At 63.7% G+C, this 457,381-nt stretch carries 421 protein-coding genes, 12 pseudogenes and 2 riboswitches (2 of these 435 running past the window's edge); of the genes and pseudogenes, 162 read left to right on the forward strand and 271 right to left on the reverse strand.

Going from position 1 to position 457,381, the window contains the following annotated elements:
• On the reverse strand, positions 1–884 hold the 5' portion of the coding sequence (locus ABIB73_RS04690; protein WP_354221883.1) for a catechol 2,3-dioxygenase. The gene continues 85 nt to the left of window position 1, outside the view; 884 of the gene's 969 nt are visible here — the first part of the coding sequence; its start codon is at positions 882–884; the stop codon falls past the left edge of the window.
• Positions 885–1,329: 445 nt separating this feature from the next.
• Between ABIB73_RS04690 and ABIB73_RS04695 the strand changes: the two genes are divergently transcribed.
• Complete coding sequence (locus ABIB73_RS04695; RefSeq protein ID WP_354221884.1) at positions 1,330–3,066, forward strand: ATP-binding protein; 1,737 nt, start codon at positions 1,330–1,332, stop codon at positions 3,064–3,066.
• Between the two features lie 824 nt (positions 3,067–3,890).
• On the opposite strand, the gene ABIB73_RS04700 is transcribed toward ABIB73_RS04695, so the two are convergent.
• Together ABIB73_RS04700 and ABIB73_RS04705 are read right to left on the reverse strand one after the other, a co-directional pair.
• Positions 3,891–4,538, reverse strand: coding sequence for a glutathione S-transferase family protein (locus ABIB73_RS04700; protein ID WP_354221885.1), 648 nt, complete (start codon positions 4,536–4,538; stop codon positions 3,891–3,893).
• A 72-nt stretch (positions 4,539–4,610) separates the two neighbouring features.
• Complete coding sequence (locus ABIB73_RS04705) at positions 4,611–5,369, reverse strand: SDR family NAD(P)-dependent oxidoreductase (RefSeq protein ID WP_354221886.1); 759 nt, start codon at positions 5,367–5,369, stop codon at positions 4,611–4,613.
• A gap of 171 nt (positions 5,370–5,540) precedes the next feature.
• Here ABIB73_RS04705 and ABIB73_RS04710 point away from each other — a divergent pair, with 171 nt between their 5' ends.
• The 3 genes from ABIB73_RS04710 (at position 5,541) to ABIB73_RS04720 (ending at position 7,604) form a co-directional block, all read left to right on the forward strand.
• The gene (locus ABIB73_RS04710; protein ID WP_354221887.1) at positions 5,541–6,434 is read left to right on the forward strand and encodes a LysR family transcriptional regulator; all 894 of its coding nucleotides are present in this window, start codon (positions 5,541–5,543) and stop codon (positions 6,432–6,434) included.
• Between the two features lie 92 nt (positions 6,435–6,526).
• Complete coding sequence (locus ABIB73_RS04715) at positions 6,527–7,111, forward strand: peroxidase-related enzyme (RefSeq protein ID WP_354221888.1); 585 nt, start codon at positions 6,527–6,529, stop codon at positions 7,109–7,111.
• A gap of 10 nt (positions 7,112–7,121) precedes the next feature.
• The gene (locus tag ABIB73_RS04720) at positions 7,122–7,604 is read left to right on the forward strand and encodes an MgtC/SapB family protein (protein WP_354221889.1); all 483 of its coding nucleotides are present in this window, start codon (positions 7,122–7,124) and stop codon (positions 7,602–7,604) included.
• Here ABIB73_RS04720 and ABIB73_RS04725 read toward each other — a convergent pair.
• On the reverse strand, positions 7,601–7,843 hold the full coding sequence (locus tag ABIB73_RS04725; RefSeq protein ID WP_354221890.1) for a hypothetical protein: 243 nt from the start codon (positions 7,841–7,843) through the stop codon (positions 7,601–7,603). The two genes, ABIB73_RS04720 and ABIB73_RS04725, sit on opposite strands and share 4 nt — an antisense overlap.
• 335 nt (positions 7,844–8,178) lie before the next feature.
• Between ABIB73_RS04725 and ABIB73_RS04730 the strand changes: the two genes are divergently transcribed.
• Complete coding sequence (locus tag ABIB73_RS04730) at positions 8,179–8,334, forward strand: hypothetical protein (RefSeq protein ID WP_354221891.1); 156 nt, start codon at positions 8,179–8,181, stop codon at positions 8,332–8,334.
• A gap of 349 nt (positions 8,335–8,683) precedes the next feature.
• Positions 8,684–9,067, forward strand: coding sequence for an alkaline phosphatase family protein (locus tag ABIB73_RS04735; protein ID WP_354221892.1), 384 nt, complete (start codon positions 8,684–8,686; stop codon positions 9,065–9,067).
• Positions 9,068–9,151: 84 nt separating this feature from the next.
• Here the strand turns inward: ABIB73_RS04735 and ABIB73_RS04740 are convergent, their stop codons facing one another.
• Positions 9,152–10,252 carry a BMP family ABC transporter substrate-binding protein gene (locus ABIB73_RS04740; RefSeq protein WP_354221893.1) on the reverse strand — a complete coding sequence of 367 codons (1,101 nt, stop codon included), beginning with the start codon at positions 10,250–10,252 and terminating at the stop codon, positions 9,152–9,154.
• A 105-nt stretch (positions 10,253–10,357) separates the two neighbouring features.
• Positions 10,358–11,128: a GntR family transcriptional regulator gene (locus tag ABIB73_RS04745; RefSeq protein WP_354221894.1), complete on the reverse strand. Its 771-nt coding sequence runs from the start codon at positions 11,126–11,128 to the stop codon at positions 10,358–10,360.
• 264 nt (positions 11,129–11,392) lie between these two features.
• Here ABIB73_RS04745 and ABIB73_RS04750 point away from each other — a divergent pair, with 264 nt between their 5' ends.
• From ABIB73_RS04750 to ABIB73_RS04760, 3 genes are read left to right on the forward strand one after another with little or no spacing between them, the layout of a single operon-like run.
• Positions 11,393–11,575, forward strand: coding sequence for a hypothetical protein (locus tag ABIB73_RS04750; RefSeq protein WP_354221895.1), 183 nt, complete (start codon positions 11,393–11,395; stop codon positions 11,573–11,575).
• Complete coding sequence (locus ABIB73_RS04755; RefSeq protein ID WP_354221896.1) at positions 11,572–12,507, forward strand: DUF1989 domain-containing protein; 936 nt, start codon at positions 11,572–11,574, stop codon at positions 12,505–12,507. Before ABIB73_RS04750 ends, ABIB73_RS04755 begins: the two co-directional genes overlap by 4 nt.
• Positions 12,507–13,166, forward strand: coding sequence for a flavin reductase family protein (locus ABIB73_RS04760; protein ID WP_354221897.1), 660 nt, complete (start codon positions 12,507–12,509; stop codon positions 13,164–13,166). Before ABIB73_RS04755 ends, ABIB73_RS04760 begins: the two co-directional genes overlap by 1 nt.
• An 11-nt stretch (positions 13,167–13,177) precedes the next feature.
• On the opposite strand, the gene ABIB73_RS04765 is transcribed toward ABIB73_RS04760, so the two are convergent.
• Both ABIB73_RS04765 and ABIB73_RS04770 read right to left on the reverse strand, forming a co-directional pair.
• Complete coding sequence (locus tag ABIB73_RS04765) at positions 13,178–13,744, reverse strand: Crp/Fnr family transcriptional regulator (protein ID WP_354221898.1); 567 nt, start codon at positions 13,742–13,744, stop codon at positions 13,178–13,180.
• 61 nt (positions 13,745–13,805) lie between these two features.
• Complete coding sequence (locus ABIB73_RS04770) at positions 13,806–14,432, reverse strand: ParB-like protein (RefSeq protein WP_354221899.1); 627 nt, start codon at positions 14,430–14,432, stop codon at positions 13,806–13,808.
• Positions 14,433–14,761: 329 nt separating this feature from the next.
• Here ABIB73_RS04770 and ABIB73_RS04775 point away from each other — a divergent pair, with 329 nt between their 5' ends.
• The 6 genes from ABIB73_RS04775 (at position 14,762) to ABIB73_RS04800 (ending at position 19,550) form a co-directional block, all read left to right on the forward strand.
• The gene (locus tag ABIB73_RS04775; RefSeq protein WP_354221900.1) at positions 14,762–15,103 is read left to right on the forward strand and encodes a hypothetical protein; all 342 of its coding nucleotides are present in this window, start codon (positions 14,762–14,764) and stop codon (positions 15,101–15,103) included.
• A gap of 236 nt (positions 15,104–15,339) precedes the next feature.
• Positions 15,340–15,627 carry an acyl carrier protein gene (locus ABIB73_RS04780; protein ID WP_007592476.1) on the forward strand — a complete coding sequence of 96 codons (288 nt, stop codon included), beginning with the start codon at positions 15,340–15,342 and terminating at the stop codon, positions 15,625–15,627.
• A 10-nt stretch (positions 15,628–15,637) separates the two neighbouring features.
• Positions 15,638–16,108 (forward strand): 3-hydroxyacyl-ACP dehydratase FabZ family protein, encoded by a 471-nt coding sequence (locus ABIB73_RS04785; protein ID WP_354221901.1) that lies wholly within the window; start codon positions 15,638–15,640, stop codon positions 16,106–16,108.
• On the forward strand, positions 16,105–17,313 hold the full coding sequence (locus ABIB73_RS04790) for a beta-ketoacyl-ACP synthase (protein ID WP_354221902.1): 1,209 nt from the start codon (positions 16,105–16,107) through the stop codon (positions 17,311–17,313). Before ABIB73_RS04785 ends, ABIB73_RS04790 begins: the two co-directional genes overlap by 4 nt.
• 18 nt (positions 17,314–17,331) lie before the next feature.
• Positions 17,332–18,609, forward strand: a complete 1,278-nt coding sequence (locus ABIB73_RS04795; protein WP_354221903.1) for a beta-ketoacyl-ACP synthase — start codon at positions 17,332–17,334, stop codon at positions 18,607–18,609.
• 8 nt (positions 18,610–18,617) lie between these two features.
• Complete coding sequence (locus ABIB73_RS04800) at positions 18,618–19,550, forward strand: lipid A biosynthesis lauroyl acyltransferase (RefSeq protein WP_354221904.1); 933 nt, start codon at positions 18,618–18,620, stop codon at positions 19,548–19,550.
• A gap of 246 nt (positions 19,551–19,796) precedes the next feature.
• Here ABIB73_RS04800 and ABIB73_RS04805 read toward each other — a convergent pair whose 3' ends face one another.
• From ABIB73_RS04805 to ABIB73_RS04890, 18 genes and pseudogenes are all read right to left on the reverse strand, one after another.
• Positions 19,797–21,341, reverse strand: a complete 1,545-nt coding sequence (locus ABIB73_RS04805) for a DUF1254 domain-containing protein (protein WP_354221905.1) — start codon at positions 21,339–21,341, stop codon at positions 19,797–19,799.
• Between the two features lie 34 nt (positions 21,342–21,375).
• On the reverse strand, positions 21,376–22,911 hold the full coding sequence (locus ABIB73_RS04810) for a DUF1254 domain-containing protein (RefSeq protein WP_354221906.1): 1,536 nt from the start codon (positions 22,909–22,911) through the stop codon (positions 21,376–21,378).
• Positions 22,912–22,947: 36 nt separating this feature from the next.
• Entirely contained in the window at positions 22,948–24,492 is a 1,545-nt protein-coding gene (locus tag ABIB73_RS04815; protein WP_354222563.1) for a DUF1254 domain-containing protein, read from the reverse strand.
• A 62-nt stretch (positions 24,493–24,554) separates the two neighbouring features.
• The gene (locus ABIB73_RS04820; RefSeq protein WP_354221907.1) at positions 24,555–26,042 is read right to left on the reverse strand and encodes a DUF1254 domain-containing protein; all 1,488 of its coding nucleotides are present in this window, start codon (positions 26,040–26,042) and stop codon (positions 24,555–24,557) included.
• 274 nt (positions 26,043–26,316) lie between these two features.
• Positions 26,317–27,285 (reverse strand): helix-turn-helix domain-containing protein, encoded by a 969-nt coding sequence (locus ABIB73_RS04825; protein WP_354221908.1) that lies wholly within the window; start codon positions 27,283–27,285, stop codon positions 26,317–26,319.
• A gap of 77 nt (positions 27,286–27,362) precedes the next feature.
• Entirely contained in the window at positions 27,363–28,217 is an 855-nt protein-coding gene (locus ABIB73_RS04830; protein ID WP_354221909.1) for a helix-turn-helix domain-containing protein, read from the reverse strand.
• Between the two features lie 387 nt (positions 28,218–28,604).
• Positions 28,605–29,729 carry a polyamine ABC transporter substrate-binding protein gene (locus ABIB73_RS04835; RefSeq protein ID WP_354221910.1) on the reverse strand — a complete coding sequence of 375 codons (1,125 nt, stop codon included), beginning with the start codon at positions 29,727–29,729 and terminating at the stop codon, positions 28,605–28,607.
• 2 nt (positions 29,730–29,731) lie between these two features.
• A complete protein-coding gene (locus ABIB73_RS04840; RefSeq protein ID WP_354221911.1) occupies positions 29,732–30,910 on the reverse strand; it encodes an aminotransferase in 1,179 nt (392 codons plus the stop codon).
• 8 nt (positions 30,911–30,918) lie between these two features.
• Positions 30,919–31,245, reverse strand: coding sequence for a rhodanese-like domain-containing protein (locus ABIB73_RS04845; RefSeq protein WP_354221912.1), 327 nt, complete (start codon positions 31,243–31,245; stop codon positions 30,919–30,921).
• Positions 31,246–31,402: 157 nt separating this feature from the next.
• Complete coding sequence (locus ABIB73_RS04850) at positions 31,403–33,331, reverse strand: potassium transporter Kup (RefSeq protein ID WP_354221913.1); 1,929 nt, start codon at positions 33,329–33,331, stop codon at positions 31,403–31,405.
• A 140-nt stretch (positions 33,332–33,471) separates the two neighbouring features.
• On the reverse strand, positions 33,472–35,370 hold the full coding sequence (locus ABIB73_RS04855) for a potassium transporter Kup (protein ID WP_354221914.1): 1,899 nt from the start codon (positions 35,368–35,370) through the stop codon (positions 33,472–33,474).
• 276 nt (positions 35,371–35,646) lie between these two features.
• Positions 35,647–36,477, reverse strand: a complete 831-nt coding sequence (locus tag ABIB73_RS04860) for a flagellar motor protein MotB (protein WP_354221915.1) — start codon at positions 36,475–36,477, stop codon at positions 35,647–35,649.
• A 24-nt stretch (positions 36,478–36,501) separates the two neighbouring features.
• Positions 36,502–37,275, reverse strand: coding sequence for a motility protein A (locus ABIB73_RS04865; RefSeq protein WP_027532208.1), 774 nt, complete (start codon positions 37,273–37,275; stop codon positions 36,502–36,504).
• Between the two features lie 204 nt (positions 37,276–37,479).
• Positions 37,480–38,304 (reverse strand): SDR family NAD(P)-dependent oxidoreductase, encoded by an 825-nt coding sequence (locus ABIB73_RS04870; RefSeq protein WP_354221916.1) that lies wholly within the window; start codon positions 38,302–38,304, stop codon positions 37,480–37,482.
• A 92-nt stretch (positions 38,305–38,396) separates the two neighbouring features.
• Complete coding sequence (locus ABIB73_RS04875) at positions 38,397–39,116, reverse strand: RraA family protein (protein WP_354221917.1); 720 nt, start codon at positions 39,114–39,116, stop codon at positions 38,397–38,399.
• Between the two features lie 121 nt (positions 39,117–39,237).
• The gene (locus ABIB73_RS04880) at positions 39,238–40,116 is read right to left on the reverse strand and encodes a CDP-alcohol phosphatidyltransferase family protein (RefSeq protein WP_354221918.1); all 879 of its coding nucleotides are present in this window, start codon (positions 40,114–40,116) and stop codon (positions 39,238–39,240) included.
• 86 nt (positions 40,117–40,202) lie between these two features.
• Positions 40,203–40,925: pseudogene (locus ABIB73_RS04885) on the reverse strand (phosphatidylserine decarboxylase); the annotation flags it as partial.
• A gap of 60 nt (positions 40,926–40,985) precedes the next feature.
• Entirely contained in the window at positions 40,986–42,938 is a 1,953-nt protein-coding gene (locus tag ABIB73_RS04890; protein ID WP_354221919.1) for an ABCB family ABC transporter ATP-binding protein/permease, read from the reverse strand.
• Between the two features lie 200 nt (positions 42,939–43,138).
• Here ABIB73_RS04890 and ABIB73_RS04895 point away from each other — a divergent pair, with 200 nt between their 5' ends.
• A complete protein-coding gene (locus ABIB73_RS04895; RefSeq protein ID WP_354221920.1) occupies positions 43,139–43,744 on the forward strand; it encodes an LOG family protein in 606 nt (201 codons plus the stop codon).
• A gap of 3 nt (positions 43,745–43,747) precedes the next feature.
• Here ABIB73_RS04895 and ABIB73_RS04900 read toward each other — a convergent pair whose 3' ends face one another.
• From ABIB73_RS04900 to cysS, 4 genes are all read right to left on the reverse strand, one after another.
• Positions 43,748–44,125 carry a VOC family protein gene (locus ABIB73_RS04900; RefSeq protein ID WP_354221921.1) on the reverse strand — a complete coding sequence of 126 codons (378 nt, stop codon included), beginning with the start codon at positions 44,123–44,125 and terminating at the stop codon, positions 43,748–43,750.
• Positions 44,126–44,263: 138 nt separating this feature from the next.
• Positions 44,264–45,862, reverse strand: coding sequence for a citramalate synthase (gene cimA / locus ABIB73_RS04905; RefSeq protein WP_354221922.1), 1,599 nt, complete (start codon positions 45,860–45,862; stop codon positions 44,264–44,266).
• Entirely contained in the window at positions 45,859–46,368 is a 510-nt protein-coding gene (locus ABIB73_RS04910) for a GNAT family N-acetyltransferase (protein ID WP_354221923.1), read from the reverse strand. The genes cimA and ABIB73_RS04910 overlap by 4 nt, the downstream gene beginning before the upstream one ends.
• A complete protein-coding gene (cysS, locus tag ABIB73_RS04915) occupies positions 46,368–47,765 on the reverse strand; it encodes a cysteine--tRNA ligase (RefSeq protein WP_354221924.1) in 1,398 nt (465 codons plus the stop codon). The genes ABIB73_RS04910 and cysS overlap by 1 nt, the downstream gene beginning before the upstream one ends.
• A gap of 450 nt (positions 47,766–48,215) precedes the next feature.
• Between cysS and ABIB73_RS04920 the strand changes: the two genes are divergently transcribed.
• Together ABIB73_RS04920 and ABIB73_RS04925 are read left to right on the forward strand one after the other, a co-directional pair.
• Entirely contained in the window at positions 48,216–48,521 is a 306-nt protein-coding gene (locus ABIB73_RS04920) for a hypothetical protein (protein ID WP_354221925.1), read from the forward strand.
• Between the two features lie 130 nt (positions 48,522–48,651).
• On the forward strand, positions 48,652–49,839 hold the full coding sequence (locus tag ABIB73_RS04925; protein WP_354221926.1) for a DUF2865 domain-containing protein: 1,188 nt from the start codon (positions 48,652–48,654) through the stop codon (positions 49,837–49,839).
• 1 nt (position 49,840) lies between these two features.
• Here the strand turns inward: ABIB73_RS04925 and ABIB73_RS04930 are convergent, their stop codons facing one another.
• The 3 genes from ABIB73_RS04930 to ABIB73_RS04940 are packed head-to-tail and all read right to left on the reverse strand — an operon-like array spanning position 49,841 to position 53,369.
• Positions 49,841–51,598, reverse strand: a complete 1,758-nt coding sequence (locus ABIB73_RS04930) for an NAD+ synthase (protein WP_354221927.1) — start codon at positions 51,596–51,598, stop codon at positions 49,841–49,843.
• A gap of 24 nt (positions 51,599–51,622) precedes the next feature.
• Complete coding sequence (locus ABIB73_RS04935; protein ID WP_354221928.1) at positions 51,623–51,976, reverse strand: diacylglycerol kinase; 354 nt, start codon at positions 51,974–51,976, stop codon at positions 51,623–51,625.
• A 4-nt stretch (positions 51,977–51,980) separates the two neighbouring features.
• Positions 51,981–53,369: a class II 3-deoxy-7-phosphoheptulonate synthase gene (locus tag ABIB73_RS04940; RefSeq protein ID WP_354221929.1), complete on the reverse strand. Its 1,389-nt coding sequence runs from the start codon at positions 53,367–53,369 to the stop codon at positions 51,981–51,983.
• A 180-nt stretch (positions 53,370–53,549) separates the two neighbouring features.
• Here ABIB73_RS04940 and ABIB73_RS04945 point away from each other — a divergent pair.
• Positions 53,550–53,822 (forward strand): annotated as a pseudogene (locus ABIB73_RS04945) (alpha/beta hydrolase); the annotation flags it as partial.
• A 51-nt stretch (positions 53,823–53,873) separates the two neighbouring features.
• On the opposite strand, the gene ABIB73_RS04950 reads toward ABIB73_RS04945, so the two are convergent.
• Positions 53,874–55,175 carry an ATP-binding protein gene (locus ABIB73_RS04950; protein ID WP_354221930.1) on the reverse strand — a complete coding sequence of 434 codons (1,302 nt, stop codon included), beginning with the start codon at positions 55,173–55,175 and terminating at the stop codon, positions 53,874–53,876.
• 8 nt (positions 55,176–55,183) lie between these two features.
• Positions 55,184–55,846, reverse strand: a complete 663-nt coding sequence (locus tag ABIB73_RS04955) for a response regulator transcription factor (RefSeq protein WP_354221931.1) — start codon at positions 55,844–55,846, stop codon at positions 55,184–55,186.
• Between the two features lie 250 nt (positions 55,847–56,096).
• Between ABIB73_RS04955 and ABIB73_RS04960 the strand changes: the two genes are divergently transcribed.
• From ABIB73_RS04960 to ABIB73_RS04970, 3 genes are all read left to right on the forward strand, one after another.
• Positions 56,097–56,846 carry a COG4705 family protein gene (locus ABIB73_RS04960; RefSeq protein ID WP_354221932.1) on the forward strand — a complete coding sequence of 250 codons (750 nt, stop codon included), beginning with the start codon at positions 56,097–56,099 and terminating at the stop codon, positions 56,844–56,846.
• A gap of 126 nt (positions 56,847–56,972) precedes the next feature.
• Positions 56,973–57,311, forward strand: coding sequence for a hypothetical protein (locus tag ABIB73_RS04965; RefSeq protein ID WP_354222565.1), 339 nt, complete (start codon positions 56,973–56,975; stop codon positions 57,309–57,311).
• Positions 57,312–57,380: 69 nt separating this feature from the next.
• Positions 57,381–58,172 (forward strand): COG4705 family protein, encoded by a 792-nt coding sequence (locus tag ABIB73_RS04970; RefSeq protein WP_354221933.1) that lies wholly within the window; start codon positions 57,381–57,383, stop codon positions 58,170–58,172.
• A 5-nt stretch (positions 58,173–58,177) separates the two neighbouring features.
• On the opposite strand, the gene ABIB73_RS04975 is transcribed toward ABIB73_RS04970, so the two are convergent.
• Together ABIB73_RS04975 and ABIB73_RS04980 are read right to left on the reverse strand one after the other, a co-directional pair.
• A complete protein-coding gene (locus ABIB73_RS04975; protein ID WP_354221934.1) occupies positions 58,178–58,441 on the reverse strand; it encodes a hypothetical protein in 264 nt (87 codons plus the stop codon).
• A gap of 191 nt (positions 58,442–58,632) precedes the next feature.
• Positions 58,633–60,117, reverse strand: a complete 1,485-nt coding sequence (locus tag ABIB73_RS04980) for an aldehyde dehydrogenase family protein (protein ID WP_354222567.1) — start codon at positions 60,115–60,117, stop codon at positions 58,633–58,635.
• A 115-nt stretch (positions 60,118–60,232) separates the two neighbouring features.
• Between ABIB73_RS04980 and ABIB73_RS04985 the strand changes: the two genes are divergently transcribed.
• Positions 60,233–61,315, forward strand: a complete 1,083-nt coding sequence (locus tag ABIB73_RS04985) for a substrate-binding domain-containing protein (protein WP_354221935.1) — start codon at positions 60,233–60,235, stop codon at positions 61,313–61,315.
• Positions 61,316–61,512: 197 nt separating this feature from the next.
• On the opposite strand, the gene ABIB73_RS04990 is transcribed toward ABIB73_RS04985, so the two are convergent.
• A complete protein-coding gene (locus ABIB73_RS04990; RefSeq protein WP_354221936.1) occupies positions 61,513–62,292 on the reverse strand; it encodes a LuxR C-terminal-related transcriptional regulator in 780 nt (259 codons plus the stop codon).
• A gap of 419 nt (positions 62,293–62,711) precedes the next feature.
• Between ABIB73_RS04990 and ABIB73_RS04995 the strand changes: the two genes are divergently transcribed.
• The 6 genes from ABIB73_RS04995 (at position 62,712) to ABIB73_RS05020 (ending at position 67,700) form a co-directional block, all read left to right on the forward strand.
• The gene (locus ABIB73_RS04995) at positions 62,712–63,944 is read left to right on the forward strand and encodes an acyl-CoA dehydrogenase family protein (RefSeq protein WP_354221937.1); all 1,233 of its coding nucleotides are present in this window, start codon (positions 62,712–62,714) and stop codon (positions 63,942–63,944) included.
• A gap of 28 nt (positions 63,945–63,972) precedes the next feature.
• Positions 63,973–64,521 carry an NAD(P)H-dependent oxidoreductase gene (locus ABIB73_RS05000; protein WP_354221938.1) on the forward strand — a complete coding sequence of 183 codons (549 nt, stop codon included), beginning with the start codon at positions 63,973–63,975 and terminating at the stop codon, positions 64,519–64,521.
• Between the two features lie 48 nt (positions 64,522–64,569).
• Positions 64,570–65,370 (forward strand): alpha/beta fold hydrolase, encoded by an 801-nt coding sequence (locus tag ABIB73_RS05005; protein WP_354221939.1) that lies wholly within the window; start codon positions 64,570–64,572, stop codon positions 65,368–65,370.
• Positions 65,371–65,394: 24 nt separating this feature from the next.
• Positions 65,395–65,838 (forward strand): cupin domain-containing protein, encoded by a 444-nt coding sequence (locus ABIB73_RS05010; protein ID WP_354221940.1) that lies wholly within the window; start codon positions 65,395–65,397, stop codon positions 65,836–65,838.
• A 42-nt stretch (positions 65,839–65,880) separates the two neighbouring features.
• On the forward strand, positions 65,881–67,167 hold the full coding sequence (locus tag ABIB73_RS05015; protein WP_354221941.1) for an MFS transporter: 1,287 nt from the start codon (positions 65,881–65,883) through the stop codon (positions 67,165–67,167).
• A gap of 158 nt (positions 67,168–67,325) precedes the next feature.
• A complete protein-coding gene (locus ABIB73_RS05020; RefSeq protein ID WP_354221942.1) occupies positions 67,326–67,700 on the forward strand; it encodes a winged helix-turn-helix domain-containing protein in 375 nt (124 codons plus the stop codon).
• A gap of 6 nt (positions 67,701–67,706) precedes the next feature.
• On the opposite strand, the gene ABIB73_RS05025 is transcribed toward ABIB73_RS05020, so the two are convergent.
• Positions 67,707–68,084 (reverse strand): hypothetical protein, encoded by a 378-nt coding sequence (locus ABIB73_RS05025; protein WP_354221943.1) that lies wholly within the window; start codon positions 68,082–68,084, stop codon positions 67,707–67,709.
• A 177-nt stretch (positions 68,085–68,261) separates the two neighbouring features.
• Between ABIB73_RS05025 and ABIB73_RS05030 the strand changes: the two genes are divergently transcribed.
• On the forward strand, positions 68,262–69,671 hold the full coding sequence (locus ABIB73_RS05030) for an aldehyde dehydrogenase family protein (RefSeq protein ID WP_354221944.1): 1,410 nt from the start codon (positions 68,262–68,264) through the stop codon (positions 69,669–69,671).
• A 69-nt stretch (positions 69,672–69,740) separates the two neighbouring features.
• Entirely contained in the window at positions 69,741–70,301 is a 561-nt protein-coding gene (locus ABIB73_RS05035) for a DUF2478 domain-containing protein (RefSeq protein ID WP_354221945.1), read from the forward strand.
• Positions 70,302–70,314: 13 nt separating this feature from the next.
• On the opposite strand, the gene ABIB73_RS05040 is transcribed toward ABIB73_RS05035, so the two are convergent.
• On the reverse strand, positions 70,315–70,887 hold the full coding sequence (locus tag ABIB73_RS05040; RefSeq protein WP_354221946.1) for a hypothetical protein: 573 nt from the start codon (positions 70,885–70,887) through the stop codon (positions 70,315–70,317).
• A gap of 160 nt (positions 70,888–71,047) precedes the next feature.
• On the opposite strand from ABIB73_RS05040, the gene ABIB73_RS05045 reads away from it, so the two are divergent.
• Together ABIB73_RS05045 and ABIB73_RS05050 are read left to right on the forward strand one after the other, a co-directional pair.
• Positions 71,048–71,986 carry a LysR family transcriptional regulator gene (locus ABIB73_RS05045; RefSeq protein ID WP_354221947.1) on the forward strand — a complete coding sequence of 313 codons (939 nt, stop codon included), beginning with the start codon at positions 71,048–71,050 and terminating at the stop codon, positions 71,984–71,986.
• A gap of 96 nt (positions 71,987–72,082) precedes the next feature.
• A complete protein-coding gene (locus tag ABIB73_RS05050; protein WP_354221948.1) occupies positions 72,083–73,030 on the forward strand; it encodes an AraC family transcriptional regulator in 948 nt (315 codons plus the stop codon).
• A 35-nt stretch (positions 73,031–73,065) separates the two neighbouring features.
• On the opposite strand, the gene ABIB73_RS05055 is transcribed toward ABIB73_RS05050, so the two are convergent.
• The 4 genes from ABIB73_RS05055 to ABIB73_RS05070 all read right to left on the reverse strand — a co-directional run bounded on the left by ABIB73_RS05055 (position 73,066) and on the right by ABIB73_RS05070 (position 75,155).
• A complete protein-coding gene (locus ABIB73_RS05055) occupies positions 73,066–73,599 on the reverse strand; it encodes a TIGR00645 family protein (protein ID WP_502918400.1) in 534 nt (177 codons plus the stop codon).
• A gap of 85 nt (positions 73,600–73,684) precedes the next feature.
• On the reverse strand, positions 73,685–74,320 hold the full coding sequence (locus tag ABIB73_RS05060; protein ID WP_354221949.1) for a TerC family protein: 636 nt from the start codon (positions 74,318–74,320) through the stop codon (positions 73,685–73,687).
• Positions 74,317–74,679, reverse strand: a complete 363-nt coding sequence (locus ABIB73_RS05065; RefSeq protein ID WP_354221950.1) for a hypothetical protein — start codon at positions 74,677–74,679, stop codon at positions 74,317–74,319. The genes ABIB73_RS05060 and ABIB73_RS05065 overlap by 4 nt, the downstream gene beginning before the upstream one ends.
• A 2-nt stretch (positions 74,680–74,681) precedes the next feature.
• Positions 74,682–75,155, reverse strand: coding sequence for a TerB family tellurite resistance protein (locus ABIB73_RS05070; protein WP_354221951.1), 474 nt, complete (start codon positions 75,153–75,155; stop codon positions 74,682–74,684).
• A 644-nt stretch (positions 75,156–75,799) separates the two neighbouring features.
• Here ABIB73_RS05070 and ABIB73_RS05075 point away from each other — a divergent pair.
• The gene (locus ABIB73_RS05075) at positions 75,800–76,267 is read left to right on the forward strand and encodes a hypothetical protein (RefSeq protein ID WP_354221952.1); all 468 of its coding nucleotides are present in this window, start codon (positions 75,800–75,802) and stop codon (positions 76,265–76,267) included.
• A 227-nt stretch (positions 76,268–76,494) separates the two neighbouring features.
• On the forward strand, positions 76,495–78,138 hold the full coding sequence (locus ABIB73_RS05080; protein WP_354221953.1) for a porin: 1,644 nt from the start codon (positions 76,495–76,497) through the stop codon (positions 78,136–78,138).
• 145 nt (positions 78,139–78,283) lie between these two features.
• Here ABIB73_RS05080 and nhaA read toward each other — a convergent pair whose 3' ends face one another.
• Positions 78,284–79,519, reverse strand: coding sequence for a Na+/H+ antiporter NhaA (gene nhaA, locus ABIB73_RS05085; protein ID WP_354221954.1), 1,236 nt, complete (start codon positions 79,517–79,519; stop codon positions 78,284–78,286).
• Positions 79,520–79,813: 294 nt separating this feature from the next.
• On the opposite strand from nhaA, the gene ABIB73_RS05090 reads away from it, so the two are divergent.
• Together ABIB73_RS05090 and ABIB73_RS05095 are read left to right on the forward strand one after the other, a co-directional pair.
• Positions 79,814–81,043 (forward strand): carboxylate-amine ligase, encoded by a 1,230-nt coding sequence (locus ABIB73_RS05090; protein WP_354221955.1) that lies wholly within the window; start codon positions 79,814–79,816, stop codon positions 81,041–81,043.
• 63 nt (positions 81,044–81,106) lie between these two features.
• On the forward strand, positions 81,107–81,292 hold the full coding sequence (locus ABIB73_RS05095; RefSeq protein ID WP_354221956.1) for a hypothetical protein: 186 nt from the start codon (positions 81,107–81,109) through the stop codon (positions 81,290–81,292).
• Between the two features lie 13 nt (positions 81,293–81,305).
• Here ABIB73_RS05095 and ABIB73_RS05100 read toward each other — a convergent pair whose 3' ends face one another.
• Positions 81,306–81,614 carry a hypothetical protein gene (locus ABIB73_RS05100; protein WP_354221957.1) on the reverse strand — a complete coding sequence of 103 codons (309 nt, stop codon included), beginning with the start codon at positions 81,612–81,614 and terminating at the stop codon, positions 81,306–81,308.
• 417 nt (positions 81,615–82,031) lie between these two features.
• On the opposite strand from ABIB73_RS05100, the gene ABIB73_RS05105 reads away from it, so the two are divergent.
• Positions 82,032–83,171, forward strand: coding sequence for a hypothetical protein (locus ABIB73_RS05105; RefSeq protein WP_354221958.1), 1,140 nt, complete (start codon positions 82,032–82,034; stop codon positions 83,169–83,171).
• 8 nt (positions 83,172–83,179) lie between these two features.
• Here ABIB73_RS05105 and gor read toward each other — a convergent pair whose 3' ends face one another.
• From gor to rpiA, 3 genes are read right to left on the reverse strand one after another with little or no spacing between them, the layout of a single operon-like run.
• Complete coding sequence (gene gor / locus ABIB73_RS05110) at positions 83,180–84,568, reverse strand: glutathione-disulfide reductase (protein WP_354221959.1); 1,389 nt, start codon at positions 84,566–84,568, stop codon at positions 83,180–83,182.
• Between the two features lie 60 nt (positions 84,569–84,628).
• On the reverse strand, positions 84,629–85,144 hold the full coding sequence (locus ABIB73_RS05115) for a DUF2059 domain-containing protein (RefSeq protein WP_354221960.1): 516 nt from the start codon (positions 85,142–85,144) through the stop codon (positions 84,629–84,631).
• A 2-nt stretch (positions 85,145–85,146) separates the two neighbouring features.
• Positions 85,147–85,860 (reverse strand): ribose-5-phosphate isomerase RpiA, encoded by a 714-nt coding sequence (gene rpiA, locus ABIB73_RS05120; protein WP_354221961.1) that lies wholly within the window; start codon positions 85,858–85,860, stop codon positions 85,147–85,149.
• Between the two features lie 166 nt (positions 85,861–86,026).
• Between rpiA and ABIB73_RS05125 the strand changes: the two genes are divergently transcribed.
• The 6 genes from ABIB73_RS05125 (at position 86,027) to ABIB73_RS05150 (ending at position 92,374) form a co-directional block, all read left to right on the forward strand.
• On the forward strand, positions 86,027–86,701 hold the full coding sequence (locus ABIB73_RS05125; protein WP_354221962.1) for an HAD family hydrolase: 675 nt from the start codon (positions 86,027–86,029) through the stop codon (positions 86,699–86,701).
• Between the two features lie 153 nt (positions 86,702–86,854).
• Entirely contained in the window at positions 86,855–87,331 is a 477-nt protein-coding gene (locus tag ABIB73_RS05130) for a hypothetical protein (RefSeq protein WP_354221963.1), read from the forward strand.
• A 109-nt stretch (positions 87,332–87,440) separates the two neighbouring features.
• A complete protein-coding gene (moaA, locus tag ABIB73_RS05135) occupies positions 87,441–88,475 on the forward strand; it encodes a GTP 3',8-cyclase MoaA (RefSeq protein ID WP_354221964.1) in 1,035 nt (344 codons plus the stop codon).
• Between the two features lie 177 nt (positions 88,476–88,652).
• Entirely contained in the window at positions 88,653–89,234 is a 582-nt protein-coding gene (locus ABIB73_RS05140; RefSeq protein ID WP_354221965.1) for a TRAP transporter small permease subunit, read from the forward strand.
• 28 nt (positions 89,235–89,262) lie between these two features.
• Positions 89,263–90,918: a TRAP transporter large permease gene (locus ABIB73_RS05145; protein WP_354221966.1), complete on the forward strand. Its 1,656-nt coding sequence runs from the start codon at positions 89,263–89,265 to the stop codon at positions 90,916–90,918.
• Between the two features lie 166 nt (positions 90,919–91,084).
• Positions 91,085–92,374, forward strand: coding sequence for a M20/M25/M40 family metallo-hydrolase (locus tag ABIB73_RS05150; protein WP_354221967.1), 1,290 nt, complete (start codon positions 91,085–91,087; stop codon positions 92,372–92,374).
• 89 nt (positions 92,375–92,463) lie between these two features.
• On the opposite strand, the gene ABIB73_RS05155 is transcribed toward ABIB73_RS05150, so the two are convergent.
• The 9 genes and pseudogenes from ABIB73_RS05155 to ABIB73_RS05195 all read right to left on the reverse strand — a co-directional run.
• Entirely contained in the window at positions 92,464–93,843 is a 1,380-nt protein-coding gene (locus tag ABIB73_RS05155) for a sensor histidine kinase (protein WP_354221968.1), read from the reverse strand.
• A gap of 1 nt (position 93,844) precedes the next feature.
• Entirely contained in the window at positions 93,845–94,519 is a 675-nt protein-coding gene (locus tag ABIB73_RS05160; protein WP_354221969.1) for a response regulator transcription factor, read from the reverse strand.
• Between the two features lie 415 nt (positions 94,520–94,934).
• Positions 94,935–96,101, reverse strand: coding sequence for a mandelate racemase/muconate lactonizing enzyme family protein (locus ABIB73_RS05165; protein ID WP_354221970.1), 1,167 nt, complete (start codon positions 96,099–96,101; stop codon positions 94,935–94,937).
• Between the two features lie 86 nt (positions 96,102–96,187).
• Positions 96,188–96,952, reverse strand: a complete 765-nt coding sequence (locus ABIB73_RS05170) for an amino acid ABC transporter ATP-binding protein (RefSeq protein WP_354221971.1) — start codon at positions 96,950–96,952, stop codon at positions 96,188–96,190.
• Positions 96,942–97,607, reverse strand: a complete 666-nt coding sequence (locus tag ABIB73_RS05175) for a GntR family transcriptional regulator (RefSeq protein ID WP_354221972.1) — start codon at positions 97,605–97,607, stop codon at positions 96,942–96,944. Before ABIB73_RS05175 ends, ABIB73_RS05170 begins: the two co-directional genes overlap by 11 nt.
• A 35-nt stretch (positions 97,608–97,642) precedes the next feature.
• Positions 97,643–98,341: an amino acid ABC transporter permease gene (locus ABIB73_RS05180; RefSeq protein ID WP_354221973.1), complete on the reverse strand. Its 699-nt coding sequence runs from the start codon at positions 98,339–98,341 to the stop codon at positions 97,643–97,645.
• A 32-nt stretch (positions 98,342–98,373) separates the two neighbouring features.
• Entirely contained in the window at positions 98,374–99,150 is a 777-nt protein-coding gene (locus ABIB73_RS05185) for a transporter substrate-binding domain-containing protein (RefSeq protein ID WP_354221974.1), read from the reverse strand.
• Between the two features lie 378 nt (positions 99,151–99,528).
• A complete protein-coding gene (locus ABIB73_RS05190) occupies positions 99,529–100,617 on the reverse strand; it encodes a TRAP transporter substrate-binding protein (protein ID WP_354221975.1) in 1,089 nt (362 codons plus the stop codon).
• 171 nt (positions 100,618–100,788) lie between these two features.
• A pseudogene (locus ABIB73_RS05195) lies at positions 100,789–101,182 on the reverse strand (sensor histidine kinase); the annotation flags it as partial.
• A gap of 279 nt (positions 101,183–101,461) precedes the next feature.
• Between ABIB73_RS05195 and ABIB73_RS05200 the strand changes: the two are divergent.
• Together ABIB73_RS05200 and ABIB73_RS05205 are read left to right on the forward strand one after the other, a co-directional pair.
• On the forward strand, positions 101,462–102,991 hold the full coding sequence (locus ABIB73_RS05200) for an FAD-dependent monooxygenase (RefSeq protein WP_354221976.1): 1,530 nt from the start codon (positions 101,462–101,464) through the stop codon (positions 102,989–102,991).
• Positions 102,992–103,153: 162 nt separating this feature from the next.
• Positions 103,154–103,429 (forward strand): hypothetical protein, encoded by a 276-nt coding sequence (locus ABIB73_RS05205; protein WP_354221977.1) that lies wholly within the window; start codon positions 103,154–103,156, stop codon positions 103,427–103,429.
• Positions 103,430–103,537: 108 nt separating this feature from the next.
• On the opposite strand, the gene ABIB73_RS05210 is transcribed toward ABIB73_RS05205, so the two are convergent.
• From ABIB73_RS05210 to ABIB73_RS05225, 4 genes are all read right to left on the reverse strand, one after another.
• Positions 103,538–103,813 (reverse strand): YunG family protein, encoded by a 276-nt coding sequence (locus ABIB73_RS05210; protein WP_354221978.1) that lies wholly within the window; start codon positions 103,811–103,813, stop codon positions 103,538–103,540.
• Between the two features lie 583 nt (positions 103,814–104,396).
• On the reverse strand, positions 104,397–105,485 hold the full coding sequence (locus ABIB73_RS05215) for a TRAP transporter substrate-binding protein (RefSeq protein ID WP_354221979.1): 1,089 nt from the start codon (positions 105,483–105,485) through the stop codon (positions 104,397–104,399).
• 196 nt (positions 105,486–105,681) lie between these two features.
• Entirely contained in the window at positions 105,682–106,818 is a 1,137-nt protein-coding gene (locus tag ABIB73_RS05220; RefSeq protein WP_354221980.1) for an Mrp/NBP35 family ATP-binding protein, read from the reverse strand.
• Positions 106,819–106,872: 54 nt separating this feature from the next.
• A complete protein-coding gene (locus tag ABIB73_RS05225) occupies positions 106,873–107,310 on the reverse strand; it encodes a VOC family protein (protein WP_354221981.1) in 438 nt (145 codons plus the stop codon).
• Between the two features lie 182 nt (positions 107,311–107,492).
• On the opposite strand from ABIB73_RS05225, the gene ABIB73_RS05230 reads away from it, so the two are divergent.
• The 6 genes from ABIB73_RS05230 (at position 107,493) to ABIB73_RS05255 (ending at position 113,120) form a co-directional block, all read left to right on the forward strand.
• Complete coding sequence (locus tag ABIB73_RS05230; protein WP_354221982.1) at positions 107,493–108,362, forward strand: NAD(P)-dependent oxidoreductase; 870 nt, start codon at positions 107,493–107,495, stop codon at positions 108,360–108,362.
• Between the two features lie 22 nt (positions 108,363–108,384).
• Complete coding sequence (gene nhaD / locus ABIB73_RS05235; RefSeq protein ID WP_354221983.1) at positions 108,385–109,659, forward strand: sodium:proton antiporter NhaD; 1,275 nt, start codon at positions 108,385–108,387, stop codon at positions 109,657–109,659.
• Between the two features lie 137 nt (positions 109,660–109,796).
• Positions 109,797–111,392, forward strand: coding sequence for a sensor histidine kinase (locus tag ABIB73_RS05240; protein WP_354221984.1), 1,596 nt, complete (start codon positions 109,797–109,799; stop codon positions 111,390–111,392).
• Between the two features lie 43 nt (positions 111,393–111,435).
• Positions 111,436–111,639, forward strand: a complete 204-nt coding sequence (locus ABIB73_RS05245) for a DUF1289 domain-containing protein (RefSeq protein ID WP_354221985.1) — start codon at positions 111,436–111,438, stop codon at positions 111,637–111,639.
• A 28-nt stretch (positions 111,640–111,667) separates the two neighbouring features.
• Complete coding sequence (locus ABIB73_RS05250) at positions 111,668–112,222, forward strand: TIGR02281 family clan AA aspartic protease (RefSeq protein WP_354221986.1); 555 nt, start codon at positions 111,668–111,670, stop codon at positions 112,220–112,222.
• A gap of 235 nt (positions 112,223–112,457) precedes the next feature.
• Positions 112,458–113,120, forward strand: coding sequence for an outer membrane protein (locus tag ABIB73_RS05255; protein ID WP_354221987.1), 663 nt, complete (start codon positions 112,458–112,460; stop codon positions 113,118–113,120).
• 54 nt (positions 113,121–113,174) lie between these two features.
• On the opposite strand, the gene dusA is transcribed toward ABIB73_RS05255, so the two are convergent.
• From dusA to ABIB73_RS05295, 8 genes are all read right to left on the reverse strand, one after another.
• Positions 113,175–114,161, reverse strand: coding sequence for a tRNA dihydrouridine(20/20a) synthase DusA (gene dusA, locus ABIB73_RS05260; RefSeq protein ID WP_354221988.1), 987 nt, complete (start codon positions 114,159–114,161; stop codon positions 113,175–113,177).
• Positions 114,162–114,962: 801 nt separating this feature from the next.
• Positions 114,963–115,994 carry an ABC transporter ATP-binding protein gene (locus ABIB73_RS05265; protein WP_354221989.1) on the reverse strand — a complete coding sequence of 344 codons (1,032 nt, stop codon included), beginning with the start codon at positions 115,992–115,994 and terminating at the stop codon, positions 114,963–114,965.
• The gene (locus tag ABIB73_RS05270; RefSeq protein ID WP_354221990.1) at positions 115,991–116,986 is read right to left on the reverse strand and encodes an ABC transporter ATP-binding protein; all 996 of its coding nucleotides are present in this window, start codon (positions 116,984–116,986) and stop codon (positions 115,991–115,993) included. Before ABIB73_RS05270 ends, ABIB73_RS05265 begins: the two co-directional genes overlap by 4 nt.
• The gene (locus tag ABIB73_RS05275; RefSeq protein WP_354222571.1) at positions 116,986–117,843 is read right to left on the reverse strand and encodes an ABC transporter permease; all 858 of its coding nucleotides are present in this window, start codon (positions 117,841–117,843) and stop codon (positions 116,986–116,988) included. The genes ABIB73_RS05270 and ABIB73_RS05275 overlap by 1 nt, the downstream gene beginning before the upstream one ends.
• Positions 117,844–117,887: 44 nt before the next feature.
• A complete protein-coding gene (locus ABIB73_RS05280) occupies positions 117,888–118,868 on the reverse strand; it encodes an ABC transporter permease (protein ID WP_354221991.1) in 981 nt (326 codons plus the stop codon).
• A 59-nt stretch (positions 118,869–118,927) separates the two neighbouring features.
• Positions 118,928–120,523: an ABC transporter substrate-binding protein gene (locus ABIB73_RS05285; protein WP_354221993.1), complete on the reverse strand. Its 1,596-nt coding sequence runs from the start codon at positions 120,521–120,523 to the stop codon at positions 118,928–118,930.
• A 69-nt stretch (positions 120,524–120,592) separates the two neighbouring features.
• Positions 120,593–121,540 (reverse strand): CobW family GTP-binding protein, encoded by a 948-nt coding sequence (locus ABIB73_RS05290; protein WP_354221994.1) that lies wholly within the window; start codon positions 121,538–121,540, stop codon positions 120,593–120,595.
• Positions 121,537–123,180 (reverse strand): amidohydrolase, encoded by a 1,644-nt coding sequence (locus ABIB73_RS05295; RefSeq protein ID WP_354221995.1) that lies wholly within the window; start codon positions 123,178–123,180, stop codon positions 121,537–121,539. The genes ABIB73_RS05290 and ABIB73_RS05295 overlap by 4 nt, the downstream gene beginning before the upstream one ends.
• A 176-nt stretch (positions 123,181–123,356) precedes the next feature.
• Between ABIB73_RS05295 and pdxR (ABIB73_RS05300) the strand changes: the two genes are divergently transcribed.
• On the forward strand, positions 123,357–124,883 hold the full coding sequence (pdxR, locus tag ABIB73_RS05300) for a MocR-like pyridoxine biosynthesis transcription factor PdxR (RefSeq protein WP_354221996.1): 1,527 nt from the start codon (positions 123,357–123,359) through the stop codon (positions 124,881–124,883).
• 1 nt (position 124,884) lies between these two features.
• Here pdxR (ABIB73_RS05300) and ABIB73_RS05305 read toward each other — a convergent pair whose 3' ends face one another.
• Positions 124,885–125,679: a sulfite exporter TauE/SafE family protein gene (locus ABIB73_RS05305; protein ID WP_354221997.1), complete on the reverse strand. Its 795-nt coding sequence runs from the start codon at positions 125,677–125,679 to the stop codon at positions 124,885–124,887.
• Positions 125,680–125,898: 219 nt separating this feature from the next.
• On the opposite strand from ABIB73_RS05305, the gene ABIB73_RS05310 reads away from it, so the two are divergent.
• Together ABIB73_RS05310 and ABIB73_RS05315 are read left to right on the forward strand one after the other, a co-directional pair.
• Positions 125,899–126,312 carry a nuclear transport factor 2 family protein gene (locus tag ABIB73_RS05310; protein WP_354221998.1) on the forward strand — a complete coding sequence of 138 codons (414 nt, stop codon included), beginning with the start codon at positions 125,899–125,901 and terminating at the stop codon, positions 126,310–126,312.
• A complete protein-coding gene (locus ABIB73_RS05315) occupies positions 126,309–127,700 on the forward strand; it encodes an NAD(P)/FAD-dependent oxidoreductase (protein ID WP_354221999.1) in 1,392 nt (463 codons plus the stop codon). Before ABIB73_RS05310 ends, ABIB73_RS05315 begins: the two co-directional genes overlap by 4 nt.
• 265 nt (positions 127,701–127,965) lie before the next feature.
• Here the strand turns inward: ABIB73_RS05315 and ABIB73_RS37555 are convergent.
• The 6 genes and pseudogenes from ABIB73_RS37555 to ABIB73_RS05345 form a co-directional block, all read right to left on the reverse strand.
• Positions 127,966–128,204, reverse strand: a pseudogene (locus tag ABIB73_RS37555) (FGGY-family carbohydrate kinase); the annotation flags it as partial.
• 228 nt (positions 128,205–128,432) lie between these two features.
• Positions 128,433–129,161: an SDR family oxidoreductase gene (locus ABIB73_RS05325; protein ID WP_354222000.1), complete on the reverse strand. Its 729-nt coding sequence runs from the start codon at positions 129,159–129,161 to the stop codon at positions 128,433–128,435.
• A gap of 25 nt (positions 129,162–129,186) precedes the next feature.
• A complete protein-coding gene (locus ABIB73_RS05330) occupies positions 129,187–130,443 on the reverse strand; it encodes a sugar ABC transporter permease (RefSeq protein WP_354222001.1) in 1,257 nt (418 codons plus the stop codon).
• A complete protein-coding gene (locus tag ABIB73_RS05335) occupies positions 130,440–131,261 on the reverse strand; it encodes an ATP-binding cassette domain-containing protein (RefSeq protein ID WP_354222002.1) in 822 nt (273 codons plus the stop codon). Before ABIB73_RS05335 ends, ABIB73_RS05330 begins: the two co-directional genes overlap by 4 nt.
• 78 nt (positions 131,262–131,339) lie before the next feature.
• On the reverse strand, positions 131,340–132,425 hold the full coding sequence (locus ABIB73_RS05340; protein ID WP_354222003.1) for an ABC transporter substrate-binding protein: 1,086 nt from the start codon (positions 132,423–132,425) through the stop codon (positions 131,340–131,342).
• Between the two features lie 211 nt (positions 132,426–132,636).
• Complete coding sequence (locus ABIB73_RS05345) at positions 132,637–133,521, reverse strand: AraC family transcriptional regulator (protein WP_354222004.1); 885 nt, start codon at positions 133,519–133,521, stop codon at positions 132,637–132,639.
• A 526-nt stretch (positions 133,522–134,047) separates the two neighbouring features.
• Between ABIB73_RS05345 and ABIB73_RS05350 the strand changes: the two genes are divergently transcribed.
• Positions 134,048–134,227 carry a hypothetical protein gene (locus ABIB73_RS05350; protein ID WP_354222005.1) on the forward strand — a complete coding sequence of 60 codons (180 nt, stop codon included), beginning with the start codon at positions 134,048–134,050 and terminating at the stop codon, positions 134,225–134,227.
• Between the two features lie 39 nt (positions 134,228–134,266).
• Positions 134,267–134,593: a GcrA family cell cycle regulator gene (locus ABIB73_RS05355; RefSeq protein ID WP_354222006.1), complete on the forward strand. Its 327-nt coding sequence runs from the start codon at positions 134,267–134,269 to the stop codon at positions 134,591–134,593.
• Positions 134,594–134,617: 24 nt separating this feature from the next.
• Here the strand turns inward: ABIB73_RS05355 and ABIB73_RS05360 are convergent.
• Positions 134,618–134,734, reverse strand: a pseudogene (locus ABIB73_RS05360) (FGGY family carbohydrate kinase); the annotation flags it as partial.
• Positions 134,735–134,832: 98 nt separating this feature from the next.
• On the opposite strand from ABIB73_RS05360, the gene ABIB73_RS05365 reads away from it, so the two are divergent.
• The 4 genes from ABIB73_RS05365 to ABIB73_RS05380 all read left to right on the forward strand — a co-directional run bounded on the left by ABIB73_RS05365 (position 134,833) and on the right by ABIB73_RS05380 (position 139,500).
• Complete coding sequence (locus ABIB73_RS05365; protein ID WP_354222007.1) at positions 134,833–135,288, forward strand: RbsD/FucU family protein; 456 nt, start codon at positions 134,833–134,835, stop codon at positions 135,286–135,288.
• Between the two features lie 381 nt (positions 135,289–135,669).
• Positions 135,670–137,328 carry a type 2 periplasmic-binding domain-containing protein gene (locus ABIB73_RS05370; protein WP_354222008.1) on the forward strand — a complete coding sequence of 553 codons (1,659 nt, stop codon included), beginning with the start codon at positions 135,670–135,672 and terminating at the stop codon, positions 137,326–137,328.
• Positions 137,329–137,435: 107 nt separating this feature from the next.
• Positions 137,436–138,554 carry a carbohydrate ABC transporter permease gene (locus tag ABIB73_RS05375; protein WP_354222009.1) on the forward strand — a complete coding sequence of 373 codons (1,119 nt, stop codon included), beginning with the start codon at positions 137,436–137,438 and terminating at the stop codon, positions 138,552–138,554.
• A gap of 40 nt (positions 138,555–138,594) precedes the next feature.
• On the forward strand, positions 138,595–139,500 hold the full coding sequence (locus tag ABIB73_RS05380; RefSeq protein ID WP_354222572.1) for a carbohydrate ABC transporter permease: 906 nt from the start codon (positions 138,595–138,597) through the stop codon (positions 139,498–139,500).
• A 1,353-nt stretch (positions 139,501–140,853) separates the two neighbouring features.
• Here the strand turns inward: ABIB73_RS05380 and ABIB73_RS05385 are convergent.
• The 20 genes and pseudogenes from ABIB73_RS05385 to ABIB73_RS05480 form a co-directional block, all read right to left on the reverse strand.
• Positions 140,854–141,633, reverse strand: coding sequence for an ABC transporter permease (locus ABIB73_RS05385; RefSeq protein ID WP_354222010.1), 780 nt, complete (start codon positions 141,631–141,633; stop codon positions 140,854–140,856).
• Positions 141,630–142,538, reverse strand: a complete 909-nt coding sequence (locus ABIB73_RS05390) for an ABC transporter permease (RefSeq protein WP_354222011.1) — start codon at positions 142,536–142,538, stop codon at positions 141,630–141,632. The genes ABIB73_RS05385 and ABIB73_RS05390 overlap by 4 nt, the downstream gene beginning before the upstream one ends.
• Complete coding sequence (locus ABIB73_RS05395) at positions 142,531–143,622, reverse strand: ABC transporter ATP-binding protein (protein WP_354222012.1); 1,092 nt, start codon at positions 143,620–143,622, stop codon at positions 142,531–142,533. Before ABIB73_RS05395 ends, ABIB73_RS05390 begins: the two co-directional genes overlap by 8 nt.
• Before the next feature lie 5 nt (positions 143,623–143,627).
• Positions 143,628–144,740, reverse strand: coding sequence for an ABC transporter substrate-binding protein (locus tag ABIB73_RS05400; protein ID WP_354222013.1), 1,113 nt, complete (start codon positions 144,738–144,740; stop codon positions 143,628–143,630).
• Between the two features lie 30 nt (positions 144,741–144,770).
• Complete coding sequence (locus ABIB73_RS05405; protein ID WP_354222014.1) at positions 144,771–146,087, reverse strand: NtaA/DmoA family FMN-dependent monooxygenase; 1,317 nt, start codon at positions 146,085–146,087, stop codon at positions 144,771–144,773.
• Positions 146,088–146,262: 175 nt separating this feature from the next.
• Positions 146,263–146,685 (reverse strand): annotated as a pseudogene (locus ABIB73_RS05410) (oligopeptide/dipeptide ABC transporter ATP-binding protein); the annotation flags it as partial.
• A 178-nt stretch (positions 146,686–146,863) separates the two neighbouring features.
• Positions 146,864–146,998, reverse strand: a pseudogene (locus tag ABIB73_RS05415) (IS256 family transposase); the annotation flags it as partial.
• A 151-nt stretch (positions 146,999–147,149) separates the two neighbouring features.
• Complete coding sequence (locus tag ABIB73_RS05420) at positions 147,150–148,541, reverse strand: aminotransferase (RefSeq protein ID WP_354222015.1); 1,392 nt, start codon at positions 148,539–148,541, stop codon at positions 147,150–147,152.
• Between the two features lie 31 nt (positions 148,542–148,572).
• Complete coding sequence (locus ABIB73_RS05425; RefSeq protein WP_354222016.1) at positions 148,573–150,261, reverse strand: hydantoinase B/oxoprolinase family protein; 1,689 nt, start codon at positions 150,259–150,261, stop codon at positions 148,573–148,575.
• Positions 150,258–152,390 (reverse strand): hydantoinase/oxoprolinase family protein, encoded by a 2,133-nt coding sequence (locus ABIB73_RS05430; RefSeq protein WP_354222017.1) that lies wholly within the window; start codon positions 152,388–152,390, stop codon positions 150,258–150,260. Before ABIB73_RS05430 ends, ABIB73_RS05425 begins: the two co-directional genes overlap by 4 nt.
• Positions 152,387–153,061, reverse strand: a complete 675-nt coding sequence (locus ABIB73_RS05435) for an amino acid ABC transporter permease (RefSeq protein WP_354222018.1) — start codon at positions 153,059–153,061, stop codon at positions 152,387–152,389. Before ABIB73_RS05435 ends, ABIB73_RS05430 begins: the two co-directional genes overlap by 4 nt.
• Positions 153,061–153,729 carry an amino acid ABC transporter permease gene (locus tag ABIB73_RS05440; RefSeq protein ID WP_354222019.1) on the reverse strand — a complete coding sequence of 223 codons (669 nt, stop codon included), beginning with the start codon at positions 153,727–153,729 and terminating at the stop codon, positions 153,061–153,063. Before ABIB73_RS05440 ends, ABIB73_RS05435 begins: the two co-directional genes overlap by 1 nt.
• 4 nt (positions 153,730–153,733) lie before the next feature.
• The gene (locus ABIB73_RS05445) at positions 153,734–154,513 is read right to left on the reverse strand and encodes an amino acid ABC transporter ATP-binding protein (RefSeq protein ID WP_354222020.1); all 780 of its coding nucleotides are present in this window, start codon (positions 154,511–154,513) and stop codon (positions 153,734–153,736) included.
• A gap of 14 nt (positions 154,514–154,527) precedes the next feature.
• Entirely contained in the window at positions 154,528–155,379 is an 852-nt protein-coding gene (locus tag ABIB73_RS05450) for a substrate-binding periplasmic protein (protein ID WP_354222021.1), read from the reverse strand.
• 267 nt (positions 155,380–155,646) lie between these two features.
• Positions 155,647–156,348 carry a GntR family transcriptional regulator gene (locus tag ABIB73_RS05455; RefSeq protein WP_354222022.1) on the reverse strand — a complete coding sequence of 234 codons (702 nt, stop codon included), beginning with the start codon at positions 156,346–156,348 and terminating at the stop codon, positions 155,647–155,649.
• A gap of 339 nt (positions 156,349–156,687) precedes the next feature.
• Positions 156,688–157,626, reverse strand: a complete 939-nt coding sequence (locus ABIB73_RS05460; protein ID WP_354222023.1) for a LysR family transcriptional regulator — start codon at positions 157,624–157,626, stop codon at positions 156,688–156,690.
• Between the two features lie 268 nt (positions 157,627–157,894).
• On the reverse strand, positions 157,895–159,502 hold the full coding sequence (locus ABIB73_RS05465; RefSeq protein WP_354222024.1) for an ABC transporter substrate-binding protein: 1,608 nt from the start codon (positions 159,500–159,502) through the stop codon (positions 157,895–157,897).
• Positions 159,503–159,542: 40 nt separating this feature from the next.
• On the reverse strand, positions 159,543–161,213 hold the full coding sequence (locus ABIB73_RS05470; protein ID WP_354222025.1) for a hydantoinase B/oxoprolinase family protein: 1,671 nt from the start codon (positions 161,211–161,213) through the stop codon (positions 159,543–159,545).
• The gene (locus ABIB73_RS05475; RefSeq protein WP_502918401.1) at positions 161,206–162,873 is read right to left on the reverse strand and encodes a hydantoinase B/oxoprolinase family protein; all 1,668 of its coding nucleotides are present in this window, start codon (positions 162,871–162,873) and stop codon (positions 161,206–161,208) included. The genes ABIB73_RS05470 and ABIB73_RS05475 overlap by 8 nt, the downstream gene beginning before the upstream one ends.
• 35 nt (positions 162,874–162,908) lie before the next feature.
• The gene (locus tag ABIB73_RS05480) at positions 162,909–164,999 is read right to left on the reverse strand and encodes a hydantoinase/oxoprolinase family protein (protein WP_354222027.1); all 2,091 of its coding nucleotides are present in this window, start codon (positions 164,997–164,999) and stop codon (positions 162,909–162,911) included.
• A 274-nt stretch (positions 165,000–165,273) separates the two neighbouring features.
• Between ABIB73_RS05480 and ABIB73_RS05485 the strand changes: the two genes are divergently transcribed.
• From ABIB73_RS05485 to ABIB73_RS05515, 7 genes and pseudogenes are all read left to right on the forward strand, one after another.
• A complete protein-coding gene (locus ABIB73_RS05485) occupies positions 165,274–165,876 on the forward strand; it encodes a 2-hydroxychromene-2-carboxylate isomerase (RefSeq protein WP_354222028.1) in 603 nt (200 codons plus the stop codon).
• Positions 165,877–165,952: 76 nt separating this feature from the next.
• The gene (locus ABIB73_RS05490; protein WP_354222574.1) at positions 165,953–166,909 is read left to right on the forward strand and encodes an ABC transporter permease; all 957 of its coding nucleotides are present in this window, start codon (positions 165,953–165,955) and stop codon (positions 166,907–166,909) included.
• A gap of 24 nt (positions 166,910–166,933) precedes the next feature.
• A complete protein-coding gene (locus ABIB73_RS05495; RefSeq protein ID WP_354222029.1) occupies positions 166,934–167,845 on the forward strand; it encodes an ABC transporter permease in 912 nt (303 codons plus the stop codon).
• Positions 167,842–168,864 carry an ABC transporter ATP-binding protein gene (locus ABIB73_RS05500; protein ID WP_354222030.1) on the forward strand — a complete coding sequence of 341 codons (1,023 nt, stop codon included), beginning with the start codon at positions 167,842–167,844 and terminating at the stop codon, positions 168,862–168,864. Before ABIB73_RS05495 ends, ABIB73_RS05500 begins: the two co-directional genes overlap by 4 nt.
• Entirely contained in the window at positions 168,845–169,777 is a 933-nt protein-coding gene (locus tag ABIB73_RS05505; RefSeq protein WP_354222031.1) for an ABC transporter ATP-binding protein, read from the forward strand. The genes ABIB73_RS05500 and ABIB73_RS05505 overlap by 20 nt, the downstream gene beginning before the upstream one ends.
• Before the next feature lie 45 nt (positions 169,778–169,822).
• Positions 169,823–171,016 (forward strand): MalY/PatB family protein, encoded by a 1,194-nt coding sequence (locus tag ABIB73_RS05510; RefSeq protein ID WP_354222032.1) that lies wholly within the window; start codon positions 169,823–169,825, stop codon positions 171,014–171,016.
• A gap of 54 nt (positions 171,017–171,070) precedes the next feature.
• Positions 171,071–171,460 (forward strand): annotated as a pseudogene (locus tag ABIB73_RS05515) (ornithine cyclodeaminase family protein); the annotation flags it as partial.
• 751 nt (positions 171,461–172,211) lie between these two features.
• Here the strand turns inward: ABIB73_RS05515 and ABIB73_RS05520 are convergent.
• The 13 genes from ABIB73_RS05520 to ABIB73_RS05580 all read right to left on the reverse strand — a co-directional run bounded on the left by ABIB73_RS05520 (position 172,212) and on the right by ABIB73_RS05580 (position 183,302).
• A complete protein-coding gene (locus ABIB73_RS05520; protein WP_354222033.1) occupies positions 172,212–173,030 on the reverse strand; it encodes an SDR family oxidoreductase in 819 nt (272 codons plus the stop codon).
• A 227-nt stretch (positions 173,031–173,257) separates the two neighbouring features.
• Entirely contained in the window at positions 173,258–174,247 is a 990-nt protein-coding gene (gene dhaK, locus ABIB73_RS05525; protein WP_354222034.1) for a dihydroxyacetone kinase subunit DhaK, read from the reverse strand.
• Between the two features lie 41 nt (positions 174,248–174,288).
• Positions 174,289–174,714 carry a hypothetical protein gene (locus tag ABIB73_RS05530; RefSeq protein WP_354222035.1) on the reverse strand — a complete coding sequence of 142 codons (426 nt, stop codon included), beginning with the start codon at positions 174,712–174,714 and terminating at the stop codon, positions 174,289–174,291.
• A complete protein-coding gene (gene ptsP, locus ABIB73_RS05535) occupies positions 174,711–176,309 on the reverse strand; it encodes a phosphoenolpyruvate--protein phosphotransferase (RefSeq protein ID WP_354222576.1) in 1,599 nt (532 codons plus the stop codon). Before ptsP ends, ABIB73_RS05530 begins: the two co-directional genes overlap by 4 nt.
• 5 nt (positions 176,310–176,314) lie before the next feature.
• Positions 176,315–176,629, reverse strand: a complete 315-nt coding sequence (locus ABIB73_RS05540) for an HPr family phosphocarrier protein (protein ID WP_354222036.1) — start codon at positions 176,627–176,629, stop codon at positions 176,315–176,317.
• Positions 176,622–177,023, reverse strand: a complete 402-nt coding sequence (dhaM, locus tag ABIB73_RS05545) for a dihydroxyacetone kinase phosphoryl donor subunit DhaM (RefSeq protein WP_354222037.1) — start codon at positions 177,021–177,023, stop codon at positions 176,622–176,624. The genes ABIB73_RS05540 and dhaM overlap by 8 nt, the downstream gene beginning before the upstream one ends.
• Entirely contained in the window at positions 177,020–177,634 is a 615-nt protein-coding gene (gene dhaL, locus ABIB73_RS05550) for a dihydroxyacetone kinase subunit DhaL (protein WP_354222038.1), read from the reverse strand. The genes dhaM and dhaL overlap by 4 nt, the downstream gene beginning before the upstream one ends.
• The gene (locus ABIB73_RS05555; RefSeq protein WP_354222039.1) at positions 177,631–178,638 is read right to left on the reverse strand and encodes an ABC transporter ATP-binding protein; all 1,008 of its coding nucleotides are present in this window, start codon (positions 178,636–178,638) and stop codon (positions 177,631–177,633) included. Before ABIB73_RS05555 ends, dhaL begins: the two co-directional genes overlap by 4 nt.
• Positions 178,631–179,728: an ABC transporter ATP-binding protein gene (locus ABIB73_RS05560; RefSeq protein ID WP_354222040.1), complete on the reverse strand. Its 1,098-nt coding sequence runs from the start codon at positions 179,726–179,728 to the stop codon at positions 178,631–178,633. The genes ABIB73_RS05555 and ABIB73_RS05560 overlap by 8 nt, the downstream gene beginning before the upstream one ends.
• 6 nt (positions 179,729–179,734) lie before the next feature.
• Positions 179,735–179,947 (reverse strand): hypothetical protein, encoded by a 213-nt coding sequence (locus ABIB73_RS05565; protein ID WP_354222041.1) that lies wholly within the window; start codon positions 179,945–179,947, stop codon positions 179,735–179,737.
• On the reverse strand, positions 179,944–180,897 hold the full coding sequence (locus tag ABIB73_RS05570; protein ID WP_354222042.1) for a carbohydrate ABC transporter permease: 954 nt from the start codon (positions 180,895–180,897) through the stop codon (positions 179,944–179,946). Before ABIB73_RS05570 ends, ABIB73_RS05565 begins: the two co-directional genes overlap by 4 nt.
• Positions 180,894–181,853, reverse strand: coding sequence for a carbohydrate ABC transporter permease (locus tag ABIB73_RS05575; RefSeq protein ID WP_354222043.1), 960 nt, complete (start codon positions 181,851–181,853; stop codon positions 180,894–180,896). Before ABIB73_RS05575 ends, ABIB73_RS05570 begins: the two co-directional genes overlap by 4 nt.
• 102 nt (positions 181,854–181,955) lie before the next feature.
• A complete protein-coding gene (locus ABIB73_RS05580; RefSeq protein WP_354222044.1) occupies positions 181,956–183,302 on the reverse strand; it encodes an ABC transporter substrate-binding protein in 1,347 nt (448 codons plus the stop codon).
• Between the two features lie 335 nt (positions 183,303–183,637).
• Here ABIB73_RS05580 and ABIB73_RS05585 point away from each other — a divergent pair, with 335 nt between their 5' ends.
• From ABIB73_RS05585 to ABIB73_RS05685, 21 genes are all read left to right on the forward strand, one after another.
• Complete coding sequence (locus tag ABIB73_RS05585) at positions 183,638–183,808, forward strand: hypothetical protein (RefSeq protein WP_354222045.1); 171 nt, start codon at positions 183,638–183,640, stop codon at positions 183,806–183,808.
• 698 nt (positions 183,809–184,506) lie between these two features.
• Complete coding sequence (locus tag ABIB73_RS05590) at positions 184,507–185,757, forward strand: ABC transporter substrate-binding protein (RefSeq protein WP_354222046.1); 1,251 nt, start codon at positions 184,507–184,509, stop codon at positions 185,755–185,757.
• Positions 185,758–185,887: 130 nt separating this feature from the next.
• Entirely contained in the window at positions 185,888–186,715 is an 828-nt protein-coding gene (locus tag ABIB73_RS05595; RefSeq protein WP_354222047.1) for a helix-turn-helix transcriptional regulator, read from the forward strand.
• A gap of 201 nt (positions 186,716–186,916) precedes the next feature.
• Positions 186,917–187,927 (forward strand): branched-chain amino acid ABC transporter permease, encoded by a 1,011-nt coding sequence (locus ABIB73_RS05600; protein WP_354222048.1) that lies wholly within the window; start codon positions 186,917–186,919, stop codon positions 187,925–187,927.
• 1 nt (position 187,928) lies between these two features.
• Positions 187,929–189,017, forward strand: a complete 1,089-nt coding sequence (locus tag ABIB73_RS05605) for a branched-chain amino acid ABC transporter permease (protein ID WP_354222050.1) — start codon at positions 187,929–187,931, stop codon at positions 189,015–189,017.
• Entirely contained in the window at positions 189,010–189,792 is a 783-nt protein-coding gene (locus tag ABIB73_RS05610; RefSeq protein WP_354222051.1) for an ABC transporter ATP-binding protein, read from the forward strand. Before ABIB73_RS05605 ends, ABIB73_RS05610 begins: the two co-directional genes overlap by 8 nt.
• Positions 189,785–192,001, forward strand: a complete 2,217-nt coding sequence (locus tag ABIB73_RS05615) for an ABC transporter permease (protein WP_354222052.1) — start codon at positions 189,785–189,787, stop codon at positions 191,999–192,001. The genes ABIB73_RS05610 and ABIB73_RS05615 overlap by 8 nt, the downstream gene beginning before the upstream one ends.
• A gap of 3 nt (positions 192,002–192,004) precedes the next feature.
• Entirely contained in the window at positions 192,005–192,838 is an 834-nt protein-coding gene (locus ABIB73_RS05620) for a phosphoenolpyruvate hydrolase family protein (protein ID WP_354222053.1), read from the forward strand.
• 27 nt (positions 192,839–192,865) lie between these two features.
• Positions 192,866–195,775 carry a flotillin family protein gene (locus ABIB73_RS05625; protein WP_354222054.1) on the forward strand — a complete coding sequence of 970 codons (2,910 nt, stop codon included), beginning with the start codon at positions 192,866–192,868 and terminating at the stop codon, positions 195,773–195,775.
• Between the two features lie 10 nt (positions 195,776–195,785).
• On the forward strand, positions 195,786–196,223 hold the full coding sequence (locus ABIB73_RS05630; RefSeq protein WP_354222055.1) for an SRPBCC family protein: 438 nt from the start codon (positions 195,786–195,788) through the stop codon (positions 196,221–196,223).
• A gap of 5 nt (positions 196,224–196,228) precedes the next feature.
• On the forward strand, positions 196,229–196,672 hold the full coding sequence (locus ABIB73_RS05635) for an SRPBCC family protein (protein ID WP_354222056.1): 444 nt from the start codon (positions 196,229–196,231) through the stop codon (positions 196,670–196,672).
• 1 nt (position 196,673) lies between these two features.
• On the forward strand, positions 196,674–197,492 hold the full coding sequence (locus ABIB73_RS05640; protein ID WP_354222057.1) for an FAD binding domain-containing protein: 819 nt from the start codon (positions 196,674–196,676) through the stop codon (positions 197,490–197,492).
• A 6-nt stretch (positions 197,493–197,498) separates the two neighbouring features.
• On the forward strand, positions 197,499–197,975 hold the full coding sequence (locus ABIB73_RS05645; protein WP_354222058.1) for a (2Fe-2S)-binding protein: 477 nt from the start codon (positions 197,499–197,501) through the stop codon (positions 197,973–197,975).
• A gap of 11 nt (positions 197,976–197,986) precedes the next feature.
• Positions 197,987–199,579, forward strand: coding sequence for a xanthine dehydrogenase family protein molybdopterin-binding subunit (locus ABIB73_RS05650; protein WP_354222059.1), 1,593 nt, complete (start codon positions 197,987–197,989; stop codon positions 199,577–199,579).
• Entirely contained in the window at positions 199,580–200,605 is a 1,026-nt protein-coding gene (locus tag ABIB73_RS05655) for a xanthine dehydrogenase family protein molybdopterin-binding subunit (RefSeq protein ID WP_354222060.1), read from the forward strand.
• A gap of 10 nt (positions 200,606–200,615) precedes the next feature.
• Positions 200,616–201,497, forward strand: a complete 882-nt coding sequence (locus ABIB73_RS05660) for an AAA family ATPase (RefSeq protein WP_354222061.1) — start codon at positions 200,616–200,618, stop codon at positions 201,495–201,497.
• A complete protein-coding gene (locus ABIB73_RS05665; RefSeq protein WP_354222062.1) occupies positions 201,494–202,615 on the forward strand; it encodes a vWA domain-containing protein in 1,122 nt (373 codons plus the stop codon). Before ABIB73_RS05660 ends, ABIB73_RS05665 begins: the two co-directional genes overlap by 4 nt.
• Positions 202,612–203,496: an amidohydrolase family protein gene (locus ABIB73_RS05670; protein WP_354222063.1), complete on the forward strand. Its 885-nt coding sequence runs from the start codon at positions 202,612–202,614 to the stop codon at positions 203,494–203,496. Before ABIB73_RS05665 ends, ABIB73_RS05670 begins: the two co-directional genes overlap by 4 nt.
• Positions 203,497–203,526: 30 nt before the next feature.
• On the forward strand, positions 203,527–204,375 hold the full coding sequence (locus tag ABIB73_RS05675; protein WP_354222064.1) for an MBL fold metallo-hydrolase: 849 nt from the start codon (positions 203,527–203,529) through the stop codon (positions 204,373–204,375).
• Positions 204,376–204,440: 65 nt separating this feature from the next.
• Complete coding sequence (locus tag ABIB73_RS05680) at positions 204,441–206,015, forward strand: isochorismatase family protein (protein ID WP_354222065.1); 1,575 nt, start codon at positions 204,441–204,443, stop codon at positions 206,013–206,015.
• 3 nt (positions 206,016–206,018) lie between these two features.
• Positions 206,019–206,645 carry an FMN-dependent NADH-azoreductase gene (locus ABIB73_RS05685; RefSeq protein WP_354222066.1) on the forward strand — a complete coding sequence of 209 codons (627 nt, stop codon included), beginning with the start codon at positions 206,019–206,021 and terminating at the stop codon, positions 206,643–206,645.
• Between the two features lie 105 nt (positions 206,646–206,750).
• Here the strand turns inward: ABIB73_RS05685 and ABIB73_RS05690 are convergent, their stop codons facing one another.
• Together ABIB73_RS05690 and ABIB73_RS05695 are read right to left on the reverse strand one after the other, a co-directional pair.
• Positions 206,751–208,442 carry a tetratricopeptide repeat protein gene (locus tag ABIB73_RS05690; RefSeq protein WP_354222067.1) on the reverse strand — a complete coding sequence of 564 codons (1,692 nt, stop codon included), beginning with the start codon at positions 208,440–208,442 and terminating at the stop codon, positions 206,751–206,753.
• Between the two features lie 69 nt (positions 208,443–208,511).
• Positions 208,512–209,081 carry a UbiX family flavin prenyltransferase gene (locus ABIB73_RS05695; protein WP_354222068.1) on the reverse strand — a complete coding sequence of 190 codons (570 nt, stop codon included), beginning with the start codon at positions 209,079–209,081 and terminating at the stop codon, positions 208,512–208,514.
• A gap of 144 nt (positions 209,082–209,225) precedes the next feature.
• Between ABIB73_RS05695 and ertE the strand changes: the two genes are divergently transcribed.
• Positions 209,226–210,494 (forward strand): N-carbamyl-l-glutamate amidohydrolase ErtE, encoded by a 1,269-nt coding sequence (gene ertE / locus ABIB73_RS05700; RefSeq protein ID WP_354222069.1) that lies wholly within the window; start codon positions 209,226–209,228, stop codon positions 210,492–210,494.
• A 21-nt stretch (positions 210,495–210,515) separates the two neighbouring features.
• Positions 210,516–211,871 carry a UbiD family decarboxylase gene (locus ABIB73_RS05705; RefSeq protein ID WP_354222070.1) on the forward strand — a complete coding sequence of 452 codons (1,356 nt, stop codon included), beginning with the start codon at positions 210,516–210,518 and terminating at the stop codon, positions 211,869–211,871.
• A gap of 51 nt (positions 211,872–211,922) precedes the next feature.
• Here ABIB73_RS05705 and ertD read toward each other — a convergent pair whose 3' ends face one another.
• The 20 genes from ertD to ABIB73_RS05805 form a co-directional block, all read right to left on the reverse strand.
• The gene (gene ertD / locus ABIB73_RS05710; protein WP_354222071.1) at positions 211,923–213,317 is read right to left on the reverse strand and encodes a hydantoin-5-propionate amidohydrolase; all 1,395 of its coding nucleotides are present in this window, start codon (positions 213,315–213,317) and stop codon (positions 211,923–211,925) included.
• A gap of 52 nt (positions 213,318–213,369) precedes the next feature.
• Positions 213,370–214,986, reverse strand: coding sequence for an ABC transporter substrate-binding protein (locus ABIB73_RS05715; protein WP_354222072.1), 1,617 nt, complete (start codon positions 214,984–214,986; stop codon positions 213,370–213,372).
• Positions 214,983–215,759 carry an aldo/keto reductase gene (locus ABIB73_RS05720; RefSeq protein ID WP_354222073.1) on the reverse strand — a complete coding sequence of 259 codons (777 nt, stop codon included), beginning with the start codon at positions 215,757–215,759 and terminating at the stop codon, positions 214,983–214,985. Before ABIB73_RS05720 ends, ABIB73_RS05715 begins: the two co-directional genes overlap by 4 nt.
• An 86-nt stretch (positions 215,760–215,845) precedes the next feature.
• Positions 215,846–216,913, reverse strand: a complete 1,068-nt coding sequence (locus tag ABIB73_RS05725) for a flavin reductase (RefSeq protein ID WP_354222074.1) — start codon at positions 216,911–216,913, stop codon at positions 215,846–215,848.
• A 398-nt stretch (positions 216,914–217,311) separates the two neighbouring features.
• A complete protein-coding gene (locus tag ABIB73_RS05730) occupies positions 217,312–218,646 on the reverse strand; it encodes an NtaA/DmoA family FMN-dependent monooxygenase (RefSeq protein WP_354222075.1) in 1,335 nt (444 codons plus the stop codon).
• 164 nt (positions 218,647–218,810) lie between these two features.
• A complete protein-coding gene (locus tag ABIB73_RS05735) occupies positions 218,811–220,748 on the reverse strand; it encodes a LysR family transcriptional regulator (protein ID WP_354222076.1) in 1,938 nt (645 codons plus the stop codon).
• A gap of 63 nt (positions 220,749–220,811) precedes the next feature.
• A complete protein-coding gene (locus tag ABIB73_RS05740; RefSeq protein WP_354222077.1) occupies positions 220,812–221,801 on the reverse strand; it encodes an ABC transporter ATP-binding protein in 990 nt (329 codons plus the stop codon).
• Entirely contained in the window at positions 221,798–222,781 is a 984-nt protein-coding gene (locus ABIB73_RS05745; RefSeq protein ID WP_354222078.1) for an ABC transporter ATP-binding protein, read from the reverse strand. Before ABIB73_RS05745 ends, ABIB73_RS05740 begins: the two co-directional genes overlap by 4 nt.
• Complete coding sequence (locus tag ABIB73_RS05750; protein ID WP_502918402.1) at positions 222,778–223,662, reverse strand: ABC transporter permease; 885 nt, start codon at positions 223,660–223,662, stop codon at positions 222,778–222,780. The genes ABIB73_RS05745 and ABIB73_RS05750 overlap by 4 nt, the downstream gene beginning before the upstream one ends.
• A 23-nt stretch (positions 223,663–223,685) precedes the next feature.
• Positions 223,686–224,627 carry an ABC transporter permease gene (locus ABIB73_RS05755; RefSeq protein WP_354222080.1) on the reverse strand — a complete coding sequence of 314 codons (942 nt, stop codon included), beginning with the start codon at positions 224,625–224,627 and terminating at the stop codon, positions 223,686–223,688.
• A gap of 330 nt (positions 224,628–224,957) precedes the next feature.
• The gene (locus ABIB73_RS05760; protein ID WP_354222081.1) at positions 224,958–225,770 is read right to left on the reverse strand and encodes a phosphate/phosphite/phosphonate ABC transporter substrate-binding protein; all 813 of its coding nucleotides are present in this window, start codon (positions 225,768–225,770) and stop codon (positions 224,958–224,960) included.
• 19 nt (positions 225,771–225,789) lie between these two features.
• On the reverse strand, positions 225,790–226,791 hold the full coding sequence (locus tag ABIB73_RS05765; RefSeq protein WP_354222082.1) for an ornithine cyclodeaminase family protein: 1,002 nt from the start codon (positions 226,789–226,791) through the stop codon (positions 225,790–225,792).
• Between the two features lie 278 nt (positions 226,792–227,069).
• Positions 227,070–227,840: a polysaccharide deacetylase family protein gene (locus ABIB73_RS05770; RefSeq protein WP_354222083.1), complete on the reverse strand. Its 771-nt coding sequence runs from the start codon at positions 227,838–227,840 to the stop codon at positions 227,070–227,072.
• A complete protein-coding gene (locus ABIB73_RS05775; protein ID WP_354222084.1) occupies positions 227,837–228,682 on the reverse strand; it encodes a polysaccharide deacetylase family protein in 846 nt (281 codons plus the stop codon). The genes ABIB73_RS05770 and ABIB73_RS05775 overlap by 4 nt, the downstream gene beginning before the upstream one ends.
• Positions 228,679–230,142 (reverse strand): ABC transporter substrate-binding protein, encoded by a 1,464-nt coding sequence (locus ABIB73_RS05780; RefSeq protein ID WP_354222085.1) that lies wholly within the window; start codon positions 230,140–230,142, stop codon positions 228,679–228,681. Before ABIB73_RS05780 ends, ABIB73_RS05775 begins: the two co-directional genes overlap by 4 nt.
• 91 nt (positions 230,143–230,233) lie before the next feature.
• On the reverse strand, positions 230,234–231,841 hold the full coding sequence (locus tag ABIB73_RS05785) for a dipeptide ABC transporter ATP-binding protein (RefSeq protein ID WP_354222086.1): 1,608 nt from the start codon (positions 231,839–231,841) through the stop codon (positions 230,234–230,236).
• Entirely contained in the window at positions 231,838–232,650 is an 813-nt protein-coding gene (locus tag ABIB73_RS05790; protein ID WP_354222087.1) for an ABC transporter permease, read from the reverse strand. Before ABIB73_RS05790 ends, ABIB73_RS05785 begins: the two co-directional genes overlap by 4 nt.
• Positions 232,647–233,591: an ABC transporter permease gene (locus tag ABIB73_RS05795; RefSeq protein ID WP_354222088.1), complete on the reverse strand. Its 945-nt coding sequence runs from the start codon at positions 233,589–233,591 to the stop codon at positions 232,647–232,649. Before ABIB73_RS05795 ends, ABIB73_RS05790 begins: the two co-directional genes overlap by 4 nt.
• 14 nt (positions 233,592–233,605) lie before the next feature.
• Positions 233,606–235,171 carry an ABC transporter substrate-binding protein gene (locus tag ABIB73_RS05800; protein WP_354222089.1) on the reverse strand — a complete coding sequence of 522 codons (1,566 nt, stop codon included), beginning with the start codon at positions 235,169–235,171 and terminating at the stop codon, positions 233,606–233,608.
• Entirely contained in the window at positions 235,171–236,331 is a 1,161-nt protein-coding gene (locus ABIB73_RS05805; RefSeq protein ID WP_354222090.1) for a C45 family autoproteolytic acyltransferase/hydrolase, read from the reverse strand. The genes ABIB73_RS05800 and ABIB73_RS05805 overlap by 1 nt, the downstream gene beginning before the upstream one ends.
• Before the next feature lie 53 nt (positions 236,332–236,384).
• Here ABIB73_RS05805 and ABIB73_RS05810 point away from each other — a divergent pair, with 53 nt between their 5' ends.
• Both ABIB73_RS05810 and aptA read left to right on the forward strand, forming a co-directional pair.
• Complete coding sequence (locus ABIB73_RS05810) at positions 236,385–237,317, forward strand: GntR family transcriptional regulator (RefSeq protein WP_354222091.1); 933 nt, start codon at positions 236,385–236,387, stop codon at positions 237,315–237,317.
• A gap of 24 nt (positions 237,318–237,341) precedes the next feature.
• Positions 237,342–238,682 (forward strand): omega-aminotransferase AptA, encoded by a 1,341-nt coding sequence (gene aptA, locus ABIB73_RS05815; protein WP_354222092.1) that lies wholly within the window; start codon positions 237,342–237,344, stop codon positions 238,680–238,682.
• Positions 238,683–238,898: 216 nt separating this feature from the next.
• Here the strand turns inward: aptA and ABIB73_RS05820 are convergent.
• The 11 genes and pseudogenes from ABIB73_RS05820 to ABIB73_RS05870 all read right to left on the reverse strand — a co-directional run.
• Positions 238,899–239,105: pseudogene (locus ABIB73_RS05820) on the reverse strand (flavin reductase); the annotation flags it as partial.
• A gap of 215 nt (positions 239,106–239,320) precedes the next feature.
• Complete coding sequence (locus ABIB73_RS05825) at positions 239,321–240,262, reverse strand: dihydrodipicolinate synthase family protein (protein WP_502918390.1); 942 nt, start codon at positions 240,260–240,262, stop codon at positions 239,321–239,323.
• A 14-nt stretch (positions 240,263–240,276) separates the two neighbouring features.
• Positions 240,277–241,056 carry an amino acid ABC transporter ATP-binding protein gene (locus ABIB73_RS05830; protein ID WP_354222094.1) on the reverse strand — a complete coding sequence of 260 codons (780 nt, stop codon included), beginning with the start codon at positions 241,054–241,056 and terminating at the stop codon, positions 240,277–240,279.
• 23 nt (positions 241,057–241,079) lie between these two features.
• A complete protein-coding gene (locus tag ABIB73_RS05835; RefSeq protein WP_354222095.1) occupies positions 241,080–241,811 on the reverse strand; it encodes an amino acid ABC transporter permease in 732 nt (243 codons plus the stop codon).
• 17 nt (positions 241,812–241,828) lie between these two features.
• Complete coding sequence (locus tag ABIB73_RS05840; RefSeq protein WP_354222096.1) at positions 241,829–242,665, reverse strand: ABC transporter substrate-binding protein; 837 nt, start codon at positions 242,663–242,665, stop codon at positions 241,829–241,831.
• 121 nt (positions 242,666–242,786) lie between these two features.
• A complete protein-coding gene (locus ABIB73_RS05845; protein ID WP_354222097.1) occupies positions 242,787–243,089 on the reverse strand; it encodes a hypothetical protein in 303 nt (100 codons plus the stop codon).
• An 11-nt stretch (positions 243,090–243,100) separates the two neighbouring features.
• Positions 243,101–244,042, reverse strand: a complete 942-nt coding sequence (locus ABIB73_RS05850) for a dihydrodipicolinate synthase family protein (RefSeq protein WP_354222098.1) — start codon at positions 244,040–244,042, stop codon at positions 243,101–243,103.
• An 8-nt stretch (positions 244,043–244,050) separates the two neighbouring features.
• A complete protein-coding gene (locus ABIB73_RS05855; RefSeq protein WP_354222099.1) occupies positions 244,051–244,482 on the reverse strand; it encodes a MaoC/PaaZ C-terminal domain-containing protein in 432 nt (143 codons plus the stop codon).
• A gap of 3 nt (positions 244,483–244,485) precedes the next feature.
• The gene (locus ABIB73_RS05860) at positions 244,486–244,893 is read right to left on the reverse strand and encodes a MaoC/PaaZ C-terminal domain-containing protein (RefSeq protein ID WP_354222100.1); all 408 of its coding nucleotides are present in this window, start codon (positions 244,891–244,893) and stop codon (positions 244,486–244,488) included.
• Positions 244,894–244,903: 10 nt separating this feature from the next.
• Positions 244,904–246,067, reverse strand: a complete 1,164-nt coding sequence (locus ABIB73_RS05865) for an acyl-CoA dehydrogenase family protein (protein WP_354222101.1) — start codon at positions 246,065–246,067, stop codon at positions 244,904–244,906.
• Positions 246,064–247,254 carry a CaiB/BaiF CoA transferase family protein gene (locus tag ABIB73_RS05870; protein ID WP_354222102.1) on the reverse strand — a complete coding sequence of 397 codons (1,191 nt, stop codon included), beginning with the start codon at positions 247,252–247,254 and terminating at the stop codon, positions 246,064–246,066. Before ABIB73_RS05870 ends, ABIB73_RS05865 begins: the two co-directional genes overlap by 4 nt.
• A 194-nt stretch (positions 247,255–247,448) precedes the next feature.
• Here ABIB73_RS05870 and ABIB73_RS05875 point away from each other — a divergent pair, with 194 nt between their 5' ends.
• On the forward strand, positions 247,449–248,351 hold the full coding sequence (locus tag ABIB73_RS05875) for a LysR family transcriptional regulator (protein WP_354222103.1): 903 nt from the start codon (positions 247,449–247,451) through the stop codon (positions 248,349–248,351).
• Between the two features lie 5 nt (positions 248,352–248,356).
• Here ABIB73_RS05875 and ABIB73_RS05880 read toward each other — a convergent pair whose 3' ends face one another.
• Complete coding sequence (locus ABIB73_RS05880; RefSeq protein ID WP_354222578.1) at positions 248,357–249,268, reverse strand: dihydrodipicolinate synthase family protein; 912 nt, start codon at positions 249,266–249,268, stop codon at positions 248,357–248,359.
• Between the two features lie 184 nt (positions 249,269–249,452).
• Here ABIB73_RS05880 and ABIB73_RS05885 point away from each other — a divergent pair, with 184 nt between their 5' ends.
• The 6 genes from ABIB73_RS05885 to ABIB73_RS05910 all read left to right on the forward strand — a co-directional run bounded on the left by ABIB73_RS05885 (position 249,453) and on the right by ABIB73_RS05910 (position 255,070).
• Positions 249,453–250,538, forward strand: a complete 1,086-nt coding sequence (locus ABIB73_RS05885; RefSeq protein ID WP_354222104.1) for a LacI family DNA-binding transcriptional regulator — start codon at positions 249,453–249,455, stop codon at positions 250,536–250,538.
• A 3-nt stretch (positions 250,539–250,541) separates the two neighbouring features.
• Complete coding sequence (locus tag ABIB73_RS05890; protein ID WP_354222105.1) at positions 250,542–250,910, forward strand: tautomerase family protein; 369 nt, start codon at positions 250,542–250,544, stop codon at positions 250,908–250,910.
• A gap of 14 nt (positions 250,911–250,924) precedes the next feature.
• Positions 250,925–252,067, forward strand: a complete 1,143-nt coding sequence (locus tag ABIB73_RS05895; RefSeq protein ID WP_354222106.1) for an acyl-CoA dehydrogenase family protein — start codon at positions 250,925–250,927, stop codon at positions 252,065–252,067.
• A gap of 16 nt (positions 252,068–252,083) precedes the next feature.
• Positions 252,084–253,667, forward strand: coding sequence for an acyl CoA:acetate/3-ketoacid CoA transferase (locus tag ABIB73_RS05900; protein ID WP_354222107.1), 1,584 nt, complete (start codon positions 252,084–252,086; stop codon positions 253,665–253,667).
• A 9-nt stretch (positions 253,668–253,676) separates the two neighbouring features.
• Complete coding sequence (locus ABIB73_RS05905) at positions 253,677–254,165, forward strand: MaoC family dehydratase (RefSeq protein ID WP_354222108.1); 489 nt, start codon at positions 253,677–253,679, stop codon at positions 254,163–254,165.
• 68 nt (positions 254,166–254,233) lie between these two features.
• A complete protein-coding gene (locus tag ABIB73_RS05910; protein WP_354222109.1) occupies positions 254,234–255,070 on the forward strand; it encodes an ABC transporter substrate-binding protein in 837 nt (278 codons plus the stop codon).
• A 132-nt stretch (positions 255,071–255,202) separates the two neighbouring features.
• On the opposite strand, the gene ABIB73_RS05915 is transcribed toward ABIB73_RS05910, so the two are convergent.
• On the reverse strand, positions 255,203–256,192 hold the full coding sequence (locus tag ABIB73_RS05915) for a Bug family tripartite tricarboxylate transporter substrate binding protein (protein ID WP_354222110.1): 990 nt from the start codon (positions 256,190–256,192) through the stop codon (positions 255,203–255,205).
• 377 nt (positions 256,193–256,569) lie between these two features.
• On the opposite strand from ABIB73_RS05915, the gene ABIB73_RS05920 reads away from it, so the two are divergent.
• Positions 256,570–259,410, forward strand: coding sequence for an ATP-binding protein (locus tag ABIB73_RS05920; RefSeq protein WP_502918403.1), 2,841 nt, complete (start codon positions 256,570–256,572; stop codon positions 259,408–259,410).
• A gap of 49 nt (positions 259,411–259,459) precedes the next feature.
• On the opposite strand, the gene ABIB73_RS05925 is transcribed toward ABIB73_RS05920, so the two are convergent.
• The 8 genes and pseudogenes from ABIB73_RS05925 to ABIB73_RS05960 all read right to left on the reverse strand — a co-directional run bounded on the left by ABIB73_RS05925 (position 259,460) and on the right by ABIB73_RS05960 (position 264,657).
• Positions 259,460–259,753, reverse strand: a complete 294-nt coding sequence (locus tag ABIB73_RS05925) for a DUF1330 domain-containing protein (protein WP_354222112.1) — start codon at positions 259,751–259,753, stop codon at positions 259,460–259,462.
• Between the two features lie 2 nt (positions 259,754–259,755).
• Positions 259,756–260,271 (reverse strand): peptide-methionine (S)-S-oxide reductase MsrA, encoded by a 516-nt coding sequence (gene msrA, locus ABIB73_RS05930; RefSeq protein ID WP_354222113.1) that lies wholly within the window; start codon positions 260,269–260,271, stop codon positions 259,756–259,758.
• 76 nt (positions 260,272–260,347) lie between these two features.
• Entirely contained in the window at positions 260,348–260,743 is a 396-nt protein-coding gene (locus tag ABIB73_RS05935) for a cupin domain-containing protein (protein ID WP_354222114.1), read from the reverse strand.
• 20 nt (positions 260,744–260,763) lie between these two features.
• On the reverse strand, positions 260,764–261,186 hold the full coding sequence (locus ABIB73_RS05940) for an OsmC family protein (protein WP_354222115.1): 423 nt from the start codon (positions 261,184–261,186) through the stop codon (positions 260,764–260,766).
• 122 nt (positions 261,187–261,308) lie between these two features.
• Positions 261,309–261,431: pseudogene (locus ABIB73_RS05945) on the reverse strand (enoyl-CoA hydratase/isomerase family protein); the annotation flags it as partial.
• An 84-nt stretch (positions 261,432–261,515) separates the two neighbouring features.
• Positions 261,516–262,829 (reverse strand): epoxide hydrolase family protein, encoded by a 1,314-nt coding sequence (locus ABIB73_RS05950; RefSeq protein WP_354222116.1) that lies wholly within the window; start codon positions 262,827–262,829, stop codon positions 261,516–261,518.
• A gap of 331 nt (positions 262,830–263,160) precedes the next feature.
• Positions 263,161–263,850 (reverse strand): VOC family protein, encoded by a 690-nt coding sequence (locus ABIB73_RS05955; RefSeq protein ID WP_354222117.1) that lies wholly within the window; start codon positions 263,848–263,850, stop codon positions 263,161–263,163.
• 135 nt (positions 263,851–263,985) lie between these two features.
• On the reverse strand, positions 263,986–264,657 hold the full coding sequence (locus ABIB73_RS05960; RefSeq protein WP_354222118.1) for a sensor histidine kinase: 672 nt from the start codon (positions 264,655–264,657) through the stop codon (positions 263,986–263,988).
• Between the two features lie 341 nt (positions 264,658–264,998).
• Here ABIB73_RS05960 and ABIB73_RS05965 point away from each other — a divergent pair, with 341 nt between their 5' ends.
• From ABIB73_RS05965 to ABIB73_RS05980, 4 genes are all read left to right on the forward strand, one after another.
• Positions 264,999–267,842: an ATP-binding protein gene (locus ABIB73_RS05965; protein ID WP_354222119.1), complete on the forward strand. Its 2,844-nt coding sequence runs from the start codon at positions 264,999–265,001 to the stop codon at positions 267,840–267,842.
• Positions 267,843–267,960: 118 nt separating this feature from the next.
• Positions 267,961–268,668, forward strand: coding sequence for a hypothetical protein (locus ABIB73_RS05970; protein WP_354222120.1), 708 nt, complete (start codon positions 267,961–267,963; stop codon positions 268,666–268,668).
• 199 nt (positions 268,669–268,867) lie between these two features.
• The gene (locus ABIB73_RS05975) at positions 268,868–269,923 is read left to right on the forward strand and encodes an alpha/beta fold hydrolase (protein WP_354222121.1); all 1,056 of its coding nucleotides are present in this window, start codon (positions 268,868–268,870) and stop codon (positions 269,921–269,923) included.
• 393 nt (positions 269,924–270,316) lie between these two features.
• Positions 270,317–271,321 (forward strand): helix-turn-helix domain-containing protein, encoded by a 1,005-nt coding sequence (locus ABIB73_RS05980; protein ID WP_354222122.1) that lies wholly within the window; start codon positions 270,317–270,319, stop codon positions 271,319–271,321.
• Between the two features lie 5 nt (positions 271,322–271,326).
• Here the strand turns inward: ABIB73_RS05980 and ABIB73_RS05985 are convergent, their stop codons facing one another.
• The 8 genes from ABIB73_RS05985 to ABIB73_RS06020 form a co-directional block, all read right to left on the reverse strand.
• Positions 271,327–271,623 (reverse strand): hypothetical protein, encoded by a 297-nt coding sequence (locus ABIB73_RS05985; protein ID WP_354222123.1) that lies wholly within the window; start codon positions 271,621–271,623, stop codon positions 271,327–271,329.
• Between the two features lie 145 nt (positions 271,624–271,768).
• A complete protein-coding gene (locus ABIB73_RS05990; protein ID WP_354222124.1) occupies positions 271,769–274,066 on the reverse strand; it encodes a two-component system VirA-like sensor kinase in 2,298 nt (765 codons plus the stop codon).
• 13 nt (positions 274,067–274,079) lie between these two features.
• The gene (locus ABIB73_RS05995; protein ID WP_354222125.1) at positions 274,080–274,271 is read right to left on the reverse strand and encodes a hypothetical protein; all 192 of its coding nucleotides are present in this window, start codon (positions 274,269–274,271) and stop codon (positions 274,080–274,082) included.
• Entirely contained in the window at positions 274,268–275,275 is a 1,008-nt protein-coding gene (locus ABIB73_RS06000; protein WP_354222126.1) for a cytochrome-c peroxidase, read from the reverse strand. The genes ABIB73_RS05995 and ABIB73_RS06000 overlap by 4 nt, the downstream gene beginning before the upstream one ends.
• A gap of 59 nt (positions 275,276–275,334) precedes the next feature.
• The gene (locus ABIB73_RS06005; RefSeq protein ID WP_354222127.1) at positions 275,335–275,478 is read right to left on the reverse strand and encodes a hypothetical protein; all 144 of its coding nucleotides are present in this window, start codon (positions 275,476–275,478) and stop codon (positions 275,335–275,337) included.
• A complete protein-coding gene (locus tag ABIB73_RS06010) occupies positions 275,468–275,866 on the reverse strand; it encodes a DUF1127 domain-containing protein (RefSeq protein WP_354222128.1) in 399 nt (132 codons plus the stop codon). Before ABIB73_RS06010 ends, ABIB73_RS06005 begins: the two co-directional genes overlap by 11 nt.
• 419 nt (positions 275,867–276,285) lie before the next feature.
• Positions 276,286–277,011 carry a response regulator gene (locus ABIB73_RS06015; RefSeq protein ID WP_354222129.1) on the reverse strand — a complete coding sequence of 242 codons (726 nt, stop codon included), beginning with the start codon at positions 277,009–277,011 and terminating at the stop codon, positions 276,286–276,288.
• Positions 277,012–277,478: 467 nt separating this feature from the next.
• Complete coding sequence (locus ABIB73_RS06020; RefSeq protein ID WP_354222130.1) at positions 277,479–278,423, reverse strand: c-type cytochrome; 945 nt, start codon at positions 278,421–278,423, stop codon at positions 277,479–277,481.
• A 351-nt stretch (positions 278,424–278,774) separates the two neighbouring features.
• On the opposite strand from ABIB73_RS06020, the gene ABIB73_RS06025 reads away from it, so the two are divergent.
• A complete protein-coding gene (locus ABIB73_RS06025; RefSeq protein ID WP_354222131.1) occupies positions 278,775–280,121 on the forward strand; it encodes a glycosyltransferase in 1,347 nt (448 codons plus the stop codon).
• Positions 280,122–280,198: 77 nt separating this feature from the next.
• The gene (locus ABIB73_RS06030; RefSeq protein WP_354222132.1) at positions 280,199–281,452 is read left to right on the forward strand and encodes a multidrug effflux MFS transporter; all 1,254 of its coding nucleotides are present in this window, start codon (positions 280,199–280,201) and stop codon (positions 281,450–281,452) included.
• 14 nt (positions 281,453–281,466) lie between these two features.
• Here the strand turns inward: ABIB73_RS06030 and ABIB73_RS06035 are convergent, their stop codons facing one another.
• On the reverse strand, positions 281,467–282,453 hold the full coding sequence (locus ABIB73_RS06035; RefSeq protein WP_354222133.1) for a formylglycine-generating enzyme family protein: 987 nt from the start codon (positions 282,451–282,453) through the stop codon (positions 281,467–281,469).
• Between the two features lie 507 nt (positions 282,454–282,960).
• Here ABIB73_RS06035 and ABIB73_RS06040 point away from each other — a divergent pair.
• Positions 282,961–283,962: a helix-turn-helix domain-containing protein gene (locus ABIB73_RS06040; protein ID WP_354222134.1), complete on the forward strand. Its 1,002-nt coding sequence runs from the start codon at positions 282,961–282,963 to the stop codon at positions 283,960–283,962.
• A gap of 103 nt (positions 283,963–284,065) precedes the next feature.
• On the opposite strand, the gene ABIB73_RS06045 is transcribed toward ABIB73_RS06040, so the two are convergent.
• The 30 genes from ABIB73_RS06045 to ABIB73_RS06190 all read right to left on the reverse strand — a co-directional run bounded on the left by ABIB73_RS06045 (position 284,066) and on the right by ABIB73_RS06190 (position 322,120).
• Positions 284,066–284,563: a hypothetical protein gene (locus ABIB73_RS06045; protein WP_354222135.1), complete on the reverse strand. Its 498-nt coding sequence runs from the start codon at positions 284,561–284,563 to the stop codon at positions 284,066–284,068.
• Positions 284,564–284,709: 146 nt separating this feature from the next.
• Complete coding sequence (locus ABIB73_RS06050; RefSeq protein WP_354222136.1) at positions 284,710–285,693, reverse strand: ABC transporter ATP-binding protein; 984 nt, start codon at positions 285,691–285,693, stop codon at positions 284,710–284,712.
• Entirely contained in the window at positions 285,690–286,679 is a 990-nt protein-coding gene (locus ABIB73_RS06055; RefSeq protein ID WP_354222137.1) for an ABC transporter ATP-binding protein, read from the reverse strand. The genes ABIB73_RS06050 and ABIB73_RS06055 overlap by 4 nt, the downstream gene beginning before the upstream one ends.
• A 19-nt stretch (positions 286,680–286,698) precedes the next feature.
• Positions 286,699–287,622, reverse strand: a complete 924-nt coding sequence (locus ABIB73_RS06060; RefSeq protein WP_354222138.1) for an ABC transporter permease — start codon at positions 287,620–287,622, stop codon at positions 286,699–286,701.
• A complete protein-coding gene (locus tag ABIB73_RS06065; protein WP_354222139.1) occupies positions 287,619–288,560 on the reverse strand; it encodes an ABC transporter permease in 942 nt (313 codons plus the stop codon). Before ABIB73_RS06065 ends, ABIB73_RS06060 begins: the two co-directional genes overlap by 4 nt.
• A 16-nt stretch (positions 288,561–288,576) precedes the next feature.
• Entirely contained in the window at positions 288,577–290,181 is a 1,605-nt protein-coding gene (locus tag ABIB73_RS06070; RefSeq protein ID WP_354222140.1) for an ABC transporter substrate-binding protein, read from the reverse strand.
• Positions 290,182–290,321: 140 nt separating this feature from the next.
• On the reverse strand, positions 290,322–291,992 hold the full coding sequence (nikE, locus tag ABIB73_RS06075) for a nickel ABC transporter ATP-binding protein NikE (RefSeq protein WP_354222141.1): 1,671 nt from the start codon (positions 291,990–291,992) through the stop codon (positions 290,322–290,324).
• Positions 291,989–292,837 carry an ABC transporter permease gene (locus ABIB73_RS06080; protein ID WP_354222142.1) on the reverse strand — a complete coding sequence of 283 codons (849 nt, stop codon included), beginning with the start codon at positions 292,835–292,837 and terminating at the stop codon, positions 291,989–291,991. The genes nikE and ABIB73_RS06080 overlap by 4 nt, the downstream gene beginning before the upstream one ends.
• Complete coding sequence (locus ABIB73_RS06085) at positions 292,834–293,868, reverse strand: ABC transporter permease (RefSeq protein WP_354222143.1); 1,035 nt, start codon at positions 293,866–293,868, stop codon at positions 292,834–292,836. Before ABIB73_RS06085 ends, ABIB73_RS06080 begins: the two co-directional genes overlap by 4 nt.
• Before the next feature lie 41 nt (positions 293,869–293,909).
• Positions 293,910–295,529 (reverse strand): ABC transporter substrate-binding protein, encoded by a 1,620-nt coding sequence (locus ABIB73_RS06090; RefSeq protein WP_354222144.1) that lies wholly within the window; start codon positions 295,527–295,529, stop codon positions 293,910–293,912.
• 107 nt (positions 295,530–295,636) lie between these two features.
• Positions 295,637–297,073 (reverse strand): NAD(P)-binding domain-containing protein, encoded by a 1,437-nt coding sequence (locus tag ABIB73_RS06095; RefSeq protein ID WP_354222145.1) that lies wholly within the window; start codon positions 297,071–297,073, stop codon positions 295,637–295,639.
• Positions 297,070–297,819 carry an SDR family oxidoreductase gene (locus tag ABIB73_RS06100; RefSeq protein ID WP_354222146.1) on the reverse strand — a complete coding sequence of 250 codons (750 nt, stop codon included), beginning with the start codon at positions 297,817–297,819 and terminating at the stop codon, positions 297,070–297,072. The genes ABIB73_RS06095 and ABIB73_RS06100 overlap by 4 nt, the downstream gene beginning before the upstream one ends.
• Position 297,820: 1 nt before the next feature.
• Entirely contained in the window at positions 297,821–298,795 is a 975-nt protein-coding gene (locus tag ABIB73_RS06105; protein ID WP_354222147.1) for an NAD-dependent epimerase/dehydratase family protein, read from the reverse strand.
• A 16-nt stretch (positions 298,796–298,811) separates the two neighbouring features.
• Positions 298,812–300,281: a dihydropyrimidinase gene (gene hydA, locus ABIB73_RS06110; protein ID WP_354222148.1), complete on the reverse strand. Its 1,470-nt coding sequence runs from the start codon at positions 300,279–300,281 to the stop codon at positions 298,812–298,814.
• A gap of 124 nt (positions 300,282–300,405) precedes the next feature.
• The gene (locus ABIB73_RS06115; protein ID WP_354222149.1) at positions 300,406–301,074 is read right to left on the reverse strand and encodes a flavin reductase family protein; all 669 of its coding nucleotides are present in this window, start codon (positions 301,072–301,074) and stop codon (positions 300,406–300,408) included.
• Positions 301,075–301,079: 5 nt separating this feature from the next.
• Positions 301,080–302,012, reverse strand: a complete 933-nt coding sequence (locus ABIB73_RS06120; protein ID WP_354222150.1) for an N-carbamoyl-D-amino-acid hydrolase — start codon at positions 302,010–302,012, stop codon at positions 301,080–301,082.
• Positions 302,013–302,118: 106 nt separating this feature from the next.
• On the reverse strand, positions 302,119–303,801 hold the full coding sequence (locus ABIB73_RS06125) for a long-chain-fatty-acid--CoA ligase (RefSeq protein WP_354222151.1): 1,683 nt from the start codon (positions 303,799–303,801) through the stop codon (positions 302,119–302,121).
• Positions 303,798–305,093 (reverse strand): aminotransferase class III-fold pyridoxal phosphate-dependent enzyme, encoded by a 1,296-nt coding sequence (locus tag ABIB73_RS06130; RefSeq protein WP_354222152.1) that lies wholly within the window; start codon positions 305,091–305,093, stop codon positions 303,798–303,800. Before ABIB73_RS06130 ends, ABIB73_RS06125 begins: the two co-directional genes overlap by 4 nt.
• Before the next feature lie 10 nt (positions 305,094–305,103).
• A complete protein-coding gene (locus ABIB73_RS06135; RefSeq protein WP_354222153.1) occupies positions 305,104–306,684 on the reverse strand; it encodes a hydantoinase B/oxoprolinase family protein in 1,581 nt (526 codons plus the stop codon).
• Positions 306,681–308,690 carry a hydantoinase/oxoprolinase family protein gene (locus ABIB73_RS06140; protein ID WP_354222154.1) on the reverse strand — a complete coding sequence of 670 codons (2,010 nt, stop codon included), beginning with the start codon at positions 308,688–308,690 and terminating at the stop codon, positions 306,681–306,683. The genes ABIB73_RS06135 and ABIB73_RS06140 overlap by 4 nt, the downstream gene beginning before the upstream one ends.
• A gap of 423 nt (positions 308,691–309,113) precedes the next feature.
• Entirely contained in the window at positions 309,114–310,592 is a 1,479-nt protein-coding gene (pdxR, locus tag ABIB73_RS06145) for a MocR-like pyridoxine biosynthesis transcription factor PdxR (protein WP_354222155.1), read from the reverse strand.
• A gap of 242 nt (positions 310,593–310,834) precedes the next feature.
• Positions 310,835–312,166, reverse strand: a complete 1,332-nt coding sequence (locus tag ABIB73_RS06150; protein WP_354222156.1) for an MFS transporter — start codon at positions 312,164–312,166, stop codon at positions 310,835–310,837.
• A 76-nt stretch (positions 312,167–312,242) separates the two neighbouring features.
• Positions 312,243–313,049, reverse strand: a complete 807-nt coding sequence (locus ABIB73_RS06155; protein ID WP_354222157.1) for an enoyl-CoA hydratase/isomerase family protein — start codon at positions 313,047–313,049, stop codon at positions 312,243–312,245.
• Positions 313,050–313,078: 29 nt separating this feature from the next.
• Complete coding sequence (locus tag ABIB73_RS06160; protein ID WP_354222158.1) at positions 313,079–314,623, reverse strand: AMP-binding protein; 1,545 nt, start codon at positions 314,621–314,623, stop codon at positions 313,079–313,081.
• Positions 314,616–315,134: a (2Fe-2S)-binding protein gene (locus ABIB73_RS06165; RefSeq protein WP_354222159.1), complete on the reverse strand. Its 519-nt coding sequence runs from the start codon at positions 315,132–315,134 to the stop codon at positions 314,616–314,618. The genes ABIB73_RS06160 and ABIB73_RS06165 overlap by 8 nt, the downstream gene beginning before the upstream one ends.
• Positions 315,131–315,946, reverse strand: a complete 816-nt coding sequence (locus ABIB73_RS06170) for an FAD binding domain-containing protein (protein WP_354222160.1) — start codon at positions 315,944–315,946, stop codon at positions 315,131–315,133. Before ABIB73_RS06170 ends, ABIB73_RS06165 begins: the two co-directional genes overlap by 4 nt.
• A complete protein-coding gene (locus ABIB73_RS06175) occupies positions 315,943–318,954 on the reverse strand; it encodes a xanthine dehydrogenase family protein molybdopterin-binding subunit (protein ID WP_354222161.1) in 3,012 nt (1,003 codons plus the stop codon). Before ABIB73_RS06175 ends, ABIB73_RS06170 begins: the two co-directional genes overlap by 4 nt.
• Positions 318,955–319,085: 131 nt before the next feature.
• Positions 319,086–319,925: a helix-turn-helix transcriptional regulator gene (locus ABIB73_RS06180; protein ID WP_354222162.1), complete on the reverse strand. Its 840-nt coding sequence runs from the start codon at positions 319,923–319,925 to the stop codon at positions 319,086–319,088.
• Between the two features lie 124 nt (positions 319,926–320,049).
• Positions 320,050–321,471: a UbiD family decarboxylase gene (locus ABIB73_RS06185; protein WP_354222163.1), complete on the reverse strand. Its 1,422-nt coding sequence runs from the start codon at positions 321,469–321,471 to the stop codon at positions 320,050–320,052.
• A gap of 28 nt (positions 321,472–321,499) precedes the next feature.
• Positions 321,500–322,120: a UbiX family flavin prenyltransferase gene (locus ABIB73_RS06190; RefSeq protein ID WP_354222164.1), complete on the reverse strand. Its 621-nt coding sequence runs from the start codon at positions 322,118–322,120 to the stop codon at positions 321,500–321,502.
• 169 nt (positions 322,121–322,289) lie between these two features.
• On the opposite strand from ABIB73_RS06190, the gene ABIB73_RS06195 reads away from it, so the two are divergent.
• Together ABIB73_RS06195 and ABIB73_RS06200 are read left to right on the forward strand one after the other, a co-directional pair.
• Positions 322,290–323,261 (forward strand): LysR family transcriptional regulator, encoded by a 972-nt coding sequence (locus ABIB73_RS06195; RefSeq protein ID WP_354222165.1) that lies wholly within the window; start codon positions 322,290–322,292, stop codon positions 323,259–323,261.
• A gap of 211 nt (positions 323,262–323,472) precedes the next feature.
• Positions 323,473–324,513 carry a Bug family tripartite tricarboxylate transporter substrate binding protein gene (locus ABIB73_RS06200; protein WP_354222166.1) on the forward strand — a complete coding sequence of 347 codons (1,041 nt, stop codon included), beginning with the start codon at positions 323,473–323,475 and terminating at the stop codon, positions 324,511–324,513.
• Positions 324,514–324,538: 25 nt separating this feature from the next.
• On the opposite strand, the gene hydA (ABIB73_RS06205) is transcribed toward ABIB73_RS06200, so the two are convergent.
• From hydA (ABIB73_RS06205) to ABIB73_RS06230, 6 genes are all read right to left on the reverse strand, one after another.
• The gene (hydA, locus tag ABIB73_RS06205) at positions 324,539–325,948 is read right to left on the reverse strand and encodes a dihydropyrimidinase (protein ID WP_354222167.1); all 1,410 of its coding nucleotides are present in this window, start codon (positions 325,946–325,948) and stop codon (positions 324,539–324,541) included.
• Positions 325,949–325,959: 11 nt separating this feature from the next.
• On the reverse strand, positions 325,960–326,691 hold the full coding sequence (locus ABIB73_RS06210) for a maleate cis-trans isomerase family protein (RefSeq protein ID WP_354222168.1): 732 nt from the start codon (positions 326,689–326,691) through the stop codon (positions 325,960–325,962).
• A 5-nt stretch (positions 326,692–326,696) separates the two neighbouring features.
• Positions 326,697–327,887: an amidohydrolase family protein gene (locus tag ABIB73_RS06215; protein WP_354222169.1), complete on the reverse strand. Its 1,191-nt coding sequence runs from the start codon at positions 327,885–327,887 to the stop codon at positions 326,697–326,699.
• 203 nt (positions 327,888–328,090) lie between these two features.
• Positions 328,091–328,867, reverse strand: coding sequence for an ABC transporter ATP-binding protein (locus ABIB73_RS06220; RefSeq protein WP_354222170.1), 777 nt, complete (start codon positions 328,865–328,867; stop codon positions 328,091–328,093).
• Positions 328,867–329,718: an ABC transporter permease gene (locus tag ABIB73_RS06225; RefSeq protein ID WP_354222171.1), complete on the reverse strand. Its 852-nt coding sequence runs from the start codon at positions 329,716–329,718 to the stop codon at positions 328,867–328,869. Before ABIB73_RS06225 ends, ABIB73_RS06220 begins: the two co-directional genes overlap by 1 nt.
• Positions 329,702–330,706 (reverse strand): ABC transporter substrate-binding protein, encoded by a 1,005-nt coding sequence (locus ABIB73_RS06230; protein WP_354222172.1) that lies wholly within the window; start codon positions 330,704–330,706, stop codon positions 329,702–329,704. The genes ABIB73_RS06225 and ABIB73_RS06230 overlap by 17 nt, the downstream gene beginning before the upstream one ends.
• 200 nt (positions 330,707–330,906) lie before the next feature.
• On the opposite strand from ABIB73_RS06230, the gene ABIB73_RS06235 reads away from it, so the two are divergent.
• The 6 genes from ABIB73_RS06235 to ABIB73_RS06260 all read left to right on the forward strand — a co-directional run bounded on the left by ABIB73_RS06235 (position 330,907) and on the right by ABIB73_RS06260 (position 336,331).
• A complete protein-coding gene (locus tag ABIB73_RS06235) occupies positions 330,907–331,617 on the forward strand; it encodes a GntR family transcriptional regulator (protein ID WP_502918404.1) in 711 nt (236 codons plus the stop codon).
• A gap of 2 nt (positions 331,618–331,619) precedes the next feature.
• Positions 331,620–332,369: an aspartate/glutamate racemase family protein gene (locus tag ABIB73_RS06240; protein ID WP_354222174.1), complete on the forward strand. Its 750-nt coding sequence runs from the start codon at positions 331,620–331,622 to the stop codon at positions 332,367–332,369.
• Between the two features lie 108 nt (positions 332,370–332,477).
• A complete protein-coding gene (locus ABIB73_RS06245; protein WP_354222175.1) occupies positions 332,478–333,572 on the forward strand; it encodes an ABC transporter ATP-binding protein in 1,095 nt (364 codons plus the stop codon).
• Positions 333,573–333,601: 29 nt separating this feature from the next.
• Positions 333,602–334,648, forward strand: coding sequence for an ABC transporter substrate-binding protein (locus tag ABIB73_RS06250; RefSeq protein WP_354222176.1), 1,047 nt, complete (start codon positions 333,602–333,604; stop codon positions 334,646–334,648).
• A gap of 4 nt (positions 334,649–334,652) precedes the next feature.
• Positions 334,653–335,516, forward strand: a complete 864-nt coding sequence (locus ABIB73_RS06255; protein WP_354222177.1) for an ABC transporter permease — start codon at positions 334,653–334,655, stop codon at positions 335,514–335,516.
• Entirely contained in the window at positions 335,516–336,331 is an 816-nt protein-coding gene (locus ABIB73_RS06260; RefSeq protein WP_354222178.1) for an ABC transporter permease, read from the forward strand. The genes ABIB73_RS06255 and ABIB73_RS06260 overlap by 1 nt, the downstream gene beginning before the upstream one ends.
• Here the strand turns inward: ABIB73_RS06260 and ABIB73_RS06265 are convergent, their stop codons facing one another.
• Positions 336,332–336,667 (reverse strand): hydroxyisourate hydrolase, encoded by a 336-nt coding sequence (locus ABIB73_RS06265; RefSeq protein ID WP_354222179.1) that lies wholly within the window; start codon positions 336,665–336,667, stop codon positions 336,332–336,334.
• Positions 336,668–336,696: 29 nt separating this feature from the next.
• Here ABIB73_RS06265 and ABIB73_RS06270 point away from each other — a divergent pair, with 29 nt between their 5' ends.
• Both ABIB73_RS06270 and ABIB73_RS06275 read left to right on the forward strand, forming a co-directional pair.
• Positions 336,697–337,893, forward strand: a complete 1,197-nt coding sequence (locus ABIB73_RS06270) for an MFS transporter (protein ID WP_354222180.1) — start codon at positions 336,697–336,699, stop codon at positions 337,891–337,893.
• Positions 337,874–339,240: pseudogene (locus ABIB73_RS06275) on the forward strand (amidase). The gene ABIB73_RS06270 and the pseudogene ABIB73_RS06275 overlap by 20 nt, the downstream one beginning before the upstream one ends.
• 1 nt (position 339,241) lies before the next feature.
• On the opposite strand, the gene ABIB73_RS06280 reads toward ABIB73_RS06275, so the two are convergent.
• Positions 339,242–340,675: a PepSY domain-containing protein gene (locus tag ABIB73_RS06280; protein ID WP_354222181.1), complete on the reverse strand. Its 1,434-nt coding sequence runs from the start codon at positions 340,673–340,675 to the stop codon at positions 339,242–339,244.
• 12 nt (positions 340,676–340,687) lie between these two features.
• Positions 340,688–343,045, reverse strand: coding sequence for a TonB-dependent receptor (locus ABIB73_RS06285; protein ID WP_354222182.1), 2,358 nt, complete (start codon positions 343,043–343,045; stop codon positions 340,688–340,690).
• A gap of 116 nt (positions 343,046–343,161) precedes the next feature.
• Positions 343,162–343,362: riboswitch (cobalamin riboswitch) on the reverse strand.
• 71 nt (positions 343,363–343,433) lie between these two features.
• On the opposite strand from ABIB73_RS06285, the gene ABIB73_RS06290 reads away from it, so the two are divergent.
• Positions 343,434–344,006: a histidine phosphatase family protein gene (locus ABIB73_RS06290; RefSeq protein ID WP_354222183.1), complete on the forward strand. Its 573-nt coding sequence runs from the start codon at positions 343,434–343,436 to the stop codon at positions 344,004–344,006.
• A 6-nt stretch (positions 344,007–344,012) separates the two neighbouring features.
• On the opposite strand, the gene cobT is transcribed toward ABIB73_RS06290, so the two are convergent.
• From cobT to cbiT, 7 genes are read right to left on the reverse strand one after another with little or no spacing between them, the layout of a single operon-like run.
• A complete protein-coding gene (gene cobT, locus ABIB73_RS06295; protein WP_354222184.1) occupies positions 344,013–345,065 on the reverse strand; it encodes a nicotinate-nucleotide--dimethylbenzimidazole phosphoribosyltransferase in 1,053 nt (350 codons plus the stop codon).
• Between the two features lie 15 nt (positions 345,066–345,080).
• Complete coding sequence (cobF, locus tag ABIB73_RS06300; RefSeq protein ID WP_354222185.1) at positions 345,081–345,830, reverse strand: precorrin-6A synthase (deacetylating); 750 nt, start codon at positions 345,828–345,830, stop codon at positions 345,081–345,083.
• Positions 345,830–346,558: a uroporphyrinogen-III C-methyltransferase gene (gene cobA, locus ABIB73_RS06305; protein WP_354222186.1), complete on the reverse strand. Its 729-nt coding sequence runs from the start codon at positions 346,556–346,558 to the stop codon at positions 345,830–345,832. Before cobA ends, cobF begins: the two co-directional genes overlap by 1 nt.
• Positions 346,555–347,865 carry a cobyrinic acid a,c-diamide synthase CobB gene (locus tag ABIB73_RS06310; RefSeq protein WP_354222187.1) on the reverse strand — a complete coding sequence of 437 codons (1,311 nt, stop codon included), beginning with the start codon at positions 347,863–347,865 and terminating at the stop codon, positions 346,555–346,557. Before ABIB73_RS06310 ends, cobA begins: the two co-directional genes overlap by 4 nt.
• Positions 347,865–348,647 carry a precorrin-4 C(11)-methyltransferase gene (cobM, locus tag ABIB73_RS06315; protein WP_354222188.1) on the reverse strand — a complete coding sequence of 261 codons (783 nt, stop codon included), beginning with the start codon at positions 348,645–348,647 and terminating at the stop codon, positions 347,865–347,867. Before cobM ends, ABIB73_RS06310 begins: the two co-directional genes overlap by 1 nt.
• Positions 348,644–349,012: a cobalamin biosynthesis protein gene (locus ABIB73_RS06320; protein ID WP_354222189.1), complete on the reverse strand. Its 369-nt coding sequence runs from the start codon at positions 349,010–349,012 to the stop codon at positions 348,644–348,646. The genes cobM and ABIB73_RS06320 overlap by 4 nt, the downstream gene beginning before the upstream one ends.
• Positions 349,009–350,190: a precorrin-6Y C5,15-methyltransferase (decarboxylating) subunit CbiT gene (gene cbiT, locus ABIB73_RS06325; protein WP_354222190.1), complete on the reverse strand. Its 1,182-nt coding sequence runs from the start codon at positions 350,188–350,190 to the stop codon at positions 349,009–349,011. Before cbiT ends, ABIB73_RS06320 begins: the two co-directional genes overlap by 4 nt.
• Between cbiT and ABIB73_RS06330 the strand changes: the two genes are divergently transcribed.
• Positions 350,189–350,935: a cobalt-precorrin-6A reductase gene (locus ABIB73_RS06330; RefSeq protein WP_354222191.1), complete on the forward strand. Its 747-nt coding sequence runs from the start codon at positions 350,189–350,191 to the stop codon at positions 350,933–350,935. The genes cbiT and ABIB73_RS06330 overlap by 2 nt on opposite strands.
• Here ABIB73_RS06330 and cobJ read toward each other — a convergent pair.
• From cobJ to ABIB73_RS06365, 7 genes are read right to left on the reverse strand one after another with little or no spacing between them, the layout of a single operon-like run.
• Positions 350,911–351,645 carry a precorrin-3B C(17)-methyltransferase gene (gene cobJ, locus ABIB73_RS06335; RefSeq protein WP_354222192.1) on the reverse strand — a complete coding sequence of 245 codons (735 nt, stop codon included), beginning with the start codon at positions 351,643–351,645 and terminating at the stop codon, positions 350,911–350,913. The genes ABIB73_RS06330 and cobJ overlap by 25 nt on opposite strands.
• Positions 351,642–352,373: a precorrin-2 C(20)-methyltransferase gene (locus tag ABIB73_RS06340; protein WP_354222193.1), complete on the reverse strand. Its 732-nt coding sequence runs from the start codon at positions 352,371–352,373 to the stop codon at positions 351,642–351,644. Before ABIB73_RS06340 ends, cobJ begins: the two co-directional genes overlap by 4 nt.
• A gap of 2 nt (positions 352,374–352,375) precedes the next feature.
• On the reverse strand, positions 352,376–353,005 hold the full coding sequence (locus tag ABIB73_RS06345; protein ID WP_354222194.1) for a precorrin-8X methylmutase: 630 nt from the start codon (positions 353,003–353,005) through the stop codon (positions 352,376–352,378).
• A complete protein-coding gene (cobG, locus tag ABIB73_RS06350; RefSeq protein ID WP_354222195.1) occupies positions 353,005–354,168 on the reverse strand; it encodes a precorrin-3B synthase in 1,164 nt (387 codons plus the stop codon). Before cobG ends, ABIB73_RS06345 begins: the two co-directional genes overlap by 1 nt.
• Entirely contained in the window at positions 354,165–357,413 is a 3,249-nt protein-coding gene (gene cobN, locus ABIB73_RS06355; protein WP_354222196.1) for a cobaltochelatase subunit CobN, read from the reverse strand. The genes cobG and cobN overlap by 4 nt, the downstream gene beginning before the upstream one ends.
• Positions 357,413–358,447: a cobalamin biosynthesis protein CobW gene (gene cobW, locus ABIB73_RS06360; RefSeq protein WP_354222197.1), complete on the reverse strand. Its 1,035-nt coding sequence runs from the start codon at positions 358,445–358,447 to the stop codon at positions 357,413–357,415. Before cobW ends, cobN begins: the two co-directional genes overlap by 1 nt.
• Positions 358,444–358,818, reverse strand: a complete 375-nt coding sequence (locus ABIB73_RS06365) for a DUF1636 family protein (protein WP_354222198.1) — start codon at positions 358,816–358,818, stop codon at positions 358,444–358,446. The genes cobW and ABIB73_RS06365 overlap by 4 nt, the downstream gene beginning before the upstream one ends.
• Positions 358,819–358,914: 96 nt before the next feature.
• A riboswitch (cobalamin riboswitch) is annotated at positions 358,915–359,137 on the reverse strand.
• Between the two features lie 40 nt (positions 359,138–359,177).
• Between ABIB73_RS06365 and cobO the strand changes: the two genes are divergently transcribed.
• Together cobO and ABIB73_RS06375 are read left to right on the forward strand one after the other, a co-directional pair.
• A complete protein-coding gene (gene cobO, locus ABIB73_RS06370) occupies positions 359,178–359,813 on the forward strand; it encodes a cob(I)yrinic acid a,c-diamide adenosyltransferase (protein ID WP_354222199.1) in 636 nt (211 codons plus the stop codon).
• Positions 359,814–359,825: 12 nt separating this feature from the next.
• Positions 359,826–361,274 carry a cobyric acid synthase gene (locus ABIB73_RS06375; RefSeq protein ID WP_354222200.1) on the forward strand — a complete coding sequence of 483 codons (1,449 nt, stop codon included), beginning with the start codon at positions 359,826–359,828 and terminating at the stop codon, positions 361,272–361,274.
• On the opposite strand, the gene cobD is transcribed toward ABIB73_RS06375, so the two are convergent.
• Positions 361,263–362,228 carry a threonine-phosphate decarboxylase CobD gene (cobD, locus tag ABIB73_RS06380; RefSeq protein WP_354222201.1) on the reverse strand — a complete coding sequence of 322 codons (966 nt, stop codon included), beginning with the start codon at positions 362,226–362,228 and terminating at the stop codon, positions 361,263–361,265. The two genes, ABIB73_RS06375 and cobD, sit on opposite strands and share 12 nt — an antisense overlap.
• An 11-nt stretch (positions 362,229–362,239) precedes the next feature.
• The gene (cbiB, locus tag ABIB73_RS06385; RefSeq protein ID WP_354222202.1) at positions 362,240–363,181 is read right to left on the reverse strand and encodes an adenosylcobinamide-phosphate synthase CbiB; all 942 of its coding nucleotides are present in this window, start codon (positions 363,179–363,181) and stop codon (positions 362,240–362,242) included.
• 120 nt (positions 363,182–363,301) lie between these two features.
• Between cbiB and cobU the strand changes: the two genes are divergently transcribed.
• From cobU to bluB, 3 genes are read left to right on the forward strand one after another with little or no spacing between them, the layout of a single operon-like run.
• Positions 363,302–363,805, forward strand: coding sequence for a bifunctional adenosylcobinamide kinase/adenosylcobinamide-phosphate guanylyltransferase (cobU, locus tag ABIB73_RS06390; RefSeq protein ID WP_354222203.1), 504 nt, complete (start codon positions 363,302–363,304; stop codon positions 363,803–363,805).
• On the forward strand, positions 363,802–364,587 hold the full coding sequence (gene cobS / locus ABIB73_RS06395) for an adenosylcobinamide-GDP ribazoletransferase (protein WP_354222204.1): 786 nt from the start codon (positions 363,802–363,804) through the stop codon (positions 364,585–364,587). Before cobU ends, cobS begins: the two co-directional genes overlap by 4 nt.
• 4 nt (positions 364,588–364,591) lie before the next feature.
• Positions 364,592–365,224: a 5,6-dimethylbenzimidazole synthase gene (bluB, locus tag ABIB73_RS06400; RefSeq protein ID WP_354222205.1), complete on the forward strand. Its 633-nt coding sequence runs from the start codon at positions 364,592–364,594 to the stop codon at positions 365,222–365,224.
• Between the two features lie 16 nt (positions 365,225–365,240).
• Here bluB and ABIB73_RS06405 read toward each other — a convergent pair whose 3' ends face one another.
• Entirely contained in the window at positions 365,241–365,399 is a 159-nt protein-coding gene (locus ABIB73_RS06405; protein WP_354222206.1) for a hypothetical protein, read from the reverse strand.
• A 140-nt stretch (positions 365,400–365,539) separates the two neighbouring features.
• Positions 365,540–366,439 (reverse strand): LysR family transcriptional regulator, encoded by a 900-nt coding sequence (locus tag ABIB73_RS06410; RefSeq protein WP_354222207.1) that lies wholly within the window; start codon positions 366,437–366,439, stop codon positions 365,540–365,542.
• Positions 366,440–366,570: 131 nt separating this feature from the next.
• Here ABIB73_RS06410 and ABIB73_RS06415 point away from each other — a divergent pair, with 131 nt between their 5' ends.
• From ABIB73_RS06415 to ABIB73_RS06460, 10 genes are all read left to right on the forward strand, one after another.
• The gene (locus ABIB73_RS06415; protein ID WP_354222208.1) at positions 366,571–367,509 is read left to right on the forward strand and encodes a ring-cleaving dioxygenase; all 939 of its coding nucleotides are present in this window, start codon (positions 366,571–366,573) and stop codon (positions 367,507–367,509) included.
• Entirely contained in the window at positions 367,506–368,132 is a 627-nt protein-coding gene (locus ABIB73_RS06420; RefSeq protein ID WP_354222209.1) for an alpha/beta hydrolase, read from the forward strand. Before ABIB73_RS06415 ends, ABIB73_RS06420 begins: the two co-directional genes overlap by 4 nt.
• A gap of 182 nt (positions 368,133–368,314) precedes the next feature.
• Positions 368,315–369,097, forward strand: a complete 783-nt coding sequence (locus tag ABIB73_RS06425; RefSeq protein ID WP_354222210.1) for an IclR family transcriptional regulator — start codon at positions 368,315–368,317, stop codon at positions 369,095–369,097.
• The gene (locus ABIB73_RS06430) at positions 369,094–369,969 is read left to right on the forward strand and encodes an ABC transporter permease (RefSeq protein ID WP_354222211.1); all 876 of its coding nucleotides are present in this window, start codon (positions 369,094–369,096) and stop codon (positions 369,967–369,969) included. Before ABIB73_RS06425 ends, ABIB73_RS06430 begins: the two co-directional genes overlap by 4 nt.
• Before the next feature lie 8 nt (positions 369,970–369,977).
• Entirely contained in the window at positions 369,978–370,844 is an 867-nt protein-coding gene (locus tag ABIB73_RS06435) for an ABC transporter permease (RefSeq protein WP_354222212.1), read from the forward strand.
• A gap of 27 nt (positions 370,845–370,871) precedes the next feature.
• Positions 370,872–371,936 (forward strand): ABC transporter substrate-binding protein, encoded by a 1,065-nt coding sequence (locus ABIB73_RS06440; protein WP_354222213.1) that lies wholly within the window; start codon positions 370,872–370,874, stop codon positions 371,934–371,936.
• Positions 371,933–373,021, forward strand: a complete 1,089-nt coding sequence (locus tag ABIB73_RS06445) for an ABC transporter ATP-binding protein (protein WP_354222214.1) — start codon at positions 371,933–371,935, stop codon at positions 373,019–373,021. Before ABIB73_RS06440 ends, ABIB73_RS06445 begins: the two co-directional genes overlap by 4 nt.
• A gap of 7 nt (positions 373,022–373,028) precedes the next feature.
• A complete protein-coding gene (locus tag ABIB73_RS06450; RefSeq protein WP_354222215.1) occupies positions 373,029–373,715 on the forward strand; it encodes an AroM family protein in 687 nt (228 codons plus the stop codon).
• A complete protein-coding gene (locus ABIB73_RS06455; protein ID WP_354222216.1) occupies positions 373,712–374,818 on the forward strand; it encodes an S-methyl thiohydantoin desulfurase family protein in 1,107 nt (368 codons plus the stop codon). The genes ABIB73_RS06450 and ABIB73_RS06455 overlap by 4 nt, the downstream gene beginning before the upstream one ends.
• 6 nt (positions 374,819–374,824) lie before the next feature.
• Complete coding sequence (locus tag ABIB73_RS06460; RefSeq protein WP_354222217.1) at positions 374,825–376,378, forward strand: hydantoinase/oxoprolinase N-terminal domain-containing protein; 1,554 nt, start codon at positions 374,825–374,827, stop codon at positions 376,376–376,378.
• 14 nt (positions 376,379–376,392) lie between these two features.
• On the opposite strand, the gene ABIB73_RS06465 is transcribed toward ABIB73_RS06460, so the two are convergent.
• From ABIB73_RS06465 to ABIB73_RS06540, 16 genes are all read right to left on the reverse strand, one after another.
• The gene (locus tag ABIB73_RS06465; RefSeq protein WP_354222218.1) at positions 376,393–377,367 is read right to left on the reverse strand and encodes a magnesium transporter CorA family protein; all 975 of its coding nucleotides are present in this window, start codon (positions 377,365–377,367) and stop codon (positions 376,393–376,395) included.
• Positions 377,368–377,731: 364 nt separating this feature from the next.
• Positions 377,732–379,228: an ABC transporter substrate-binding protein gene (locus ABIB73_RS06470; RefSeq protein ID WP_354222219.1), complete on the reverse strand. Its 1,497-nt coding sequence runs from the start codon at positions 379,226–379,228 to the stop codon at positions 377,732–377,734.
• A gap of 54 nt (positions 379,229–379,282) precedes the next feature.
• Positions 379,283–380,287 carry an ABC transporter ATP-binding protein gene (locus ABIB73_RS06475; protein ID WP_354222220.1) on the reverse strand — a complete coding sequence of 335 codons (1,005 nt, stop codon included), beginning with the start codon at positions 380,285–380,287 and terminating at the stop codon, positions 379,283–379,285.
• Positions 380,284–381,297, reverse strand: coding sequence for an ABC transporter ATP-binding protein (locus tag ABIB73_RS06480; RefSeq protein WP_354222221.1), 1,014 nt, complete (start codon positions 381,295–381,297; stop codon positions 380,284–380,286). Before ABIB73_RS06480 ends, ABIB73_RS06475 begins: the two co-directional genes overlap by 4 nt.
• A 2-nt stretch (positions 381,298–381,299) precedes the next feature.
• Positions 381,300–382,193: an ABC transporter permease gene (locus ABIB73_RS06485; RefSeq protein ID WP_502918391.1), complete on the reverse strand. Its 894-nt coding sequence runs from the start codon at positions 382,191–382,193 to the stop codon at positions 381,300–381,302.
• A complete protein-coding gene (locus ABIB73_RS06490) occupies positions 382,190–383,140 on the reverse strand; it encodes an ABC transporter permease (RefSeq protein WP_354222222.1) in 951 nt (316 codons plus the stop codon). Before ABIB73_RS06490 ends, ABIB73_RS06485 begins: the two co-directional genes overlap by 4 nt.
• An 86-nt stretch (positions 383,141–383,226) precedes the next feature.
• Positions 383,227–384,648: an amidase gene (locus tag ABIB73_RS06495; RefSeq protein WP_354222223.1), complete on the reverse strand. Its 1,422-nt coding sequence runs from the start codon at positions 384,646–384,648 to the stop codon at positions 383,227–383,229.
• Positions 384,649–384,770: 122 nt separating this feature from the next.
• On the reverse strand, positions 384,771–385,706 hold the full coding sequence (locus tag ABIB73_RS06500) for a carbohydrate kinase family protein (RefSeq protein ID WP_354222224.1): 936 nt from the start codon (positions 385,704–385,706) through the stop codon (positions 384,771–384,773).
• 5 nt (positions 385,707–385,711) lie between these two features.
• On the reverse strand, positions 385,712–387,358 hold the full coding sequence (locus tag ABIB73_RS06505; protein WP_354222225.1) for an FGGY-family carbohydrate kinase: 1,647 nt from the start codon (positions 387,356–387,358) through the stop codon (positions 385,712–385,714).
• A gap of 38 nt (positions 387,359–387,396) precedes the next feature.
• Complete coding sequence (locus tag ABIB73_RS06510) at positions 387,397–388,170, reverse strand: SDR family NAD(P)-dependent oxidoreductase (RefSeq protein ID WP_354222226.1); 774 nt, start codon at positions 388,168–388,170, stop codon at positions 387,397–387,399.
• Between the two features lie 31 nt (positions 388,171–388,201).
• Complete coding sequence (locus ABIB73_RS06515; RefSeq protein WP_354222227.1) at positions 388,202–389,209, reverse strand: ABC transporter ATP-binding protein; 1,008 nt, start codon at positions 389,207–389,209, stop codon at positions 388,202–388,204.
• A gap of 15 nt (positions 389,210–389,224) precedes the next feature.
• Complete coding sequence (locus ABIB73_RS06520; protein WP_354222228.1) at positions 389,225–390,055, reverse strand: carbohydrate ABC transporter permease; 831 nt, start codon at positions 390,053–390,055, stop codon at positions 389,225–389,227.
• A gap of 3 nt (positions 390,056–390,058) precedes the next feature.
• A complete protein-coding gene (locus tag ABIB73_RS06525) occupies positions 390,059–390,931 on the reverse strand; it encodes a carbohydrate ABC transporter permease (RefSeq protein WP_354222229.1) in 873 nt (290 codons plus the stop codon).
• Between the two features lie 89 nt (positions 390,932–391,020).
• Complete coding sequence (locus tag ABIB73_RS06530) at positions 391,021–392,334, reverse strand: ABC transporter substrate-binding protein (protein ID WP_354222230.1); 1,314 nt, start codon at positions 392,332–392,334, stop codon at positions 391,021–391,023.
• Between the two features lie 317 nt (positions 392,335–392,651).
• Positions 392,652–393,602: a sugar-binding transcriptional regulator gene (locus ABIB73_RS06535; RefSeq protein WP_354222231.1), complete on the reverse strand. Its 951-nt coding sequence runs from the start codon at positions 393,600–393,602 to the stop codon at positions 392,652–392,654.
• A gap of 6 nt (positions 393,603–393,608) precedes the next feature.
• Entirely contained in the window at positions 393,609–394,268 is a 660-nt protein-coding gene (locus ABIB73_RS06540; protein WP_354222232.1) for an HAD family hydrolase, read from the reverse strand.
• Between the two features lie 177 nt (positions 394,269–394,445).
• Between ABIB73_RS06540 and ABIB73_RS06545 the strand changes: the two genes are divergently transcribed.
• Positions 394,446–394,784 carry a hypothetical protein gene (locus ABIB73_RS06545; RefSeq protein WP_354222233.1) on the forward strand — a complete coding sequence of 113 codons (339 nt, stop codon included), beginning with the start codon at positions 394,446–394,448 and terminating at the stop codon, positions 394,782–394,784.
• Positions 394,785–394,905: 121 nt separating this feature from the next.
• On the opposite strand, the gene mmsB is transcribed toward ABIB73_RS06545, so the two are convergent.
• The 12 genes from mmsB to ABIB73_RS06605 all read right to left on the reverse strand — a co-directional run bounded on the left by mmsB (position 394,906) and on the right by ABIB73_RS06605 (position 408,072).
• Complete coding sequence (gene mmsB / locus ABIB73_RS06550; protein WP_354222234.1) at positions 394,906–396,096, reverse strand: multiple monosaccharide ABC transporter permease; 1,191 nt, start codon at positions 396,094–396,096, stop codon at positions 394,906–394,908.
• Positions 396,093–397,670: a multiple monosaccharide ABC transporter ATP-binding protein gene (mmsA, locus tag ABIB73_RS06555; RefSeq protein ID WP_354222235.1), complete on the reverse strand. Its 1,578-nt coding sequence runs from the start codon at positions 397,668–397,670 to the stop codon at positions 396,093–396,095. The genes mmsB and mmsA overlap by 4 nt, the downstream gene beginning before the upstream one ends.
• Before the next feature lie 191 nt (positions 397,671–397,861).
• Positions 397,862–398,935, reverse strand: coding sequence for a multiple monosaccharide ABC transporter substrate-binding protein (gene chvE, locus ABIB73_RS06560; protein WP_354222236.1), 1,074 nt, complete (start codon positions 398,933–398,935; stop codon positions 397,862–397,864).
• A gap of 72 nt (positions 398,936–399,007) precedes the next feature.
• Positions 399,008–399,886, reverse strand: coding sequence for an SMP-30/gluconolactonase/LRE family protein (locus tag ABIB73_RS06565; protein ID WP_354222581.1), 879 nt, complete (start codon positions 399,884–399,886; stop codon positions 399,008–399,010).
• Entirely contained in the window at positions 399,886–400,965 is a 1,080-nt protein-coding gene (locus ABIB73_RS06570; RefSeq protein ID WP_354222237.1) for an aldose epimerase family protein, read from the reverse strand. Before ABIB73_RS06570 ends, ABIB73_RS06565 begins: the two co-directional genes overlap by 1 nt.
• Positions 400,966–400,967: 2 nt before the next feature.
• Positions 400,968–401,894, reverse strand: a complete 927-nt coding sequence (locus tag ABIB73_RS06575; RefSeq protein ID WP_354222238.1) for a Gfo/Idh/MocA family protein — start codon at positions 401,892–401,894, stop codon at positions 400,968–400,970.
• 2 nt (positions 401,895–401,896) lie between these two features.
• Positions 401,897–402,667 (reverse strand): FadR/GntR family transcriptional regulator, encoded by a 771-nt coding sequence (locus ABIB73_RS06580; protein WP_354222239.1) that lies wholly within the window; start codon positions 402,665–402,667, stop codon positions 401,897–401,899.
• A 256-nt stretch (positions 402,668–402,923) separates the two neighbouring features.
• Positions 402,924–404,096 carry a fumarylacetoacetate hydrolase family protein gene (locus ABIB73_RS06585; protein WP_354222240.1) on the reverse strand — a complete coding sequence of 391 codons (1,173 nt, stop codon included), beginning with the start codon at positions 404,094–404,096 and terminating at the stop codon, positions 402,924–402,926.
• 112 nt (positions 404,097–404,208) lie between these two features.
• Positions 404,209–405,186 (reverse strand): HEAT repeat domain-containing protein, encoded by a 978-nt coding sequence (locus ABIB73_RS06590; protein WP_354222241.1) that lies wholly within the window; start codon positions 405,184–405,186, stop codon positions 404,209–404,211.
• A 2-nt stretch (positions 405,187–405,188) separates the two neighbouring features.
• Positions 405,189–405,422 (reverse strand): 4Fe-4S dicluster domain-containing protein, encoded by a 234-nt coding sequence (locus tag ABIB73_RS06595; protein WP_008141081.1) that lies wholly within the window; start codon positions 405,420–405,422, stop codon positions 405,189–405,191.
• A gap of 30 nt (positions 405,423–405,452) precedes the next feature.
• On the reverse strand, positions 405,453–407,195 hold the full coding sequence (locus tag ABIB73_RS06600; RefSeq protein WP_354222242.1) for a fumarate reductase/succinate dehydrogenase flavoprotein subunit: 1,743 nt from the start codon (positions 407,193–407,195) through the stop codon (positions 405,453–405,455).
• 103 nt (positions 407,196–407,298) lie between these two features.
• Positions 407,299–408,072: a ferredoxin--NADP reductase gene (locus ABIB73_RS06605; protein ID WP_354222243.1), complete on the reverse strand. Its 774-nt coding sequence runs from the start codon at positions 408,070–408,072 to the stop codon at positions 407,299–407,301.
• A 213-nt stretch (positions 408,073–408,285) separates the two neighbouring features.
• Here ABIB73_RS06605 and ABIB73_RS06610 point away from each other — a divergent pair, with 213 nt between their 5' ends.
• The 5 genes from ABIB73_RS06610 (at position 408,286) to ABIB73_RS06630 (ending at position 412,942) form a co-directional block, all read left to right on the forward strand.
• Complete coding sequence (locus ABIB73_RS06610; protein WP_354222244.1) at positions 408,286–408,591, forward strand: gamma-butyrobetaine hydroxylase-like domain-containing protein; 306 nt, start codon at positions 408,286–408,288, stop codon at positions 408,589–408,591.
• 210 nt (positions 408,592–408,801) lie between these two features.
• On the forward strand, positions 408,802–409,578 hold the full coding sequence (locus tag ABIB73_RS06615) for a Crp/Fnr family transcriptional regulator (protein ID WP_354222245.1): 777 nt from the start codon (positions 408,802–408,804) through the stop codon (positions 409,576–409,578).
• 165 nt (positions 409,579–409,743) lie between these two features.
• Entirely contained in the window at positions 409,744–411,165 is a 1,422-nt protein-coding gene (locus ABIB73_RS06620; protein WP_354222246.1) for an ABC transporter substrate-binding protein, read from the forward strand.
• Entirely contained in the window at positions 411,162–412,073 is a 912-nt protein-coding gene (locus tag ABIB73_RS06625; protein WP_502918392.1) for an ABC transporter permease, read from the forward strand. The genes ABIB73_RS06620 and ABIB73_RS06625 overlap by 4 nt, the downstream gene beginning before the upstream one ends.
• Positions 412,070–412,942, forward strand: a complete 873-nt coding sequence (locus tag ABIB73_RS06630) for an ABC transporter ATP-binding protein (RefSeq protein ID WP_354222248.1) — start codon at positions 412,070–412,072, stop codon at positions 412,940–412,942. The genes ABIB73_RS06625 and ABIB73_RS06630 overlap by 4 nt, the downstream gene beginning before the upstream one ends.
• A 184-nt stretch (positions 412,943–413,126) precedes the next feature.
• Here ABIB73_RS06630 and ABIB73_RS06635 read toward each other — a convergent pair whose 3' ends face one another.
• From ABIB73_RS06635 to ABIB73_RS06665, 7 genes are all read right to left on the reverse strand, one after another.
• On the reverse strand, positions 413,127–414,185 hold the full coding sequence (locus ABIB73_RS06635; protein ID WP_354222249.1) for a YeiH family protein: 1,059 nt from the start codon (positions 414,183–414,185) through the stop codon (positions 413,127–413,129).
• Between the two features lie 131 nt (positions 414,186–414,316).
• Positions 414,317–414,535, reverse strand: a complete 219-nt coding sequence (locus ABIB73_RS06640; protein WP_354222250.1) for a hypothetical protein — start codon at positions 414,533–414,535, stop codon at positions 414,317–414,319.
• Between the two features lie 163 nt (positions 414,536–414,698).
• The gene (locus tag ABIB73_RS06645) at positions 414,699–415,412 is read right to left on the reverse strand and encodes an ABC transporter ATP-binding protein (protein ID WP_354222251.1); all 714 of its coding nucleotides are present in this window, start codon (positions 415,410–415,412) and stop codon (positions 414,699–414,701) included.
• Positions 415,409–416,164 (reverse strand): ABC transporter ATP-binding protein, encoded by a 756-nt coding sequence (locus ABIB73_RS06650; RefSeq protein ID WP_354222252.1) that lies wholly within the window; start codon positions 416,162–416,164, stop codon positions 415,409–415,411. Before ABIB73_RS06650 ends, ABIB73_RS06645 begins: the two co-directional genes overlap by 4 nt.
• Positions 416,165–416,166: 2 nt before the next feature.
• Positions 416,167–417,186, reverse strand: coding sequence for a branched-chain amino acid ABC transporter permease (locus ABIB73_RS06655; protein WP_354222253.1), 1,020 nt, complete (start codon positions 417,184–417,186; stop codon positions 416,167–416,169).
• On the reverse strand, positions 417,183–418,085 hold the full coding sequence (locus tag ABIB73_RS06660) for a branched-chain amino acid ABC transporter permease (protein WP_354222254.1): 903 nt from the start codon (positions 418,083–418,085) through the stop codon (positions 417,183–417,185). The genes ABIB73_RS06655 and ABIB73_RS06660 overlap by 4 nt, the downstream gene beginning before the upstream one ends.
• An 84-nt stretch (positions 418,086–418,169) precedes the next feature.
• Positions 418,170–419,429: an ABC transporter substrate-binding protein gene (locus ABIB73_RS06665; RefSeq protein WP_354222255.1), complete on the reverse strand. Its 1,260-nt coding sequence runs from the start codon at positions 419,427–419,429 to the stop codon at positions 418,170–418,172.
• 170 nt (positions 419,430–419,599) lie between these two features.
• On the opposite strand from ABIB73_RS06665, the gene ABIB73_RS06670 reads away from it, so the two are divergent.
• From ABIB73_RS06670 to ABIB73_RS06685, 4 genes are read left to right on the forward strand one after another with little or no spacing between them, the layout of a single operon-like run.
• On the forward strand, positions 419,600–421,093 hold the full coding sequence (locus ABIB73_RS06670) for an AMP-binding protein (RefSeq protein WP_354222256.1): 1,494 nt from the start codon (positions 419,600–419,602) through the stop codon (positions 421,091–421,093).
• Positions 421,090–421,731: a TetR/AcrR family transcriptional regulator gene (locus tag ABIB73_RS06675; RefSeq protein WP_354222257.1), complete on the forward strand. Its 642-nt coding sequence runs from the start codon at positions 421,090–421,092 to the stop codon at positions 421,729–421,731. Before ABIB73_RS06670 ends, ABIB73_RS06675 begins: the two co-directional genes overlap by 4 nt.
• Positions 421,728–423,644: an NAD(P)/FAD-dependent oxidoreductase gene (locus ABIB73_RS06680; protein WP_354222258.1), complete on the forward strand. Its 1,917-nt coding sequence runs from the start codon at positions 421,728–421,730 to the stop codon at positions 423,642–423,644. The genes ABIB73_RS06675 and ABIB73_RS06680 overlap by 4 nt, the downstream gene beginning before the upstream one ends.
• Positions 423,645–423,655: 11 nt before the next feature.
• On the forward strand, positions 423,656–424,291 hold the full coding sequence (locus ABIB73_RS06685) for a 2-hydroxychromene-2-carboxylate isomerase (RefSeq protein ID WP_354222259.1): 636 nt from the start codon (positions 423,656–423,658) through the stop codon (positions 424,289–424,291).
• 88 nt (positions 424,292–424,379) lie between these two features.
• Here the strand turns inward: ABIB73_RS06685 and ald are convergent, their stop codons facing one another.
• On the reverse strand, positions 424,380–425,495 hold the full coding sequence (gene ald / locus ABIB73_RS06690) for an alanine dehydrogenase (protein WP_354222260.1): 1,116 nt from the start codon (positions 425,493–425,495) through the stop codon (positions 424,380–424,382).
• 141 nt (positions 425,496–425,636) lie between these two features.
• On the opposite strand from ald, the gene ABIB73_RS06695 reads away from it, so the two are divergent.
• From ABIB73_RS06695 to ABIB73_RS06710, 4 genes are all read left to right on the forward strand, one after another.
• The gene (locus ABIB73_RS06695; RefSeq protein ID WP_354222261.1) at positions 425,637–426,116 is read left to right on the forward strand and encodes an Lrp/AsnC family transcriptional regulator; all 480 of its coding nucleotides are present in this window, start codon (positions 425,637–425,639) and stop codon (positions 426,114–426,116) included.
• Between the two features lie 249 nt (positions 426,117–426,365).
• On the forward strand, positions 426,366–427,553 hold the full coding sequence (locus ABIB73_RS06700; protein WP_354222262.1) for a cupin domain-containing protein: 1,188 nt from the start codon (positions 426,366–426,368) through the stop codon (positions 427,551–427,553).
• 84 nt (positions 427,554–427,637) lie between these two features.
• The gene (locus tag ABIB73_RS06705) at positions 427,638–429,995 is read left to right on the forward strand and encodes an Orn/Lys/Arg family decarboxylase (protein WP_354222263.1); all 2,358 of its coding nucleotides are present in this window, start codon (positions 427,638–427,640) and stop codon (positions 429,993–429,995) included.
• A 6-nt stretch (positions 429,996–430,001) separates the two neighbouring features.
• The gene (locus ABIB73_RS06710) at positions 430,002–430,580 is read left to right on the forward strand and encodes a GNAT family N-acetyltransferase (protein ID WP_354222264.1); all 579 of its coding nucleotides are present in this window, start codon (positions 430,002–430,004) and stop codon (positions 430,578–430,580) included.
• A 3-nt stretch (positions 430,581–430,583) separates the two neighbouring features.
• On the opposite strand, the gene ABIB73_RS06715 is transcribed toward ABIB73_RS06710, so the two are convergent.
• Positions 430,584–430,796: a hypothetical protein gene (locus tag ABIB73_RS06715; protein WP_354222265.1), complete on the reverse strand. Its 213-nt coding sequence runs from the start codon at positions 430,794–430,796 to the stop codon at positions 430,584–430,586.
• A 234-nt stretch (positions 430,797–431,030) separates the two neighbouring features.
• A complete protein-coding gene (locus tag ABIB73_RS06720) occupies positions 431,031–432,080 on the reverse strand; it encodes a hydroxyacid dehydrogenase (protein WP_354222266.1) in 1,050 nt (349 codons plus the stop codon).
• A 261-nt stretch (positions 432,081–432,341) separates the two neighbouring features.
• On the opposite strand from ABIB73_RS06720, the gene ABIB73_RS06725 reads away from it, so the two are divergent.
• The 3 genes from ABIB73_RS06725 (at position 432,342) to ABIB73_RS06735 (ending at position 433,968) form a co-directional block, all read left to right on the forward strand.
• Positions 432,342–432,908, forward strand: a complete 567-nt coding sequence (locus ABIB73_RS06725) for a decarboxylase (RefSeq protein ID WP_354222267.1) — start codon at positions 432,342–432,344, stop codon at positions 432,906–432,908.
• Between the two features lie 8 nt (positions 432,909–432,916).
• On the forward strand, positions 432,917–433,513 hold the full coding sequence (locus ABIB73_RS06730; protein WP_354222268.1) for a thiamine pyrophosphate-dependent enzyme: 597 nt from the start codon (positions 432,917–432,919) through the stop codon (positions 433,511–433,513).
• Positions 433,514–433,590: 77 nt separating this feature from the next.
• Positions 433,591–433,968: a VanZ family protein gene (locus ABIB73_RS06735; protein ID WP_354222269.1), complete on the forward strand. Its 378-nt coding sequence runs from the start codon at positions 433,591–433,593 to the stop codon at positions 433,966–433,968.
• A 42-nt stretch (positions 433,969–434,010) separates the two neighbouring features.
• On the opposite strand, the gene ABIB73_RS06740 is transcribed toward ABIB73_RS06735, so the two are convergent.
• From ABIB73_RS06740 to ABIB73_RS06775, 8 genes are all read right to left on the reverse strand, one after another.
• Positions 434,011–434,394 (reverse strand): DUF1236 domain-containing protein, encoded by a 384-nt coding sequence (locus tag ABIB73_RS06740; RefSeq protein ID WP_354222270.1) that lies wholly within the window; start codon positions 434,392–434,394, stop codon positions 434,011–434,013.
• Between the two features lie 113 nt (positions 434,395–434,507).
• Positions 434,508–435,395, reverse strand: a complete 888-nt coding sequence (locus ABIB73_RS06745) for a 2-hydroxy-3-oxopropionate reductase (RefSeq protein WP_354222271.1) — start codon at positions 435,393–435,395, stop codon at positions 434,508–434,510.
• A gap of 217 nt (positions 435,396–435,612) precedes the next feature.
• Complete coding sequence (hyi, locus tag ABIB73_RS06750; protein ID WP_354222272.1) at positions 435,613–436,398, reverse strand: hydroxypyruvate isomerase; 786 nt, start codon at positions 436,396–436,398, stop codon at positions 435,613–435,615.
• A gap of 12 nt (positions 436,399–436,410) precedes the next feature.
• The gene (gene gcl, locus ABIB73_RS06755) at positions 436,411–438,201 is read right to left on the reverse strand and encodes a glyoxylate carboligase (RefSeq protein WP_354222273.1); all 1,791 of its coding nucleotides are present in this window, start codon (positions 438,199–438,201) and stop codon (positions 436,411–436,413) included.
• A 150-nt stretch (positions 438,202–438,351) separates the two neighbouring features.
• Positions 438,352–440,154 carry an adenine deaminase C-terminal domain-containing protein gene (locus ABIB73_RS06760; RefSeq protein WP_354222274.1) on the reverse strand — a complete coding sequence of 601 codons (1,803 nt, stop codon included), beginning with the start codon at positions 440,152–440,154 and terminating at the stop codon, positions 438,352–438,354.
• Positions 440,155–440,239: 85 nt separating this feature from the next.
• On the reverse strand, positions 440,240–441,040 hold the full coding sequence (locus ABIB73_RS06765) for an NYN domain-containing protein (protein ID WP_354222275.1): 801 nt from the start codon (positions 441,038–441,040) through the stop codon (positions 440,240–440,242).
• Between the two features lie 109 nt (positions 441,041–441,149).
• Entirely contained in the window at positions 441,150–441,998 is an 849-nt protein-coding gene (locus ABIB73_RS06770) for an IclR family transcriptional regulator (protein ID WP_354222583.1), read from the reverse strand.
• A gap of 181 nt (positions 441,999–442,179) precedes the next feature.
• Positions 442,180–444,309 carry an acetate--CoA ligase family protein gene (locus tag ABIB73_RS06775; protein WP_354222278.1) on the reverse strand — a complete coding sequence of 710 codons (2,130 nt, stop codon included), beginning with the start codon at positions 444,307–444,309 and terminating at the stop codon, positions 442,180–442,182.
• Between the two features lie 347 nt (positions 444,310–444,656).
• Between ABIB73_RS06775 and ABIB73_RS06780 the strand changes: the two genes are divergently transcribed.
• The 3 genes from ABIB73_RS06780 (at position 444,657) to frc (ending at position 448,500) form a co-directional block, all read left to right on the forward strand.
• On the forward strand, positions 444,657–445,349 hold the full coding sequence (locus tag ABIB73_RS06780) for a GntR family transcriptional regulator (protein WP_354222585.1): 693 nt from the start codon (positions 444,657–444,659) through the stop codon (positions 445,347–445,349).
• A 75-nt stretch (positions 445,350–445,424) separates the two neighbouring features.
• On the forward strand, positions 445,425–447,158 hold the full coding sequence (gene oxc / locus ABIB73_RS06785) for an oxalyl-CoA decarboxylase (protein WP_354222280.1): 1,734 nt from the start codon (positions 445,425–445,427) through the stop codon (positions 447,156–447,158).
• A gap of 64 nt (positions 447,159–447,222) precedes the next feature.
• Positions 447,223–448,500: a formyl-CoA transferase gene (frc, locus tag ABIB73_RS06790; RefSeq protein WP_354222282.1), complete on the forward strand. Its 1,278-nt coding sequence runs from the start codon at positions 447,223–447,225 to the stop codon at positions 448,498–448,500.
• Positions 448,501–448,784: 284 nt separating this feature from the next.
• Here frc and ABIB73_RS06795 read toward each other — a convergent pair whose 3' ends face one another.
• Positions 448,785–449,210 (reverse strand): very short patch repair endonuclease, encoded by a 426-nt coding sequence (locus ABIB73_RS06795; protein ID WP_354222283.1) that lies wholly within the window; start codon positions 449,208–449,210, stop codon positions 448,785–448,787.
• A gap of 80 nt (positions 449,211–449,290) precedes the next feature.
• On the opposite strand from ABIB73_RS06795, the gene ABIB73_RS06800 reads away from it, so the two are divergent.
• The 6 genes and pseudogenes from ABIB73_RS06800 (at position 449,291) to ABIB73_RS06825 (ending at position 454,931) form a co-directional block, all read left to right on the forward strand.
• Complete coding sequence (locus ABIB73_RS06800; RefSeq protein ID WP_354222285.1) at positions 449,291–450,238, forward strand: DNA cytosine methyltransferase; 948 nt, start codon at positions 449,291–449,293, stop codon at positions 450,236–450,238.
• A 2-nt stretch (positions 450,239–450,240) separates the two neighbouring features.
• On the forward strand, positions 450,241–452,349 hold the full coding sequence (locus tag ABIB73_RS06805) for an ATP-binding protein (RefSeq protein WP_354222286.1): 2,109 nt from the start codon (positions 450,241–450,243) through the stop codon (positions 452,347–452,349).
• A complete protein-coding gene (locus ABIB73_RS06810; RefSeq protein WP_354222288.1) occupies positions 452,346–453,743 on the forward strand; it encodes a hypothetical protein in 1,398 nt (465 codons plus the stop codon). The genes ABIB73_RS06805 and ABIB73_RS06810 overlap by 4 nt, the downstream gene beginning before the upstream one ends.
• A 32-nt stretch (positions 453,744–453,775) precedes the next feature.
• On the forward strand, positions 453,776–454,093 hold the full coding sequence (locus ABIB73_RS06815) for a hypothetical protein (RefSeq protein WP_354222290.1): 318 nt from the start codon (positions 453,776–453,778) through the stop codon (positions 454,091–454,093).
• A 7-nt stretch (positions 454,094–454,100) separates the two neighbouring features.
• Positions 454,101–454,382, forward strand: a pseudogene (locus ABIB73_RS06820) (CoA transferase); the annotation flags it as partial.
• Between the two features lie 366 nt (positions 454,383–454,748).
• Positions 454,749–454,931, forward strand: coding sequence for a hypothetical protein (locus ABIB73_RS06825; RefSeq protein WP_354222292.1), 183 nt, complete (start codon positions 454,749–454,751; stop codon positions 454,929–454,931).
• A gap of 90 nt (positions 454,932–455,021) precedes the next feature.
• On the opposite strand, the gene ABIB73_RS06830 is transcribed toward ABIB73_RS06825, so the two are convergent.
• The 4 genes from ABIB73_RS06830 to ABIB73_RS06845 all read right to left on the reverse strand — a co-directional run bounded on the left by ABIB73_RS06830 (position 455,022) and on the right by ABIB73_RS06845 (position 457,080).
• The gene (locus ABIB73_RS06830) at positions 455,022–455,246 is read right to left on the reverse strand and encodes a hypothetical protein (RefSeq protein WP_354222294.1); all 225 of its coding nucleotides are present in this window, start codon (positions 455,244–455,246) and stop codon (positions 455,022–455,024) included.
• Positions 455,247–455,300: 54 nt separating this feature from the next.
• The gene (locus tag ABIB73_RS06835; RefSeq protein ID WP_354222296.1) at positions 455,301–455,543 is read right to left on the reverse strand and encodes a transcriptional regulator; all 243 of its coding nucleotides are present in this window, start codon (positions 455,541–455,543) and stop codon (positions 455,301–455,303) included.
• A 98-nt stretch (positions 455,544–455,641) separates the two neighbouring features.
• A complete protein-coding gene (locus tag ABIB73_RS06840) occupies positions 455,642–455,851 on the reverse strand; it encodes a cold-shock protein (RefSeq protein WP_354222298.1) in 210 nt (69 codons plus the stop codon).
• A 257-nt stretch (positions 455,852–456,108) separates the two neighbouring features.
• Entirely contained in the window at positions 456,109–457,080 is a 972-nt protein-coding gene (locus ABIB73_RS06845) for a phytanoyl-CoA dioxygenase family protein (RefSeq protein WP_354222300.1), read from the reverse strand.
• 286 nt (positions 457,081–457,366) lie between these two features.
• On the opposite strand from ABIB73_RS06845, the gene ABIB73_RS06850 reads away from it, so the two are divergent.
• Positions 457,367–457,381 carry the beginning of a hypothetical protein gene (locus ABIB73_RS06850; protein WP_354222302.1) on the forward strand. Its footprint extends 675 nt past the window's final position, so the window shows 15 of its 690 coding nt (coding positions 1–15); its start codon is at positions 457,367–457,369; its stop codon lies beyond the right edge, outside the window.

Consider the following 457,381-nt stretch of genomic DNA (forward strand, 5'->3'; position numbering starts at 1 on the left):
TTGCGCTCCTCTTCCGTCCACACGATCGGCCTCCAGTCCGGCGCGAGGATGAGGCGCGCGCCGGCATTGGCGACTTCGACGCGATTGCCTCCGGGCTCGTAGACATAGAGGAAGAAGGTCTGCTGGATTGCGTGCTTGTGCGGGCCGGTCTCGATGTGGACGCCGTTCTCCAGGAAGATGTCGGCGGCGCGCAGGATCTCCTCGCGGCTGTCGAGCGCGTAGGTGACGTGGTGGAAGCGGCCGGACGTGCCGGAATGGTCGAGCGAATAGGCGAAATCGTAGCTCTTGTTCGACATGGTCAGCCACATCGCGGCTTCCCGTCCGTCGTTGAGCACGATCTGCTCGGTCAGCCGGCAGCCGAGATAGTTCTCGAAGAACTCGCGGTTGGCCTTGATGTTGACGGCAAGGCAGTTGAGATGATCGAGGCGACGGACATTGACGCCGCGCGCGGGAAAACGCTGGGCCTGGTTCTTCAGCGCGGGCTTCAGTTCCGGCGGCGCCTGATACCATTCGGTCTCGTAATAGAGCTCGACGATGTGGCCATCGGGATCGCGGCAGCGGAAGGTCGGCCCCTGCCCCATGTCGCCATCGATCCAGCCGATGTCGAAGCCGGAACCTTTGAGTGCGGCGACGCGGCGCTCCAGGGCCTGCTGGCTTCGCGCGCGCAGCGCCATATGCTCCATGCCGGAGGTCTTCGACGCCGTCAGCTTCAGCGAATAGCGCTCGTAGTCGTCCCAGCCGCGCAGATAGACTGACTCGCCCTTTTGGCCGCTGACGGTCATGCCCATGACGTCGACGAAGAATTTCAGGCTCTCGTCGGGCTTCGGCGTCAGCAGTTCCATGTGACCGAGATGGGCGAGATCGAAAATCGGTTCGGGCTGCATGGTTTCCTCCAAGGCATAATCTGCAATCCGCGTGACCGGATCGCGCAATCGGGCACAGGGCGCAATGACGATGCGCGCATGAGCCTGGGGGCGAGACTGACGTCCGCCGCTTCATTTGTACTAATGTACAAATGATTAGGTCTCGTCAACAAACCAAACCGCGTCTTCCGGCGAGCCAGCGCCACCGGCCGGCGCCGGTCTCGACCTGCGCGGCCATCGGCCGACTGCCCGAATGGTAAAATCTTCCTTAAGCCGATTTCGATCCATCGGCCTAGAAAAGCAGCACTCTTCGACCGCTTCCGCCTGCAAGTATGCATTGGGAACAAACCTATTGGCCGAATTGTCGCGGATTTAACGAAGCCGCCGCGCCAGCCGTTTAACCGTTTGTGCAGCCCCGGCTCGCATAGTCAGGGTTAAGCTCCTCACTCATGCCAGGTTCAATCCAGTGACATCCTTTGGACGCGTGATTTCGGTACGCGGATCGCTCGCCCGGGTCGGGCTTCTGGCGGCAAGCCAGATGCCGGTCTCGGAAGTTCGGGCCACCGTCGGCCGCTTCGTCAGCATCCGCTGCGCCAGCTCGGTCATCGTCGCCATGATCACCGAGGTGTCGTGCGAGAACCTCTCGAACGCTGATTACATTGCCGTCGCATCCGTCGACTTGCTCGGCGAAATCCTTAATGCCGCCGACAAGGCCAAGTTTCAGCGCGGTGTCACCAACTATCCGACCATCGGCGATTCCGTCGACCTGATCACGAGCCAGGAGCTGCGCACGATCTACGCGCCGACCGGTTCGGACCAGATCAATGTCGGCTTCCTTCAGCAGGACCGCTCCGTGGTCGCCTATGTCGACGTCGAGGAAATGCTGTCCAAGCATTTTGCGGTGCTGGGATCGACCGGCGTCGGCAAATCGACCGGCGTGTCGCTCCTGCTCAACGAGATCCTCAAAGCGCGGCCCAATCTGCGCATCTTCCTGCTCGACGTCCACAACGAATATGGCCGCTGCTTCGGCGACCGCGCGCTGGTGCTCAACCCGCGAAACCTGAAGCTGCCGTTCTGGCTGTTCAATTTCGAGGAAATCGTCGACGTGCTGTTCGGCGGCCGCGCCGGCGTGCCCGAAGAGCTCGATGTCCTCGCCGAGGTCATCCCGATCGCCAAGGGTATCTACACCCAGTACCAGAATGCCGACCGCCTCGGCCTGAAGCGCATCGACCCCAAGCAGGTCGGCTTCACCGTCGACACGCCGGTGCCGTATCGCCTGGTCGATTTGATCTCGCTGATCGACGAGCGCATGGGCAAGCTGGAAAACCGCTCCTCGCGCATCATCTATCACAAGCTGATCTCCCGCATCGAGGCTGTCCGCAACGACCCGCGCTACGCCTTCATGTTCGACAACGCCAATGTCGGCGGCGACACCATGGCCGAGGTGATCAGCCATCTGTTTCGCCTGCCCGCCAACGGCAAGCCGATGACGGTCATGCAGCTCGCCGGTTTCCCGGCAGAAGTGATCGACTCGGTCGTCTCGGTGCTGTGCCGCATGGCCTTCGATTTCGGCCTGTGGAGCGACGGCGTCTCGCCGATGCTGTTCGTCTGCGAGGAGGCGCACCGCTACGCCTCCGCCGACCGCAATGTCGGCTTCGGGCCGACCCGCAAGGCAGTGTCGCGCATCGCCAAGGAAGGCCGCAAATACGGCGTCTATCTCGGCCTCATCACGCAGCGGCCCGCAGAGCTCGACGCCACCATCATCTCCCAGTGCAACACGCTGTTCACGATGCGCCTTGCCAACGAACGCGACCAGGCGCTGCTGCGCGCCGCAGTGTCGGATGCGGCAGCGAACCTGCTGTCGTTCGTGCCCTCGCTCGGCACCCGCGAGGTGCTCGCGTTCGGCGAAGGCGTCGCGCTGCCGACGCGCTTGCGCTTCAAGGAGGTGCCCCCGCATCAATTGCCACGCGGCGAAGCCACCATCAGCAGCGTTCCTTCCGTAACGTCGGGTCACGACATGCATTTCGTCGGCGCGGTGCTCGAGCGCTGGCGCGGCGCCACCTCGCAGCGCGACGTGCCGAACGACCCGGTGTTTTCGCAACCGCCGGCCAAGACGCTCGCCCCCATCGAAACGCCGATGCTGCAACCGTCGATGGGGCTCGACCCAGACCGCTTCTCGCTGTTGAAGAAGCCGCTGCGGTAAGCCGGCTCGCTCTCCACACATTCCGCTGTCATGCCCCGCGAAAGCGGGGATCCAGTATGCCGCGGCCTCTCCGTATCCCATTGCTGTCTCTGAAATACTGGATCGCCCGCTTTTCGCGGGCGATGACAGTGATTGCGCGCAGACACACCTTCGCATTCTCGCGGCGCATTTCGCCCGAGCTTTGCTCTTCGTCGCTCCCTCCTTCGAACAGGAGGGCGCAGGGAAGGCCGGGCGCCGGCTGGCACCCGTGATCCGTGCGCCAAGGATATGCACACGGTTTTGACCACAGGTTTGACCGAGAACGCCCGGCCTTCCCTGCGCAATGGTTTGACGGCTTACTTCGCGCTCTCCCCGGGGAGTCGAACCCAATTGCCCCCGTTACCTTGCCGGTGGCTGACGCGCCGGCCCGGTTGAACCAGGCGCATCACGGCAAGACTTGACGCCAGATTCGGGCGTCAGGACCACGCGACTTGACCGTCCGCGCACGTCTTCGCCGGGAATTCGAGGGCTGGCCGTGTGCTCACCCGCGAACTCCTGTGAAGACGCCGTCAGCGCCGTGTCATCGCGCGAGAGCTCATTGCTCACGGAGCACCTGTGACGGATTCCCGCCCTGCAACGCCCTTCGCGCCCGACGCCGTCGCGGCCATCGCATTCCGGCCCGCGCCTCGTGACGATCGCGAAACGCCCCTGTCGCCGGTCCGGAACGGGCGATTTAATACGACAAATCCGAATTTCTGTAAATAGGAATATTTTTGTGCGCGCGCCTTGACGCGTCGGGCAAAACACCCGGATGTCTTGAACATATGCCCTCGGCTTCGTACCGGCTACGCGGCCATGCTCGGCCGCGCCGCGACCAGCGCGTACCAGCGCTGTGACGCAACGTTGGTTTCGGGGATCGGCAGTCCTAGCGCCTTGGCCGCAAAGTCGGTGGTGACGATGGCCGTGATGTCGGCGACGCTGAAGCGGTCGCCGGCAACGAACGGCACCTCAGTGAAACGCACCTCGAGGTCGGCATAGAAGTCCGCAATCCGTTGGCGGCCGCGCGCGACGAGTTCCGGAATCTGCGCGTAGTCGTGCGGACCGGAGATCGCGCGGCCCTTGAGGCCGGCAGCCGCGTTGCGAACAGTGTCCATCACCGCGGCAAAACCTTCGAGCTCCATCCGCCGCTCCCACATCGTCACCAGCGCCTTGTCCTTTGGCGAAGTGCCAAGCAGCGGCGTGCCGGGATAGACCTCCTCGAGATAGCGCAGGATGGCCGGCACCTCGCCGATCCCTGTTCCGTCTGCGAGCACCAGCGTCGGCACGACACGGCGCGGATTGATCCGGACATACGCCTCGGAGAACTGCTCCCTGGAACCGAGATCGACGGGAATGCGCGAGGCGGAGATGCCTTTCTCGGCAAGGAAGATGCGGACCCTGCGCGAGTTGGGGGAGCCGCTTGATTCATAAAGCTTCAGTTGATCGGATGACATGAAAAGTTTTCCACGATTGTACGAGATTGAAAGAGGCAGAGACGGGCCGGCTTGCCAGCCGGCCCGCCGCCGTCAGCCCGCCGACTTGCCGCCGTCGACCGTCAGGATGTGCCCCGTGACGAAGCTCGCATCCGCCGAGCTGATGTAGAGGATCGCTCGCGCGATCTCGTCGGGCTGGCCGATCCGCTTCTGGGCATTGAGCGTCGCGAGGTAGGCCTTGACGTCTTCGGTACCGGTGAAGCGGTCGAGCATGCCGGTCTGAACCGGTCCTGGCGCCACGGCGTTAACGCGTATTCCCAGGCTGCCGACTTCCAGCGCGACCGACTTGGTCAGCCCTTCGACCGCGTGCTTGCTCGCCGCATAGATCGAGGCATTCGCGCCACCCTCGTGTCCGAAGGTCGATGAGACGTTGACGATGCTGCCACTGCCCTGCGCCTGCATGATCCGCAGCTCGTGCTTCATGCTGAGCACGGTGCCGAGAACGTTGGTGTCGAAGGTGGCGGCATAGCTTTCCGGCGTCTGCTCGGTCGCCGGACCGGGCTTGCCTTCGGTGCCGGCTGAGTTAACGGCGATGTCGAGGCGACCAAAGCGCGCGACGGTCTTGTCGACCAGTGCACGGACATCGTCCTCGTGGCGTACGTCGGCGCGAACGAACTCCGCCTCCGCGCCTGCGGCGCGCAATTCGGCGGCAAGGGCATTGCCGGTCTCGTCGTGGCGGCCGGACGCGACGATTTTGGCGCCCTTCTGCGCAAAAGCGAAAGCGGTGGCGCGGGCGATGCCCGTCAGCGCGCCGGTGATCAGGACGACGGGGGTGTTGACTTGGGTAGTCATGACATTTCCTTTCGAAAGCAATTGACTATTCATGCCTCACGCGTCTGGATTCATGGTTCCTCTAAACCGGTAAACCCTTCAAACAGACCGCGATGAAGCCTGAAATAGGCCTTGCCGCGCCTCAGGAAAAAGACTTTGTTGCTAGGATCCCATGCCTAGAAAGTATCCCTCTTGGATCTGCGCCACCTCCGCTATTTCGTCGCCGTCGCCGAAGCGGGCAGCCTCACCGTCGCCGCCGAGAAGCGGCTGCACACGGCGCAGCCCTCGCTCAGCCGGCAGATGCGCGACCTCGAAGCCGAGCTTGGCTGCGAGCTGATGATTCGCGGCGCCAAGGGCGTCGGGCTGACGGCCGCCGGCCGCGTGTTCCTCGACCACGCCCGGGTGGTCTTGCTCCAGGTGGAAGCGGCGAAGGAGGCAACGCGGCGTGCGGCAACGCCAGCAAAAGCCTCATTCGTGCTTGGCTTCCTGACCGGGTACGAATTCGACTGGCTGCCGGCGGTGATGCGCATCATGCGCGACGAGCTTCCGAGCACCGAGGTGGTCATCCTCAGCCTGTCATCACCCGACCTCGCCGACGGCTTGATGCGCGGCAAGATTGATCTCGCCTTCCTGCGGCACGAACGGCGGGCGGCCGGCGTCGTGTTCACGCGGCTGATCGACGAGCCGCTGATCGTGCTGATGCCCTCGGAGCATCGCCTGGCCGCACGCGACGCGATCACGGCCGATGACATCGCACGCGAGCAACTGGTTGGCGTGCCCCACGACAAGTCTCCGGCGCTGCGCGCGGTGACCGACGCCTACGGACAACGCCTCGGCATCGATCTTACGCCCGACCATCTCGTCGACAATCTCTCGATGGCGATATCGCTCGTAGCATCGACCGGTGGAATCGCGTTGATGCCGCTCTACGCGCGCAATCTGCTGCCTTCCACGGTAACCTACCGGGTGCTGGGCGGCGTGCCACCGACGATCGACCTGTCGCTCGGCTACAACGAGGCCAACACGTCACCACTTCTGAAGACGATCGTGTCGAAAATCAGCGAGCTCAAATTCGCACGCGCGTAGGATCGCGTTCCCCGCGCGGCGTCCGCGCTTTGCGCGGCCGATGATGATCAACTATGGTCCGCCCGTCGCGAGATCAACCGGGAATAACCGTCATGCCGCAGCCTCCGTCCACAAAACGCTTCCCCGCCCCCGCCCTCGACAAGTTGCCCGACGACATCCGCACGCGCCTCCTCGCGGTGCAGGACAAGAGCGGCTTCGTGCCGAACGTGTTCCTGACGCTGGCCTATCGTCCGGACGAGTTCCGCGCCTTCTTCGCCTATCACGACGCGCTGATGGAGAAGGACGGCGGCCTCACCAAGGCCGAGCGCGAGATGATTGTGGTGGCGACCTCGGCGGCGAACCAGTGCCAGTATTGCGTGATCGCCCATGGCGCGATCCTGCGCATCCGCGCCAAGAACCCAGTGATCGCCGACCAGGTCGCGGTGAACTACCGCAAGGCCGACATCACGCCGCGACAGAAGGCGATGCTCGATTTCGCGATGAAGGTCTCGGCGGAGGCGCAGCTGATCTCCGAGGATGATTTCGCCGCGCTCCAGCCGCACGGCTTCAGCGACGACGACATCTGGGACATCGCCGCGATCTCGGCCTTCTTCGCGCTGTCGAACCGGCTGGCGAATTTCACCGGCATGCGGCCGAACGACGAGTTCTATCTGATGGGACGTTTGCCCAAAAAGTGACTTACAAGCCATGACGGAGCTCGACTGGCCCGACATCCTGCTGCGCCTTGGCGTTGCGACGCTTGCCGGCAGCGCGATCGGACTCAACCGCGACCTGCACGGCAAGCCAATCGGGTTAAAGACACTCGGCATCGTCGGCCTCTCCACCGCCACGGTGGTGCTGCTCGCCGTGCAGTTCGCAGAGCCCGGCAAGATCACCGATGCCGCAAGCCGAGTCATCCAGGGCATCCTCACCGGCATCGGCTTTCTCGGCGCCGGCGTCATCGTTCACGAGAGTCAACGTTTTCGCGTGCGCGGCCTGACCAGCGCCGCCTGCACCTTTCTCGCCGCCTGTCTCGGCATTGCCTGTGGTGTTGGCCAATGGAAGATCGTCCTGGCCGCGCTGGCGCTCGCCTTCTTGCTGCTCACGATCGGCCGGCGCATCGAGCGCCGGCTGCACCGAGCGCTCGGCGGCAGGGACGACCCGCACGAGGCGGAGACGCACGAGCGCTAGCGCTTCGCCATCAACTCAAGCGCCGGGGCAAAACGTTCGGAAAACGTCGCTGCCTTGGCCTCGCGAGCTGCCGCAAGCGAAGCCGAGATGAACGTGTGAAACCCTATTGAGGCGACCGCGAGCATCGCGGCGGCGAAGACCAGACGACGCATTTCTTCCTCCTTTGTGGGCTCGATCGCCACGAAGATGGAACGGCTTTGTTTCAGGACCTTTTCGTGCGGCCCGGAAAATGATTTCACTCAAAAGACTGTGATGTGGTGCGGTTCGTGACGCCGCCTGCCGCAATGCGGTTGGCATACCTTCGTATAGCCCGTTCATCCCTTTTTATGCCCTCTGCATAGGCTCGTACAATTGAGCGACGGCGAGAGGCCCTTATGCTCGCGGACTAATCCGAAGCGACGCATGGACAGCGCGAACTTCACTCACGAATAGCGCGACCAACAATAGTCACCGTCGTTTTGCAGTGGGCGCGAGCCGTGTTTGGAATTTTGCGCCCGCGATCACGATCGTGAATCGCAAGCCTGCAGCGACAAGCAGCTTTTGCCGAAATGCAGGGTTTTCGAGGAACACTCAAATGAACGTCGTCATTCAGAAGCTCAATGGCCTGTGGCACCTCATCGTCGGGTCATGTCAGATCCGGACTCCTTTCCTGGAAACCCAGGATCGCGGGCTGGTCGTGACTTACGCCCGCCGCATCTACCCCGGTGCCAGGATATTCCAACGCGACTGATGTGAGCGTTGTCTCCTGATTGCGTTGATTCTCGCGCAAACGATCGGGTTCCACTTCGTCGCTTGCGGCCAGGCACGATTATGTTCGGCATCGTCATCATCGCGCTTTAGATCGTTGTTCGATCACGATCTTTTCGAAAGCGACGGCATGCCTTCCTTGCATCGCGCGACAACGATTGCGCGCTGACACCCCCTCGACGTAATCGCTGCGACGTACCCGTGTCACATCCGCGTCGTCGGGCACGCTCGATAATCGCTCCCCGTTCCAGACCACATCCGCGCGAGAATCGCGCAGCGAGCTTGGGGGCGTTCACATGAACAAGAAGAGCCTTTTTTCCCTGATATCGGCTATGTCGCTCGCCACATCGCTGGCTGGCGTAGCAGTGCCGGCACGCGCCGACGGCGACGACCGCGACCGCGACTTCGGCAACTCCCGCAACCACGACCACGACGGCGATCATCACGGCCGCAAGTCGCAAGTCGTGCTGATCTCGCTCGACGGCGCCAAGCCCAATTTCATCCAGCAATTCATCGAAGAAGGCGTACTGGCGCGTGACGGCGGCCTGGCGCGGCTGAGCCGCCGCGGCGCAGTGGCACTGCAAAACGTGACGGCGTCGCCGTCGCTGACTGCCGTCTCGCATATCGAGATCGCCACCGGCTCGACCGCCGTCCACAACGATATCCTCAGGCCGCACGACGTCGACGGCGAGGTGCTGCATGAGATCCTGCGCTGAAGCGGCCTGTGTTTAGCGGCTGCTGTGGACCCTTACAGCAGCCGCTAAGCGCGAAATAATGTCACAGCCGGACGCGCACGCGCGTCAGACGGTGCCGATGATTCCCTCCACCAGATAGTCGGTGTGCTCGAGCGAGGGATCGTAGAGCCCCGTATCCTTGTCGCTGATGACCTTGCCGGTGTTGCTCTTCACGGTGCCGGCGAAGATCGGCTTGCCCGCCTTCAGTTCGGCAATCGCGGCCATGGCGGCGTTGCGGCCGGCGTCGCTGCAACCGGCGCCGAAGGCGGAGCTCGCCACCATGTCCTTGTCGTATCCACCGATCATCATGTTCGGCAGCTTCTCGCCCCTGGCGATCATGCCGGCAAAACTCTTGTAGATGGTGCCCCATTTCAGTTCGGCGCCGGTGATGAAGCCCTTCGGCGCCAGATTGGCCTGGTCGGCGTTGTGGCCGCAGCTCTTGACGCCGCGCTTTTCCGCGGTCTCGATCACGACCTTGGGGCTGTCGATGTGGCAGGCAATGACATCGCAACCGGCGTCGACCAGCGCATTGGCCGCCTCCGCCTCGCGCACCGGAAGCGCCCAATCGCCGGTGACGATCAGCTGCACCGTGACATTGGGATTGACCTTGCGCGCGCCCAGCATGAACGAATTGACATTGCGCAGCACCAGCGGAATCGGCTTTGCGGCAATGTAGCCGATCTTGTTGGACTTGGTCGAAAGACCGGCGGCGATGCCGTTCACATAATGGCCCTGGTCCAGATAGCAGAAATATCCGCCGGCATTGGACGGGTGCTTGTCGGCCTGCCAGAGCGACGTCGGGTGGCGAAACTCGACCTTGGGATATTTCTTGGCGGCGTCGACCATGAACGGGTTGAAATAGCCGAACGAGGTCGGAAACAGCAGCGATGCGCCGTCGATGTTGATCATCGATTCCATCGTCTTCGCCACCGCCGCCGTCTCCGGAACGTTCTCCTCCTCGACGACCTTGACGCCCGGAATTGCCCTCAGCGCCTGCGCGCCGACGGCATGGGCCTGGTTCCAGCCATAGTCGGCACGCGAGCCGACATAGATGATGCCGACGGTGATATCAGCGGCGCGTGCCGGTGCGCCGAGGCCGGAGAGCACGAAGGGACTTACGGCAACGCCGCCCAGAAAGCCGCGGCGGGAGAATGAATGCGTGGTCATTGGCAATACTCCGTGGTCGGCCGTGGCGTCGCGGCGCACGGCGATGGCAAACACAAGAAATGAAGCGGTGACGTCGAAGCGGCGGCTAAGGCGGGTTGGCGGTGATCATCGCTTCCCCCTCGCCTTGGATTTCGGAAGCGCCTTGGGTTTAGGAAGTCGCGCAACCTTGGTCGAGCCGCTGGCAGCAAGGGCTTCGCTGTAGCGCGACAGCACCGCGCCGAGATCAAATCCCGCCGCCGAATCCCCGTCGAGCAGCGCGCGTTGCTCGACCGAACCGAGATGATGATCCATGATCCTGATCGCGGCGTCGGCATTCCCTGCCCGCAAGGCCGCCACGATCTCGCGATGCTCGTTGACAGCACAATCGGCCGAGTGCGGCCGGCCATAGAGCGCAAGAATGAGCGAGCAGCGCGACACGACTTCGCCGAGATAGCGGCGGATCAGCGTATTGCCGGCCATCTCGCCGAGCCGGGTGTGGAATTCGCCGGCCAACCGGATCGACACCCGCGCTTCGCCGGCCTGACGCGCGGCTTCCTCGGCACGGACATGGCCCTCCAGCTCCGCGCCAAATCGCGGTTGCCAGCGCGCAATCACCAGGCGCACCACCTCGCGCTCCAGCATGCGGCGGGTCTCGAAGATCTCCTTGGCCTGGTCCAGCGTCGGCCTGGCCGTGGTCGCGGTCCGCCGCGGCGGCGCATCAACCAGGCCCTCCGACTGCAATTGCGCCAGCACCTCGCGCACCAGCGTTCGGCTCATGCCGAAGCGCATGCCGAGCTCATCCTCGGGAAGCTTAGTGCCCGGCGGCAACGCCTGCTCGATGATGGCCTGGCGCAGCGCCTGGCAGGCGAGATCGACGCGGGAGGATTTCTTGCTCATCGGACCGTCGCGCTGGGGATGCCGGTCGGCATTGATCGGCGAAATCTGGTGTACAATATCATCTTCAACTGTACACATAATGAGGGGATTTTAGCCGCGCAGCGCGAAGATTCGGCACTCGCCCGCTCAAAGTTTGCACTCGATTGATCGCTGAAACTGCCGATAATCGCCAAGAATGCAACCACCGCCGGGACGCCGCCACGGTCGCCGAGCGATTTACAACTGTATACAAGAATTGTCAGAAACCGCATTCCGGAGGCCAATTTGACCGAGACAATGATCAAACTGCGGCTCAACCAGCAGCAGCTCGAATTGATAGACCGGACCATCGCCAGCGGCGTCGCGCCGGACCGCGCCGCCCTGGTGCGGCTGGCCGTGCGCGAATACGCGGCTGCGCGGAAGGCGGAGACCAAGGCCAGGCCGAACGATCTGGAGCCGGTGCGATGAGCGAGCGCCCCATCCTGTTCGAACACGTTTTGGAGCCAGGCACCGGCAAGGCCATCGAGCTCCTGAAGGGGCAGATCCTGCGCATCGCGCAGGTCGAAGGCGGCCAGTGCGCCGATTTCAACTGCTTCAACCTGCACGACTACAAGGAGTTCATGCATTGCGGGCGAACCCGCACGGTGCACGGCTTTCATCCGACCAAAGGCACCTTCATGTGGTCGGCGCCGCCGCGGGAGCGCGCGATGCTCTACATTCTCGAGGACACGGTAGGCCGCAACGACGTGCTGTTCCCCCGATGCAGCGCCTATGTCTATGAGGCGTCCTACGGCTTCTCGGTGCACACCAATTGTCATGACATCCAGGCCGAAGCGCAGCGCGAATACGGATTGACGCCTGACGACGTGCACGATTCCTTCAACCTGTTCATGTGCACCGGCGTCGACGAGGATGGCCATGCCTACATGACGCGACAGACAACCAAGGCCGGCGACCATGTCGACCTGCTGGCGCTGATGGACGTGCTGGCGGTGCCCAATGTCTGCGGCGCGGACGTGATGCGCACCAGCAATTTCGCGCTGAAGCCGCTGAAGCTGACGGTGTTTGCGGCAACGGAAGCTGATCTCGCGCGCGTGCCGAAGACGCCGACGCTGGCAAGCCAGCGCACGCCGAAGGATTTCCGCAATCCGACCATCAAGACCGATCGGCCGCTGCGGCGCGACCCCGCCTACCGGCCGGAGTTCCCGAACACGCCGATCCGAATCACCGAACTGCCGGTCGCGCTGTCGGCCGAAGAGCTTGCGGCCTTCGACGCCGTCAAGCGCAGCGACATCTATGGCGAGGACGATGCCGCAGCACTGCGCGACATGCTGTTCTCGTGGTGGGAAGAGCGCTTCCTCCAGGCGCATGCCGGTGCGCCGTCGATCGAGAGTGAATGATGGATACGCCTGCTTACCAACCTGACGACGTGACCTTCGACTTCCGCGCGCTGTCGGCGCGCGACAAATACAAGCTGCTGATCGGAACCGTGGTGCCGCGGCCGATCGCGCTGGTGACGACGGTCGATCCCGAGGGACGCGTGAATGCGGCCCCCTTCAGCTTCTTCAATTGCCTGTCGGCCGATCCGCCGATCCTGGCGCTAGGGGTTGAGAACCATCCGGACATGCGCTTCAAGGACACCGGTCTCAACATCCGCCTGACCGAGGTCTTCACCGTCAACATCGTCTCGCATGCGATCGCGGAAGCCATGCATGTCTGCGCCGTGCCGTTCGCGCCGGAGCATGACGAGTTGAAGGCGGCGGGATTGACCGCGATGCCGGGCAAGACCGTGGCGTCGCCCTGGATCAAGGAGGCTCCGGCCGCATTCGAATGCCGCCGCCATATCACCCTTGAGCTCGGCAAGTCGCGCCAGATCATCATGGGCGAGATTTTGTTTGCGCATTATCACGCCGACGTCGTCGACGCCGAGCGCCTGCACATCGATCCTGCCCGGCTCGATGCCATCGCCCGGCTCGGCGGCAGCACCTGCTCGACCATCCGCGACCGTTTCGACATGGCGACGCCGACGCTCGATGACTGGAGCCAGCGGAAGTCGTAGAGGAGGTCCAATCAAAGCGTTGGCGACTGGTGCAGATAGCGTCCGTCGAAGTCCACAAGTTCCATAAATTTTCGCTCGTCGAGCACGGTAACGCTGCCGCGGTGCAGCTCGACGATGCCGTCCTGACGCAATTGCTTGATGACGCGGTTGGCATGCACCGCGGTGATGCCCAAGGCCTCGCCGATCTGCTCCTGGGTCAGCGGCATCTCGAAATTGTTGCCGTCCACGCGCCCGACGATCCGCAGGCGTTCGCGCAATTCGATCATGACATGGGCGAGCCGCGCGGGCGCCGGGCGCTGGCCGACATTGACGATCCATTCGCGAAACATCGCCGCGTGCAGCGTCTCATGGCTGATGCAGCCGAGCGTCGACGGCGCCGCCTCTCCCGGGGGCGCCGGCAGGCGTGAGCGCAATCCGCCGCAAACCAATCCGAACGAAGCAACCAGCAGCAGGATCGCAATCGGCACGAGATATGAATAGCGGGCCAGCAGCCACACCAGGACGCCGATCAGCAAGCTCACGAGCAATGCCCGAATATCCCGACGCAAAACGGCAATCAGCGGCGGAACGGCCGCCATCATCGTGAAGATGAAAACGCCCTGACTAGGCCACATCGCTGTTGCTGGGATTCCCGCGGCCCTAGTCGTCGTCCGCCGGCCCGCACCAGCCGGGCAGATAGATCGCATCCTTGCTCTTGGCCGCCGCCATCGCCTTCTCGAGCGCCTTGTCGAAATTGGCGTCGACCGCCTTGCGCGAGAGCTTTCGGCGCAGATAGTCGGCCCACAGGAATTCGGAGAACGGCGTGGTGTCTTTGGCGAAGCCGCCCATGCGGCGAAGCTCGCCGGCGAGGCTGCGGAAGGGATCGTCCTTGAGATCGACGACCGATTTCGGCAGATCGCGGAACGGCCGCCGCTCGCCCTTGGCGTCGTAAGGATAGACCCAGCGCTTGTTGTCCATCACGCCCCAGAACGCTTCGCGCTCGACCATCCGGAGATCGCCGACGATGGTCACCAGCACCTCCTTGATGCCTTCGTCGTGCAACGCACGGCCGAGATGATGATGGTCGATCACGTAATAGCGCTGGTCCGGCCCGTACACGACGGGAATCATGTGGGTGCCGAGCAGGTCGGACTGCTTCTTGTTGCCATGCTCGCGCCAGCGCTTGCGCTTCTCCTTGACCTCGCGCATGCCGACCGTCATTTGCGTCGGCCGAAGCGACAGGATCGGCACCGGATGCACTCTCGGTTCGCGCGCGTTGGTGGTCATGGTCGAAGGCCCCCTCATATGGTTGCAACTGATGGTCCAGGGTTCCCCGGATTATGCCACGGGCTCCGCCGCAACAAAATGCAGTCGGCTCGCCCAACGAGATCACAAGCCCATGTTCCGGCAGCGAGAGGCGCAAGCTCTTCGACTGTTGTTGCAGCGCAACCCACGCGTCCCTGACGCCGGGATGACAACCTGCCCTGCGATCGTTCACAGCCCCCGATGAAGGATCATGCGAACGCGCAATGCACGTGCGCGTTGAGAAGATTTTCTGCAACGCTTGTGCCACGTATGCTATCTAAAATTCGCTGCTTCGGAGTGATCCCCACGCCATGAAATCCCAGCGGCCCATAGCCTCGGGCGACGAGCATCAGGTGCTCCAGTTCAGGCCGCGGACCACACCCTCCCCGCCGATCCGGCGGGGCAGCGGCATTGTGCAGCCGCTGCACGCAGCACCCGAGCCGCTCGACCTGTCGCGCTACGAGCGGCCGCGCGAGGAGCCCGACGATTTCCGTCATCGCATGCTTGCCAACATCGCAGCGCTGGCCTTCACCATCGCGCTGACCGCGATCGGGATCTGGCTCGCGGTCAGCATCGCCGACCTGCGGCGGACCCAGGATTGCGTGCTGATGGGCCGGCGGGACTGCGCCAGGATCACGACGCCGCATATCTAGGCATGGCCGCTCGGAGGCCCCCTGGCCGAAGCCGCTCGCCGGAGGGCCGTTGGAACGGCATCCCCAGCTCTGTCCCCGGGCCTGTCCGGCTCCATTGAACTCAGGGCGGCGCTCCGATATACGGGCTTTCGACCCGGCCAGAGGGGGGTTGAGGGCGTCATTCGGGGCGCGATGCCCACCCACCGCGCCACTCTGGAAAATATGACAAATATCCGCAATATATCAAAGGCTTAGTGATGTCCTCCACATTCGATCAGGTCGCTACGATCATCGCTGAAACCTGCGACATCCCGCGCGACACGATCACGCCGGATAGCCATGCCATCGATGATCTCGGCATCGACAGCCTCGATTTCCTGGACATCGCGTTCGCGATCGACAAGCAGTTTGGCATCAAGCTACCGCTGGAAAAGTGGACCCAGGAGGTCAACGACGGCAAGGCGACCACCGAGCAGTATTTCGTGCTGAAGAACCTGTGCGCGCGCATCGACGAGCTGGTTGCGGCCAAGGGCGCGAGCGCCTAAGCGCGCTGTCATGCAACTCGAATACTTCCACATGATCGATCGCATCGTCGACCTCAACGTCGACGAGAAGAAGATCGTCGTCGAAGCCCAGGTCCCGAAGGAGAGCACCATCTTCGAGGGGCACTTCCCGGGCTATCCCTTGATGCCCGGCGTGCTCCTGATCGAATCGATGGCGCAGGCTTCGGGCTGGCTTCAGCTCGGCGTGTTCAAGTTCGAACGCATGCCGATCCTGGCCGCCGTCAAGGAGGCCAAGGTCCGCGGCTCGGTCTTCCCCGGCGATCTCATGAGCATCGAGGCGAGCATGGCCCACGAAGGCTCGGGCTATGCCGTGACCGAAGCCAAGATCAGAGTCGGCGGCAAGCTGCGCGCGAATTCGACGCTGACCTTCACGCTGATCCCCTTCCCCAATGCGGATATGCGCTCCCATATGGACGCGATCGCCAAGCGCGTCGGCTTTCCGCAACAGGCCGTATCGCCATGACTGACACTCCCGCTTCGAAACCGGGCCAGACGGAAGTCTGGATCACCGGCATTGGGCTCGCCACCTCGCTCGGCGAGGGGCTGGACGCCAACTGGGCCGCGCTCCAGGAGCGGCGCATCAATGTCGACGAGAAGGGTTTTGCACCCTGCGTCGTGCATCCGCTGATGCCGGTCTCCTTCGACGCCCAGATCCCGAAGAAGGGCGACCAGCGCCAGATGGAAGCCTGGCAGCGCATCGGCACCTATGCCGCAGGCCTGGCGCTGGATTCCGCTGGCATCAAGGGCAACAAGGATATCCTGTCGAAGATCGACATGGTGGTGGCCGCCGGCGGCGGCGAGCGCGATCTCAATGTCGACAGCGGCGTGCTCACGGCCGAGGCCAAGGGCGCCAATGCGCCCGGCTTCCTCAATGAGCGGCTGATGAGCGATCTGCGGCCGACGCTGTTTTTGGCCCAGCTCTCCAACCTGCTGGCCGGCAACATCGCCATCGTGCACGGCCTCGGCGGTACCTCGCGCACCTTCATGGGCGAGGAGGTCGCGGGCGCAGACGCGGCACGCATCGCGCTGTCGCGCATCGCCTCGGGCGAGAGCGACATTGCGCTCATCGGCGGCTCGCATAACGGCGAGCGCAAGGACCTCATGGTTCTCTACGAATTCGGCGACTTCAACCTGAAGGACAAGTTCGCGCCGGTCTGGGCGCGCAAGGATCACGCCGGCTTCGCACTCGGCTCGGCCGGCGCGTTCCTGGTGCTGGAATCGAGGGCGCACGCGGAAGCGCGCGGCGCAAAGCCGTTCGCTAAACTCTCGAGCGTCGTCGCCGACCTGGCCCGGCGCAAGCAGCCCGGCGACACGGCGGCGACGCTGGAGAAGCTGTGGGCCAAGCTGCCGATGCACGCGGGCAAGGGCGCGATCATATCAGGCGCGACCGGCGCGGAGCCCGCGACCTCAGAAGAGCACGGCTTCCTACAAAGCCACGCCGACTTCCCGGTGCGATCGACCGGTACGATGTTCGGCCACACCATGGAGACGCAATTCCCGCTCGGGATTGCGCTCGCTGCGCTCTCGATCTCGCGCGGCGCGCTGTTCCCGCCGAACGATTCCACGGGGACCGAGATTGAAATGCAGGGAGCGCCCACCCAGATTGTGGTGGTGGGGGCCGGACACTGGCGCGGCGAAGGCATGGCGCTGGTCGAGGCCGTGAGCTAGCTCTAGCGGGGGATCGACATGACTACACCACGCGACAAACTCGGGCGCCCCGTCGTCGTCGTCACCGGCATGGGCATCATGACCTCGCTCGGTGCCGGCAAGGCCGACAATTGGGCGAAGCTCGTGGCCGGCGAATCCGGCATCCGCACCATCACGCGCTTTCCGACCGATGGGCTGAGGACGACGATGGCCGGCACGGTCGATTTCGTCAGCGTCGATCCGTTCTCCTCCACCGCCCTGTCCGAGCGGATGGCCGATCTGGTTACGCAGGAAGCGCTCGACCAGGCCGGCATCGGCGCCAAGGGCGATTTCCCGGGCCCGCTGTTCCTGGCAGTCGCGCCGGTCGAGGTGGAGTGGCCGCAGCGCCGCGAGCTCGGCCGCGCCGTCGGCAAGCTCGACATCAACTACGACGACCTCTTGCGCATCTCCGGCGGCGGCAAATACAGCGCCTATCATCACCGCTTCATGTTCGGCTCGGTTGCCGCCTATCTCGCCGAAACATTCGGCACCAAGGGTTCGCCGATCTCGCTGTCGACGGCCTGCGCCTCGGGCGCAACCTCGATCCAGCTCGGCGTCGAGGCGATCCGCCGCGGCGAGACCGATGCCGCGCTGTGCGTGGCGACCGACGGCACTGTGAATCCCGAAGCGCTGGTGCGCTTCTCGCTGCTCTCGGCGCTGTCGACCCAGAACGATCCGCCGCAGGCGGCCTCCCGCCCCTTCTCCAAGAATCGCGACGGTTTTGTCATGGCCGAAGGCGCAGGCGCCCTCGTGCTGGAAAGCTATGAAGCCGCGACCGCGCGCGGCGCAAAGATTCTCGGGGTGATCGCCGGCTGCGGCGAGCTCACCGATTCCTTCCATCGCACCCGCTCTTCACCGGACGGCAAGCCGATCATCGGCTGCATGAAGAAGACGCTGGCCGACGCCGGAATGGAGCCGGACCAGATCGACCACATCAACGCGCACGGCACCGCGACGCCCGAAAACGACAAGATGGAATTCAACACGACATCGGCCGTGTTCGGCGATCTCGCGCAGAAGATTCCGGTCACCTCCAACAAGTCGATGGTCGGCCACACCATCTCGGCCGCCGGCGCGGTCGAGGCGATCTTCTCGCTGCTCACGCTCGAGCATCAGCGCATTCCGCCGACGATCAACTACGACAATCCGGATCCGACGATCCTGTTCGACGTCGTCGGCAACAAGGCGCGCGACGCCCGCGTCACCGCGGTCATGTCGAACTCGTTCGGCTTCGGCGGCCAGAACGCCTCGTTGATCCTGACCCGCGAACCGGCCTGACCGGACGCATGGCGCTGTTACCTGCGAGCATCAAGGCCCGCGCGCGGGAGGCTGCCAAATCGCTCGGCGGAGGCCTGATCGGCGCCGCCACCGTCGGCATGCTTCGCACCACGCGCTATTTCGATCCGGTCAAGACCTCGGACTTCTTCGCGCGCGTCACGAAGCTGATCGGCCCGCGCCTGCGCGAGCACCGCATCGGCCGCGCCAACCTGGCGGCTGCCTTTCCCGAGAAGTCGCCGGAGGAGATCGAACAAATCCTGATGGGCGTCTGGGACAATCTCGGCCGCGTCGGCGCCGAGTTCGCCCATATGGACCATGTCTGGGATTATGACCGCGACCATCCGGAGAAGAGCCGGATCGAATTGCCGCCGCGCAGCGTCGAACTGTTCGACCAGATCAGGGACGACGGCAAGCCGGCGCTGATTTTTGCGGCCCATCTTGCCAATTGGGAATTGCCCGCCCTCGCCGCCGTCGCGCATGGGCTCGATGCCGCGATCCTCTACCGCCGGCCGAACATTGCGTCAGCCGACCGCATCATCCAGGAGATGCGCCAGGTCAACATGGGCACGCTGATCCCTGCGGGGCGCGACGCGCCGCTGCGGCTCGCGCAGGCGCTCCAGGACGGCAAGCACGTCGCCATGCTGATCGACCAGTATTTGACCGGCGGCGTCGAGGTTACCTTCTTTGGCCGCAAGACCCGCGCCAACCCGATGCTGGCGCGCCTGCTGCGCCAGGTCGAATGCCCCATCCACGGAGTCCGCATCATCCGCCAGCCCGGCGGCCGCTTCGGCGGCGAGCTCACCGAGGAGGTTAAGCCGGTACGCGACGCCGATGGCAAGATCGACATCCAGGGCACGACGCAGGCAATCACGAGCGTGGTGGAAGGCTGGGTCCGCGAGCATCCGGAACAGTGGCTGTGGCTGCACCGGCGGTGGCGGTAGGCAATTAGTCAAAGCAACATAATCCGGCCGCATGTTCCTCATCCTGAGAGCCCGACCGAAAATGAAGTCGAGTCATTTCAATGGCTTGAATCGCTTCTCACCCAACGGAGAGGACTCAAGTCATTGCGCTTTTTCGAAGTCGCCCGGCTTCCAGCTATAGTTGACGGCCGCCTCTTCTGAGCCGTAGAGGCGCAAGATCGAGAAGAATCCCCGGCCAGGCGCCAGCTCGGCTCCAGCATGGGTGCGTCACGCCTTCCGAATGACCGGCGGCTTCCATGAACCATCGATCACTTCCTGCTTCGGCCAATAAGCGCGGATGTAGAGTGAGAACGGTGTCGCCGGCGCGGGAAGCCAGTTTGATTCCTTGTCGCTCCCGGGAGACTTCGCGCCCGCGTAGAGGGTCAGCGAACCGTCCGCGTTTTTCTGCAGTCCCTGATTCTTTGTTCCTAGCGAGAAGCGTTGCAGGGGATTGGGATTGAAGAAGTGGTGCTTGTTGTAGAGAGTGAGCGACCAAAAGCCGTTGACCGGCGGAAGCTGACCAGACGGGAAGGTCAACGCGTATGTCGAGTTGCCGTTTAATGGCGTGCCTTCGGCATCGGTATCAGTGAAGACGTACTTTGTTTCGTTGAACCGGTTCTCGTACATGTTCGATTTCGAGACGGCTGTGCGGACGACATAGTCTGCACCGAAATCGGCATTTTTGACCGGTGAATACCAAGCATTGCCTGCAGCGGGCCCGTTGTGCTTCCAGTGGAAGAGCGGGGGGATGAGTTCTTTATCCGCAGCAATGGCCGCCTCCTTTAGCGCCTGCTTTAATTCTGGATCTTTCTCTGCGGCTGTCAGCACCGAACGGACCATCGCGTAGGTGGTGTCTTCACCAGGCAACGGCGGAACCCTGTCGAGCACGTCAGGGAGCTCGCCGAAGAACTTCTCCGGATCGACCCACTTGACCTCGCCCGACTCCGCTCCGGAAGGCGTCGGGAAGTGCGGAACTTTGGTCCAGTCCTTCGTCTTCATTTTGCCGTCGAACTGGCTGAGCGGGTAGGCCATGACTTGACTCAGGATAGGCAGGACCGCGCGCTTGTCCTCGGCGGTATCATTCAGAAAGACGCGCGGGCACAGCGCAGCGAGTTCGGTGGAGGAGCGGAATGTCTTGATGATTCCCTCCGGCACCTTCCCCGTCCAGTTGGGGCCGACCAGAAGGTAGAAGCCCGGCTTCGAGCCGTACTGCTGGCCGATCTCCGCAAACGAGTCGGTTCTTGCGTCCCAGGCGGCGTATACGAAGAAGCGATTGCCGAAGTCCGGCACTTGGTAGATCACCGGGTTCTCGTCGAGCGAGGCGAAGCCGAAGCCGTAGGCGACGTCCTGGTTTGGACACGCGACAAATCGCTGCTCTGGAGAAATGTAATCGGTCAGCATGCAAACCTGGCCAAGAGGCGCGTTCGGAAGCACGCCTCCGCGCAAGCCCGGCTCCGGAACGGACGTCAGGGCAACGCGCCGATTGAAGCTGTTGACCAGTGGCCACGCCCAGAAGTAGGCGAAGCGGCCGACCATCTGGACGTATTCCTTGGAGAGTGCCGTGTTTGCAGTCGCGGATAACGATTTCGCAGTTGAATTGGTGGGAGGCGGAACAGCACCCTTTGCAGATTGCTGCGCCTGCGCCACATCGGGCGCAACGGCTACTGAAGCGGCGGCTCCCGCGCCCATTGTTGCGAGCGCGGCCGTGCCAACGCCGAGCTTCATTGTGTCGCGACGATTCATCTTTGATTGATCGATCGGTGCGGTTTTCATCGAGCGCTCCTGTTCAGATCAGACATTCTTTCGATCAGTTGACTTTCTTGATGTCGCCGGGCTTCCAACTGCCATCGATCGCGGGTTCTGTCGGGGCGTACAGCCTGAGGATTGCGAAGAAGCCTCTGCCGGGCACTGTCGCAAGCCAATTGCCTTCCTTGCCTTCAGGTGCCTTTGGCCCGATATACATGTCGGTGCTGCCATCGGCATTCTTCACGGGATTGTCCAGCTTGCCCCGCGACGGGAATGGTTGGCCATTGTCAAGGCCGGATGCGTTCTCCGCTTCGTAGAGCGTCACCGACCAGAACAACGCGGCGGGAATATCCTTCGGTAGGTTCACGACATAGCTTCGATCGCCCACGAGCGGGTCGCCGTCGGCATCCTCGAAGCCGATCATGTAGAATGCGCCCTTGCCCGGCGTCATCGAGACCATGCCGGGACTGATCGAATAATAATCGGTGAAGAACCAGGTCCGCGCATCCAGCGCGCGATAACCGGCACCTCTTTCGGTGAAACTCAGGTCGGTCATCGCCTTCGGCCAACGGGACTTCATGTTGTTGACCGGATTGAGCCACTTGCGATCCGGGTAGACACGGAAATCAGCGCCCTCGACCCCACCCTGGAATCCAATGACGCGGCTCGTCTTGTAGGCCGTTTTCGCCGCGGCATCGAGAATGGCGCGAGTCTTGTCGTCGGGCTTGAAGGGCCGATCCTGGGAGATGCCGATGCCGTCAAGCATGCCGAGCCAGTCCGGCTCCGCGAGGTTGGCACCTTCAATGTCGAGCAACTGCTGCAGTTGCTCGAACGCCGCCACGCTATTGCGGGGGAGCATGTTCAGAGATTTTCCGGACGCATCGGGAAAGCTCATCGGCTTCGCGGAGGACTCCTTGCCCAAAGGATAAATCCGCGTCTGCTTGATCACGTCGACGGCAGGTGCGGTATTCTTGGGATCCTGATAGAACGATCGCAAGAAGATGAATACGCTGTTGGTGCCGGAACGATAGACGTAATAGCCGCTCGGCACCTTTCCCTTGTAGCCTGGCGGCAGAAGCAGAAACTTGCCACCCGCGCCGCCGTCCGGCCCGGGGAGTCCTACGTCGCCGAAATATTCGCCGCCGTCCATGGGAATGGGGCGCTGCCAGAAGTCGAGCAAAATGCCTTGCAGCTTGGGCGGCGCCTCGAACACCAGCGGGCCGGTCTCGGCAAGGTTCGCGAAGGTCATCGCGTAGATCAAATCGGAATTGGGCGTCGTGATGTGTGTTTTGGCATCCAGCCGCTTGGTCCAGACCGGCATCACGTTGTAGCCGGTGCCGAAAGCCTCTTCGGCGCCGACCTTCATGCCCAGCGTGTTGATGAGCGGCATCGCCCACAAATAGGTTTGGGTCGCCCGCTGAAACAGCAGCTCGTCCTTCAGCGTCTGCGCTGTTTGCTTGGTCGGACGGTTCTGCTCGAATGGAAGATTGGACAGCTCATCGAAACGGCCGGATTGGGCACGAGCTGACGCGATCGCGATGACGGTCGCGCCGACGAGAGCAGACAATGACAGAAAACGGCTGCGAACTGAGGTCATCTTGCATTCTCCACTGATGATCCTGTGGTTACGTCGTCACGACACTTTCTTGATCACCGGCGGCTTCCAGGAGCCGTCGAGAATGCCTTCCTTGCCCCAATAGGCGCGAATGTAGAGCGAGAAGTTGCCGCCCGGCGCCGGCAGCCAGTTCGCCTCCTTGTCCCCGCCCGGCGACTTCGCGCCTGCATAGAGCGTGAGCGAGCCGTCGGCGTTGCGTTTGAGGTTCTTGTTCTTGGTGCCGAGCGAATAGCGCTTGAGATCGTTCGGATAGAACAGATGCTTGTCGTTGTAGAGCGTCAGCGACCAGAATCCGTCGACCGGCGGTTCCTCTCCCTTCGCGAAGGTGATCTCGTATTTGCCGTTGCCAGTCAGTTCTCCACCCGCACCATCCAGGTCGGTGTAAAAATACTGAGTTTCGTTCGGCCGGTTGTCGAACATGTTCGATCTGGCCGTGCCCGTTCGGTTGTAATAGTCGATGCCCCACTGCGCGTTGTTGGTCGAGCGGTTCCACCCATTGCCAGCTGGTCGTCCGTTGTACTTCCACTGGAAGAACGGGTGGATGATCTTCTCCTCCGTGTCGATGGCGGTCGCAATCAGCACCTTCCTCAATTCCGGGTCTTTGGCGGCCACGTCGAGCAGCAGACGGAACTGCTGATACATCGCCTCCTCTCCCGGCAAGGGATCGACGGTGTCGAGCGCCTGACCGAGCTCTTCGAAGAACTTATCCGGCACCACCCATTTCGTTTCCTCGCCGGTTGATTTCGGGCCGGGAATGTTGGGAGCCTTGCTCCATTCGATGGTCTTCATCGTGCCGGTAAAATCCTTTAGCGGGTAGAAGACGACCTGATTGAGCACCGGCTGAACTGCCTTTTTGTCCTCAGGGGTGTCATCCTGGAAAATGCGCGGAATGGCATTGGCCAATGACGTAGGACACCGAATGACATCCGTGATGCCGTCCGGCTTAAGTCCTTTCCAATTCGGACCGACAAGTAGATAAAATCCGGGCTTCGAATTGTAGGGCTTGCCGAGCTGGCCGAACTGATCGGTACGCGCATCGTACAGGGCATAAACCCAGAAGCGGTCGCCGAAATCGGGCACCTGCGCGACCACCGGCTCCTCGTCGAGTGAAAAGAACCCGAGACCGTAGACAACGTCCTGGTTCGGGCATGTCACAAATGTTTCCGCCGGGTCGACATAGTCGGAAAGCATGCCGACCTGGCCCGTTGGCGCCACTGGAACGACGCCGTTGAGGTGGCCCGGATGCGGCGCCTGTGCGAACATCGCCTTTCGGTTCATCATGTTCACGATCGGCCAGCCCCAGACATAGGCCATCTGCGCAATCGTCCGGGCGTAGTCCGGGTGCATTTTGATGCCAGTCGCCGGCTGTGTGAGTGTCCCGAATGCGATGGCCTGCTCTGCCTGCGCCGTCGTCGTATCGGTCGTGATGGTCATCGCCGCTGTCGTGATCGCGACGGGAACAGCCGCGCTGGTACCGAGGGCAGCGAGCGATGCCGCACCAATACCGCCCTTCATCGCGTCGCGCCGGGTGGTGCCGATTTGATTTTCAGATGGATTTTTCATTGCACGTTCCTCTCTGGCCAACCGTCTGAGTTGAGCCCGGTTTGGGTCGGTAATTGGCAGCCTCAATTCACTTTCACGACGTCATCCGGTTTCCAGGTCTGATCAAAGAATTCGACGCCGGTGCCGTAGAGGCGCAATGCCGCCAAAAAGTTTCGGCCGCCGACGGTCTGGATCCAATTCGAGTCAGGGGCGCCGGCGGGCTTCGAGGGGCTGAACCAGATATCGATCGATCCGTCGCCGTTCGTCGCGACCTTGTTGAATCCGTTGATCGAGGGCAGCAGTTGCGGCGTCTCCGGCATCGTTCCGTCGGTGACGTTGTAGGCTGTGACGGCCCAGAACAGCGCCGCCGGAGGATGGGGCGGCAGGTGCATTTTGTAGGTGTTCGAACCGTTGAGGAACTCGCCGTTCGCATCGCGTGCCGTGAACGGATATTTGGACCCGGCGCCCAGTGTTCTCATGACCATTGCAGACGCCGACGAATAGGCGAACTGGAAATAACTCGCTCGTTGATTGACATCGAGATATCCGTCCTGAAGCCATTCGGAGGTCCCGCCGGCCCAGGTGTTTTCGTACTGTCTGTCCTTGTAGTAGAGCTGGCGTCCGTCCGGACGGCCGAGCTGTCGCGTGGCCAAGATCATCTTGGGCGCTGTCTCGACCGCCTTTTTCAGCAGCTCTTGTTGCTGGTTGGTCGGATTGAACGGCTGCCCCTTGATGATGCCGATCGACGCGAGCACGCCACGCAATTCGGGATTGATGGTTGAGTCCGGTTCGTAATCGACGAACGCCTTGAGCTTGCTCCAATACGCATTGTCGGTCGGATACATCATGTTGACGCGCTTACCGCTTCCGTTGGGAAACTGCATCGGCTTGACGTCCTTCTCCGGGACCCACAGCGGATAGATGCGCGTCTGCTCGGCAAGGGCGACAGCCGGTTTCGGATCTGGTCCGTTCTCGCCTTTTGCCATGACCGTGCGAAAGAAAAGAAAAACATTGTAGGTTTTCGACTTAAACGCGAAGTAACCCTGCGGTATTTCGCCGTCATAGTCTGGGGGCAGCAAGAGATAGAGCCCGCCTCGTGCGCGATCGGGCCCGACCAGCCCGACGTCGGTGATCGTGCGCTGGAAAAAGTCGGTGAACATACCGATGACGTTAGGCGGCGCGGCGACGACCAGCGGTCCGGTCTCCTTGAGGTCGAGATAGCTCATGGAATAGATGACATCGGCGTTGGGCGTTGGTACCCAGGCACGCGAGTCCATGCGGTCTTTCCAGATCGGCAGGACATTGTAGCCTTTTCCGAATGCCGCCTCCGACCCATCGCGCATTCCGATGACGTTGAGCGCGGGCTGCATGGTCATGTAGGCCTGAACGGCGTGCTGGTAAAACAACTCGTCGCGCAGCGATTCCGCCTCCTTCTGCGGCAGCCAATTTCCGTTGTTGATCTGCTTGAGCAGGGGTGGCGCTGCCTGATCCTGTTGCGCCAATGCCGGCGCGACGCCATACAGAGATGAGATCAGCAGAGCAGATGTCAGGATCGAGCTTCCGGTTCTCATGCCTTGCTCCTTGAGTTAGATTGAAGGCTCTCTCGCTCTTGAAATGCTCAGCTTTGGGACCGAGTTTCTGGCCTCAAATGCGATGTGTGTCCGATCTCGTCGGCGTGTGTTCTGCGAACCCCGTCCGCCACTCGGTGGACAAATGCAGCCCGGCTTGGTCGTGCTCCAGGTCGAGGATGGCTCGGCGCACCTGTCGGGCTCCTTCGGTGAACTGGGAATGTTCAGCAGCGTAGCCGGCCGATAACACCCGTCTACGTAGTTTGTGCCAATCTCGTTACAGCCATGCGTCATCTCGCAGCAGCGTGCGGCCAAGCGCGAGCGTGTCGCTCGGATTTTCTCCGAAGAGATCTCGATAATTCCGCGACAGGCGCCCGAGATCCCCGCTCATTCCCCAATTGTGCGCCGCATCCGATACAGTGCGTGCACCCGAAATCAGTTCCCTTCTGATCCGGTGCAGTCGCAGCCGGCGTACATAGCCTTGAGGTGACTCGCCCAGAACTTCCGAAAAGGCACGGAACAGGCTACGTCGCGATGTCGCGGTCGCCCTCGACAGGGCATCGACCGAGATCGGCCGGCCAAGATTCCTCCTGATGTATTCGCCCGCGGTGTTCACGATCTCGGCAGCGCCCGCGGGACGGAGTCGTGCATCGTCTATTCGGGGAAAGTCCGCATAGTGCTTCAGCACCGCGCGCAGCATCTCGCTGCCGACCGCCGACTTTCCATTCTTGTTGGATCGAGAACGGTGGATGCCGGCGACCTGCTTCCTGAGGTGGTTCAGCGCGAGCGACTTCATGGGCGTCGAGTGAAGCCCGGTCGTGCTCACCAGCCTGGAGTCCAGAGCCAGCCCCTCGTTCGCCGCTTCCTTTCTCAGCCGTCTCGGTGTGAGCGTCGCGGCAACGTAGAGCGAACCCGGAGTGCAGATGATGTCGCATTCGTCGCCAGGCTGGACGACGCCGACATCGCCGGCCACCAACTCGCTCAGCCAGAGGCGCGTGCCAGGACCGGTTTGCACGATCGCGCCCAAGGTGATTCCGTTCGCGGAAAGTGGTCCCCTTATCGAGACGCTGCCGCCAATCAAGCCGCTGCTGAAGATGATGCCGTCGTGTGCGGCGAAGGCGAGGCTTCCATGAACGCGCGCGCCAGCCAACTGGATGGCTTCCAGATCGGCGCCCAACACCGCATTGCTCAGATCATCGATCCGGCGAATATCAAAGCGGTGCCACGATTCGACGACGGCCGACAAAGCCCACCTCTTCGGTCGGTTTCCGAGGCAGGATAGGAAAGCGAAGCATAGCCTTCTACGTGGTTCGTGCCATTCTTCTATGGAACCTTTGGTACACCAGCGACCGTCTCACTCGGTTTTTCGCCGAACAACTCGCGATACCAGCCAGACATCCGCCCCAGATCGCTCATGCCCCACTGATTGGCGATAAGCGCGATCGTGCAGGCCTTTTCGGCTTCGCTCGCGAGGTCGTGCCGGATGCGATGAAGCCTCAGCCTGCGGACATAGTGGCGTGGCGACTCGCCCAAAACATCTTCGAACGCTCGAAACAGAGTACGCCTGGACGAATATGCGGCCGCAGCGATCTCGTCGACCGACATGGGCTCACACAGATGATCCTGAATGTAGGCTCGGGCCCTCTCAACAATCTTGCCGTGATGCCTCGGGTGCGTGCCACCGTTTCCGCAATGCGGCGGACGAGCAAGGTGCAGAATGAGCGCATCGAGCATTTGCCTTCCGACGTTGACGTTACCAGGGACGCCACTGTCGTGAATCCGTTGGAATGATCTTTGAAGCTCCAATAGCCTGGTCGGGGCAAGATTGCGCGCATGCACGCCGGTCCCACCGAGAATGCCCCTGTCGAGAACGAGATCTTCCTTTGCAGCTTCCTCCTCCAGCTTTTCGGCCGTCAGCGTGATGGCCGAATACATCGACCCCGCCGTGTAAATCGAGTCGTGGTCGTCGCCCGGGAGGAAGACGCCGACATTGCCCGTCTCGACCTCGCTCAGCCAATGGCGCGTGCCCGGTTCAAGTCTCAGGCCGACGCCGAGCGTGATCATGTTTGCGGACAGAGGTCCATACAGCGCAACCCGGCCATCGATCAGCCCGCTGGTGCAAATGATCCCGTCCTGCTCGGAAAAGGCTAAATCGCCGGAGAGGTAGCCGGCAGACATTTGCGTCGCCTCAAGGCCAGCACCGTGAACAGCGTCACTCAGGTTCTCAATTCGCGAGATTGAAATGCGTGTCCAAATCTCAGCAGGCTGCATTTTCGCACCCTTCGCTTGAACGAGCCCGTTGCCACGATGCCCTTTTGCCGCTGTTTTGCCCGACGAGTCAAATGACCGGAGCCGGATGATCTTAGGCGCCGCCGGCCGGTCATTTCCCGCCGCTCGCAAGCTGCTTCAAGGACTCGCGCTCACGCGTCGATTAAGCCAGACCGCATCGCGACTTGCGCACCTCCACCGCCACACAACCCGAAGGTGGCGATTCTACTGTGCATGGGGTTGTTTTGCAGAATTTAATTTAGTTGCTGGGTTGATCCGAGGTCTGACTGCCGCCCCTCAGCGCCCCGTCTTCACCTTGGTCCACAGCCGGTTGATGATCCGCTGCGTCGCCGGCTCACGCGCCGTGATGACGAACAACTTTGCGAGCGTCGCCTCGTCCGGATAGATGTTCTTGTCGTTCAGAATTTTGGGATCGACCAGCTTCTGGCTGGCGAGGTTGCCGTTGGCGTAGGCCAGGAAGTCCGAGTTCTTGGCGGCGACGTCAGGGCGGTAGAGATAGTTGATCAGCTCGTAGGCTTCCTTGACGTTCTTGGCGTCGGCGGGGATGGCCAGATTGTCGAAGAACATCTGCGCGCCCTCCTTCGGGATCGTGTAGCCGATCTCGATGCCACTGCTATTGTCTTTCTTGGCTTCGGCAGCGCGAGCGCGGGCCTGCATGATGTCGCCGGACCAGCCGACCACGAAGCAGATCTCGCCGGTCGCAAGCGCGCTGAGATACTCCGACGAGTGAAATTTACGCACGGACGGGCGGACTTTTGCGACAACGTCGGCGGCCTTCTCGAGATCCACCTGCCTGGTCGAGTTCGGATCGAGTCCCAGATAATTCAACGCCGCCGGAAAGATGTCGTCGGCGGAATCGAGCATATGGACGCCGCAGTCTTTGAATTTTGCCAAATTCTCCGGCTTGAAGACCATGTCCCAGCTGTCGATCCTGGCATCCGGCCCGAGGATCTCCTTCACCTTGGCGACGTTGTAACCGATGCCGGTCGTGCCCCACATGTAGTTGGCGGCGTAGTCATTGCCGGGATCGTAGGTCGCAAGGTGCTGGTTCACCATTGGCCAGGCATTGGCGAGGTTCGGCAGCTTCGACTTGTCGAGCTTCTGGAAGATGTTCGCCTTGATCTGGCGCTGGAGGAAATAGGCGGTCGGCACCACGACGTCGTAGCCGGACTTGCCGGCCATCAGGCGCGTCTCCAGCGTCTCGTTGGCGTCGAAGGTGTCGTAGACCACCTTGATGCCGGTCTCCCTGGTGAAGGCCTCAAGGACGTCCGGCGCCATGTAGTTGGACCAGTTGTAGAAGTTGACGACCCGCTCCGCGGCGGCCGCGCCATGTGAGAGGAACGTCAGCGCTGCGGCGATCGCCAGACCAAGGCCAAATCCGGAGCGGCGGACGTTCGTCATCTTCACCTCTTGCGCCGGCGCACCGCGTCCGACAGCCGCTCCAAGGCGGTGTCGAGGGTCTCATCCTTCTTGGCGAAGCAGAAGCGGACCACCGAGGTCACCGGGTCTTGCTCATAGAAGGCCGAAACCGGGATCGCCGCGACCTTGTAGTCCTTCACGATCCGCCAGCAGAACTCGGCATCGCTCTCGTTGAGCCCGAGCGGCGACAGGTCGACGGTGAGGAAGTAGGTGCCCTGCGACTTCAGCACGGGGAAGCCGAGGCTTTCGAGCCCCTTGGTGAGACGGTCCCTGCTCCGCGTCAAATCCTTGCGCATCGACAGGAAATACTCATCGGGCTTGCCGAGGCCATAGGCCACGGCGGCCTGAAGGTTCGGCGCGGTCGTAAAGGTCAGGAACTGGTGCACCTTGGCCGCGACACGCAGCAGCGGCGGCGCGGCGCAGACGAAGCCGATCTTCCAGCCTGTCAGCGAGAAGATCTTGCCGGCCGAGCCGACCTTGATGGTGCGCTCCCGCATGCCCGGGATGGTGATCAGCGGGATGTGCTTGTGCTCGTCGAAGGTAACGTGCTCCCAGACCTCGTCGGTGATCGCGATGACGTCGAACTCCTGGCAGTAGCGCGCCAAGAGCTCGAGATCCTCGCGCGGATAGACCACCGCGGAGGGATTCAGGGGATTGTTGAAGAGCACCGCCTTGGTCTTTGAATTGAATACGCTTTTCAGCATGTCCTCATTCAGCCGCCAGCCCGGCGGCTCGAGCCGCACCAGGCGTGGAATGCCGCCGGCCTGGCGGATAATCGGCAGGTAGGAATCATAGACCGGCTGGAAGCAGACCACTTCGTCACCGGGCTGCACCACCGAGAGGATGGCCGAGGTCAGGGCCTCGGTGCCGCCGGAGGTGACCATCACCTCGCTCATCGGATCGAGCTTGAGGCCGTGCCAGTGGCCGTAGTGGGTCGCGATCGCCTGGCGCAGCTCCGGGATGCCCATCATCGACGGATACTGGTTGTAGCCGTTGAGCGAGGCATCGGCCGCAGCGCGGCGGATGTCCTCCGGACCGGGATCGTCGGGAAAGCCCTGGCCGAGATTGATGGCGTTGTTGTCGCGCGCGGCCTGCGACATCGCCTCGAAGATGGTGACGGGAAGGTCGGCAAAGACCTTGTTCAGGGAAGAGCTTTTGGACATCGGCTCGATCAGCCACCGACCTTGGTGGGAAGACCCGCCGCCTTCCAGCCCAACATGCCGCCGGCGAGATGCTTGTCGTAAGGAAGGCCCACTCCCTGCGCCGCGAGCGAGGCCGTCACGGAGCGCTTGCCGGAGCGGCAGGCGAACACGACCTCCTTGCCTTGGGGATCGGGGATCGCCTTGGGATCGAAGGTCGAGAGCGGCACGACCACACCATAGGGGTAGGCCTCGGCCTCGACCTCGTTCGGCTCGCGGACGTCGACGAGGAGATAGCGTCCTTCTGCGACACCCTTGGAGACCTCGTCCGGGGTCAGATCCTGTACCTGGTTTGCCACATCATCCTCCAACGTCCGAGCCTGCGCCGGGGCGATCCCGGCCGGCGGCAACCTCGCCTCTCGGCCAACGAAAATCAAGCGCTACAAAGGCTTGAGCTGCAGCTTGCAAGTTAAAGCTAAATCGCAGCGACTTGAAGCGCGACCTTCAAATGGAGGATCAGATCGTCACCTGCGTGCCGACCTCGACCACGCGGCCGCTGGGGATCTGGAAATAGTCGGTGGCGTCGTTGGCCGAGCGGCTCAGCGAAATGAACAGCCGGTCCTGCCAGCGCGGCATGCCGGAATGGGCGGCGGGCTTGAGCGCCCGGCGCGACAGGAAGAACGAGGTCGACATGATGTCGAACTGCCAGCCGAGCTTGCGGGCGATCGCCAGCGCCTTCGGCACGTTGGGCGATTCCATGAAGCCGAACTTCAGGGTCACCTTGGTGAAGGTCGGGCTGATCTGCTCCAGCTTCACGCGCTCGGCCGGATCGATGCGCGGGGTCTGCGCAGTCTCGATGGTGAGAATGACATTTTTCTCGTGAAGCACCTTGTAGTGTTTCAGACTATGCATCAGCGCAGTCGGCGCACTCAGGGGATCGCTGGTCAGGAACACGGCGGTACCGGGCACGCGCTGTGGCGGCCGCTTCTCCAGCATCGCCACGAGGTCGGCAAGCGGGAATTCGAGCTTGCGCGACTTCTCGAACAGCAGCCGGCTGCCGCGCCGCCACGTATACATCATCATGATCATGAGCGCGCCGAGCGCGAGCGGCACCCAGCCGCCCTCGAACACCTTGAGCAGATTGGCCGCCAGGAAGGTCAGGTCGAGGAACAGGAACGGCGTGATCAGGGCGGCTGCAGCGAACGGCGACCACCTCCAGACCTTCCAGATCACGACAAAGCCCATCATCGCCGTGACCACCATGGTCCCGGTGACGGAGATGCCATAGGCCGACGCCAGCGCGCTGGAGGAGCGGAACAGCAGCACCAGCAGCACCACCGCGACCAGCAGCAGCTGGTTGATACGCGGGATGAATATCTGGCCGGAATGAGCTTCGGACGTATGGCGAATTTCAAACCGCGGCAGCAGCCCGAGTTGAATCGCCTGGCGCGTCAGCGAATAGGCGCCGGTGATGACGGCCTGGCTCGCGATGACGGTGGCGGCGGTGGCGAGGACGACCATGCCGCCGCGGGCCAGGCCTTGGGGAAACAACTGGAAGAACGGACTGTCGATCGCCCCGGGATCGCCGAGGACGAGCGCCCCCTGCCCCAGATAGTTCAGCGCCAGCGACGGCAACACGATGAACAACCAGGCGGTCTGGATCGGGCGCTTGCCGAAATGGCCGAGGTCGGCATAGAGCGCCTCGGCGCCGGTAACCGCGAGGAACACAGCGCCCAGCGTCACGAAGCCGATGATGCCGTGATGGAGCATGAAGGACACCGCATGCACCGGGTTCAAGGCAAACAGAACTTGCGGCTGCTGGATGATGGGATGGATCGCCGCCACCGCGATCACGGCAAACCAGACGCACATCACCGGGCCGAAGAAGGCAGCGACGCGGGCAGTGCCACGCGATTGCACGGCGAACAGGCAGACCAGGATGATCACCGTCAGCGGCACGACGTAAGGCTCGAACGTCGCGGTGACGTCTTTCATGCCTTCCACGGCCGACAGCACCGACAGTGCCGGCGTGATCACGGCATCGCCGTAGAATAGGGCACCGGAGATGATGCCGAGCAGGACGATGGTCGCCCCGCCGGTGCCAACCGCGCGCTGGGCCAGCGCCATCAAGGCGAGCGTGCCGCCTTCTCCGTTGTTGTCGGCGCGCAGCAGGATCACGACGTATTTCAGCGTCACCACGACGATGAGCGCCCACAGGATGAGGGAGACCACGCCGAGAACAGCTGCCGGCGTGGCCGCGCCTTCCGCGCCCGACGCGGCCATCACCGCCTCGCGGAACGCGTAGAGCGGGCTGGTACCGATATCGCCATAGACGACGCCGATGCTGCCGAGCGTCAGCGCACCGAAACCGGCGGTGGTGTGGGCGTCGCCATGCCCATTGGCCGCCGCCGTTTCCGGGGCGGGAATTGCCACGTCACTTGTCATGGGAGAGCCTGGTGGCCTCTAAAATGCTTCACTGCACAACGGCGGAGGAGCGCGCGGCTTATAGTCCTGCGCTGCTGACATAGCCTAGCCCGATTTTGGGCCCTCGCCATGCAAAAATCGCATAGGTCCACCGATTGCGTTCAAATAGTTACTTGGGTTCCGACTTCAACCACCCGCCCGGTTGGAATCTGGAAATAGTCGGTCGCATCATTCGCGGACCGGCTCAGTGCGATGAACAGATGGTCCTGCCAGAGCGGCATGCCCGACTGCGCCGAGGCCTTCAGCGAGCGACGCGACACGAAGAACGACGTCGACATGATGTCGAACTGCCAGCCCTGCTTGCGCGCGATCGCCAGCGCCTTGGGGACGTTCGGCTGCTCCATGAAGCCGAAGCGCAGGCGGACCTTTGAGAACTTGTCGCTGATCTTCTCCATGCGGAAACGCTCCGACAGATCGACCCGCGGCGTGTGCGCAGTCTCGATGGTCAAGACCACATTGTGCTCGTGCAGCACCTTGTTGTGCTTGAGATTGTGCAACAGTGCGGTCGGCACGAAGGCGGGATCGCTGGTCAGGAATACCGCCGTTCCCTTGACGATGTGCGGCGGCCGCTTCTCCAGGCTGCGGATCAAATCATCCAGCGGCACCTCGATCCGGCGCGTCTTCTGGATCAGGATTCCCGAGCCGCGCCGCCAGGTCCAGATCGTCCCCGCCATCGCCGCGCCGAACAGCAGCGGCACCCAGGCGCCCTCGAGCAGCTTGAGCAGATTGGCGCTGAAGAAGGTCATGTCGACCACGACGAAGGGCATGATCACGGCCGCCGCCGTCGCGGCGCGCCAGTTCCACAATTTCCAGATCACGATGAAGCCCATGATGCCGTCGGCGACCATGGTGGTGGAGACCGCGATGCCGTAGGCCGAAGCTAGGTTGCTGGGGGTGTGGAATAACAGCACCAGCAGCATCACGCCGATCAGGAGCAGCCGGTTCACGCGTGGCAGGTAGATCTGGCCGGCGTGCGTTTCCGAGGTGTAGCGCACCTCAAAGCGCGGGAGCAGGCCGAGTTGCACCGCCTGATAGACCAGCGAATAGGCGCCGGTGATCACCGCCTGGCTCGCGATCACCGTCGCCGCGGTCGCAAGTCCGACCAGCGGCAACACGAAATGCTCGGGCACCATGCGATAGAATGAATGTTCGATCGCGCTGGGATCGGACAGCACCAGCGCGCCCTGCCCGAAATAGTTGATCAGCAGCGAGGGCAGCACGAAGAACATCCAGGCCGACTGGATCGGCTTGCGGCCGAAATGGCCGAGATCGGCATAGAGCGCCTCGCCGCCGGTCACCGCCAGGAACACGGCCCCCAGCGTCACCAGGCCGATCGTGCCGTGCGAGAGCAGGAATTGCAGCGCGTAATAGGGATTGATCGCAGCCAGCACCGACGGATCGTCGGCGATGTGGACGACGCCCAACACCGCGAGGCAGGTGAACCAGACCACCATGACCGGCCCGAAGGCGGAGGCGACCAACGCGGTCCCCTTGCTCTGGACCGCGAACAGCAGCGCCAGGATGATGACGGTGAGCGGCACGACGTAGTGCTCGAAGGCGGGCGTCGCAAGCTTCAGGCCTTCCACCGCCGACAGCACCGAGATTGCCGGCGTGATCATGGAATCGCCGATGAACATGGACGCGCCGACCACGCCGAGCGCGAGCAGGAACCAGCTTCGCCGCCCGAGCGCACGCTGGCCGAGCGCCATCAAAGAGAGCGTACCGCCCTCCCCATTGTTGTCGGCGCGCAGCAGCAGCAGCACGTATTTGGCGGTGACGACGATCAGGAGCGCCCACAGGATCAGCGAAAGCACGCCGAGCACCATGACCCGCGTGACCGGCTGACCATGGGCCGCGCCCCTGACTGCCTCATGGAACGCGTAGAGCGGCGAGGTGCCGATGTCGCCGAAAACGACGCCGATGCTCCCGAGCGTCAGGGACCAAAAACCGGAGGTGACCGGCCCGTCCTGGGTCTCGGTCGATGTGATGCTCGCCGTCATGTGAGGTGGAAAACGCTTCGTCCCTGGAATTGATCCGGCGCCTTTTGACGCTTCCGGCGCGCCTGTCAATCGGCACACCACCATAGCAGGCGCCGCGGCAGATGCTGTGACGGCGCGGCCACGTTCGTCGCTATCGCGACGACATGCCTCAGGTAAAATGGTAGCGCAAGGGGTCTAGAGCCTTTTCCGTTCTGATGGAATCGGAACGGGGCTCTAGATTTTTGCTTTAACGCGTTTTCTTTACGCGAACCGGTCTCCACTTCGCTGGAAACCACTCTACGGCTTCAGATTCGGCGGCAGCGGCGGATCTTCACGCATCAAGGTGATGGTCACCCGGCGGTTGGCAGCGAGCGAAGGATCGTCCGGGAACAGCGGCTGGGTGTCCGCCTTGCCGGAGACGGCAAAGACGTGCGCCGGCGGCAGCCCCTCGCGTTCGAGGATCTGCCGCACGGCGTTGGCGCGGTCGGCCGACAGATCGAAGGCGCCGTAGTCGCTGCGGGTCGGCACGAAGCCGGCCGCGGTGTGGCCGGCGATGGAGACGCGCAAGGGGGTCGCCTTGAGCGGGATCGCGAGCTTTTCGATCAGGCGACGGGTGCGGTCGTAAGGCACCTTGGAGCCATCTGCAAACATCGAGCGGCCGTCCTGATCGACGATCTCGAGGTTGAGGCCCTGCTTGGTCTCCTCGAACATGACATGCTTGGACATCTCGGTCAGTTCCGGCATGTCCTGCAAGGCTTGCCGCAGCGAGGCGGCCGCGAGCGCAAAATTGCGGTCGATCTTGATCTTCGCGCCCGAGGTGCGGTCGCGGTCCTCCTGGTCCGGTGTCGGCGTGTTGGAGGAATCCTCCGGCTCGATATGATCGACGTTCTTGAGCCGCGGGCGGGTCGGCAGGCCGTCCGATTCGACGATGCCGGCGTAGCGCGCCTCGCTCTGGACGCCGAAGGCGTCGCGCATGGAGCCGGCGACGACCTTCAGCTTGTTGGCATCCTGGGTCGAGAACGCGACGAGCATCACGAAGAAGCTCATCATCAGGCCCATCAGGTCGGCGAAGGTCACGAACCAGCCGTGACCGCCTCCATGTGCATCGCCGCGCTTCTTCTTGGCCATGGCTCAGGTCCCGGAGTCCGGCCCTCAGGCCGGAACCGGCTCGCCTTCGGCGTGCCGGTGCTTCTCGGGCAGATAGGCGAGCAGCATTTCGCGCACCAGCGTCGGGCTCTTGGAGTCGCGGATCATCAAAATGCCGTCGATGATCAGCGTGCGGTTGGTCTCTTCGTCCAGGAGCTTGCCATGCAACTTGTCTGCGATCGGTATGCAGAACAGGTTCGCGACCAGCGCGCCGTACAGCGTCGCGAGCAACGCGGTCGCCATGAACGGGCCGAGCTTGGAGGGGTCGGTCATGTTGGCGAACATCTGCACCATGCCGATCAGCGTGCCGACCATGCCGAACGCAGGGGCGCAGTCGCCGACGGCGCGGTAGATCTTGCTGCCTTCGTCCAGATGCATCAGGAAATTGTCGCGGTCGCGCTCGAGATTGTCGCGGATGAAATCGAGGTCGTAGCCATCAGCGACGTAGCGGATGCCCTTGGCGAGGAACGGCTCGTCGGTCTCGACCTTTTCCAATCCCACCGGGCCCTGCTTGCGGGCGATCTCGGCGATGCGGGCGAGTTCGTCGACCAGATCGTGCGCCGACAGGCGGCTCATCGTGAAGGCGAACTTGGCGCCGAGCGGCAGGCCGTGCATCAGCGCCGAGAGCGGAAAGCGGATCATGGTCGCTGCGGTCGATCCGCCGAAGATGATGATCATCGCATGCTCGGAAACGAACATGTGAAGATCGCCGCCCAGCAGCATCATCACCGCGATGACGATAATGCCCGCCACGAGGCCGACGCTCGTCATGATATCCATGGGAGACTCCAACGCGAACGCAACAACGGCCGTCCTGGCCGATGGCGCAGTCCAACCCCGAACCGCATTGAAAACCCTAGTGGGCCGCGATTAAAGACGCGTAAAGGTTAAGTCGAGCCTGTGCGGCACGCCGCCGCTGATCGCGCAGCGATTTGCCGTCCAGCGACAAGAACCTCAACACTTCGCTAACCATAACCGGGCGCGCTAGGACGACAGGCCTATCAGCTCCAGGCTCAGCTCGCGCAGGCGCTTGCGCGCGTCGGCATCGTAGGCCTGCGGATTGGCGCGCGCCTCGTTCATGCCGTTGAAGAACAGGCCGCTCTTGCCCGCGACATCGTCTCCCTGCACGAGGTGCAGGATCGCCGCGCCGCCGTGCTCCACCGTCGAGATCGGCGTGATGCCGCCGGCGCGTACCATCGTGGTGTTCATGTAGGTGGCCGGATGCAGCGTGTTCACGGTGATGCCGGCGTCGTTGAGCTCGGCTGCAAGATCGATCGTGAACATGATCTGCGCGAGCTTACTCTGGGCATAGGCGCGAGAGCCGCTGTAGCCCTTGGTGATCATGACGTCGTCGAAATCGATCGGATGCTGGCCGAGCGAGGCGACATTGACGATGCGCGCCGGCGCCGCGACCTTCAGCAACGGCAACAACAGATGGGCGAGCAGGAAGCCCGAGAGATAGTTCACGGCAAAGCGCAGCTCGTGACCGTCGCGGCTCTCCCGCCGTTGCGGACCATCGTTCTGCGAGCCGATGCCGGCATTGCTGACCAAGACGTCGAGACGACGGTGGTCTCGGATCACGGCCGCAGCAAGCTCGCGTGTGCCTGCCATCGACGACAGATCGGCCTGATAAAAGGTTGGCGCGGCGTGGCCGGCCTTCACGACCTGGTCGATCAGCGTCTTCGCGCGTGCGGCATCGCGTCCATGGATCAGGACGTGGGCGCCCTCGGCGGCAAGACGGCTTGCGACATAGCGCCCGACACCGTCGGTCGAGCCCGTGATCAGAACCGTCTTGCCGGCCATGTCCATGGCGTCACTCCATCGTTAGAAGGGCACCGCTGCCCACCTCTCCCTCCGGGAGAGGTGCACACCACCGTCGCGGACATATTCGTCTCTATCGCCTAGTGGATCTCCGCCGAGCGCTTCAGCGCGGCCTTGAGCTTCTCCAGCGAGAAATCGGGGCTGCGGGCGATCTCGAGGATCGGCGTCTCGCGGCGGCCGCAGAGTTCGGCGGCCTCGGGCAGTTTTGCGGCGACGTCGAGCGGGATGATGATGGCGCCATGCTGGTCGGCATGGATCAGATCGTCCGACTTCACCGTCATGCCGGCGACGCGCACCTCGCCGCCAAAACTCTCCGCATGCACCCATGCATGCGACGGGCCGATCGAGCCGGCCAGCGCCTGGAAGCCCGGCGCCCATTGCGGGATGTCGCGGATCGAGCCATCGGTGATGACGCCGAGACAGCCGAGCGCCTTGTGCACGTTGCTCTGGACCTCGCCCCAGAACGCGCCGTAGCCGACGTCGGGACCGTCGATGTCCTGGATCACCGAAATGCGCGGGCCGTGGCCGGTGCCGACATATTCGTAATAGTCGATGCGGCGCCTGGACTGCTCTTCGGGTGCAAGTGAGGATTTCAGCACCGAGCGGATCGCAACCGTGCGGGCATAGCCGACGATCGGCGGCAGATCGGGGAACGGACAAACGAGCTGCTTGGTGGTGTAGCCGATCAGCCGGCGCTCCGGCGCCACGATCTCCATGGCGTTGCAGATCGTCGGCGTGTCATAGCGGCCCAGCGCTTCGAGGACGGAAGCGGGCAGCGGCCCGGTCACGGTATCAGTCACGGCGTTCTCTCCCAGATTGGCGGCTGATTAACGCAATGCCGCCGGCACAGGGCGATATAGCCGAGATCGGGCCTCAACCCAACTCAGGAAGCCTTCATGGCAGATATCCGCGAGATGCCGCTCAGTGCAGCCGATCGGGCCGGTCGTCGCGCGGCGGCTCCGACAGGCTGGCCAACGTCGACGCCGAAGGCGGCGACGAGACCTCGCCCCCCGCCGCCGCAGTGGCTTCCATCGCGCGCGCCTGGTCACGATAGGATTTGTAGCCGAGCGGCAGGCCGAGCAGATACAGCACTGTCCCGATCGACAGCACATGCCAGGGATAGGCGATCACAACCGCGATGAAGACGATCACCGCGACGAACGCCGGCAGGACCAGTTCGGGCGGCACGCGCATGCGCTTGGTCTTGCCGGAGAACACCGGCAGGCGCGACACCATCAGGAAGGCTATCAGCAGCGTATAGGCGGCCGTCAGCGCCGCGGGCCAGCGGCCGAGATCAAGGAACGCGATATAGATCGGCAGCAGCACCGTGATCGCGCCGGCGGGCGCCGGCACGCCGGTGAAGAAATTGGAGGCGAAGGCCGGCTTGTTCGGATCGTCCATGGTGGCGTTGAAGCGGGCGAGCCTCAGGCCCCCGGAGATCGCGAACACCATCGCGGCGATCCAGCCGGCATTGCCGAGCTCGTGCAGCTGCCAGAAATACAGCATCAAGCCGGGCGCGACGCCGAAATTGACGAAGTCGGCAAGGCTGTCGAGTTCCGCGCCGAACTTCGACTGGCCCTTGATCATGCGGGCGACGCGGCCGTCGATGCCGTCGAGCGCGGCCGCGAACACGATGGCGTAGACGGCGAGCGACATCCGCCCCTCGATCGACAGCCGTATGGACGTCAGGCCGGCACAGATCGCAAGTAGCGTGATGACGTTGGGCACCAGCATCCGCACCGGGATCGGACGGAACCGCCGGCGGCGTATGTCGGGATCTTTGTAATCATAGGGCGTCATGGCTCGTCCTCACCTCACAGCGAGATATAGCAAGCCGCCTTCGCCTCCGCCATTGCGGCGGAAAGCCCGTTACACCGACTTAATGGTTAATTGGCGCGATAGGCGCGGCTCGGATCGTCCCCGGCGAGATCGGCCAGGATGGTCTCGCCGGCGATCGCGGTCTGCCCTTCCGAGACCAGCGCGTTGGTGCCGACCGGCAGATAGACATCGAGCCGCGAGCCGAAACGGATCAGGCCGAACCGCTCGCCGGCGCCAACCGCCTGCCCTTCCTTGACGAAACAGACGATGCGTTTGGCCACCAGGCCCGCGATCTGGATCACGCCGATGCGTCCCTGCGGCGTCGAGATCACGAGCGAATTGCGCTCATTGTCTTCGCTCGCCTTGTCCAGCTCGGCATTGATGAAAAGGCCGGGCCGATAGGCGATACGGTCCACCCTGCCCGCCACCGGGCTACGGTTCACGTGGCAGTTGAACACGCTCATGAAGACCGAGATGCGCGGCAGCGGCCGGTCGCCGAGCCCGAGCTCGGCCGGCGGCAGCGCCATGGTGATCATCGAGACGCGGCCGTCGGCCGGCGACACCACGAGCCCGTCGCGCACCGGCGTCACCCGCACGGGGTCGCGGAAGAACAGTGCGCACCACACCGTGAGGATAGTGCCGATCCACCCCAACGGCGACCACAGCCAGAACAGGACCAGGCTTGCCAGCGCAAAGCCGCCAATGAAGGGATAGCCCTCCTTGTGGATCGGCGGGATCTGACGCTGGATCGAATCGAGAATGGACATCGCTATCTGCCGCAAAAGGGGTGATGGCGCGGGTCGTCTCGCGCGGTGGAGTTGTTTAGGCCAGAGTTGGGACCGGAGACAAGCTCACTCCGCGGCCACCGGCGTCGTGAAAACGTCCTCGACCGGCGGCGGCTCCCGATTGGGCGCCTCGCTGCTGTCGGCCATCTTGGCCAGTTTCTCGCGTGCAGCCTCGGCCTCGCGCTGCCTGTTCCACATGCTGGCATAGAGACCACCCTGCGCGAGGAGATTTGCGTGGGTGCCGCGCTCGGCGATGCGGCCCTGGTCCAGCACGATGATCTCGTCGGCCCCGACGATGGTCGACAGCCGGTGCGCGATCACGAGCGAGGTGCGGTTCTTGGCGACGCGATCGAGCGCGCCCTGGATTTCGTGCTCGGTGTGGGTGTCGAGCGCCGAGGTTGCCTCGTCCAGCACCAGGATCGGCGGCGCCTTCAACACGGTGCGCGCGATCGCAACCCGCTGCTTCTCGCCGCCCGACAGCTTCAGGCCGCGCTCGCCGACCTGGGTCTCATAGCCTTTCGGCGCCATGCGGATGAAATGGTCGATCTGCGCCAGCCGCGCCGCCTGCTCGACCTCAGCGTCGCTGGCGTCCCAGCGGCCGTAGCGGATGTTGTAGCGGATGGTGTCGTTGAACAGCACGGTGTCCTGCGGCACCATGCCGATCGAGGCGCGCAGCGAGGCCTGCGTGACCTCGCGAATGTCGTGGCCGTCGATCAGGATTCTGCCGCCGGAGATATCGTAGAGGCGGAACAGCAGCCGCGAGATGGTCGACTTGCCGGCGCCGGACGGACCGACGATCGCAACGGTCTTGCCGGCGGGCACCTCGAAGCTGATGCCCTTGAGGATCGGTCGTGCGGGCTCGTAGGCAAAGCGCACGTCCTCGAAGCGCACATTACCGGCGGAGACAATCAGCGGCTTTGCATCGGGCGCGTCCTTGATCTCGGCCTCGCGTCCAATCACGCCAAACATCTTCTCGATGTCGATGATCGCCTGCTTGATCTCGCGATAGACCATGCCCATGAAATTCAACGGCTGGTAGAGCTGGATCATCATGGCGTTGACCAGCACGAAATCGCCGACCGTGTTGGTGCCGTTGCGCACGCCGATCGCGCACATCAGCATGGTCGCGGTCAGCCCGAGCGTGAAGATCACGGCCTGTCCGGTGTTGAGCACGGCGAGCGAGGTATAGGCGTGGACGCTAGACTCCTCGTAGCGCGCGACCGATCGGTCATAACGCTGCGCTTCGCGGGCCTCGGCGGTGAAATATTTCACGGTCTCGTAGTTGAGCAGCGAGTCGATCGCCTTGGTATTCGCCTCGGTGTCGGAATCGTTCATCTTGCGGCGGATGCCGATCCGCCATTCGGTCGCGATATAGGTGTAGTACATGTAGACCGCCACCGTGATCAGCGTCGCGAGCACGTAGCGCCAGTCGAACTGCCAGAGCAGCACGGCCAGCAGCAGCGAGACCTCGACGATGGTCGGGATCAGCTGGAGGATCACCATGCGCACGATGACCTCGATGCCCTCGCGGCCGCGCTCGAGCACGCGGGTCAGGCCACCGGTCTTGCGCTCGAGGTGAAAGCGCAGCGAGAGCTCGTGCATATGGATGAAGGTGATGGTGGCGAGCTTGCGCACCGCATGCATGGCGACGCGCGCAAAAATGCCGTCGCGCCACTGCGTCAGCACCGCCATCACGATGCGCATCGTGCCATAGCTCGCCGTCAATAGCAGGGGCGATGCGACCACCCAGAGATGCCAATTGTCGGGCTGCACCGGCGCGGTGTTGGCGCCGGTCAGCGCATCCGTTGCCCATTTGAAGCTGAAAGGAACCGTCAGCGTGATCAGCTTGGCGGCGAGCAGCAGCACCATCGACCAGACCACGCGCATCTTGAGGTCGAAGCGGTCGCCTGGCCAGATGTAAGGCCACAGATGCGCCAGCGTGCCCATCAATGTGGCCCGCTCCAGCGGTCCGCCGGCAGGATCGGGCACTTCGGCGCCGGGAGGCGAGTGAGGGTTCATCAAAAAGCCTGAAGACCCGCCGGATGCGGGCGCGTTGCGATTAACTGTTTTCGCTCGTCATATAGAAGCTTCCGGAGGCGAGCGCACCCCGCCAGATGGCGAATCTTCGATTGTTTGTCGCCATTTACCGGTAGATTTCCGGGTAGTCCGAATCATCGATTGGGCTTGACGCCCCTTCGCTGCAATGCATCATGGCACCAATGAGCACGATCAAAACCGTCTGTGTCTATTGCGGCTCCGGTCCCGGAACCAATCCCCACTTCACCGAAGGCGCCAAGGCGTTTGGCAAGGCGCTGGCCGAGAACAACATCCGCCTGGTCTATGGCGGCGGTTCGCTCGGTCTGATGGGCGCGGTCGCGACCTCCGTGCTCGATCACGGCGGCACCGTCACCGGCATCATCCCCGACTTCCTGCGGATGCGCGAGAACGCGCTGACCCGCGTGCAGGAGATGATCGTCACCCCCGACATGCACGAGCGCAAGCGGCTGATGTTCGAACGCTCCGATGCCTTCGTGGCGCTGCCGGGCGGCGTCGGCACGCTGGAGGAACTGGTCGAGCAACTGACCTGGAAGCAGCTCGGCCGTCACGCCAAGCCGGTGCTGCTCGCCAATATCGACAATTTCTGGGAACCGCTGTTCTCGCTGCTGTCGCATATGCGCCAGACGGAGTTCATCCGCGCCGGCCTCTCGGTCGACATCCTCAAGGCCGATCGCGTCGAGGAGATCTTGCCGAAGCTGAAGGCCGCGGCGGCACAGATCGCCGACGCGGAAAAGCAGCTCGCCCCGGAAGTGGCGCGCAGGCTCTAAAGATCACTCGCTCGGAAACGTCACCGCCTCGATCCGGTTGCCGTCGGGATCGACGACGAAAGCCGCGTAGTAGCGCACGCGGTCGTGCGGGCGGATGCCCGGCGCACCGTCGGAGGCGCCACCGGCCGCAAGTGCCGCGGCATGAAACGCATCGACCTCGCTCGTCGTCTTCGCCCGCAAGCAGATGTGCACGCCGCTCTCCGGTGCTCCGCGCGGCATACCCTCGCGCAAATTGATCCAGAATTCCGGGTAGGCCTTGCCGAAGCCGATCGTCCGCGGTCGCGTGACGAGGCGCGCGAGTCCAAGGGATGCGAGCGTTGCCTCGTAGAATTTTGCCGAGCGTTCGAGATCGCTGACGCCGACGGAGATGTGGTCGATCATGGGTCGTGCTCCCCTCTCCTCCTCGTCATTGCGAGCGAAGCGAAGCAATCCAGACTGTATCTGCATCTGCGGAGACAGTCTGGATTGCTTCGTCGCTTCGCTCCTCGCAATGACGGCGTTTGTGGCGACGCCGTCGTCCTACGCCGGTGCGCCCGATTTCACGAGCTTGTAGATCACCGAATCCATCAACGCCTGGAACGAGGCGTCGATGATATTCGGGGAGACGCCGACCGTGGTCCAGACATCGCCATTCTCGTCCTCGCTCTCGATCAGGACGCGCGTGACCGCGCCGGTGCCGCCATTGAGGATGCGGACGCGGTAGTCGATCAGCTTCAGGCCCTCGATGTATTTCTGGTATTTGCCGAGGTCTTTGCGCAGCGCGACGTCGAGCGCGTTGACGGGGCCATTGCCTTCGGCCGCCGAGATCAAATGCTCGCCGGCAACGTCGACCTTGACCACGGCCAAGGCGACGGTGACGCGCTCGCCATGCGAATTGTAGCGCTGCTCGACATTAACGTCGAACTGCTCGACCTCGAAATAATGCGGCACCTTGCCGAGCGTGCGCCGCGCCAGCAGATCGAACGAGGCGTTGGCGGATTCATAGGCGTAGCCCGCCGCCTCGCGCTCCTTCAGCTCCTCGACCAGCCGCGTCAGCTTCGGATCGCTCTTCTCATAAGCGATGCCGGCGCGGTCGAGCTCGGCGATGACGTTGGAGCGGCCGGCCTGGTCGGACACCAGCACCTTGCGGTGATTGCCGACCAGCTCCGGCAACACGTGCTCATAGGTCTGCGGATCCTTCATCACCGCGGAAGCGTGAATGCCGGTCTTGGTGACGAAGGCGCTCTCGCCGACATAGGCGGCGTGCCGGTTCGGCACGCGGTTGAGCATGTCGTCGAGGGTGCGCGAGACCTTGACCAGGGTCGCCAGCTTCTCGGGCGTGACGCTGATCTCGAAGGCGTCGGCAAACTCCTGCTTCAGCTTCAGGGTCGGGATCAGCGAGCAGAGATTGGCATTGCCGCAGCGCTCGCCGAGGCCGTTCAGCGTGCCCTGGATCTGCCTAGCGCCGGCGCGCACCGCGGCGAGCGAATTCGCCACCGCCTGCTCGGTGTCGTTATGGGCGTGGATGCCGAGATGATCGCCCGGGATGTGCTTCGTGACCTCAGTGACGATCGTCTCGATCTCGTTCGGCATGGTGCCGCCATTGGTGTCGCACAGCACGACCCAGCGCGCGCCGGCCTCATAGGCGGCCTTGGCGCAGGCGAGCGCGAAGCTCGAATCCTCCTTGTAGCCGTCGAAGAAGTGCTCGCAGTCGAGCATCACCTCGCGGCCAGCGGCCTTTGCGGCACTGACGCTGTCACGGATCGAGGCAAGATTCTCTTCCTTCGTCGTCTCCAGCGCGACGCGCACCTGATAGGCCGAGGACTTTGCCACGAAGCAGATCGCATCGGCTTTCGCTTCCAGAAGACCGGCGACACCGGGATCATTGGAGACCGAGCGCCCTGCCCGCCGCGTCATGCCGAAGGCGGTGAAGCGCGCATGGGAGAACTTCGGCTTGGCGCCGAAAAATTCCGTATCGGTCGGATTGGCGCCGGGATAGCCGCCCTCGACATAGTCGATGCCGAGTTCGTCCAGCATCGCGGCGATGATCTGCTTGTCGGCCAGCGTGAAATCGACGCCATTGGTCTGCGCACCGTCACGCAGAGTGGTGTCGAACAGATACAGACGCTCCTTGCTCATTGCAGTGCTCCCGACGCGGGGCCGGTGCCGAGCGTCTTCTGCATGGTGGTGTTGGCGAGCCACTCGTCGTTGACGGTGATGCTGTTGCGCTGCATGGCGACATAGCCGCGCTTGGCGAAAAAACCTTGCGCCGTATCGCTGGCATCAACCGTCAGCTTTTCCGCACCACGACTACTGGCGAGCCTTTCCAGCGCATCGACCAGCATGGTCGCAATGCCCTGCTCGGCCACGGCTGGATGCACATAGAGCATGCGGATGTGATCAGCGCCACGCAGCGAGGCGAAACCCACGGGCGAGCCCTCAAGCGTGGCGATCAGCGTCAGGTCGGCCGCGAGCCGCTTGCCGAACTCTTCGGTTTCGGCTGCAGCCATCCAGGCTTGCTGCTGCGCCTCGCTGTAGTCACCACCGGTCAGCTCCTCGATGCTGGCGGTGAAGATCGCGGCGAGGATCGGAACGTCGGCCGGCAAGAACGGCCGCAGCGCTGGTTTTGGGTGCGCCTGTGCCATCACGCGAGCTCCCAGGTCGTCACCGGCTTGCCGTCGGCGTCCTTGCCGTCTTTCAGCACCACACCTTTGGCGACGAGTTCATCACGGATACGATCGGACTCCTTGAAGTCCTTTCGCGCACGCGCGGCGGCGCGATCCGCGATCAGGCGGTCGATCTCGCTTGCGTCGACACCGCTCGCCTGTCGCTTGCGGCCTTCCCATTGCGCAGCGCTCTCGGAGAGGAAGCCGAGCAGACGCAGCGACGCCGCCAGGCTACCGGAGTCGGAACTGTTGCGCAGGCCGTGCAGCGCTGCGATCGTCAGCGGCGTGTTGAGGTCGTCAAGCAGCGGCTCGACCACGGACGCGGCCGGCTTGCCGGGCTCCACGTTGGCGGCGACGCGATACCAGTCGTCGAGCGTCCTGGCGCTCTCCTCCAGCGACTTCATGGTCCAGTCGATCGGCGAACGGTAATGCGTCTTCAACATGTTCAGGCGCAGCACTTCGCCCGGCCAGTCCGCGAGCAATTCGTGGATTGTGGTGAAGTTGCCGAGCGACTTCGACATCTTCTCGCTCTCGACCTGGAGGAATCCGTTGTGCATCCAGTAGTTCGCCATGCGCTCCCGATGAAAGGCGCAGCAGGTCTGCGCCACTTCGTTCTCGTGATGCGGAAACACGAGATCGATGCCGCCGCCATGGATGTCGAAATATTCGCCGAGATGCTTCCAGGCCATGGCCGAGCACTCGATGTGCCAGCCCGGACGCCCCTGCGCGGCGATGCCGGCCGGCGACGGCCATGACGGCTCACCGGGCTTCGACGGCTTCCACAGCACGAAGTCGGTCGCATCGCGCTTGTAGGGCGCGACGTCGACGCGGGCACCTGCGATCATCTCGTCCAGCGAGCGCTTCGACAGCGCGCCATAGCGCGGCAGCGACGAGTTGGCCGCGTTCATCGCTTGCGGCGAAAACAGCACGTGGTCCTCGGCGACATAGGCAAAGCCGCCGGCGACCAGCTTTTCGATGATCTCGCGCATCTCTGCGATATGCTCGGTCGCACGCGGCTCGACGCTCGGCCGGAGCGCGCCCAGCGCGTCGACGTCGGCATGAAACTGCTTGCCGGTCTGCTCGGTGACCTTGCGGATCGCCTCGTTCAGCGGCAGGCCAGGGAAATCACGCGCGGCGCGGTCGTTGATCTTGTCGTCGACGTCGGTGATGTTGCGGACATATTTGACGTGCGCCTCGCCATAGAGATGGCGCAGCAGCCGAAACAGCACGTCGAACACGATCACCGGCCGCGCATTGCCGATATGGGCGAAGTCATAGACGGTCGGTCCGCAGACATACATGCGGACATCGTTCGCATCGAGCGGCACGAACGGCCGCTTCTCCTTCGTCAGCGTATCGTAAAGACGCAATTCCATATGACACCCGTCGTAGTGCCGAATGCGATTTGAAGTTCCGGCAGAGATAGCAGCAAGCTCGACCAGGAACTTCAAATCGCAAGCGGCACAAAACCTTTATTTCTTCGCAACGGTTCGGTTCTCGCATTCGCAACCCCATTCGCCGCGACGACATGCGAATGCGAGAACCGGACCGTTGCGCGGCCGGGCGTCCAGTACTCTCAATGGTTTTGAGAAAAGACGGCTCCAGCCAGCGAATCGCTAGCTCGTAATCTCGCGGCAAATGGCGCAAATGGCGAGGAGACCGTTCATGCGGCGACATATGGGCCACGAAGGGCCCTTGCGTCAAGAGAGCCGCGAAGATGCCGTTTTATCTCCGCAAAGCGGCCCGCCCTGCCATGATGGTTCGTTATCCTTAACCTTTTGAGTTTATTCGGGAGCTGGCGGTTCCCCTAAGCTCCCAGGTGCACCATGCGATCCCTGCTCGCGCTCGCCTCCTGTGCCTTCATTGTCTCGGCATCCAGCGCTTTCGCCGAGAGCCGCGTCTTCATCATCGCCAATCAGGCCGATGGCTACGGCGTCGACCAGTGCCTGGCCAAGGGCGAGACATGCGGCGCGCAGGTCGCGCGCACCTACTGCCAGTCACGGGACTTTGCGCAGGCCTCGGCCTACCGCCGGGTCGATCCCGACGAAATTACCGGCTCTGTCCCCAAATCCGGCGCAAACTGCTCCCATGGCCATTGCGACGAATATGTCGCAATCACCTGCCAGCGCTGAATTCGCTCGGAACTGGCGGACCTTAGGACCAATCTTCGGCCCCTGAAACGACGTGACGATGCCGCAGGAAGCGGCTATGGGAGGGCGCGCTTCGGCCCCCCAAATCATGCTGGGCCGTGACCTCGCTAGAATGGCGGATATGCCTGAATTTTTGTCTCTGTCCCGTCCCCGCTCCCTCCTTGCCTGTGCGGTGCTCCTAAGCACGGTCATGCTCGCCAGCGATGCTCTCGCGCAAGCCGGCCCCCCCGGACCGCCGCCTCCGCCAGCCCAAGGCGGCCTCGGGCCGAACCCGATGTGCGCACGGCTGGAAGGACAACTTTCCGCGCTCGACCGTGGTGGGAGCAGCGATCCGACCAAGGACGACCAGATCCGCCGCTACCAGGATTCGCAGACCCGCCAGCAGGCCGAACTCGACCGCGTCACCATGCAGGCCAAGCGCATGGGCTGCGATTCCTCCGGCTTCTTCTCGCTGTTCAACGGCCAGTCGGCGCAATGCGGTCCGGTCAACACCCAGATCCAGCAGATGCGCGCCAATCTGGACCAGATCACCGGCAATCTCGAGCGCTTGCGTGGCGGCGGCTCCAGCCCCGAGCGCGACAGCCAGCGCCGCTCGGTGCTGATTGCGCTCGCGCAGAACAATTGCGGCCCGCAATACGCCAATGCCGCGCAGTCGCAGGGCGGCAACTTCCTGAGCAACCTGTTTGGCGGCGGCAACAACGCCAACAATCCGCCGGGCGCACCGCCGTCCGATCTCGGCCCGCAATCCGGCACCTACCGCACGGTGTGCGTGCGCACCTGCGACGGCGCCTATTTCCCGATCTCGTTTGCGACCGTGCCGGCGCGTTTCCCCGACGACGAGAAGACCTGCAAGGCGTTGTGCCCTGCGGCCGAAGCCGTGCTCTACGCCCATCGCAATCCCGGCGAGGACATGAGTTCCGCGGTCTCCATCAGCGGCCAGCCCTACACGGCGCTGCCGACCGCCTTCAAATTCCGCAGCGAGTTCAACCCGTCCTGCTCCTGCAAGGCCGCCGGCCAGAGCTGGGCCGACGCGCTGAAATCGGTCGACGACAAGGCCGCGGCCGAGCAGCAGGGTGACATCATCGTCACCGAGGAGAGCGCCAAGAAGATGCAGCAGCGGCAGCTCACCAAGGGCGCGCCGGCCGCGACTGCCAAGAAGGGCGCAACTCCCGCGCCGACGACCGCCAATGCTCCAGCGGCGACGCCGCCTGCGGATGCCAGCGCCACGACCACCTCGGAGAACAAGCCGATCCGCTCAGTGGGTCCGAGCTTCCTGCCGCAGCAGCAGCAACAGAAGTAGCTTAACCCTCGAACGCGTCGATCGAAGCGCGGCTGCCGCGCGAGACCAGCGTCTCGTCGGGCGCGGACAGCGGCTCGCCGCTGTCGCGAAAACGGTTGGTGATGGGATAGCGGCGATCGCGGCCAAAATTCTTGCGCGTCACCTTCACGCCGGGGGCAGCCTGGCGGCGCTTGTATTCGGCGACGTTGAGCAGGTGGTCGATGCGGGTCACCGTTTCGCGGTCGAAGCCGGCGGCGACGATCTTATCGAGCGGCTCCTCGCGCTCGATCAGACGCTCGAGGATCGCATCAAGCACTTCATAGGGCGGCAATGAATCCTGATCGGTCTGGTTCTCGCGCAGTTCGGCCGTCGGCGGGCGCGTGATGATGTCGGGCGGGATGACCTCGCCCGCAGGCCCGAGCGCACCTTCGGGCTTCCACGCATTGCGCAGCGCCGCCAGACGGAACAGCTGCGTCTTGTAGATGTCCTTGATCGGGTTGAAGCCGCCGTTCATGTCGCCATAGAGCGTGGCGTAGCCGACCGACATTTCCGACTTGTTGCCGGTGGTCACCACCATCAGCCCGGTCTTGTTGGAGATCGCCATCAAGAGCGTGCCGCGGGTGCGGGCCTGGAGGTTTTCCTCGGTGATATCAGACGGCAGATTCTTGAAGATGCCGGAAAGGATCGTCTCGAAACCGTTCACCGCCTCGGCGATCGGCAGCACCTCGTATCGTAGGCCGAGGTGGCCTGCGAGCTCGCCGGCGTCGGCGATCGAGCTCGGCGCGGTGTAGCGATAAGGCAGCATCACGCCATGCACCTGGTCGGCGCCGAGCGCATCGACAGCGATCGCCGCACAGAGCGCAGAATCGATGCCGCCGGAGATGCCGAGCAGCACGCCGGGAAAGCCGTTCTTCGTGACGTAGTCGCGCAGGCCGAGCACGCAGGCGGCGTAATCGGCGTAGTCACCCTCGGGCTGCTCGGCGATCGGACCGGCGCAGCGCCAATCCTCGCCATTTCTGGTGAAGCGCAGCGTCGTGACGCTCTCCTCGAACGCCGGCAGTTGCGCGGCCAGCGAGAGATCGCCGTTGAGCGCGAAGGAGGCGCCGTCGAACACCAATTCGTCCTGGCCGCAGACCTGGTTGAGATAGACCAGCGGCAAACCGCTCTCGGTGACCCGCGCCACGGCCACCGACAAGCGCACGTCGTTCTTGTCGCGGGCATAGGGCGAGCCGTTCGGCACCAGAATGATCTCGGCACCGGTCTCGGCCAGCGTCTCGACCACGTTCTCGTAGTCCTCGGACTCCTCCAGCCAGATGTCCTCGCAGATCGGCACGCCGATGCGCACGCCACGCACGGTCACCGGCCCCGCGGCAGGCCCGCGCGAAAACAGCCGCTTCTCGTCGAACACGCCGTAATTCGGCAGATTGCATTTGAAGCGCAGGGCCGCGATACGGCCGCCGTCGAGCAGCGCGCAGGCATTGTAGAGCCTGTTATCCTCGACCCAGGGCGTACCGACCAGCATCGCCGGCCCTCCATCGGCGGTCTCGCGGGCCAGGTTTTCGATGGCGGCGCGACAGGCGGCCTGAAAGGAAGGCTTCTGCACGAGGTCTTCTGGCGGATAGCCGGCGATGAACAATTCCGGAAACAGCACGAGATCGGCGCCGTCGGTGATAGCTTGCACGCGCGCGGCCCGCGCCTTCGCGGCATTGCCCGCGATGTCGCCCATGATCGGATTGAGCTGGGCGAGCGTGACCGCAAATGCGTTGAGACGTTCGATCATGGCCGCCGCGCTCCGATCATCGGGCTAGAGGAGCCCCAACCGCTCGACGATGGCAAGGATCCAGAATGCCCCGGCCATCAACAGCGCGACGCCGACCGCGGCCGAACCCATGTCCTTGACCCGGCCGATCTGCTTGTCGTGATCCATGGTCAGGCGATCGGCGAGCTTCTCGATCGCCGTGTTGAGCAGCTCGACCACCAGCACGAAGGCGACCGCGCAAACCAGTTCGACCGCACGCGTCGCGGTCGAGCCGACGAACCAGGCGAGCGGCAGCGACAAGATCAGCGCGAAAATCTCTTCGCGGACGGCCTGCTCCGAACGGAACGCAAAGGCCAGACCGTTGCGGGAATTGATCGTGGCCTTCCAGATTCGCAGCAAGATCTTAGAGCCCCGCTGCGGCCGGCATCGGCCTGACCTTGCCGGCGCGTTCCTGCTTCAACAGCTCCGCGACCAGAAAGGCCATGTCGATGGATTGCTCTGCGTTGAGGCGGGGATCGCAGACCGTGTGGTAACGGTCGTTGAGATCCTCGTCGGTGATGGCGCGGGCGCCGCCGATACACTCGGTGACGTCCTGGCCGGTCATCTCCAGATGCACGCCGCCGGCATGGGTTCCTTCCGCGGCGTGGATCGTGAAGAACGACTTCACCTCCGACAGGACGCGGTCGAAGGGCCGCGTCTTGTAGCCTGAGGTGGAGGTGATGGTGTTGCCGTGCATGGGATCGCACGACCAGACCACCACCCTGCCCTCGCGCTTCACCGCGCGGATCAGGTTCGGCAGGTGGTCGGCGACCTTGTCGGAGCCAAAACGGTTGATCAGGGTCAGCCGGCCCGGCTCATTGTCGGGGTTAAGCACGTCGATCAGCTTCAGCAGCTCGTCCGGCTTCAGCGACGGGCCGCACTTCAACCCGATCGGGTTCTTGATGCCGCGGAAATATTCGACATGGCCGTGATCGAGCTGGCGGGTACGGTCGCCGATCCAGATCATGTGGCCCGACGTCGCGTACCAGTCGCCGGTGGTGGAATCGACGCGGGTCATCGCCTGCTCGTAGCCGAGCAGGAGCGCCTCGTGGCTGGTGTAGAAATCGGTGGCGCGCAGCTCGGGATGGGCTTCGAGATCAAGGCCGCAGGCGCGCATGAAATTCAGCGCGTCCGAGATGCGGTCGGCCAATTCCTTGTAGCGGCGGGACTGCGGCGAGTCCTTCAGGAAGCCGAGCATCCATTGATGCACGCTGCCGAGATTGGCGTAGCCGCCGGTGGCGAAGGCGCGAAGCAGGTTCAGCGTCGCGGCCGACTGGCGATAGGCCATCAGCTGGCGCTGCGGATCCGGCACGCGCGCTTCCTTGGTGAAGGCGATGTCGTTGACGATGTCGCCGCGATAGCTCGGCAGCTCGACGCCGTTGAGCTTTTCGGTCGGCGATGACCGCGGCTTGGCGAACTGGCCGGCGACGCGACCGACCTTCACGACGGGGACGGCGCCGGCATAGGTCAGCACCACCGCCATCTGGAGCAACACGCGGAAGAAATCGCGGATGTTGTTGGCGCCGTGCTCGGCAAAGCTTTCGGCGCAGTCGCCGCCCTGGAGCAGGAAGGCGTCGCCGGCCGCAACGCGGGCCAGCGCCTTCTTCAAGTTGCGCGCCTCGCCCGCGAACACCAGCGGCGGAAAGGTCGCAAGCTGCGCCTCGACGTCGGCCAGGGCCTTGGCGTCGGGATAATCGGGCACCTGTAGCACCGGCTTGCTGCGCCAGGACTCGGGCGTCCACCGCTCGGACATCGCAATCTCTCCGTGAAGCGAAAAGTACAACCTGATCTGTGGGTTGCGAGGGCCGCCTTATACACAGGCTCGTCCCCGGCCGCCAGTTGTAAATCCGTTTCGCACTGCAAACCCTTGTGGGGAAAGCCGAATTCGCATTTGCTGGGGAATTGAGGAAACCCGGCTAGGACACCGGCTGCCGTGGACGCCGCAAGCGACGACGTTTTCATCGACGAGATCAGCTTCCCGGCGACCGACGGGTATGCGCTGACCGGCACCCTGTTCCTGCCGCGCGCCACCAAGCGCCACGCCGTGCTGCTCAACTCCGCCACCGCCGTCCCGCGAAAAATCTATCGCGGCTTTGCCTCCTACCTCGCCCATCGCGGCTGCGCGGTCATGACCTACGACTATCGCGGCATCGGCGATTCCCGGCAGCCGGCCATGGTCGGTCACAACCAGCCGAAATCGCTGGTGCGCAATTGCGCACTGGGCCGGGACGACGTTGGAGGACGTTGGTGCGCTCTCTCAGCTGTTCTCCGCGAGTGGCAGTTTGACGACGACCCGCAATCCAGTTCGACCGGACTCGGTGATGTTCGCGGCTTCGATCGTCCCACCAAGCCGATCGACGATCCGCTTGACGATCGAGAGGCCGAGACCGACCCCATCGCCTTCCGGACGTTGACCACGGAAGAACGGCTCAAAAATCCGACCGATCTCTTCGGGGGAAACACCGGGACCAGTGTCCTCGATCTGGAGCACGGCCGTCGCGCCGTCCTGGTAAATCGTCACATCGATCCTGCCGCCCTCCGGCGTGAACCGGAGCGCGTTATCGATGAGATTACGGATAACCGCGGCGAGCATGACAGGCTCGCCGTGCACTGGAACAGGCTCGGCTCGTTCGAAGCCAAGATCGACGCCGCGGCTGATCGCCTCCCGCAAGAGATCGGCGATAACCCCTCTCGCCATGCGATCGAGCTCCACGACCTCCCATTGCGCGCGATCGGGGGGCGCAGCGTCGTGCCGCGCCAACGCGAGCAACTGCTCCAGAAGGTGCTTGCTGCGACGCATGCCCTGCCGAAGCAGCGCAAGGCGCTCGCGTGCCGCCGGCGGCAGTTCGACCTGATCGAGATTCTCAGCCTGCAGGCTCAATGCCGTAAGCGGCGTTCGCAATTCGTGCGCCGCATCCGCTATAAACCTTCGTTGTAGCTCCATCATCTCGTGCATACGCCGCAACAGACCGTTGATCGAGGACACGAACGGATTCAGTTCACTCGGGAGGTCGCGGAGCGGGAGGGTCGTCACGTCGTCCGCGCGCCGGACGTCAAGCTCGTCCGCCAGCCGGACCATCGGTCGAAGCGATCGCGCAATCACAAAGGCGATCACCAGCATCAGGCAAGGGATCAGCGCGGCGATCGGAAGCACAGTGCGAAGCGCCATGTCGCCTGCGATCTCGTCCCTGACCCCCGTGCTTTGCGCCACCGCAAACCGGCTGCCGTCGGACCGCGTCCTCAGCACCACCCGGACCGGCTTTCCCTTTCGCGTCGCGTCGCGCATCCCATCCTGAAGCCGCCACAGCCGGCGCTCCTCGGGAGTGCCTTGCGGCGTCTTGCCCAATTCCATCAGCCAGACTTCGGAGTCCTCATCGACGCCGTGGAGGTCCTGAGCTCCCGTCAAACCACCGCTCTGAACGAGGCCAGCGATCTGGATCAGCACGGAGTCCTGCGTCTCGATGGCTTCGTCGAAGGCCCACCGATGCGCAAAGACGCCTCCCACGAGCCCGGTCAACAGCACGATCGTCGTCAGGCTTATGAACAGCCGGCCGCGCAACGACTTGATCACGGCGCGCGATCCACCATCCATCCCATCCCGCGCACGTTACGGATCGCCTCCGTGCCGAGCTTCTTTCGGATGGTGTGGATTAGGAATTCGACCGCGTTGCTTTCGACCTCCTCGTTCCAGCCGTAAAGCTGCCGCTCGAGCTCGCTCCGCGACAGGATGGTGCCGGGCCGTATCAGCAAGGCCTGGAGCAGCGCGAACTCGCGCGCGGTCAGGACGGCCGTTTGGCCACACAGCGAGGCCTCGCGCGTCGCCGGATCGAGGATGAGCTTGCCGTTGCCAAGCACAGCGGGCGCGCCACTGCCTTCACGGCGAAGCACCGCCCGCATGCGCGCGAGCAGTTCTCGGATCTCGAACGGCTTGACCAGATAGTCGTCTGCGCCGAGATCGAGGCCTTCGATCCTGTGATCGACGCCGTCCCGCGCGGTGACAATAATGACGGGGCACTTGCAGCCATTTGTGCGCAATTGCCTCAGGACATCGCGGCCGTCCGCGTTCGGCAGGCCGAGATCGAGCAGCAGCACCTCATAGGCCTCGCTCGCGGCCGCAAGCAGCGCGGTCTCGCCGTCCCTCACCCAATCGACGGCGTAGGCGGCATCCTTCAGCGCCTGCTCGACGGCGGCTCCGACCATCTTGTCGTCTTCGATCAGCAGAACCCGCAAGACTCAATCCTCAAAACCGCCGGGCCATCCGGCCGTCAAAATCATGACTACTCCGACTTAGCGCCGAGTTAGGGAGCCTCAGCGGGCCCAAATTGCGGCGAAGGCCACGCTCTTTCGAAAATTCTCATCCCTAAGCCGGGCCTAAGTCGCCTGCGCGACGGTCCGGCATCGCTTCGATCGGACATCGGCTTTGGGAGATTTGGGCGTGTCGCAATATTCAGGCCTTGATTCAGGCCTTGGCGCAAGACGGATGCTGAACAAGGTTCCGGAGGTCACCGCGATCTTCTGGGGCATCAAGATTCTCTCGACCACGGTCGGCGAGACCGGCGCTGACTATCTCGCGGTGCATGTCGGCCTCGGCGCCAGCCTGACCGCGATCTGCATGTCCGGCCTGCTGGCTGCCGCGCTTGTCCTGCAACTGAGCCGCCGCGCCTACGTGCCCTGGATTTACTGGCTCACCGTCGTCCTCGTCAGCATCGTCGGCACGCAGCTCACGGATCTGTTGACCGACAAGCTCGAGATCAGCCTCTATGTCAGCACCGCCGCATTCGCCTGCGCACTCGCGGCGACCTTCGCGGTCTGGTACGGCGTCGAGCGCACGCTGTCGATCCACACCATCGTCACGACGCGGCGCGAGCTGTTCTACTGGACCGCGATCCTTTTCACTTTCGCGCTCGGCACCGCCGCCGGCGATCTCGCGACCGAAGCGCTCGGCCTCGGTTTCCAGCTCGGCGTCGTCGCCTTTGCATTGCTGATCGCCGCGGCGGCGTTTGCCTTCTACATCGGCGCCAACCCCGTCCTCACCTTCTGGCTCGCCTACATCCTCACCCGCCCGCTCGGCGCCTCGCTCGGCGATCTGCTGTCGCAGTCGCGCGAGTATGGCGGCCTGGGCCTCGGCACGATCCAGACCAGCATCGCCTTCCTGACCGTGATCGTCGGCCTCGTCGCCTGGGTAACGTTCGAGGGCGACGGCGCGCGCCGGGCCGATCCGGCGCAATAGCTTCGATCGCAGAGTCTTCACCGCTCCCTGCATGGACGCAGGAGCGACAACAGGAGAAACCACATGATGAAACTCATTCCCGCTGTCGCCGTTTGTCTGGTGACAACCTTTACCGGCGAGCCGCGAATGCATGCGAGCCAACACTTCACGTTTGTGCCGCTCGCGGAAGCCGCGACCGCCAAGCTCGGTGACCTCACACCGTTCCGGAGCATCGTGGTCGATGTCGCCGCGCTGATCGACAAGGGCGACCTCGCGGGCGCCAAGACCCGGATCAAGGACCTCGAGACCAAATGGGACGAGGCCGAAGCGGGATTGAAGCCGCGCGCGGCCGCCGACTGGCACACCGTCGACAAGGCAATCGATCGCGCACTGGAGGCGCTGCGCGCGGGCACGCCGGACGCCGCGAAATGCAAGCAGGCCGTCATCGATCTGCTCTCGGTCATGGATGGAGTCGGCAAAGCCTGACCCTTTCCGCGCGCCGTCATCCCGTCAGCCGCGGACCGCAGTCGCGGCTGACGCAGCAAAGAGGACACTATGGACGATCACACCAAGAGCAGCATCATCAGCGAAAGCAAGGTCCCCGAGGTTACGCTCGGCTTCTGGATCATCAAGATCGCCGCAACGACACTGGGCGAGACTGGCGGCGACACCGTTACGATGACGCTGAACTGGGGTTACCTCGCAGGGACATGCCTGTTCCTGGCGGCCATGATCGTCCTGGTCGCGGCACAAATCCGCGCGCGAAAATTCCATCCAGCCCTATACTGGGCCACCATCGTGGCATCGACCACCTTCGGTACGACGATGGCCGACTTCGCCGACCGCTCGCTCGGCATTGGCTATACTGGCGGTTCGACGCTGCTGTTGACCTGCCTAGTGCTGGTGCTCGGTCTCTGGTATCGCGCCGAGGGAACGATTTCGGTCAACAGCGTCAGCACGCCGCGTGTCGAGGTGTTCTATTGGGGCGCGATCACCTTTTCGCAGACGCTGGGCACCGCGCTTGGCGACTGGATCGCCGACACCGGCGACATGGGCTATCGCGGCGGCGCGCTGATATTTGCGGCGGGACTTGCCGTCATCGCAGCGCTGTATTTCTGGACACGTGTCTCGCGGGTCACGCTGTTCTGGGCAGCCTTTATCCTGACGCGACCACTCGGTGCGACCGTCGGCGATTTCCTCGACAAGCCGCTCGACCACGGCGGCCTCGCCTTGAGCCGGCCGCTGGCCTCCGCCGTGATCGCGGCATTCATGGTGGCCTGCCTGTTGCTGCTCCCGCAGCGTGCGGGACAGCACCCCGGCGAGACGCAGGCGCTTGAAGAGGCCTGAGAAGGTTAGCGAATGATCGTCGTCAGAGACGAGTAACGCTTGTTCGGCTTGGCTTCGGCCGGCGAAAATTGCCCGAAGGCGTCGCTGACGCGCACCGCCGGCGGCGTGTCGCCTGCGAAGCGAAATTCCTTCGGCCGCGGCTTGTAGAAGTCGCTGGTGTAGTAGGCGTCGTCAAAGCGCGCCTCGCCGACGCCGAACACTGCGTCGCAGACGAACAGGAGCGCGTAGACTCCCGCGATCGCAGCGACGATCTCCTTGAGAACTGACATGTTGATGCCCCAGCCTTTTGTCGGGAAGCATGCACGTTGGTTCCAAAACCCAGGTTTAAGGCGGCGCGGTTCTTGTCCGCAGGGTTTTCCGCTGTTGAGCGGATTGCAGACAATTTTATCGATCTCGAAAACGGAGCCCGCCTGACCGGGTGGACCAGGCGGGCTCCAGGGCTGGCCGGCTCGGGAGGTTGTCAGACGGCCAGGTTCATCCACACCGCTTTGGGTTCGGTGAAATTGTCGATCGCGGCGGTGCCGTGCTCGCGGCCGAGGCCGGAGTCGCGCTCACCGCCCCAGGGCAGGCGCACGTCGGTATAGCCATAGGTGTTCATCCAGACCGTGCCCGCGCGCGCCCGCTTGGCGAAGCGCTGCAGCTTGCCGATGTCGCGGCTCCAGACGCCGGCGGCGAGGCTGTAGGCGGTGCCGTTGGCGATCCGCAGCGCATCGGCCTCGTCCTTGAACTTGATGACGCTGACGACGGGACCAAAGATCTCCTCCTGCGAGATCCGCATCTCGTGCGCGACATTCGCGAACACCGCGGGGCTGATGAAGTAGCCGCGCTCGCCGACCCGCTCACCGCCGGTAACGAGGGTCGCGCCCTCCTTCTGGCCAATGTCGACATAGTCGAGGATCGACTTCATCTGCTTCTCGGAGATGACGGGGCCGAGCGCGGTCCTGCGATCGAGCGGATCGCCCATCTTTATTGATTTGGCACGCGCCGCGAGCCGCTCGACGACTTCGTCATAGGCCTTCTCCTGCACCAGCACGCGCGAACCGGCCGAGCACACCTGGCCGGCATTGAAGAAGATGCCGGAGGCGGCCGCCTTCGATGCCGCTTCGAGGTCCGCGTCGTCGAAGATCACGTTGGCCGACTTGCCGCCGAGCTCGAGCGAGACGCGCTTGAAATTGCTGGCTGCCCCCTTCATGATTCCGCGCCCTACGCCGGGCGAACCAGTGAAGGTCACCTTGTCGACATCGGGATGATTGACCAGCGCGTCGCCGACGACGCGGCCCGGCCCCGTCACGACGTTGAAGACGCCTGCCGGCAGGCCGGCTTCAAGTGCCAGCTCGGCGATGCGCAGTGCCGACAGCGAGGTCAGCTCGGCTGGCTTCATCACGATCGTACAGCCGCAGGCCAGCGCCGGCGCGAGCTTCCACATCCCGATCATCAGCGGGAAATTCCAGGGCACGATCGCCGCGACCACGCCAACGGGCTCGCGCACGGTGTAGGTCAACGCGTCGTCACGCACCGGCACGACATCGCCGCTGATCTTGTCGGCCCAGCCGGCGTAGTAGATCAGGGTGTCGACGGCAGCCGGAAAGTCCTGGCGCATCGTCGCGGAAATCGGTTTGCCAGCGTCGATCGACTCGATCTCGATGATTTCTTCCGCATGCGCCTTGAGCAAGTCCGCCCAACGCAACAGGATCAGACCGCGCTCGGAGGCGCGCATCGTGCGCCACGGGCCTTCGAATGCCCGACGCGCGGCCGCCACCGCATGCTCGACATCGGCCTCGTTGCCCTCGGCGACGGTGGCGATGACCTGCCCGGTCGCGGGATTGAGGGATTTAAAAGTGCGGCCGGAGCTCGCGGGGACGCGGCGGCCGTCGATGAGCAGATGCTGCGGCCGGGCCATGAACTCGCTCGCCGGCGAATGCGCAAAATCATATGCAACTGACATCATATTTCCTCCTGTTCTGGTATACCAGATTAGGACGGCATTTGCCGTAGTAAATATGATATGGTGTGCCTATGAACGTCCCACTATATGAATTACGCTTCATAAAGGCTGCTTCATGCTGCAGATCGAGATCGAGGCTGTTTGGCGGTTTCGCCGGGAGGGCAGTCCCCGCACGGCCGTGGTCATGCTCGGCATCCTCAATGAAATCCGGAAGACCGGAAAAATCTCCAGCGCGGCCAGCGATGCGCATCTGTCCTACCGGCATGTCTGGAATCTGATCGAGCAATGGTCGGAATTCTTCGGAACCCCGCTGGTCGAAACCCAGCGCGGCAAGGGCACCAAGCTCACCGCGTTCGGCGAACGGCTGGTGTGGGCCGGCGAGCGCATGCAGGCGCGGCTCGGCCCGCAACTCGAAAACCTGGCGCAGGAGCTCGCAAGCGAGATCAAGCCGTTCCTCGAACAGCGGCCCTCGGTGATCCGCGTCCATGCCAGCCACGGTTTTGCGGTGGCCAAGCTGCGCGAATTCCTCGACCGCGAGCCCGGCATCGGCGTCGACCTACGCTATGTCAGCAACCAGAATTCGCTGGTCTCGCTTGCCCAGGGCGCCTGCGACCTCTCCGGCCTGCATCTGCCACACGGCGCGCTGCGGGCGCAGGGCATCAAGGCGGCGCGCGAATGGCTCGACCCGCGCGAGGACCGCATCGTCAGTTTCGTCACGCGCGAGATGGGATTGATGGTCGCGCGCGGCAATCCGCTGCGCATTGGTTCGCTCAACGAGCTCACCGGGCCAAAAGTCCGCTTCGTCAACCGCGACCATGATTCCGGCACGCGCCTGCTGTTCGACCAGCTCCTCGCCGCGCACGGCATCGACGAGAGCCGCATCAACGGCGCGCAGCAGATCGAATTCACCCACGCCGCAGTCGCGGCCTATGTCGCGAGCGGCATGGCGGATGCGAGTTTTGGTGTCGAGGCGGCCGCAGGACATTTTGGCCTCGATTTCATCCGGATCCTGACCGAGGATTATTTCTTCGTCTGCAAGCGCGCGTTCCTGGAGACCGGGCCGATGCAGCGCATCCTCGAGATCATGCGCAGCGCCGATTTTCGCGCGGCCGTTGCGACCCTGCGCGGCTACGTGCCTTCGGATACGGGCACCGTGACCGGCGTGAAGGCGTTTCTGGAGATGCACGCCGTCCGCTGATGCCGCATGCAGGGCATGCGCAGGGCATATCCACCAGCCGAACCGTCTGGACGAGGCGCGCAATTCGACCAACGTCGGCCGTTGCCGATAGTGCCTGCGCATCCCATCGCTTCGACGTTACCGAGATAGTCCTCGCAACATCGTACCACGTCGTCACTAACGAAACTCCAGGCCGAAAATGGAGCCGGCGCGGCGCCTTATTGCCGAACGCTCGGACTGAGCAGGCAGGCAGCGAGCTCGGTGCGATTGTGCACGCCAAAGCGGCGGCATAGGTTCGCGACGTGCTCCTTCACGGTCTGATCGGAAATCCCCATCTGGCGAGCGATTTCCTTGTTGGTCTGGCCACGGCAGACCCGGATGGCGACATCCGCCGACCGCGGCGGAAGTGAAGCCGAGCGCGTCACTGCCGGTTCAGGGACCCGGATGCCGGCATGATGGGCATCGATCTCGCCCGCGTTCGTCATGTTGGTCAAAGCGAGTGAGCCGGCCCGACACAGCATCTCCATGCGCTGCCGCGACCGCCCTGTGTAGGGCGCGTCCGTATCCGTCGTCGCCGTAAACAGCACGCCGACGATCTTCTGCCCGCACCACAACGGCCCGCCCATGTTGTATGCAAAACCCCACTCGTGCAGCATCTCGAAGGACGGACTGTGCCGCCACTGCTGCGGACCGATCACCGTTTCGCCGTCGACTGCGCGGCCCTGGGTCATGATGCAGTCGAGCACGGGATCGCGCTTCCAGAAGCCGGCCCTGTAATTGTCGAGCAGGCCTTCCGCGACGTGCCGGCTGTAGACCAGTTCCGGCTCAAGCCCGTCGAGCAAATAGAGGCCGACGGTCGGCGATCCCGTCAATTCCGTGATCGCCGAGCAGCAGGCGATGCCTAGCGCGCGCACCGAGCGGCTCTCGGCAATGGACATCAGCCGATCCGCGAGCTGGCGCTCGGGCAGACCATCCAAATGCTCCTGCTCGGCTCTCACCGCCACTCCTCGCGTGAACGCGCCAAGCCCTCGGGCACAGACGCGTCATTGCCGATTGTTATAGGCTTAAAATTTCTGCCTCGCCTGATCTTTGGTCAAGCGAAAAGAAGCGGCATTGCGCTGCTCTCCCGGCCCAGCTTTGCGGCAAGGCACCATGGCTAACACCCCCCATGATGGGGGATTGCCGGTTTAGCCGCCTCATCTCTAGCATCTTGGCCATCGGGATCGCGCAGCGACATCGCGCGGTTCCGACGGGGACATTTCGACACCAACGCGAGCCGTTCGTCGCGCGCGCCAACCGGCATTGGCGCGTGTAGGCGGAGTCTTGCCCGCGACCGGAATCTGTTCCGTGCGATCCAGATCTTCGCGTCCAGTAGTGCTGCGCGAAGAACCAACAACCCGACGTGGAGACACCGACCATGAGTCCTTCCGTGCAACTCGCCGTAAAACCTACCGCGACCCCGACGGTGGCCGAGTTTCATGCGCGCCTCGACGCACTGCTGCCGCTGGTCGAATCCAGGGCTGCCGAGGCCGAGGTGCAGGGCTATCTGACTGACGACGTGGTGGCGGCGCTGCGCAAGGCCGGCATCTACACCATGCTGTTCCCGAAGGAGGTCGGCGGCGCCGAGCTTCTGCCCTACGACGCGATGACCGTGATCGAGCGTCTCGCGTACGCGCACGCCTCCGCCGGCTGGTGCGTCATCGGCAACAACATGGAAGGCACGACGCTAGCGATCTACATTGAGGATGAGGGCATCAAGAAAGTCTTCGCCGGCGGACCTGATATCACCATCGCCGGCAACGGTGTGCCGCGCGGCTTCGCCCGCCCAGTCGATGGCGGGTACATGATTCGCGGCAACTGGGCCTATGGCAGCGGCATCCAGCATGCCGAGTGGGTCCATTCAGGCTGCTTCGTCACCGACGCATCCGGCAAGGACATGGTGTTCGGCCCAAACGGCCAGCCCAAGATCGTCGTCACCCACCATCCGCGCGCGACCATCAAGTTGATGGGCAATTGGGATGTCCTCGGCCTTCGCGCCACCGGAAGCTTCGACTACACCTTGAGCGAGGGCGACGAGTTGTTCGTGCCCACGCACATGACCTACGACTTTGACATTGGCGCGCCGCGCCGCGGTGGCGTGCAGGGTGCGCTGGGACTGGCGGGTTACAGTGCCTGGGCGCACTCCGCCTGGGCCGTCGGTGTCGGCCGCCGCATGCTCGACGAACTCGTCAAGGTGATCGTCCAACGCCAGGATCCATTCGGCAAGTCGCGCGACAGCGCGAGCTTCAAGTTCCAGTTCGCGCAGGCCGAAGCGCGTTTCCGCGCGGCGCGGGCGCTGGTCCATGAAACCTGGACGGACGTCTCGGAAACTTGCGCCAGCGGTGAAAGCCCGTCGCTTGAACAGATGACCATGATCAAGCTATCGCTGCGCCACATCCACGACGTCCTGTCCGACGTCGCTACCTTCGCGCATCGCGCCGCCCGCGGCGCCTCGCTACACAACACGCCGATGCAGCGGTTCTATCGCGACATCCATTCGGGCACGCAGCACATCCTGATGGCCGACCAGATCGTCGAAGAATGCGGCCGTGCGCTCCTCGGCCTTCCTGGCCCTGACGCGCAATGGACAGTCTTCGGAGTGACGGGCTGAGCAAGCAATCAGGCACGAGGGCGTCGAGGTGAGGACATCCCGCATCGTTGGCTTCTGCGGCAATAGTTGGCGCCCGGCGAAGTCGCGCGTGCTGGTGGAAGCCGTTGCCACCGATCTTCAGACGCAGCATGGACTGAAGACCGCCGTCCTCGATCTTGTCGATGCCGGTTGCGGCATCGCCGCCTTCACCCGGACTGCGCTCGATGACAACGCGCGCGCTGTCGTCGAAGCCATCGAACAGGCCGACGGCCTCGTGATCGGGTGCCCGGTGTTCCAGGGCTCCTATCCTGGACTGTTCAAGCACGTGTTCGACTTGATCGAACCCAGCATACTGCGCAACCGTCCGGTGCTGCTTACCGCGGTCGGCGGCGGCCTGCGCCACTCGCTGGTGGTCGAGCACCAGCTTCGCCCGCTGTTCGGCTTCTTCGAGGCCTGCACCGTTTCGACGGCGATCTACGCCAGCAGCGGCGAGGTCGTACCGGGCGAGCCGCTCGCACCAATGACCGCCGCGCGGCTCGCCAACGCCGTCGAGCAATTCGCTTCACTTCTCAGCGGTCGTCAGGCGGACGCCGCATGACTCGCCGCCAATGCCGGGCTCTGCTGCCTTCAACCGGAGACTTCGACCATGCTTGACGCCGTCCGACCCTCGCCTGACCTCACCGGCTTCGCCCGCGCGGAATATGCCATCAACGGCGTGCGCACCGTCGTCCACAGCATCGGAAGCGGCCCGGCGCTGGTGTTCCTGCACGGCACCGGCACCTTCACCGGCTTCGAGATGGCGCGCGACTGGGCGAAGCGGCACACCGTCATCATCCCCTATCACGCGGGCTTTGGCGATTCCGGCGATGCTGAGGCGATCGACACGGTCGAGGATCACGTCCTTCACTACATGGATCTGTTCGACAAGCTTGGCCTGGAGCAGTTCGACCTCACCGGCTTTTCGCTCGGCGGATGGCTTGCCGCGGAGTTCGCGATCCGTCAGCCGCAGCGCGTGCGCAAGCTGGTGCTGGTTGCGCCCGCCGGACTCGTGGTCGCGAGCGCGCCGGCTCCGGGATTGTTCGAGATCGCACCGCAAGAACTGCCCGCCTATCTCGCCCACGATCCGGCCGTGGCACTCCGGTACTTTCCAAAGGCGCCCGACCCGGCCTTCGACGCACGCCTCGGGCGCGAGGTCACGGGCTTTGCCAAGCTGATCCGCAGCGAACCGCAGGGCAATCCCAAGCTCGCGCACTGGCTGCATCGGATCGCGATGCCGACGCTGGTGCTGTGGGGCGCCGCGGATCGCCTGCGCCCGATCGCCCAAGCAGAGGCCTGGAAAGCGGGCATCCCCGACGCGCGCGTGACGCTGGTGCCGGCGACGGGCCATCTCGTGTTCGAGGAGACGCCCTCTTCCGCACACTACGTCACCGACTTTCTCGCCGATTGACTGCACACAACAGAGGACACCACCATGATCGAGATGCCTCCGGGCGTGACCCCTGCCAAGGAAGGTTTTGGCAACATCGTCTGGAACATTCTGGGCCAGACCTACACGTTGAAGCAGCATTCCGAGGCATCCATGGCCTGGCATGCCGTGTTTCCGGATGGCACCTTCGTGCCGCCGCACGTGCATCCGACCCAGGACGAGTTTGTGTACGTCCTGAGTGGCAGCTACGACCTTTGGCTCGACGGCAAGGACTTCGTCGCCAGGACCGGCGACCTCGTCCGCATGCCCAGGGGCATCCCGCATGGCATCTTCAATAAGTCGGGCGAGACCGCGACCAGCCTGTTCTGGGTAGCGCCGACGCGCTCGCTGAAAGAACTGTTCGAACGCATCCACAACTTGCCCGATCCGCAAGAAGTCGTGCGCCGCGCCGCCGAGCACGAAGTCAACTTCCTGCCGCCGCCGGCCTGACGCCGCAAAGACTTCATCGACACGCCAATCGCGAGGACCGTGATGACCATGCCAATCACCAATTGGACAACAATATCCGGAACCGACCGCCAGCGGATTGCGCGCTGGCAGAGGGGAATGCTGGCACTCGCCATCCTCTGCGAGATATTCCTCGCCGCCGACTGGTATGCCTTCGCTGCCGTACTGCCCTTCGTCTCCGAGAGCCTCAAGCTCAATCCCGCCGAGGCGGGGCTGGCCCAAGGCATCTTCGCACTGACCTACGGCATTGGCATGGTGGTCTGGTCGCCGGTCAGCCGGTCGATGACGGCACGTAATATGCTGCTGATCGGGCTTGCGGGCACCGGCATCGGCATGGTGCTACAGGTGTTCGTGCAGAGCTATACGCAACTCGTGATGCTCCGGCTCGCGATCGGATTCTTCGACGCCGCCATCTTCATCGGTAACATGAAGCTGATCTTTGGCTGGTTCCCGCAGAGCCGTCGCGGCTCGGTGGTGGGTATCATCCTCGCCGCCTACAGCCTCGCCATCACCATGGATTTCGCGCTCGGCATTCCACTGACGATTGCGACGGGATGGCGGACCTTCTTCGCGGTGCTGGCGATCGGCACCCTCATCGTCGCCGCGACCGATGCGCTTGTCGTCCGCAACAGCCCACGCGAGCTCGGTATCGCCAATTTCAGCTGGGAGAATGAGACAGCGCAGGAGCACCTGCCCCTGGGGGAGATCTTCCGCTCGAAATGGATCGCAGTTGGCGGCTTCGGCATCGTGGCCTGCACCTTCGCAATCGCCGGCACCGCCACCTGGGTGGTGCCGGCCTTCATCACCGTACAGCACATGCCGCCGCAGGCCGGCGCTGTCATCGGCACCGTCATGGGGCTGTCGCAGGTACTGTTCCTGGTGATTGGCGGCTACATGTCCGATCGGCTCGGCAAGCCCTTTATGATCAAGCTCACCGCGTGTCTCGCTTTCCTGACCGCGCTAATGTTCCTGTGGAGCGTGGTCACGCCGATGCCGTTCTCGATGCTGGTGCTGTTTGCAGCACTCAGCGGCATCGCGCTGCTTGGCGGCGGTGCGATCTTCGCGCTGCTCAGCGAAAAATACTCCGACGCGCTCGCACCGGCCGCGATCGGATACGCCGAGGTGTTTGGCATCTTCTCGGCCTTCGTGGCGCCATGGATGATGGGCGCCATCATCAACGCCTCGGCCGGCTCGTTCACCGGCGCTTTCATCGCTTTCGTGGTGGTCGAGCTCATCATCGTCGGCCTCTTGATGATCCTCGCCCGCGAGGATGTCAGTCAGGGCGCGGTGGTCGGGAGCCCCGCGGAATAAGGTGCAACGATCAAGGGCGCGGGCTGAAGCCCGTGCTCCGCGGGCTTCGACCAAGGTCTATCTCTTGGGAAATCCGGCGCCCTCACCTTGTCCGCAGTGGGCAAGAGTGGCAATCTCGTAGAGGAGTGGCCCAAGAGGTTGGCCGAAGAGACCCCATCATGTCGCGCGCGAGCGCCAAATCGCTTCCCCAATTGAGCGTTCGGATCGACCTCGACAGCGAGGACCGGATCGGGCCCGGCAAGATCGAGCTTTTGGAGCAGATCCGGGACCAGGGCTCGATCTCGGCCGCCGGCCGCGCCATGGACATGTCCTACAAGCGAGCCTGGGATCTCGTCGACGAGATCAACCGCATCTGCGGACATTCCGCGGTCGAGCCTCAGGCCGGCGGCAAGAACGGCGGCGGCGCGATGCTCACGCCGTTCGGCGAGGGCTTGGTCGCACGCTATCGCAAGATCGAGCGCGACGCCGCGCGCGCGGTGCGCAAGGAGTTGGAGGCGCTCCAGACCGACATCGGCCGTTCGCGCAAATCCTGACCGCCGCTAGTTCGGCCGCACCGTCACTTCAGGCATCGGCTGGGTCAGGGCCTCACCCAACAAGCTCTGCTCGGCCTTCGGGATCGAGAAACGGACCTTGAAGCCGTCCTCGGTCTCCAGCGTGATGATGCGCTGGGACGTGTCGGTCGACTGCTCCAGCACCCAGGACGCCAGCGGATAGGCGTAGCGCAGGCTCTGATCGCCGTAACGAGCCTTCAGCGCCGCCTCGAGCAATCCCGGAAGCGTCATGATCAGGGCGCCGACCTGGTTGAGCGAGACGCTGACGGCGGCGGGATTGCCCGCGACGTCCTCGAAGCCCAGCGAGATCGCACCGCCGTCGGCCGCCACCTCGCAATTCGTGAGCAATCTGACCTTGATTTCCATTTCGAACCCCGGAACGCAATTCCGCTATATTCATAAGAATATATCGATATGCCCGCCAGCGTCCAGCCCGCCCTGTCTGGAATACTTTAGATGCCATGGTCGGCCCGGCGGGAACGTGATATACAGCAAGATATAACGAGGCCCGAACGGCCCGTTCTTCAAGGGAGTGCAAAGCCAATGAGTGACTACAATCTTCTCATCGACGGCAAGATGGTGCCCGGCGACCAGACCATGCCGGTTCTCAATCCCGCGACCGAAGAGGTGCTGGCGCAGTGCCCGCGCGCCTCGAAGTCGCAGCTCGATGCAGCCGTCGCCGCGGCGAAAGCCGCCTTCCCGGCCTGGGCCGCGACCCCGATGGAGGAACGCCGCAAGCTCGTGAACAAGATGGCCGATGTGATCGAGGCCAATTCGGGCGAGCTCGCCCACATCCTCACCAGCGAGCAAGGCAAGCCGCTTGGCGATGCCACCGGCGAAGTCCTCGGCATGGCCGCGTTCTTCCGCTACCTCAGCTCGCTCGAACTGCCGATGAAGGTGATCGAAAATTCCGGCGACCGCAAGGTGGAAGCCTACCGCCGCCCGCTAGGCGTCGTCGGCGCCATCATTCCCTGGAACTATCCGCTGCTGATCCTCAGCTTCAAGCTGCCGTCGGCACTGCTCGCCGGCAACACGCTGGTGGTGAAGCCCGCGCCGACCACGCCGCTTGCGACCTTGCGCTTCGCCGAGCTGATCAAGGACATCCTGCCGAAGGGCGTCCTCAATTTCATCACCGACGCCAACGATCTCGGCGGCGAGATGACCAAGCATCCTGATATCCGCAAGATCTCCTTCACCGGCTCGTCCGCCACGGGACAGAAGGTGATGGCGAGCGCGGCGCAGACGCTCAAGCGCATCACGCTCGAGCTCGGCGGCAACGACGCCGGCATCGTGCTCGACGACGTCGACCCGAAGAAGGTCGCGCCCGGCATCTTCGAGGGCGCTTTCCAGAACTCCGGCCAGGTCTGCCTCGCTATCAAGCGGCTCTATGTGCACGAATCCGTCTATGACGAGCTCTGCAACGAGCTGGTCGCGATCGCCAAGAGCACGGTGGTCGACGACGGCGCCAAGCAGGGCACCAAGCTCGGGCCGCTGCAGAACAAGATGCAGTACGAAAAGGTCAAGGCGTTCCTCGAGGACGCCCGCAAGAACGGCAAGGTGGTCGCCGGCGGTTCGGCGATGGATCGGCCCGGCTACTTCATCGAGCCGACCATCGTACGCGACATCCAGGAAGGCTCGAAGCTGGTCGACGAGGAGCAGTTCGGCCCCGTGCTGCCGCTGATCAAATATTCCGACAAGAATGACGCGATCCGCCGCGCCAATGCCACCACCTACGGCCTCGGCGCGTCGGTGTGGTCGTCCGACATCAAGCGCGCCCACGAGGTCGCCACCCAGCTCGAGTCCGGCACGGTCTGGATCAACAAGCATCTCGACATGGCCCCGCACATCCCGTTCGGCGGCGCCAAGCAATCGGGCATCGGTACCGAATTCGCCGAGGAAGGTCTCGCTGAATTCACCCAGCTCCAGATCATCAATGGGCCGCCGGCGGCCTGATCCAAAAAATCGGGGCCGCGGCGAAAGCGCCGCGGCCCCGATCTCTTTGCAGTGAAACGGAGGCGGACCATGTTCGATGCGCAATGCGACCTTGCCGCCCTCGTCTACGAGCCGCATCAGGATCCCGACGCTGTCCTGCGCAGCTTTGCCTCGGACGTGAATGCGCGCGGCTATCGCGTGGTCGGCATGGTGCAGGCCGGCCAATGCGCGGACTCCAGCCTGTCGGCGGTGCTGCTTCACAGCGGCGAGAAGCTTTTGCTGGCGCAGGATTTCGATCCGGCCGCGCAGGGCTGCCGGCTTGATCTTGCAAGGCTGCAAAATGCCGGCGAACGCATCGCGGACGCGCTGATGCACGGCGCCGATCTCGTCATCATCAACCGCTTCGGCAAACGCGAACGCGACGGCAATGGGCTGGCCTACCTGATCGAGCGTGCGCTCGATGCCGACATTCCCGTGGTGATCGCGGTCGGCAAGAACCACTTCGCCGACTGGATCAAATTCGCCGGCGGCATGAGCGTCAAGCTCCGCTGCGACCGCGATGCGCTGGACATTTGGTGGCAACGCGTCTCCGCAGGCGAGCCGCAGCCTGCCGTCGGAGCGCATCAGACGGTTTGCGAAGTCCTCAAATAAGCCGCCCGTTGGGTCAAATCGCGGGCTCGTCCTTCAGCGCGGAGATCACTTGCTCGCCCTGCGCGGTCAGGCGATAGGTCACCAGCGGGCGGCTCGAGGGCGGCTTGCGGTCGAGTTCGACGATGTAGCCGCGCACCATCAGGGCTTCAAAGCTGCCGTAGTAGCCGAACATGCTGATCTGGTTCTGCTTGAGCACCTTGAACTCGCGCAGCAGGCGGATTTCGTTGCCTGACAGCAGCGACCGGCGAACGCGCTGAACGAAACTCACGCGCTGCTCGAACCAGGCCTGATCGGGCAGCTCGCGCTGGAGCGGCACGGTGTCGCGCTCGCAGGGACGCGCCTCGGCGACGACCGCGACAGGCGGCGGGCATGGCATGCTGCTTCCGACCGCATCCTTCGCGACGTCGAGCAAGGCAATGGGCCAGCGCCGCTTGTTGTCGACCATGACCGGCGGGGGCACGACGTTGTCGCGCACCAGCTGTTCAAAGCGACCGGCGGTCACGCCGACATAGGCGGCCGCGCGGCGACGGTCGACCAGACGGGCGTCCCGCCCGGGCTCCAGCTCGCAAGCGATAGTCTCGTCCACCCCAAAATCCCCTGCCGCATCGTTGCGGGCGCGCTGCTGCGCGGGCCCGACAGGCCCGTCCGCACACGACACTAGGGTGAAACCAGCGGTCTCAAAAGGCAGAGAATTTCGTACATGTTGCTGCCGTTTCGGCAACAGCTATAGTCTGGCCGGGGGTCCCATGCGATTTCACTCACCGGCCATCCAGTACTTTCACGCCGTCCGCCGCACCGGCTCGATCCGGGCCGCCGCGCGCGTCCTGAACGTTGCCTCGTCCGCGGTGAGCCGCCAAATTCTCAAGCTCGAACAAGAGGTTGGATCACCGTTGTTCGAGCGGACGGCACGCGGCCTGACCCTGACGACGGTCGGCGAAATGCTGGCCCGGCACGTCATGAACGTGCTCCAGGATCTCGACCGTTTCCGCTCGGACGTAGCGTCGCTGTCCGGCACCTGGCATGGCACCGTCAGCATCGCCTGCATCGAGTCGCTGACGGAATCCGTGCTTCCGGACCTGATCGCGTCGCACCGCGGCCGTGCCCGGCGCGTCAGCTTCACCACTGAGGTGATGGGATCCTCGGACGTGCTGGAAGCCCTCAGCCGCGGCGAGGCCGACATCGGAATTGCCATCGCGCTGAGGCATCCCCAGGACCTGCGGCAGGTCGCGCTGAAGCGGTTTCGTCTCGGCGCCGTGGTGGCCCGCGAGCACCCGCTGGCGCGCCGCAAGACCGTCACGCTGGAGCAATGCCTCGCCTTCCCCCTCATCAACGCGCTGCCCGAGCTGTCGATCTATCATTTGCTCCAGCCCTTGATCGCGCAGCTCCCCGAGACCCCGGAGCCGGCGATCCAGGCCAACTCGATCGACCTGATGCGCGAGCTCGCCGCGCGCGGCGTCGGCGTCGCCTTTCAGACCCAGCTCGGCATCGGCCGGCTGTCGCGCGACAGCCAGCTGGTGTTCCTGCCGCTCGATAATGCCGGCAGCCCGGTGTGGTCGGATCTCGGCATCTATGTCCGCGCCGAACGGACCCTGCCCGCCTACACGGAGTCCTTCCTCCAGGAATTGGTGCGCGAGCTCGGCGAGCGCGAGCGTCGCGAGAGCGCGGGCTACCCGCAGGTCGGCTGATGAAGCGCCGCAGTAGTTTCCCGGAATATGGCTGCTGGTCAGTCGTCTGATACCTTTTGCAGATTCAACCCGCCCAACCCTGATTGGGATCCCGAAATGCCGGTAGGTCGGCTGAAGCCTTCGCGAGTCCTTCGCATCGAGCGCTTCTCGGACTTCGGCGAGTTTCGCGCCAATGAAGTTCTCGGCCTCGGCACCAGCACGCCGCTTCGCCCGCGGGATTTCTCGCTTTCCCGCGCCATCCTGCCGCTCCAGGATGGGCTCTTCGTGCTCCAGCGCGCCTTTGCCCGCCGGCTTGAGGTCGATATCGGCACCGATCGCGGCGTCGGCCTCGTGGTCCCGTTCTCGTTTCACTCCATCACCAACGGCCGCGAAGTCGACAGTGCGACGGTGAACGTCGTGCGCGGCAGGGTTCCGATCAAATCCGTCGAGCAACGCGCCAACACTTACCTGATGATGCGGTTCAACTCGGACATGCGCCATCGCGGCTGGGCCGATTACACCAGCGGGCTCGGGTTCTTCCGCTCGCATGACGCGCCGATGGCACGCCTGCGTGCCACCATCCTCAACATGTTCTGCCTGGCCTCGGACCTCAACGATCCCAGGCAGTTCGACGCACTCAACCGTCCGATCCAGGAAACTCTGCTCGCCTGCCTCGACGACACCCTGGTGCCGGCCGACGGGCTGGCCGCGCGACGCGGGTCGTTCGACAAGCACCGCAAGCTGATCGCGCGCCTCGACGAACTGGTCGCGTGGTCCGGCAGCAAGGCGCTCTACAGTGACGACCTCGCCGCCGCGCTCTGCGTCTCCGTGCGCACGCTCCAGACCGCCACGCGCGCGGTGCACGGGGTGAGCCTGCACCACTATCTGCGTCTCAAGCGGCTGTGGTCCACCCGTCTCCAGCTCATCACCGGAAGCGCCGGCGTGAGCGTCAAGGCCGCAGCACTTGGCAACGGCTTCTGGCACCTCGGTGACTTCTCGCGCGGCTACAGATTGGCGTTCGGCGAGACGCCCTCCGAGACGCTGGCGCGAGGCCGGCGTCTCTGAGCGCAGCCTTTGACCTCCGAGAGGCGGAATCACGCTCAGCCGTGACCGGCCTCCTTGCGATGCCCGCTCTCGCTGAGGCGGTCGACCCAGGCGATGCCGATCGCGGAGATGATGAAGGTCAGGTGGATCAGCACCTGCCACATCACGCCGGTCTCGGTGAAATTGCTGCGCGTGGTGCCGAGATTGCCGGCCTCGATGAAGGTCCGGAGCAGCGAGATCGAGGAGATGCCGATGATCGCCATCGCGAGCTTGATCTTGAGCACGCTGGCGTTGACGTGGCTCAGCCATTCCGGCTCGTCGGGATGGCCGCGCAGATTGAGGCGGGAAACGAAGGTCTCGTAGCCGCCGACGATCACCATCACCAGCAGGTTCGAGATCATCACGACGTCGATCAGGCCGAGCACGATCAGCATGATCTGCTGCTCGCTGGCGTCGAACGAGTGCGCGACCAGGTGCCAGAGCTCTTTCAGGAACAGCAGCACGTAGACGGCCTGCGCGATGATGAGGCCGACATAGAGCGGCACTTGCAGCCAGCGCGAGCCAAAGATGAGTTGGGCGAACGGGCCGATTTGCGGTCGCGGCGTGGCGTGCGCCGAAGGGTGCTTTGGGTTCAGACGGCATTGATCGCTCCGGATTGCAGACAGGAAACGCGCCTTACAGACTTGCGATGACCGGCGCGAGCTCGAGCGAGCCGCGATAGATCATCTCGAAGGCGACGTAGACGATGATGGCGAGGCCGACATAGGCGATCCAGCGTTGCTTCTGGAGCACGCGGCCGAGCAGGTCGGCGGCGACGCCCATCAACGCGACCGACAGCAACAGGCCGAAGACGAGGATGTAGGGATGCTCGCGCGCGGCACCCGCGACCGCGAGCACGTTGTCGAGCGACATCGAGACGTCGGCGGCGACGATCTGCGCCGCGGCCTGGCCGAAGGTTTTTCGTGGCGCCGATGCTGTGCTCGCGCCGCCGTCATGGCTGAACGCGAGTTCTGCGTGCGCAGCCTGTTCGCGCAGCTCGCGCCACATCTTCCAGCACACCCACAGCAGCAGCACGCCGCCGGCGAGCAGCAGGCCGATCACCTGCAACAGCTGGGCCGCGACGCCGGCAAAGACGATGCGCAGCGCGGTAGCGGCAACAATGCCGACGACGATGGCGCGCCGGCGCTGCTCGGCCGGCAGGCCCGCGGCGGCAAGGCCGATGACGACGGCGTTGTCGCCGGCGAGCACGAGGTCGATCAGGACGACCTGGAGCAGCGCGGACAGCGCGTCAGCGGTGATGAATTCGGTCATGATTGATCATTTTTCGGTGCGGACGGGTCGAGCCAGTACGGCTTGCGACGCTCGATCCAGTCGAAGACTTTTGAACGGGAAGAGCGCAGCGCGGGCACGTCCTCGGCGAGCAGCGCGAGGCCGAGCGGCAGCATCCAGATGCCGAGCACCGGCAGAAAGGACAGCACGCCGCCGACGATGAGCAGCACGCCGGAGGGGATCCTCACCCAGCGGCTGGACGGTTGCAGGAGATAACTGACGGTGGCGGCAAGGCGCGGTGGCAGCCGATGGACGAGCGCGTCGAGGCGCGGATCACCACCGGCTGGCTGGCCGGTAGTCCCCTCGGATCCCGTCCCGTGCTCGTCCGAAGCTGTACTCACGCTCACTCCTCGGTCGCTGCACGCTGTTCGGCGCGCACCGCACTCGGCGTAACCTGCTTCGCGCGCGGCAACACCAGCGTCAGCAGGCGCAACAGCTTGATCGCCTGTACCTCATGCGGATGCACGTCCTCGTCGGCGGCGGCGACGCGCTCCGACAGCTCGATGAGATGGGACGAGAGCGACAGGTTCGAGATCGGCCGCAGCGTGTCGATCACAACATTGGCGAAGTCCGGCTCTTCGAGCCGCTCGGTGAGTTCGTCGAACATCGCGAACAGCCGATCATCGGAGATGTGCGGCGCCAGCTTGCGATCGCTGATGAAGCGGATCACCTCGTCGCGCTCAACCGGCGAGACCCGCCGGTCGGCGACTGCGACGAGCGCGCCGGCAATCACCAGTGCCACCGCCGCCTGCTCATTGAGGCTGGACGGTTCGGTGATCTCGAGTTCGATCGGATTTGAAGTGGCGGCGTCAGACATCGTTGCTCCCTTGTCTTGCGAAATAGCCGCACGGAGCTGCGATGGGGACGATTGGGTCGGAAGGACAAGAGAAGGCCCGACGATCGGCCGATCCATCGCATTCGCGCGGGACAGGTCATCCGACATCACGAGGTTTGCCGACATCGTCGGCGTCCTCGCCAGAGGGGCCCGGATTCTTGTTCCTCTCACAGATAAAGCCGGGGATGCCGGAATCAAGGCGATGGAAGTGCGACCAGCCGCCGCATCGGTTCCATGCTGCGATTTGCGGGTGAGACCGTTTGGCAACCATTGCGGTCATTCGATCCGTCATCCTGAGTGAGAAACCATGCACTGCATGGCGAGCCTCGAAGGATGAGCGGCCGGGATGCAGCCGGGCCGTAGCCCTTCGAGGCCTCCGCTTCGCTCCGGCACCTCAGGATGACGGAGATGCATGAGCGCACGCGGCAGCATTCGATCTCCAAAGCAGGAGGCGCATCCTCGCGGCGCGTTTCACCGGAGCACGACCTTGCCGTACGCGAGCCGCACCGGTCGTGTGCGCCGACGAGGCCGCGACTGCCGCGCCTTTCAAAACGAAACGTTAGATCAGTACGTGCAAATGCAGTAAGCCGATCCAACGCCGTGCAACCAGAGCCCCGGTTACGTCAGTGAGCCCTCACCTCGCCAGAACCTGCGGAAGCTGCACGGCCTGCTGCGATGGCTGGCTTCAGATCGAGGTGCGCGGACACAAGGTGCGCAAGGGGCAGCCGTGTCCGTTCAGCGTGGCGCAGCAATGCTCGATCTATCCTGAACGCCCACAACATCCTTGCCGGGAATTCGCCTGCGGCTGGCTGGTGGCGTCCAGCCCGCTGCCGGATTGGATGCGGCCGGACCAATCCGACATGATCATGCTGGCTGCCAATTTCTTCTGGCGCGGCCTGCCGGTCGACGTCGTGGTGCCGGTCGGCGAGCAGCCGAAGAAGAAGGCCCTGGATTGGCTGACCCGGTTTTGCGCCGAAAACAGGCGTCTCCTCGTCTACCAGATCGGCGATGAATGGTTCGCGTTCGGGCCGACAGCGTTCCAGGCCGACATCGCCGACCGTCTCGGACGCGGCGAAACGCCGTGGGGCGATTGAAGCAAGTCACGGAAGCTATTCGCCTTTCGGCTCAGAACCGTTGGGTGCATCGCAATGCGGCAGATCGCCGCGCGACACACTTTGTCGGGAATAGTTGCGATTCAGACACACGCGCCGAGAAAGCGCACACAGCCCCGTGATGTATGTTGTATACGGCATCTGGCATACAATACCTTCCGCTTAATCCCGGGCCCATCAGACGGCCCGCGGCATAAAGGGGAAACGACATGAGGAAGGCCTTCCTGCTTGGAACAGGCTTCGCGGCCCTGTGCGCAACGGCTCTCAACCAACCACTGCGAGCGGCAACCATCGACGACGTCGTCGCGCGTCTCGACGCACTCGAGCGCAGCAACGCAAAGCTCGCGAAAGAGAACGCGCAGCTTCGCGAACGCGTCAATCACATCAGTGAGCCGAAGACCACGGTGACGGCGGTCGCACCTGGATCGCCCAAGGGCAATCCGGTCCTGCATGCGGCGGTCGCGCCATCGCCGGCACCTGCGCCGGAGCACACGGTCGTCAGCGTCGGCGGCGCTCCGCTTTACAGCAAGGCGCCCGGCACCAATGCGTTCATCGACAACACGACCGTGACGCTCTACGGCCATGTTGATCTCTCCGGCGACGTCTTCAACGCGGGAGTCTACGACCAGGGCACAAAGCTCGGCGTCTCCAGCAACCTCACCTATTTCGGCGTTCGGGCGCGCCACAACCTCGAACCCTATGGCATGCCGGGCTGGGCGGCAGTCGCGCAGTTCGAATCTCTGGTGGAGGTCGCAGCCGTTCCGACCGAACGCGCGGCGTTCGGCACGCGCGACAGCTTCCTCGGCATGGAAAGCCCCTGGGGCACGATCAAGGCCGGCAAGGCGGACACGCCCTACAAGAAGGCGACTGCGAAGTTCGATCCGTTCTCGGCGACGCTCGGCGACTACAACTCGATCATGGGCAACACCGGCGGCGACCTCCGCGCCGAGTTCGATTGGCGCGCGGCTCACGCGATCTGGTATGAATCGCCGGTGTGGAACGGCTTCCAGGCCACCATCATGCTGTCGCCCGGACAGAACACGGCGAAGGACAACAGTGACTTTGCGCTCGGCGATTTCAACTGCCCCGCCACGTCGTCACGCGGCAGCGGCTCGGGCTTCCCGCTGACATCGGCACCGGAAGGCTGCACCGACGGGTCATACGGCAATCTCTACAGCGCATCGCTGACCTACAACCAGGGGCCGTTCACGGCGGTCGCTGCTTACGAACTGCACGAAGGAACCAACCGAACCGGCGACGAGGCGGTGACGCCGCTGAGCAATGGCGGCGTTCTGACCGTGCCAACAGGCGCAGTCGGCATCGCCAACGAATGGGCTGCAAAAGTCGGCGCGGGCTACCGGTTCAACGACATGATCGGCAACCTCCAACTCTACGGCATTTACGAGATCATGCGCCGCGAAAATACGGTTGCCGCCTTCAACGAGCGTTCGCGCGACGGCTACTTCCTGAGCGCGACCCAGACGGTCGACAAATGGGACGTCAGCGCGTCGTGGGCCCACGCCAACGCGTCGCCGGGCTCGCCGGGCACCGGTGTCCTGAACGCCTATCCCACCCCAGGGGTCGCGGTCTCGGCGCCGGCCGGTTCCGCCGACTTCGCCCTCAACACCGTGGACTCCAGCGCCGACCAGTACGCACTCGGCGTGAAATATCATCTCAGCCCGTTCGTGAGCTGGTACGTGGTGGGCAGCTATCTGCGCAACGGGCCGGGCGCGCATTACTGCCTCGGCGTCAGCGGACATGGCTACGGCGTCTGCGGACGCGACGCCAACAACAATGTTGTTGCGGGCAACAAGGCAGAAGCCGTTACCACCGGCATGACGTTCGACTTCTGAACGTGAGAAGGCTGCGGGGAGCCAGTTATGGCTCCCCGCGCTGCCGTCGGGCACTTCATCTCACCCGGTCGACAATATCCTGAATGTTCCTTCGCCCGTGACCAGCAGCGCCATGGCCGCCGGCCCGATGCTCGCGGACACCACGTCAATTTTCGATCTCTTTGCGCCGGCGCTGGGCGTATTCCGCTCCCCATCCGAGCCCGAGCGTCACGGAGATGAGCGATCCGAGGAGCACGCCGAGCTTTGCTGCATCCAGCAGCTTGTCGTCGGCGAAGGCGAGCATGGCGATGAAGAGCGACATCGTGAAACCGATGCCGGCCAATAGCCCGATAAGGCAGACACCGGCCCACGAGACATCTGGCGCCAATCTGCACCAGCCCGTGCGCACCGCGAGCCACGTTGCGCCGATCACACCGATCGGCTTTCCCGCGCAGAGCGCAAGCGCAACGCCGAGTGTCACGAACTGCGCGCCGTCCGTGAGTTTCGTGCCGGTAAAATTGACGCCGGCATTCGCCAGCGCGAACATCGGCATGATCCCATAGGCGACCCAGGGATGCAGCGCGGCCTGAACGCGGACAACGGGTGGCAATGTCTCTCGACGGGCCGTTCGCACCGGCGTTATCAAGCCGAGCACGACACCTGCCAGCGTCGGGTGAACACCGGCCAGGAGGAAGCCCGCCCAGACGACGAGGGCCGGCAGGATGTAGGCAAACGCGGAGGCAAAGCCGAGCCGCTGAAAGCCGAACGTCATCAGAACGCCAAGCGACGCGACGGCGAAGCCGTTGAAGTCGAGTCCGCTGGTGTAGAACAGGGCGATGATGAGAACTGCGATGATATCGTCGATGATGGCCAGGGCGAGCAGAAAGACCCGGACACTGGCAGGGATTGATCGTCCGAGCAGCGCGAGCACACCTACGGCAAACGCGATGTCGGTTGCGGTGGGTATCGCCCAGCCATGGTCGCGCCCCGCAACGTTGTTGAAGCCCAGGTAGATCAGCGCGGGGACGACGACACCGCCTAAAGCGGCGAGCACCGGCAGAATGGCCTGATCGAATTTGCTGAGCGCACCCTCGTGCATCTCACGACGGATTTCCATGCCGACGACGAGAAAGAACACCGTCATCAGCGCGTCGTTGATCCAGAAGTGCAATGATCGGGCGAAGACGAATTCGCCCAGACGAAGCGAAATCGCCTGGTTCCAGAAATCATGATACGCGTGGGCAAAGGGCGAGTTGGCCCACAGCAGCGCGGCGGCCGCGGCCAGCAGCAGCACGGCGCCGCTGACAGCCTCGACATGCAGGAAGTGCTGGAGCGTTGAGAGTGCTCGCTCGACGAGAAGTTGGGATTTGGACAGGTCTCTGCCGGGCAGCTGATCGTTCATGGGCGCACGCTTTCTGCGTGGCGGCCCGACCATCGCTTGACCTGTCGCTGCCGTATGCAGCGAGCACCCGGGAGCTTTTCTACACAGCGATGCTATTAAGGCAACCCCACTTCGGGCACATCTGCTTCGGGGCAGCGGCTGGAACCCTGAGGCGGTAGGCTTCGTTGATGGACTTCACGACGCATCCACCGTCGGACAGGAACTTGCACTTTCCAGCACGTCCGAAGCGGAACCCGCTCCTGTCAGAAGGATTAACGCCGGCAACTATCGGTAATGCCTTTAGCCGGGTGGCACATGACATTTGCTTCGGACGTTTTGAAACTGCTGCGACTGGATCCCTCCGACGACAAACGGCATCTCGTGATTCGCTCTGCCGGCGGACGCGGCAAGGCGACCGACTATTCCTTCGGCATCGAGGAGGAATACTTTCTCGCCGATCGCCGCACCTTCGAGGTCGCGATCGAGACCCCGAACGAGCTGTTCGAATCTGCGAACTGGTCGACCGGTGGCCAGGCCATGCGGGAGATGCTGCAATCCCAGCTCGAGGTCGCCACCAACGTTCACGTCGACGTCAATGACGCGCGTGAGGAGCTGCGCTTCCTCCGCCGCGAGGTTGCCAACGTCGCCGCGCAATACGGCTTCGTCATCATGGCATGCGGCACGCACCCGAGCGCGGTCTGGCGCATGTCGCAGCCGAGCCCGAAGCCACGATACGAGGAGATGATCGAGGATCTGCGCAGCATCGGCCACCGCAACATGATGTGCGGCATGCATGTCCATGTTCAACTGCCCGATCCCGAGAAGCGAATGGCGGTGATGCGGGCGATGCTGCCGCATCTGCCGCTGTTCATCGCGCTGTCCGCCTCGTCCCCGTTCTGGAATTCCCACAAGACGGGACTAAAGGGCTACCGGCTCGCCGCCTATTCAGAACTGCCGCGCACCGGCCTTCCCGAACTGTTCGAAAGCAGGCAGGACTACGACGACTATGTCGGCGCGTTGCAGCGCTCCGGCGTGATCCCCGACGAAAGCCACATCTGGTGGGCGATGCGCCCCTCCATGCGGCACCCGACGCTCGAGCTCCGCGCGCCCGACACCTGCACCTTCGTCGACGACGCAATTGCCATTGCCTCGCTTTATCGCTGCCTGACGCGGCACCTCTGTCAACGGCCGCATCTGTCGAAGGAGGTCAGCGCGGTCGAACGCGCGATTGCGGTGGAGAACAAATGGCGGGCGCAGCGCTACGGCACCGATTGCATCTTCGCCTCGAAGGACGGGCCGGTCACGATCTCGGAGCTTCTCTTTGGGGTCATCGATGATGTCGCCGGGGACGCGGCCGTGCTGAACTGCGCGTCCGAGGTCGAGCACTGCCGCACGATCGTCGCGCGCGGAAGCTCGGCCGAATTCCAGCTTCGCGCCTATCGCGACAATGGAGATGACATCGCGGCCGTGTCGCGATGGATCGCGACATCGTCGATATCCGAGACCCGCGCCGACGCCGGACGCCGCGCTCAAGCGCCGTCATAGCGCCCACACAAGCTTGGGAAGCGAAAACATCACTTCTGAACTTGGAATGTCGTAGAGAAACGCATGACTCACATCACCCGTTGCGCCGGTTGCGGCCACAGCCTGGTCCCCATCCTGTCCGAGAAAGGCCGCACAGAGCCGAGCTGCTTCTGGTGCGAGAGCATTGACGCGCGGACGATGGAGATGGCGAAGTGGGCGGACAGCCCGGCAGGCAGGCCGGATCTGGCCGCGCGTCAGTCCTTTGAGTGAACTGTTCTCCGCGTCAAACCCTCTCCGCCAAGCGGTGACGGGGAACAGAACCGTATGTCAGTGACAGAACAGCTACCGGTTTCCGCGTCGGCCGGCGCCGCGGAATGAAGAAGCTGTTCACGAGGATCGGCTCGTCATCGCCGAGCGTGGTTCGCTCCCTCGCGAGCAAGCTCATGACCGAGCGCATCTTGAGGATTTCCTGCGCCACGAAGCTGCAGTCCTCGTCCCGGTTGATCTGCTCACGCATGATGGCTTCAGCCTCGAGCATGCTGACGCGAAGCGCTCGAATGGTTCTGCGAATTTCGTTGATCCGGTTGTCCATGGCCTGTCTCCATCACGGGTGCAGCATAAGAACAAATCATGAACAATATGTCAATCGACGCGCTGATCAATTTTGCCCGCCGTGCGGCTATGTCCCCCGGTTCGGTGCGACACCTCATCGCTGATCCGCAGGCTGCATCACGCTGATCTGCCATCGGCGCAACTGCACGCTCGCTGGCAAGGCTTGCCGACAAATTAGACAGCATACCTCTGGTTACGTCATGGAATTGCGAGGGCTTGCGAGGAGGGCAACGCAACGGCCGATCTAACATCCGGAGCAACCTCGATTTTCCCAGTCGGACTAGCGGCAAAGTCCATGCACCGCTTTGCGGCTCAACTGGCCCAAGATTCGCAAGGCAGCATCAGGCCCGATTCCCGGCAGTCCCCGCCAAGCGGATTGCCCAGATTGGAGGATGTCATGAACGTGCATGCTGCGGGCGATCTCAAAATCACTGGCCTCACCCACCCGAACGGCGCGCCGCTCCGCCTCAATCATCAGGATTTCGTCGCGATCGATCGCGACCGGAATGCAAAGTACGAAGCGACCTATCGTCCGCAAGCGCTCTACAACCGCGGCAACGAGGGCTTCCACGCCAACAACGAAACCTTCCTGCTTCACGAGGTTGCGACAAATCTGCCGATCTACCTTCCCGACACCGGCCCCACCGATTTCCATCTGCATCTTCCGCCTGGCGGCTTCCAGCTCGTACTGGTCACCTCGGGCGCGTTCACCTTCGACTATGATGGGCGCTTCTACAATGTCGGCCCCGGCGCGGTGATGCTGCAGAGCGCGATCGTGCACCGCCAGCTGTTCTACACCTGGTCCGGATTGTCGACCGAAGAGAACCTGAAGACGCCGCAGACGGTGGCGCCGGATCCGATTTCCATGGGCTACTCCGGCAAATTCCTCGAAGCCTTCATCACCGATCCGACGACCTTTCCGAACCCGACCATCGTCGGTCCGGATCAGATCAACGAAGACGAGACGCCACGGGTGGCCTGGAGCCACCCCCTGCATGATCGCCCTGCCAATGCAGGCTTCTGGCTTCAGGATCCCTTGGCGCTGGATGCGCTGTTCAAGCCGCTCACCGATAGTCCGATCAAATCGGCCATGCCGGTTTACGTCCGCGATATCGGAATCGAGGTCCCGAGCGGTCATCTCGTCACCGGCCACGTCATCGCAACCGACCCGCGCGGCCAGTCGCTGTTGCCAAAGAGCACATCGGCAGCCGCGGACGCCGCCTCTTTTGCCAAGGGCGAGGTCGTTATCTATCGCGTTATCCGCGGCACGGCCGAATTCAAGAACAAGGCTGGCGAGACGTTCGAACTCGCGGCTGGCGACGTCGTGACAGCCGGCAAGACCTCGATAAGCCTCATCGGACTGGGTGAAAATACCCAAGTCCTCCGGCTCGGCCTTCTGAAGGGTATGAACGATCTTCGCAGTTGGACGCCGACCCAACGCGACGAGATCGATGGCCTGGCTGGTCAGATCATCACGCAGAAGGACATTCGACCCCTGCGCACCGAAGGGATGCCGGTCGGGTATCTCTACGGCTAGGCGCCGCCCTACTCTGCCGCCTCACGTACGTGACGCGCGGTCGGCGTGCGCATCGTTACCAGTTCTTCGGCTGCGGTCGGATGCAGCGCGATCGCCGCGTCGAAATCGGCCTTGGTCGCCTTCATCTTCACCGCGATCGCGACCGCCTGGGTGATCTCGGCGGCGGCATCGCCGACGATGTGGCAGCCGAGCACGCGGTCGGAGGCACCGTCGACGACCAGCTTCATCAGCACGCGGGTGTCGCGGCCGGACATCGTCGCCTTGATCGGGCGGAACGTCGTCTTGTAGATGTCGACATGGCCAAATTGCGCGCGCGCTTCGGTCTCGGTGAGACCGACGGTGCCGACCTCCGGCTGCGAGAACACGGCGGTCGGGATCGTCGAATGATCCACTTTCACCTCGCGCTTGCCGAACACGGTGTCGGCGAACGCATGGCCCTCGCGGATCGCGACCGGCGTCAGATTGTGGCGATGGGTGACGTCGCCGATCGCATAGATGCTGTCGACCGAGCTCTTCGAGAAACCGTCCACCGCGATGCCGCCGTTGTGCGGATTGATGGCGACGCCAGCCTTGTCCAGGCCGAGATTGGCAACAGCGGGATGCCGGCCGATCGCGAACATCACCTGGTTGGAAGCGACGCTCGAGCCGTTCGACAGATGGGTGGTGAATTCATCGCCATGGCGATCGACCTTGGTCACGGTGCAGCCGGTGAGGATGGTGATGCCCTGCTTCTCCATCTCGCTGCGGACATGGGCGCGGACGTCCTCGTCGAAGCCGCGCAAGATGTTGTCGCCGCGGTAGATCACGGTGACGTCGGATCCGTAGCCGGCAAAGATGCCGGCGAATTCCAGCGCAATATAGCCGCCGCCCTGGATCACGATCCGCTTCGGCAGCTTCTTCAGATGGAAAGCCTCATTGGAGGAGATCACGTGCTCAAGGCCGGGGATCGAGTGGCCGTGATTGGGTGCGCCTCCGGTGGCGATCAGGATGTATTTTGCGGTGACCTTCTTGTCGTTTTCGAGCAGGCGAACGGTGTGCTTGTCCTCGATCACAGCGCGGCTCTTGACGATCTGCGCGCCCGACTTCTCGACGTTCGTGGTGTAGGCCGCCTCCAGCCGCGCGATCTCCTTGTCCTTGTTGGCGATCAGCGTCGGCCAGTCGAAGGTTACGGGCGGAATGGTCCAGCCGAAGCCGGCGGCGTCCTCGATCTCGTGACGGACATGCGAGCCGATCACAAACAGCTTCTTCGGCACGCAGCCGCGGATCACGCAGGTGCCGCCCATGCGGTACTCTTCCGCGATCATCACCCGGGCGCCGTAGCCGGCCGCAATGCGGGCGGCGCGCACGCCGCCCGAACCACCACCGATGACAAAGAGGTCGACGTCGAATTCAGCCATTGTCCACTCCGACCTCTTTCAGGGATTCCCGTTCAGGTATCCTCTGTTAGATAGGTATCGTCAGATTTCCTTGCCACGCTTGCGCATCTCGGCGCGGAAAGCACCCATCACGGTCTCGGAGAAGTTCTGGGCCCAGGAGTTCATGAAGGCCATGCTGAGACCGATGGCGCGCGGCTCGGCGGCGATCAGCTTCTGTCCAAGCGGCGACTTGTAGAAGACGACGAGGTCCTTCAGTTCCTGCTCGGTGAACTCGCTGGCGTAGATCTGCGCCATGCCTTCGCCGATCTCGTTCTGGCGACCTTGGAGCTGCTGGGCCACGATCGGCGCGACCTCGTTGAGGTCCTTCTGGTAATTGAGGTTCTGCTGGGTCAGCGCGATCTTGGTCTTCTCGACCAGGCCGGGCACGGCGCCGGCGTACATCGCACCGGCGTTTTTGATCTGGAGGATCTCCTTGGCCGCCGCAATTGCCGCCGGCGAGGCTTTCGGCGGGGCCGACTGCGCCATGGCCGGGGCGGCCGAAAGGGCCAGTCCCACAGCGAGCGTCGCGGCCGGCAACAATTTCAACAGGCTCTTCATTCCTAGTCTCCTTTCGGCTTTCGCCGTTCAACCACGCGGATTCCCTCGCCACCCGCCAAAACAGCCGAGCTGGCCAAGCCGATAAACAACCCATGCTCGACCACGCCGGGGATCGCGCTCAACGCCGTGGCGAGATGAGCCGGGTCCGCAATTCGTCCGAGTTGGGCATCGACGATCCAGTGGCCGCCATCGGTGACGAAAACGTGGCCATCCTTGGCCTTGCGGACCGCCATTTGCCCGGAAACGCCGCATTCCGCAAATGCCTTCTCGATTGCCCGGCGTGTCGCCCCTAACCCGAACGGGATGACCTCGACCGGCAGCGGAAAGCGACCGAGCATCGGCACCCATTTGGTGTCGTCGGCAATCACGATCATGCGATCCGAGGCTGCCGCCACGATCTTCTCGCGCAGCAGCGCGCCGCCGCCGCCCTTGATCAGATTGAGCGCGGGATCGATCTCGTCGGCGCCGTCGATCGTAATGTCGAGATGCTCGATCTCGTCGAGCGTGGTCAGCGGCACGCCGCAACGCACGGCGTCAGTGCGCGTCGTCTCCGAGGTCGGCACGCCGATCACTTTCAGCCCGCCGCGCACACGCTCGCCGAGCAGCTCGACGAAGTGTTTTGCGGTCGACCCGGTACCGAGCCCGAGCTGCATGCCGTCACGCACCTCCTCGAGGGCGCGCGCCGCAGCCTGCCGCTTCAACTGGTCCATGTCCAAATCGCGCCCGCCTCTGGGTTAAGGGTGTGCCGCCAATATCGGGCACTTGCGGCGGCCTATGTAGCCTCGTTTTCCCTCGGAGAACAGGTCTGGGGAACAAGCCTATCAGCTGATCTTATGGGCGCGCCCCTTGCGCGGGCCGGGCCGGACCGATAGCGCTTGGACCATGACCTCCCCTCACACCATCGTCTTCGATCTCGACGGCACGCTTGTGGATACGGCGCCCGACCTGATCACCGCGCTGAATTACGTGCTCGACCGCGAAGGGCTGCCGCCGGTGCCGATGGCCTCGGCCCGCAACATGATCGGCGCCGGCGCCCGCAAGCTGATCGAGCGGGGGCTGGAGGCCGAGGGGCGCAGCGTCACGCCTGCGGACATGGACCGGCTGACGTCGGATTTCATCGCCTATTACGCCGACCATATCGCCGTCGAATCCCGGCCCTTCGAGGGGCTGGAGGCGGCCCTCGACCATTTTTCGGCGCAAGGCCATCGGCTGGCGGTCTGCACCAACAAGCTGGAATGGCTGTCGAAGCGACTCTTGGACCAGCTCGGCCTGAGCCGCCGGTTTGCGGCAATCTGCGGTGCTGACACCTTTGGCGTCCAGAAGCCCGATCCGACCATTTTTCGCGAGACGGTGGCGCGCGCGGGCGGACAGCTCAACGCCAGCATCATGGTCGGGGATGCCGGAACCGATGTCGGGGTGGCCCGGCGGGCCGGGGTACCCGTGATCGGGGTCAGCTTCGGCTACACGGATGTGCCGATCGCCGAGTTGAACCCGGACCGGCTGATCCATCACATGCGCGACCTGCCGGCGGCAGCCCAGAGTTTGATGACGGCCTAGGGGGTACGTAACACACTGAAATTGCTAACTACTCTACGGGAATCCTGCGTTAACCATCTGTTAACTATGCGCGCGCCGCCGGTTGCCTGCCTGGAACGACGCTCTTATGGTCGCCGCGGATGTGGCGGTTCGTCGCAGTAGAAGTGGGTGGTCATGCGTCGTGTCATCGCGATTGCGCTAGCGGGAGCGAGCCTTGGTGGCTGCTCATCAGTCTCCTGGAACATGTTCAAAACGGCTCCGCCGGCCGCCCAGGTCCGGCTCGAATCCAATCCCCCGGGCGCCGACGCAAACACCTCGCTCGGACCGGGCTGCAAGACCCCCTGCTCGGTCTCGGTTCCCGCTCCCGACGCCCCGTTCACGGTCAACTACGCCCTCAATAAATACCAGCCGGTCAGCGTGACGGTGACCGTCATCAAGAACCCCGGCGATTTCACTACGGCCGCCTCCGTCACCACCGATCCGAACCCAGTGTTCGCAGAACTCCAGTCGGCGGTGCCGCCCAAGCCGGTCAGGAAGCCGCACCGGCCGAAGAAGCCGAAGCCGGCTGCGGCGGCGCCCACAGCTGCGCCGGCTGACGCCGCGCCGACCGCAGGCTCGCCGTTCCCCGATCCGAACGCGGCCAAACGCTAACCCCCCGTGCAGCGCACGATTGTCCTTGACGCTTCCGATGCTTAGATTGCTTCTAGAGCACCGCTGAAGCAAAGGTGCGCCCGTCGCCGTAAGGGACAAGGCATTTGGTATGAACGGACCTTCCGCGAGCCCCCGCGCCGCACTGTCGAGCGCGATGACCGATCCGTTCGGGCGGACCATCTCCTATTTGCGCGTCTCCGTCACCGACCGCTGCGACCTGCGCTGCTTCTACTGCATGTCGGAAGACATGACGTTCCTGCCCAAGGCTGACCTGCTGACGCTCGAGGAACTCGACCGGCTCTGCTCCGCCTTCATCGCCAAGGGCGTCAAGAAGCTGCGGCTCACCGGCGGCGAGCCGCTGGTCCGCCGCAACGTGATGTCACTGGTCCGCTCGCTGTCGCGCCATCTTTCGACCGGCGCCTTGCGCGAGCTGACGCTGACCACCAACGGCACCCAGCTTGCGAAATATGCCCACGAGCTCGCCGATTGTGGCGTCCGCCGCATCAACGTCTCGCTCGACACGCTCGACCCCAAAAAGTTTCGCGAGATCACGCGCTGGGGCGAGATCGACAAGGTGCTGGAAGGCATCGAGGCGGCGCGCGCCGCGGGCCTTGCCGTGAAGATCAACGCGGTGGCGCTGAAGAACCTCAACGAGGACGAGCTCCCCGACCTGATGCGCTGGGCGCACGGCAAGGGCATGGGGCTGACGCTGATCGAGGTGATGCCGATGGGCGAGATCGGCTCGGGCCGCATCGACCAATATCTGCCGCTGTCGCTGATGCGCGCGCGGCTTGCCCAGCAATTCACGCTGACGGATCTCGCCGAGACCACCGGCGGCCCGGCGCGCTATGTCAGCGTCGCCGAGACCGGCGGCAAGCTCGGCTTCATCACGCCGATGACCCATAATTTCTGCGAATCCTGCAACCGGGTGCGCATCACCTGCACGGGAACGCTGCACACCTGCCTCGGCCACGAGGATGCCTCCGATCTGCGCAAACCTCTGCGTGCATCGGACGACGATACGCTGCTTGCGGCTGCGATCGACCGCGCCATCGGGCTCAAGCCCAAGGGCCACGATTTCATCATCGACCGCCGCCACGACCGGCCCAGCGTCTCCAGGCACATGAGCGTCACCGGCGGCTGACATTAACCTGCTGGCGCAGCGGGGCAAATTCCCTTAACTATCAACAAACTTCCGATTGACTGACGGCACGCCCGCTGGTTTTGTGCGCCTGCCTCATGCCTGCGCGGCGAGACAAGCCGATGCGCCCAAGTCGGCGCAGACAAGACGGTCGGGGCAAAATCGGGGGAGGACCTATCATTGACAGCGCTCCTGAAGCTGAGCGGCGGAATTGACGCGTTTACACGTTGGACCGGCAAACGCCTGGCCTGGTTGATTCTGGTTGCCGTCATCATCTCGGCCATCAACGCGATCGTACGCAAGACCTTCGACACGTCGTCCAATTCCTGGCTCGAGCTGCAATGGGTCCTGTTCAGCGTCGTTTTCCTCCTGTGCTCGCCCTGGACGCTGCTCGACAACGAGCACATCCGGATCGACATCTTCAACACCATGATGCCGAAGCGGATTCGCAACGTCATCGACGTGATCGGGCACCTGTTCTTCCTGATGCCGCTGACGATTGTCATGATCGTCACCGGAGTACCGTTCTTCCTGCGCTCGTTCCAGATCAACGAGCAATCCGGCAATGCCGGCGGCCTGCCGCAATGGCCGGCCAAGTCGCTCATCATGATCGGCTTCGCGATGCTGCTTGTTCAAGGCATCTCCGAGCTGATCAAGCGGATCGCCATCATCCGCGGCATGATTCCCGATCCCCACGAGTCGCAGGTTTCGGCGCTGGAGGCCGAGGTCGAGCATCTCGTTGAAGCGATCGAACAGAAGTGATCGGCGCGCGGTATCGTAGGGGAGTTCAATGACCGCATTTCTCATCGCCAATATGGCGCCGATCATGTTCGCCTCGCTGGTGGTCGTACTGCTGCTTGGCTACCCGGCTGCATTTTCGCTCGGCGCCGTAGGCCTGTTCTTCGCCGTGATCGGCATCCAGCTCGGGCAATTCCATCCGGATTTCCTGCAGGCCCTGCCCGAGCGCGTTTACGGCGTGATGAACAACGACACGCTGCTCGCCATTCCGTTTTTCACGTTCATGGGACTGGTGCTCGAGCGCTCCGGCATGGCCGAGGACCTGCTCGACACGATCGGCCAGCTGTTCGGCACGATCCGTGGCGGTCTTGCCTATGCCGTCGTCTTCGTCGGCGCCCTGCTTGCAGCGACCACCGGTGTGGTCGCGGCCTCGGTGATCTCGATGGGCCTGATCTCGCTGCCGATCATGCTGCGCTACGGCTACGACCGCCGCATGGCAACGGGCATCATCGCCGCGTCCGGAACGCTGGCGCAGATCATCCCGCCGTCACTCGTTCTGATCGTGATGGCGGACCAGCTCGGCAAGTCGGTCGGCGACATGTACGAGGGCGCGTTCATTCCGGGTCTGGTGCTCGCAGGCCTCTACGCCGGATATGCCTTTCTCGTCACCTTGATCTTCCCGAAAGCGGCGCCAGGCCTTCCCAAAGAGGCGATCGGCTTCCGCGAGGACAGCGGCAACCGCGGCCTGACGTCGCTCGGCGTGCTGTTCCTCGCAAGCTGCGTGTTCGGATGGTTCATGATGCGGAATTCGGAGACGCATGGCGCCGATTTCGTGGTGCTGAGCATGTTCTTCGGCATCATCTTCGCGTTCGCCGTCGCCGTCGTGAACTGGATCATCGACAAGCTCACGGGATTCCGCTTCCTGTCGCGGATGGCACAGCAGACGACTTTCGTGATGGTGCCGCCGCTGTTCCTGATCTTCCTGGTGCTGGGCACGATCTTCATCGGCGTGGCCACCCCGACCGAAGGCGGCGCGATGGGTGCCGCCGGCGCTCTCATTCTCGGCGCCGCGAAGCGGCGCCTGAACTGGGACCTCATTCGCCAGGCCACCGAGGCGACGGCAAAGCTCTCCGCTTTCGTCGTCTTCATCCTGGTCGGCGCGCGTGTGTTCTCGCTCACCTTCTACGGCGTCAGCGGCCACGTCTGGGTCGAGAACCTCCTGACCTCGCTGCCCGGCGGCCAGATCGGCTTCCTGCTGTTCGTCAACGCCTTCGTGTTCGTGCTGGCGTTCTTCCTCGACTTCTTCGAGCTCGCCTTCATCGTGATCCCCCTGCTCGGCCCCGCCGCCGAGCACCTCGGCATCGACCTGATCTGGTTCGGCGTCATCCTCGGCGTGAACATGCAGACATCGTTCATGCATCCGCCGTTCGGCTTTGCGTTGTTCTACCTGCGCTCGGTCGCGCCGAAGGAGCGCTATACCGACCGTGTCACCGGCAAGAAGATGGATCCGGTCACGACCGGGCAGATCTATTGGGGCGCAGTGCCATTCGTGGTGATTCAGGTCATCATGGTCGTGCTCGTCATCACGTTCCCGTCGATGGTGATGCACTACAAGGGCGTGCAGTCCACCGTCGACCCGAACAGCATCAAGATCGAGATTCCTCAGATCGATCTGCCGCCGCTCGATTTCGGCCAGCCACAGAAGTAGCCGACGCGGATCCCGTTGCCTTCTTCCTTCCCCCTCATGTCCGCCGAAGCCTTGGCGAAGGCGGATGTGGGGGGAAGGTGGCACGCACGATCGAGAAGCCGACCGGCGTGACAAGCGCCGGAAACACAGGCATACCGGGCCATCCTCCAACCTATGGCCCGCGCTCATGCCCCGATCGTCCTCTGCTCCATCGCTCGCTCGTCCGTTGATCGCCTCGCTCTGGCTGGCATGTGCCGCAACCCTCGCGCAGGCCGAACCGGTGGCCGATGTCTATGCGCTGGCGCAAAAGGAGCAGCAGCCGCTGCTCGACACGCTGCGCGATCTCGTCAGCATCGAAACCGGCAGCAAGGACATCGACGGCCTGAACCAAATCGCCGAGCGCGTTGCCGGCCAGCTCAGGCAGCTCGGCGGCACTGTGGAGATCCTGCAACCCACCGACATCTATCGCCTCGACGACACGCCCGAGAAGATAGGCCCCGCCGTGCACGCAATATTCAAGGGCACCGGCAGCAAGAAGATCATGCTGATCGCCCACATGGACACGGTGTACCTGAAGGGCATGCTGAAGGACCAACCGTTCCGCATCGACGGCGACAAGGCCTACGGCCTCGGCATTGCCGACGACAAGCAGGGTGTCGCGCTCATTCTCCATACCGTGGCGTTGCTCCAGAAGCTGAACTTTAGGGATTACGGCACGCTCACGGTGCTCACCAACAGCGACGAGGAGATCTCCTCGCCCGGCTGGCGCAGCACCATCACCAAGTTCGCCTCGGATCAGGATGTGGTGTTCTCGTTTGAGGGCGGCGGCACCGATGGCACGCTGCGCCTCGCCACCAGCGGCATCGGCTCGGCCTATCTCACGGTGCAGGGCAAGTCGTCGCATGCGGGCGCCCGGCCCGAGGGCGGCGTCAACGCGCTGTACGAGCTCTCACACCAGGTGCTGCAGATGAAGGACCTGTCCAAGCCCGAGCAGGGCCTGAAGCTGAACTGGACCGTCTCCAAGGCCGGCACCAACCGCAACGTGATCCCGGCCGAAGCCACGGCCCAGGCCGATGCGCGCGCGCTCAAGGTCGCTGATTTCGACGATCTGGAGAAGGCGATGCAGGACAAGATCAAAAATCATCTGCTGCCCGATTCCAAGGTCGAGCTGAAATTCGAGGTGCGCCGCCCGCCGCTCGAGGCCAACGACGCCTCGCGCCGCGTGGCGACCTACGGCAAGACGATCTATCAGGAACTCGGAATGCCCCTCAAGGTCGACGAGAAGGCGACCGGTGGCGGCACCGACGCCGCGTTTGCTGCGCTCAAGACCAGGGGCGCCGTGGTCGAAGGCATGGGCCTGTCGGGTTTCGGGGCGCACTCCAACGATGCTGAATATGTGCAGCTCAACAGCATCGTGCCGCGTCTTTATCTGACCACGCGCATGATCATGGATTTGTCCACCGGCAAGCTGAAATAGCGGCGCCCGCCGCTTCTTCCGGATTCACAAACGAACGACCCCGGAGCTCGCGCTCCGAGGTCGTTTTTGCCGTTGCGTTTGTTCGGCGGTCAGCTTTGACCAGGGGAGGCTGAACACACGGCTCCCTCCGCCAACCTGAACCGCAGCGTAAACTCCGCACCGCCACCGGGGAGGTTTTCCACCGCGACCGTCGCGGCGTGATCATCGGCGACGCCGCGCACGATCGAGAGCCCCAGGCCCGCGCCGTCGCTGCGCTGGCGGTCGCGGCGCCAGAAGCGCTGGAAGATCAGCTCGCGCTCGGCCTCGGCAATGCCCGGGCCGCAATCGCGCACCCGCACCGAACCGTCCTCACCCACGTCGACGTCGACCGACGTATCCTTCGCGGTGAACTTGATGGCGTTTTCGGCAAGGTTGAAGATCGCGCGCTGGAGCATCTCGGAATTGCCGTGGATCATCACGGGCGCGTCGCTGCCCTTGAGTGCGATGTCCTTGTGCTGGGCGATCGCGAATGGCGCGATCGCGCCGACCACTTCGGCGCAGACGGCGCGCAAATCCGCGCTCTCGCCGGGATCGAGCACCAGGGTGTCGAGCTCGGCGATCTCGAGGAGCTGGGCGACGATCCGGCTCATGCCCTCGATATCGGCATGGAGCGCCTGCTTTGCTGTGCCGTCGCCGAGCGTTTCGATCCGGGTGCGCAGGATCGCGAGCGGCGTGCGCAATTGATGCGCGGCGTCCGCCGTGAACTGGCGCTGCACGCGAAAACCGTCCTCGAGGCGATCAAGCGCCTGGTTGACGGCGGTGACCAGCGGCATGATCTCGCGCGGGATCTGCTCGGTCGGCAGGCGGATGTGGGTGCGCGCCGGGCCGATATTGCTTGCCTCTTCCGAGGCCTTCCACAACGGCGCGACCGCGCGGCGGAAGATGAAGATGTCGGTGGCGAGCAGGATCAGCAGGATCGGGATCGTGATCCACCCCACCCGCCGGAAAAAGTTCGAGATGATGTCGTCGATGATGACGTCGCGATGCGCCAGGTCCTCGGCGACCTGGATGCGCACCGTCTGGCCGTCGATGATGCGGGTGACGCCGGCGCCGGAAATGGTCTCGGACAGGCGCGGCACCGCTGCTGCGGCGCCGGCCCGCCGGTGCGAGGAAAACAGCAACCGCCCCTCGCCATCGCGAATGTCGTACTGGTAACGGCCGTAAGCATCCGAGTAGAGCCCGCGCAGGCTGTCGGGCAAATTGAACGCCAGCGTGCCGTCCGGCTGCGGGACGATGCGCTCCGCGAGCACTTCGGCCTGGGCGCGCATGGCGTCGCGGTGCAGCTGGTCGACCTCCGAGTTCAACAGCCAGAACAGCACCAGCGGCAGGAAGATCGCAACCACCGCGACCGCGACGATGTGCATGAACACGATGCGCGAGATCAGCGATTTGAACGTCGGCGACCTGCCAAAGGGCCCGGCGGCTGACACGCTATTTCTCCTCGGACATCAGATAGCCGACGCCGCGGATGGTGTGGATCACGACCTTGGCGCCGAGCTCGGCGAGCTGCTTGCGCAGCCGCGAAACATAGACCTCGACCGCATTGGAGGCGACCTCGCCCTCCAGCCCGAAGATGTGGTCCTCGACGTTTTTCTTCGGCACCACCCGCCCCTGCCGCCGCAGCAGGATCTCCAGCACCGACGTCTCGCGCGACGAGATGATCCGCGGCTGGTCGTCGACGAAGATCTGGCGGCTCTCGGTGTCGTAGACGAGGTTGGCCAGTCGCAGCGAGCGGCCGAGCAGCTGGCCCGGACGGCGCAGAATCGCCTCCAGCCGCGCCACCAGTTCCTCCATCGCGAACGGCTTTGCGAGATAGTCGTCGGCGCCGCTGCGCAGCCCACTGACGCGGTCCTGCAAGCCGCCGCGCGCGGTCAGCACCAGGACCGGCAGCGGCTCCATCTGGCGGCGCAGCTCACGCAGCACCGACAGGCCGTCGCCGTCGGGCAGGCCGAGGTCGAGGATCATCGCGGCATAGCTGACATTGCGCACCGCGCCGCGCGCCTCGTCCGCGCTGCTCACGATATCGCTCTCATAGCCGGCCGCCGCCAGCCCGCTGGCGACGAGCCGCGACAGCTCGGCATTGTCCTCGACGATCAGAAGGCGCATCGCGTACCCGCCGGATGTTCCGGTGCAATCGCACGGCTCGCGCCGCTTCTTCGATCTCTTCCACCATTCCGGGCGCCTCGGCCAGCGAAAAAGCACCCGGCCAAGGCCCGCCGCTCCCTTCTGTCAGGTTCGTGTAAGTAAATTAGGGCGTGTGCTCATAAGTCGCGGATGGCGGCTGTTGGGGCACAAGCAGAGCTCCCGTGCTCGATCAGCCATTGCCGCTTCTGGCCCCAAAGCGGACCTTCAGACAGGCTACGATCAAGCTACGAAAAAAGAGGCCGGCGAAAGCTACGCCTGCGTTTGCACGGCGTAGATCGTGAACTCACTTCCGTGCACGTCGAAAGATATCCGCCATCTTGGTGCACACACCGTTGCGAGCACCCTGTGCGGCGGGCGCGCATCGGTCATGAAGTGATCAGGCATCTGCCCGAAAGTCGAAGCACCGGTAGGGTGTGATCGCCTTCTCGTCGATCTGCACGCCCAGGCCAGGATCGGTCGGCACGTTCAATCGGCCTTTCACGACGGCCTTCTCGGGAGGATTGGCAAGGACCTGCACGTAGTCGTTCGCATCGGGGAAGTACGGATAGGTTTCGAGCGGCATCCCGAGAGCGGAAGCAGCCCAGACCTGGACGGTCGCAGCGGTGCAGAGCGAGCTCGCGCAGTTGTGCGGTGAAACGCGCACATTGTAGCTTTCGGCCATCGCAGCGATCTGGACGGCCTCGAAGATGCCGCCGCAGTTGCCGACATCGGGCATGACGATATCGACCCCACCCGTCTCGAGAAGGTTCCGGAATCCCTGGCGCGTATAGACGCGCTCGCCGGCCGCGATCGGGATTGACCACCGTCCGGCGAGATTGCGCAGGCCCTGCAGGTTGAAGGGGTCAACCGGCTCCTCGACCCAGGTCACGTCCAACTCGCCGCAGACATCCATGAAGCGGATCAACTGGTCGTTGTTCAATCCTCCGCTGAGGTCGAACATCAGGCTGATATCCGGTCCGACGACCTTCCGCAGGTTGCGGACGCGATCGATGGCGCGCTTGAACTCGTCCGTACCGAGCGCGCGCCGCTGCACATGTCGCAGCGTGCCGCCCTCCTGCCGGGTTGCGAGCGGATAGCACTTCAGGATCGTGTAGCCGTCCTTCAGAGGCCGCTCGGCGGCCTTCGCCCATTGCAGCGCATCATCGTGGGCGCTATTCCAGCCATTTGCGTAAACTTCAAGCGAAGCCTCGAACTTCGCGCCGAACAATTCGTAAACGGGAACGCCGAGAGACTGGGCCTTGATATCCCAAAGCGCCTGATCAATTGCACTGACGGCCGCAAACACGATCGCCCCGCCGCCCTTCGTCCAGAAAGAATTGTCGTAGATTTCGTGCCAGATGTTTCGCGGATAGGTCGCGTCCGCTCCGACGACCTTGTGTGCGAGATCACTCAGCATGCCCGCAGCGGCGTTCGCGCCAATGCCGTAGGCGACAGCCGCTTCACCGTAGCCGCGAAGCCCGTCTTTCGTGGTCAATTCGACGATGACGGGATGCAATCCGCCACCGCGGATGTTGAATACGCGCATGTTGTCGATGGTCGGCAAGGGAAGGTCCTTTCGGCTTGAGGCAACAAAAGCTCTTCGCGCCGGCGTGCCTGACGCTGCGAACCCCGCTACCGGAGATGAGAAGTTCAGTGTGTGAGGATGCGTCTTAGGAAAAGCGCGAGGCGTTCCGATGATGGGGAGTTGAACAGCTGATCCGGAGGGCCGACCTCGGCGATTGCGCCCTGATCCATGAAGACCACCCGATCGGCCACCTTTTGCGCAAAGCCCATCTCATGCGTCACGCAGACCATCGTCATGCCGGACGCGGCGAGTTCGATCATGGTGTCGAGCACCTCGGAGATCATCTCCGGGTCGAGCGCTGAAGTGGGCTCGTCGAAGAGCATGATCCGCGGCTCCATGCAGAGTGCACGCGCGATCGCCGCGCGCTGCTGCTGGCCGCCGGAGAGTTGAGCCGGATATTTATGCGCATGCTCGGTGATATGAACGCGCTTCAGATATTCGAGACTGCGCTGCTCTGCCTCATTCTTCGACAATCCCCGCGCCTCCATCGGTGCGAGCATGCAGTTTTCCTTGATGGTCAGGTGTGGGAACAGGTTGAAGGACTGGAAAACCATGCCGACCTCGCGCCGAACCGTGGACAGGGTTTTCGGCCCGAGTTCGACGCCTTCGACGCATACTTGCCCGCCCTGATGGCCTTCGAGTCCGTTGATGCACCTGATCAAGGTCGATTTGCCTGACCCGGAAGGGCCACAGATCACCACCTTCTCGCCCTTGCCGACGGACAGTGAGACGCTCTTCAGAATGTGAACGGCCCCAAACCATTTGTTGAGCCCTTCGAGGACGATCACTGGCTCGCGGGTCGAACCTTCTGTGGGCCTGCTATTTGGCATCTGCCGCCACCATCCCAAGCACCCTCTCCCCCTCGCTCATCACGTGGTCCTCGCTGAGGCGAGCCGCCGCCTGGCTGTCGCCTGCGAGAATCGCATCGACGATCGGTGCGTGATGGGCGATGGCGACCGAAACATTCGGCGCGGATCCGTAGGTCGAGTTTATGAAAAGCCGGATCTGCTGCTCGACCATCATGTATTGGCTGGCCAGGCGCCCGTTCCCGGAGAGCTCGATAATGCTCCGGTGCAGAGCGAAGTCCAATTCGATGGCTGCTTTCAGATCATAGCGCTCACAGGCAGCGAAGAAGACGTCGCGCGCTCCGGCGAGGCGGATTCGGCCGTTGTCGGTTATCCGCTCGGCAGCCAACCGCGCGGCGAGGCGTTCGAGGCTGCTGCGCAGGGTGTAAATTTCCCAGAGGTCCTGCCGATCAATCGTCGCGACTGACCAGCCCGTATACGGAGTCAGAACGACGAGGCCATCATTGCTGAGCTGGTGCAGAGCCGTCCGGACCGTCCCGCGCGAGACGGCAAACTGGTCGGCTAGCGCCGCCTCCGTGAGACGCTCGCCCAGCTTGAGTTCTCCGGCAAGGATGGAATCCTTGAGGGCTTGAGCAGCCAGCTGCTCGGCCGGTTGTCGCTTGAGTGCCTTCAGGCTCATCGCATCTGTACTCTCATTGCGGTCACGCCGGCAGTTCAGGCTGCCGCGAAGTCGTAGAGATTTCTCCGCCCCTTGGCGAAGCGGCGCTCCACGGCCCGCTGGATGAAGCCGTAACCAATGGCAATCAGAAGATACCAGATGGCCACGACCGCGATGACCTCAAAGTATTTGAAATTGGCGCTGAATATATTTGTGCCAGTCGCAAATATCTCGGGGATCGCGATGGTGAAGAGCAGCGAGGTATTCTTGATAAGGTTGACGACTTGGTTGCCGGTTGGCGGAATCGCGATGCGAACCGCCTGGGGCAGGATGACCTTCATCATCATCGAGCGATAGCTCAGGCTGAGGGCCTGGGAGGCCTCACGCTGTCCCCGGTCGACCGATTGAATGCCGGAGCGCACGATTTCCGTCATGTAGGCTCCCTCGTTAATTCCCAGGGCGATGATACCTGCGGCGTAAGCCGACAGGTTGATTGCGCCTCCCGTGAGTGCCGGCAGTCCGTTGTACCAGAACACGATCTGGACGAGGACGGGGACTCCCCGGACCGTCGTCACGTAAAGGCGCACCAGGCGCTGGAGCAGCGGCAGAGGCGAATTCAATACGATGCCACCGACAGTTCCGACGATGATACCAATCATCATGGCTATCGCAGCCACGATGACGACGATGGCGACAGGCTCAAAGAAGCGTGTCGAGAAGAGCAGACTCAAGAAGTAATCGAGATCGAAGCGCATCTCATCGGTCCGCCTGTTTTGGACGCTTCGCGTCAATTCACCTTGCGAACGTCGCCATCAGCGAGATTCCAGCGCTTGAGGATCTCGTCATAGGCGCCCGCGTTCATCGCGGCCTTTACGGCCGCGGCGATTGCGTCCTGCGTCGCGGTCTCGTTCTTGCGAATGACGATGCCATTGCGGTTGCGCTCGGTATTCGGACCTTTGCCGCTGAGCACGGGGCTCGCCTCGACGAAGTCCTGTGGCCTTTGCTGGATGAGGTAGGCTGCGACCGGCCAGTCGACATAGGCGACATCAACGGCCCGCTTGGCCACCTCGTTCAAGGCCTCGCTCTGGTTGGAGAAGACCTTGAGCGTCATGGGTTTGCCGGTCGGGCAGTCTCCCTTGACCCTCTCAAGCGCCGCCATCTGCGTGGAGCCCGCGACGATGCTCGCTGCATGGCCGCAGACATCGCTCTCCGTCTGAAACTTCAGTCCGCTGCCCTTCTGGGTGACGAGGCGCAGCCCGCCGACGAAGACGGGCACAAAGTCGAACATTTCCTTGCGCGGGTCAGTGATCCCGATCTGAGAGGCGATCACATCGAATTTCTTTGCGACCAGGCCGGGAAACAGCCCCTGAAATGTCAGGTTCACCATTTTCGCCTTGAGGCACATCTTCTCGGCGACGGCCGAGATGAATTCCGGATCGAAGCCTGAAGGCTTGTCGTCGTTCATGAACCCCATGGGCGGAGCGGTCAGCGAGGTTCCGACCGTGAGATAGCCCGCCTCCACGAGGCTGGGCGGCGCGGGCAGGCATTGGGCCTGCGATTGCAAAATGTTCCCGAAAGGCCCGAAAACCGATCCAACAGCAGCAGCAATGACCCAGCCAAACACCTTCATGACGCACGTTCCCCTTCGCTCATGGTCGATTGTCAGCAATCGACCATTCATCGAAACATGATCATGCGCACCTGTCAATCATATGATCTAGGGCTGGGGATGCCTGTGGCCGACTGCGCGATGATCGCGCCTTCGCACTGATTTGCCTTGACGTGTCAAACGGTTCGTAGAATCCACAGGGGATCACGCCCACGCTGCTCTTCTACTTTGCATGGAGTTGTTTTCGAGATTTTTGGTGGGCACCCGCTACCGCGAAAACGCCAAAGCCCCGGAGCCTTCGCTCCGGGGCCTTGCATGCGAGATGCGACGTGATCAGCTCTGCGAGTTGCGCGCCATGAAGTTGTCGTAGCCGACTTCGGCGACCTGGAACCACTGATAGCCGTTGTTCGAGAAGGCCGTCAGCGACTCGTACACCTTCTTGAAGTCCGCGTTGGTGGACGAGACCTCGGCATGCAGCTCCTTGGCCGCCTTGAAGGAGACCTGCATGATCTCCGGCGAGAACGGATGCAGCTTGGCGCCCGCGGCAAGCAAGCGACGCAACGCTTGCGGATTGGATTGATCGTACTTCGCCATCATCCAGTTGTTGGCAAAGTGCCCCGCCTGCTCGAGAACGCTCTGATAGTGCTTCGGCAGCGCATTCCATTTGTCCTGGTTGACGAACGCCAGCAGCATCGGTCCGCCTTCCCACCAGCCCGGGAAGTAATAATGCGGCGCCACCTTGACGAAGCCGAGCTTCTCGTCGTCGTAAGGCCCGACCCATTCAGCGGCGTCGATGGTGCCCTTCTCCAGCGCCGGATAGATGTCGCCGCCGGCGATCTGCTGCGGCACCGCGCCGAGCTTCTGCAAGACGCGGCCGGCAAAGCCGCCGATGCGGAACTTCAGGCCATTGAAGTCCTGAGGCACTTTGACTTCCTTGCGAAACCAGCCGCCCATCTGGCAGCCGGTGTTGCCGGCGAGCAGCGAAACGACGTTGTACTTCTTGTAGAACTCGTTGAGGATTTCCCTGCCACCGCCCAGCGTGTACCAGGCTTGGTTGATGCGCATGTTCGGACCGAACGGCACCGACGAGCCGAAGGTGAAAGTCGGATCCTTGCCGAAATAGTAGTAGGACGCCGTGTGACCGATTTCGCAGGTGCCGTTCTGCACGGCATCGAGCACCTGGAGGCCAGGCACGATTTCGCCGCCCGCAAAGGTCTGGATCTGAAATTTGTTGTCGGTCGCTTCCGCCACCATCTTGGCCATCATCTCGGCACCGCCATAGAGCGTGTCGAGCGATTTCGGCCAGCTGGTCGGCATACGCCATTTGATCTCCGGCGACGACTGCGCGATCGCCGGGGCGGCAAGCGTCGCCGCTCCCACCGCACCAAGTCCTGTGACTTTGATGAAGTCTCTTCTTTTCATGATTTCCTACCCTGATGGATTGTGATTGTGCGCCTTCTTAAAGAGGCTTCCTCACCAGCATGGAACAAGTGTCGCCGGATTGCCATCGCATTGGCGCTTGGAGGCGAAAAAATGCCGGGCCTCCCCGCCATTCCAGCCCTACGACTTTAGGCTTAGACGGGCCGACGCAGGTCAGCCGGCCGCCACCAAGGCCGCCGAATTGGGGCCGGCCGCCCGCGTGCCGTTCGCCGGCCTGAATCGCAGCGTGAACTCCGCGCCGCCGCCCGGCAGGTTCCTCCACTGCCACGGTCGCCGCATGATCGTCCGCCACCCCGCGCACGATCGAGAGCCCGAGGCCTGCGCCGTCGCTGCGCTGGCGGTCGGCGCGCCAGAAGCGCTGGAAGATCAGCTTGCGCTCGGCTTTCGCGATGCCCGGCCCGCAATCGCGCACGCGTACCGAGCCGTCCTCGCCCACCTCGACGTCGACCGAGGTGTCCTTCGCGGTGAACTTGATGGCGTTTTCGGCGAGGTTGAAGATCGCCCGCTGAAGCATCTCGGAATTGCCGTGGATTATCACCGGCGCATCCGGGAGCATTTGGCAGGAGTTGGTCATTAGCTCCCAGGATGGTCGTTACCGTCTGTTCCATTGACGAAGTTGCGACCCAACAGCTAGATTGGGCGCGTCGGAAAAGGCAGACTTGGTTTGGTAAGCCCAAGTCCTTTCGGTAACGAAAGCTCTGGTCTTTGGCCTCATGCCTGAGATCCCCACGACGAACACGGTCGCTGTTCAAGCGATCATTGGTTCGTCCGTGAGGTCCTCAGGTCTGGGAAACGCTCCGGTCGAACATCGACAACGGAGCATTTTATGCAAGCCCCCGACACAATCCCGTATGACGTGATCATCGCCGGAGCCAGTCCCGTCGGCCTCTTTCTGGCTTGCGAGCTACGGCTTGCCGGCTGTTCAGTGCTCGTGCTGGAAAAGGTGCAAGACGCGCACGCGCCGCTGAAGAGCCTTCCATTTGGTTTGCGCGGCCTCTCGGTGCCGACCATCGAGAGCTTCGACCGCCGCGGTTTGCTGGATAGTCTGAAAGCTCGCGCGGCGAGCCGCGACACGCCGGCAGCTGCGCACTGGATGCAGCAGCAGCGTCGCCCCGGCGGTCATTTCGCCGGCATCCAGTTCTTCCACGACCAGATCGACGGCACGCAGTGGCCGTATCGCCTCCCCGGCCCGATCGGCAGCGTGGCGGCCGACATGGCGAGCATCGAGTCCGTCCTCGCGATCCGCGCCGAGACGCTGGGTGCGGAGATCCGGCGCGGCTGCGGCGTGGAGGCTTTCAAGCATTCGATCGATGGCGTTACCGTCGAGTTGGCGAGCGAAACCGTCCGTTGCCGCTGGCTCGTTGGCTGCGACGGCGGGCGCAGCAGCGTGCGAAAGGCAGCCGGTATCGGCTTCATAGGCACCGATCCTGAGTTCACCGGCTATTCGCTACAGGTCGAACTGGCCGATCCGAGCACGCTCAAGTCGGGCCGCCATTACACGCCTTCGGGCATGTACACATTCGCGGCGCCCGGGACGATCGCGATGGTCGATTTCGACGGCGGCGCCGCGCACCGCACCGAGCCGCAGCGCGACCATGTCGAGGCGGTGCTCCGCAAGGTCTCAGGTCTCGACGTGACGGTGACTGCCCTGCTGCTCGCCACCACCTGGACCGACCGCGCTTATCAGGCAACCGGCTATCGCGCGGGCCGCGTCTTGCTGGCGGGTGACGCCGCGCATGTCCATTCGCCGCTGGGCGGCCAAGGCCTGAACCTCGGCCTCGGCGATGCCATGAACCTTGGATGGAAGCTCGCGGCGACCATTCGTGGCGATGCGCCTGTAGGCCTGCTCGACAGCTATTCGACCGAGCGACATCCGGTGGGAGCACAGATCCTCGACTGGTCGCGCGCCCAGGTCGGACTGATGCGCCCCAGCAGGAGCTCGCGCGCACTCGAAGCGATCGTTCGTGACCTGATCGATACCCGCGACGGCGCGACCTACTTCGCCGAGCGCGTGTGGGGCGTTTCCCTCCGTTATGACCTTGGCGGTGGTCATCCTCTGGTCGGGCGGACTGCGCCCGACTTCGAATTGGCCGACGGGACAAGACTGAACGAGCGCCTCAGAACGGGACAAGGGCTGCTATTGGATTTTGGCGCCCGGTCATCGCTTCAAGCGCTTGCGAGCCGCTGGAGCGGCCGGATCAACTATGCCGCGAGCGACGCCAAGGATCGATTGGGCGTGACCGCTCTGCTCGTGCGGCCCGACGGCGTCGTGGCCTGGGCCGGCGAGGAGATTCCTGTCAGTGCGGAAGCGTCTCAGGCCGCAGCGCGATGGTTCGGTGAGCCTGATGACAGCTAGCTGCAATTCGCGGCGTCCACAGCTGGACTCCGACGTGAGCAAGATTTCGTTTCCCGATGAGGCCTGCCAGCCTTACGCACTCGGTGCGCGAGCAAAGAAATTCTGCGCCAAATACATCGGGGCCTTTGAGCGCATTAAGGAACAGTGTGGGGACAACAGCCGATGACCGACGGCGAACAGAAGCTCCTGATCGCGCTCGTTCTGATGGTCAACCAGCATCTGGACGAGCACGGCGACGAAGTCGACTCCATTTCGGAATCTGCTGGCGAACATGCGATTGACGCCCTGGCGGATTATGGCCTGATGGAGGTCGTCAACACTCGGTTCGGCCGATGGACGGATGCGGGTAAGCAGTTTCGCCGGCAGGTAGCCGGAATACGCGATCCGCAACCGACCGAGACAAGATTGGTCGGGAAGCCGGAGCCGGATGCCGATTGATGGTCGCCGGACAAGTCCGCCGGCACGTGGTCTGCCAAAACAACAATCGGAGTAGAGATGATGGTTTTCACTGCGCTCCACCCATCCTGCGGTCTGCTCACCCTACCCTCACTCGGTGCGATGCTCCCGAAACGCCGCTCTGCGTTCAGCCAGTTGGTCGCTCGTTGCTCCAAGCTCCGCGTCGGCCCGATCTGTCGGCAGGTCCAGATAGGCGATCGCCTGATCGAACTGGTTCGCCGTGAAGTCGTACCTCCGTCCTCCAATACGATTGTAAAAATGTTCGCCTGCCGGCAGAGGCGTTTTCAGCAATTCGCCGCCGAAGAGGTCGTGGATCAGCAGCGCCGTGACGTTGCATTGCCCCGCGGCTGGATTGTCGCGGTCCATTGGCTGGCCGTCGACGACGACAGGCCTTGCGCAGCGCGTTTTGAACCTCGCCCGGATCGAAGCCCATCATCAGCCCCAAGGATCGGCGCCACTCGCCAATTTCGGATTATGCGATGATCGGTTGTTACCACTGTTTTGCCCGACGGGTCAAAGGACTTTTGCCGGTCGATGCGCCGAGCGAGTTGAAGCGGCAGAGCGGGCCAACTCCATCCACCCGTCATTGCGAGCGCAGCGAAGCAATCCAGAGTCCCTCCGCGGAAAGATTCTGGATTGCTTCGCTGCGCTCGCAATGACGATGTGGAGGCAGGCGCGCACCACATAACGACGTTCGTTCCGGTCGCCGTCGGGCAAATCGCGTCGTCGGCACCGGCTGCGGCATGATTGCTCTGTCCCGCTGATTTGCTCCAACGCGTCAAACTGTTGGCCGCATCCGCCGAGCAACATGCCCCCGCCCCATTTCTACTGTGCATGGGGTTGTTTTCGACATTTTTTATTTCAGCACCTTCGGACGCGCCCGCTCCAAAGAAAAAGCCCGGCCTCTTCTGGAGGCCGGGCGTTCCGGTCTTGCGACGTCTTCGAAAGATCAGCCGCGGGTGCGCGAGCGGATCATGAAGCTGTCGTAGGTGTATTCGGCGACCTGCCACCACAGATATTCGTCGGAGCGGTAGGCCTGCATGGCGTCGATCGACTTCTTGAAGTCGGGGTTCTTGGCCGAGATCTCGGCCCACAATTCGTTGGTCGCCTTGAGGCAGGCTTCGAGCACTTCGTTGGTGAATGGGCGAAGCTGGGTGCCGCCGGCCACAAGACGCTTCAGGGCGGTCGGGTTCACCATGTCGTAGCGCGCGGCCATCCAGGTGTTGGTGTTGACGGTCGCGTTGGTGAGGATCGCCTGGTAGTTCTTCGGCAGCTCGTTCCACTTGTCGATATTGGCGAAGGCGTGAACGGTCGGGCCGCCTTCCCAGAAGCCCGGATAGTAGTAGTACTTGGCGACCTTGGCGAAGCCGAGCTTCTCGTCATCGTAGGGACCGACCCATTCGGCGGCGTCGATGGTGCCCTTTTCCAGCGATGGATAAATGTCGCCGCCGGCGAGCTGCTGCGGCACCACGCCGACCTTCTGAAGCACCTGACCGGCGATGCCGCCGATACGGAATTTCAAGCCGGAGAGATCGGCAACCGTCTTGATCTCCTTGCGGAACCAGCCGCCCATCTGGGTGCCGGTGTTGCCGCAGGGGAAGCCGATCACGTTCGACTTCTTGAAGAACTCGTTGGCGAGCTCGTTGCCGCCGCCCTGGTAGAGCCAGGAATTCTGCTGGCGCGCGTTGAGGCCGAAGGGCACCGACGCAAAGATTGCAAAGGTCGGGTCCTTGCCGACATAATAATACGACACGGTGTGGCACATCTCGACGGTGCCCTTCTGCGTCGCATCCAGCGCCTGGAGGCCGGGAACGATTTCACCGGCCTGGAAGACCTGGATCTGAAACTTGTTGTCGGTCATTTCGGCGACGTACTTCGCCAACTGCTCGGCGCCGCCATAGATGGTATCGAGCGACTTCGGAAAGCTCGACGTCAGGCGCCACTTCACCTCGGGCGAAGACTGCGCAATCGCCGGCGAGGCCACCGCGGTCGCCGCCGCGCCTGCTGCCGACACTTTCAAGAAATCACGACGCTTCATCTTCTGGTCTCTCCTTGTTGGGGCGGTTTCCCCTTGGCTTCTCTTTAGCCGCCGCTGATTTCGGCGATGCGTTTTGGGCCGCGTCGAACCGAAGGCGCTTGACTGCCGTGGGCCTTTAACACGGAAGCCCCTGTTGCGGAACGCGACAATGGCATGACGGGGCCGTACGAAAGTCGTATGTCCCAGAAAGACCGGCTCAGGCCGCGGCAATGACGCCCTTGAGCTGGTCCCGGACCTGTCCCGCAATGGCGCGGTAGATCGCCGCATGGGGGCCATCCGGCTCGCTGTCGACCACCGGGCTACCGGCATCTGAGCTGGCGCGAATCGCCATGTGCAGCGGGATCTCGCCCAGGAATGGTACGCCGAGCTTCTCGGCTTCGTGGCGCGCCCCACCATGGCCGAAGATGTCCGACTTCGTGCCGCAATGCGGGCACTGGAAGTAGCTCATGTTCTCGACGATGCCGAGCACGGGCACGTTGACCTTTTTGAACATGGCAAGCCCGCGCCGTGCGTCGATCAGCGACAGGTCCTGCGGGGTCGAGATGATGACGGCACCTTTGAGCGGCACGTTCTGCGCCAGCGTGAGCTGGGCGTCGCCCGTGCCCGGCGGCATGTCGACCACCAGCACATCGAGCGCGCCCCATGCGACGTCGCGCAGCATCTGCGTCACCGCCGACATCACCATCGGGCCGCGCCAGATCATCGCGGTCTCTTCCTCGACCAGGAAGCCGATCGACATGATCGCGAGGCCAAAGCGCCTGAGCGGAATCATCTTGCGCTCGCCATCCAGCTCCGGCTTCTGGTGCAGGCCCGTCAGCCGCGGCACCGAGGGGCCGTAGATGTCGGCGTCGAGCAGCCCGACCTTGAGGCCGAGGTCGCGCAGGCCGAGCGCCAGATTGAGCGCCGTGGTCGACTTGCCGACGCCGCCCTTGCCGGAGGCCACCGCGATCACGGCGGCAACGCCCGGAATCTCGGACTGCCGTGCCATCGGCGATTGGCCGCCCTGCGGCGGCTTGTGGGCATGGACCGGCTGCACGCCCGGCGTGCCGCGACTCGGCGTTGGCAGCGGAGGCGGTGCGGCGCCGGCCTTGCGCTCGGCGGTCAGCGCCACCATCACGGTGGTGACGCCGGGAATGGCGCGCACCACGGCCTCCGCTTCGGCCCGGACGGATTCCCAGGCCCGCGCCTCGGCGGCATCGACATTGATCGAGAAGAACACCTTGCCGTCGGCAGCGCTGATCGCACTCAGCACATTGGCATTGGTGAGCGCGACCCCGCGCGGCGACTTGATCCGGCCGAGGCTGTCGAGAACCTGTTGCTGCGTCACGCTCAAAGCGCATCTCCTGACTTCAAGATGTGCCCCATTAGAGCGGAAACGGCCAAAAGGCTACTGCCTGCCGATATCGTCAGCCATCTCCGCAGGCGCGGCCCCCTGCTCCTTCGCCGCCTCATAATTGAGTTCGATCATCACCCCGTTGGGGTCATAGACGAATATCTGCCAGAGGTCGCCGCCGGGCACCTGGCGGGACTCGAATTTCATCCCCTTGGAGGCCAGCCGCTGCCTCATGCCGTCAAAGCCACGGCTGACGAAGGCGACGTGGTGGACAACGCCCGAATCCGGCTTCTGCGGCTCCGCGGTCGGCGAAATATCGACGAGATGCACGACCGGCTTGCCCTCGCTGTACATCCAGGCCCCCGGAAAGGCGAAATTCGGCCGGGCGCCTTTTTCCAGGCCCAGCACATCCTCGTAGAAGCGAACCGTCTCGGCCAGATTCCGGGTCCGGATGTTGAAATGATCGAGGACGCCAACGCTCACGCCGCCCATGCCTTCGCTCCCTTTTTTTGAAGTCCTTAGGTCCGCCATCCTAGCACAGGCGGGGGCCAAACGAAGCCGTTGCCCTCCGGCCTCAAGGGTTTATGGTGCGCCCGATCTGCCGCAATGGCGGAACCTGGCGCCCCTCGCCCGGCAAGAACCGTAAAACCCAAACTACGGACAAGGTACCACACATGGCTAAAGTCGCTTTCCTCGGTCTCGGCGTGATGGGCTTCCCCATGGCCGGACACCTCGTGAAAAAAGGGGGCCATGAGGTCACCGTCTACAACCGCACCGCGGCCAAGGCGAAGGAATGGGCGGACAAGTTCGGCGGCAAGACCGCGGCCACCCCGAAGGCGGCTACCGAAGGCCAGGACTTCGTGATGTGCTGCGTCGGCAACGACAACGATTTGCGCGCGGTCACGATCGGCGCCGACGGCGCCTTTGCCGGCATGAAGAAGGGCGCGACCTTCGTCGACCACACCACCGCCTCCGCCGAGGTCGCGCGCGAGCTCGATGCGGCCGCGACCAAGGCCGGCTTCAAATTCATCGACGCCCCGGTCTCCGGCGGCCAGGCCGGCGCCGAGAACGGCGTGCTGACGGTGATGTGCGGCGGTGCGGCGGACGCTTATGCCGGCGCCGAGCCGGTCATCGCGGCCTATGCGCGGATGTGCAAGCTGCTGGGGCCCGCCGGCTCCGGCCAACTGACAAAAATGGTCAACCAGATCTGCATCGCGGGCCTGGTGCAGGGCCTCTCCGAGGGCATCCATTTCGCCAAGAAGTCGGGTCTCGACGTCGCGGCCGTGATCGACACCATCTCCAAGGGCGCGGCGCAGTCCTGGCAGATGGAGAACCGCTACAAGACCATGAACGATGACAAGTACGATTTCGGCTTCGCGGTCGAATGGATGCGCAAGGACCTCTCGATCTGCATCGCGGAAGCCCGCCGCAACGGCGCCAATTTGCCGGTCACCGCGCTGGTCGACCAGTTCTACGCCGAGGTCGAGAAGATGGGCGGCAAGCGCTGGGACACGTCGAGCCTGCTTGCGCGCCTGGCGCGCTGACATCTAACGTTTCGGACGCCTCTTGCTGATCGCGATCGCCGCAATCTTCGTCGTTGCCTATATGGCGATCGCGCTCGAGCATCCTCTCGGCGTCAACAAGAGCGCGTCCGCACTGCTCGGCGCGGGGCTGCTCTGGACGATCTACGCGATCGCGACAGGCGACCACGCGCTGGTCGGTCGACAGCTCGACGAGTCCGTCGCCTCCACCGCGCAGATCGTCTTCTTCCTGATCGGCGCGATGACCATCGTCGAGGTGATCGACGCCCACGACGGTTTTGAGGTCATCACCTCCCGCATCAGCACGACGAACCAAATCATACTGATGTGGCTGGTCGGCTTCGTGGCCTTCTTCCTCAGCTCTATCCTGGACAATCTAACCACCACCATCGTGATGGTCTCCCTGATACAGCGACTGATCGCCCGGCGTGAAGATCGCCTGCTGTTCGCCTCCCTCATCGTCATCGCTGCGAACGCCGGCGGCGCATGGACCGTGATCGGCGACGTCACCACGACCATGCTGTGGATCGGCGGACAGATCTCGCCGCTGAAGATCATGGGCGCGGTGTTCCTGCCTTCGCTGGTCAATTTGCTCGTGCCGCTCGCCTTCATCAGCTTTTCGTTGAAGGGCAAGACCGTCGCGCCGCCGCCGAGCGACGGATTGCAGGGCGTCAACCGGTTCGAGCGAAACCTGATGTTCTGTCTCGGACTCGGCGTGCTGATCGCCGTGCCCGCCTTCAAGACGGTTACGCATCTGCCGCCGTTCATGGGCGTCCTGCTTGGGCTCGGCGCCGTCTGGCTGGTGGGAGAGATCGTTCACCGCGACAAGGACGAACACGTGCGGCGTCCCCTTTCGCTCGCGCACGCCCTGACGCAGATCGATATGGGATCGATCGTGTTCTTCGTAGGTATTTTGCTTGCGGTCGCCTGCCTCGAACATGCCGGCCTGCTGTCCATGCTGGCCAAATGGCTCAATGCCGCGCTCGGTCGCCAGGACATCATCGTCGTCGTGCTCGGGCTGCTCAGTGCCGTCATCGATAACGTGCCGCTGGTGGCGGCGACCATGGGCATGTACGACCTCGCGCACCATCCGGCCGACAGCTTCCTCTGGGAGTTCATCGCCTATTGCGCCGGCACCGGTGGGTCGATCCTGATCATCGGCTCGGCCGCCGGCGTCGCAGCCATGGGGCTCGAGCGGATCGAGTTCCTCTGGTACGCCCGCCGCATCGCGGTGCCGGCGCTGGCGGGATATCTGGCAGGCGCGGTGGTCTACGTCGCGCAGCATGCATGGCTGCACTGAACGGCACTCGCGCGTTCAAAATTAACGCCCGGTTAACGTAATTCTTTAGCTCCTTAAGTCACCTCTTAAGGATTTCTTGCCAGAGATAGACAATGCAGAAGGCCCGCGTCCAGCGTGGGCAGGAATCGTGTTGCTTGATGAGTAACCCCGCTGAAAAGCCTGAGGTTGTGCAGCTTCCGGCCGAGCCAGTCAGCGCTCCATCGGCGAGCAGCCGAAGGGCTGCGGCGCAGCGGGTGCGCGAGGCGCGCGACAAGTTAACGTCGACGAGCGGAACCCGGCCGGCCTTCGACGCCGAGCTGCTGCGCCAATATGCCCAGACCCGGCTGTCGGCCTCCTATGTCGTGATGCTGCTGGTGGTCGCGACCGGCGTGCTGTTCGGACTTTGGATGCAGCCGATCCCGGCTGCAGCCTGGACCGCCGGCATGCTCTGCATCCACGGCGCAATGATCCGCAGTTGCCAACGGTTCCTGACCGAGCCCGCCTCGCCCACGGCGACGCGGGCCTGGCGGACACGCTTCGTCGTGCTCGACCTGCTCTATGGCCTGTGCTGGATGGCGATCCTGATCCATCCCGTGCTCGACATGGTCACGGAAACGCTGATGATGTTCCTGATGCTGCTGGTGATCGCAGTATCGAGCATGCTCGCCGCCAATCTGCCGATCGCAGCGCTCGCCGCAACCGCGCCTGTCGCCGTCGCGATGGCGCTGAGCTTCGCAATGAGCGGCTCGCTGGACAACTACATCCTGGCGGCGCTCGCTCTCGCGGCTGAGGGCTATTTCGTGCTTCTCGCGCATCGGCTGCACTCCTCGACCTTCGCGACGCTCGAGGCGCGCGCGGAGAAGGACGCACTGATCGGCGAGCTTGAACAGGCCAAGGCAATTTCGGATGAAGCCCGCCACCGTGCCGAATCCGCCAACGTCGCAAAATCGCGCTTCCTCGCGCAGATGAGCCACGAGCTGCGCACGCCGCTCAACGCGATCCTCGGCTTCTCCGAGGTGATGAAGAGCGAGATTTTTGGCGCGCATGCCGTGCCGGTCTACAAGGAATATTCCGGCGACATCCATAATTCCGGCGTGCACCTGCTCAACCTCATCAACGAGATCCTCGACCTGTCGCGGATCGAGGCCGGCCGCTACGAGCTGAACGAGGAAGCAGTGTCGCTGGTCGGCATCGTCGCCGACTGCCATCATTTGATGAAGCTGCGCGCCACGAGCCGCGGCATCACCATCCACGAGGTGTTCGAGCAGGCCATGCCGCGGCTCTGGGCCGACGAGCGCGCCATCCGCCAGGTCGTGCTCAATCTGCTTTCCAACTCGATCAAGTTCACCCCGCAAGGCAGCGAGATCTGGCTCAAGGCCGGCTGGACTGCTTCCGGCGGCCAATATCTCTCGGTGAAGGATACCGGCTCCGGCATTCCCGAGGACGAGATCCCGGTCGTGCTCGCCTCGTTCGGCCAGGGCTCCAACTCGATCAAATCGGCTGAACAGGGCGCAGGCCTCGGCCTGCCCATCGCGAAAAACCTGATCGACCTGCATGGCGGCACGTTCACGCTGAAATCGAAGCTGCGCATCGGAACCGAGGTGATCGTCACCTTCCCGCCGGAGCGCGTGATGAGCGCGCTGGCACCGCTTTCGGAGGATGCCCCGCCGCTCCAGCCCGACAGTTCCACCGTGCCGGACGAGAAGCGCCGGCCACGTCACAAGCCGATCATGAGCGCAGGCACGGGCTCTTAACACATGCTTGCAGAAATCCCCGACAATCCCTCACTATGCCAAGATGAGCAAAGAAACGCCGTGCGTCGCCGTCTGCATGATCGATCCCAAGACCAAACTGTGCTTCGGCTGCGGCCGCACGCTGCCGGAGATCGCGCGCTGGCACGCCATGGAGAGCACAGAGCGGCTCGCGGTGATGGCGCAGTTGCCGGTGCGCATGGCGGATGCAGGATTGCAGCCGATCGCGGGATCGCCCAGGCGCAGTTGATCAGCGTGCGCGCCTTCGGAGGCTCGCGATGATCCGCTTCCTGCTCGTCCTCATGATGCTCGCCGGCACCGCCGGTGCCGTCGTCGCCTATGGCGATCCCGACCAGTTCGCGCGCGCGAGCCACAAGGTCTCGCACATGTTCCGCGGGCAGACCGCGTCCCCCGTCCCGGCCGTGCAGATCGCGCGCGGCCAGGGCGGCGAATTCGCGCTGCGCGCCAAGATCAACGGCGTGACCGCCCCGATGGTGATCGACACCGGCGCAACCTCCGTGGTGCTGACCTGGGAAACCGCAAAGGCGATCGGGCTGCCGCTCGAGATGCTCGAATATGACGTCGACCTCGATACCGCCGGCGGTCACACCAAGGCGGCGCGGCTCACGATCGATCGTCTCGCCGTAGGCCATCTCGTCGAGAAGTCGGTGCCGGCCCTCGTCGTGCAGCGCGGACAGATGAAGACCAATCTGCTCGGCATGAGCTTCCTCGATCGCCTCGAAAGCTGGGGCGTCCGCTCCGACAAGCTGATGCTCACTGGCTATCCGGAGCTGCAAGGCAGCCATCGGCGTTCACGGACAGTGGTCGATTAGACCGCGGACGGTCCACGCCGCAGCGTTGGCTGCGCTATTGCCCGCACACCCGATTGCAGCCGCCGCACAGGCCCGATCGAACACGCAACGCGCCGCCACGCCGTAAAACGAATGCCACTGTGGCATTTCCGCTATTTACAAACCGACTAGTCGGTTTATAACGAGAACCATCCCGGATCGGGGTTGGACAAGCGCTGCTCCCTGACGGAGGCGGCCAATTGGGAGATCGAGAGTCATGATTGCGAGAGCCGCCTTACACCGCGCGATGTGCGCCCTGCCCTTTGCGACGGCCCTCGCCGCGGGTAGCGCCAGTGCTGCGGACCTGTCGCCGCGCTATGCGGCGCCCGCCTATACGGCACCGCAGCCGGTCTATTCCTGGACGGGCCTCTATGCCGGCCTCAACGCGGGCTATGCCACGAGCTCCGATGATGCCTTCAACAATCTCGTCGGCACCAGCGGCGGCAAGATCAAGGGGGCCGTCGGCGGCGTGCAGATCGGCTACAACTACCAGCTCTCGCCGATGTTCGTGGTCGGCATCGAGAACGATTTCGAGGGCGGCGACCTGAAGAACCACGACGCCATCAACAGCGCCGCGGTGAGCCTTCCCTGGTACATGACCGGCCGCGCCCGCGCCGGCATCGCGATGATGGATTCACGGCTGCTGTTCTTCGGGACCGCAGGCCTTGCCACCGGCGAATTGAAGGACGGCGGCCTCAACAAGATGAAGATCGGCTGGACCGCGGGCGGCGGCGTCGAATGGGCGTTCCTGCCGAAATGGTCGGCCAAGGCCGAGTATCTCTACACCGAGTTCAAGCACGACAATTTGTCGGACTGGAACGCCGCGAAGTTCCACAGCTTCCGCGTCGGCGTGAACTATCATTTCGACCTGTTCCGCTGAGATCGGTCGAGGAAGAGCCGGATCTTGCGTTCCGGCTCTTCGTGGCGGCTACGGCTAGGCAGCCTCTGCCGGCGTGCGCGCACCAACGCGCGCGATCGCATCGCGCAGCACCTCGACGCCGGCGCCCGGCTTCACACCCTGCTCGGCGAGATGGCGGCGGAAAGCACGCGCACCGGGCACGGCGTGGAATGCTCCGACGAAATGCCGAGTGATGGCGTGCAGCCGCGTACCCCGCGCGAGCTGCTGTTCGATATAGGGCATCATCGCATCGAGCGCGTCCTGCATCGTTGCATGCGGCGGCGTTTCGCCAAAGATTTCATTATCAACCGAGAGCAGCCGCCACGGCTCCTGATAGGCGGCGCGGCCGAGCATCACGCCATCGACATGGGCAAGATGCACTTTCGCCTCATCAATGCTCGGGATGCCGCCGTTGATGATGACAGGCACGTCCGGCATCGCGCGCTTGAGCCGATAGACGCGATCATAGTCGAGCGGCGGGATGTCGCGGTTCTCCTTCGGCGACAGACCGTTGAGCCAGGCTTTTCGAGCATGCACAATCAGCGCATCGCAGCCCGCGGCAACCACCGCACGCGCCAACACATCGAGCGCAACCTCCGGATCCTGGTCGTCGATGCCGATGCGGCACTTCACCGTGACGGGCACGGCAACCGCGGCCTTGATCGCATCGACGCCGGCCGCCACGAGGTCGGGCTCCGCCATCAGGCAGGCGCCGAAGCGGCCGTCTTTCACGCGATCGGACGGGCAGCCGACATTGAGATTGATCTCGTCATAGCCAAAGTCCTCTCCAATGCGTGCAGCCAGCGCGAGGTCGCGCGGATCCGAGCCGCCAAGCTGAAGTGCGACCGGATGCTCCATCGCGTCGAACCCGAGCAAGCGCTCCCGATCGCCATGAATGATGGCGCCGGTCGTCAGCATCTCCGTATAAAGCAGCGCCCGTCGCGTCAGGTGACGGTGGAACACCCGGCAATGCCGGTCAGTCCAATCCATCATGGGCGCAATGGAGAAGCGGCGCACTAACATATTGTTTTCATTCAACTTAACTATCTCTGTCGGTCCAATCGACAATCCGAAGCGTTAGACCTAAAGCATTTTCCTTTCTTTTCAACGGCTTGATCGCATCGATTATTTTCGCTCATTTCGACCATGTCCGGTACTGCACGGCAGTACCAAAATGCCCGTGCAGTACCGCGCCTCGTCGGAATGCTTTGACCGCGCTCAACTACGCCAGATCCGTCGAATTTGAAATCGGAATGGGAGGAATGGCACTGCGCGGAGCGGCCGGCCTGCATGTTGAAGTGCGCATCTCGGACGCAGCCTAATCCAAAGCCGGCTCGCCGATGGCATCAGTACAGCATTTGGTACTGCATGGCTGGGCGCGATCCCGTTTAAGTGTTGATCGCGCGCTTCGCTTTTCCCGCTCAGTCGCTCCAGTCCATCATGGGCAAGTTTGAGCTAGCTCCAGCAACTGATGTCCAGTTAGAGATAGTGTCATCCCATCAATGACTAAACAGAAGTCCGCCCCCCTCCCTGCCGCGACCGGTCACACCATCGCCCACGCTGCCCCTCACCAGATTTTACTCAATCCCCAGTGCAACCGGCGTGCACATTGAAAGGCCTGCGCTGAGTGGGAACGATTGACCAGCACTCACGATTTGATCAGAGCCGCCTGTGGCGTTTGCGCATGTGTCGATCGTGCCTGCTGACCGCCTCAACCGTGACGTCTATTTGGTGCTTGAAGACTTCGGCTCCGAAGCAGAAATCTGATCCCGCAACGGTGTCAGCCATAACCGAGGGAGCCAACGCGGAAATCCCCGGACGCGACTAGTGCAAGTCGAACGTGGGAGGCGTCAGTTCAGCGCTTCGGTGGCACCCGAGATAGTGGCATGGTGCGACGACATCCAACGTCGGCAAACGCTGCCGACAGACGTCGATGGCGGATGGGCAGCGCTCGACAAAGCGGCAGCCGGGCAACGGGTCGACCGGACTAGGCGGATCGCCCTTGACGAGATAGCGCCGCTTGAGCTCATCGCGCATCGGTCCCGGAGGAGCGGCTGCGGCAAGCAGCGACCAGGTGTACGGATGTCGCGGTGCGCGGAAGATTTCGGCCGCCGGCGCCTGCTCGACGATCTTGCCAAGATACATCACTGCGACCTCGTCGCAGAATTGCTGGATCACGGCGAGGTCATGCGAGATGAAGATATAGGTGAGATTGCGCTCGCGCTGCAACCGCTTCAGCAGATTGAGGATCTGCGCCTGGATCGCGACGTCGAGCGCAGACACGGCCTCGTCGCAGACGATGAGGTCCGGCTCGGGCGCGAGCGCGCGCGCGATGCAAAGCCGCTGACGCTGACCGCCCGAGAACTGATGCGGAAACAGGTCTGCGGCCTGCGGCGGCAGGCCGACCTCCGCCAGAAGCTTGTGCACCCGCTCGTCGCGATCGCTGCGGCTTCCGATCCCGAGCAAGTCCAAGGGCTCGCGGATCTGGTCGCCGGCACGGCGGCGCGGATTGAGTGCGGAGAACGGATCCTGAAACACGATCTGGAGGCGACGGCGCGCAGCGCGCAGCGGCGCCCCCGAGAGTTCGACGATATTTGTGTTTCCAAACACGACCTGACCTGACGTGACCGGGACCAGCCGCATCACTGCCTGCGCCGTGGTGGACTTTCCGGAGCCGCTCTCGCCGACGATGCCGAAGGTCGTACCGCGCCGGACGCGAAAGCTGACGCCGTCGACCGCGTGAACGAAAGACGGCTTGCCGGATTTGCGGCCAGCCGGGAAATGAACCACGAGGTCGTTGACGTCGAGCAAAACGTCCGATGCGTCGTGGATCTGTGCCGCCTCAAGCGCCGTCATGCCGCAACATCCGCGTTGCACCAGCACGATACGGCGTGACCAGCCGCAATCGGTTCGAGTATCGGCTGTGGGCTCGACCGGCAGACATCGGCGGCCTTGGCACATCGGGCCAGAAACGCGCATTCGCCCCCGCGCGCACCGAGCGGCGGCACCATGCCGGGAATTTCGCCGAGGTCGATCCAGGATTTCGGCGCCTGTCCGAGTTGGAGATGCGGCACGCAGCGTAGAAGTCCGCGGGTATAGGGATGGCGTGGCTGCGCCACGATCCCGGCCGACGCCCCGGCCTCGATACAGCGGCCGGCGTAGAGCACGAGGATCTCGTTGGCTAATTCGCCGACGGCACCGAGATCGTGGGTGATGAGCAGGATGGCCGTCCCGGTCTCGCGTTGCAGCTGCGCGAGGAGATCGAAGATCTGCGCCTGCACGGTGACGTCGAGCGCCGTGGTCGGCTCGTCCGCGATCAGGAGCTTTGGCTTACCAGCAAGCGCCATCGCGATCATCACGCGCTGACGCATGCCGCCGGAAAGCTGATGCGGATAGGCGTCGATGCGCCGCTCCGGCGCCGGAATCTGCACGGCACGGAGCAGCGCGAGAACCTGTTCGCGCGCCGCGGCGCCGCCGAGACCCTGATGCCAGTGCAGCACCTCGCCGATCTGGTCGCCGACCGTGAACAGCGGGTTGAGCGCGGTCATCGGTTCCTGGAAAATCATCGACATCGCGCTGCCGCGCAGCGCACGCATGTCCCTCGCCGGCAGCGACAGGATATCCCTGCCCTCCAGCAGGATGCGGCCGCTGGTGATGACGAAATCCTCTGGCAGAAGGCCCATCAGGGCGAGCGCGGTCATGCTCTTGCCGCAACCGGACTCGCCGACGAGGGCGAGCGTCTGCGCCGGCGCGACTGCGAACGACAGGTTCTCGATCACCGGCACAAGGCGGCCGGCTTCGCTGCGCATGCTGACGTTGAGCTGGTCGACCTCAAGCAGCATGTCCATCACGACCTCCGCCTGAGACGCGGATTGATCGCATCATTGAGGCCGTCGCCGACCAGGCTGATGGCAAGGACCGCAAGGAAGATCGCCATCCCGGGAAATATGACGGCCCACCAGGCATCGAGGATGTAGTTGCGGTTCTGTCCGAGCATGAGCCCCCAGCTCATCACGTTGGGATCGCCAAGGCCCAGGAAGCTCAAGCCGCCTTCGAACAGGATGGCCACACCGATCGCAAGCGTGGCCGACACGATCACTGCGGGCAACGCGTTCGGCAACAACACGCGCAGCATCAGATGTCGGTCGCTGGCGCCGGCCGCACGCGACGCCTTGACGAAATCGAGATCGCGAAGTCGCATGAACTCCGCCCGCGTCAGCCGCGCGGCCGACGTCCAGCTCACCGCGCCGATCGCCACCGTAATCGTCGACAGCTTCGACCCGAACAAGGTCACCAGGACCATTGCAAACAGGAGCGGCGGCAGGATCTGGAAGAACTCGGTAATCTTGACCAGCACCGCATCCACCGCGCCGCCAAAGAAACCGCTCAAGGATCCGACGACCAGACCGATGGTGATCGTGATCAGGGCGGCGACAGCGCCGACCGCCAGGGTTGCGCGCCCGCCGTAAATCAGACCCGCCAGCACGTCGCGGCCGAGATAATCCGTGCCGAGCCATGCATCAGAATCGGGCGGCATGAACGGCGCGCCAACCAGATCGAGCGGATCGACCCGGTAGAGATGCGGCCCAACCAGGGTCCCGACGATGATCAGTACGAGCAGGCAGAGGCCGACGACGCCGGACGGGCTCTTCAGGAACTGCCGCATTGCGATGCCAGCTGGCGACGTCGCACGCCTGGCCGGCATGTCGATGGCCGGAACGACCGTCAAGGTTGGTGCCTCCAGGGCCGTCATCGTTGCCCCATCCGGATGCGCGGGTCGACCAGCCGGTAAACAATGTCAGTCAGAATGTTTGCGGCCATGACCATCAATGCAGAGAAGAACAGCACGGCCATCAAGGTCGGATAATCGCGGCGCAGGATCGAATCGAACACCAGCCGACCCATGCCGGGCCAGCTGAACACCGTCTCGACCAGCACCGCGCCGGCAAACAGATTGCCGAACTGGTGGCCGGCGACCGTGACGGTCGGGATCAGCGTGTTACGCAGCGCATGCTTGCCGATCACGACCCACTCCGGCAGGCCCTTGGCCCGCGCGGTCCGGACGTAGTCGGACGACAGCGCATCGATCATGTTGACCCGCGCGAGCCGACTGTATTGGGCGATGAAGACCAGTGCCAATGTCAGCGACGGCAGCAGGAGATGCTGCGCAACGTCGAGCACATAGGCCAGGCCCTGCTTGCGATGCACGACATCGGACATGCCGACGACGGGCAGGATCGGCCAGACCGATCCGAACAGGAGCAGCAACATCAATCCGGTCCAGAAGATCGGCGCGGCATAGCCGGCCAGGGAGAACACGGTCACGGTGTGGCTGAACAGACCATTCGGACGACGTGCGCTGACGACACCGAGGAAGGTGCCGATCACGAGCGCACTGACCAGCGCACAGGACGTAAGATAGAGCGTCGCAGGCAGCCGCTGCAGGACGAGGCCGAGCACCGGCTCGTTGAAATAGTAGGAGTAGCCGAAGTCGCCCGTCACGACGTTGCGAAGATAGATCGCAAGCTGCTCCATCAGGCTGTGGTCGAGCCCGTATTTGGTCCGCAGCGCCGTAACGACGTCAGCCGAGGCGCCCCCCATCTCACCGGCGATCACCTGAACGGGATCGCCGGGCGCGAGGTGGATCAGGCAGAAGTTCAGAACCAGCACCGCGAGCAGCAGCGCGGCGGCATTGGCAATCTGCCTTGTTAGGTGGATGGCCAAAGCCATGATGTCGGAGGGCTCCTCACAGTCTCGATCGTGGTCGGGGTGACGTCATCAGGTCTTGGTTAAGTCTTGGGCGGCGTCTCCCAGTACATCTCGTCCAGCGGAGACATCATGCCCCAGATCGTGGTGGGAAGGCCACCGAGCCCCTTGCTGAACGCATTGTAGTACGGCGACACGTTGACGTAGTAGATCGGCGTATCCTGGACCACGATCTTCTGGAACTCGGAATAGAGCGCCTTTCGCTTCTCCGGCGAGGTCTCCACTGCCGCCGCCTGCAGCAGCTCATCGACTTTCGGATTGCTGTATTGCTGAGTGTTGGACCAGATGATGCCCTTGCGGATGTTGGAGGACAGGTAGGTCCGGTTGACCCCGATGACGGGATCGCCCCAGTTGTAGACGGTGTCCATGGTCAGATCGAAATCGAAGTTGGACACACGCTGCGCCCAGGTCGGAAAGTCGGGTGCCGCCCGCACCTCGAGATTGATGCCGACCCGCTTCATCTGCGAGCGGAGATATTCGGCGACGTTGCGCTGCTGCTCGTCGCCGCCGGGAATATAGTCGATGGTGAGCGCGAAGCGCGAACCATCCGCCCCCTTCGGATAGCCCGCGGCGTCCAGCAGCGTCGCCGACTTGGCATAGTCGACCTTGTAGGGTTCGACGTTCGCCTCGGCGAGCGGTGAATCCGGCGCGATCGGCCCCAGCGCCGGGGCAGCCTTGCCGCCCATCAGTTTGGAGACGATGAAGTCGCGATTGGCCGCGTAGGCGATAGCCTGACGAACGCGGACGTCGTCGAGCGGCTTCTTCGTGGTGTTGAAGGCGAGCCAGTTGAGCGGGCCGATACCGGCAAAGCCCTTGTCAGTCACGACGATGTTCGGCGCCTTCTGCAGCCGGTCGATATCGCGAACGCCCGCGACGAACGGCAGGGCCTGGACGTCGCCCCGCTCCATCGAGACCAGGGCAGCATTCTGATCCGAGACCAGCCGAACCACGATCTTCTCCAGCTTGGGGCGGCCGGGCAGGAAGAACTTATCGAACTTCTCCAGCGTGTAATATTCGCCCTGCTTGTATTCGGTCAGCTTGAAAGGCCCGGAGCCGATCGGCTTGAGATTGGCAGGATGCGTCTTCAGATCCTGACCGTCACCGTAAATGTGTTTCGGCAGGATCGGCATCAGCGCCGGGGACATTGCCAGCAGCAGCGAGGGGCTGGGGTGCGATAGCCGGATGATCGCTGTCGCCGGATCCGGCGTCTCGACCTTCTCCACCGCCGCCAGCATGGTCTGGAACGGATGATTGGCCTTGATCGCCATGATCGAGAAGGCGACGTCGTCCGATGTCACGGGTTTGCCGTCGTGGAACACGGCATCCTTGACGAGATGCAGGGTCACGGACAGCCCGTCGGGCGCAACCTCCCAGGACTGGGCCAGATAGGGCTGCGGCTTCCAGTTCTCGTCATAGCGCAGCGGGCTCGCGAAGATCTGCGCCGTCGGCATGGCCGTCGCCATGCCCGACTGCACCGCACCGTTGAAGTGGCGCGGCACCTGGGTGGTTGCCACAACGAGCGTATTGCTGCCCGCCGATTGCGCTCGCGCATCGGGTGACGCAATGCCGGTTGCAACGAGACCGAGGACTCCCAGCACAAACGTCCGTCTGATCAACATGGCTCTATCCCCTGTTCGATTTGATGATCGGCAAGTCGAGGTCGTGCATCGATCGATATCTGCTTGTCGTCATGCAGCGGCCGTTACGGCCAATGCACGGTCAAGAATGGCATCCAGTTCATGATCTGCCGGAAGATCAGCGGTCCCGACGCCCACCAGCACGATCGCGTCCGCGCCCTGCCCGGCGTCGCGCTCGGGCTGCGCCAGCGACCAGATCCGCGACACCATCTGGAATACCTGCGGCCGCGCTTGGTCGCCGATCCGGCAGACGCCCTTCAATCGCAGCAGTTGCGGCGGCAATGCGCTCACAGCCGCGGCCAACAGATCGCGGTCGAAGCTGCCGGCGCGCCGATAGGTCCAGCGCCGGAACTCGCCTTCGTGATCGACGTCCTCATCGACGGCCACGGCGCGAAACTGTGGCGCCTCGCGTCGGCCGAACACAACGGTGTCCAGCGCCCCATCCGGGAGGATTTCGATCCGGACGTCCTGCCGTACCGCGCGGATCGCACCGCGCGCCGCTTCAAGCTGCGCCTCCGTCACCAGATCGCGCTTGCTGAGCAGCACCACGTCGCATTTTGCGAACTGATTGCGAACGGTATCGCCCACCTGGCGATCCTCCATGAGGGCTGAGATCCGGCATGCATCGGCGAGCACGACCACGCCATCGAGCCGCAGCGCCGGCTCAACCAGCGCGATCTCGGCGATGCGCCAGGGATCGCCGACCCCACTCGCCTCGATCACGATGCGCTCGAAACGCCCGCTTTCGTCAAGCAGGCTGCCGAGCGTGTCCAGAAAGCCTGAACCGATGCTGCAGCAGACGCAGCCATTGGTCAGCGACATCGTCGTGCCGTCGTGGCTCTCGATCAGGGCCGCATCGATATTGATTTCGCCGAAATCGTTCACCAGCACCGCGCAACGCGTGCGACCGTTCGCCAGCAGCCGATTGATCAGCGTCGTCTTACCGGCGCCGAGAAAGCCTCCAATCACCGTCACTGGGATGGGCGCGGACCGGATCATGCGCGCGGAGCTTTCCTGACATGGCCGCCGACGACCGTGCCCCACACGGGCACGTCCCTCAGCCCAGCGGGAGCGACCGCGAGCGGATCGTCATCCAGGACGGCGAAGTCCGCAAATTTGCCGCACTCGATGCTGCCGATCAGGTGATCGAGCTTCAGTGTGTAGGCGGCGCCGATCGTGATCGCAGCGAGGGCCTGCTCGACGCCGAGAGCTTCCGTCTCGGTCCCGAGCTTGCGGCCTGACGACGAGACCCGATTGACCGCGCACCAGGCGGTAAACAGCGGCGAAAGCGGCGTAACCGGTGCATCCGAGTGGATCGCGAACAGAACGCCGCTGCGCAGAGCGGTACCGGTTGCGTCCAGTCTCCCGGCGCGCTCCGGCCCCATTGTCAGATCGTGGTGGGAGTCACCCCAGTAGAACAGGTGGTTGGCGAACAGATTGACGCAGACGCCGAGCGCCTTCATGCGCCGGAACTGCGCGGCGTCCGCCATCTGGCAATGCTGCAGGGTGTGGCGGTGATCCGCGCGGGGCGTCGCGGCCAGCGCCTTCTCGATGGCATCGAGCGCCAGCTCCGTGGCCTCATCGCCATTGGTGTGGATGTGAAGCTGAATGCCCGCCTTGTGATAGAGGTCGACCAGCCGCGGCAGATCCTCGGGCGCGATGTACCAAAGTCCGTTCGGGGCGCCGTTGTGATAGCCGGGCCATCGCAATCGCGCGGTGAAGCCCTGGATTGAGCCGTCCACGACCAGCTTGACGATGCCGTAGTGCAGGCGGTCGTTGCCGCTCTCCCGCAATATCGCGATCTTCGCGATCGCCTGCTCGGGCGTGTGCGAGGCCGAAGCCAATGCGGGCACCAGCCGCACACCGAACTCGGGCGAACGGGTGGCCGCCGCGTAGAGCTCGATCGTCGGATCCGTGAGATCATTGTGCAGATCGGTGATCGTGGTCACGCCCTGCACGCAGGCAGACGCGGCATAGCGGTCGACGTCGTCTATCGTGATGCCGGAGGACAACGGATTGCCGAGCACGCGAAAGACGCGAAACCGCGCGGCGATGCCCTGTAGCTCTCCGCTGGCCAGACCGTCCTCGCCGGCGACGACGCCGGAAATCTCGATCGCGCGTAGCAATTCGGTGCGCTCCAGCACCAGCGTGTTGACATTGCTGATGTGGAAGCTCGCATGGATCACCACGATCGGCCGCGCGGTCGAGACGCGATCGAGATCCCGGCGGGTCAGCATGCGTCCGCCGATATGCAGCGGATCGAAGCCCCAGGCGAACAGCGTTGCGTTGGGATCGCCGATCCTGGATTCGGCCTCCTGCAGCCGGGCGACTATCGCGTCGATGTCACGCACGCCCGATACGACCTTGCCCTCCGGCGAGCGACGATCAAACGCCCCGACATAGGGCAGCGACCACATCATGCCCTCCATGATATGGCTGTGGCCCTCGACGAACCCGGGCAGCAGCACCTTGTCGCGGAAGCGGTCGTCGATCGCTCCGCCGGCGAATGGTGCAATCTCCGCAGCATTGCCGACCGCAACGATGCGGCCATCGCGCACCGCGACATGGGTCGCGAGCGGGCGCGACGGATTCATCGTCACGATCTTGCGGGCTGAGTAAACGACCGTCTCCGCGCTCACATTGAACTCCCAGATGTCACGCTATCGACCCTGGGACCTCGCGTGGCCCTAGACCAGCGCCAGATGCCATGCACAAATGGAGCCAGCCCATGCACAGCAACACGTCATTCTTGCCGCTATGGCGTGGTTTTTGCTTTGTTTTTTGTGTTTACGCGACCCACACTGGACAAGCCCCGATGGGAAAATTTGCACTCCTGCGGCAATCCGAAGCAACGGCACCGGCCGCCCCACCCAACGATGTCCTGTTCTGGGGATCGCTGTTCCAGGGCCTGGATCGGGGCGGCAGTTTCCTGCAGCTCCAGATTCGCCAGATGATCGTGACGGCCATCGAGGACGGCCGGCTTCCCCTCGGCGTGCGCATGCCGTCCAGCCGCGATCTTGCCGCGCTCCTCAAGTGCTCGCGCAACACCATCGTCATCGCCTATGAGCAACTCGTCGACCAGAACTTCCTGGTCTCGCGCGAGCGCAGCGGCTATTTCGTCGCCGGCCTGCCCAAGCAGATTGGCGAGGCCAAACTGCCTGCGACCGAGGCTTACAGCCGGCGCTGGACCGAGCGCTTCGCGCTCCAGCCTTCGACGTTCCGCAACATCGTCAAGCCGCTCGACTGGCAGACATACCCCTACCCCTTTATCTTCGGCCAGTTCGACCCGAGCCTGTTTCCCACCAACGACTGGCGGGAGAGCGCGCGCGCCGCGCTCAGCGTGCCCGAGATCAACAACTGGGCGCGCGACATGATCGACGGCGACGATCCCGCGCTGATCGAGCAATTACAGCGGCAGGTGCTGCCGCGCCGCGGCATTCGCGCACGCGCCGACGAGATCATGATCACGATCGGGGCGCAGCATGCCCTCTATCTGATCGCCAAGCTGTTCGTGCGACCGACGACAACCATCGGCATGGAAGATCCGGGGTATCCGGACGCCCGCAACATCTTCGGCATGATGACGTCGGACGTCGTTCCGCTGCGGGTCGATGACGACGGAATGGTGCCTGACGACGATTTTGCACGCTGCTCGCTTGCCTACGTCACCGCCAGCCATCAATGCCCGACCACGGCCGCGATGTCGCACGCGCGCCGCGACGATATTCTGCGAGCGGCGCGGGACCGCGACATCGTCCTGATCGAGGACGACTATGAAAGCGAGTTGATCCCGGAAGGCGATGCGCTGCCGCCGCTGATGAGCCTCGACCACGACCAGACCGTCCTCTATGTCGGCAGCCTCTCGAAAGCCCTGGCGCCGGGACTGCGGCTCGGCTACGTCGTTGCGCCGGCGCCCGTGGTCCGCGAATTGCGGGCATTACGGCGGCTGATGCTGCGGCACCCGCCCCTCAACAACCAGCGCGTCGCCGCGCTGTTCATCGGCCTCGGCCATTACCGCTCGCACTTGCAACAAGTCGGCCGCGTGCTGCTGGAGCGCGCCAGGTTGGTCGACGAGTTGCTGCCGCAGACGCTGCCGGCATGCCGCTGGGCGCGTGGATCCGGCAGCACAAGCTATTGGATTTCCTGCCCCGACGGAACCGACAGCGCAAAGCTGTCGGAAGCCGCGCGCGCCGAGGGCGTCGTGATCGAGCCCGGCGACGTGTTTTCGATGAGCCCCGACGCGACACGGCATTGCTTCCGGCTCGGCTTCTCGTCGATCCGGACCGACCGGATCGCCGCCGGCATGGCCAAGCTCGGCGAGGTCTTCGCACGACACGGCTAGTTTAGAGCAGATCGCTCACACCCTTGATGGCACTGCCCAGCGCCACCACGGCGAGGCTGGCGATCGAGACGCGGCGATGCAGCCAGTCGCTGCCGCGGTGAAAGCCGAGATCGCCGAGCCAGGTTCCGAACAACATGACCGGAACGCCAAGCGCGGTCAGCACCGCCGTGCTCCGGTCCAACAGCCCCAGCATGGCAGTGCTGATGAGCACGGCAACAGACGAGACCAGGAAGAACACCATCATCGAGGCGCGCGCCGCGACGCGGCCGAAGGGACCAGTGCTGTAATAGACAATGACCGGCGGCCCCGGCATCGCCGCCAGGCCGTTGAACAGGCCCGCGGTCATGCCGACCAATGCCGTGACGCTCCGCGATGGAGCCACCGCGAGCCGGAAGCCGGCATTGAGCGCCACGACCGCGCCAGCCGTGATCAGCGCGATCATGATGCGTGCAGCCGGCGCGGACGCCGCGCGCAGAATGAGCGCGCCGAGCGGCGAGCCGATCACCCCGCCGATGACGAGCCAGCGCAGCGACGGCCAATCGCAGACGCGCGAGGCGCGCGGGAGATCGCCGAGGCCGATGATGAGCTGAAGACACACCGCGACCGGAACCGATTGTATCGGCGGCATGAACAGCCCGAGCAGCGGCACCGCCGTCAGCGCGAAGCCGAAACCGGTGAAGCCGCGCACCAGAGCCGCCGCCAGAATCGACATCGCAGCCGCCAGCATCACGGCAGGCGTCGGAAGCGCCGTCGCGGCGATATCGCGGATCGCGGCAGCGATTTCCTGAATCGTCATCATCGATGCAGGGCGAGAGAGGGGAGATTGGCGGCCATCGCCGGCTATCAACAGGGCGGAACTTCGCTGCGGAAGTGCCAGCTGCCTCAGCCTCGCCATGCCAGTCTGGCCGCAGAGCTCGCGCGGTCTGGTTCTACGGCCACCTCCTCACCGCGTGGCAGATGTCCAGATGCCCCCATCAGGCTGTAACGGCGCGCGTTGGCGCGCGAGGATACCGGCATGCGCAACATCAATACCGTCAGGCAAGAGCTGCTCGAAACCCTGTTCGCCGCCTTCAACCGGCACGACGGCGCGGGTGTAATGGCCTGCATGACCGAGGACATCTTGTTCGATACGGCCGCGGGTCCCGACATCTGCGGCCGACGGCTGGCCGGCACGAGCGCGGTTCGGGCCGCTTTCGAGGCAACCTGGACCGCGATGCCCGATGTGAGCTGGGAGTGCACGCGGCACACCGTGTTCGGCGACCGCGCCGTCTCCGAATGGATTTTTCGCGCCACCTCGCCGGACGGAGCGCGCATCGAGGTCGAAGGCTGCGATCTCTTCGGATTCCGCGGCGAGAGGATCTGCACCAAGAGCGCCTTCCGCAAGGACAGGCCGGCGCAGCCGGCAGCGCAGCGGAGCGACGCGCGATGAACGTGCACGCCGCGCCGCCGGCGGCGGCCTATGATCCGCACTATGATCCGCTGGTTTCCAGTGGTCCCGGCCACAATCGGCAATATGCGCCGACCTACTGGATCGCCACGGCCGGCACACCTCCGCCGGACGACGGCCCGATCACCAACGACACGGTCGCCGACGTCGCGATCATCGGCTCGGGCTATACGGGACTCGCCTGCGCGATCTTCCTTGCGCGCGAATACGGCATCAAGGCCGTCGTGCTCGAGGCCAATCGCGTCGCCTGGGGCTGTAGCACCCGGAATGGCGGCCAGGCGCAGAATGCCTCGGGCCGCCTGACGCGCTCGCAATGGATCAAGCGCTGGGGTCTCGATACTGCGCGGCGCATGCATGCCGAGATCACCGAAGGTTTTGAGACGTTTGAAGAGCTGGTGCGCGCGAGTCCGGTCGATTGCGAGCCGCAGCGTGGCGGGCATCTCTATCTTGCCCATCGTCAGCGTCACCTCGACAAGATCGCAGCCGAATCAAGGGTCCTCAACGAGCTGTTCGGCTATGCGACGCGCGTCGTGTCACACGATGAGCTGCGCCGTGATTTCGTCGACGAGGCCGAGGCCGTCGGCGCGGTCCACGAGCCGCTCGGAACCGGGGTCCATCCCGCCAAGCTTGCGTTCGGCTATCTGCGCATGGCACGCGATCTCGGCGTGCGCGTACACACGGCAAGCCCGGTGCAGCGGGTCGAACGGCATGACGGCGCATATCTTCTGCGCACGCCGGGCGGAACGGTGCGCGCTGCCGCAGTGGGGATCGCGACCGGCGCCTACACATCGCTCGGCCTGACGCCGGAGCTCGGCGGCCGCTGCATGCCGATCCTCTCCAATTCGCTGGTGACACGGCCGCTGACACAGGCCGAAATCGATGCGACCGGGTTCCGCACCAGGCAGGTGATCACGGACACCCGCACGCTTCGCTTCTACTACCGCCTGCTGCCGGACAATCGTCTCCAGATCGGCAGTCGCAGCGCGATCACCGGCGCGGACGCGGCCCACGACCGCCATCTTCAACTCCTGATCGGCGGCCTTCACCGCAAATTCCCGCCGCTCGAGGGGATCGCGATCGACTACTCCTGGTGGGGCTGGGTCGACGTCAGCCATGACATGATGCCCCGCATCTTCCGGCCCGACGCAAAGCAGAAGCTGGTCTATGCACTCGGCTATGGTGGCAACGGCGTGTCCTATTCTGCGCAAGCGGGCCGGCGCATGGCCCAGATGCTCGCGGGCAAGACATTCAAAGGCCAAGGGCTACCTATCTTCACCTCCCCGCTCCCGACGCATCCCTTCGCGCCATTCCGCCGTCTCGGTCAGCGCATGCTCTATCATTGGTATCATCTGCGCGATGAAGCCCGCTGATTCCCAGCATCTTTCAGATGCTGCTGGCTAGCTGTAATTTCTACAGGGAACCCCCGAGAGCTTGATGCAAACTCAATACGCCGTGCTTGTCGACAACTTCACACTTTCCGGAGTGTAGATTCTTCTTGATCTCCCGGTGCACACGCTACCTTCTAGCCAGTTGAAAAACCTAAACTCTCGTTCCAATCCATCATGGGCCAATTTGAGCCAGTCGTGGCCAAGGAGCTCGAGGTCGATCAAAAGTGATCCACAGTGATCAGAAGCCGGACTGACCGCCTTCGTTCAACCAAAGGCCCGGCACCATGGCGGAGAAATACGGCCCCCACACCCGGGGTACGAAGGCTCCATCATTGGTCGAGGACATCGTGCAGGCCGAGGTACCGAACCCGGCCCGCCACGCGCGCCGACCGTTCCAACTCCGCCGGCATGGGCGTCGATCAGCCCGGCGGCGACCGGCGTTTCAGGCATCAAGCCAAGTTGCGCGGCCGCGACGGCGGTCAAACCGCTGCCTTGCACGCAGGCACACACAGCGCACCAGATATCGTTGCTGGACTGCTCGATAATTTGGCCTGCCTCGTGCCACAACGCAATGTCCGCCTTGGCGGATCCGAGCAACGTGCCGAACTCATCGAAGACACTACGGCGCGCGCGCTGCCCGTGCCGACGTCGATGCCGAGGAAATGCTTTTCGGGCATGCCCCGTGATTCCTACCGTGTTTGGCGATGACGCGTCTTACAAGTCGTTGCTCTGCGGCAGAATGACGAGATCGCGGATGGTGACGTTCCTCGGCCGCGTCAGCATGAACAGCACGGCCTCGGCCACTTCGACCGGCTGCATCAAGCCTCCGGCCGCCAATTCGTCATCGAGCTTGTCCTTGGGCCAATCCTTGATCAGGGCCGTGACCACGGGACCTGGAGCCACGGCGCCGACGCGCAGCCCATGCTTGGCGACCTGCCGCCTGACCGTATGTACGAACGCCTGAACCGCGTGCTTGGAAGCGGAGTAGATCGGCTCCCAAACCACCGGCACCAGACCGGCAATCGAGCTCGTCACGATGATGTCGCCTGTCCCACGCGCGATCATGTGCGGCAGGACGGCGTGGACCGAGCGGAAGGCAGCGTTGACGTTGAGGTTCAGCACGCGGTCCCAGATATCGGGGTCGCCGTCCACGATATCGCCGCCGACGTAGGTTCCTGCATTGGCGTGGAAGATGTCGAGTTGGCCCGCGAGGTCCAGTATCCGCGGCATCATACGGCTGACGCTTTCAGGCTTGGTGAGGTCGATCGTCAACGGGATCGCCTCCTGGCCGAGGATTGCGCAAGCCGACTTCAAGGCATCCTCGTCACGGTCGACCAGCACAACGCGCGCGCCCTCGCGCAGCAGAATCCTGGAGCATTCCAGACCGATCCCCGAAGCCGCTCCCGTGATAGCGGCCACTTTTCCGGACAGCGTGAGAGTCATGGCGTTCCTGTTGCTTGGGATGATTTCAGGCCCGGCCATGGGACATGCGTGAGCGGCGGGCCAGCGAATCGACGATGACGGCAACGGCCAGCACGGCGCCCGTGATCATGTACCGGAGCGAAGATGATAGATCGAGCAGCGTCAGACCACTCGTGATCGATTGAATTACGATGATGCCAAGCAGCGCGGAATAGGCGCTGCCGCGACCGCCGAACAGGCTGGTTCCACCGATCACGGCGGCCGCGATGGCGTTGAGATTGACATCGCCGGTGCCGGCCTGCTGGCTCGCGGACGCCAGGCGCGCCGCCGAAAGGATGCCGCCAGCGGCCGCGAAGGTCGCGCACAGCACGAAGGCCGTCATGTAGGTCCGACCCACACTGATGCCGGCGCGGCGCGCCGCCTCCCGATTGCCCCCTACTGCATTCATCGAGCGTCCCCACTTCGTTCGGGTCAACGCATAGTTCATCGCTACGACCAGAGCGACGAACAGACCGAACATCCAGGGCACGCCGCGATCCTGATTGAGATAATAGACGACGAGTTCGAGGATAATCGTGATCACAGTGGCGCGAAGCAACAGGCTGCTCAGCGATCTCGCCGACAATCCAGCCTGCTTGCGGCGGACGGCCGTTCGAAACGTCGTTGCGAAGATCACCGCACCGGTCACCGCAGCCAGCGTGTAGCCGACCGCGGGCGGCATGACCAGCATCTGACCAAAATTCACGAGCGGCGAGCCGTACGGCAGATTGATCGACCCGGTCGAGCCCAGAAGATAAAGTTGCAAGCCCAGAACCGCGAGCAGGCCGGCCAGTGTCGAGACGAAGCTTGGCATCCCGAAGCGGTTAAGCAACACCGCGTAGAGTGCGCCAATGGCTCCGCCGACGACGAGCGCAGCGAAAATAGCGAACCACGCTGGCCATTCCATGTTGACCCAGAGCACACCAACCATGGCCGAAGCGAAACCGCTGACCGAGCCGACCGACAGATCGATTTCGCCGATCATCAGGATGCAGACAATCCCAAGCGCGATCACCCCCACCGTCGAACAGTCGAACAACAGGTTGACGAGATTATTGCTCGACAGGAACACCGGATTGAGGCTCTGAAACGCCGTGCAGATGATCACCAGCCCGATCACGACCGGAAGCGCGCCGAGATCGCCGGAGCGGACCCGGTCCAGGAAGGCGCGCGTGGCGCCGGCAAGACCCGCATCGCTGCGAATCCGCTCGTCGGCGCGATCGAGCGGCGCCGACGTTGCGCGACGTTCCGTGTCGCCGTTCACGGCCGCGGCTCCCCTGAATGTTCACGTGAGCCCTGTCGCCGCTCTGCGCGGCGGGACACGGCGTTGTTCGAGGCTCCCGTGATGGCGCTCACAAGTTCCTGATTGGATGCGTCGGGATCGAAGATGCCGTTGTTGCGTCCGAGCCGCAGCACCACGATCCGGTCCGCGACCGCGCGAACGTCTTCCATATTGTGACTGATCATCACGACGGCGAGACCACGATCGCGAACGCGCTCGATCAGATCAAGCACCTCGGCGGTCTGCGCCACGCCAAGCGCAGCCGTTGGTTCGTCGAGCAGGATCAGCTTCGGCTCGAGCAGCAGCGAACGGGCGATTGCGACCGTCTGGCGCTGGCCGCCGGAAAGCGATGCCACCGGCTCGCGAACACTGGGGATGCGCGCCGACAGTTCGTTGAGCAGGGTCCAAGCCCGAATCTCCATCGCCACCTCGTCGAGGCGCCATGGATCGAGTTCCCGTCCGAGGAAAATGTTAGCGACGACGTCGAGATTCTCACACAGCGCCAGATCCTGGAATACGGTCGCGATACCGAGCCGCAGCGACGCGGCCGGATCGTCGAGGACCACGATATCGCCGCAGAAGGTGATCGTTCCCGAATCCGGCAGATGAACGCCGGCGAGGATCTTCACCAGGGTCGACTTGCCGGCGCCATTGTCGCCGACCAACGCGACGACCTCGCCGGCGTGGACATCAAGATCGATATTGGTCAAGGCGGAGACGGCGCCGAAGTTTTTTGAAATCCCGCGCAGGCTAAGCACCAGGTCGTTCTGCGAATTGGATTGCGATGCTGGGTCGGTCATGCATGGCGTTCCGTGATCGTCCCGGCCATGCGGTGAACCGAACCGCATCGCCGGGCCAAAAAATACCTTGACGAATCTCTACTTGGTAATGCCGAGTTTCTTGCAGCCTTCGGCATAGCGGCCCGCGCAGAGCACCTCGGGCTTCTGGATCGGTTTGCCGTTGATCCGCTTGTCGACGATCTCTGCCTTGAGGTTGTCGGCCGTGACCAGCGTCGGCGTGAACAGCTGCGACGGCGTGTTGAACAGCGTAGTTTCGGATTTTGGCTTCTCCCCCGCGAGCAATTGGACGGCCACATTGGCCGCCGCGGCCGCGACGATCTCGCTTGGCTTGTTGATGGTATTGTATTGGTCCCCGGCAATAATGAGTTGAAGGCCGGCGATCGTAGCGTCGTTGCCGGTGACCGGCGGCACCGGATTGACCCCTGCGGCCTTGAGAGCGGCGATCGCGGCACCGCCGGTTCCGTCGTTGGCGGCCACGACGCCCATAATCTTCTTTCCGAAACGGGTAATCTGGCCGCTGGCCCACTGCTGCGCCTTCGGCGGCGCCCAATCCGGCGTGTCGTACTCGGCGAGTGTCTTGTATCCACTGCCGGCCAGACCGTCGTGGATACCGTCCCTGATCAGCCCGGCCGCGGCATCGGTCGGTGAGCCGTTGATTTCCAGCACGCCGATATCGTCGGTCGGCACGTTGGTCGCCTTCAGATGGTCGACCAGCGATTTAGCGATCGCCTTGCCGATCGCCTTGTTGTCGAAAGACACGTAGAAGTCTGCCGGCGTGGAGGGGATCGGCCGGTCATAGGCAATGACCTTCACGCCCTGCTCCTGGGCCTGCTTCACGAGCGACGCCGCAGCGATGGAATCGACGGGGTCGATGACGATGACCTTGGCGCCCTGCGAAATGACGGAATTGAACTGCTGCTGTTGGCGCGACGCATTCGCGTCGGCGTTCTGGTAGAGCACCTTACAGGTCGGGCACAGCTTGCTCATCTCAGCCACGAAACCGGGGCGATCGTGTTCCTCGTAACGTGTCGAAGCCTGGTCCGGCATCAGAAAAGCGACCGTCGCGCCCGGTACCTTGGCATTCTGACCGAAAGCGGGACCGCCAGCCAGGATGCACAAGGCGAGCGCCGCCATCCCGAGTCCGTTCAATGATGCTAGTGTCATATGGTCTTCTCCCTAGGGTAAGAGCAACCCTTGCGGTTGCCTTGAATGCGGGAGGTCGGCGCCGGCGATCCCGGACAGTCCCCCTTCTTTTTTGTCGATCCTGCACACAGCAGTCTTCCTTCGCCGAACCGCTGGAAGCCGGTCCGCGCCGTGATTGTCAATAATGCGTCGTCTCCCTCGACGAGCTATGCGGCCAAGCCGTAGAACATTCTCATGCGGCTTTGGGCGCGTTGATGTTGTCGAGCAGCAATCGCCGGAACTGTGACGGTGTCATTCCCTTCTCGGCGAGGAATTGTCGGTTGAAATTCGACATGTTGTTGTAGCCGACCTCGTAGCAGATACTTGCAATCGAGGCGTGCTCATCGCTCATCAGAATCTGGCAGGCAAGATTGATGCGCAGCCGTTTTACATATTGCATCAGCGACATGCCGGTGTGCTGGCGGAACGCACGCGAGAAGGCGCTTGTGCTCTGACCTGCGATCTCGGCGAGATCCATCTCGCTGAACGGCTTGGTCAGATGCTTGCGGAGATAGGCGAGCGCTTTGTTGATGCCTGCGGACATATAGCCGGACGGATCGGGCAGATAGCTAGCGCTGGCCAGCATGCGCGATCCCCGTGCCCGGCTCAACACGCCGGCGATCAGCATAAACAACTCGATGCGGCGCATGCCGTTGGCTTGCATCGTCTCTTCGAGCAGCGGCGACAGCCGCCGGCTGGTTTCGCTGCTGAACAGCACACCTCGCCGGGACGATTCCAGCACCGGCCGCAGTGCCGCGAGTTCCGGCAGGCCTTTGATGGCGCCGTCGATGAACTCCTCGCTGAACTGGATAATGCGGCAGCGCAGCGGAATGCTGGTCCCTGGCGGAATGTCGCTGACCCAATTATGCGGCAGATTGGGCCCGGTCAGCACGAGGTTGCCGGGCGCGAAATCGCCGATGAAATCGCCGACGAAATAGCGGCCGGTGGTCGCCGCCACCATGTGCAGCTCATATTCCGGGTGAAAATGCCATCGTACGGTGCGGAAAGGATAACCGTGTGACCAGGCGGCGAACGACTCCCCCGGCCTTATCTGGACCAGCTCAAGATCCGGCTCCATGTCCTTCCTCCCGGTCGCGTGCACGCACCCGCAACGACCTCGTTCCTAGCCGGCCGATTTTCTTGATACCGGCTCTTGCTTGACCGCCACGGTAGGTGACGAAATAGACGCGTACCACCACATTTGGCGGCCAATCGTGGTACTTTTTTTACCTGACTGGCACCCCGGATGCAAAAAGCGAGTTCACGCCTTGGGAGCTTCGTCCGGTTTTACGGCTGGGAGGCAGAAGACGATGGTCAGATGTGCGTGCATGACCGCCTTGATGATCCCATCGCGACGGCGACCTGCTGCTCGAACGCCGCCGGCGCCTGGTCGAGCGAAAAGTGGTGCGTGGCCAGTGGGGAAACGTTGACGCGTCTGCCACTCCTTCTGGCCTCAGGTTCCTCTTCAGCTCCCTCGGCCTCCAATGGTGCTCATTCCGAAGGTTTGAACGCCCGAGCGCTAGGAGGGGCTCAAATCGGGTACCATCGCAATCCGTGGTCAGGTCTTCACATCCGGTCATTGGCATTTTTTGAGGAGCAACAACATGAAGCAACACATCCCCGAGGTCTTTTTTCCTGGGTTGATCGACAGGAGTCGACTCGTGATCATGGGCAAGGCGATGCCGCCCCGCGATCCCGATGAAGATGAAGACGAAGATGACGACGAGGAAGAAGAAGACCTCGCCGACGAACCGCCGGTCGTGCGCGAGCCAGACGAAGACTAGACTAGCCGGTCGTTGGCAGCCGGCGTTATAGTATCTCCCATGAGTTGGGATGAGAGAGACATAAAGCTGCTCAAAGAACTCTGGGCATTGGGACACAGCGCCGCACAGATCGCGCGCGCACTCGGGTGTAGCCGTAACGCAGTTTGCGGGAGGCTGACTCGCTTGCGCCTGAAGCGTGGTCACAAGCCGCCAGCAGCAAAGCCCAGAATAAGACCAGTCCCGAAGCGAAGGCCGGCATTGTCGGCCGCCTGTGCCAGCCCGGTGGAAAAGAAGGTATCGAAACCGCTAGAGAGGCAGCAGCCTAATGAATTCAGCAAGCGCGAGCTTTACGCCATGCTAGCTGAGGCGGTCAAGAATACGGGCTAAGGATTCATCGCGAAATACAGCAAGACCGGGACGCGGCGAGGCCGTCCTCAACGGTCGACTCGCGCTCGCGATCACGCGTTGAGCGTGATCGACGAGGACGGTCTTGACCGCCGAGGTGCCGAGATCGATGCCGAGATACACGATCCTTGCAAATCGTGGACGTCGATATGGACGACGGCACCGCAACGTCGGATAGTCAATCAATCCAAGAAGCCTGATCTCGTCAAGGGAGACGCCGCATGCTGAAATCGATCGATCCGCTTTTGAATGCCGATGTTCTCTATGCGCTGCGGTCCATGGGGCATGGCGACGATCTCGTTCTCTGCGACACGAACTTTCCCGCCGACGCGGTCGCGCGCCGGACCGTGCTGGGGCGGCTGTTGCGCATCGACAACGTCACCGCAAGCCGCGCCGCGCGCGCGATCCTGTCGGTGCTGCCGCTCGACAGTTTCGTGGACAAGCCGGCATCCCGCATGGAGATCGTCGGTCAGCCCAATGAAATTCCGCCTGTGCAGAGCGAGGTCCAGGCCGAACTCGATGCGGCGCAGGGCCGATCTTTTCCGATGGCCTCAGTCGAGCGCTTTGCATTCTACGAGCTTGCGAAGAGATCCTATTGCGTGATCCAGACCGGAGAGCGGCGCTTTTATGGTTGCTTCATCTTCAAGAAGGGCGTCATCCCGCCTGATGCGGTTTGAGGTGAACACCTCAAACCGTCTGGACGGCGGCACGGCTGCACGAGCCGTCTGACATAAATACGACGTCGAGATGATGTCACGCTCGCGGAACCTGCTCATTCACGATCACCGCGACGGTGATCGGCGCTGCACGGCATCAATCATCTTGCAGCGCGGCATTGCGAAGACTCTGCTCATCGTTCGCGCACCGACGGCACGCGCGACCTCAACTTCACGCGCATTCGTTGACTTTGATGTGTGCCGCTGCATACTCGACAGGCCTCTGCCGCCATCGCCACGACGCGGAAGTCCGCCGAGCGTCACGTCATCGAGGTGCTCGGGCGAATTAGACTTCACAAAAGAAAGTCACGCAAAGAAAGTCAAAAACGGGAGGGTATCGCGGTGAAACAGCACGATCACGATCAGCATTCCGCATTCCAGCCGAACCGGCGAACGGTGCTGAGAGGCGCGGCGAGCGCCGCAGCACTCGGGACCAGCAGCGCGCTCGGCACGTTCTCGGAGCTCGCATTGGCGCAAGCCAACCTACGCGCGCAGATCGCGCAAATCCCGGGTGTCGGCAAGGGCGCACCGACGGACGGCGACTGGCAGAAGGTCGGCGAACTCTGCCTCGGCCCGACCAAAGCGAGCATCAAGGAAGGCGAATTCAAGGGCGTCGAGCTCTCGTTTATGGGACTCAACAATCAGAACCTACATAATCTCCTGTTCCGCGGCTTCCTCAAGCCGTGGGAAGCTTATACGGGCGCGAAAATCTCCTGGATCGATCTCGCCCAGGCCGACTACAACCCGCGGCTCCAGCAGGCGATCGCAACCGGCACGGTCGATTTCGACATCCTCGAGATGGGCGCGCCGTTCGAGGGCGATGTCTGTGGCAAGGGACTGGCATCGGAGATGCCGGACTGGGTCAAAAAGCAGATCGATATCGATGACTATGTCGACTATCTGAAACCGCCGGTCGGAACCTGGAACGGCAAGACCTATCGCGTCACCATCGACGGCGACTGCCACAACTTCAACTACCGCACCGACGTCTTCTCCGACGCAGCCCTTGCCAAGGCCTGGAAGGACGCCGGCAACACGGGCGAATGGGGCGTGCCGAAAACCTGGCAGCAGGTCCAGGCGGTGACGAAATTCCTCAAAGGCAAGAAGATCAAGAACCAGAACGCGTTCGGCTATCTCGATGCGCCAAAACCCTGGGGCGGCTTCGGCTTCTATTTCCTCGGCAGCCGCGCCTCTGCCTATGCCAAACATCCCGACGACAAGGCTTGGCTGTTCGACATCGATACGATGAAGCCGCGCATCAACAATCCGGCCTGGGTGCGCGCTATCCAGGACGTCATTGACTCGCTGCCGTTCGAGCCGGCCGACCAGCTCAACGCCGATCCGAACACCACCGGCTTCCAGCAATTTCTCGCCGGCATCGGCTCGATGATCCCCTGGTGGGGCGACATCGGCCAGGTCGCCAAGGCGAGCGACACCTCGGTCATCGGCGATATCGTCGGCTTCGACATCCTGCCGGGATCGGACGATGTCTATAATTCCAAGACCGGACAGTGGGACAAGCTCGCGAGCGGTCCGAACCACGCGCCGAACTGCGCCTATCTCGGCTGGGGCGTCTACGTGATGGCCAGGGTCAATGGCGACGAGAAGAAGCACAAGGCCGCCTGGAGCGCGGCTGCGCATCTCGGCGGCAAGGATCTGTCGCTGTGGATGGTGATGTATCCGTCGGGCTTTCAAGCCCACCGCACCAGCCACTTCCAGTTCGACGAATGGGTGGCTGCGGGCTATGACCGCAAATACATCACCTCCTACCTCAACTCGCAGCTTGGCTCCTATAATCATCCGAACCGGGCGGTCGAGCCGCGCATCCCCGGCATCTTTCAGTACTACAGCATCGCGGAGGACGAGCTGACGAAGATTTTTGCCGGCAAGGTCGACGCGCAGACCGGCGCGAACAACATCGCCGCCGCCTGGGAGAAGCTGACCAACCAGATCGGCCGCGAGCGGCAGGTCGGACTCTACAAGGCCTCGCTCGGCGTGTAGCCGCATGAGCATCACGAAGACCCTCGGCTGGCGTCGCTCTCGCGGTGCCAGCCGAAAACTTGCCCGGCGGCCGGCCGGGCATTCAGGATCGGCAGAGTTCGATTGCCATGCAGAATTCAGCTCCCGTGACCGACGACCTGCACCACCAGCCCGCGGTAGCGCGCGCGCCGGCCAGGCGGAAGGCCGCGGGCCGCGCGCTTATCGCGCTGGCGTCGCTCGGCCTTCTGCTCGTGCTCCTCGTCCAGATCCTGCACACGACCAGTGCGACCGCGGCGGGGTTCTCCGATTGGCGACCGATCCTCATCGCCTATCTCATCTGGGCCGTCGCCTTCGCCATCGCCCAAGTGCTGATCCGCGGCGAGCGCGGCCAGCGCGCGCTGTTCCTGCTACCGGCAGTGTTCTTCACCATTGCGGTGGTGATCTTCCCGACCATCTTCGGGATCTATATCGCCTCGCTCGACTGGAATCTCAGCTCGGTCGAAGGCCCGCGCTTCAGCGGCTTCGGCAATCTCGTCGGGATGCTCAACGATACCTATTACTGGAACGCGCTGGGCAACATGATCTTCTACGCGGTCGCAGTTCTCGGCGAGTACGCGATCGCGTTCGGCCTCGCGCTGCTGCTCAGCGCCGAGATCCGCGCGCGCAAGTTCTTCCGTGTGGTGTTCCTGCTGCCGATGATGCTGAGCCCTGTCGCGGTGAGCTGGATGATCGGCAAGTCGCTCCTCGAATATCGCTTCGGGCCCGCTGCGACGCTGGCGCGCTATATTGGATGGGAGAACCCGGCGTTCTTCGCTTCGCCCTGGATGGCGCGCTTGAGCATCCAGGCGATGGACGCCTGGGTATCAATCCCCTTCATCATGATCATCCTGCTCGCCGGCCTCCAGGCCATGCCGCGGGAGGTACAGGAGGCCGCCAAGGTCGATGGCGCCAACGGCTGGCAGTCGTTCTGGCACGTCACCTTTCCGATCATGCTGCCGGTCAGCATCACTGTCCTTATCATCCGCATCATCTTCAAGCTGAAGCTTGCGGACATCGTAATCAACGTGACGGCCGGCGGGCCCGGGGGCGCCACCGACACCGTGTCGAGCTTCATCTATCGCGTGTACCGTGACCGCTCCAATGTCGGATACGGCACGGCGCTCGCCATGGTCTATCTGGTGCTGATCATCGTCCTCCTGACGCTGCTCTTGCGCCTGTCCAAGCGTTGGACCCAGAGAGTCGTCTAGAACCAAGGAGCCCACGCGCGTGTCGATATCGACATCGGCATTGAAGCCCGTCCGGCGGCATCCCGCGGCACTGCGCGCCAAGCGGGTACTTGGCCGCGTGCTGATCTATGCCGCGCTCTTGTTCTGGACGTTCATTTGCCTGTTCCCGATTTACTGGACGGTGACGACGTCGTTCAAATCGGCAGTCGACGTCACGCAGGCGCATCTGATCCCATGGGTCGATTTCCAGCCGGACTGGAAGGGATGGCGCTCGCTCGGGCTGTCGCCAGACACGCTGTTCGGCACCTCGACCGCCCGCGCGGAGTTCACGAGCCGGTTCGTCAACAGCATCATCACCTCGGTCGGCGCGTCCCTGCTCTCACTGATCCTCGGTTCGCTCGCCGCCTACGGCCTCAGCCGCTTCCGCTACAAATTCGCCTGGATGCGCAACGACGACATCCTGTTCTTCTTCATGTCGCAACTGATCCTGCCGCCGGTCGTGCTCGCCCTGCCCTTCCTCGTGCTCTACAAGGCGCTCGCACTGCTCGACACCCGCTTCGGCCTGATCCTGCTCTATACGCTCTCGGTCCTGCCCATCGTCATCTGGATCATGCGCGACCAGTTCAATGGGATCCCGATCGAGCTCGATGAAGCCGCCTTCGTCGATGGACTGTCGACCTGGGGCGCGTTCCTGCGCATCATCCTGCCGCTTGCAGTGCCCGGGATGGTGGCCGCCTTCATCCTGTCGCTGGTGCTGTGCTGGAACGAGTATTTCTTCGCGGCTCTCCTCACCAGCACGGATGCGAAGACGCTTCCGGTGATGGTGGCGAGCCAGACCGGCTCGCAAGGCATCAACTGGTGGTCGATGGCAGCGCTGTCGACGGCGGCAATCGCCCCGCTCGTCCTGGTCGGCATCCTCCTCGAGCGCTACATTGTCAGCGGGCTGACGACAGGCGCGGGAAAGTAGCACGGTCCCGCAATTGTACCGAAGATGTGGCGACGGGCGCGCCGGCCACACGCAACGTTGCATACGATACTCGCCGCCCGGCGCGGACCGGACTAACCTCCGGGTTGCTGGGCCGGTCAGCCGGCCGGCAGGGCCGAACCGCGAGGACGCAAAGACGACGGGCGTGATCACGCTCATGTTTCACGACGAACCTCCACCAAGGCTCAGCTATCGCCGGCGGCGCCACGATGATAGGCGCCGGCGGCGGCGCCCCGCTGGCGCAGAACGTGCGCGACGCCGCCGACGACGATCACCACGCCGCCGCGTGATTTCGGCCCTCACAGCGCAGCAACTACCTACTTCAGGGCCCGCGAGACCGTCAGGCCTCGCTGCCGGACGAGATTCTCAATGGAGCGAAAGTCAGCGAGCTTCCGTTCGAGCGACCGACGCTTTTCAAGCTGGCGGTGAACCTTGTCGCCGATTCTCCTTGCCCGCGCTGATGAAGATGAAGTTTCAAGTGGGCGCCGGGTTTCCGATCGCGTCAAGCGCTCCAAACGCTACCACCAGGAGCACAACATCGGCGTAGGAACGTGGCGGGGCGTAGCGGGAGAGCGCTACCGCATTTCCCCACACCCGCCGGCGCTGCGATACCTTATTCAGTCTTCCGCGTGAGGCACTCACGCAGTGATCAACGTGGCTTTGGCCAGACGCTGCAGCGCTTTTCGAACGCGACCAAGGGAATCGCGCCTACCTGAGCTTCTAAGCAGCGAACTTGGGGCTCTCGTCTCGTTTCGGCCGCAGCGGATCAGACAACCGAGTGGCGGAATCAAAATCCGCTCGATTATCCAACGATTTCAATCCGTGTTTGGAAAAAATGGCCGCCTTTACGTCTACTAATATCAATTGCTTAGCAGGCACTTCCAAATAAGAATTCCTCCTACAGGAACTGCTCCGAGCAATACGGAGCGCGCGCGCATGCGAGTGCATAGTAGCGGACTGATACATCCGGGGGCGTCGGGGGTTCGAGTCCCTAGACCGTTACCGCCTTTCCCCACACAGCGTAGACCTGCGATATTTCCTCCGATCGTCCGCCTGAAAGGGATGTTTTCGAGGAACCTGAATCAAACAGCGCCGCAAAGATTCCGATGTAAGGCTTGCTCGCCTTGCTCGGTCGCCAGACGCAACCTACACGCCCGGTCAAATTGCACTCGCAGATCGACCGGACGGAGAGGTGATCTGAGATATATTTCGTTAGCAAGCAGCACTAATTTGCTTCTCTTGATCAATGTTTGTGCACTTGTAGGCATTCAGTTGGTCCCCCGAGGAAATGCTCGCACGGTCGATTGCAACCTTGGCGTCTCGGCTGGGCCAAGGTCAAGCGGCCGCTCGTTTTCCAAGGAGGTGGGCGCAGCCCATCAACACGACCGTCAGCACGATGGTCAGGGTTGAGACCGCTGCGATGGTCGGCTCGATCTGATAGAGCAAATCGTCCCACATGCGGCGCGGCAGCGTAACCGCGCCCGAGCCGGATATGAACAGCGCAACGACCAGCTCATCGAACGATGTGATGAAAGCGAACAGGGCACCGACCAGAACGCCAGGGCGGATCAGTGGCAGCGTGATCTGGAAAAAAGTGCCGGTGGGTGTGGCGCCGAGGCTAAGCGCCGCCTGCTCCAGGCGGGGGTCGATGCCCGCCAGGCTAGCGTTCACGCTGGTGACGACGAAGGGCACCGCAAGACAGGTATGGGCGAGGATCAGGCCGGCCGGCGTGCCGACCAGGCCGTAACGGGCGAAGGCGTAGTAGATGCCGATGGCCACGACGATCACCGGCACGATCAACGGCGACAGGATCAGCGCAGAGGCCAGAACGCGGAGTCCTTTGGGCAGTCGGGCGATGCCAAGCGCTGCCAGCGTACCGAGTAGCGTCGCCAGCACGACCACGGAGGCTGCGACCCAGAGGCTGAGCCAGGTGGAGCGCAACCAATCGTCGCTGGCGAAATAGGCGCTGTACCAGCGCAACCCGAAAGCCGGCGGTGGAAACGTCAGGTAGGTCGCCGAAGAAAACGAGACCACCATCACGACGACGATGGGCAAGGCGAGGAACATGAGAATGAGGCCTACGAGCGTCGCCGGTAGCACGCGGGCGACTGTCATCGTGCGCTCGTTCGGAGCGTATGGCCGACACCAGGCAGCCGATAGAAAGCCGCGATGATGGCGAGCGCCGTTGCCAGCAGTAGGACCGAAAGGGTCGCTGCATAGGCCCAGTTGAGCTGATCGACCTGTTGGGCGATCAGCATCGATAGCGTGATCTCGCGCGTGCCGCCGACCATGGCCGGCGTGATATAGAAGCCCAGCGCCAGTACGAATACCAGCAGCACGCCGGCGGCGACGCCCGGCATGGAGAGCGGCAGCGTTATCTGCCGAAAGGTCGCCCACGGCGTGGCGCCAAGCCCGGACGCCGCGCGCGCCAGCGACGGATCGATCTGTCGGAGCGCATTGGCGATCGGGAGAACCATGTACGGTAGCAGGATGTGAACCATCGCGATCTGGGTCGCCAGCGGCGTATTGAGGATACGCAACGGCTGGTTGATCATGCCTACCGCGAGCAGCGCCTCATTGATTAGGCCGTGCCGGCCCAGCAGCACCATCCAGGCGTAGCTGCGGACCAACACGCTGGTCCAGAATGGCAGCAGGATCAGGAACAGGATCACCGGCGCGTAGCGCGGCGCGCGCACCAGCGAGAGAGCGACAGGATAGCCCAGCAGCAGCGCCCCCGCGGTGACGCTCAACGACGTGTAAAGCGTGTTCGAGAAGACTTTCAGGAACACCGTGTCGTCCGTCAGGGAGGCATAGTGCGACAGCGTCCAGTTGGGATCGTTGACGCTGCGCATCAACATCGACAGCACCGGCAATGCGTAGAACACGAGCATGAACAGCAGAAGCGGCGCTGCCAGCAGCAGCGGCATGACCGGCCGCCGGGACAGCCGCCGGGGCAGCCACACGCCGCTCTGCCGCGTGGCGGCCAGTCCTTCGAAACGGATTTCGACCCCCTCAGACAAGGATCGTATCCGCAACCGACCAAGCGATCTCCGTCCGCTCGCCGACCGCGCGGCGCCGGATTGCCGCACTCGACGGCTCTTTCAGCACCATCGCGGTGCCGTCGCGTGCCTGCAACATGTAGCGGCAGCGTTCGCCGGCAAACACCGCCTCGGTCACGGTGACGCTGAGACGGTTCTGCGGCGCGGTCGAAGCAAAGGCGCCGTCGGCGAAGCGGATACGCTCCGGACGCGTCGTCAGCATGACCTTCTCGCCAGTACCGGGCCGGCCGGGACACAAAGCACGGACGATCGCCCCTTCGCACTCGGCCACCACGACATCGTCCTCGATGCCGCGCACGATGGCCGGGAGGAAATTCGACTCGCCGAGGAAGGAGGCGACGAAGCGGCTGCCCGGCCGGTCATACAGATCCTCAGGCCGTCCGACCTGTGCCACCAGCCCTCCATTCATGACGGCGATACGGTCCGACATGGTGAGAGCCTCCTCCTGGTCGTGGGTGACATAGATGAAGGTGATGCCCAGACCGGCATGAAGGCGGCGCATCTCCAGCTGCAGGTTCTCGCGGAGCTGCTTGTCGAGCGCGCCCAAGGGTTCGTCCATCAGAAGAAGGCGCGGCTTGAACACGATGGCGCGCGCGAGAGCGACCCGCTGTTGCTGGCCACCGGACAATTGGCGCGGGTAGCGCTCACCGTGGTCGGGCAATTGCATCAGCGCCAGCGCCTCGCGGACCAGCTTTTCCCGCTCCGCCTTGCCGACGCCGCGCTGCTTCAGCGGAAATCCGATATTGTCGGCAGCGGTGAGATGAGGAAACAGAGCGTAGTTCTGGAACACCATGCCGATGTTGCGGCGATAGGGCGGCATGGCGACGACCGACTTCCCGTCGATGGCGATGTCGCCGCCGGTCGGCGTCTCGAAGCCGGCGATCATCATCAAGGTCGTCGACTTGCCGGATCCGCTCGGTCCCAGCAGCGTCAGGAACTCGCCGGAGAGAATGTCTAACGAAACGCCGGCCACCGCGGCCACGCGATCATAGCGCCTTTCCAGGTTGCTGAGCGATACCGACGCGCCGCGGCCAGCCCCGGTCATCGTCGTCAGCTCAGCAGCCATTTGTTGAAACGACTAACGACCGTGTCGCGATTGTCGATCCACCAATCATAGTCATAGTTCACGAGCTGCGATTTGATGGCGGGGGCGCTGGGCAGCACGGCCAGCCGTTCGGGCGGGATGTAGTCGTTCGACTTGGCGTTGACCTGACCGTAGGGGATTCCGAAGGCGATGCGTGCCTGCGGGATCGCCATGGTCGAATAGGCTGCGAACTTCATGGCATTCGTGGCGTTCTTGGCGCCCTTGGGGATGCCCCAGGCGTCGCGCTTCATCAGCCCCTGATTCCAGCATATTGCGGCGGGAACGTTCGCCGCCTGCAGCGCAGCCATGCGGCCGTTCCAGACGGTTGTCATGGCGATCTCGCGGTCGGTCAGAAGCTGGATCGGCACGGCGCCGGTGTCCCACCATTTGACGACCGCCTTCTTGATCCCGTCGTAGCTTGCAAAAGCCTTGTCGATATCGAGCGGATAGAGCTTGTCGGCCGGCACGCCGGCCGCCATCAGGGCGAATTCCATCTCGGGCCAGCCGCCGGCGCCGGTGCCGCCCATGGCCCGGTCGCCGGGAAACTTCTTGGTGTCCCAGAAATCTACCCAGCCTTTAGGCGCGTCGCCCTTGAAGGCATCGGTCCGATAGCCCATCACCTGCGCCCACACCAGCATCTCGAGGCCGTATTCGAAGCGGTAGGCGGTGCCGACACCGTCGTCGACCAGGGAATAGTCGATCTTCTCGAAGTAGTCGCCTTGCTTCTGCAGATTCATGATCGAGCCGCGGCTGAGCTGGGCGATGTCCCATTCGACGTTGCCGGTCTCGACCATGGCCTTGATCTTGGTCGGGTTGGTACCGGGAAAGGCATGCACCTTGATGCCGGACAGCCTCTCGAATGGCTCGAAATAGGCCCTTTGCTGGGTTTCCTGCATCGTGCCGCCGAAGGTGGCGATGCGGACCTCGCCACTGCCCTTCAGGATGTCGGGGATCGTGGTCTGCTCCGGCCACACCGCCTCGGCATGACCGGGGCGGATGAACGGCGCCGCAAGGCCTGCTCCCAGCAGACCGATTGCCGCGCGGCGATTGAATTTGGTCGGAGAACGATGATCGCGCATGACGGCTTTCTGCCTTCCTGCTTGGGTTAATCAGTACGCCAGAAGATTGTCGCGGAAATGCTTGTGCTCGTAGGCTTTGCGCATCAGTCCGCGATCCTGCAGCGCCGGCACCAGCCCGTCCTCGATCTCGGCGAGCGTGCGCCTGTTGAGGTTGGGCATCGAGAACAGGAAACCGTCACCGCCCACCTCCTGCATCACCTCGCCCATCTGTGCGGCGACGGCGTCGGGCGTGCCGCAGAGCTCGACCGACAGGTCGACCGCACTGAAGCTGGCCATCGTTTCCCGGATCGAGCGCCCTTTCGCCGTCAGGCGGTACTGCTCGAGATTCTGCTGGTGGCCGTTGGTGGTCACATCGTCGGGCAGCGGCTTGTCGAGGTCGAACTTGCCGAAATCGATATTGGTAATCTTGCCAAAATGCGCAAGCCGCTCCTCGATGCGTTGCATCGCGATGGCGGCCCGCCTCTTCTTGCGCTCCTGGGCGTCCTGCATGGTGTCGCCGAGGATCGGGTTGATGAGATAGAGCACCTTGCAATCGGAAGGTTTGCGGCCACATGCGATCATGTGCTTGTGGACGTCGTCGCGGTAGGAACGCATCGCCTCGATGCCCTTGACGTGGACCACGATCGCGTCGGCATGGGCGGCCGCGAACTTGCGTCCGCGCGGCGAGCCGCCGGCCTGGGCAATCACCGGCCGGCCCTGCGGCGCCGGCCCGGAATTCAGCGGCCCGCGCGTCTTGTAGTGCTTGCCGTTGTAGTTGACGGCGTGGACCTTGGTGGGGTCGATCAACACGCCGCTCTTGCGGTCGGCGATAACAGCGCCCGGCTCCCAGGAGTCCCACAGGCCATTACAGACCTCCATGTATTCGTCAGCCATGTCGTAGCGCAGATCGTGCTCCGGCATGCCTGGCATGCCGAAGTTCATGGCCGCGAAGTCCGAACTGCCGGTGACGGCATTCCAGCCGATACGCCCGCCCGACACCTGGTCGAGCGTCGCCACCAGGCGGGAGAGTAAATAGGGGTGATAGGCGTATGTTCCAAAAGTAGGCACGATGCCGATGCGCGATGTCACCTGCGTCATCAACGCCGCCACCACCGACGGATCCTGACGCGGCACCGCGATGCCGTTCTTGAGATAGATATCGGTCGAGCCACCGAAGCTCTCGCCGACGTAGGACGAATCTTCGAGCAGGATGTAGTCGAAGCAGGCACGCTCGAGCGCGCGCGCCGCGTTCAGGAACAGCTCAGGCTCCATCCAGGTCTGGCCGATATGTCCGGTCCAGGCCTCGCCCCAGGCCTGCACACTCGATCCCTGAAGGAACCAAGCCAAGTGAAATGGTTTGGTGGGCATGTCGGCTCCATGACCGCGATCAAGTTGCGGGATCGACCGAAATAAGCAAATACTGTGCCGACCTCCTATGCGTTGTTGTCGTGGAGGCTGGCAACAGCACTCCGGTTCGGTGTCTGGAGAGGCGGTCTGGCCCAATCGCTTCGGGTAGGTTTGGAGCTCCGTGCGTGCCGAAAACTTAAGCTCGGGCAAAGTGGCGATGAAGTCCGCCCGGAATGGCGCGGTGCGCCTCACGTCGAGAAGAGAGGGACGCGACACGGCGACCGGCGCTTGACTCCCCCGGCGACAGCACTTCGACGCGGCAACGTTCCATCGCAAATGCGCAGCGCGCGTGGAAACAGCATCTGGGCGGCGGGTCGAGCAGGTTCGGCACTTCACCGGCGACGACCGGATGTCGGACAAAATCCGGATCAGCGCGCGAAGGTGCGTCGAGCAGCGCGCGCGAATAAGGATGCTGCGGATCGGAATAGATCTGCGCTTTCGGCGCCGTCTCGACGATCGCGCCGGCATACATCACGGCGACGCGATTCGAGACCGCGCGCACCACCGCCAGGTCATGCGCGATGAACAGATAGTTCAGCCCGAGCCGGTCCTGCAGGTCGAGGCGCTGCCAAAGCAGACAACATGCAGAAGGACTCCAACGACGGCGAGGTGCGGAGTTTCTAATCCGCTTTTGGCCAAGGCACGTTGGTCCACATGACGATGGCGCCGAGAAAGACAATCGGAATCAACAGTCGAGTTGTCTGTACGTCATCGGCCCGGCCCAGAGGGTGCCACCACTTCTGGATTGCTGCGGCTGAACCGGAGGTACGGCGGATCGCCTTGGACGACGCTTTTACGCCGTCGAAAATGAGTAGTCTTGGCATCGTCGGGGCGAGCCCGTGCGGAACCGGATTGTCCAGCAGGGCCGGAACGATGTGCAACGAGGTTTCTGTGAGTTTACCATTGAGAGCAGACTCTCACGGCGACGGATTCGACGCGCGATCAGCCGGTAGAGCCCGGCAAGATCACACCTTGTCTTCCATTCGGCGTCGACGTTGGCGTCACTCATTGTGATAGCTTCCATCACAGGGCCATCTCAACGGAATTGGACGATAGCTCGGCCCATGTCGCATCGAGCGCACCACGCAAGCGCGCGGCCATTTCCTCGATCTCATCCGCCGAAATGATCAGCGGGGGCGACAGCGCGACCCGGTTGCCGACCAGCCGCAGGATCAATCCCTGCTGCTCCCGCGCATAATATTCGACGCGCGCCGCTATGCTGGCCGGGGCGGCACGCCGCGTGGCCTTGTCGGTCACGAGCTCGACGCCACCGATCAGGCCGATGCCCGAGAAGTCGCCGACCAGCGGATGATCGGTCAAAGCACCGAACGCCCGCAGGAACACCGGCTCGAGCGCCCCCACCCGGCCAACGAGGTCCATCTCGTCGTAGATGCGCAACGTCTCCAGCGCTACGGCCGAAGCCACGGGATGACCGGCATAGGTGTAGCCGTGCACGAACGAGCCAAGCCGATCGCTCTGCACCAGCATCGACCGGAAGATGCGGTCATTCATCAGCACTGCCGAGATCGGCTGCATAGCCGCCGAAAGCGCCTTGGCACAGGTGATGATGTCAGGGACCATGCCGTAGGTTTCACAGCCCCACATCCGTCCGGTGCGCCCGAAGCCGCAGATGACCTCGTCGGCGACCAGCAGGATATCGTAGCGGCGCAGCACAGCCTGGATCTTTTCGAAATAGCCGGCAGGCGGCGGCAACGCGCCCGCGGCCCCCTGAACCGGATCGGCCCAGAAGGCCGCGATAGTCTCCGGTCCCTCGGACAGGATTAGCTTCTCGAGGGAATCCGCCATGCGGGTCGAGAAAGCGTCCTCGCTCTCGCCCTCCAGTCGGTCGCGATAGTAGTGAGGGCAATCGGTGTACAGGAAGCCGTCGAAAGGCAATCCGAATCCCCGGTGGTATTCAGGCTTTCCGGTCAGGCACACGGCGACGCAGGTCGAGCCGTGATAGCTAGACAGCCGGCTGATGATCTTCCGCTTTTCCGGCCGCTCCTGGGCATTCCAATGATACCAGACCAGTTTGACCGCGGTATCGTTGGCTTCGGATCCGGAGCACTGCAGCAGCACCTTCGACATCGGAACCGGCGCAATCTGCAGCAGCTTCTCGCACAGATCGATGGCCGGTTCGTTCGATGCGTGACGGAAGATCTGATAATAGCCAAGCGTACGCATCGCCTCATAAGCGACTTTGGCCAACCGTTCACTCTTGAACCCGAGGGAAGCGCACCACAGCGCGGCGGTCGCCTCCATGTAGCGCTTTCCATTGATGTCCGTGACCCAGATGCCCTCGCCGCCTGTAATGATCGAGGGGCCGACCTCAAGGTGCTTGCGAAGGTTCGTTTGCGGATGCAGCACGGATGCAATGTCGCGAGCATGAGGACTGTTGGCGAGCAATTGGGGCAAGACGTTCTCCTTCGAGGGGTAGGCGGGGCGGCTAGGTCCGGCCGTAACGCGCGCGGGCGCCTTCCGGGGTGACGTAGCCATCGGCAATATCTTGTTCGATTGCGGAACTGGTCCGCTCGTCCGGCGAGCCATAGCCGCCGGCACCTGCGAGCCTGAGACTGAGGACATCGCCTTTGCGCAAGGTCGCGGTCTGCTTGGACAACAGGTCTTCGGCCGCGCCGTCGGGATTCAGGACTGTTCGCGCGAGCGCGCCAGGCTCGCCTCCAAACAGGCCGTAGGGCGGCCGCATGTGCCGATCACCAAGCAGCGTGACCGTCGCCTCGTCGACGAGCAGCTCGATGTCCTTGCGAACGCCGCAGCCGCCCCGGTGCGTACCGGCGCCACCCGAATCCGGAATGGCTTCAAGGCACCGGATCAGGACCGGATTATACGCCTCGTGGACCTCAACCGGAATGTTGGCGCAGTTGAGAACCGGAGCGAGCCCTTCGATACCGTCGACACCTTCGCGCGCACCATACCCGGCGAAAATCAGATCGTAATAGATGAACCGCCCGCCGGTGCGTGGATGCGTACCGCTGATGATCGGATTGCTCCAATGCGAGAATCCTGCCATCGCGCGCGACGGCAGTGCTTTTGCCAGCGCCCCATTGATGACCTCGAATATACGGATCTGTATGGCGGCCCGGCCGCCGCTCGGCGCGGGAAAGCGCGGATTGAAGAAGCTTCCCTCCCGCGCGATCACCCTGATCGGGCGAAGCCCGCCCTCGTTGTGCGGCAGCCGCGCGCCGGTGAACACCTTGATGGCGAAGAAGCCGTGCGCGCGCGTAAAATTGATGTAGGCGTTGATGGCGGCGGCCACCTGATCGCCACTGCGGGAAAAATCGACGACGACCTCCCCGTCCGCCACCGTGACGTCGACCGCGACGCGGACCAGCGGATCGCCGGGGATGCAGGTCTCAAGCACGTCCTCGAATGCGTAGCTGCCCTCGGGCACGGCGCGGATCAACTCGCGTGTACGCTGCTCGGAGCGGTCGAGAATTTCATCCACGACCGCTTCGACCTTCGCGCTGCCATAGGAGCCGATCAGTTCGCGAAACCGCGTGGCACCCGTGAAGTTCGCATTGCGCTGTGCGTCCAGGTCGCCACGGACGATGTCGGGAAGCCGGACATTGGCAAGCAGAACGCGCAACAGCTCTTCGTCCCATTTGCCGCCGCGCAGCGCGCGAACCGGAAGGATGCGAATGCCCTCCTGGAAGGCCTCCGTTACGCCCATCACCTTCTGGCTGCCCGGCGCCGCGCCGCCGACATCGACGTGATGGGCGATATTGACGACGTATCCGCAGAACTGCGCCTCCACGAAAACCGGCGTCACCATGTAGAAATCCGGGAAGTGGCCTGATCCCATCCAGCTGTCGTTGAGGATCACGCTGTCGCCGGGTTCCAGGGTACCCCGTGGATAATAATGTTCGACGGCCTGGACCACGTAGGGCATCGAGCCGAGATGGCCCGGCGTGAAATTGCCTTGCGAGATCAGGCGGCCGTGCCGGTCGAACAGGCCGGTCGAGAAATCATCCGCCTCCCGCACAGCCTCGGAAAACGCCGTTGAGCGCAGCGTCGTCCCCATCTCCTCCGCGATCGAGACCAGCGTGCTCCAGATCACCGAAAGATCGATCGCATCGACCGTGGGTGTCCCGGCGAGCTGAAGAGAAATGGCGCTCATGACGACTCCCGTTCCCGGATCGAAACGATCAGATGGCCGGCCGCGCTCGTCCGTGCGACGTCGCCGGGCAAGAGCACAATGGTCGATTCCCGCTCCTCCACGATGGCAGGCCCCTCGACCGCTTCGTTCACCTTGAGCGCGTAGCGATCGTGAATGGCGCATTCGCTGTATCCGCCGCACTCCGGAAAATAGACCGGCCTGCTCCGCGCCGCAGCGCGCCGCTCCGGCGATGACGGCGATGGACGCAGCACTGGCGAGACCTCCGGTGCCTCAACACATGCGGTCACCGACCAGTCGATGATCTCGATGGCGCGAGACGGATCATCAAAGCCGTACAGGGCCCGATAAGCGGCGCCGAACCGACGTCCGAACTCGACGCTGAAAGCGCTCTCGCCCGCGGCCACCGACGGGAGATCGAAGGCGACTTCGTAGCCTTGACCGACGTAGCGCGCCGTGACGCCGTAGCGCAACGTCGCCGCGCTTGCGCCCTCCAATCGCGCGAGATTCGTTCGGGCCCAACTTTCGAGTTCCTGCAGCGTCGCCTGTGCGACGCGCAGGCATCCCGCTGTTAGCAGCGTGATACGAGTCAGCGCATGGTCCAGTTTCGGTGCGGCCTCCATCAGTCCGACCGCGGAGCCCAACCCCGCGCCGTGCGGGATGATCACCCTGGGGATGCCGACCTGTCTGGCAAGACGCGCGGCATGAAGCGGACCAGCGCCGCCAAATCCGACCAGCGCATAACGACGAGGATCGCGGCCGCGCTCGACCGATACGATCCGAAGCGCTCGCTCCATATTCGCCGTCGCCATGCGGTGAATGCCCCAGGCGGCGCTGGCCGTATCGAGGCCGAGCGGCCTCGCCAATACGGCTTCAATTCCGCGCCGCGCCGCCTCGACGTCCAATCCCATCCGGCCGCCGTTGAAGAATGCAGGGTTGAGGTAGCCGAGAACCGCGTTGGCGTCCGTAACCGTGGGCAGCTCGCCCCCGCGACCGTAGCAGATCGGACCGGGTTCGGAGCCCGCGCTTGCAGGCCCAACCGCAATCGTTCCTAATTCCGCCCGCGCGATGCTGCCGCCGCCTGCGCCAATCTCGAGCATCTCGATTGCGGAGATATTGAGCGGCAGCCCGCTTCCCTTGGTATAGCGAACCTGGTCAACCTCGAAGGTGGCGAGCGTCGCGGGTTCGCCATTGTCGATGGCGCCGAGCTTGGCGGTCGTGCCGCCCATGTCGAAGGTCAGGAGATTGGCGATCCCTTCCTGGAGGCCGACTGAACGGCACATCAGGACACCGGCCGCCGGACCAGATTCGACGACGCGGATCGGTGTCTCGCATGCAAGCGCCGGAGAAACCAAGCCGCCGTTGGACTGCATCACCATCAGATCCGGCCGCAGGCCGCGTCCTCTCAGCGCCTCGCTCAGCCGGGTGACGTACCGCGTGACGATCGGCTGCACGTAGGCATTGGCAACCGTGGTGCTGGTGCGTTCGTATTCCCGGAATTTTGGCGACACCGCGCTGGAGAGAGAGACGCAGATTCCGGGTGCGGCGCGCCGCAAGGCCATCGCCAGCGCCTGTTCGTGACTGGGGTTGGCATAGGCATGCAGCAGGCTGACGCTGACCGCTTCGTATCCGCCCTCCAGCAACTGCCGGACGATTGCATCGACATGGGCCGCGTCGGGCTCGCGCAAGACGGCTCCTTCGTGGCTCACGCGCTCGTCGAGTTCGAAGATATCGCGGCGCCTGATCAGCGGCTCGGGCTTGACGAGCCGCAGATCGTCGGTGTCGTAGCGCTTCTGCCGTCCCATCAGCAGGATGTCGCGGAATCCTTTCGTGGTCACGAGCGCGGTGCGCGCTCCCTTGCGCTCCAGAATCGCATTGGTGGCGACGGTCGTGGCGTGGAGCACCACTTCGACATCGCCGGCGCCGAATTGCGCTTCCGACAGCAGATGCTCGATGCCTTCCATCACGGCAGCGGCCGGATCCTGGTGCGTGGACAGCACCTTCCAGAAATGCCGCTTGCCTGTCGCGCCGTCCTCCAGCACGAAATCGGTGAAGGTCCCGCCAATGTCGAAGGAAAGACGCGCGCCTCTGCGTGCCGTCGACGTCTGAAGCTGCATGGCCCTCGTACTCATGTTCTTGCCGCCAGAAGCTGGCGCTCGAAGCGGCTGGTCAGTCGCACCAGCGGCCAAAGGCAGACCAGGTAGATCGCGGCGGCGGCGATCAGCGGTGTGGCGTTGGTGGTGTTGCCCTGGGCGAGCCGCGCCGCACGCAGCAGCTCGGGCAGCGTGACCACGCTGGCAAGCGAGGTGAGCTTGATCGTCTCGAGAACGTTGCTGGTCAAATCAGGAAGCAGGTTGCGGATGGCCTGCGGCAACACGACATAGGCAATGGTCTGGCCTGCCGTCAGTCCGGTTGCGCGCGCGGCCTGGATTTGCCCGCGCGGGATGCTCTCGATTCCGGCGCGGAAGACCTCGCCGAAATAGGCCGACGTGTTCAGCGTCAGCGCCATTACCACGGACCACAGTGCATTTGTATTGATGCCGAAGAACGGCAGTCCGTAGTACACGTAAATCAGCAGAACGAGCGGGGGAAAAGCGCGGAACAGGTCGGTATAGACCACCATGCCCCAGCGCAGCGGCCGATACGGAACCGTTTGCAGAAGCGCGACGCAGAGCCCGACCATTAGGCCTGCGGGCACGACGATGACCGAGAGAACCACGGTGGTTCCGAATCCGGACCGCAGCAGCGGCCAGATCCGCACCAAGACGGCCGTATTGAGAAATGCGTCCGCGAATCCGCCCATCACGCCAGCTTCCTCACGCGTTCCAGCCGCCTGGCGACGATCACCATCGGCAGCAGAATGACGAGGTATCCGATGGAAGCGACCGTCAGCGGCGAGGCATTGCCGGAATAACCTTGCGCGGCATTTGCCTGCGACAGCAGCTCCGGAACGGCAACCACGGACGCCAGCGCTGTATTCTTGGTGGTGGCAATGATCCGGCTTGTCAGCGGCGCCAGGATCAGCCGGAAGGCCTGGGGCAGAACGACGTATCGCATCATCTGGAGAAAAGTCAGCCCGGTGGAGCGGGCCGCCTCGTACTGGCCCCTGGCAATGGCGCCCAATCCCGCCCAGAGCAGTTCTTCGGTGAATGACGCAAGCACCGCGGCGAGCACCATCGATGCCACCGCAAAGCCGTTCAGCTTCATGCCAAAATAGGGCAGCCCGAAATAGGCCACCACCATCAGCATCAATGGCGGCAACGCGCGCATGACGTCCGCGAACAGAACCACAAGAAAGCTCGCGGGCCGGACGCGCAACGAGCGCAATAGTGCAAGCAGGGTTCCCACCATGAGGCCGCCGACATTGACGATGACCGCGAGCTTCAATGTCAGCCACATGCCGGCCAGCAGTTCCGGCATATAGTCCGCTGCCACCGACCAGTTGAGGAAATTGTCCGCGAAGGAGTCCATGCCGTCAGGCTCCTCCGACGCTGGAGAGAAACTCGCGCAACCTTGGATGCCGGGGAGCGCCGAAGATCTCGCGGGGCGAGCCCTCCTCGACGATCTGCCCCTCCGCCATGAACACGATGCGGTCGGCCGCATCGCGGGCGAAGCGCATCTCGTGACTGACCACGACCATGGTCATGCCTTCGTCGCGCAGCATGCGCATGACGCCCAGCACGCCGTTCACCAGTTCCGGATCGAGCGCGCTGGTCGGTTCGTCAAAAAGAACGATTTGGGGGTCGAGCGCGAGGGTGCGCGCGATTGCCACGCGTTGCTGCTGCCCGCCCGACAGCGCGCCTGGATAGAAATCGAAACGGTCCGCGAGGCCTACGCGGGCCAGCATGCGCTCGGCTATCGCATCAGCCTCGGCGCGGTCCTTCTTGGCAACCTTGCGCAGCGCCAGCGTGACGTTCTGGCGGGCCGTCATATGCGGGTAAAGATTGAACGACTGAAAGACCATCCCAATCCGCCGGCGGACTTGGTTGAGATCGACGCCGTGGCGCAGGATATTAACCCCATCGACAATGACAGCGCCGTCCGACGGCTCCTCCAGCCGATTGCAGCATCGCAGGAGAGTGCTCTTGCCGCTGCCGGAGGAGCCGATGATGAACACCATCTCCCCCGCTCGCACGACCAGATCGACGCCTTTCAGGACCTCGACCGCTCCGAACGATTTGCGCAGCCCGTACAACTCGAGCACCGGTCGACGTGTCGCGGTCGCGCTGCTCGCGCCTGGATCTACGTCGAGCATGACGACAGTGGCACTCATTTGCAGGACAGGCTGTGCGGAGTTTCGTCGTAGTTCGCAAATCCCGGCACCCCATAACCGGCGGCGATAGTCACCACCGCTCCTCCGGGTGCTGGATCGAGATCCGTCCATTTCTTGAAGATCGCCGCCAGCGTACCCTTCTGTTTCAGGCATTCGAGCCCGCGATCGAGGCGTTCGCGCAGCTCCTTGTCGGCCAGACGCACCGAATAGGCGTAAACCTCGCCGTTGTTGATCGTGAAGGTCGACGGCGCGAGCGCTGCGTTCTGCTTCGACATCCAGCCCGCCGCCGCCACATACATCATCGCCGCATCTGCCTGCCCAGAGGCTACGGCTGCTGCGGCATCGCTGGTCTTGTCGAACCGGTTGATGGTCCAGCCATACTGGGCCTCGCGCTGGCTGAGCCATCGGTCGAACAGATTGCCCTTGTTCACAGCGATGGTCTTGCCCCGCAAATCGTCGATCGTCGTGATTTTGGGGCCGGCTTTCTTCGTGAGGAAGCCATAGATGGCGTCACCATAAGGTTCCACGAACAGCATCGCCTTGGCGCGCTCCGCCGAAACGGTTGCCGGCGCAAGCACGATGTCGAATTTCTTGGCGTTCAATCCTGGATAGGTGGTCGACCAGGGTTGGTCGATGATCTCGATCGCCGCTCCGATCTGCTCGGACAGCGCTGCGGCGATGTCCATGTCGATGCCGCGATATTTGCCGTCATCCCCGCTGAATGCGAAGGGCGGCAAGCCGACGTCGGAAGCGGCGGTGATCGTCTCGGCCGATGCGGCGAAGGGGACGGCCGCGACCAACGCGGACAGCATGGCGCGTGAGGCTGCATAACGAAGCTTGGCGATCATCGTTGATCCACTCTGTTGTTGGGCGGGCGCATCACCCTGAGCTTCCGCTTTTTCTTATTTCGTAGACCGTAATACAATATTGGGATCGGTCAACCGACCGCTGTGCGGAGAATTTGGGCGCGAATGATGCGGGGAATGCGCGGATCGCCGCCGCCGCTCGCCATCCGATCTCGCGAGCGGCGGACGAGGCATGTCACCAAGAATGCTACGGAAAGCGCGTTACTGGGGCGCTATTTATCGAAGCACGCGAGAATTGCCCCGATGACATCATTTCTTCCGGCTGCGCAAATCCTGAGCCGAGCGTGCCTGAAAGGCCGCCACCACGGCTTCGCCAGCGGCGCGGAGATGCATTTCACATAGCTCGCGTGCGCGCGCGCCGTCCCTGGCGCGAAGCGCAGCAAGAAGGCGCGCTTCCTCCTTGACCGCTATTGCCGCGCGCTCCGGCCGCACCAGCGTAAAACTTCGCAGCCAGGCCATGCGGGCGCTCATCGTCTCCAACTGAGCCCGAAGCAGCGCGTTGCCGGCGGCTTCGCGCAGAACTTCGTAAAAGACGTGCACCTGCTGGCGATGGCGCGTCGAATCGCCCCGCCCCTGCGCCCTTGTCATGGCATCGACGGCCGCGGCAAGGCGATCCAGCTGTTCCGCCGTTGCGCGCTCCGCCGCCCGCAAAGCCGCAATCCCCTCAAGGGCGGAGCGCACCTCGTAGAGATCGCGAACCTCCTCGGGCGTCATGCTGGCTACGATCGGACCGCGATAGGGTAGGATACGAACCCAACCTTCGGCTTCCAGCTGGCGGAGCGCTTCCCGGACCAGCGTCCTGCTCACGCCAAGAAGCTCGCACATCTGGCGCTCGACGAGCCGGGCTCCCGGCGCAAACTGTCCGTTGATGATGGCATTACGCAAATTGCCGACGACCTGCTCGCGCAATGCGACAGGTCTTTCCACGAGCATGTCGTTCACAGGGCTCATACTGGTATGCCGTCGGACAATCTTCAGGCAGCTCGGACATAGCCGCTTCGTTGCCGGATGAAAAGGATCTTTCCTCTCCCGCCTGGCGCCTGCCCCTTGTCGAAACGGCAAATACGGCATCAAGGCCGTCGTGGTCGAGGTCAATCCGTAGCCTCGGGCTACAACGCCCGGAACGGCGGCCAGGCTCAGAATGCCTGGGGCGGGTTGACGCGCGCAATGCATCAAGCGTCGAGACCTCGATAGTGCGAGGCGCACGCACGCCGAAATCGCCAAAGGTTTTGAGACGCTTGAAGAGCCGGTGCAGACGCAGCTTCGCGTCCTCGCGGCGCGTACCCCGAGCTACCACGGTACATTCTTCAACTTCTGCACCAGAAAGTCGGAAAACACCCTGACCTTGGGTGCGAGATGCCTGCTACTGCTGTAGGCGACATAGACGCCGGCCTCCGGCACGCTGGTCCAGTCCGGCAAGAGCGGAACGAGATCGCCCCTCTCGATGCTATCGTGGCAAAGATAGCTGGCGACCAATCCGATGCCGCGGTCGCGCAACGCTGTTTCGTAGATCGCTTCGGAGTTATCCGACCTGAATTCGCCGGATACCTTGACCTCCTCGATCCGGTTGTCGAGCTTGAAGCGCCAGACACTACCAGATGCGGAATAGTGGCTGAAGCTAAGGCAATGATGGGATGCTAGATCGGCCGGCTCGCGAGGGACGCCGTGCCGCTCAAGATAGGCTGGAGACGCAACGACGAGTCTGCGGTTATCGGAAATCTTGCGCGCGATCAGTGTCGAGTCGGGCAGGCTTCCGATCCGCACAACGGCATCATAGGACTCCTCGATGAGATCCACGAAGCGATCCGTGTAGTTGGCCTCGACCCTGACTTTCGGATACGCGTCGAGAAACTCGCTGATGATCTCGGACAACTTGAGTCGGCCGAAGGCGACCGGAAAGCTCACCCGCAACAGGCCGTTCGGTTCCGAATTCAGCGACGCGATCATCGCATCCGCGTCGGCAAGATGATTGAAGATCTGGACGCACTGAGCGTGATAAAGACGTCCGGCTTCCGTGAGCGCTACACGCCTCGTCGTCCTTTCGAACAGCCGCAATCCCAGCGCATCTTCAAGACGCGACACTTTGCGGCTGATCGTCGAAGGCGAGGTCCCGATGACGTTTGCTGCGGCGATAAAACTGAGATGCTCCGCGACGGAGACGAACGACGCGATCAGATTGAGCCGGTCGACGTCGATCGAAGACCGGACATTCGAACCAACATTTCGCATGGCCACCTCTTTTTGTGCGGCCCTCCCTTTGTTCCCTGTCCAACCATTGAGTTAAGCAAATCGTGTGCCATGCTTCCGAGGGAGCAAACGCGTGGCTTTGCGATCGGGATTGCTTCAACTTGCCATTCCCTTCATCGCGATTGCTGGAATTCTGCGCAACCGGCCGCGCCTGCCCGAATTTGCGCAACAGGTGCGATGGGCCTCGTATCCAACGTCTTGAGCGAGGACGCGGCGGCTTCAGCGTTGCTGAAGCATCATATCAATGGCTCTAAGTCGCGACATAGACGCGCGCCAGTGACCCCTCAAAGCCCTCCGCATTGGTGGAATGGTCCCGGACCCGGCTCTGGCTGATCGTCAACCATGACGGCATCGCGATCGGAAAGTTCGGAACATCGCGCATGACGATCTCCTGGATCTGCTTCCATTTCGCGATGCGATCGGCGTGGTCCAGCGATACTGCCGCTGCTTCCAGGAGCGCATCAACTTCCGGATTGTTGTAGGCCGTTCCGTTCGAGAACGGTACGCCCTTGATCAAATTCTTCGACCAATACAGACGCTGCACGCCGACTTGCGGATCGAACAGATTGCTGATCGACGCAAGGTGCAGCGCAAAGGCCCGCTCGGTGTAGACGCGTTTGACCAGGGTGCCCATGTCCTGGCCGCGCAATTCGATACCAATCCCCGCACGGCCCATCGCCGCCCGCAGGAACTCGGCGAGCACCCGCTGTTCTTCGGTCGTATAATCCAACGTCAGGCCGAAGCGCATCGCGCTCCCCTTGCGCGCATACCCTGCCTCATCCAGCAACTTCGCCGCGACAGTGACATCGAATGGATACGGCGACGGCTTGTCGTCGTGAAAATCCTTGTGGTAGGGCACGACTGGCGCGGCTGATGGAACGGCGTTGCCGAAGAACACGACCTTGCAGATGGTTTCGCGGTTGAGGCAGTGAGCGATTGCCTGCCGCACCTTGAGGTTCTTCAGATAGTCATTTTCGAGATTGGCCTCGAGGATGATGATGTTGGGCGGGTCGTAGGCATAGCCTTTTTCTTCGATGGCAATTTTCGGGTTCTTGGTCAGGCGCTCGACGTCGCGATAAGGTACCGGCGTCCGATAACCGAGATCGACGTCGCCAACCTCGTAGGCGACCGTGCGCGCAGCCGGATCGGGAATGAAGCGCGCCACCAGCCGGTCGATATTGGGTAGAGATTTATTCCAGTAGTTCGGATTACGGTCCCAGATGACGTGACTGCCACGGACCCACTCCTTGAAGACGAAGGGGCCGGTTCCAACCGGTGCCGTATTGTTGACGTGGACCAAGGGATCCGCATCGCCATAGCGGTGTTTCGGCACGATCGGCGATTCCGCCGATGACATTGCCGCCAGCAGGTACGGCGTCGGTTTTTCCAGCCGCAGGACCAAAGTGTATTTGTCGGGAGTCTCGATCGCCTTGACCTGGGCGAATGTAGTCCGGCCGCGGGGGTGCAGCTTCTTCAGTACCGAGATCGAGAAGGCTGCGTCCTCGGATGTGAACTCCTCGCCGTCGTGCCAATTCACGCCTTCACGCAACTTGAACGTAAAGGTCAGGCCGTCAGGGGCGACGTCCCACGCCGTCGCCAGCAGCGGCTGCGGATTCATATCATGATCGAACTCCAGCAATCCCTCGGTCACCTTGGCGCTGAACACCAGGCTGGAGGAGTTCACGAACGACAATAGCGCCGGCGGCTCTCCAGCCTGGACCAGCGTCAGGACACCGCCCTTCTGCGGACCCACCGCCGCGGCTATCGCTTGCGGGCCGATCGATGCGGCGATCCCCAGGGCCGGCAATGAACACAGGCCCGCAAGGATCGAACGCCGGTCAGGATTGATGTCAGCCACTCTTTCAGCTCCTCATCTGCCAGGCAAAGCCGGAAAACCGCTATTCCGCAGCGGCAAGTCTAAGGCCGTACAGATCGCGCGCCGCCTCGGGCGAGATCAGCTCGTTGGCGAGATCGACTTCGACCACCGCACGGTCCCGCGTGCCGGGATCGCCGATGCCACCGCCGCCGGGCGACAGGATGATCACGCGATCGCCGGCGGGGATCAGGTGCTGGCCCTTGCCGGCGAGCTTCTTGCCGGACCTCAGGCTGATCACGCCCGCGGCCCCGTATCCTCCGCCGCCAACACCACGAGCGGGATGATCGACGCGTTCATACGTGGTGTTGTAGAGGAACGCTTCGTTGATGCCGTTTTCCATCTCGATGTGCTGGCCAAGGCCACCGCGCATACGGCCGGCGCCACCGGAGTCCTGACGATATTCCTTGCGCCAGACGATGACGGTCGACATCGATTCGAAGATCTCGATCGAGCCACCACGTACGCCGCTCGGAAATCCCGTCGCTGACAGGCCGTCGCGGAACGGCAGCGCGCCCATGCCGCCGGTGGTGGTGACTTGCACCTGGAAGCAGTCGTTGAGCTTCGGGGGACTGGTCCTGGGACCGAGGATCGTGATGCCCCACAAGGCACACGTGCTCTCCGCCGGCACGCGATCCGGGATCGCCTGCCGCAGACACCCGAATACCAGATCCGGCAGCATCAAGCCGACCTGGCTGCGCGAAATCACCGCCGCCGGCTTGATGGCGTTGAGAATGCAGCCTTCCGGCGCGAAGACGGTGCGCGGCTCCAGCGAGCCCGCATTGTTGGGAATATCACGGGCGATGATGCAGCCGAGCGCATAGGAGGTGTAGGCCAGCGTGTAGCAATACGGCACGTTGAAATTGTGCCGCGTCATCTTGACCGAGCCGCTGTAGTCGACGTGGATGTTGCCTTCGGAGATCGTCAGCGCCGCCTTCAGTTCGATCGGCTCGCTTTGTCCGTCCAGGGAGAGCGTCGCATGCCATGTGCCCTTGGGAAGTTTGGCGATCTGCGCTTGCACCGCGGCGCGCGAGGCATCGATGACGTGGTCAGCGAGCTCGTCGAGCTCATCGAGCCCGAACTCGTCCATCATTTCCAGAAGACGGACGCAGCCGACATCGTTGCAGTTCATCAGTGAATAGACGTCGCCAATCGTCTCCACCGGCTGGCGGGTGTTGGCGCGGATCACCGCCATCAGCGTTTCATCGAGCACACCGCCAACGACGATCTTCAGGATCGGCAGGTACAGCCCCTCCATGAACACGTCGGTCGAACTGACGCGGTCGATCAGCCCGCCGATGTCCATCACGTGGCTGTTGCAGGCGAGGAAGCCGACCAGCTCGTCGCCGCGGAAACAGGGCGTCGTCAGCGAAATGTCGTTGGTGTGGCCAGTCCCCATCCAGGGATCGTTGTGGATAAAGACATCGCCCGGCTGCATGGTCGCGACCGGATAATGGTCGATCACGTGACCGACCGCCAACGCCATCGAGTTGATGTGGCCGGGCGTTCCGGTCACGGCCTGCGCCAGCATCCGGCCCCTCGCATCGAACACACCGGCGGCAAGGTCGCCGGATTCCCGAACGATGGTGCTGAAGGCCGTCCGCTGCAGCGTCTGGGCCTGCTCCTCGACGACCGCGATCAGGCGGCTCCACATGATCTGCTTGTCGATAAGGCTCGAAGACGCTGTTCTATCCATGCTGATATTCCCGGAGAGGCTCGGTTCGCGACGCGTCGGATGGCTTTCTCTCCAAGCCATAGACTTCATGCGCGGCTTGCGCCGACACCAGACCGTTTCTCAAGTCTGCCTCGACACTCTCCCGGTCACGTTGCCTGGGATCGCCGATGCCGCCACCGCCGGGCGACATGATCACAACCCGCTCACCGGCGGGGACGAGATGACGACCCTTACCCGGCAGCTTGCCGCCGGATTTCAAGCCGACATAGCCGGCGGCGCCGTTCAAGCCCTCATCAAACCCGCGCGGCGCGAATTTCATCCGCTCGAAGGCACAGTTGAAGAAGAACGGCTCGTCGATGCCGTTTTCCATTTCGATGTGCTGGCCGAGGCCGCCGCGCATGCGGCCGGCGCCGCAGGAGTCCTGGCGATATTCCTTGCGCCAGACGATAACGGTCGACATCGATTCGAATATTTCGATCGGGCCACCGCGCACCCCGCTAGGAAATCCTGTCGCCGACAGGCCGTCACGGAACGGCAGCGCACCCATGCCGCCGGTGGTGACGACGCCGACCATGAACTCTTCACCAAAACGCGGCGGACTTGATCTCGGACCACTCGCGCCGATGTTCCAGAGCACGCCGGAGCCTTCGGCAGGCACACGATCCGGAATCGCCTGGCGCAGGCAGCCGAACACGAGGTCTGGCAACATCAGGCCGATGAGATGCCGGGCGACCACCGCGGCCGGCTTGATCGCGTTGACGATCGAGCCTTGCGGCGCGGCGACGGTGCGCGGCTCGAGCGAGCCCGCATTGTTGGGAATGTCGCGGGCGATGATGCAGCCGAGCGCATAGGAGGTGTAAGCCAGCGTGTAGCAGTAAGGCACATTGAAATTGTGCCGCGTCATCCCCGCCGATCCGGCATAGTCGACGTGGACGTTGCCTTCCGAGACGGTCAGCGTCGCCATGAGTTCGATCGGCTCCGACTGTCCGTCGACCATCAGCGACGAGCGCCAGGTTCCCTTGGGCAGTTTGGCGATCTCGGCCTTCACCGCGTCGCGCGAGGTATCAATGATGTGGTCAGCGAGTTCGTCGAGCTCGTCGATCCCGAACTCGTCCATCATCTCCAAAAGACGCGTGCAGCCGACATCATTGCAATTCATCAGCGAATAGACGTCGCCGACCGTCTCCACCGGCTGGCGCGTGTTGGCGCGGATCACCGCCAACAGCGTTTCGTCGAGCACGCCGCCGTCGACGATCTTCAGGATCGGCAGGTACAGCCCCTCCATGAACACGTCGGTCGACGACGACATGTCACGCAGCCCGCCGATATCCATCAGATGGCTGTTGCAGGCGAGAAACCCGACCAATTCGCTGTCGCGAAAGCAGGGTGTCGTCAGCGAGAAATCGTTGGTGTGCCCCGTTCCCAACCACGGGTCGTTGTGGATGAAGACATCGCCCGGCTGCATCGTCGCGATCGGGTAGTGATCGATCACATGTCCCACGGCCAACGCCATCGAATTGATGTGGCCGGGCGTTCCGGTCACCGCTTGCGCCAGCATCCGGCCCCTTGCATCGAACACGCCGGCGGCGAGATCGCCGGATTCCCGCACGATAGTGCTGAAAGCCGTCCGCTGCAGCGTCTGGGCCTGCTCCTCGACGACCGCGATCAATCGGCTCCACATGATCTGCTTATCGATGAGATTGAGACGCGCTTCGGTCACGCCATCATTCCCTTGCGTTCCATCACGATTGCCCCCAGGCCATCGATCCAGGCGTCAAAACTCTCCGTGACGAATGTCGAGGTTTCCTCTTCCGCGATGATCGCCGGCCCCGACAGGCGAGCGCCGACCGCCAGCTTCTCGCGACGGTAGCGCGACACGTCGATCGCCTTGCCGGCCCTGCCGTCGAAAATCCGGATGCTTTCACCGGGCGCGGCCACCGAATGTTGGTCGACGTCCTGGACCTGCTCGGGCAGTTTCGAAACGGTCGAGACGTCGACCGACCAAGCCATGATCTCGATCGCCGCCGCCGGGATCGAGCGGCGGAACAGCTTCTCGTAATCGGCCTCATACCGCGCGCGCAACGCGGGGGTGTCGGTCGCCAAGAGATCACGGACCGGTAGTTCGACGGCAATCTCATGCCCTTGCCCGACATAGCGCATGAACGCAACGCGGCGCTCGACCACCGGCTCGCCCTGCGCCGCCGGATCCACCCATGCGCGGATATCGCGCGACATGCCGCGCAACAGTTCGGTCGCAGCCGCGGCGTCGAAACCTTCCAGCCGCATGTATTTGGTCTTGACCATTTCGTAGGAGATCGGCGCCGCCAGGAAACCGACGGCGGAACCGACGCCTGCATTGGGCGGGACGATCACGCGATCGGCCCCGATCTTCTCCGCGACCCGCGCCACATGCAGCGGCGCAGCACCGCCGAATGCGATCACCGTGTGGCTGCTGGCCACCGCGCCGCGCTCGACGGCGTGGACGCGCGCGGCACTGGCCATATTCTCACACACCATTTCGTAGACGGCATAGGCAGCCATCTCTGCCTCGAGCCCGAGCGGATCCCCGATGACCTTCTTGAGCGCCGCCTTCGCCAGATCGGGATAGAGCTTGATGGTACCGCCGGCAAAGCTCGCCGGATCAATCAGGCCCAACGCGACGTCGGCATCGGTCACCGCAGGATCGGATCCGCCGCCATTGTAGCAGACCGGACCCGGGACGGAGGATGCGCTCTCCGGACCAACCGTCACTCGCTTCAGTGAATCGAGTCGCGCCAACGATCCGCCGCCGGCACCGATCTCAACCATCTCGATCACGGGGATACGAACCGGCAGACCGCTCCCCTTCAGAAACCGCGCCGCCCGATCGACCTCGAACACCCGCGCCGTTTCTGAACGGAAGTCCTCGATCAGGCTGACTTTGGCTGTCGTGCCGCCCATATCGAAGGCCAGCACCTTGCGTTCGCCGAGCTGCGCCGCAATCTGCGCAGCGAACACCGCCCCGCCCGCCGGGCCGGACTCAACCAGCCGCACCGGGAACTTTCGCGCCGTTTCGACCGAGGTGAGACCGCCGCCGGACGTCATCAGGCACAGCGCGCCGCGAAAGCCCATTGCGTTGAGCTTGTCCTGCATACGCGCCAGATAGCCGTCCATCAGCGGCTGCACGTACGCATTCGTGGCAGCGGTCGATGTCCGCTCGAATTCCCGGACCTCTGGGCAGACTTCCGAGGACAGCGTAATGTAGAGATCCGCCATCTCCGAGCGTAGCAGATTCGCGGCTGCCAGCTCGTGTGCCGAATTTGCATAGGCATGCATGAAGGCAATCGCCACGCTCTCGACCTTCTCCGCCTTCAACTGCCGCGCGACGTCCAGCACATCCGCCTCGTTCAGCGCAAGACGGACGCCGCCGCGCGCATCCATCCGCTCGCGTACCGCAAATCGCAGCGGCCGCTCGACCAGCGGCTTCGGCCGCACCAGCGCCAGCTCGTACTGGTCGTAGCGGCTTTCGGTGCCGATCTCGAGCACATCACGAAATCCATCGGTGACGATAAGCGCGACCTTCGCGCCACGCCTCTCGATGATTGCATTGGTCGCCAGGGTCGTTCCATGGATGAAGATGTCGACGTCGGAGATGGCCTTCTCCGCGCGCGCCAGAATTTCGCTCACGCCGCGAAGGACGCCTTCCTCCGGCGACGACGGCGTCGTCAGAACCTTTCCGGTCCAGCGCCGCGCCCCATGTTCCAGCACGACGTCCGTGAACGTTCCGCCAACGTCGGCAGACAGCTTGAGCTTCGGCTCACCCATCAATCTCGGTCCTCTATCGTTGCCGTACGCGACAAGGCACCGATCACAACAAATGGCACGGCGATCGATGATGTTTCGCGCGCCGTAATTTCTGGCACGAGCTTCATCCTCGTGAATAGTTTCATTTTTGAAATGATCTATTGCAAAAGACCGGCCAAAGACCTGTCGAAAGCGATAGCGAGCGGCTGCGATATTTGCACTAATCCCCGCTCGAATGCCGCACTCACGCTGCGGCGACGGATTCCACGATATAGCGCTTGGTGCGACAGCCGGTCACATGACGCAGGTCATCGAATACTTCTTCTCCATCAGTTCTCCCTGGGCCTATCTCGGCGCCGAACGATTGGTCACGCTGGCAAGACGCCACAACCTGCGCATCAGGCCGTTGCTGATGACCACCATCGACGAACACGGCTGGATCCCGCTAAAGAACAAGCCGCCGGTGCGACAGCGTTACGTTCGCTCGGAGATCGGGCGATGGAGCCGCCATCTCGGCGTCCCCATGCAAACGGACAACCGACCGAGTGACCTGAAGGACCCGACGCCTGCCGCGATGATGGTGGTCGCAGCGGAAACCACCGGCGCCGAAGGCATGCCGCTCGCCCTCGCGCTGCAACGCGCCTACTGGGAGAGCGCCGCCGATATCGGCGCCACCCAGATTCGACGCGAGATTGCCGACGCGAATGGTTACGACGGCCAGCGTTTGCTCTCCTGTGAACAGGCGCAAGCCGTCGGCGAGCGCTGGAACGAGAACCGGGCTCGAGCGATCGAATGCGGCGTCTTCGGTTCGCCGACCTACCTGTTCGAGGGTGAGCTTTACTGGGGTCAGGACCGGCTGGACTTTCTCGAGCGTCACATCGTGACGGGAGCGCCGGTATGACCCGCCGCGGCCTGCCGACCGTCGATCGCCGGTTCGAGGAGAGCGCGGGATCGTGACCTTCGGCCCAGCCCGACAGATGTTGCGCCGCGTCGCGATCCAGGCGATCCCGACCATCCTCGGCATCGTCGCGCTGAACTTCCTGCTGTTGAACCTGATGCCTGGCGACGCCGCCGATGCAATTGCCGGCATGTCGGGCTCCGCGACCGCGGAGACGATGGAGACGCTACGTCGAACCCTTGGACTCGATCAGTCCCTGGCCACGCGCTTCATGACCTATGTCGCCAACATTGCCGTCCTCAATCTCGGCACATCGAGTAATTATGGTGTGCCCGTCATCAATGTCATCATGGAACGTCTTCCGAACACCTTGCTCCTGATGCTGTCGGCCTTCTTCGTTGCCGTCACGCTCGGTATCCTGCTCGGATGGATCATGGCGGTCTTCGCCAACAAATGGCCGGACCGACTGCTGACGGCAATCGTCCTGCTGCTTTATTCCGCGCCCGGATTCTGGGTCGGCCTGATGGCGATCGTGCTGTTCTCGGCGCGCCTCGGCTGGCTACCCTCCGGCGGCAGCGAAACGATCGGCGCCGGGATGACCGGCCTCGCGCTGCTGCGCGATCGAGTTCTGCATCTGGTCCTTCCCGCGCTGGCGCTCGCGACCTTCTTCGTTGCGATCTATGCTCGCCTGACCCGGGCCGCCATGCTCGACGTGCTGCGGCAGGATTTCATACGCGCCGCGGCCGCCAAAGGCCTGCACCCGCTCGTCCTGCAATTTCGTCACGCGCTGCGCAATGCGCTGATTCCGGTGACCACGGTCGCGGGCCTCCACCTTGCCAACCTCTTGAGCGGCGCCGTGGTAGTGGAGACCGTCTTCAACTGGCCGGGGCTCGGTCGCCTGACCATGGATTCGCTGGTCGCCCGCGACTTCAATGTGCTGCTGGGGATCCTGCTGCTGTCTTGCGTCGTCGTGATCGTGACCAATGTCATCATCGACTGGATCGTGATGTGGCTCGACCCGCGGATCGAACTCTAGCTTCCACGGACAGGCGGATGGAACATGACAGATGTCGTCGCTGACAGTTCGGCCACTCCGGTCGCGGCTCCCGCGCTGGCGGCGACGCGCATCATGAACGCCCGGCGACGATGGCTGGTGACGTGGTTGCGCGACCCGTTCCTGTGTTTCGCCGCGATGTCGTTGATCGGCGTCGTTGCGATCGCGTTGGCCGCCAATCTGATCTACCCTACCGACCCGCTCGACATGGTCGCGCCGGCGCTGCTGTGGCCCGGACAGGACTGGGGCTACCCACTTGGTACCGACACACTCGGCCGTGACCTCGCGGCAGGAATTGTCCATGGCGCGCGGGTCTCGCTGCTGGTCGGGTTCTTCGCCGCCCTCATCGGTCTCGTGATCGGCACCACGATCGGCGCGCTCGCGGGCTATTTCGGCGGCATCGTCGACAATGTCCTGGTGCGCCTGACCGAACTATTCCAGACCATTCCGGCGATCCTGCTGGTGATCGTCATTCTCGCGATCGGCGATCCCTCCATCTTCCTGATCGTCCTGGCGATCGGCCTCGCCTCCTGGCCGATGATCGCCCGGCTGGCACGTTCCCAGTTCATGACATTGCGCGATGCCGACTTCGTCTTGGCCGCACGCGGCCTCGGCTACGGCACCACGCGGATCATTGTCCGGGAAATCCTGCCGAACGCGCTTCCGACCCTGGTCGTTGCGACATCGGTCCTGGTCGCGAACGGCATTCTTGCCGAAGCCGGCTTGTCGTTCCTCAATCTTGGCGATCCCAATCGGGTGAGCTGGGGCAGCCTGATCGGCAGCGGCCGGACCATGCTGCGCAGCGAATGGTATCTGACCGCGCTGCCGGGTCTCGCGATCGTGCTGACCGTGCTCTCAATCAACATCATTGGCGACCGGTTGACCGACATTCTCAATCCGCGATCGGAGACACGATGAGTCTGCCGCAACGACCTCATCCCGTCCTCGAAGTGCTCGATCTCAGGATCGGCTTTCCGCGAGGCGAGGCGGTGCACGGCATCACCTTTGCCATTGAACACGGCAAGACCCTGGCGCTTGTCGGAGAGTCCGGTTGCGGAAAGTCGCTGACCGCGTTTTCAATTCTGCGGCTGCTGCCACCGACCGCCTCGATCGCCGGGGGACAGGTGGTGTTCAACGGTCAGGATCTCGCGACGGTATCGTCGCGTGAACTGCGCCGCATTCGCGGCAAAGGGATATCGATCATCCTTCAGGAGCCGATGACGTCGCTGAACCCGGTGCTGACGATCGGGGCGCAGATCGGCGAGATCATCCGGCGTCATGAAGGGCTGTCGCGCAAGAGGGCCAAAGCCCGCGCGATCGAACTCCTCGACCTCGTCGGCATTGCCGAGCCGCAACGCCGCTACGACCAGTTTCCGCACAATTTTTCCGGTGGAATGCGGCAACGCGTGATGATCGCCATCGCGGTTGCCTGTAACCCGCAACTGCTCATCGCGGACGAGCCGACCACGGCGCTCGACGTCACCATCCAGGCCCAGGTGATGGAACTGCTCGATCGCCTGCGGCAACAGCTCTCGATGGCGATGCTGCTGATCACGCACGACCTTGGCGCGGTGGCGCAATGGGCCGACCGGGTCGCGGTGATGTATGCAGGCCGGATTGTCGAACAGGCCTCGGTCGGCGAGTTCTTCGCGGGCCCGAAACACCCCTATTCGCAGGGCCTGCTTGCATCGTCCGTCGGCGACGACGCGCACTACACCGACCGGCGACTGACCGAGATCAAGGGCTCGGTCGCGTCCGCGGCCGGAGCGACCGGCTGCTCATTCGCACCCCGCTGCCCAAGGGTGGCAGCGGCCTGCCACCTGGCACAGCCCGCGCTGGCGACGATCACGCCCAGCACCATCCGCTCCGGCTGGTCGGTCGCATGCTGCCAGCTCCAAGCTCAGGGAGGCCGCCTCGATGCCATTGCTGTCAGTTGAGAATCTGCGCACCAGCTATACCACGCGCGGGCATACGCTGCATGCCGTCGACGGCGTTTCACTTGAGGTCGCCGAGCACGAAACGGTCGGGCTGGTCGGCGAATCCGGCTGCGGAAAGTCGACTCTCGGCAAAACCATCGTCCGCCTGCTGCGGCCGAGCGAGGGCACGATACGCCTCGACGGAGCGGACATCAGCCAACTCGACGAGCGCGCACTGCGCCCGGTTCGCCGCTCGGTTCAGATGGTCTTTCAGGATCCGTTCGGCTCGCTCAATCCGCGGCAGCGGATCGGGACCATCCTGGATACGCCACTCAAGGTTCACGGCGTCAGGGATCCCAGAGAACGGCGACGGCGGATTCTCGACATCGCCGGCAAGATCAGCATCCCGCCTGAGGCGCTGCAGCGCTATCCGCACGAGTTCTCCGGTGGTCAGCGCCAACGCATCGGGATCGCCCGCGCGCTGGTCCTCAATCCCAGGCTCGTGGTGTGCGACGAGCCCGTATCCGCGCTGGACCTGTCGATCCAGGCGCAGATCCTCAACCTGCTGGTCGGCCTCAAGAAGGATCTCGGGCTCGCCTATCTGTTCATCTCGCACGATTTGTCGGTGGTCCGCTATTTTGCCGACCGCGTGCTCGTGATGTATCTCGGCCGGATCGTTGAAAGCGCCGACCATGCCACGCTGTGGCGCAACCCGCGTCACCCCTACACGCGCGCACTGCTGGCCGCCATTCCATCGGCGCGCCTCGACAGGAAGCCGGCGGCTGTGCTGGCCGGCGAGGTCGGACAAGGCATTCCGACGCGCGGGTGCCGGTTCCGGACGCGGTGCCCGGTGGCCGTCAAGCAGTGCGAGACCGACGATCCCGCCTTACGAAAACTCACGGATGGCAATGCGGTCGCCTGCCATCTCGCATAATCTGACACCGCCTCCCATCCAACGAAAGCGCCGCGGACAGAGATCATGAGCAGCAGCCGAGAAACGATCAGCTTCGAACTATCGCAATCTGCGCTGCGGGCGCGCCGTAACGCCAAGTGGAATCAGTACGATTCCGACGTCTTGCCTGCCTTCGTCGCAGACATGGATTTTTCCGTCGCCGCCCCGATCCAGGCGGCGATCGAGCGGATCGTCCGGGATGGCGACTATGGCTACCCGCTGCGCGACGGACAGAAGTCGGACCGACTCGTCGCCGCGGCCTTCGCCAACCGGATGAAGTCCCGCTACGGCTGGGAGCTCTCGCCCGATCTCGTGCTGCCGTTGGCGGATCTGGTACAGGGGACCTACGCGCCGATCCTGGCGTTCTCGGATCCCGGCGACAGCGTCGTCCTCCAGGTCCCGAACTACCCGCCGTTTCGCGACGCCATCAGCACGACGGAACGCCGGCTTCTGACGCTGCCGATGCGCGACAACGGGAGCCGCCACGTCTTCGACATCGACGAACTGGCGGCGCTGGTGGACCAGCGAACCCGCATCTTCGTGCTGTGCAATCCACAGAACCCGACGGGACGGGTGTTTTCCCGGGACGAGTTGCTGTCATTGGCCCGGTTCGTCATCGACCATGATCTCATCGTCATTTCCGACGAGATTCATTCCGATCTGGTCTATCCTGGATACCAGCACATTCCGTTTGCCTCGCTCGGACCCGACATTGCCGCGCGCACCGTGACTCTCAACTCGGCGACCAAAAGCTTCAACATTCCCGGCCTGCGCTGCGCCGTGATCGCCTTCGGCAGTGACGACCTGCGCAAGCGGTTTCACAACCGTATCCCGCTCCGGTTGACAGGTCAGGCCAATGTCATCGGCGCCGACGCAACGGTGGCCGCCTGGACGGAAGGCCAGCCCTGGCTCGATGCCGTGATGGACCACCTTCACAAGGCTCGGAACAGAGTCGTGGATGTGCTTGCGGCGGAGGTGCCGGAAATCCGCTTCCATGCTCCGGAAGCCACTTACCTGGCTTGGCTCGACTGCCGCGAACTCCGTCTGTCAGCGGCGGCATTCCAGTTCTTCCTGAACAAAGCCCGACTCGGCTTCAGCGCCGGCGAGACCTTTGACCCCGGCTGCTCACAGTTTGTCAGGCTCAATTTCGCAACATCGATGCCGATCCTCGACCAGATTCTGGATCGGATTGTCGGAGCGGCTCGGCAGAACGACCGGTGACGCCCGCTGAACTGGCGACAGCTCGAGAAGATCGGAGTTGCCGCGAACTGACGACAAGCCTCCCGGCTCGACAAGCCGACGCTGCTCCTCAAAACCGATTGGATCAGGCAGGGCGCTCTTGTGGTCCCCCATGACACGATGAGCGCGGTCGAACTGGCGCTGACGGACGGAATAACGAAATTGGTTGTCGACGATTGGGGCCAGTGCAAGGGCGGTAAATTCGGCAGTCTGCGAACCCATGTCGAGGCTGGGAAACTGTCCGAGACGACGTTGCATACGGAACTCGGGCGGATCGTCGCAGGTCTCAAGCCGGGGCGGCAGAGCGACGCCGAGACCAATCTGCTCTGGCATCGTGGGCTTTCGCTGTCGGATATTGCGCTCGGCCATGCGATGCTTGAGAAATCAAAGCGGCTCGGCATCGACCAGCGGCTTCGTTTTGCCTGATCGTACACGATGGGCTTTTGAGCCAATGGCCGTGGACCGGCCCTAATCACGGAGCACAATGAAGCTTCAGGACGGCTGCGGGAAAGCCTGAAATCCCATCTCGATCTTACGGCGAGCGGGCGAAAAGCAAGATCGCCCCTAGCCAGCCGCCAGGTGTGATGCACCCTGCCCGGCCTCTCTGTATTGCGGCTACTGGCAGCGCAATTCGCGCGCGCTCGTCATGCTTGCCGAAGGCGTGGCCGCGCATGAGGGTCTGCTCATACTGGCTATCACAAGATCTTTCTTGATCTCCCGGTGCACACGTCGCGCACACGCCGCATTCCAACTAATTGAAAAACTTGAACTCTCGGTCCAATCCATCATTGTCGCCGTGCAACATTTCCATTTATTTTCAGTCACTTAATCATCTCTATCGGTGCCTGCGCAAAGCTCGTCGCGCCGTGTAGCAAAATCTCGCCAGAAATGCCCGAACATCAATCTGAGAGTTGCCCTGCCCTAATTAGGATTAAGGCAGAAGGCTGCTTCTGAATTCTTGAGATACGGATCATCTTGATCCAGCAGGCGGATAGAACCGCCTCATGAACTCATCAATCTGGCCATCGGTCGCCTGCCAAGACGGACCGCACTCGCTTCGCAACAAACACAGACCCAAGAGCTCTAACGGCCGATCAGCCACAAGCTTGAGCGCTCCTTTCCTCGCAATCCAATTCTCCTGAGCGCCACTATCGATGCGAGGCCTCGAACACCCGGTTCAAGCGAACTGGCCGCGCATGTAGTTCTCGTAGTCTTCGTCGCTTAACTTCCGGCGGGCCTCGACGAGATGCTTCACGTCGTCGCCGGCGAAGTAGCGCAGCCTCTTTGTGCCATCAGTGACAGCGCCATAGATGACCGCGGCGATGCGCTCCGGCGTCGCCATATGCTGGGCCAGCTTGCCCAGCGCCGCGTAGGCCCGCTCAAGAAATGGCCCGTAGCTATCGATGCCGCCATCTCCGGCATTTTGCTTCGACGATCGCGCGTGGAAGGCGGTATCGCCGCCGCCGGGCTCAACAAGCTTCACGACGATGTTCTGCGAAGCGAGTTCGTAGGACAGGCACTCTGTGAAACCTTCCAGCGCGAACTTGGTCGAGAGGTATATCGAGATGGAGGGCAGACCGACCAAGCCGCCGACGGAGCTGACGTTTAGGATGAGTCCCTCCTTCTGCTTGCGGAAGACCGGCACGATCGCGCGTATGACATTCATGACCCCGAACACGTTGACATCGAAGTTCCTCTGGATGCTCTCCTGGGGAATCGTTTCGAATATCCCATACTGGCCATACCCGGCGTTGTTGATAACCGCGTCGAGCTTGCCGAAGTGCCCGATGGAGGCCTTAATCGCCTGGTCGATGCTGGCGGGCTCGGTCACGTCCAGGCGACTCACCAGCACGTTGTTGCGTCCGGCAAGATCTCCGGCGGCCGAGACGTCTCGCATTGTGGCGACAACATTCCAGCCCCTGTCGGCGAATAGCTTGGCGGTTGCATGGCCGAATCCCGTCGACGAACCCGTGATCAGCAGAGTTCTCTTGTCCATGTCATTTGTCCTCTAATAGGGGAATTCGAGGTCAGAACGATGTGACGACCACCCGGTTGATCGAGCCGTCTCCTCAGCTCCGCGTAGCCGTCATTCACGCCACCATGTAGCCGGAGAAATTCGCTCGCAAGGTGGCGGCCGGAGAGATAGCCATGCCGATCACTAGCTTCGGCGGGGCGGAGCCGATAGATCCTTGATTGCAATCAAGATTAAGCCGCGAGCCGAGATCAGACGCCCCAACGCAGAGCCGCCGTCTGCACTGGAGCATCCCATAATTTCGTCGCATTGCTATCGAGCACGGATACGGTGATCGAGACGCCGGCCATGTCGAGAGATGTGACGTAGGAGCCGGTCAGGAAACGCGTCGCCGTGATTCCCGCACGATCCAGAGTCCGCTTTGCGGCATTAACCATCAGATAGAGTTCGATCAGAGGCGTCGCGCCAAACCCGTTGACGAGAAGCAGCACTTCACTGCCCTTGCTGGGTACAAGATCCTTCAGGATCGCGTCGAGTACCTCGGCGGCGATCGCATCGGCGGAAGCCAACGGAACTCTGCGCCGGCCAGGCTCGCCATGAATGCCGACGCCCATTTCCATTTCGTTGTCGGCCAATGTGAAATTTGGCCGTCCAGCCGCTGGCACGGTACATGGCAGCAGGGCTACCCCCATCGAGCGCGTACGCCGATTGACCTCATCACCAAGCGTCTTGAGCGCGGCAAGGGGCATACCGGTCTCGGCCGCGGCACCGACCATTTTTTCCACGATCAACGTTCCAGCGACACCGCGACGACCGGTCGTGTAGGTCGACTTTTCGACCGCCACGTCGTCGTTAGTCACCACGCTTGCGACCTCTCGGCCGGCCATCTCGGCCGCCATGGTGAAATTCATCACATCGCCTTCGTAGTTCTTGACGATGAACAGCACGCCCGCGCCGGTATCGACAGCCTCCGCGGCCTCGATCATCTGGTCAGGTGTCGGCGAGGTGAAGACCTGGCCGGGGCAAGCCGCGTCAAGCATGCCGAGGCCGACATAGCCCGCATGCAGCGGCTCATGTCCCGAACCGCCTCCCGAAATCAGCGCGACCTTGCCCGGTCTCAATGTTCGACGGCGCACAAACTTCCGCTCGGTGCCGAGCACAAGGAGATCCGCATGCGCAGCAGCCAAGCCATCAAGACTTTCTTCGAGTACCGTATCTACGCTGTTGATCAGCTTTTTCATGAACGTCCTCCCCATCAGGTCCAAAGTTCAAAATCAATGGCTTAACCGACGCTTTCTGCAAAGCGCGCGAGCTGCGCGGCAAAATCCACGATGAGCTGTTCGAGCACGCGATTCTTCTTATCGTCACCAAGTTCAGGTACGGTCACCGAAATGATACGCGTGCGCGCTTCGCGGTGGGGTGCACGCAGTCTTCCGGGGTGCGCGCGGCCGTACGCATCGAGAAATGCCGAACGCTCCGCGCTGGATAGATGGCAGACTTCGAAGATGACCGCGACATGCTTTGCTGGGATCGGCACCAGATAAGCCGGATTCGTGATTTGGCTCACGAAAGAGCGATTCTTGCCCAACGCCGCCGCAAGCTTCAGCCGCGTCCCCGAAGGTCGATTGTCGAGTACCTTTCGCAGGATTATTTTGTATTCCGCGACGTTCTTGTCACCAGGCGTGTCCTTGCCGACATCGTCCTTCATGAACCCACCTTTGCGATTGCGGCCTTGAGCCGTGCGACGGCAATCGGCGACACTGAGAGAGTTGTCAGGCCGGTTGCGAGCAGCGCCGTCGTCAGGTGGGTGTCGGCCGCAGCGTCGCCGCAGAGCGAGACCTCAACACCACGCTTTAGCCCGGCCTCGACGGTCGCGGCAATCAGTGCCAGCACAGCTGGATTGCTGGTATCATTGAGGTCGGCGACTGCGCCAATATCGCGCGCCGCCGCCATCGTGTACTGGGTTAGATCGTTCGAGCCGATGGAATAGAATGCAGCGCCGAAATCCCGGGCACAGAGCGCCGCCGCTGGAACCTCGACCATAATGCCGAGCGGCGGGCGAGCGCAGGCAACTCCTTTCGCCTGGAGGGCCGAGAACTCCGCGTCAAGTATTTCGTTCGCTCGGTCTAATTCCGACGGGACCGCAACCATGGGCAACATCACTTTCAGCGTCCCGTGAACAGCCGCACGGCAGAGCGCGCGGAGTTGCATGCGAAACACCTCCGGCCGCGCGAGCGAGAGGCGGATACCGCGAAGGCCGAGAAACGGATTGCTCTCACCATCGACCGTCAAACCGGGAATCTGCTTGTCTCCGCCCGCATCCAGGGTCCGGATCGTCACTGGCTTATCTTGGGCCCAGACGAGAATGTCCCGATAGACCCTGTATTGCGTTTCCTCGTCCGGCAGGCCGTGAGCCGCCTCAAACAAAAATTCCGTGCGTACAAGGCCGATGCCGTCGCAAATTGCGGGATTGAGGCTCGCAAGGTCTTCTGGCGCGGCGATATTGAGCAGAACCGCGATCCGCCGACCATTGGCGATAAAGGCAGGCGCAAGGCTGGTCGCCTCGGCGACAGCCAGTTCGGACCTCGCAGCCACCATACGCTGCTCAAAGCGACGAATGGTCTCCGGCTCCGGATCGAAGATGACTTTTCCTGTATCCCCGTCTACCAGTGCCAGCGTCGGTGGCTGCCCGTTCCAAGACAACGGACCTAGCCCGACGACCATGGGCGCCCCCCGCGCGCGCGCCAACATGGCGACATGCGAGGACGGCGATCCACCGGCCAGCGCGATCGCACCGCCTTGCGACCAGTCGGTCGCAAGAAAGGTGGAAGGCGTGATGTCGTCAGCCGCAACAATCGAGCCGCCAGCGATCCTGGCGACAGTGTCCGCACCGCCCAGATGCGCAAGCACGCGTTCGCGGATGTCAACGATATCAACGGCGCGGGCCCGGAAATATTCATCTTCAGCCGCGCGATAGCCCGCGATCTCTACGTCGAGTGCCTGGCGCCAGGCATGGTCGGCCGCGATCCCTGTCGAGATGACCTCATATGCCGCATCCGCGAGCGCATCGTCTTCAAGCATCGCGGCCTGGAATTCCAGAATGTCTGCCGCATCACCCTGGATCGTCTTGATCTGCTCGGCCAGTTCCGCCCTAGCTCCCTCGATCGCCGCCCGCAGCGCTGCAGCCTCCTGCGCCGGATCCCCGCTCGTCGTTCGCCCGGCCACGGTCATAGTCAGCATGGTGACCGGCCCGAACGCGAGACCCGGCGATGCGGCACGGCCGGTGAGTTGGATCTCGACCACCGCCGTCAAGCCTCGCCGAAGCCGTCACGCACAAGCCCAAGCACGGCAGCAAGCGCCGCCTCGCCGTCGGGTCCGGTGACGCGGAAATGCAGCGTCGCCCCCTGCGGAGCCTTGACACGCATCACCTTCACCGGACTCTTGGCGTCCGTCCACGGGCCGTCTCCAGCGAGAGCAAGTTCGATCTTCGCGACGAACTTCTTCGCACACTGCGTAAGCCTGACCGATGGCCGCGCATGAAGGCCGACCTTGTTGACGAGTACCGCTGAGGCGGTCAGCGGCACCGACGTTTCACCTGCCCGGCTGGCGTGGGCATCATGCATAGAATTCCTCCGCACTACGCTTGACAGCGGCAAGTGATGAACCACCCGAAGATTCCGTCGCCGCAATCACAGCTCCTTCAACCACAGGGGCATTGCAGATGACGACACGTGCCCTCCGATCTTCGGCCAGCATTTCCACCGCCATCTCAGAATTCGTCTCCGCCCCACCGAGGTCAACGAGCACAGCTACACCTGCCGGCGACCATGCCGCCTCGATTGCCTCGAGGATTCCAGCAACATTCGTGCCGAGCCCTCCATCGACGTCGCCACCTGTCCAGGCGAGCGGTACCGCGTTGCCCACCATCTGCCGCACCATATCTGCCGCACCTTCCGCTATCTTGGGCGAATGTGAAACGATGACGATTCCGACATTACCGCCATTTGGACCGCTCATGACCTTGCCTCGAATTCCAATACTTTGGCTGCAGCGCCGATCAACAAGGACACCGATCGCGAACCGGGGTCCATGTGACCGATGGAACGTTCACCGAGAAAAGAGGCCCGGCCACGAATGGCGAGCATTGGCTTCGTGCGATCGGCAGCCTGCACCGCTTCCAATGCAATCGCCCGCGCATCGCCTCCCTCAGCCAATACCGCTTGCACGGGCACCAGGACATCCAACAAGGTTTTCTGTCCTGCCTCCGAGCGCCCGCGCGCCTTCACGGCATTGATTGCGATATCCGTGGCCGCGACGAAGTCGGCGCGAGTCGGTTGCTCCGGAAGCGCCTTGCCCAACTCCATGAAGAAGGTGCCGACCAGCGGCCCAGAGGCCCCGCCAACCTTCATGACGAGCGTCATTCCGATCGACTTCAGCATTTCTTGCAGGGATCTGTCCGCAAGGCCAGGCAATGTCGCGAGTACTGCCTCAAAGCCCCGCTTCATGTTCAACCCGTGATCGCCATCACCGATCGCCTGATCGAGACTGGTCAGTTCTTCAGCGTGCTGGATCACCGATTCCGCGAGCGCTCGCACCAGATTCTCCCTGGAGTCCCGATCGAGACTCATGCCGCGACCCTCTTTCCGGCCGCGTCGAAGAACAGCGGCTTGTTAAGCCGTAGAGACACGACGTCGCCGGCGTTTAACGTCGTCTCAGACTCCGCCAACGTCACAACGGGTTGGCCACCGAGATTGAGGTGCAGATGGCTCTGGTCGCCGAGATGTTCGACCCGCGTGACGGTTGCCGACACGTCCCCGCCATTGCGCGTGATAGCCAGGTGCTCGGTACGCGCCCCGATGGTCTTGGCGCTCGACGGAGCGCCCGCAAATAGACCGGCCGGAAGCAGGTTGATCATCGGCTGGCCGAGCCGTGCGGCGACATAGGCGTTGACCGGGTTCTCGTAAATCTCGCGCGGTGTACCGATCTGCATCAATCGCCCAGCCTCCATCACGCCGATGCGCGACGCCATGGTCATGGCCTCCGTTTGATCGTGGGTGACGTAGAGGATCGTCGCGCCGAGATCCATCTGAATGCGCTTAAGCTCCAGGCGCATTTCACCGCGCAGCTTGGCATCCAGCGAAGAAAGTGGTTCGTCCATCAAATAGATCGAGGGCGAACGCACCAGAGCACGGCCAATCGCAACGCGCTGCATCTGCCCGCCCGACAAATGCGTCGCCTTGCTGCGGAGCTTGGTTTCGATATGGAGAAGACGCGCAACCTGCTCGACCTTTGCGCGAATTTCGGCCTCTGGTAAGCGACGGGCCGGAGCTCGTAGCGCAAAGGCCATGTTCTCGAACACGGTAAGATGCGGGTACAACGAATATTGCTGGAATACGAAAGCGACGTCGCGATCAGCCGGCGCATCGCGGGTCACATCGCGCCCGTCGATGCGGACCGCACCGCCGTCGGGCGTCTCGAGTCCGGCGACGAGACGCAGCGTCGTCGTCTTGCCGGCGCCGGTTGGCCCCAACAATGCAACGAATTCGCCGTCTCCAATGGTGAGGGACAGATCGACGACGGCTTGCGTCTTGCCGAACGCCTTGGAGACCGCTCCGATTTCGACTTCAGCCATGCGCGCCTCCTTCATACAACGCGGTGCGGATTGCCCGGCCTGATGTCTGGTCAAAGATCGACAACGTATCAGGCCGAAATTCGAGCCCGACATTCGCCCCGATCTGAAACGACATGCTGGCCGGCGAGCGGGCCTTGAGAGCACCGTAAGGCGTCGTCACGGTCACGATCTGGGTCGTACCGAGATATTCAGATCCATAGACCTCGCCCCGCACCATGCCGCGATCGGTAAAACGTACATGCTCGGGTCTGACGCCCAGGACAAGATCGCTCTCCGCTAGCGCTTCACGTACGGTGGGTATCGCAACTTCGCGATCACCGAGCCGGATCGTCTGCGCTCCAGCTTGCAGGCTGCCGCGGAAGGGCAGAAAATTCATCGACGGAGAACCGATGAAGTCTGCGACAAAGAGCGACGCAGGTCGGTCATAGATGTCGCGTGGGCTCGCAATCTGCTCGACCACGCCGTTGTTCATCACCGCAATCAGGTCCGCCATCGCCATGGCTTCCAGTTGATCATGCGTTACGTAGACGGTCGTCGCGCCAAGACGGTCATGTAACGCGCGCAACTCCTGGATCATCGCCTCGCGCAGTTCGGTATCGAGCGCTCCGAGCGGCTCGTCCATCAGGAAACACTTCGGCTTGCGAACAATCGCCCGCCCAAGCGCGACGCGCTGACGATCGCCGCCGGTGAGGCTCGAAACGGACCGATCGAGGAGATGGGAGATGCGCAGGATCCGAGCGGCCTCTACGACGCGCCGGTTGCACTCCGCAGCCCCGATCCCCTCGCATTTGACGGGAAAGCCAATATTGCGCCTGACATTCATATGCGGGTAAAGCGCAAATAGCTGGAATACGAAGGCGATATCTCGCGCGGAGGCACGGTTCATCGTCACGTCGTCACCATCGAGCCTGATCGTGCCGGATGTCGGCAATTCCAGCCCCGCAATCATCCGCAGTGTTGTGGTCTTGCCGCACCCCGACGGCCCAAGCAGACAAATGAACTGTCCGTCATCTACCGTGAAGCTCGCGTCCTTGACGGCGTGAAACTCTCCAAAGGATTTGTTGAGCGCTTCGACTCTGATCTGTGCCATCGAGCGCTACTCCCTGACCTTCGAGACGATTGTGAACATCACCGTCCCAAATAGAGTGACCGCGAAAGACCAGGAATAAAGCGTGAGAAAAAACGGCTGCATCAGCATGACCACGCCTACAGCAATGATCGTTGTCGCGGCGGCTTCTAGCGGACCGCGCCGCAGCACTCTGTTCGTCAGGCTGACGTGGGGCGTGGACGTGTTCACATCAAAGCTCATTTGCGGACGGCCCCAAAGGTAATGCCGCGCAGAAGATGCTTGCGGAGCAGGACCGTGAAAACGACGATCGGTACAAGAAAGATCGTCGTACCGGCGGCTACTGCGGGCCAATCCTGGCCGCCCTCGCCGATGATGATCGGAATAAAAGGGGGCGCGGTCTGCGCGTTGCCGGAGGTCAGAAGCACCGCAAAGGCGTATTCGTTCCACGCAAAAATCAAGCAGAAAATCGCCGTTGCCGCGATCCCGGTAGTTGCCTGCGGTAGAACCACCTTTACGAAAGCCTGAAAGCGCGTATAGCCGTCGATCATTGCCGCTTCTTCGTATTCGCGCGGGATTTCGTCGATGAAGCCCTTGAGAAGCCAGACGGCGAGCGAGACGTTAACCGAGGTGTAGAGCAGGATCATCCCGAGTCGGGTATCCGACAGTCCAACTGTTCGGTACATCAGGTAGATCGGGATCGCGACCGCGATTGGCGGCATCATTCTGGTCGACAGAATGAAGAACAGGAGATCATCTTTCAACGGCACGCGGAAACGCGAAAAACCATAAGCTGAGAGCGTGCCGAGCGCGACGGCGAGCGCTGTCGAACCAAAGGCGATAATCAGCGAGTTGATGAAGCGCGGCACATAGTTCGACGGTCCGGCGACAACCATGTTGCGGCTGCGCGCGATGTCGTCACAAAGCCCGTGCGGCGGGCCCAGGGTCTGGATAAACTCTTTGGTCTGGCGCGAGCGCGTTGTGAAGACATTGCAATAGCCTTCAAGGGAGGGTTTGAAGAGGACCTTCGGCGGATAGGAGATCGCATCGTCAGGCGACTTGAACGAGGTCAGTACGATCCATGCCAGCGGAACCATCGTTATGATGGCATACAGTATGACGAGCAGGCCGGCGAAGCGGCGAGCGCCGGTCGACGGTTCGACGACTGAGTGGGCTGCGTTTGAGGCGCTCATCGGCTCTTCACCCGGTTCAGCGCCTTGACGTAGATGTTGGCAAGGCCGAATACGGTCACGAACAGAATGATTGCGAAGGCCGAGGAATAGCCGGTTCGCCAACTCTCAAAGGCTGCGCGCTTCAGTGTGATCGAGGCGACTTCCGTGGTCGAGCCCGGCCCTCCTCCGGTCAGGAGGTTGACCATGTCGAACATCTTGAAGTTCTCGATACCGCGAAAGAGCACAGCCAGCATGATGAACGGTAAAGCCATCGGCAGCGTGATGGACCAAAACTGCCGCCAATTCGACGCACGATCGACCTCCGCTGCCTCAAAAATGTAATCCGGGATCGAACGCAGCCCGGCCAGGCAAATCAGCATCACGTAGGGCGTCCACATCCAGGCATCGACGATGATGATGGCCCACGGACTGAGGGTCACGTCTCCGAGCATCTGGAACGACGAAGCGTCGCGCCCAGTGAAGAAAGCGACCACATAGTTGAACAATCCGATCTGCGGTTGATAGAGAAAGGTCCAGAAATTGCCGACGACTGCCGGTGAAAGCATCATCGGCAACAGAATGATGGTGGTCCACAGGCCATGGCCGCGAAACTTCTTGTCGATCAGGAAGGCAAGACCAAACCCGAGCACAGTCTCGATCAGCACAGTCCACACCACGAAGTGCGCCGTCACCTGCATCGCCGCCCAGATGTCTGGATCGGTCAGAATCGACTGATACCAATCGGTCCCCAGCCATATTGTCGGCGCGTTCGCCCGATTGGCGCGGTAGTTGGTGAACGACAGATAGATCGTCCACACAAGTGGGAAGATATTGATCGCCAGCAGCAGTACGATCGTCGGTGTGATGAAAAGCCACGCGAGCGCCTGGTCCGAAAGGCCGCGGATACGACGTATCACGCCTGGTCGGATCGGGACGGCCCGATAGGTGATCTGCGACGAGGTACTCAAATCGTTCATGGCTTTGGTCAATCCTGGCGTCGCGACCGTCGACTATGCGACGCCTGCGGGTTTTGCCGAACAGAGCCTGGAGCGCGCTCGCGTGCGCTCCAGGCGTTTGCCCTAGAACTTCTTGCCTTCTTCCTTAAAGATCGCCTTCCAGTCCTTTACCAGACCGTCGAGCGCTTCTTGCGCGGTGCCCTTGTCTGCAACCATGTAGTCATGCACGCGCTTCTGTTCGGCTTGCAGGAGTTGCGCATAAGAGGGCTCGGCCCAGAAGTCGACGACCATTCCCATCGACTTCAGAAACTCCCCGGCGAACGGCGCGCTGTTCGGGAAGCTCGGATCGTTCAACACGGATTTGGCGCAGGAATAACCGCCCAGCGCCCACCACTTCTTCTGCACGTCTCCGCCGGAGAACCATTTGATGTATTGCAGCGCTTCGCCCTGGTTCTTCGAATAGGAAACCACCGAAATCCCCTGCCCGCCGAGTTGCGTCGCTTGTGTCGCGGGGCCGGCCGGGTTGCTGAAGAAGCCGATCTTGTCCCCACCGACGTTCGGATCCTTGTAGAGGCCTGGGAAGAAGGCGAAGAAGTTCATCTGCAGTGCGACCTGCCCCGACTTGAACGCGTCAAGGCCTTCGGACATGTAGGAGTTGGACGCGCCGGGCGGCGTGCAGCACTTGTAGAGCTCCTTGTAGGCCTCGAGCCCCTTCACAGCGCCGGGCGAATTGACGAACCCGTCCATTGAATACGGCTTCTTCGGATCCTGATATTGGAAGCCGTAATCATAGAGATAGTTCGAAACGCCCATGGTGATACCTTCCGAACCACGCTCGGTATAGATCGAAGCGCCATAGACCTTCTTGCCGTCAATCTCGCGGCCCTGGAAGAATTTTGCGATCTCTCGCAATTCATCAAGCGTCTTCGGCACGGCCAGATCGCGGCCATATTTAGCCTTGAAATCCGCCTGGATCTCCGGCCGCGCAAACCAGTCCTTGCGATAGGTCCAGCCCACTGCGTCACCCATGGCAGGCAGCGCCCAATAGTTCGGGCTGTTCTTCGGCCACTCGGAATAGCCGACCACTGTCGCGGGCATGTAGTCGTCCATGCTGATTCCTTCCTTCTTGAAGAAATCGTTGAGCTTGACGTACTGACCGTTCTCGGCAGCGCCCCCAATCCATTGCGAATCCCCGATGATAAGATCGCAGAGCGAACCATGCGAATTCAGTTCGTTGAGGAAGCGGTCGGCATAGTTGGTCCACGGCACGAATTCGAACTTCATGCCGACACCGGTCTTGGCGGTGAAGTCCTTCGACAGTTCGACCAGAGCGTTGGCGGGATCCCACGCGGCCCAGCACAACGTGATGGTCTTACCCTGCGCATGCGCAGGCGCAGTCCCCACTCCGACGCCGAGCGCGAACGCGAGAACTCCGAAAGTAGTAAGAAGCGCCTTTACTGCCTGTTTCATAACGCTTTCCCTCCCAGTGGGGCCGGCCATCGACATGGCACGACTCTCCAACCCGCTCGAATGCTTCGAGCAGAGCGATACAGTCCTTCATGGGCTGAACGACTAAACGGACGTTTCCTCGTGCTTGTCGGAATTCTTAGGGATTCAGCCAAGCTCGATTTGTTTAGTGAACCACGACCTACTAAACATTGCAAGCGCACTCTTCTGAAACGCAGTTTGAGCTCGCATGATAGTTCGAGATTCGAGCTGTGCCTCGGGTCATTTCGATCACGCCATCGAGGAGGCGATTTCAGGCGGCTACGTAGCCGTGATCTTTCCGAAAGCGGTCTATAATTTTGTCGCGCCGCCGAGCAAGCCCCGGCCATTGGCTGATCGAGGGCGCCAGGGATCTGACCATCGACGGACAAGGCTCGATTCTCAATTTCGCCTCGCCCGTCGTCGCGGGCGTCACGATCGGCAGTTCGCAGCGCATGATATTCCGGCTTCAATATCGACTGGCCGAATGAGCTGATGACCTCGGTGGGCAGCATCGCCGCGATCGACAGGCCGCACCACACTCATCACGTGTCAGGATCGAGTCCCAGTATCATGTCAACGCCAACACCCGTATCGTCGCTCTGTCGCCTTGGGATACGAAGAGCGATCCGAAGAATCCTCAATTCGCGCTGAAGAACTATTACAAGGAGCAATACACCAACAACAAAGGCACGGTGTTCCTCGGCAACAATGGCTTTCAGGTGCCGTATTGGAACAATTTCATCCAGGTCGGCGATGTCGTCCTGATCCGCCGACCTAGTTGACGCTTAGGCAGCGGGCCGATTGGGTGGACAATTATTAGCTGAACGCCTGCCGAAGGGCCCGGGTCGTGCCGACGTTTGCCGGCGAGATTAAGCTTGCGCTGACCGCAAGGGTGCGCACCGGCGGAAGCGTCTCGGTCCCTCCCGCGATTGCGCACTAGACTGGGCCGGCGTTGACATGCTCGCCTGAAGCTCCGCGCAATGACAGTGCAGCCGTTACCTCCGCGACATTGCGTCACCAAACTCGTTGCGACGCAACAATCAAAATGAGACTGCGCGTCAACCACACGAGGGTTACAACATCCGCGCCGCGCTCGGCATCGGCTAGCTTTCCGTGCAACAACCGGACGTTCACGCTCGCTACATCAAACAATACGGCGTCGGCGAAAACACTAGGGAGGAGACCAATGCTGAAGGGTAGTGTGGGATTTATTGCGTTGAGCAGCCTTTTGTTGTCTGGCACGGCGTTCGCACAGGAGAAGATCAAGGTCGGCGTCACCGCAACGCTCGAAGGCACCTACACCGTGCTCGGTGAGGACGGCATCCGCGGCTTCCAGACGGCGCTCAATGTGCTGGGCAAGAAGGTCGGCGATAAAGAGCTCGAATTCGTTATCGCTTCGACCGACGCGACGCCGGATTCCGCCGTGCGCGCCGTGCGCAAGCTGATCGAGCAAGACAAGGTGCAGATCCTGCTGTCGCCACTGTCCGGCGACGAAGGCATCGCGGTGAAGAATTTTGCAAAGACCCATCCCGAGCTGACCTTCATCAACGCTGCCTCCGGCGCCCAGGAAACGACCTATGTCGATCCTGCCCCGAACTTCTTCCGCTACAACATGGACGGCGCACAGTGGCAGGTGGGCCTCGGCAAATACGCCTATGAAACCAAGGGTTATCGCAAGATCGCGACCGTCGGCGAGGACTATTCCTTCATCTATACGCAGGTGTTCGGCCTCGTACTCGAGTTCTGCGGCGCCGGCGGCCAAGTCACCAACCGGCAATGGGTGCCGCTCGGCACCAAGGACTTTGCTTCGGTCATCGCCGCGCTGCCGGATGACGTCGATGCAATCTATCTCGGCCTCGGTGGCGCCGACGCCGTCAACTTCCTCAACCAGTACCAGCAGGCTGGCGGCAAGGCGCATCTGATGGGCGGCTCGATCATGATCGACCAGACCATCCTGTCGTCCAAGGGCAACGCCAAGAGCGCGCTGGTCGGCACGCTCGCCGCGAGCGGCCAGGCCGACACCTGGGAGGATCCGAGCTGGCAGAAGTTCGTGAAGGACTATCAGGACGCCTTCCCGCCGAACAAGCGCTTCCCGAGCCCGTCGCTGCTCGCCACCAACTATTACGGCTCGACCATGGCGCTGATCCTGGCGCTGCGTCAGGTCAATGGTGATCTCTCCAACAACCAGGCCAAGTACAAGGAAGCCCTCGCCAAGATCGAACTCGACGCACCCAACGGCAAGATCAAGCTCGACTCCAACCGTCAGGCGATCGGCACCAACTTCGTCACCGAGGTCGTCGACGACGGCAAGGGCGCGTTGTTTTCGAAGGTCGTGAAGGTGATCCCGAACGTCAACCAGACGCTGGGCTACGACCCCGCGGTGTTCGCCAAGATCGGTTTGCCAAGCCGTACAGTACCGGAATGTAAGAAATACTGACGTAGTCTCGTTCGCGAGCGATGACTGACCGGGGAGAGATTTGCAAGGCGCGGACATCGTGCGCCCTTGCATTCTCTCCCCGGTTGTTGAACGCTACCAAAAAAAGACAAGAGCTTTTGGGAGGGAAGGCATGAGCCGGGCGCTCGCCGTCTTCCACGGCCGCTTTGGTCGGGCGACGGCTTATCAGTTGAACCGCCCTTTCAACATCCACGCACATCGCGAAGGTCATTTGATCTTCCATGTCGGGGGACGTCCCGCATGCATCGATGTCAGCGATGGACGCTACGAACTCACCGAAGGTTCCGTCGTCGCCATCAATCCATGGGAACCGCACAATTTCCTGCCGTCCGATCTCGAAGGCGGCGCCGTTTTCTTCGTGCTCTATGTCAATGCGGAGTGGTTCGCGCCCGATGCGCCCGGCGCGGACCGCCTGCGCTTCGGCCGCACCCAGTTCGCGCGGTCGATTGCGCTGGACAGGCATATCAGGCACGCAGCCGCGCTCGTGTGCGGCGCACCCTCGCTCAACAGCCTTGATGGCGAGCTGAGACGGCTGATCGACATCTGCTACGACGAAAGCTGGCAGCAGGCCGAGACCGCGCGCGATCCGCGCGCAAACGGCTCAGTCACCGATTTCCGCGTGCGCAAATGTATCAAGATGATGTCGGAGAGTCCCGGCGCCGAGATCGAGCTTGACACCATTGCGCGCGAATCCGGCCTGTCGCGGCCGCATTTCTACCGGCTGTTCCGCACCCAGACCGGCGTCACCCCACACCTCTATCTCAATACGCTGATGATGGAGCAGGCGCTGGAGGCGCTGGTGGCAAGCGAGGCGCCAATCGCCGATATCGGCTTCGATCTCGGCTTCTCATCGCAGAGCGCATTCACCCGCTTCTTCGCCGCCAATGTCGGGATGGCGCCGACCGATTATCGCCGCGCGGCCAAGGTTTTGCGGGCCTGACGGGCGCGCGAAAAGATACTCACGATCAAGCGCTTCCCTCGCGGCCCCATTAGGATGTGCGGAACGCGGTCCCGAAAAGAGGATCGCGGTCGATAGGGAGCGCACCTTCATGGCAGGGCTTGCGGCCGGCAACGGTCTGCGTGCCCCCTCACCCCGTTTGGGGAAAGAGGGTTGGAGTGACGTGGGAACGGAGCGGCGATCATGACCCGCTTTGTCGAGCGCCATCCAGCCTGGGCGCTGATTGTCATCATCGGGATCGCGGTAGCGCTTTGGCTAATCTTCGCGGTGTGGCCGCCAGGGCTTGAAGAAGCAATCGGCCGCAAGCGGGTCTTCCTCAACGCGCTCTTCAACGGCATCACCCTTGGTGGTCTCTATTTCCTTGTCGCCAGCGGCTTTACGCTGATCTTCGGCCTGATGCGCAACGTCAATCTCGCGCACGGCTCGCTCTATCTGTTCGGCGGCTATGTCGGCTACGCCATCAGTGCCTCGACCGGCTCCTGGATCCTCTCGTTCATCATCGCCTTCATCCTGACGGCGCTGGTCGGCGTCCTGCTTCAGGTCCTCGTCTTCCGCCGCATGGAAGGCCAGGATCTGCGCCAGACCATGGTCACGATCGGGCTCTCGATCGTGTTTGCCGATCTGATGTTGTGGGCCTGCGGCGGCGACTTCTACCAGATCCAGACCCCGAACTGGCTGATCGGTCCGATCGAGCTGCCGCTGATCACTGCGGTGAAATCCTCGGGCGAGCCGGTGTACTTGCGCTATCCCCTGGTGCGGCTCGTGATCTTCCTGGCATCCGTTATTATCGGCGTTGCGATGTGGCTCGCGCTCAACCGGACCCGGATCGGCATGATCATCCGCGCCGGCGTCGACGATCGCGATATCCTCGCCGCGACCGGTGTGCGCATCCAGATCGTCTTCGTGCTCGTCTTCGCGCTCGGCGCCGGACTTGCCGGCATCGCCGGTGTGGTCGGCGGCACTTTCCAGTCCCTCTCACCCGGCGAGGACATTCGCTTCCTGCTCGCTTCGCTCGTGGTCGTGATCGTCGGCGGCATGGGTTCGATTCCTGGCGCGGCGCTCGGCGCGCTGATCATCGGCCTCGCCGAGCAGCTCGGCTCGGTCTACATCCCGACATACGCCATCGTCGTGACCTTCCTAATCATGGTGCTGGTGCTGGCGCTTCGGCCGCAAGGCCTGCTCGCGAGGCGCTGACATGTCCGTCACCCACGACGCCCGCGTCCAGGTTCACAAGCCCGCCTCAACGGCTCAACGTCCGGCCGCTCGCGGGTGGCCTGACATCAACAATCCCGCGGCCTGGATCGTGGCGGTCATCCTCCTGATCATGCCGCTGATCGCCAACGGCTTCTTCCTGATCGAGATCTTTGCGACGACGCTGATCCTCGGCACCATCGCGCTCAGCCTGATGTTTCTCGCCGGCTATGGAGGCATGGTCAGCCTGATGCAGCTCACCATCGCGGGCTTCGCGGCCTACATGGTAGCGGTGTTCGGCGTCAGCGGCAACGCCAATATCAGCCTGGGCTGGCCGTGGTGGCTTGCCATCCCGACGGCGCTCACCCTCGCGACCATCTTCGGCACGCTCGGCGGCGCGCTCGCGGTGCGCACCGAGGGCATCTACACCATCATGATCACGCTGGCGATCGGCGCAGCGTTCTATTACTTCACCAACCAGAACTGGGCGATCTTCAACGGTCACACCGGGATCAATACCGTCGGGACGCCACACTTCTGGGGTGTCAATTGGCGCGATGATATTCCCTTCTATTACATCGTGCTCGCCGTCGCCGCACTCTGCTACTTCGCCGTCGACTATATCTCTCGTGCCCCGTTCGGGCTGGCGCTCCAGGGTGTGCGTGACAATCCGCGCCGCATGGCCGCGCTCGGCTTCAACGTCAATGCGCACCGCGTCGCGGCCTATGCAGTCGCCTCCTTCATCGCGGGCCTCGCCGGCGTGCTCCAGGTCTGGAACTACCGCCAGATCTCGCCGGGCTCGGTCAGTGTCGGCGCCTGCATCGACGTCCTGATCATCGCCGTCGTCGGCGGCATCACGCGGCCGATCGGTCCCTACATCGGCGCGCTGGTCTTCGTCTTCCTGCGCACTTTCGCGCTCGACTTCCTGGTCAAGATCGGGCTCGACGGCAACCGCTTCCGCCTGCTGATCGGGCTTGGCTTCCTCGCCATCGTGTTCTGGTCGTCGGACGGCGTCATCGGCCTCTGGCAGCGCTGGCGCCAGAGCCAGCGTCGACAAGCAGACCGCCCCGGCGGAGGACGCGGCCATGGATAGCGTCGCGCAACGCCTCTCCGCCGTCGGCGCCGGCGCGGCATTGGAGCTGCGCGGGGTAACGCGGCTGTTCGGTGCGCTCGCGGCCCTGACTGACGTTACCATCACCGTGCGCCCCGGCGAGCGCCGTGCTGTGCTCGGCTCCAACGGCGCCGGCAAGACTACGCTGTTCAATTGCATCACTGGCGATTTCCCGCCCTCGTCCGGCACCATCCGGTTCTTCGGCGAGGACGTCACGGATTTACCGCCCTACGAACGCATCCGCCGCGGGCTGCGGCGAACCTATCAGATCTCGGCGCTGTTTCCCGGCCTCGCCGTGCAGGACAATGTCTACCTCGCCTGCCGCGGCGTCTCGCGCGGACGGTTCTCGTTCCTGCGTCCCGGGCAGAACGACGCGCTGATGCACGCCGCCGATAGTCTGGTGCAGGCGGTGCATCTGACCGCGGTGAAGGACCGGCGCGTCGCCGAGCTCGCGCACGGCCAGCAGCGTCAGCTCGAGATCGCGCTGGCGCTTGCCGGCGCGCCGCGCTTCGTGCTGTTCGACGAGCCTGCCGCCGGCCTCTCGCCGACCGAGCGAGCCGAGCTGGTCGAGATCCTGACCTCACTGCCGGCCCATATCGGCTACATCATCATCGAGCACGACATGGACGTGGCATTGCGCGTCGTCGAGAGCGTGACGATGATGCACAACGGCCGCATCTTCAAGGAGGGCCTGCCGGAGGAGATCCAGTCCGACCCCGAGGTGCAGGAACTCTATCTCGGAGGCGGCCATGAATGAGGCTCGCCGCAGCGCCGCGGCCCTCGAGGTCCGGGGCCTCGACGTTTATTACGGCCACTCGCATGCGCTGCAGGGTGTCGACCTCTCGCTCGATGCCGGCGTGTTCTCGGTCGTTGGCCGCAATGGCATGGGCAAGACCACGCTGTGCAAGGCGATCATGGGCCTGGTGCCGGTCAGGGGCGGCTCGATCCGCGTCCGCGGCGAGGATATCACGCGCCGGCCGCCGGCCCACATCGCGCGTCTCGGCGTCGGCTATGTGCCGCAAGGCCGCCGTCTGTGGCGCTCGCTCAGCGTCGATGAGCATCTGCGGCTTGCCGGCGGAATGCGGGCCGGAGCCTGGACCGTCGAACGCATCTACGAGACGTTTCCGCGCCTCGCCGAACGCAAGGACCATGGTGGCGGCCAGCTCTCCGGCGGCGAGCAGCAAATGCTCGCGATCTCGCGCGCGCTCGTGACCAATCCGCAGCTCCTGATCATGGACGAGCCGACCGAAGGGCTCGCGCCCGTCATCGTCGCCCAGGTCGAGGAGATGCTGCTGCGGCTTGGCGACGACGACGACATTGCCGTGCTCGTGATCGAGCAGAACATCGGCGTGGCGACCGCGGTCTCGCGCAACGTCGCAATCATGGTCAATGGCCGCATCAACCGCATCATCGACTCGGCGCGGCTCGCCGCTGACCGCGAGCTGCAGCAGCGCCTGCTCGGCGTCGGGCTTCATGCCGAGCTTACGCCTGATCTCGACGTGCCCGCGGCCGGCGCAGAGGCGAAGGCGGCGCCACAGCACGCCCATCCTAACCGTCCGATCCGCATCTACATCTCCAACCCAACGTCGCCGACACGCTGGTCCCAACCCGCGCCGATCGCCAGGATCGAGGCGGCGGCGCGCACGCTCTCGACACAGGTTGCGCGCCTTGACGAGACGGCGCCGCGCAAGCGCGAGCCGGTGACGTCCCAGTCGTTAGGACCGCCAGTCGTCCTAGTCGTCGGCACGCTCGACACCAAGGGCACCGAGCTGCGCTTCATCCGCGACATCATCTCCGGTAGCGGGTTGCGCACGCGGCTGGTCGATGTCTCCACCAGCGGCAAGCAGGCAACTTGCGACGTCTCCGCGCAGGAAATCGCGCTCAACCACGGCCGCGGTGGCTCGGCCGTGTTTGGGCCCGATCGGGGCGTCGCGGTCACCGCGATGGCGGACGCATTTGCGAATTGGATAAGGCGGCAAGGCAACATCGCCGGCGTGATCTCAGCGGGCGGCTCGGGGGCGGCATCGCTGGTTGCACCGGGTATGCGCACCCTCTCCGTCGGCGTGCCCAAACTGATCATCTCATCCGTCGCCTCCGGCGATGTCGGGCCCTATGTCGGTCCTGCCGACATCACCATGATGCACTCGGTCACCGACGTTCAGGGGCTCAACTCGATCTCGCGCGCCGTGCTGTCGAACGGCGCTAACGCGATCGCCGGCATGGTCAAGGCGCGGCTCGATCACCGTGAGGCCAGGGAGCGGGCTGCGAGCGCAGGGCTGCCCGCGGTCGGCATCACCATGTTCGGCGTCACGACGCCGGCCGTCCAGAAGATCGCAGCCGATTTGCGCGCGGACTTTGAATGCCTCGTCTTCCACGCCACCGGCGTCGGCGGCTGCTCGATGGAAAAGCTCGTCGAGTCCGGCCAGCTCGCGGGTGTCATCGATCTTACCACAACCGAGATCTGCGACCTCCTGATGGGCGGCGTGTTTCCGGCGACGGACGATCGCTTCGGCGCGATCATCCGCACCCGCGTGCCCTATGTCGGCTCGGTTGGTGCGCTCGACATGGTCAATTTCGGCGCACCCGACACCATCCTCGAACGCTACCGCAACCGAAAATTCCACGTCCACAATCCCCAGGTGACGCTGATGCGGACCACGGCGGAGGAGAACGAGCGGATGGGCCGCTGGATCGGCGAGCGGCTCAACCAGATGGACGGGCCGGTGCGCTTCTTCCTGCCCGAAGGCGGCGTCTCCGCACTCGGTGCCCGCGGCCAGCCCTTCTGGGACCCCGAGGCCGACGCCGCTCTGTTCCGCGCGCTGGAACACACGGTGCGGCAGACCGGCAACCGCGAGCTCATCCGCGTCAAGCAGAACATCAACGACCCCGAGTTCGCCTCGACCATCGTGAGCGCTTTCCGAACGCTGTTCGGCCGCGCCGGGGCGCGCCGGAGAGTAGTGAGGTGACAGATGGTCCGGTTTGAACGCGCTACACTTTTGAGGCGGTTTCGCGAGATGGCGAAGCGCGGCGAGCCGATCGTCGGTGGCGGCGCCGGCACCGGCTTATCGGCCAAGTGCGAAGAGGCCGGAGGCGTCGATCTCATCGTCATCTACAATTCCGGGCGCTACCGCATGGCGGGCCGCGGCTCGCTCGCGGGACTCATGCCCTATGGCGACGCCAATGCCATCGTGCTGGAGATGGCCGGCGAAGTGCTGCCCGTCGTCCACACGACACCGGTGCTCGCGGGCGTCAACGGCACCGATCCGTTCCGCGACATGGACCTGTTCCTCGATCAACTCAAGGCGTTGGGCTTCGCCGGTGTCCAGAACTTTCCGACCGTGGGCCTGATCGACGGCGTCTTCCGCGCCAATCTCGAAGAGACCGGCATGTCCTATGCGCTAGAGATCGACATGATCGCCAAGGCGCGCGAGAAGGACCTGCTGACGACGCCCTACGTCTTCAGCGAGAACGAAGCCGCCGCAATGGCGATTGCCGGCGCCGATATCATCGTCTGCCATCTCGGGCTCACCACCGGCGGCACGATCGGCGCGCAGACCGCACTGAGGCTGCAGGACTGCCCGGCACGCATCGACATCTGGGCGTCAGCCGCGTTGAGCGTCAATCCGGACATTCTGGTGCTTGCCCATGGCGGTCCGATCGCGGATCCCGCGGATGCCGATTTCATCATGAAGAACACACGCCATTGCCATGGCTTCTACGGCGCCTCTTCGATGGAGCGGCTGCCGGTGGAGCGGGCGCTGACGGATCAGGTCCGCAAGTTCAAGGCGATCGGCGCGCGATGACGCCGAGACGATTAGAGGGAGCAAAACATGTCAGGGATCCTGATCGGCGAGTTAATCCTCTGGCTGATCGTCGCGATCATCGTGATCGTGGTTGGCGTCTACATCGTCAACTGGCTCTACCACCGCTCCTCCAAGGAGGTGTCGTTCGTCCGAACCGGCTTCCTCGGCGAGCGCGTGGTGATCAACGGCGGCGCCTTTGTGCTGCCCTTTATCCACGACTATACGCCGGTCAACATGAACGTTCTGCCAATGGGCATCGTGCGTTCCAAACAGGATGCGGTCATCACCCGCGACCGCATGCGTGTCGACATCGAGGCCGACTTCTATGTCCGCGTCCAAGCGACCCACGAAGCCGTGTCGATCGCAGCGGCGACGCTTGGCCGCCGCACCATGGAGCCGGAACAGCTCCACGCGCTGCTGGCCGGCAAGTTTATTTCCGCGATCCGCTCGGTCGCCTCCGAAATGACCCTGGAGGAAATGCACGAGCGCCGCGGCGACTATGTCACTCGCGTCAAGACCAATGCGGCCGAAGCGCTCGCCCAGAACGGACTCGAACTCGAATCGGTTGCGATCACCGATCTCGACCAGACCGACCTTGAGTTCTTCAACCCGTCGAACCGGTTCGACGCCGAGGGTCTGACGCGCCTGATGGAGGACATCGAGGCCAAGCGGAAGCTGCGCAACGACATCGAGCAGGACTCGATGATCAGGATCCGCACCCGCAATCTCGAAGCCGAGCGACAGGCGCTCGACATCGAGCGCGAGAGCGAGACCGCGAGGCTGGAGCAGGAACGCGACATCGAGATGCGCCGCGCGCTCCAGCGCACGGAAGTAGCCCGCGAACGCGCCCTGCGCGAGACCGAGGCCGAGCAAGCCCAGATCTCGGCGCGCGAAGCCATCGAGCGCTCGCGGATCGCAAACGAGCAGGCAATTGCCGAAGCCCGCATCGCCTCCGAGCGCGAGACCCGCCAAAAGGAGATCGAGCGCACCCGCACCATCGAGGAGAAGGAGCTGTTGGCGCGTGAGGAGATCGAGAAAACCCGGATCGCCAACCAGCGATCGATCGACACGACCCGGATCGCATCGGAGCGCGAGGTCCGCCAGCGCGAGATCGAGCGGATGCGTACCGTCGAGGAAGCCGAGATCGCGGCCCGCGAGTCGATCGAGAAGGCCCGGATACAGCAGGACCGCGTTGTCACCGACGCTCGTATCGCCAATGAGGAGGAGACACGCCGCCGTGAGATCGAGCGCACCCGCGCAGTCGACGAGGCCGAGATCGCCGCACGCGAAGCCACCGAGAAGGCCCGCATCGCGCAGACGATGATCGTCAATGTCGAGCGCATCTCCTCCGACGAACGCACCCGCGCGCTGGAGATCCAGCAGGTCCGCACCATACAGGAGGCCGAGATCGAGGCGCAACGCGCCGTCGAGGCCGCCCGCATTGCCCGTGAGCGAACGCTCGCCGCCGAGCGCATCGCCGCCGAGCAGAACACCCGCCAGCTGGAGATCGAGCGCAACCAGACGCTGGAAGTCGCCGGCATCGCCGCGCGTGAGATCACCGAGGCTTCGCGCATCGCGCAGGAGGAACGCGTCCGCTCGCTCGAGATCGCCCGGAACCGTGCCGTCGAGGAAGCCGACATCGCCTCCCGCGAGGCGATCGAGGCGGCCAGAATTGCGCAGGAGAAAACGGTTGCCGCCGAGCGCATCCAAGCCGAGCGAGACACGCGTTCGCTCGAAATCGAGCGCACCGGTGTACTGGAGGCGGCCGAGCTGAAGCGACGCGACGCCATCGAGCGCCAGCGCATCTCCGTCGATCTCGCCCTCGAAGCCGAACGGATCACCTCGTCCAAGAAACGCGAGGTGCTCAACATCGAGCAAAAGAGGGCTATCGAGATCGCCGACGAGGAGCGCGTCATCGCACTTTCCGCCAAGCGTTCCGAGCGCATCGATGCCGACCGCCAGGTCAAGCAGGCCGAGATAGTTGCCCGCAAGGAGGTCGAGACCACTGACGTTTCGCGCGAGCAGGCGCTGGAGGCCGCCCGGATCGAGCGCCGCCGTTCGATCGAGCAGCTCGAAGTGGCGCGCGTCCAATCACTGCAGGAGGCCGAGATCGCCTCCCGCGAGGAGGTCGAGCGCGCGCGCATTGCCTCCGACCGCGGCCTCGACGAAGCCCGCGTCGGCCGCGAGCGCGAACTGCGCAAGCTCGAAGTAAACCGTGAGAAGGAGGTCGAGACCGCTTTGATGGAGAAGGCGATCGCCATTCATCAGAAGTCGTTGGAAGAGTCCGCCGCCAAGGCGATGGCCGAAGAAGCGCGGATGCGAGCCACCGAAGCGACCGAGCGCGTCATCACCGCGCGCGAGAGCGAAATCGCGAAGCGGCGCAGAACGGTCGAGGTGATGCTCGCCGAAAAGCAAGCCGAGGAAACCCGCATTGCCGCCGAAGCCGAACGGGTCCGCGCCGCCGTCGAGGCCGAAGCGCAGCGCATGCTCAACGAAGCCGAGAATGTGCTCACCGACCAGGCGCGCTACTCGCTGTTCCGCCGAAAGCTGCTCGATCGGATCGAGGGCATCGTGCGCGAGAGCGTCAAGCCGATGGAGAAGATCGAGGGTATCCGCATCCTCCAGGTCGACGGCCTCAACGGCAACGGCCATGGCCGCAATGGCGGCCGCAGCGCCACCGACGAGGTGATCGATTCGGCGCTGCGCTATCGCGTTCAGGCGCCACTGATCGACTCCCTCTTGGCGGATATCGGCGTCGAGGGCGGTAGCCTCGCCAAAATGCCGGGCCTGATTCGCGAGGCGCGCGACATGCAGGGCATCAAGGAATCCGCGCGCAAGGGCGGCGGTGGGGGCGACAAGCCGGCCGCATCGCCCGCCTCTTCGGCCGAAGGCGGCGGCGAACCGCCGGCCGAACGCGGCCCGCGAAAGAAGAGCTGAGGTCTGCGCCATGCCCCGCGTCTACGTCTCCACCGTCGTCAATGCGCGCAACGACCGCGTCTGGGCGCGGGTGCGCGACTTCAACGGCCTGCCTAACTGGCACCCGGCGATTGCGGAAAGCCGCATCGAGGGCGGCGAGCCCTCGGACAAGATCGGCTGCGTCAGGGATTTTCGCCTGCGCAACGGCGACCGCATCCGCGAGAAGCTCCTGGGTCTCTCCGACTACGACATGTTCTGCACCTATTCGATCCTGGAATCCCCGATGGGCGTCGAGAACTACGTCGCGACCTTGCGGCTGACGCCAGTCACCGACGGCGACCAGACTTTTATGGAATGGACCGCCGAATTCGACTGCCCGCCAGAGCGGGAGACCGAGCTCGTCGGCAATATCGGCGGCGGCGTGTTCCAGGGCGGCTTTGATGCCCTGAAGCGTGTGTTCGGAGGCTGACGCTCGTGCCGCATATCGTCAAAAGCACGATCCTGGACGCGCCGACCGATGCGGCCTGGTCGATGCTGCGCGATTTCAACGGGCATGACCGCTGGCATCCGGCGGTTGCGACCTCCTCGATCGAGCGCGCGCAATCCTCGGACAAGATCGGCTGCATCAGGCGCTTCAGGCTCAAGGACGGCTCCGAGCTGCGCGAGCAGTTGCTGGCGCTGTCCGATCTCGAACAGACCTTCAGCTATTGCCTGCTCGATACACCGATCCCGATGTTCAACTACGTTGCTCATGTCCGCCTGCTGCCGGTGACCGACGGCGACCGCACGTTCTGGCACTGGGAGTCGCGTTTCACGACCAAGCCCGAGGATCGGGACCGCATCACCCAAATGGTCGCGGAAGACATTTACCAGATCGGTTTCGAGGCAATCCGCCGGCGTCTCAAAGAGGCAGCATAGCATGGCCGTGACAGTGAAGACCTTTGCCAGCGTTAGCGAAGCAGCCGGAGCGCTGTCCTCGGATCGCAGTGCGCGCTATTTCGGCGGCGGCACGCTGGTGATGCGCGCGCTGAATGAGGGCGATGTCTCGGTCTCGACCGTCGTCCGCGCCAGCGACCAGGCGCTGACCCGGATCGATGCATCAGGCCCGCGTGTCATGCTCGGGGCCGGCGTCACCTTCGCGCGCATCCTCGCCGAGCGCGATCTCGCCTTCCTGCACGCCCCTGCCCGCTCGATCGGCGGCCCTGCCGTGCGCAACATGGGCACAGTCGGTGGCAACCTCTTCGCGCCAATCCCTTACGGCGATTTCACCGTGGCGCTGCTGGCGCTCGACGCTACCGTCGCCGTGCAGGGCGGCTTTGGCTCGCGCGACGTTCCGATTGAGGAGTTTCTTCAGGCGCGCGACCGGCAGGCCGGCACACTGGTGCTGTCGGTGTCTTGCACCCGGCCGGCGAGTACCGAGGCGTTCCGCTATCGCAAGATCGCGCGCATCAAGCCGAAGGGCGGCTCCGTCATCACGATCGCCGCGCATCTGCCGATCTCTGGCGGACGCATCGCCGGCGCGCGGATCGCATTGGGCTCGATGGCGCCGACCCAGATCCGCGCCCGCGCCGCCGAGCGCGCGTTGGAAGGCCGCTCGCTGGATGCCGCTACGATCGGCGCGGCGGCTACGGCGGCAGCAGAAGGAACAGCGCCCGCGGACAACGCGCTCGGCAGCGCCTGGTATCGCCGTGAAATCGTCGGCGTGCATCTGCGTCGCCTCTTGTCCGGCCAGGAGTAGATCGCCATGTCCAAAATGCCCCTGCAATTTCGTCACAACGGCCGCGACGTCGCGATCTTCGTCGATGGCGGCACCAATCTCCTGGTCGCGCTGCGCGAGCTGATCGGCGATATGACGCCAAAATTCGGCTGTGGACAGGGCGGCTGCGGCACCTGTAGCGTGCTGATCGACGGCGAGCTTCATTTGTCCTGTCTGACGCTGGCGGAGACGGTTGCAGGTCGTTCCATAGAAACACTCGACGGCTTGAAGCAGGGTCCGAACCTGCATCCGCTTCAGCGCGCTTTCGCCGACAATTTCGCAGCTCAATGCGGCTATTGCACCCCAGGCATGCTGATGGCCGCGAAGGCCTTACTCGACCGCACCCCCGCTCCGAGCCGCGCCGACGTCGTCGAAGCAATCTCCGGCAACATCTGCCGCTGCACCGGCTACGAGCCGATCATCAATGCCATCCTCGCCGCCGCCGGCGGCCGGGCCAGCGCCTGAAGGACCTCACCATGCTGGAACTGCGCAAGGACATTTTCGCCGACGAGCGGGACGACAATCTGAAGGAGATCGGTAAGGGCACCCAGCGCCAGGACATGCTCGGCCATGTCACGGGCACATCGAGCTATTTCAACGATCATAATCTACAAGGCATGCTGCATCTAAAGGTCGCGCGCTCGACACAGGCGCACGCCAGGATCCGCCGCATCGACACCACCGAGGCCGAGCGCTCGACCGGCGTTCGCCGGATCATCCGCGGCGCCGACGTGCCGCGCAACCTCAACACGCTTCTGAGCCTGATCAATTTTGGCAAGGACGATGAGCCGTCGCTGGCGGTCGACAAGGTCCGCTACAAAGGCGAGCCTATCGTTGCGATCGTCGCCGATAGCGAACGCGAAGCATTCGAGGCGATTGCAAAGGTCAAGATCGACTATGAGCCGCTACCGGCGGTGTTCGACGTCGAAGAGGCGCTAAAGCCCGGCGCGCCCGTGGTCAACGAGACCTATCCGAAAAACACCTTCACCTATCACGACGTCTACGACCACCAGAAGCTCCGCTTTGGCGATGCCGACGCGGCGCTCGCGACCGCCGATCACGTGCTGGAACAGCGCTACCAGATGTCGCCGATCGAGCACGCGCCGACCGAAACCAACGGGGCGATCGCCGCGCCCGACACCAACGGCCGCTATGTGGTCTACACCTCGACGCAGGCGCTGTTTTTCTCTGTAGACACCTGCGCCAAAATCCTGGACGTGCCGTCCAACACCTTCCACTTCATCGGCGGCACCGTCGGCGGCGGGTTTGGCGGCAAGGTTGACACACTGACCGAGCCGCTCGCCATCCTCGGCGCTATGCTCACCGGGCGGCCGGTGCGGTACGTATTCGGACGCGAGGAAGAGATGCAGTACGGGCCGCCACGCGGCGCCGAGCGGATCTACATCAAGGACGGCGTGATGCGCGACGGCCGCGTTGTCGCCCGAAAGATCCGCGCCTATTTCGACAGCGGCGCCTATACCAGGCTGTCCAGCTACGCCGCCGTGAAATGCGCCGCGCATTTGCCGGGTCCCTACACTATCCCGAACGTCTATGGCGACGTCTATTGCGTCTTCACCAACCGTACCCCGGCCACCGCCATGCGCGGCTTTGGCGTCACCGCGGTAGATTTTGCGATCGAGTGCCAGATGGACAAGCTGGCAGACCTCGTCGGCATGGACCCAATGGAGTTCCGCATCCTCAACGCCTATCGCGACGGCGACATGAAGGCGCACCGGCGCGAGGCGAAGAACACGGCGCTGATCGAATGCGTCCAGGTCGCAGCCGAGAAGGCGAAATGGCCGCTCCGTGAGGAGTTCAAGCGCGCGTCCTCGCGCAAGGACGGCGGCGGCAGCCGCGCCATCATCCCGCTGACGCCGACGGAGTCGCGCAGCCGGCCGACCGCTCCGGCCCAGCAGCGCACGAGCTATGACCGGCTTCCGCCCACCGTCACCCGCGAACCGCCGCGCGAGCCGCCACCACCGGCCCCGCCGCCGTCCTCACCTCGGCCGGCCGCGCCCTCGCATGGCGCGACCCGCTTCTCCTCCGTCTTCGGCACCAGGAGGCGCTAGATGACCCGGCATCGCGGACGCGGCATCGCGTCGATCAACTATCCCATCGGCATGAACCTCGGCGGCGACCCCAGCCAGGCGCTGGTGCATTCCAACCCCAGCGGCAAGTTCACTGTGGCGCTGTCGTCCATCGACCTCGGCCAGGGCATGAAGTCGGTCACGCGGCAGATATGCGCGGAGACGCTGGGCGTGCCCGTCGAGGACGTCTATGTCGACACGGCAGACTCCGACACCGGCCCGCATTGCATGGGCTCGTTCGCCTCGCGCGGCACTCACCGCGTCGGAAATGCGGTAATGGCGGCTGCACGCGAGGCGCGCAGCGTTATGATGGAGGCTGCCGCCGAAGAGTTGGAAGTCAACGCCGCCGACCTCGAGGCCGACGGACGTGGCAACATCCACGTCAAGGGCGCGCCACACCGCTCGATTTCGACCAAAGACGTCGCCATTGCCGCGCAGTTCAAGCAGGGCAAGACGATCTCAGGCCGCGGCATTTTTCTTGTGCCGCTGTCCGACGTCGACCCAGAGACCGGCGAGATGTCCCCGGCGACTTGCTACGCGCATGCCTGCCTTGTCGCCGAGGTCGAGGTCGACGACGAGACCGGCGAGGTCTCGATGGTCCGGATGGACTCCGCCTATGAACTCGGTCGCGCGCTCAATCCGCGGCTGGTCGAGCAGCAACTCGTCGGCGGCGCCTGGATGGGTGTCAGCCACGCGCTGTACGAGACGCCGGAGCCGTACTATCCCGAAAAACCCATTCACGGCCCCCGCGACTTCGTCGAATATTTGATGCCCGGTCCCGGCGACATCTGTCCGCACGATATCTCCGTGCTGGAGCGCCCAGCTCCAGATGGGCCGTTCGGCGCCAAGGGCCCCGGCGAGATGTGCGCCAATCCCGTGCTGCCGGCCGTTGCCAACGCAATCTTCAACGCCGTCGGCGTGCGCATCGACGATCTGCCGATTACCCCGGAAAAAGTGCTGCGCGCGATCAAGTCCCAGGGCGGCGCGCGGCCGCAGGCGCGGCGCTGAGGTTTAGTCCATGGCCGTCCGCAGCAACATCGTCGGCATCGACACCCCGGAGGCGCTGGAGAAGGCGCTACGCGCGGCCTACTACCTCGCCGACGAAAGCCTCGCGACTGCGGCCTATCTCGGGCTCGCGCTCGGCAAGCCATTGCTGCTCGAAGGCGCCCCGGGCGTTGGCAAGACCGAGGCCGCGAAGGCGATCGCCGCCGTGCTCGGTCGCCGGCTGATCCGCCTGCAATGCTATGAGGGAATTGATGCCTCGGCCGCGCTCTACGAGTGGAACTATCCGCGCCAAATGCTTGCGATTCGCCAGGCCGGCGACGAGAGCATCGATATCTATGGCGAGACCTTTTTGATCGAACGGCCGATGCTGGCCACACTTCGTGCGCCCGACTCCACTGTGCTGCTGATCGACGAGATCGACCGCGCCGACCAGGAGTTCGAGGCCTTCCTGCTCGAATTCCTGTCAGACTTCCAGATCTCGATTCCCGAACGCGGCACAGTGCGGGCCGCGGAACGCCCGGTCGTCGTGCTGACGTCCAACCGCACCCGTGACCTGCATGAAGCCTTGCGGCGGCGCTGCGTCTATCACTGGATCGACTATCCGACCGCCGAGCGCGAGGCGCGCATCGTGATGATGCGGGCCTCCAGCGTGGCCGAAGGCACAGCCCGGGCCGTCGTGGCCGCCGTCGAGAAGCTGCGGCGCGAGCCGCTGAGCAAGGCGCCGGGCATCGCGGAAGCCGTCGACTGGGCCGAGGCGGCGACACTGCTACACAAGGGCGGCGCGCGCTGGCCGGAGGCCTTCAAACGCTCGATTGGCGTGGCACTCAAGGATGAGGAAGACCTGCATTTCATCTCGCCTCGGCTCGACGCGATGCTCGCGGAGGCGACCGCATGAACACCGAGCCGGAACTTCCGCGCGCTGCGCGCATCTTCATCTCCTTCGTGGCGCTGATGCGCAGGAATAATTTCTCCGTCGCGCCAGAGCAAACAACGTCATTCCTTGCGGCCATCGAACTGCTCGGCCCGCGCAGCATCGAGGACATCCGGCAGGCAGCCCTGGCGACGTTGGCGCCGCCGCCCGAGCGCCGCGCGACGTTCGACCGGCTATTTGATCTCCACTTCCGCGGCAATGAGGCAATCGAGCGCGTCGATGACGGCGAGGATGACGAGACCGTCCGGCTCCGGGAGGAAGGCCGCGGTGACGAGGAGCCCCTTCTCTCCGACGACGCCAATGAGTCGGGCCTGACAGCAACGCGCACCGAAGCGCTGGTCGAGCGCCGCTTTGCGCAACTCTCCACCACCGATGCCCTCCGCCGCCTCACGCGCGAGGCACCCAGGCGCCTTCCGCGGCGACGCGGCCACCGCCGCATGCGTGCTCGCCACGGCCCCTTTGCGGACCTTCGCCGCACCTTGCGCGACAGCGTCCGCAGCGACGGCGAGATCTTGCGGCTGGGGCACACGAAGCGGCGCCAGCGCCCACGAAAATTCTTGCTGCTCATCGATGTCTCCGGCTCAATGAAGAGTCGCACCGAAGAGAATATGAAGCTCGCGCATGTGCTGGTGCAGGCCGCACCCAATGTCGAGGTATTCACATTTGGCACCCGCCTCACCCGTGTCACCCGCGCGTTGCGGCTAAGGCGGCGCGAGCAGGCGCTGAACGCGGTCGCGCATCTCGTCAACGACTGGGACGGCGGCACCCGCATCGGCGATGCGCTGCAGGCCTTCCTCGCGGTGCCCCGGTTTGGCGGCTATGCGCGCGGCGCCGCTGTGATCATCGTGTCTGACGGACTCGAGCGCGGCGAGCCCGACGCACTGCGCGACGCGGTGGCGAAACTGTCGCGGCGCGCGTGGCGGGTGAGCTGGCTGACGCCGCTTGCGGCCGGTCCCGGCTTTCGCCCGCAGACCGAGGCACTCGTCGCGATAGAGCGCTACGTCGACGACCTCGTCGATGGTGGATCGAGCGCGTCGATCGTGGCGCATGTACTGGCATTGGGACGAAGGAGAGCTGCGTGACCGAGATTGTCGACGGGCATCATCACATCTGGCGACAGGCCGACCTGCCCTGGCTGACCGGCCCGATGCAGCCGCGCATCTTCGGTCCCTACGAACCGATCCGGCGCGACTATCCGATTCAGGAATATCTCGACGATCTCAAGGGTACCGGCGTCTCCCGCTCGGTCTACGTGCAGACCAACTGGGCCAACGACCGTTTTGAGGATGAGGCCGCCTGGGTGCAGCAAACGTCCAACGAACACGGTTGGCCGCACGCCATCGTCGCCTACGCCAATTTCGCCGTCGACGACGTGCGCCCGCAGTTCGACCGCCTGAAGCGTTATCCGCTGGTGCGCGGCGTGCGTATGCAACTGCACTGGCACGAGAGCCCGCTCTTTCGCTTCGCTGCAAAACCCGATCTCTGCGCCGATCCCCTGATCCGACGCAATGTCGCGCGGCTCGCCGATTACGGCTGGAGCTTTGACCTGCAGGTATTCACGCCGCAGATGCCGGACGCGGCAGACCTTGCCGACGCCTGTCCCAAGGTGACCTTCATCCTCCAGCATGCCGGCATGCTGGAAGACTCGTCGCCGGCGGGCCGCGCCGCCTGGCGCGCCGGGATGGCCCGGCTCGCCGCATGTCCGAACGTGGTCTCGAAGCTCTCCGGGCTCGGCACCTTCATCCATCGCAACGATCCCGCGCATATCGCGGCCGGTGTCACCGATACCGTGGCGATCTTCGGCGCCGAGCGCTGCCTGTTCGGCTCCAATTTCCCGATCGAGAAATTGTGGACCAGCTATCGCGAGCTCGTCGAGGCTTTTCGTGCGGCAGCCGCGCCGCGGACGACCGAGCAGCAGGACGCGATCTTCAGGATGACGGCGACACGCGTCTATCGGCTTTGACCGACAAGACAAGGACAGGGAGGGAAACGAATGGCGCTGGAGATCAAGATCCTGGACTATGGCGATATTGAGCTGGAATCGAGTTTTCTGGTTCTCGGCCGCGACTGCGGCCGCACCCGCCGCGTCCTGACCCTCGGCTTCCTGATCCTCGGCGGCCCCTACCCGGTCGTAGTCGACACCGGCTATCGCTCCAACCAGATCATGGAGACGCTGGGCATGCGCGGCCTGCAATACCACGAGCACATGATCGAGAACCAGCTGGCGCGCCATGGCGTGCGCATGGGCGACGTGCGCTTCGTCTGCCACACCCATCTGCATATCGACCACGCCGGCAAGGACGATCTATTCCCGATGAATACGACCGTCGTCCTCAATCGCAAGGAGCTCGAATATTCCGTCTCCGGCCTGATGCATCCGCAATACCCGGCGCCCGATATCAAGCACCTGATCGACCGGCTGCACACCAAGAGCGCGCTGCGCTTCCTCGACCTTGAGATCACCGGCCCGATCGAGCTGATGCCCGGCGTCTATTGCGACGCCGCCAACGCGCATACCGAGGGCTCGATGAACATCATCGTCGAGACGGCCGATGGGATCGCGACCATCTGCGGCGACGTGATCTACGACTTCAACGACCAGATCGTCACGCCCTTCAACGAGATCCACGACTGGGAGCCGCGCACCACCGGCAACCACGGCACCAGCAAGCGGGCCGAGAAGGCGTCAATCAAGAAGCTCCTGAGCAATTCACGTTACCTGCTTCCGGTGCATGACAGGCCAGCCAAGATCGAGGGCGGCCTGGTCGTCGGACGACTGCACGACCAGGTCCCCGGCCCGATCGTGCAATCGCTGCCCGCACGCAATTGGTTCCCGGCCTGACCGTTCACGCATGATCCGGAAAGCCGTTCCACACTTTTCCGCATCATGCTTCTGAGGATTGACTAATGACGCACGTCACCCTGCGCTCCGAGTTCGAGACCCTGATCGACCCCTACGCGCCAATCGCGCAGATCGGCACCGGCTTCGACTTCACGGAGGGACCGATCTGGCATCCGGTCGATCACTATCTGCTGTTCTCGGACATGCCTGGCGACGTGCGGCGGCGCTGGGACGCGCGGCGCGGCGTGGTCGAGGTCAAGCGCCCGTCGAACAAATGCAACGGCATGACCTACGACGCCGACCTGAACCTAATCGTTTGCGAGCACGCGACCTCGTCGCTGATCCGCGAGCGGCGGGATGGCCGGCGCGAGGTGCTGGCCTCACATTTCGGTGGACAGGAGCTCAACAGCCCCAACGACGTCTGCGTGCACTCCTCCGGCGCGATCTATTTCTCCGACCCTTGGTATGGTCGCATGCCGGTCTATGGCGTCGAACGCCCGCGGCAGCTCGGCTTCCAGGGCGTCTACCGGGTCGTACCGGGCGGCGAGCCGAAACTTGTGGTCGAGCGCAACTTGTTCGATCAGCCGAACGGGCTGTGCTTCTCGCCGGACGAAAAGCTGCTCTATATCAACGACACCGTGCAGGCGCTGATCCGCGTGTTCGACGTCAATGCCGACGGCACGTTGTCGAGCGCGCGCGTGTTCGCAAGTGGCATCCGTTCCGAGTTGGAGCCCGGCCTGCCCGACGGCATGAAATGCGACCAGCACGGCAATGTCTGGGTCACCGCGCCCGGCGGCGTCTGGGTCTATTCACCGCGCTGCGAGCTGCTCGGGAAAGTCCGCGTGCCCGAACTCGTCGCCAACCTCGCCTGGGGCGGGTCGGACTTCCGCACGCTGTATCTGACCTCGACGCATTCGGTCTATGCCGTCCCGACCAAGGCCGGTCCGCGCCACGAGCCCTATATGAGCGGCAAGCGCGGCAGTGGGGCCTCGAGCGCCGGGCCCGCGGCCGCAGCTGCGATCCATGCCGACGGCGAGATGCGGCTCGATCCGCAGCGCTGCGCCATGATCATCCAGGATCTTCAGAACGACGTCATCATGGATGGCGGCGCATTCGCCGAATCAGGCGCCCCAGATCATGCGAAGCAGCAGCATGTGGTCGAGAACGTCCGGCGCTTGGCGGAGGCAGCTCGCGTCCACGGCGTCACCATCATCCATGTTTGGTTCGTGGTCGAGCCCGGTGCACCCGGCGTGACGTTGAACGCGCCGCTATTCGAAGGTCTGGTCGACAGCAAGGCGATGGTACGCGGCAGCTGGGGCGCGGCACCGGTCTCAGGCCTCGAACCGCGGCCCGGCGATTTCGTGGTCGAGAAGATGCGGATGAGCGCCTGGGAGGGCACCCGGCTCGAGACCATCCTCAAAGCGACCGGGCGCGACATGATCATCAACACCGGCGCCTGGACCAATATGTCGGTCGAGCACACCGCGCGTACCGGTGCCGACAAGGGCTATTTCATGATCGTTCCGGAAGACTGCTGCTCGACCATGAATGCCGATTGGCACTCTGCCTCGATCAACTTTGCCATGCAGAACGTCGCCGTCGTTACCAGTGCGGACGCCGTCATCAGAGCGCTGGGATGAGCGGTGGCAAAGCTCCTGCATCTGTCCTGCTCGCCGCGCGCCGACTCCGAGTCGAGTGCCGGGGCGCGCGTCTTCCTTGACGGGTTTCGCCAGGCGCGGCCCGACTGGGACATCGACGCCGTGGATCTCTGGCGCGAGCGACTGCCGGAGTTTTCCGGTCCCATTGTCGAAGCCAAATATGCGCGCATGAAAGCGCAGGCCTTCAACGACGCGCAGCGGGATAGCTTTGCCGAGGCCGAGCGGTTGGCATTGCGCTTTTCGCTTGCCGATCGCGTGCTGATCTCGACACCGATGTGGAACTTCGGCATCCCCTACAAGCTGAAGCAGTGGTTCGATATCGTCATCCAGCCCGGCCTGACGTTCCGCTTCGACCCCGCGCAGGGATATCTCCCGCTATTGAAGGACCGACCGACCATCGTCATCCTCGCTTCCGGCAGCGATTTTGCGACAGGCATGAACCGTGGCCGCATCGATATGGCAACACCTTACTTGCGCGAGGCGCTCCGCTTCATCGGCGTCAGCGACGTGCGCTTCGTGCCGATCGGACCGACGACGGGGCCGACCGAGCCGATCCGCGCTGCGCGCGAGACGGCGTATCGACGACTCGGGGAGATCGCTACGCGGTTTTGATCGATTGGCCCCGTACCACGCTTTCTACGCCATCGCGAGTGGAGCGAAGAGCGGTAAATTCGCGCGAGGTCCAACATACTGGCCGAGCAGTAGGCTAAGCCAGCGTCAACCACAGCATTTTGGGCTTGATCCCGAACCCGAACCGGCCCGGCACATGCAAGCAGCGACTATAGTCGTGTCCGACAGTGCCTTAGCCGCGGCAAGTCGAAGTTTGACATCCTCTAATTCCTCGATGGCACCGCGCACCTGCAGGCATTCTGCGAGCCCTTGAAGGGCCCAAACGTTGTTGGGATGCTGCGCGCATCTCTGAATTCCGGGGCTCAGCCCGAGATCGTCACGGAAACAGCATTCAGCCTCGACAAAGTGCCCCTGTTCCGCGAGAAGAGCTCCGAGCGCATGTCGAGGAGGATGCATCCAAGCCCAAGGTTCAACATATTCCAAGCCATCGTCTCTCAAGACCGCTTCCCGCAGATGGGCGAATGCCGTCTCGTATTGTCCTTTATGGTATGCCAATTCTCCTTCGAGCATACTTTCTGCAACCGAAAGAATACTCTTTGCGGTATTGTTGAAAACCTTGCGATCAGGCGGGATACGAGACACGCATTCAAGGAAGAGGGCGCGCTCGCACTCTGCCGCGGTGAAGTCTCGAAGAGTGGCATGCGCCACGCCCTTCGCGTAGTGAAGCATGGCCGTCGTGACTGGATAGGCTGCAGGAGTCGCAGGCATAGGCTCGCCAATGATTTCCTTCCATTTTCCGAAGCGCACCAGCACGTGTGTGCGCATCGAGTTATAGCCCTCGAGACTTGTCACGAACTTAGGGCGATCCTGGACCGCGAGAACGTCTTCGGTCACCATGCCGCTGAGCTTGTTGGCCGCTCCGATCGCATCGCCGTATCGCCCCAAGAACATGCATGCATGCATCATCAAAAGGAGATCGTGAGCACATGCGGTCGTGTAGGGCGATAACGTGCCAGCGTAAGCAAGAAATCTATCGTTGGCCGCAATCGCCAATTCGCTGGCTTGCTTGGCACCCTGGTAATCCCCGACAAGCATGTGGACATGTGCCGGCATATGGTTCAGGTGCCCGCCGTCCGGGCACAAGAACGCCAGCGTCGCCGCCGATGCTTTCGCTCTCTCCGGTTCGTTCGACATCTCCAAGATGTGGATATGCAGGTGCAGAAGTGCCGGATTTGGCTGCCCGCCTTTCGACCGCACGACATCAATGCCGCGTTCGCAAACCAAAAGTGCCTCCAGCACATCGGAATTATTCGCGGGCCGGCCGGTCTTGACATCCCACAACCGCCGCGGCGTCCTGGTTATCAGGGCTTCGACGAAAAGTGCCGTGACGTCAGGGTCGTCAGGATATTCTCGATGGACCCTACGCATCTCCGCCGCGTAATCGTCGTCCCAACGGTCGAACTCCTCAGGAGGAACCGCATACGGTTTCTGGACACGGACGGCTTGAGCTTCGATCAGCCGATTCTCAATGTCGGTCGCATTGTGTGTCAAAGATCGGGCCAACGCGACGTGTTCGAAAGCAGTCGCCGTAGCGGCGTTCGCTTCGCGCTCGCCATGATCACGCCAGGTTAGGTTGTAGAAGGGTCCGCTTCCATACGCCATGCCCCAATGAGCCATGACGCATCCCAGATCATATTCGAGAGCCTTCTTGAAGCACTTCACCCCTTCCGCCTTGTTGAAGGCGTAACACCAATTGAGGCCTGCATCAAACCAGCTTTGCGCTTCCGCCGAAAAGGTCGAGATGCTTCGGGTGTAATCACCGAGGTCGAAGCGCTGCATGAGACCATCTCCCGATCACGAAACTTCGCATCCACGGACACACTGGCGACTTGGCCACGTTTGGCAAAGCTACGGATCCTTCCATCGTGACACCAAGCCTAGGTCGATATCGTAAAGATCAAGCACGCGTCCAATCGTTTGATCGATCATTTCTTCGATATCTGCCGGCTTGGTATAGAGCGCGGGTACGGGTGGATAGATGATTGCACCCAATTCGGAGAGCGTCGTCATGGTCCTGAGATGCCCTGTGTGGAGCGGCGCTTCGCGAATGAGCAACGTCAACCGACGGCGCTCCTTGAGTATGACGTCTGCCGCGCGCGACAAAAGTGAAGATGTCACGCCGGTTGCAATCTCGGACATCGTTCTGACCGAACACGGTGCAATGATCATGCCTTGCGTGCGGAACGATCCGGAAGAAATGGGCGCGGCTACATCGTCGAACTTGTACCAGCGGTCCGCAAGATCCCGGACGTCAGATACCTTTACGGGCCCTTCGTGCGCCATGGCAATCTCTGCAGCGCGCGAAACCACGAGATGGGTTTCAACCGGGGTCTGCCGCAGCAATTTCAGGAGACGGACGCCGTAGGCGATGCCGGACGCTCCGGTTATTCCAACGATCAGGCGCGCCTGGCCAGACATGAAATCTCCTTGCTCTTGCAGATGCTCTGGCTGCGATACCCTGTCAACATCCTCGGCGTGGAATACCAGCCGAGACGACCTTTCTGATACCTGTTTCCAGAAACGATTATTGGCGCGATGGCCGGCGGTGTATTCAGGTGAGGAATGCCATTCGATCCGAGCACGTCGAGCATCGACGCCGACCGTCTGTGGACCGACCTGATGGCGCTTGCCGCCATCACCGAGCCCGATCGCCCTTGGACACGCCGCTCGTTTACGGCTCGTTTTGTCGAGGGACGAAGCTGGCTCAATAGCCTCTTCGTCGAGTCGGGATTATCTGTCCGGATGGACGCCGGCGGCAATCTTATAGGCCGGCTAGATGGACGCCTTCCGCTCCCGCCGATAGTGCTCGGATCGCATTCGGATACGGTGCCGTCGGGGGGCAGGTTCGACGGAGCAGCCGGCGTCATTGCGGCCGTCGAGGTCGCGCGAACCGTGGTCAGATCCGGGCATCGGCTCGATCACCCGCTCGAGATCGTGGACTTCTTGGCCGAAGAGCCCAGCGACTACGGCATTTCCTGCATCGGTAGCCGGGCAATGGTTGGGGCCTTGAGTTCCGAAATGCTGTCTCGGACGAATGCGGGCGGCGAGCGCTTGTCAGACGCCATTGCTAGGGTGGGTGGCGCCCCTTCCGCTTTGGGGCAGATCGTGCCGCCAAAAATAGCGGCCTATCTCGAGCTTCACATCGAGCAAGGGCGAGTTCTCGAGAGCGGCCGCTTTGAGCTTGGGATCGTCAGCGGAATCGTCGGAATTGCGCGAGTCGAGTTGATTTTTCTCGGTTCCGCCGACCACGCCGGTGGTACACCAATGAGGTTGAGGCGGGATGCGGGCGTAGCAGCCGCCGAAATCGTTTCTTGGACCGCCAAGCAAGGCGCACTGCAAGCAAATAGCGATCGCGGGCACTTCGTGGCGACAACCGGAATCGTCGAGATTTTGCCGAACGCTGCGAACGTCGTGCCCGGGCAAGCACGATTGGTTCTGGACATACGAGCTGAAGATAACAGACAGATCGACGACTTCATCCTGCTGCTCGATCGGCACAGTCTGGACACGGCCCACCGGTGCGGGGTGAAGCGCGATCGTTTCACAATCATCTCGAGGACTGACCCGACCCGGTGTGATCCCCACCTTCGAAGTATCCTGGCTCACAATGCGTCGAAGCTTAATTATAGCACGACCGAATTGGCGTCAGGAGCGGGGCACGACGCGGCCTTCGTTGCACGGATCGGCCGGTCAGCCATGCTGTTTATCCCGTGCCTGGAAGGCAAAAGCCACAGCCCGGACGAGTGGGCCGATCCAGACGCGTTGGCGATGGGTACCGCGACGCTCTATGAGGCCGTAAGAGATCTAGATCGCGCAGATCGTACCAACTAAGTTTCCCTTGAGAGCGAGATAATGACCGATCAAAGCATGCGTGCATTCCTTTCGCAGCTCGAGACGTCCGGGGCGCTTCATCGTGTGAAGCGGCGAACCGATCCGACGTTCGAAATCGGCGCTGTCCTGGCGCTGAAGGATCGGGGGCCGGCAATCCTCTTCGAGCAAACCGGTTCCCTTCCGGTTGTCGGAAATCTTTTGGTCTCACGAGAAAGGTTCGCACTTGGATTGAACGTCGAGCCGAAGAAGCTCGACGACCTCTGCATGCACGCACTCTCCCATCCCATAAAGCCCGTAATGAGCAGCGCCGCACCGGTGCAGGACGTCGTCCAGTCCGGTGAAATCGATCTGCGAACCTCCCTGCCCGTTCCAACCTGGTTCGAACGTGAGACAGCCCCATACATCACCGCCGGCGTGATCATTGCAAAAGATCCCGAAAACGGGCGCCGCAATGTATCCATTGCGCGACTTCGCCTTGAGGGAGGCGGCAAAGTCATGGCGGGCATAGCGAAAAATCACCATCTCAACCTGCTGGCCGAGAAGGCTAAGGCACTCGGCCGGCGGCTACCCATCGCGGTTGCCATCGGAAACCATCCCGCCGTTCTGCTTGGTTCGCAGCTATACCTCGGTCTTGGCGACGACGAATTCGACAACATCGGCGGCATGCTTGGCGAACCGCTCAAATTGGTCAAATGCAAGACGGTCGATTTGGAGGTCCCGGCAGAGGCGGAAATCGTTCTGGAAGGCGAGCTCTACCCGGACGAACAGATCGAAGAAGGTCCCGTATCCGAATTCCACGGGTTCTACGTGAGCTACGGTCCCGGAATGGGCGGCCGGATTACGTGCATAACCCGACGCAAAGATGCCATCTACCAAGCAATCTTGCCGGGATACGCGAGCGAACATTGCTTGCTCGGGGGGGTAGCGATCGGCGCCACGCTACGCCAGGCCTTGCAGCGCATGATTCCAGCCGTGCGCCGGGTTCTCATCACCGAGGGCGGCATGGGTCGTCTGCACGCGATTATTTCCATGCACAGGCCAAGGCTGGGTGAAGGCAAACGAGCAGCCATGCTCGCGATGGGGCAGGTCAATCTGCTGAAGCTCATCACAGTCGTAGACGACGACATCGACATCGAAAATCCGCGAGAGGTAGAGTGGGCGCTGGCTGCGCGTTTCCGCGGTCACGAGGATCTCATGGTCGTCGAGGGCGTCAAGGCCGACCGCTGCGATCCGATCCACGAAGAGCTTACCGTGACCAAGGTCGCCATGATCGCCACGACGCGCCCTGGCGACGGCGAGCCTCTGAGCCGGTCAGAATTCGTCAGCGCACCGAAAGACGTTCTGGCCCGCATCGCCGCGGAACTCGAACAATTCTGACCGACACCGCACGATACGTACGTTGGCGGACGAGCCATGAGGCAGCCGGCCTCAGGCGGCTACCGATTCATTTTTGGCGAGCGAAGGCCGGAGGGCGGGCGGCCGAACGAAGGCACCCGTACCGGGTGCTGCCAGTACGTCCTTGCCGTTGAACACGAGCTTGCCGCGCAAATAGGTCGCCACAGGGCGATAGGGCAACTCGATGCCAGCATAGGGGCTCCAGGTCACGAAGTTGTGGCCCGATTCCTCCGGATTATAGCGATGGGGCGCGTGTGCCATCACCACGACATCGGCGTCGCGCCCTCGCTCTAACGCTCCCTTCCGGTGCCCAAACCTGAACAGGCGAGCAGGATTTGCAGCAAGCAACCTTGCAGCGAGCGCAATATCGAGACGACGCTCGATGAGCCCCTTAACAAGCAAGGGATAGAGAACCTCCAATCCAGGTACACCGGATGAATTCTTCAGCATGACTGGATCTGCCTTGCGGCTCTCCGACCAACTGACGTGGTCGGTGGACACGACCGTAACATGACCTGCCGCGAGATGCCGCCAGAGGGCCTCGACTTCGGCGCGCGGCCTGACGGGCGGATTGATCTTGGCCTTTCCGCCCAGGCGCGCGACGTCATTCTCCTCGTCCAGAGTGAGATAGTGGATGCAGGCCTCGACGGTCGTATCGAAGCCTTGCTGGCGGTAAGCTTCGCATAGGTCATAGCCCCGCCCCACCGAGCAATGGACGACATGCGTTGAACATCCCGAATGGGCGCCGAGTTCATACACTTCCGCCATGGCGAGCGTTTCTGTAACGGGCGGCCGAGACAGGGCATGGGCGCGATAATCGGTGACCCCGCTAGCCTCGACACTAGCCATCGCGGCGCGCACCATCTCATCATTTTCGTTGTGCACACCCGCAGCCAGGCCGAACCTGCCGATCTCGGTGAAGCAAGCGTAGAGATCCTGTGGCGGGATACGCGGAAACCGCTTCGAATCCGTATTGAACGTCGAGAACTTGAAGGCGGAGACCCCGGCCTCGACCATTCCCGCGATATGCTTCGGTCCGTCAGCAGGATCGATCGTACCGTAGAGTGCGAAGTCCACACGCGTCTGTTCGCCCGCCTCCTTTATCTTCTGCCGAACCCGATCGCCCGTGCAGACCAGGAAGCCAGCGTCGTAGGGCATGTCGACCACAGTCGTGACGCCGCCCGCAGCGGCCGCGCGGGTCGACCAAATGAAATCTTCCTGACCGAGCTGTGACTTCGAATGTACTTGGGCATCAACCGCACCTGGAAGCACATAAGACTTGCCAAAGTCCTGGCGCTCGCGGGCGGCAGGAGGTTCACCGCTTCCGACCAATTCGACGGTCCCTCCCCGGATGGCCACATAGCCATTCTCTATGACCCTGTCGGTTCGCACCACCTGCCCGGTAAGAACGAGATCGAAGTCGCTCATGAACACACCTTTTCCAGATTCGTTGGGTCTAACGGGTTATGGGCGTGCGCCCTCAGAATTGCTTTCCGATTCCCCAGAACGAGTTGATCGGCTGGCGCGTAACGCCCGTCAGCTTTTTGCTATAGGCAATTGGTGGATACGAGTAGCAAATCGGAATATACGGAAGCGTCTTGAACGCCTCGACTTGGATCTCGTGAGCAACCTTTACCTTCTCTTCCGCATTGGTCAGGAGGAACCACTGGTTGCGAAGTTCCTCAAGCCGCGGATTGGTCGGCCAGCCAAACCAGGATTGCTCTGCCGCCCCGCGAAGCAGCGAGTTGACTGACGGATTGCGAAGATCGACGCCGCCATATGTGCTGTTGAAAGCACTCCACCCTCCCTTGTCGACCGGCCCCTTATTCACGCGGCGTTGGATCATTCCCGCGAAATCGGTCGTCACGAACTCGACGTTAAAACCGATGCGCCTGAGAAGATCGTCCGATACCTGGGCAATCGCCGCCAGCGCGGGTGGCTCGCTTGCTCCGATGAACACGACTTTCTCGCCGGCATAGCCTGCCGCCTTCAAAGCCGCCTTCGCTTTATCGATATTCTTTTCTTTCAGCACAGCAGACCCGGCATCGCTCGCGTATGGCGAGGTGCACGTATAGAAGCTTGCACAAGCCCCGCCATTTTCGGGGAGGCCAGCCGTCGCGGCTGCCAGATATTCGCTTTGATCGACCGCCATCGCAACAGCTTGCCGGATCGCCGGGTTGTTGAACGGTGGCTGGAGATGGTTCATGACGAACGTGTAGTTCGTAGCGCTCGTACTTCTCGGTCCGACGACAAGGTTGTGATTCTCTTTCATGAGCGGTACGAGATCGACCGGGAGACCGTCCCAGTAATCCTGTTCGCCCGACTGCATGGCAGCCGCCGCAGTTGCGGCATCGCCGATGAACGACCATTCGACCCGGTCGACCGCCGCCGCATGATTTCCCGCAAGTCCGCTAAAGGGCTCCGATCGGGGAATATAATCGGCGAACTTCGCGAAGGACGCCTTGTGCCCGGGCACCCACTCGCTCGTGAGGAACTTGAACGGACCGCTGCCGATGGCTTCGGGTATCTGCTTGAAAGGATCCGTCTTGGCGATCCTCTCGGGCATGATGATGCAGCTCGCAGGACTGAGTTTCCCCAAGGCGTCGAGCAGCAGCGGAAACGGCGATTTCAGGCGCATCCTGAAGGTGCGATCGTCGATCACATCCATGGAATCCGTGATGCTAGCGACCATCTGCCCGGCGACGTCCCGCGTCCACCATCGCCGGATGGACGCGATGCAATCGACCGATTTGACCGGCTCGCCGTCGTGGAATTTAAGGCCCTCGCGGAGCTTGAATATGTAAGTCTTGTCGTTGTCTTCGACCGTCCATCCTTCGGCCATTTGCGGCTTCGGCACGAAATCCGCGTCAGCGCCGATGATCGTGTCGAACACCATGAAGCCGAAGTCCTGGGTGGCGGCCGCTGTCGTCCATATAGGATCGACGCTTCCGAGGTTCTGGCCCTTGATGATCCTTAAAGTCGTCGTTTTACCCTGCGCGAAGGCGGGCAAGGGTAGTGCGCTCGCGGCCACGCCCTTCAGGAAGTCTCGTCGACGCATTTTTCGCCCTCTCTGGTCGCCTTCAATAGCTTGGTTCAATCCTGCGGATCCCAGACCGGAGCCCAAGCAGGCGAGAAATAGCGCTTTTCCGGGCCGACGCTGCCGAGCACCGCCATGTCACTCTCGGAAAGCTCGAAGTCGAACAGCTCGAACTGAGATGTGATCTGCGCGGGCTCACCCGTGTCTGGAATCGGCACGGGCAGGACACTGCTCTGGATATGCCAGCGGAGCACGACCTGCGCCGGAGCTCGGCCGGTGCGCTCGGCGACGCCTAATACCGAGGGATGGCCAAGATCTTCACGTCCCATGGGCGAATAGGCGATGGGGCGCACGCCCCGTGCGATACACGCAGCGACGAGCCGGCGCTGCGGGAGTGACGGATGAACCTCGATCTGGTTGGCAAACAACTTTGTCCCGGCTCGACTGGCACCCGCGATAGCCTCGTCAAGCATCGCGATGGGGAAGTTGGCCACCCCTACATGAGAGATCACGCCGGACAGCTGAAGTTCACGCATTGCCGAAAGCGTTTCCGAAATCGGCACGTCGGCGTTCGGCCAGTGGATGAGCAGGAGATCGATCCGATCGAGACCGAGCTTATCGCGGCTTCGCTGCGCCGACGCCAGAAGGCGCTCCGGCCGAAGGTCCTCGCGTTCCACTTTAGTGGTAACGACCATCTCGCGCCGATCGATTCCGGAGAGGCTAATTCCTCGACCGACGGCATCCTCATTTCCATAGCTCGGAGATGTATCGATGTATCGGTATCCGATTTCGATGGCTTTAAGGACGACGTCGGCACACTTGTCGCCGAGCAATAGTCTCGTGCCCAGCCCAACCGGCGGCAACTTAATGCTCGGGCTGGCCTCCAGTGTGGCCCCCGGCGCAATTCGTGGCCCGCCGCTCATGCAGCACCAAAGGTTTCGTTGAAGACAAGTTCAGACAGCGCCTTCCGCTCGCTAGGTATCTCTCGCACCTTAAGATGATCCGGCAACGACGAGCTGTCGCCGAGCCTCCCGATTGCTGCTACTGCATTGATGGCAAAATCGTCAGGGACGCCCAGCTCGAGCGCAAGCTTTTCCGCGTTGAAGCCCGCCATTCCGTGCGCATACCAGTCCGAGAGGTTTGCTTGGAGCGCGAAGCTCATCCAAGCCGCACCAGTATCGAAGCTGTGTGTCGGGGACGGGAATTCCTTTCCATCGAATTGCAGCGTCTTTTTTGAAACGAACGCAATGAGCGCGGCCGCATGTACCGACCAGGATCGGTTCGTGTTCGAAAGAGTCTCGAGGAACGGCTGCCATTTCGGTTGCCCACGCCTAACGTAGATAAACCGCCAGGGCTGCGCATTCATCGACGACGGCGCCCACCTCGCCGCCTCGAACAGCGACATCAGCGTTTCGTCATCGATCTCGCTAGGTGAAAATGCCCTGGGCGACCAGCGATCGAGAAACATTGGTGCGATCTCGCGTTCAGGCCTGCGAGATGAGAGAGACTTATATTGTCCTTCATGATAAACGAGTGGCGGCACCGCCGAGACATCCCCGGTTGTCACATGCCCGACGAAGATCGTGTGCGTTCCGACGTCCAATTCGTAATAGGTAAAGCATTCGAGATGCGCTGCGGCCCCAACGATGATGGGATTGCCGTTCAGACCTATTCGGTGCTCTACGGTCGAGAACGGATTGTCCTGCTTCGAGGCGAAAAGTCCGCCGATCTCCTGCTGATCGTCAGCGAGGATGTTGACCGTAAACTGCTTGGTCGTCGATATGATTGGGTGACTACGGGTCGATCGGTTAACGACGATAAGGATCGTCGCAGGATCGGCGCTAACGCTGCAGACTGCCGTAGCGGTCATCCCATGAAGCCGCCCCTCGCTGCTTGTCGAAATGACCGCCACGCTGGAGGCAATGTTGCGCATAAGCGACTTGAAGATTTCGCCATTCATGAGCGCCAGGTTCTCATATCCGTTCACGTATCACTCCTTATCGGACGTACCAACGTCATGCCGACGCCGGCTCGGCCCTCTGTCGCGATAGATAGCAAGAGAAAGGATGGCGCCCATGACCGTGGCAAGAGCGGCCGCTATCCAGGCAATGGCCGACCAGCCCCATTCCGTCCTCATGACAGCGCCTGCCAACAGGGACCGCGACGCGGTGGTACCGAAGACGAGAAAGTCGTTGAGCCCCTGTACGCGAGGACGCTCGACCGGTTCGCAGCAGCCCGCGACCATGCTGGTTGCTCCGACGAAACCGAGATTCCAACCAATCCGCTCAAGACAACGAGCGATAGTCCGGTCAAGGTGATCGGCGCCTCTCCGGAGATAAGGGATCTTGTCGTCATCGGATGTCTCCAGACCCGAATTTGCTCGGCCTAGAACGCCATCACGTTGTCCCTCAAGTGCTCATGGCTATACTCCTTCCGCGTCAGTCCGCGCTTTTGCAGGACGGGAACGAGTTCGTCGACCACGCTGTTGACGTACCGCGGAGTTACCGGCCCAGTGACGAGGAAGCCGTCTCCACCAATTTCCTCCATCGCCTCCTTCATCATTGAGGCGATCTCGTCCGGCGTCCCGATCAACTCCCAACCCGGAGGACGCATTCCAATATCTCGCAGGGTCGCTTTAGGTCCTGCGTCCTTGAACATGCGCAGCATCGTCTGCATCCCGTTGGTTTTGATCTCCGGGAGCGGGGTATCGAGGTCGAACTTGGAGAAATCGATGCCGGACAGGAACGAGAGCGAAGCCAGATGTGCTTCGAAGCGCCGCTGCCTCATCTTCGGCAGGTTCTCCTTGATCTCCTCGACTCCCCTCCTGTCCCGTGCGACGAAGACGCCGGCGATGAACATCGTCTTGATCTTGTCCGGGTCGCGACCATACGCCTTCGCATGCGCGCGAACCTCCGCACGGTATTCCTTCATCTCCGCGATGGACTCGCCGCCGGCGAGCACAACCTCGGCATTACGTCCGCTGAACTTCCGCCCACGCGGCGACCCGCCTGGAGCGACATACAGGGGCTTCGTCTGGGGAGAGCGCGGTACGTTCAGAGGTCCGCGCGACTTGTAGTATTTGCCTTCGAAATTTATTGCCTTCACTTTCGATGGGTCGATAAACGTCTGGTTTTCCAGGTCCATGCGCACAGCATCGGTATCCCAGGCCTCCCAGAGTTGCGCCGCAAGGTCGAGATACTCGTCGGCCATGTCATAGCGCTGATCGTGCTCGAACTGCTTGTCGTACCCGAAGTTCTGCGCAGCCGCATCGCTGGTTGCGGTCACGATGTTCCAGCCGATGCGCCCGTTCGAGTAGTGATCGAGCGTCGCCATCTGCCGCGCCAGGATCCACGGCGGATAGAATGTCGTGGTCAGGGTCAACGCTACGCCCAGGCGTTTGGTCGCCGAAAGGATGTAGGGCGTCAGGACCGCCGGATCGAGCTTCGGCGTCATGGTTGCGTTCTTCAGGTAGAAATCCATGGACCCCTTGTAGGCATAAGGGACGGCGCTTGTGTCCTCCAGGATCATGAAATCGAAGCAGGCCCGCTCGAGCGCCTTTGCCGCATCTTGATAGATATCCGGCTGCGTCCACTCGTAGCTCGGAGCGTAGTTGGGCGTATTCCAGCCCTGGACCGTGATGCCGGGGCCCAGAAACCAACCCAGATGAAACATGCTCATGACGACTCCTGCGTTCCGATTCCTTCGGAATAATCTCTCCAAGCAGGGAACCACGAACGCCGAACGGCCGATAATTCAATCTCCCGAAACCATCGATAACAATCGCCGTAGCGATGTCGGTCGGCCGCAAATCCGCGCCACGAATCCGCTTTCACCTCGACCACGATCCGCTCTACGTTCCGTTCCAGGTTCGACTACGGCAGCGCTCAAGCAATGAGCTTCGATGAAGCGATGACGTCGTCTTCTCCGTTGTCCAGTTCGACGGAGATACGCTCTCCTGCCGAGGAGAATGCGCTTCGCAACTCTTCGATGAACTCCTGGGCAGCCGGATCCGGCATCTCGTTCCGCATCCTGACCAAGCAGATGCTGCGCAGGATACGCGGCGCGCGGATCGTATGAATGGAAAGACGCCTGCGGTCGGTGCTCTTGTGGATGGCTCCGGTCGGCAGAATGGTCGCATATCGTCCGATCTTCACTAGACTGATCGCCGCAGCCATGGAATCGACCTCGATTCTTGGATTGAGGTTCAGCCCTGCCTTTTGCAGCGGTTGCGCGATGATTGAACGTAGGCCATGTCGGCTGGACGGAAGCACCAGCGGCAATCTGGACGCGGTCTCCAACGTCACAGGCCCTGGCGGCAAGAGCTGCGTGGATCTCTCGACGACGACCGCCATCTCGTCTTCCGCGATCAGATCGAAGGACATTTCCGGGCTTTCGACCACACGATCGGTCAAGGCGAAGTCGATCCGTCCGGACGAAAGCCACTGGAGCAGCTTTGCCGAGTAAGCCTCCAGAACCTGAACGATTGTCTCCGGATAACGCTCGGACCAGCGATTGAGTGCGTTCGCAAAGTATTCGGCTGTTTCGCTCTCTGCATCCAGAGCGGGAATAAGTCCGAGCCGGAGGCGCCGCAACCGCCCGCCAACTGCGCCCGCACGGAGCGTTCGGACTGCTTCTTCGAATTCCGCCATGAGTGGAGCGAGCAGGCCGTAAAGAAAATCCGCACGGGAGTTCGGCTCAAGACCACGATGGGAGCGCTCGAACAGTTGCGTATCCAATAGCTCCTCGAGGCCGTGCAATTGTACCGTAAGCGCCGGCTGTACGATGCACAGGCGCTGCGAGGCGCGCCGCATATTCCCTTCCTCATACAACGCCAGGAACGAACGGCATAGTTTCAGGGAAATTCGCTCCGGCTCGGTATCGTTATCCGAGAATGATGGCTCGGACGCGATCGCCGCGGCGAGCGATTTTTTGTACTGCTCGCATATCCCAGGGCCGAAGGCAGGACCGTATTCGCCGGAGATCGCAATGGTTGGATCGAAGTCGCTTTTCTCAAGCAAAGCGCATTCGAAATGCTCGGCAACAAGGCTTGGATTCAGCTGCGCCGCGGGAATCAGAAAGTTGAAGTTTCTGCTCATGCTGCCGTTAGCCAAGATCTCCTGCGGATCCTGGCTAAGACAGTTGATGCGCGCCTGGGTCTTTTCCGCCACTGCCAGGAGCAGTGCGAGTTGACTTTCGGGCAGCTCAGGCACCGCGAAAGTGTTGTTCACCAATTCGGACAAGGGCACGTCTTCAGTCGACCACCCCTTGTTCGGTCCCGAGCGCACGAGAATCCATCGATCCACGATTACGTGAACGTCAGCCGGCCATGACCGGCCGGCTCGCTTGTCCCCGAAGTCGATAACTAGACCATTCTTGTCGGCTTGATCGGGTCTGTCGTATTTCGGTGAAATCCAGTGCGGGCACGCGCGTTTCATCGCCGATCTTGCGACCTGGACAAGCGCTTGATCGAACATCGCCCCGGCATATCCCTGCGGAAGAACTACTTCGATGCGCTTGGGAGCGGCCTCGTCTCCGCCGCGAAAATAGGCGAGGCACTGCGCCGCGTGTTCCATAAACGGACGCAGCAATCTGTAAGCCTCGCGCCCGGCCGGGGTAATAGCCAAGCCTCCCTGGAGGCGGATCACCAGGCGCTGGGCTAGTTCGTCGCTCAGCGACTTGACATGCGCACTTAGCGAGGAGCGCCCCAAGCCGAGGCGCTTCAGCGCCGGCGCAACGCTTCCCTCTTCGACTAACGCCAAGAACGTCTCGATCTGGCTCAAATTGATGCCCGAGGCGCGATCGCGAAGTTCTGCAACAGCCATACTAGTGCTCTCACCGGAACTGAGGAGATATCCAGCAAGACGCATGCCAATCCAACTTCTGCCCTAGGACATGCCCTGCTCCGAAATGTCCAGATGACAGGCCACCATCCTGAGCTGCGTACCGACCGACCGCAATTTGGGCTCCTCCACCTTGCAGCGATCGAACGACTTTGGGCACCTGGTATGAAAGCGACAACCCGGCGGCGGGTTGACCGGACTAGGGACGTCGCCGGCAAGGACGATGCGCCTGGATGCCTCTCCTCTTGTTTTTGGCACTGAAGAGATGAGCGCCCGCGTGTAAGGATGCAGTGGACGATCGAGAATGAGGTCCCGGTCTCCAATTTCGACCATGACTCCCAAATACATCACCGCGATGCGATGCGTGAGGTGACCTACGATTGCGAGGTCGTGGCTTATGAAGAGCAGTGATAGACCGAGCCTGTCTTGAAGGCTCACCAGCAGATTGACGATTTGTGCCTTGACGGACACGTCGAGCGCCGACACCGCTTCGTCGCACACAATCAGGCTCGGTTCTGGCGCCAACGCCCGGGCAATGCAGATTCGCTGACGCTGGCCGCCGGAAAACTCATGCGCAAAGCGGGCTGCTGCATCGCGAGGTAGGCCCACCATGTCGAGGAGTTCGCCAACGCGCTCGTCGACGGCTTTGCGACCTCTGACAACCCCGAAATTAACGAGCGGCTCGGCGAGAATGTCGCGGATTCGCATCCGCGGACTGAGGCTGGACATTGGATCTTGGAATATGACTTGAAAGTGCCGTCGGATCTTTCTCAGTTGCGGCTTGGCCAGACCATCAACGCGCCAGCCGTCGAACCACACGGCTCCCGCGCTCGGTGGAGTCAGGCCAAGAACCGTTCTGCCCAACGTGGACTTGCCGCACCCGCTTTCGCCCACAATAGAAAGTGTCTCGCCTCGTGCGACTGCGAAGGAGACGTCGTCAACAGCTCTCACGACCTCACGAGGTCCGAACCCGATACGAGGTCGCGGAAAGTGCTTCTTGAGCGAAATGACTTCGAGAAGCGCGGGCTGGCTCATGCGACCGGCGTCCGAAACTTATGGTGGCATGCCGCGGCATGCTCGGGAGAGACGTCTTCCAGCTCAGGCTCGATCTCGAAGCAAATCGATGACGAGAGACTGCATCTTGCCGCAAAAGAGCACCCGACCCTGGCCTGGCTGGGTGAAGGCATCTGGCCCGGGATCTCGGTCAGCGGCCCTTCGCTCCTATTGTGCTCCAGGCTCGGAATGGCTCCCAACAGCCCGACAGTATAGGGATGCGCGGGCCGCGAAAAGATTTCCCCTGTTGTCCCCTCCTCTACCTTGACGCCGGCGTACATGATCACGACCCGGTCGGCCAGCTCGGCGACGACGCCTAGATCGTGCGTGATGATGACGATAGACGCGCCGGTTCGCGCCTTGAGCTCGCGCATAAGATCCAGAATCTGCGCTTGCACCGTCACATCAAGCGCCGTCGTCGGTTCGTCAGCAATCAGGATCTCGGGATCACAAGCGAGCGCTATTGCTATCATAACGCGTTGACGCATCCCGCCAGACAGTTGATGCGGGTATTCCCGCATCCGGCGCTCCGGATCGGCAATGCCAACTTGAATCAAGAGCTTCAACGCGCGTTGCTTGGCTTCGCTGCGAGGTAAACTCTGATGCAGCAGGATTGCTTCAGCGATCTGATTTCCGATCTGCATCAGCGGATTCAACGAACTCATCGGCTCTTGGAAGATCATGCCGATTTCGTTGCCTCTGATCGATCGCATTTCAGCTTCGGATACCTCGAGGAGTTCCGCTCCCTTGAATTTGACACTACCTGAGATCCTAGTTCGTGCCGCGTCGTGCAGCCTCATGAGAGATAGGGCCGTCACGCTCTTGCCGGATCCGGATTCGCCAACGATTGCCAACGTCTCCGACCGCGCGACCGAGAACGATACGCCGCGAACAGCCCGGACGCTTCCTGTGGCCGCGGCGAACGAAACGTCCAGGCCTTGAACCTCCAAGACGACTGTCAAGATCGCTCCGCCATTCTTGGATCCAGGGCATCCCTTAGCCCGTCACCCAAGAGGTTCACTCCCAGGATCGTCACGCCAAGAAACGCAGCTGGAATAAACACCAGGTGCGGCTTGACCTGCCAGAGCGCCTTCCCGTCAGCCATGATGTTCCCCCAAGAGGGAATGGTCGGCGGTGTACCTGCACCGATAAAGGAGAGGCTCGCCTCAATGATGATTGCGGCCGAACCCACGAATGTTGCCTGAACCGTCAACGGGGACACGACCGCCGGAAGGAGATGCCGAACTAGGATTTTTGGCGTCGTCGATCCGGCCGCGATAGCTGCTTCCACGAAGGGCATTTCGCGAAGCGCCAGCATGACGCCGCGTATCACTCGAGCAACGCGAGGTATCTCGACCACCGTAATGGCGGCGATTACCGTGCCGACAGACCCACGCGTGGCCGCCATCAGGGCGATGGCCAGCAACATGGATGGAATCGACATGAAGCCGTCCATGACGCGCATCACGACCGAGTCCGCCCATCTTCCGGAGGCAGCTACCATTCCGACGATGGTGCCTCCAACGCAGGACAGAAACGCGCACGAAACGCTCACGCCCACCGAGATTCGCGTGCCATATACGACGCGAGAATAGAGGTCTCGCCCCAAAGCATCTGTCCCAAACCAGAACTCCGCGGACGGCGGTCGCAAACGCTTGGTCACCGAGATCGCGCGCGGATCGACCGTGCCGAGGAGTGGCGCAAGAATGGCGACGAGCGTGACCACGAGCAAAATTAAAGAGCCTGCCGCGATCTGTGGATGGCGCTTCAAGAAGCGCAGCGCTCTCCATTCGGAGTTTGTCCGACGGGTCGGCAACTCGACCGCCTGCAAGTGAGCAGCCATGCTGGAAGAAGGCGTTTGATGGTTCAATACCGGATCCTCGGATCCACGATTGTATACGCAAGGTCGGTGATGAGGTTGATAGCCACGTAGCTGGCGCTGAAAAGTAGGACCACACCCTGGATGACCGGATAATCACGATGAAGGATCGCATCGAGCGTAAGACGTCCTAGCCCCGGGATAGAAAACACGCTCTCCGTGATCACTGAACCGCCCATGAGCGTTGCGATGCCGATGCTGATGACCGTGACAATCGGGATCGACGCGTTTCTTAACGCGTGCTTGTACAGGACAATCCGCGGGCCCGCTCCCTTTGCAACCGCGGTTCTCACATAGTCCTGCGTGAGCACGTCAAGCATCGATGCTCGTGTCGTGCGCGCCAAAATGGCAGAGTAGGATACCCCGAGTGTGAGCGAAGGAAGTATCAGATGTGAAATGTAGGGCAGGAAGCCGTCGGCGAGAGGTACATAGCCTTGCGCCGGCAACAAGCCGAGTGATGTCGAGAACGAGAACGCTAGCAAATATCCGACGACGAATACCGGCAGAGAGAAGGCGAGCACGGTTAGCGCAGTGATGACCCTGTCGATCGCATGGCCGCGTTGCCAAGCCGCCACTACTCCGACCGGAACCGCAATTGCCACGGAGATCGCGAGGCTCATCGTAAGCAACGAGAACGTTGGCCCGATGCGCTGACCAATCATTTGCACGACTGGCTGATTGGCGAAGATTGACGTGCCAAGATCGCCGTTCATCAACTGCCATATCCAGAATGCGAACCGGATGTAGAAAGGCTGATCTAGCCCCATCGACACACGAATGCGCTCGACTTCCTCAGGAGTCGCCTGATCGCCGGCGATCATCGCGGCGGGATCTCCAGGAGTGACATAAAGGAGACCAAATACGATGAAGGCCACGATCAGCATGACCGGCGGCAGCATTAATAAGCGGCGAAATACGTAGTAAACCATGTCGTCTCCCGAACCGCGCACCGGCCATGCACGAACCATGCAAACGGTTCGTCCGGCCACCGACATTGCGCTGCTCGACTGGCGCGACAACACTAGTCCGGTAGTTCTAGGAGGGCCAATAGCCGTTCGCGTCTCCGGCGATAGATTCCTCGGTAAGGAGGACAGAAAGCGAATTGGTTGGTCAATTTGCCCAAAACGCCATCAGTAAGTGCAACGAAATTGCTCGTTCATGGCCGTCACGGAGGAGCGTCCATTGGACGAGCTGCTTGACTGACTCCAATGTTGCACCGTCCGAAGAGGCCGATCGGGCTTGTTCCTTACGTCTACGGGTCAGCCCGGTTCGGGATATCCTGCTAGACGCGCTTCCGCATCCCACTGCAAGGTCAACTCGTAGTCGCGGATCGCCACTTTCGTGAATCCATTGAGACACAAGCGATCTCTTAGAGACACGCATTCGGCTGTATCAGCGAGCTTAACAAGGGTGTCCTGCAACTTCGCAATCACCTCGTCGGGACAATTGGGGGCCGCGACCAGCGCCGGAATCGGAGCAGCGTTCGTGCTCGCAACAACCCTGATTTGCGATCGAAGAGCTTCGTCGTGGCGCAACATCAAGTCCAGCGCGTAGCTGTCGAGCGGTCCGACATCGATACTTCCGTCCAACAGCGCATCGACCACGCGTCGGGGTGTCGTGAGCGGACCGACGCTTTCGCCAAACAACTTTTCTCCACGCTGTCGATAGTATGGCAGCAGGTGGTGACGTAGCGCGTTGTAACCGGAATGCGAGTCATGAACGGTGTAACCCAGCCGGCCGCCGAAAGTGTCTTCAAGGCATTGAAAGCCGGATTCCGAACGAACCAGCAGCAACGTGGCATAGACGGGCCGACCTGCCAAAGGGGCATTTGCCGGAATCGGGGCGGCGACAAGCTTTGGACGCCGCCCTGATAACATGAGGGGAAATCCGCACATGAAAACGCAGGCGAGATCGTCTCGCGACCAAAGATCGGACAATTTGAGCGGAAAGGCGTGGTCGACGATATCGAGCTCCACGCCGCTTGCATGCGCAAGCCAGCCGAACAGCTCTTTCCAGGCTGCTGCAGACTGGGGATTGACCGAGTACATTCTCGCGTTGGCAACGAGGCACATCTGCGAAAATTCCATCCCTTTAGGCAAAGCGCAAGCGTTGCCCTACCCCGATGCGCTCGGCCCTCTCCAGCATGGCATGTCCGAGCGCGATATCAGATAGCGACAGCCCGCGATGCCAGAGTAAATTGGTTTCAGCTTCACTTTCGCGACCGGGCTTGAGGCCGGCCACGATTTGCCCGAGCTCTGCGTGCAAGGTCGTTTCGGAGAGCTTGCCTGCCTCAACATGAGCGCGGAGGCTGCCAAACTTGCCGCCCTTACACTGTCCCCAATCATCGACAACCAGTTTTGTCATGACATCGGTCAGAGACAGCTCAATCGCGCTCATCGTGCCGTACGGCACGACAAACGCGCCTTTCTTGATCCACTCGGTCTTTAACATCGGCGTCGGCTTGTCGAGCCGCGACGCCTCGACCACGATGTCCGCACCCTCAACGCAGCTTTGCCAGTCATCCGTCGCAACGATCTTTTTGCCGAGGTCCCTGCTTAGTCGTTCGGCAAAACTGGTGCGGCTCTCCTCGCGGCGGGAATGCACGCGGATCTCGTCGAAGTCGAACAGGCGGTCGAGCAGCCGAACGTTCCAGTAAGCGGTGCCGCGCGCACCGATGTGGCCGAGAACTTTTGAGGTCTTGCGCGCAAGATATTTGGCGCCAATCGCGGTGACCGCGCCGGTGCGCATGTCTGTAATGCCGCTTGCATCCATGATCGCCTTCGGCGCGCCGGTACAAGGATCGAACAGCGCCAAAATGCCGAGTTCAGAGTGTAGTCCAAGCTTGTAATTGTCAACGAAGTCACCGACGATCTTGACCCCGGCCCTATCGATCGGCGTCTTGATTGCACCGCGCAACACGTTGAAGTGCCCATTGGCGGCTCCCGGCTCGAGGTGTACGCGCGGCTCGATTACGGTATCCCCCCGGCCCTGGGCCGCCAAGCTCAACTCAATCGCCGCAAGAATTTCGTCGTCGGTGATCTTGAGCTCTTCGATATCGGAACGATTGAGGTATGCGATATAGATCGGCGGCACGATGCTGCTCCAGCCACATGATATGTCTAGACATTATCTGGGAGCGCCGGTGAGTCAACGCTCAACGCTGCTCGGGGACATGCTTGCTCCGATGACAGCATGCGTAACGGGCGCGCTTGCCGTGATCGCCGCCTGCAGCAGTCCCGGGCCATGCCATGCTGTTATCCGATTGATGGCTCCCAAGCCACGATCAAGGTCCGCCGTTCGCCTTCGAGCTAGCTGCAGCTAGCGAGAGGCAACACGATCGAGAATTGTCCCCCTGGCGCCAAGAGCGGCACTCAAGAGCTGAATTGGTTCATGACCTCTTCGCAGGTCAGGAACGAGATACCGTCAAGATCGCGTAGCCATGTCAGCAACCCGTCCAGGGCGGCAACTCGGCTGGCCCGCGCACTACCATAATCGCTGCGTGGGTGCAGCGTCAGCGTGATCAGGCAACGCTCGCGATACATGGCCTCGATCTCCTCGCGCCACATCTTCATGACGCGATCATGCGTCTGCCGCTGGCCGTAGAGCGTTGCGTCGATCAGAATCTCCGCATGCGGCACCTCGACCATGCCGCGACCGCCATCGGCGTCGAGCCGGTAGGGATGATCGTCGTCCTGGAAGCTCGCATCATAGCGATAGCCAAGATCGGCAAGATGTCCGAGCGTGTGCTCTGTGAGACGGCCGTGCGGTGCCCGAAATCCGCGCGGCGGCTGGCCCACGATCCGCGAGAGCGTGGCATGCGTACGCTCCAGCAGCGCCCGTTCGTCGATTGCCGCCGCATCCATCTCCTCCATCGCCCAGCCATGCGCAGCAATCTCATGTCCGCGGCCGGCAAGGGCGGCGACATAGGAGGGGTTGCCCTCCGCCTCAGCACCGGGAACGAACACGGTGGACTTGATGCCGTGGCGATCGAGCACGCCGAACAGCCGCTCGCAACCGACGGCATAGGCGTATTTTCCGTACGAGGCGCGGCCGAACAGGGCGTCCTCACCAAGCTGAGTCAGTTCGACCGTCTTGCCCTGGAGATTGACGGTCACGACGACTGGAACGATCGGCTTCGTCATTGTCCGCTCCAGTCCCGCCGCCAGTCAGACGGGCGCTTCAGGCACCATTCTGCCAGCTCCAGCATACCGACGAAGCGCACGCCTTCGTGCCGCTTGGCATATTCGATCAGGCGCTCGACCGCCGCGACACGCGCCGGCGAGCCGGACCCATAACCAACACGCGGGTGGAAGGTCAGGTTGTAGTAGCCGCCCTCCTCGTAGATCGCGTCGAACTCTTGTTGCCAATGCGCCAGAACTTCCGACGGGGGCGTGTAGCTGACGCGATAGAACGGGAAATCGTCGAGGCTTGATGTGTTGTTGGGCAGGCAGACGTAATCGCTCCGCTCCTCACCGTCGTAGCGCGCGAGATACGGCAGGTCGAAATCCTTGTCGCTGGAATCGTAGACATAGCCGAGCTCGCGCAGCTTTCGCAGCGTGCGCGCGGTCTTGTGCCCGGATGGCGACCGCCATCCTCTTGGCGCGATGCCCGTGACCTCCGCCAAAAGCCGGTGCGTTCGCTCCAAGAGCTCCGGCTCTGCATCGCCGGGATCGACGCCCTCATGCAGATAGCCGTGAGAGCCGATCTCGATGCCCGATCGCGCGATGTCGCGGACGAGATCCGGGCTTTCCTCGGCGTCATAGCCGGAGACATAAAACGTCCAGGGCACGTTCTGGCGCGCGAACATATCGACGAAGCGCGGGATGCCGCATTTGGCAGAATAGCGGCCATGCGAGCGGGCGCCGAACGGCAATTGGCCGCGGCCACGTTCCAGCGACGTACCGTCGAAATCGAGCGTGAGGCCGACGACGCAGCGCGCGCCGTCCGGCCAGGAATGGTGTTTGCGCTGGGCAAGAGGGATCATCTGACGACCTCGACATTCCAGAACCGGGGCTTGCGGCCTGGCCATGGCGCGTAGCCGCGCACCGCCGGTGAGACCGCGGAGACGTTGACGCCGGAACTCCACACGATCATCGGCGCGTCATCGACAAAGAGCTTGTGGAGCGCATCGAACAGCGGCTGGCGTGCCTCCGGCGCGGCCGTCTCCATCAGCCTCGCCAGCAACTCCATCGCCTCGGCCCTGCCCCAGACACGATCTGGCTGCGCGCCCTTGTCGCCGATGAAGCGGTCAAGGCCGAAGGCCGGATCGAGATAGGGCGTGTAGTTCCACACCATGAGCTGATAGTCGCCCTTGTTGTAGCGGCTGAGCTGGGTCGCGAATTCGACGACCTCGACAATGAGGTTCAGCCCAGCCTGCTCCGCCATCGCCTGCGCCAGCACGGCGACGTCGTTCATCACCGGAAAGCGCGAATTGGTGGTGATCCTGATCGGCTCGCCCTTGTAGCCCGCCTCGGCAAGGAGCTTCTTCGCGCGCGCGATGTCGAGGCTGTAACCGGCCTGCTCCACCGCCCCGTAATAGCGGCTCGATAGCGGAACCAGCGAGGTGCTTGGCTTGGCGTAACCGTCGGTCAAGCTGTCGCTCATGCTCGGATAGTCGAGCGAGGCCGCAATCGCTTCGCGAATGCGCTTGTCCTTCAACGATGGATCGTTCGTCTGCATCACGATCGCGTTCAACGAGGCGACCGGCGCCGATTCAATCACCAGACCCGCCGCCTTCAGCTCACCAGCGAATTTCGGATCCGCTGACGGCCAAAGGTCGAGATTGCCGGACTGGATCGCGGCCTTCGCCGCCGCTGGGTCTGGAACGATCGACAGCCTGACACGATCGACCTTCGCAAGCTTGGCCCCGGCAAGGCCGTCGGCCGGCTCGCCACGCGGGGCATAGGCCTCGTTGCGGGCAAGCTCGACGAACTGGCCGCGGCGCCAATCGGCGAGCTTGAACGGACCAGTACCGATCGCCTTCTGCCAGGAACCGTCGGCACCGACCGAGTCCGGATGTGCAATGCCGGTACCGTCGCAATCGGCCCGCGCCATCGTGCTGAGGAAGGAGCCGCTTGGCTCGGCGAGCCGGAATGCGACCTGGTCCGGCGACGGCGCAGTAATCTCGACGATCTTGATCTTCCGCGTGCCGTCGAAATTGGTTCGGCACGGCCAGCCGGATTTCGGATCGAGGAAGTGCTCCCAGGTCCAGACCACCTCCCGCGAGGTCAGGGGCGCGCCGTTGTGGAAGGTCACACCATCGCGCAGTGTAAAAGTGTAGGTCCGGTCGTCCGCCGACGTCTCGATCGCCTTTGCCAGCATCGGCGCGACGGTGCCGTCGCTGCGCCAGGCGACCAGGCCCTCATAGATCTGCTGAAGAACGAGGCCGGTGTTGTCGTCGGGACTGTTGCCCGGCATCAAGCCTCGAATGTCAGTGGTGATCATGCTACGCAAGACACTCTCGGCGCGGACCGCGGGCAGCGATGCAAGCATCAGAGAAAACGCAACAACCAACCGCTTCATACGCAAATCCTGTTCAGCCCGAGGCCTGCGCCGCTGCCGTCCCGGCGAAATCCAGCACGGGCGCTGCCGCGAGCAGCGCTTTGGTGTAGTCGTGCTGCGGGCGATCGAAAATATCGTCGCGCGAACCCTGCTCGACGATCCGGCCACCCTGCATCACCACGACCCGATCGGCGACCTGCTCGACGGCTGCGAGATCATGGCTGATGAACAGGCACGCGAAGCCGTATTGCGCCTGGAGCCGCTCGAACAATTTTAGCACCTGGGCCTGGATGGTCATGTCGAGTGCCGACACGGGTTCGTCCGCGACCACGAAGGCCGGCTGGCGCACGATGGCACGCGCGATCGCGACCCGCTGCCGCTGACCGCCCGACAATTCATGCGGCCAACGCCTGCCAAGGCCCGTGAGCCCGACCTCCTCCAGCATTGCCTCCACCCGCCTGTCCCGCTCACCCGCCGCCAATTGCGGCACGTGGCGCAGCGGCTCGGCGACGATCTCGCCGACGCGCATGCGCGGATCGAGCGACGAATAAGGATCCTGGAATACGAGTTGCGAGGCGAGGCGGAAGTCGCGGTCGACGGTCGCGGTCACATCCCTGCCCCGAAACCTGATCTCGCCGCCCGATGTCGGAATAAGACGCAACATGGCCCGACCGAGCGTCGTCTTGCCCGAGCCACTGCCGCCGACGACAGCGACCGTCTCGCCTGCGGCGATGTCGAGATCGACGCAATTGACGGCCGAGACGCCGGCGTCGCGCCGGAACAACCGTTGCCGCCCTCCGAAGCCGACCTTGAGGCCTCGCACGCTGACGAGCGGCTCTCCGCTTTGCTGCGCCTTCGTAATGGCACCGCGGCGCGGCAAGGCCTCAACCAACCGCTTGGTATAGGCCTCGTGCGGCGAGAACAGGATTTGTCGGCTCGTGCCGGTCTCGACCATCTTGCCCTGGCGCAGCACCAGCGCGCGCTGCGCATAGCGCGACACCAGCCCGAGATTGTGGGTAATCAACATCACCGAGGTGCCGTGGTCACGCGCGAGCCCGACCATCAGGTCGAGCACCTCGCGCTGGGTCAGGGTGTCCAGCGCCGTGGTCGGCTCGTCCGCGATCAGGAGCTTCGGCTTCAGCAGCATCACTGAGGCGAGCATGATGCGCTGGCGCATGCCGCCCGAAAATTCATGCGGATAGGCATCATACGTCCGCTCGGGATCGCGGATCTGCACGCGCTCCAGCATATCAAGGCAGCGGCGCCTGATCTCACGCCTTCCAATCCGCTCGTGCAGGCCGAGCCCCTCGGCCATCTGCGCACCGACGCTGATCGCAGGATTGAGCGAGACCATCGGCTCCTGGAACACCATGCCGACGACGGGCCCGCGCAGCGCGCGCATGCGGCGCGCCGAGGTGGTCGCGAGGTCGACGCCGTCGAGCACGATACGCCCGCCAGCCTTGCGAAGGCCCGGCGGCAACAGGCCTAGCACGGCACGCGCCGCTGCCGTCTTGCCGCTGCCGGATTCGCCGACGACGGCCAGAAACTCGCCGCGTTCGACGGCGAAGGAGACGTCATCGACGACCAGAGCCTTGCGCGCGGACGCCTCGATGCTCAGATTCTCGACTGTGAGCAGCGTCATCCGTGCGCCATCCTGGGATCGAGTCGATCGCGCAAGGAATCGCCGAGCAAGTTGATGCCGAGCAGCGTGAGCGCGATGCACAGCCCCGGCGCAATCGAGAGCCAGGCCGCCGTTTCCATGAACGGACGGCTCGCCGCCAGCATATTGCCCCAGGTCGGCGCCGGCGGCGGCACGCCAAGTCCCAGGAAGCTTAGCGCACTCTCGGCCAGCAGCACCCAGCCGAACATGCTGGTCGCGAGCACCGCGACCGGCGCAATCGCGTTCGGCATCACGTGGCGGACCATCGAGTAGACCTCCGAATTGCCGATCACGCGCGAGGCCTCGACATATTCCTTCTCGCGGATCGACAGCACGGTGCCGCGCACAACGCGGACGACCGACGGGATGTAAGCAAGACCAAGCGCCAGGATGAGCCCGACCTTGTTGGCTCCGGCCACGATCATCACGGCGAGCGCCAGCAGGATGCCGGGGAACGCAAGGAGCGCGTCGTTGACCGCCATGATGATGCGGTCGGCCCAGCCTCTAATGTAACCGGCCGTGCAGCCGATCACCATGCCGGCCGCAACTGCCAGCAGCACCGTGACCAAGGCAATCACGACGCTGGCGCCTGCGCCGACCATGATACGGCTCAGCACGTCGCGGCCAAATTCATCCGTGCCGAGCCAGTGCAGTGACGACGGCGCCTGAAGCCGTGCGCGCAAATTGATGCGCAGCGGATCGAACGGCGTCCAGAAAACTCCGGTGACGGCCGCGCCGAGCAGGAGCGCCATGAGGATGCCGCCGATCGCGGTGTTGGCGCGCATCCTCATGCGACCGTCACCCGTGGATCGAACAGCGGATAGCAGAGGTCGACGATCAGATTGACCACGACATAGATTACGGCCGTGAACAGCAGGCAGCCCTGCACCACCGGATAGTCGCGCGCGAAGATCGAGTCGACCAGGAGCCGCCCGAGACCGGGCAGCGTGAACACGGTCTCGATCACGGCGATGCCCCCGAGGAGATGGCCGAGCACCAGCCCGATCAGCGTCCAGGTCGGCGCGAACGCGTTCGGTAGCACGTGTCTGGCGAGAACCCGCCATTCCGGCACGCCCTTAGCGCGCGCATGCGTCACGTATTCGAGCCGCAGCACCTCGATGGATGCGGCACGCGCCATGCGCGTGAGTACGCCGATCTCGACCATGGTCAGCGTTGCAATCGGCAGCACGATGAAGGTGGCTGCCTGCCAAAAATTCTCTGTAAATGGCACATAACCGATCACTGGCAGCCATTTCAGCTTGAGCCCGAACAGGAGCAGCAGCAGAAGGCCGAGCCAGAAGCTCGGTATCGACAAAAGCAGCGTGGCACCGCCGACAACGGACAGATCGAGCAGGCTGTTCTGCTTCCAGGCCGCGACGAGGCCGGCCGGGACCGCGATGCAGGCCGCTGTCGCAACCGCGACCAGCACGATGATCGCGCTGACCTGGAAGCGGTCGAGGATCAACGGCAGCACGGCAAGGTTGTTGGTGATGGAGTGCCCGAAATCGCCGGTCGCAAGCTTTGCGATCCAGTGCATGAACTGAAGCGGAATCGGCTGGTCGAGGCCGAGCTGGGCACGGAGCTGCACCGCCTGCGCGGGATCGGCGGCATCGCCGAGCATCACCTGCACGGGGTCACCGGGAATGAGCCGGACCAGCGCAAAGACCCCGATCGCGACCAGCAGCAGCGTCGGGATCGTCATGGCCAGCCGTCTTGCGAGGTAACCCAACATGGCGCCGCCCTTGCCTATTCGACCGTGACACCCCAGAACCGCGGCTCCGGATAGAGCCAGCCGGCATAGCCCTTGATGTTCTTGCGCAACGCCGTGAGCTCGGCGCCGTTGAACAGCACGATCATCGGTGCGTCGGCGATGAAACGACGGTGCATCTCGTCAAACAGCGTCTGCCGCTTCGCGGCATCGTCAATCATCATCGACTGCCGCAACATTTCCTGAGCATCCGGATTGTCCCAGACCTTGCGCGGCTGCGTCGCTTTCGGCCCGGTCAGCATCTCGAAGCTGAGCGAGGGGTCAAGCCGTGCGGAATAGACGAAGGCCATCGACTGGTAGTCGCCACGGTTATAGCGGTCGAGCTGGGCTGCCCAATCCATCACCTCAAGCTCGATATTGATCCCGACGCCCTGCGCCATCGCCTGCACCAGAACAGATGCGTCGAACACGAAGCTGTAGCGTTTGTTGGTGATCATCTTGATCGGCTGGCCGCGATATCCGGCCTCAGCGAGGAGTTTCTTCGCTTCCGCGATGTTTTGCGCATAGCCGTGCGATTGCGCCTCGCTGTAGAAGGGGCTACCGAGCGGCAGTGCGGAATTGTTGGGGCGCGCCGTTCCCTGCGTCACGGCGTCGACGAGCTGTGCGGTATCGATGGAGAGCGCGATGGCGCGCCGAATCCGCAAATCCTTCAGCAGCGGATCTTTGGTCTGGAACAGGATGCCGGTGAGGCCCAGCGCAGGCGTGATGCTGAGCTGCACGTCCGAGCGCGACTTGAGCTCTTCGAGATCGGGGATCGACAGACTCATGATGACGTCGAGCGAGCCACTCAAAAGGCCTGCCTTCGCGGCAGAGCTATCCGGGATCACGTTGAAGCGCACGCGATCGACCTTCACGTTCTTGGCCCCGGTGTAGCCGGTTCGTGGCTCGCCACGCGAGGCGTAGCCGTCGAAGCGAACGAGATCGATATACTGTCCCCGCTTCCACTCGCCGAGCTTGAACGGCCCGGTGCCGATCGGGGTGATCCACTTGCCGTCCGGCCCGACAGAATTCCGGTGAATGACTGCGGCCTGACCGCAATCTGGGCGCGCGAGGGTCGGCAGGAACAACGCCGTCGGCTGATCGAGCGTGATGGCGACAGTCTGCGGGTCCGCCGCTTCGATCTTCTCGATCCGCGCGATGCCGGTGGCGCCGAACTCGGACAGGCAGCGCCATTGCGTCGCCGGATCGAGCCACCGCTTGAACGACCAGACCACGTCATCCGCAGTCATGGTGGCGCCGTTGTGGAATTTGACGCCCTGCCGCAGGCGGAACGTGTAGGTCTTGCCTTCGTTCGAAACGGTCCAGCTGTCGGCCAGCATCGGGCCGATCGAGGTATCATCACGGAAGGCGACCAGCCCTTCGACGATGTGCGCGACCACCGCATCCGTGTTGGCGTCGCGATTGGTGCCGGGATCGGTCGAGCGGATGTCGGCGTTGAGCCGCGTCCTCAGCACGGTTTCGGCGCCGGCCTTCCCCAGCATCGCCGAGAGGGCCAGCGCGGCCAGACCGACCGCCCATGCCGGCGATGGCCGACGCCGATGCATCACGCCGTCCCCGCCGCAACCGACCGATCGAACGCTGCTCGCCCGATCTCGTCAATCTCAAGCCGGTACGTGGTGAACTCGCGATTGAGCGCCGGCAGCGGCGCCGCCTGCATCAGGCCACTCGCCGGCTCCATCAGGATCATCGCCACGGTGGCGCTGAGATTGTTGCTGAGATTGCGGCGCGGCGGGCGGCACACCGACCAGGGATAGGCGAACTCGTCGAACAGGGCGCTCTTGACGGTGTCGAAGGTGATCCTGCCGATATGCGGCTGGAGGAGATCGCGGACCCGAATGTCGCGGTAGAGACTGTCCGGCGTGTTGGCGATGCCGGTGTCCTTCAGCTTGCCGAGCGCGACCGGGCTGACGAAGTGATTGGCGTGCACCAGCAGGCCGTTTTGCGGATGCACCTGGAAGGTCTCGTCCGGCGCGCATTCGAAATCGATCGCCACACCCTCGCGATGGCTGACGATCATGTTGTTGGCCGCGGACTTTTTGGTGCAATAGACCGCGCGCATCGCCAGCGCGAGGTGCTCGTTCTCCAGCACCTTGCGGCGGATCAGCGCCAGGGGCACGCCGACCCGTCGATAGTCGCGGTCGCTCTCGAGGTAATTCGCGGTGATTGCGATGCCGACGGCATTGAAGCCGCAACGGCCGAGCGCGCCGGCCTCGGTGAAGGTCATGAGGTCCGGACCATCGTCGCGCCGGACTTTCAGCACCACCGCGGTTTCCGCGCATTCGCGCTTCCAGTCCCAATTCTGGGCATGGATCAGCCGGCCATTGCCCGCCGCCTGCGGCAGCACGACGACGCCGGTGCAGCCGTCTGGATCCTCCGGCGTCTTCAGACGCGCGCGGATCTCGGGATTCGCGAGCTTGATGATCTCAGTGCGCGCGTTGAGCAGGACGATATCCTCGAACGGAACATCGGCGCCCGAGGCAATGCCACGCATCTCCTCGATATAGCTCGGCTCGAACGCCTCGATGACGGGCAGATAATCCCGCACCAGCGCAGCCACGCCCTTCGCGTCGAGCGAAAGCTCCTTCAACTGCTTGAAGTAGTGCGATGTCCCTTTGCGGATGCGGTCCGCCGCCTTCTGCCCATATTGACGTCCACGCTCATGAGGAGGACCGGAGATCTCGATCAGGGGAAAGGGTTCGACCATGGACGCCAAGTTCCTTTTGCTTTCTCAGAGAGGCTAATGTATTTTGTCATGACATGAAACAAAAATCTTCAAGCCGAGAAAAGGCATCCCCAAGCCGTCTCCAGCGCGAATTATCCGCCGGGATCATCGACCTGATCCGGAGCGAGCGGCTTGTGCCCGGCACGCGACTCGCCGAGGTCGCGCTCGCCGACCGCCTTCATGTCTCACGCACGCCGGTACGCGCCGCACTGAAGCTGCTCGCAACCCGCAAGCTCGTGCACGCTGGCGCACGACGCGGGTATTTCGTCGCCGAGACGGCCCCTGCCCCGCACAAGACACCGCCAAAGCCGAGCCCCGATGATACCGACCGGCTGTTCCTCGCGATCGCACGTGATCGCCGCGCCGGTCGGCTGCCCGATGAGGTGTCCGAGCGCGACCTGATGCAGCGCTACGATGCGACACGGCCGGTCGTGCAGCGCGTGCTCAGCAAGCTTGCGGAGGTTGCCGCGGTCCAGCGCAAGCCGGGACATGGCTGGCGCTTCCAGCCAACCCTCGCGGATACACAAGCGCGCGACGAAAGCTATCGCTACCGCCTGCTGATCGAGCCGGCCGGCCTGCTCGAGCCAGGATTCCGGCTTGATCCGGCGTGGGCCGCCGACATGCGCCGCCAACATCAGGAGATGCTGGCGAGGCCGTGGAGCGACACGGCCAGTATCGCGCTCTACGAGATGAATGCGGCCTTTCATGAAGGCCTCGCCGCCGCATCCGGCAACCGCTATTTCCTGGTTGCCGTTCAGCAGCAGAACCGGCTGCGGCGCTTTGGCAACTACGACTGGACCTTCGGCCATGAGCGCGTGATCGTGAACTGCCGCGAGCATCTCGGCATTCTCGATCAGCTCGAAGCGGACCAGCACGAGGCCGCGGCCGCGCTTCTGAGACGGCACCTTGAAGGGGCCGCAAGGCTCAAGCGCAGCCCGGCCAATTCCGCCTCATCAAAGACCGCCTGAACACGTAAAAGAGTCTCCATGCCCATGAGTGCTTTCGCTTCTTCCAACAGCCCCCTCACCCGCGAGGCCATGGAGCCGTTCTGGCTGCCGATGACGCCGAACCGGCAGTTCAAGTCCAAGCCACGCATCTTCGTCGCCGCTGAGGGCATGCACTACGTCACCGACGACGGCCGGCGCATTCTCGACGGCATGGCGGGCCTCTGGTGCGTGAATGCCGGCCACGGACAGCGCCGGATCGTCGAGGCGATCCAGGCGCAGGCGGCAAAGCTCGACTTCGTCTCCTCGTTCCAGATGAGCCACCCAGCGGCCTTCGAACTCGCCCGGCGCATCACCGAGATCGCACCTGCGGGGCTCGACCACGTCTTCTTCACCAACTCCGGCTCGGAATCGGTCGATACTGCTCTGAAGATTGCGCGCGGCTACCACCGTGCTCGTGGCGAGGCCAGCCGCATCCGCTTTATCTCGCGCGCCAAAGCCTATCACGGCATGGGTTGGGGCGGCCTCTCGGTGAGCGGAATCGTCCGCCACCGCAGGGATTTCGGCCCGCTGCTCCCCGAGGTCGATCACCTCCCGCATACGCATGATCCGGATCATGCGGCGTTCTCCCGGGGACAGCCGCAATGGGGCGCACATTTTGCGGACGAACTCGCAAAACTGCTTCAAGTCCACGATCCCAGCACGATTGCCGCCGTCATCGTCGAACCTGTGACCGGCTCCGGCGGCGTGCTGCCGCCGCCGGTCGGCTATCTCGAGCGGCTCCGCCAGATTTGCGACCAACACAGCATTCTCCTGATCTTCGACGAAGTGATAACCGGCTTCGGACGCCTCGGCGCGGCCTTCGGTGCCAACGCCTTCGGCGTGACACCCGACCTCATCACCTGCGCCAAGGGCATGACCAACGCAGCCGTGCCGATGGGCGGCGTCATCGCCAGCGGCAGGGTTTACAACGCATTGATGCAGGGGCCGGACAACACGATCGAACTGCTCCACGGCTACACCTATTCGGCCCATCCGCTCGCCTGCGCGGCAGGCCTTGCTGCGCTCGACGTGTACCAGGATCTCGGCTTGTTCGAACGCGCGCGTCGCATCGCGCCGCTTTGGGAAACTGCCGCACATGCGCTCAAGGACGCGCCCCATGTCACGGACATCCGCAACATCGGTCTGCTGGCCGCGGTCGACCTGAAGGCGCGCGACGGAGCGACGGGCGCGCGCGGTGCGGAATGCGCCAACCGCTGCTATGACGACGGCATCCTGATTCGCGGCAGCGGCGACACGCTGCTGATCTCTCCGCCCCTAATCATCACGGAAGACCAGATCGAAGCGATCTTTTCTGCCATCCGATGCGCTCTGGTCGCGATCGACTGACGGTCGATTTCGGCAGTATTCAGCGTTGGTACGCATGATCGCGGCGGCCTCCTCCAGAAGGGGGTCTTAAGATCGATGTTCAGCTCGTCCCAGAGCGGATTCCAATGTCGGTTGTCATCGGATCTTTCTTGATCTTCCGGTGCACACGTCGTGCACACGCCACCTTCTAACTAATTGAAGGAATTACACTCTCGGTCCAGCCCATCATTGGCGCAGTACCACGTTGTTGCCAACAACGCTTACATATGCCGAGGATGCGCGGTTCATGCAGACCAGAAGCGTCGGCGGATCGTCGGTGACACTGCAGGCGGCTGACGCAGTGAAGCCTGCGCGACCTGCGGGACCGTCGGTCGTGACGATGCTGACCGCGGCGCCGAGACGTGCCATCGCGTCGCGATAGTCCTCTCGGACAATTTCCGTCATCTCCCCTCCCCACGTCCCGCAGCGAAGGACTGCGTGGTGAATGCAACCTCTCGCAGCACCTGCGCCAGGACGGACGCGCCGGCGGCGATCCCTGTTGCAGGAACGCGGACTGTTCCGCGCCGAATATAACGGGACGACGCTGCGCGATCACCTTGGTCTTACGCGGCCCGCGAATCCGTTCTTCCAGTCCTAGGCCGCCCTGCGAGCCGGAATCATCACTGTCCGGTGATCCGCAACGCTAGCTCGAGCGCGTGTTGCTCGCTCGGAGTCACGGGCGGCTGCGGCGGCCTCACCGCGTCGCATGAAAGCCGTCCGAGCAGTTTCAGGCAGGCCTTGAGCCGCACCGTCGCCCGTCCTCCGGGCGCATCACGGTAGATTGCGGCCGCAAGCGGGTACAGCTTTTCGTGCACGGCGCGAGCCCGCTCCCAGTCGTTGGCTTCGGCTGCATTCCAGAGGCTGACCACGAGCGCTGGCACGACACAGGCGAGACTGACCTGGCTGCCGGTTGAGCCGACGAGATAGCTCGTCATGAGATGTTCGTCTCCCGAGCCGAGCACGACGAATTCCGGGCGCAGCTTCCGGATCAGCCTAAAATTCTGTTCGTAGGCTGCGACCTCCCAGCTGCCTTCCTTGACCGCGACGAAGCGGCGGTCGGCGACGAGCTGCTCCAGCAGCGGCGGCGCGTAGGCCATGACTCCCGCACTGACCGGCGCGGCGTAGAGCATCAAGGGCAAGGTCGTCGCGTCGCGGATGCGCCGGTGATGCGCGATGACACAGTCATCGGCGTGGGCAAGCGCCCAGCTGTTGGGAGGAAACACCAGGAGCCCGTCCGCACCCGCCTGGTCCAGCGCGGCCGCCTCGCGCGCGGCCTCCAGGCTCGATTCATGGTTGACCCCGGAGACGATCAGACAGTTCTTCGGGGTGTGTTTGCGTGCGAGCTCCACCACGCGCCGCTTCTCGGCAAGTGACATCACGAAATTCTCGCCGGCATGGCCGTTGACCAGGAGACCATTGATGCCGGGCACGGTTGCGACCGAGGCCAGATGCGCAGCCAGCTTTGGCTCATCGATCTCGAAATCGGGCGTCATCGGCACGATCGTGGCGGCATGAATGCCGCGCAGGCGATCGCTGAAAGACGTGGTTGTCTCGCCGGACACCGCCGACATCCGCCCTAGTGAATGATCTGGTCGAGGAACGTTCTTGCCCGCTCGGACTTCGGATGCTTGAAGAACTCTTCCGGCGCGGCCTGCTCGACGATCTTCCCCTCGTTCATGAACACGATGCGGTCCGCAACTTCGCGGGCAAAGCCCATCTCGTGGGTCACGCACAGCATGGTCATGCCCTCCTCCGCGAGTTTTTTCATCGTCTCCAGCACCTCCTTGACCATCTCGGGGTCGAGCGCCGAGGTCGGCTCGTCAAACAGCATGATCTTCGGCCGCATGCACAGCGCGCGGGCGATGGCGACGCGCTGCTGCTGACCGCCGGACAACTGCCCGGGAAATTTGTCGGCCTGCTCTGGAATTCGAACTTTGGTCAGGAAATGCATGGCGAGCTCCTTTGCTTCCGCCTCTGTGATGCCGTTCACGGTCATCGGCGCGAGCATGCAATTCTCCAGCGTCGTCATGTGCGGAAACAGGTTGAAGCTCTGGAACACCATGCCGGTGTCGCGCCTGACAGCATCGATATTCTTCCGCTGGCGGTCGAGCTCGGTACCGTTGACGTAGATCAGCCCCTCGTCGTGCTTCTCGATATGATTGATGCAGCGGATCAGGGTGGACTTGCCCGAGCCGGAGGGACCGCAGACCACGATCTTCTCGCCCTTGGCAACCTTGAGATCGATCTCGTTGAGCGCAGTGAAGTCGCCGTAATGCTTGTACACGGCCTCCATGCGAACCGCTGGCACGTCGCGCATCTGCGTCTGCGTCATGTCGCTCTCGATACTGGTTGCCATCGCTGCATTCCCCAGTGGTGCGCTCATGCTCTGACCTCAACGCTCGCCTGTGCAACCGGCACTCTCGCCACGGCCCGCTTCGGCTTCACAGCGCTGGATCGACCGAAATGCTTCTCCAGCCGGCGCTGAACTGCATCCCAGACCGAGGTAAGGATCAGGTAATAGGCCGTTGCGGCGGCATAGACCTCCAGTATCTGGAAATGCTCCTGCATCAGCATGTCGCTACGACGCATGAGCTCTTCGACCGAGATGACGGACGCGAGCGAGGTTGCCTTCAGAAGCGAATTGATGGAGTTGCCGAGCGGCGGGATCATCAGCCGAAACGCCTGCGGCAGGGTCACGCGACGGAATGTCACCCATGGCGACAGGCTCAGGGCCCAGGCAGCTTCGCGCTGCCCGGCCGAGACGGCCATAAAACCGCTGCGCACGATCTCGGCGAGATAGGCCGCCTCGTTGAGGATCAGGCCGACGAGCGCGCAAGTGATCACGCTGAACTTGATCCCCAGTTGCGGCAAGCCGCTATAGATCACCACCAGCTGGATCAACAGCGGCGTGCCGCGGAAGAACCAGGTGTAGAACCGCGCCAGACCTGATAGCATCGGGTTGGACGACATGCGCATCAGCGCGATGCCCATGCCGAGGATCAATCCGCCGATGACGGCCGCCACCGTCAAGCCGATGGTGACGAGCACACCCTTCATCAGGAAGTAGTTGAAGAAGTAGTTGACGGCGGCCGTCGGACTGAAATGGCTCATCGGCGCGTCTCCGTGGTTCAGACCGGGCCGGGGCCGGCGATCGCAATCGGCTGATCCGCCGGCAGGCTGGTCAGGCCGAACTTGTCGAACAGCTTCTGGTAGCTGCCGTCCGCACGCATCGTGTTCAGCGCCTTGATGACGGCATCGGTGACCGTCTTGTTGCGGAACGCGAGTGCGGTGCGCGCAAGGCCGAGCCCGCTCAGCACTTCCTTGACGCGGCCGCGACCGACGAGATCCCGCGCCACGCTGTCGACGAGCAGCGCGTTGTCCACTTGTCCTGCGAGCAGTGCGCTCACGACGTTGGTCGCCGTCGGGAACGTGCGCATCTCGATAGCTGCGCCGCCCTTAGCCACATTCGCATCGCTGAGTTTCTTGAGCCAGTTCATCTGGTAGGTGCTGACCTCGACCGCGGACGTTTTCCCGATCAGGTCAGATTCGGTAGCAATTTTTGTGCCGCTGTCGGGCGCAACCACGACCGAAATCGCCTGATTTGCATAGGGCACCATGTACATCAGCTTCGAACGCTCCTCGGTCCAGAACATGCCGGTGTCGATGCCGTCGATTCGGCCCGCGGTCATGGCCGGGATCATCGCCGGAAAATCCATGCGGACGAGTTCGACCGGGAGACACAACCGCTTGCCGAGCTCGGTGGCGAGCTCCACGTTGAGGCCCTGCAACTGGCCGTCCTTGTCGACGAATTGCTGCGGCGGATTGGTCGGGTTGATGGAGAGCTGCAATTTCCCCGCCGCAATCAGATTGTCGTCGGTGATCGCTGGCGTGCATGCGGCATGCGCAGCAGTGGATGCGAGAACGAGTGCGGCGGCCGCACTCAGGCGAAGCAGAGTCGAGAGCATGTGATACCTCCAGTAAGACGCCAATAATCGATGCAGTTCCTCGCCCAGCTTTCCCCTCAACGTTCTTCGATGCCCCCGACCGGGTCTCCCGATACGGCAGGCTGCATCATCATCCATCCCCTCAGGCCGGTCCCGACATCGGCTTGAGCTGGATGCGCATGAAATTCTTCACCAGGGATTCGAATGGACCGAACCCCTTCACCTTCAAAAACTCTGGCGTCTCGAACGCCCAGCGTCCCGCAACTTCGTACATGGCCGCGTATTTTGGCCCGTCGCCGACCGAGACGAAGCGCTTTGCCGACAGCCAGCCGGGACAAGCGAGCAAATCTGGAAAATGCTCCTGCTCGTACCAGGCATTGAACGCAGCCTCATGCTCGGGATCGATGTCGACCCGTACGATGTGGATGAAGGCTTCGTCCCGCATAGGTTCGTCCCTCATCCCAAACTGATGTCGCCGGCCGCGCGCGCCACACTCACGGTCGTTGCAATGGCGTCGCACAGCGCGGGCAGAACAGGTAGCAGCGGCGGCCGTGGATCGGCGTTGCCGATCAGGCCGAGCGCCTTGAGCCCGACCTTCATGCGCGTGTGCATGTCCATGATCGGCGCAGGTCCATAGATCGCGCGGACGACCGGATAGAGCCGTTCATTGACCGCGCGCATCGCCTTGAGATCGTCGGCGACCGCAGCCTGCCAGAGCGCGATGAAGAGATGCGGTGCGAGACTGACGAGACCAGACAGAATGCCGTCGCCACCGACGGCAAGCTGCGGCAGGAACCAGTTGAAGTTCGACGGCAGGATCGCAACGGACGGGTCGGCCTGCTTCACCGCGCGCCGGTTCTCGTCATAGGCGAAGATGGTGTCGCTGCCTTCCTTGATGGCGATGACGCCATCGAGCGCCGCGATCTTCGCCAGCGTCTCCGGCGAATAGCCAAATCCGGTCGTCAACGGATACTGGAAGATCGACACTGGAATCCCGATGGCGGAACTGACAGCCTGCACATAAGCTACCGGTGCACGTGAGCTGGCCGATGCACCGCCGCCGAGCGGCGCCGGCGGGAACAACACGGCGCAATCGGCGCCGGCTGCCTCAGCAAGATGCGCCTGGTGGATCGCTTCCGCGGTCGAGTGCGCGATGATGCCGGCCAGCAACGGCTTGCCGCCGATATGCCTGCGTGTCCGCTCGATCACCGCCTGGCGCTCGTCATCCGAGAGCGAACCGCCCTCGCCGGCATGTCCGTTGACGAACACAGCTGCGATCCCGTCCGGACAGGCGCAGTAGTCGAGCACGCGGGCATAACCGTCCCAGTCGATCGCGCTATCGTCCTTGAAGGGCAGCACGGTGGCGACCGTGACGCCGCGCAGATCCGGTTTCTTCATCGGCTTGCTCATGACGGTTTGCGCCGCGGGAATTTCAGGCTCGCCCGCGCCTTCAGCACTTCGAGGCCGTTCTCGTTGCGGGCGCTGGCTTCCCAGATAATCGTGCGGGTCTCGTCGTGCTGTTCGGCGATCCAGACATCGAAGGTAAGTGTGTCGCCATAGAACACCGGCCCTGTGAACCAGAAGCGATCCTCCACCGACACGCCGATGGTGCCGACCAGTTCGCTGGTGAGAATGCTGGTGCAGAGGCCTGCGACCATGATCCCCGGCGCCAGCCTGCGGCCGAAACGCGTCGCGCCCGCATAGACCTCGTCGACATGGACGGGGCCGAAATCGCCGGTCGCGGCGATGTAGAGCGCGCCATCCGCCTCGGTGATGGTCTTGCTGAGGCTGACCCTGTCGTTGACCTTCAGATCGTCGAAGGACTTTGGCTCGTACATGGCTCAGCCCTTCGCGAAGGGAACGAGCGTCGCGGTGCCGTCCACCACGGTCGCGCCGGACGGCGACAATGTGCAGGTAATCCGGCAAGTCGCTTCGTCGCCGGCGACCGAGACGATCTCCGCCTTGGCTTCGACGGAATCGCCGACGATCACGGGCGCTGCAAAATTCAGCGCGATGCTGCCGATCCGCCGTGTCGGTCCGCCGAGCTGACTGAGGCAGGTGGTGGCGAGACCACCGACCGCGAGCTCGAAGGCGACCATGTTGGGGGCGCCTGCCTTTTTGGCGCGGATGGCATCGACATAGAGACCGCCGAGGTTGCCGCTGATACCGGTGAACATCGTCTGCTCGGCGACCGTCATGGTCTTGCGGAACGCGAACGCGGCGCCGGGCTTGAGAGGTGCGTGAGACATGAAACGTTCCCTAGAGCTGCAAGCCGTTCTTGATGGTGCTGCGTGCGACGAGCATGCGGTGGATCTCCGAGGTGCCGTCATAGATGCGGGTGACGCGGGCATCGCGATACATGCGCTCCAGCGGCAGGTCCTTGCTGAAACCCATGCCGCCGAATACCTGGATGGCGCGATCCACGACGCGGCCCTGCATCTCGGACGCCGCGACCTTGATCATCGAGACCTTGTCGCGCGCGTCCCGCCCCTGATCAATGTCCCAGGCGGCGTTCATCACCATCATCTTGACGCCGAAGATTTCGGTGGCGGAATCGGCGATCAATTTCTGCACCATCTGGAAGTCGCCGATCGCCTGGCCGAACTGGCGCCGCTCGCCGGCGTGCTTGCGCATCATCTCGAGCGCGCGCTGCGCCATGCCGATGGCACGCGCGCCGATATGAGCGAGACGGATCTGGAGAACGCTCTGCATGATCAGCTTGAAGCCCGCACCGACCTCGCCGAGCACGGCATCCTTGGGAATGCGGCAATCCTCGAACGACAGCTCGGCATGGCCGTAGCCACGATGGCCCATCATCGGCTGGGTGCGCGCGACCTTGAAGCCGGGCGTGCCGCGATCGACCAGGAACAGCGTGATGCCGCCCCGCGCCCGCTTGTCCTTGTCGGTCAGCGCCATCAGGATCACGTAGTCGGCGATGTCGCCATCGCTGATGAAGTGCTTGGTCCCGTTGAGCACCCATGCGTCGCCGTCCAGATGAGCGGTCGTACTGATCGACGCCGCGTCGGAGCCGGCGCCCGGCTCGGTGATCGCCATGGCGCAGATCTTGTCGCCCTTCACCGTTGGCAGCAGATAACGATCGACCTGCTCGCCCTTGCAGGCCATCAGCATCGGATACACCTGGCCGAACACGCGGCGGATCAGCGCATCCGAGGTCTTGCCGAATTCTTCCTCGACGAGACAATGCTCGACGCAGGACAGCCCGCCGCCGCCGATGTCGGCCGGCATGTTCATCGCATAGAGGCCGAGCTTCTGCGCCTTGGCCTTTGTCGTCGCCAGCGCGGCGGCCGGCACGGTGGCCGTCCGCTCCACCTCGTCCTCGAGCGGTTGTACTTCGGTCTCGACGAAGCGGCGGACGGTGTCGACCAGAAGGCGCGTATCTTCGGGCAGCGAAAAATCGATCATCGCGCCACCCCGACAGCCTTGCCTGCGACCATGACGTCGATCTCGGCGGCGCCGTAACCGATCTCGCCGAGTACCTCGCGCGTCTGCGCGCCGAGCCGCTGCGGCACCAGCCGCACCTCCGGCGTCTGCCCGTCATATCGCGCGGGATGCGCGACCATCCGGATCGGCACGCCCCCTGTACTCTCGGCGGTCTTGAACACGCCGAGGTGCTTGAGCTGGGGATCGCCTTCGAGATCGCGATAGTCCTGCACCGGCGCGTGCCATATCCGCGCGGCTTCAAGCACAGGCAACCATTCCGCCGTCGACTTCTGCTTCAGGCGCGCCGCGACGATCCCTGTGATCTCCTCGCGCTGAGAGAAGCTGTCGGCTTCACCGAACTGCTTCAGCTCGTCACTCGCGAGCGCCGTCGCCAACGCCTTGGGGGACGCCATGGAGATCGCGACATGGCCATCTGCCGTTGCATGAATGCCGTAGGGTCCGGGGCTGAACCACGCTGCGATGCCCGCCGGACCGCGCGGCGTCGGCGACGGCGCGCCGTTCAACCAGGCGGTCAATGGTTCAACCTGGAGGTCGATCGCAGCCTGATAGAGGTTGACCTCGACGAGCTGCCCCTTACTGGTCTTCGTCCTCGCGAACAGCGCCGCGAGAATGCTCATAGCATAGAGCGAGGCGGCATGCTGATCGACGATCACCGCGCCGACCGCGGTCGGCTCACCGTCGGCACGTCCCGTCCGCATCGCAAGACCGGACATTGCCTGAAGCAGGAGATCCTGGCCCGGGCGGTCCTTGTAGGGCCCTTCCGATCCGAACCCGGTCGCGACCGCATAGATCAGACCCGGGTTGATGGCCTTGAGCGCATCGTAGCCGAGGCCGAGCTTGGCCATGGTGCCTGGCCGGAAATTCTCCATCACCACGTCCGACGCCGCCACCAGCTTCTTTACCGCGGCGATTCCGTCGGGATGCTTGAGATCGACGGCGAGGCTGCGCTTGTTGCGCCCGGTCGCCAGATGATTGACGCTGTCGCCCGCGACGAAATGATTGGCGACCGCCCAGTTGCGCTGAAACGCGCCCTCGATCGGCTCGACCGCGATGACGTCGGCGCCGAGATCGGCGAGCGTCTGCGCCGCAAGCGGGCCCGCGAGATAATGATTGAAGCTGAGGATTTTGACGCCGTCGAGCAGGTTCATCCGTTCACTCACCATGCCTGGCGCGCGACTTGCGCGTTCGAAAACGCTTCGGTCGCAACGCTATATCTTCGCGTGAAGCGTAAGCTGACGCTCGAACCATCGACAACACCGCCATCAATTATTTTGCGAGCGAGGTTGATAACCGAAATCTATGATGCACACTGTGATCGCTCACCCATGACCGGACCATCCTCATGAATCTTCGACAGCTTGAAATCCTGCGCGCCGTGATGCGCACGCGTTCGACGGTTGCGGCGGCGAAGGATCTCGGCATGTCGCAGCCCGCGGTCAGCAACGCCATCAAGCACGCGGAGGCCGCGCTCGGTTTCCTGCTGTTCGACCGCATCAACAAGCGCATGATCCCGACGCAGGAGGCGCAGATCCTGCTCGCGGAAGCCGAGCCGCTGTTTTTGATGCAGGACCTCATCAGCCAGACGGCCGCGCATCTGCGTGCCGGCCGCAAGGGACGGATGCGGATCGTTGCCACATCTGAATTGTCGGAATCGCTGCTGCCACAGGTCGTCGCGCGTTTCAGCCGCGACCACGGCGGCGTCGAGATTTCGCTCGAGACACAGCGCCTCGACGACCTCCTGGAATATGTCGAGACCGGCATCGTCGACATCGGCTTTGCCATGGAGCCGCATCCGCGCCCGACGCTGGACTATCTGCCGCTGGCGCAGCTCGACATGGTCTGCGCGTGCCCGGCCGACAGCCCGCTCGCGCAGTTGAGCTTCGTCAGTCCCACCGATCTGGGCGACACGCCGCTGATCAATGCCCGCACATCCAGCCGCATCAGCAGCCTGATCCAAGAGGCTTTTCGCCGCAGCGCGGTCAATTTCGCACCCGCCATCGACGTGCGCTTCATGAACGTCGCCGGGCATTTCGTCGAGGAAGGGCTTGGAGTTACGATCATGGACGAGCTCACAGCGTCCTCGACGCGCTACAGCCGCCTCAGAAGCGTGCCGTTCAAGCCGAAGACCGAGGTCACGGTATCTGCCATCGTGCCGTCCGGCCGCATGCAGCAGCGGCTGACGCAATCCCTGATCAGGCACGCGCGCGAAGAGATCGCGGCGCGGATTGCGGTGGCGCGGCAATGACGCGCTCATGCGCTCACCCGGGATGACACACTCGGCCAGGCCAGGCCGAAGCGCCTGACCAGCGCGAGCGCGGCCGCGTCCTGCGCGGCCGGCAACGGCAGACGCGGCGGGCGCGGATTGCCGACGGCAAGGCCCATATGGCCGAGCAACGCCTTGCTGCCGGCAACATAGGCCTGACCACCGACGAATTCGATCACCGGCAGATATTCGAGATAGAGCTCGCGCGCTTCCCTGATCGCGCTTTCATCGGCAACGAGGCTGAAGATGCGCGCCATCTGAGACGGCACCACGTTGGAGGCGACCGCCACCCAGCCTTGCGCGCCTTCGACGAAGGATTCGAAGCCGAGAATGCCGCCGAACACGGTCATCTTGTCGCCGCAGAGGCGAATGATGTCGCGCACGCGCGTCACCTCCAGCGTCGACTCCTTGATATAGAGACAGTTATCGATCTCGGCGATGCGCGCCACGAGCGGCGGCTTGAGATCGACATTGGCGGTCGCCGGATTGTTGTAGACCATGATCGGCAGTGAGATCGCGTCCGCAACCGTCTTGTAATGATGGACGAGCTCGTCGTCGGTCGGCGTCGAATAGAACGGCGGAATGATCATCACGCCGTCCGCGCCCGATTTTTCGGCACGGCGGCTGAGACGCGCCACCTCGCGTGTGTCCTCCGCCCCGGTACCGATCAGCACGGGCACGCGCCCCGCGGCCTGGGTGATGACGACCTCGGCAACCAGCGCCTTCTCGTCATCGTCGAGCGACAGGAATTCGCCGGTCGAGCCGAGCGGGATCAGCCCATGAATACCTTCCGCGATCTGCCAGTCGACGAAGGCGCGCAACGCCGCGACATCGACGTCGCCGGACGGCGTGAACGGGGTGATCATGACGGTGTAGGTGCCGCGAAACGTCTTCATCAGGGAACTGCCGGGTAATCGGGTGAATTCAACGGACGGTGACCGCCTGCGGAATATCCGTAGGATTGATGCAATCGATTGCGTAACTGGCTCCACATTGAGCAACACCATCCATTTTTTGGGCTTGATCCCCGCAAAATTAGCCCATAGCGTTTCTGCAATCGTTTCCAGTCTATCGGCAGGTTTAATGAGCGTCACGCTCAAAGATGTGGCACAGGCGGCCCGCGTTTCGGTCAGCACCGCTTCGCGCGCGCTGACCGGGACGGGCCTGACGAGCGAACGCACGCAGCAGCGCCTGACGCGCATCGCGCGCGAGCTCGGCTATCGGCCCAACCCGATCGCGCGGGGCTTGAAGACTGGGCAGTCGCGGCTCGTCGCGCTTCTGGTTCACAACCTCACCAACGCTTCGTTCCAGGTGATGGCAGAAGTGGTGCAGGCGCGCCTGAAAGCGCTGGGCTATCAGATGCTACTGTGCATCGGCGGCGACGATCAGCAGCAGGAGAGCGACACCCTCACCACGCTGGTCGATCACCGCATCGATGGGTTGATCGTCGTGCCGACGGGCAAGAACGGCCCACAGCTCAAGGCGCTGGCGAAGGACGTCCCGATCGTTTGCCTGGTGCGGCGCGATGACGCAACCGACCTCGAGACCGTGCTCGCCGACGACCCGCAAGGCGCCTATCTCGGCACGCGTCACCTGATCGAGCTCGGCCACAAGCGCATCGGACTGATCGTCGGTCGCCAGGACACCACGTCGGGCCGCGAACGGCTGTCCGGCTATGTCCGCGCGCTGCGCGAGGCCGACATCGCCACTGACAACGCCTTGATTCATGCCGGCCATTTCGTTCCCGAGACCGGTGCGACCTGCTGCCGCAAGCTGCTTGATCTCCCCCGCCCTCCCAGCGCGATCTTCGTCGCCAACCACGAGGCAACGCTCGGCGTGCTGCGCGTGACGGCGGAGCGGAACATCGCCATCCCCAACGATCTCTCGCTGCTCTGCTACGAGGACATGCCGTGGTTCGAATGGCACCGCCCGGCCATCAGCATCGTCGACAACGGCGCGCGCGATCTTGCCAATCTGGCCGTCGACCGGCTGCTGCAGCGCATGGATGCGAAGGGCAACGGCAATGATGGCGTACGCGAGTATCGCGTCGGCGCCCGCCTCGTGCAGCGCGATTCTTGCCGCAGGATCGAAGCTGCGGCCACGGTCAAGGCCAACAAGCCCAAGCCCTCCACCTCCAAATCGTCTGCGGCGAAGTCCGCGAAGGTCTGATCAATGCCCTATGTCGAAGTGCTCGCCCCGCAAGTTCCTTCGCAGCGCAAGGCCGCGCTGGCGAGGTCCGTGACCGACGGCCTGATGTCGGCCTTCGGAGTCGGCGCGGAGACGGTCACACTCTATTTTCTTCCGATCGCTGCCGACGACTACGCCCATGCCGGCGCGCTGGGGGGGCAGGACGCCGGCCAACGCATCCTGCTCAAGGTGCACGCGTTCCGTCGCAGCGAAGCCGAGCGCCGCGCCGCCGCGATCGCCCTGACCCGCGGCGTGTGCAGCGCCTACGGCGTGCCGGGCGACGACGTCGCAGTCTATTTCCTCGATCGCGACAAGAACGAAGTTTCCCACAACGCCAAGCTCGCCAGCGACTGACGGGACCACACGCCATGGACCGCTTCTACAGCCAAGACCAGAAGGCCCTGCGCGAGACCGCCCGACGCTTCGCGCAGACGGAGATCCTGCCGCGCGCGGCTGCAATCGACCGCGAGGACCGCTTCGACCGCGCGCTCTACAAGGGCATGGCCGATCTCGGCCTGTTCGGCATCTGCCTGCGCGAAGGCGCTGGCGGCGCCGGTCTCGATGCGATCGCGGCCTGCATAGCGATGGAAGAACTGGCGCGCTGTTCCGGCGCCGTTGCCAACGCTTTCGCGATCCCCGTCGAGGCGGTGCTGTTCTTCGACCATCACGGCACCGACGCGCACAAGGCGCTCATCCCCAGGATTCTCAGCGGCGACATCATTCCCGCCACCGCCGTCTCTGAGCCCGACCACGGCTCCGACGTCGCGGGCATCCGCACCAATGCGGTGCGCGAGGGCGATGGCTGGAGGCTCAACGGCACCAAGGCCTGGGTCACGCTCGGCGGCGTCGCCGACCGCATCATGGTGTTCGCGCGCACCGGCGCGGACGCGGGCCATCGCGCCATCTCCTGCCTGCTGGTCGATGGCGCCCTGCCCGGCATCGCGCGCGGCAAGAACGAGGAGCTTCTCGGCATGCACGGCCTTGAAGACTGCCAGATCACCTTCTCCGATGTGACCCTGCCAGCCGACAGCCTGATGGGGCCGGAGAACCAGGCCTTCAAGATGGCGATGAGCAACTTCAATTTCAGCCGGCTAATGATGGCTTCGATGGCGCTCGGCATGGCGCAGGCCGCGTTCGAGGACGCCACCGCCTATGCGGGCGACCGCAAGCAGTTCGGCCAGGCAATCATCGGTTTCCAGGCGGTGCAGTTCATGCTCGCTGACATGTCGACGGACATCGCCGCGGCGCGCCTCCTGATTCATCATGCCGCGCGGCTCCATGATGCGGGCGAGCCGATCGCCAAGGAGGCGGCGCAGGCCAAGCTGTTCACGACCGACATGGCGATGAAGCACGTCTCCAATGCGCTCCAGATCCACGGCGGCAACGGCTACTCGCGGGAGTACCGCATCGAGCGGCTGTTCCGCGACGTGCGCCTCGCCCAGATCTACGAAGGCACCAACCAGATCCAGCGGCTCATCATCGCCCGCCAGGTCGAGAAGGAGGCCGCATGATGGGACGCGTGCAGTCATGCTGAGCATCATCACCGCGGCAGAGGCCGCAGGTCTCATCCGCGATGCCGACACACTGATCGTCGGCGGCAATGGCGGCACAGGAGCTGCCGAAGCCATCCTCGACGCGCTGGAGCAGCGGTTCCTCGGCGGAGCGGGGCCGCACGGACTGACGCTGATCAACATCACCGGCGTCGGCGCCGTGACCGAGAAGGGCCTGTGCCATCTCGCCCATGAAGGCCTGATCGCGCGCGTGATCGGCGGCAATTTCGGCCTCCAGGTGCCGTTCATGCGGCTCGTCCGCGACGAGCTGATCGACGCCTATAATTTTCCGCAAGGCGTCATGAGCCAGCTCTGCCGCGCCATGGCAGCGAAACATCCGGGCGTGCTCACCCATGTCGGCCTCAACACCTACATGGACCCGCGCCAGGACGGCGGTCGCATGAACAAGCGCACCACGGCGCCGCTGGTCGACCTGCTCGAGCTGCACGGCCAGTCGTGGCTGCTCTACCGTGTCCCCACCCCGCCTGACGTCGCCATCATCCGCGGCACCTCCGCCGACGAGGACGGCTATATCAGCATGGAGCACGAGGGCACGACGCGCGAGGATCTCTCCATCGCGCAGGCCGTGCACAATGCCGGCGGCACCGTGATCTGCCAGGTCAAGCGCATCGTGAAGCGCGGCTCGATCCATCCGCAGATGGTCAAGATCCCCGGCTTCCTGATCGACCATGTCGTGCTCGAACCCGACCAGATGCAGACCTACGGCACCGCCTACGATCCGGCGCGCTGCGGCGAGACGCGGGTGCCGGTGGCGATGATCACGCCCGATCCGCTGACCGAGCGGCGGGTGATCGCCCGCCGCGCCGCCTTCGAGCTGCGCCCGCGCGACGTCGTCAATCTCGGCGTCGGCATCTCCGCGATGATCCCCAATGTCGCCGCCGAGGAAGGTATCTCCGACCTGATCACGCTGACGGTCGAATCCGGCGTGGTCGGCGGTGTGCCCGGCCATGCGCGCGAATTCGGCACCGCCATCAACCCGCGCGTCATCCTCGACCAGGCCTATCAGTTCGACTTCTACGACGGCGGCGGGCTCTCCTGCGCCTTCCTCTCCTTCGCGGAGGTGGACGAGGCCGGCAACGTCAACGTCACCCGCTTCGGCGAGCGCCGCGACGGCTCCGGCGGCTTCATCGACATCACGCAGAACGCGCGGCGGCTGATCTTCAGCGGCACCATGACCGGCGGCAAGTTCGACATCGGCGTCGAGAACGGCCGCCTCGCGATCCGGCGCGACGGCGCATTTCGCAAATTCGTAGCCCAGGTCGGCCAGATCAGCTTCAGCGCGTCGCTCGCCGCACAGCGCGGCCAGCAGGTGAGCTACGTCACCGAGCGCGCCGTGTTCGAGCTGGAGAACGGCAGCGTGGCCCTGACCGAGATCGCTCCGGGCGTTCGCCTGGAAGAGGACATCCTCGCCCACATGGGCTTCCGGCCGCGCATCAGCCCGCAGCTGAAGGATATGGACGCGCGCATCTTCCGCTCCGGGCCGATGGGGATCGCGCAGAGTTTTAGGGCGCTGCCGGCGCGGCCGCGCAAGGTCGCCTGAGGGATGGGCATGGACGCCAGCACTCCGATCAATCTCCGTTACGAGGACATCGCGCTCGGCGCGGAGTTCGAGACTGCCGCGCATATCGTCACGGAGGCCCACATCGCTGCCTTCGCCCACGTCACACGCGATCATCATCCGCTGCATATCGATACCGCCTATGCGCAGTCGCGCGGCTTTCCCGCCGTGATCGGCCATGGGCTGTTCGGCCTGTCGCTGATGGAGGGGCTGAAATCGGAGCTCAAGCTGTACGAGGAGACCTCGGTCGCCTCGCTCGGCTGGGACGAGGTGCGGTTCAAGGCGCCGATCGTCGCCGGCGACGCCCTGCGCGTCCGCTTCCGCTTCGTCGAGAAGCGGCCGACCAAGAACCCCGAGCGCGGCATCGTCATCGAAACGCTCGACCTTCTCAACCAGCGCGACGAGGTGGTGACGGCGGCCCGCCACACCTCGCTGATCCTGACCCGGCAGGCCGATCGCGACGCGACGGCCACGACATGACGACCATGAGCAAGACGTCGGACCGGACACGGCTCAATTGCCACCCACGATTTGACAGGAGTATTCAGATGCGATTTCCCAAGACCTTCTCCGCCTTCGCTGTTCTGATCGGCCTGTCCCAGGCGGCCGGCGCCCAGACCTGCACCCCGAAGGTGCCGGCCTCGAGCCTGATCGAGGCGCCGAAATGGCAGATGTCGATCAACCCGACGCTGCCGCCGCAGCAATTCGTCGATGACAAGGGCGAGTTGCAGGGCCTCAATGTCGAGCTCGCCCGCGAGATCGCCAAGCGCATCTGCGTCGAGCCGGTGTTCCTGCGCATGGACTTCCCGCCGATGATCCCGGCGCTGCGCTCCGGCCGCTTCGACGCCATCAACACCGGCCTGTTCTGGACCGAGGAGCGCTCCAAGATGCTCTACCTCGTGCCTTACGCGCAGCAGGCGATCAGCATCTACACCGATCCCACTTCCACCCTGAAGCTGGAGAAGTTCGAGGATCTCGCCGGCCGTGTCGTCGGCGTCGAATCGGCGACTTACACGGAGCGCAAGGCGCGCGAGTTCAACACCGAGATGGTTGCCAAGGGCCTCAAGCCGATCGAACTGCGCACCTTCACCACCGTCACCGCGACCTCGGCGGCGCTGCGCGCGGGCCAGCTCGAGGCCGCGCTCAACATCAACGAGACCGCCAACTCGCTCGAGCAGAAGGGCATCGCCAAGATCTGGGTCCGCGACATCGCCGGCACCGACATCACCTTCGCCTTCCGCGACAAGCTGCTCGCGCAAGCTTTCGCCGACGCGCTCACCGCGACCCGCGCCGACGGCACCTACGACAAGCTGTTCGACAAGTTCGGCATGACCAAGCTGAAGGCCACCACTTTCGCCATCCGGGGCGATGGGCCGACGAATTGATCCCGCGCGCCCATACAACGGCAATCATTGGAGTTGTCCGCTCGAAAGTTCAACGGCCTATGCGCTGATTTGAGCAAGCGTTGAATCAACCCGCTTTCTGGAGCGCATTTCTCGATCAAGCCTGCGTCCCGCTCACAACGACTGAAGCCCGATCGACCTGATCACGGGCGCAAGGCTTGCCGATGTGGCGTCGACAATTCGCTGGAATCTGTCAGGGCTCGAATCGATGTCCGGCTCCATGCCCTGAGAGCGATACGTCGCCTGGAGTGCAGGATCAGCCATCGCAGCCCGTGTCGCCTGCGCAATCCGATCTATGATCGCATCATCGGTCATTTTTGGAGCGAACAGGCCGAACCACCCCTCGTATCTGAGATCCGGCATGCCCGATTCAATTGCGGTCGGTATATCAGGCGCGCCGCTCAACCGCCTGTCGGTCGTGACCGCGAGCAGCCGTATCTTGCCGGCCCGGCTCAGTTGCTGCAATTGAACCGACATGACGGCAACGATGAGAGATATTTGGCCGCTGACGAGGTCGTTGGTTGCCTGCGAGATCCCCCGATAAGGAACGTGGACAATGTCCAACGCGCCCGCCTGCTGCTTGAACAATTCGCCGACGAGGTGATTGCCGGTACCGATGCCGGGCGTTCCATAGGACAGCGTGCCGGGATTGACCTTGGCGTAGGCGATCAGGTCTCGCAGATTTGTGGCCGGCACCGATGGATTTATGGCGAAAACCAGCGCGCTGTTGATCAGGCGATAGATCGCCCGGAAATCGCTGATGGAATAAGCGGGATTTGGCGTCGTCAACGGAATGACGACCTGCGTGCTGCCATTTCCCAAAAGCAGCGAATGGCCGTCAGGCTTTTCGCGCGCGATCGCGGTCGTTCCGATCGCGCCGCCTGCACCACCGATGTTCTCGACGAAAGTCGGACCGAGCTGCGATGACATCCTCTCGACCCAGGGACGCCCGATCTGATCACCTGAGCCGCCAGGCCCATACGGGATCACCAGTCGAATGGGACGCGATGGATAATCAGCGGCTCTTCCGCTGCGTGGAATTCCGGCGAGCGTAGCTGCAAACGCAGCCGCATTGATGAATCGTCGCCGCGAGAGGGAGGGCATGTCCTATTCCGAAAGTCGGCAGCTACTGATCAGAGGCGGGACCGGCTCCCAAAGCTCCATTCGCAGCAGTACGCAGCCATCGTCAATGGCTTGCGCGATCGGCGAGACGACCATGGCTGATGAGCAAAGCCGAAATCCCCACCCCGTTTTGGTGCATGCCCCCCTGCGCGGGGCAGACAGCTGCCCGGACCGCGTCGCCTTCGGCCGTCGACTTAAGCCGTTCATCCACAAGCGATATTTCCGCTTGTAAAACGCTGGTCGAAGCAAGCGGAGCGGGGCAGCAGCCGCCCCGCTGCTTTCGTCCAGTTTACTCACCGCCTCGATCTGCTAGACCCAATTCAAACATTTTTGACTCCCTGCCGAGGGGGCGATGGCGCGTGCCAGCCGATAACAGCCAAGACTCGGCCATTTCTTTTGGGCCATTTCGACTGTTTTCCAAGTCCCGACTCTTGGAGAAGGACGGCGCGCAACTTCACGTTGGCGGCCGCGCGCTCGACATCCTGATCTTCCTGGCCGAGCGACCCGGCGAAGTCGTCGACAAGCGAGAGCTGGTCAAACGCGTCTGGGCCAATGTGAACGTGGACGATGGCAGCCTCCGCTTCCACATCGCAGCTCTCCGCAAGGCGCTCGGCGATACCGGCAAGTCGGCCCGCTATGTCGTCAATGTCCCCGGGCGCGGTTATTGCTTCGTCGCGACTCTCACCCAGACTGCACCTGCGATCCAGCCTTCTCCCGTCGACGTCCCCCTCTCCCGCTCGCTTCCTCCTCCGCTCGCCCGAGTGATCGGGCGAGACGACGTCATCGAGAAGATTTCAACCGGGCTCTCGCTGCATCGTTTCGTCACCGTGGTTGGCCCCGGCGGCATCGGCAAGACCGCAGTGGCCGTGACCGTGGGCCACCGCCGGCTTGCCCATTTCGACGGACACGTGTTCTTTGTCGACTTCGGACCGGTGAGGAAACCCGAACTCGCCGCAATCACCATTGCATCGACACTCGGGCTGGCCATCAATGCGGATGATCCGGTCCCGGCCCTGCTGACACATCTCCAGCCGAAATCGACGCTACTGATCTTCGACAGCTGCGAGCACGTTCTGGAAACCCTTGCGCCGCTCGTCGAGCGACTCGTTCGCGAGGCGCCGCGATTGCATGTGCTGGCAACCAGCCGGGAATCCTTTCGCAGCGAAGGCGAACGAATCTTTCGGCTGTTTCCGCTGGATTGTCCGCCCCGGCGCGACGACCTCGCCGTGGCCGACGTCCTCGCCTATCCTGCAGCCCAGCTCTTCGTCGAACGTATCGCGCAGAGCTCCGGCCCATTTCAGCTCAGCGCGGAAGAAGCGCCCCTTGTCGCGGATATCTGCCGGCGCCTCGACGGCATCGCGCTCGCGATCGAACTCGCCGCGGGACGCGTCAATGCCTACGGCATCGCGGGCACGGCCTCCCTTCTCGACAGCCGCTTTTCGCTGCAATGGCGCGGGCGACGCACGGCGATTCCGCGACACCAGACGCTCAGCGCCGCGCTCGACTGGAGCTACGACCTCCTTCCCGCATCGGAGAGCACCATCTTGCGGAGATTATCGGTCTTCGTCGGACCGTTTACGCCAGAAGCGGCTGCCGCAGTCGCCTCCGGCGATGGGCTCAGTGCCTCGGAGACCATGGAGGCGATCGACAATCTCGTCACGAAATCGCTGATCGCGCCGTCCGGCGCACGGACGCTGCGCTATCGCCTGCTGGATACCACACGCACCTACGCACTCGGGAAGCTGAACGAGATCGGCGAGGCGAAGCGAATTGCGCAACGCCATGCCGAATATTTTCGAGACCTGTTCGAGCGCGCTGAAGCCGAGACCTCCGCTCCGCTATCCGACTGGCTTGGCGTCTATGGCGCGGAACTGGACAATCTGCGCGCCGCGCTGGACTGGGCCTTCTCACCCGACGGCGACGCACAGCTGGGCGTTGCGCTGACGGCGGGAGCGGTCACGCTCTGGGTGCGTCTTTCGTTGTTCGCCGAATGTCGCGAGCGCGCCAGAACGGCACTTGCCGCGCCCGGAGACCGCGGCGGCGACCGGGTGCGCATGCAACTCCTCGCGGCACTTGGCTGGTCGCTGATGTACGGAGAAGGACGGGCACGCGAGGCTCGCCCGATCCTCGAGGCCACGCTCGAACTGGCCGATAGACTCGACGACAAGGATTTCCGGCTGCGCGCACTCTGGGGATTGTGCATCGACCAGTTCAACAACGGGGCGTTCGGCAAGGCGCGCGCGCTCGCGGACCGTTTCACGGAGGCCGCCGCGAGTTCATCCGACAAGACCGACCTCATGCTGGCGGACCGGCTCATGGCCGTTGCGCTGCATTATCTCGGAGACCAGAGCGAGGCACGGGTCCACATCGACCGGGTGAACGCCTCGCTGCATGTGCTGGCCGAGAAACCAAAGATCTTCCCGCTCGACTTGCGGATATCAACGCAGTATTTCCGCGCCCGTATCCTGTGGCTCCAGGGTCATGCGGATCAGGCCCTGGCACTCGCCGAACGGAACATCCACGAAGGCCGTGCCAACGGCCACGCGCTGACCTTCTGTAGCGTGCTTGGACAGGCCGCCTGCCCGATCGCCTTCCTGGCCGGGGACTACGATGCCGCCGAACGTTATGGCAACGAGTTGCTCGAACATGCCGAACGCCATGCCATACGGCTTTGGAGTCTGTGGGCGCGGGCTTTCAACGCGCTGGTCATCGCCAAGAGCGCGAACGTCGAGACCGGTCTGCCGCTGCTGCGCGACGAGCTCAATCGCGCCGGCGATGCACGCTTCCTGCCGCGCTTTCTTCCCTTGCTCGGTGAGCTCGCAGCTTGCTTCGGACAGGCCAACCAGGTCCATCACGGCTTCGACACGATCGAAAGTGCGTTGGCGCGCTGCAACGACAGGCAGGAACGCTGGTATCTGCCGGAGCTGCTCCGCATCAAGGGCGAGCTGATGCTGAGAGAGGCACCGCATTCGCAAGCCGCTGAAGCCTGCTTTCACGAAGCCATGGAGCTGGCAACGCAGCAGGGCGCGGACTTCTGGCAGCTGCGATGCGCGATCAGCATCGCGCAGTTCAGGATAGGACGGGACCAGCATGTAGAGGCACTGGCAATTCTGGAGAAGGTATGCGGAGCGCTGACCGAAGGATCCGACATCGCCGACATGCGGATCGCGCACGGCCTGATCGCGCAACTGCGGACCTGACCCAAGCGTCATGCTTCGGTCATGGTTCTCCCCCCGCGCGCTGCAGCTGTCAGTCCAAACCCGCGACGATGCGAACGTCCCGCTCGCAGGCGTTGCCGAGTGCCTTCAACGCCTCGCGATAGGCAGGACTGTCGTGAGCCGCGGCCGCCAGTTCGACGCTGTCGAACTCGGTTACAGTGGCCCGCTGCGCGATCCCCTGCTCATAGGCCTTCGCCGCATTGCCGCGGGCGAGGAAGCGGCCGCCATTGGCGACGATCGCGGGACCAGCTAGCTTTGCATAGGCCGCCAGAGCCTCAGGATCGGAGATGGAGCGATAGAAGGTGATCCAGTATCCCTTCGCCATCGCTAGCCTCCCGCAGCCGCCGCCCGCCGCGGCAGCTTCCAGTTCGGCCGGATGAAGTGACAGGTGTAGCCGTCAGGATAACGCTCGAGATAATCCTGATGCTCCGGCTCGGCTTCCCAGAAATCACCTGCGGGAGCGATCTCGGTTACCACCTTGCCGAGCCATAGATGCGACGCCTCGACATCGGCGATCGTGTCCTCGGCGACTCGCTTCTGCTCGTCCGTCGTGGTGAAGATCGCCGAGCGATAGCTCGTGCCCCGGTCGTTGCCCTGGCGATTGAGCGTGGTGGGGTCGTGGATCTGGAAGAAGAACTCCAGCATCGTTCGGTAGCTCGTCTTCGCGGGATCGAAGATGATCTCGATCGCTTCGGCATGGCCTTCGTGATTGCGGTAGGTGGCGTTCTTCACCTCGCCACCGGTGTAGCCGACGCGGGTTGAAATCACCCCGGGCTGCTTGCGGATGAGATCCTGCATGCCCCAGAAACAACCTCCGGCCAAAACTGCGCGCTCCGTCGTCATGTGATGTCCTCCATTTGATCAGTCGAGACGCCCGCGATCCTACCGCACCCTGTGCGAGCGCGGATCATCATCCGCGTCACGATATTCGAGGCCCAGCGGCCCGATCGCGGAAACCCGCGTCACGTATTTCGCCCGACTTCGCCCAATGAAAATGCCAGGTCTCACCGGGCAGGACAATCAGGCTGCCAGGCGGATAGGCCAGGACTTTGTCGCCATCGAAGGTCTCGCCGAGACCGATGTAGAACACGCCGGACATGACCGTGTAGATGCGGTCCTCCGGATGCTTGTGCGGTATCAGCTTCGTGCCGCCCGGCACCCTCACCCGGACCACGTAAGGTCCGGGTTGGGCAGGATGGCCAACCATCACGGCAAGCCGCGCGCTGGGCGGGAACGCGGGAAACGGCTGCCATGCAATATCTTCAGGCAGGATTGCCCGAAACCTGTCTTCGTCCGGCTGATGCTGGCGAGTCATGGCTTCGCTCCCTTTTTCGGCTAGATCAGCTTGGCGTCGAGCGTGATTTCGGCGTTGAGAACCTTCGAGACCGGGCAGTTCTTCTCCGCCTCACCCGCGATGCGGGCAAAGCCGGCGGCGTCGAGATTCGGCACCTTGGCGCGCAGGGTGAGTGCCGATTTGCTGATCTTGAAGCCCTTGCCTTCGGGCTCGAGCGAGACCGCAGCCTCGGTTGAGAGCTCGGTCGGCGTGAAGCCGGCGAGCTGAAGGCCGAAAGCCAGCGCCATCGTGAAGCAGCCGGCGTGCGCCGCCGCGATCAATTCCTCGGGATTGGTCCCCTTCTCGTTCTCGAAGCGGGTCTTGAAAGAATAGGGCGTCTCGGCGAGCACGCCCGACTCGCTGGACAGATGGCCGGTGCCGTCACGACCAGTGCCCTGCCAAACTGCTTTTGCCTTGCGGATCATTTGATTTCTCCTGGTTTGTTTGCGGGTCGTCCAACTCGACACTGGCGCTCTGCATCGGTGGAAAGCAACCCCGGCGTCACCGCCGATCGCCTTCCAACCGGTCGAGCGGCGCAGCGGTTCCGTCAGGTGCGGATCTGTCCGACGTGGAAGCCAAGCCGGTTCTCGACGTCGCCGGCGCGATGGAAGCCGCGCGCCATCAGCGCCTTGATCCTGGCTTGGCTCGCAGGGCGGCCGAGGGAGGTCATGCGTTCGGGACGATTCCCGGTTGGCACTCCTGATATGCGTCCGAAGGAGGGGACGCGCGTGTGATCGCGCGTCCCCCGCTCGTCTCAGATCGACTGGCGCAGTGGGCGGAATGCGGTGCGCATTTCCGCGCTGAACAGCGCGGGTTGCTCCCAGGCCGCGAAGTGCCCGCCCTTGTCGAGGCGGTTGTAGTGGATCAGCTTGGGATAGGCCTTCTCGGCCCAGCTGCGCGGCGCGGCGTAGATCTCGTCCGGGAAGACGCTGACGGCGACCGGGATCTTCACATGCTTGGGCTCGAAGAACACCAGCCTGTTCTCCCAGTACAGGCGCGCCGAGGAGACCGCGGTGTTGGTGAGCCAGTAGAGCGTGATGTTGTCGATCACATCATCTCGCGAAAGCCCTTCCGTCTTGCCGTCGAACACCCGCGCGATCATCGCGGTGCTGCGCGCATCGTGATCGAGCATCCAGGACGCCAGACCAGCCGGCGAATCCACCAGTCCATAGAGCGTCTGCGGCCGGTTCGACATCTCGATCGCATAGCCGAGGCCATGCTTATAAAAATCGTCGAGTTGGTCGTAGGCGTAGCGCTCGTCGGGCGAGAGGCCGGATGGCCGCGACCCGCCGGGCTGCAGCGCCTTGGCGATGTCGTCGGGAACGGTCGCGGGCATGTTGGTGTGGATGCCGAGCAACTCCGGCGGCGCCAGCAGCGCCATCTGCTCCGTGACGGCATTGCCCCAGTCGCCGCCCTGGGCGACGTAGCGGTTGTAGCCCAGCCGTTTCATGAGCAAGACCCATGCGCGCGCAACGCGCTGCGGATCCCAGCCGAGCGCCGTCGGCTTGCCGGAGAAGCCGTGACCGGGGAGCGAGGGAATCACGAGGTCGAACGCGTCCGCCGCCTTCGCGCCGTGCGCTGTGGGATCGGTGAGCGGGCCGATGATCTTCATCTGCTCGATGATCGAACCGGGCCAGCCATGCGTGACGATCATCGGCAGCGCATTCTCGTGCCCAGAGCGCACATGAATGAAGTGAATGTCGACGCCGTCGATCTCGGTGACGAATTGCGGCAATGCGTTCAATCGTACTTCCATCTTGCGCCAGTCGTAGTCGCTCTGCCAGTAGTGCACGAGTTGCTGGACCGTCGTCAGCTGCACGCCCTGCGACTGATCGGCGACGATCTCGCGATCCGGCCACCTCGTCGCCCTCAAGCGGCGGCGCAGGTCGTCCAGATCTTCCTCGGGCACGCTGACGTGGAACGGGCGGATTGCGCCGCTCGCGGCAGCCTTTGCCGAATGCGGCGGGAACAGGCTCGCCATGCTGGCGGCTACTGCGCCCATTGCAGCCTGGCTCAGCAATTGGCGGCGGTCGGGGTTCAGGATGTCGGCTCGTGCGTGCGTCGTCATTTTGGATCTCCCTGGCTTTGGTCTGCGACGTTGACCGAATTCGAAATCGACAGGTCGGTTCGTCCTGTGAAGACATTGGTTCAGGCACCGGCAATTTGCTCGTTATGGATTGTTAGACTGCGTTAGCCTTTGCGAGTCGCTACGACGGAGATGCGAGAGCAGGGATCAGGAACGATCTTCGCCGACATACGCATACAAAAACGATCCCAGCACGCGATGAGCAAGATCATCGCGCGCTGTGTTGGCATCGAACTAAGTTCGATGAAAATCTTTGCTGCGCGAGAGCTACACGCGCGCTGCGAATGCTGATTCTCGCAGCAGTCCCGCAAACTCAGGATGGCAGCGGCTGGCCGGCCTGCTCGCGCACAATGTAGACGGCGTACCAATCCTGCCAGTTCTCGTCGTGGCCGCCGGTGCGCTTCTCGTGTTCACCATGCGCCGCCGCCGCGCGGCGCAGCGCGCCGGCAAGCTCATCCGGCGACGTAAATGTTGTATCGGTCGCCTCGATGCGGCCGGGCAGCCGGGTGGTGACTTCCTGGAGCAGCCAGCCGTTGCCGTCGGGGTCGTTGAACGAGGAAAATGAGCTGTAGCTGCCGCGTTGCGGGTCAGCACCACTGACCCGGAGACGGCCGAACAGATAGGGCTGATCCGCGCCGGCGTGAACGTCGCCGCCGCCGTGGAAGGGTTCGCTGACCTTGATGCCGCGAGCGACCAGATCCTGTCGCGCCGCCTCCAGATCGGAGACGATCAGATACAGGCCTTGCGCCGAACCGGGCGCTGCGGCCGTGACGTTCTTGCCGAAAATCACCGAACATGCCGAGCCCGGCGGCGTGAACTGGATCACGCGCCAGCCATCGCCCGAGGCGAAGTCGGCATCCAGCCTCCAGCCGAGATTTGCATAAAATGCCTTTGCGCGGTCGGCATCCGACACGGGAATGACGATGACCTCGAGTTTGAGATCAACTCCATGCGAGTTCGCGGACTTTGCGCCGGCTTCGCGGTTCATCTCGGTCATTGTCATGTGGAACTCCCTGATTTGAGGCGCGGGTTCGAGACCGAAGCCCGCTTCTGGCACCATCAATTTCACGCAGACCGGGGGACAATTGCTCGTTATGGGATGTTAGGGCTCGTTAGCGATTGCGAGCCGAGCCGCTCTTCAAGGAGCCCCAAGCGGCATCGCGATCGTCACGCGCGTGCCACCCTGCCCGGCCTCGCCTTGCATGCGAGCGCCGATACTGCGCGCGAGACCTTCCAGGATCCGGCTGCCGGCACCCTGAGGCGGCCTGGTTGCACCGACGCCGTTGTCGACCACCGTGCAGAACCAGCAACCCTCGTGGTTTGCGATATCGATGCGGATCAGTGCACCATTCTTGTTCGGAAAGGCATGCTTTGCTGCATTTGTGACCAATTCCGTCAGCATCAGCGCAAGCCGATGACATTGCCACGCCGGCAGCATGCCGTTCTCGATCGAAGCCTCGCAGCGAACCCCCGCCGGCTCCAGCACCGCCTCGGAGATCGCGCCACAGAGGCTCCCGAAGAAGGCCTCGACAGGGATCGTCGATAGATCGTCGTTGTCAGACAACAGTTGATAGAGCCGGCCAAAGGCGACGATGCGCCGCTCAAGCCGGTCCACCGCAACTGACAAGTCCCCGATTCCGGCCCGCGTGAAGTCGCGGCGGACTGACGCACCCAGGAGCGTCAGGGTGTTCTTCATCCGGTGGTGGGACTCCCGCAACACGAGTTCCCAGTCACGCGACACATCGTCAAGATTGGCGACGAATGGAGATCGAGCGGCCTTGTCGTTCGGCCGAGCGCTGATATTGGGCATCATAGCCTCCCCCGTTGGCAGTAGGGCCTAACTCGAAGGCTACACTGCAGGAGAGCCGCAGCTTACGCTCGTTAGACGTTGCAAGATTCTGTTATGATCGATGGCACGTGATAGTTGCAGTGCGCGGCTGCTGCATCAGCACCCACGCGCTCTGCCGAGTCTTTCCGATTGCCGTATAAGCCGTTCGCGTTTAAACGAAATTTATAGTGTATCGTCCCTGAACTTTTGGCCCGGCCCTGCGTGCGTTGCTCGATTTCGCCGTTTTCGGCCGGTCTACTCAAGACCTCGTTCTGATAGATCAGACAGACAGCAGCACTTTCCTTTCGCTGGAATCATGGCGCGTGCCAGACACTAACGACCAGGACTCAGCCATTTCCTTCGGGGCCTTTCGACTGCTCCCCAAGTCGCGGCTGCTGGAGAAGGATGGCGCTCCGCTCCATCTCGGCGGCCGGGCGCTCGACATCCTCATTTTTCTCGCCGAGCGGGCCGGCGAGGTCGTCGACAAGCGGGAGCTGGTCAAACGGGTCTGGGCCGACGTGAACGTCGACGAAGGCAGCCTGCGCTTCCACATCACAACCCTGCGCAAGGCCCTAGGCGACGCCGGCGAAGGCTCCCGCTATGTCGTCAACGTGCCTGGCCGCGGCTATTGTTTCGCGGCCCCCTTGCTCCGCGCGGCACCTTCGGAGAACCGGCGAGCCGAGCCTGTCTCGTCGCTTCGTTCCCTGCCCGCACCGCTTGCGAGGATGATCGGACGGGACGAGGCCGTCGAGAAAATCTCAGCCGAGCTTTCCCTGCACCGCTTCGTCACAATCGTCGGCCCCGGCGGCATCGGCAAGACGTCGGTCGCGCTGGCCGTGGCGCACGGCCAGCTTGCAAGTTTCGACGGCCAGGTCTGCTTCGTCGATTTCGGTGCGCTGACGGACCCGAGGCTCGTTCCCGGCACGATCGCCGCGGCGCTAGGCCTGACGGTCAATTCCGACGATCCGATGCCGGGGCTGCTCGCGTTCCTGCGCAGCCGGCGGATGCTGCTGGCCTTCGACAGCTGCGAGCACATCCTCGACGAGCTCGCGCCCTTGGCGGAACGCATCGTGCAGGAGGTCCCGGAGCTGCACATTCTCGCCACCAGCCGCGAGTCCTTCCGCACCGAAGGCGAGCGCGTCTACCGGCTGTTTCCGCTCGATTGTCCGCCACAACGCGACGGGCTCAGCATGGCCGATATCCTTGCCTATCCGGCGAGCCAGCTTTTCGTCGAACGGATTGCCGAGAGCCTGAGCGAATTCGAACTGAGCGAAGAGGACGCACCACTCGTCGCCGATATCTGCCGGCGCCTGGACGGGATTGCGCTGGCGATCGAGCTCGCCGCCGGACGGGTCAATGCCTATGGTATCGCCGGAACCGCCTCGCTTCTCGACAGCCGGTTCTCGCTGCTGTGGCGCGGACGCCGCACTGCGATTCCGCGGCACCAGACGCTAAGCGCGGCGCTCAGCTGGAGCTACGACCTGCTTCCGGCAGCCGAGAGCGCGGCTTTGCGCGGTTTGTCGGTGTTCGTCGGGCCATTCACGCTGGAAGCTGCGCTTGCCGTTGCATCATGCCAGGGCATCAGCGAAGCGGAGGCCGTCGAGGCGATCTCGAACCTGCTCTCGAAATCCCTGATCGCGACGTCTCCCGCGGGACGCCGGTTGAGATATCGCCTGCTCGACACGACCCGCGCCTTTGTGGGCGACAAGCTCGCCGAGAGCGGAGAAGCAGTCCGTGTCGCGCGCGCCCACGCCGAATATTTTCGCTACTTCCTGCATGACATTTCCATCAAATCCAACGGCATGCAGAGCGCGGGCGGGTTCCTGCCCTATGCCGATCATCTGCCGAACGTGCGGGCAGCACTGACCTGGAGTTTTTCGGAGAGCGGCGACCGTGCCATCGGCGTGGATCTGGCGGCCTCCGCGGCGCAATTCTTCCTCGAGCTGACATTGTTGACGGAGTGCTACCGTTGGACCCGGCAGGCGCTCGCCTCCGCCGATACGGTCGCGGTCGACAGCCGCAAGGAAATGACGTTGCAGGCAGCCCTCGGCGTCTCCGTGATGTTTACGCAGGGCAATACGGAAGAGGTCCGGTCCGCGTTCACGCGAAGCCTGCAATTGGCCCAAGAGCTCGACGACCTGCACTGGCAGCTCTGGCTGTTGCGCGGATTGCACATCTACCTGACCCGGGTCGGAGATTTTCGCGGGGCGCTCGGCACCGGCGAACAGAGCGAAAGCGTCGCCCGGAAATTGAACGACCCGACCAGCACGCTCAACGTCGAGTGGATGCTGGGCGTGGCGCATCATTTGATCGGCAACCAGGACAAGGCCGTCCAGTTCTGCGAAAGCGCGATGGACCACAACCCGAGCTCGCAGCGGTTGAATATCGGGCATCTCGGCTATGATGACCGCATTGTCGCGCTGGTCGCACTGGCGCGCGGGCTCTGGCTCAGCGGCCGGCCCGATCGTGCAGTCGAGGCGGCCAGATATACCGTGCGGCAGGCCGAGCAGCTCGAGCAACCACTGACGCTCGGAATTTCCCTGATCTGGACCATTTACGTGTTTCTGTGGGTCGGCGACTGGGCCAGCGCCGAAAGCCTGATCGAGCGGCTGATCGACCATGCCGCGCGGCATTTCCTCGGCCCCTATCACGCGGTCGGCATCGGCCAAAAGGGCGAGCTTCTGCTACGCCGCGGGGACACCGCCGGCGGCATCGATCACCTTCGGCGCAGCCAGGCCACTTTGTACGCGACACGGCACCGGATCATGACGACGGTGTTTGCAACGGCGCTCGCGGAGGGTCTGGCGGCCCAGAACCAATCAGACGAGGCCTTGCGCATGATCGATGAAGCCATCGCCCAGATCGGCGATCACGGCGAATCCTTCGACGTGCCGGAGATGCTCAGGGTCAAGGGGGACATTTTGACCCAGTCCGGCAGGGCGGCGGAGGCCGAGGGCTGTCTCCAGCAATCGCTTGCCTTATCGCGCCGGCAATGCGCGCTCGGCTGGGAGCTGCGGGGCGCCATGAGCCTCGCCCGCATCTGGCAGCAGGCCGGGCGGACGGCCGCCGCGCAGTCCCTCCTCGCGCCGCTCGTCGCGCAATATCAGGAAGGCCTCTCGACCCGCGATCTAGTCGCCGCCAAGGGGCTCCTGGGCGCCCTGAATTGAGAGCATCTTCAACGGGATACTGTCCGATCACGCTCTCGCAACTCCTAACAACTTCTAACACGCCAAGCCGCACCCGCCCCGCCATGGTGATAGCAATTCATGGTGGATGCAGCGAGACATGGCACTTCTCGACGATGCGATCGAAGCCAGCGGCGGAATGGCTCGTTGGAACAGTTTGAGCCGGTTCACGCTGCATCTTTCCGTTGGCGGCACGCTTTTTTCCGATGCCGGACATGCCCGCGAATTCAAGGACGTGACCGCGGAGGGATCGACGCGGACACAATCGGTCCGTTTCACCGGGATCACCGGGGGCGAGCAGTCCGGCGGGTTTCAGCCGGACGCGATCACGATTGAAAGCCTGGATGGCCAGGTGTTGCGGACCTGGCGCAACCCCAGCCTCGCCTTCCCCGACACCGGGGCGCATGCGCTGGCGGACGAACTGCATCTGGTGTTCTTCTGCGGCGTCGCGATCTGGAACTATCTCACGACCCCGTTCCTCCTCGCCCATCCCGATGTCGTGGTGGAGGAGCTGCCGCCGTGGCAGGAGAACGCCGAAACCTGGCGGCGTCTTCGCGCGCAGTTCCCGCCAAGCCTCATCACCGTTGCGCCCGAGCAAGTCTTCTATTTCGACGAGAACGCCTTGCAGAGGCGAACCGATCACGATCTCCTGGGCACACATGTCGCGCACCACTCCTGGGCTCACGAGAACTTCGGCGGCATCGTGGTGCCGACCCTTCGGCGTGCACAGACGTTGTGGTCTGACGGAACCGTGCTCGCGAAGCCCGTGCTCATCGACGTCGAGATTTTCGACGCCGTCTTCGAGTAACGGCGCTAACACGCGAAACGCCCGGCAATAACTCTCCGCTCTCATCGTCTAACAATACATAACGAGCTAACCACCCGACTTGGGTGCAGATTGCGTCTCACGAGCGGCGACCAACGTTACGGGCTCGAACGAGACTTACACCGGCGCAGCTCGGCTACGATACCACGCCTCGCATAACGCACGGCAACAGGAGAGATGCATGTCCGACGGAATCAACCGTGATCGCCGCCGCTTCTTCGGCAGCGCTGCCATGACGCTTGCAGCAGCGCAGCTCTCACTGAGCACGATGGCCGCAGCAGAGACGGTCAAGCCGACGAAAGCCGGTGCATCCACCGTCAAACCCGGGACCAACACGTCGTTCGCGTCGCTGAAGCAGATCGACGCCGGTCTGCTCAATGTCGGCTACGCCGAAGCGGGGCCGTCCAGCGGCCCGCCCGTGATCCTGCTGCACGGCTGGCCCTATGACATCTACGCCTTCGTCGACGTCGCACCCATGCTTGCCGCCGCCGGCTATCGCGTGATTGTGCCCTATTTGCGCGGCTACGGCACGACGCGCTTCCTGTCCGACACGACCGTCCGCAACGGGCAGCCCTCGGCAATCGCGACCGACATCATCGCGCTGATGGACGCGCTCAAGATCGAGAAGGCCACGATCGCGGGCTTCGACTGGGGCGCACGGACCGCCAACATCATCGCCGCGCTGTGGCCGGATCGCTGCAAGGCGATGGTCTCGGTAAGCGGCTATCTCATCGGCAGCCAGCAGGCCGGCAAGATGCCGTTGCCGCCGAAGGCCGAGCTCCAGTGGTGGTACCAGTTCTACTTCGCAACCGAGCGCGGTCGTGAAGGCTATGACAAGTACCGGCGGGACTTCTCGAGGCTGATCTGGCAGCTGGCCTCGCCTCAATGGCACTTCGACGACGCTACCTTCGAGCGCAGCGCCAAGGCTTTTGACAATCCGGATCATGTCGCTGTGGTGATCCACAATTATCGCTGGCGTCTTGGCCTCGCCGAGGGCGAAGCGAAATACGACGATGATGAGAAGCGGCTTGCCCAAGCTCCCATCATCGGCGTGCCCACCATCACCATGGAGGGCGACGCCAACGGGGCGCCGCATCCCGAGCCGTCAGCCTATGCAAAGATGTTCTCGGGCAAATATTCGCACCGAACGATCAAGGGTGGCATCGGCCACAATCTGCCGCAGGAAGCGCCCAAGGCGTTTGCCGACGCCGTCATCGACGTGGCCGCCGACGTCTGATCGGACGCAGCGTAACCACCGCGCAGCCGGCGCGAAACGTCGGGCTGCGTGGCTCTCGAACGAGCAGAGTCTAGAATGCGGAAGGGAATCGGGGCGGCTTAGCTTCTGTTCACGCAGGAAATCCGTGGTGATCTTTGGAGGGAAGGTGATGGGGCGTCTGCTTTCAGTCAATGTCGGTTTTCCGCGCGACGCTGCCCCACACGATCGACGTAAGACACTGAAATGTTGAACAAAAAGCAATCCACTGCAGCAGGCCGTCGCACCCAATGCGCGCGCACATAATCTAACAGATCCTAATCACCCCTAACGGGCTTCCAAGCCTGCTCACGCTTATTCTCTCAGCATAGCAAGGTTTGAGTTCAGAACGACCGCGAAGCTCAGAGGGGATGAACGATGTTGACCGAATTGCAGACGAACCATGCCTGGATCGATCTTCCGGCTGCCCCAAGGGATCATGGGCTCTCTCACGCAGCCCAGGCGATCGCACGAGAAGGCGAATGGCGTCAGACGGCTAACAGCTCGGAGGCCGCGATCGAGGACATCACGATCTCGCGATGGGAAGACTCGCGGGGCACCGGCTGCCACGAAGCGACGACGCCCCACGATCGATATTTCGTCGGCATCGCCTTGAAGACCACGCGCGCAAAACTGACCAGGGACCGTCAGATCATTTTCGACGGCACCATGCCGTCAGGTACGTTGTATGTCAGCGCGCCATCGAGGCAGCTGAGCGCCCAGTTCCACGCGCCCTGCGCATTCCTGCACGTCCATATCTCCGCTGATCATTTCCCGACCCGATGGTCGCCGGGTGCGGCCGAAGAACTCGACAACCTCATTCTGCTGCGCGATCCGCTGTCCGCGGGACTCGCCAAGGCGCTTGCTGAGCAGGGCAATGCCGCGGGCCACCAATTTGCCCATTGCATCGGCCAGATCCTGGCGACGCATCTGGCCCGGCCGGAATTGCCGCGCGCCAAGGTCAATGCCCTGCCGAAATGGCGGCTTCGGCGCGTCGAACAACATATCGCCGCTCACTTCGAACGCAGCATCAGCCTGTCCGAGCTCGCCAATATCGCCGGCCTGTCCAGGATGCATTTTGCGGCACAGTTCCGCGCAGCGACCGGATACCGTCCTCGTGAATATCTCCTCAATCATCGGATCGAGCACGCGAAGTTGTTGTTGACGACGACCGAGAGGCCCTTGGCCGAGATCGCGCTTGCAGTCGGCTTCAGCACCCAGGCGCATTTTTCGACCGTCTTCAAACGCATCAGCGGCCAGACGCCGGCGCGGTGGCGCGCGGCCGTCAAGAGCGAACAGCTCAACCTCGACACTCTTCCGCCACGCCGGCCTTCACGCGACACCGACGGCGCGGTGAGTGCGCGCTGCGCAGACGCCCGGTGAACCAATCAACAGCCGCGACAAATGATGAGCTTACGATCGATCTCCTCGTCCAGCCGTCGCAGCTCCAAGTCCGGCGGTGACAATTGAGTGGCCGCCGAAATATCGCTCGGGCGCGGCTGGCGATGACCGACAGGCGCCTGGCGAACCAGATCCGCGTATTTTGTCGAGCCATCGTCATGGCCGGGCGAACCGGTGGCGAGGCCATGGACCGCCCTCGTGATGTCTGCGTCGCCCGCGACACCGGGCGCTGAGCTCAACAGAAGCGAGGCAGCCAGAACACTGAGACCAAGTCGTTTCGACATCATTATTCTCCCTTCGCAGTCGTGTTCGGCCGTTCTCAGATGAACGACCGAATGCGAAGGATAGGAGCAGCGCACTACACGATGACTTCGCGCGCGCGACATCGCGTTACCGGTGAAACGGCGTGATCATGATCCGGCAATCTCGCTAGCGCGCAGACAGGATCTGCCTCAGTCCATCGCTGGCCGACGTCGTTGCAAGACATCGCGACAGTGCCGCGGCCAGTTCGGAAGATATCAGAGGGTGATGAACCATCCCGGTGATTCCGGAAGCGGCCAACACGTGCGCGGCGAGGTCGTGCGTAAAGGGGCTTGCAAGGATGATCGGCAGGCCGGGCATCGCTTTGTGCAGCGATGCGGCAAGATCGATCGAAGAACCGCCGGGCAAGTGACAGACCAGCGCCGCGTCGAAGCGCGCCGGGGACGCTCGACAGGCCGCCTCAGCCCCGGCACGCTCCGTAAAACCGACCGGCTCGTAGCCGAGTGCCGCCAGGATCTCCTCGTGGCGCAGCAGGCGCCTGCGATCGGCTTCGAGCACCAGAATGGTCTCGCCGGCGCCACGAAACGCAAGAGACGGCGCCTGCTGCACCAATACCGGCTCGCTCGAACGGTCGGACGGCAGCCACACGTCGAAGCGTGTCCCAGCACCGGGCGCGCTCCGCACCGCCACGGCACCGCCATGCCGTTCGACAATCTCGCGGACCGTTGCTAGCCCAAGGCCGGTACCATCGACGCGTGTTGTGAAGAACGGCTCAAAGATTTGCTCCAGTGTCGCGTCATCCATCCCGGGTCCGGGGTCGGAAACTGAAATAATGGTGAAGCGGCCAGAACCCAGGTCCTTCCGCCCGATCCGCAATGGATGGATGACTTCGCGCTCGGCAATGCGCAGGTCAATGCAGCCCGGCTCTTCCAATGCCTGTGCGGCGTTGTTGCAAAGGTTGAGAATGACTTGCTGCAATTGCGCCGGCTCGCCCGATACGGTTGCCGTTTCCGCGCTCCGGCTGACCGCGAGCCTTACATGCGACGGCAATGATGCGGCGAGCAGCGCCGCGGTCTCCGCCACCAGCGCCTCGATGCGGATGCGTTCCTGCCTGCCCTGGGCGCGGCGGCCGAAGTTCAAGATCTGCCCCACAAGCTCGCGCGCCCGCTCGCCGGCGCGACGGATTTCCACAAGGCTCGCCGCGGACCGGCTTCCCGGCTTGATGCCGCCGTCTGCCATTTCGACATAGCCGAGGATCGCGCCGACGATGTTGTTGAAGTTGTGGGCGATGCCGCTGGCGAACGTACCGATCGTTTCCATCCGCCGCGCCTGTTGCAGGCTCGCCTGCAGCCTCTCCTTTTCCTGCTCGAGACTTACGCGCCCCACTGCATTGCGGATGGCGTCAAACGCCATCCGAAAGAGCGAAACTTCGGCCCATTGGCTCAGCGCGACGGCCTGCACGGCTTCGAAGCCGAGAACAGCCGCCTGCTGCTGTCCGGACAGAGTCTTGATGCACAACCAGCCACGAAGCCCGGCCTCCTCGAACAAGTTCACCGCTTCGTGGGGATACGACGGCCTCATCTTCGGAATGTAGATGATCGCCTCCTCGCCGCCATCAAATCGCTGGGCCAGATCAAGCGCACGCTCCGGCCAACCCTCGTCAAGGCGAACCCCTTCACGGGACCACCGATAGACGTTACCCGTCGTTGCTGGCCGCCAGGCGAAATAAGCCCGGTCCGCGCCGATGCAGCCCGCAAGCTCCTCGAGCGCGCTCTCGACATGGCTTCGGAGTTCATCACGATGCGAATCGATGAAGCGCATCGAGATATTAGCGATCACGTGCTCGAAGGCAGCACGACGGCGCAGCGCCTTGGCGCGTGCACGCAACAACAGGCCGAAATACACCAGCCCCCCGAGCAACAGCAGCGACGTGAGATACTGCAAAAGACGGTTCTTGCGCGCCGCCGCCCGGGCGGTGAGCTGGCGCTTTATGATCATCGCATGAACCGCATCCTGCTCGCGGTTGCTGGCCTCGGCAACCACCGACTTCAAAATAGCATCGACGGCCGGAAGCAGATCATGCAGCAGCTGCCCGTGCGCAATGACGGCGCGTATCGACGCTGCCTCCTCAGGCGGCGCCTGGAGACGTACAAGTCCGTCGAGCCGCGCCCGTACCTCGTCGGCGGCTGCACTGGATGTATCAAGCGTGAGCTGCAGCATGGCCGCCGCAAGTGCAGAGGCACCCGCCACCAGCGGCTTATCCTCCGACGAGGAAAGACGGGCGCTGAACATGCCAAAATAGGCAAAGGAATTCTGAAGCAGAGCGTTCTGGCTCTTGAACTGCTCGATCAACTCCTCCTGCCGGCGGGCGCGGGCCGCCAGTACGTCGATCGCCGCATTTTCTTCTCGGTCGGAGCCCGCGGCCTCGCGCAACCGGGCCACCGCGGCATCGTAGGCATCTACCATCCGCACGAGGGCGTCATAGTTCCGTGACAGACCGGCGCGACGTCAACACTTCCCGGCTCATACCGCGCTCGAAACGGGTGAAATCCGCGAGGGCCTGCGATTGGCGGTCATAGCGGTCCGAATTCAGGTTCAGACCGCTCAACAGAAGCCAGGTCAACAGCGCCAGCAGCAACGATACGCCGACTACCGCAGGAGCGACTTTCATGACCCACCTCCGACGGGCGCCCCGCGATATTGTCCAGTCAGGCTGTGGAGGTAGGCGACGAGCGCCTGCACTTGCTGATCGGTCAGCGTCGCGTTCAATTGCGCGAATCCCATCTTACGAACCGCGTCATCGAGCGTGGGCGCGCTGCCGTCATGAAAGTAAGGCGCGGTCGTCGCGACATTGCGCAGACTGGGCACGCGCAAGATTGCCGGATCCGGCGAGGCAAGCGGATGAAAGATGCCGTGGCGCTGAAACAGATTGCCGCCGACATTGACACCCTGATGGCACGACACGCATCCCAAAGATTTGAACAGCTTGTAACCGTTCAGCTCCTCGTCCGACAGCGCAGCCCTATCTCCGGCAAGCCAACGATCGAACCTGCTGTCTGGCGTGAGTAGCGTCCGCTCGAAGCTTGCGATGGCGTCGACGATGTTGCCGGGATCCGGACGGCGGCCATAGGCGGCGATGAAGCCAGCGCGCATCCCTGCATCGCGGTCGAGCCTTTCCGCGATATCGGCGAGGCTGCTTCCCATAATCCGCGGATTGACCAGAGATGCCGTAACGTCCGCTTCCACGTTGCGGTATTTTCCCTCCCAGCCGAAGCGGAAATTGAGCACCGAATTGAAGACGGTGAGCGTGTTGAACGGCAGCTCCGCGCCATCGAGGCCAATATCGTGTCGCTTCGAACTTGCGCCGTTCGTGCCGATGTCATGGCACGACGAGCAGCTCCTGGAATTGTCACCCGACAAGCGAGCGTCGTTGAACAGGCGCTCGCCGAGCCTGACCTTCCGAGGATCGATTGCGGGAGGAGCCGGCATGGGCGTGATGGGCTCCTCCGGAATGAGGGCTCCCGGCACGTGTAGCGGCAATGGGGACTGTGCGAGAGACGGCGCCTGGGATGACTGTAGACAGCCGAGTAGCAATGCACTGATCGTGATGACCGAGCACCGACGCATCAATTCACGGAAACTCCTGGTTCGGGCAAATCCGGACAAGCGGTGCAAATAGGGTTCACAATACATTTTCGGCAATGCGTGGTGACAACGGAATGGGCCGGCACGCCTCAACTCTTGTTGATCGATGCGGGCCAGTTGCGCCGTGTCAGGCCGATAAGGCTGCTCTTGAGACCACGCGAGACGATGGAGCGGACGATCGCGCGATAGAAGCCCAGTCCGGCGACTGCGAGGTAGACGGCGTCAGCAATCACGGCAATACCTCACCACTCGCTCGATGTCCGCCCGGCCGTAAATGCCGAGATCGCGCAAGGTACGATCGTCGTATTCGGCCAGGGCCGCGATTGCTCTTTCGATCTCCCGCTCCCTGCGCCAATGCGTCACCAGTACTGCTGCGGTTTCGCCAAGCGCAGCCCAGCAGCTCCAACGACGCCGCGGACGCAGCCCAACCCGTGCCGCGCGCGACGGCTCGACAACGCTGCCGTATTTCATCGGCTGCGAGCCGCCCTGCTCCTGCGTCACGGCATGCGGCCGGTTCTCAGCCCGGCGCGGCGGGCGCGCAAACCCGATGGTCGGCGTCGCCTCAACGGAGAATGCCGCGTTCGGATGCAGCGCTGCGCCATAGAGGGCGAAGCCTTCCATGACAAGCCACAAGGTCGCCGACCACCAACCAGTGGCGCTATCTGCTTCCGCGGGCCGCACCACGGACCGCGAAGCATCTGCCCGCGTCTCAGGCAATGCCGCGCAGACCGGCTGACTGCTTCCACGGTCATTCGGCAGATCGAGGCCGCCCGCGATCCTCATCTTGAAAGGCCGGGCCACGCGATTCACGTTTGAAGAGGAGTGGTGCTTCAGCATGGGACAAGTTCTCCAGCGCAATGTTTGCGGGAGACACTCTGAAGTTCGGCTGTTACGTCGACGTCACCGTCAAAGGGAAAACGGTTACGATTGCAGCCGGCCGCCGCCACGATTTCACCATCGCGGGTCAACGCGGCCGTACGATGGGCGAAGCCACCGCGAGACGACCGGCGGCGCGCGGCATCAAATCGCACTGCGCTGGCCTAGAACGGCTCGACCGGTACACTGAAGACGTAGCCAACGCCCCGCTCGGTCTGGATAATGCGCGGCGCGCTCGGGTCGGTCTCCAGCTTGCGTCGCAGCCGCAAGACTTGAACGTCGATGCTGCGGTCGAAGATGTCTTCGTGGATGCGGGTCGCCTGAAGCAGCTGCTCGCGGCTAAGCGGGCGCTGCGGTGCTTCGAGGAAGGCCAGCAGCAGAGCATATTCGCCTTTGCTCAGGGGCACCGGTGCGTCGCTGGCGTCGATCAGCCTGCGGCCGCGGCGTTCGATCTTCCAGCCATTGAACCGATAACCGCCGCGCTCGGGATCTCGGGCGCGCGCGGCTCGTCCCATCTCCTGACGCCGCAGCACGGCACGGACGCGCGCCAGGAGCTCCCTCAGGCTGAACGGCTTGATGATGTAATCGTCGGCACCGAGCTCAAGGCCGACGATGCGGTCGATTTCATCGGGCCGGTGCCCGGTCGTGATGATGACTGGCACATCGGATTGCGAACGAATCTCCCGCAGCAGATCCAACCCATCGTCCTGACCGAGGCGAAGATCAAGAATGATCAGGCTGGGCTGCGTGCCCTCGAGATGACGATGCAGTTCCGCCCGGTTGGATGCGGCCCTGCCCGGTACATTATGCTCCTCCAGATATCTGATCACCATTTGCCGCAAGGTGGGATCGTCATCGACGACGATGACATGGCCGACGTCTGCCAACATATTTGATCTCTCAAACTTGCCGTAGCTAACTCGGTTGCTGCGTCATGCCTAGGCTTGAACGGGCAATCCGCTGCGTGCTTCGGCTGATACGAAAATCAGATTCTCTGTGTCGGCCGCACTCGGTTGAAATCCGCTGTCATGTGCCGCCGACTCGCCCTTTATGTCTGGATAACGAGCAAAGATGTTCGCTGATTTGCGCGCCAACTAGGTCATTTTTCCGTCGTATTCCTCGGACTCTCCGACACGTGATGAATTGTGATCCGGATGATTTGCTACTCAAGCGAAATGGCCCGTCTCGACGAGCGGGAACGGACTTTTTCGATCACGTTACGGAGGTCGTCAAAGGCTCAGCGCGTGATGCAGTTCGGCGACGAGCCGCGGCGCATCGGCAATCCACCATCCCGCTGTGGCGGCAACGGTTCGTCAGCCGACGTCATAGCCCGAATGTATGGATGTCGCGCGTCATATCAAGGGCGCACCGACTGCGTCAGATATTGGTACATTGCGGCCAGCTCGTCGTCGTCCATCCGTCCGATCGGGCGCCACGGCATTTGCTCACCTAGCTGATGTCCGTTCGGATCGATGCCGGAGCGCATGGTGGTGATGAATTCGCCCAGGGTCCACTGCCCGACGATACCGAGATCGGGGCCGAGCGGCGGCAACTGGCCGGGCACACCGCCGCTGAGATCCTTGCCGTGGCATTCGCGGCAATCCTGATAGGACAGGAGGTATTCGCCGTATTGAGCCGTCGGCCCCTTTGGCGGCGCAGCGATGCTCGCGGCCGTCACCGGCTTGGCATCCGGCAACAGCCCAGCGCCCAACATCGCGAGGCCGAGAAGGTTGAACCGATCGGGTCGACCCGGCGTCGGCGCACCGGCGGCTGGGATACTGCGGAGATAGGCGATCACCGCAGCGGTGTCGTCGTCGCTCAACCGGCTCGCACTGGTGAAGGACATGATCACGAGCCAGCCACCATTGGCATCGATACCGTTGCGAATGGCGCGAAAAATCTCGCTATCGGACCACTGCTTCAATGTCTCTGCCGGCGTGAGATTGGCAGCAACGAACGAGCCGATGTTGATCGGAAGATCCTTGGCGAGGTTGCCGCCGCCGGTCAACGCTGTGCCATGACATCCGCTGCAAAAGCTGTCGACCACTGCCTTGCCGCGCGCAATTCTTTCAGGCACGAGTTCGACTGTGAGGTTCGGAAGAGGCGCCGAGCGCCCGTGCTGCTTGACAAGGCCCGCCGCGGTCAGCGCGCCGATTGACGACACTGCGACCGTCAGCACGGCTGCGAGCCCTACCCCGCCCCATTTCAAGGCGCGAGACTGGGCCCGCAAGGCACACGCGCCCATCCAGACCAGCAAGGCCGCAATGATCACCAGTGCAATCAGACCAACAATATTCGGCATGTTAATCCCCAATGAAATTGGGCGCGACCGAACCGGCGCGAGAAGAGATCGGCAATAATCACCTCCGGCGGGCGGCCAGTTGGGACTTTGCTGCGCTCGCCCGCAAAGAGCGGTCTGCGTAACTATGGGTGCGGGACTACCGGGCTGTTTCAACGTCGGCGGTGTGGGTTACCATTGTAACATTGCGCGGATGAGCGCCGGTTGTCCGCGCCTCGACAACGCCATGATGCGTTGCCGCCGTAGCCATTTCGGCACCGCACCGAAGTTTTGGCGTAACGGCCATCCCGGCACTCTCCCTCTGCCAATCGGCCGGCCCCACGGCCGACGCTCGACAATCAGAGGACTGCCCCCATGAAGATTCTCATCGCTTCGACGCCTGCGACGGGTCATCTCAATCCGCTGCTCGCGATCACGCGCATCCTGGCCGAGGAAGACCACGAGATCGCCTTTCTGACAGGGACCGTGTTTCGCGCCCGAATCGAAGCCAGCGGCGCGAGGTTCTTTCCTCTTCCCACGGGCGCGGATTTCGACCTGCGGGACATTCTCTCGGTGGTTCCTGAACTGAAGACTATCCCGCCGGGGCCCGAGTGGCTTCGCATCGCCTGCGAGCGCATCTTCGTCGACGCCATCCCGGCGCAGAATCAGGGCCTGCGCGAGGCGCTGAGGCACTTTCCGGCTGACGTCATCGTCGGCGACGACATGCTGTTCGGCATCCTGCCGATGCTGCTTGGACCACGCGAGATGCGACCGCCGATCGTCTTGTGCGGAACATCGTTTCTGCACTGGGGCCGTGATGACGGCGCACCGAACTTCCTGGGCCTGCCACCTGCGACGACGGAGGAGCAGCGCCAGCAATACGCCGTCATCGCAGGAGAGTATGACGCAAACGTCGATCAGCCAGTCCTGCGCAGCCTGAACAAGGCGCTCAAACATTTTGGCCTCGGGCCGGTGTCGTTGCCGCTCTTCCATTCGGTCGTCGAACTCGCCGATGCCTATATGCAACTGTCGGTGCCGAGCTTCGAATTTCCGCGGGCGTTTCCATCCACGGTACATTTCGTCGGCACGCCGCCGATCATTCCGGGTCAGGTCCCCCTGCCGCCGTGGGCACACGAGCTCGATGGCTCACGTAAGGTCGTGCTGGTGACGCAGGGCACCGTGGCCAACCACGATCTCGGGCTCCTGGTCGCGCCAACGCTCGCTGCACTCGCCAACGAGCCCGACGTGCTGGTCGTGGCAACGGCCGGTGGCCGCCCGGTTGAGGCCGTGCCCGGACCTGTCCCGTCCAACGCACGGCTTGCCAGCTATCTGCCGTTCGAATGGCTGCTGCCGCGCGTCGACGTACTCGTCACCAACGGCGGCTATGGCAGCGTCAACCAGGCCATGAGCTCCGGAATTCCGTTGGTCACGGCGGGCATGACCGAGGATAAGGCCGACGTCAATGCGCGTGTGGCGTGGTCCGGCGTCGGCATCAACCTCGCGACCAATGAGCCGACGCCTGAAGCGCTGCGCGACGCAGTGCGTACTGTGCTCGATCGTCCCGCCTACCGCATGCGCGCGACGCGAATGGCCGACGAATTCGCCGGCATCGACACGCGATCGGAGGTTCTCCGGATCATCAGCCGCCTCGCCGACGACCGAAGAGCGTCGCGGCGTGCCGGCACGACGGAGACCGGCCGCGACCGACGCGCCGTCCGGTGATTTGGCCTGGTCAGACGAAGGAGGGGAGCATCCCTCCCCTCCTTCCGAAACAGCAAAAGAATTCGAACGATCACGCCATGCAGATTCAGCCTATCTCCTTCGCCTTCACACTGCTGCTTGGCTTTCTCGCGGCAGTGCCGTATTCCGGCATCGACATCAACCTGCCGGCGCTGGCCGCGACCGGTGCGACGCTGGGCGCAAGTCCGTCGGATGTCGGCCTGACGATGAGTGCCTTCATGCTCAGTCTCGCCGTGGCGCCGCTCGTCTATGGACCGATCTCCGACCGCGTTGGCCGCAAGCCCGTCATCGTGTTCGGCCTGGCGCTGGTCGTAATGGCGAGCCTCGCCTGCGCCTCCGCGCAATCTTTGCCGATGCTGCTGACATACCGCTTCATCCAGGGCGTGGGGGCCGCCAGCACGACGATGACCTTTGCGATCATCCGCGATCTGTTCGACGAAACGACCGCACGCGCGAAGATGGCCAACGTCGTGATCGCGATCAATGTCGTGACCGTGATCGCGCCGAGCGCCGGTGCCGCGCTGCTCGCGATCGGCACCTGGCGGCTGATCTATGCGGTCCAGGCCGCGACAGGCGCGATCCTGATATTGGCCGTGCTCCTCGGGTTTACCGAGAGCGCGAAGATCGATCTCCCCAGTCGTCTCGCGGCTTCGGACGTCATCAAGGCCTATCTTCGCGTCGTGAAGCACCCGGTTTCGTTCGTTTTCATCCTGATCGGGGCCGCCGGTGGCGCCACCGTGTTTGCATACGTCACCGGGTCCTCGCTGTTCTTCCTTGGTGTCGTCGGCCTGCGACCGGACCAGTATGGCATGATCTTCAGCGCGTGCTCGGCGGCCGTGATGTGCGGCGCCTTCCTCGACAGCCGCCTCGGCCGGTGGGGCGTAATGCCCGCCGACGTGTTGACGGTCGGTCTCGGACTGCTGTTTGTCACCGCAAGCACGATGCTGGCGATGACCTTGGCCGGCTGGACGCCGCCCGCCCTCGTCGCCGGACTGCTGATGGTGGTGGCGCTTGCCATTGGGCTGAGCCTGCCGAACATCATGAATGCGACGATGCAGCCGTTACCCGACATCGCGGGCGTAGTCGGCGCCGCGGCCGGAAGTATTCAGATGACCGCTGGAGCGATTGCGAGCGGCCTGGTCGCAATCTTGTTCGACGGACGCTCGGCACTCTCGATGACGGCAGCGATGGCCGTCTCATCGCTACTCGCGCTGCTGCTCTATTTGCTGTTTGCGCGGCCCGCGCATCGCTCGGGAGCGCATGGACCTCGCACCAGCGCGACACTGCGCAACGTACGAGCGACTGTTCGCTAGGAGGCGTCACACTTTTACTTTCCTGCCGCAGGCGCCCTCACCACGCAGCGGAATCCGACATGGCTGGTCGATGTATCGACCGGCTCGGCATGACGCGCGGCGGGGCGATAACGGCGACAATAGTTCGGCGCGCAGAGATGCGAGCCGCCCTTCAGCACCTTGCGGGGAATCCTGATGTCCGGCAGACGGGGGTCGTAGCTCGCGTCCTCGCGCCCGCCACGAGGGTTCTTCGGAATGCAGCAGGGCTTCGCGGCGTCGGCCGCATGCATGGCCGACCACCAGTCCGAGGTCCACTCCCAGACATTGCCGATCATGTCGTAGAGGCCGTAGCCGTTCGGCGGGAAGGCCATGACCGGCGAGGTACGCTCGAACCCATCCTCGCCGAGATTCTGGACAGGAAAGTTTCCCTGCCAGACATTGGCCATGTGCTTGCCGCCGGGCATCAGTGCATCGCCCCAGGCGAACTCCTCGCCGTCGAGGCCGCCACGCGCAGCGAATTCCCACTCCGCCTCCGTCGGCAGATCCTTGCCGGCCCAGCGCGCATAGGCCGCCGCATCGCTATAAGAGATATGGACGACGGGGTGGTCGTCGAAACCCTTGATGTTGCTGCCGGGGCCATAGGGATGGCGCCAATTGGCGCCGCGCATGAATGACCACCACTGGCTCCAGTCCGTGAGATCAGTGATGCGCGGCAGCGGCGAGAACACCAGCGAGCCGGCGTAGAGCATTTCCGTCAGCGCGCCGGGATAGTCTTTGGGGTCAGGGACGACCTGCGCCTCGGTGACATGGCCGGTGGCGTTGACGAACTCCTTGAACTGCCGGTTGGTGACGGGCGTGCGGTCGATCCAGAAACCGTCGACGGAGGCGCGGTGGCTCGGCGCCTCCTCGGGATAATGGTGATCCGATCCCATGCGGAAGACCCCGCCTGGAATGAAGACCATCTCGCCGGTCTTCATGTCATCCGGCAACCACTCGCAGTGATCCAGGTCCGCCCGCAGCATGGTGGAACTCCGATACGCGCATTCCACCTGGTGCTACGGCGCGGAGTTCAGCAGGCGTCGATTGCGGCAAATCGCCTTGCACGTTGGACACATTGTCTGGTCCCCTCTTTCTTGTCGCCCAGGGCTGGAGATGCAGATGAAGTATTGCGTCAACGTCTCCTCCCCTTTTTGCGCGCAAATTATCGGGCACGCGACGAAATCCTGCCGCGTGCGCTCTGCCATCCGCAGAGCGCTTCCAATTCGTATCGCTTAGGTTGCAAACGGTATCCGAAGATTGGGTGGCTGTGATGTGCAGTTTGTGCCAGTGCGCCACAGCGATGGGTGAGGCCTAACGACCCATGTCGCAAACCCCACAATCCGTAGTGCTATCCGGCGAATCTCTCGCGTCAAATTCGGCGATGATTTGCCTCAAAACGCGAAGTCAGTTTGTCGCACCCACCTCGCGTTGTAGTGGTATTTACCGCTGGCTGCCGCAGAATTGTCGCGCTTCAATAACAAGGTATAGCCATGGGGCAGTTCCTTGTTGATTCGCGGAAGCTTGACGGTTTCGAGGGTCTTCACCAAGCCGTCCACGGCTCTCATGTCGATGTGATGCAGCTCGGACGCGGGCGGCTGCGCGGGACGTTGTCCCACGTCGGCATCGGCGATTTCTCGCTCAGCATCGGCACCTTCAACGTCGGCATGCGCACGCAGCGCGTCTCCAGCGACGACAAGCTGATCGTTGGAATGCTGCTGGCGGCCGAGCAGCGCGTTGCCCACTGGTCGTTCGATATGCAGCTCAACGACGTTCTCGTGATTCCGCCGCTGCTCGAGCACGACGGGGTCTTTCACGGTGCGTCCGCCTACGCGGCCATGCGCTTCGACCTCAGCGAAGTCGTATCCCTGTTCGGCGGCGAAGCGCGGCTGAGCGATCCCGACACCTGGCGCAGCCGCGGCCATTTCCGGGCGGATCTTGCGACCGGTGCGATCGCAACCAGGCGCCTGGTCCGGATCATGTCGCATCTGTGTACTCACAAACAGGGCCTGACACCATCAACCGCCGATTTCTGGAAGCGGTCGATCGTCGAATGCATGGCGGCCAACGTCATGTCGTCGCTGCCTCCCGACGACACCGGCTGGCTTCCCTCCGCAAGGCGGTTGATCCGCAGGGTCGAGGAGTATCTGCACGAGGCCGGCCCGCGCCCCGTGCATGTTTCGGAGATCTGCGCCGCGCTGGGCGTATCGCGGCGCACCTTGCATCGCGCCTTCCAGGAGGTGTTCGGCCTCGGCCCGGTCAGCTTCCTGCGGCACAAGCGCCTGTGCACCATCCATTCCATCCTGCGGGACAGCGCACCGGGCTCGACCACCGTGACGGCGGTCGCCATGCAGCAGGGCTTCTACGAACTCGGACGCTTCGCGCAGTACTATTCAACGATGTTCGGGGAGCGCCCGTCTCAAACATTGGGATTGGGACCATTGTCTGCCCCAAGCGCTGGAACCGCGAAGGGCCGATCATGGGCGGCTGAGTGATCAATTTTCGGCACAGTCATGGCAACGTACCGCTCTATCGTCTCGAAGCTGCCGCGCCTTGATCGCCATCAGCTAGCAGCCGGCAGGAGCATTCGGGTAGCCGTCACTTCGAATCCTTGTTCAATTCTATTGCGACCTGCGAGACCCAGGCGCCAGGCGCATCCATGACGAATGACTGGTGATTGCCCCTGGTCCGGATTGTCACCAACGCCGCGACGGTGTTGCCTTCAATTCTTGCCTCGATCAGCCCCTCCTCCGCGCTCGTTCCATAGATCTTGCCACCCTGGCGGTATTCGCTCTCGAACCAATTCCCCGAGAAGTCCGTCCCATTCTGCTCGATATTGGCGGACAGGACCATCTTGTAAGCCTCGCTTGCGCAGCGCAAATCCAGCGTCAGCGAGCGGCCCGGCTTCGTCACGTTATAGGCGACCTTGCAACGCACCTTCTCGTTCGGACCATCTTTGGGCCTCATCGACCCCATCCCGGACCACGAGCCGGCCAAAGTGTCCAGTGTCGCCTCCGCAGGGAACGAGCCCAGAGCCACCAGCGCGAGGCAGGCGGCGCCAAGGCTCGCTTGCATCACGGTCAATCTCAGGGGCATCGCAGCGGTCTCCGATTCATGGTGTATGAGCCGATCTTACCTGCGGCGAGTCGATCAAATTTTGGCGAAGATGTTGAGATATGTTGCAGGATATGGCCGAAGCGCGCGCATTCATGCCCATGTCGCGCCGATGACGGTCTGACCGCCTAGCCCTGCGGCAGGGCGTCGAGATGGCAGGCCACCCATTGGTCGCCATCGGCCGAGCGAAGCTCCGGCTCTTCCGTCCGGCAGCGGTCGAAGACAAACGGACAGCGGGTATGGAAGCGGCATCCGCTCGGCGGATTGATCGGGCTTGGGACATCGCCACTGAGGATGATGGGATTGCGCTGAGCCCCGGGTTCGGGTAGCGGGACCGCCGAGAGCAGCGCCTTGGTGTAGGGATGTCTTGGCGCGGCAAAGATTTCTCGCCGCGGTGCCACCTCGACAATCTTGCCGAGATACATCACCGCGACGCGGTGGGTCATGTGCTCGACGATGGCGAGATCATGGCTGATGAAGAGCAGCGCCAGGCCGAACTCGCTCTGGAGATCCTGAAGCAGGTTGACGATCTGCGCCTTGACCGAGACGTCGAGCGCCGAGACCGCCTCGTCGCACACGATCAGCTCGGGCTCGGCCGCAAGCGCGCGCGCGATGCCGATGCGCTGACGCTGGCCGCCTGAGAATTCGTGCGGTCGGCGGTTCAACGCCTCGCGCGGCAGGCGCACCGTATCCATCAGCGCCGTCACGCGTGACTCAAGATCGGCTGAAGACTTGGCAAGGCCGAAATTGCGGATCGGCTCGGCGAGAATATCGCGCACGCGCATACGTGGATTAAGGCTCGAAAACGGATCCTGGAATACGACCTGCACGCGTCGGCGCATCTGGCGCATCGTGCTCGGCGCGGCATCGTCAATGCGCTGGCCATCGAGGATCACCTGGCCGGACGTCACTTCGAACAGACGCAGAATGGCACGGCCGACCGTCGACTTGCCGCAGCCTGACTCGCCGACAAGCGACAGCGTCTCTCCGCGGGCGATCTCGAACGACACGCCGTCGACCGCATAGACCCACTCAGACTTGCGGCCGAACAGACCGGTCTTGACCGGAAAGTGCTTCTTGAGGTCGTTGACCTGGAGCAGTGGATGGCTCATGCCGCAACGGCCCCCTTGGCGGCGTAGTGACAGGCGGCGACGTGGCGAGGCCCCTTCTCTTCAAGGCCCGGCGCATACTGGCGGCAAAGATCGGTCGCAAGTGCGCATCGTCCGGCAAAGACACAGCCCATGATCGGCTTCCTGAGATCAGGCACCTGTCCTGGAATCTCGGCCAGGCGCCTCGCGGTGCCGGTCAGCGAAGAGCCGAGCCTTGGCACTGCGCCGAGCAGACCCTGCGTATAGGGATGACGCGGCGAGCGGAACAGCTCAGCGACCGGCGCCTCCTCGACCTTGCGGCCGGCATACATCACCATGACACGCTCCGCGATCTCGGCGACGACACCAAGATCGTGTGTGATCAGGATGATCGCCGCGCCCACCCTGCGCTTCAGATCCAGCATCAGCTTCAGAATCTGCGCCTGGATCGTCACGTCGAGCGCGGTGGTCGGCTCGTCCGCGATCAGGAGTTTTGGATTGCAGGCCAGCGCAATCGCGATCATCACGCGCTGGCGCATACCGCCGGAAAGCTGGTGCGGATATTCGCGCACGCGCCGCTTCGGCTCGGGAATGCCGACGAGGGTTAGCATCTCGATCGCATGCGCCTCGGCCGCCTGCTTGTCCAGGCCCTGATGGATCATCAGCGTCTCACGGATCTGGCGGCCGACGGTCAGCACAGGGTTGAGGCTCGTCATCGGCTCCTGGAAGATCATCGAGATGTCGTTGCCGCGGATGGCGCGCATCTCGCGGTCGGACAGCTGAAGCAGGTCCCTGCCCGCAAAGCGGACGGCGCCGGCGATCCTGCCTGGCGGCTCCGGGATCAGCCGCATCAGTGACATCGAGGTCACCGACTTGCCGCAGCCGGACTCGCCGACGATGGCCAGCGTCTCGCCTTCGTTGACGTGGAAGGACACGCCATCGACCGCGCGGTTGATGCCGCTCGGCGTGCGGAAGTGGGTCTGGAGGTTCTCGACTTCGAGCAGTGCCATCGCGATCAGCCTCGATACATCAGAGGCTCTTGGCCATGCGCGGATCGAGCGCATCGCGAAGGCCGTCGCCGAGCAGATTCACGGCAAGCACGGTGACGGACAGGAACGCCGCCGGAAAGAACACGATGTAGGGCTTGACCTGCCACAGCGCGCGGCCCTCGGCCATGATGTTGCCCCAGGACGGAATAGTGGGCGGCGTGCCGGCGCCGATGAAGGACAGGATCGCCTCCGTGATCATGGCACTGGCGCAGATGTAGGTCGCCTGCACCAGCATCGGAGCCAGCGTGTTGGGCAGGATGTGGCGCAGGATGATCATCGGCGTGCGCGTGCCGCAGGCCACCGCGGCGTCCACATAGGGCTGCTCGCGCAGCGACAGCACCACGCTGCGCACGAGACGCGAGACGCGCGGGATCTCGGCGATGGTGATGGCCAGGATGACGTTGCCGACGCTGCCGCGGGTCAACGCCATCAGCGCGATCGCGAGCAGGATCGGCGGGATCGACATCAAGCCGTCCATGAACCGCATCAGAATGCCGTCCGCCCAGCGGATGAAGCCGGAGACGATGCCGATGGCAAGGCCGACCGCCGACGCGAATATCGCGACCGAGAGTCCGACCGTGAGCGAGACTCGCGCACCAAAGAGCACGCGCGAATAGATGTCGCGGCCGAGCACATCGGAGCCAAACCAGAAAGCGGCCGAGGGCGCGCGGGTGCGCTTGGCAGGCGCGAGCGCGGTCGGATCGACCGTTCCGAGATAGGGCGCGAAGATCGCGATAAGAACGAGCATCAGCAGCAACGCGCCGCCGATGGCGACCGTCGGATGGCCGCGCAGAAAACCGACGATGCCACGCCGGATCACGACAGGCCGAAGGATTTCGGGTAGTTGAGGCGCGACGACGAGGCCGGCCGGGAGCGCGTGCGGGTTGACGGTCATGTCGGTCAATAGCGGATCCTCGGGTCAACGATCGTATAGGTGACATCGATTATCAGATTGACCAACACGTAAACAAAGCTGAACAGCAGCACGATGCCCTGGATGACGGGATAGTCTCGGCGCAGGATCGCATCGATGGTGAGGCGGCCGAGGCCCGGGATCGCGAACACGCTTTCAGTGACGACCGCACCGCCGATCAGCAGCGCGATGCCGATCCCGATCACAGTTACGATCGGCACCGCTGCGTTCTTCAGCGCGTGAACGAAAAGGATGCCGCCCTGCCCCAGGCCCTTGGCCCGCGCTGTGCGGATATAGTCCTGCTGCAGCACTTCGAGCATGGTCGCGCGAGTAATGCGCGCGATCAGCGCGATGTAGACGCAGCCGAGCGCGACCGCGGGCAGGATCAGATTTTGCAGCCAGGGCCAGAAGCCCTCCGTGAGCGGCGTGTAGCCCTGCACGGGAAGCCATTCAAGCTCAAGCGCGAAGATGTAGGCGAGGACATAGCCGACGACGAAGACGGGCAGCGAGAAGCCGAACACGGCAAAGCCCATGATGGCGCGGTCGATCAGGCTGCCAGCCTTCCACGCGGAGACGACCCCGAGCGGCACCGCAACCACGATCGTGAGCAGCAGCGTGACCATCATCAGCGACAGTGTCGGTCCGAGGCGCTGCCCGATCATCGTCGAGACCGGCAGGTTGGTGAAGATCGAGGTGCCGAGATCGCCATGCAGGATACGCCAGACCCAGCTTCCGAACTGGATCAGGAAGGGCCGATCGAGGCCGAGGCTTTGGCGGATGCGCTCCACATCCTCCGGGCTTGCCTGGTCGCCCGCAATCACCACGGCGGGATCACCCGGCGCGATGTAGAGCAGGCTGAACACGAACAGCGCGACGATTGCCATCACTGGCAAGGTCGAGACGATGCGCCGGAGGATGTAGGAGAGCATTGGCTTCAGCGCGCGATCATGCGGATTTCGACACGCCCCAGAAGAACGGCAACGGCCCCTTGGTGATGCCCGAGACGTTCTTGCGCCACGCCGTGTAGCTCAGGAAGAAGCCGGTCGGGGCGTAGACGACGTCGTCGAGCGCCGCCTTGTTAAGGCGACCGATCGCGGCCTTTTCCTCATCGAGGTTCTTGGCCTCGAACCAGGACGTGACCTCCTTTTCGGTGCCGGGGCTGTTGGGCCAGCCGAACCAGGCCTTGTCGCCATTGGCGCGAATGGCGGTGTAGGGCGCGGGGTTGGTGCAGTCCGCGCCTGCATGCCAGGTGTGGAACATGTTCCAGCCGCCCTGCCCGGGAGGGGTCTTCAGTGCGCGGCGGGAGCCGACCGTGCCCCAGTCGGTCGCAACGAAGTCGACATTCATGCCGAGCTTCTTGAGGAGGTCCGCGGTGACGTCGCCTTGCGCCTTGGTGATCGGCTGGTCCTGCGCGACGAGGCACGTCACCGGCTGGCCGGAATAGCCGCTCTCGGCGAGCAGCTTCTTGGCCGCGTCGAGATCGCGCTTACCCTTCAGTATCTCGCCGCCCATCTCGGAATAGAGCGGCGTATCCGGCGTGAAGAAGCCGGGCAGCGGCTTCCACAGCGAATTGTCGTCGCCGACGATCGCGCGCATATAGTCTTCTTGGCTCATCGCCATCAGCACCGCACGCCGCGCCCGCACGTCGTTGAAGGGCGGATACAGGAAATTCATGCGGAAAGAGCCGACATTGCCGAGGGGATCGCCGATGTCGACGCTGATGTTCTTGTTCTTCTTCAGCACCGGGACGAGGTCGGCGATCGGGTTCTCCCACCAATCGATCTCGCCGTTTTGCAACGCCGCGGCCGCCGTGGCCGCGTCCGGCATCACGATCCATTCGATGCGGTCAACCAGCATCTGCTTGCCGCCGGCGAGCCATGACGCCTTCTCCTGCCGCGGCGAATAGTCGGCGAATTTCTCGAACACGGCTTTCACGCCGGGGACCCACTCGCCCTTGGCGAACTTCATCGGCCCGGAGCCGACATAGTCACCGATCTGCTTGAACGGGTCGGTCTGCGCGATCCGCTCCGGCATGATGAAGGCGCAAGGCGAGTTGTTCTTCGCGAGCGCGTAGAGCAGCTTCGGGAAAGGCTGCTTCAGCACCCATTTGAAGGTGCGGTCGTCGACGGCGGTGAGCTCCTGCTGGAGCGCCTTGATCATCAGGCCCATCGGATCGCGCACCGCCCAGCGCGCAAGGCTCGCGACGACGTCCTTGCTCAGCACCGGCTCGCCGTCATGAAACTTTAGCCCCGGCCGCAGCTTGAACGTCCAGGTCGTGCCGTCGTCGGTCACTTCCTCGGACTCGACCATCTGACGTTGCGGTACCAGCGAGGAATCGATGCCGTAGAGCGTATCCCAGACCAACGCCGCCGCATTGCGCACGACATATTGGGTGCCCCAGATCGGATCGAAATTGGCGAGATTGGCCTGCGGCACGAAGCGCAGGGTGCGGGCTGAGGCGCCTTGTGCGATCGCCGGGGCCGAGAGGCTACCCGAAAATGCCAGACCGCCCGCGCCAGCCAGTCCCTTCAATACGGTCCTGCGATCCATGAAGTCCTCCAGTAATACCGTGATGCCGGCCGATCGTTGGCCAAGGGCAGGTGAAGCCGAAGCCATTGGCGTGCAAATGGTATGCCAGTAATTGCGCCTTCACCAGCGGGATCTCATCGGCCCTTTTGCCAGCCCGAGCATCAAAGAGCGGCCGCCAATGCCGGTCCGGTGTCGATATGGGGTATCGCCTCGACCAGTTTACGCGTGTAGTCGGTCTTCGGATTATCGAATAGTGCCCGGCTTTCGCCCTGCTCGACGATGCCGCCATTGCGCAGCACGATGGTGCGGTCGCAGAGCATGCGCACGACGTTGAGATCGTGGCTGACGAACAGCAGTGCGATGTCGTTCTCGCGTCGTAGACGATCTAGCAATTGCAGCACCACCGCCTGCACCGAGACGTCGAGCGCGGCGGTAGGCTCGTCCAGCACCAGAAGCCGCGGGCGGCAGGCAATGGCGCGGGCGATCCCGACGCGCGCCTTCTGGCCGCCAGAGAGTTGGTGCGGAAAGCGTGGCAAGAGATCCAGCGGCAACCCCACGCGCTCGGCACATTCTTCCACGCGCTGCCGCAATTCGCTGCCCGCGCGCATGCCATCGAGCCGCATCAGGGGATGGGCGATGCAATCGAAGGCCGTGAAGCGCGGGTTGAGGCTCTCGTTCGGGTCCTGAAAGACCATCTGGATATCTTTGCGCAACGGCGAGCGGTGAAAGTCGCGCGACGCGACATGGCCGATCGACTGTCCGTCGAACACGATGTCGCCTTCGCTGGGATCGATCAGGCGGCAGATCATCCGCGACGTCGTGCTCTTACCGGACCCGGATTCACCGACGAGCCCGACGCTCTCGCCGCGGGCCATCGTCATCGCGAAGTCTGCAACTGCCGCGGAGCCGTGGTCGAAACGCTTTGCGAGCTTCCGCACTTCCAGCAGCGGCGGCGTACCGTGCGCGAGCTCCTGCCTAGGCGTGCTGATCACCGCGGCGTGGCGCTCCCTCTCCTCTTCCGTCACGAGATCCTGAATCCGGGACGTCGCAGTCGGCGACGCCGCGACCAGGCGTCTGGTATAGGCGTGCTGCGGCGTGCTGAAGAGTGTCTTGGGATCGGCCTCTTCGACAATGCGGCCACGCTCCATCACCGCGATCCGGCGGCAATAGCGCGCCGCGAGCCCGAGATCGTGCGTGATCAGGATCGTGGCCATGCCGCGCGCGGCAGCGATGTCCGCGAGCAGGTCCATCACCACCTTCTGCGTAGTGACGTCGAGACCGGTGGTCGGCTCGTCGGCAATCAGCAGCGCGGGATTACAAGAGATAGCGATCGCGATCATGACGCGTTGGCACATGCCGCCGGAAAGCTCATGCGGATAGGCATTCATCCGCGTCTCGGGATCGCGGATCTGGACGGCGCGCAGCAACTCCAGCGCCTCGGCGCGCGCGGCGTCCTTCGATATCCGCTTGTGGGTCAGGATCGCGTCCGCGATCTGCAAGCCGATCGCGCGGATCGGATTGAGCGCGGCCCGCGGATTCTGGAAGATCATGGACATGGCGGCGCCCTGGAGATGACGAAGGTCATCGCCCCTGAGCTTCGTGACATCCTGCCCGCGAAACAGGATCTTGCCGCCGGTGACGCGACCCGCAGCATCCAGCAGTCGTGTCGTCGCAAAACCGGTGACGGATTTGCCTGAGCCGCTTTCGCCGACGAGACCGAGCATCTCGCCGGCCTCGACCGTGAGCGTGACGCCGCGCACAGCCTCGACCGTGCCACGCCGTGTCGAGAACGAGACGTGGAGGTCGTCGATCCTGAGCAGGTCCTCGCTCATGTGCGCATGCGGGGATCGAGAATATCCCGCATCCCGTCACCGAGGAGATTGAAGCACAGCACGGCCATCATCAGCGCGAGGCCCGGAAAGGCCACCAGCCACCACCGCCCGGTCGAGATGAAGCGCGCGCCCTCCGCGACCATGATGCCCCATTCCGGCGTCGGCGGCTTGACGCCGAGACCGATGAAGGACAGGCCGGCGGCGTTGAGAATGGCCCAGCCGAGATTGAGCGAAATCTGCACCGCCATCGCCGGCAGGATGTTTGGCAGCAGGAAGCGCAGCACCACCGAGAAATGGCTCTCACCGCAGGCGCGCGCGGCCTCCACCCAGCCGACATTGCGCCTGATATTGACTTCGGCGCGCGCGAAGCGGATGTAAAACGGAAGATTGATGATCGCGGTTGCGATGACGATGTTCTCGATCCGGTTGCCCAGTGCTGCGACCATCGCCATCGCCAGCACGAACAACGGAAACGCCATCATCACGTCGACGAAGCGGCCGACCCCGCGGTCGAGCCGGCCCCCGGTATAGCCGCAGAACGAACCGACGACGGCACCGATCACGAAGGAAATGCCGACTGCCGCGACCGCGATGGCCAGATCGAGCCGTGCCGCGATGACCAGACGACTGAACACGTCGCGTCCAAGCTGGTCCGTGCCCGCGAGGTGCGCCGCGCTCGGAGGCAAAAGCGCCTCCGAGACATTCGAGACCACGGGATCGTAGGGCACGATCCAGGGCCCAAAAATCGCGACCAGGACGAACAGCAAGACGCCGGCCGCGGAAACGCCGGTGAGCGGATTTCCGCGCAGGATCCAGACCGAATGCCGGAGGGTTGCGCTGGTCATTCGATCGACACCCTGGGATCGGCGATGCCATAGCAGATATCGACGGCCAGATTGACCAGCACGAACAGGCTGGCCATCAGCAGCACAAAACCCTGCACCGGCGCATAGTCGGACGATAACAGCGCGTCGAGCGCGTAGGAGGCGACGCCCGGCCAGGAGAACACTTTCTCCACCAGGACATTGGCACCCAGCATGGTCGAGAACACGATGCCGGCGATGGTGATGACAGGAAGGATCGCGTTGCGCAGCGCATAGGTGACAACCACCTTGTGCCAGGACAGCCCGACCGAGCGGGCGGTACGCACGAAATCGCTGCCGAGCGAGACCAGCATCGAGGCGCGCGTGATCCGCGCCAGCGGCGCGATGACGAACAGCGCCATGCTCACCGCCGGCAGGATCAGCTGCTTGCAGGCCGCCCACCAGCCCTCCACGTCACCAGCGAGCAGGAAATCGATCGTGAGGAAGCCGGTGCGTTGCGGTGGCAGCGAGGTGAAGACGTCGATCCGTCCGGTCGGATCAGGCGCGAGCCCGAGTAGATAGTAGAAGACATAGATCAGCAGCAGGCCCGAGACGAAGGTCGGCACGCAGACGCCGAGCGCGCAGAACAGCCGTACACCGTGATCGACCAGCGACCCCGGCCGCAGCGCCGCCACCACGCCAAGCGGCACCGCCGCAACAAGTGCGATCAGCAGTGCGGTGAAGGTCAACTCCAGCGAGGCCGGCAGCCGCTCGCGCAGATCCTTCAAAACCGGCTGCCCCGTCATCATGGAGCGGCCGAGATTGCCGTGGCCGATGTCGGAGAGATAGAACACGAGCTGCTCCGGCACCGACTTGTTGAGCCCCATCTGCTTGCGTATCTGCTCGATCTCCTCCTTGCCGGCATTGGGCCCCGAGGCGAAGAACACCGCGGGGTCTCCGGGCAGGACGCGCATCAACAGGAAGGTGAAGACCAGCACACCGAACAGCGCGGGCAGCGACGACAGCAGCCGCCTGCCCGCCCGCAGCATCGTTGCACCAAGACCGCTCGTCACCTTTCAAAGCTCCTCTTGTTTGCGCAAGTCACTTGCTAACGTCACTTGCGGCTGACATCACGATAGTCGACCTGCCGATGAAATTCGTAGGTGTAGCCTTCGATCGAGGAAGCCATCACCGCGTCCTGGTTCGGCTGCCACAGCGGAATCTGCGGCATCTCGCTGAAGTGGATCGCATTGAGCTTGCGGCCGTCCTCCTCGTACTTGGCCTTGTCGGGCTCGAAGCGGGCCTCCTGCGCGATCGCGGCCAACTCGGGATTGTTGATCGAGCTGTAGTTCCAGCGCTGATTGCCGGTGTAGAAGTTGCGGTAGAAATAGTCGGTGGAGGGCAGCCAGGCGACGATGCCTTCGGTGAACAAGGGCAGCTTCTTCTCGTTGATCTGCGTCGACATCTGCGCATCCGGCAGCTTCTGAATGTCGACCTTGATCCCGATCTTGGCAAGCGACTCCTTGACGAGCGCCGCCATCGGCTCCGCGGTCGAGGCCTGACCGACATTGAAGCTGAACGTCGTCGAGAAGCCCTCGGGAAGGCCTGCGGCCTTGAGGTATTCACGGGCCTTGTCAAGATCGACTTTCACCGGCGCCTGGAACGGATAGATGCCGTTCGCCGGCTTGCCATCCGGCCAGGTCGCGCCAAACAGCGGCGCGCCGCGGCCGAACAAAGCGGCCTTGAACATGTCGTCATAGGGCAGCGCGAAAGCGATGGCGCGGCGGACGTTGACGTTGTCGAACGGCGGGATCTGGTTGTTCATCGAGACGAAGGTGATCGCGTTGTATTGCGGCGTCGAGACCACCTTGAGCTTGCCCTTGGCCTCGAGCGACTGCACGTCGCTGGCCTGGAGATCGACGACGATATCGGCGTCGCCGCGCTCGACAAGATTGGCGCGGGTTGCAGGCTCCGGCACCGACTGCACGATCACGCGCTTGAAGAAGGCCGGCTTGTCGGGCGAGCCACGATTCCAGGCCTCGTCGCGCTTGAGGATGACCTGCTCGCCCGGCTTGAAGGTTTCAACCACGTAGGCGCCGCTGCCGGCCGTGTGCTCCTTCAGCCAGGCGGTGGCCCACGGATCGTCCGCTGTCGCGTGCTCCTTGGCGACCTTCGAGTTGATGATCATCGGATAGACGGTCGCGAGATTCGGCAGCGCCAGCTTGTCGGGCTTGGGCAGCGTCACCTCGATCGTCAGTGGATCGATCACCTTGAACTGATCGGCCGAGGTCAACGATCCCGTCAGGAGCTGCGCCTTGCCGAGGATCGGCGCGGTGACGCAGCGATCGAGCGACCATTTGACGTCCTCGGCCGTGACCGGCGAGCCGTCCTGGAACTTGGCGTCCTTGCGCAGACGGAAGGTGAGCTTTAGCCCGTCGGGACTGACGTCGTAGGATTCGGCGAGCTCGCCGGTGATCTTGTCGAGATCGAACACCCATTTGCCGTTGAGCTGCTTGCGGCCAAACGCCACCAGCCGATCGTAGGTGCTCATGCTCAGCGCGAAGGACTCGCGGGTCGAACCCGGAATGTTGGGATCGAGCGTGTTGACCGACGCGCCGGTCACATAGCGCAGCGTTTCCGCCCTGGTTTGCGCCCGCGAGGGCGCGGTAGCGACGAGCAGCAGCGCGGCGGTGGCAGCGACGCGGGTCGCCGGCCTGAAAGACACAAAACGCATTGGTTTTCCCTTGAATTTCGACAAGAACGCCAGCAAGGCAGGTTAAGAAACAAGCAAGTTGCGCGCCAGTCCCGGAGGGACGCCTCGTCGCGGCGGAGCATGGACAATCATGTCGATTCCCCCATTTTTTGCGCCGTTCGCGTGACCACGGCCTGCGGCACGTCATATGCGCTGAGCGAAGCCCAGTGATGCCCGACATCAGCGCGGAACAGACCGCGCGTCAGACCGTGGACCAGCTTGGGGACAGCGGTCGTCATCGCATTGATCGACGACCCCGACGGACCGAAGCTCATGGTGGACGCGATGGCGAAGAGATGGATGTCGGAGATCCACGGCGTCTCGCCGGGCACACATTCGGTGAAGGCGTAATCGTCGGCAAGATACGGAAAGCGGCCGAGCCGCGCGTTGCGTTCATTCTCTGGCGGTTGATAGCGGTCGGCCCAGGTCGCGATGTTACCGGCGAATTTGGAGAGTTCACCGCGGCTGGCAAAGTTCATGTCGATGCCGGTGCCGCAGATGACGAAATCCGCCGTGATGACGCCGCGCGGCGTCTGCAATTCAACGCCGCTATCGCTCTGTCGCGTCGCCTCGACCGGCGCGCCCTCGTGCAATGTGAAATTGGTATGACGCCCACAGCGATCGTAGGTCGGCTGCGGAAATCCCTCCCGCATTTCGAGGATGGTGCGCATGAAGCGCCAGCGCCAGGCATCATCGAGATCGCTGAGATGACGCAGGAAGCCGCGAAAGGTCAGCCAGCGATAGGGCTGGATCAGCTGGATCTGTGCGCGCCGGCACAATAGATGGACTTCGCCGGCGCCCGCTTCCAGCGCGGTTGCCGCATTGTCGAACGCGGATGCGCCGGCGCCGATCACGGCGACGCGCTTGCCGCGAAGGCTGTCGAAATCGATATCGTCGGCGACAGTCGCGACCGAGCCGGCCGGGAGATCACGAAGCGGCTCCGGGACCATCCAGCTGCCCGTGCCCTCCTGCCCCGTCGCCAGCACGATCTTGCGCGCATAGAGCGTCTCGACGCCTTCGGCACGTTTCACGTGTGCGGCGAGCAGCCCATCGGACGCAGGCGCAATCTCAAGAAGCTCGCAGCCGTTGCGCACCGGCAATCCGATCGTGCGGCGCAGCCACAGCAGATATTCGACCCAATGGCCGCGCGGGATGAGGTCGAGCTCCTTCCAGCTCTCCTTGCCGAAGCGCGCTTCGTGCCAGGACTGGCAGGTCAGGCTCGGGATATCGAGGTCCGGACCAGTATAATCCTTCGGACTGCGCAACGTTGGCATGCGCGCATAGGTGAGCCACGGCCCCTCCTTGCCCTCCTCGGCCTTGTCGAGCAGCAGGATATTGCTGACGCGGGAGCGCATCAGCCCGAAGCCGATGGCGATGCCGGATTGGCCGGCGCCGACGACGAGCACATCCAGCGCCGGCTTGCCGTCCGGCCCCCTCTTCGGTTCGAGCCACGCGGCGCCTGGATGCGCGATCCTGGCGAGATCGGCGCGAACGTCCGCTTCGAGCTTTGTCAGCGCCTCAGTCATGCCGCAAGCCAACCGCCGTCAACCACCATCACGGTGCCGGTCGTGAACGAGGATGCATCGCTTGCGAGATGCAGTGCCGCCTGCGCGATCTCCTCGGCCTCGCCGAACCGCTTCATGGCGTGGCGGTTGCGCGAGGCTTCACGCACCTCGTCCGAATTGGCGTGCCGCGCAAAACTGCGGCGAAGCATCGGCGTGTCGATCGCGCCCGGCGCGATCGCGTTGACGCGAATGCTGTCGGTCGCGAAATCCACCGCCATCGTCCGCGTGAGGCTGACGATCGCACCCTTGGCAGCGATGTAGGCGCTGTTGCCCTTGCCGCCGGCGATCGCCAACTGCGACGCCAGCGTGATGATCGAACCGCTGTTCTGCTGCTGCATCTGCGGCACGGCGGCGCGCGCCCACAGCCAGGTGCCACCGACATTGGTGCGGAACACCGCGTCCCAGTCGTCCGGACTCGTCGTCAGCACCGTACCGCCGCAGGAGAAGCCCGCGGCAGTCATGAGGATATCGAGCCGGCCATGTCGCGCCACGACATCACCGACAACGGTTTCGGCGAAACCGGCATCACCGACGTCGCCAACATGAGTCGTTGCCTCGCGCACCAGGCTCAAGGTCTCCTCAAGCCCCGCAGCATCGCGATCGACCAGGGCGAGACGCGCGCCTTCTTCAGCGAACAGCTTTGCGCTGGCGCGGCCGATGCCCGAGCCTGCCCCGGTGATGATGGCTGTGCGTCCCTGCAGGCGCATGTCAGAACCACTCCTTGTGCTGCATCCACCAAGCGCTCATCGCGGCGACCGAATCGGCGCAGCCGAACCGCGCGCGCCAGCCGAATTCGTCCGTCATCCGCGCAACCGACAGCGGCGCGCGATCCCCGCCATGCAGCTTGATGAACGTCTTCTCTCCGGGCGCGGCGAGCCGGCACTGCAAGCCGGGATGCAACGCCGCAATCGCCTCGCCCCATTGCAGCGCCGACCAGGCCGCGCCGCTCGATATATTGTAGAGCCGATGACGGAGACGCTCTGCCTCGATCAACACGGCCACGGCTTCGGCGGCATCTGGCGCATAGGTCCAGTCCTTCATGCCCGTATCAGGCATGATCGCCGCCTCGCCGCGGGCGAAAGCGGCCACAATCTGATACTGGAGGCTCGGCGTATCGCGCACCGAGCCAATTCGCTCCCATGGACCGAACACGGCGCTCAGCCGCACGCTCAGGAAATCGCCGCCGAAGAGTTCAGCATGGCGCGCGACAGATCGCTCCGACGTGAACTTGCTGATGGCGTAGAACGAGACGGGATCGCAGGGCGTCTCCTCGTCCAGAGCACCGACCCGCGCACCCGCGGCGCCATAGGCCGACGCCGATGACAGATTGACGACACGGCGAACGCCATGACGGATCGCCGCGAGCAGGATCGGGATCTGCGCCATCACATTGATTTCGAGAACGCGCGCGGTCGATGCTCTCTCCAGTTCATCGCCGGCGGTGATCGCAGCTCCAAGCACGATCGCATCAACGCCTTCGGCGATGAGGGCGTCGATGGCTGCTGCGTCGGTGATATCGCCCTGCACGGCTTTGAGTCGTGCGCCGTAGTCAGCAAGAGATCGCCGCGCGGACGGCGGCAACTCTGCGCGATCATGCAGCGTCACGTCGTGGCCGCGCGCGAGCAGCGCCTCCGCAACATTGAGCCCGACAAACCCGGCGCCGCCGAAAATAACGATCTTCATCGCGCGCGATCCGCGGTCACAGCAGTTTCGCTCCGAAATTCCGTTCCGGATCCATATCAGCGACGAGCCGGCCGGTGGGCTTGGCCGCTTCGCCACCACTGCGCGCAAGGAACTTGCCGCTGCCGGCATCCGCGAGGCACTTGTTGCCGTCAATGATCACCCTGCCGCGCGAGAGCACTGACACCGGCCAGCCCTTCAGCTTGCGGCCGGCGAACGGCGTGTAGCCGGCGAGGTCGTGCATCATCTCGTCGGCGATCGTGACCTCGCGATTGGGATCCCAGATCGCGATATCGGCATCGGCGCCGACCGCAATCGAACCCTTGCGGGGATGCAGATTGTAGATTTTGGCGGGCGCCGTCGCGGTCAGCTCGACAAACTTCTCCAGACCCAGTCGCCCCTTCGAGACCATCGCGTCGAACAACAAAGGCAGCCGCAGCTCCAGTCCGGGCAGACCGTTCGCGACCTGCTTGAAATTCGGATTGGGGCCCGCTCGCAGCTTGCCCGTCTCGTCGAAGCGATACGGTGCATGATCCGACGAGATGGTCTGGAGATCGCCAAGCGACAGCGCATGCCAGAGCGCCTCCTGGTCCGAATGCGTGCGCGGCGGCGGGCTGCACATCCACTTCGCGCCATCGGCGCCGGGCTTGTCGAGATCGGCGGCCGTCAAGAACAGATATTGCGGGCAGGTCTCGGCGAAAACCTTGAGCCCCTGCCCGCGCGCGTCGCGTATCACCTTGGCGCCTTCGGCCGTGGAGACGTGGAAGATCATGATCGGCTGGTCGATCAGCGCCGCCATGCCGATCAGCCGGGTGAAGGCCTCGGCTTCAGACACGCGAGCATGACTGACGGCGTGGTATTTCGGCAGCGTGTAGCCGCGCGCGAGCAGGCGCTTCACCATCCAGGCGATGATGCCGTGGTTTTCGGCGTGAGCACACAGCATCGCGCCGGACTGGCGCGCGGCGAGGAGGATGTCGAGCAGCGGCTCGTCGTCGACCTTGAGCCGGTCGTAGGTCATGAAGATCTTGATCGACGCATGGCCCTGCTTCACCAGTGCGGGAATGTGCTCCTCGACGGTCTCCCTGGTGGCGTCGGCGATGATCATATGGAAGGCATAGTCGATCACCGCGCCCTTCTTTGCCAGGGCGTGATAGTCCTCCACCACTTGCGGCAGCTTCATGCCGACATGCTGGGCCGCGAACGGGATCACCGTGGTCGTGCCGCCGAAGGCAGCCGAGACGGTCGCGCTCTCGAAGGTGTCGGCATTCATGATGCCGGCAGCGGACAATTGCTCGATATGGGCGTGGCTGTCGACGCCGCCGGGCAGCACCAGCTTGCCGCCCGCGTCGATCTCGCGCTTGGCCGCCGGAAGCCCGCGGCCGACGGCTGCGATGGTCTCGCCGGAGATGGCGACGTCGGCCTCGAACACATCGGTCGTGGTGGCGACGCGCCCACCGCGGATGATCAGGTCGTAGGTGGGTTCAGTCATGAGGCACTCCTTGATATGCCTGAAGCAAGTGATCGCCATTTCGCAGGAAGACCATCATGTCCCGGCCGCGCATCTTGCGCGACGCCGTCACCATGGCGCTCGGTACGGTGCAGTTCTCGCGTCACTAGGCGTCCTTCAGCTCTTTTGTATCCCGGCGCGCGAGCCATTGTGCATGGCTCTCGCGCGCCAGTGCGAACGTATCCCGCTGCGTCGTGTAGAGATTGCCGAACATGCGGCCGATCGGCCGGTAGGCGTCCAGATCGACATACATGTTGACCTCGTCGACCAGGCCCTCGCGGGCATGGATTCTCAAGACTTCGCCAACCAGAAGCTCGCGATCGGGCGAAAAGTTCAGCACGACATGGCGCCGGCATTCGAGCGCAAACGGCGCTGCGGCCAGGCGCGGCACCTTCACATCGACTGACGCGAGCGTCGCAAGCCCCGTTGCCGCGACCTCGCTGTCGCCGGAGGGGAAATCGACCGCGCAATCGTTCATCGCCGACGACAGCGCCTCGTCCACCATGTGAACCACGAACTCGCCGTCGCGATGGATGTTGCGGGTGGTGTCCTTCGGGCTGTGATCCGGCTTGTGCTGAAGCCCCAGCACGATCAGCGCGGGGCTCTCTGAGAAGACGTTGAAGAAGCTGAACGGCGCGGCGTTGACCGCCCCGTTCTCGTCCAGCGTCGTCACCAGCGCGATCGGCCGCGGCACGATCACGCCGCAGAGCAGCTTGTAGCGGTCCCGCGGATCAAGCTCGCGCAAGGAAATGCCTGATGTGTCCTTGCCTGCCATCGGCGTCACTTCTCCGGCGGCGGCACTGCGCCGGTTTGGCTGGTGATCAGGCCGTAATGCTCGATCCGGCGATGCTGCGCGAAATTGAAGATCGTGGTCTTGCCGAACGTTGTGGCATCGAGATCGCAGGGATGGACCAGAAGCTCGTCCCCTTCCGTCTTGGCCTCGGCGACGATCTCGCCGTTGGGATCGACGATCAGGCTGCCACCAAACAGCGGGTGTCCATCCTCGACGCCGGCCTTGGCAACTGCGACCACCCAGGTCGCGTTCTGGTAGGCGCCGGCCTGCACGGAGAGGCGGTTGTGAAACAGGCGTTTCTCGACGCCCTCCTCGCTCTTCTCCGCATTCACGGACGGCGTGTTGTAGCCGATCACCACCATCTCGACGCCCTGCAGGCCCATGACGCGGTAGGTCTCGGGCCAACGCCGGTCGTTGCAGATGGCCATGCCGATGATGCCGCCGAGTTCGCGCCAGACGTTGAAACCGAGATCGCCCGGCTCGAAATAGCGCTTCTCCAGATGCTGGTGCGAGCGCTTGGTGTCGAACTCCACATGACCCGGCAGATGGATCTTGCGATATTTGCTGACAATCTTGCCGGACTTGTCGGTGAGGATCGCGGTGTTGAAGTGATGGCCGTCGGGCGTGAGCTCCGCATAGCCGAAGTTCATCGCCATCTGGTGCTGCGCCGCGCATTCGAACAGCGGCCGGGTCGCCGCGTTCGGCATCTCGCGCTCGAACCAGATGTCGGCCTCGGCCCGGTCTTCCACGTACCAGCGCGGGAAGAACGTCGTGAGCGCGAGTTCCGGATAGACGATCAGGTCGGCTCCCCTGGCCTTGGCCTCGTCCATCAGCGCGATCATGCGCTTGACCACGGCCTCGCGGCTGTCGGCTTTCTGGATCGGGCCCATCTGGGCGGCGGCAACATTGACAATACGCATCAGCAATTTCCTGACCTCTCGGCGAAGCTGACCATTGCAGCTTCAAAAACTTTCCGGCGCGCGCAGCATAACGCAGCCTCGCACCGCTTTTCCAGCCTGGCGCCACTCACGCGGTTCGCCCCCATTCGGCATCTTGCAGCAGCCGCCAGTTGATCTTGTTGCTCGCGGTCCGCGGCAGTTGATCGACGAAGACGACGGCACGCGGCGCCTTGTAGCTGGCCATCGCGCTACGCGCCCAGCCGATGATGTCGTCGGACGACGTCGTCGCCGGCGCGGCCTCATCCAGCACCACCAGCGCCTTGACAGTCTCGCCGCGATAACTGTCCGGCGCGGAGACGATGCAGCACTCCCGGATGGCGCGGTTCTGGTACATCGCCGCTTCCACCTCGGCAGGCCACACCTTGAAACCGCTGACATTGATCATTCGCTTCAGCCGGTCGACGGCGAAGAAATAGCCGTCAGCATCGCGATAGCCGAGATCACCCGTGCGCAGGAACCGCTTTCCGGCGAGATCAATGAATGCCTCCACATCGGCCTGCGGCCGGTTCCAGTAGCCGCTTAGGACCTGCGGACCGTGCACCACGATCTCGCCGACAACATTGTCCTCGAGCTCGATCAGGCTCTCCGGATCGATGATCCTGGCGTCGGTCTCCTGCACGGAAATGCCGAGGCATTGCCGCTTCGGGGCGGCCATCGGGTTGAGATGCGTCGGCGACATGGTCTCGGTCATGCCGTAGCCTTCGACGAAATCGAGACCGAACCGTCCCTTCAGCCGCTCGGCCACCGCCATCGGCATCGCCGCACCGCCACCGGTCAAGACCTTGAGCTTCGCAAAGCATCGGTCGCGGAACCGGGCGCTCGCGAGCACGTCGACGATCATGGTCGGCGCGGCGTTCCAGAACGTCACGCCATAGGCCTCGAACAGATCCGGCAGCAGATCCCTGTCCCAGCGCGCCATCAACAGCAGCGTCGCGCCCGTGACGATCGCGGCATTCATCGAGCCTTGCATGCCCGCGACGTGAAACAGCGGCATGAAGCCGGTCATCACGTCGTCGCCGCCGAGCCCGTACCAGCGGGCTTGCAAGACGGCAGTGAACAGCGCGCTGCGATGACTGTGCATGCACGCCTTGGGTTTTCCGGTCGTGCCCGACGTATAGGGCAGAACCATCAGATCGTCCGGTCCTGCAGTCATCACACCGGGCCGCAAGTCTTGCGCAATCGCAAACGACCAGGAGTGCCAGCCCGGCGACGACGGCGCCTCCGACGGCGCTTCTGTCACGCATGCCGGTAGCGTATAGGGCGTCGCCGCCGGCACGTCGTCGCGATACTGGGCGACGATCGCATGGGTGGTGGCCTCGCCGATCAGCGGCGCAAACACGGTGTTCAACTCACTCCCAATGATCGCGACCTTGGCGCCACTGTCGCTAGCCAGATACTCGATCTCGGCCGTCTTGTTCATGGGGTTGACGGGCACGATCACGGCACCTGCCCGCATCACCGCATAATAGGCAATGACATATTGCGGCGAGTTCTGGAGGGCAATCATGACGCGGTCGCCGCGCGTCACGCCGCAGATCTTTTGCAAGAAGCCGGCCATGGCATCGACCCGGCCGCGAAGTTCGCGATAGCTCAGGCTCGCGCCGTAAAACACCGTCGCGGGATGCGAGGGCCGGTCATGCGCCGCACGTACCAACGCGTCGTAGAGCGTTCCCTCGGGCACGGTGAGATGCCAAGGCTCATCCGCCGGCCAAGCCGGCGAGCGACGAAGCGTTGCGTGATCCGCGCTCACCCGTGCTCCTCGTCGGCGACGTCCAGGCCGTGGTCGAGCGCGTCCAGAAGCCACTCGGCCTCATGCTCGGAGATCACGAGCGGCGGCGCCAGGAACAGCGAGGTCTGTTCTCCGCTGGTCCCGATTACCGCGCCGGCCTCCAGCGCACGCGTCGCCACGCGCGAGGCAATCGGCACCTCGGTTGTGTCCGCACACCAGGAGCGCCAATCCGGACCGTGCAGTTCCACCGTCCAGTGCAGCCCCTGCCCCGCCACGCGCTGCACGCTGGGATGCTTCTGCGCGATGGCGAGCAGGCGGCGGGTGAACAGCTTTTCGAGGCTCCGCACATGCTCCAGAATTTTCACTTCCGTGACGACCTTCAGGTAGGCGCTGACGGCGGCCATGCTGATCGGATGGCCGCGCAGTGTGCCGTAATTCTGCCAGCTCGTACCCTTGAGCCGCTCGACGATCGCTTTCGACACCACGACCGCGGCGACTGCCGCGGCACCGCCGCCGAGCGATTTGCCGAGCGTCACGATGTCGGGGCGGCTTTTTGCTCCCTGAAACGCGAACCAGCGTCCGGCACGTCCGGCGCCGGTAACAACCTCGTCCGCGATCCAGTATGAACCCGCCTGCCGCGCGCAGAGCGCCACCCGATCCTGATATGCGCCGTCGTAATAGACGCCGCCCTGCGTGTAGTCGATGATCGTCGCCGCAGTGTCCGAGAGAAGGCGCGTGGCATCCGTCAGATATTCACTCGGGGGCGCATTGTTCGGCGGCGCGCCGTAGATTGCGCCGTCCGGTGCCGGCAATATCCGCACCGGCGCCATCGGCGCCGGCCGCTGCGAACCGCCGGCATGCACCGCGAGCCCGCCATGCCATTGCGGCTGGACGGTCATGCTGCGCGACAGACCCGTGAGGCCATGATAGGCGCGCTCGCGCGTTGCAAGCGCGGAGCGCTGCGTCAAGGCCTGGCACAGCGACAGCGCCATGTCGTTGGCCTCGCTGCCGCTGATGCAGAAGCGCACCGCGCCGACCCAATCCTCTTCGCCCTTGAACGCAATGGCCATCAGATCGTCCGCGGCCTGCTCGCGCCCAACCCAGCTCCAACCTTCGTTCACGACCGGCGTATCCGCCGCGCGGCGGATCGCTTCCACCATCGCGGGATGACGATGTCCGAGACCGCCGCCAGTGTTGCTGCCGTCGATGAGCTTACGGCCGTCCGAAAGATGAAAGTAGACGCCCTCGCCGCCGACCACGGCCATTGGCGCGCTGTCGCCCGCATTCAGCCCAGTTCGCAACAATCTGCTCATGGCAATCCCTTCATTCCGCCGGCTCGGCGCCGTAGCCACCGCCGCCGCAGCTCTCGATGGTGACGACATCGCCCTGCTGCAGCACGAGGTTCGACTTGCCGTCGATCGCCACGTTTTGGCCTTGCCTGATCAGCGAGACGCGGCAGGGCTTGCCGGGCCCGCCGCCCTGCATGCCGAATGGCGGAATCACCATGCGCTCGATGCAGGTCGTCAGATGCATCGACGGTGCCAGGATGCGATAGGCGCGAACCACGCCGTCGCCGCCGCAATATTTTCCCGTCCCACCGGACTCCCGGCGAATGGCCTGCTGCTCGACGCGAATCGCATAATTCGCCTCGATCACCTCGGCCGGCGTGTTCGAAGTGTTGGCCAGATGCACCCGGGTCGCCGATACGCCCGTCCGATCATGCCGCGCGCCTTCGCCGCCCCCGTGAACCTCGTAGAGCATCTTCCACGAACCATCCTGCCGCGGCTCGGCGAAGAACAGCACGCCCGCAGTAGTAGCGCCGCCCGCCGACAGGCGTTCGGGGATCGTGTCCTGCATGGCGCGGAAGACCGCATCGACGATCCGCATCGAGGTCTCGTGGTTGCCGGCGGCGACGGAGGCGTTCCAGCCCGGCTCCAGGATCGAGCCCGGACGCGTGATGATGGTCAAAGGCCGGAGCGCGCCCGCGTTCTGCTGCATGTCGCGCCCGCTCATGATGCGCGCGGCATAGGCCACAGCCGAGCGCGCGATGAACGGCGTGGTATTGCAGAAATTCGAGACGCGATCGCAACTCCCGGACAGATCGAAGGTCGCTTCATCGCCCGCGATGGTGATTTTCACATGGATGCGCGCAGGCGCATTGTTCACGCCGCCGTCGTCGAGATAGTCCTCGCCTTTGTAGACTCCGTCCGGCAGCGCACGCAGCGCCTCGCGCATCTCGATCTCCGAGAGATCGTGAAGGCGCGACTGCGTCGCCGTGAATACCGGCTTGCCGTGCTCGCGGCAGAGCTCGACGATGCGCCGCTCGCCAGCCTTGGTCGCCGCGATCTGGGCGAGGAGATCGCCCTCGCAGGCTTTGGGGTCGCGAACATTGACCTTAAGCAGCTGCATGACAGCCGCGTTGACGCCGGCCGCGGTCGCAATCAACACCGGCGGAATGCGCATTGCCTCCTGGAACGTGTCGATCGCCTTGGCGAAATAGCTGCCGGGCCAGGTGCCGCCGATGTCGGGCCAGTGCGCAAGGCTGACCGCGAACGCTACGATCTCGCCGTCGACGAACACGGGCCGCACGACCTTGACGTCGTTGAGATGATTGCCGCCGAGCGCGCCGAGATTGTAGATCAGCACGTCGCCGTCATTCAGGGTGTCGGCCGGCACCACCTTCAGCAGTTCGGGAATGGTATAGGCCATCGCGCCGAGATGGATCGGGATGTCACGGCCCTGCCCGACCAGACCACCGCGGCCGTCGGTGATCGCCGATGACAGGTCGCCGGCCTCGCGCAGCAGCGGCGAGCGCGCCGAGCGCGTCATCACCAGGCTCATTTCCTCGGCCGCGGCAGAAAGCCCGTGCCGGATGACTTCGACGACGAACGGATCGAGCTTCATACCGCCCCCCGCGTCAGGAACAGATTGCCGGCATCATCGGGCTTCGCCTGCCAGCCGGGCGGCACCACCACCGTCGACCATGCGTCCTCGATGATCGCGGGTCCGCTGACCACGTCGGACGCCGCCGCGCGGTCGACGATCGCGGTCGCGACCTCATGGAAGCCGTCGAACGAGCAGATGCGTTTGCCAGTGGACACCATCCTTACCGCAGTCGCCGGCCGGCTTACGACTGTCGTCGATGGGCGGCGTGCCTGCACCCGTACCGATTCGATGACGCAGCTCTCGTTCGTCGCATAGCCGAAGAGTTCATGATGCCGCGCCAGGAAGTCCTTCTTCAGCCGCATCACATCGAGCGGCAGCGCGAACGGCACCGGAATGGCGTCGTTCTGCGCGGCGTAGCGCATCAAGGCCACCAGTTCGAGCTGGATTTCCACATTGGCAACGCCATTGGCGATGAGCGGCGCCGACGCATCGTTGATCAGCGCTCCAATCCGCTCCGACACGCGGGCGAGATCGATGCCGTCGAGAGCGGCACGCAACGTTTGCTGCTGGAGGAAACTGAAATCGGCGGTGAGACAGCCTAGCGCCGAGAACGCGCTCGATGCACTCGGCACGACGACCTGCGCAATCCCGTAGAGATCGGCAAGGCCCGCGGCATGCATCGGGCCGCCACCGCCGAAGGCGAGCAACGTACAGTCGCGTCCGTCGATGCCGCGCTCGACCGTGACGCGGCGGAGCGCACGTGCCATGGTTGCGTTCGCGACCTTGATGATGCCGAGCGCCGTTTCGGTCAGGCCCAGTCCCAGCGCATGCGCGATCGGCTCAATGACGCGCAAAGCGGCCGTGATATCGATGCCAATGCGGTCGCCGAGCTTGGTCTCGGGATTGAGATAGCCGAGCACGGCGTTGGCGTCGGTGATCGTCGGCTCGGTGCCGCCGCGGCCGTAACAGGCCGGCCCCGGCTCGGAGCCCGCGCTCTCCGGCCCAACCGTCAGGCCGCCCGGTCCGTTGCGCACGATTGATCCGCCGCCCGCCCCGATCGAATGAACCGCGAGCATCGGCTGGCGCAGCGGCTTGTCGCCGAGCATGCGGCCGTCGGTCATCTCGGCCTGGCCGTCGACGATCAGGCACACGTCGGTCGTGGTGCCGCCCATGTCGAAGGTCAGCATGCGGGACGTGCCGAGCTGGCGCGCGATGCTGACGGATGCCGAGACGCCAGCCGCCGGACCCGACAGCGCCATCACCAGCGGCCGCCGTTTCACGGCGGAGATCGGGATCATGGCGCCGGCGGAATGAAACACCTGCAGGCCGGGGCCGATCGGCAGCCGCTGCTCCAGCTCGCTGAGATATTCCACCGCGATCGGCATCGCGGCCGCGTTGAACACGGTCGCCGATGTCCGCTCGTATTCGCGCGCCTCGGGATTGACCTCGTGCGACAGCGAGACGTGGGCGATGACCTCCTTGAGGCGTTCGCCGAGCATCTTTTCATGCACCGGGTTGGCATAGGCATGGAGCAAGGCCACCGCGACGCTCTGAACGCCGGTCTCCTTCAGCCACGCCGCCAGACGCTCGATTTCCGCTTCCTCCAACGCCTTCAGCACCCGCCCCTCGTGATCGAGACGCTCGGCGAGCCCGAAGCAGAGTTCGGGCGGCACCAGCGGCGGCGATTTCGGCGGGATGTCGAGACGATAGAGATCACGCCGGCGGTAGCGTGCGATCTCGAGCACGTCGGCAAATCCTTCGGTCGCGACCAGCGCGACTTTCGGCAGCCGTCCCTCGACGATGGCGTTGGTCACGCGCGTGGTGCCGTGAACGAAGCGCTTGACCTCGCTCTTGCGCAAGCCGACGGCCTCGATGGCCTCCAGCATCGCCTGAACGGGAGCCTGCGGCCGCGACGGCACTTTTGCGATCCGCGCCTCCGCTGAATCGCGCCTGATCGCGATGATGTCGGTGAAGGTGCCACCGATATCGGTGCCGACTTCCCAGTGATTTTCGAAGGAACTCATGTGCAGGGTCAGCTACGGATGACGTCCGAACCGGACGCCGAATTCTTACCGTCCATCGCAACGTCCAATGCCAAACCGAGTGCGCTCATCATCATCCCTTGTCATGCCACCGCCCGCGAGCGTGCGACAGAGCGACGGGCTCGGGACAGGGCCAGAGTTGTCGCAAACCACTAGACCAGCACGCGACCGGCGCCGCGCGCCCGCATCGGCTGCACGTTTTGGTGCAGAGGTGCCCGCGCAGAGTGCACGCGAATGTGGACTGCTTCACGCGAGAAAAGTGCAGCGCACCACAGATTTTTCGGCGCAAATCGTGATGCCCACTGCACTGCAATCCAAGCGCCCCAAATCGTCTGTCTAATTTGCAGGCGATCGAGCGGCGCTACGGGATATCCGGGTGCCTACGAGCTATGCACGGTGGTCGGCTCAGCCTCTCTTTATTGTACGAACAGCAAGAGGCGATATTGTCGGGTCGGATGGTGCATTGCGGGCGCCGCTACCGATGCGAGCCGCGATTCTCGCAAGCAGCGGAGACGCATCCTCGACGCGCAAGCGTCCATAGCCGAACACCAGGCCCTGCCGCGTCGGCTGCTCCAGAAAGTTTTGCGACAGCGGCTGCACGTGGATACCGGCTTGCTTCAGAATCCCGGCCGCCTCACGATCGCTCATCCGCGCCCGCATCGCGTCGGTCAACAGAGCCACCAAATGCTGCCCGGTGACGGCGGAGGACACGGTGAGATCATCCGGCATCAGGGCTGCGATCGCAGAGATCAGCGCCTTTCGCCTGCTAGCATAGACCCGCCGCATCCCGCGCAGATGCCGCAGCAGGTGCCCTTCCCGCATGAATTCGGCCAGAGCGAGTTGTCCGATGCCGGAGGTATGGACGTCGATGCGCGCGCGGCCCTTCGAGAACCCGTCGATGAAATGCCGGTTCGCAACGATGTAGCCGAGCCGCAGGTTCGGCATCATGATCTTCGAGAAGGTGCCGAAATAGATCACCCGTCCCTCGCGATCGAGCGATCGCAAGGAAGCGATCATGCTGTCCTGGTGCCTGAACTCTGAATTGTAGTCGTCCTCGATCACCCAGACGTCGTTCCTGTTCGCCCAGTCCAGGAGTTCGAGACGCCGTTCCAGACCCATGCTGACGCCGAGCGGGTATTGATGCGATGGTGTCGCCACGATCAACCGCGCAGCCGGGGCACGCAGGATTCCCTCCGCGACGACCATACCCTTGTCGTCGACGGGAACCGGAACCAGCTTCGCGCCGGCGGCCGTAAGCGCCCACCGGGCCTCGACGAAGCCGGGCTCCTCGACCCAGACCTCGTCGCCGGGATCGAGGATCATCCGGCTACAAAAATCCAGTGCGCCCGAGGTGCCGGAGGTGACGACCACCTCCTCCGGCGAGCAGACGAGCCCACGGACCGAGCCGAGGAAGTTCGCGATCTCGCGTCGCAGCCGCGGATGGCCCTCCGGCGGAAGATCAAGGCACTCCTGCTCTCTCGGATTTTGCCAGGTCTGACGCAGCAGGCGCGACCATTCCTTGAACGGGAAGGTCGAGATGTCGGGCGCGCCCGGGCTGAACTCCGAGGGCCAGTTGGTCTCGTAGTCGAAGGCGAGCAGCGAGCGCCAGCGCTTCGACATATGCACGGGTGCGGCGGCCGGTGATACGGCCGAAGGCGGCTGCGCATGCGGTGTCGCGACAGACCCCACCATGACGCTGCCGCGCGGCGTCGATTCCAGATAGCCTTCGGCATAGAGCAGATCCCAGGCGGTCAACACCACCGTGCGCGAACAGCCCAATTCCCGCGTGATCTCGCGCGAGCCGAGAAATTGGGTTCCGGCCGGAAAGACACCGCGCAGAATGCAATCCCGGATGTGGGCCGCAATCTGCAAGTGCAGCGGCACGGTCGACGTCCGGTCGATGTGCATCCCGGCAAGGGAGACGCGTTTGCTTGGCTGACGATCTCTGTCCATCGCGTAGAGGTGAGCTGTTGGAACGGCCGGCAAAAGTCGCCGGTGTCAGCTCAGGATGGGCCAAGAGCGGATTCGGGTCCAGTCTTGGCAGGAAATGCAGTTCCTCCATTCCCGTCTCATTGTGCAATTCGGCGAGCCGGCGCGGCCTCGATGCGGCCGCGCCGGTGCTCCGCTCAGCGGAAGTTGCCCTTGGTCTCGGGGATCACGATTGCGCCGATCAGGTAGACGACGAAGACACCGACGGCGAAGTATGCCAGTGACATCGGAATCTCCGCGGGGCTGCCGCTGACCAGCGATACGAAGGTCGGCATCATGCCGCCCAGCGCAAAGCCGATGTTCCAGGACAGGCCCGTGCCACTGGCGCGCAGCGCGGTGGGGAAGCGCTCATTCAGGAAGATCAGCACCGGCGCGTAGCCGGCATTGCCGATGAAGGCGATGGCGAACGCATAGAGCGTGATCTGCGTCGTGTCCTTGGTGGCCGCGAGGTTGAGATAGCACAACGGCAGCAGCACCGCCGCGAGGACACCAATGATAAGGAACGTCTTCTTGCGGCCGATGCGGTCGCTCAATGCGCCCACCAGCACCGCGGAGAAGAACGCAGAGATGCTCGCGCCCATCAGGATCAACGACGAGGTCTGGTTCGGGACCGCGTTGATGACCTTGAGGAAGCTCGGCAGATAGCCCGAGGTCAGGTAATAGCCGGCGCCACCGCCGAAGGTGATCAGCAGATTGACCAGCAGCACGCCGCGATACTCGCCCGAAAACACGTCCCTGACCGGCGCCTTCGAGACCTTCGCCTGCTTGTTGCCCTGCTGGCGCTTGAGCTCCTTGAAATAGGGAGATTCTTCGAGGTTCCGGAAGATGAACCAGCCGAGCAGCGAGCTCAGCAGGCCGGAGAAGAACATGAAGCGCCAGCCCCACACCGCGAAGGCATCGCCGGGGAAGACCGAGGACGTGATCAGGAAGATGAACGACGCCAGCAGCGCGCCGATGCCGGCACCGCCGCCGCCGACCAGGCCCGACATTGCGCCGCGCCAGTTCGCCGGCACCGACTCCGTGCCGATGGTGTGGGTGGAGGCGACGACGCCGCCGACGAAGATGCCTTGCACCAGGCGCAGGATCAAGAAGATGATCGGTGCGAGGACGCCGACCTGGGCAATGGTCGGCAACAGCCCGAACGCCGCGGTGCTGAGACCAACGCCGATGATGGCGATCAGCATGGCCTGCTTGCGGCCGTGCACGTCGGCATAATGGCCGAACACCGCCGAGCCGAGCGGCCGCATCAGCAGGGTGACGGCGAACGAGCCGTAGACTGCCGCCAGCGACAGCGCCGCATTGCTCGACGGAAAGAACAGCGCGCCAATGACCGGCGCGACATACAAAAGAATGAACAAATCAAACAGATCGAGCGCCCATCCCAATACGGACGCGATGATCGCGTTGACCATTTGCTTGTTGCCGGCCGACGCCTCGGCGCCTGCGACCGGCATATCCATCTCAGCCATATTGTTTATCTCCCCCGTTTGTGTCACGCCGCGGTCCGCGCCATTGCGAACCGCGGCAATTGTTCGTGTCGTTCGATCAGCGGCCGGCGAATTTCGGCGGGCGCTTGGCGTTGAAGGCCTCGACGCCCTCCTTGAAGTCTTCGGACTGGCGCAGCCGGCTGTAGCAGTGGCCCTCGAGCTCGATCGCGATCGCGAGCGTCGAATCCTCGGTGTCGTTCAGAAGCTTCTTGGCCGTGCGCTGTGCCAGCGGCGAGAAGGTGCGAAGCTCGTCGACGAGCTTGTCGGTGGCCTTCTCGAGCTCGGCATCGGGCACGCATTCGGTGGCGATGCCCCACTCCAGCGCCTGCTTGGCCGAAATGCGCTTGGAGCGCATCACGATGTCCTTGGTGCGGGTGATGCCGACCATTTTCTGCAAGCGCGCCGAACCGCCAGAGCCCGGAATCTGGCCGAGCTTCTGCTCGGGCAGCGCGTATTGCGTGGTCTCGGATGCGATGCGGAAGTCGCAGGCGAGCGACAGCTCGAAGCCGACGCCGAAGCAATAGCCGCGGTTGGCAACGATCACCGGCTTGGCGCAGCGCGCGGGCGCAGCGATGTTCCAGGCGAGCTTGGAGACATGCTCGGGGCTCGCCTCCATGAAGCCGCCGATGTTGCCGCCGCTGGAGAAGTGCTCGCCCTCGCCTCGCAACACGATGATGCGGACGCGCGGATCCTCGTCCAGCGTCTCGAAGGTCAGCCGGAGCTGGTCGCGCTGCGGCATCGCTACGACGTTGTAGGGCGGTCGTCCAAGGATGATGTCGGCGCGCTCATGCGCCTCGTCAATCTCGACCTTGAACCCGTCGAGCCTGGCAAGCCGCGGATCGGAAAATGTGTATGGTGACGGCATGTCCTCTTCCTTCCGTTGATGATTGGTGATCAGGCGGCATCCGATGGCGGCAGACGCTCGGCCTCGTATTCTCCGGCGACGAGCAGTCGCCGCAGCAGCTTGCCGACGGGCGATTTGGGAATCGCGTCGACGAAAACGTAGCGGCGCGGCCGCTTGAAATTGGCAAGGCCGGAGGTGCGGCAGAACTGCTCCAGTTCGACGTCGGACACGGAGCGATTGCGCTTGACGAAGGCAGCAACGACCTTGCCCCATTTCTCGTCGGCAACGCCGACCACTGCGACCTCGTCGATGGCGGGATGCAGCGACAGGCAGCTTTCGATCTCGACCGGCGAGACGTTCTCGCCGCCGGTGATGATCATGTCGTCGACGCGGCCGGTAACGAAGAGATCGCCGTCGGGATCGACGAAGCCGGTATCTCCGGTGAAATACCAGCCCTCGCGCAACGACTTGGCATCCGCTTCGGGACGGCGCCAGTAACCTTCAAAGGCCTCGTCGCCAGCGAGCGTTGCGATGATCTCGCCCTCCTCGCCGACCGCAGCAAGATCTGCGATCGAGCGAGCTCCGATGCGCACGACCTTGACGTGCTGGTTGAGGCCGGCCTTGCCGGCCGAACCGGGTTTTGCGGGCGCATTCTGGTCGATCGTAAAGGTGTAGATCTCGGAGCTGCCGTAGTGATTGACGAACAGCTCCGGCTTGAATGCGGCGTTCAGCTTTTTCAGGAGACCGTCGGTCATCGACGCACCGGCAAAGCCGAGCTTGCGCACGCTCGTTAGGTCGGTTGCGGCAAACGCATCGTGATGGACGAGATCGTGGTAGAGCGTCGGCACCAGATAGAGATTTGTAATCTTTTCCTGTTCGATCAGCGCCAGCGCCTGACGGCTGTCATAGCGCGGCAGGCAAATGAAGGTGCCGCCGATCAGCGACATCGCCAGCAACGAGCGGACGCCCATGGTGTGGTAGAGCGGCATCACGCCTAGCGTGCGCTCGCCGCGGCCGTAGAGGTTTTGCGCGACATGGGCGATCGCTGCAGCCCTTTCGGCGCGATGGCGTCTTGGCACACCCTTTGGCCGCGAGGTCGTGCCGGAGGTGTAGAGCATGATCGACCAGGCGTCGGCGCCGACATGCGGCTCGGCGTCAGGTGCACGATCTTTGATGAGGTCGGTGAAGCTGATCGCCCCCTGCGCCTCCAGGCCGATCGCGACTTGCCGTAACCGGCCGGCACGCGCGGATCCCCTCACGGCCTCCGCGGAGACATCCTGGTAGAGGATCGCGCGGGCTTCGGCATTCTCGATGCAATAGTCGAGTTCGTCCGCCTTGGCGCGCCAGTTGATTGGGGTAATGACGAGGCCGGCGAACTGGCAGGCCCAGTGCAGCGTCGCCGCCTCCCAGCGGTTTTGCAGCAGTGTGATGACGTGATCGCCCGGCTTCAGGCAGAGGCGGTCGAACGAGACGACAAGTGAGGAGATCTGCTCGTACCACTGCCGGTAAGTCAGCCGCAGATCGCCATCGACCAGCGCAATGCCGTGGGGATCACGCGCGGCACTGGCTTTGAAGCTGCTGGCGAGATCAAGCATCGGAAGTCTCTTCATTGGCTGAGGCAAGCTGGGCGGCCGCTTCGAGCGCCGCCTGGATGATCGGGGTGTAGCCGGTGCAGCGGCACAGATGGCCGCTGAGGAGGTCGCGGATATCCGCTTCCGTCGGCGCCGGATTGCGGCCGAGATAGTGGTCGAGCGACATCAGGATGCCGGCGGTGCAGAAACCGCACTGAAGCGCATGGTTGCGGCGAAAGGCACGTTGCAGCACACCGAGCCGGTCCGCCGACGGCGCGAGCCCCTCGACCGTCCTGATATCGCAGCCGTCGACCTGCGCCGCGAGCGTGAGGCATGACCGTGTCAGCATGCCGTCGACGACGATTGTGCAGGCGCCGCAGACGCCGTGCTCGCAGCCGACATGGGTCCCGGTCGCGCCCAACTGGTGGCGCAGGACATCGGAAAGCAGCATGCGTGGCTCGGCTTCCACCTCGACCGGCTTGTCATTCAGCGCGAAGCGGACGGCATGGCGGCTATCCGCCCTGAGACGGGTCATCGCAGCACCTCGCTAATCAGGTCGCGGCCGATCATGCGCACGAGGTCGCGGCGATAGCGCGCGGTGGCGTGGACGTCGTCGCGCGCGCCGAGCTCATAGGCAAAGGCATTGAGGGCATCGTCGAGCGCGCTGCCCTCGAGCCGCGGCCAGTCGCGCGCCGTTGGCACGTCGGCGACGCCGCCGACGGCGAGGCGCACACCCGTGGCGATTTTCATCGCAGCGCAGGCGACGATGGCGAAATCGCCGTGCCGGCGTGCGACCTCGCGGAAGGCGCAGCGCGATCCCTTGATAATCGGAAGCGAAATGCCCTCGATCAGCTCGTCGTCGGCCCGAGCGGTCAGCATCATGCCGGCGAAGAAGTCTTTTGCTGGAACACGGCGTCGCCGTTTGGCGTTGCGCAAAAACACCTCGCCATCGAGCGCGACCAGCGTCAGCGGCATCTCGGCGCTGGGATCGGCATGCGCGAGCGAGCCGCAGATCGTGCCGCGGCTGCGGGTCTGCATGTGCCCGACCCATGGCAGCGCCAGCGCGACCAGCGGCAGCGCCTCGGCGAGATGCGGCCAGGCGAGCAGCTCGGCCTGGCGGACACCGGCGCCGATGACGACGGCGTCTCTCTGCCGCTCGATGCGGCGAAGCTCTTTCAGGCGCATGATATCGATCAGGAGCTTTGGCTTGGCGAGGCGCATGTTGAGCATCGCCATCAGCGACTGGCCGCCGGCGAGCACGCGCGCATTGCCGCCTTCCTGTGCGAGCCCGTCGAGGACATCGCTGACAGTTTCTGCGCGGACATAATCGAAGGCGGCGGGCTTCATCGGCGCCCTCCGAACAGGCTCGTAAGCCTGGCCAGCAGCGCGAACAGCGAGAAGCCGCTGCCGGAGGCACCGCCACCGCTGGCCTTGCGGGCCAGTGCCGTGAAGAACTGGCCGATGATCACGCGCGTCGCCCCGTCGAGCAGGCGGCCGCCGATGCTGGCGACCTTGCCGCCGATCGCCGCGTCATAGCTGTAGGTCAGCCGCGTGCCGCCTTTATCGTCGGGCGCAAGCGTAATGCGTCCCTCGGCGCTACCAAAACCAAGCGCACCGGTGGCTCCTCCGCGAAGAGTGACGGCGCGCGGCGGGTCGAGGTCGAACAGCTCGACGTCGGCACGATAGCGCCCGCTGACGGGGCCGATGCCGAGCGTCACGTCGGCGCGGAAATGCGTCTCGGTGATCTTGTCGACGCGCTGGCAGCCGGGAATGACGGATTGCAAGGTGTTCGGGTCGAGCAGCATCGCCCAGACCTGCTCGGGCGCGCCCTTCACCAAGGCCTCGCCCTCGCCGCGCAGCCGCCGGTCGCCTTCGCGCACGGGCGCGCCGGTCGCGCCTCCCGACGGAGGCGGCGGCTCGGCGCCGCGGACCATCTCGGCGAGCCGCGCCGGCACCAGCGGCAAGGTGATGTCGGCAATGCCGAGCGCGTCCGCCACTGCATTGGCGATGCAAACCGGCGTCGACATGCAGTTGCCTTCGCCGACGCCTTTTGCTCCAAGCGGGGTGAACGGCGACGGCGTCTCCATGTGGATGATCTGCGGCTCCGGCACCTCGGTTGTGGTCGGCAGCAGATAGTCGGCGAGCGTTCCCGTGAGAAAGCTACCGTCCTCGGCGTAGGCATATTCCTCGTAGAGCGCGGCACCGAGCGCCTGCGCAAATCCGCCGCGGATCTGGCCGTTCACCATGCCGGGATGCAGGATGGTGCCACAATCATGCATGGTGACGTAGCGGTCGATCCGGGTCTCCAGCGTAATGCGGTCGATCTCGACGCCGCAGAAGTCGAAGATGAAGCCGTGGCAGAGCGAGGAATTGATGCGGTCCTCGTCGTCGGGCGGCGTCAGCTCCGGCGGCGTCCAGAACACGGTCTCGCGAATGGTCTGGCCGGCATCGTCCGGCAGCGAGCCCGGCGACCAGTGGCTCAGCGCTGCGACGCGGGAGAACGCGATCCGGTTCTCGGGATTGTGCTTTGAGGCAACGAGGCCCCGCGCGAACACGATGTCGGCGGCTTCGACATTCAAATGGCTGGCGGCGATGCGGGCGAGGCGGCCGGCGACGCGCTCGGCCGCGAGCTTTGCCGTGCCGGCCACGGCCGCGGCGAAGCGGCTCGCGTAGTTGCCCGATGCGATTGACCAGGCATCCTTTGCGGTATCGATCTCGGTGTTGACGCGGATGTCCTTCGGTTCGAGACCGAAGACGTCAGCGACGACCTGGGACAGCACAGTGCGATGGCCCTGCCCCTGCGGCACGGACGCGACGTGAACCGTGACGCTGCCGACCGGATCGAGCCCGACTGTTGCGGTCGCCTGCGCGCCGTTCTTCGGCCCCGCCTTGCGGCGCTCGGCCGCCGTCAGCACAGTGGTGATGTAGCCCATGTTGGAGACGCTGGGCTCGACCACAGCGGTGAAGCCGATGCCGTAGAGACGCCCCTGCGCCCGCGCTTCGTCCCGGCGCGTCCTAAGCTCGGCGAGCCTGCCCTCCTCGACCGCGAGCGCGACGGCCTCTTGATAGTTGCCGGAATCGAGCAATGCGCCCGTCGCGGTGCGATAGGGAAAGGCATCCGCGTCGATCAGGTTGCGCTTGATCACATCGAGCGGATCGAGGCCGAGGCCGATCGCGATGCGCTGCACCAGCCGTTCCAGCGCGAAATAGACCTGGGGTCCGCCGAAGCCGCGGTTGAGCCCGGTCGGCGTCTTGTTGGTGACGACGACGCGGTTGCGGATCCTGACGTGGCGGATGTCGTAGGCGCCGGTCAGATTGCCGTGCATGCGGTAGAGCGTGGCGGGCTCCGGCGCACGCAGATGCGCGCCGCAATCCTCGACCTGGTCCCAGTCGAGCGCGAGGATTCTGCCGTCGGCCGCAACCGCCGCCGACAAGGTCGTCGCGCGATTGGTCGCCGACACCGATGCGGTCAGATGCTCGAGCCGGTCCTCGATCCATTTGACCGGGCGTCCCGTGACACGCGCGGCCGCCGCGATCAGCACGATGTAGGGAAACACACCCTGCTTGACGCCAAAGCTGCCGCCGGAATCCGGCGGCGTGCGCAGCCGCAGCCGATTGCCCGGCACTTTCAGCGCGCGCGCAATGACCGTGTGGATGCTGAACGGGCCCTGGAAATTGGCGAGAACCTCGAACGCATCCTCGCCGGCATCATGCGAGGCGACAACGCCATAGGTCTCGATCGGCGTGCAGGAGTTGCGGGGATAGCGGATGTCGATGGAAAAGCGATGCGGCGCGTCGGCAAAGGCCTGCTCGGGATCACCGTAGCGGAAGGCGCGATCGCTCGCGAGATTGCCGGGAAAGCCGTCGTGAAGGACGGGCGCGCCCGGCGCGAGCGTGCCAAGCGGATCGACGACCGCACTACGCGGGCGATATTCGATATTGATCAGCTCGGCCGCATCCTCGGCGCGGGCGCGATCGGTCGCCACGATCACGGCGACGGGCTCGCCGACATAGCGCACGCGGTCGATCGCAATCGGCCAGCACTCGACCGGCGCCTTCACGCCGACGACGAGACTCGAGGTGACAGCCTTGACGTCCTCGCCGGTCAGGACTGCGGCAACGCCCGGCAGGCGTTGGGCCGCGTCAACGTCAATCGAAAGAATATCCGCATGGGCATGCGGCGAACGCAGGATGGTTGCGTGCAGCGTACCGGGCTGAACGCCGAGATCGTCGATGAAGCGGCCGCGACCACTGAGCAGCGCGGCGTCCTCGACGCGCTCGATCGAACGCCCGACCCACCTGTCGCCACTCTTGTCGTGATCGACCGAGTTTGCGGATTTGACCGCCTGCAACATGTCCCGGCATACCTCCCGACGCGCTCTTTGACGCGACGGTGACAGTTGTCAGGACAGAGGGTGCGCGGGCCATACCGCCCGCTCTCACGACTTACCAAATCGTCTCATTTGCAGGCGCGTGCAGCGCAATATCAGCCAGCAAGACGCGAGACGCTGCGAAACTCGCGCGGGCTGACGCCGGCATGGTCGCGGAAGAAGCGCGTGAAATGCGCAGGCTCTGGAAAACCAAAACGCTCGCTGAGTTCGCCGAGCGGCGTCTCCTCGCGCATCACGGCATCCAGCGCACGCTCCATGCGCACGACGTTGAGATAGATCTTTGGCGAGACGCCGAGCGAGGCGTCGAACAGGCGAAAGAACTGCGCGCGCGACAGGCCTGCGCCCTTCACGAATTGATCGACGCTGGCACAGGAATCCTGCACCCGCATCGCATCCATCGCCCGCCGAATCCGCCAGTCGCAGCTCACCGCGCTCATGCCGCGGATCGAGTTCGGAAAGCTGCGCCAGGGCGTGAAGCGCTCGATCACCGCGATCATGAGGTCCGACAGCGTCTGCTCGTGCGTGCGCACCGCGTCGGGATTAGCCATCATTTCGGCGGCGAGATGCAGCGCGAGCTGACGGATGCGCGGCGACACCTCGCCCGACGGCCGCTCGAAGAACCCTGGCGCACCGCTCGCAGCCCAGCCGGGGCGGAACTCCTTCAGCCATTCGGGCTCGATATAGAGCGCCATGATGAGCGTCCGCGGCCGGCTGGCGTCATGCACATAAGAGTGCGGCTTCCAGCCGTCGACGAGCACGGCGGTCGTGTCCGTGAGCGGCGTGACCTGGTCGCCCACCAGGAACTGCGTGTCGGCGCCCTCGACCTTGAGCAGGACATGGCAGTGATGATGGGCGTGACGCACCAGCGAACGGTCCATGTCGAGCAGAGCGACCCTGCCGAAAGCACCATGAGCGATGCGCAGGGCCGTCGACATCAGTTCCTCCCTCGCAGCGTTGCGCTGCAAAATAATTGTGGTGTTGGCGCGGCACTATAAGCAGCACCCGACAAAGATGCCAACGCCACTAACGGACGCAAGTTGCAATCGGGTAGTAACCCGCTCATGCCCGCGCCTCCGCAAGCAGCCGCGCGACCGCGGCGCCCGGATCGGCCTGCAACGCGGTGACCAGATCGACCTCCGCCTCGCCCTTGACGCGGATGCGCTTGAAGGCGAGCTCGGGCGCGCTGACGGGCGCCGTTGCATCCAGCCCCATCTTGGCGCTGATGCCGTTGTCGGTGGTCGGATCGAGTTTCGAGCCGAGCGCGCCGGAGACAACCATGAGATCGCGATCGGCCTGGAAGCGCGTCGCCACCGCCCATTCGATTTCTTCGGACGAGGAGATATCGACGTCCTTGTCCACCACGACCACCTGCTTGATGTCGTAATGCGCGCCGAAGGCGCACATCATCACGTTCTTCGGTTCGCCATCGTTGGTCTTGTCCATCTTGATCGCCAGATGATAGCGGCAGGTGCCGCCGCGCGTCAGGCGGACGTCGAGCACGTTGGGGAAGCTGCGGCGCAGATGCTGGAGCAGCGTCGCCTCGCGCGGAACGCCGCCGAGGATCAGATGTTCGAAGCCGCCGCCGACGATGGTATGAAAGATCGGCGCCTTGCGATGCGTGATCGCATCGACCTCAATCACCTCGCGATTGGCGCGCGGGCCGTAATATTGGGGGAATTCGCCGAACGGTCCCTCGGGCTCGCGCACGCCCTGCAAGATCCGACCCTCGATCACGATTTCGGCGTGGGCGGGAACGCGGACCGAATTGGTCCGGCATTTGACGACGTCCACGGGCGTGCCGAGCAGCGCGCCCGCAATCGCCATCTCGTCCTCGTCAAGCGCGGCGATCGCCTGGGACGCCAGCAGCAGCGCCGGATGCGCGCCGATGACGATCGCGATCTCCAATGCCTGACCCAACTCCTCAGCGAAGCGGTAGTACGAGAACGTATGCCGCGGCAGCAGCAAGACACCGATACGGTTCTTGCTGCTGATCTGGCAGCGGTGGATCGAGACATTCTGCACGCCGGTCTTGGGATTGCGGGCGATCAATAGTCCGGCCGTGATGTAGGGACCGCTGTCGCGCTCGTTGTGCTTGGGGACCGGCAGCTGGCGAAGCAGGTCGACATCGTCGTGGACGACCTCCTGCACTGGCCCGCTCGCCACCTCATGGGTCGGCAACGGAGCACTTGCGGCAGCAAGAAACCGCGGCAGCAACTGATCCTCGGTTACGCCGATGGAATCGGCGACCCAGTCACGGCTGGCAAAGAGGTTTGCGACGACGGGGATCTCGTGGCCATCGGGTCGCGGAAACAGCACGGCGCTGTCGCGCTCCAGCCGCTTGGCGACTGCGGCCAGTTCGTCGGTTAGCCCAATGCCGTCGCGAGCGATCGCGAGCTTGCCGCGCTCGGCGAGGTAGGCGAGCCAGGCGCGCAGATCGGCGGGCGTGTTCGAGCCTTTCCCCGCAACATTTTCCATTCGCATATGACGGGTCTTTCCTTGCTCTCTAAACTCAGGGGGCGATCTTGCGCAGCGGCGGTGGACGGCGCTTCAGCGCTTCGTCCTCGCCCCAACGGCGCACGATGCCGATATCGATGTCGAAGAGGTCGAGCATACGGCCAACGGTGTGGTCGACCATGTCGTCGAGATTCTCGGGCTTGGCGTAGAAGGCCGGCACAGGGGGCGCGATGATCGCGCCCATCTCGGACAATGCCGTCATTGTCCTGAGATGCCCGGTGTGCAGCGGCGTCTCGCGCACCATCAGCACCAGGCGGCGGCGTTCCTTCAGCACAACGTCGGCAGCGCGGGTGAGCAGCGTCGTGGTTACGCCCGAAGCGATCTCGGACATCGAGCGCATCGAGCACGGCGCCACGATCATCCCGGCGGTCCGGAATGACCCGCTCGAGATCGCCGCAGCCATGTCGTCGATCGCATGGCTGACATTGGCGAGCTCCTTCACCTCCGCGATCTTCAGGTCGGTCTCATAGGCGAATGTCTGCTCGGCGGTCTTCGACATCACCAGATGCGTCTCGACGCCCGCATTGCGCAGCAGCTGGAGCAGGCGCACGCCGTAGGTGACGCCCGAGGCGCCGGAAATGCCGATGATCATCCGCTTGGGGCTAGCGTCCTGCATGTCGTTGTTTCGCTCCCTGGGTCCGCGCCCTAAGGCCACGTCGTCCGCCGCAAGACTAGGCAACCGCATCCATCAATACAAATAATGATTGATTATATATTCGATCATCTGAAATGATGGATCGGCAGCAAGATCCGCGAACGAAGGGAAGCCCGTGGAACTGAGGCAGATGCAATATTTCCTGTGCCTGGCCGAGGAAAAGAACGTCACCCGCGCCGCGCGCCAGCTCAACATCGTGCAGCCGGCGCTGAGCATGCAGATCGCCAAACTCGAGGCCGAGCTCGGCCAGAAGCTGTTCGATCGCAGCGTCCAGGGCATGACGCTGACCAGCGCCGGCGAGGCGCTGCTGCGACTGACGGCGCCGATCGTGCGCGACGCAGAGTATGCACGACAGGAGATGGCGCAGCTCGGCGGACGCATCTCGGGGCGGGTCTCGGTCGGCCTCATCACCTCGGTGGCACAGAGCACCATGGCGAGTTCGTCGGCGACGGTTGCCAGCCGCTATCCCGAGATCACCCTGTCCGCGTGCGAGGGGTATACCGAGACGCTGGTCGACTGGGTCAACACCGGCCAGCTCGATTTTGCGCTGATCAACGTACCGCGCCGAAAAACGTCCCTCACCCCGCACCACGTCATGGATGAGGAAATGGTCTTCGCCTGCCGGAAGGACAGTCCGATCAAGCCACCGGCCAAGCTTCGTTTCGACCACATCGCGAATTTCGATCTGGTGCTGCCCTCGAAGCGACACGGCCTGCGGCTGATCCTCGACGAGCACGCCGCCGCCGTCGGCATCGACCTGAGGCCACGTCTCGAGCTCGATACCCTGCCCGCGCTGTGCGATGTGATCGCGACCACCGATTTCGCGACCGTGCTGCCGACCATCGCGCTCCGGCAATCGCTTGCGAGCGGGACCATCCGGGCGCATCGCTTCGATGAGCAGAGAATCGTGCGCTCGATCGCGTGGGTGCATCATCCGCGGCGAGCGGTGTCCGTTGCCGCGAAAGCCGTGCTCGATGTCATCAGCCACGATCTTGCACAGGCCGCCGCGGCGGCAAAGGAGCTCGTGGAGCCCGCCTCCCGCGGCGCGACATCGTTCTCCCGCAAGGAGCGCCGAAAGCCCCGGAGAAAAACGACGTCCTGAATTCCGCTCCCCGCTCGGACAAGATGTCGCGCCCCCCGCAAAATGAGACGGATTGGTAAGTCTTGAGACAGGCCGGCATGACGGTCGCATCAAGCCGCTAACTACGGTCCAGGCGTAGAAAATCGCGGCCTGACACTCATCCCGGAAGACTGTTGTCCCGGACGATCCCAGGGCTCGCAGAACAAGACACGGTCGGGAGATTCAGTCCGAGATGGCACGGTTCGGTCGCAGCAAAATCACGGACATCGCTCAGCAGCAGAGCGAGGGATTTCGTCCCGACCGCAGGTCACTGCTCTCGCTCGGCACAGGCGCAGTCCTCGCCGCTACCGGGCTGCGGCGTGCGAGTGCGCAAGACTATCCGACACGGCCGATCCAAGTGCTCGTCCCCTTTGCTGGCGGCAGCGCCAGCGACGTGATCACGCGCATCCTGCTCAACCGCATGGCCACGACCCTCGGACAGGCCTTCGTGGTCGACAACCGCCCCGGCGCCGGTGGCAATATCGGCACCGCGGCCGCGGCGCATGCGGCTCCGGACGGCTACACTTTGCTGATGAGCACTTCCGGCCCGCTGGCTGCGAACAAGTCGCTCTACAAGGAGCTCCCCTACGATCCGCTGAAGGATCTCGCCCCGATCGGCCTGTTCGCCACCTTGCCGAACGTCATCGTGATCAATTCGAGGCTGCCGCCGAAATCGCTGCACGAGCTGATCGACTACGCCAAGGCGCATCCTCGGGAGCTGAACTACGGGACGGTCGGAGTCGGCTCGTCGCAGCACCTGGCGGCCGCCTATTTCGAGCAGCTCACGGGCACCGAGATCACTCACGTTCCCTACCGCAACATCGCCGCTTATACGCCGGACTTCATCGCGGGCCAGGTTCCACTCGGATTCCAGCTCTTGCCGAACGTCATCGGCCTGATCACGAGCGGCGATGCACGCCCTCTCGCCGTTGCCAGCGACAAGCGCATGACCGCGCTGCCGGACGTTCCGACGGCGGCCGAAGCCGGCCTCAACGACTATGAGAGCGCAGCGTGGCTCGCCTTGCTCGCGCCCGCCAACACCGGCAAGCCCGTAATCGACAAGCTCTACGCTGCGATGGTCGAAGCCGTGAACGATCCGAAAGTGCGCGCTCTCTTCGTCGAGCAGGGCGCCGAGCCGCTGGTGCTCGACCCGCAAGGCCTGAAGGATTTCATGACCTCTGAGACCACGAAATGGGCCGGAATCATCAGGAAGATCGGCATCGAGCCGATGTGACGCTCACATCGAGCCGATGTGAGGTTCACACCAGGCTCGACTTGCCGCGGCTCAGCACCTCGCCCGCGCCCTTGTCGCAGACGATCTTGCCATGCTCGCACACCACGCGGCCGCGGGCGATGGTCGTGACCGGCCAGCCGGTGACGTCGAATCCTTCCCACGGCGTGTAATCCGAGCCGTGGTGCAGGTCCGCCTGCCGGATCGGCTTCGTCAGTTTCGGATCCCACAGCACGATATCAGCATCGAAGCCGACACCGATTGAACCCTTGCGCGGATAAAGACCGTAGATGCGTGCGTGGTTGGTCGAGGTCAGCTCGACGAATTTTTGCAACGTGATCCGTCCCTTCGAGACGCCCTCGGAAAACAGGATCGGCAGCCGGGTCTCGACGCCGGGGATGCCGTTCGGCACCCAGCGGAACGAGGTGCGGGAATTCGGCGTCAGCTTGCCTTTGGGATCGTCGTAGCGGAACGGGCAGTGGTCGGACGAGAAGGTCTGAAACACGCCGGTGGTGATCCCCTCCCAGATCGCCTGCTGGCTCTCGGCATCGCGCGGCGGCGGAGAACAGACATATTTGGCGCCGCTGATGTCCATGTTCAGGCCCTTCATGTCGTCGGCCGTCAGCGTGATGTATTGCGGACAGGTCTCCGCATGCACCGGCAATCCGCGCTGCTGGGCCCAGCGCACCTGCTCCATCGCCTCGCGCCCGGAGACGTGGACGATCATGATGGGAACGCCGACGATTTCGGCGTGGCTGATGGCGCGATGCGTCGCCTCGCGCTCGACGGCCTGGGGCCGGGACACGCCGTGGTAATAGGGCGCGATGTGCCCCTCACGTTCGAGCTTGGTGGTGAGGAAGCGGATCGCGTCATAGCCCTCGCAATGGACCATCACCAGCGCCTCCTCGCGGCGCGCGACCTCGAACACTTCGAGCAATTGCTCGTCGCTGAGCACGAGGTCGTCATAGGTCATGAACACCTTGAATGACGTATAGCCGTCCTTGACCAGTGCCGGCAGCTCTTGCCCGAGCACGACCGCGGTCGGATCCGAGATGATCAGGTGGAACGCGGTGTCGATGTAGCACTCGCCCTCGGCGAGCTTGCGGTAGTTCTCGACGCAGGTCCGCAGCGAGGTGCCCTTCTCCTGAAGCGCAAAAGGCAGCACCATGGTGTTGCCACCGGCGGCAGCCGAACGCGTCGCCGAGGCAAAGTCATCGGCCATCACCACGTCGGGGCCGGACGACTGCGAGATGTGAACATGGCTGTCGATCCCGCCCGGCAGCGCCAGCAATCCCGTCGCGTCGATCTCGCGGGCAGCATTCTCGATGCGATCGGCGATGCTGACGATGCGGCCATCGCGAATGCCGATATCGGCGCAAAATTCGTCGCTGGCCGTCACGATGGTGCCGCCGCGAATCGCGAGATCGAGCTGCGTCACAGGAGTCTCCGTCACTTGATGACCGCTGATGTCTGGAAGATCCGGCCCCACTCCGCAAGAGCCCTGATGTCACCACCGGCGAGGTCGAGAGTTCGCCACAGCGTGACCGCGACCGAGTCGAGCACGGTGATATCCAGTTCCCGTTCGAGCGAGGCGGCAAGCGCGGCACCGTCGAGATTGGTGCAGAGGATGACGACGGCGTCGGCGCCTTCCGCCGCCACCGCGCGGATCATGTCCGCGATCGTGGCAGGCGCGACCTCGCCAAAGGAGAAATTGTCGCGCAACCCGAGATGCCGCTCCGCGTGCGGGGCGATCCCCTCCTCGGCCCACACCTTCGCGATCCGGCGCTGCACATCGTCCGTATAAGGTGAGACGAGGCCGACGCGCCTGGCGCCGAGCGCGCGGGCAGCATCGATACAGGCGAGCGTGGACGTCGTCGCCGGCGCGCTCGTGCGTTCCGTGATGGCGGCGCAGAGGCTCCTGTCGCGGCCGATGCCGAGCCAGCTTGCCGAGGTGCCGTTCCAGGCGATAGCATCGACCTTGGCATCCGCCAGCAGATCCGCCGCCGGCAGCATCACCGAGGCGTCGAACTGGTTGAGCGCCGCGGCGTCGAGCGCAATCTCGGTAACGCGAAAGCGCGAGAAATGCGCGGTGACGTCAGCGACGCCATGCAGCATGGCGCTGGTGACGGGCTCGAGGACCGAGTTGGAGGACGGCGTGATCATGCCGAGACGCTTGCGCATGACGGTCAGCCTCCAATGGCTCGTCGATGGTTTTGCCTGACGGGAGTGACATTGTGTCGGGCCCACAGCGTCTCCGCAACCTTCTGTGCCTCGCGGACCAGTTCAGCGCCATCGGCGTTCAGCAAGCGCCCCTCTTCGATCACGATACGGCCATCGACGATGACAGTCCGGACATTGTTACCATTGCCGGACCATACCAGGGCACCGAACCCGTCGATAACGGGCGCAAGCGTCGGTTCGGACAGGTCGAGCAATACCAAATCGGCTTTTTTCCCGAGCGTAATCGAACCGATCTGATCGCCCAGACCGAGCGCCTCGGCTCCGCCCTGCGTCGCCCACCGGATCGCGGTCCGCGCGTTCAATCCATCAGTTTCACCACGTATCCGCTGCATTGCGACAGCCCAGCGCATCGCCTCGAACATGTCACCGGAAAACGTATCGGTGCACAGCGCCATGCGGGCGCCGTGGCGCTCGATGGCCGCCGCCGGTGCGATGCGGCCGGTTTTGGCATTGCCGATCGGCGTATAGGCCATCGTCGCCTTCGCTGCTCCAAGAGCGGCTTCATCGCCGGCCGTCGTGTGAATGCAATGCGCCGCAATCAGGCTCTCGTTGAGCAAACCTGCGGCCTCGAGCACCTCGACCGGCGACCGGCCGCTGCGGGCCTGCGTCTGGGCCACCTCGATCGGGCTCTGACAGACGTGGGTGTGAACATTGCCGCCGTATCGTTGCACGAGATCGGCAACCTCACGCAGCAGATCGTCCGAGCAGGTATCCGGCGCGTGCGGCGCAAAATCGCACCTGATCCGGCCATTGTCATGGCCTTGCCAGCGTTCAACCAGCGCGACGTTCTCGGCGATGCTCGCCGCGCCGATCGCGGCCGAATATTCGTAGCGCTTCCGGGTGAGGGCTTCCGGATCCGCATCATGTATCCGGCCGGCGATGATCGCGCGGGAGCCAAGTTCGGAATGAGCCTTGGCGAGAGCCTCCGGATAGCGGTAAAAATCGACAATCGTCGTCGAACCCGTGCGCAACATTTCGTAGACGCCGAGCCGCGACAAGGCGGCGGCCTCGCCCTCGGTCAGCCGATGCCCCTGCGGAATTCCGGCCGTGAACATCGGTGCAAAGCCGAGATCTTCGATCATTCCACGGGTAATCATCAGCGGCGTATGATTGTGAACGTTGACCAGCCCCGGCATCACGAGCCGGTCGCGCGCATCGATGGTGCGCGCTGGCGACCAGCGCTTCGCAACCTCGTCGTCATCGCCGACGTCGACGATGTAGCCGTTTGCCACGGCTACTGCTCCGCTCGCAATGATGCGATCGGTGCTGTCCAGCGTGACGACAAGTCCACCCTTCACCAGGAAATCACAGGTGCGCGGTGCTGCTGCGTCTCCCATGGCTAGGACGCCTGCGCAAGACGCGTCGATTCCTCGCGTATCAGGGCCAGGATGCGACGCTTGGCGTCGTTGAACTCGGGGCTGGTGATGTCCCGCGGGCGCGGCAGGTCGAAATTGACGGCCTCGCGGATTCGACCAGGCCGCTTCGTCATCACCACGATCTTGTTGCCGAGCACCAGCGCCTCGTCGACGCTGTGGGTGACGAACACGATGGTGCAGCGGCGCTTCTGCCAGATCGCGACCAATTCCTCCTGCATTTCGAGCTTGGTCTGGGCGTCCAGCGCCGCGAACGGCTCGTCCATCAGGATGACGCTCGGATTCATCAGCAACGCACGGGCGATCCCGACCCGCTGATTCATGCCACCGGACATCTCGGAGGGATGGTGGTGCTCGAAACCGCGCAAGCCGACGAGATCGATGAACTCCATGGCGCGATCGTGCCGCTCGGCCTTTGCGACGCCCTTGAGCTTGAGATGGAAGGCGATGTTGTCGATCGCCGTCAACCACGGCATCAGGGTCGGCTGCTGGAACACGACGCCGCGGTCCGAGCCGGGCCGTTCCACCTGCTTGCCATCGACCAGCGTCCGTCCGGACGTCGCCTGCTCGAAGCCGGCGATGATGTTGAGCAGGGTCGACTTGCCGCAGCCGGACGGGCCGAGCAGGCAGACGAAATCATTGGCCTCGATGTCGAGATTGATGTTGTCCAGCGTCAGCAGATCGCGGCCGCGCCGCTTATCGGAAAACACCTTGACGATGTTGCGAAGCTCGATTGCCGCCATCAGCCCGCTCTGCCCTGCACGGTGGTCGTCGCCTGCCAGCGCAGCGTATGCGCCATGATCGCCTTGAGGCCGAGGTCGGAGAGATAGCCGAGCAGCCCGATCGATATCATCGCCGCGAGCACGATGTCGTAGCGCAGGAAGTAATAGGAATCCCACAAGACGTAGCCGAGCCCGCTCTTGACCGCGACCATCTCGGCCGTGACCGTCAGCATCCAGGCCGATCCGACCGCGATGCGCAGGCCGGCGAAGATCGAAGGCAGCGCCGCCGGCAGCACGATATCCGTCAGCATCTGCCGTTGGCTCGCGCCCATCATCGCGCCCGCACGCACGAGATTATGGTCCACGGTTTTCACACCATGAATGGTGTTCATCAGCACGGGAAAGAACGCGCCGAGGAAGACGAGGAAGATCGCGGGCTTGTCGGCAATGCCGAACCAGATGATCGCGAGCGGAATCCAGGACACCGGCGGGATCGGACGCAGCATCTGCAGCGTCGGCTCCAGCGTCTTCTCGAACAGCCGCGACCAGCCGATCGCGACGCCGGCGAGAATTCCGAGCGCGCTCGCCAGCGCAAAGCCGCCGAACACGCGCAAGGCGCTGGCGAGCGCATCGCGCAGCCAGTGCCCGGAATAGGTCTGCGTGGTCTCGTCGAAGCCGAACACCCAGTCGCCGAGCGCATGCAGCACCGCACTCGGCGCCGGCAGCAGGGCCGGCGGCAGCATCCCGCTGCGGGCGAAGGCCTCCCAGCCCGCGATCAGTAGCGCGGGAACGACAACGCGTTCCAGCCCCTGCAACGCCCGCGTCAGCCGAAACGCCGGCTTGGCCGGCGCGGCATCAATAACCGAGGTCATTCTTGGCTTTTCCCGTGGCCTGCTCGAGGAACGAATAGTCCATGTTCTTCTCCGCGTCCGCAGAGACGTCCTTCGAGATGTATTTGAGGTCGCGCATCATCGCGGCGATCGCGAGCGTCTGCGAACGATGGATCGCAGGATCCGGCGAGGCATTCTTCAGCGCTTCCGTCGCGACCGTCTTGTCGAGGCCGGTGAGCTTATTGATGACGTCGATCCACGGGCCTTTGTCGGCGATCAGCTTGTTGTCGAGCTCGACCACCGCGGTCACGACGCCCTGCACGCCGGCGCGCTGGCTCGCAATCACGTCGGAGCGCGTGACGATCAGGTTGGTCAGATTTCCCGCAGCCTGGTCGTAAGGAAGCACGAAGTGCTTGCCGGCGCCGGCGAGCCGGATCTGCGAGGCGAACGGCTCGACCGAGCAAATCATGTCGACCTCACCGCGCTGGAGCGCTGCGAGATGGTCTGACGGATTGGGGATGTTGATGAACTGGATGTCCTTGTTGGGGTCGACGCCCTGCTTGAGGAACGCACCGCGCATGTGGATGTCCTGCGCATTGCCGCGGGACGCCGCGACCTTCAGCGGCTGGCCGTCGCTCTTGCCCTTGGCAACGATCGCCTTGAACGCGGTCCAGTCATCAGGCGGAAGATTCAGCTTTGTCGAGGACAGACATTCCGAGCCACCGTTGATCTGGCCGGAGACGGCGACGACATCAAAGCCTTTGTCGAGTGCCGTGATGTAGTGGAGGTAGGTCACCTGCGCGACGTCGATGCTCTTCGATATCAGGGCGGTGAGGACGTCATTACCCGAGTTGAAGCCGGTGGCCTCGACCTCGACATTCTTGGCCATGCCTGAAATCAGTGACATCGGCAGGCAGTGCGCGCATTTGGCGTAACCGAGCTTAATCTTTGCGGCCTGCGCGGAGGCAAGATCGCTTCCACTGAGCATCGCCGCCACCAACACGAGGCCCAGTCGCAAACTCGTCCGCATCGCTTACTCCGTTTCGGAAAGGCGCGAGATCTCGCGCGTCTCGCAAGATCATCCGTCGCCGTTTGCGGCAGCGCAACGGGGATTTTGCATGCTGCATACAATTTGTGCCTTGTGCCATTGTTTTCAGCTAGATGCGCCGATATTTTTGGCAAGTCAAAGGGCCGTAAATGGCTAAGATGAACCTGAGCAGTGAGGCACGCGTGCAGCAGAAATCGGAAGCGCCCAAGGGCCGAAAGTCGCCCAAACTCAAGCGGATGGGCCTGCATGAGCGCGCTGCCGCGCGGATGCGGACGATGATCATTCGCGGCGAGCTGCCACCAGGATCGCAGACCCAGGAGACCAAGCTGTCGAAGTCGCTAGGCGTGTCGCGGACGCCGCTGCGCGAGGCGATGAAGGTGCTCGCGGCCGAGGGGCTGATCGAACTGCGGCCCAACCGCAGCCCGCGCATTGCCGATATCGCGGTCGACGGCATCTCGGAATTGTTCGAGGCCCTCGCCGGCATCGAGCGGCTTGCCGCCGAGCTCGCCGCGGCGCGCGCCACCGACCGCGATCTTACGCGCCTCCGCACGCTTCAGACCCGCATGGAGGGTCATCATCGCAACGGCAAGCTCGACGATTACTTTGCCATCAACGGCGAGATCCACAACACGATTGTCCGCATGGCCCGCAACACGCCGCTGCGGGAGGCGCACGAGACGCTGATCTCCCGCGCCGAGCGCGCGCGCTATCTGGCGCTCGGCGCCGACCGGCGCTGGAGCAATTCGGTCGATGAGCACGCAGATATTCTGGCTGCGCTCGAGGCGCGCGACGGCGAAGCCGCCGGCCGCCTGCTCGGCGCTCATGTCAGGCGGACCGGCACCGCGTTGCTCGAAGTCCTCGCCCCCTCCAAACCCAAGCAGACGGCGGCATAACCATGAAGCTGCTTCTGCTCAACCCCAACACCAGCACCGAGGTCACACGGCTGATGATGGGCGTCGCGCAGCGCGCGGCCGCGCCCAGCACTGAGCTCGTCCCCTGCACCGCGACCCGCGGCGTGCCCTACATTTCGACGCGCACCGAGGCGCAGATCGGCGGCGCCATCGCGCTCGAAATGCTGGCCGAGCAGCACAACAACGTCGACGCGGCGATCATCGCGGCCTTCGGCGATCCCGGCCTGTTCGCCGCGCGCGAAACGTTCGACATTCCCGTGGTCGGCATGGCGGAAGCCGCGATGCTGACCGCCTGCATGGTCGGACGCCGCTTCGCCATCGTCACCTTCGCACAGGCGTTGGGGCCCTGGTACGAGGAATGCGTCCGCGCCCACGGGCTGTGGGAGCGCTGCGCCGGCATCCGCATGCTCGATACGCCGTTCCAGGCGATCTCCGAGGTCGGCACCGAGAAAGAAGATGTGCTCGTCGATCTCGCGCAGCGCGCGATCGTCGAGGACGAGGCCGATGTCCTGATCTTTGCGGGCGCACCGCTCTCAGGGCTTGCCGAGCGCGTCGCCGACCGGATCCCCGTCCCCGTCGTCGATCAGGTCGTCGCCGCCGTGAAGCAGGCCGAGGCGTTGGTGGCGCTGCGCCTGCGCAAGGCAACGGCGGGCACGTTCCGCCGGCCGGCCGCCAAGCCGACCATCGGTCTCGCCGAGGCGCTCGCCGCCCGGCTCGAGCATCGCGATAGCTGAGCGGAGCGGCGGCGATGGACGATCTTCAATCCATCTTCGATTGCGCGGCCGCCGCCGGACCAGGGCACGAGACTTGCTTTCTCCTTTCGGAGAACGGGAGGCAACATCATGGCTGATGCGCAAAGCGGACGTTCGCTCGTCGTCGACGCCGTCACCCACCGCTATCCGAGCGGCGCGCTCGCGGTCGAGAACATCAATCTCGACATCAAGGGCGGCGAGATCATTGCACTGCTCGGCCCGTCCGGCTGCGGCAAGACAACGCTGCTGCGCATCATCGCCGGCTTCATCGCGCAGACGCAGGGGCGGATCATCATCGGCGACGACGTCGTCGATGCGCTGCCGCCGAACCGCCGCGCCGTCGGCATCGTGTTCCAGAACTATGCGCTGTTTCCCCATCTCACCATCAGCGAGAATGTCGGCTACGGCCTCGCCGCCCGCGGCGTCGACACGGCGACGCGGCAGCGCGAGGCGCAGCGCCTGCTCGAACTGGTGCAGCTGCCGTCGATGGCTGAACAGCTGCCGCGGCAGCTCTCCGGCGGCCAGCAGCAGCGCGTCGCGCTGGCCCGCGCGCTCGCGATCAAGCCGTCGATCCTGCTGCTCGACGAGCCCTTTGCCGCGCTAGACAAGAATCTGCGCCTCGACATGCAGATCGAGGTCAAGCGGCTGCAGCGCGTCTCGGGCATCACGACACTCATTGTGACGCATGACCAGGAAGAGGCGTTGTCGATGGCCGACCGCGTCGCCGTGCTGAGCCACGGCAAGCTCGAGCAGTTCGGATCGCCGTCGGACGTCTACGACCGTCCGCAGACCCTGTTCGTGAACACCTTCGTCGGCTCCAGCAACCGCATGCCCGGAATCGTGGTGTCGGCGGACCGCACCGCCGCCAAGGTGCGGCTTGATGCCGGCGCGGAGATCGTCGCGCGGCCCGCGGGCGGCGCCCTCGCCGAGGGCGGCCGCGTCACCGTGTGCATCCGCCCCGAACATCTGCAATTCGTCGGCGACGAGACCGGCTTTGCCGGTGTCGTCGGCATGTCGCTGCCACTCGGGGCCACCGTCGTCCACGAGGTCACGACCGCCGACGGCTCCGGCGTAAAAATCTCACAGGCGCGCATCGGCGAGACGCGCACGCTCGAGAGTGGCGCCGCGGTGCGCCTTGCGCCGCTCGCACCATCGCTTGCCAACGCCTTTCCCGCAACGCTTTAGACCCAATCATAGTCCACAGGGAGTTCGACATGATCCTCAACCGCCGAAGCCTGATGACGACCGCACTCACACTCGGCGCCATGAAGGCATTTCCCGGACTGAGCTTCGCCCAGGCTCGTCCGCTGGTGTTTGCGACCTTCACCGGAAGCTGGGAGGAAGCGCACAAAGCGGTGCTGGTGCCGGCCTTCCGCAAAGCCAACGCGGATGCGGCAATCGTGCTCGACCCCATGCTCTCGGTTGACCAGATCGCGAAAGTGAATGCTGCCAAGGCGACCCCGCCGATCGACGTCATGCTGCACGATCCCGGCCCTGCCCTGGTCGCGATCGGCCAGGACCTGGTCGAGCCCTATCCGGTCGAGAAGAGCGCCTATTACAAGGACCTGATCACCGAGGCGCAGGAGCCGATGGGCCCCGCTCCGTTCTTCCAGGTCGTCGGCCTCACCTACAATCCCGAGGCGATCAAGACGCCGCCGACCTCCTGGGCCGATCTCTGGAAGCCGGAGTTCAAGGGCCGCGTCGGCATCACCAACCTCAACTCGACGCTCGGCACCGGCTGGCTGGTCGAGATCGCCAAGATGCGCGGCGGTTCTGAAGCCAATGTCGATCCCGGCTTCAAGGCGCTGGAAGAGCTGAAGCCCAATCTCGCTGCAGTCGCGGCCAATCCCGGCGCGCTCGCGACCCTGTTCCAGCAGGGCCAGATCGACATCTCGCCCGGAAATTTCAACGCCATCCAGATCCTGAAAGCCCGCGGCGTGCCGGTCGAGTTCGTGGCGCCGAAGGAAGGCGCCATTGCTTTCAAGACCACGATCCACATCGTCAAGAACTCGCCCAACCGCGAGCTCGCGTTCAAGCTGATCGAAGCGGCGCTGACGGCTGAGGTGCAGACCACGCTGATGAACCCGCCCTATCTGATCGTTCCGACCAATTCCAAGGTGACGATGGGCGGCGAGATCGCGCGCGTGCTGGCCAAGGATACGGCCGAGCTGAAGCAGAAATTCGTGTTCCAGGACTGGAAGAAGATCAACGAGCAGCGCTCGGCCTGGATCGAGCGCTTCAACCGCGAGATCAAGATCTAGAGCCATGGGCGCAGCACCGGCATCACGGGACGCGACGTCCTACGGGATGGGATTGGCAGCGCCGCTGGCGCTGTTCTTCCTGGTGTTCTTCGTCGCGCCGCTGCTGCAATTGTTCTGGCTCTCACTGCATAACGACACCGCCGCGCTCCATTGGGGGCTCGGCCAGTACCTGCACTTCCTCACCGATCCCTTCAGCCTCGGTGTACTCGGTTCGACGTTGCTGCTCGGTGCCAAGGTGACGGCTGTCTGCCTCGTGCTCGGCTTTCCCATCGCTTGGCTCTATCAGCGGGTCGGGCCTCGGCTTCAGACCATCATCATCCTGATCGTGCTGCTACCGCTGCTGACCAGCGTCGTGGTGCGCACCTTCGCCTGGATCGTCATCCTGGGCCGGCAGGGCATCATCAACGCGACGCTGCAATCGCTCGGCGTGATCGATACGCCCTTGCGGCTGCTCTACACCCAGTTCGGCGTGGTGATCGCGCTCGCACAGGTGCAGATGCCGCTGATGACGCTGCCGCTGATCACCGCGCTCGGGCGCATCGACCCCAATCTCGATGATGCTTCCTGCTCGCTCGGCGCCGGAAGCTGGCGCACCTTTTTCAAGATCGTGCTGCCGCTGGCGCTGCCCGGCGTGATCGCCGGATGCACGCTGACCTACGCCGCCGCGATCACCGCCTTCATCACCCAGTCGCTGATCGGCGGCGGGCAGATGCTGTTCATGCCGATGTATCTTTATCAGCAGGCCTCGACCTTGCAGAACTGGCCGTTCGCCTCTGCGATCTCGATCATCTTCCTGCTCGCCGTGCTCGCGGTCGTCTCCGTCTTCACCGCGCTCGGGCGCATGTCGCGCGGCTATGGAGACGCGTGATGAGCGGGCGCAAGCGCACATTGGAAGCATTCAGCTTCGAATTCGTCATGACGGTGATCGCGATCATCGCGCTGATCCTGATCATTGCGCCGTCGCTGGTGGTGTTGATCGTCTCCTTCACCAGCGGCTTCTCGCTCAAATTTCCGCCGCCCGGCTATTCGCTGCGCTGGTACGCCGAGCTGTGGAATGCGTGGCAGTTGCACTTTGCCGCGCGCAACAGCCTCTTGGTCGCGCTGTGGGCCACGGGGCTGTCGATCGTGCTCGGCGTCGCGGCGGCGCTGGCGATCTCGCGGTCGCGGACGTTGTCGGCGCGGCTGCTCGATTCCCTTTTCATGTCGCCGCTGGTGCTGCCGGCGCTGGCCTTCGGCCTCGCCGCCCTGATGCTGTTCTCGCTGGTCGGCCTGCCGGTATCGCCGCTGACGCTGGTGATCGGCCACACCGTGGTCTGCGTCCCCTATGTCGTGCGCAACACCGTCGCAGCGCTGGCGCAGCTCGAGCCGACCCTGCTCGAGAGTTCGGCGGTGTTAGGGGCAAGCCGCCTCTACACGTTCCGACGGATCGTGCTGCCGCTGATCCGGCCGGGCATCATTGCGGGCGCCTTCATCGCCTTCATGTCCTCCTTCGACAATGTCCCGGTATCGCTGTTCCTGCGCGACGCCGCAACCGACATGCTGCCGATCCGGATGTGGCAAGACCTCGAAGGCAAGCTCGACGTCACCATCGCCGCGCTATCGAGCGTGCTGATCATTGCCACCATCGCCATGGTCGCGGTCATGGAGCGCGTCACCGGACTGTCGCGGCGGCTGACCAACTGATCAGGCGCCGCGGAACAGCGAATAGCCCCAGCGCGTGAACTTTAGCGGCAGATGAAAATGCTCGTCGACATTGTTGATGCGAAAGCGGAACGGCGTCACGGTGAGAAAGCCGTCACTGTCAGCAAAGAACCCGCCGAGATGAAACAGCACCTCATACTCGCCGGCAGTCACACCGGCGCCTTGCGCGACGGGGTGATCGAGCACGCCGTTTGCGCCGAGCCGTCCGTCGGCGATGCGAGAAGAGCCGGGATCGATCCGCCAGATCTCGACGCGCAGGCCCTGCGCAGGGCGTCCGCTCGCCACGTCGACCGCGTGAATGGAAATGCCGCCTGCCACCTTGCCGTCCCTCCTTCGAGCACGCTGCCATGGTAGACGGAAACACAGCCGTTCGGCCAGCGCCCGCGCTGCTGCCGGCCCTGGGCGCGATGACCTGGCTTCAAGCTGTGGTCGCGCTCGCCTTGTTCGCACCCGGCGTCGTCGCGCCCCGCGCCCATATCGAGGTCTGGCAGCTGTCGATGTTCACGTGCGCGGTCTTCGCCGTCGGCATCCCGGCTTCGTTCTGGGGCGGCGGCTTCATCACCCGCCTCGGCTCGTTGCGGATCGCAAGCCTGTGCGCGGTAGCCATCGTCGCCAGCATGGCGCTGGCCTCGCTCGGATCGACCGCCGCCTTGCTGGCCGCAGGCCTCTGCCTGGGCCTCGCCTTCGGGCCCGAGACCCCGGCAAGCGCGGCGCTACTGGCGCGGCTCGTGACGGCCGAGCGGCGTGCCTTCGTCTTCTCCGTACGCCAGACCGGCAACCAGATCGGCGCCGTCTGCGGCTCGCTGGCCCTGCCCGCGATCGCCATCTCGTTCGGCCCTGCCTGGTGCTACGCCGCTGTCGGCGCGTGTGCGCTGCTGACTATCCTGTTGTTCGAGCGACTCAGGCCAACCTATGCCGGAAAAGTCGTCCCGCCTCCAGAACTCGATCTGCGTGCACGATTGGCACTTTTAACTGCGGACCGGCAGATCGCGATGCTGGCGCTGGCCTCGATGCCGTTCAGCGCGATGCAGGTCTCGCTCAACACCGTCTTCGTCACGCTCGGCACGCGTGAGCTCGGGTTGAGCCACATCGAGGCCGGCATGGCCCTCGCCTGCGCGCAGGGAGGCGGCCTGGTCGGCCGGCTCGGCTGGGGTCTTGTCGCAATGCGCCTGAAAGCCTCACGCCTGGTTCTCATCGTCATCGGCATCGGCATGGCCTTCTGCGCCGCGCTGCTTGGCCTCGATGGCGCATCGCTCGGTCGCACTGGGCAATTCGCCGTCGCAGCGCTGTTCGGCCTGACGGCGTCGGGGTGGAACGGCGTCTTCATCGCCGAGATCGCGCGCCTCGCCCCCCAAGATAGAATCGGCGAGACCACGGGCGCGGTGCTCACCGCGTCCTACGCCGGCCTGCTCGCGGCGCCGGCGCTGGTTTCGATATTGGATGCCACAGCTAACCTCGGCGCGGCCTTCTTCGCCTTGGCGTGCCTTGCGCTCTGCGGCACATTGGCGCTGATCTGGGGAGGCCATGACAAAGCCGGCAAATAGCGCATGCGAGATCGCGGCTGACGTTGCCGTTGGGCGGGCGGCTGCGGTCGAAGCCGTCAAGGCTGCCTTCGACCGCATCGAGGCCGCAAAGGCTTTGAACGCGGTCGTCACGATCGATCCCGCTCGCGCACTTGCCGATGCTGCTGCGGTGGATGATCGCGTGCGCTCCGGCGAGACAATGCCGCTGGCCGGCGTCCCCGTTATCGTCAAGGACAACATCTGGGTCGGTGGCTGGCGCGTGACGCAGGGCTCCCGGCTGTTCGCCGATTTCATCGCGCCGCAGGATGCGGTTGCAATCGAGCGGCTGCGCAAGGCCGGCGCCGTCATCGTCGGCATCGGGGCAACATCCGAGTTCGCCTGCAAGGGGGTGACGACCTCACCGCTGTTCGGGCCCACTCGGCATCCTCTCGATCCTGCGCTAACGCCCGGCGGCTCATCAGGCGGTCCCGCCGCCGCGGTCGCAGCCGGCCTCGTGCCACTTGCGATTGGGACCGATGCAGGCGGATCGAGCCGCAGGCCGCCGGCCCATGTCGGTGTCGCCGGTTTCAAGCCGTCCTATGGCGCGATCCCCTATGGGCCCGGCTTCGCCGAGCCATTCTTCGGCCTCTCTGTCATCGCACCAATCGCCGCCAGTGTCGCCGACATCGCGCTGGCGTTCGAGACCATGGCCGGCATCGATCCGCGCGATCCGGATTCCGCCGTCATCGCGCAAGAGGCTGAAGATATTGCCGGCCTGCGGATCGCGTTCTCACCGCGCCTCGGCCTGGACGTCGCAGTCGACGACGTCGTCGCCAACGGATTCGCTTGTGCCGTCGCGCGTCTCTCCGCGTCCGGGCTACAGATCACGCAACGCGATCCTCGCTGGCCGGCGGGCGCGATGGAAGAAGCCATCATGCCGCTTCAGCATGCGGGCCTCGCCACCCTCTATGGCGACGCTTTCCGCGAGGACCCGACGGTCTTCGATCCCGATATCGCCAAGCAGATCGAGCGCGGACTTTTCTGGTCGGGCGCGGATGTTGCCGGGGCGCTGGTCGCGAGTACAGCAATCGCCAGTGCGTTCGCCGCCTTCTTTACGGAGGTCGACCTGCTGCTGGCGCCGACGGTGCCCTGCGTCGCCTGGCCGCTCACCCAGCTTGGACCGGATATGATCGGCGGCGCCCGGCCAGCCCGCGCGCGCACGCCGTGTTCACCCCCTTCGTCAATCACGCCCGCCTGCCGGCGATCTCGATTCCGTGCGGGACCGACGCGAACGGCCTTCCGTTCGGCTTGCAACTGATCGCCCGGCGCGGGCAAGACCGAACGCTGCTGCGCGCCGCGCGGCACATCGAGGCGCTGCTAAGAGCGTAAGTCAGGCCGCAAAGGTTGAGCGCAAGCGGCGCCAGCCGATGACGATCCCGGTGATGGAGAACACCAGTCCAAGCGTGCAGAGTCCGGCGATCAGGACGTCGCGGACATGCGGGTGCGCCATGAGGACCGGAAAATCGAGCGTGTGCAGGGCGCTGTAGGCCCAGCGATAGGCGCGTCGCGACGCGTCCAGCCGTTGCAGCACCCGGCCGTCGGCGCCGTCGATATCGAACCAGAGGTCACCGCACCGCGAGCGGTAGACGGGTGCACCCGGGAGCATGGACTGCGCGGGATAGGTGTCGTTATCAGCCAGAACGGACGGTATGCCGCAGCCAGCTGCGAGGCGCGTCACCAATCCCTGAATTTCATCTACGCTCAGGAATTCCGATGGCCCATCATGGGCCGTTCCGCCTGCGTTCATCAAAACCTGGCTGCCCAGGCCAACCCGATCGCGACGATAGACATTGCCTTTGAAGGCGAACCACTCGATCTCGCGGGCCGGTGACGGCATCGGCTCCCGACCTAGCGATGAGACCGTCCTCCAATTCGGCGGAACGTTCATCTTGCCAACTTCGCCCGTGGTCAACTGCCCTCGCGAGAACAGCAGCCCGTGATCCATCGAGAGCCAGCCGCTGAAAATCCAGGTCAGCACGAAGACCGTCGCCGCGAGGCCGATAAGGTGGTGCAGGGCATGCCAGCCTCGGTAAGGTGAGCCAAGCAGCCCTCCTCGACGCTTGATCCGGGCGAGCCCAAGCACCGAGCCGAGCAAGGCTGCGATCGAGGCCGCCAACGACAATGTCCAGACCACGCGATCCCACAGCGCCCAATCTCGTCTCAGGACCGTCGGATAAATCCAGTGCAGAACGCTGCCGGCGAGATTCCATCCACGCTCGCTTCGTATCGTATCCAGGACGACTTCGCCGGTCAGCGACGAGACATAGACCTCCGTGCCGGCGGCGTCGCCAAGGGCAACGCGGAACAGGGGCCGGTGACGATCGAATCCATTGGGCACAGTCCATTGATCGTAGTTCCTGTGCGCAACGATCGCGGCCTGTGCTGCATCGATCCCGCGGCCGCGGGCGTGATCCCGCGCAATGGCAAGCGCGACATCGGCAGAGGTGACAGTCGCGTCCCGTCCGTCGGAGGCGCGAACCGCGCGCCCAAGCAAGGCTCCTGATACACTGTAGACTGGCCCGTCGCTCCGCTGGATCAGGCGAACGCGTGTTGCCTCGGTGATGCCGCTGGAAGCTACCGCGTCGGCGACCCCGATGGTCACCTGCGCAGGGTCCACCGGCGCGAGGCCGGCAAAGCGTTCCGCTTCCGTCAGCGACGGAAACGGAACGAAGTGCATCACGATCCCCGTCGCAAACCACATCGCGAACAGCAGGCAGAATGCGACCCCGAGCCAGCGGTGCAGCAGGACGATCGCGCCCATCATGCGTTCAATGCCTTACCATTTGAACGCAGCGGAGATCTCATAGGTGCGCGGCGCGCCCAGCAATATCTGGTCAGGATAGAACGGATCGCCCCAGATCGCATAGCGCTTGTCGGTGAAGTTGCGCACCCGGAACGTCAGGCGCGCCTGATCGACCGCAGCGAATACCGTCTTGGGGATATCGACGAAGGCATAGACATCCCCCACCGTATAAGCGTTCAGCGTCACGGTGTTAGCGTCAGTGTTGTAGCGGTCGCCGACATGGCGGCCGACGATTCCGAGCTCCACGGGCCACGACGTCAAGAAGCGGTACGACGCGCCGGCATTGGCCACGACGCGTGGCACGTTCGGCGGCGTATTGCCGGAGAACGAGCCGCCGGCGAAGTTATAGTCGGCATAGCGCGCATCGACATAGGCGATGTTGCCCCACAACCGCAAAGGTTCGATCGGGCGAACGGATGCGGCGAGCTCGACGCCTTTCGATTCCTGCCGTCCGGCGATGTTGAGCTGCATGCCGCCGGCGGCGGCATAGACGTTCTTGCGCAGGATGTCGTAGGCCGAGAACGACCACTCCGCCCGGTTGTCCCAGAGCAGATGTTTGACACCCGTCTCGTAGGTGCGCGCGGTCGTCAGGTCGAGCGGCTGGGTGGGCGCGAGCAGGAAGATGTTGTTGGCGGAGATATCGGCGCCGGTGGCGTACTGGCTGAAGAAGGTCAGGCCGGGAATGGCCTCCCAGGTGTAGCCGATGCGACCCGTCACCGGCGCCCAGGATTTCGAGAACGGGAAATTCGCGTTCTCCAGACCGTTCTGGTCGGTCGAGTTGCGGTCAAGCCCGATATGTTCGACGCGTAGACCGCCGACAAGGGCGAAGCTTCGCGTGAGCTTCAGCCGGTCCTCGAACGACAGCGCCTCGTTGTCGATGCGCGCGGTCTGCTGCTTGGTCGTGAGCAGGCCGTAAAAGCCGCGGTCGGGATCGACCAGCGAAACGGAATCGCCGGGGAAATTCGCCGCACCTGGCCTGACAAAATCGAGGTAACTTGAGGACAGCGTCGTGACGAGGCGATTGTCGAAACCGGCGATGTTCGCATCCCAGGTCAGGTCGGTGATGTTGCCGACCAGTCTCTGGCTGTGCGCGACATAAAAGCGGCTGCGGTCAACCGTATTCGTCGCGGAATTGAACGCCTCGACCTCGTTGTTGAACCACGAGCGCTCCGCGCCGTAGCCATAGGCCTGGCTCTTCAGCGTCAGGTCCGGCGCCAGCTTCAGCTCGAAGCCGCCGCGCAGCCACACCTCTTGCGCCACGTTGCGGTTGTCGAGGACGTTGTAGTTGGTGTTGAAGGTACGATCGTCGATCGTAATTGGTCCGAGATTCGATCCATTGAAATTCGACACATAAGTGCCCGAGACGATGCCCGCCGTGGCATGCGAGCCGCTGAAGGCGACTGGGACCAGCGGTGCACCCCAGTAAGCCTTTCCGCGGTCCTCGCGATACTCAATCGCGCCCCAGATCTTGAGGCTGTCGGAGATCCGATAGTTGAGCTGGCCGGACACGTCGAGCGTCTTGGTGTTGGTGTCGTCGGCAAAGCCATTAAGCGAGGAACGGCTGATGTCGAAACGGTAGTCCAGCCCCTCAACGTTGGTGCTGCCGCCGGAGCCGTAATGAGCGCGGAACGAATTCAGCGAGTCAGAGGAGAAATCCGCCTCGTTCCGGATCGCCCCAGTATGCGGCTGCTTGGTGACGAAATTGATCGAGCCGCCGGCGGCGCCTTCGCCGGATATCAGCGAGGCCGGACCTTTCAGGAATTCCACGGCCTCCAGATTGGCCGTGTCGGTGATCCGCGAGGTCATGTTTTGCGGGCCGATCTTGATGCCGTTGTAGAGCGTGTTGATCTGGCTGTTGGTGAAGCCGCGCATCGAGAAGGCCGAGGGCTCGGCCGGATTGTCACCGGAGGTGACGCCGACCGCGCCTTGCGCGACGTCGGAGACAGTGCGGTAGCCCTGCTCGCGCATGGTCTGGGCCGAGATGACCTCGACGGTCGCGGGGATCTCCCGCACGGTCAGGCCGAGCCGCGAGGCGCTTTCGGCCACGACATTGGTGTTGAGCGGCGTTTGCGCCACCGCGGCCGGCACGACCGGCTGTGGCGCGGTCGACGCTGCCGCGGGCCGGCGCACTGCCGCGCGACGCGCGCTCTGCGCTTCCCGGCCGACCGGTTTGGCCCGCTTTCGGGATTGGGCTGGCGACACCTCAACCGGCGGCAGGGGTTCGCGGGCCTGCTGCGCCAGCGCGGCGGATAGATCGGCGGCAACAAACGACGAGAGAGCAGCGGACGCGAGCAAAAAGCGGCGCGGTCGCGCAAGACGGACGGAAGACATGGCTCGAACCTCGGTATGACGTCAGTGGCACGTCACAGCGAACCAAGGTCCCACCTTCGGCCTTTCAGGCCTTCCGATGAAGCCGAATGTCTGTACTCCCCGACCGACATCTTCGCGTGTGACCACGGCTGACGGCAGGTCTCCTGGCTCGCGGGTCATGACCTTGTGTCGCCTTCCCGGGACCGAGAGACCCAGTGGCTCGTGACGCAAGATTCGCCGCTTACAGTTGCGGGGGCAGCCGCGGCATTGGGGAAACATCCCCGCACCGCATTCCCTTTTCATCCCCGGATGGGGAAACCGTCACGGCCATCTAGGATTACGGGCAAGACAGAGTCAATGTGCGGATGCGGCGTTATTGCCACAGCTACCAACTTCCTTGGAGATTTGCATGGAAGGCGAGACCTTCCTCTGGTTGATACGTCACGCGACCGTCCACGGCATTGTGGGGACGATCCATGCGCCTGACGCGCCGGCCGATCTGACCGACCGGGCGCAGCTCGATGCGCTGCGGCGACACCTGCCGCCGGAGGCGGTGAGCTATGCGAGCCTATCGCGACGAACGGTCGAGACGGCGCGCGCGCTGGGGCGCGATCCGGTGCTCATAAGTGAATTCGGCGAACAGGATTTTGGCGACTGGACCGGCCTGCGGCATGACGAACTTGCAGCTAGCGGTGGCGATGCCTATGCGCAGTTCTGGAGTGATCCGGCGCGCGCCAGGCCGCCGGGCGGTGAGAGCTTTGAGGATCAGGTCGCGCGCGTCCGGCAGGGTCTGTCGCGGATCGGAGCCGGATCGGCAGCCCTCGTCGTGCATTCCGGCACCATCCGCGCCGCGCTATGCATTGCGCTAGACCTCACGCCACAAGCAGCCCTGCGCTTCGTGATCGATCCGCTGTCGCTGACCCGGATCGATCGGCTCGCGACCGGCTGGCGCGTCTTATCCGTCAATCATCGCGTGGCTTGAGCCTGATCAGGCCGGCCGATCCGGCACATTGGCCTGGGCAAAGGTCGCCATGCCGTTGTGAAGGCTACAGGCGAGCCGCACCAGCGGCAGCGCGATCGCGGCGCCCGATCCCTCGCCGAGCCTGAGATCGAGGCTGATCAGCGGCTGGACGTTCAGCGCGCGAAGCACGAGCCGATGGCCCTGCTCCGCCGATTGATGTGACGGCAACAGGAACGGCCGGCATGACGGATTCAGGCGGACCGCCACCAGAGCCGCCACCGACACGATGAAGCCGTCGATCAGCACGGGAATGCGGGCTTGCGCAGCCGCAATGATCGCGCCGCAGATCGCCGCAATTTCGAAGCCTCCGACGGCGCAAAGGATTCTTTCGGGCGACGCACCGGCAACGCCATGGCGCGCAATCGCAGCATCGATCACCCGCGCCTTGTGCGCCCGGCCGGCGGTATCGACACCGGTGCCGCTGCCGGCGATTTCCTCGGCGCTCACGCCGAGCAGGCTCGCGGCAATCGCCGCCGATGTCGTGGTGTTGCCGATGCCCATCTCGCCGAAAATCAGGAGATCGGGCTGACTGACCCCGGCGCGTGCGACTGCGCGCTGGCCGGCGTCGAAGGCAAATGCCAGCTCCGCCGGTTCGAGCGCCAGCTCAACGCTGAAATCACGCGTGCCGTTGCGCGGCTTGTCGGTGACGATGCCCGCCATCTCCTGCTGCGTCAGCGTGCCGGCATCGACCACTTCGAGGCGCGAGCCAAGCTCGCGCGCCAGCACGGAGATTGCAGCACCTCCGGACGCAAAATTCGCCATCATCGCGATGGTGACAGCTTGCGGATAGGCTGACACGCCCTGAGCGACAATGCCGTGATCGCCGGCGAAGATGATGATCGGCACCCGCGCAGCACGTGGCTGCTCGGTCGCTTGCAGGCCCGCGAGCTCGATCGCGAGCTGCTCGAGCCGGCCGAGCGCGCCGGTTGGTTTTGTCAGTTGCGCCTGCCGCGCCATCGCTGCCTCGCGATGGACCGCGGAGACCTCGGGGCACTTTTGGTAGATCCATTCGGGGAGCATGCTGCCTCGCTTGGCTTACGGCCTGCGCTTGAGAATATAGCTGTCCATGATCCAGCCGTGCCGCTCCCGCGCCTCTTGCCGCATAGCGACAATGCGCGGGCCGATTTCGGTCAACGCGCCGGACATGACGATCTGATCAGACATGCCGAGAAAGGCGCCCCACCAGATGTGAAGCCCGGCTGGATCGAGCGACTGGAATGCGGTGCCGCCGTCGAGCATCACAACAACGGTGTCGGCGCTTTGCGGCCAACCGCCCTCGCGCAAGCGGCGCCCGGTCGTCACTAGAAACGGCTCGCCGATGTCGTTGAGCGGCAGCGCATGCGCCGCACACAGCGCCTGGATCGAGGTGATGCCTGGAATGACTTCGATCTTCGGCAAAGGATTTAGCCGCCGCGCAATCCGCAGCGAGGAGTCGTAGAGCGACGGATCGCCCCAGATCAGCAGCGCAACCTTGCCCTCGTTTCCAAGATGATCAGCAATCGACTGCGACCAGGTCGCGGCCACCGCATCGTGCCAATCATCCACGCCCTTGCGGTAATCCGCCTCGCCCGCGTCGCGCACGGGAAGATCGAACTCGGCGATGCGCGTCCTGTCGCTGGTGAGCACGTCGGCGCAGATCGTCCGCCGCAAATCGGCGAGATCGGATTTCGCGGTCCCCTTGCACGGGATCAGGACGAGATCGGCCGCGTTGATGGCGCGAACCGCGGCGCGCGTGAGCTGCTCGGGATCGCCGCAACCAATGCCTATCAGGGAGAGCGTGAGCATCACGAACTTCCCTCCGCAAGCGCGCCGAACAGGATGACGGCGGCCGTCGAGGCGGCTCCGCCCCGCGCAAGCTGCTCGGCAAGTTCGGCAATGGTGGTGCGGACCAGCCGTTCGTCGGGGCGTCCGAGGGATTCGGCGAACAGCGCCGGGGTGTTTGGCGCCAGCCCGTGTGCGATCAATTTTGCGGCAAGCGCCGGAAAGGTGCGGCGGCCCATATAGACCACGGTCGTCGCCTCCGGATCGGCCAGCGCCGCCCAATTCAGGTTCTGCGGCAGCTCGCCGGTGACATCGGCGCCGGTGACGAACTGCACCCGGCGCGAGGTGTGGCGACGGGTCAGGGGAATGCCGGCCTGGGCTGCCGCAACGCAGGCCGAGGTGACGCCGGGAATGATCTCATAGCCGATGCCGGCGTCGCGCAGCGTCTCGATCTCCTCCTCGAGCCGGCCGAATATCCCAGCATCGCCCGACTTCAGCCGCACGACGCGCGACCCCGTTGCGGCATAGTCGACCAGCAGGCGATTGACATGGTGCTGCTTGGTCGAGGGCCGGCCTGCCCGCTTCCCCACCGCGACGAGATTGGCGCCGGGCCGGGCGAGATCAAGGATCGCGCCGGAGGCAAGATCGTCATAAAGCACGACGTCGGCCTCGCGCAGCCGCGCCGCTCCCTTGAGCGTGAGCAGCTCGGGATCGCCGGGACCGGCGGAGATGAAGGAGACGAAGCCGCTCACCGGTCCTCCGCAATCAGATGGAAGAACGTGCCGGTGGCCTGTCCCCGCCGCGAGCCGGTCTCCGCGATGACCGCGCCGGTCGCGTCATGCACGACTGCCAGCGTCATGTCGGGCTGCGCGAGGATGGTCGAATAGTGGAACTCATGTCCGCGCAGGCGCGCGCCGACCTGATGTCCCGGCATCGGCGCAGCGAGCTCGGCGAGACGATAGCCCAGATGCATGCGGCGTTTGGCAAAGCTAGTCTCCAGGCCGAGCAGGCCCGTCATCTCATGGCGGATACCGTCGGCGTCGGTCAAAGCAGTTCCGAGCGCCATATAGCCCCCGCATTCACCGTGCACGGGTCGTGTCTCGGCGAAGGCGCGCAAGCCGCTGCGAAAGTGCGTATTGGCGGCGATCTTCCCGGCATGAAGTTCGGGATAGCCGCCGGGAAGCCAGCAGACATTGGCGCTCGTGTCAGGCGCTTCATCGGCCAGCGGCGAGAAGGACGAAATCTCGGCGCCGGCCGCGCGCCAGGCTTCCAGCATATGCGGATAGACGAAGGAGAACGCAGCATCGCGGGCCAGCGCGATGCGTTGCCCGGGCGGCGTTACATTCAACCCGTTCGCCGCAGGCTGTGGCGACCACGTGGCGGCCGATCGCAGCACCGCATCGAGATCGACATGGGCGCTGACAAAGCGCGCGGCCTCGTCGATCAGGCTGCCGATCTCGGCCTGCTCCTCGGCCTGGACGAGGCCGAGATGCCGCTTTGGCAGGCTGATCTCGGCATGGCGCGGCAGCGCGCCGAAGACGGCAATGCCGGCGTCTATGAGTGCGCGCCGCACGAGGTCTTCATGGCGCGGGCTGGCGATGCGGTTGAGCACGACGCCTGCAAGGCGCACGCCGGCGCGGTAGTCGCGCAAGCCGGCAGCGATCGCCGCCGCCGTCTGCGCCTGTCCGGACGGATCGATCACCAGCAGCACCGGCCAGCCCAGCATCTCTGCGATATCGGCGGTCGCACCGGTGCCGCAGACGCCACGCGCGGCGACGCCGTCGAACAGGCCCATCGAGCCTTCCGCGAGCACGATATCCGCATCCGCACCGCGGCTGACGAGATGGGCGATCGTCGCACGGTCCATCGCCCAGCTGTCGACATTGACGGACGCACGCCCTGTGGCGGCGGCATGAAAAGCTGGATCGATGTAGTCAGGCCCGCTCTTGAAGCACTGCACTCGCAATCCGCGATTGCGCCAGGCGCGCGCGAGCGCCAGCGTCAGCGTGGTCTTGCCGACGCCGGAGGCCGGCGCGGAGATGACGAGGCCTGCCGCCATTATGATGCCTCCGGAAAGCGCGGCTCGGCGCCGACCGGCCGATAGCGGCGGTCATAATCGGCGGAATAGAGGCGGCTCTCGACAAAATCCGCCGAGCCTAGCGTTTTGCCGACGAGGATGAGCGCTGTGCGCTCCATCTCGCTGCCTACGGCAGCGTCGAGCGTTGCAAGCGTGGCGCGGACGACCCGCTGGTCTGGCCAGCTCGCGCGCCAGACGATGGCGACCGGGCAGTCCGCGCCATAATGCGGCGTGAGTTCGGCGATGACCTTGTCGAGCAGATGGATCGACAGATGGATCGCGAGCACCGCGCCGGTCGCAGCGAATGCGGCAAGCGTCTCGCCCTCAGGCATCGCACTGGCGCGGCCCGGCGTACGCGTCAGCACCACCGTCTGTGCAAGTCCTGGCAATGTGAGTTCGGCTTCGAGCGCTGCCGCGGCAGCCGAGAAAGACGGAACGCCCGGCGTGACCGTGATGGGAATGCCGAGCGAACGCAGGCGGCGGAGCTGTTCGCCCATCGCAGACCAGATCGAGAGATCCCCGGAATGCAGCCGAGCCACGTCCTTGCCCTCTGCATGCGCGGCGGCGATCTCCGCGATGATTTCGTCGAGCGACAGCGGCGCGGTGTTGATGATGCGCGCGCCGGGCGGGCAATGCGCCAGCACACCCTCAGGCACCAGCGAGCCGGCATAGAGGCAGACCGGAGACGCGGCGATCAGGTCGCGGCCGCGCAAGGTCAGCAAATCGGGAGCGCCCGGCCCTGCGCCGATGAAGTGCACCGTCATGCGCCGTCTCCCTCCGCGATCGCCGCGGTCGCGGTGCGATCCTGCGAGACCACGCGCGTCGAAATTAGCCGCGCGCCAGGGCCGGCTGCCGCAAGTGCGGCAGCTTCGGCGACAGATCCCGTCCCGAACTTCTCGGTGATGAGCTTTGACCGGGTCGGCGTCAAGATGCCTGCGAGTACGTCGGACGAGACAGCCTTGATCGGCACGCCGCATTCGCGCGCGAGAAGTTTCAGCGCCTCGGCGTCGGCCTTGTCGCTGACAGTCGCCATTGCCACAAGGCCTTCGGGACCGCCGGCCGCCAGAAGCGCCTCGCGCAGCGAAGCGAGCGTGACGTCTCGTTTAAATCCGAACCCGGCGACCTTCATCGGACCGCACTCCATTGCACCACGGGCCGCGCAGCCTCCCAGGACCGGTAGCGACCGAGCGGAGCGGCATGTGCAATCTCCACTCGCATCAGTTCGCCGCCGTGGCGCCGGTGCAGCTCGCCAAGCAGCGCTTCGGTCTCCAGCGTTACGGCATGTGCGACGAGCCGCGTCCCCGGCGAGAGCCGCGACCAGATGACATCGAGCATCGCGATGTCGAGGCCGCCGCCAATGAAGACGGCATCCGGGGTTTCCAGCGCAGCCAGAGCATCGGGTGCGCTCCCCGTGATGACCGTGATCCGATGCGCCACTCCGAACGCCGCCGCATTGCGGTGGATGTGCGCGACGCGATCCTCGCGCACTTCGACTGCGATTGCCGCCCCGCCACACAGCGCCCACTCGATCGAGATCGAGCCTGAACCGGCGCCAATGTCCCATAGCCGCTCGCCGGGACGCGGCGCCAGCGCGGAGAGTGCCAGCGCGCGGATCGGCCGCTTGGTGATCTGGCCGTCATGGATGAAGAGGTCGTCCGACAGTCCCGAACTGCGGGGAATGCCCTGCGCTCCCCTCGCCTCGAGTGCCACGGCGATCAGGTTTCCGGCGAGATCGCCCACAAAGCTGTCGGCGCGATGCTTTGCGATGCCTTCGCGCGACCCACCGAGTGCGGCGAGAGTCCAGAATGCCGAGACGCCCCATCCCTGGCCCGTCAGCCATTTTGCAAGCTCGCCAGCCGCTTTGCCGTCGCGCACGAGACAAATGATCCGCGCGCCCGGCGCAAGATGCGGCACGAGGCGCTCGAGCGGCGCGGCATGCAGACCGAGGCAGACGACGGATTCGAGGCGCCAGCCGAGCCGCGCGGCGGCGAGCGAGAAGGTTGACGGCGCCGAATACGCAATCCACTCGCTCTGATCCAACTTCTCGGCAAGGTTTGCGCCGGCGCCGTGCCAGAACGGATCGCCGGAGGCGAGTACTGCGGTCGGGCGGCCGCGGCAGCTCAGCACCACCTCTGCGTCGAACGGCACCGGCCACGGGCGGCCGCGGCCGGTCACGCCCGCGAGCGCAAGATGGCGCTCGCCGCCGAACACGGTTTCAGCCTCGGCAAGCGCCTTTCGGCTTGCTTCCGAGAGCCCGGCGAGGCCATCTTCGCCGATACCGATGATGGTCAGCCAGGGATCAGCCATGACGCGCGCCCTCATTCTGGGCGGAACGAGCGATGCAGGCCAGCTTGCGGCGGAGATCGCACGCGCGGGCATCGACGCCGTCTATTCCTATGGCGGCCGCACCCGCGCGCCTGCCGATCAGCCGCTGCCGACCCGCATCGGCGGTTTTGGCGGGGTAAGCGGCCTTGCCGATTACATCCGTTGTGAAACCATCACGCATGTGATCGACGCGACGCATCCCTTCGCCGCCGAGATGAGCCGCAACGCGGTTGCCGCGTGCGCGGAAACCGGAACGCCGCTGATCGCGCTCGAGCGCGCGCCTTGGGCCAAGGCGCCCGGCGACAACTGGATCGAGGTCATGGATGTCAACGCCGCGGCCGCCGCGCTGCCGGAGTCGCCGGCGAAGGTGTTCCTCGCCATCGGGCGCCAGCACATCGCGCCGTTTGCTGCAAAGCCGCAGCACGCGTACACACTCCGTTTCGTCGATCCGCCGGAAGCGTCCCTGCCCTTCGCAGCCGATGTGATCGTGTCGCGCGGACCGTTCACGCTTCAAAGCGAGTTGGAGACGATGTGCGCGCGCGGCATCGCATGGGTCGTCGCCCGCAATTCCGGTGGCGAAGGTGCACACGCCAAGATCGACGCGGCTCGGACACTGGGCCTTCCCGTGATCATGATCTCGCGGCCGCAATTGCCTCAGCGGAAGCGGGTCGAGAGCGTCGCCGAGGTGATGCAGTGGCTCGGTCATCGGACCTGCCTCGGCGCATAGACCCAGCGGCCGACGCGGCGCGTCTGCGAATTGCCGACGATCACCAACGTGCGCATGTCGGCCATCTCAGGCCGTGCCTCGTTCAGCGCGACGGTCTCGATCTTTTCATCGGGCGCGCTGACCGCGCGCGCAAAAATCACGAGCCGCTCGCCGCAACCGGCCTCTTTCAGCACCGCCAACGCTCGGCCAAATCCCTCGGGCCGGCTCGCCGAGCGCGGATTGTATAACGCGATGGAAAAATCAGCCTCCGCCGCCAGCCGCAGGCGCCTCTCGATCACCGCCCACGGCTTGAGATTGTCGGAGAGATTGATCGCGCAAAAATCATGACCGAGGGGCGCACCGGCGCGCGCGGCCGCCGCCAGCATCGCGGTGACACCAGGCAGCACGCGGATCGGAATCTTTTGCCATTGCGGCGCCTGTTCGAGCGCTTCGAACACGGCGGATGCCATTGCGAAGACGCCGGGGTCGCCGGAAGACACGACGACAACCTGTCCGCCTTCGGCCGCAAGCTTCAGCGCTTCGCTCGCGCGTTGCAGCTCCTCACGGTTGTCGGACGGATGCAGGGTGAGTCCGGCCCGCGGTGGCACGCGCGCAACATAGGGCGCATAGCCCAGAATATCGGTCGCGGCTGCAAGCGCGCCGGAGACCTCGGGCGTTACCATCGCCTCATTGCCCGGCCCGAGGCCCACGATGGTCAGCGTGCCCGTCATTCGGCAGCGTCCATCTGCCGGCCCTTGCCGTGCACGAGCACGATCGCGAAATAGGGACACTCAGTAGCATCGACATCCGCGAGCCGCGCGACCCGCTCGCCCGGCATGGTGCCGCGCTCGACCAGCCAGGCGTCATTCAGTCGACCGGCCGACGCGAGCGCGCGACGTACCTTCTGGAGATTGCGGCCGGTCTTCATGATGACGAGTGCATCGGAATCGCGCATGCGTCGTTCCAGCTCGTCTTCAGCCAGCGTCCCCATCAGCACCGTCGTCACGTCGTCGCCGAGCGCGATCGGCTGGCCAACGACGTTCCAGCAACCAACCATGCCGGGAATGCCGGCGATCACCTCGATCTCGACGCGGCCTTGCAGCCGCGTGTGCAGGTGCATGAAGGAACCGTAGAAATAGGGATCGCCCTCGCAGAGCACGACGACATCGACCGCGCGCGCGAGCCGCGCCAGGCGCTCCGCCCATTCGTCGTAGAAGCCGGCGAGCAACTGAACATATTCAGGACTGTCGAACGCGATCTCCGTGGTGACCGGATATTCCATCGGATATTCCGTCACATCGCTTGCGAGCATGCCCTCGACGATGCGCCGCGCCTGGCCCGGTCTGCCCTTCTTGCGGAAATAGGCGACATGCTTTGCACCGCGCACCGTGCGGTCCGCGCGCACGCTCATCAGGTCGGGATCGCCGGGGCCGAGACCGCAGCAGATGACGCGTCCCATAGCTATTCGCTCCGGCTCGCCAGCGCGTTCACGGCGGCGACCGTGATCGCGGAACCGCCGAGGCGGCCCTCGACCGTCAGGGCCGGCACCGGCGGATCGGCCATCAGCGCGGCCTTGGATTCGGCGGCGCCGACGAAACCGACCGGACAGCCGATAATCGCCGCCGGCCGCGGGCAGTCGCCGTCCTCCAGCATGTTGAGGAGATGAAACAGCGCGGTCGGCGCGTTGCCGATCGCGACGACCGCGCCGTCGAGATGCGGCCGCCACAACTCCAGCGCCGCCGCCGAGCGCGTGTTGTGCATGGATTGCGCAAGCGCAGGAACGGCCTCGTCGCCGAGCGTGCAGATGACGGCGTTGGCCGCGGGAAGTCTCGCGCGCGTGATTCCTTCCGAGACCATGCGCGCGTCGCACAGGATCGGGGCACCTCTCTGCAACGCCGCACGCGCCGCGGTCGCCATGCCCGGCGTGAAGCGAACATGCGCCTCAAGCCCGACCATGCCGGCGGCATGGATCATCCGCACCACGACCTGTTCCTCATCGGGCGTGAAGCGCGCAAGATCGGCCTCGGCCCGGATGGTGGCAAAGGATTGCCGGTAGATCGCCGCGCCATCGGTCTCATAGAGATGCGGCATCAGTGCCCTCCCATCAGGATGGAGGGATTGCCCACGATGTCGTCGCGATTCAGCCCGCGCAGGATGGGCTCATCGCGCGTCGATCCGCCACGCACGAGATCGAAACCTGCGCCGGTCGCAACAAGCGTAATCGCCGCCGAACCGGAATGAGCGCAACCCTTGGCGCAGCCGGAGACGTGAAGCCGCGCGGCCGCGCCAATGTTCGGCGCGAGCGCCGCCGCCAGCGCACGAGTATCGGCATGCGCCTCGCGGCAACGCGGCGCACCGCTACAGGCGATGACCCGCAGCGCTGGATCGTAGGCCTCGGTGATGAGATCGGGCGCGCTCGGCATCACCCGCTTGCCTTCGCTCAAGACCATCCGCCATGGCGTCATGCGCAGCGCATGTCCGCAACCGGCAAATTGATTGAGCGTCGCATGCGGCATCTGTCCGAATGCGACGCCGACCATCGCGCCTTGCGGATAGAGGCCGGGGCGCGACGCAGCCATGATCGGCGCGGGCTCAGCCTCGCCGCGCAGCGCCTCAGGCAAGACCGCATCGGCGGCAACATGCGCCGCCATGCGCCCTCGCCCACCCTTGGCGCCGCCTGAGGTGACGAACCAGTTTGCAAGCGCGAGCGCAGCAGTCACGACGTCCCCACGCGCAACCGAACGGCCGAGCTTGGCGCCATCGGCCCTCACCAGGAAGCCACCGGAGCTATCGCGCTCGATCCGCACATCCGCGGAATCGCCGGCGAGAACGCGGGAGGTTCCGTCATCGATGGCAAAGCCGAACTTCGTGGGGAGTTGGAGTGGGCTGTCCGCGAGCGCCTCTTCGAGCTCGGCGGCGAGCGATTGGGTTTCGTCTCCGGTGCGCCAGAACGGTGTCACGAGGATGTTGCGCCGGGATTCGGTGTCGGCGTCCGGATCGAGCAGCGCCAGTTGCGCAAGCCCGTCGAGCACCAGCCGATGGCTGGCCTCGCTGATACCCCTGATCTGGAGATTGGCGCGGCTGGTCACATCGATCAGGCCGTTGCCGTGGCGTTCGGCCAGATGTGCAAGCCCGGCGATCTGCGCCGCATCGAGCCGGCCGCCGAACGGGCGCACGCGGACCACGAGCCCATCACCCGATTGCATCGGCCGCAGCGCGCCGGGACACCAGCCTTTGACCGCAGCCGCGCTCATGACGCCTCCCGGAGCCGAGCCGCGATCGAATTACGGCGCGTTCGCCAGAGCGAGGCCTCATGCAGGCGGGTGAAGCAAGTCTCCATTGCGGTGAGCGCTGCCGGATTTTCACGTGCCATGAAGGCCTGGACGTCGTCATTGCCAAGCGTCGCGTCATAGTAGAGATCGAACAGATGCGGCGGCACAGCGCCAGCCAGATGGGCGAAAGCGGCCATGTGTTCGAGTGTCGCGGTGATCTCGGCTGCGCCGCGAAAGCCGTGGCGCATCATGCCGGCGATCCAGGCCGGATTGGCGGCGCGCGCGCGGACGACACGCGAGATTTCTTCCGTCAGCGTGCGCGCATGCGGCTGCTCGGGACGCGTTGCATCGAGATGATAGAGCGACGGCGTGGCCGCGCCGAGGTGCGCTGCGGCGGCTACGATGCCGCCCTCATGCGCCGCGTAGTCGGCGGCGAGCAGAAGGTCCGTTTCCGGCAAGTCCTGGACGTGGACGAAGGCGTCGGCAGACGCGAGCCGCGCCTCGATGCCGGCACGATCGGGCTTGATCGCGCCATCGGCGGAAAACGCCCAGGATGACGCCGACAGCCAAGCCTCGCCCGCGGCCTCGCGGGTATCAGCTGTGAAGGCATCCGGGATCGCCGACAGGCCAACACCGTATTGTCCGGGACGCGGCGCGAACACGCGGGACGCACGATAGCGGTATGGATTCTCGTCGCCCTCGTCCTCGCGCGTCGCGAGCGCCTCGGCTGCGGCTTCGAACAATTGCGCAAGGCCGGAAAAGACGTCACGGAACAGACCCGACACACGCAGCGTGACGTCGATGCGGGGACGGCCGAGTTCGGCCGGCGCGACGATGTCGTAGCCGGTGACACGGCCGGACGCGTGATCCCATCGCGGCGCGAGGCCAGCGAGATGCAGCGCCATCGCAAACTCCTCACCCGCCGTGCGCATGGTCGCGGAGCCCCAGAGATCGACCACGAGCCCTTTCGGCCAGTCGCCATGATCCTGCAAGTGACGGCGCAACAGCTCTTCGGCGAGCCTGATGCCTTGCGCATGCGCCGACGGCGTCGGCACAGCGCGCGGATCGACGGCAAACAGGTTCCGCCCGGTGGGCAGCACGTCCTGGCGCCCACGATAGGGCGAGCCCGACGGCCCCGGCGCGACGCGTTGGCCTGCAAGCGCGACACGCAGCGCATCCCGCTCCGCCTCGCCGCAGGCGCCGCGACCGAACACGTGCAGGCCGTCGCCGAACTGGCTCTCCTTGAGGTCGCAAACGAAGCGATCAATCCGCGGGATGGCTTCGGCCGGCGCGGCCGACGCATCGAGGCCGAGATCATTTTCGAGGCCCGCAGCGCGCGCCTCGTCACGGATCGCAGCGATCAGGCGCTGGCGGCGGGCAGGATCGAGACCGTCGGCGGTCGAATATTCGTCGAGGAGTTGCTCGAGCCGGCGCAGGCCTTCCGGCACGACCGATGCAGCAAGCGGCGGCGGCAGATGGCCGATCGTGACGGCACCCGTACGCCGCTTGGCCTGCGCGGCCTCGCCGGGATCGTTGACGATGAAGGGATAGATGACGGGCACCTCTCCGATCAGCGCTTCCGGCCAGCAGCTCGATGACAGCGCCACGGATTTTCCGGGCAGCCATTCCAGCGTGCCATGCGCGCCCATGTGCAGGACGGCGTCGATATCCCGCTGCCGGAGCCAGAGATAGAAAGCGACATAGGCGTGGCGCGGCGTGCGGGCGAGATCGTGATAGTCGCCATCCCGCGTGGCCGTATCGCCACGCTCGGGCTGGACTGCGATGACCGATTGGCCGCATGTGATGGCCGCGAAATGGAACGCGCCGTCTCGGCAGCTCGGATCCTTCTCTGGCGCGCCCCAGGCTTGCGCCAGATCATCCTGCAATGACTGCGGAAGCCGCGAGAGCGCCGCGTGGTAATCGGCGACACCCCAAGTCAATTTCTGCTTGAGCAGGGTCTCGCCGAGTGCATGAGACGGAGCAACGTCGAAGCCGGCCTCCGCAAGGTCGGACAGCAACGCTTCGACCGATGCAAGCGCATCGAGACCAACCGCATGCGCGATCTGGTGCGGACGGCCTGGATAGTTCGAGAGCACGATCGCCACCCGCTTCTCGCTTGTTTGCTTCTCCGCGAGCCGCTGCCAGGCGGCGACGCGCGCGGCGACAGCCTTCACGCGCTCCTCGTCGGGCCCGTGCGCAAGATGCGAAAACTGCAGATCGGGATCGCGCATCGCGGCCGATTTGAAACTCACCACGCCCGCGAACACACGGCCGTCGACCTCGGGCAGCACCACATGCATCGCAAGGTCGCCGGGCGACAGACCGCGCAGTGACTCCGACCAGTCTTCACGCCGTGCCGTAGAGAGCGCGACCTGGAACACCGGACACGATGCGGCATCGAACGGCGTTCTACCATCGTCGCTCATCGCCGAGAACGCCGTCGCATTGACGATCGCGGCCGGAGGATTTTGTACGAGATACGCGCGCAGCCAATCCATAACGCCCGCGGCCTTCAGCGAGGTGACGAACACGCCGTAGGCATCAAATCCCTTCTCACGCAGTGCCGCGATCAGGGCATCGACCGGGCCGGTGTCCGCGGCGGTGAGATAGGAGCGATAGAACGTCACCAGCGCGCGTGGCTTCCCCTCGCTGGCCGGCGGCGCGGCAATGACGCCGCGTGCGGGATCGTAAAAACCGATCTCGGGCACGGTCATCTCGCCGACGACCGGCCCGGCATAAAGGCCCGAGGCTAGCGCGAGTTGCGCGATCGCCGCCTGGGCGGCGACCGGGCCGCCGGTATCGCAGAGCACCTTGAGCCGCCGCAGCGTCGAGACCGGCAAGGTCGAGTACGCGTCCAGCCGCGAGTCGTCGCGGCCGTCGGCCGGCAGCACGGCCAGCACGATGTTGCGATCCCTGGCGAGCTGATGCAGGGCCGCGAGCCCGTAGGCCCAATAGGATTCGCCGCCGATCAGGCGCAGCAGGATGCCACGCGCCTGCGACAGCGTGCGCTCGATATAGGTGTCGATCGAGAGTGGATGACGGAGCTCCGCGAGGTTCGCCAACCGCAGCGACGGCAGGCTGTCGCGGCCGCGCCGCCAGCCAGCGGCAAACGCGGCGAGATCGGAGTCCGAGTACGAGAGCACCACGAGATCGGCCGTATCCTGGCCGATGTCCCTTGGCGTGGCGGTCTCCTCGAGACCGCGGCTCTCGCGGAAGACGACGTGCATCAGATCCCGAGTCCTAACCTGATTGCGGCCGCGTCGATATCACCGTGCTCGCCGATCACGACGAGTTTTGACTGGCGCCCGCCGGCGCCCCAGGGCTTATCGAACTGGTGCCGCACGCGCTCGCCGACGGCCTGGAGCAGCAGGCGCATCGGCTTGCCCGCCACCGCGATATAGCCCTTCACGCGCAGCACGTTCTGCTCGCGCGCCAGACGCTGAACGGAAGCAACCAGCGCGTTGATATCGGTCACCTCCGGAAGATCGATCACGACGGAGGCAAAGTCGTCGTGCTCGTGGTCCTGCTCGCCATCGTGATGCGAGGGGCGCGCCGCGATATCATTCTCAGCGGCGGCGCCGAGACCGAGGATCACGCGCGCATCGATCGCGCCGTCAGTCACGGGGAGCATCGGCACGCGACGCGGCATCTCGGCGGTGATCGCAGCCTTGGCCGCTTCGAGTCCCGCCGCGCCCGCAAGATCGGCCTTGGTCAGCAAGACGATATCTGCACATGCAATCTGGTCTTCGAACACTTCCGACAGCGGCGTCTCGTGATCGAGACTTTCATCCGCCGCGCGCTGCGCTTCGACAGCAATCGGGTCCGGCGCGAAACGGCCGGCCGCCACAGCCTCGGCATCGGCCAGCGCGATCACGCCATCGACCGTGATGCGGGAGCGTATCTGCGGCCAGTCGAAGGCCTTGAGCAGCGGCTTCGGCAACGCCAGCCCCGAGGTCTCGATCAGGATATGATCGGGCCTCACCGGCCGCGCCAGCAACAGCTCCATGGTCGGAATGAAATCGTCGGCAACGGTGCAGCAGATGCAGCCATTGGCGAGCTCGACGATGTTTTCTTCCGGACAGTTCGCGTCGGCGCAAGACTTCAGGATCTCGCCATCAACGCCCTCGCTGCCGAACTCATTGACGAGCACCGCGAGCTTCTTGCCGCCGGCGTTGGCGAGGAGATGCTGGATCAGCGTGGTCTTGCCGGAGCCCAGAAAACCCGTGACCACCGTGACGGGGACTTTTGCGAGCGAATTCATTCGGCGGCCTCCGGTACGACGGCAATGGGGGGAATGCGGGCAAGCGACTGCTTGCGGAAGATTTCGGGACGGCTGCGCCAGGGCACGATGCCGTCGGGCGCGGCCGCATAGGCGGCTGCGCCCGCGACCACATCCTGCGCATGGGCGTCCGACAGACGGCCATAGACATAGGACCAGCGGCCTGGCGCGCTGAGCGCGACCGAGCAGCCCTGGCTGCAGGCCGACAGGCATTCGACGGGAACCACATTGATGCCATTAGGCACACCGGAGTCGAGGATGGCACCATGCAGACGCTTGCCCGGCGTGGGCTCGCCCTCGCTAAGCGTCTCGCCGGCACGGCAGGTGATGCAGACGTGAAGTGTGACGGTCATCGCCTCTTCCAGGATAAATAGCGGGAGGCGATGAGGCGCACGGACCACGCTTTGCGAAGGCCCGTTTCCCCGTCGCGGAACACCCCGTCCGCCGGTCAAAAATCGTCCGCGCTGGCAGGTCTCCCGGCTTGCGGAGCAGGGGTTTTACCCTTCGATCCCCGCCTTCCCGATCCCCCGTGAGGTATCAGTGGCTTCGGGCATCTCTCCGGTCACGGTCGCGGGGGCGGCTGCATTTTGGACCCGAATCTTGCAGATTCGGACCCTATCGCATTCCCTCTTCGCCTGTCATAGGACAGGAACCAACGCCGGGCCACCATTTGCCCCCGGCCGCCTCTTGTCAAGCCGAAGGACCAGGTACGATGACGCCTGAACCGGATACCCAGACGGCCGAGGAAACCGACGCCCGCCACGCTGCGAAAATGGCGAAGATCAAGGTCGCCCGCGACAAGATCATGGCGACCAAGAGCGGCGAAAAAGGCCTGATCATCGTCCACACCGGCGCCGGCAAGGGCAAGTCCTCCTCGGCCTTCGGCATGATCGTGCGCTGCGTCGCCCATGGCTTTCCCTGCGCGGTCGTGCAGTTCATCAAGGGCGCCTGGGATACCGGCGAGCGGCGCCTGCTGACCGGCCATTTTGGCGATCTCTGCCAGTTCCATGCGATGGGCGAAGGCTTTACCTGGGAGACGCAGGACCGCGCCCGCGACGTCGCCGCCGCACGCGCCGGCTGGGAGAAGGCAAAGGAATTGATCCTCGATTCCAATCTGCGCATGGTCGTGCTCGACGAGATCAACATCGCGCTGCGCTACGACTATCTCGATATCGCTGAGGTCGTCGATTTCCTGAAGACGCACAAGCCGCCGATGACACATGTCGTCCTCACCGGGCGCAACGCCAAGGACGAGCTGATCGAGATCGCCGATCTCGTGACCGAGATGACGCTGGTCAAGCACCCGTTCCGCTCCGGCATCAAGGCGCAGGCCGGCGTCGAGTTCTGATTGGGCTCAGCGATGGCGCGCGCATTGATGATCCAAGGGGCCGGTTCGGACGTGGGCAAATCGCTCATCGTCGCCGGCCTTGCGCGCGCCGCAACGCGCCGCGGCCTGCGCGTGATGCCTTTCAAGCCGCAGAACATGTCGAACAATGCCGCGGTGACCGTGGATGGCGGCGAGATCGGCCGCGCCCAGGCGCTTCAGGCGCTCGCCGCGGGCGTCGAGCCACACACCGACATGAACCCGGTGCTGCTCAAGCCCGAGACCGATGTTGGCGCACAAGTTATCGTGCAGGGAAAGCGCATCGCGACCGCGCGTGCGCGCGAATACGCAGCGATGAAGCCATCGCTGCTGGGTGCAGTGCTCGAGAGTTTTGAGCGGCTCAAGACGCGTACCGATCTCGTGCTGGTCGAAGGCGCCGGCAGCCCGGCCGAAGTCAATCTGCGCAAGGCCGACATCGCCAATATGGGTTTTGCGCGCAAGGCCGACGTTCCGGTCGTGCTGGTCGGCGACATCGACCGCGGCGGCGTCATTGCCCAGCTTGTCGGCATCAAGACGGTGATCGACCCGAACGACGCCGCGATGATCCAGGGCTTTGTCATCAACAAGTTCCGCGGCGATCCCACGTTGTTCGACGACGGCTATAAGCTGATTGAGCAGAAAACATCCTGGCTCGGCTTTGGCGTGCTGCCCTGGTTCGCGCGCGCCGGCGAGTTGCCGGCCGAGGACGCGCTGGGTCTGCGCGACGCGCGAAAGCCGGGCCAATGCAAGATCGCCTGCCTCGCGTTGTCACGGATCGCCAATTTCGACGATCTCGATCCGCTCAAGCTCGAGCCGGGCGTCGATCTCGTGCTGGTGCGTCCCGGCGAAGCGATCCCCGGCGATGTGCGCCTCGTCATCATCCCCGGCTCGAAATCGACCCGCGGCGATCTCGCCTTCCTGCGCGCGCAGGGTTGGGACATCGATCTGCTGGCGCATCATCGCCGCGGCGGCCATGTGCTCGGCCTCTGCGGCGGCTACCAGATGCTCGGGCGCAGCGTGGCCGATCCCGACGGCATCGAGGGACCCGCGGGCGAAACGCCGGGCCTCGGACTTCTGGATGTGACGACAGAGATGAGCGCGCAGAAGACGCTGACACGGGTTGAGGCAGTGCATGCGGGGACGGATCAACCGATCCAGGCCTACGAAATTCACATCGGCCGCACCGACGGGCCGGATCGTGCGCGCCCGTTTGCGAAACTCAACGGCGAACCGGAAGGCGCGATCTCGCGCGACGGTCGCGTGCAAGGCAGCTATTTGCACGGCCTCTTTACCTCAGATGATTTCCGAAAGGCGTATCTCGCAAAGCTTGATATTCCCGCAGGCGACGAGCCGTATCACGCCAGGGTCGAAAGCGCGCTCGATGCGCTTGCCGATCACATCGAAGCGCATCTCGACGTCGATGGCCTGCTCGCGCTAGCGCGCTAATACCTCGGCGAGGCGCGACCATTCCGTCTCGCTGCCCGGAAGTCCGAGGCGCAGCCAATTCGGTTTCCGCGCGAAGATGCGGGACCAAATCTGAGCCCCCGCCAATTTTTCCTGCGCGGCGAGCGCATCGGGCATCTCGTAGAGACGAAACAGCGGTGTGCCGCCGACGAGCCTCCAGTCCTGCGATTGCACCATGGCGTCGAGCCCGACGCTCTCGCGTGCAAGGCGAGCTGACGTTGCTTCGGCCCAAGCGTCGTCAAGCAAGGCGCGGCGGCCGATCGCGATCGCCGCCCCCGACACCGGCCACGGACCGGACATCGCCGCAAGCTTGACGATATCGGTCGCATCGCCAAGCGCGAAGCCGAGTCGCAGACCAGCAAGACCGTAAAACTTCCCGAATGAGCGCAGGATCAGGAGTCCCGGCCGAAGTGCTTCCGAAGTGAGCGACAAGTGCGGAACTGCGTCGGCAAAACTCTCGTCGATCACAAGGCGGCCGACACGCGGCAACAGCGCGAGCAGATCCTTGGGTGCGTAACACCGGCCGTCGGGATTGTTGGGATTGACCACGATGGCGAGGGCCGCGCCGGCCAGCGCATCGAGTTCGCTGACCTCTTCAACCTCCCAGCCCGCGGCCGACAGGACTGGAGCATACTCGTTGTAAGTCGGCGTGAGGATGCGCGCCTGGCCGCGCGGTGCGAGCTGCGGCAACAGTTGAATGGCGGCCTGCGCGCCGCCCATCGCGACAACCGGCGCACTCGTGCGATAGGCGTGCTGGGCGGCCTGATGCAGGGTCTCGATCTCGGACCGCGAGGGCAGCGCGCTCCACGCGCGCATGCTCACTTCGCCGACCGGATACGACAGCCGGTTGATCCCCGTCGAGAGGTCGATCCAGTCCTCCACGCGTCCGCCAAAACGCTGCTGGGCCAGATCAAGATTTCCGCCATGCTCATGCATGCCCCGTTCTTTCATGCGAAAGCCAGGATCGCAAGCACGCCGGCGAGCAGCAGCATGGCGCGGCGGTAGATCGTCAGCCCCTCGCCGATATCGGCGGCGCGCGGATCGCGCGCGCCTTCGTTCAGCCAGGGTTCGTTGCTGACGCTGTCTTGATACGCGCGTGGACCACTGAGCCGCACGCCGAGCGCGCCGGCCATCGCCGCTTCCGGCCAGCCGGCATTGGGGGAGCGATGGCGGCGTGCATCGCGTGTCATGCGCGACAGCGCCTCCGACCGCTTTGGTGCCAGCAGCACGAACAAGAATCCGGTCAGGCGCGCCGGAATGAAATTGGCGACATCGTCGATCCGCGCAGCCGCCCAGCCGAAGGCATCGTGCCGTTCGGTGCGATGGCCGATCATGGAGTCCAGCGTATTGATTGCCTTGTAGCCGAGAATTCCGGGCAGACCGAACAGCGCGCCCCAGAACACCGGCGCCACGATGCCGTCGGAGGCGTTTTCCGCCAGGCTCTCGATCGCCGCGCGCGCGATGCCGGCGTCGTCGAGGGCGGCGGGATCGCGGCCGACGATGCGCGAGACAGCTTCCCGCGCAGCGGCGATGTCACCGGCCAGCAAGGGTCTTGCGACCGCTGCGACATGATCATGCAACGAGCGCAAAGCGACCAACGGCCAGGCGAGAATGCCCACGAGCACGAGTTGGATCCAGCCCGCGGTAAGCAACGACTGAAGCGCCCAGCCGAGCGCGACCGACAGCGCAATCACCACGAGCGCGCCGGCCACGCCGGCGGCGCGGCGAACAGCCGGAGGATCGGACGGCCTATTCCAGGCGGTGTCGACCCCCGCGATCAGCCGGCCGAGCCAGGTCACGGGATGGCCGATCCGCGCGAACAGCCACGACGGCCAGCCCACCAGGGCATCCACCGCCATCGCCACCGCCATCGCACCTGCAAAGCCCACACACGCCTCCTGTCCGCCCCTGTTGCGCAAAGCATCGGCCGAGCGCAAGCCCCCGACCCTCGGATTTCGGCTTTGTCTTTGGTCGCGTTTGGTGATTAGTGCTGGCCACAGGAGACCTTTATGGCTGTCATTCTGATCACGGGCGGAGCGCGATCGGGCAAGAGCAAACGCGCGGAAAGCCGCGCGCGCGCCTTTCCCGGGCAGCCCGTCTATGTCGCGACGGCCGAGGCGCTCGATGCGGAAATGGAGGCGCGCATCGCAGCTCATCGCACGCGGCGCGGAACCGACTGGATCGATCGCGAGGTGCCGCTTGATCTCGTCGAGGTGCTGGTCGCGACCGATGGTGGCGGCGCAAGGCTCGTGGACTGTCTGACGCTGTGGCTCTCCAACATGATGCATGCGGAGCGCGACTGGTCGCGCGCGGTGACGGAGCTTGCCGATGCCCTGCCCCGCCTTAACAGCCCGGTCGTCCTCGTCAGCAACGAAGTCGGCCTCGGCATCGTGCCCGACAACGCGCTGGGGCGGAGCTTTCGCGATGCCGCCGGGATCATGAACCAGGTCATCGCGGCTGTCGCCAACGAGGTCGAATTCGTCGTCGCCGGCTTGCCGATGAAGCTGAAATGAAGCCCCGCGCCGAGATGATCCGGGACGTCATCGCCGATCTCGGGATCGCGGCGTCATTCGTCACGATCCTGCCGGTTGGATCGTCGAAGCCGGCCGGCGACAGCACGATCGCGCGCGCGACCTGGGCGCTGCCCATCGCCGGGCTGCTGGTGGGCCTTGCAGGTGCTGCCGCCTATGCGATCGCAAGCAGGCTAGGAGTGCCCGCCGCGACGGCCGCCCTGCTCGCGCTGGCCACGACGGTCCTCATCACCGGCGCACTGCACGAGGACGGGCTTGCCGATACCGCCGACGGGCTCGGCGGTGGAAGGACGCGCGAGCGCAAGCTCGAGATCATGCGCGACAGCCGGATCGGCAGCTATGGCGCCTGCGCGCTGATCCTGTCGTTCGGACTGCGCTGGAGCGCGCTCGCGGCCATTGCCAATCCGTGGCTCGTGACCCTCGCTCTCGTGTCCGCGCATGCTGCAGCGCGCGCGGGCGTGCCGGCCTTCATGTCACTGGTACCGGCGGCGCGGCCTGACGGGCTGTCGGCGGGCGCCGGATCGCCGCCGGGCCGCAGCGTGGCCATCGCCTTCGCTCTCGGGACGCTCTGTCTCGCGCTTGCGCTCGGGCCGGGCAAGGCGTTGGTCGGCCTCGTCCTGCTGTCGCTCGCCGGGCTGATCCTGGCGCGGCTTGCCATCCGCCAGATCGGCGGGCAGACCGGCGACATCCTCGGGGCCTTCGAGCAGGCTGGCGAGATCCTGGTCCTGCTGGTGTCCGCAGCCTTCCTTCAGACGGGAGGATGACCTGATGGTCCAATTCGACGACATCTTTCGCCGACACTTGCACGAACTGTTCGTGTGGCGCCGCGATGTGCGCCGCTTTCGGACCGATCCGCTGCCGGATGGCGCCATCGCGCGCCTGATCGACACGGCCTGCCTCTCGCCTTCAGTCGGCCTCAGCCAGCCCTGGCGCTTCGTCACCGTCGATGATGCCGCACGGCGCCGCGCCGTGATCGACGACTTCAAGGCCTGCAACACCGACGCGCTGAATGGTTACTCCGGCGAACGCGCTGAGCGCTATGCCGCGCTCAAGCTCTCAGGCCTCGACCAGGCACCTGGCCACCTCGCTGTGTTCGCGGACAAGGCGAGCGATATCGGCCACGGCCTCGGCCGCGCGACCATGCCCGAGACAACGGAATATTCCGTCGTCGCTGCGATTACCGCGATGTGGCTCGCCGCGCGCGCTGACGGCATCGGGCTCGGCTGGGTGTCGATCTTGAGCCCGGACCGCATCCACACCACTCTCGACGTGCCGCCGTCCTGGAAATTCATCGCCTATCTCTGCATCGGCTATCCCGAGGCCGAATGCGACCAGCCCGAGCTCGAGCAGACGAAATGGGAACACCGGCGCGGCGCGGACGAATTCACGCTGCGACGCTAGCAGCGTCGCGAAAGCGCTAAGATTTGCTCTTGTCGGCAATCGTCGCCGGCGCGGCGCTTTGCTGCTTCTCGAACATCAAGAGCGGCCGGAAGATGATGCGGCCGTAAGCCTCGTAGTGCCGCTGGGTCGAGACCGCCATCTTCAGCGGCGTCGCATAATTGGCCTCGAACGTCATGAACAAGACCCGAGCAGGGCGCGACCGACGCGCCGCCGCTTGCGACCGGGGCATTGATCTACCGGCACTTTCTCGACGACCAGAAAGAGCTGCTCGGCGCCGGCGCGCTGGATGATCTGCTCGCGCCGAGCAGCGTTCGGTCAGCTAGCCTCGTCGCGTGGGCTAAAGCGCTCGACGAGGAAATCGATGAAGAGTCGCACCTTCAGCGACAGATGCCGCGTCGGCGGATAGACCGCATAGAGCGCGAGCGGTGGCGCCGAATAATCTTCCAGCACGGCGCGAAGCTCGCCCTTCTTCAAGGCATCGGCGGCGATGAATTCGGGAAGCAGCGCCAGCCCTCTGCCCCGGATCGCGACATCGCGCAGCACTTCGGCGTTGTTGACGCAGAGCGACCAGGCCGGCTGGATCCAGTGATCGCCGTCGGCGCCGGTGAGCTTCCATTGATTGCCGGTGAGCAGGAAGCCATAGGTCAGCGAGGTATGGTCGCGCAGATCCTGCGGATGCTTCGGTACGCCGTGGCGCGCCAGATAGTCCGGTGAGGCGCAGATCATGCGCGCCACCGGCACGATCTTCCGCGCGATCAGGCTGGAGGATTCCAGTTCCGCGATCCGCAGCGTCACGTCAAATCCGTCTTGGACGGGATCGAGCAAATCGTCGCTGAGCACGAGCTGGAGCTGCAGCTCCGGATATCTTTCCATGAAGTCGGCGAGCACAGGCCCGAGCCGCATGGTGCCGAACGACATCGGCGCGTTGACGCGCAACAGGCCGCGAGGCGCCGACTGGGCCTGCGCCACCGCCTGGTCGGCGGCCTCGATCTCCGAGAGGATCACCACCGCGCGCTCGAAATATTGCTGGCCGTTCTCGGTCGGGCTCGCATGCCTCGTGGTCCGGTTCAGGAGCTGCACGCCGAGGCTCTGCTCGAGGTCGGCGATGTATTTGCTGATCGCGGAGCGCGACAGCCGCAACTGTCGGCCGGCTTCCGCAAAGCTGCCGCTTTCGACCACCTTCACAAAGGCCCGGAGGCTGGCGACCTTATCCAAGGACCGGCCTCGGAGATTGTTTCCAAATCGTAGACATAGCCGTCATATTTGCACGGATTGTCTCCAATCCAAAGCAGAACGATATTTCCAGCCAGAGAGCAAGACCGCTCCACGAGCTTCGGAGGACGACAATGTCTGGACTGCACCATGTCACCGCGATTGCCGGCGACCCCATCAGGAATTTCGGCTTTTACACCCGTGATCTCGGCCTGCGCTTCGTCAAGAAGACGGTCAATTTCGACGACCCCGGCACCTATCACTTCTATTATGGCGATGAGACCGGACGGCCCGGCACCATCCTGACCTTCTTCCCTTGGGCTGGTGTGCCTGCGGGGCGCCGCGGCGTCGGCGAGACCCATCAGACCGCTTTCCGCGTGCCGCAGCGCTCGCTGGGCTACTGGACACAGCGCTTCATCGAGAAGGGGATTGCCTACGAGGCGCTGGAAAAGCGCTTTGGCGAATCCGTGCTGCCGTTCACCGATCCCGACAGCATGGCGCTGGCGCTCGTCGGCATCCCCGGCGCGGAGAACGAGCCGGGCTGGAGCAATGGCGATGTGCCAACCGAGCATGCGATCCGCGGCTTCCATGGCGTGACGCTGCTGCTCGACAGCGCGGCGAAGACGGCTGCCGTCCTCACCGACGTGTTCGGCCTCAAGGAGACGGCGCGCGAGGGCTCCGTGATCCGCTTCAAGGCACCCGGGAACGCGCAAGGCAGCGTGGTCGACATCTACGAAGCCAAGGGCTTCTTGCGCGGCCATCAGGGCGGCGGCTCTGTACACCACATCGCGTTCCGCGCGGCCGACGACGCCGAGCAGGGCCAAATGGCGCAAAAACTCGTCTCCAATCACGGCCTGCACCCGACCGAGCAGCGCGACCGCAACTACTTCCGCTCGATCTACTTCCGCGAGCCCGGCGGCGTGCTGTTCGAGATCGCGACCGATATTCCCGGCTTCGCGGTCGATGAACCCGTCGCGACCCTGGGCCGCGACCTGAAGCTGCCCAATTTCCTTGAAGCGCAGCGCAAGCAGATCGAGGAGGTTCTCCCGAACCTGGAAGAGAGCGCGTCGTGACCGAGAGCCCATTCATCCATCGCTTCGAGCCCGCGCACCGCGCGGGTTCGCCCCCGCTCCTGCTGCTCCACGGAACCGGTGGCGACGAGAACGATTTGCTCGAGCTTGGCAAGATGATCTCGCCGGGCTCCGCCCTGCTCTCGCCGCGCGGCCGCGTGCTCGAACACGGCATGCCGCGCTTCTTCCGCCGTCTCGCCGAAGGGGTGTTCGACGAAGAAGACGTGCGCCGCCGCGCGCTCGAGCTCGGCGACTTCGTCACGGGGGCGCGACAGCGATACGGCATCGATGCTCCCGTTGCGGTCGGCTTCTCCAACGGCGCCAACATCGCGGCGGCGCTGTTGCTGCTGAAGACGGACGCGCTGGCAGGCGCGATCCTGCTGCGGGCGATGGTGCCGTTGTCGGATCCTCCCAGGGCCGAGCTCGCCGGCAAGCCGGTTCTGCTGCTGTCTGGTCAGGCCGACGCGATCGTGCCAGCAAGCAATTCGGCACGGCTGGCGGCGCTGCTGTCGGAATCGGGAGCCAGCGTGACCCACAAAGTCCTGCCGGCCGGCCATCAATTGTCGCAGGCCGACGTGTCGCTCGCCCGCGACTGGATCGGCAACGTCGCCGCCGAGGCGGCCTGACCCAAAGGAGCGGCGCACCGCTCGACCACGGTGCGCCGCTTCGAATTCTCCACGGGCGACCTTCGGTCGCATCTGCGCAATCGGGCACCACCCTGCCGGAAATTTCCGCTTGCCCGTTTCCACGCCAGGCTTAGAATTTGGGACAATGTTCCGAAATTTGGAACTCCCTTGGACCAACCAGCATGAGCGCCCTGACCAACGCCATCGAGATCCTGCGTTGCTTTTCCAGCGCGCGGCCCGATCTGTCGTTCGCAGACGTGATGGCGCTGACCGGCAAGCCGAAGAGCTCGACCTCGCGGCTGCTGCGCTCCCTGCGCGACTGTGGCCTGCTCGAGCAGGACCCTCACACCCGCCGCTACCGGCCAGGCCTTCTCACCTTCGAGCTCGGCCGCCTGCACCGCGCCCATGACGATCTCATCAGCATGGCCGAGCGCGAGCTGCGCGAGGTCTGCGCGCGCACCGGGCACACCGGCTACATCGCCGTGCTCGACGGCTACGAGCAGGTCGTGCTCAGGATCGTGCCGGGCTCGAATCCCCTTCGCGTGGTCAATCCGCCGGGCCAGCGCACGCCGGCGCTCGCCACCTCGAACGGCCGCGCCATGCTCGCCCGCCTCTCCGACGAGGACATCCGCGCGCGTGTGCCCGCGACCTATCCAAAGCTGCCGCGCAACTCGCCGCAGAACTTCAAGCAGGCGATGGCGCGCCTCGACGAGATCCGCCGCACCGGGGTGTCCGAAGCGGCCGATGAATCCATCGAGGGCGTGGGCTCGCAAGGCTTTGCGCTGAAGAGCGGCGAGACCGGCGAGATGATCGGCATCGCGGTGTCCTATTCGGTGCAGGCCACCACCGCCGCCGAACGCGCCAGTGTCCGGCGCGAGCTGGCGGCGATGGCCGCAAAGCTGCGACGGCTGACCGGCGATCCCCTTGATCAACCCGCAACGCGCGTTCGGACGGGGACCCGATGAGCAGTGCCGCCACCCAACGCCCCAACAGCCTTGCGCTCTTCATTCTGCCGAGCGTGCTGCTGTTTGCGCTGTTCTTCTTCCTGCCGATCGGACTGATGGCGCTGATGAGCGTGCTCACTGGCAATCCGGTGGTGGCGCCAAAGGTCGCCTTCACCACGCGCCATTACGCGCGCATGTTCGACGATCCCTATTATCTCGAAGTGATCTGGACCACGATCCGGATCGGGCTGGTGACCACGCTGGTCGCGCTCGCGATCGGCTATCCGCTGGCGCACTGGATGGCGCGCATCAAGAGCCGCACCGGACATGCGCTGCTGCTGATGGCGGTGCTGGCACCAATGCTGACCGGCATCGTGGTGCGCACCTTCGCCTGGATGACGCTGCTGTCCGACAAGGGCGTAATCAATCAGACCCTGATGTCGCTCGGCCTCATCTCGCAACCCCTGAAGCTGATGTACACCGAGACCGGCATCGTGGTCGGCCTCGTCCACATCTACGTCCCCTTCATGGTGCTGACGCTCACCGGCGTGATCGGCCGCATCGACGAGCGGCTCGAGCAGGCCGCAGAAAATCTCGGCGCCAGCCCGTTGCGCGCCTTCCTCGAGGTGACGCTGCCCTTGAGCCTGCCCGGCATCCTCGCCGGCTCGCTCCTCGTCTTTGCGCTCGCGATCAGCGCCTATGTCACGCCGATCCTGCTCGGCGGATTCCAGATCATGACGCTGCCGATCCTGATCTACCAGCAGATCTCGGCGAACTTCAACGTCGGCTTCGCGGCCGCGCTCGGCATCGTCCTGCTGATGATCTCGCTCCTGCTCGTCATCGCCTATAACCGCGCGCTCGGCCTCGTCTCCGGCCAGCGCGAATTGCAGTGAGACTGGTGATGAGCACGTCCACCTCGCACAGTCCTTCGCTCGCACCCGATCGCGCCGCGGCGCCCGCGCGCTTGGTCGGAGTCCCCAGGCGCTATGGCCGGTACATCTACCTCTCCATCAACATCGCCATCCTGGTCTTCCTGCTGGCGCCGATCGCCGTCGTCGTCGTATTCGCCCTGAACCCGACGCCGTTCATCCAGTTTCCGCCGGTCGGCGTGTCCCTGCGCTGGTTCGAGAAATTCTTTGCCTCGCGCGATTTCATGCAGGCACTCGGCTTCAGCCTCGAAGTCGCACTGCTCACCACGGTGTCCGCGACGATCCTCGGCGCCTCCGCGGCCCTGGCGCTCGCGCGCGGCAATCTGCCCGGCACGCGGCTGATCGTGGCGACCATGCTCTCGCCACTGATGCTGCCGGCAATCCTGACGGGGCTCGCCCTGTTCCAGACCTATGTGCTGCTCGACGTGGGCCGACCGACCTGGGGCCTGGTCGCCGGCCACACGCTGGTGACGCTGCCTTACGTGGTGCGCACGACACTCGCCGTACTGCATAATTTCGACACACGCCTGGAGGAAGCCGCACAAAATCTCGGCGCAAGCCCGTTGCGGACCTTCTTCGAGGTGACGCTGCCGCTGATCAAGCCCGGCGTGCTGGCCGGCGCGATCTTCGCGTTCATCGTCTCTTTCGACCAGTTTCCGGTGTCGCTGTTCCTGGTCAGCCCGGGCAACGAGACGCTGCCGGTCACGCTGTTCAACTATCTCAAATTCGATCTGGACGGCACCATCGGCGCGGCTTCCGTGGTCTCGATCGTTCTCGCCTTTGTCGTCGTCATCGGGCTCGACCGTACCGTCGGCTTGCGCTCCTACGTCAAATTGTAACCGCTCATTACACCCTAAGGAATCGACATGATGAAAGCTCTGGGATCGTCACGGCTCAGCCGCCGCCGCTTTCTGACCGCGAGCGCCTCGCTCGGCATCGGCACGATCGCCGCGCCCTATGTCGCGCGCGCCGACGATCCGACGCTGCGCATCACCGGCTGGGGCGGCAAATGGGGTGAGGTCATGAAGGCCGAGATCGGCCCCGCCTTCGAGAGCGAGTTCAAGTGCAAGCTCCAGATCGACTCTGCTTTCCCCTATCTGCCAAAGCTCCAGGCCAGCTCACGCTCCGCGCCGATCTATGACGTGATGCACACCAATTCGAACGAGCAGTGGGCCGCCGCCGAAATGGGGCTGGTTGAGCCGAAGATCGATCCCAAGCTGGTGCCGAATATCGCCGACGTCTATCCCTACGCCATCAGTGACAAGATCGTCGGCGTCTCGATCTTCACCAGCGCCATCGGCCTCGGCATGCGCACCGATAAGGGCTACAACGGCATCACCTCCTGGAAGGAGCTGTGGGACGCGAAATACAATGGCGTCCGCGGCGGCTACGTCATTCCCGTCAACAGCCTCGGCCAGGCCTTCCTGATGATGTGCGGCACACTGTTCGGCAAGGGCCAGACCGATCTCGACGCGGCCTATGCAGCGCTTGAGAAGCTGAAGCCGATCAAGATCGTCGATTTCACCGGCGCGATGGAGAAGATGCTGCTGTCGGGCGAGGTCGGCCTCTGCGTCATCCACGATTCCGGCATCTACCGCTATGACGGCCAGAACCAGCCGACCGACTTCGTCTCGCCCAGCGAAGGCGTGCTGTCGCTGGAACAGGTTTTGACCATCACGCCCGGCAGCAAGATGAAGGAGCTCGCCAACGCCTATGTGAACTACATGCTGCGTCCCGAGGTGCAGAAGCGCCTCGCGGAAACCGTGTGGTACTCGCCGGCCAACAGGAAGGTGAAGCTCGACGCCAAGTACGACGCCAAGCTGCTCACCACGCCGGAAAAAGTCTCGAAGCTGATCCAGGTCGACTGGAAGTGGTACAACGAGCGCAAGGACGAGATCGACCAGCGCGTCAACCGGATCTTCCGCGCATGAGCGCGTCGATCGAAATCGCCGGCGTCAGCAAGGTCTATGACGGCGGCGTCCGCGCGGTGGACGCGGTCGCGATGGACATCAGGCAGGGCGAATTCTTCTCCTTGCTCGGCCCGTCCGGCTGCGGCAAGACCACGACACTGCGCATGATCGCCGGCTTCGAGACGCCGAGCGCGGGCGCGATCCGCGTCGACGGCGCCGACATCACCCATGTGCCGGCGCACAAGCGCGACATGGGCATGGTGTTCCAGAATTACGCGCTGTTTCCGCATCGCACCGTCGCCGAGAACGTCGCCTTCGGCCTGCGCATGCGCGGGCTCGACAAGGCAAGCATTGCGGCCAAGGTGAAGGCGGCGCTGGCCATGGTCGAACTTTCGGGTCTCGAGGACCGCCGGCCCGCCCAGCTCTCCGGCGGCCAGCAACAGCGCGTCGCGCTCGCCCGCGCCATCGTGATCGCGCCGCGCGTGCTGCTCTGCGACGAGCCGCTCGGCGCGCTGGACAAGAAGCTGCGCCAGCAGATGCAGTTCGAGCTCAAGCAGCTCCAGAAGAAGCTCGGCCTCACCCTGGTCTTCGTCACCCATGACCAGGAAGAGGCACTCGCAATGTCCGACCGCATTGCCGTGATGAACGGCGGTCGCGTCGAGCAGGTCGGCACGCCGGCCGAAATCTACAACCAGCCGATGACCCGTTTCGTCGCCGACTTCATTGGCGACACCAACATCTTTCGTGGTGAGCGCACCACGACAAGCGCAGGTGGCCTCGCTCTCGACGTGGGCAAGGGCCTGATCCTGGCGCTGCTGCCCTCCACCGAGATGCAGGGCACAGGCGTTCTCTCGGTAGCGCTGCGCCCCGAAAAGATCCGCCTCTCGCCGCGCGGCGAGGCAGCGAGCGCGTCCGGCGTCACCGCGCAAGGTGTCGTCGAAAACACCAACTTTCTCGGCGGCGCCGTGCTCTATCGCATCACGATCGAGGGCGGCCATCGCGTCCTGGTGCAACAGCCCAATGCAGGCACGAGCCGCCTGTTCGTTCCCGGCAACGGTGTCACGCTCGACTGGACGCCGGCCGATCTCGTCGTCTTGAAGGACTAGACCAGACATGAACATGCCATTGAAGCACCAACGTATCGGGGTCGTCGTGATCGGCCAGAGCCCGCGTCCGACGGTCGCGTCGGAAATCGCCACCGTGCTGTCGCCGGGCATCCAGATCGAGCTGCGCGGCGCGCTCGACGGCATGAGCCGTGCCGAGATCGACGCTATCCCACCAATGGACGGATACGACACGCTGTTCACGCTGCTGCCGAACGGCGACGGCGTCACCATCAGCAAGAAGGAGGTCGAGCGTCGCGCGAGCCAGCAGATCACTCGCTTCAAGCACGAGGGCGTCGGCGTGACGCTGATGGCCTGCACCGGAAAATTCCCCAATCTCGCAGCCGATGGCCTCGTCATCCTGCCCTCGGCCATCCTGCACAATCTCGTCGAAGCCGTGCTGCCGAAAGGCCGGCTCGGCGTATTCTCGCCGCTAACCGAGCAGACCGCGCTGATCGACAAGAAATGGCAGCGCGAAGGCGTCGAGGTGGTCGGCATCACGCTTCGTCCCGGCTCTGACGATGCAGCGGTCGACGAAGCCGCGCGCACGATGGCTGACCTCGAGCCCGATCTCGTGGTGATGGACTGCATCAGCTACACCAGCGCCAACAAGGCGCGCGTGCGCACCGCCTATCCCGGACCGGTGATCCTCGGCATTGCCGCCGCGGCCCGCATCGTCGAGGAGCTGGTGTCGTGAGCAAAGTGGAATTGAAGACGATCAGCCTCGAGGAGATCGAGGCGCTCGCGGTCGGCGCCTGGATACTGGGCACCGGCGGCGGCGGCAGCCCCTATCTTGGCCTGCTCAATTTGCGCCGGCTCTATGCCGAGGGCCAGCGCGTGCAATTGATGTCGCCGCTCGACCTTAACGACGACGACTGGGTCGCCGTTGTCTCCAACATGGGCGCACCGCTGGTCGGACAGGAGCGGCTTGCCGACAGCCGCAACATCGCACGCGCCGTGCGGATGCAGGAGGAGATCAACGGCATCAAGTTCCGCGCGGTGATGTCGGTCGAGATCGGCGGCGGCAACGGCGTGCAGGCGCTGATGGCGGCCGCCCATCTCGGCATTCCCGTGGTCGATGCCGACTGCATGGGCCGCGCCTTTCCCGAGGCGCAGATGACATCGGTCGCGATCGGCGACCTGCGCCCCTACCCCTGCACGCTCTTCGATCCCCGCGGCATCGAAGCCGTGGTGACGAAGGTGCCGAGCTGGAAGTGGATGGAGCGGGCGAGCCGCAAGATCTGCGTCGAGATGGGCTCGATCGCCTCCACCAGCAAGGCGCCGCGCACCGGACGCGAGGTGAAGGACTGGGGCATCCACTTCACTACCACGAAGGCGATCCGCATCGGCCGCGCCGTCGAAGCCGCGAACCGCCGTCACGAGGATCCGATCGCCGCGCTGCTGGCGACTGAAGGCGGCAAGAAACTCTTCACCGGCAAGATCATCGACGTCGCCCGGCGCACGACCGAAGGATTCCTGCGCGGTTCGGCCACGATCGACGGCAGCGATGCCGACCGCGGCAGCCGGCTCAAGCTTTCGTTCCAGAACGAATGGGTCGTGGCCTGGCGCGGCGAGGAGGCGATCGCGACATCGCCCGATTTGATCTGCGTGCTCGACAGTGTCAACGGCCACGGCGTCGGCACCGAGACCGTGCGCTATGGCCAGCGCGTCACCGTCGTGGCGCTGCCCGCGCCGCCCGTGCTCACCAGTCCCCGGGGCCTTGAATTCGTTGGCCCACGCGCCTTCGGCTACGACCTCGACTACCGTTCCCTCTTCGCGCCCGCTGAGGCAGGAGCCTAAGATCCCATGAAGCGTATTGGCATCGACGTCGGCGGCACCAACACGGATGCCGTGCTGATCGTCGACGAGAAAGTCGTTCATTCCGTCAAGCGCCCGACCACCGCCGACGTGACGTCAGGTATCCTGGACGCACTGAAAGCGCTGCGCGCCGAGCCCGCCGCCGCGGTGAAGGTCGACGCGGTCGTGATCGGCACTACCCATTTCATCAACGCGGTGGTGCAGCGCCGCCACGTGCAGAAGATCGCCGCGATCCGCATCGGCATGCCCGCGAGCGCCTCGCTGCCGCCGTTCTGCGACTGGCCGGCGGACCTCGCCGCGCTCGTCAATGGCGACATCTTCATGCTGGAGGGCGGCCACGACTACGACGGCCGCCCGTTCATGCCGCTCGATATCGCCGGGCTGAAGGACGCAGCGCGAAAAATCAGGGACAAGGGCCTGCGCTCGGTCGCGGTGTGCTCGAGCTTCTCGCCGCTCGATCCCTCCTGCGAGACCACCGCGCGCGAGATTCTCGCCGATATCTGCCCGGACGTCGCGGTGACGCTGTCGCACGATCTCGGCCGCATCGGCCTGCTCGAGCGCGAGAATGCCGCGCTCCTCAACGCCTCCCTGCACGACCTCGCCATCACCACGGTCGCAGCCTTCCGCAAGGCGATCGCCGACAGTGGCATCGATGCGCCGCTGTTCCTGACCCAGAACGACGGCACCGTGATGCAGGCCGAGATCGCCACCGCCTTCCCGGTGATGAGCTTTGCATCCGGCGCCACCAATTCGATGCGCGGCGCCGCACATCTGTCCGGTCTCGACGATGCGATGGTCGTCGATGTCGGCGGCACCACTTCCGACATCGGCCAGCTTCGCCACGGCTTTCCGCGCGAGGCGAATGCCGTGGTCGAAGTCGGCGGCGTGCGCACGCTGTTCCGGATGCCCGACCTGTTGTCGATCGGGCTCGGCGGCGGCAGCCATGTTGACGAGGATCCGGTTCGCGTCGGCCCGCTCAGCGTCGGATACCGACTGACATCGGATGCGCTGGTGTTCGGTGGCACGCGCCTCACTGCCACCGACATTGCTGTCGCGGCCGGTCTCATCGAGATCGGCGACCGCTCGCGCGTCGCCAAATTGCCAAAGCGCCTGATCGATGCGGCGCTGCGCGATGCCTGGCGCAAACTGGAGGAAGACATCGACCGCATGAAGACCGAAGCCGGCGACGTGCCGCTGCTCGCGGTTGGCGGCGGCGCCTTCCTGGTACCGGATCGCCTGCCCGGCATTTCCGAGATCGTGCGCGTGCCGCATGGCGACTGCGCCAATGCGGTGGGCGCTGCGATCGCGCAGGTCAGCGGCGAAGCCGATCAGGTGTTCCGCGACCTCAGCCGCGAGGATGCGATCGCAGCTGCGCGCGATATCGCAGCCGACCGTGCCGTCCAGGCCGGTGCAGTGCGCGACAGCCTCAAGACCGTCGATGTCGAGGACATGCCGATCGCCTATCTGCCCGGCAATGCGCTGCGCGTGCGCGTGCGCGTCGCCGGCGCGATCGCCGATCCGGATTTTCCGGCGGCGGCGTAACAGACGCCGCTGTCTCAATCGAACCAGCCGCGGCGCGTGAACCAGATCAGCGGCAATACGCCGCTGGCGATGATGGCGAGCAATGCCAGAGGATAGCCGAATGTCCAGCTCAGCTCCGGCATGTTCTTGAAATTCATGCCCCAGACACCGACCAGAATCGTGGGCGGCACGCCCACCACAGACACGATCGTGAGGACCTTGAACATCTCGTTCTGCTGGATGTTGATGAACCCGAGCACGGCATCGAGCAGGAGCTGGATCTTGTCCGACAATCGCGTCTCGTAGTCACTGAGCGACGCGACGTCCTTCGACACGGCGTCGAGTCGTTTCTTCGATGCGGCCGTGATCCACTCACTTCCGACATCGCCTGCAAACGACGCGATGCGGCCAACACCGAGCAGGACATCGCGCGCCTTGGCCAGACGGTCGGCCAGTTCTCCGACATTCTCCAGCGCCTCACGCATCCTGCGGCTCGAGCGTACCGGCCGTTTGGTCCGAACCAGCCCGCCCTTGAAGACGCTCCTTGACAGCGTATCGGCCGTCGCGCCCAAATGCTCCAGCACATCGGCGCCGCGGTCGACCATCGCCTCGAGCAAGCTGGTGAACACGCACATGCCGTTCTCGAGACTGTCATCGGTCCCGATGCGCTTGCCGATATCGTCGAAGATCGGCAGCGGCCAGAAACGCACAGTCACCAGCACCCGCGGCCCGATGACGAATCCGACCGGCGTGATCTCGGCCTCATTGTCCTCGTTGAACCGGACGGCCGGCGAACTGAGATAAAGCGTGCCGTGGTCGTGGATCAGCCGGCTCGAAGCCTCGATCTCGCCGAGCGACTGCTCGGACGGCACGCGCATCCCAAGCAGCCGTTCGACGAATTTCTTTTCCTTGTCCGTTGCGTTCAGCAGATCGGCCCAGATGATCTCGGCCGGCATTTCCGCGCCGATGCTTTGCCAATCATCGGACGGCCATCTGTACAGCTTGAGCAAGAACCGAACTCCGCAATCCCTCGCGCCGCATAGCACGGCATGCGCCATCCTGCGTCAAGCCAACGCATGAGGGTTCCAATCGTTCAACCTCGGGGATCAACAGAAGCGGCGCTCTCAAATGAAAACGGGGCGCGGCCTTCTTCGATGATGCCATCATGCCAGTGTTTTGCCCGTCGGGTCAACGGCATCGCGGACATGCGCAAGCCCGTTGAGCCGGCCGCGCAAGCCATTGATATCACTATCCCCGCCTACTGTGCATGGGGTTGTTTTTCAGATTTTTTTGGGGGCCCACCAAACAAATGGCCTCTCCCCGATGGGAAGAGGCCAATGCTGAAGCGACAGTTTCGACTTGATGACGCGCCCCCTACTCCCAATACCAGCTCGAAAAATCGTTCTCGAACTGCGGGACGTCCTTCCAGACGCCCTTCAGCTTCTTGTTGGTGATGGTGATCAGCTGCGGCTGGTACAAATAGCCGGAGACCGCGTCGGTTGCCAGCATGCGCTGGGCGTCGCCGAGAAGCTTTGCGCGGGCGGCTTCTTCGGGTGTCGATACGATCTGCTTGTAGAGCGCGTTGAAGGCGTCGTTGTTGTAGCCGAGATAGTAGTCCGGCTCGGTGATCTTGACGAGATCAATCGGCTCGACATGGCTGACGATGGTGAGATCGAAATTATGCGGACCGTTCGGCGCGAACACCTGCGACAGCCATTGCGCCCATTCGACGTTCTCGATCTTGGCAATGATACCGACCTTGGCGAGCTGCGCCGCGAGGATCTCGCCGCCCTGCCGCGCATAGGACGGCGGCGGCAGCTTGAGCGACAGCTCGAGCGGCGTGGTGACGCCGGCTTCCGCGAGAAGCTTCTTGGCCTTCTCGGGGTCGTAGGGGTTGATGCCGGTGGTGTCGACGTAGCCGGGCGCACCCGGCACATAGAAGCTGCCGATCGGCGTACCGAAGCCGTCGACCGCGCCGTCGATCATCGCCTTGCGATCGATCGCGGCAAGGATGGCGCGGCGCACGCGAACGTCGTCGAGCGGCTTCTTGCGCTCGTTGATGCCGACGATGGTCTTGGCGCGGGAGCCGCCGACCTGGACGTTGAAACGCGGATCGGCCTTGAACTGCGCGATGGTGCGCTGCGCCGCAACGCGCGGAAACGCATCGACGTCACCCGAGAGCAGCGCCGCGGTCTGTGCGGCCGGCTCCGATATGAAGCGGATCGTCACTTTCGACAGCTTGATCGCGGAAGCGTTGCGGTAGTCGGCCCATTTGTTCAGGGTCATCGACGAGCCTTTGGCCCAGGCGCTGAGCTGATAGGGTCCGGTTCCGACCGGCTGCGTGGCATTCGTCGGCGCGCTCTTCGGCTCGACGATCGAACCGCTCGCCTGCCCGAGGAGGAACGGCAGGTTCGGCTCGGAGTTTTTCAAGCTAATCACGACCGTGTCGGCGTCGGGCGCGTCGACTTTCTCGAAGCCCTGGAACAGGCTCTTGTCCTTGTTGGTGCTGGTGGCGACGGCGTTGCGTTCGAACGAGAACTTCACCGCCGCGGAGTTGAACGGTTCGCCGTTCTGGAATTTGACACCCTTGCGCAGCTTGAAGGTGTAGGTCTTCAGGTCGGGCGAGGCGGTCCAGCTCTCGGCCAGCAATGGCGAGGTCGAGCCGTCCTCGTTGATCTTGGTCAGGGTCTCATAGATGTTGTAGAGCGTGACCTCGGCGATCGCGGCGGCAGCGGCATTGGTGGGATCGAGCCCCGGCGGCTCCAGCGCCATCGCCATGACGACGCTGTCTTTCTTGCTTTGTGCCAGCACCGGCAGCGGCGCCGCGACGAACGCGGCGGCGAGTGCGACGATGGATAATTTCCTGAACATGCGTAATTCCCCTGCCTTCTCTCGTCCCAATCTACGCCAATCCTGCCCGCGAGACTAACCCTCCGCGGCCGGCGGGGGCAACGCCATCACCGCCTCCGCCTTGTGGCAGGCGGCCAGATGCGCCTCACCAACCTTGCGTAACTCAGGCAGGGCCTCGCGGCAATGCTGGTCGGCGAGCGCACAACGGGCGACATAGGGACACCCCGTTGCAGTCGCCGATTGCGACGCGATCGCCTGGGCCCCCCGCCGGCGCCGGCCGCCGCCGGCGCGCGCTCGCGGCACGGCGTCCAGCAGCGCCCGCGTGTAGGGATGGGCGGAGCGTTCGAACAGGTCCTCGGGGCGGCCCTGCTCGACGATCCGGCCGAGATACATCACCGCGACCTCGTCGCAGAGATAGTCGACGACGGCAAGATCGTGGCTGATCAGGACGTAACTCAGCCCGAACTGCTCCTGGAGGTCCTGCATCAGGTTCAAGACCTGCGCCTGCACCGAGACGTCGAGCGCGGAGACCGGTTCGTCGGCGACGATCAGCTTCGGCTGGGTAATCAGCGCGCGCGCGATTGCGATGCGCTGACGCTGGCCGCCGGAAAACTCGTGCGGGTATTTGTCCATGTCGGCATCGCGCAAGCCGACCTGCCGCAGCACCGCGGCGACGCGCGCGCGGAACGTGGTGCGGTCTGCGCCCTCCAGCACGGTGAGCGGCTCGGCGACGATACGTGCGATGGTCTGGCGCGGATCGAGCGACCCATAGGGGTCCTGGAACACCATCTGGAAATCGCGGCGGGCGCGGCGCAACTCGTCCGCGGAGATCTGATGGAGGTCGCGGCCGAGCAGCGCGACCTGCCCCGATGTCGGCCGCTCCAGCGCCATCACCACCCGCGCGAAGGTCGACTTGCCCGAACCGGACTCGCCGACGATGCCGAGGCTCTTGCCGGCGGCAACCTGTACGCTGACGCCGTTGAGTGCGCGGACCTGGCCGGGCGGGCGGAACAGGCTTTCGCGCGGCAGCGTGTAGCGCTGCTCGATGTCCCTGACGTCGAGAAGGGGCGCGGCAGTCATGCGGACAGCGCTCCGACATTCGCGGCCATGGAGACATCGGTGCGCACGCAACGGACGACATGACCGGGACCGACTTCGACCATCGGCGGCAGCGCCGCGCGACATTTGTCCTCGACCAGCGGACAGCGCTCGCCGAAGGCGCAGCCGGCCGGCAGGTCGGCAAGCTCAGGCACCGTGCCGGAGATCGTCGTCAGCCGCGTCCCCTTGCGCGCGCCGAGGCGCGGGCGGGCGCGGAACAGGCCCTGCGTGTAGGGATGTCCCATGCGGCGGAACACCTCGTCGGTCGGCCCGCTCTCGACGACGGTACCGCCATACATCACCATCATGCGCTGCACGTTCTCGGCGATGACGCCGAGATCGTGCGAGATCAGGATCATCGACATGCCGCGTTCCTCGACGAGATCGGCGATGAGGTCGAGGATCTGGCCCTGGATGGTGACGTCGAGTGCCGTGGTCGGCTCGTCGGCGATCAGGAGATCCGGTTCGCAGGCGAGCGCCATGGCGATGGTGACGCGCTGGCGCTGGCCGCCGGAAAACTGGTGCGGGTAGGCATCGATCCGCTTTGCGGGATCGGGCAGTCCGACGCGGTCGAGCAAGGCGATCGCTTCTCGCCGCGCCTGCGCCGCCGAATATTTCTTGTGACGCCGCAGCGGCTCGGCGACCTGATGTCCGATCGTGTGCATCGGGTTGAGCGCCGTCATCGGCTCCTGGAAGATCATGCTGATGCGGTTGCCGCGCAGCCCGCAATAATCCGCATCCGAAAGCCCTGCGAGCTCGCGTCCGTCGAGCCGGATGCTGCCGGTCACGACAGCGCTATCCGGCAGCAGTCCCATCAGCGACAGCGCCGTGACCGACTTGCCGCAGCCGGATTCGCCGACGAGCCCGAGCGTTTCGCCGCGCTTCAGTGCGAAGCTGACGCCGCGCACGGCTTGTGCCGGCCCGCGGCTGGTGTTGAGGCGGACCCCGAGATTGCTAACCTCGATCAGCGGCATGGTTGCGGGATCAGCCATCGTCACCGCTCCCGCGCCAGTCTGGGATCGAGCAGGTCGCGCAATCCGTCACCGAGGAGATTGAGGCCGAGCACGGCGACCGCGATCGCAGCGCCCGGATAGACCGCGAGCATCGGCGACTGGAACAGCAGCGTCTGCGCGTCGTTCAGCATGCGGCCCCATGACGGCTGCGGCGGCTGCGTGCCAAGGCCGAGATAGGACAAGGCGGCTTCGGCAAGAATTGCCAGCGCGAACTGGATGGTGGCCTGCACGATCAGGATCGAGAGAATGTTGGGCAGCACATGCTCGATGGTGATGCGGAAGGCGCCCTTGCCCGAGGCGCGCGCGGCCAGCACGAATTCGCGTGCCCAGATCGCGTTGGCCGAACCGCGCGTCAGCCGGGTCAGCGTCGGGATCTGGAAAATGCCGATCGCGACGATCGAGGTCACCATGCCGGGACCCACGACTGCGGCGAGCATGATGGCGGAGAGCACGGCCGGAAAGGCGAAGGTGAAATCGGAGAAGCGCATGATGATCTCTTCGGTCCAGCCGCGCCGGGCAGACGCGATCAGGCCGAGGCAGACACCGAAGGTGAGGCCGATGCTCACCGCGATGATACCGACCATGATGGTGGAGCGGGCGCCCGCGAGCAGCAGCGAGACGATGTCGCGGCCGAAGGCATCGGTGCCGAGCCAATGCGCCGCGGACGGCGGCTTGAGTTTCGAGGCGATGTCGATCTCGTAGGGTGACCACGGCGTCCACACCAGCGACAACAGCGCCGAGGCGAGCACCAGAAGGCTGAGCGCTCCGCCCAGCACAAAGCTGCGATGGCGCAGCGCGCGGCGCCAGAACGTCCGGGCCGGCAGAGGACGCGTTGCGACCGGCACGTCAACCGGGGTGATCAGCTCCGCGCTCACAAATCGTGCACCTTGATGCGGGGATCGATGAAGGCATAGAGGATATCGACCACGAAATTGACGATGACGACCATGGCGGCCAGAAGCATCACGCAGTTACGCACCACGATCAGGTCGCGGTTGGCGATGGACTGGAAGATCAGCCGGCCGAGGCCCGGCAGGTAGAACACGTTCTCGATCACGATGGTGCCGGCGAGCAGATTGGCGAATTGCAGCCCCATCACCGTCATCACCGGGATCATGGCGTTGCGCAGCACGTGGCGCCACAGCACCTCGCGCTTGCCGAGCCCCTTTGCGCGCGCAGTGCGGACGAAATCCTCACGCAGCACTTCCAGGACGGCCGAACGCGTGACGCGCGCGAGGATCGCGGCCTGCACCACCGCAAGCGAGACGGCTGGCAAGAGCAGCGACTTGACCCCCAGCCAGAGGCCGTCCTCCCAGCCGGCAAAGCCGCCTGCCGACAACCATTGCAGCCTGACCGAGAACAGCAGCACGAGCAGAATCGCGAACCAGAAATTCGGCAGCGCGATGCCGATCTGGGTCAGCGACATCACGCCGACGTCGCCGAGCTTGTTGTGGTTGGCGGCGGTGTAGATGCCGGCCGAGAGCGCCAGCGTCACCGTGATCAGCATCGACATGATCGCGAGCGGAACGGTCAGCACCAGCCGCTCCGCGATCAGGCTCGCGACCGGGGTGCCGTAGACATAGCTGTTGCCGAGATCGCCAATGAGGAGCCCCTTGATCCATTGCAGGTAACGAACCGCCAGCGGCTGGTCGAGCCCGAGCTTGACGGTGAGCGCGCGCACCGCGTCCGCCGACGCATCGGCCCCCATCAGCATCTGCGCGGCATTGCCCGGAAGCGCATCCAGCACCAGGAAGATGATGACGGATGCGCCGACCAGCGTCGCCAGCAAGGTCAGGAGACGTCGGAGAAAAAATACGCTCATGCGCGCTCGGATTCAGGGCTCATAAGCGGCACGATCAACATGTCCAGACGCCGGACGCAAGCCCTTTGCGGCATGTCATCAACCCCTTAGCCGGGCCGGCGGGACAGCAGGTCGTGCGAGGCCTCGAACAGCGCGCTGACGCGCAGCAATTCGGCGTCGGCACGGAAACGGCCGACGAGCTGGAGCCCGATCGGCAGGCCATCGTTGCCGAAGCCGCAGGGCAGGCTGATCGCCGGGTGGCCGGTCATGTTGAAAGGCATGGTCCAGGGGAACCAGTGCGGCCGGACGCTGTCAAAATGCTTGCCGTCGATCTCGATGGTGCCGAACAGGTCCTGGTCGATCGGCAGCGCGGTGCGGGTGATGGTCGGCATCGCCAGCAGATGCCCGCGCGCAAGCAGGGATTGCACGCGACGGAACAGCGCGGTGCGCGCGAACATCGCCTCCTGATAGGCGACGCCGCTGACATTGGTCGCAAGCGCGACCTGCTTGACGAAGGCCTCGCTCAGGGCATCGCCATGCTCGGCGACCAGCTTCGCAAAACGCGTGCGCCAGACCGTGTGGTTGATGGCGCGCCAGATCGGCTCGATGTCAAAGCCCTCGCCGGAAAACTCCTCGAGCTCGGCGCCGAGGCCCGCGAGACGACCGAGGCTCGCCTTGAAGCTGGCTGCAACATCTGATGACACCGGACGCCCGGGGGGCGAGGCACAGAACAGGATTTTTTGCCCGCGCAAATCGCCGCGCGGCAGAGCGGTGCCGATGAAGTCAGGTACGGGGACGCCGATCGACCAGGGATCGCAGGCATCCTCGCCGGCCATCGCCTGCATCATCAGCGCGGTGTCGGCGACATCGCGCGTCATCGGCGTGACATAGGTCTGGTTGCCGAAAGCATCGAGCGCCTGGCTGTGCGCGATCACGCCGTTGCTCTGCTTCAGCCCGACCACGCCGTTGCAGGCGGCCGGAATCCGCGTCGAGCCGCCGCCGTCGGTCGCAATCGCAAGCGGCGCGATGCCGCTCGCCACCGCCACCGCCGCGCCGCCGCTGGAGCCGCCGGAGGATCGCTCCGCGCTCCATGCATTGCGGGTGCGGCCGAACAGCGGCGAGTCGGTCAGGCATTTGCTGCCGAATTCCGGCGTCGTGGTCTTGCCGATCAGGATCGCGCCTGCCGCGCGCAGCCTGGCAACCGCGACAGCATCTTCGGTCGGTATGTTGTCCTTGTAGGGAACGGCGCCGAAAGTGGTCTTCACGCCTTTGGTGTTGACGATGTCCTTGACGGTGACGGGAAGCCCATGCAGCAGGCCGAGCGGCTCGCCGGCCATCACCTTGCGCTCGGCTTCGCGCGCCTGCGCCATCGCCTCGTCGCCACAGAGCGTGATGAAGCAGTTCAGCTCGGGCTGGAGCGCCTCGGCGCGCGCGAGCACGGCGCTGACAATCTCGACCGGCGAGACTTCCTTGCGGCCGATACGCGCGCGCAGTTCAGTAGCGGACAGGAGACAGAGATCATTGCTCATCAGGACAGGCTCGCATCAGGACGCGCGGACCTTGCCAGCGAGCGCCTATCCTGTCCATTTCGGATGGCGCATGGCCACAGTTCACCGGGACATCCCGGAAATTGCGATGCCTGGGCGCCCGGCTACCAGCTCCAAGTGATCTCATGGCTCCAGGGCGGATCGGCGCCCGGGCGGGTACAGGTCAGGCCGGCGCAGTTGGCGGCAAAGGACAGCACGCGGCGGAGCTCGTCAGCGCCGATCTCCTTCAGCTGCTGCCGGGCGAGGCGCCCCTGCTTGTGCAGGGCGAACAGCAGCGCCGCCTGAAAACTGTCGCCGGCGCCGATGGTGTCGGCGATCGCGACCTGCGGCGCCTGCACTTCGATCTGTCCCGCTCCCGCGTGCCAGGCGATGGCGCCGTTGTTGCCGCGGGTGATCACGACGAGGCTTATGCCCTGCCCCAGCATCGCGCTCGCGCGTTGCTGATAAGGTTCCTCGCCATGGAGATAGGCGAAGTCGACATCCGACATCTTGATGAGATCGGCACTCGCTGCGAACTCCGCCATGCGCGCAAGATAGGACGGCTTGTCCTTGACCAGATTGGGCCGGCAATTCGGATCGAAGGAGATCGTTGACGTCGGCCGCGCGTCCGCGATCAGAGCTTTGGTCTCGGCCGCGCCCTGGTCATTGACCAGCGTGGTCGAGCCGACGTGAAGCGCTTCAACCCTGTCGAAGAGAATCGACCCGCGCCGATAGGTCCAGTTCCGCGTCGCAGTCTCGGCATCGTAGAAGGCATAATGCGACTCGCCGGCGACGATGCGCACGAAGGCCAGCGTCGTCTGGTGATCGCTGCGGGTGGCAAGACCGAGCTCGACATTGGAAGCTGCGGCGTGGTCGGCGATCATGCGCCCGAACATGTCGGTCGAGATGCCGCCGACAAGGCCGGTCGACGCGCCCAACCGCGCCATGCCGATCGCGACATTGAGGCAGGAGCCGCCGACCGCCGGCATCACTGCTTCGCGCCCTTCGGCGTTTCGGGTCGGCACGAAATCGATCAGCGCGTCGCCGCAGGAAATCAGCATCCGTTTCAACCTCTGGCGATATCGCGCATCGCAGCACGGCTGCCGCGATCGACCTCGCGCAGCAGCTTGTAGACCTCGCGCTTGCGGGCGTGAAACGCGGCCATGTCGGGCGCGGTCGGCTCGCTCTTGCGTCCCAACGCCGACATCCTGGCCATGGTTTCGCCGATCGAGGCATAGGCGCCGCCGGCCACCGCGCCGAGCATCGCGGCGCCCAGCAGCACCGGCTCCTTCGTCTGCGGCAGCGCGACGGTGAGGCCGGTGGTATCGGCCATGATCTGCCGCACCAGCGGGCTGCGGCTCGCGCCGCCGCCCATGATCATGATGCTGGAATGGACGCCATGCGCGGCAAAGGCTTCGATCACCTCGGCGAGCCCATAAGCGAGCCCGCAGAGGCCGGCGACGAACAGCCGTTCCATCGCGCCGATATCGGTGTCGAGATCCAGGCCCGCGACCACCGCGCGCGTATCGGGATCGGCATAGGGCGAGCGGTTGCCGATAAACTCCGGGAGGACGTGAATATCGCGGGCGAGCAGCGCGGCCCGGCTGGCATCGCCGGCGCGCGCGATGATGCGCCGCTCGAGGAACTCGATGAGGTCAACGCCCTCGCTGCGCGCCGCCGCGCTCGCCTCGGCATAGCCCGGATGCGACTTGAGGAGATGGTCGATCGCCGCGCCCGCGGCCGACTGGCCGCCCTCGTTGAGCCAGAAATCCGGCACCATGCCGGAATAATAAGGGCCCCACACGCCCGGCACGAAGCATGGCTCTTTCGTCGTCGCCATGATGCAGGCCGACGTTCCCATGATGTAGGCAAGGCGATCGCTGACATCGGTCGCCCCGCCCGGTCCATCGCGACCGCCGATCGCGCCGATGCCGCCGGCATGGGCGTCGATCAGCGACGCGCCGACCGGCGTGCCCGGCGACAGGCCGAGATCGGCAGCGGCTGCGCGGGTGAGGCCGGCGCCGAGCCGCGTGCCGGGCGCGACGATCTCGGTACCGATGCGGACATATTTTTCGCTGACGAAATCCGACAGGCCGATGCGCTTGAAGAACGGCGCGCTCCAGCCGCCACCGTCATGCGCGAGATAATTCCACTTGCAGGTGACGGTGCAGGTCGACCGTTGCAGCGAGCCGGTCGCACGCCAGGTCAGGTAGTCTGCCAGATCGAAAAAATGCCCGGCGGCGTCAAAGCTCGCGCGCAGATGCCGCTTCAGCCACAACAGCTTCGGCATCTCCATCTCGGGCGAGATCGAGCCGCCGACATAGCGCAGCACCGCATCCTCGGTCTCGTTGATCAACCGCGCCTCGGCCGTGGCGCGATGGTCCATCCAGACGATGACGTTGCGCTGCTTGTCGCCGGAAGTGCTCACAGTGACCGGTTCGCCCCGGGGATCGAGCACCACCAGGGAACAGGTCGCGTCGAAACCGATGCCGCCGACGCTGTCAGGCGCGATCGCAGCTTCCGCCATCGCAGCCCGCACCGATGTCACGCAGGCGTCCCAGATGTCGGAGGACGACTGCTCGACGATGTCGCCGGCCTCGTGCCAGATCCGGATCGGATGCCGGGCGGTGGCCAGCAGGGTGCCGGCCTCGTCAAACACCCCTGCCCGCGTGCTCGTGGTCCCCACGTCGACGCCGATATACGCTCGCGGCATTGTCGCTCCTGGTCGCTTCCGTCAATTTTGACGCAAGCCTACCAGCAAGTGTAGCCGCCATCCACCAGCACGATGCTGCCGGTCATCAGGCTCGCGGCCTCGGAGGCGAGGAACAGCACCACGGAGGCGATCTCCTCGACCTGCCCCATTCGCGCCATCGGGGTTCCACCGATCCAGGCGTCGTACATTTTCGGGGTGCTTTTCACGAAAGCATTGAGCGGCGTGTCGATATAGGTCGGCGCCACCGCATTGACGCGGATGCCGCGGGCACCCCATTCGGCGGCCAGCGACTTGGTCAGATGGTGCACGCCGGCCTTCGACGCATTGTAGAAGCATTGCTCCTGCGGCTTGTTGACGATGAAGCCGGACATCGAACCGACATTGACAATGGCGCCGCTCTTGGCTTTCAACATGTGCTTGCCGAATTCGCGGCAGCACCAGAAGGTACCGTTGAGATTGACGTCGATGACGTTGAGCCAGTGCTCGTCGGTGACGGTCTCCGCCGGGGTCTCGCTGCGGGCGATGCCGGCATTGTTGACGAGGATGTCGACCTTGCCGTGACGGGCGACGAGGTCGTTCGCCACTTCCGCCACGCGCTTGGTATCGGTGACGTCCATGATCGCGGTCTCGGCGTCATAGCCTTTCGCCTTCAAACCGGCTTTTGCACTGTCGGCGACCTTGCTGTCGCGGTCGCCGATAACGACCCTGGCGCCGGCCTCGGCCAGCGCCTCGGCGCAGGCGAGGCCGATGCCCTGCCCGCCGCCGGTGATGAACGCGGTTTTGCCGCTCAGCTTGAATTTTTCCAGGTACATGGTGGTCTTTCCGTTTTCTTGCCGTTTCTTGTTAGCCTCGAATGGCGTTGCCGCTCTTATCGAAGCGGTGAATGCGTGCGGGGTCCGGCACCAGCGACACGTGATCGCCGGCATGCAGGCTCAATTCGCCGATGTAGCGCGCCGTCAGCATGCCGAGCGGCCCGGCATCGACGTAAAGGAAAGTGTCGCTGCCGAGATGCTCGGCAACCGCGATCGTTCCCTGCCAGCCGCCGCTGCCGTCGCGGTCGATCTTCAGATGCTCCGGCCGCACGCCGATTGTCGCCGCCCCCTTCTGCAAGGCGGCTTCGCCGGTGACGAGGTTCATTTTTGGCGAGCCGATGAAGCCGGCGACGAAGAGATTGGCGGGCTTCTCGTAGAGGTCCAAGGGCGAGCCGTATTGCTCGATCTTGCCGCCATTGAGCACGACGATCTTGTCGGCCATGGTCATGGCTTCGACCTGATCGTGGGTGACATAGATCGCGGTGGTGCCGAGTTGCTTCTGGAGCCGGGTCACCTCGATCCGCATCTGCACGCGCAGGGCTGCGTCGAGGTTGGATAGCGGCTCGTCGAACAGGAACGCCTTGGGCTCGCGGACGATGGCGCGTCCGATCGCGACGCGCTGGCGCTGGCCGCCGGAAAGCTCGCGCGGCTTGCGGTCGAGATAGGGCGTGAGGTTCAGCGTCGCGGCGGCCGCCTCGACCTTGCGGTTGGTCTCGTCCTTGGAAAGGCCCGCCATCTTCAGGCCGAAGCCGATATTGCCGCGCACGCTCATATGCGGATAGAGCGCATAGGACTGGAACACCATCGACAGCCCGCGCTTGGCCGGCGGCGTGTCGACGACGTTCTTGCCGTCGATCAGGATCTTGCCGCCGGAGACGTCCTCGAGCCCGGCGATCAGCCGCAGCAACGTGGTCTTGCCGCAGCCTGATGGTCCGACGAACACCACGAAGGAGCCATCGGCGATGTCGAGATCGGCGCCCTTGATGATGTGCACGGGGCCGAAGGATTTCTGCACGTCCTGAAGTGTGATCTGACCCATGATCCGGCAGCCCCTTTACTTCACAGCGCCAAAGGTGAGCCCGCGCACGAGCTGCTTCTGGCTGAACCAACCGAGGACGAGAATGGGCGCGATCGCCAGCGTGGAAGCCGCCGACAGCTTTGCCCAGAACAGCCCCTCCGGGCTCGAATAGGACGCGATGAACACCGTGAGCGGCGCCGCGCTCGAGGTGGACAGATTGAGTGTCCAGAACGCCTCGTTCCAGGCCAGGATCAGATTGAGCAGCATGGTCGACGCCAGGCCCGGGATCGCCATCGGCGTCAGCACATAGACGAGCTCGCGGCCGATGGTGGCGCCGTCCATGCGCGCGGCCTCCAGAATGTCGCGCGGGATCTCCTTGAAATAGGTGAACAGCATCCAGATCACGATCGGCAAATTGCCGAGGCAGAGGATGAAGACCAGGCCGATGCGGGAATCGAGCAGGCCGAAGCTCTTGAAGATCAGGTAGATCGGCACCAGCACGCCGACCGGCGGCATCATCTTGGTCGAGAGCATCCAGAGCAAAATGTCCTTGGTGCGCTTGGTCGGCGAAAACGCCATCGACCACGCCGCAGGAATCGCGATCAAGAGCGCAATCAGCGTCGACCCGCCGGCGATGATGATCGAGTTCAGCGCGTGGTGCAGGTAGTCGCTGCGCTCCTGCACGGTCGCGTAGTTTTCCGTGGTCCAGTGGAAGAACAGAAAGGACGGCGGGATGGCGAAAGCCTCGAGCTCGGTCTTGAAGCTCGCCAGCACCATCCACAGGATCGGGAAGAAGATCAGGAAGCCGAAGAACCACGCTCCGATCGTCGATATCACCACCCGCTGCGTCGTTGCCATCCGCGCCATGCTTCAAGCCTCCAGGTTGCGGCCGACGATGCGGACGAGGAAGAAGGCGACGATGTTGGCGATCACGACGGCCACAAGGCCGCCCGCGGACGCGCTGCCGACGTCGTACTGGATCAGCGCCTGCGAATAGATCAGGAAGGCGATGTTGGTGGTCGACAGTCCCGGGCCACCGCCCGTGGTGACGTAGATTTCCGCAAAGACGGTGAGCAGGAAGATGGTCTCGATCAGGATCACCACGGTGACGGGCCGCGCGAGGTGCGGCAGCGTGATGTAGATGAAGGCCGAGACCGCGCTGGCGCCGTCCATCTCGGCGGCTTCCTTCTGCTCCTCGTCGAGCGATTGCAGCGCGGTGAGCAGGATCAGCGTCGCGAACGGCAGCCATTGCCAGGCGACGATCAGGATCACCGCGAGCAGCGGCGCGTCGGTGAACCAGTCGATCGGTGTCAACCCGAACACCGAGGCGATCCAGGCGAACAGCCCGGACACCGGATGCATCAAGAGATTCTTCCAGACCAGCGCGCTCACCGTGGGCATCACGAAGAACGGCGCGATCACCATCAGCCGCACGATGTTGCGGCCGATCACGGGCTGGTCCATCAGCAGCGCCAGCGGAATGCCGAGCAGGATGGTCAGCGCCAGCACCGATCCGACCAGCACCAGCGTGTTCTGGAGCGAGGCGAGGAAGGCGGGATCGGTGAGGAAGTAGCGAAAATTCTCGAGACCGACGAACGCCTCGGAGCCGGGATCGAGCAGGCTGTAATGCAAGGTCGAGAAATAGAGCGTCAGCGCAAGCGGAACGATCATCCAGATGAACAGGAGCCCGACGGCCGGGGTCAGGAGCGAGCGCGCAAGTATCTGCGTCTGCCGGGTTGCCATCCTTCGCTTCTCCGCTGGGGGAAGAAAGGCGGCCATCCATCAAGCGATGAGTGGATGGCCGCAAGTTGGAGCTCAGGGAGAGCTCGGGTTCACTTGATGTAGCCGGCGCGCTTCATCTCACGCTCGGTGGAGGATTGCGCCGCGGTGAGCGCGGCATCGACCGTCATCGATCCCGCGAGCGCGGCGGAGAATTGCTGGCCCACCTGGGTGCCGATGCCCTGGAATTCGGGGATGGCAGCGTATTGCACGCCGACATAGGGCACCGGCTTCACCGTCGGCTTGTTCGGATCGGCCGCATCAATCGAGGCCAGCGTCAATTTCGCAAACGGCGCGACCTTCAGATATTCAGGGTTCTGGTACAGCGAGGTCCGCGTGCCCGGCGGCACGTTGGCCCAGCCATCCTTCGCCGCGACGATCTTGGTGTAGTCCTTGCTGGTTGCCCAGGCGATGAACTTCTCGGCCGCTTCCGTCTTCTTGGAGCCGGCAGGGATCGCGAGATTCCAGGCCCACAGCCAGTTGGCGTTCTTGCCGAGCCCGGTGTTGGGCGCGAGCGCAAAGCCGACCTTGTCGGCGACCCTGGAGTCCTTCGGATTGGTGACGAACGACGCCGCCACCGTGGCGTCGATCCACATCCCGCACTTGCCGGCGTTGAACAGCGCCAGGTTCTCGTTGAAGCCGTTGGAGCTCGCGCCGGGAGGGCCGGCGTCCTTCATGAGATTGACGTAAGTCGTGAGCGTCGTCTTCCATTCCGGCGTGTTGAACTGCGGCTCCCACTTCTCGTCGAACCAGCGCGCACCGTAGGAATTGGCCATGGCCGAGAGGAAGGCCATGTTCTCGCCCCAGCCGGCCTTGCCGCGCAGGCAGATGCCGTAGACGCCGCCGCTCTTGTCGGTCAGCTTCTTGGCGGCGTCGATCACGAAATCCCAGGTTGGCTTTTCCGGCATCTTCAGGCCGGCCTTCTCGAACAGGTCGGTGCGGTACATGATCATCGAGCTCTCGCCGTAGAATGGTGCGGCGTAGAGCTTGCCGTCGACGGAAACCGCGTCCTTGATCTTCGGCAACAGGTCGGCGACGTCGTAATCGGCGCCGAGATTGGCAAGCGGCACCAGCCAGCCCTTCTTGGCCCAGATCGGCACCTCGTAGGTGCCGATGGTCAGCACGTCGAACTGGCCGCCCTTGGTGGCGATGTCGGTGGTGACGCGCTGGCGCAGCACGTTCTCCTCCAGCGTCACCCATTTCACTGATATGTCGGGGTTCGCCTTGGTGAATTCGCTGGTCAGCCCCTGCATGCGGATCATGTCGCCGTTGTTCACGGTGGCGATCGTCAGGGTCGTTTCGGCCATCGCGGGGACGGCCAGCAACAGGCAAGACGCGCCGCAGACGGCGCCGAGGACGTGTTTCACGGTGACCTCCCTAAGCTCGCGTTTTTGAGCATATGCCCACGCGTTGGGCGTATGTTCAACCGAGGGACGGCGCTTGTCAAGCAGGCGCGCGGGTGTCTTGGCAACTTATGAGTGCTGCGGTGCGGGAGACATTGTGTGCACAAGCGCCGCGGCTTGCTTCACCTCTCCCGCTTGCGGGAGAGGTCGTATCGCATCGGAGATGCGATACGGGTGAGGGTTTTCTCCTCTTGGGGAGTCTCGTCAGTGGAGAGACCCTCTGCCCACCCCTCTCCCGCAAGCGGGAGAGGGAGCCGAGTCCCGTTGCCGCGCTAGCTCCCTCAGCGTTCCAAAATGGCCCTTGCCGTCGCCTCGTCCGTGATCAGGCCGTTGATCAGCCGTCCGTTGAGCGCGGCCGCGATCGCCGGCACCTTGGCCGCGCCGATTGCTGCACCGATCGTCGTGGTCTTCGCCGGCACCTCCGGCGGAATGCTGGTTAAACGCTTGTTGGTGCCGGCCTTGAGCAGGCGCCCCTTGGCGTCATAGGCCCAGCCGGTGATCTCGCCAATGGCCCCCTGCCGCATCATCTCGAACAACTCGTCGCGGGTGACGAAGCCGTCGACATGGACCTGCGCCTTCTGGTCCATCTGGCCGATGCCGACGAGGCGTAAGTCGGCCTTGGCCGCGACCGCCTTCACCTTGGCGATCGGCTCGATGCGGACCATCTTGTTGCGCTCGTCCTCCGACGACATCAGGAACGGCAGCGGCATCGGATAATGCCGGGCACCGGTGCGATCGGCGAGCCGGCCGACGGTATCGTAGAAGCTCGCCGAGCCGTCGGCGGAGATGTTGCCGACCAGCGAAACGATCTGGTGATTGGGCCGGTCGATCGGCGTGACGCGCTCGACCGCGGCGCGCACCGCGCGCCCGGTGCCGAGCGCGACGATGACCGGCGTCTCCGAGCGCAGCGTCGCGTCCAGCAGATTGGCGCAGCGTTCGGCGATGCCGGCGGTGGCCTGCGGCGCCGCAGGATCAGCCGGCACCACCTCGCAATGGGCGAGGTCAAATCGCTCCTTCAGGCGCGCCGCCAACTCCATGCAGGCCGCGATGGGATGCTCGAGGCGAAAGGTGATCAGCCGCTCGGCGAGGCACAGCGACACCAGCCGCTGCGCCGACGCGCGCGAGACCTGAAGCATTTTTGCGATCTCGTCCTGGGTATGGCCGGCAATGAAATAGAGCCAGCCGGCGCGCGCGGCGTCGTCGAGCCTGGACTTTTCGTTCTCGGCGGCCATGGCGGGCTACGCGTCCTTCCAGAAATCGCTCATGCGCGCGAAGACCCGATCGGCCCCGGCGCCGGACAATATAGCGCGGCCGTCGCGCGCGCGATAATGGCCGCCGCCAACAAATCCCCAGACCGTCATGCCGGCGGCCTTGGCGGCCTGCACGCCACTGACGCTGTCTTCAATGACCAGGGTGCGCGCAGGATCGACCTGCATCTTCCCGGCCGCGTAGAGAAAAAGGTCTGGCGCGGGCTTGCCGTGCTTGACCATCTGCGCAGTGTAGAGCCGGTCGCCGAAATGCGGCGCGAGGCCGGTGACGTTCAGAGACAGTGCGACCCTGTCGAGATCGCTCGACGAGGCCACGCAATACGGCACCTTCAATGCGGACACCACGGCGTTTATACCGGGGATCGGCTGAAGCGCTTCCCCAAACGTCCCGAGCACGCGTGACTTCAGGCGCAGAAGGAATTCGTCGGGCAGAATCTGTCCGCGCTCGCGATAATATTGTCCGATCGCAGCCGTGCTGCGCCCGAGAAAGAGGTCGAGCGCCTGCTCCACGCTGAGTTCAAACCCGGACTCCGCCAGCACTTCCGACAAACACTGACAGCTCAACAGCTCGCTGTCGACGAGCACGCCGTCGCAGTCGAAGATGATCAGATCGGGCTGGCCGTTTGCCATCCGGCCATTCGATCATATACCCAGCAACTGGGCAATAGCTCACGCCATGGCGGTTCCGTCGCGGCCGAGACTGCACGTTCTCTCGGCTTGCTTCGCCGGACTTGCTCCGAGTGCGGGCAGCATTGAAGTCAGAGGGATCGACGATAAATTCGAGCATGTGTCGTAGGAGGAGCACAAATGCAGACGGTGGTCACTATCCTCAACATCATTGCATCGCTGGCTAGTTTGGCGATGGTCTGGTTTGGGTGGGTCATGGCTGGATTTGCTGCCGAGTTTGACCCGCAGCATCGGGACTATTACGGCATCGCGTACAGCGTCGTGGTCATGGCAACGTTCCTGATCGTTCCAGTACTCTGCGTCGTGGCGTCAAGAAAGCTGGTCCGGCAGCACCGGCGCTGGTCGGTCCCGGTGGCGCTCGTTCCCGTGGCGCTGATTCCGCCGGCGTTCCTGATGTACACCGCCGGCGGGTTGCGTATGTTGGAACACGCTATCAACGGCTTCGTTGGCTATCCCTGAGCGAAGATCATCTCGGCAGCCGTAGGGTGGGTAAAGCGAAGCGTGCCCACCACCTTGTACGACGTTGACGTGAGATGGTGGGCACGGCGCAAGGGCGCCTTTGCCCACCCTACGACGTCGACTATCGCCGCTGGTTGTACACGTCGATGCACACCGCCCCGAGCAGCACCAGGCCCTTGATGACCTGCTGGTAGTCGATGCCGATGCCAAGGATGGACATGCCGTTGTTCATCACGCCCATGATCATGGCGCCGACCACGGCGCCACCGACGCGCCCGACGCCGCCATAGGCCGAGGCGCCGCCGATGAAGCAGGCGGCGATGACGTCGAGCTCGAAGCCCAAACCTGCCTTGGGCGTCGCGGTGTTGAGCCGCGCGGCGAAGACGAGGCCCGCAAGGGCTGCGAGCACGCCCATGTTGACGAAGGTGAAGAAGGTCAGTTGCTCAGTCTTGATGCCCGACAGTTTTGCGGCCTTGGCGTTGCCGCCCACCGCATAGACCTGCCGGCCGATCACGGTGCGGCGGGTGACGAAGCCGTAGAGCGCGATCAAGGCGCTCATGATCACCAGCACGTTCGGCAGGCCGCGATAGGTCGCGATCAGATAGGTGAAGTACAGCACCGCGCAGGCCAGCACGACGCTCTTGCCGAGGAAGAACGCATAGGGCTCGACCTCAATGCCATGCGACAGTTCGCGCGTGCGGCTCTTGGCGCTGGCATACACCAGCCCCAACGCCAGCACGGCGCCGATCAGCATGGAGGTCGGATGCAACGTACCGGCCTCAGGCAGGATTTCCGGAATGAAGCCCGACGACAATTTCTGGAACGTCGGCGGGAACGGCCCGAGCGACTGGCCCTGCAACACCGCGAGCGCAAGTCCCTTGAACACCAGCATGCCGGCCAGCGTGACGATGAAGGACGGGATCTTGAAATACGCGACCCAATAGCCCTGCGCCGCGCCGATCGCCGCGCCAACCACGAGGCAGGCGATGAAGGCGAGCGTGTAGTCGACCTTGTACGTCACCATCAGCAGGGCGGCGACCGCGCCGACGAAGCCGGCGACCGAGCCGACCGAGAGATCGATATGGCCGGTTACAATCACCAGCAGCATGCCCAGCGCCATGATGACGATGTAGCTGTTCTGGAGCACCAGATTGGTGAGATTGAGCGGCTGGAGCAGCGTGCCACCGGTCATGACCTGGAAGAACAGCATGATCGCGATCAGCGACATCAGCATGCCGTAGTTGCGCAAATTGTTCTTGATGAAGCTGCCGTGCCGGCGCTCCTCGGGCAGCGACACCGTCTTGTCGGTCATGGCTGCAATCCTCCCATCTCCGCGGCCTCAGGCGCGCCGTTTCCATTGCTTCTTTCATTGCGCATGATGGCGCGCATGATCTTTTCCTGCGTCGCCTCGGTGCCCTGGAACTCGCCGACGAAGGCGCCGTCGTTCATGACACAGATACGGTCGCAGATGCCGAGCAGCTCGGGCATCTCCGAGGAGATCACCACGACGCCGCGGCCAGCCTCCGCAAGCTCGTTGATGATACAGTAAATCTCGTATTTGGCACCGACGTCGATGCCCCGTGTCGGCTCGTCCAGGATCAAGACCTTGGGATCGGTCATCAGCCATTTCGACAGTACCACCTTCTGCTGGTTGCCGCCGGAGAGCTGGCCGGTCTCCTGGTAGACGTCCGAGCAGCGGATGCGCATGCGGTTACGGTAGTCGCTGGCGATCTTCAGCTCGGCGATATCGTCGATCACCCGGCCGGGCGCGACCTGGTCGAGGCTGGCGAGCGTGATGTTCTTGCGGACGTCATCGGCGAGGATCAGGCCGAGCTGCTTGCGGTCCTCGGTGACATAGGCGAGGCCGGCATCGATTGCTGCCGCCACGTTCGGCAGCACGATCTCCCTGCCCTCGAGCCGGATGGCTCCGCTGATATTGGTGCCCCAGGAACGGCCGAACAGGCTCATAGCGAATTCGGTGCGGCCGGCGCCCATCAGCCCGGCGATACCCACGACCTCGCCGCGCTTCACGCCGAAATTGACATTCTTGATCACCTGCCGCTCGGGGTGGATCGGGTGATAGACCGACCAGTTCGCAACATCGAGCACGGGCTCGCCGATTTTCGCGCTGCGCTCGGGAAAGCGATGGGCGAGATCACGATTGACCATGCTGCGGATGATGCGGTCTTCCTGGATCGGCTCGATATGGCAATCGATGCTGTCGACGGTGCGGCCGTCGCGCAGCACGGTGATATGGTCGGCGACGCGGGCGACCTCGTTGAGCTTGTGCGAGATGAGGATCGAGGCAATGCCCTGCGCGCGGAATTTCATGAGACGTTCGAGCAGCGCGGCGCTGTCGGCCTCGTTGAGGCTCGCGGTCGGTTCGTCGAGGATCAGCATCCGCACGCGCTTGGAGAGCGCTTTCGCGATCTCGACCAGCTGCTGCTTGCCGACGCCGAGATCGGTGATCAGCGTATCAGGCGATTCCTTCAGGCCAACCTGCGCCAGCAGTTCCCGCGTGCGCCGGTACACCTCGTCGCGATCGATCACGCCGAGTTTTGACGGCGGATGCGACAGGAAGATGTTTTCGGCGATCGACATCAGCGGGATCAGTGCCAGCTCCTGATGGATGATGATGATGCCGAGCGCCTCGGAATCGTTGATGTCGCGGAAGCGGCGCTCCTCTCCGTCGAAGACGATGGTGCCCTCGTAGCTGCCATGGGGGTAGACGCCGCTCAGGACCTTCATCAGCGTGGATTTGCCGGCGCCGTTCTCGCCGACGAGGGCGTGGATCTGCCCGGCGTCGACCGAGAAGTTGACGTCGCGCAGCGCCTGCACGCCGGCGAAGCTCTTGCTGACGTTGCGCATCTCCAGCATTGCAGTCATTGGATCATACCCCCGGACTTTTCCACGTCGTCATGGCCGGGCTTGTCCCGGCCAACCACGTGCCACCGCTTGCGAGGAGGGGCGTGGATGCCCGGGACAAGCCCGGGCATGACGAGCATATGGACATACGTTCGTCCCTCCTAAAGAGCTCCCTCTCCCCGTAAGAACGGGGAGAGGGAGAAGAGAGAGTCTTACTGGAATTGCGACTTCTTGTAGTAGCCGCTCTCAACCAGAACCTTCTCCCAATTGTCCTTGTAGACCACGACCGGCTTGAGCAGATAGGACGGCACGGTCTTGGCGCCGTTCTCGTAGGTCTTGGTGTCGTTGACGGTGACCTGCTTGCCGGCGAGCGCCGCGTCGACCATGTCGGCGGTCACCTTGGCGAGATCGCGGGTGTCCTTGAAGATGGTCGAATACTGGTCGCCGCGCAGCATCGCCTTGATCGAGGGCACCTCGGCATCCTGGCCGCTGATGATCGGCATGGGCTGGTCGGCGCTGCCGTAGCCGACGCCCTTCAGCGAGGAGATGATGCCGATCGAGAGGCCGTCATACGGCGACAACACCGCGTTGACCTTCTTGTTGCCGTAGTAGGCACTGAGCAGATTGTCCATGCGGGCCTGCGCCGTGGCGCCGTCCCAGCGCAAGGTCGCGACCTTGTCCATGCCCATCTGGCCGGAGACGACGACGAGCTTGCCGCTGTCGATGTACGGCTTCAGGACGCTCATCGCGCCGTTGTAGAAGAAGTAGGCGTTGTTGTCGTCGGGCGAGCCGCCGAACAGCTCGATGTTGAAGGGACCCTTGCCTTCCTTCAGCCCGAGGCCCTTCTCGATCGACTGCGCCTGCAAGACGCCAACCTGGAAGTTGTCGAAGGTCGCGTAATAATCGACGTTCGGCGTGCCACGGATCAGGCGATCATAGGCGATGATGGTGATGCCCTTGGCCTTGGCCTGCTTCAGCACGTCCGAGAGCGTGGTGCCGTCGATCGCGGCGATCACCAGCGCCTTGGCGCCCTTGGTCACCATGTTCTCGACCTGCGAGAGCTGGTTCGGAATGTCGTCCTCGGCATATTGCAAATCGGTGTTGTAGCCGCGCTCCTTCAGCACCTTGACCATGTTGTTGCCGTCATCGATCCAGCGCGCCGAGGATTTTGTCGGCATGGCGATGCCGACGGTCGCCTTGTCCTGGGCAGAGGCGGTGATGGCCGAAGCCATCGTCGCAGCGCCGGCCAGCGCCAGCGCGAGGAATGTCGTCTTCAGTTTCAGCATGTTTCACTCCCTTATGTGTCAGACTGTTTCTTGGTTTCGTCGAGAACGTTGGTCGTGGGCTGTTTTGATCTCCTATGCGAGCTTGACGTCGGGCTCCGCGCGACCGCGCGCGGATGCCTCCAACAGAAAGGTGCAGCCGGCTTGCGGATCGGCGGCGCGCGTCGCAGCGTCCATGTCCTGCCAGGCCGAGGTGACGAGCAGGCGCGACAGATCGGTCCCGACAAAGGCCGGGCAGCTCGCCTGTCGCGCCGGCACGCGCAGCGAGCGCAGGCGCTCGCCCTGCGGGCTGTAGACATCGATGCGGCCAGCGCCCCAGCAGGCATTCCAGATCTGCCCGTCGGCGTCGCACACCGAGCCATCGAGCCCGCCGATCCCGGTGTGGCGCAGCAACACCTCGGGCTCGGCGCGCGGCAAGCCGGTCGCGGGATTGAGCGGAACCGCGTAGAGCACCGCACGCACGGTGTCGGTGAAATAGCCGGTCGCGCCATCCGGCGAGAAGCAGATCGAGTTGGGAATGCTGATGCGGGGAAACAGCATCGAAATCTTGCCGCGATGGAGCGCGTAGATCGCGCCTGCGCCTGGCTCGGCCTTGCGGCCCATGGTGCCGATCCAGAACGTGCCGGACTGATGCACGCGGCAATCATTGGAGCGCGTGGCGGGATTATCCGCTTCGAGCGAACAGAACAGCGTCATCGCACCGTCGGCGAGCGTGCGGATGTAGAGACCGTCCTCGGCCACGATCAACTGCCGCTCGGCATCGATGCGCCCGAGCGCGCTCGCCATCCGGCCCAGCGCATGAACACGGATGCTGCCGCTGCCGAGATGCGCCTCGAACAGTCGGCCTTCGCGGATGTCGAACCACCAGGCGGTATCGGTGGTCGTATCATAGGTCGGGCCTTCGCCGAGATGGCAATGCTCGGCCGAGAGAACGGAGGTCGGCACCTCTTCCATCATGACGCCCTCACTGCAAAACGATAGACCGTGTGATGGCGATAGACTTGGCCGGGATCGAGGCGCGGACTCGGAAAATCCGGCCGGTTCGGCGCGTTCGGCCAGATATGCGGCTCGAGGCACATCGCGTCCGATTGCCGGATGAGCTTGCCACCCTTGCCCGCAATCGTGCCGTCGAGATAGTTGCCGGAATAGACCTGAAGCCCGGGCTGATCGGTGAGGAGCTCCATGATCCGCCCCGAGCGCGGCGCCTCCAGCCGGGCGGCGAGCGCCAGCTTGCCGTCGCGCCCGAGGCAGTAGGTGTGGTCGTAGCCCTTGCCGTTACGCAATTGCTGATCGTTTTCGCGGATGCGTTCGCCGACGGGACGCGCGTTGCGGAAGTCGAACGGCGTGCCGGCCAACGCGCGCGGCGGCCCGGGCAGCGGAATGGCGGTCGGATCGATGGCGAGAAAATGCTCGGCCGCGACCATCAGTCCGTGGTCGAGAATGGGCGTGCCGGACGTTGCGCCTTCCAGATTGAAGAAGCTGTGGTTGGTCAGGTTGACGATGGTCGGCCGGTCTGTCCGCGCCTCCATGCTCAGCGACAGCTCGGTCGGGGCTGTGATGCGATAGGTCAGGCGCACATCGAGCCGTCCCGGATAATGCTCCTCGCCATGCGCGCTGACATAAGTGAGCGTCACCGCGGGCGCGGCGCCGTCGTCGATCTCGGCAACCTCCCAGAGCTTGCGGTCAAACCCGTCCAGCCCGCCATGCAGCGCGTTCGGGCCGTTGTTGACGGGAAGCTGCACTGTCTCGCCGTCGAGCAAAAACTGCCCCTGGGCGATGCGGTTGGCGTAGCGGCCGACCGTGGCGCCAAAAAACTTCCGTTCGGCGAGATACCCGGCGAACGCGTCATGGCCGAGCACGACATCGTCATAGCCGCCCTTGGCATCCGGCGCGATCAGCGCCTGGATCACCGCGCCATGGGTGATGATGCGCACTTCGAACCCGCCCTCCCCGCGCAGCACGATGCGCTCCACGGTGCGGCCGTCCGGCAACTTTCCAAAGACGTCTTTTTCTATTTTTTTTGAGCCGGCCATCTTCAATCCACAAACGGTTCGACGATCGTGCGCCTGCCGAGCAGGAAGGAGTCCGCGACGAGACGGAGCGGTGCCAGATCGACATCGCTTGCGCCGGTCTTGGCCAGTTCGACAAAGCGGCGGTAGAGCTCGCGATATTCCTGATCGGGCGCCTCGGCAATGGCCTTGCCGTCAACGGCCATACGCCTGCCGCCGCCGGACAACGCCATCCGCCCCTGGTCGGTTTCCACCACGATATCCCAGCTCTGCGGTCCGGTCTGGCGGAAGTCGAATTCGGCGGTGATCGGCAGGCCATCGATGTCGGCCAGCGTCAGGTTCGCGGCAATCGGCGCCTGGCAATTGGCGGGGAACGCAAGCTCGGCAGAGGTGACGAACACCGGTTTCGGCAGCATGCGGGTCAGGATCGAGAGCGCGTTGATGCCGGGATCAAACACGCCGAGCCCGCCCGGCTCCCAGATCCAGGTCTGCCCGGGATGCCAGACGCGGACGTCTTCCTTCCAGCTGATGTGCACGGCGGTGATCCGGCGCTCCGCGAGCCATTGCCGTGCCGGCTCGACCGCCGGCGCATAACGCGAATGCCAGGTCGCAAACAGCGTGCGCTTTGTCTCCGCCGCCATCGCGATCAACGGATCGAGCTCGGCGACGCCGGTGCCTGGCGGCTTCTCCAGCATGACATGCTTGCCGGCGGCGAGTGCGGTCGCGGCCTGCGCGCGCCGCACCTGCGGTGGCGTGCAGAGCGAGACCGCATCGATCGGCGGCCCTTTTTTCAGCAATTCCTCGATGGTCGCGAAATGCGGCAGCCCCGGCAGCGAGGCATTGCGGCTTGCAACGGCCGCGAGCGCCGCGCCCGACGTCGCGGCGATCGCACCGACATGCTGGTCGCGCGCGATCTTGCCAAAACCGACGATGGCGATGCGAAGTTCAGTCACACTTATTCTCCAGTATCCGCTAACGGCAAAGCCTCGCCCGTGGCAGTCTCGATCACGGTGCCCTCGTGGCGGCGCATGCCGTTGTGAATGACATAGACCATCGCCTCCGAGGCGGTCTCGGCATCGCCAGCCGCGATCGCATCGACGATCTTCTGGTGCCAGAGCAACACGGTGTCGCGGTCCTCCGGCTCGACAGGCGCGCTGAGCAGGAACGAGGCGCGCAAGGCAGCCTCGATGACATGCCCGATCGAGCGCATGAACAGATTGCCGGACGCCCGCGCCACCGCGACGTGCAGCGCGAGATCGGCGTCGGCAAAGCCGACGGAATCGGAAGCTTCCAGGCGCATGCGCTCCATGCTGCGGCGAATCTCGGCAATATCCTCCTCCGAGTGCCGCGCCGCCGCTAGCACCGCCGCCCGCGGCTCGACCGCGAGACGGATCTCGGCGAGGTCGTTGAGGAAGCGCTTGTCGATGCCGGCGTCCAGATGCCAGGCCAGCACGTCGGCGTCGAACATGTTCCAGGCGGCACGCTCGCGCACGACGGTGCCGACCCGCGCCTTGGTGGTGAGCAGGCCCTTGGCGACCAGCGTCTTGACACTCTCCCGCAGCACTGGCCGTGATACGCCGAACATCGCGGTCAGCTCGGCATCACCGGGCACCCGCGTCCCCTCCGCGTAGCGGCCGGCGATGATGTCGACGCCGATCGATCGCGCCACTTCGGCGTGGTTGGAATGCGCTCGTTTGGTCGGGATGACCACGATGCGCGAGTTCATGCGACGCCTCTCCCAAATATTGGTGAGCGCCCGATTTTGGTAATATGGCACCCACATAACGCCCTCGTGGGGCATTTTGGGCCACTATTTCACGGAAGCTGGAGACTGACTAGTCATATTATCTGACTATTAGCGCGAGATCACGCGCCAGCGACATAGCTACCCTATGACACGTTCAACGCGATTTTGTTCCGCCGATACAACGCGAAGATGAAGGTGCGCTCCCTCGCCCCGCTTGCGGCGAGAGGCGAAGAAGCTAGATCAGCTTCCGCTGCGCCAAGTTCTTCATCAGCGCGCCGATGCCGAAGGTCCAGGGCTCGCACTCGTCGCTGGTCCGCATGCGGTTGACGAGCTTGCCGAGCTGAGGGGCCGCGATCGTGACGATGTCGTCGCGCTTGTGCGTGAACCCCTGCCCCGGCGCTTCGCGATCCTTGACGGGCGCGAACATGGTCCCGAGGAACAGCACGAAGCCGTCGGGATATTGGTGCACTTTGCCGATCGTTTGCTCGACCAAGTCGGTGGGATCACGACTGATCATGCTGATCGAGGAATGGCCGTCGAGGACGAAACCGTCCGCCCCCTTCACGTTCAGGCTGATGTCCAGCCTGCGCGCGTCGTCGAGCGTGAAGCTATCGTCGAACAGGCGCAGCAGCGGCCCGATCGAGCAGGAGGCGTTGTTGTCCTTGGCCTTCGAGAGCAGCAGCGCGGAACGTCCCTCGAAGTCGCGCAGATTGACGTCGTTGCCGAGCGCGCCGCCGACGATCTTGCCGCAGCTCGAGACGAACAGCACCAGCTCCGGTTCCGGATTGTTCCAGGTCGACTTCGGATGCAGCCCGGCATCCATGCCGGTGCCGACCGAGGACAAGGTCGGTGCCTTGGTGAAGACCTCGGCATCGGGGCCGATGCCGACTTCGAGATATTGACTCCAGGCGTTCTGATCGATCAGCACCTGCTTCAAGTGCATCGCCTGGTCCGAGCCCGGCTTGAGCTTTGACAGATCGTCGCCGATCAGCCGCGTCACCTCTTTCCGGATCGCTTCGGCCGAAGCCGGATTGCCCTTGGCGCGCTCCTCGATCACACGCTCCAGCATCGAGATGGCGAAAGTGACACCGGCCGCCTTCAATGTCTGGAGATCGACCGGCGCGAGCAGCCATGGCTTTTTCGGATCGCGCTGGTCGGGCGCCGTGTTGGCCACGATCGCCTCGAGATCGCCGATGCGCTCGCCTTTGGTCGCGACAAGCGCCTTGGCCGGATTGTCTTCCTCGCAAAGTGCGCTAATCGTCGGAAATTTCGCGGTGACGTCGAACACGCCGTCGCCGCGCACGGCAACCACGGCCGGGCCGTTTGCCTGCGGCAGCCAGACGCGGCCAACCAGCGTCCCCTTCGTTCCATCCTCGGGGAGAAGGTCTTTAACAGAAAGTGTCGTCATGGCCGCGTCCTCGCTCTTTCTCCGATCAGCCGCGTTCGCAGCGGCCAATCACGTTGGCGAAGACCAATAAACGTCTGGTTCCGGAAGTCCAGAGCGGCAGCCCGTCTCGCAGCTATGCCCCCGCCCGCGCCTTTCGGGCCACGATCTGCTGGAGCGCCCAGCGCGCGTTCTTGCGCACATCGGGGTCGGCATCGTCGGCGATGACGGCCAGGAACGCTTCGCCGTCGGGATGGGCGATCTCGCCGAGCGCGGCAGCCGCCTCTTTCCGCAAATTGGCCTGGTCGTGGTTGATGCAATTGCCGATCGGGCGCACCGCGCGCTCGATCTTCATCTTGCCGAGGCTGCGGATCGCCTTCAGCCGCACCTGCCAGAATTCGTCGGCGAGCGAGCCGACGAGCTGGTCGGCGGCGAGCGAACCGTTGACGTTCAACCCCAGTGTTTCCGCAGCCATCTCGCGGACCATCCAGTCGGCGTCCTTCAGCGCGCGCGTGATGGTCTCGGCCGCCGGCTTCATCTGCGAGAAGGCGAGCGCGCTCACGGCAGCACGACGCACATGCGCATCGGGATCGTTGATCAGCGCAGTCAGCGCGGGAATCGATTCCTCCAGCTTGAGGAAGCCGATCACGCCGATTGCCTGCACGCGCACGGCGGCATCTGAATCCTGCAGCGCTTCCAGCGCCGGTTTGAGCGTGTCCTTGCTACGCAGCTCCTTCAGCGCACGCAACGCGCCCATGCGGACGAAGGCGTGGGCGTGCTTGACCAGTGGCAGGATGATGTCAGCACAGGCGGGGTCCTTGAATTCGGCCATGCTGTCGGCCGCAGCGGCGGCCACGATCCTCTCGGGGTCGACCAATAGCTTGACCAGCGCGCTCGCAGATTCCGGCCCGTCGAACTCGCCGAGCGCCATCGCAACCTGCTGGCGCACGCCGGCGTCGGGATCGGCCACCATGTTGGCGAGATGGCCGACGGCGGCTGGATCGCCGGAATGGCCGAGCGCGATGATGGCGACGCGGCGCTCGGCGGGGTCGGCGGCCTGAAGGCGCTCGTCGGCGTCTTCGAGATCGTCGTAGGATTCGAACGGGCTCGCCATGACTACCTCAACAGATAGGGAATGTTGACGGTGACGGCGCCGGTCGGGCAATCCGCCTCGCAGGGCATACAGTACCAGCATTCGTCATAGGCCATGTAGGCCTTGCCGGTCATGTCGCTGATGCGCAGAACGTCGAGCGGGCAGACGTCGACGCACACGGTGCAGCCCTTGTCGGCGATGCATTTGGCGTCGTCGACGACCACCGGAACCGATGTCTGATAGGAAGCGAGAGGCATCGTATTTCTCCTATTGCTTGTTACGGTGGATCAGGCGGTGGCGCGGATGCGCTGCTTGTCGTAGAGGTCCTTCTCGTCGTCGGCGATCGGCACGACGTAGGGCTCGACCGCGCGCTTCTCGCTGGTCATCTTGCCGTCCTGCTTGCTGAGCAGGGTGTGGCAGAACCAGTTCTCGTTGTCCTTCTCCGGGAAATCCGTGCGCCAGTGGTAGAGGCCCCAGCGGCTTTCCTCGCGGTAGAGCGAGGCATGCACAGCCATGTCGGCGCAGTCCATGATCGACTGCACCTCGAGCGCGCGGAGCAGTTCGTGGGCGTTGCGCGCGATCATCCGTTCCTGCATGTCCTCGCGCACCTCGGCGAGGCGGCGCATGCCGAGCTCGTATTTGCGCGTGACTTTTGGCGGCTGGAGATAGTCGTTGACGAGGCGGCGGGTCTTGTACTCGACCTGGTTCGGCGGAATGCCGTCCTCGCGCTGGGTCGGCGCCATCACGCGGTCGCGCTCCATGGCGACTTCGGCGGCATCGAACTCCGCAAAGTCGTGGTTATCAGCAAATTCCATGGCGTCGATGCCGGCGACGGAGCCATTGGTGAAGGCGCCCAGCATGTAATTGTGCGGCACGCTGGCCATGTCGCCAGCGGCATAGAGGCCGGGCACGGTGGTGCGCGCATTGTCGTCGACGAACACGCCCGAGGCGCTGTGGCCGGAGCAGAAGCCGATCTCGGAGATGTGCATCTCGATCGACTCGTTGCGGTAGTCGACCCCGCGCCCCTGCTGGAACAGGCCGCGCGTCGGCCGCTCGACCTTGTGCAGGGTCGACTCGATCTCCTCGATGGTGTTCGGATGGAGATGCTTGAGCTGAAGGAACACCGGGCCCTTGCCCGACAACAGTTCGTTGTAGAATTCCAGCATCATCTGGCCGGACCAGTAGTCACACTCGATGAAGCGCGATCCCTCGTTGTTGGCGGTGAATGCACCGAAGGGACCGGCGACATAGGCGCAGGCCGGGCCGTTATAGTCCTTGATCAGCGGGTTGATTTGGTAGCATTCGAGGTTCGCGAGCGCGGCGCCGGCGTGATAGGCCATCGCGTAGCCGTCACCGGAATTGGCGGCATTCTCGTAGGTGCCGAACATGTAGCCGGAGGTCGGCAGACCGAGCCGGCCGGCGGCGCCCATGCACAGGATCACGGCCTTCGCCTTGATCACCAGGATCTCCGCGGTGCGGGTGTTGACGCTGATCGCACCGGCGATGCGGCCGTCGCTGGATTTCAGCAGCCGCGTCGCCATGTAGCGGTTGGAAATCAGGATGCGGGCGCGGCGGAGCTGACGGTACAGCGCCTTCTTCACTGTCTCGCCGTTCGGCATCGGCAGAACGTAGGTGCCGATATGGTGCACCTTCTTGACGGCATAGTCGCCGTTTTCGTTCTTCAGGAAGCGGATGCCGAAACTGTCGAGCTCTTCGATAATCTTGTAGCAGTTCTGGGCGTATTTATAGACCGCCTTCTGGTCGACGATGCCGTCATTGGCGATGGTGATTTCCTTGGTGTACTGCTCCGGCGTCGCGTAGCCGGGGATGACGGCGTTGTTCAGCCCGTCCATGCCCATCGAGATCGCGCCGGAGCGCTTGACGTTGGCTTTTTCGAGCAGGACGACGTTGGCCTTCGGGTTCTTCAGCTTCGCCTTGAGCGCCGCCATCGGGCCGGCGGTGCCGCCGCCGATCACCAGCACATCGCAGGAAACCTCCGAAAGTCCGTCGACGATCTGATCTAGTGCCATCGCTTGCTCCTGGTTCGCCGGCAGCTCCGGCGCCTTTGCATCAGATTTGTTCAGGGGGCTTTTCGGCGATAGCAATTAGTTGTCGCCGGAGAGCGATTTGTCCTCAGCGCTCGACGAAAGCCTTCTCGATCACGAAATGGCCGGGCTGGCTGTGATTGCCCTCGACAAAGCCGCGCGCGGAAAACATCGCGGGGAGCTCCTCGAGCATTGCCGGACTGCCGCACAGCATGATGCGATCCGTCTCGATATCGAGGCCCGACTGCCCGATATCGTCGAACATCTGGTTGGAAGCGATCAGGTCGGTGATGCGGCCGCGGTTTTTGAACGGCTCGCGGGTCACGGTCGGGTAGTAGACGAGCTTGTCGCGGATCAAGGGTCCGAAGAATTCGTGATTGCGCAGACCATCGACCAAGTGCTCGCCATAAGCGAGCTCGGAGATTTGGCGGCAGCCATGAGCCAGCACGATGGTCTCGTAATTCTCGTAGACGTCGGGGTCCTTGATCAGGCTGGCGAACGGCGCGAGCCCCGTGCCGGTCGAAAGCAGCAGAAGCCGTTTGCCCGGAATGAGATTGCCGGTGATCAGCGTGCCCGTCGCCTTGCGGCCGACCAGGATGATGTCACCCTCCCTGATCTTCTGGAGGCGCGAGGTCAGCGGGCCCTCCTGAACCTTGATCGAGAAGAACTCGAGCTCTTCCTCGTGATTGGCGCTCGCCATGCTGTAGGCGCGCAGCAGCGGACGGCCGTCGACCTCGAGGCCAATCATCGCGAACTGGCCGTTCTGGAAGCGGAAGCCGGTATCGCGCGTGGCGCGGAAGCTGAACAGGGACTCGGTCCAGTGCCTGACCGACAAGACCGTTTCCTTCTGAAATGCGCTCATCCGTCGTCTCTCCTTGCTTCGCGGTTGGATGCAAGGTTGAGGACGGACGGGATTCCGGCAATGTCGAACTGAAATTTCCGGTCGATTAGTTTCACATTTCGCGAGCGATGATTGAAGAGCAGGCAGCGACCGCCCTCGCTGCGCGCCTGCTCTGGCAATTAGTTGCTATTCTCGCCGGCCTGCGCCGACGTAAAGAGGAGTCGGAGGTTCGTCATGACCATGATCGCATCGGTGGCGCCGACAGTGACCGACTATGAAGCCAGCGCCGATCTCGCGACGCTCGTGGTGCGCACCACGCGCGACGATGAGGTCAGGCTCGCCGCCGAGCAGCTCCGCCTCTCCTGCAAATGCGCCCACTGCACCCGCGCCCGCTTCGACGGCCGCTTCCCCGAGCGCTTTCCCGGCATCGCCATCACCGAGATCGGCGATCTCGGTTACGGGCTGAACATCTCGTTTTCGGATGGACATGATCGGGGGATTTATCCGAAGCCATATTTGCTGAGTTTGGCGCGGCGGTAACCGCTCCCTCAATGTCGTCTCGGCGAAAGCCAGGCTTGTCATTCCGGGGTGCCTGAAGGGCGAGCCCGGAATCCATAACCCTCGCTCGTGGTTATGGATTCCGGGCCTGCGCGCTTTGCGCGCATCCCGGAATGACGCAGCGCGTTGACGTCACCCCATCTGGCACGGACATTGCTCCTCTTTAGAACGGTTTGAACGTTCCGGAGGCAGATGATGTTGCAGGCGGCCAATGTGGTTCGCGGGACGGTTCCCGCAACGGTCCGGCCTGTTGGCAGCTCCTCGCTGCTGCTCACCGAAAACCAGCAATGGATCGGCGGACCGCCGCCGCTGATGGACAAGCTGACGCCGCGCGAGCGGGAGCTGGTGCTGAAGCAGGGCCGCCGCAAGGTGCTCAACCGCGGCCAGACCCTGTTCAGCCAGGGCGGCAAGCATGACGGCATCTGGCTGATCGAAAGCGGCCGTATCCGCGTGTTCTATACCTCTCCGCTTGGGCGCGAGATTACGCTCGCCTACTGGCACGTCGGCAATTTCGTCGGCGGGCCCGAAGTGTTCGAAGGCACCGTGCATCAATGGTCCGGCGTCGCATCCAGCAATTGCAGCGTGGTGCACCTGCCCGGAAAGGAGCTGCGGTCGCTTGCCGTGGAGATTCCGAACCTGGCCATCGGCCTGATCGAAGGCCTGACCTTCAAGGGCAAATGCTATTCGGCGCTGGCCCAGATGCTGGGAACGCGCTCGATCACGCAGCGCCTCGCGCATCTTTTGCTGCATCTCGTCGATCTCTATGGCGTCGAGGATGCCGACGGCCGGGTGATCGCGGCCGCCTTCACCCATGCCGACATCGCCCACATGGTCGGCGCCACAAGGCAATGGGTCACGATCAGCCTGAAGCGCATGCAGGAGAAGGGAATCGTGTTGACGAAGCGCTCGCAAATCGTGGTCTGCCGGCCCGACGTGCTGGAAGAGATGCGCGGACAAGGCAGCGACTAGGGTCGATGCACAGACAAGCGGCTTTATAGTGCAGGACTGCCCAAGGAGTATGCAATCAGTTTTTCCCGGCAACTAATCGACTGCGGCGATCATTCCGGATTTGCCCTGTCCGCGCCCTCACCCAATCATGGCGACCACAGCACATCCAACCGAATGAGGATGAGAATGGTCCGCCATCTTCCCACGCTCTCGATCGCGATGTCGGTGACGTCGCTGGCGCTGATCCTCGCGCAGCCGGCCTCGGCGGAAACCGTCACGCTCGGCATCGGAACGCAGGACACCACGACCAACACGGTGACCGCCGGCGTCGTCATCCGCCAGTTGCATCTCCTCGAAAAATACCTGCCGAAGGACGGCAAATACGCCAACATCAAGTTCGAGCTGGAGTGGCAGAATTTCACCTCCGGTCCACCCGTCACCAATGCGATGATGGCGAACAAGCTCCAGATCGGCATGATGGGCGACTATCCGCTGATCGTGAACGGCTTCACTTTCGACAGCAACCCTGAAAGCAAGAGCCGCCTGATCGGCATCGCCGCCTACAGCCTGTCCGGCTCCGGCAACGGCATCGTCGTCCACAAGGATTCGCCCTACTACGATCTCGCCGATCTCAAGGGCAAGCTCGTCAGCGTTCCCTTCGGCTCGGCCGCGCACGGCATGGTGCTGAAGGCGATGCAGGACCGCGGCTATGCGTCCGACTTCTTCCAGCTCGTCAGCCAGAGTCCGGAAGTTGGCTCGACCAATCTCCAGGAGAAGAAGATCGACGCACACGCCGACTTCGTCCCCTTCGCCGAGCTGTTGCCGTTCCGCGGTTTTGCGCGAAAGATCTTTGACGGCGTCGAGACCAATCTGCCGACCTTCCACGGCATCGTCGTCCGCACCGATTTTGCAGAAAAATATCCCGAGGTCGTCGTCGCCTACATGAAGGCGCTGATCGCCGCCAACCAATGGCTGCGCGACAATCCCAAGCTCGCCGCGGAAAAGATCCAGGAATGGACCGGCATCAACAAGGAAGTCGTCTACATCTTCCTGGGGCCGAGCGGCAACATGACCACCGACCCCACGGTCAAGCCGGCACTGATCGATGCGGCCGCGACCGACGTCAAGGTGCTTCAGAACCTCGGCCGCATGAAGGAGTTCGATCCGAAGACATGGGTCGACGACAGCTACATCCGCAAGGCCTACGCCGAGATGAAGCTCGACTACGACGCGCAGCTCGGCAGCACCAAGAACTATGAAATCTCCGGCGCAGATACGTTCTGCAAGAAGCCGATCACCGATCCGCGCAAGGCCGGCGAGGTCTGGGTCGACGAGGCCGGCATCCTGCCGTTTGCGTCCGCCGCCTGCACGTTAGGGGCCTACGCCGATTTCAAGGCCAAGGGCAAGAAGATCAACGTCGCCTACGTCTTCGACACCACCCGCGGCATCAAGCTGTTCGCCGACCAGGCCTTCTTCGCGGTCGGCAATGGCGATGTCGCGCCGTTCTTGCTGAAGAAGGACGCCGAAGCCTATGCCACCAAGATCAGCGGCAAGGTGCTCGGCTTCGATGACGCGGTGAAGGCGGCGGTCAGCGGAGGCAAGACGTGAGCAGCCCCGCCCTCCTCAGACATTCCGAGGACAGCATGCCAATGGCCGTTGCCACCACGGAAGCGGAGCCCGCGTCGACCGCCGCGCCGCCCGCAAAACCCACAGCATTCGGTACACTGGCGCTGCGCTGGTACCGGCTCAACCGGGACGGGCTGCGGGCGATCGCGATCGGCATCATCTCGCTCGCCGCCTTCCTGCTGGTCTGGCACCTGCTCACGACCTATCGCGTCGTGTTCTTCGTGCGCTTCACCAACGTGCCGTCGCCGCTCGCGGTCTATGCCAGCTTCACCAAGGCGATGCACGATCCCAAATTCCTGATGCACATCGCGCTGAGCTGCCGACGCATCTTCATCGGCTTCTCGCTCGCGGCCATCGTCGCCGTGCCGCTCGGGCTGGTCATGGGCCGCTTCAAGCTGATCCATGAGATCGTCTTCCCGGTCGCGGAGGTGCTGCGGCCGATCCCCGCGATCGCCTGGGTCCCGATGGCGATCATGCTGTGGCCGACCAACGAGCAGAGCATCATCTTCATCACCTTCCTCGGCTCGTTCTTCCCGATCCTAGTCAACACGCTGCACGGCATGTCGCTGGTCGATCCCGTGTTGGTGCGCGCCGCGCAATGTCTCGGCGCGCGCGAACGCTCGATCTTCCGCGAGGTGTATTTTCCGGCCTCGCTGCCGCACATCTTCACCGGCCTCACGGTCGGCATGGGCGTGGCCTGGGTGTCGCTGATCGCCGCCGAGATGATCTCCGGCCAATACGGCATCGGCTATTTCACCTGGGAGGCCTATTCGCTGGTCCAGTATGCCGACATCGCGCTCGGCATGATCGCGATCGGCGTGCTCGGCCTGGGGTCGAGCCTGCTGATCCGGGGTGCCGGCCAATTGGTGATGCCGTGGAGGTCAAGATGAGCGAGATCGTTGCCAAGCCCCCGCAGGGCCACATCGAGGTCAGGAATTTCTCGCTCAGCTATGACAGCATCGAGGGGCCGGTTCAGGCCGTCACCGACACGCAGATCCATGTCAAACCCGGCGAGTTCGTCTCGATCGTCGGCCCCTCCGGCTGCGGAAAGTCGACGCTGCTCAATGCAGTCGCGGGCTTCCTGAAGCCTACCACAGGCGTCGTCACCGTCGACGGCGAGCGGGTCAACGGTCCCAGCGCCGAGCGCGGCATGGTGTTCCAGCAATATTCGCTCTTCCCCTGGAAGACGGTGCGCGAGAATGTCGAGTTCGGCCTGAAGATGCGCGGCATGGCGCGTTCGCAGCGCGAGCGCGCCGCGCGCACGCTGCTAGGGCTCGCGGGCCTCGAGGCGTTCGAAAAACATTATCCGGATAAGCTTTCGGGCGGCATGAAGCAGCGCGTCGGCATCGTCCGTGCGCTCGCGACGGGACCAAAGGTGCTGCTGCTGGACGAACCCTTCGGCGCGCTCGACGCGCAGACCCGCGTCATCATGCAGCAGATCCTCACCAACATGTGGCAGCGGCTGAAGATATCGGTGCTGTTCGTCACCCACGACATTGATGAAGCGATCTTTCTCTCCGACCGCGTCTACTGCATGACCGCGCGCCCCGGCTCGATCAAGGCGGAGATTCCGATCCCGCTGGAGCGGCCGCGGCAGCAAGCGATGATGATGTCGTCGGAGTTTCTGGCGCTGCGCCGCGGACTGATGTCTCTGATCCGCGAGGAAAGCCTGAAGGCGATGGGCGGGGAGATCAACGACATGGGCATGCAGGGGCTCAACATCGAGCTGAACGGGCATTCGCTCGCGGATGTGATTTGATTTTCACCTCGCCCCGCTTGCGGAAAAGTCAGTTTCGTAGGGTGGGCAAAGCGGAGCGTGCCCACCATTATCTCGACTTTTGGAAGATGGTGGGTACGGCGCTTACGCGCCTTTGCCCACCCTACGGCAGCTTCGATTTACGTCTTCACCGGCGGACACTCGCCGGCCGCGAGCGTCGCGTCCCTCACTTGAACCAGTGCACCAGCGCGATGCTGATGCCGAGCAGCAGCATCAGCGACAGCGTCACCGCCGCCGTCACCCTGCCGCCGACATTGGCGAGCACGCGCACGTCGACGCCCAGGCCCAGCGCTGCCATCGACACCACGGTGAGAAAGCTGGTGATCTTCGTCACCGGTCCCACCACCGTAGCCGGCACGATCTCGAGCGAACGCAACGTTGCGAGCACGAGGAAGCCGAGGATGAACCAGGGGACCAAGCGGAAGAAGCCGACATTGGTTTTCTTGGCGCCGGTCTGCCAGCGCGAGGCGACCAGCGAGAGGCCGACGACGACCGGCCCCAGCATCAACACGCGCATCAGCTTCACGAGCGTGCCAATTTGCGTGGAGATGAGTCCAGCGGGCACTGTCGCCGCCAGTACCTGCGGCACCGCGTAGACGGTCAGGCCGGCTAGGATGCCGTATTGCGTGGCTGTCAGTTGCAGGAGCGGAATCAGCAGCGGCAGGCCCAGCACCATCATCACGCCGAGGATCGCCGTGAACGAGATCGAGGATGCGATCTCGTCGCTGCTGGCGCCAATGATCGGCGCCACGGCCGCGATCGCGGAATTGCCGCAAATCGAATTGCCGCAGGCGATCAGGATCGACAGGCGGGTTGACAGCCTCAGCAAACGGCTAAGACCGAAAGAGACGCTGAGCGCGATGACGACCACGGCGGCGATCGACGCCAAAAGCGCGATGCCCGAGGCCGCAATCGCGGCAAAGCTGATCGAGGCGCCCAGCAGCATGACTGCGACTTCGAGGAGCTGCTTGGCGCTGAAGGCGATGCCAGCCTGCCAGCGCGGCGCCGGCTTCCAGAAGCTGCGCACGGCCATGCCGAGCAGAATCGCCATCACCAGCGCCTCGACATAGGGATGCTCGAACACGCCCAGTTCGGCCCGTTCGAGCAGGGCCGAAACACCGGCCACGACGATGCAGAGGAGAATGCCGGGAATCAGCGCGACGATGCGGCTAGCGGCGGTGGTCGGCTTGGCGTCGGCCGGGCTCGATGCTTGATTCTGCGACACAAATCTCTCCCAGAGGAGAACGATTTATACGCAGGGTCGCCCCGCTGGGGAATAAGTTTTCGACATATCAGGGCCGAGCGAAGTTCTGTCCTCAGTCCCGGAATAATTGACCTTAGAAAATCAGGCCAGCCTTAGAAGAACAGGTTTTTGGCGAGCGAGGCCACGTGGCTGAAGCCGTCGTAGACACCGGGCTCGAAGAAGGCCGCCCGCGCAAAGACGATCGCCGCGACCAGCGACCAGAACAGACCGGTACCGGCCCGCAGCAGAAGCTTTGACGCGCGCGACTGCGGCTGGGTGTCCGTCGCGGACACCAGCTGCTCGCCGAAGGGCTCAAATCGGTTGCGTTCCATGGCAGTCAATCCATCAATTTCTGACGGAAATGTCGTTGTTTCGGCCCAAAACAGCAATGGAAGCGATTGGCATTTTTGCCCCCGGGAAGGGAAACTCCTTCCGCCGGGCACCCTCGGGGCAATAGTTTTCTTCTTTTGGCCGGTTCGGCGGTTGGGCGCCCGGCTAAAGCGCCAGATAGCGGCGGCGGATCGCGTCGTTGGCCTTCAACTCATCGATCCCTGCGGCATAGACGATCTGGCCCTTGTCGATCACCGTGGCATGGCTCGCCAGGCCCAAGCAGAAATGCATGTTCTGCTCGGCGATCAGCACGGTCGAGCCGATGCCGCGGAGTTGCCGCAGCAGCTCGCCGATCCGCTGCACGATGATCGGCGCGAGGCCCTCGCTGGGTTCGTCGAGCAGCAGAAGCGCCGGATTGCCCATCAGCGTGCGCGCGATCGCGAGCATCTGCTGCTCGCCGCCCGAGAGGCGTCCGGCGATGCGATGGCGCAGCGGCTCCAGCAGCGGGAAGACGTCGTAGATGCGCTTGATCGGCCATTCGTCCTGGCCGTCTGGCCCTTTCTTGCGACCGATGACGAGATTGTCCTCGACCGTGTGCTCCGGAAAGATCTGGCGATCCTCCGGCACGAAGCCCAGACCGGCGCGCGCGATGTGGTGCGGCTTCAACCCCGAGATCACAGCACCGCGCAGGCTGACCCTGCCCCGCCGCGGCGGCGCGAGACCCATGATTGCCTTCATGGTGGTCGACTTGCCGGCGCCGTTGCGCCCGAGCAGCGCCATGGTCTCGCCCTGGCGCACGGAGAGGCCGACGCCGAACAGGATCTGGCTGGTGCCGTAATAGACGTCGAGATCGGCGACTTCGATGATGGCTATACTCATGCGGCGGCTCCCGCATGTTCGGTGCCGAGATAGGCCTCGATCACCGCGCTGTTGCTCCGGATCTCGTCGGGCGTGCCGGTCGCGAGGATGCGGCCGTAGCAAAGCACGACGATCTTTGGCGCGATCTTGAATACGATGTCCATGTCGTGTTCGATGAAGACGACGGTGATCTTCTGGGTGTCCCAGAGCTCGCGCACCTTGTCGATCATGCGCCAGCGCTCCTCCGGGCCCATGCCCGCGGTCGGCTCGTCCAGCAGCAGCACTTTTGGTTCGAGCACCAGCGCCAGCGCGATATCGAGCAGCTTCTGGTCGCCATGCGATAATGTCGAAGCGGTGCGATGGCGCTTACTGGCCAGGCCCAACAGCTCCATCACATGCTCTGCGCGGTCGCGCGTCTCCGGCAGCGGGAAACGCTTGTGCAGCACCGCGGAGGTGCGCTGGTCGGCGCTGACGGCGGCGAGCATGGTCTCCTGCACCGTGAGCGATTTGAAGATGCTGGCGACCTGGAAGGCGCGACCGATGCCGTGGCGGACGATCTCCGGCGGCGAGCGGCCGGCGAGATCGACGCCGTCGAGCAGCACCTGGCCGGAATCCGGCTTCAGCGCGCCGGTGATCAAATTGAAGAAAGTGCTCTTGCCCGCGCCGTTCGGGCCGATCACCGCGGTGAGAGAGCCGTCGGGGAAGTCGAGCGTGACGTCGTTGGTCGCTTTCACGCCGCCAAAAGATTTTGCGAGGTTGCGGATCTCGAGCATCGCTAGCGCCCCTCGCCCGCCTCGCGCCGGTGCGCGAACCATTCGGCGACGAAATCCAGCAATCCTTTGCGCAGGCCGAGCGCGAAGAACAGGATGACGACCCCGAGCACGATGCCGTGGTACTCGGTGAACCGCGTGACGGTGTCGTTGAGCAGCAGCAGCAGCACGGTGCCGACCATCGGCCCCAGGAAGGTCGAGACGCCACCGAGCATGTTGATGAAGATGCCCTCGCCCGAGATCGTCCAATAGGCGAATTCCGGATAAGCGCCGGAGACGAACAGCGCCATCACCATGCCGCCCATCGAGGCGAACAGCGCCGCCAGAACGAAGACGGTGAGCTTGGCGCGCCAGACGTCGATGCCGAGAAAGCTCGCGCGGGCGGCGTTGTCGCGGATCATCCGCAAGGTGTAGCCGAACGGCGATTGCGCGATCTGGCGCATTGCCAGCAGGCCAAGGATGAGGAGCGCGCAGCACGTGACATAGAGATGGACGTGGTTCGAAAGATCAACGCCAAGGAAAACGGGCCGCGGAATGCCGCCGCGCAAGCCCTGGTCGCCGCCGGTGAAGGAGGCCCAGGACAGGATGGTCGAATGGATCAGCATCTGGAAGGCGAGTGTGACGAAGGCGAAATAGATCTCCTTCAATCGTACGCAGATCGCGCCGATGATGGCCGCGATCATCGCGGTGATCGCCAGTGTCGCGACGAAGGCGACCGGGATCGGCACGGCAAGCTTCTGCATGATCAGGCCAAAACTGTAGGCGCCGAGGCCGAAAAACATGCCGTGGCCGAACGAGGTCAGGCCGGTGTAGCCGACCAGAAGATTGAGCGAGGTCGCGAACAGCCCATAGGCCGAGCAGCGGATGACAAAGTCGAGCAGCGCCTTGCTGCCGGTGAACATTGGCAGGCTCGCGAGCACCGCGAAGGCAATCAGCGCAATCAGGACATCGCGGTAGCGTTGCAGCACGGCGCCATTGCGCATCGGCACCAGCCTCTCGGCGCGCCCGGCCTCCAGCTCGGTCATGCCGCCTCCTTGCCGAACAGGCCGGTGGGCTTGGAGACCAGCACGATCACCATGAAGAGATACATCAGGCCCTCCGTGAACAGGGGAAAGCCGAGCGAGCCGAAGGAGCGAATCAGGCCGAGCAGCAGCGCGCCGATCAGCGCGCCCAGGATCGAGCCCATGCCGCCGATCACGGTGACGATGAAGGATTCGATCAGCACCGAAAATCCCATCCCCGGCGTCAGCGAGCGCACCGGCGCTGCGAGCGCGCCGGCGAGGCCTGCGAGCATACCGCCAAGCGCGAACACGCCGCCATAGATCAGGCCAGTGTTGATGCCGAGCGCCGAAACCATGCCGGGATTATGCGCGGCCGCGCGGATCACCTTGCCGATGCGCGTGCGCGACAGGCCGATGCCGAGCACGATGGCGGCGACGAGCGCCACGCCGATCAAGAGCAGGTAATAAGGCGGCACCACGCCGCCGGCGATGAACAGCGGCATCACCTGGAACGCCGCGGGCATTCCCATCGACTTGAATTCCGCCCCCCAGATCAGCCGCACCACGTCGTCGAAAATCAGCACGAAGGCGTAGCAGACCAGGAGCTGCATCAGCACGTCCGCGCCATAGACCCGGCTCATGAAGACGCGCTCGAAGATCAAACCGAGAATGGCCGTGCCAGCCGCACCTGCGAGCATTGCAAGCGCGAAGCTGCCCGTGAGCTGATAGGCCGTCATCGCGAAATAGGCGCCGAACATATAGAAGGCGCCGTGGCTGAAATTCACGATCTTGAGCACGCCGAAGATCAGCGTCAGCCCGACCGCGACCAGGAACAACAGCATGCCGATGATGAGCCCGCTGGTGGTCTGCGTCACCAGGCAGGAGGAACTGGAAAGGCAGCCGGCGAGCGCATCGAGATCCACGGGAGCTCTTTCATTGTGGCGCGCCGGTCCCGGCGCGAAAAGCGAAACAAGGCGGAGGCGGTGATCCGTCTCCGCCTTGCGCGATCAGGTGTAGCCCTTGCTCTTCTTCCACTCGGCTTCGAGCTCGAAGATGGTCTTCCAGTCGCCGGCCTTGACCTCGGGAACATAGGGCTCCTGCGGGATCGTGGTGCCCCAGCCGATGGCGTAGCCGACCAGCGTGTGGTCGTCGGCGCGCATGGTCACGGTGCCGTCGGCGCCGAACGGGCACTTGATGGTGAGGCCGGCCAGCACCTCCGCGATCTTCTTGCCGTCGGTGGAATTGGCCTTCTTCGCGGCCTCAGCCAGGAACATCACGGCAGTCGCATTTTGCCACGACCAATTGGTCGGATACTCGTTGTACTTCGCCTTGTAGGCATCGCCCCAGGCGGCATTCTCCGGCGTCGCCGGGAAGGTCTTGATGTAGCGGTTGCCGGAGTGGATGCCCTTCGGCAGGTTCTTCACCACGGTGAGCGCGGTGTAGTCGGCCATGTTGACCGCAAACACCTCCATCTGGCCGAACATCGCGTAGATATTGGCCTGGTCGATGTACGAGGTGAGATCGCCGCCCCACAAGCAGGAGTATAGCGCCTGCGGCTTCGCCTGCAAAATCTTCGTCACCACCTCGGTGTAGTCAGGCTGGAACAGTTTTGGCCAGGACTCGCTGATGATCTCGACGTCGGGCGCGAAGCGCTTCAGGTACAGCGTAAACTCGCCGGTGGTGTCGCGGCCATAGGCATAGTCGGGCGAACAGGTCGCCCACTTCTTCAGGCCCTTGGTCTTGGCGATCGCAGCCGCATAGCTGCCGCCGACGATGGAATCGTGAATGCCCTGGCGCACGCAGCGGAACGCGTTCGGGATGTGTTGCTTGGGATCGGCGGTAAGCGAGGACGCTTCCGAGCAAGTGTGGACGCAGAGCACCCCGAGATCGCGCGCCACTTCATGCACCGCGAACGATCCGGACGACGCCTCGCCGTCGATCAGCCATTCGCAGCCGTCGGTGTTGACGAGCTCGCGCGCGACGCGGGCGGCCTCCTGTGGCTGGCCCTTGGAGTCGCGGATCACCATCTCGATGGGCCGACCGGCAAGGCCGCCGGCGGCGTTGACCTTCTCGACCTCGAGCATCACCGCATTGCGCGACGACGTGCCGAGCTGCGCGACGCGACCCGACAAAATCGTCGGCATGCCGATCTTGATGGTCTTGGCTTGGGCGCGCGCCACCCAAGGCGCGGCGACAGTCATCGCACCGGCGCCCATCAGCGCCAGCGTTGAACGGCGGCTGATGCCCGGCGTGCGGGTTCTCTTCATTTTCCCCTCCCTCTGTCGGGTCGGCGTTTCCTGATCCCTCGGAGATCGTCTCGTCTCCGTGTTCCCAACAATTTCAGAGGCAGGGGGGTGACGTCAAGCCAAAGATGAATTACGACTCATAATTCATCAAGGGAGGAAACGAGGCCGACAACCGGCCCAAAACCCGCAAAATGATCAATCTTTCAAGCTTCATCGCCTTTCATGCCCGGCGAACGCCGGAGCGGCCCGCGCTGAAATATCGCGGCGAGGAGATCTCCTACGCCGTCTTCGACACGCGCATCCGGAAGGTCGCCGGCTGGCTCGCCGCGCGCGGCATTGGCGCCGGCGACGTTGTCGCGGTGCTGATGAAGAACAGCGCGACGTTCCTGGAGCTGGTGTTCGCCACCAGCCATCTCGGAGCGGTGTTCCTGCCAATCAACTTCCGTCTCTCCCGCGACGAGGTCGGCTACATCACCGGCAACGCCGGCGCGCGCCTCCTGATCGTCGACGAGGAGCTGGCTGGGAATGCGGCGGGAGCAACCATCGTCGTGCTCGACGAAGCCACACAGCAAAGTGTCACGCACCTCGCGGGCGACGCGCCACCGGCGCCGATGCACGTGCGCCAGCCATCCGACCTGATGCGGCTGATGTACACCTCGGGCACGACCGATCGCCCCAAGGGCGTGATGCTCTCCTACGACAATTTTTATTGGAAGTCGGCCGACCAGACCATTGCGCTCTCCCTGAGCGCCGATACGCGGCTACTTGTCGTCGGCCCGCTCTACCACGTCGGCGCACTCGACCTGCCCGGCATCGCCGTACTCTGGCATGGCGGCTTCATCCACATCGAACGCAATTTCGAGCCGGAGAACGCGCTTGCGGCGATCGCAGAGGACAGACTCAACGCCGCCTGGTTCGCACCGGTCATGACCACCGCGATGCTCACCTGCCCCACCCGCGACCGCTACGACGTCTCCAGCCTTAAATGGGCGATCGGCGGCGGCGAGAAGACACCGGAGCTGCGCATCCGCGCCTTCTCCGAATATTTTCGCAATGCGCGCTACATCGACGCCTATGGCCTCACCGAGACCGTGGGTGGCGACACCTTCATGGACGCCGGCCGCGAGATCGAGAAGATCGGCTCGACCGGCCGCGCCATTGCCCATGTCGAGATCGAAATCCGCGACGAGGACGGCAAAACGCTGCCGCCAAACATCGACGGTGAAATCTGCCTGCGCGGTCCGAAAATCACGCGCGGCTACTGGAAGGATCCGGAGAAGACGGCCGCGGCCTTCTTTGACGACTGGTTCCGCAGCGGCGACGTCGGCTATCTCGACGACGACGGCTTTCTGTACCTCACCGACCGCAAGAAGGACATGGTCATCTCGGGCGGCGAGAACATCGCCTCCTCCGAGGTCGAGCGCGTCATCTACGAGCTCTCGGAGGTGCGCGAAGTCGCGGTGATCGGCCTGCGCGATCCGCGCTGGGGCGAGCGGCCGGTCGCTATCGTCGTGCTGGCCGAGGGCGCAACACTCGAACTTTCTGCCCTCACCGATCACTGCCGCGCGCGCCTGGCGAGCTTCAAGGTTCCAAAAGAGCTCGTCATCCGCGACAGCCTGCCACGCAATCCCAGTGGAAAGATCCTCAAGCGCGTGCTGCGCGCCGAGCTGGAGACTTTTGAATGACGCAAGCGGACGCAAAGGTGACGAAGCTCAATCGCGTCGAGCGCAACGCCTGGACCAAGCAGAAGATCTTTGAGGCCGCGACGAAAGTCGTCGGCAAGCACGGCTATGCCGAAGCCTCCGTTGCCCGCATCACCGAGGAAGCCGGCGTCGCGCAAGGCACCTTCTACAATCATTTCGGGAATCGCCAGGAGCTGCTCGACCAGCTGCTGCCCAAGATCGGCCTCGACATGGTCGAGTTCATCCGCGCCCGCACCGGCACGGCGGATGCGGCGTGGCAGGAGATCGAGCGCTTCTCCGCCTTCTTCGACTTCATCCGCGAGGTGCCGGAATTCCTGCGCATCCTCAACGAGGCCGAGTTCTTCGCGCCGATCGGCTACCAGAAGCATCTCGACAACATCTCGGTCGCCTATGTGCGCATCCTGCGCCGTGCACGTCTTGCCGGCGCGATCGAGGATTTCAGCGACGAGGAGTTCGAGGCCATCGTCCACATGCTGATGGGCTCGCGCGGCTATCTCAGCCGGCGCTACTCCTATTCGGCGGGCGGCGTCACCGCCGTGCCCGACCACGTCATCTCCGCTTATCGCAAGCTGATGACGCGCGGCCTGTTCAGTTCATCCGGAGATCAGGAAACGCCATGAACATCGAATCTCCACGCAAGCCGCTCGACCTCGCCTCGGCCATCGCCGAAGGCGACATCCGCTGCCTGCTGATGGTGCTGGTGCACATGACCGGCGACGCGCGCTGGCTCGAGCCACCCTATCTGCCCCAACGCGACATCCGCCTCATCCCCGATCCCGAGGCCGGGGTGCCCAAGGAGGTCCAGGACGAAATCCGTGCCGCGGTCGTCAACCTCTTCGCCAGTGGCACGCCAAAACCTGTCATCACCGATCCCGGCGAGGAGCTGCTCCTAACGATGATGCGCGCCTGCCTCGGCGAAAACGTGGCGCCGGAATATGCGCCGCTCATGCGCGAAGAGATGGCTTTTGTGGCGCGCGAGCCGCACTGGGCCAATCGTCCTTCCGACGCGAAGCTCGCGGACCAGCACGTGCTGATCGTCGGCGCCGGCGTCTGCGCCATCGCGCTCGGCGTGGCGCTCGGTCATCTCGGCATCCCCTACACCATCGTGGAAAAGAACGACGAGCTCGGCGGCACCTGGTGGATCAACCGCTATCCCGGCTGCGGCGTCGACACGCCGAACCACTCCTATTCCTATTCCTTCGGCTCGCGCAACGCGTGGACGCGCTATTTCTGCCAGCGCGAGGAACTGCTCGGATATCTCCAGAAGGTCGCCGAGGAATATGGCATCCGCAAGCATCTGCGCGTCAACACCGAGCTGACCTCGTCGCGCTGGGACGAAAGCAAGCGGCGCTGGATATCCACGCTCAAGACGAAGAACGGCGAAGAGACGTTTGAATCCACCGCGCTGGTCTCGGCCATCGGTCAGCTCAACGATCCCTCCCGCGCGTACTTCAAGGGCGAAGAAGACTTCAAGGGAACGATCCTGCATTCGGCGCTGTGGTCGGGCGACATCAACCTCGAAGGCAAGCATGTCGCCGTGATCGGCACCGGCGCGACATCGATGCAGCTCGTGCCAGCGATCGCCGGCCGCGTCGCCTCCGTCACCGTCTATCAGCGCAGCGCGCAATGGGCGCGGCCGGTGAAGGGCTATGCCGATCCGATCAGCGAGGGCGCGCGCTGGCTGCTCGCGCATCTGCCGTTCTATGTGCAGTGGTATCGCTTCAACATGTTCTGGCGCTATGGCGACGGCCTGCTGCCGTTCCTGCGCAAGGACCCGGCCTGGCCGCATCCGGAGCGCGCCGTCAACAAGGGCAACGACCGGCACCGCCAGGAGCTGACCGATTTCATCCTCACCGAGCTGAAGGATCGTCCCGACCTGATTTCGAAATGCGTGCCGACCTATCCGCCCTATGGCAAGCGCATCCTGCTCGACAACAACTGGTTCAAGACGTTGACCAGGGACAATGTCGAGCTCGTCACCGATGCGATCGACCATTTTGACCGCGACGGCATCGTCACCGCTGACGGCGAGCACCGCCCCGCCGACATCATCGTGGTGGCGACCGGCTTCAAGGTCACCGAGATGGCGGCGCGCCTCAACATCAGCGGCCGCGACGGCAAGAACCTGCGCGATGCGTGGGGTCACGACAACCCGACCGCATTCCTCGGCCTCACCGTGCCTGACTTTCCCAATTTCTTCTGCATGCTCGGCCCGAACTCAGGACCCGCACACGGCGGCAGCGTCATCTTCCAGTCGGAATGCCAAAGCCGCTATATCTCGGGCTGTCTCGTCGACATGATCGAGCACGACATCGCCGCGATCGACGTCCGACCGGACGTGCTCGATGATTACGTCCGCAAGGTCGACGCCGAGCACGAAACCATGATCTGGACCCATCCGGGCATGACGACCTACTACCGCAACGCGAGCGGCCGCGTGTTCTCGGCGATGCCGTGGCGGTTCGTCGACTACTGGCGCATGACGCATGACCCGGATCTGGGGCAGTACAAGCTGACGAAGGTACAAGCTTAAGGAAGCCGCCAATGCCCAAGCCGCGCGTGCGTGTCTACACCGACTACAAGAGCCCCTACGCGTTCGTCGCCAACAAGCGGCTATTCGCGCTCGAGGAGACGCACGGCGTCGAGCTGGAATGGTTGCCCTACACCCTGCGCGTCGCCGAATTCATGGGGACGGTCGAAGACCGCACGCCGCATTTCTGGCGCAAGGTGCGTTATGCCTATATGGATGCACGGCGCTACGCCAATGCGCAGGGGCTCGTCATGAAGGGGCCGCGGCGGATCTACGATGCCTTCCATTCCAGTGTCGGCATGCTGTTTGCCCAGCGCCACGGCTTCTTCCGCCCGTACCACGACACGGTGTTTCGGCGCTTCTGGAGCCATGAGCTGGAGATCGACGATCGCGCAGAGATCACCGGAATCGTCACCGCATGCGGCGGCTCGGCCAGCGAATTCGAGGCTTACGTCCACGGCCCCGCGCGCGCCGAGCACGACCGCATCATCGACGAGGCCGAAGCGCTCGGCGTGTTCGGCGTTCCAACCATGGTGTTCAACGGCGAGTTGTTCTGGGGCGGCGATCGCATCGACATGCTGATCGAGCGCATCGAGAAGCCCGAGACCATCGAAGCCGCACTCGGCAGCCGCCACCGCAAGCCGGCGTAGGCTCTAATTATTTGAGCATGATCTCCGCGCAAACGCGTTCCGCGTTTGTCGCGAGGGAAAACCGCTGCGTACTTTTCCGGATCATGCTCTACGCTGCGAGCCCGCTCCCAACAGGCGCGAATTCCAGCCCGAGGCTCTCCGCCACCGCCTTGTTGGTGATGCGACCGCGATGGACGTTGAGCCCGTTGCGCAAGTGCGGATTTTCCAGCACCGCCGCAAAACCCTTGCTCGCGAGCATCAGGCCGAACGGCAGCGTCGCATTGTTGAGTGCCTGGCTCGACGTCACCGGCACCGCGCCCGGCATGTTGGCGACGCAGTAATGCACGACACCGTCGACCTCGTAGGTCGGATCAGTATGTGTGGTTGCGTGCGAGGTCTCGAAGCAGCCGCCCTGGTCGATCGCGACGTCGACCAGCACGGCGCCCGGCCGCATCGATTTGAGCATCGCGCGGGTAACGAGCTTCGGTGCGCTTGCGCCGGGCACCAGCACCGCACCGATCACGACGTCAGCGGAAAACACCTCCTCTTCGACCGCCTCGATGGTCGAAAAGCGGGTGCGCACCCGCCCGAGAAAGACATCATCCAATTCGCGCAGCCGGGGGATCGAACGGTCGATCACGGTGACTTCCGCGCCAAGGCCCGCGGCCATGCGCGCGGCCTGCGTTCCCACGACGCCACCGCCGAGCACGACGACGCGTGCAGGCTGCACGCCGGGCACGCCGCCCAGCAGCAAACCGCGGCCGCCGGCCGATCGCTTGAGCGCGGCGCCGGCGGCCTCGATGGCGAGGCGACCGGCGACTTCGCTCATCGGCGCGAGCAGGGGGAGGTGACCGGCCGCGTCGGTGACGGTTTCATAGGCGATCGCGGTGCAGCCGGAAGCGAGCAAGCCCTTGGCCTGCTCCGGATCCGGCGCGAGGTGGAGGTAAGTGAACAGGATCTGGCCTTCGCGAAGCTGGGCCCATTCGCTCTTCTGCGGCTCCTTCACCTTCACGATCATGTCGGAGCTGGCAAAGACGTCGCGGGCGTTCTCAGCGATCTCCGCCCCTGCCCGTCGATAGACATCATCCGAGGCGCCTATGCCGCTGCCGGCGCCGGTCTCGACCGTCACCTGGTGCCCGGCCGCAACATATTCACGGACGGCGCCCGGGGTGAGCCCGACGCGATATTCCTGCACCTTGATCTCTTTTGGCACACCGACACGCATCTTGGGCTCCTTCCAATGTCTTGATTCTCGTGGTGATCGTAGCGACGGGACCGGTTTGGTTCCGTGCAAATATCCGCTAGTTTCGACCCGTACGCGCCGGTTTCCGGCGCGGAAGTCCCCTTTCACGCTGGAAACGAAACCTTGGCCCTCGACCGGAAAGATCTCGCCATCCTCGCGGAACTCACGACCAATGCGCGGGCCAGCCACACCGAGCTTGCCAACAAGGTCGGGCTATCGAGCACGGCGTTGGCGCGGCGGCAGAAAGCGCTGGAGGATGACGGCTACATCCAGGCCTACCAGGCCGCGCTCGATCTGGCGCAGTTCGGCCTCACCACGACAGTGCTGGTCCGCATCGCGCTGGAGAGCCAGAGCGACGAGGCGCTGAAGGCGTTCGAGGCGGAGGTGGTGAAATGCCCTTCCGTGGTGCGCTGCTTCCTGATGTCGGGCGACGACGACTACATCCTGATCGTGCTCGCCCGCGACATCCAGGATTTCGAGCGCATCCACCGCACCGAACTGTCACGGCTGCCGCGTGTGGCGCGGGTGCAATCAAGCTTCGCGCTGCGCGAGGTCGTCAACCGCGCGGTGCCGACCGTGGTGTTCGGCGAGGCGAAGCGGTAGCGAGCCGGACGTCGGTATCCCCTCAGGTGCGAATGTCCTCGTCACGCCGTTGTGGACATCGTCCGCCGATTGCCAAACACGCTGTCAAGCGATCGGCCAACAGCTGCGCCTTTTTCGCCATCAAAGAAAATTGAACCGCTCTTCAACCGAATGGTTGAGGCCCACCACCGCGCTCCTCAGACCTAATTGAAGAGCGTGGCGCTGCCGGTTCGCGACGCACTTCACGCAATCTCTTACTTGAGGTGTTCGATGTTTAAATCCAACCGTCGTTTATTCATTCAGTCAGTTGCGTTCGGCGCCGGCGTCCTGGGCGCCTCAAAATCCTTGCTTGCAGCTCCGGACGGACATGCCGCCGGTTACGACGTTGCTCCGGCGTCGGAGTTCCTGAAGACGATCCCGCGGAAATCCGGTGATCCGATGGTGTTCACGGCATCGCTGGACAAGGGACCGATCAAGGCCACGTCCGGGGGCTGGGCGCGCGAGGTGACGACCCGCGGCCTTCCGCTCGCGACCGGCATTGCCGGTGCACACCTTTTCATCAACGCGGGCGGCGCCCGGGAGATGCATTGGCACAACTCGGCCGAGTGGGCGTATGTCGTCGACGGCCATTGCCAGGTGACGGTGGTCGACCCGGAGGGCCAGCTCGAGATCGTCAACCTGGGGCCCGGCGATCTCTGGTATTTTCCGACAGGTCACAGCCACGCCATCCAGACGCTGGGCCCTGCCCCCTGTCATGCCATCCTCGCCTTCGACGACGGACTTTACTCCGAGCACGGCACGTTCGGCGTCAGCGACTGGATGAGCCGTTACGACGCCCCGACCCTGTCGCAGGCGCTGGGTGTCTCAGCCGAGATCTTCGGCGCGAATCCGAAGGCCGAGACCTACATCATGCAGGGCGAGGTGTTGGCCCTCGACGGTCCGCAGGCGAAGGTTGCCCGCGCGCTGGACCGCGATCGAACGCACCGCTTCCCGCTGATGTCGCAGAAGCCGCGTGTGAGCACGGCCGGCGGCCAGCTCTATGTGGCCTCCGCCAAGGAGTTTCCGGTCTCGAGCGCCATGACGGGGTTGGTCCTCAAGCTCAAGGCCGGCGCGATGCACGAACCGCATTGGCATACCGACGCCAATGAGTGGCACTACGTGCTGAAGGGCCGCACGCGCGTCACCCTGTTCGCTTTCGACAAACGCGTCGCCGTCGCGGAGCTTTCGCCTGGTGACTGTGCCTACATCCCGCGCAACTGCGGCCACTCGATCCAGAATGTCGGCAACGAAGATGCCGAGGTGGTGGGAGTGCTCGACAGCGGCAACTACCGCGAAAGCAGCCTGACCGATTGGCTGGCCAAGGCGCCGCACCATCTCTTGGCCAACAATTTCGGGGTTCCGGAGGCCGCGGTGGCGAATTTCGGGCGGAAGCGCATGATCATCGCCGCTGCGAGCTGACCGCTCTGTCGCGCGGCAACACTGTCATCGAACTGTCATCGAATGTGCCGAGAGCTGTCGGCTCTGGCACATTCGGGACCTGACATGGACTATTTCAAGCGCTTCAACTTCCTGTTCGCCGCACCTGTGTTCGACGCCGACGATCTCGAAGGCGTCCGCTTCAACCAGATCATCGAGGAGATCCAGCGCTCCGGCTTCGAGGTGGTCCGGGCCCGCAAGCTGGAAGACGCGGAGATGGCGGTGCAGACCGACGCCGCGATCGGCTGCATGGTGGTGGATTGGGGCAAGAAGGGACTGGAAGGCAAGACGTCTGCGCTGATCAACCTGATGCGGCGCCGCGGCCTCGACTTCCCGATCATCCTCCTGATCCGGCGCAAGCGGTTCGAAGACCTTCCGGTCGAGGTGCTCGACTTCATCGACGGCTACGTCTTCCTGTCCGAGGAAACCCCGACCTTCATCGCCAAGAACCTGATCAGCCGGCTCAAGCAATATGCCGAGACGCTGAAGACGCCGTTCTTTGGCGCGCTGGTCGACTATGCCGAGGAAGGCAATCAGCTCTGGACCTGTCCGGGCCATAATGGCGGCGTGTTCTACAACCGCAGCCCGATCGGCCGCGTCTTCGTTGAGCATCTCGGCGAATCCGTATTCCGCGACGACCTCGACAATTCCGTGCTCGATCTCGGCGACCTCCTTACCCATGAAGGCCCGGCGCTGAAGGCGCAGAAGGAAGCCGCGCAAATCTTCGGCGCGGAAAAGACCTATTTCGTGCTGAACGGCACCTCGACCTCGAACAAGGTCGCGCTCGGTGCGCTCGTCACCGATGGCGACCTCGTGCTGTTCGACCGCAACAACCACAAGGCCGCCCATCACGGCGCGCTGATGATCAACGGCGGCGTTCCCATTTATGTCCCGACCATCCGCAACGCCTGGGGCCTGATCGGCCCGATGCGCTGGGACGCGCTGGACGAAAAGGCGTTGCGCGAGGCGATCCGCAACCATCCGCTGGTCGAGGACAAGGATGCCTGGCGCAAGGAACGGCCGTTCCGCGTCGCCGTGGTCGAGCAGTGCACCTATGACGGCTCGATCCACAGCGCCGAGATGGTTTTGAAGCGCATCGGCCATCTCTGCGAGTACATCCTGTTCGACGAGGCCTGGGCCGGCTTCATGAAGTTCCACCCGCTCTATGCCGGGCGTTTCGCGATGGGACTCGCCAACCTTCCCCCCGAAGCCCCGGGCATCATCGCGACGCAGTCGACCCACAAGCAGCTCGCGAGCTTTTCGCAGGCGTCGCAAATCCATATCAAGGACCGCCACATCCGCGGCCAGAAGCGGCGCGTCGAGCACCGCCGCTTCAACGAAAGCTTCATGCAGCACGCCTCGACCTCGCCATTCTACCCGCTGTTCGCCTCGCTTGACGTCGGCGCGCAGATGATGAAGGGGCGCTCCGGCGAGGTGCTATGGGACGATACGATCCGCCTCGGTATCGAGCTCCGCAAAAAAATCCGCGCGATGCGCCGCGAGTTCGAGGAGAAGGAGCAGAATCCGGATCGCCGCTGGTTCTTCGAACCCTTCGTTCCCGATCGCATCGCGATTCCCGATGTCAGCCGCCCCGGCGCCGCACACAACGTTGCCTGGGAAACCCTCTCCACCGACGAACTCGCGACCAATCCCGCGCTCTGGCAGCTCTCCCCAGATAGCACCTGGCATGGCTTCCCCGGCCTCACCGAAGGCTTTGCCATGACCGACCCGAACAAACTGACGCTGCTGACGCCCGGCTTCGACCGCACCAGCGGCGCCTATGCCGAGCACGGCATCCCCGCACCGGTCGTCGCGCAATATCTGCGCGAGAACCGCATCGTTCCCGAGAAGAACGACCTCAACTCCCTGCTCTTCCTGCTCACCCCCGGCGTCGAGGCCAGCAAGGCCGGCACGCTGATCTCCGGCCTCGTCGCGTTCAAGAGGCTCCACGACGACAATGCGCTGTTGGCCGACGCGATCCCGGAATTCTATCAGCGGCGGCAGGCCCGCTATGCCGGCGTGCGGCTGCGCGATCTCTGCGGCGAGATGCATCGCTTCTTCCGCGCCGCCGACGTCAGTGCGCTCCAGGCGCGGCAGTTCATGCCCGAGCACATGCCGGAGATCGCGATGTCGCCCCGCGACGCCGCGCGCTTCCTGTTCCGCAACGACGTCGACTATCTGCCGATCGAGGCGATCGCGGGCCGCATCGCCACCACGCCCTTCGTGGTCTATCCACCGGGCATTGCCACTATCGTTCCCGGCGAGCGGCTGACGGAGCGGGCCAAGCCCATGGTCGATTATCTCAAGATGTTCGAGACCTGCTTCAATACGTTTCCGGGCTTCGACGTCGAGATCCAGGGCGTCTATAAGGAGGTCGATGCCCAGGGCCGCATCGGGCTCTATACTTACGTCGTTGCCGAGTAGGTGCCGATGAACGAAACAGCCGTCATGCGCGCGGATGACGAACCGGTCCTGGTTCGCCCCTCACGCGAAAGCGATGTCGAGACGATGCTAGCGATCTACCGCCATCACGTTCGCAACGGGGTGCCCCGCGACATCGAGGGAACCGGCGCGCCGGAGCCGGACGATCTGCGCGACCGGCGCAAGAACCTGAAGCAGACCCGCCTGCCCCACCTGGTCGCAACCTTTCGCGGCGAGGTCGTCGGCTACGCCTATGCGGTGCTGTTTCGCAAGCGCCCGGCCTACCGCTACACGGCCAAGCATTCGATCTACGTCCACCACGAGCATCTCGGCCGTGGTGTGGGACGGCTTCTGCTCCAGGAATTGATCGATGCTTGCGCGGCGGCCGGCTTCCGCCAGATGATCGGCTATATCGATGCCGACAATGCCCCCTCGCTGGCGCTGCACGAGAAATTCGGCTTCGTGCGCGCCGGCCTGTTATGCGGCGTCGCCTATCGCCACGGCGGCTGGTCCGACACCGTCATGGTGCAGCGCTCGCTCGGCGCCGGCGCGACAGCGCCGCCGCCTGTCACCGCGCCCGGGCGCTAGACCTCACGACGGAAAGTCAGCTGATCTTACCTGGATGCGGTCGGCATGCAGCGACCAATGATGCAACGCCTGGTCCTTGCAAAACCTCGCCTTCGCCCGCTCCCTGGCCTCATCCTCGTCGGCGGCGTCGATCTCGATCGCACCCTGGCAAACCTCGATCTCGCGGCCGTACTGGCCGAGCACGTCCTTCATGAACCTGACGACATAAGTTGACATGGGACCTCCCTGCTGCCCCGGCGGCACTCTAATCCCATTTAGCCCGAACCGGGGAAGGAGATTTTGACGCGGATCAAAGTCAGGCCTGGTTTCCGGCCGCCTTGTCATTCCGGGGCGCGCGCCGCGCGAGCTATGATGCGCGATTGCGCATCTGAGAATCCATCGGGCGGCTAGGTCCGTGAATGAATGGATTCCAGGTTCGATACTGCGCATCGCCCCGGAATGACAAAAGGGCTATCCTGGCGTCACCCCGAACGCCTGTTTGAAGCGCTCCGCATAAACCGGCCAGACTTCGGGATTGATGATCCGCGGCGGGCGTCTACCGTCGAGCGTGTCCAGCACCTGCTCGGCCGCGATCCGGCCCATGTTCTGGCGCGCCTCGATCGTCACGCCTGCGGTATGCGGGCTTGCCAGCACATTGTCGAACTGAAGCAGCGGGTGCTCCGGCGGCGGTGGCTCCTTGGACCAGACATCGAGGCCGGCACCGGCAATGCGCTTGTCGCGCAGCGCCTGGAGCAGCGCGTCCTCGTCGTGAATGAATCCACGCGCCGTGGTAATGAAGTACGCGTGCGGCTGCATCAGCGCAAATTCGCGGACGCTGATCATGCCGCGGCTGCCCTTGTTGAGCGGACAGGAGATCGAGACGAAATCTGCACGCCGCAGGAGTTCATCGAGCTCGACCTTCTCCCCACCCCGCTCGGCCATCACCTCGGCCGACAAATACGGGTCATAGGCCAGCACCGTCATGCCAAAAAGGCCCTTGCACAGCGCGGCGATGCGGCGACCGACATTGCCGAGCCCGATGATGCCGACGGTCTTGTGTTCGACCTCGTTGCCGACGAACTCGTTGCGGTTGACGTCGCGCTCCCGGCGCAGGCGGCGGTCGGACTGGATGATGCGTTTGGATAGCGTCAGCATCATCGCCAGCGCATGCTCGGCGACCGAATGCGCGTTGCCGCCGGACTGGTTGACGACCAGCACACCCGCATCCGTGCAGGCCTCGACATCGACGGGATCGAAGCCCGCGCCATTGCTGGAGACGAGCAGCAAATTCGGCGTCCGCTTCAGGAAGGCGGCATCGACATGGAAATGCTGCGCGAGCTCGTCGCGGGCCGCACCGATCTGGTAGACATGGGCCGCGTTCAGGATCGGTGCGTACAAGTCCTCCAGGCTGTCGTTCTCGATGCGATCGAGCCGGACGTCGGGCCGCGCCTTCAGGATGTCGATATAGATCGGATTGGCCAGATATTTGACGTAGAAGACGCGCTTGCTGTTGACGGACATCAGGACCCTTCCGGCTCTCTCGAGGAGATCCGCAAGGCCGGCGCCTCGCGCGCCCCTTCCATGCGTCCCTCCCGCTTTTTTCGTTGCCGCCACTTATGACATGACGGTGCCGGTCCACGGCAGGCCGTCTGGCGCAGATCACGGTGCCGGCCGGGGCATGTTGACAAAACCGCCCGCTCCGTCAAGTTCGGCAGACCGCCGCGACGGCCCAACATCAAACGGCCAAGACCAAGAAGCATGCGCGGCAGAAGGGAGAACGCAATGGCGATTGCGGAACAGCAGACCTCGCCCCAGGCGGCGCAGGCGTCCAGCGACAAGAGCTGGCACGGCATCGTCCTGCAAACCCTGAAGCGGAACGAGATCAGCCTCGTCCCTTACGTGCCCGACCGCGTGCTGACGCCGCTGATCAAGAACCTGCACGCCGACCCCTTCTTCACCACCTTTGCCACCGCCCGCGAGGAAGAAGCCGTCGGCATCGTCTCGGGCGCCTGGATGGGCGGCCGGCGGGCTGCGGTGCTGATGCAGACCTCGGGTTTCGCGACGCTTGCCAACGTGCTCGCCTCGCTCGCGGTGCCCTACCAGATCCCGCTGATCATGTTCGTCTCCGAGCGCGGCACGCTCGGCGAGTTCAACTACGGCCAGTCGCTGGTCTGCCGCACTATGCGCCCGGTGCTGGATTCGTTGGCGCTGGAGCATCACACCATCACCCGGCTCGACGAGCTCGAATTCATCGCCGACCGCTCGATCAAGCAGGCCGTGACCACGCAGGCGCCGGTGGCGCTGATCCTCAACCCGCTGCTCACCGGCGGCAAGACTTTCGACAAGTGAGGTCGGCGATGGACACGCGCAACACCAAGGTGATGAACCGGTTCGATGTGACTTCGCGCCTGATCGCAAAGCTCAAGCACGAGGAAGCGGTGATCGGCGGCATCGGCAACACCAATTTCGACCTCTGGGCCGCCGGCCACCGCCCGCAGAATTTCTACATGCTCGGCAGCATGGGTCTCGCCTTCCCGATCGCGCTCGGTGTCGCGCTGGCGCAGCCCGAGCGCCGTGTCTTCGCGCTCGAAGGCGACGGTTCGCTGTTGATGCAGCTCGGCGCGCTCTCGACCATCGCGATGTTGAAGCCGAAGAACCTCATCATGATCGTGATGGACAACGGCATCTACCAGATCACCGGCGCGCAGCCGACGCCGGCAGCCCACGTCGCCGACATCGTCGCCATCGCCACTGGCTCTGGCCTTGCCAGGAGCGCCTGGGCCGCGGACGAGGAGGATTTCGAGCGCCTCATCGACGAAGCCATGTCGGCTGCCGAGCCCAGCCTGATCGCCGTCCGCATCGACGACAAGCCAGGCGTCGGCGCCACCCGCCGCGATCCCGTGCAGATCCGGGAGCGCTTCATGCACGGCCTCGGTGTGCGCGAACCACTTTAACGTTTCGTCATTAACTACACGGCGATCTGATCCGGGCACCGCGACAGCCCATTGCAAATCCGTGCTATCCGCACCGGATGTCCATTTTCACTCGCTCGATTGCCTGGCTGCTCGCAGCCGCCGTCACATTCGCAACCCTCGGACCGCCGAGCCTGCGGCCTCATTCCGACCTCGGCCAGGATGGCGAACATGCGCTCGCCTTCATTCTGGTCGGGCTGGCCTTCGGCCTCGCCTACCGGCAGCGCCGCCCAGCGACCGCGGCGATCGCGGTGATCCTGATCGGCCTGCTCGAGCTGATGCAATTTTGGGCGCCGGGGCGGCATGCACGGCTCGACGATTTCGTGGTCGATGCCGCCACGGCCTGTATCGGCTTTGCGCTGGCAGCCGCAGCCGATTGGGTCCTGACGCAGTTGCGCGCAAACCCCGCCGTCACAAGCGAAGGCCCCGCGGAGTGACGCTCCGCAGGGCCCGACTTTCCAAAACATTCACCGCGTCGATCAGTCGATGATCTTGATCACCCGACGCGTCCGCGGCTCGACGATCACGCGACGATCGTTCACGACCGCGTAGCGATACTCGGTGTAATTCGGAACGGGACGCAGCACCACGGTCGGCGGTAGCGGCTCGCCGACCACGATGCGCTCGCGGACCACGACGGAATCATCGCGCGGGATTCCACCCAGAACCGCATTCGGAATTTCGAGGCCCGCGCCGACGGCCGCACCGACGGTGCCGCCAACCATCGCACCGACCGGGCCACCGATATCGCCGCCCGCGCGTGCGCCGTTCCTGGCGCCCTCTTCGGTCGTCGATTGAGCAACGGCTGCACTCGACGCCAGCAGCGACGCTGCAGCCAACGAAATCGCAAGACGGGTTTTCATGTGCTTATGTCTCCAGTAATTGTCATGCAATCTCAACCCACGGGGGCGGACCCTGTTCCGGTTCCCGCGCCACGAAAGACAGGCCAAATCTGGAGAGTGTTACTGCGTAACACTTACGCCGCGGCGATCTCGTGCCCCGCCATCAGTTCCAGCGCGCGCACCATCGCCGAGTGATCCCAGCCCTTGCCGCCATGCGCGGTGCAGGACGAGAACAATTGCTGCGCCACCGCCGTGCTCGGCAGCGACAGGCCGAGCGCGCGCGCGCCTTCGAGCGCGAGGTTGAGATCTTTCTGGTGCAGCTCGATGCGAAAACCCGGATCGAAATTGCGCTTCACCATACGCTCGCCGTGCACCTCGAGGATTCGCGACGAGGCAAAGCCGCCCATCAACGCCTGCCGCACCAGCGCCGGATCGGCCCCGGCCTTGGATGCGAACAGCAGCGCCTCGCTGACCGCCTCGATCGTCAGTGCGACGATGATCTGGTTCGCAACCTTCGTGGTCTGGCCATCGCCATTGGCACCGACGCGGGTGACGTTCTTGCCCATCCTGTCGAAGATCGATTTCATGGTGTTGAAGGCGCGCTCGGGACCGCCGACCATGATGGTGAGGCTCGCAGCCTTGGCACCGACCTCACCGCCGGACACCGGCGCATCGAGATAATCCGCACCCAGTGCCTCGATCTTCTTCGCGAACTCCTTGGTCGCCAGCGGCGAGATCGAGCTCATGTCGACGACGATCTTGCCCTTGGAGATGCCGGCGGCAACACCGTCCTTGCCGAACAGCACGGCCTCCACATGCGGCGTATCCGGCACCATGATGATGACGGCATCCACCTCCTCCGCCACTTCCTTACTGGACTTGCAGGCGATGCCGCCGGCTGCGATCAGCTCGGGCGCGACCGGCGCCACATCATGCAGGAGGACGCGATGGCCTGCCGCCAGGAGATGGCCGGCCATCGGCCGTCCCATGGTGCCAAGTCCGATGAAGCCGATATCGATCATGATTTGAACTCTCTCAGTTGCATTAGTGAAATTTCATCCGCGCGCTCGGTGCACCTCTCCCGCTTGCGGGAGAGGTCGGCGCGCAGCGCCGGGTGAGGGTTCTTTCCGCGTTGGGATTCCCTCCGCGCATTTCAGCGAAGCTCATCGTGGAGACACCCTCACCCCAGCCCTCTCCCGCAAGCGGGAGAGGGAGCGCATCGTCGCTGTGGCTATGCTCTCAGGTCTCGAATGTCTGCGCCGCGTGCCAGGACAGGCCTTCCAGCGTCGTGGTGCGCGGCTTGTATTCGCAGCCGACCCAGGCGCGATAACCGATTGCGTCGAGGTGGCGGAGCAGGAAGGGATAGTTGATCTCGCCGGTGCCCGGTTCATGACGGCCGGGATTGTCGGCGAGCTGGATGTGGGCGATCTGGGGCAGATATTCCTGCATGGTCCGGGCGAGATCGCCCTCCATGATCTGCATGTGATAGATGTCGTACTGGATGAACAGATTGTTCGAGCGCACCTCGGAGATCAGCCGCACCGCCTGCTCGGTGCCGTTGAGGAAGAAGCCGGGAATGTCGAGCGTGTTGATCGGCTCGACCAGCAGCTTGATGTTCTCCCGCGCCAGCGTCGAGGCGGCAAAGCGCAGATTTCCGACCAGCGTCTCCTGAAGCTCGCGCGGGTCGGCGTCCACTGCTGCGATGCCAACGAGGCAATTGAGCTGCTCGCAATCGAGCGCCTTGGCGTAGTCGATGGCGCGGAACACGCCGTCGCGGAATTCGGCAACGCGATCGGGCATGATCGCGATGCCGCGCTCGCCCACCGCCCAGTTGCCCGCCGGCAGGTTGTGCAGCACCTGCGTCAGGCCATGGCTATCGAGCTGCTCGCGCAGCAGTGCCTTTTCGAAATCATAGGGGAAGAGATATTCGACCCCGGTGAAGCCCGCCGCCTTCGCCGCAGCAAAGCGATCGGGAAACGGCATCTCGTTGAAGAGCATGGTGAGGTTGGCGGCAAACTTCGGCATGATGCTATCCCCCTATTCCGCCGGCTGAAGCACGCCGGCCCGCGCGGTCCCGACCTCATCGAGCGGCAGGTCAAGCACTTCCTCGAACTCGACGATATTGTCGATCTCGGTTCCCATCGCGATGTTGGTGACGCGTTCGAGGATGAATTCGACCACCACGGGCACGCGGTGCTTTGCCATCAGTTCGCGCGCGGTTGCGAACGCAGCCTGCGAGTCCTTGGGATCGGTGACGCGGATCGCCTTGCAGCCGAGGCCTTCGGCAACGGCGACGTGGTCGACGCCGTAGCCGCCGAGTTCGGGCGCGTTGATGTTCTCGAAGGAAAGCTGGACGTGGTAGTCCATGTCGAAGCCGCGCTGGGCCTGGCGGATCAGCCCGAGATAGGAATTGTTCACGACGACATGGATGTAGGGCAGGTTGAACTGCGCGCCGACCGCGAGCTCCTCGATCAGGAACTGGAAGTCGTAATCGCCAGAGAGCGCGACGATGTCGCGATCCGGGCACGCCGCGCGCACGCCGAGCGCCGCCGGCAACGTCCATCCAAGCGGCCCCGCCTGCCCGGCATTGATCCAGTTGCGCGGCTTGTAGACGCCCAAAAACTGCGCGCCGGCGATCTGCGACAGGCCGATCACGGTGACATAGGTGGTGTCACGGCCAAAGGCCTTGTTCATCTCCTCGTAGACGCGCTGCGGCTTGATCGGGACGTTGTCGAAATGGCTCTTGCGCAGCATCGAACGCTTGCGATCGCGGCAGGCCGCGGGCCACGCCTGGCGCTCGCGCAACCTGCCTGACCGCCGCCACTCCCTGGCGACAGTGACGAAGAGCTCGAGCGCGGCCTTCGCGTCCGAGGCGATGCCGAGATCGGGGTTGAACACGCGCCCGATCTGCGTCGGCTCGATATCGACATGCACGAAGGTGCGGCCCTTGGTGTAGGTCTCGACCGAACCGGTGTGCCGGTTGGCCCAGCGGTTGCCGATGCCGAGCACGAAATCGGACTCGAGCATCGTGGCGTTGCCGTAGCGATGGCTGGTCTGAAGGCCGACCATACCCGCCATCAGCACGTGATCGTCGGGGATCGCGCCCCACCCCATCAGCGTCGGCACGACAGGCACGTTGGTGATTTCGGCGAACGCCACCAGCAGATCGGACGCATCGGCGTTGATGACACCGCCGCCCGCGACGATCAGCGGACGCTCGGCGGCATTGAGCATCTCCAGCGCCTTCTCGACCTGCTTGCGAGTCGCGGTCGGCTTGTAGACCGGCAACGGCTCGTAGGTCTCGTCGTCAAACTCGATCTCGGCGAGCTGCACGTCGAGCGGCATGTCGATCAGCACCGGCCCGGGCCGGCCCGAACGCATCACATGAAAAGCCTGACTGAACACCCGCGGCACCAGCGCGGGCTCGCGCACGGTGACCGCCCATTTGGTCACGGGCTTTGCGATCGACTCGATATCGACGGCCTGAAAATCCTCCTTGTAGAGTCGCGCTCGCGGCGCCTGCCCGGTGATGCAGAGGATCGGAATGGAATCGGCGATCGCCGAATAGAGCCCGGTGATCATGTCGGTCCCGGCCGGCCCCGACGTGCCGATGCAGACGCCGATATTGCCGGCCTTGGCCCGCGTATAGCCCTCCGCCATATGGGAAGCGCCCTCGACATGGCGCGCCAGGATATGGCGGATCGAGCCGCGCTTCTTCAGCGCCGAGTAAAGCGGATTGATCGCAGCCCCGGGAACGCCAAAGGCAGTCGAGATGCCTTCCTTCTCCAGGATGCGCACAGCTGCATCGATAGCTCGCATCTTCGACATATCGGACCTCGCTCGGTTGCGTCAGCGAGGGTGATCATCAGGCGCGCAGTAGCTGCGCTCAACGAGATCGATTTTATTTTCCACGATGCGGCAGCCGCGGAAAAACAGTGGACGCTTCAATCGGTTAGATCGGGAGATGCGTGAAAGCAATCACTCGAACAGCGGCGCCAGCTCCATCTGCGGCACCAGCACGAGGCCTTTGTCGGTGATGCGAATTTCCGGAATGACCGATAGCGGAATCAGATTGAAGCCCATGTAGGGGATGGTGCAGCCCGCCTCCGCCCATTCCTTCTTCAGAACCTTGACCTCTTCGGCCACCTCGGTAACGCGCTTGTCGGACAAGAGCCCGGCGATCGGCAGCGGCACCAGTGCCCTCACCTTGCCGTCGGCGACGACGCAGACCGCGCCCTGCTGCTCCTTGATGGCCGCGATCGCCACATGCATATCCGGCTCGTTGGTTCCGGCGATGATGATGTTGTGGCTGTCATGCCCGACGCTGGAGGCGACCGCGCCGCGTTTCAGGCCAAAATCCTTCAGCAGGCCATAGGCGACATTACCGGCCGACTTGCCGTGGCGCTCGACCACCGTGACGAAGCACAGGCCGTAACGTGCGAACAGCGACGGCCAGTCCTTTGCAGACTCGATCGCAACTTTTTCGTGGATCAGCGTGATGCCCGGCAGCGCCGTCTTGATCGCATTAACCGTGCAGGCCTTCGCCGGCAGCCCCGGCGTCAACTTCAGCTTCTCCGGCAACTTCACCGTCGCATAGGCCGCCTTCGGATATTGATAGCGCTGCGACAACGCCTGATCGAGCCGCGGCGTGATCTTGCGGTTTTCCACGACCAGTTCGCCGCCATACCAGGTGCATTGCGGCTTGAGATTGTCGTCCATCAGCACGAGATCGGCGCGGCGGCCGCCGCCGAGCCCGCCGATGTCGCCGTCCATGCCGAAGCGCGTCGCGCCATGCAGCGAACCCATCGACCAGGCCTGCTCCGGCGACATTCCGGCTTTCACCGCTTCGCGCACCACCCAGTCGAGGCCGAACAGCAGGAGATCATCGGCATCGCGGTCGTCGGTGCACACGGCGGTGCGCTTGTGCGAGGCGCCGAGCTCGGTGATGGTGCGGATCGCCTGCGGCAGCGAGTGCCAGGGCGTGGTCGGCGGTCCCCCGCGCAGAAAGACCCAGACGCCCGCGTCGAGCAGATCGTCGGCGATGTCGCGGTCGATCGCCTCATGCGTATCGGTGACGCCACTTGCCGCATAGGCCGCGACGAATTCGCGGCCATAGACATGGCCGGACACCGGCCGCCCGCGCTTCAGCGCAGCGGCGAGGATCGCGTGGCTGCGCTCGTCGCCCATGGTGACCGGCACGAAATCCATCTTCTCGCCGAGCCCGACCGCTTCCGGCCAGCGGTCGAACAGGCCGGCAATCTTGTCGGGCGTGAGATCGCCGCCGGCGGTCTCCAGTGCGGCCGAGGTTGCCGGCACGGTCGACGGTACCGTCAAAAAGATCGACAGCGGCGCCTCGCGCGCGTCCTCCAGCATCGCCTCGACACCGGCGACGTCCATGACGTTGCCGATCTCGTGGCTGTCGCAGAAGATCGTGGTGGTGCCGTTGAGAAGGGCGGCCTCCGCATAAGCACAGGCGGTCACCATCGAGGATTCGATGTGGATGTGCGGATCGACCAGGCCCGGCGCGATGATGCCGCCTGCCGCATCGTAGAGCGGCACGTTGCGCCAGATTCTCTTTGCAGCGCCAGCCGGCTTCACCGCGGCAATGCGGCCACCGGTGATCCAGACCTCACGCCCGGGATGGATGCGCTCGGAATAGGTCGAAAGCACCCGGCCCCCCGTGACGACGAGATCCGGCGCGACGCGCGCGGAGGCGACATCGGCGAGGCGTCGCGTCATCGCATGCAGCGGCGCGACGGCAAAGCGGGTGAGTTTGGTCATCGGGGCTCTCGCGTGGCGTTACGTCCCGGCGATGGTTACGCCCCGCGCCAAACCGGGCAAGCTCAAATATAACGGCACGCCCTGCTTACGCCTTAGGCGCTGAACCGCCTGCTGCCCCCGACCTCGCAGGTCTGCGCAAGTTCCGCCTTCTCGGCGGTGGTGCGGCAGCGGGTTTGACCCGAATCCGCAGCGACCGGCCCTTGGACTCATCAATCTCGAAGGAATTCGTCTTTCGCACGAGGTCGCTCAGCTTGCGGAAACCGAAGGTCCTCGGGTCGAAATCGGAAGCCAGATTGGCGAGCTGCCGGCCGACCTCTCCGAGCGCCACCCAGCCGTCTTCGCTCTCCATCTGGGTGATGACCTTCTTGATGATGGGCGCAGCGGCATCGGGGGGCTGGAGCGATGTCGACCTTGAGGCAGCATCCTGGGTGTTCGCCGGGACGGCCAGCAGGTTCTCCGTGTAGACAAATCTTCGGCAGGCCTGTCGGAAGCTTTCCGGTGTCTTGTGTTCGCCGAACCCAAAGACATCGACGCCCTGCTCGCGGATGCGGGCGGCAAGCCGGGTAAAGTCGCTGTCGGATGACACCAGGCAAAAGCCATCGAACCTGCCGCTGTGAAGCAGGTCCATTGCGTCGATGACCAGGGTTATGTCGGAGGCATTCTTTCCCGTCGTATAGGCGAATTGCTGCTGCGGGATGATGGCGTGCTTCGACAGGATGTCGGCCCAGCCCCTGGATCGCGCATTGGAGAAGTCGCCATAGATGCGGCGGACGCTGGCCTCGCCGATCTTGGCAATCTCCTCGAACAGCCCATCGGCAATCTTCGCGGAGGCGTTGTCGGCGTCGATCAGGACAGCGAGACGGGGCGAACGAAGCTCGGAAGGCATGACATTCCCCAAAAAGGACGCGACAGCGGTGGATGGATATACCGATGTCGGGGGTATCGCCGCCAGACCTGATTTCTTTCAGCAGGTCACGACCGACCGCAAATGCGGCTCAGGCCGGTTTCACCACGGGCGTCACGCCCCCGAGCGCCGCCGTCAGCTCCGCCGCTACATCCCGCACCACGCGCCCGATCTCCGGCAGCCGAGCGTCGGTGACGCGGCTGGTCAGGCCGGACACCGAGATCGCAGCGAGCGGCTCGGCGAGCGCATTGTAGACCACGGCGGCGACGCAGCGCAGACCCATCTCGGCTTCCTCGTCGTCCACCGCAAAACCCTGATTCCGGATCGTTGCAAGTTCCCGGAACAGGTCACTCGGCCGAACGATGGATTTTTCAGTGAGCCGTGGCATGCCGTGATGGCGGATGACGGCGCCGACGTCCTCGTCGGAATAGGTCGCAAGCACCGCCTTGCCGACGCCCGACGTTACCATGGGAACGCGGCCGCCGACCTTGGTCAGCGAGCGCATGATCTCGCGGCTTTCCATGCGGGTCAGCACGATGATGAACTCGTCGTCGACCACGGCGAGATTGGCGGTCTCGCGGGTGAGATCGCGCAGCTTGCGCAGGTAGGGAATCGCCTGCGCTGTGAAATTGCGGCGCCGCGCAAAGCTCGCGCCCACGGTGAAGCTGCGGACGCCGACATGCCATTTGGATTCGGCGCGGTCGAACTGCACGAAGCGGCGGCTTTCCAGCGTCGCGAGCAGGCGATGCACGGTCGAGGCCGACAGCCCGGTGCGAACGGCGAGATCGCTGAGGCGATAGCCTTCGTCGTCCTCGGCCAGCGTCTCGAGGATCGACAGCGCGCGGTCGACCGACTGCACGCCGCCGTCACGTGCGTCGGGCTCGGCCTCGGACGGGGATCGGGCCTCGAGCGATTTGCGCCGGATCACGTTCTTGCTCATCGCGACCTGCATTCGTTTTTCTTCCCCTCTCTCCGCTTGCGGGGAGAGGGTTAGGGTGAGGGGGAGCTTCCGCAGGGACGGAGGCAGCGAGACTCGCGGAGGCTCCCCCTCACCCGAATTCGAGCTTTGCTCGAATTCGGCCTCTCCCCGCAAGCGGGGAGAGGCGAACGTTGTCGCCAGCTCAGAGCAGCCCTGCTCCGCGCGCCCATTTGTACTTGGCGCCGAGCACCTCGACCGGCAGCTCGGTCGAATAGGCATAGGCCGGAATGCCGTTCTGGTAGAGATATTCGGCGGCTTCCTCGACCTCGACGTCGCCGGCGAGCGAGGCGACGATCGGTTTCACGAAGCCCTTCGCCTCCATCTCCTTCTTCACCTCGACCATGTTGCGGGCGAACACCATCGGCGGCGTGACGATGGTGTGCCAGTAGCCGAGGATCAACGAATGGATCCGCTCGTCCGACAGGCCGAGCTTCACCGTGTTGACGTAGGTGATCGGCGGCTCGCCACCGGTGATATCCACAGGATTTCCGGCCGCTCCGAACGGCGGGATGAACTTGCGGAAGGCAGCATCCAGATCCGGCGGCATCGACATCAGCGACAGGCCGTTGTCGACGCAGGAGTCCGACAGCAGCACGCCCGAGCCGCCGGCGCCGGTGATGATCAGCACGTTCTCGCCCTTCGGCGTTGGCAGCACCGGCACGCCGCGGGCGAATTCGAGCAATTGCCGCAAGCTGCGCGCACGGATCACGCCGGACTGCGCCAGGACATCCTCGTAGATCTTGTCATTGCCGGCGAGCGCGCCGGTATGGGACGAGGCTGCCTTGGCGCCGGCCGAAGTGCGGCCAGCCTTGAGCACGACGACAGGCTTCTTCTTGGAGACGCGCTTGGCGGCTTCCGCAAAGGCGCGGCCGTCCTTGAGATCCTCGCAGTGCTGCGCGATCAGATTGGTGTTCGGGTCCTGCTCGAAGAAGGCGAGCAGATCGTCCTCGTCGATATCAGACTTGTTGCCGAGGCCGACGATCGCCGACACACCCATCTTCGCCGAGCGCGAGAAGCCGATGATCGCCATGCCGATGCCGCCCGACTGCGATGACAGCGCCGCGTGGCCCTTGACGTCATAGGCCGTGCAGAACGTCGCGCAGAGATTGGCGGGCGTATAGTAGAAGCCGTAGATGTTCGGCCCCATCAGGCGGATGTCGTACTTCTTGCCGACCTCGACGATCTCGGCCTGGAGCTCCGGCGCGCCGGCTTCCGCGAAGCCGGACGGGATCAGAACGGCGCCCGGAATTTTCTTCTCGCCGCATTCGACGAGCGCACCGGCGACAAACTTCGCGGGGATCGCGAACACCGCGGTGTCGATCACGCCTGGCACGTCCTTGACGCTCTTGTAGGCCTTGTAGCCGAGAATCTCCGGCGCCTTCGGATGGATCGGATAGATCTCGCCCTTGTAGCCGCCATTGATGAGGTTCTTCATCACGGAGTTGCCGATCTTGCCGTCTTCGGCCGAGGCGCCGATCACGGCGACGCCTTTCGGCTGCATGATGCGGCTCATCGCCGCGACGATTTCCTCGGTCGGGCGCGGCTTCGGCTTGGGCTTGTAGGCGAAGTCGACGACGATGCGCACGTCGGCGGCGATCGCATCCTTGGCGGTCGCAAAGACAGGGTTGAGGTCGAGCTCGACCATCTCCGGGAAATCGGTGACGAGCTGCGACACCTTGACGATGACATCGGCGAGCGCCGTGCGGTTGACCGGCTCGCCGCCGCGCACGCCCTTCAAGATTTCATGTGCCTGGATGCCGTCGAGCATCGACAGCGCGTCTTCCTTGGTCGCAGGCGCGAGGCGGAAGGTGATGTCCTTCAAGACTTCGACCAGCACGCCGCCGAGGCCGAAGGCGACCAGCTTGCCGAACGAGCCGTCGGTGATCGAGCCGACGATGACTTCAGTGCCGCCGGCCAGCATCTGCTGCACCTGGACGCCCTCGATCTTGGCGTCGGCCTTGTACTTTCTGGCATTACCGAGAATGGTCTCGTAGGCCTTCTCGGCATCCTGCGCCGTCTTGAGGCCAACGATGACGCCGCCAGCCTCGGTCTTGTGGAGAATATCCGGCGAGACGATCTTCATCACCACCGGGAAGCCCATCGAGGAGGCCATCTTGCCGGCTTCGCCCGCCGACTTCGCGACGCCCTCCTTCGGCACCGGAATGCCGTAGGCATCGCAGACCAGCTTGCCTTCGGGGGCCGTCAGGCTGGTGCGGTTGTCCGCCTTGACCTGGTCAAGGACCTTGCGGACGGCGTCTTTGGAATTGGACATGTGGCTTCTCCCTTGACCTTCAGTTCTTGCTTTGCAAAGCGCGCGTGTTGCGGCTGCCCGTGATACTTGCCATCGCCGCGCTTTGTTCCGTGCCGCGGAACGGAGTGGCAGAAATGCCTGGACTACTCCGCCGGCTTGGATCAAAAATGGCTAGCGATGGCATTTGGTATGCCAGAAGCCAACTTGTCAAGCCGCGGCGGCGATTGGAACGCCGCAAAAAATAGGCAGCTTGACATTCTGGCATGTGGTATGCCAAAAACTTTCCGGTAATAATCCTGTAAAAGACGACTCCCCACTGGAGGAGAATCGTCGTGTCACTGCGGAAACCAACCAAGGCGTTGCCGAACATGGCCGAGGCAGACATCGCAATCGTTCGGATTGCCCCGGAGAGCAGCTTCAAGAACAAGGCGTATGACGCCTTGAAGGAAGCCATCCTCAAGATGGACATCTACTCGACACCCGAGCCGGTGATGCTGGACGAGCGCGCGCTGTCCGAACGCCTGGGCGTCAGCCGCACGCCGATCCGCGAAGCGATCGCGATGCTCGAGCAGGACGGTTTCGTGAAGACGGTGCCGCGCCGCGGCATCATGGTGGTGCGCAGGACCAAGAACGAAATCGTCGACATGATCCGCGCCTGGGCGGCGCTGGAGAGCATGGCTGCGCGCCTCATCACCACCACCGCGCGCAAGAAGGACATCACGGCGCTGCGCGACTACTTCAAGGACTTTGGCAAGGACCGCCTGCCCGAGGATCACGTCGAGGAATATTCGCGCGCCAACATCGCCTTCCACCAGGCGCTGATCTCGCTGTCGGAATCCGCCGTGCTGGTCGATCTCACCAACGACCTGCTGCTGCATGTGCGCGGCTACCGGCAACTGACGATCGGACGCAAGGACCGCACCGCGACCTCGCTGCCCGAGCATCTCGGCATGATCGAAGCCTTGGAGGCGCGCGATACCGACCTCGCCGAGAAGCGCGCCCGCGACCACACTCTTGGCCTTGCCGCTTATGTCGAAGCGCACGGTCAGGAACTCTTCTAGCAACGTTCACCAGAAGGGCGAAGCATTCGCCCCCCAAAGCCGAAACGGCACCTTGAGACCAGGGAGACAAGCCCCATGCTGAATACCGCGACCAAGTCCGAAGCACCGGGCACCGAGCAGGAATTGACGGATGGTTTTCATCTCGTCATCGACGCGCTCAAGCTGAACGGCATCAACACCATCTACAATGTGCCGGGCATCCCGATCACGGATCTGGGCCGCATGGCGCAGGCTGCCGGCATTCGCATGATCTCGTTCCGCCACGAGCAGAACGCCGGTTATGCGGCTGGCATCGCAGGCTTCCTCACCAAGAAGCCCGGCATCTGCCTCACGGTCTCCGCGCCCGGCTTCCTCAATGGTCTCACCGCGCTCGCGCACGCCACCACCAACTGCTACCCGATGATCCTGATCTCGGGCTCCTCGGAGCGCGAGATCGTCGACCTCCAGCAGGGCGACTATGAGGAAATGGACCAGCTCGCGATCGCCAAGCCGCTGTGCAAGGCGGCCTATCGCGTGCTGCACGCCCAGGACATCGGCATTGGTCTGGCCCGCGCGATCCGCGCCGCAGTCTCCGGCCGTCCCGGCGGCGTCTATCTCGACCTGCCGGCGAAGCTGTTCGGCCAGGTGATGAACGCCGACGCCGGTCAGAAGTCTCTGGTCAAGGTGATCGACGCCGCGCCTGCGCAGCTCCCCTCGCCCGCTTCGATCAAGCGCGCGCTTGATGTTTTGAAGAGCGCCAAACGTCCGCTGATCATCCTCGGCAAGGGCGCGGCTTACGCGCAGGCCGACGAGGAGATCAAGACCTTCGTCGAGAAGAGCGGCGTCCCGTTCCTGCCGATGAGCATGGCCAAGGGCCTTCTCTCGGACACGCATCCGCAGTGCGCCGGCGCGGCCCGCTCGACAGTCCTGAAAGAATCCGACGTCGTGCTGCTGATCGGCGCGCGGCTGAACTGGCTGCTCTCGCACGGCAAGGGCAAGAACTGGGGCGAAGCGCCCAAGAAGTTCATCCAGGTCGACATCGAGCCGAGGGAAATGGACTCCAACGTCGAGATCGTCGCGCCCGTCGTCGGCGACATCGGCTCGGTCGTCTCGGCCTTCAACCAGGCGATGGGCTCGGGCTGGACTGCTCCGCCGGCCGAATGGACCAAGGCGATCGTGTCCAAGCGCGAAGATAACGTCGCCAAGATGGCGCCGAAGCTGATGAACAACAAGTCGCCGATGGACTATCACGGCGCGCTCGGCGTGCTGAAGAACGTCATCAAGGAGTATCCCGAGGCGATCCTCGTCAACGAGGGCGCCAACACGCTCGACCTCGCTCGCGGCGTCATCGACATGTACAAGCCGCGCAAGCGTCTCGACGTCGGCACCTGGGGCGTGATGGGCATCGGCATGGGTCAGGCGATCGCCGCCACGCTCGAGACCGGCCATCCCGTGCTCGCGGTGGAAGGCGACAGCGCGTTCGGCTTCTCCGGCATGGAGGTCGAGACGATCTGCCGCTACAACCTTCCGATCTGCGTCGTCATTTTCAACAATGACGGCATCTATCGCGGCACCGACGTCAACAGCGTCAACGCCGATCCTGCGACGACGGTGTTCGTCAAGGGCGCGCGCTACGACAAGATGATGGAGGCCTTCGGCGGCGTCGGCGTGAACGCGACCTCGCCGGATGAACTGAAGCGCGCCGTCAACGAGGCGATGGCCTCGGGCAAGCCGACGCTGATCAACGCGGTGATCGATCCCGCCGCGGGCTCGGAGAGCGGCCGCATCGGCAACCTCAATCCGCAGAGCGTTCTGCAGAAGAAAAAGTAAGTCCTCCCCTTCAACCCTTTATTCCCTGCCGGGTGCAGGGGCAGACAGAGTACGGAGCAACACGATGACCAAAGCGCTCGAGGGCGTTCGCATTCTCGACTTCACCCACGTCCAGTCCGGGCCGACCTGCACGCAGTTGCTCGCATGGTTTGGCGCGGACGTGATCAAGGTGGAACGTCCGGGTGTCGGCGACATCACCCGCGGCCAGTTGCAGGACATCCCGAACGTGGACAGCCTGTACTTCACCATGCTGAACCACAACAAGCGCTCGATCACGCTCGACACCAAGAACCCGAAGGGCAAGGAAGTCCTGACCGAGTTGATCAAGAAGTGCGACGTGCTGGTCGAGAATTTCGGCCCCGGCGTGCTCGACCGCATGGGCTTCCCCTGGGAGAAGATCCAGGCGATCAACCCGAAGATGATCGTCGCCTCGATCAAGGGCTTTGGTCCCGGACCGTACGAGGACTGCAAGGTCTATGAGAACGTTGCGCAGTGCACGGGTGGTGCGGCTTCCACCACCGGCTTCCGCGACGGCCTGCCGCTCGTCACCGGCGCGCAGATCGGCGACAGCGGCACCGGCCTGCATCTCGCGCTAGGCATCGTCACCGCGCTCTATCACCGCACCCACTCCGGCAAGGGCCAGCGCGTTACCGCCGCGATGCAGGACGGTGTCCTGAATCTCGCGCGCGTAAAACTGCGTGACCAGCAGCGCCTCGCCCACGGCCCGCTTAGGGAATACAGCCAGTTCGGCGAAGGCATTCCGTTCGGCGACGCCGTGCCGCGCGCCGGCAACGATTCCGGCGGCGGCCAGCCCGGCCGCATCCTGAAGTGCAAGGGCTGGGAGACCGATCCCAACGCCTACATCTACTTCATCACCCAGGCTCCGGTCTGGGAGAAGATCTGCGACGTGATCGGCGAGCCGACCTGGAAGACCGATCCGAACTACGCCAAGCCCGCGGTTCGCCTGCCGCGCCTGAACGAGATCTTCGGCCGCATCGAGCAGTGGACGATGACGAAGACGAAGTTCGAGGCGATGGAGATCCTGAACAAGGATGACATCCCCTGCGGCCCGATCCTGTCGATGAAGGAGATCGCAGAAGACCAGTCGCTGCGCGCGACCGGCACCGTGGTCGAGGTCGATCACCCGACCCGCGGCAAGTACATCTCGGTCGGCAACCCGATCAAGCTGTCGGACTCCCCGAGCGACGTGGAGCGCTCTCCCCTGCTCGGCGAGCACACCGACGAAATCCTGCGCAGTGTGCTCGGCTTCAGCGATCACCAGGTCGCCGAGATCCACAAGTCCGGCGCACTCGATCCGCCGCAGAAGCAGGCCGCCGAGTAAGCGGATCCGGTTCAAGCCAAGACGAAAGGGCCGCCTGATCAGGCGGCCCTTTTTGCATGGGAAAAGCCGTGCGGTCGCAGGCCCAAACTAAAAACTGAAAAACAACCCCATGCACAGTAGCTAACTCATTGGCGGCAAAAGAATTTCGTATTTTACGAAATACCTTTGACGCGTCGGGCAAAACAGGGGTATGATGCCATCATTCGAAAGAGCGTCTTGCCCCACGCATTGCCGTTTAGTCGGCTCGCAGTAAATGTCGATAAACGATCCGAGACACCCTGATCTTACGTCCCGCGTTTACGTCGGCCTGACCTTCTCACGGCCAGCGCAACACGTCTGGCAACCCTAGCCGCGTCATCCTCAATCTCATGCTCCCAGAACCGCATGACCGTCCATCCGCCGGCCCTCAATACCGCATCTACTTTTTCATCTCGCGCCTTGTTCTTTGCCAGTTTAGTCGACCAGAAAGAACTATTCGTTTTGGGCTTTACACTGTGCTTAGGACATCCGTGCCAGAAGCATCCGTCGCAGAACACCGCTACACGGGCTCGGATGAACACGATGTCCGGACGCCCTGGTATCCTGACGTGCAGCCGATAGCGAAGATCGGCAGACCAGAGCGCTCGCCTGAGAACCATCTCGGGTTTCGTGTCTTTTCCACGTATCCGCGACATACAGTGGCTTCTTTGTCGCGGTGTCAAAACATCCATCGTCCGGCTCCATTATGGACCTGGTCAGACCGAATCGGACCTGGTAGCTTGGCCCCCGTTTTCATCGGCTGGGGCGGGGAATGACCAGGACACTCGACATTTTCAGTGGCGGCGGCGGGAGCAGTTATGGCGCGCGTAACGCCGGGGCCGAAATTGTCTGCGGCATTGATCTTTGTGAAGTGGCAACCGCCACTTATAAAGAGAATTTTCCCGTAGCCACCACCATCACAAAGGCCCTGGAAAACATCAACCCACGAAAGCTTCACGACTCCATTGGCGATATTGATCTGCTGCTGGCCTCGCCGGAATGCACCAACCACACCTGCGCTAAAGGCTCCGCGCCCCGGTCGGAGAAGAGTCGTGCTACCGCGATGCAGGCTTTGCGCTTTGCACGAGAGTTCAAGCCGCGCTGGCTGATCCTCGAAAACGTCGTCCACATGCGTCCCTGGTCCCGTTATGATGAACTAAAAGAGGCCTTGGAGGATCTGGGCTATCATCTGACGGAATTTGTCCTGGATGCTTCCGATTTTGGCGTGGCGCAAAGCCGCCGCCGCCTGTTTGTCGTCTGCGATCTCGAGGAACCGGTGACTGCGATCAAGCGGCCGCGCCGCAAGCGTAAGAGCGTCAACGACATCCTCGACCCGGACGGCACCTGGGGGACAACCGAGCTTTTCAGCCCAAAACGGGCGAAGCCGACTCTGGAGCGGGCCGAAAGGGCGTTTGCCGAAATGGGCAAACGTGCCAGCTTTTTGCTGGTCTACTATGGAACGGACGGCGGAGGCGGCTGGCAGCGCCTGGATCGCCCCTTACGCACCATCACGACCGTCGACCGTTTCGCCCTGGTTGAACCGGGCGATGACGGCCACCAGATGCGCATGCTACAGGTACCGGAATTGAAACGGGCCATGGGGTTCAAAACGGACTACGCGATGAACCACGGCACGCGACGGGAGAACATCAAAATACTCGGCAACGGTGTCTGTCCACCCGTGATGGAGGCGATTGTCGAAACGATAACCTCAGGATAACCATGGCCGTAGCGGCGCGAAAGAAATCCGGCAGCGAGAAACTGATTTTCAGAGTGCGACCGCGCCTGCTGACCCTGCTTGGCGACCAGCTTATCAAGGACGCCAATCTTGCGGTTTTTGAACTTGTGAAAAATGCGTATGACGCGGATGCAACCGTCTGCGACGTCACGCTTGAACATCCGACCGATCGGTTAAAGGCACGTATCACTGTCGAAGATGATGGTGTCGGGATGGACGAAGACACATTGCGGAATGTGTGGATGGTGATCGCCACTGATTTCCGTGCCGTGCAGCGCGACGATGAGAAACGGACAAAGAAATTCCACCGCTTCCCGTTAGGCGAAAAAGGTCTCGGGCGGCTTTCAGCGCATAAACTCGGGCACTCGATCCGCCTGATCACACGCAGGCGCGGCGGCGAAGAGCTTGTTCTTGATTTCAATTGGGACGCGATCGAGAGCGCGGCCGACCTGGAAAGCGCTGGCGTTGAGCTGGAGGTTCGTGAGCCCGAAACGTTCAAGGGCAACAATCATGGTACCCGCTTTGAAATAACACGGTTGCGAGAAACCTGGACCAGAGGCCAGGCGCGACGGCTTTATCGTGCCGTCAACAGCCTTTGTTCGCCGTTCCGGGGACCCGAAGATTTCGAGGTGCTGCTGTCAGTTCCCGGCCATGAGGACTGGCTCCAGAATCTATTCTCCGCCGAGGATGCCAATAAGTGCGCGCTCTATCATGTGCGGGGGGCATTCGAGGGGGCGACGGGAACATTCGACTACACGTTCACGCCACCGCCGGGCCATTCAAAGCAGCTCACGAAATCGACGGAAAAAGGCCAGAAAGTCGAGCTTCAGAAGAAGGTTGAGAACAGCAGAAAGAGCGAGGCGCTCGATCTTTCAAAGCACAAGATCGGCAAAGTGAATTTTGACTTCTGGCTCTTTGACCGCGACCCCGCGGTGCTCCGTGATGTGACGGATGACGTGAAGGGCCTCAAAGACTACCTGGATGAAAACGGCGGCATCCGGATTTATCGCGACGGCATCCGCGTCTACGACTTCGGAGAGCCCGGAAACGACTGGCTTAACCTCGACATCCGGCGTGTCAACACGCCAACCGCGCGCACCAGCAACAATCAGATTCTGGGTGCCTTGCGCCTCGACGCGACAAAAAGCGGAGACCTGCGGGAAAAGACAAACCGCGAAGGGTTCATCGAGAACGAAGCGTTCGAGGATTTCCGGGCCGCTGTGATCAGTATGCTCACACAGATCGAGGCCGAAAAAACCAAAGACCAGCGCAAACTTCGTGAAGTTCTCGGCAAGGGAACCGGCAAGCGCGTGTTTGAGAAGCTTGCGGAGGTCCGCGAGGTGCTGGAACGCAAGGGTGTCCTTGCGGAAGTTGAGCCGAAGCTGAAGGCCGCGGAAAAGGAAATGGAAATTTACCGCGACCAGCTTCTTCACGCTGCGGTCCCGGGCCTCACGATTGGGATGATGCTCCATGGTGCCGAGAAAATACTCGATGAACTGAGAGCGGCGACAAACCGAGCGGGCGCCGACCCCAATCGTATCCGGGAGCTGGTTGACCGTCTTTATCGCGCGATGCGGCCCGTCACCAATCTCCTGAAAAATCCCAATCCGGGGAAGACGTCGGCCAGCGCCCTTATCAAGGAGGCGATCTTCAGCGCCGAGATCAGGTTGCAGCGCCATCACATCACGCTGATCAACGGAATGGAAAAAAACTGCTCCGATTTCCCGGTGCGCGGCTCAAAACAGATGCTCGTCGCCTCGATCACCAACCTGATCGACAACAGCATCCATTGGCTGGAGACGAAGGACCCCAAGCAGAAATATCTCTACATCGGCACCACAGAGGATATTGAGGAAGGCCCCGCCATCGTCGTCGGCGACAATGGCCCAGGTTTCGGAAAAGATGACCCCGAGGATTTAATCGCGCCCTTCTTCACCCGCCGAGCTGGTGGTATGGGGCTTGGATTGTATATTGTCAGCGAAGTTATGCGCGTAAGCCGTGGACGCATTGTTTTTCCCAGCAAGGGCGACGTCGACATTCCCAACCAGATTGACGGAGCAGTCGTCGCCCTTCAATTTCTGGAAACATCATGATCAATCAACTCGCGTCGCCATCGGTTTGTGTCATTGACGACGAGCCGGATGACTACAACAGCATTTTGAATGCCCTTAATGAGCTTTACATAAGCGCGGTCTGGATTCCTGGAACGAGTCTGGAGCAGCTTCCGCCTCGACCGTTCACCCGACTTCAACTCGTGTTTCTCGACCTACATCTGACCAACAGCCTGGGGAAGGACGCTGCCTCTCATACTGCGAATGTTTTCAGGAACGTCGTATCTGCCGATACAGCGCCAATCGTCGTCGTCATTTGGAGCAAGTATGCCGATGACCCTGTGACGGAAGCAGGCGTTCCGCCGGACGAGCAGGAGACAGAGTCCGAATTGTTCAGGCGCACGTTGCTGGAGGCAGAACCCAAATTCAAAAACCGCCTGATCTTTCTGGAGATGGACAAACCGAAGAAGGAAGAGCGCCCCGCGGATTGGAACGAGCGGCTACGGCAGCAGATAGCCGCGACGCTTGGCAGCCAACCAGCCATCGGGCTGCTCTGGACCTGGGACGGGCTTGTCAAGGACGCGAACTCTGCCCTGATGGCAAGCCTGACCGACCTTGCGGAGGAAACAGCGGGCGGCGTAGATACCACACTGACCGACGATCACCTGAAAGAAGTACTTCAACGTCTCGCAAAGGCACAGGGCGAGTCCGACCTATCCGAAGCCACGGCGCCCGGGCACCTCGTCGCAATCCTTTCGCAGCTCTTGATGGACCAACTTGAACACGCAGGAGGCGGGAAGGCGCTTTCTGTCCATGGGTCTTGGCTCAGCGCCACGCCGACCGGCAAGACCAAAGCCAGCATCGCTGCGAAGATGAATGGCTTTCTCCTTACGGCTGGATGCACGGAGGGAGCGATTCCCTATCTACCCGGCACTGTCTATGTTGCAAAGGACATCGACTCCTTTCTGTCAGTATTTGGTTCTGATCGTGAGCATCTGGAAAAGACGTTCTGCAGCATCACCCGCAACAAAACCAATTCTGCGCAGATGGACGACTGGTACGCTGGCGTCCGGCCGGTCCTGCTTGAAATATCGCCTGTCTGCGATGTTGCGCAGAACAAGAGACGCAACGCACATCTTGTCGGAGGACTGGTTGTTCCGGCTGCAAGAATTGGCCAGATGAAGGTGGGTGGAGATGCGTGGACCATTCTTCCGCCGTCAGCGAAGACAACTCTTGCGCTGAGATGGCCTCTAGCCGGATTTGCGGGCGACGAGGTTAAATTGGTTTTCCATCATAGCCTAAAAGTCACGTTGAATGCTGCGGCAGAACGACAGTGGTTTTCGCCCTGGTTTAGATTGCGTGAACTGCCGACCACGGCAATCAGAAACCCGCACATGTCGCATGGTTCGCGCGTAGGTTATGTCTCGGTCGCGTGACCGCCCCTGGGTGGGATCGCACGGCCGGATGGGTGGCTGGACGGAATGCAAAGGAAGTTGCGAAGGCGCTCGACCTCGGAAACGGGGCTTTTGAATCGAAGCGCCCGATACTCATGGTCATTCCACGCTATGCCGCCCGGTTTACGCTGAACGACCGTCTTGATGACCGTGCCTCCTGGATCGCATGGCCCGAAGTTGCGCGCATGCGGATAGAGAAAAAGCAGGTCGTGGATCCCCTGGTGGAATTGGACCGCGAGTTCAGGGACGGCGGGCCTCTGGCACCGTATGACCCGCCAGAAGAGACCATTTATGAGCTCCGCGAACTCAAGGTGCGCCTGTCGGTGTTGTAGGTGTGCCCCCTGCGGCCCGATCCTGTCGATGAAGGAGATCGCAGAAGACCAGTCGCTGCGTGCGACCGGCACCGTGGTCGAGGTCGATCACCCGACCCGCGGCAAGTACATCTCGGTCGGCAACCCGATCAAGCTGTCGGACTCCCCGAGCGACGTGGAGCGCTCGCCCCTGCTCGGCGAGCACACCGACGAGATCCTGCGCAGCGTGCTCGGCTTCAGCGACCACCAGGTCGCCGAGATCCACAAGTCCGGCGCACTCGATCCGCCGCAGAAGCAGGCCGCCGAGTAAGCCGGTTCAGCAGAAGACACGAAAGGCCGCCGGTTTCGGCGGCCTTTTTGTTGGCACCAGGAGGGACTGCGTCCCGCAATCGGTACGCTTCCCACGCTGGACCAGCCAGCCTTAAATTAAAGATTTGTCTCGAGGAACCGATACGGTGGCCGGCCGTTATTCTGTCGACCGGTGTGCTCTCGGAAATGCGAGCATGCCGCCTTCACAGCGAGTGACTGAGCGCCTCGCAAAAGACCTGCCCCACGCTGAAGAATTGGCCGCCTTCCCATCCGGAGGGCGACAAGTCGATCCACGTCAGCCTGCGAGCGGGAGGCGTCGCGTCCGGCACTTGACGGGACCACGCTCGTTGATCAAATTGAGGTCGAAATGTTGAAAGATCAATCCTCTGATCGCGCCAAGCGTGAAGCCAACAAGGCGTTCAAGCCTGCCAAAACGCAGCAGCCGATGAATGACTACGCGAAGGACCAGCATTCCTTCAACGAGAATCGCGAGCGGCTGAAAGCCGAGCGATTGGCTCGCGAGGCCAAGGCGGGAGACCGCTCCGAATAGGAAGCGTTCAGCGCCCGGCTACGATCTCGCATTCGGGTGATTGAGGAGCGCGCCGAAAGCGCTGCATCGACATCGACGCCTGACCTCGACCTAGAGCATCGAGAGCACGACGATCCCGTCCTCGACGTCCCCCGAAGCCAGCTGCGCCCGCGCCATGCGCTCGAATTCGGTCCGGTTCTTGTGAAGATAGCTGAACGCCTGCTTCTGCGTCAGAAACGTCGTCGCGAGACGGCACATCTGTCTACCCGCGCCAAGCGCGAGAAAGAAGGTGATTGTGCCACCATTGTCCGACTTCACTCTAGGCACGACCCGCACTCTTTGGCATGTGATCGGTCCTCTCGGGATTGTCGTCGGCGCTCTTGAAGTCGACTATCGCGGCAGCTTCTTCTTGCGCTTGGTCAGGACAGGTGCCGGTAACGATGCTTGAAGAGTTGCGTCGGCCGCTTCCTTGGCTTGGCGCAGCTCTCGCAGCCGCGTCATGTTCTTGCGAACATCGACGGCCTGTCTTTCGGCATCCGCCATCGCCCGCGCGCCTTCTTCAGCGGCCAAGCGCTGACGGTTGGAACGCGCGATGCCTTCGGGTGACGGTTCGGCCGATCTCTTGGCGCTCATCTTTCACCCTGCTCCGCAACAGACAAAACCCGCTCAATCCAGGGATCGAGCGGGTCGCATGGCCGTTTCAGTACATCCGTGAAACGGCACCAGAGAACTCAAGCCAGCGAGAGATTCTCAGCGCTGACCTTGCCCCGCATCTTGTCGGTCTTGACCTCGAAATTGACCTTTTGGCCCTCAGCGAGACCCGCAAGACCGGCCCGCTCGACCGCGCTGATGTGAACGAACACATCGTTGCCGCCGTCGTCGGGTTGAATGAATCCAAAGCCTTTCTGGCCGTTGAACCACTTTACAGTACCTGTCGTCATTTTTCTTCTCCAAAGCGCACATGCGTGCATTCCACGTGACGCGCACGCAGAACCGTTTCAATTCGTCGATGTCTCTGGAAAAGGAGCCCGCGGGCGCATTCAACAAGGCACAGCGGCTGAACGAACAGCTCTAAGGTATACCTCATCACGGTCATTTGCAAGGCTTGGCCGGATCTAAATGCCCTGTGGCCCCGGCGGAACGTTTCTTGGGGACTCAAAGCCACGGCGCTTCGGCCGATCGAACTCAGCATTGATCCCTAGAACCGCGCGCATGGCACCATCCGGGCGAGCAGAGGTACGTTCGCGTGCCACAGCATGCAGTCGCGCGCCCGGGCGGTTTGGCCTTTAGCAAATTCGGAAAGCTGTTCACGCGAGAACAGATGCCGTTCGCAGAAGAACGGCCGAAGCGGCGCGTGAGAGAAGAAATTGTAGAAGAGTGCGCAGCGGTCGCGTGCGATCGCCGGGCGCCCGCGATGGTAGTGACTTGCGACATCCGCGAAGATCACCGTGCCGGCCCTGCCGGTGCAGGTTGTCACGTCGCCGCTGTCCAGCGTCGTGCCGAGCCTCTCCTCCAGCATTTCCTGCGTCAGGACCGGAAAATTGGCGCCGTCGAGCGTGTCGCTGCCGGGAAAGGAGCGGTGCAGGACTTCGAGCGGGCCGGTATCCATGTCGACATCATGCAGGTAGACGATCACTTTGACCATCCGCCGGTCCTCGACATCGCGATGCCATCTGCGTGCCGCCACCTGCCGGCCGTCGGCCAGGGTATAGAAGAAATTCAGCGTGTCGTATCCCGCAGGCAGGCCGAGATACGTCTCGACGATGTTGAGGATACGATCGTCAAGGGGCCAGCGGACGATATGCGGATGGCGCATCATATCCTCGGCGCCGACCTGCACGGTATATTCGCCGGCAAACTCGCCCTTTTTGGCGCGGAGCGCATAGGCATTCGCGATGTCGGTCGCCGATGTCCAAAGCGCGTCGGTGCCGGGCAGAGCCAGCTTTTCGAGCGACGTGATATAGACACCGTTCTTTTCGAGCCCGGCGACGATTTCCATGTCGAGAGGGGAGAGTTTGGGCAGGCGCGGCCTGTGGGCGGCTCGCGCCTTTTCGTAAGCCTTGTTCAATTTCCGACTGATCGCTGGCATTCCAAGCAATCTCGAGGCGGTCTCCGCTGGCAGGCTGCGGACCCGGCGCAAGGCCCGGTAACGCAGCGTCGTCTGCTTCATGTCGTAAGTCTCTTCGGTTATGATGGATGCACAGCGAGATCACCGTCGGCGCCAGACGGAGTCAGCAGGTAGCTAATCTCCAAGTTGAGCTAAAATTCGGCTTGAACGTTACGAAGTGTGAACGGAGCGCATCGAACGCCACTGCAAGCAAGAGAGGCAGATAGTGCCGCGTCCGAGCGCACGCCCATGTGCAGACCCGCGACGCCGGAAGTGTTGAGAACTATCGCGATCGTCTTTCGGTTCTCGACGGCGCTCCTGCAACGACTTGAAGAAGATCGAGGTCAGCATGTCATTGTTGGGC

The organism is Bradyrhizobium sp. F1.4.3, from assembly GCF_040548375.1.
Classification (GTDB): domain Bacteria; phylum Pseudomonadota; class Alphaproteobacteria; order Rhizobiales; family Xanthobacteraceae; genus Bradyrhizobium.

What these genes read in the sequence shown, in the direction of transcription:
- ABIB73_RS04700 (WP_354221885.1), bottom strand. Translation starts at nt 4,538, where the DNA reads ATGTCATCCGATCAACTGAAGCTTTATGAATCAAGCGGCTCCCCCAAC.
- ABIB73_RS04705 (WP_354221886.1), bottom strand. Translation starts at nt 5,369, where the DNA reads ATGACTACCCAAGTCAACACCCCCGTCGTCCTGATCACCGGCGCGCTG.
- ABIB73_RS04715 (WP_354221888.1), top strand. Translation starts at nt 6,527, where the DNA reads ATGCCGCAGCCTCCGTCCACAAAACGCTTCCCCGCCCCCGCCCTCGAC.
- ABIB73_RS04720 (WP_354221889.1), top strand. Translation starts at nt 7,122, where the DNA reads ATGACGGAGCTCGACTGGCCCGACATCCTGCTGCGCCTTGGCGTTGCG.
- ABIB73_RS04730 (WP_354221891.1), top strand. Translation starts at nt 8,179, where the DNA reads ATGAACGTCGTCATTCAGAAGCTCAATGGCCTGTGGCACCTCATCGTC.
- ABIB73_RS04735 (WP_354221892.1), top strand. Translation starts at nt 8,684, where the DNA reads ATGTCGCTCGCCACATCGCTGGCTGGCGTAGCAGTGCCGGCACGCGCC.
- ABIB73_RS04740 (WP_354221893.1), bottom strand. Translation starts at nt 10,252, where the DNA reads ATGACCACGCATTCATTCTCCCGCCGCGGCTTTCTGGGCGGCGTTGCC.
- ABIB73_RS04745 (WP_354221894.1), bottom strand. Translation starts at nt 11,128, where the DNA reads ATGAGCAAGAAATCCTCCCGCGTCGATCTCGCCTGCCAGGCGCTGCGC.
- ABIB73_RS04755 (WP_354221896.1), top strand. Translation starts at nt 11,572, where the DNA reads ATGAGCGAGCGCCCCATCCTGTTCGAACACGTTTTGGAGCCAGGCACC.
- ABIB73_RS04760 (WP_354221897.1), top strand. Translation starts at nt 12,507, where the DNA reads ATGGATACGCCTGCTTACCAACCTGACGACGTGACCTTCGACTTCCGC.
- ABIB73_RS04765 (WP_354221898.1), bottom strand. Translation starts at nt 13,744, where the DNA reads ATGGCGGCCGTTCCGCCGCTGATTGCCGTTTTGCGTCGGGATATTCGG.
- ABIB73_RS04770 (WP_354221899.1), bottom strand. Translation starts at nt 14,432, where the DNA reads ATGACCACCAACGCGCGCGAACCGAGAGTGCATCCGGTGCCGATCCTG.
- ABIB73_RS04775 (WP_354221900.1), top strand. Translation starts at nt 14,762, where the DNA reads ATGAAATCCCAGCGGCCCATAGCCTCGGGCGACGAGCATCAGGTGCTC.
- ABIB73_RS04780 (WP_007592476.1), top strand. Translation starts at nt 15,340, where the DNA reads ATGTCCTCCACATTCGATCAGGTCGCTACGATCATCGCTGAAACCTGC.
- ABIB73_RS04785 (WP_354221901.1), top strand. Translation starts at nt 15,638, where the DNA reads ATGCAACTCGAATACTTCCACATGATCGATCGCATCGTCGACCTCAAC.
- ABIB73_RS04790 (WP_354221902.1), top strand. Translation starts at nt 16,105, where the DNA reads ATGACTGACACTCCCGCTTCGAAACCGGGCCAGACGGAAGTCTGGATC.
- ABIB73_RS04795 (WP_354221903.1), top strand. Translation starts at nt 17,332, where the DNA reads ATGACTACACCACGCGACAAACTCGGGCGCCCCGTCGTCGTCGTCACC.
- ABIB73_RS04800 (WP_354221904.1), top strand. Translation starts at nt 18,618, where the DNA reads ATGGCGCTGTTACCTGCGAGCATCAAGGCCCGCGCGCGGGAGGCTGCC.
- ABIB73_RS04805 (WP_354221905.1), bottom strand. Translation starts at nt 21,341, where the DNA reads ATGAAAACCGCACCGATCGATCAATCAAAGATGAATCGTCGCGACACA.
- ABIB73_RS04810 (WP_354221906.1), bottom strand. Translation starts at nt 22,911, where the DNA reads ATGACCTCAGTTCGCAGCCGTTTTCTGTCATTGTCTGCTCTCGTCGGC.
- ABIB73_RS04815 (WP_354222563.1), bottom strand. Translation starts at nt 24,492, where the DNA reads ATGAAAAATCCATCTGAAAATCAAATCGGCACCACCCGGCGCGACGCG.
- ABIB73_RS04820 (WP_354221907.1), bottom strand. Translation starts at nt 26,042, where the DNA reads ATGAGAACCGGAAGCTCGATCCTGACATCTGCTCTGCTGATCTCATCT.
- ABIB73_RS04830 (WP_354221909.1), bottom strand. Translation starts at nt 28,217, where the DNA reads ATGTCTGCCGGCTACCTCTCCGGCGATTTAGCCTTTTCCGAGCAGGAC.
- ABIB73_RS04835 (WP_354221910.1), bottom strand. Translation starts at nt 29,729, where the DNA reads ATGACGAACGTCCGCCGCTCCGGATTTGGCCTTGGTCTGGCGATCGCC.
- ABIB73_RS04840 (WP_354221911.1), bottom strand. Translation starts at nt 30,910, where the DNA reads ATGTCCAAAAGCTCTTCCCTGAACAAGGTCTTTGCCGACCTTCCCGTC.
- ABIB73_RS04850 (WP_354221913.1), bottom strand. Translation starts at nt 33,331, where the DNA reads ATGACAAGTGACGTGGCAATTCCCGCCCCGGAAACGGCGGCGGCCAAT.
- ABIB73_RS04855 (WP_354221914.1), bottom strand. Translation starts at nt 35,370, where the DNA reads ATGACGGCGAGCATCACATCGACCGAGACCCAGGACGGGCCGGTCACC.
- ABIB73_RS04860 (WP_354221915.1), bottom strand. Translation starts at nt 36,477, where the DNA reads ATGGCCAAGAAGAAGCGCGGCGATGCACATGGAGGCGGTCACGGCTGG.
- ABIB73_RS04865 (WP_027532208.1), bottom strand. Translation starts at nt 37,275, where the DNA reads ATGGATATCATGACGAGCGTCGGCCTCGTGGCGGGCATTATCGTCATC.
- ABIB73_RS04870 (WP_354221916.1), bottom strand. Translation starts at nt 38,304, where the DNA reads ATGGACATGGCCGGCAAGACGGTTCTGATCACGGGCTCGACCGACGGT.
- ABIB73_RS04880 (WP_354221918.1), bottom strand. Translation starts at nt 40,116, where the DNA reads ATGACGCCCTATGATTACAAAGATCCCGACATACGCCGCCGGCGGTTC.
- ABIB73_RS04890 (WP_354221919.1), bottom strand. Translation starts at nt 42,938, where the DNA reads ATGAACCCTCACTCGCCTCCCGGCGCCGAAGTGCCCGATCCTGCCGGC.
- ABIB73_RS04895 (WP_354221920.1), top strand. Translation starts at nt 43,139, where the DNA reads ATGAGCACGATCAAAACCGTCTGTGTCTATTGCGGCTCCGGTCCCGGA.
- ABIB73_RS04900 (WP_354221921.1), bottom strand. Translation starts at nt 44,125, where the DNA reads ATGATCGACCACATCTCCGTCGGCGTCAGCGATCTCGAACGCTCGGCA.
- cimA (WP_354221922.1), bottom strand. Translation starts at nt 45,862, where the DNA reads ATGAGCAAGGAGCGTCTGTATCTGTTCGACACCACTCTGCGTGACGGT.
- ABIB73_RS04910 (WP_354221923.1), bottom strand. Translation starts at nt 46,368, where the DNA reads ATGGCACAGGCGCACCCAAAACCAGCGCTGCGGCCGTTCTTGCCGGCC.
- cysS (WP_354221924.1), bottom strand. Translation starts at nt 47,765, where the DNA reads ATGGAATTGCGTCTTTACGATACGCTGACGAAGGAGAAGCGGCCGTTC.
- ABIB73_RS04920 (WP_354221925.1), top strand. Translation starts at nt 48,216, where the DNA reads ATGCGATCCCTGCTCGCGCTCGCCTCCTGTGCCTTCATTGTCTCGGCA.
- ABIB73_RS04925 (WP_354221926.1), top strand. Translation starts at nt 48,652, where the DNA reads ATGGCGGATATGCCTGAATTTTTGTCTCTGTCCCGTCCCCGCTCCCTC.
- ABIB73_RS04930 (WP_354221927.1), bottom strand. Translation starts at nt 51,598, where the DNA reads ATGATCGAACGTCTCAACGCATTTGCGGTCACGCTCGCCCAGCTCAAT.
- ABIB73_RS04940 (WP_354221929.1), bottom strand. Translation starts at nt 53,369, where the DNA reads ATGTCCGAGCGGTGGACGCCCGAGTCCTGGCGCAGCAAGCCGGTGCTA.
- ABIB73_RS04960 (WP_354221932.1), top strand. Translation starts at nt 56,097, where the DNA reads ATGCTGAACAAGGTTCCGGAGGTCACCGCGATCTTCTGGGGCATCAAG.
- ABIB73_RS04965 (WP_354222565.1), top strand. Translation starts at nt 56,973, where the DNA reads ATGCATGCGAGCCAACACTTCACGTTTGTGCCGCTCGCGGAAGCCGCG.
- ABIB73_RS04970 (WP_354221933.1), top strand. Translation starts at nt 57,381, where the DNA reads ATGGACGATCACACCAAGAGCAGCATCATCAGCGAAAGCAAGGTCCCC.
- ABIB73_RS04975 (WP_354221934.1), bottom strand. Translation starts at nt 58,441, where the DNA reads ATGTCAGTTCTCAAGGAGATCGTCGCTGCGATCGCGGGAGTCTACGCG.
- ABIB73_RS04980 (WP_354222567.1), bottom strand. Translation starts at nt 60,117, where the DNA reads ATGTCAGTTGCATATGATTTTGCGCATTCGCCGGCGAGCGAGTTCATG.
- ABIB73_RS04985 (WP_354221935.1), top strand. Translation starts at nt 60,233, where the DNA reads ATGCTGCAGATCGAGATCGAGGCTGTTTGGCGGTTTCGCCGGGAGGGC.
- ABIB73_RS04995 (WP_354221937.1), top strand. Translation starts at nt 62,712, where the DNA reads ATGAGTCCTTCCGTGCAACTCGCCGTAAAACCTACCGCGACCCCGACG.
- ABIB73_RS05005 (WP_354221939.1), top strand. Translation starts at nt 64,570, where the DNA reads ATGCTTGACGCCGTCCGACCCTCGCCTGACCTCACCGGCTTCGCCCGC.
- ABIB73_RS05010 (WP_354221940.1), top strand. Translation starts at nt 65,395, where the DNA reads ATGATCGAGATGCCTCCGGGCGTGACCCCTGCCAAGGAAGGTTTTGGC.
- ABIB73_RS05015 (WP_354221941.1), top strand. Translation starts at nt 65,881, where the DNA reads ATGACCATGCCAATCACCAATTGGACAACAATATCCGGAACCGACCGC.
- ABIB73_RS05020 (WP_354221942.1), top strand. Translation starts at nt 67,326, where the DNA reads ATGTCGCGCGCGAGCGCCAAATCGCTTCCCCAATTGAGCGTTCGGATC.
- ABIB73_RS05025 (WP_354221943.1), bottom strand. Translation starts at nt 68,084, where the DNA reads ATGGAAATCAAGGTCAGATTGCTCACGAATTGCGAGGTGGCGGCCGAC.
- ABIB73_RS05030 (WP_354221944.1), top strand. Translation starts at nt 68,262, where the DNA reads ATGAGTGACTACAATCTTCTCATCGACGGCAAGATGGTGCCCGGCGAC.
- ABIB73_RS05035 (WP_354221945.1), top strand. Translation starts at nt 69,741, where the DNA reads ATGTTCGATGCGCAATGCGACCTTGCCGCCCTCGTCTACGAGCCGCAT.
- ABIB73_RS05045 (WP_354221947.1), top strand. Translation starts at nt 71,048, where the DNA reads ATGCGATTTCACTCACCGGCCATCCAGTACTTTCACGCCGTCCGCCGC.
- ABIB73_RS05050 (WP_354221948.1), top strand. Translation starts at nt 72,083, where the DNA reads ATGCCGGTAGGTCGGCTGAAGCCTTCGCGAGTCCTTCGCATCGAGCGC.
- ABIB73_RS05060 (WP_354221949.1), bottom strand. Translation starts at nt 74,320, where the DNA reads ATGACCGAATTCATCACCGCTGACGCGCTGTCCGCGCTGCTCCAGGTC.
- ABIB73_RS05070 (WP_354221951.1), bottom strand. Translation starts at nt 75,155, where the DNA reads ATGTCTGACGCCGCCACTTCAAATCCGATCGAACTCGAGATCACCGAA.
- ABIB73_RS05080 (WP_354221953.1), top strand. Translation starts at nt 76,495, where the DNA reads ATGAGGAAGGCCTTCCTGCTTGGAACAGGCTTCGCGGCCCTGTGCGCA.
- nhaA (WP_354221954.1), bottom strand. Translation starts at nt 79,519, where the DNA reads ATGAACGATCAGCTGCCCGGCAGAGACCTGTCCAAATCCCAACTTCTC.
- ABIB73_RS05090 (WP_354221955.1), top strand. Translation starts at nt 79,814, where the DNA reads ATGACATTTGCTTCGGACGTTTTGAAACTGCTGCGACTGGATCCCTCC.
- ABIB73_RS05095 (WP_354221956.1), top strand. Translation starts at nt 81,107, where the DNA reads ATGACTCACATCACCCGTTGCGCCGGTTGCGGCCACAGCCTGGTCCCC.
- ABIB73_RS05100 (WP_354221957.1), bottom strand. Translation starts at nt 81,614, where the DNA reads ATGGACAACCGGATCAACGAAATTCGCAGAACCATTCGAGCGCTTCGC.
- ABIB73_RS05105 (WP_354221958.1), top strand. Translation starts at nt 82,032, where the DNA reads ATGAACGTGCATGCTGCGGGCGATCTCAAAATCACTGGCCTCACCCAC.
- gor (WP_354221959.1), bottom strand. Translation starts at nt 84,568, where the DNA reads ATGGCTGAATTCGACGTCGACCTCTTTGTCATCGGTGGTGGTTCGGGC.
- ABIB73_RS05115 (WP_354221960.1), bottom strand. Translation starts at nt 85,144, where the DNA reads ATGAAGAGCCTGTTGAAATTGTTGCCGGCCGCGACGCTCGCTGTGGGA.
- ABIB73_RS05125 (WP_354221962.1), top strand. Translation starts at nt 86,027, where the DNA reads ATGACCTCCCCTCACACCATCGTCTTCGATCTCGACGGCACGCTTGTG.
- ABIB73_RS05130 (WP_354221963.1), top strand. Translation starts at nt 86,855, where the DNA reads ATGCGTCGTGTCATCGCGATTGCGCTAGCGGGAGCGAGCCTTGGTGGC.
- moaA (WP_354221964.1), top strand. Translation starts at nt 87,441, where the DNA reads ATGAACGGACCTTCCGCGAGCCCCCGCGCCGCACTGTCGAGCGCGATG.
- ABIB73_RS05145 (WP_354221966.1), top strand. Translation starts at nt 89,263, where the DNA reads ATGACCGCATTTCTCATCGCCAATATGGCGCCGATCATGTTCGCCTCG.
- ABIB73_RS05150 (WP_354221967.1), top strand. Translation starts at nt 91,085, where the DNA reads ATGCCCCGATCGTCCTCTGCTCCATCGCTCGCTCGTCCGTTGATCGCC.
- ABIB73_RS05160 (WP_354221969.1), bottom strand. Translation starts at nt 94,519, where the DNA reads ATGCGCCTTCTGATCGTCGAGGACAATGCCGAGCTGTCGCGGCTCGTC.
- ABIB73_RS05170 (WP_354221971.1), bottom strand. Translation starts at nt 96,952, where the DNA reads ATGCCAAATAGCAGGCCCACAGAAGGTTCGACCCGCGAGCCAGTGATC.
- ABIB73_RS05175 (WP_354221972.1), bottom strand. Translation starts at nt 97,607, where the DNA reads ATGAGCCTGAAGGCACTCAAGCGACAACCGGCCGAGCAGCTGGCTGCT.
- ABIB73_RS05180 (WP_354221973.1), bottom strand. Translation starts at nt 98,341, where the DNA reads ATGCGCTTCGATCTCGATTACTTCTTGAGTCTGCTCTTCTCGACACGC.
- ABIB73_RS05190 (WP_354221975.1), bottom strand. Translation starts at nt 100,617, where the DNA reads ATGAAAAGAAGAGACTTCATCAAAGTCACAGGACTTGGTGCGGTGGGA.
- ABIB73_RS05200 (WP_354221976.1), top strand. Translation starts at nt 101,462, where the DNA reads ATGCAAGCCCCCGACACAATCCCGTATGACGTGATCATCGCCGGAGCC.
- ABIB73_RS05205 (WP_354221977.1), top strand. Translation starts at nt 103,154, where the DNA reads ATGACCGACGGCGAACAGAAGCTCCTGATCGCGCTCGTTCTGATGGTC.
- ABIB73_RS05210 (WP_354221978.1), bottom strand. Translation starts at nt 103,813, where the DNA reads ATGGACCGCGACAATCCAGCCGCGGGGCAATGCAACGTCACGGCGCTG.
- ABIB73_RS05215 (WP_354221979.1), bottom strand. Translation starts at nt 105,485, where the DNA reads ATGAAGCGTCGTGATTTCTTGAAAGTGTCGGCAGCAGGCGCGGCGGCG.
- ABIB73_RS05225 (WP_354221981.1), bottom strand. Translation starts at nt 107,310, where the DNA reads ATGGGCGGCGTGAGCGTTGGCGTCCTCGATCATTTCAACATCCGGACC.
- ABIB73_RS05230 (WP_354221982.1), top strand. Translation starts at nt 107,493, where the DNA reads ATGGCTAAAGTCGCTTTCCTCGGTCTCGGCGTGATGGGCTTCCCCATG.
- ABIB73_RS05240 (WP_354221984.1), top strand. Translation starts at nt 109,797, where the DNA reads ATGAGTAACCCCGCTGAAAAGCCTGAGGTTGTGCAGCTTCCGGCCGAG.
- ABIB73_RS05245 (WP_354221985.1), top strand. Translation starts at nt 111,436, where the DNA reads ATGAGCAAAGAAACGCCGTGCGTCGCCGTCTGCATGATCGATCCCAAG.
- ABIB73_RS05250 (WP_354221986.1), top strand. Translation starts at nt 111,668, where the DNA reads ATGATCCGCTTCCTGCTCGTCCTCATGATGCTCGCCGGCACCGCCGGT.
- ABIB73_RS05255 (WP_354221987.1), top strand. Translation starts at nt 112,458, where the DNA reads ATGATTGCGAGAGCCGCCTTACACCGCGCGATGTGCGCCCTGCCCTTT.
- dusA (WP_354221988.1), bottom strand. Translation starts at nt 114,161, where the DNA reads ATGTTAGTGCGCCGCTTCTCCATTGCGCCCATGATGGATTGGACTGAC.
- ABIB73_RS05265 (WP_354221989.1), bottom strand. Translation starts at nt 115,994, where the DNA reads ATGACGGCGCTTGAGGCGGCACAGATCCACGACGCATCGGACGTTTTG.
- ABIB73_RS05270 (WP_354221990.1), bottom strand. Translation starts at nt 116,986, where the DNA reads ATGGACATGCTGCTTGAGGTCGACCAGCTCAACGTCAGCATGCGCAGC.
- ABIB73_RS05275 (WP_354222571.1), bottom strand. Translation starts at nt 117,843, where the DNA reads ATGCCGGCCAGGCGTGCGACGTCGCCAGCTGGCATCGCAATGCGGCAG.
- ABIB73_RS05280 (WP_354221991.1), bottom strand. Translation starts at nt 118,868, where the DNA reads ATGGCTTTGGCCATCCACCTAACAAGGCAGATTGCCAATGCCGCCGCG.
- ABIB73_RS05285 (WP_354221993.1), bottom strand. Translation starts at nt 120,523, where the DNA reads ATGTTGATCAGACGGACGTTTGTGCTGGGAGTCCTCGGTCTCGTTGCA.
- ABIB73_RS05290 (WP_354221994.1), bottom strand. Translation starts at nt 121,540, where the DNA reads ATGATCCGGTCCGCGCCCATCCCAGTGACGGTGATTGGAGGCTTTCTC.
- pdxR (WP_354221996.1), top strand. Translation starts at nt 123,357, where the DNA reads ATGGGAAAATTTGCACTCCTGCGGCAATCCGAAGCAACGGCACCGGCC.
- ABIB73_RS05305 (WP_354221997.1), bottom strand. Translation starts at nt 125,679, where the DNA reads ATGACGATTCAGGAAATCGCTGCCGCGATCCGCGATATCGCCGCGACG.
- ABIB73_RS05310 (WP_354221998.1), top strand. Translation starts at nt 125,899, where the DNA reads ATGCGCAACATCAATACCGTCAGGCAAGAGCTGCTCGAAACCCTGTTC.
- ABIB73_RS05315 (WP_354221999.1), top strand. Translation starts at nt 126,309, where the DNA reads ATGAACGTGCACGCCGCGCCGCCGGCGGCGGCCTATGATCCGCACTAT.
- ABIB73_RS05325 (WP_354222000.1), bottom strand. Translation starts at nt 129,161, where the DNA reads ATGACTCTCACGCTGTCCGGAAAAGTGGCCGCTATCACGGGAGCGGCT.
- ABIB73_RS05335 (WP_354222002.1), bottom strand. Translation starts at nt 131,261, where the DNA reads ATGACCGACCCAGCATCGCAATCCAATTCGCAGAACGACCTGGTGCTT.
- ABIB73_RS05340 (WP_354222003.1), bottom strand. Translation starts at nt 132,425, where the DNA reads ATGACACTAGCATCATTGAACGGACTCGGGATGGCGGCGCTCGCCTTG.
- ABIB73_RS05345 (WP_354222004.1), bottom strand. Translation starts at nt 133,521, where the DNA reads ATGGAGCCGGATCTTGAGCTGGTCCAGATAAGGCCGGGGGAGTCGTTC.
- ABIB73_RS05350 (WP_354222005.1), top strand. Translation starts at nt 134,048, where the DNA reads ATGAAGCAACACATCCCCGAGGTCTTTTTTCCTGGGTTGATCGACAGG.
- ABIB73_RS05355 (WP_354222006.1), top strand. Translation starts at nt 134,267, where the DNA reads ATGAGTTGGGATGAGAGAGACATAAAGCTGCTCAAAGAACTCTGGGCA.
- ABIB73_RS05365 (WP_354222007.1), top strand. Translation starts at nt 134,833, where the DNA reads ATGCTGAAATCGATCGATCCGCTTTTGAATGCCGATGTTCTCTATGCG.
- ABIB73_RS05375 (WP_354222009.1), top strand. Translation starts at nt 137,436, where the DNA reads ATGCAGAATTCAGCTCCCGTGACCGACGACCTGCACCACCAGCCCGCG.
- ABIB73_RS05385 (WP_354222010.1), bottom strand. Translation starts at nt 141,633, where the DNA reads ATGACAGTCGCCCGCGTGCTACCGGCGACGCTCGTAGGCCTCATTCTC.
- ABIB73_RS05395 (WP_354222012.1), bottom strand. Translation starts at nt 143,622, where the DNA reads ATGACCGGGGCTGGCCGCGGCGCGTCGGTATCGCTCAGCAACCTGGAA.
- ABIB73_RS05400 (WP_354222013.1), bottom strand. Translation starts at nt 144,740, where the DNA reads ATGCGCGATCATCGTTCTCCGACCAAATTCAATCGCCGCGCGGCAATC.
- ABIB73_RS05405 (WP_354222014.1), bottom strand. Translation starts at nt 146,087, where the DNA reads ATGCCCACCAAACCATTTCACTTGGCTTGGTTCCTTCAGGGATCGAGT.
- ABIB73_RS05425 (WP_354222016.1), bottom strand. Translation starts at nt 150,261, where the DNA reads ATGAGCGCCATTTCTCTTCAGCTCGCCGGGACACCCACGGTCGATGCG.
- ABIB73_RS05430 (WP_354222017.1), bottom strand. Translation starts at nt 152,390, where the DNA reads ATGAGTACGAGGGCCATGCAGCTTCAGACGTCGACGGCACGCAGAGGC.
- ABIB73_RS05435 (WP_354222018.1), bottom strand. Translation starts at nt 153,061, where the DNA reads ATGGGCGGATTCGCGGACGCATTTCTCAATACGGCCGTCTTGGTGCGG.
- ABIB73_RS05440 (WP_354222019.1), bottom strand. Translation starts at nt 153,729, where the DNA reads ATGGACTCCTTCGCGGACAATTTCCTCAACTGGTCGGTGGCAGCGGAC.
- ABIB73_RS05445 (WP_354222020.1), bottom strand. Translation starts at nt 154,513, where the DNA reads ATGCTCGACGTAGATCCAGGCGCGAGCAGCGCGACCGCGACACGTCGA.
- ABIB73_RS05450 (WP_354222021.1), bottom strand. Translation starts at nt 155,379, where the DNA reads ATGATCGCCAAGCTTCGTTATGCAGCCTCACGCGCCATGCTGTCCGCG.
- ABIB73_RS05455 (WP_354222022.1), bottom strand. Translation starts at nt 156,348, where the DNA reads ATGAGCCCTGTGAACGACATGCTCGTGGAAAGACCTGTCGCATTGCGC.
- ABIB73_RS05460 (WP_354222023.1), bottom strand. Translation starts at nt 157,626, where the DNA reads ATGCGAAATGTTGGTTCGAATGTCCGGTCTTCGATCGACGTCGACCGG.
- ABIB73_RS05470 (WP_354222025.1), bottom strand. Translation starts at nt 161,213, where the DNA reads ATGGATAGAACAGCGTCTTCGAGCCTTATCGACAAGCAGATCATGTGG.
- ABIB73_RS05475 (WP_502918401.1), bottom strand. Translation starts at nt 162,873, where the DNA reads ATGTGGAGCCGATTGATCGCGGTCGTCGAGGAGCAGGCCCAGACGCTG.
- ABIB73_RS05485 (WP_354222028.1), top strand. Translation starts at nt 165,274, where the DNA reads ATGACGCAGGTCATCGAATACTTCTTCTCCATCAGTTCTCCCTGGGCC.
- ABIB73_RS05490 (WP_354222574.1), top strand. Translation starts at nt 165,953, where the DNA reads ATGTTGCGCCGCGTCGCGATCCAGGCGATCCCGACCATCCTCGGCATC.
- ABIB73_RS05495 (WP_354222029.1), top strand. Translation starts at nt 166,934, where the DNA reads ATGACAGATGTCGTCGCTGACAGTTCGGCCACTCCGGTCGCGGCTCCC.
- ABIB73_RS05500 (WP_354222030.1), top strand. Translation starts at nt 167,842, where the DNA reads ATGAGTCTGCCGCAACGACCTCATCCCGTCCTCGAAGTGCTCGATCTC.
- ABIB73_RS05505 (WP_354222031.1), top strand. Translation starts at nt 168,845, where the DNA reads ATGCCATTGCTGTCAGTTGAGAATCTGCGCACCAGCTATACCACGCGC.
- ABIB73_RS05510 (WP_354222032.1), top strand. Translation starts at nt 169,823, where the DNA reads ATGAGCAGCAGCCGAGAAACGATCAGCTTCGAACTATCGCAATCTGCG.
- ABIB73_RS05520 (WP_354222033.1), bottom strand. Translation starts at nt 173,030, where the DNA reads ATGGACAAGAGAACTCTGCTGATCACGGGTTCGTCGACGGGATTCGGC.
- dhaK (WP_354222034.1), bottom strand. Translation starts at nt 174,247, where the DNA reads ATGAAAAAGCTGATCAACAGCGTAGATACGGTACTCGAAGAAAGTCTT.
- ABIB73_RS05530 (WP_354222035.1), bottom strand. Translation starts at nt 174,714, where the DNA reads ATGAAGGACGATGTCGGCAAGGACACGCCTGGTGACAAGAACGTCGCG.
- ABIB73_RS05540 (WP_354222036.1), bottom strand. Translation starts at nt 176,629, where the DNA reads ATGCATGATGCCCACGCCAGCCGGGCAGGTGAAACGTCGGTGCCGCTG.
- dhaM (WP_354222037.1), bottom strand. Translation starts at nt 177,023, where the DNA reads ATGAGCGGTCCAAATGGCGGTAATGTCGGAATCGTCATCGTTTCACAT.
- dhaL (WP_354222038.1), bottom strand. Translation starts at nt 177,634, where the DNA reads ATGAGTCTCGATCGGGACTCCAGGGAGAATCTGGTGCGAGCGCTCGCG.
- ABIB73_RS05555 (WP_354222039.1), bottom strand. Translation starts at nt 178,638, where the DNA reads ATGGCTGAAGTCGAAATCGGAGCGGTCTCCAAGGCGTTCGGCAAGACG.
- ABIB73_RS05560 (WP_354222040.1), bottom strand. Translation starts at nt 179,728, where the DNA reads ATGGCACAGATCAGAGTCGAAGCGCTCAACAAATCCTTTGGAGAGTTT.
- ABIB73_RS05565 (WP_354222041.1), bottom strand. Translation starts at nt 179,947, where the DNA reads ATGAGCTTTGATGTGAACACGTCCACGCCCCACGTCAGCCTGACGAAC.
- ABIB73_RS05570 (WP_354222042.1), bottom strand. Translation starts at nt 180,897, where the DNA reads ATGAGCGCCTCAAACGCAGCCCACTCAGTCGTCGAACCGTCGACCGGC.
- ABIB73_RS05575 (WP_354222043.1), bottom strand. Translation starts at nt 181,853, where the DNA reads ATGAACGATTTGAGTACCTCGTCGCAGATCACCTATCGGGCCGTCCCG.
- ABIB73_RS05580 (WP_354222044.1), bottom strand. Translation starts at nt 183,302, where the DNA reads ATGAAACAGGCAGTAAAGGCGCTTCTTACTACTTTCGGAGTTCTCGCG.
- ABIB73_RS05590 (WP_354222046.1), top strand. Translation starts at nt 184,507, where the DNA reads ATGCTGAAGGGTAGTGTGGGATTTATTGCGTTGAGCAGCCTTTTGTTG.
- ABIB73_RS05595 (WP_354222047.1), top strand. Translation starts at nt 185,888, where the DNA reads ATGAGCCGGGCGCTCGCCGTCTTCCACGGCCGCTTTGGTCGGGCGACG.
- ABIB73_RS05600 (WP_354222048.1), top strand. Translation starts at nt 186,917, where the DNA reads ATGACCCGCTTTGTCGAGCGCCATCCAGCCTGGGCGCTGATTGTCATC.
- ABIB73_RS05605 (WP_354222050.1), top strand. Translation starts at nt 187,929, where the DNA reads ATGTCCGTCACCCACGACGCCCGCGTCCAGGTTCACAAGCCCGCCTCA.
- ABIB73_RS05610 (WP_354222051.1), top strand. Translation starts at nt 189,010, where the DNA reads ATGGATAGCGTCGCGCAACGCCTCTCCGCCGTCGGCGCCGGCGCGGCA.
- ABIB73_RS05615 (WP_354222052.1), top strand. Translation starts at nt 189,785, where the DNA reads ATGAATGAGGCTCGCCGCAGCGCCGCGGCCCTCGAGGTCCGGGGCCTC.
- ABIB73_RS05620 (WP_354222053.1), top strand. Translation starts at nt 192,005, where the DNA reads ATGGTCCGGTTTGAACGCGCTACACTTTTGAGGCGGTTTCGCGAGATG.
- ABIB73_RS05625 (WP_354222054.1), top strand. Translation starts at nt 192,866, where the DNA reads ATGTCAGGGATCCTGATCGGCGAGTTAATCCTCTGGCTGATCGTCGCG.
- ABIB73_RS05630 (WP_354222055.1), top strand. Translation starts at nt 195,786, where the DNA reads ATGCCCCGCGTCTACGTCTCCACCGTCGTCAATGCGCGCAACGACCGC.
- ABIB73_RS05640 (WP_354222057.1), top strand. Translation starts at nt 196,674, where the DNA reads ATGGCCGTGACAGTGAAGACCTTTGCCAGCGTTAGCGAAGCAGCCGGA.
- ABIB73_RS05645 (WP_354222058.1), top strand. Translation starts at nt 197,499, where the DNA reads ATGTCCAAAATGCCCCTGCAATTTCGTCACAACGGCCGCGACGTCGCG.
- ABIB73_RS05650 (WP_354222059.1), top strand. Translation starts at nt 197,987, where the DNA reads ATGCTGGAACTGCGCAAGGACATTTTCGCCGACGAGCGGGACGACAAT.
- ABIB73_RS05655 (WP_354222060.1), top strand. Translation starts at nt 199,580, where the DNA reads ATGACCCGGCATCGCGGACGCGGCATCGCGTCGATCAACTATCCCATC.
- ABIB73_RS05660 (WP_354222061.1), top strand. Translation starts at nt 200,616, where the DNA reads ATGGCCGTCCGCAGCAACATCGTCGGCATCGACACCCCGGAGGCGCTG.
- ABIB73_RS05665 (WP_354222062.1), top strand. Translation starts at nt 201,494, where the DNA reads ATGAACACCGAGCCGGAACTTCCGCGCGCTGCGCGCATCTTCATCTCC.
- ABIB73_RS05675 (WP_354222064.1), top strand. Translation starts at nt 203,527, where the DNA reads ATGGCGCTGGAGATCAAGATCCTGGACTATGGCGATATTGAGCTGGAA.
- ABIB73_RS05680 (WP_354222065.1), top strand. Translation starts at nt 204,441, where the DNA reads ATGACGCACGTCACCCTGCGCTCCGAGTTCGAGACCCTGATCGACCCC.
- ABIB73_RS05690 (WP_354222067.1), bottom strand. Translation starts at nt 208,442, where the DNA reads ATGCAGCGCTTCGACCTCGGTGATTACACCCGAAGCATCTCGACCTTT.
- ABIB73_RS05695 (WP_354222068.1), bottom strand. Translation starts at nt 209,081, where the DNA reads ATGTCTGGCCAGGCGCGCCTGATCGTTGGAATAACCGGAGCGTCCGGC.
- ertE (WP_354222069.1), top strand. Translation starts at nt 209,226, where the DNA reads ATGCCATTCGATCCGAGCACGTCGAGCATCGACGCCGACCGTCTGTGG.
- ABIB73_RS05705 (WP_354222070.1), top strand. Translation starts at nt 210,516, where the DNA reads ATGACCGATCAAAGCATGCGTGCATTCCTTTCGCAGCTCGAGACGTCC.
- ertD (WP_354222071.1), bottom strand. Translation starts at nt 213,317, where the DNA reads ATGAGCGACTTCGATCTCGTTCTTACCGGGCAGGTGGTGCGAACCGAC.
- ABIB73_RS05735 (WP_354222076.1), bottom strand. Translation starts at nt 220,748, where the DNA reads ATGGCTGTTGCAGAACTTCGCGATCGCGCCTCGGGCATCAATTTGAGC.
- ABIB73_RS05740 (WP_354222077.1), bottom strand. Translation starts at nt 221,801, where the DNA reads ATGAGCCAGCCCGCGCTTCTCGAAGTCATTTCGCTCAAGAAGCACTTT.
- ABIB73_RS05750 (WP_502918402.1), bottom strand. Translation starts at nt 223,662, where the DNA reads ATGGCTGCTCACTTGCAGGCGGTCGAGTTGCCGACCCGTCGGACAAAC.
- ABIB73_RS05755 (WP_354222080.1), bottom strand. Translation starts at nt 224,627, where the DNA reads ATGGTTTACTACGTATTTCGCCGCTTATTAATGCTGCCGCCGGTCATG.
- ABIB73_RS05760 (WP_354222081.1), bottom strand. Translation starts at nt 225,770, where the DNA reads ATGTGCCTCGTTGCCAACGCGAGAATGTACTCGGTCAATCCCCAGTCT.
- ABIB73_RS05770 (WP_354222083.1), bottom strand. Translation starts at nt 227,840, where the DNA reads ATGACGAAGCCGATCGTTCCAGTCGTCGTGACCGTCAATCTCCAGGGC.
- ABIB73_RS05775 (WP_354222084.1), bottom strand. Translation starts at nt 228,682, where the DNA reads ATGATCCCTCTTGCCCAGCGCAAACACCATTCCTGGCCGGACGGCGCG.
- ABIB73_RS05780 (WP_354222085.1), bottom strand. Translation starts at nt 230,142, where the DNA reads ATGATCACCACTGACATTCGAGGCTTGATGCCGGGCAACAGTCCCGAC.
- ABIB73_RS05785 (WP_354222086.1), bottom strand. Translation starts at nt 231,841, where the DNA reads ATGACGCTGCTCACAGTCGAGAATCTGAGCATCGAGGCGTCCGCGCGC.
- ABIB73_RS05790 (WP_354222087.1), bottom strand. Translation starts at nt 232,650, where the DNA reads ATGAGGATGCGCGCCAACACCGCGATCGGCGGCATCCTCATGGCGCTC.
- ABIB73_RS05795 (WP_354222088.1), bottom strand. Translation starts at nt 233,591, where the DNA reads ATGTTGGGTTACCTCGCAAGACGGCTGGCCATGACGATCCCGACGCTG.
- ABIB73_RS05800 (WP_354222089.1), bottom strand. Translation starts at nt 235,171, where the DNA reads ATGCATCGGCGTCGGCCATCGCCGGCATGGGCGGTCGGTCTGGCCGCG.
- ABIB73_RS05805 (WP_354222090.1), bottom strand. Translation starts at nt 236,331, where the DNA reads ATGGTCGAACCCTTTCCCCTGATCGAGATCTCCGGTCCTCCTCATGAG.
- ABIB73_RS05810 (WP_354222091.1), top strand. Translation starts at nt 236,385, where the DNA reads ATGAAACAAAAATCTTCAAGCCGAGAAAAGGCATCCCCAAGCCGTCTC.
- aptA (WP_354222092.1), top strand. Translation starts at nt 237,342, where the DNA reads ATGAGTGCTTTCGCTTCTTCCAACAGCCCCCTCACCCGCGAGGCCATG.
- ABIB73_RS05830 (WP_354222094.1), bottom strand. Translation starts at nt 241,056, where the DNA reads ATGGCAACCAGTATCGAGAGCGACATGACGCAGACGCAGATGCGCGAC.
- ABIB73_RS05835 (WP_354222095.1), bottom strand. Translation starts at nt 241,811, where the DNA reads ATGAGCCATTTCAGTCCGACGGCCGCCGTCAACTACTTCTTCAACTAC.
- ABIB73_RS05840 (WP_354222096.1), bottom strand. Translation starts at nt 242,665, where the DNA reads ATGCTCTCGACTCTGCTTCGCCTGAGTGCGGCCGCCGCACTCGTTCTC.
- ABIB73_RS05845 (WP_354222097.1), bottom strand. Translation starts at nt 243,089, where the DNA reads ATGCGGGACGAAGCCTTCATCCACATCGTACGGGTCGACATCGATCCC.
- ABIB73_RS05850 (WP_354222098.1), bottom strand. Translation starts at nt 244,042, where the DNA reads ATGAAGAAACCGGATCTGCGCGGCGTCACGGTCGCCACCGTGCTGCCC.
- ABIB73_RS05855 (WP_354222099.1), bottom strand. Translation starts at nt 244,482, where the DNA reads ATGTACGAGCCAAAGTCCTTCGACGATCTGAAGGTCAACGACAGGGTC.
- ABIB73_RS05860 (WP_354222100.1), bottom strand. Translation starts at nt 244,893, where the DNA reads ATGTCTCACGCACCTCTCAAGCCCGGCGCCGCGTTCGCGTTCCGCAAG.
- ABIB73_RS05865 (WP_354222101.1), bottom strand. Translation starts at nt 246,067, where the DNA reads ATGATCGATTTTTCGCTGCCCGAAGATACGCGCCTTCTGGTCGACACC.
- ABIB73_RS05870 (WP_354222102.1), bottom strand. Translation starts at nt 247,254, where the DNA reads ATGAACCTGCTCGACGGCGTCAAAATCCTCAGCTTCAATCATTATCTC.
- ABIB73_RS05875 (WP_354222103.1), top strand. Translation starts at nt 247,449, where the DNA reads ATGAATCTTCGACAGCTTGAAATCCTGCGCGCCGTGATGCGCACGCGT.
- ABIB73_RS05885 (WP_354222104.1), top strand. Translation starts at nt 249,453, where the DNA reads ATGAGCGTCACGCTCAAAGATGTGGCACAGGCGGCCCGCGTTTCGGTC.
- ABIB73_RS05890 (WP_354222105.1), top strand. Translation starts at nt 250,542, where the DNA reads ATGCCCTATGTCGAAGTGCTCGCCCCGCAAGTTCCTTCGCAGCGCAAG.
- ABIB73_RS05895 (WP_354222106.1), top strand. Translation starts at nt 250,925, where the DNA reads ATGGACCGCTTCTACAGCCAAGACCAGAAGGCCCTGCGCGAGACCGCC.
- ABIB73_RS05900 (WP_354222107.1), top strand. Translation starts at nt 252,084, where the DNA reads ATGCTGAGCATCATCACCGCGGCAGAGGCCGCAGGTCTCATCCGCGAT.
- ABIB73_RS05905 (WP_354222108.1), top strand. Translation starts at nt 253,677, where the DNA reads ATGGACGCCAGCACTCCGATCAATCTCCGTTACGAGGACATCGCGCTC.
- ABIB73_RS05910 (WP_354222109.1), top strand. Translation starts at nt 254,234, where the DNA reads ATGCGATTTCCCAAGACCTTCTCCGCCTTCGCTGTTCTGATCGGCCTG.
- ABIB73_RS05915 (WP_354222110.1), bottom strand. Translation starts at nt 256,192, where the DNA reads ATGCCCTCCCTCTCGCGGCGACGATTCATCAATGCGGCTGCGTTTGCA.
- ABIB73_RS05925 (WP_354222112.1), bottom strand. Translation starts at nt 259,753, where the DNA reads ATGGCGAAGGGATACTGGATCACCTTCTATCGCTCCATCTCCGATCCT.
- msrA (WP_354222113.1), bottom strand. Translation starts at nt 260,271, where the DNA reads ATGACGACGGAGCGCGCAGTTTTGGCCGGAGGTTGTTTCTGGGGCATG.
- ABIB73_RS05935 (WP_354222114.1), bottom strand. Translation starts at nt 260,743, where the DNA reads ATGACTCGCCAGCATCAGCCGGACGAAGACAGGTTTCGGGCAATCCTG.
- ABIB73_RS05940 (WP_354222115.1), bottom strand. Translation starts at nt 261,186, where the DNA reads ATGATCCGCAAGGCAAAAGCAGTTTGGCAGGGCACTGGTCGTGACGGC.
- ABIB73_RS05950 (WP_354222116.1), bottom strand. Translation starts at nt 262,829, where the DNA reads ATGACGACGCACGCACGAGCCGACATCCTGAACCCCGACCGCCGCCAA.
- ABIB73_RS05955 (WP_354222117.1), bottom strand. Translation starts at nt 263,850, where the DNA reads ATGACAATGACCGAGATGAACCGCGAAGCCGGCGCAAAGTCCGCGAAC.
- ABIB73_RS05960 (WP_354222118.1), bottom strand. Translation starts at nt 264,657, where the DNA reads ATGCCCAATATCAGCGCTCGGCCGAACGACAAGGCCGCTCGATCTCCA.
- ABIB73_RS05970 (WP_354222120.1), top strand. Translation starts at nt 267,961, where the DNA reads ATGGCACTTCTCGACGATGCGATCGAAGCCAGCGGCGGAATGGCTCGT.
- ABIB73_RS05975 (WP_354222121.1), top strand. Translation starts at nt 268,868, where the DNA reads ATGTCCGACGGAATCAACCGTGATCGCCGCCGCTTCTTCGGCAGCGCT.
- ABIB73_RS05980 (WP_354222122.1), top strand. Translation starts at nt 270,317, where the DNA reads ATGTTGACCGAATTGCAGACGAACCATGCCTGGATCGATCTTCCGGCT.
- ABIB73_RS05985 (WP_354222123.1), bottom strand. Translation starts at nt 271,623, where the DNA reads ATGTCGAAACGACTTGGTCTCAGTGTTCTGGCTGCCTCGCTTCTGTTG.
- ABIB73_RS05990 (WP_354222124.1), bottom strand. Translation starts at nt 274,066, where the DNA reads ATGGTAGATGCCTACGATGCCGCGGTGGCCCGGTTGCGCGAGGCCGCG.
- ABIB73_RS05995 (WP_354222125.1), bottom strand. Translation starts at nt 274,271, where the DNA reads ATGAAAGTCGCTCCTGCGGTAGTCGGCGTATCGTTGCTGCTGGCGCTG.
- ABIB73_RS06010 (WP_354222128.1), bottom strand. Translation starts at nt 275,866, where the DNA reads ATGGAAGGCTTCGCCCTCTATGGCGCAGCGCTGCATCCGAACGCGGCA.
- ABIB73_RS06015 (WP_354222129.1), bottom strand. Translation starts at nt 277,011, where the DNA reads ATGTTGGCAGACGTCGGCCATGTCATCGTCGTCGATGACGATCCCACC.
- ABIB73_RS06020 (WP_354222130.1), bottom strand. Translation starts at nt 278,423, where the DNA reads ATGCCGAATATTGTTGGTCTGATTGCACTGGTGATCATTGCGGCCTTG.
- ABIB73_RS06025 (WP_354222131.1), top strand. Translation starts at nt 278,775, where the DNA reads ATGAAGATTCTCATCGCTTCGACGCCTGCGACGGGTCATCTCAATCCG.
- ABIB73_RS06030 (WP_354222132.1), top strand. Translation starts at nt 280,199, where the DNA reads ATGCAGATTCAGCCTATCTCCTTCGCCTTCACACTGCTGCTTGGCTTT.
- ABIB73_RS06035 (WP_354222133.1), bottom strand. Translation starts at nt 282,453, where the DNA reads ATGCTGCGGGCGGACCTGGATCACTGCGAGTGGTTGCCGGATGACATG.
- ABIB73_RS06040 (WP_354222134.1), top strand. Translation starts at nt 282,961, where the DNA reads ATGGGGCAGTTCCTTGTTGATTCGCGGAAGCTTGACGGTTTCGAGGGT.
- ABIB73_RS06045 (WP_354222135.1), bottom strand. Translation starts at nt 284,563, where the DNA reads ATGCCCCTGAGATTGACCGTGATGCAAGCGAGCCTTGGCGCCGCCTGC.
- ABIB73_RS06050 (WP_354222136.1), bottom strand. Translation starts at nt 285,693, where the DNA reads ATGAGCCATCCACTGCTCCAGGTCAACGACCTCAAGAAGCACTTTCCG.
- ABIB73_RS06055 (WP_354222137.1), bottom strand. Translation starts at nt 286,679, where the DNA reads ATGGCACTGCTCGAAGTCGAGAACCTCCAGACCCACTTCCGCACGCCG.
- ABIB73_RS06065 (WP_354222139.1), bottom strand. Translation starts at nt 288,560, where the DNA reads ATGCTCTCCTACATCCTCCGGCGCATCGTCTCGACCTTGCCAGTGATG.
- ABIB73_RS06070 (WP_354222140.1), bottom strand. Translation starts at nt 290,181, where the DNA reads ATGGATCGCAGGACCGTATTGAAGGGACTGGCTGGCGCGGGCGGTCTG.
- nikE (WP_354222141.1), bottom strand. Translation starts at nt 291,992, where the DNA reads ATGAGCGAGGACCTGCTCAGGATCGACGACCTCCACGTCTCGTTCTCG.
- ABIB73_RS06080 (WP_354222142.1), bottom strand. Translation starts at nt 292,837, where the DNA reads ATGACCAGCGCAACCCTCCGGCATTCGGTCTGGATCCTGCGCGGAAAT.
- ABIB73_RS06090 (WP_354222144.1), bottom strand. Translation starts at nt 295,529, where the DNA reads ATGCGTTTTGTGTCTTTCAGGCCGGCGACCCGCGTCGCTGCCACCGCC.
- ABIB73_RS06095 (WP_354222145.1), bottom strand. Translation starts at nt 297,073, where the DNA reads ATGACTGAGGCGCTGACAAAGCTCGAAGCGGACGTTCGCGCCGATCTC.
- ABIB73_RS06100 (WP_354222146.1), bottom strand. Translation starts at nt 297,819, where the DNA reads ATGCGCCTGCAGGGACGCACAGCCATCATCACCGGGGCAGGCTCGGGC.
- ABIB73_RS06105 (WP_354222147.1), bottom strand. Translation starts at nt 298,795, where the DNA reads ATGAAGATCGTTATTTTCGGCGGCGCCGGGTTTGTCGGGCTCAATGTT.
- hydA (WP_354222148.1), bottom strand. Translation starts at nt 300,281, where the DNA reads ATGACTGAACCCACCTACGACCTGATCATCCGCGGTGGGCGCGTCGCC.
- ABIB73_RS06115 (WP_354222149.1), bottom strand. Translation starts at nt 301,074, where the DNA reads ATGGCAGGCAAGGACACATCAGGCATTTCCTTGCGCGAGCTTGATCCG.
- ABIB73_RS06120 (WP_354222150.1), bottom strand. Translation starts at nt 302,012, where the DNA reads ATGCGTATTGTCAATGTTGCCGCCGCCCAGATGGGCCCGATCCAGAAA.
- ABIB73_RS06130 (WP_354222152.1), bottom strand. Translation starts at nt 305,093, where the DNA reads ATGAGCAGATTGTTGCGAACTGGGCTGAATGCGGGCGACAGCGCGCCA.
- ABIB73_RS06135 (WP_354222153.1), bottom strand. Translation starts at nt 306,684, where the DNA reads ATGAAGCTCGATCCGTTCGTCGTCGAAGTCATCCGGCACGGGCTTTCT.
- ABIB73_RS06140 (WP_354222154.1), bottom strand. Translation starts at nt 308,690, where the DNA reads ATGAGTTCCTTCGAAAATCACTGGGAAGTCGGCACCGATATCGGTGGC.
- ABIB73_RS06150 (WP_354222156.1), bottom strand. Translation starts at nt 312,166, where the DNA reads ATGGCTGAGATGGATATGCCGGTCGCAGGCGCCGAGGCGTCGGCCGGC.
- ABIB73_RS06155 (WP_354222157.1), bottom strand. Translation starts at nt 313,049, where the DNA reads ATGCCGTCACCATACACATTTTCCGATCCGCGGCTTGCCAGGCTCGAC.
- ABIB73_RS06160 (WP_354222158.1), bottom strand. Translation starts at nt 314,623, where the DNA reads ATGCTTGATCTCGCCAGCAGCTTCAAAGCCAGTGCCGCGCGTGATCCC.
- ABIB73_RS06165 (WP_354222159.1), bottom strand. Translation starts at nt 315,134, where the DNA reads ATGACCCGTCTCAGGGCGGATAGCCGCCATGCCGTCCGCTTCGCGCTG.
- ABIB73_RS06170 (WP_354222160.1), bottom strand. Translation starts at nt 315,946, where the DNA reads ATGAAGCCCGCCGCCTTCGATTATGTCCGCGCAGAAACTGTCAGCGAT.
- ABIB73_RS06175 (WP_354222161.1), bottom strand. Translation starts at nt 318,954, where the DNA reads ATGTTGCAGGCGGTCAAATCCGCAAACTCGGTCGATCACGACAAGAGT.
- ABIB73_RS06180 (WP_354222162.1), bottom strand. Translation starts at nt 319,925, where the DNA reads ATGTCGACGGCCCTGCGCATCGCTCATGGTGCTTTCGGCAGGGTCGCT.
- ABIB73_RS06185 (WP_354222163.1), bottom strand. Translation starts at nt 321,471, where the DNA reads ATGCGAATGGAAAATGTTGCGGGGAAAGGCTCGAACACGCCCGCCGAT.
- ABIB73_RS06190 (WP_354222164.1), bottom strand. Translation starts at nt 322,120, where the DNA reads ATGCAGGACGCTAGCCCCAAGCGGATGATCATCGGCATTTCCGGCGCC.
- ABIB73_RS06195 (WP_354222165.1), top strand. Translation starts at nt 322,290, where the DNA reads ATGCAATATTTCCTGTGCCTGGCCGAGGAAAAGAACGTCACCCGCGCC.
- ABIB73_RS06200 (WP_354222166.1), top strand. Translation starts at nt 323,473, where the DNA reads ATGGCACGGTTCGGTCGCAGCAAAATCACGGACATCGCTCAGCAGCAG.
- ABIB73_RS06210 (WP_354222168.1), bottom strand. Translation starts at nt 326,691, where the DNA reads ATGCGCAAGCGTCTCGGCATGATCACGCCGTCCTCCAACTCGGTCCTC.
- ABIB73_RS06215 (WP_354222169.1), bottom strand. Translation starts at nt 327,887, where the DNA reads ATGCCGGGGCTGGTCAACGTTCACAATCATACGCCGCTGATGATTACC.
- ABIB73_RS06220 (WP_354222170.1), bottom strand. Translation starts at nt 328,867, where the DNA reads ATGGCGGCAATCGAGCTTCGCAACATCGTCAAGGTGTTTTCCGATAAG.
- ABIB73_RS06225 (WP_354222171.1), bottom strand. Translation starts at nt 329,718, where the DNA reads ATGACCTCGGTTATTGATGCCGCGCCGGCCAAGCCGGCGTTTCGGCTG.
- ABIB73_RS06230 (WP_354222172.1), bottom strand. Translation starts at nt 330,706, where the DNA reads ATGCGGACGAGTTTGCGACTGGGCCTCGTGTTGGTGGCGGCGATGCTC.
- ABIB73_RS06240 (WP_354222174.1), top strand. Translation starts at nt 331,620, where the DNA reads ATGAAGCTGCTTCTGCTCAACCCCAACACCAGCACCGAGGTCACACGG.
- ABIB73_RS06245 (WP_354222175.1), top strand. Translation starts at nt 332,478, where the DNA reads ATGGCTGATGCGCAAAGCGGACGTTCGCTCGTCGTCGACGCCGTCACC.
- ABIB73_RS06250 (WP_354222176.1), top strand. Translation starts at nt 333,602, where the DNA reads ATGATCCTCAACCGCCGAAGCCTGATGACGACCGCACTCACACTCGGC.
- ABIB73_RS06255 (WP_354222177.1), top strand. Translation starts at nt 334,653, where the DNA reads ATGGGCGCAGCACCGGCATCACGGGACGCGACGTCCTACGGGATGGGA.
- ABIB73_RS06260 (WP_354222178.1), top strand. Translation starts at nt 335,516, where the DNA reads ATGAGCGGGCGCAAGCGCACATTGGAAGCATTCAGCTTCGAATTCGTC.
- ABIB73_RS06270 (WP_354222180.1), top strand. Translation starts at nt 336,697, where the DNA reads ATGGTAGACGGAAACACAGCCGTTCGGCCAGCGCCCGCGCTGCTGCCG.
- ABIB73_RS06280 (WP_354222181.1), bottom strand. Translation starts at nt 340,675, where the DNA reads ATGATGGGCGCGATCGTCCTGCTGCACCGCTGGCTCGGGGTCGCATTC.
- ABIB73_RS06285 (WP_354222182.1), bottom strand. Translation starts at nt 343,045, where the DNA reads ATGTCTTCCGTCCGTCTTGCGCGACCGCGCCGCTTTTTGCTCGCGTCC.
- ABIB73_RS06290 (WP_354222183.1), top strand. Translation starts at nt 343,434, where the DNA reads ATGGAAGGCGAGACCTTCCTCTGGTTGATACGTCACGCGACCGTCCAC.
- cobT (WP_354222184.1), bottom strand. Translation starts at nt 345,065, where the DNA reads ATGCTCCCCGAATGGATCTACCAAAAGTGCCCCGAGGTCTCCGCGGTC.
- cobF (WP_354222185.1), bottom strand. Translation starts at nt 345,830, where the DNA reads ATGCTCACGCTCTCCCTGATAGGCATTGGTTGCGGCGATCCCGAGCAG.
- ABIB73_RS06310 (WP_354222187.1), bottom strand. Translation starts at nt 347,865, where the DNA reads ATGGCGGCAGGCCTCGTCATCTCCGCGCCGGCCTCCGGCGTCGGCAAG.
- cobM (WP_354222188.1), bottom strand. Translation starts at nt 348,647, where the DNA reads ATGACGGTGCACTTCATCGGCGCAGGGCCGGGCGCTCCCGATTTGCTG.
- ABIB73_RS06320 (WP_354222189.1), bottom strand. Translation starts at nt 349,012, where the DNA reads ATGAAGGTCGCCGGGTTCGGATTTAAACGAGACGTCACGCTCGCTTCG.
- ABIB73_RS06330 (WP_354222191.1), top strand. Translation starts at nt 350,189, where the DNA reads ATGACGCGCGCCCTCATTCTGGGCGGAACGAGCGATGCAGGCCAGCTT.
- cbiT (WP_354222190.1), bottom strand. Translation starts at nt 350,190, where the DNA reads ATGGCTGATCCCTGGCTGACCATCATCGGTATCGGCGAAGATGGCCTC.
- cobJ (WP_354222192.1), bottom strand. Translation starts at nt 351,645, where the DNA reads ATGACGGGCACGCTGACCATCGTGGGCCTCGGGCCGGGCAATGAGGCG.
- ABIB73_RS06340 (WP_354222193.1), bottom strand. Translation starts at nt 352,373, where the DNA reads ATGGGACGCGTCATCTGCTGCGGTCTCGGCCCCGGCGATCCCGACCTG.
- ABIB73_RS06345 (WP_354222194.1), bottom strand. Translation starts at nt 353,005, where the DNA reads ATGCCGCATCTCTATGAGACCGATGGCGCGGCGATCTACCGGCAATCC.
- cobG (WP_354222195.1), bottom strand. Translation starts at nt 354,168, where the DNA reads ATGAGCGCGGCTGCGGTCAAAGGCTGGTGTCCCGGCGCGCTGCGGCCG.
- cobN (WP_354222196.1), bottom strand. Translation starts at nt 357,413, where the DNA reads ATGCACGTCGTCTTCCGCGAGAGCCGCGGTCTCGAGGAGACCGCCACG.
- cobW (WP_354222197.1), bottom strand. Translation starts at nt 358,447, where the DNA reads ATGAATTCGCTCGCAAAAGTCCCCGTCACGGTGGTCACGGGTTTTCTG.
- ABIB73_RS06365 (WP_354222198.1), bottom strand. Translation starts at nt 358,818, where the DNA reads ATGACCGTCACACTTCACGTCTGCATCACCTGCCGTGCCGGCGAGACG.
- cobO (WP_354222199.1), top strand. Translation starts at nt 359,178, where the DNA reads ATGACGCCTGAACCGGATACCCAGACGGCCGAGGAAACCGACGCCCGC.
- ABIB73_RS06375 (WP_354222200.1), top strand. Translation starts at nt 359,826, where the DNA reads ATGGCGCGCGCATTGATGATCCAAGGGGCCGGTTCGGACGTGGGCAAA.
- cobD (WP_354222201.1), bottom strand. Translation starts at nt 362,228, where the DNA reads ATGCATGAGCATGGCGGAAATCTTGATCTGGCCCAGCAGCGTTTTGGC.
- cobU (WP_354222203.1), top strand. Translation starts at nt 363,302, where the DNA reads ATGGCTGTCATTCTGATCACGGGCGGAGCGCGATCGGGCAAGAGCAAA.
- cobS (WP_354222204.1), top strand. Translation starts at nt 363,802, where the DNA reads ATGAAGCCCCGCGCCGAGATGATCCGGGACGTCATCGCCGATCTCGGG.
- bluB (WP_354222205.1), top strand. Translation starts at nt 364,592, where the DNA reads ATGGTCCAATTCGACGACATCTTTCGCCGACACTTGCACGAACTGTTC.
- ABIB73_RS06405 (WP_354222206.1), bottom strand. Translation starts at nt 365,399, where the DNA reads ATGACGTTCGAGGCCAATTATGCGACGCCGCTGAAGATGGCGGTCTCG.
- ABIB73_RS06415 (WP_354222208.1), top strand. Translation starts at nt 366,571, where the DNA reads ATGTCTGGACTGCACCATGTCACCGCGATTGCCGGCGACCCCATCAGG.
- ABIB73_RS06425 (WP_354222210.1), top strand. Translation starts at nt 368,315, where the DNA reads ATGAGCGCCCTGACCAACGCCATCGAGATCCTGCGTTGCTTTTCCAGC.
- ABIB73_RS06430 (WP_354222211.1), top strand. Translation starts at nt 369,094, where the DNA reads ATGAGCAGTGCCGCCACCCAACGCCCCAACAGCCTTGCGCTCTTCATT.
- ABIB73_RS06435 (WP_354222212.1), top strand. Translation starts at nt 369,978, where the DNA reads ATGAGCACGTCCACCTCGCACAGTCCTTCGCTCGCACCCGATCGCGCC.
- ABIB73_RS06440 (WP_354222213.1), top strand. Translation starts at nt 370,872, where the DNA reads ATGATGAAAGCTCTGGGATCGTCACGGCTCAGCCGCCGCCGCTTTCTG.
- ABIB73_RS06445 (WP_354222214.1), top strand. Translation starts at nt 371,933, where the DNA reads ATGAGCGCGTCGATCGAAATCGCCGGCGTCAGCAAGGTCTATGACGGC.
- ABIB73_RS06450 (WP_354222215.1), top strand. Translation starts at nt 373,029, where the DNA reads ATGAACATGCCATTGAAGCACCAACGTATCGGGGTCGTCGTGATCGGC.
- ABIB73_RS06460 (WP_354222217.1), top strand. Translation starts at nt 374,825, where the DNA reads ATGAAGCGTATTGGCATCGACGTCGGCGGCACCAACACGGATGCCGTG.
- ABIB73_RS06470 (WP_354222219.1), bottom strand. Translation starts at nt 379,228, where the DNA reads ATGTTCAGGAAATTATCCATCGTCGCACTCGCCGCCGCGTTCGTCGCG.
- ABIB73_RS06475 (WP_354222220.1), bottom strand. Translation starts at nt 380,287, where the DNA reads ATGACTGCCGCGCCCCTTCTCGACGTCAGGGACATCGAGCAGCGCTAC.
- ABIB73_RS06480 (WP_354222221.1), bottom strand. Translation starts at nt 381,297, where the DNA reads ATGGCTGATCCCGCAACCATGCCGCTGATCGAGGTTAGCAATCTCGGG.
- ABIB73_RS06490 (WP_354222222.1), bottom strand. Translation starts at nt 383,140, where the DNA reads ATGAGCGTATTTTTTCTCCGACGTCTCCTGACCTTGCTGGCGACGCTG.
- ABIB73_RS06495 (WP_354222223.1), bottom strand. Translation starts at nt 384,648, where the DNA reads ATGAGCAATGATCTCTGTCTCCTGTCCGCTACTGAACTGCGCGCGCGT.
- ABIB73_RS06500 (WP_354222224.1), bottom strand. Translation starts at nt 385,706, where the DNA reads ATGCTGATTTCCTGCGGCGACGCGCTGATCGATTTCGTGCCGACCCGA.
- ABIB73_RS06505 (WP_354222225.1), bottom strand. Translation starts at nt 387,358, where the DNA reads ATGCCGCGAGCGTATATCGGCGTCGACGTGGGGACCACGAGCACGCGG.
- ABIB73_RS06510 (WP_354222226.1), bottom strand. Translation starts at nt 388,170, where the DNA reads ATGTACCTGGAAAAATTCAAGCTGAGCGGCAAAACCGCGTTCATCACC.
- ABIB73_RS06515 (WP_354222227.1), bottom strand. Translation starts at nt 389,209, where the DNA reads ATGGGTCAGATCACACTTCAGGACGTGCAGAAATCCTTCGGCCCCGTG.
- ABIB73_RS06520 (WP_354222228.1), bottom strand. Translation starts at nt 390,055, where the DNA reads ATGGCGCGGATGGCAACGACGCAGCGGGTGGTGATATCGACGATCGGA.
- ABIB73_RS06525 (WP_354222229.1), bottom strand. Translation starts at nt 390,931, where the DNA reads ATGGCAACCCGGCAGACGCAGATACTTGCGCGCTCGCTCCTGACCCCG.
- ABIB73_RS06535 (WP_354222231.1), bottom strand. Translation starts at nt 393,602, where the DNA reads ATGGCCGCCGAGAACGAAAAGTCCAGGCTCGACGACGCCGCGCGCGCC.
- ABIB73_RS06540 (WP_354222232.1), bottom strand. Translation starts at nt 394,268, where the DNA reads ATGGCAAACGGCCAGCCCGATCTGATCATCTTCGACTGCGACGGCGTG.
- ABIB73_RS06545 (WP_354222233.1), top strand. Translation starts at nt 394,446, where the DNA reads ATGCAGACGGTGGTCACTATCCTCAACATCATTGCATCGCTGGCTAGT.
- mmsB (WP_354222234.1), bottom strand. Translation starts at nt 396,096, where the DNA reads ATGACCGACAAGACGGTGTCGCTGCCCGAGGAGCGCCGGCACGGCAGC.
- mmsA (WP_354222235.1), bottom strand. Translation starts at nt 397,670, where the DNA reads ATGACTGCAATGCTGGAGATGCGCAACGTCAGCAAGAGCTTCGCCGGC.
- chvE (WP_354222236.1), bottom strand. Translation starts at nt 398,935, where the DNA reads ATGCTGAAACTGAAGACGACATTCCTCGCGCTGGCGCTGGCCGGCGCT.
- ABIB73_RS06565 (WP_354222581.1), bottom strand. Translation starts at nt 399,886, where the DNA reads ATGGAAGAGGTGCCGACCTCCGTTCTCTCGGCCGAGCATTGCCATCTC.
- ABIB73_RS06570 (WP_354222237.1), bottom strand. Translation starts at nt 400,965, where the DNA reads ATGGCCGGCTCAAAAAAAATAGAAAAAGACGTCTTTGGAAAGTTGCCG.
- ABIB73_RS06580 (WP_354222239.1), bottom strand. Translation starts at nt 402,667, where the DNA reads ATGAACTCGCGCATCGTGGTCATCCCGACCAAACGAGCGCATTCCAAC.
- ABIB73_RS06585 (WP_354222240.1), bottom strand. Translation starts at nt 404,096, where the DNA reads ATGACGACACTTTCTGTTAAAGACCTTCTCCCCGAGGATGGAACGAAG.
- ABIB73_RS06590 (WP_354222241.1), bottom strand. Translation starts at nt 405,186, where the DNA reads ATGGCGAGCCCGTTCGAATCCTACGACGATCTCGAAGACGCCGACGAG.
- ABIB73_RS06595 (WP_008141081.1), bottom strand. Translation starts at nt 405,422, where the DNA reads ATGCCTCTCGCTTCCTATCAGACATCGGTTCCGGTGGTCGTCGACGAC.
- ABIB73_RS06600 (WP_354222242.1), bottom strand. Translation starts at nt 407,195, where the DNA reads ATGGCACTAGATCAGATCGTCGACGGACTTTCGGAGGTTTCCTGCGAT.
- ABIB73_RS06605 (WP_354222243.1), bottom strand. Translation starts at nt 408,072, where the DNA reads ATGAGCGCATTTCAGAAGGAAACGGTCTTGTCGGTCAGGCACTGGACC.
- ABIB73_RS06610 (WP_354222244.1), top strand. Translation starts at nt 408,286, where the DNA reads ATGACCATGATCGCATCGGTGGCGCCGACAGTGACCGACTATGAAGCC.
- ABIB73_RS06615 (WP_354222245.1), top strand. Translation starts at nt 408,802, where the DNA reads ATGATGTTGCAGGCGGCCAATGTGGTTCGCGGGACGGTTCCCGCAACG.
- ABIB73_RS06620 (WP_354222246.1), top strand. Translation starts at nt 409,744, where the DNA reads ATGGTCCGCCATCTTCCCACGCTCTCGATCGCGATGTCGGTGACGTCG.
- ABIB73_RS06630 (WP_354222248.1), top strand. Translation starts at nt 412,070, where the DNA reads ATGAGCGAGATCGTTGCCAAGCCCCCGCAGGGCCACATCGAGGTCAGG.
- ABIB73_RS06640 (WP_354222250.1), bottom strand. Translation starts at nt 414,535, where the DNA reads ATGGAACGCAACCGATTTGAGCCCTTCGGCGAGCAGCTGGTGTCCGCG.
- ABIB73_RS06645 (WP_354222251.1), bottom strand. Translation starts at nt 415,412, where the DNA reads ATGAGTATAGCCATCATCGAAGTCGCCGATCTCGACGTCTATTACGGC.
- ABIB73_RS06650 (WP_354222252.1), bottom strand. Translation starts at nt 416,164, where the DNA reads ATGCTCGAGATCCGCAACCTCGCAAAATCTTTTGGCGGCGTGAAAGCG.
- ABIB73_RS06655 (WP_354222253.1), bottom strand. Translation starts at nt 417,186, where the DNA reads ATGACCGAGCTGGAGGCCGGGCGCGCCGAGAGGCTGGTGCCGATGCGC.
- ABIB73_RS06665 (WP_354222255.1), bottom strand. Translation starts at nt 419,429, where the DNA reads ATGAAGAGAACCCGCACGCCGGGCATCAGCCGCCGTTCAACGCTGGCG.
- ABIB73_RS06670 (WP_354222256.1), top strand. Translation starts at nt 419,600, where the DNA reads ATGATCAATCTTTCAAGCTTCATCGCCTTTCATGCCCGGCGAACGCCG.
- ABIB73_RS06675 (WP_354222257.1), top strand. Translation starts at nt 421,090, where the DNA reads ATGACGCAAGCGGACGCAAAGGTGACGAAGCTCAATCGCGTCGAGCGC.
- ABIB73_RS06680 (WP_354222258.1), top strand. Translation starts at nt 421,728, where the DNA reads ATGAACATCGAATCTCCACGCAAGCCGCTCGACCTCGCCTCGGCCATC.
- ABIB73_RS06685 (WP_354222259.1), top strand. Translation starts at nt 423,656, where the DNA reads ATGCCCAAGCCGCGCGTGCGTGTCTACACCGACTACAAGAGCCCCTAC.
- ald (WP_354222260.1), bottom strand. Translation starts at nt 425,495, where the DNA reads ATGCGTGTCGGTGTGCCAAAAGAGATCAAGGTGCAGGAATATCGCGTC.
- ABIB73_RS06700 (WP_354222262.1), top strand. Translation starts at nt 426,366, where the DNA reads ATGTTTAAATCCAACCGTCGTTTATTCATTCAGTCAGTTGCGTTCGGC.
- ABIB73_RS06705 (WP_354222263.1), top strand. Translation starts at nt 427,638, where the DNA reads ATGGACTATTTCAAGCGCTTCAACTTCCTGTTCGCCGCACCTGTGTTC.
- ABIB73_RS06710 (WP_354222264.1), top strand. Translation starts at nt 430,002, where the DNA reads ATGAACGAAACAGCCGTCATGCGCGCGGATGACGAACCGGTCCTGGTT.
- ABIB73_RS06715 (WP_354222265.1), bottom strand. Translation starts at nt 430,796, where the DNA reads ATGTCAACTTATGTCGTCAGGTTCATGAAGGACGTGCTCGGCCAGTAC.
- ABIB73_RS06720 (WP_354222266.1), bottom strand. Translation starts at nt 432,080, where the DNA reads ATGTCCGTCAACAGCAAGCGCGTCTTCTACGTCAAATATCTGGCCAAT.
- ABIB73_RS06725 (WP_354222267.1), top strand. Translation starts at nt 432,342, where the DNA reads ATGGCGATTGCGGAACAGCAGACCTCGCCCCAGGCGGCGCAGGCGTCC.
- ABIB73_RS06730 (WP_354222268.1), top strand. Translation starts at nt 432,917, where the DNA reads ATGGACACGCGCAACACCAAGGTGATGAACCGGTTCGATGTGACTTCG.
- ABIB73_RS06735 (WP_354222269.1), top strand. Translation starts at nt 433,591, where the DNA reads ATGTCCATTTTCACTCGCTCGATTGCCTGGCTGCTCGCAGCCGCCGTC.
- ABIB73_RS06740 (WP_354222270.1), bottom strand. Translation starts at nt 434,394, where the DNA reads ATGAAAACCCGTCTTGCGATTTCGTTGGCTGCAGCGTCGCTGCTGGCG.
- ABIB73_RS06745 (WP_354222271.1), bottom strand. Translation starts at nt 435,395, where the DNA reads ATGATCGATATCGGCTTCATCGGACTTGGCACCATGGGACGGCCGATG.
- hyi (WP_354222272.1), bottom strand. Translation starts at nt 436,398, where the DNA reads ATGCCGAAGTTTGCCGCCAACCTCACCATGCTCTTCAACGAGATGCCG.
- gcl (WP_354222273.1), bottom strand. Translation starts at nt 438,201, where the DNA reads ATGTCGAAGATGCGAGCTATCGATGCAGCTGTGCGCATCCTGGAGAAG.
- ABIB73_RS06760 (WP_354222274.1), bottom strand. Translation starts at nt 440,154, where the DNA reads ATGACCAAACTCACCCGCTTTGCCGTCGCGCCGCTGCATGCGATGACG.
- ABIB73_RS06765 (WP_354222275.1), bottom strand. Translation starts at nt 441,040, where the DNA reads ATGCCTTCCGAGCTTCGTTCGCCCCGTCTCGCTGTCCTGATCGACGCC.
- ABIB73_RS06770 (WP_354222583.1), bottom strand. Translation starts at nt 441,998, where the DNA reads ATGAGCAAGAACGTGATCCGGCGCAAATCGCTCGAGGCCCGATCCCCG.
- ABIB73_RS06775 (WP_354222278.1), bottom strand. Translation starts at nt 444,309, where the DNA reads ATGTCCAATTCCAAAGACGCCGTCCGCAAGGTCCTTGACCAGGTCAAG.
- ABIB73_RS06780 (WP_354222585.1), top strand. Translation starts at nt 444,657, where the DNA reads ATGGCCGAGGCAGACATCGCAATCGTTCGGATTGCCCCGGAGAGCAGC.
- oxc (WP_354222280.1), top strand. Translation starts at nt 445,425, where the DNA reads ATGCTGAATACCGCGACCAAGTCCGAAGCACCGGGCACCGAGCAGGAA.
- frc (WP_354222282.1), top strand. Translation starts at nt 447,223, where the DNA reads ATGACCAAAGCGCTCGAGGGCGTTCGCATTCTCGACTTCACCCACGTC.
- ABIB73_RS06795 (WP_354222283.1), bottom strand. Translation starts at nt 449,210, where the DNA reads ATGGATGTTTTGACACCGCGACAAAGAAGCCACTGTATGTCGCGGATA.
- ABIB73_RS06800 (WP_354222285.1), top strand. Translation starts at nt 449,291, where the DNA reads ATGACCAGGACACTCGACATTTTCAGTGGCGGCGGCGGGAGCAGTTAT.
- ABIB73_RS06805 (WP_354222286.1), top strand. Translation starts at nt 450,241, where the DNA reads ATGGCCGTAGCGGCGCGAAAGAAATCCGGCAGCGAGAAACTGATTTTC.
- ABIB73_RS06810 (WP_354222288.1), top strand. Translation starts at nt 452,346, where the DNA reads ATGATCAATCAACTCGCGTCGCCATCGGTTTGTGTCATTGACGACGAG.
- ABIB73_RS06825 (WP_354222292.1), top strand. Translation starts at nt 454,749, where the DNA reads ATGTTGAAAGATCAATCCTCTGATCGCGCCAAGCGTGAAGCCAACAAG.
- ABIB73_RS06835 (WP_354222296.1), bottom strand. Translation starts at nt 455,543, where the DNA reads ATGAGCGCCAAGAGATCGGCCGAACCGTCACCCGAAGGCATCGCGCGT.
- ABIB73_RS06840 (WP_354222298.1), bottom strand. Translation starts at nt 455,851, where the DNA reads ATGACGACAGGTACTGTAAAGTGGTTCAACGGCCAGAAAGGCTTTGGA.
- ABIB73_RS06845 (WP_354222300.1), bottom strand. Translation starts at nt 457,080, where the DNA reads ATGAAGCAGACGACGCTGCGTTACCGGGCCTTGCGCCGGGTCCGCAGC.